This is a genomic window from Micromonospora sp. NPDC007208 (assembly GCF_042869175.1).
Lineage (GTDB): Bacteria > Actinomycetota > Actinomycetes > Mycobacteriales > Micromonosporaceae > Micromonospora > Micromonospora foliorum.
The window spans coordinates 224,233-549,641 of record NZ_JBIAFG010000003.1 but is presented as its reverse complement, the minus strand read 5'-3'; the positions used below and the strand labels follow the sequence as shown (position 1 = coordinate 549,641).

The following is a 325,409-nucleotide window of genomic DNA, read 5'->3' as shown; positions in this document are numbered from 1 at the left end:
GCTGGTCGTGCCCGTGCCCGCGCTGGTCGTGCCCGTGCCCGCGCTGGTCGTGCCCGTGCCCGCGCTGGTCGTGCCCGTGCCCGCGCTGGTCGTGCCCGTGCCCGCGCTGGTCGTGCCTGTGCCTGCGCTGCTCGACCCCGTGCCCGCGCTGGTCGTGCCTGTGCCCGCGCTGGTCGTGTCTGCGCCCGTCGGGGCGGTGACGGGGCTGGGAGCGCCCGTGTCCGTCGGAGGTGTGCTGGTCGCCTCCGTGTCGGTCACGGCCGCACTGGCCCGAGCCACGCTGCCGGTGGCCGGGATGGGCGTGTCCGCGCTGGTCGGCGCGCTGGGCGCGGCCGAGCTGGCCGTGCCTGCGCCAGGCGTACCCGTGCTGCTTGGGGCGGCGGCGGTGGCGGCGGCCTTGCGGGGCGTGCGCCCACCGGCCGGCCTGCCGCTGGTGCCCGTGGCCATGCTGCCGGTCGTGCCCGTGGCCATGCTGCCGGTCGTGCCCGTCGCCGTGCTGCCGGTCGGCTCGTCGACCGCTCGGCCACTCGCCGGGGTTGAGCCGTCGGTGCGTCCGGCCGTGGTGCTGGTCGCGGTGGTGTCGGTGACGTTGCTGACGTCGGTGCTGGTCGAGGGCTCGATCGTGGCCGGGCCGTCATCCCGACGTGCCGGGGGCGTCTGCCCTGCGGCGGTGAACTCACCGGTCGGCGCGGTCAGCCAGGCGTCGGACTGAGACGAAGCGGCGGGAGACGAAGCGGTGTGAGTCGGAGCGGCGGGAGACGGAGCGGCGGAAGACCGAGCGGCGGGAGTCGGACCGTGTTGGCCGCTCGCGGTGGTCTCCGGCCAGTCCCAGTGGGCCGGGACGGTGCGTACCCCATCGGGGTCGCCCTTTGCCCACGGACCCGCAACGACGCCGCCGGGCTGCGCGGTGGCCAGCTCGGCGTTTGTCGTCTCCGTGTCGGTGCGTTCGGCGGTGTCCCGGTCGTTCGACGCGCCGGGCAGCGCCGGGCCGGCGGGCAGTGGGCGCAGGATGGCGGTGGGCTCGATCGCCTCCGGATCGGCGGTACGGGTGCCCGTTGGCCAGCGCAGCAGCGCGGCGGCGGCCGCGCCGAGTGCTCCGGCGAGGATTGCGATCAACGAGCCGTAGTAGGGGCTTGCCTGGTAGCGGTCCACCGCGTCGCCGGGACCGGCGGTCAGGTAGGCGAACGCCACCAGCACCGGACCGGCCACTCCGGTGGCGCCGCTGACCAGCGGAGCCTGGCCCCGCCAGCGAGCCAGCCCGGCGGTCGCGGCGCCGGCCAGCAGCGCCACGGTGGGCAGCAGGAGCAGCGCCAGCCGCTGTGCGGCGGCGTCGTCGAGCCAGCTCGGCTCCAGTACGCCGAGCCGGACGGTCGGCAGTGGGCCGGTCGTGCCGAGCGACGGCAGGACGGAGATCAGCGCCAACAGCCAGACCACGCCGGCCACGGCCGCCATGTTCCAGCCCAGCTCGGGACGGAACAGGACGGCGATCGCCGCGCCCGCCCCGATCACCGCGCCGACCACGGCACAGATGCCCACCGCCCAGACCGGGTCGACGGAGATCAGCTCCGCGGCGCGAGCGGGCTGCATGCAGAGCGGGGCGATGACGGTGGCGCCGAGCGCTGCCGCGCCACCGACCGCCAACTGCCGGCCGGTGCTGGCCGCCGGGGCGTCGCGGCGGGCGAGGCGTCCGGTCAGGACGGCGCCGGCGACGGCGGCGTTCGCGGCGAACCAGCCCACCCAGACGAGCTGGGCCGGCCACTGGTTGACGGTCGTACCGGTGAAGGCGCCGGTCAGGCGGACGATGCCGAAACCGTACGCGACGCCGAGCTGGCCGGCTCCGGCCAGCACGCTCACCCCGAGCGCCGTGAGCAGCAATCTGCCCCAGGTCCGAAAGGCCATGTCCGGCACGTTACGCACCCGGTACACCCGATCGCCACCGGCGCGCCGCGCGGCACGCCGGTGGCCATCGGCGGGTCTACTTGAGTTCGACCAGCCGGGCCAGGTAAGTCGTATCCCCGACATTGGTCAGCATGTGCACCGCGCCCGGGTCCCGGTAGACCACTCCGCCGGTGGGCTCGTCGGCGTCGATCCGGGTGCCGTCGACGGTCTGTACGACGTTCTTGGCACCCTCGATCGCCACCACCAGATAGGGGTGGTCGTGCCGGTGCAGCGGTTGCCGCTCGCCCGGCTCGAGGCGGATGTGCCAGACCCGGACCCGGTCGTTCTCGTACACGATCTCCTGACCCACCGGTCCGAGTTCGGTTCCGTCGATCACGTCGGTCATCGTGCTCCGTCCAGTTGGGGCAGCACCTCGGCGGCGATCAGCTCGAGGTGGTCGAGATCATCGAAGTCGATCAGGCGTAGGTGGACCCGCGTGGTGCCGATCGCGGCGAACTCACCGATCCGCTGTGCGAGCTGCGCGGGGGAGCCGACCACCGGGTCCTCCGGTGGCAGCGCGCTCTTCTCGTGCAGGGGCGCGGCCCGACGCTGGGCCTCCGCGTCGGTGCGGCCGATGGCGACGACGATCCCGGCGGAGAGCACCAGCGGATCGCGCCCGGACTCCGTCCGTCCGGTGCGCTCACATGCCTCGCGCACCCGGTCGTACGCCTCGGCGGTGGCCGCCACGGATTTGAACGGCATGTTGAACTCGTCGGCGTACCGGGCGGCCAGTTCGGGTGTGCGCTTGGGGCCGCGCCCGCCCACGATGATCGGCGGGCCGGGCACCTGCACCGGCTTGGGCAGGGCGGGAGCGTCCAGCAGCCGGTAGTGGTCGCCGGTGAAGCTGTAGGTCTCGCCGAGCGGGGTTCCCCACAACCCGGTGATCACCTCAAGCTGCTCGGCCAGCCGGTCGAAGCGCTCGCCGACCGCCGGGAACGGGATGCCGTACGAGGTGTGCTCGCGCTCGTACCAGCCGGCGCCGATGCCCAGGTCGACCCGGCCGCCGCTCATCTGGTCGACCTGCGCGACCATCACCGCGAGGGGACCGGGCAGGCGGAACGTGGCCGACGTCACCAGGGTGCCGAGCCGGATCCGCTCGGTTTCCCGGGCCAGCGCGGCGAGGGTCAGCCAGGCGTCCGTCGGGCCGGGCAGGCCCGGGTCGGCGCCCATCGACTGGTAGTGGTCGGCGCGGAGGAAGCCCTCGTAGCCGCAGGCCTCGACCAGCCGGGCGAACCGGAGCTGGGTGTCGTAGCTGGCGCCACGGTTCGGCTCGGTGAAGACCGACACCCGCATGGTCAGTGTCCTTCCGCGCCGGCGGTGGCCGGCTGCTCGCGTTCCATCAACAGTTCGTGCAGGTCGGCACTGACCTGGGCGACGTCGGCGAGGTGGGCGTTGCGGCCCAGGGTGCGGGGCCGGGGGATGGTCACGTCGACGACCTTGCGGATCCGGCCGGGGCGGGGGCTCAGCACGACCACCCGGTCGGCGAGCAGCACCGCCTCGTCGATCGAGTGGGTGACGAAGACGATCGTCGGCTTGTTCTCCATGTGCACCCGCTGGAGTTCCCCGGAGAGTTCCTCGCGGGTGAGCGCGTCCAACGCGGAGAACGGCTCGTCCATCAGCATCACCCGGGGCTCACCGATCAACGACCGGCACAGGGACACCCGCTGCTGCATGCCGCCGGAGAGCTCGTGCGGCAGCCGCTTCTCGAAGCCGGCCAACCCGGCCACGTCGAGTAGTTGCCGGGCCCGCTCCCGGTGCTTGGCGCGGCTCCAGCCGAAGATCTCCACAGGCAGCAGGACGTTGTCCAGCACGGTGCGCCAGGGCAGCAGCGCCGGCTTCTGGAACAGCATGGCGATGTCCTGGCGGGGGCGGGTGATCGGCGTACCGGCGACGGTGATCTCACCGGCGCTCAGCGGGAGCAGCCCGGCGATCAGCCGCAGCAGCGTGGACTTGCCGCAGCCGGAGCGGCCGAGCACGGCCACGAACTCGCCCTCGGCGACGTCGAGGTCGATGCCGCGCAGCGCCTCCACCCGGCCGGATCGGCCCTCGAAGGTACGGGACACCCCGGACAGTCGGATCATCTCCGGCGTACCTCCGCTGAGTGGACGGTCAGGATGCGCCAAAGGCTAACCGCCCTGTCGAGGTATGACACCGGCTGGGGTGGTCGTCAGGTTGTATCCGTTCCGCAACCCGATACGCCTGGCGTCGCAACTGTGGGTTTCTCGTACGCTGTGCCCGCGAAGAGTCCCCTCACGACGGCGGCGCCCGGCTTCCACCCCTCCCGCCGGCCCGTCACGACAACCCCCTCCGGTGGCCTGCCGGCCCCGGTCGGAAAGGACATGGTGCACTGATGAGAAGGCTGACCCGTACGGTCGCTACGGCCGCGCTGGCCACCGCCCTCGCCCTTGTCTCCGCCTGCAGCAGCGGGTCGGATTCGGCCGACGATGCAAAGGGCGGCGACGGCAAGCTGGAGAAGGTGACCTACCTCACCTCGTTCGGTAACTTCGGCCGTGACTCCTACGCCTGGGTGGCGAAGGACAAGGGCTTCTTCAAGGAAGCCGGCTTCGACGTCGAGATCAAGGCCGGCCAGGGCACCGGTGGCGTGATCCAGACCGTCGTCGGCGGCCAGGCCGACTTCGGCCCGATCGACCTCACCGGCGGCCTGCTCCAGCTCGGCAACGGCCAGGCGAAGGACTTCACCGCGGTGGCCGCGATCCAGCAGCGCACCATGGCGGGCATCGCCACCGTCGAGGGCAAGAACATCAGCTCGCCGAAGGACCTGGAGGGCAAGAAGCTCGCCGACACCCCCGGGTCCGTGGTCCGCAACCTCTTCCCGACGTACGCCCGGCTCGCCGGCGTGGACGCGACCAAGGTGACCTGGGTCAACGGTGAGGCGCAGAACCTGATCGGCACGCTGGCCAACGGGTCGGTGGACGGCATCGGTCAGTTCGTCGTCGGTCAGCCGACGATCGAGGCGGTGGCCAAGAAGAAGGCCGTCATGCTGCCGTACAGCAACGTGATGCAGGACCTCTACGGCAACGTGCTGATCACCTCCTCGAAGATCGCCAAGGAGAAGCCCGAGATGGTGAAGCGGTTCACCGCGGCGCTGCTCAAGGGCCTGGAGTACAGCCTGGCGAACTCCAAGGAGGCCGCCGACATCCTGAAGAAGAACGTCGACGCCACCAACCCGGTCTCCGCCGCCGCCGAGCTGGAGCTGATGGCCGCGTACGTCCGTTCCGGCAACACCGGCACCGCGATCGGCACCCTGGACAGCGGTCGAGTCGCCAAGAGCATCGCCATCCTGCAGGGCGCCGGCGCGCTGAAGCAGAACATCACCCCCGAGCAGATCATCGACTTCAGCCTCGCGCCGAAGGCCTGATCGTCCGGTCGTCATCAGGGGGTACGTCCCGCCGATCCCGGTGGGGCGTACCCCCGTCGCTCGTCGGCCCCCGGCGGGCCGTGAGATTTCGAGGAGGACAGGAATGACCGACGTCCGGTCAGCGGACCCGGCGGTGACGGAACCCCCACCCCCGAGCGCCGGCCCCGAGGCGGGGCGCGCGGGTCGAGGTGCGGGTCTTCGGGCCGGGGCCGAGGTGGCGCTACCCGCGGTCGGCATCCTGATCGCGCTGGCGGCGTGGTGGCTGATCGCCCGACTGGAACTGGTCCACCCTGTCGCCCTGCCACCGCCCGGCGACGTGTTCAGCGCGTTCGTCGAGAAGCCCGCCCAGATGCTGGAGCACACCTGGGACACGACGCTGGAGATCCTGACCGGGTTCGCCCTCTCGGTGGCCGCCGGTGTGCTGCTCGGGCTCTCCCTGGCCAGCTCCCGCACGGTGGAGCGGATGTTCACGCCGCTGCTGGTCGCGGTGAACGCGGTGCCGAAGATCACGCTGGGCCCGCTGCTGGTGGTGGCGCTCGGCTGGGGTCAGAAGCCGATCCTGACCATGGTGTTCCTGCTCTGCTTCTTCCCGATCGTGCTCTCCACCGCGACCGGGCTGACCACCACGCCGGCCGACCTGGCCGAGTTGGTGCGATCCTGGAACGCCTCCCGCTGGCAGGCGTTCCGCAAGGTGCGCTTCCCGGCCGCGCTTCCGCAGATCTTCGTCGGGCTCAAGGTGGCCATGCCGCTGGCCGCGATCGGCGCGGTGATCGGTGAGTTCCAGGCCGGCGAGAGCGGCCTCGGCTACGTCATCACGCAGTACGCCGGCATCGGCGACGCCGCCACCGCCTGGGCGGCGATCATGCTGGTGGCGCTGGTGAGCATCCTGCTCTACTCGGCGCTCCTGCTGATCGAGCGGTTCGCCCTCCCCTGGGTACGAGAAACCACCAGCAGCCGCTGACCCAACAGAAGAATCAATCACAAGAAACGCGAAGGGCCGGCCCCCACATGGAGGCCGGCCCGTTCCGTCAAAGCCGCAGGTGAGAAGGGTGTGGCCGACCGCGCCCGGCGGAGGGATCAAGCCTGACCGCCCGGGGGCGGGGGGGGGGCCCCCCCCCCCCGGGCGCGGCCCCCCCCCCCCCCCCGCGCGGGCCCCGCCGCCCCCCCCCCCCCCCACCCCCCACCCGGCACACGACGAACCCCGGCGGACGAGACCACACGAGGCCCGAGCGTTACCCAGCCAACCGCCAGCGGCCGTTGCGGGCGACAAGCGTGGTGAGCGCCTGCGGCATCAGACCGCTGTGGTTGTCCGGCGTCATGCGGATCGGGCCGGACAGGCCGTCCATCTGGGACGTCTCCAGCACGTCCCGGATGCCGTTGCGGTCCACCTTGCCGATCTCACCACCGGCGCGCAGTTCGGCGTCGGCGATCAGCTGAACCGCGTCCGCGGCGAACGAGGAGGACCCGTTGTAGCCACCGAAGCGTGCCGTGTAGTCCTGGAACCACTGCCGCCGCGCCGCCTTGGCCGGCGTGGTCGCGATCACGTCGTCGATCACCATGGTCTGCGTGAAGATCAGCGTGGCCTTCTCGGTCGCCTTGGCCGCCGAGCCGAGGAAGAGGTCCCCAGCCGCACCCGCGTCGAAGTAGATCGACCCCCGGAAGGTGGTCTGCTGGGCGGTGGTGGCGGCCAGTGTCGCCTGCTCCGGCGGGGTCCAGAAGACCATCGCGTCGGGCTTGCCCGAGGCGAGCTGCTGGACCTGCTGGCTGACGTCCGTGTCGGTGGTCTTGATCCGCTGCTGGCGGAGCGAAATGTTGACCTTGTCCAGTTCGTTCTTGAGCGCGGTCGCGCCCTCCTGGCCGTAGTCGTCGTCGCTGACCAACATCCCCACCTTGCGGATGTTGTTGCGGCGTAGTTCGGTGGTCAGCGCGGCGGCGCTGTCCGGGGCGTTAGGGCCCAGCTTGAACACGTAGCGCCGTTCGGCGGCCGGCGCCGCGATCGCGCCGGAAGCGGCTAGCGCAATGGTGGGAATCCGCTTCTCGTTGATGGTCCCGACCGCACCGACCGCGCATTCGTTGCAGCCACCCATGATGATGGCGCTGACCCGAGAATCGCTGCTGAAGTCGACGATGTTGCGAAGTGACTCGGCCGAGTCGGAACGGTTGTCCTTCACCTTGAGATCGATCTTCCGGCCGTTCAACGCGCCGGAGGAGTTCAACTGCTCGACCTTGAGTTCGAGGGCGCGCTGGTATGTCCGGCCAACCGTGGCGGCGGCGCCGGAGAGTTCGAGGTCGGCAGCGATCACGATCGGACTCGTGTCCTGCTCCGCTCCGCCAAACTGGCAGCCGGTGAGCGTGGTGGCCACTACGGCCGATGCGAGCGCCGCGATGGTCGCGGAGCGGATGGGGCTCAACTCAGTCCTCCAGGTGCGGGCGCGGGCGCTGCCCGGTCACCGCCGCTAATCCGTCCTCAGTGGAGGACGGGATCTCCTCTGCCGTACGGTGTGCGCGAAGCCTGCAAAACCTTGCCAATGGCCGGCGCTGTGGTCAAGCGCGGACCCCGGCAGCATTTTCGGGACGGCCATCCCACATGCTGGGGTAACGCAATGTTTGCAAAAGCTCACTTTGCATACACGCGTGACCACTCTGGAGTTACATGCCCTGTTCAGGGGCTTGCGGAAATGAAGGTATCAGTTGCCCGGATCACGGGATGCGCTCCGTCCGACCGTTTCCTACCTCACTGCGGCTTCCCAAACAGGATCATCTCTGATGAAATCGCGGCCGTGCCGCGCGTGGTCCCCTCCGCTTACGGCATGGCTCGGCGGCTCAGGCGGGGAAGAAACGACGGAGGCGATGTCGTGAGCACCGGACCGACGACCCTGCCCGCGCTCGGCGACAGCGGTCGGCGTACGCGCCGACGGATGCCGAGACTGCGTGACGCCCGGATCCGGTCCAAGTTGGCACTGATTCTGGTCGTTCCGGTGGCAGCGGTGATCGCGCTGGCCACGGTCCGCCTGATCTCGGTCGGTGAGGGTGCCTTCGACGCCACCCAGGCCCGGTCACTGACGGCCCTCTCCGTCGACGTCAGCGCCCTCACCCAGGACCTCCAGGCCGAACGGATGGCCGCGGCCGCCTACCTGGCCAGCCCGCAGCAGCCGGCCGACGCGTACAACCTGCGGGTCCGCCAGACGCAGCAGCAGGTGGACGAGTACCGGGCCGAGCGGGGCCGGGTCGGCGAGGTGCCGGCCGCCCTGCGGGACCGCCTGACCGCCATCGACGACCACCTGGCCACCCTGGACGGTACCCGTCAGGAGGTGCTGGACCGCCGGCAGATGGCGGTCGCCGAGGCGGTGCTCCGCTACGGGGTCATCCTCACCGACCTGGTCTCGTACGGTGACGGCCTCGCCCAGTTGCCCGGCGACGAGAGCCTGGCGGACAGCCGCCGTGCGGTCTCCGCCTTCGCCCGCGCCAAGGCCTCCGTCGCCGAGGAAGAGGCCGTCGCCTTCACCGCGCTGACGGCCGGCCAGCTCGACTCGGAGCAGTTCTCCTCGTTCGTGGCAACGCTGACCAGTCAGCAGGAGGCGCTGGTCGCGTTCTCGCTGGCCGCCGACCCGGTGCAGCGCGCCCTGGTCGACAGCACCGTCTCCGGCGACGCGGTCGGCCTGGCCGACCGGGTGGCCACCGACATCACCCGCTCGGTCGGGCAGCGCCCGCTGGTCACCGCGCAGGACGCCACCGCGGCCATCGGCGCCGTCAACGACCTGATGCGCTGGGCCGAGATCCAACTGCAGGACCGACTGCTCCAGCAGGCCGACCAGGCGCGCTCGGACGTCATCCGGCAGGCCGTGGTCGAGTCGGTCCTGGTGCTGCTGACCCTGATCATCGCCGTGTCGCTGGCCGTGGTGCTGGCCCGATCGCTCAACCACTCGCTGCGCCGGCTGCGGGAGGGCGCCCTCTCGGTGGCCAACCACGACCTGCCCGACGCGGTGCAGCGGCTGCAGAACATGGGCAGCGTGGGTGACGGCGGGGTGGACGAGATCGTCCGACAGGTCCGGGACCCCATCCAGCTCAACACCCGCGACGAGGTCGGTCAGGTTGCACTGGCCTTCAACGTCGTACACCGGGAGGCGGTGCGGGTCGCCGCCGAGCAGGCGGCACTGCGTACCAGCGTCTCGGCGATGTTCCTCAACCTGGCCCGCCGCAGTCAGACCCTGGTCGACCGGATGATCGGCGAGCTGGACGCGATCGAGCGCGGCGAGGAGGACCCGAAGCGGCTCGCGCAGCTCTTCGAACTGGACCACCTGGCCACCCGGATGCGCCGCAACGACGAGAACCTGCTGGTCCTGGCCGGCGCCGACTCCGCCGTACCGCGTCGTGACGACGCGTTGGTGGTGGATGTCCTGCGTGCCGCCCAGTCCGAGGTGGAGCTGTACAACCGCATCGAGTTCGGGACGGTCGACACCGACATCTCGGTGGCCGCGCACGCGGTCAACGACGTGGTACGTCTCGTCGCCGAACTCCTCGACAACGCCACCCGGTTCTCGCCGCCGAACACCACGGTGGTCGCCGACGGTCGGCGGATCCGCGACTACGTCCTGATCCAGATCGAGGACCGTGGGCTCGGCCTCACCGACGAGCAGCTCGACTCGCTCAACCGGCGGTTGGCCGCCCCGCCGAGCGTCGACGTCGCCGCGTTCCGGCTGATGGGTCTGGCCGTGGTGAGTCGGCTCGCCTCCCGCTACGGCATCCGCGTGGAGCTGCGCCGCAACGTCGAGGGCGGCACCGTCGCCCAGGTGACGTTGCCCGCCGCCACGGTGGTGCTGCCCAGCAACCGGGGCCGCGAGCAGGTGCTCACCCGGCCGCGTCAGCCGATGGCCGTGGAGCAGACGCCGCTCACCCCGGTCGGTCACACCGAGCAGTTCGCCGGTGCCGCCACGACGGCGGCGACGCTGCCCGACCAGTGGCGGACCAGTACGCCGGCGCCCGCCCAGTGGCAGTCGCCGCTGGACTCGCGGGACACCACCCCGGCCGTGCAGGCGGGTGGCTACACCGGTCCGCGCTCGACCATGCCGCCGGCACCCGCCGCCCCCGCGCCGGCCGCTCCGGCACCCGCCGCCCCGCTTCCGCCGGCACGGCCGGCCTACAGCAGCGGTGCGGGCGCCTCGCTGGGCAGCCCGACCGTGGCCTACCCGACCGTCGACCCGCTGCCTCGGCGCGGTTCCACCGCGGATGCCGCCGACGGGCGCGGTGTTCAGGGCCTTCCGGTCGGGCCGGTCGCCGGGCCGGGCGCGGTGGCACCGCCGGCCCCGCCGTCGGTGCCGGCCGCACCGGTCAGCACCCGGCCCGACTTCCCCGCCGAGGCTCCGATCTTCCGGGAGATGGAGGCGGTCTGGTTCCGGTCGCACGGAGACGACGCCACCGCGATCTTCACCCGGCCCAACTTCGACGAGCCGCCCGCGCCCGCCACCAAGGCGGCCGACGCCGGTCTGCGTACCGGCAACGGGGGCCAGCCGAGCGCCGCGCCCGTGCCGGCCGCGCCGCCGGCCCGGCCGAAGCTGCCGACCCGTACCCCGGGTAACTCCGACGGCACGGCCACGCCGGGCGCCGCAGGTCTCGGGACCACCATGGACGGTTTCGGAGCACGGCCGTCGGCACCACCCTCGTACAACCCGCCCCCGGCCAGCCGGACGGCTCCGGCCGCCCCCGCCCCCGCCCCCGCGCCCGCCCCCGACCCGGAGGCCTGGCGTACGGCGGCGGACGAGGGTTGGTCCCGGGCCAGCCGGGCGGCCGAGCCGGCTCCCGCCGGAACCACCCGCTCCGGGTTGCCCAAGCGGGTGCCGCAGGCACAACTCGTGCCGGGTGGCATCGAACCGAAGAGCGGCCGGGACCGCAGCCGGCGGACCCCGGATGAAGTACGTGGTCTGCTGTCCGCCTACCACCGAGGTGTGCAGCGCGGTCGGACGGCCGGAACGGACCTGAACAGCACCTCGACCAAGGAGAGCCGATGAACAGGCCAGCTGCCATGCAGGACATGGGTTGGCTGCTCACCAACTTCGCCGACAGCGTGGCGGGCATCGCCCACGTGGTGGCGGTGTCCGCCGACGGGCTGCTGCTCGCGTCCTCCCGGGATCTGCCGGGGGACCGGGCGGACCAGCTCGCCGCGATCACCTCCGGGGTGGTGAGCCTGACCGAGGGCGCGGCCCGGATGTTCAGCGCGGGCGGGGTGTTGCAGACAGTCATTGAGATGGACAGCGGGTACCTCTTCCTGATGTCGATCAGCGACGGTTCTTCGATGGCCGTGCTGGCCGCGCGCAGCTGCGACGTGGGCCAGGTGGGCTACGAGATGGCGCTGCTGGTCGAGCGGGTTGGTGCCGCGCTGGTGCCGCTGCCGCGCGACGCGGTGCGTTCTTAGGACCGGAAGGCGGCGCCCGTTCCGGGCGCCGGACCAGGGACGAGAGGCGGCACAGTCCGGCTCCGCAGGGGACGAGGAGGTGATCGGGGATGGACCAACGACGCGTTGACCCGCGTGGCGCGCTGGTGCGTCCGTACGCGGTCACCCGTGGTCGTACCGAGCCCCGGCAGGACATCGCTCTTGAGGCCGTCCTCACCGCATCTCTCACCCAGGTCGCCGAGTCCCGCTTCGCCGGGCACGACAAACACCGCATCGCCACGGTCTGTGAGGGCCGAGCGCAATCGCTGGCGGAGATCGCCGCGTACACCCGGATGCCGCTGGGCGTCGCCCGGGTGTTGGTCGCCGACATGGTGGCCGAGAGCCTGCTGACGTTACACACTGCTGCTCCCGCCGAGGGGTTCGAGGAGCGGATGGAACTGCTTGGAAGGGTGCTAAGTGGACTTCGCAGGCTATGACCCCGCAGGGGGGCGGCCGGGCCGGGGAATCGTCTCCGCGAAGATCGTCGTCGCGGGCGGCTTCGGCGTCGGTAAGACGACACTGGTCGGGGCGATCTCCGAGATCACACCGCTGACCACCGAGGCGTTGATGACCGCGGCGGGTGTCGGCATCGACGATCCGTCCAAGGTGCCGGGCAAGGAGACCACCACGGTCGCCATGGACTTCGGCCGGATCACCATGGCCCAGGACCTGATCCTGTACCTCTTCGGTACACCGGGTCAGACCCGGTTCTGGTTCATGTGGGACGAGATCATCCGGGGGGCGGTGGGTGCCGCCGTGCTGGTGGACACCCGCCGGATCACCGACGCGTTCGCCCCGCTGGACTACTTCGAGAACCGCAACCTGCCGTACGTGGTGGCGCTGAACAAGTTCGACGGCGCACCGCAGTACGAGGCCGAGGAGGTCCGCGAGGCGCTGGCCATCTCGCCGCAGGTGCCGCTGGTGATGACCGACGCCCGGCAGCGGGACTCGGTCAAGCAGGTGCTGGTGACTGTGGTCGAGCACGCCATGCTCCGGCTCCAGTCCGAGCACGGGCGGGGCTTCCCGACGCCGGTCGGCTGAACCGTCGCGTCACGGCCGGCTCGCGACGGCCGGCCGTGACGCCTTCAGTCGACCCGGAGCCGGTAGCCGCGCTTCACCACGGTCTGGACCACGCGGGGCGCGCGCAAGCCGGCCCGTAGGCGGGCCACGGCCATCTCCACGGCGTGCTCGTCCGCGCCCCGGGGCAGTGTCCGCAGCAACGCCGTGCGGGACAGCACCCGGCCCGGGGACTGGGCAAGCGCCCGCAGCACCGCCATCGGCGCGGGCGCGAGTGGCCGCAGCTCGCCGTCGATCACCGCGGCGTGCCCGCGCAACGTGAGCAGGTGCCCGCCGGCCTTGAACGTCACCGTCCGGCGGGGCAACTCGTCGACGATCGTCCGCACCAGCGCGCCCAACCGGGCCCGGCCGGGCGCGCTCACCGGCACCCCGCGCCGCAGCAGCGGCTCGGCGGTCACCGCGCCGACGCAACTGGCCAACACGTCGCTGCGCAACGCGGACAGCACCGCGTCGGTGCGGTCACCGGCGGCCCGCAGCAACGCCTCGGCCGCCGGCGCCGAGGTGAACGTCACCGCGTCCACCAGCCGGCCGGCGATCAGGTCGATCAACCGGTGCAGCGGCGCCGGGTCGGTGGGCGGCGCCCAGCGGTAGACCGGCACCTCGATGACCGTGGCACCGGCCGCCTCCAGCGCGAGCGTGCACTCGGGCTGCCGCTCGCCGTGCAGCTGCATGGCGATCACCTGCCCGGCCACGCCCCGCCGGCGCAGGTGGTCGACCACCTCGTCGCAGCTCTCCGAGGCGGGCGACCACTGGTCGTGCAGCCCGGCCGCCCGGATCGCACCGCGTGCCTTCGGCCCGCGCGCCACCACGTACGAGCTGGCCAGCACGGAGCGCAGCGGCTCGGCCAGCCCCCAGCCCTCGGCCGCCTCCAGCCAACCGCGCATGCCGATTCCGGTGTTGGCCATCAGGATGTCCGGCGGCTGGTCGAGGCAGGCGCGGGTCGCCTCGCGCAGCTCGGTGTCGTCGGACAGCGGCACGATCCGCAACGCCGGGGCGAGCACCACCCGGGCACCCCGACGTTCGAGCAGCGCGGCCAACTCGTCGCGCCGCCGGTCGGCGGTCACCCCGATGGTGAAGCCCGCCAGTTCTTCCCGCATCAACCCTCCTGTCGCAGCCGCACCTCGACCAGCCCGTTGCGGCAACGCGCGTCGTGTCGGGCCACGGCCACCCCGGGCAGGTCGAGGCAGTGCCCGCTGCGCAGGTCGTACACCTGCTTGTGCAGCGGTGAGGCGACCGTCGGCACTCCGCCACGGCTGCCGACGATGCCCCGGGACAGCACGTACGCCCCGGAGACCGGATCGCGGTTGTCGATCGCGAACAGCCCGTCGGCGGTGCGGAAGAGGGCGATCTGCACCCCGTCGACCAGGGCGGCGACGCCCCGGTCCGGTTCCAACCGGTCGAGGAGGCAGACGGTGGTCCAGGTCAGGGTGAGGGTCTGGGTCATCGCCGTACCTCCGGTAGGCCGAGGGTGACCGGTTGCCGACGGTGACCGTTGGTCGGCTCGGATCCGGTCGGGGAATGGTCGCGTACGGGCACTGGCTGGCCGCGTTCCCGGGTGAAGGTGATCGACGGGTCGGGCACGTCGGGGGCGTTGACGAAGGAGGTGTAGCGGCGCAGCCGTTCCGGGTCGTCCAGGACGTCGCGCCACTCGTCGGAGTACGACGACACGTGCCGGGCCATCGCCGCGTCGAGGTCCGCGCAGAGCCCGAGCGAGTCGTCCACGATCACCGAGCGCAGGTGGTCCAGGCCGCCGTCCATGGCCTCGATCCAGCCGGCGGTGCGTTGCAGCCGGTCGGCGGTGCGAATGTAGTAGATCAGGAATCTGTCGATCAGCCTGATCAGCGTTTCTGTCGACAAATCAGTGGCGAACAGGTCGGCGTGCCGGGGCCGGAAACCGCCGTTGCCGCCGACGTAGAGGTTCCAGCCGGTCTCAGTGGCGATGATGCCGAAGTCCTTGCTGCGCGCCTCCGCGCACTCCCGGGCACAACCGGAGACCGCCGACTTCAGCTTGTGTGGCGCACGCAGCCCGCGATAGCGCAGCTCCAGGGCGACGGCCAGCCCCACCGAGTCCTGCACCCCGTACCGGCACCAGGTCTCGCCCACGCACGACTTCACGGTGCGCAGCGCCTTGCCGTACGCGTGCCCGGACTCGAAGCCGGCGTCCACCAGCCGCCGCCAGATCTGCGGTAGCTGCTCCACCCGCGCCCCGAACAGATCGATCCGCTGCCCACCGGTGATCTTCGTGTAGAGCTGGAAGTCCCGGGCGACCTCGCCGATCACGATCAGCTTCTCCGGGGTGATCTCGCCGCCCGGAATCCGGGGCACCACCGAGTAGCTGCCGTCGCGTTGCAGGTTGGCCAGGAAGTGGTCGTTGGTGTCCTGCAACGACGCCTGCTCGCCGTCGAGCACGTGCCCGCTGCCCAGCGAGGCGAGGATCGACGCCACCACCGGCTTGCAGATGTCGCAGCCGCGGCCCCGACCGTGCTCGGCGACCAGCCGGGAGAAGGTGCGGATGCCACGGACCCGGACGATCTCGAACAGCTCCCGCCGGCTGACGTCGAAGTGCTCGCAGAGCGCGCTGGACTGCGCCACCCCGGCCGCGTCCAGGAGCTGCTTGAGCATCGGCACGCAAGAACCACAGCTGGTGCCGGCCCGGGTGCACGCCTTCAGCGCCGGCACGTCCGCGCAACCGTCGGCGATGGCGGCGTCCACGTCACCCCGGGTCACCGCGTTGCAGGAGCAGACCTGCGCGGTGGCCGGCAGCGCCCCGGCGTCCGCGCCGCCGCCGTCGGGCGCGAGCAGCGCCAGCGGCGCGGCCGGCAGCGGGCCGCCCACACTGGCGCGCAGCGTCGGGTACGCGCTGGCGTCACCGACCAGCACCCCGCCGAGCAGGGTGTGCGCGTCGTCGGAGAGGACCAGCTTCGCGTAGACCCGGGTGGCCGGGTCGGTGAACGTGACGTCCAGGCAGCCCTCGGTCGCGCCGTGCGCGTCGCCGAACGAGGCCACGTCGACGCCGAGCAGCTTGAGTTTGGTGGCGGTGTCCGCGCCCGGGAAGGTCGCCGCGCCGCCGACCAGCCGGTCGGCCACCACCTCGGCCGTCGCGTACCCCGGCGCGACCAGACCGTGGCAGGTGCCGTCGACCGCCGCGCACTCCCCGACGGCCCAGATCCGCTCGTCGGCGGTACGACAGGTCGCGTCGACAAGCACCCCGCCGCGCGGGCCCAGCGGCAGGCCGGCGTCCCGGGCCAACTGGTCGCGGGGTCGGATGCCGGCGGCCACCACCACCAGGTCGGCGTCGAGGGCGGTGCCGTCGGAGAGTTCCAGGGCCGCGACACCGCCGTCCGGGCCTGGACGGATCGCGGTGGTCGCCACCCCGAGATGGGTCCGTACGCCCAAGTCGTCGACGTAGCGGCGGAGCATCGCGCCGCCGGCCTGGTCCACCTGCACCGGCATCAACCGGGGCGCGAACTCGACCACGTCGGTGCTCAGGCCGAGCAGCCGCAGGGCGTTCGCGGCCTCCAGGCCGAGCAGCCCACCACCGATCACCGCGCCGGCCCGCCGGCCCTGCGAGTACGCCCGGATCGCCGCCAGGTCGTCCAGGGTCCGGTAGACGAAGACCCCGGGCAGCTCCGTGCCGGCCACCGGCGGCACGAACGCGTACGACCCGGTGGCCAGCACCAACGCGTCGTAGCGGTACTCGCCGACGGCGGTGGTCACCACCTGCCGGGCCCGGTCGACGGCGGTGGCCGGTTCGCCGAGTCGCAACCGCACCCCCTCGTACGGGGTGTGCAGGTTGAGTTCGCTCTCACTCACCCCGTCGAAGTACGCCGAGAGCCGCACCCGGTCGTACGCCGGGCGCCCCTCCTCGGCCAGCACTGTCACCCGCCAGCGGCCCTCCGGGTCACGGGCACGCAGCGCGTCCACGAAACGCTGCCCGACCATGCCGTTGCCGATGACGATCAGATCGCCGCCGCTCATCGCGTCACCTCCACCGATTCCGCCTGGCTCAGCCAGTCGACGATGCCGCTTACCGCGTCCCGGCATCCGCCGCATCCGGTGCCGGCCCGGGTCGCGGCCACCACCGCATCGACCGTCCGGGCGCCGGAGCGCCAACTTCTGACGAGTGCGCCCTTGCTCACCGTGTTGCACTGGCAGACCGTGGCCGCGTCCGGCATCAGCGCCGGTGAGGCGGCCGGGGTCGCGTCGACCGCGCCGAGCGCCCGGCCGAGCAGCAGCGCCCGCCGGTCACTCGGCACCGGCTGACCACGGTCGAAGAGTTGGATCACCGTGCCGACCGCCGGGTTGTCGCCGAGCAGGATCGCGCCGATCAGCCGCTCGTCCCGGATCCGCAGCCGGGCGTACGTGCCCCGGGTCGGGTCGGCGAAGGTCAGCTCCTCGCCCGGCCCGCCACTGGCCGCGTCACCCATCGACGCGAGGTCGATCCCGGCGGCCTTCAGCCGGGTCACCGCCGGCCGGGGCCGGTACCGGGCCAGTGGGTCCGTGCCGGTCAGCACGTCCGCGAGCACCTGGGCCTGGGCCCAGGCGGGCGCGACCAGCCCGGTGAGCACGCCGTCGTGCTCGGCGCAGTCGCCGATCGCCGAGATGGACCGGTCGGTGGTGCGCAGCCGGTCGTCCACCACCACACCGCGCCGCACCGTCAGGCCGGCGGCCTGCGCGAGGGCGGTGTCCGGGCGTACACCGCAGGAGAGCACCAGCAGATCCGCGTGCAGCGATCGGCCGTCGGCCAGGTCGAGGCGGACACCGTTGGCGTCCGCGGCCACGCCGGTCGCCGACACCCCCAGTTGGACGGTGACGCCGAAGCCGGCGAGCGTGCCCGCGAGCACCGCGCCGGCCACCGGGTCCAGTTGCCGTTCCATCAGGTGCTCTCTCGGGTGCACCACGGTGGTGGCCAGCCCCCGGGTGGCCAGCCCTCGGGCGGCCTCCAGACCGAGCAACCCGCCGCCGAGCACCAGCGCGCTGCGGGCGCCGTCGGCGGCGGCGAGGATCCGCCGGCAGTCGTCCAGGGTCCGGAAGGGAACCACCCGCTCCGGCAGGTTCGCCGGGTCGAGGTCGGGCAGCGGCGGCACCACCGCCCGGGCGCCGGTGGCCAGCACCAAATGGTCGTATCCGATTCGTTCGCCGTCGTCGGTGCGGACCTCGCGGGCGGCCCGGTCGACGGCGGTCACCGGTACGCCGCTGCGCAGGTCGACGCCGTGCCCGGCGGCTTCGGTCAACTCCACGTCCGGCTCGTCGATCCGGCCGGCCAACAGGGTGGAGAGCAGGATCCGGTTGTACGCGCGGTGCGGCTCGGCCCCGAGCACGGTGACCTTCCGGTCTCCCGCCCGGGCGTGCAACTCACCGGCGAGGCGCGCGCCCGCCATCCCGTTGCCGACGATGACCACCCGGGCGGTCATGCCTTCTCCACCCGGACCGCGCAGATCTTGAACTCGGGCATCCCGGAGATCGGGTCCACCGCGTCGTTGGTCACCGAGTTGGCGCGTCCCGCCCCCGCGTAGTGGAACGGGGCGAACACGGTGTCCGGTCGGATCCCGGCGCTGAGCCGGGCCGGAGCACGGAACTCCCCTCGGCGGGAGGTGACCCGCACCGGGTCGCCGTCGTCGATGCCCAGCCGGGCGGCCAGGTCGGGGTGCAGCTCGACGAACGCCTCCGGGGCGGCACGCCGCAGCGCGGACACCCGTCGGGTCTGAGTGCCCGACTGGTACTGCGCCAGCACGCGGCCGGTGGTGAAGTGCAGCGGGTAGGTGGCGCAGACCTCCTCGGCGGCCGGCCGATGGTCGACGGCGTGGAAGCGGGCCCGGCCGTCCGGGGTGGCGAACCGGTCGGCGAAGAGTCGTGGCGTGTCCGGACCGTCCTCGGTCGGGCAGGGCCAGTACACCCCGTCGTCGGCGTCGATCCGGTCCCAGCTGATGCCGGCGTAGTCGGCGGCCCCACCGGCCGAGGCGCGGCGCAGCTCGGCGAAGACGGCAGCCGGGTCGGCCGGGAACCGGGCCGCCGCTCGCACTCTGGCCGGGTCGGCGTCGGTCGGGTCGACGGCCGCGGACTCGGTCTCGGTCTCGGTCTCGGCCAGCCGGGCCGCGAGCGCGGAGATGATGGCCAGGTCGGTCCGGACGCCCGGCGGGGGCGGGCGTAGCGCGCGCCGGCGCAGCACACGACCCTCCAGGTTGGTCATGGTTCCGTCCTCCTCGGCCCACTGGGCGGTGGGAAGCACCACGTCCGCCAGCGCGGCCGTCTCGGAGAGCAGCAGGTCGGCCACGACCAGCAGGTCGAGGTCGCGCAACCGGCCCTCGATCCGGGCCGCCCGGGGCGCGGAGACCACCGGGTTCGAGCCGAACACCAGCAACGCGCGCGGGCCACCCGGAGTGCCGAGCGAGTCGAGCAGTTGGTAGGCGGGCACTCCCGGACCGGGCAGCTCGTCGGCCGGCACGCCCCAGACCCCCGCGACGTGCTCGCGGGCCGCCGGGTCGTCGATCTTTCGGTAGCCGGGGAGCTGGTCGGCCTTCTGCCCGTGCTCCCGCCCGCCCTGGCCGTTGCCCTGGCCGGTGAGGCAGCCGTACCCCGAACCGTCGCGGCCGGGCAGACCGAGGGCGAGAGCGAGATTGACGTACGCGGTGACGGTGTCCACCCCCTTGGCGTGCTGCTCGGCACCGCGCGCGGTCAGGATGATCACCCGACCGCCGGTGCCCAGCGCACGGGCGGTCTCCTCCAGGTCGGCCACCGGCACACCGGAGAGCTGTTCCGCGCGGGCCGGCCACCAGGCGGCGACGCCGCGGCGGACCGCGTCGAATCCAGTGGTGCGGTCGGCCACGTAGGCCCGGTCGACCCACCCCTCGGTGAGGGCGATGTGCAGCAGCGCGTTGGCCACCGCGAGGTCGGTGCCGGGCAGCGGTTGCAGGTGCAGGTCGGCCTGGCGGGCGGTGGCGGTGACCCGGGGGTCGATGACGATCAGTTTTCCGCCGTTGCGGCGCTGCTCGGTGAGCCAGCGCACCAGCGGCGGCATGGTCTCCGCCGGGTTCGCCCCGACCAGCAGCAGGGTGTCGGCCCGGCCCAGGTCGGCGAGGGGGAACGGCAGCCCTCGGTCGATGCCGAAGGCGCGCATCCCGGCGGCCGCCGCCGAGGACATGCAGAACCGACCGTTGTAGTCGATGTGCCGGGTGCGCAGCCCGATCCGGGCGAACTTCCCCAACGCGTACGCCTTCTCGTTGGTCAGGCCACCACCACCGAAGACGGCGACCGCGTCCCGGCCGGCGTCGTGCTGGACCGCGCGGATGCCCGCGACCACCCGGTCGAGCGCGGTGTCCCAGCTCGCCGGCTGCAGTTCGCCGGTGGCCGGGTCGCGCACCAGCGGGGTGGTCAGCCGCTCCGGGTGGTCGAGGAGTTCGGCGGCGGTCCAACCCTTCTGGCAGAGCCCGCCCCGGTTGGTGGGGAACTGCCGCGGGTGGACCGTCACCCCGGCGTCGTCCGCGCGCAGCGTCATCCCGCACTGCAGGGCGCAGTACGGGCAGTGCGTCGCCACCTCCCGGGGCATCAGCCCCGGTGGAGTTGCCGACCGCGCACCGTCTGTCATGTCGGGAAAGCGTGCCGGCGGGCGGTTTCCGGTCCGGGTCCCTTCTGTTTCGGTCCTGTCAAGTGGGGCTCACACCGCACAGGGGCAGCGGGTGTGACGGGTGGGTGACGGCGGCCGCCTCGGACGGATGCTCGACCAGCTCGGCGGTAGCGGACCTCATCCCGTTGGGAGCGGTCAGCGCAAGTCGACGCGGCGCGGTCGGCGGCTCAGGGACAGCCAGCCCAGGAACCGGGCGTGAAGCGCTCGCGGGTCAGGACGAACGCCGAGGGAGTACAGGTCGTCGACCGCGTCTTGCATTTGCGCTGCCAGATAGAACGCCAGGGCGATCGAATGGCCGTAGAACTCGGTCGCGAGGTGAAGCTGAGCCGGCGCGCACGGCCAGGGAGCGGCGCAGTTACGGCAGAGCCACGCTGGACGCATCGGGTGGTGCGGACGAGGGCGGCGGGTCATCCGATCCTCACCCGACTGCGCATGACGGGCGCGCGGGTGGTTGGGCGACGGGCCGCCGGGGCGGGCGTTTCCAGCCAGATCAGGCCTGCGGGCATCACGAACAGGGACCGGCGCGCGACCGCATCACCATTAGCGGCCAGCTCGTAACCGTCGATCCACAGCCACCCGTCGTACGTCGGCCAGTCGAGAACGCGAATTACCCGAACGAAGATCGGGTGCAGGAACTGCACACTCGCGGCGTGGGTCAGGTGCAGGACGTCAGCCGTGTGCGGCTTCCGCGGTTCTGGCCTCGGCTTGGATTTCCGATCGGGCGGCTCATCCGGCACGGCGCTCTCCCCTCGTCGTCACTGTGGAAGGGGGCCGCCCCGTGCGTGCTCGCCCGCGGAGATCTTGGACAGTTTCCGTTACGCGAGAACGGAAACTGTCCAAGATCTCGGCAGGTCAGGGGCGGCCCCGATACGAACGCGTCCGCCGGGTTTCGTGATCCCTACCGGCCGCGCCGTCTGATCCCACCTTGCGGCCAGTGACGGGACAAGAACAGCCCGTAGCGATATGGTCGCGAGACATTCCGCGCATCCGATGGGGGGAAGTCGTGAACGATGCGTTACGCGCCGCGCTGGCCGAGACGGGGCACTCGATTGAGTCCCTGGCAGGGTTGGTCGGGGTCGATCGGAAGACGGTCGCGCGCTGGCTGAACCACGACCACATTCCCCACCCCCGGCACCGCGAGGCGGCGGCGAGTGCGCTCCGACGGCCCATAGGGGACATCTGGCCGGACACTTCAAGACGCCGCGAGCCAATTTGGTTCCGACCATGGCAAGAGATCGAGCGCGAGGCGATCTCGCTGCGGTCGTTTCAGTCGACAGTCCTCCCCGGCCTGCTCCAGACCGAGGCATACGCTCGCGCCGTGCTCGCCGGAGCCGACGTCATCGCCCGCAGTGACGTCGAGCGGCACCTAGCCTCACGACTCGCTCGGCAGAGCATCCTGACCCGTGAGGACCCGCCACACTTCACCGCCGTTGTTGACGAAGCCGTGCTGCGGCGGCCAGTCGGCGGACGAACCACCATGCGCGAGCAGGTGCAGGCCCTCATCACCGCGTGCGTGGCTCCGCACGTCCGCGTGCACATCGTCCCCTCGACCGTCGGTGCGTACGCTGGCCTGAACGGTCCCTTCGTGATCGCAGTGGGGCCCGAGCATCGGGTTGCCGGCTACCTCGACAATCAGCTTCAGGGACAAGTCGTTACCGGTGCCGAGGACATAGCGGCGATGCTGGCCGCGTGGGAGAACGTACGCGGCGAGGCGTTGTCCCACTGGCAATCCGTCGACCTACTCACGGAGATGGCGAAGACATGGAACTGACCGGCGCGCGGTGGCGTAAGAGCACCCGCAGCAGCGGCAACGGCGGCGACTGCGTCGAGGTTGCGGACAACCTGCCTGGCATCGTTGGTGTGCGGGACTCGAAGGACCCGGCAGGGCCGGCGTTGGTCTTCGGGCCCACGGCTTGGCGGGCGTTCGTCGGTATGGCGAAGGCACACGACCCGGCCTGACCAGCATTGATGCAAAGGCCCTCGGCTCCTAAGCCCTAGGAGAGCGCCGGGGCCTTTCGCGTGTCCGGGGTCAAGCACGCCGCCAGGCAGCGCAAGCGCGGCCAGATGGACCACGCCGACCGTTCTCGACGGTCCCCGGCTCCACCGCGGCGGAGCCGCGGTGACTTCGCTCGCGCTGAGAGGTGCGAGCCGGACGCTTTGGAGCTGATCGCTGACGACATCAGCGTCGGTCGCCGCTTATAATGTGGGAAAACTGTCTCAAAATATGGGAGACGACGATGAGCGTGACGGACGTGTTCGACGCGGTGGCCGGCACCTACGACGAGGCGCGCCGGCGACTGATTCCCTGCTTCGACGCCTTCTACGGCACCGCCGTCCAGGTGGCCGCGCCGCCGTTGCGCGCCGCGCTCGCCGCCGGGCGTACCCCGGAGGTGTTGGATCTGGGCGCGGGCACCGGCCTGCTCTCGCTGCTGCTCTCCGCCGCGGTGCCCGGAGTCCGGCTGACCCTGGTGGACGGAGCCCCGGCGATGCTCGCCCGCGCCACCGACCAGTTGGACGCGCGGTCCGTGCCACACCGCACGGTCCGGGCCGACCTGGCCGACGAGCTGCCGCCGGGCCGGTACGACGCGGTGGTCAGCGCCCTGGCGATCCACCACCTGGACGACGCCGGCAAGCGCGCGCTCTACCGGCGGGCCGCCGCCGCGCTGGCGCCGGGCGGGGTGTTCGTCAACGCCGAGCAGGTCGCCGGCCCGACCCCGGCCCTGGACCGGCGCTACGACGAGGTGTGGTTGGAGCGGATCACCGAGTTGGGCGCGTCCCCGGAGGAGATCGCGGCTTCCCGGGAACGGATGCGTCACGACCGGCCGGCGACTGTGGCCGACCAGTGCCGGTGGCTCGCCGAGGCGGGGCTGGTCGACGTCGACTGCTACTTCAAGGAGTGGCGCTTTGCGGTGTTCGGTGGTCGGGCCGGGTAAGCCCGGCGGAATGTGCGTTTCGCCGCCCGGGGGCGAGCCGATGAACGCGGGGATGACTGATGGTCACACCGGTGGGTAATCTGCTCGGCATGACTGCCAAGGTGACTCTCTCGTTCACGGACGAGACGATCGAGGAGGCGCGGCGGTTCGCCAAGCGTGAAGGCCTGTCGCTCTCCGCGTGGATGGACCAGGCCGCCCGGGAGAAGGCGCTGCGCGAGGTCTTCACCGCGCACGCCGCCGCCGTGGGCCGCGCCGGCCTTGACCTGGAGGCCGCCGCCCTCGCCGACGCCCGCGAGGTGGGCATGGTCAACGACCTGTTCTCCGGCGGACGGCCGCGTGCTGCGTAGGGGTGAGATCTGGCGCATCGAGGGCGCCCGGGAACGCCTCGGCCTCGTGATCAGCTCGGACGTCTACAACTCCACCGACGTGCCCATCGTGATCGTGGTCGAGGTGGTCGAGGAGTCACTCCTGCGGGACTCGCCGCTCGCCGTGTCGATGGGCCGGTACGTGGTGATGCCCGACCGGATCTCCTCGCCCATGAAGAAGTGGTTCACCGCGTGCGTGGACGTCGCCGACACCGACACCATGCTCCGGGTCGGCCGCGCGCTGCGCATCCTCCAGCAGGTCTGACCGCCCCCCGGGTGGCGTGCTCACCATCGCCGCCGGCCGGTGGTGCGATAGCCGTTTCCGGCCCGACCCGCGACGGGCACTGCCAGGTAACCGGACGTTCCTAGCGTTTCCCCTCGTCACATCGACGAGGAGGAGCCGCCGTGAGCACGCTCACCAGCACCGCAGTCACCGCCGAGCCGCCTGCCGTCACCGGTCGCCGGCAACCGCTGCACGACTGGCGCCCCGAGGACCCGGACTTCTGGCGAACCACCGGCGCGCCGATCGCCCGGCGCAACCTCTGGGTCTCGATCTTCGCGGAGCACGTCGGCTTCTCGGTGTGGAGTCTCTGGTCGGTCACCGTGCTCTTCCTCGGCCCCGCGTACGGCCTCGACCCGGCCGGGAAGTTCCTCCTCACCGCCGTGCCGGCCGCACTGGGCGCGGTGCTGCGGCTGCCGTACACGCTGGCGGTGGCCCGCTTCGGCGGACGACGCTGGACGATCATCAGCGCACTGCTGTTGCTGGTGCCCGCGGTGCCGATGACGGTGCTCCTGGAACCGGGGGTCTCCTACACCACCCTGATGGTGCTCGCCTGCCTCACCGGTGTCGGTGGCGGCAACTTCGCCTCCTCGATGGCGAACATCAACCTGTTCTACCCACAGCGGCTCAAGGGTCGGGCGCTCGGGCTCAACGCCGGCGGCGGCAACCTGGGCGTACCCGCCGTGCAGTTGGTCGGCCTGGCGGTCCTCGCCACCGCGGGTGCCGCGTACCCCCGGTTGGTGCCGGCGGTCTACCTGCCGCTGATCGTGCTGGCCGCGCTGGCGGCGGCCCGCTGGCTGGACACCGTGCCCGGGGCGCGCAACGAGCCGGGCGCGTTGCGCGAGGCGGCCCGCGACCCGCACACCTGGGTCATGTCGCTGCTGTACATCGGCACCTTCGGCTCGTTCATCGGCTTCGGTTTCGCCTTCGGTCAGGTGCTCCAGCTCCAGTTCGCCGAGCGGTTCCCCACCCCGGTCGACGCCGCCTGGCTGACCTTCCTGGGCCCGTTGGTCGGCTCGCTGATCCGGCCGCTGGGCGGGCACCTCGCCGACCGGTTGGGCGGCGCCCGGGTCACCTTCTGGAACTTCGTGGCGATGGCGGCCGGCGCGAGCACCGTGCTGTACGCGGCCCGGGAGCGATCGTTCGGGCTCTACCTGACCGGGTTCCTCGCCCTCTTCGTCTTCTCCGGCGTCGGCAACGGCTCCACGTACAAGATGATCCCGGCGATCTTCCGAGCCCGGGCGGCGGACGCGGTGGACGCGGGACGCCTCGACCCGGAGGCCGCCGCGCGGTGGGCCCGGCGGATGACCGGCGCGTTGATCGGCATCGCGGGCGCGATCGGCGCCTCCGGTGGGGTGCTGGTCAACATCGCGTTCCGCCAGTCGTTCCTCAGCTCGGGCAACGCCGACGCCGCCTACCTGGCCTTCATCGGCTGGTACGCGTTGTGTTTCGCGATCACCTGGGTGGTCTACCGTCGTCCGCGACCCGGTCGACTCGCCAACGTGTGAGCTGAGCCACCCTCGGCGCGTCGGCGCGCGGCACCGCACCCCCGTTTTGACCTGCGGACGGGGCGCCGGGTATCGTTGCCTGCTGTTGTACGACATCCAGAGGCGTGCCCTTTCAGGTACGCTTGGTCGTTCGTGCGCGCTGGTCCGGCCTGCTAGATCTGGTCACCTCGGCGCGCGACCCCAGACCGACGACGAGACAAGGTAGACCTGTGCGTACGTACAGCCCGAAGCCGGGTGAGATCGAGCGTCAGTGGCACGTCATCGACGCCTCTGATGTCGTGCTGGGCCGCCTGGCCACCCACGCCGCCACGTTGCTGCGTGGTAAGCACAAGCCGACTTTCGCGCCGCACGTCGACACGGGCGACTTTGTCGTCATCGTGAACGCGGGCAAGGTTGCGCTGACCGGCAACAAGCGCCAGACCAAGGTCGCTTACCGCCACTCCGGTTACCCGGGTGGTCTGAAGCAGATCGGCTACGACGAGCTGCTGACCAAGCGTCCCGAGCGAGCCATCGAGCTGGCTGTGAAGGGGATGCTCCCGCACAACAAGCTCGGCCGTCAGCTGATCAAGAAGCTGAAGGTCTACGCCGGTGCCGAGCACCCGCACCTCGCGCAGCAGCCGGTGCCGTTCGAGATCAAGCAGATCGCGCAGTGAGCGCGGGCGAAGGAAGCAGCATGACCGACATCATCGAGACCGAGGTCGCCCCGGAAGCCCCTGAGGCCACCGAGGCGCCGGCGCCCGTCGCCCGCGCGCCTCGTGGTGACCGGCCGATCCAGACCGTGGGCCGCCGCAAGGAGGCCATCGTCCGGGTCCGCATCGTCCCGGGCACCGGCAAGATCACCTGCAACGGCCAGGACCTCGAGGCGTACTTCCCGAGCAAGGTGCACCAGCAGCTCATCAAGGACCCGCTGGTCACCGCCGAGAAGCTCGAGCAGTTCGACGTGATCGCCAACCTGCGTGGCGGCGGCACCACCGGCCAGGCCGGTGCGCTCCGGCTGGGCATCGCCCGCGCGCTGATCATCAACGAGCCGGACGACCGCCCGGCCCTGAAGAAGGCCGGCTTCCTCACCCGTGACGCCCGGGTCAAGGAGAGCAAGAAGTACGGCCTCAAGAAGGCCCGTAAGGCTCCCCAGTACTCGAAGCGCTGATCTTTCCCAGCGCGTTGTACTTCTGACGGACGGCCGGTCCGCCTCCCCCCTCGTCGGGGGGAGGTGGGTCGGCCGTTCCGCTTTCTCCTCACAGGCAGTGCTCATTCGGAGGTTGGCGGGTATGGGTCGGTTGTTCGGCACGGACGGCGTACGCGGGCGGGCAAACGCGGATCTCACCCCGGAGTTGGCGCTGGCGCTCGCGGTGGCCGCGGCGCACACACTGGCTGAGACGGACCGCAGCCATCCGCCGCTCGCCGTCGTCGGCCGGGACACCCGCGCCAGCGGCGAGATGCTGGAGGCCGCCGTGGTCGCCGGGCTGACCAGCGCCGGCGCCAACGTGGTGCGGGTCGGTGTGCTGCCCACCCCCGCGGTGGCGTTCCTCACCGCCGAGGCCAAGGCCGACCTGGGTGTGATGCTCTCCGCGTCACACAACCCGATGCCGGACAACGGCATCAAGCTCTTCGCCGCCGGCGGGCACAAGCTGCCCGACGAGATCGAGATGCAGATCGAGGCGGCCGTCGAGACGAACGCCACCACCGCCTGGGACCGGCCGACCGGCGCCGGCGTCGGCCGGGTGCACGACCTGCTCGACGGTGCCGACCACTACGTCCAGCACCTGGTGGGCACCGTTCCGCACCGGCTCGACGGGATCAAGGTCGTGGTCGACTGCGCCAACGGCGCCGCCGCCGAGGTCGCCCCCGTCGCCTACCGGGAGGCCGGCGCGGAGGTCATCGCCATCCACGCCGAGCCCGACGGGCTGAACATCAACGACGACTGTGGCTCCAACCACATCGAGGCGCTGCGCGCCGCCGTGGTCGAGCACGGCGCCCACCTGGGCATCGCCCACGACGGCGACGCCGACCGCTGCCTGGCGGTCACCGCCGACGGCGACGAGGTGGACGGCGACCAGGTCATGGCGATCCTCGCGCTGGCCATGCGGGACGCCGGCACGCTCACCCAGGACACCCTGGTCGCCACCGTGATGAGCAACCTCGGGCTGCGGCTCGCGATGTCCGCACAGGGCATCCGCCTGATCGAGACCAAGGTCGGCGACCGGTACGTGCTGGAGGAGCTGCGCGCCTCCGGGCTGGCGCTCGGCGGGGAGCAGAGCGGCCACATCGTCATGCCCGCGCACGCCACCACCGGCGACGGGGTGCTCACCGGCCTGCACCTGATGGCTCGGATGGCGGCCAGCGGCCAGTCCCTCGCCGAGCTGGCCTCGGTGGTCACCAAGCTGCCCCAGGTGCTGATCAACGTGCCGGTCGGCGACCGGACCGTCGGCGCCGCCGCGCCCGCCGTACGCGCCGAGGTCGAGCGGGCCGAGGCGGAGCTGGGGGAGACCGGCCGGGTGCTGCTGCGCCCGTCGGGCACCGAGCCGCTGGTCCGGGTGATGGTCGAGGCGGCCACCGAGGCGACCGCCCGTGAGGTCGCCGAGCGGATCGCCGAGCTGGTACGCACCGCGAGCCCCGTCGGATAGGGCAGTTGGAGGCTGTGGAGCTGAACCGTTCACGGCATCAGCTCCACAGCGCGACGCCAGCCGCTCGGGCTCAGCGTCAGCGGCTGGGGCTCAGCGTCAGCGGCTGGGGCTCAGGCGTCAGCGGCTCGGGCTTAGCGCGCGTAGCCGGGTGACCGCCTCGGTCAGCACCTCGGGGCGCTTGCAGAAGGCGAACCGGACCAGCCGCCGGCCCGCGTCGATGTCGTCGTAGAAGACCTGGGTGGGCACCGCCACCACACCGCAGCGCTCCGGCAACGAGCGGCAGAACTCCACCCCGTCCCGGCCGCCGAGGGCGGTGATGTCGGCGGTGACGAAGTACGTCCCCTCCGAGTCGAGCACCTCGAACCCGGCGTCGGTGAGGCCACCGACGAGCTGGTCACGCCGCTGCTGGAGACTGTCCCGGAAGCCTGTGTAGTAGTCGTCCGGCAGGGCCAGCGCCACGGCCACCGCCGGTTGCAGCGGCGCGGCGTTGACGAAGGTGAGGAACTGCTTCACCCGGAGCACCGCCGAGACCAGGGCCGCCGGGCCGCTCGCCCAGCCGACCTTCCACCCCGTGCAGGAGAACGTCTTGCCGGCCGACGAGATGCGCAGCGTCCGCTCCAGCATCCCCGGCAGGGCAGCCAGCGGCACGTGCCGGCTCGCCGCGTCCGTGAAGACCAGGTGCTCGTACACCTCGTCGGTGACCGCGTACGCGCCGAACTCCTGGCACAACTCGGCGACCTGCGCCAACTCGGCCGGGGTGAAGACCTTCCCGGTCGGGTTGTGCGGTGAGTTCAGCAGCACCAGGCGGGTGCGCGGGCCGAACGCCGCGCGCAGCGCCGCAGGGTCGAAGGCGTACCGGCCGTCGGCCGTGGGACGCAACGTCACCGGCCGGCGGACCGCGCCGGCCAGCGCGATCGAGGCGGCGTACGAGTCGTAGTACGGCTCGAAGCAGACCACCTCGTCACCCGGTTCGCAGAGAGCGAGGATGCTCGCCGCGACCGCCTCGGTCGCGCCCGCCGTGATCACGATCTCGCCGTCCGGGTCGTACTCAAGGTCGTGGAACCGCCGCTGATGCGCCGCGACGGCCGCGCGCAGGGCGGGGATCCCCGGGCCGGGCGGGTACTGGTTCTGCCCGCCGCGCAGCGCCTCGGCGGCGGCGGCCAGCATTTCCGGCGGGCCGTCGGTGTCGGGGAAGCCCTGGCCGAGGTTGACCGCGCCGGTGCGTACGGCGAGGGCGGACATCTCGGCGAAGATCGTCGTGCCGAACGGCCGCATCCGGGCCACCAGCGGGTCGACATCGGTGCTCGTCGTCACCTGCGCCAGCCTACGGCCACCTGCCGCCAGAACCCCAGCCTCACTCACTCGGGCGCGCATGATCGACTCGACATCACTGAAGGGCGCGGTATCACCGGTGGCGGAATGGGGATGTCCCGGTTGCGGCCTCCCAGCCACCGATCGCTCAGATTCCGTGATTGATAACCCGACTTTCGAGCACCCATCATGAGTGAAACTGGGTTAGGCTGCGGGCCATGTGTGGAATCGTGGGATACGCGGGCGCGCGCCCCGCACTCGGCATCGTCCTCGACGGGCTGCGGCGGCTGGAATACCGCGGCTACGACTCGGCAGGCGTCGCGATCGTCTGCGACGACCAGCTGCTGACCGAGAAGAAGGCCGGCAAGCTGGCCAACCTGGAGAAGGTGCTGTCCGAGCGGGCCGCCGACGACCCGGCCTCCTGCGCGGCCAGCCCGATCGGCATCGGTGACGGCACCACAGGCATCGGGCACACCCGGTGGGCCACCCACGGCGGCCCCACCGACCGCAACGCCCACCCGCACGTCGCCCCCGACGGGCGGGTCGCGGTGATCCACAACGGCATCATCGAGAACTTCGCGAAGCTCCGCGCCGAGCTGGAGGCCGACGGCGTCCAGTTCACCAGCGACACCGACACCGAGTGCGCCGCGCACCTGCTCGCCGCCGCGCTGGCCGACCTGCGCGCCGCCGGCCAACCGGACAGCCCGCAGTTGCTCGCCGCCGGCATGCGCGTGGTCTGCCAGCGACTGGAGGGCGCGTTCACCCTGCTCGCGGTGGACGCCGCCGTGCCCGGTGCGGTCGTCGGCGCCCGGCGCAACTCGCCGCTGGTGGTCGGTCGCGGCGACGGGGAAAACTACCTGGCCAGCGACGTGGCCGCGTTCATCGAGCACACCCGGGAAGCGGTCGAGCTGGGCCAGGACCAGATCGTGCTGATCACCGGTGACAGCATCGAGATCACCGACTTCGACGGCCAGCCCGCCGCCGGCAAGGACTTCCACATCGACTGGGACTCCTCGGCCGCGGAGAAGGGCGGCTACGACTGGTTCATGCTCAAGGAGATCGAGGAGCAGCCGCAGGCCATCGCCGACACGCTGCTCGGCCGGCTCACCGAGAGCGGTGAGATCGCCCTCGACGAGGTCCGCCTCAGCGACCAGGATCTGCGCGACGTCGACAAGATCTTCATCGTCGCCTGCGGCACTGCGTACCACGCCGGCATGGTCGCCAAGTACGCCATCGAGCACTGGACCCGGATCCCGTGCGAGGTGGAGCTGGCCAGCGAGTTCCGCTACCGCGACCCGGTGCTCGACCGGTCCACGCTGATCGTGGTGATCTCGCAGTCCGGCGAGACGATGGACACCCTGATGGCGCTGCGCCACGCCAAGGAGCAGAAGGCCCGGGTGCTGGCGATCTGCAACACCAACGGCTCGACCATCCCCCGCGAGTCCGACGCCGTGCTCTACACCCACGGTGGGCCGGAGATCGCCGTCGCCTCCACCAAGGCGTTCCTCACCCAGGTCGTCGCCTGCTACCTGATCGGCCTGCACCTGGCCCAGGTACGCGGGATCAAGTTCGCCGACGAGGTGGGCGCGGTGGTCGCGCAGTTGCAGGAGATTCCGGGCAAGCTGCGTGAGCTGCTCGACCGGATCGAGCCCGTCCGCGAGCTGGCCCGGGAGCTGAAGTCCGAGCCGACGGTGCTGTTCATCGGTCGGCACGTCGGCTACCCGGTGGCCCTGGAGGGCGCGCTGAAGCTCAAGGAGCTGGCGTACATGCACGCCGAGGGCTTCGCCGCCGGTGAGCTGAAGCACGGCCCGATCGCCCTGATCGACAAGGGCACCCCGGTCATCTGCGTGGTGCCCTCTCCGGTGGGCCGGGGCATGCTGCACGACAAGGTCGTCTCCAACATCCAGGAGGTCCGGGCTCGTGGCGCGCGGACCATCGTCATCGCGGAGGAGGGTGACGAGGCAGTCGTCCGGTACGCCGACCACCTGATCTACGTGCCGCGTACGCCCACCCTGCTGGCCCCGCTCGTCACCACGGTGCCGTTGCAGGTGCTCGCCGCCGAGATCGCCGCCGCCCGGGGGCACGACGTGGACCAGCCCCGCAACCTGGCCAAGTCGGTCACCGTCGAGTAAGCCTCAGCGGCCCAGCACGACCCGGGCCATCCCGTCCAGCGCGGGATTGCCCGGGTCCCAGTAACCGGTGTGCCCGCCTCGCCCACTGCCGAAGACCCGACCGCCGAACCCGGGGTCCGACGGGTCGTGCCCGAACCACAGCTCGTGCCCGGTCTGGCCCGGCCAGCCCAGCACGGCGGCCAGCGGAGCCGTCCGCAGCAGGGCCCGTCGGCCCAGCTCGTCCGGTGGCTGGGCGGCCCGGATCACGTCGTCGGGGGCGCTGCTCGCCCAGACCTCCCCGGGCGGCACGCCCAGCTCGGCGGCGTGTGACGCGCCGACACCGGGGGAGCCGACGAAGACCAGCGCGTCGGCGGCCAGGCCGTGCTCCCGGGCGGCCACCCCCACCACCAGCGACCCGTAGCTGTGCCCGAGCACGGTCTGCCGCGCCGGTGGCCCCTCGTGGCTGGCGCGCAGCCCTTCCTGGAAGCGGTGCAACGCCGGGCCGGCGTCCCGGGCCTGGCCCGCCGAGGCGGCCTCGGTCAGGAGATCCGGCGCGTCGTAGTCCAACCAGAGCACCGCCGCGCTGCGCTCACCCGGGGCGAGCGCGGCGCATCGATCCAGCACCCGGGCCGCTCTGCCCAACTCGCCGGTGGCATCGTCCAGGCCGGCGGTCATCCCCGGCACGTAGGTCAGCACCCGGTCGGCGTGGTCCGGGTCGCCGAGCGCCACCACCGCCCGGCCCTCACCGGCCGGATCCAACCCGAGCAGGTACGCCCGGGGCGCCCCGCCGGTCGTCAGCCGCCCGACCAGTGCGTCCAGGCCGGCCAACCGTCCGGCCACCCCGCGCAACCGGAGCGACGCGAGTGGCCCCGGCGGCACCCGGGACAGCAGCCGTCGCCGCTCGGCCAGCAACTCCGCACGCCAGACGTCGAGCCGTAACCGGTTGGCCTGGTCGCGGGCGGCCACCGGCACCCCGTCCAACCGGCCGACCACTGCCGGCTCGCGCCCGATTAGCCACCGTCGCTGCGCCGGGGTCAACCCGGACCACCAGGCGCTGACCAGCGCGGGCGCGGCACCGGGGGCCGGTCGGCCCGGCGGGGGCGGGGACGCCCAGCCGGTGCCGGCGGCCCTCGCCAGGTCATCCAACCGGTCGGCGGCGACCCGGTCCGCCGCTGCTGCCCCGTCGAGCGCGGCCCGCAGGGCCGCGGCCACCCCAGCCGCGGCGACCCCTGCCGCTGAGACGCCGGCCCGGTCGGTGGGCCGAACCCGGGCGGGATCGACCCGCACCCCGCCCGAGCGGTCCACCAGCAGGCCGGCTGCATCGGCCTGGGCGACCGCCTCGGCGAGCCGTGCCTTCGCCACCGTCAGTCGGCCGGCCAACTCGGCCAGCACCTGGTCGACCTCGATCAGCGCGGGTGCGACCGAGGTCAGCTCGTCACGGAGACCGGCGAGTCGGGTGTCCGCCGCCGTGGCTGCCGCGCCCGACCAACCGCCCCGCAACCGCCCGCCGGCCGCGCGCAGCCCGCCGACCCGCCGGTCGAGTGGCCCGGTCAACCCCGCCCACGCCGCCCCGGCGGCCCGCCACCCGTCCGGATCGACAGCCCACAGCTGCCGGTAGCCGACGCTGCTCACCGGGGCAGGGCGGCGAACCGGTCGGCGGTCCGGTCGTCCACCGTCTCGTACGCCTCGGTCGCCGCCCGGACCCCGCCGGAGGTCGCCGCGACCCGGGCGCCCAGCCGGCAGAACCAGGCGTGCCCGGCCGCCTCCAACCCGGCCAGGGCCGCGCCCGCTCGCCACTCGGGCGCCGCCACCACCAGCCCGGGCGACCCCGCGAGGCCCAACGCCAACCGGCGCGCCTCGTCGTCGAGCAGGACGGCGACCGCCCGCAACTCCTCCGGTCGGACGGCGAACGGCTCGTCGGTCATGACCACACCCCCGTGGACGATCGGCATCGACGCGCTGACCCTAGGCGCGTACCGGAGGTGGCGCGGTGCCCTGTGGACAGCCGGCGTCGAGGCGTACCCCGGGGTGTCCACAGGCGTTGCCCAGCGCGAGCCCGACGGCTAATCTGCGGCCTCGACCGCCGGTAGGGTGGTGTGGTGATCGTCGCTGTCGGCATCGACGTCGTCCTGGTCGACCGGTTCGCCCGGGCCCTGGCACGGACGCCGCTGCTCGCCGACCGGCTCTTCACGGAGGCCGAGCGGCAGACCCGCTCCGGCAGCCCGCGCTCGCCCGAGTCGCTCGCCGCCCGGTTCGCCGCCAAGGAGGCGGTGGCCAAGACGCTCGGCGCTCCGGCCGGGCTCAACTGGCACGACTGCGAGATCGTGCCCGACCCGGACGGCCGCCCCTGGCTGGCCGTCTCCGGCACGGTCGCGGCGGTGGCCGACGCCCGTGGGGTCAACCACTGGCACCTCTCGTTGTCGCACGACGGCGGGATCGCGTCGGCGATGGTGGTCGCGGAACGATGACGTCGGCCGGGAGGGCCGATCAGGTCCGCCCGCGAACGGAATGGGACACGGTGGCATGAGAGCGGTGTGGCGGGTGGCCGACGTACGGGCGGCCGAGGCGGGGTTGATGGGCACGCTGCCGGACGGGACGCTGATGCAGCGGGCCGCAGCCGGCCTGGCCCGCCGCGCCGCGCTCCTGCTCGCCGAGCGGGGCGGCATCTACGGGGGCCGGGTGCTGCTGCTGGTCGGTTCCGGCGACAACGGCGGCGACGCGCTGTACGCAGGGGAGCGGCTGGCCCGCCGGGGCGTCCAGGTGTCCGCCCTGCTGCTCACCCCCGGGCGGGCGCACGCCGCCGGCCTGGCCGCGCTGCGAGCCGCTGGCGGCCGGCTGGTGCCCGGCCCGGCCGGCCCGGTCGACCTGGTCCTCGACGGCATCGTCGGCATCGGTGGCACCGGCGGGCTACGGGCGAACGCGGACGAGGTGGTCCAGCGCCTCGGCGGACTGCGCGGACGCGACGGGGCGCGGGCCACCGTGCTGGCGGTCGACGTGCCCAGCGGGGTCGCGGTCGACACCGGTAACGTGCCGCTGTCCGCGTCCGGTCGGCCCGTCGCGGTCCGCGCCGACGTGACGGTGGCCTTCGGCGCGCTGAAGCCCGCCCTGGTGGTCGGGCCGGCCGCCGCGCTGGCCGGGCACGTCGAGCTGGTCGACATCGGGCTGCGGCCGTGGCTGCGCGGCACCCCGGCGCTGCGGGTCACCGAGTGGTCCGACCTGGTCGACTGGTGGCCCCAGCTGGGCCCGGCGTCGGAGAAGTACACCCGGGGCGTGGTGGGGGTGGCGACCGGCTCGGCGACCTACCCCGGTGCGGCGGTGCTCTCCGTGGGCGGCGCCCTGGCCGGGCCGACCGGGCTGGTCCGCTACGCCGGCGGCGCCCGCGCCGAGGTGCTGCACCAGCACCCCTCGGTCATCGCCAGTGGGCGGGTCGCCGACGCGGGCCGGGTGCAGGCCTGGGTCTGCGGCTCCGGGCTGGGCACAGGCGCCGACGCGGCGGCCGAGCTGCGTGCCGTACTGGCCGCCCCGGTGCCTGTGGTCCTCGACGCCGACGCCCTGACCCTGCTGGTGGACGGCTCGCTCGCCGATCGACTGCGGGGTCGGGACGCGCCCATCGTGGTCACCCCGCACGATCGGGAGTTCACCCGTCTCTGCGGGGAGGAACCGGGCGCCGACCGGGTCGGCGCCGCGCTGCGGCTGGCCGCCTGGATGAACGCGGTGGTGCTGCTCAAGGGCGACCGCACGGTGATCGGCACGCCGGACGGTCGGGCGTACGTCAACCCGACCGGCACCCCGGCGCTGGCCACCGGCGGCACCGGCGACGTGTTGGCCGGGCTGCTCGGCTCGCTGCTGGCGGCTGGCGTACCCGCCGATCGGGCCGCCGCCTCCGCCGCGTACCTGCATGGGCTCGCCGGGCGGGAGGCGGCCCGGGGCGGGCCGGTGACCGCGCCCGACGTGGCGACCGCGTTGCGTCCGGTGCTGGCCCGGCTGGGCTGAACGGGTCGGTTCCGGGTGCGGTGGCCGGATCGCCGCGTCGGGACGTGCGTCGCCGCCCGCGGTGATCACGGCGGAAAGTAGGCTGGGCGCATGTGGCAGGCCGAGGTACGCGTCGATCTTGACGCCATCCGCGAGAACGTGAGCAGGCTCCGCTCCGGCACCACCGCCGAGCTGATGGCGGTGGTGAAGGCCGACGGGTACGGCCACGGCATGCTTCCGGCCGCCCGCGCGGCGCTCGACGCCGGCGCGGACTGGCTCGGCGTCTGCACCCTCGACGAGGCGCTCACCCTGCGCCGGGCCGGGGTGACCGTGCCGGTGTTGGCCTGGCTGCTCGCGCCCGGGTTGCCGCTGCACGAGGGGGTCAGCGCCGGGGTGGACCTGGGCGCGGCCAGCCTGGCGCAACTGGACGAGATGATCGAGGCGGGTCGGCTCGCCGGGCGCCCCGCCCGCCTGCATCTCAAGATCGATACGGGGTTGTCCCGGGGCGGTGCGACAGTCGCCGACTGGCCCGCGCTGCTGGACGCCGCCGCGAAGGCCCAGGCCGACGGCCTGGTCGAGGTGGTCGGCGTGTGGAGTCACTTCGTGTACGCGGACTCGCCCGGCCACCCCACCACCGACCGCCAACTGGCCGTCTTCCACGAGGGGCTGGCCATGGTCGAGCGGGCCGGGCTGCGACCGCGCTGGCGGCACCTCGCCAACTCGGCCGCCACCCTGACCCGCCCGGACACCCACTTCGACCTGGTCCGCCCCGGCCTGGCCATCTACGGGCTCTCCCCGGTGGCCGGCGAGACGTACGGGTTGCGGCCGGCGATGACCGCCCGCGCCCGGGTGATGCTCACCAAGCGGGTGCCCGCCGGCACCGGCATCTCCTACGGGCACGCCTACACGACGGAAGCCGACGCGAACCTGGCCGTGGTGCCGCTCGGCTACGCCGACGGGGTTCCCCGGCACGCGTCCAACACCGGGCCGGTGCAGCTCGGCGGCGTACGCCGGACGATCTCCGGGCGGGTCTGCATGGACCAGTTCGTGCTCGACTGCGGCGACGACCCGGTGGCCGACGGCGACGTGGCGACGCTGTTCGGCAGCGGCGCCGACGGTGAGCCGACCGCGGACGACTGGGCCGAGGCCGTCGGCACGATCAACTACGAGATCGTCACCCGGTTCGGCGGCACGCGGGTGCCCCGGGTCTACGACGGCGAGAAACCATGAGTTACCGCATTCCGCGTCCGCGGACGGCCGCGGGTCGCGTCGCGGGCATCGTCGGCGCGGCGGTCGGGGTGGCCGCGGCGGGGCTGGCGGCTGGCGTCGCGACCGAGCGGACCCTGGTCCGCCGGCTCAAGGCCGACCCGGCCGACCGCTACGCGCACGAGACGTTCGACCAGCAGCGGTACGACGAGGCGTTCCGCCTGGAGCTGCCGGACGGCACGGACATCCACGTCGAGGTGGTCGAGCCGACCCGACCGGTGCCGGGGCGCCCGACGGTGGTGCTGGTGCACGGCTTCTGCCTGGACATGGGGACGTTCCACTTCCAGCGCGAGATGCTCGCCGCCCGCGGCGACTACCGCATCGTGGCGTACGACCAGCCCGGTCACGGCCGGTCCGGCCGGCTGGAGACCGGGGAGTACGACCTCACGGTGCTCGGACGGACGCTGCGCGAGGTGATCGACCGCACCGCCCCGGACGGGCCGCTGGTGCTGGTCGGCCACTCGATGGGCGGCATGACCATCATGGCGTTCGCCGAGCTGTTCCCGGAGCTGTTCGGTGACCGGGTGGTGGGCACCGTCCTGATGGCCACGTCGGGCGGGCTCATCGCGGAGACCAAGCTGGTCGCGCCCGCGCTGCTCGGCCGGGTCGGTGGCCCGGTGCTCTACATGGTCAGCAACGCCACCCGGTACGGCGGGCCGGTGATCGACAAGGCCCGCAAGTCGACGTCGAACGTGGCCTGGCTGCTGACCCGCAAGTATGGCTTTGGCACCCGCAAGCCCAGCCCGTCGCTGGTGTCCTACGTGGAGACGATGAACTCCCGGACGTCGGCCGACACGGTGACCCGCTACCTGCGGACCCTGGCCACCCACTCGCGCTTTCCGGCGCTGGCGGCGCTGGCGGCGACTCCGGTGCTGGTGGTGGTCGGCGACAAGGACATGATCACTCCGGTGACCCACTCCGAGGAGATCGTCCGCCGGTTGCCGCACGCCGAGTTCGTGAAGATCAAGGACAGCGGCCACGTGGTCATGTTGGAGCACGCGGACGAGGTCAACGCCGCGCTGGCGCGGTTCCTGGAGTCATTGCAGAGCGTGGAGGATCGGTGAGTCACGTCGTCAAGCTGCCTACCGTCGAGGACACTCGGGACTTCGGCCGGCGGTTGGCCGGGCTGCTGCGCGCCGGCGACCTGGTGCTGTTGACCGGCCCGCTGGGCGCCGGCAAGACCGCGCTCACCCAGGGCATCGGCGCCGGGCTCGGTGTCCTCGGGGACATCACCTCGCCGACCTTCGTGATCGCCCGGGTGCACCGCCCCGACCCGGCCCGGGGCGGCCGCGTGGCACTGGTGCACGCCGACGCGTACCGGTTGGGTGACGCCACCGACCCGCGCGCCGAGATCGACGACCTGGACCTCGACGCGTCGGTGGACGACTCGGTGACCGTTGTCGAGTGGGGCGAGGGCCTGGTCGAGCAGTTGGTGGACGCGCACCTGCGGGTTCGCATCGACCGCCGCGACGACGACACCCGCATCGTCGAGCTGGACCCGATCGGCGGCGACTGGGCCCGGCGGCTCGCCGACCTGGGCTAGGTCGGCGGCTGTCGTACCCGATGCCTAGAGTGCGGGGGACCGACCCGCGCTGTGAGAGGTTTCCGATGCCCGACGACGCTCCCGCCCTGGATCTGCTGGCCCTCCTGCCGGAGCAGTGGCGTGCCGTGCTCACCCCGCACCTCGACCCGGCACGCACCGTCGCGCTGGGCGAGTTCGTCGCCCGGGAATACGCGACGCAGACCGTCTTCCCGCCTCTGGAGGACCTGTTCTCGGCATACCGGCTCTGCCCGCCGCAGGGCACCCGGGTGCTCATCCTCGGGCAGGATCCCTACCACCGGGCCGGGCAGGCACACGGGTTGAGCTTCAGCGTTCGTGACGGTGTGACGGTGCCGCCGTCGTTGCGCAACGTCTTCAAGGAGTTGGGCGAGGACGTGGGCGTCCCCAAGCCGCGCAGCGGCAATCTCGACGGGTGGGCCGCCCAGGGTGTGCTGCTGCTCAACGCGGTGCTGACCGTCCGTCAGGCCACCCCGGGCTCGCACGCCAACGCCGGCTGGGAAGAGTTCACCGACGCCACCATCCGCGCACTGGACGCGGCACCGGACCGGGTGGTCTTCCTGCTCTGGGGTGGCTACGCCCGTAAGAAGGCCGCGCTGGTCACCAATCCGCAGCATGTGGTGCTGGAGGCGGGTCACCCCAGCCCGATGAACCCGCGTGGCTTCCTCGGCAGTCGCCCGTTCAGCGCCGCCAACAAGGCACTGGCCGACGCCGGCCTGCCCACCATCGACTGGGAGCGCACCGCCGGCTGAGCCGCTCGTCGACGTCCTGCTGCTGGTTTGGACCGGCACTGGCTCAGCCGTCGCTGGCCAGCTGCCGGTCCCGGTAGCGGCGCAGCAACTCGGCGGCGCGTGGCTCGCTCAGTTCCAGCTCGACGAGTGGCACCACCTGGTAACTCCGCCCACCGTGGCGCACCTCGATCGTCTCGGGCAGCTCGTCGCACATGGTGGCCCTGATCTCGCCGTACCGGGTCGACCACAGGTGTTCGCCCGGCTCTTCGGGCTCCAACCACACCCCGCCGAACTCACCCCAGCGGGCGTTCCACCGCTGGCCGTAGTTCGTCTCCAGCCAGCGGGTGAACGCTTTGGAGTCCTGCCAGCGCAGGGCGATCTCCAGCGCGTCGACCGGCACCGGCGCGCCCTGTAGCAGCGCCGCGGCGCATCCGGTGATCACCTGCGGGAAGTCGGTGAGCCGATCCAGCAGCCGATCCAATGCCAGCCCGTCGATTCGCTCGGCGATCGGCCGGGCGGCCAAGCCGTCGATCCGGGCGTCGAGGTGCGCGTCCAACGGCTCAACCCCGATGATCAACTGCACATCCATAGCTGCAAGCAACCGCTCCAGCACGGCGATGGTCGGCGCTCGCTCACCGCGTTCGAACCGGGCCACCGCTGCCTGGTCGACCTCGGCCAGCGCGGCCAACTGACGCTGACTCAGGTCGCGCAGATGTCGTTGCTGCCGCACGGCAGCGCCGAGAAGGGTGACAAGGCGAGTGGATGACATCCCGGCACGGTGGGCCAAGGGCGAGACGTCCGCGATCCCGTTGCGGCAGATCGGCGGCTTGCCGTCGATCCGGCCCCGAGAATCGCCCGGTCCGTGATCTGGCGGCGGATGGTGGGCCGCCTTACTTCAATGAGCGTGATGTCTGTGAGTCATCACGATGACTCACAGACATCACGCTCATTCAGGGATGTGGCTCCACCGCTCGTTCGGGGCTGGACGGTTGGTCGGTGCTCGCCCTCGCCCTGCTGGTGGTGCTGTGGCTCCTGCTGTGGCGCTGCAAGGCCGCACGGAGGGGCTACGGCGACGGGGCAGCCCTGCGGCGGGGGGAGGGCCTTGGACGGTGGCGGGGCGGGGCGTGACTGAGGGCTGCGGCGGGGCGGCTAGGCTGGCTTACCGTGCTCGTACTCGTGGTGGACAGCTCGACCCCCGCGGTCACCGCGGCGCTGGTAGAGGTCTCGGCAGACGGCGTGGCGTCGCGGGCGCAGCGGTGCACGGTCGACGCCCGCGCGCACGGTGAGCTGCTCGCGCCCCAGGTGGATGCGGTCCTCGCCGACGCCGACGCGCGCCCGCGTGACCTGACCGCCATCGTCGCCGGGCTCGGCCCGGGGCCGTTCACCGGGCTGCGGGTCGGCCTGGTCACCGCCGCGACAATGGGTCAGGTGCTCGGCATCCCCACGTACGGCGTCTGTTCGCTGGACGCCATCGGCTACCCGGCGGCGTCCGGCGCGCCGGTCCTGGCCGCCAGCGATGCCCGACGCAAGGAGCTCTACTGGGCCGTCTACGACGGCGCCGGCCAGCGGATCGTCGGGCCCGAGGTGTCCGCGCCGGCGGTCGCCGCCGCGCGCGCCCGTGAACTGGGCGCGACGATCGCGGTCGGGGACGGGGCGCACCGGTACGCCGAGGTTCTGGACCTGCCCGTTCGGGTCGAACCGCGCTACCCGGACGCGACCGTGCTGGCGCTGCTCGCCGCCGAGCGGGTCCGGGCGGGCGCCCCCAGCGAAAGGCTCACCCCGCTCTACCTGCGCCGCCCCGACGCGGTGGCGGCGACCGGCCGCAAACCGGTCCTGCCATGACGGCGGTACGGCTCGAACCGTTCCGCTGGTGGCACATCGACGACGTGCTGCCGATCGAGGCGGACCTCTTCGGCGCCGAAAAGTGGTCGCCCGCCATGTTCTGGAGCGAGCTCGCCAACGGACACCACTACCGGGTCGCCGTCGACGCGGACGGCTCGCTGCTCGGCTACGCCGGGCTCGCCGGCGCTCCGCCGGACGAGGTGTGGGTACAGAACATCGCCGTCCGCCGGGACGCCCAGCGGCGCGGCGTGGGCCGCGCCCTGCTGGAGGAGTTGCTCGCCGAGGCGGTCCGGCGCGACGCCCGCAGCACCCTGCTGGAGGTCGCCGTGGACAACGCCGCGGCCCAGCGGCTCTACGCGACGTACGGGTTCGAGCCGATCGGGGTGCGGCGCGGCTACTACCAACCGAGCAACACCGACGCGCTGGTCATGCGGCGCGACGCCGAGCCGACCGGAGACGGACCACACGACCATGGCTGACGAACCACTGATCCTGGGAATCGAGACCTCCTGCGACGAGACCGGCGTCGGCATCGTGCGGGGGCACATCCTGCTTGCCGACGCGCTCGCCTCCAGCGTCGAGGAACACGCCCGGTTCGGGGGTGTGGTCCCGGAGGTGGCCAGCCGGGCACACCTGGAGGCCATCGTGCCGACCATGGACCGGGCACTGACCGAGGCAGGCGTCACGCTGGCCGACATCGACGCGATCGCGGTCACCTCCGGGCCCGGGCTGGCCGGCGCGCTCCTGGTCGGCGTCGCCGCCGCCAAGGGGTACGCGCTCGCCGCCGAGAAACCCGTCTACGGCGTCAACCACCTCGCCGCCCACGTCGCGGTGGACACCCTTGAGCACGGCCCACTGCCCGAACCCGCCATCGCGCTCCTGGTGTCCGGCGGCCACTCGTCCCTCCTGCTCGTCGACGACCTGGCCCGGGGTGTCACCCCGCTGGGCGCCACCATCGACGACGCGGCCGGGGAGGCGTTCGACAAGGTCGCCCGTCTGCTCGGACTGCCGTTCCCAGGCGGTCCGCCCATCGACCGGGAGGCTCGGGCCGGCGATGCCGCCTCGATCGCCTTCCCCCGCGGCCTGACCGCCGCGAAGGATCTCGCCGCCCACCGGTACGACTTCTCGTTCTCGGGCCTGAAGACGGCGGTGGCCCGGTGGGTCGAGGCCCGTCAGCGTGCCGGCGAGCCGGTGCCGGTGGCCGACGTGGCCGCGTCCTTCCAGGAGGCGGTCTGTGACGTACTGACCAGCAAGGCGCTCGCCGCGTGCCGGGCGCAGGGCATCGAGACCCTGGTCATCGGCGGGGGAGTGGCGGCGAACTCGCGGCTGCGGGCGATGGCCGAGCAGCGAGCCGAGAAGTACGGCATCCAGGTCCGGGTACCCCGGCCGAAGCTGTGCACCGACAACGGCGCGATGGTGGCCGCGCTCGGTTCGCACCTGGTCGCCGCCGGGGTCGCTCCGAGCCGACTGGACCTGCCAGCCGACTCGGCACTGCCGTTGACCACGGTCAGCGTGTGACGGGAGCGGCGGACATGATCGTGCGGATGTGGGAAGCGCGCGCCGAGGCGTACGGGGTCGCCGACCTGATCACCTGGGTGTGCGACACCGCCCTGCCCGAGTTGGAGCATGACCCGCTGCACGTTTCCAGCGAGGTCTTCTCCTCCACCGACCACCGCGTGGTGGTGATCTCCAAGTGGCGCAGCAGCCCGCGCCCGCTGCCGGACCCGCCCGCCCTGCTGGTGGCCCGCGCCCCGCACTCCTGGGATTTCACCCAGGTCGACCGCTGACGCGAGCCACCATCCAGGCCACCGCTGACTGGTCAGCTGCGGCGCAACATCCGGTAGGTGGCGATGCCGCCCGTGCCCAGCGCGGCGAGGAAGACCAGCCAGACGACTGTGCTGCTGACTCCGACCTGTGGGCCGGAGTTGGCGGAGGCGGCGGCCAGGAGCCCGTCCTGACCCGGGGCGGGCAGCGCGGCCGGCGGCAGCTCCGGCCAGCGGACCAGCCCGGTGCTCTCCAGCATCTGCATGTGGTGCTGGACGAACGCGTTGGCGTCCTCGCAGAGCTTGCGGACGGTGGCGTCCCGGGTGCTGGCCCGGACCGCGCCGATCACCGGGAAGATCTTGCCGTGGGCGACCCGGAGCCTGGTGACGAAGATCTGGTCGAACCGGGCGCCGGATGCCTTCTGCATCTCGGCCAGCCAGCCCTTCTGCTCGGCGGTCGGCTCGCTGGGGATCGTCGCGCCCAACTTGTTGGCCGCGTCGACCACGAGCTGGTCGAGCTTCTGGTGCTCGCCGGCGATGCCGGCGCCGATCTCCCGGACCTTCGCCGACTGTCCCTTCTCGGCGGCCATCTGGCCGGCTGGCATCTCCCACAGCCCGGCCAGCCGCACCCCGTTGAGCAGCGTCATGTCGGCGGCGTTGAGCTGCTGGCCACCGGCGGGCGCGGCGACGGCCACGCCGGGCAGCACACCGACCCCCGCGATGATCGCGATGAGCAACATTGCCGCTCGGTGGGTCCGGGTGCCCAGTCGGCGATGGGGGGATCTGAGCGGTGCCATGTCTGTGGTGCCTCCTCGGTCCGGACCGGAACGCGTCTGGACCGGGCAGCCGTACCCTGCCGGTTGCCCGTCCGCCCACTGGTACGGACTGATCGCGCGATCAGTTCATCGCGCAGCGACCCGGATCAGCGGGTGACGGCGAGCAGGCCGCCGAGCAGCAGCAGGGTGAGCGCCGCGGCGGCGAAGACCATCAGCAGCTCCTGACGCCCGCGCTCCACGCGGCCGACGCCGGCGGCCGGGTCGGGCAGGGCCGGCAGGTCACGGGTCAGCGCGGCCAGGTCACCGAGGGTGCGGGCCGTCCACACGGCACCGGCCCGGTCGGAGAACTCGTCGAGCGTCAGCCGGCCCGCCGCGGTGTGCTGGTGCAGCGCGGCGACCACCCGGTTGCGGTCGTCGTCGGAGGCGCGCAGCTCGACATCCACGCCGGACAGCGTACGCGGATCAGCCCACGTCGAGGGGGTCGGCGAGGAGCCGTTCGAAGGCCAACTCGGCGGCACCGATCAGGGGCGCGTCCGCACCCAGTTTCGGTGTGCGCAGCCGGACGTGCTCCAGGCAGGCGCCGAGCGCGTTGGAGTTGAGCCGGCTGCGGATCTGGGCCGCCGCCGCGAGGTAGAGGTCACGCATGGTGCCGCCGAAGATGACCATCTCGGGGTTGAAGATGTTCACCAGGTTGGCGACCCCGAAGCCGAGCCAGTCGCCGGCCTGGCGGACCGCCGTCTGGGCTCGGGCGTCGCCCCGGTCGGCGGCGTCGAAGACGGCCAGCAGCGCGTCGCGGCCACGGGCGTCGGAGCGTCCGGCAGCGCGCAGGAGACCGTGCTCGCCGATCTCGGTCTCCCAGCAACCTCGGGAGCCGCACTCACAGGGCCTGCCGTCGCGGACCACCTTCATGTGCCCGACCTCGCCGCCGTACCCGCCGTGCCCGGTCAGCCGGCGCCCACCGGCGATGATGCCGGCACCCACGCCGACGTCGCCGTACAGGTAGAGGACGTTGTCGCAACCCGCCGCCACACCCCGTGCGTGCTCGGCGAACGCGGCGACGTCGGCGACGTTGCCCACGGTGATCGGTACGTCGATGCCCAACTCGTCGGCGAGGGCGGCGCCGATCGGCTCGTCCACCCAACCGGTGGTGGGACCGAGTCGGACCAGGCCGTCGTCCCGGCGGACCATGCCGCAGACCGCGACGCCGGCACCGACGCAGATCGCGTCCGCCGGCACCAGCTGCTGCATCTCCTTGACCGCGCCGGCCAGCAGCGGCGCGGCCTCCGCGGCCAGCAGGCCGCGCGGCCGGTCCAGGTCCCGGCGGTCCAGGACCGCGCCGCCCAGCCCGATCCGGGCCGCGCGCAGTCGGTCCACCTCCACCGAGTACGCGTAGGCGTAGACCCGGGCCGACTCGGGCCGGACGACAAGTGACGGTCGTCCGGCCCGGCCGGTCTCCTTCGGTGCCCCTTCGCTGACCAGCCCCACTGCGGACAGGTCGGCGGTGAGCGCGCCGATGGTGCTGCGGTTGAGACCCAGCGTGGTGGTCAGTTCGGCACGCGTGGTCGCCCCGTGGACGTGCACGTGCCGCAGCAGGGCCCCGAGGTTCTGCCGTCGGACGTCATCCTGGCTTGGTCCTGGGCGCATGCTGGTGCTACCTCCCGCGCGGTCAGCGGGTGCCGGTGGCTGCCGCGCGGCGGCGGGAGAGCGCGTCGACGCTGGCGGCGAGCAGCAGCACGACGCCGGTGACCACGTATTTGACTCCCGCGGTGTACCCCATCAGGCCCATTCCGTTTTCGATGACCGCGACCACCGCGCCGCCGAGTACGGCGTCGAGGACGCGGCCCTTGCCACCGAAGAGGCTGGTGCCGCCGATCACCGCCGCGCCGACCGCGTAGAGCAGTACGTTACTGCCCCCGGTGTTCGGGTCGACCGAGTTGGCCCGGCTGGCCGCCACGATGCCACCGATGGCGGCCATGGACGAGCAGATCACGAAGACGGAGATCCGGATCCGGTCGACTCCGATGCCGGCCCGGCGGGCCGCTTCCCGGTTGCCGCCCACGGCGTAGATGTGCCGGCCGTAGCTGGTGCGTTGGAGCACGAAGGTCCAGATGATCAGCAGCACCGCGATGATCGGCACCACGATCGGCACACCCTTGAGCGAAACGATGAGGACGTTGCGGCTGCGCTCCAGGTTGAGCACGTACACAGCGACGCCGAGGATGACGGCGAGCCCGCCGATCCGCAGCGCCACCACCGCGATGGGGTCGGTGATCAGACCGCGGGCCGCCCGGGTGCGGTGGCGCAGCAGTTGCACCGCCGCGTAGCCGACGACCGCGAGGGCGGTCAGCGCCCAGCCCAACGTGGGGCCGAGGTTGCGGTTGGCGATGGCGACCAGCACGTCGTCGCGGACGGAGATGTTGGTGCCGTCCTTGACGAGCAGCAGCACGACGCCCTGGAAGGCGAGGAAGCCGGCGAGGGTGACCACGAAGGACGGAATGCCGATCTTCGCGACGAGCATGCCGAGCGTGGTGCCGATGACCACACCGGTGGCGACGGCGGCGAGCACGGCGACCCACCAGGGGTAGCCGAGCACGGTGACCACATTGGCCAGCACCGCCGCGCAGACGCCGCTGGCGAAGCCGGCGGAGAGGTCGATCTCGCCGAGCAGCAGCACGAAGACCAGGCCCATCGCGATCAGCGTGACCGCCGCGCCCTGGGTGAAGAGGTTGGCGAAGTTGCCGGCCGACAGGAACGACGACGGCCGCATGATCGCGAAGACGGTGCAGAGCACGATCAGGCCGAGTACGGCTGGCAGCGCGCCGACGTCGCCACCGCGTACCCGACTCAGGTAGTTGCGGAAGTGGCCTCCGACGGTCGGCGTCGGTGTGACGGCGGCGGGGCCGTCCTTCCGCACGGCGGTGGTGGTCATCGGACGCCTCCTGAGATCGAGTCGGCCGACTGCGGGCCGTCGCCGTTGCTGCCCGGGTCGGTGGCGAGGCCGAGCCCGCCCGAGCGCCCGGCGGTGATCAGCTCGACCACCTGGGCGTGGGTGATGTCGGTGGTCTTCACCTGGGCGACCATCTGGCCGAGGTACAGCGCGGCGATCCGGTCGGAGACGGCGAAGACGTCGTTCATGTTGTGCGAGATGAGCACCACGGCCAGGCCGTTGTCGGCGAGGCGGCGGACCAGTTCGAGCACCTGGGCGGTCTGTGCCACGCCGAGCGCCGCGGTCGGCTCGTCCAGGATGACGAGCTTGCTGTTCCACAGCACCGCCTTGGCGATGGCCACGGTCTGGCGTTGACCGCCGGAGAGGCTCGACACGTGCTGGCGGAGTGAGGTGACGGTGCGGATGGAGAGCCCCGCCAGGGTTTCGGCGGCGAGCTGTTCCATGGTCGGCTCGTCGAGGACGATGCCGCTGCGCTTCTCCCTGCCGAGGAACATGTTCTGCACGATGTCCAGGTTGTCGCAGAGCGCGAGGTCCTGGTAGACGACCTCGATGCCGAGCGTGGCGGCGTCGCGGGGGCTGCCGATGTGCACCGGTTCACCGTTGAACAGGAACTCTCCGGCGTCGGTGGGGTGGATGCCGCTGATGCACTTCACCAGGGTCGACTTGCCGGCGCCGTTGTCGCCGACCAGTGCGGTCACTTCGCCCGGGTGGACGGTCAGGGCGACGTCGCGGAGCACCTGGACGGGACCGAAGCTCTTGTCGATCCCGCGGAGTTCCAGCAGGGGGGTCGCGGACACGGGGGTCTCCTTCTTAAGGGAGGTTCGGGGCCCGTCCGGCGGGCGCCGCCCGGCACGGGAGGGGTCTCCCGTGCCGGGCGGCGATGGTCGTCCCGGCGGGTACTGCGGCGTCGGTCAGCTGATGCCGGCTTCGGTGCAGGCCTTGGCGTACGCCGCGGTGCAGACCTCTTCCTTGGTCACGTAGCCGTCGGCGATGACGTCCTTGACATTGTCCTTGTAGATGGCCTTCGGGGTGAGCAGCACCGAGGGGACGTCGCGGCCACCCTCCGGGTCCTTCACCGTCTGGCCGGTGTCCTTCTTCTCGCCCTTGGCGAGCGCGATGGCCAGGTCGGAGGCGGCCTTCGCCTCTTCCCGGACGGCCTTGTAGACGGTCATGCACTGGTCACCGGCGAGGATGTTCTGCAGGCCCTCCACGCTGGCGTCCTGGCCGGTCACCGGCACCTTGCCGTTGATCTTGTTCTTCTTGAGGATCGAGATGGCGGCGTTGCCGAGAGTGTCGTTAGCGGCCAGCACGCCGTCGATCTTGCCCTTGGTGGCGGTGAGCTGCTGCTCGAAGATGGTCGCGGCGGTGGGGCCGTCCCAGCCCGGCACGGCGTCGTCCGGGCCCTTGGTGTATTCCTTGGCGTCGAACTTCGGCTTGAGCACCGAGTCGTAGCCGGCCTTGAACAGGGTGGCGTTGTTGTCGGTGGGGGAGCCGTTCAGGTACGCCACGACGGGGTTCTTGGCGTTCTTCTCGGTCAGGCACTTCGCCAGACCCTCGCCCTGCAGCTTGCCGACGGTCTCGTTGTCGAAGCTGACGTAGTACTGGGCGGAGCCGCCGAGGGTGAGCCGGTCGTAGTCGATGGTGGCGACGCCCTGCGACTTGGCCTTGTCGAGGACGGCCTTACCGGTGCCGGAGTCCAGGTTGACGATCATCAGGGCGGTGACGCCGCTGGTGATCATCTGGTCGGCAATGGTCTGGAAGGCAGTCTTGTCGTTCTGGGCGTTCTGGATGTCGGCCTGGACGCCGGCGGCCTTGAACGCCTCCTCCAGGAACCGGCGGTCCGCCGTTTCCCAGCGGGCCGAGGACTTGCTGTCCGGGAGGATCACGCCGATCTTGGGGGTCTTTTCGGCGGCGGCCTTGTCGCCGGAGTCGTCGCTACAAGCGGTCAAGCCGCCGGTCGTGAGCAGGCCCACGGCGGCGATGGTGAGGATCCCCTTACGCATGTGCAGGGTCCTTTCGGAGGTGGGGGAGGTGTTGTTTTGTTGTGTCCGGCAACGTATTTCGCGTCACACCGGCTCCACAAGACCGCGCAGGTGCATAGTTTGTTGGGAGCGATAACAATTCAGCAACGCGACTGTTACTCCCCGGGTATCCCACGGGGGAGTCGACGTAACGACGGTCGTCAGTGGGTCTGCAACGGCGCGGTGCGGGCGTCGGTCAGCGCCACCAGATCCGCCGCTGCCAGTTCGAGTTGCAGACCGCGCCGACCAGCCGAGACATAGATCGTCGGGAGGTCCAGCGCGGATTCGTCCAACACGGTGGGCAACCGTCGGCGCTGCCCGAGCGGGCTGATCCCACCGCGTACGTAGCCGGTTGCCCGCTCGGCTACCGCCCGGTCGGCCAACGCCGCCCGCTTGCCGCCGACAGCCGCCGCGAGCGCCTTGAGATCCAGCTCGCCGGTGACCGGAACGACCGCCACGGTGAGCGCGCCGTCGACCTCGGTCACCAGCGACTTGAACACGCGCTCCGGTGCCACGCCGAGCGCCACCGCCACCAACGCGCCGTAGTTCGGGGCGTCCGGCGACACCCGGTACGGATGGGTGCGATGCGCGATGCCGCGCTTGACCAACAGTGCCGTTGCCGGCGTGCCCTGTCCCGCCACAGCGACGAGGCTAGTCCCTGTGTCAGGTCCTATTCGACCGGCCGGCCGATCAGCACCGTCGGTGCGCCGCCGACCCGGGTGAGCACCAGACTCGCCGACTCGTCCCCGGCCAGCCGTAGGTCCCGCCGGAGCTGCTCCGGGGTGAGCGCCGAACCCCGCTTGAGGATCTCCACGCGGCCCACCCGACGGTCGCGCAGCAGCGTCCGCAGGCGCTTGAGCGAGAACGGCAGCACGTCGGTGATCTCCAGGCAGCGCGCGTACGGGGTGCGGATCGGCTGGTCGGCGTAGAGGTAGGCGATGCTCGGATCGCCCAGGGTGGCGTCCAGGTCGGTGGCCAGTTCGGCGACGAGGTGCGCGCGCACCACCGCCGGGTCCGGGTCGTACAGGTAGCGGCGCGGCGGCCCGACCGGCGCCTCGGCGGCACCCGAGCCGGTGAGCTGGTGGCGGTGGGTCTCGGCGCCCCGCTGGCGGTAGAGGGTGGCGCGGCGGGGCACCTCCGCCAGCTCGCCGCACCAGAGCGCGGCCTCGACCAGATCGCCGTCCACGCCGACCCACTCGGCCTCGGCACCGGCCGGGATGAGCGCGTGGTCCAGGCCCGGCGCCACCTTCACCACGGTGCGCGGCACCCGCTCGGCCAGCCCGGTGACGAAGTCCCACGGTGGCGAGTAGGCGCGCGGGTCGAAGATCCGCCGCCCGGTGCCGGTCGTGCGGCGGGCCGGATCGCAGAAGACCCCGTCGACCCCTGACACGTCGAACCCGGTCGCGTCGCCGCACTCGACAGTGAACAACTCGGCCAGCCCGGCCGCCTCGGCGTTGGCTGCGGCCATCGCGGCGGTCACCGGGTCGGCCTCCACCCCGTACACCCGGATGCCGGCACGGGCGGCGGCCAGCGCGTCGGCACCGAGCCCGCACCCGAGGTCGGCCAGGGTGCGCACGCCGGCCGCGGACAACCGGGCGGCCCGATGGTCGGCGACCACCCGGCGGGTGGCCTGCTCCAGGCCGGGCCGGGTGAGGAACATCCCAGCGGCGGCCGCGCCGAACTTGGCTGTCGCCCGGTGGCGCAGCTCGGCCTGGGTGAGGGCCGCCGCGGCCAACGTCGGCGGCACCCCGGCCGAGCGCAGCGCCGACGCCGCGACCAGTGGATCACCGCCGGCCAGCCCGGCCGCCGCCGTGAGCGCGGCCGACCCCTCGGGGGTACGCAGCGCCGCCAGTTGATCGAGATCCACCCGGCTATTGTCCCGGCCACCCCGGAAATCCTGGCTGGCGGGGCGCGACGCGCTGGCACTCTCCTTGACGGAGTGCTAGCCACGGAATAACCTGCGATTAGCACTCTCACCCTGAGGGTGCCAGCTTCCGGGTCTCGCGACCCGGGTGCGCACGCCAGGCGGACCGGCACCCGCGACGACGGCACCGCCCGGTGGCATGAGGCAGATTGACGCTGGTCAGCCCCGCTGGCCAGCAACGAAACCAGTACCCCAGGAGGGTATGCCCGTGACTACCGCGACCAAGGTTGCGATCAAGCCGCTCGAGGACCGCATCGTGGTCCAGGCGAACGAGGCTGAGACCACCACGGCGTCGGGCATCGTGATCCCCGACACCGCCAAGGAGAAGCCGCAGGAGGGCACCGTCCTCGCTGTGGGCCCGGGGCGCGTCGACGACAACGGCAACCGGGTTCCGGTTGACGTGCAAATCGGCGACACCGTCCTCTACTCGAAGTACGGCGGCACCGAGGTCAAGTACGCCGGCGAGGAGTACCTGGTGCTCTCCGCCCGCGACGTCCTCGCGGTCATCGAGAAGTAAGCAACCGATCAGTGCCACTGCCCCGGTCCGGCTCGCCGGGCCGGGGCAATGGCGCTTCGAAGGGACATTTATGGCGAAGATCCTGAGCTTCTCGGACGACGCCCGACACCTGCTGGAGCACGGTGTCAACGCCCTCGCGGACGCGGTCAAGGTCACCCTCGGCCCGCGCGGGCGCAACGTCGTCCTGGACAAGAAATTCGGTGCGCCGACGATCACCAACGATGGTGTGACCATCGCCAAGGAGATCGAGCTCACCAACCCGTACGAGAACCTTGGCGCGCAGTTGGTCAAGGAGGTGGCGACCAAGACCAACGACGTCGCCGGCGACGGGACCACCACCGCGACCGTGCTGGCCCAGGCGATGGTTCGCGAGGGTCTGCGCAACGTGACCGCCGGGACCAACCCGGCCGGCCTCAAGCGGGGCATCGACGCGGCGGCCACCAAGGTCTCCGAGGCGCTGCTCGGCCGTGCCGCCGAGGTCACCAGCAAGGAGTCGATCGCGAACGTGGCGACGATCTCCGCGCAGGACTCCACGATCGGCGATCTGATCGCCGAGGCGATGGAGCGCGTCGGCCGCGACGGTGTCATCACCGTCGAGGAAGGTTCGATGCTCACCACCGAACTGGACGTGACCGAGGGTCTCCAGTTCGACAAGGGCTTCATCTCGCCGAACTTCGTCACCGACCTGGAGGGTCAGGAGTCCGTCCTTGAGGACGCGTACATCCTGGTCACCACCCAGAAGATCTCGGCGATCGAGGAGCTGCTGCCGCTGCTGGAGAAGGTCCTGCAGAACAGCAAGCCCCTGCTGATCATCGCCGAGGACGTGGACGGCCAGGCGCTCTCCACCCTGGTGGTCAACTCGCTGCGCAAGACCCTCAAGGTCTGCGCGGTCAAGGCCCCGGGCTTCGGTGACCGGCGCAAGGCGATGCTCCAGGACATCGCGATCTCCACGGGCGCCGAGCTGGTCGCCCCGGAGCTGGGCTACAAGATCGACCAGGTCGGCCTGGAGGTGCTCGGCACCGCCCGGCGCGTCGTGGTCGACAAGGAGAACACCACGATCGTCGACGGCGGCGGCCAGAAGGCCGACGTTGCCGACCGGGTCTCCCAGATCCGCAAGGAGATCGAGGCCTCCGACTCCGACTGGGACCGGGAGAAGCTGGCCGAGCGGCTGGCGAAGCTCTCCGGTGGCATCGCCGTCATCAAGGCTGGCGCGGCCACCGAGGTCGAGATGAAGGAGCGCAAGCACCGCATCGAGGACGCCATCGCGGCGACCAAGGCTGCGGTCGAGGAGGGCACCGTCCCCGGCGGCGGCGCCGCCCTGGTGCAGATCCGCTCGGTGCTCGACGACGACCTGGGCTTCACCGGTGACGAGAAGGTAGGCGTCTCGGTCGTGCGCAAGGCGCTCGTCGAGCCGCTGCGCTGGATCGCGCAGAACGCCGGTCACGACGGCTACGTCGTGACGCAGAAGGTCGCCGACCTCGACTGGGGCCACGGCCTCGACGCCGCCAAGGGCGAGTACGTCGACCTGGTCAAGGCCGGCATCATCGACCCGGTGAAGGTGACCCGCAACGCGGTCACCAACGCCGCCTCGATCGCCGGTCTGCTGCTCACCACGGAGAGCCTCGTGGTGGAGAAGCCGGAGCAGGCCGAGCCGGCCGCCGCCGGCGGGCACGGCCACGGTCACGGCCACCAGCACGGCCCGGGCTTCTGATCCGGTAGCGACACCGGGGCACACCGCCGTACGGCGGTGTGCCCCGCTTCGTTCGGTGGGCTGCCAGGTCATTACCGAACGCTGACGTTGTTGGCGACCGGGCGAGATGATCGCGCACACTGGGCCGATGAGCACCACGTCACGGCGGTACGCCGCGTTGGCCGGAATCACCGCCGCCGCCGTCGCGATCGGGATCGCCGAACCGGTCGCGGTGTTGACCGGCCCCCGGTCGGCGCCCCTGGTCGCGGTCGGCGGGGTCGTCGTCGACGCCGTCCCCGAGTCGCTGAAGCAACTCGCCATCGACCTCTTCGGCACCGCCGACAAGATCGCGCTGCTGGTCGGCACGGCCGCGTTGCTGGGCGCCTTCGCGGCGCTGTTCGGCGTCCTGGCGATCCGCCGGCTGGCACTCGGCCTGGCCGGCATCACCGCGTTCGGCGCCATCGGGGTGGCCGCCGCGCTGACCCGCTCCGGCGCGGACCTCGCCGACGCGCTGCCGTCCCTGGTCGGCGCCGGTCTCGGCGCCCTGGTGCTCTGGCTGTTCATCGCCGGACCGTTCGAGCTGAACCCCTGGCCCTGGTCACCACCCACGCCGACCGCTGGTCCTCTTCCGTCCTCTGGCCCGGTGTCGTCCGGCGGTTCGGTGTCGCCGGCTGGCCCTGTGTCGCCGGCTGGCCCTGTGTCGCCGGCTGGGCCGGTGTCGCCGGCTGGGCCGGTGCCGGTGACTCCCGCTGGGCCGACGTCGGCGGTCGGGCCCGCCGAAGTGGACCCGGAGTCGCGGCGGCGGTTCCTCACCGGGAGCGGGGTGCTGCTCGGCACGGCCGTGGTGGCCGGTCTCGGTGGGCGGTGGCTGGCGGGTCGGCGCGGCGTGTCCGCAGCCCGCGACGCGATCCGCCTGCCCGCGCCGGTCGCCCCCGCACCGGCCGTGCCGGCAGGCGCGGACCTCTCGCTGACCCAGCTCGCGCCGTACGTCACCCCGAACTTCGGGTTCTACCGGATCGACACCGCACTCGTGGTGCCCCAGGTCGACCCGGACACCTGGCGGTTGCGGATCCACGGGAGGGTCGGCAAGGAGCGCACCTACAGCTACGCGGATCTGCTGGCCCGACCGCTGGTCGAGCGGTACGTCACGCTGGCCTGCGTCTCCAACGAGGTGGGCGGGGACCTGATCGGCAATGCCCGCTGGCTCGGCGTACCCCTGCGGGAACTGCTGGACGAGGTCGAGCCCGACGACGACGCCGACCAGGTCGTTGGTCGGTCGGTCGACGGTTGGACCTGCGGTACCCCCACCGCCGCGCTGCGCGACGGGCGGGATGCGCTGCTGGCCGTCGGAATGAACGGTGAGCCGCTGCCGGTCGAGCACGGCTTCCCGGTCCGGGTGGTGGTGCCGGGCCTCTACGGCTACGTGTCGGCCTGCAAGTGGGTGACCGAACTGGAGCTGACCCGGTTCGCCGACTTCGACGCGTACTGGGTGCCGCGCGGCTGGTCCCCCCAGGGGCCGATCAAGACCCAGTCGCGGATCGACACGCCCCGGGGGCGCAACCGGCTGACCGCCGGACCGGTGACCGTCGCCGGGGTGGCCTGGGCGCAGCACCGGGGCATCAGCCGAGTCGAGGTACGCGTCGACGACGGCCAGTGGCAGGAAGCCGCGCTGGCCCCGACCGTGTCGGTGGACACCTGGGTGCAGTGGTCCTGGCGCTGGGACGCCACGCCGGGCGAACACCGGCTCCAGGTCCGGGCGACGGACGCGACAGGTGAAACCCAAACCGAGCGTACGCAGGACGTCGTCCCGGATGGCGCCACCGGCTGGCACACGGTCACCGTCACCGTCCGCTGACCCACGGCGTGGCGCCGGCCCCGGGCTGCGTCCGTGACCGGTTCCGCGGCGTCCACTGCCCTCCGGTGGGGCGGTGTGTGTGACCTGCTCTGTGGGTCGTTGGGCTGTGTCCGCGACCTGCTCTGTGGGTCGTTGGGCTGCGTCCGCGACCTGTTCTGTGGGTCGGTGGGCTGTGTCCGCGACCTGTTCTGTGGGTCGGCCGGTTGGTTCGCGACCTGCCTTGCGGGTTCCCGCGACTTTCCTCCGGGTCGGCCGGTTGGTTCGCGACCTGCCTTGCGGGTTCCCGCGACTTTCCTCCGGGTCGGTCGGGCCGGCTGGTTGACCGGTGATACCCCAGACCGTGCATGCAGATCTTGGACACTTTCCGTTCGCGCCGAACGGAAAGTGTCCAAGATCTGCGGGCGCCGAGCACCGAAATGCCGCTGGCCGGCACCCCGGGGTTGCGGGTGCCGGCCAGCGGTCGGTGTCGTGCTGTGGTCTTGCCGTGCGGTGGTGCCGGCGTGCGCGTTCTGCGGTGGTGCGGGGTCAGCTGTTCCAGTGCTGGGTGACGAGGTCGGTGGCCTGCTGCTCCCACTGGGCGTAGGCGTCCGGGTAGGCCGACACCTGCACGGTCTGCGCGGCGTCGGTCAGCGGCATGTCCTGCCACCCGTCGACCTGCTTCAGACCCTTGAGGAACGCGGTGGTCGAGTACTCGGGGTCGGTGATCTGCTCCGGCGTACCCCAACCCGAGCTCGGGCGCTGCTGGAACAGGCCCAGCGAGTCGTGGTCGTTCATGTCGCCGAGGTGGCCGAGGTTCTCCAGCTTCGACTCCTGCAGGCTCGTCGCGATCGAGATGACCGCGGCCCGCTCCGGGAGACCGGCCTTCTTCGTCGCGGCGATGATCGCCTTGACGTTAGCGGTCTGCTCGTCGTTCAGGGTGATGTGGGACTGGTCGCCCTGCGGCTTCGGCGCTGCCGACTGCACGGCCACGGCGGCGGGCTTGGCGTCCACGGCCGGGTTGGCGTGGGCGGCGATCGGACCGGCGAACACACCACCGGCGAACGCGAGACCAGCAACAGACAGCATGCTCTTACGGAAGATCGTGTTCATGGGGGTAGCTCCTTCGGGGGTAGAACACCCCAACCGCCAAAGGGGGAAGCGGCAGTGGGGTGTGAGCACCTCGTCCGGCGCTGCACGTACAAGAGGGAAAGTCTGGGGGGTTGGCGCCTCTCGGGCGTCGGGTCGGCGACCTGGCGAGCGGGGGCTCGTGGCGCCGGGTCCATGTGTAACGACCGGGGGCCGGGGGTCATTCCGGGGTTGGCCCGTCCGTCGGCACGCTCATCGTGGTGGTGCCTACGGTCGTTCGTGGGGACTGCAACGACCCGGGGGCCGGGGTCATTCCGGGTTTGGCCCACCTGACGGCACCCTCGTTGGGGCGGGGCCTGCGGTCGTTCGTGGGGACTGTAACGACCGGGCGGAGGCTGGCATTCCACCTGCGCGACCCGCCCAAGGACCGGGCGGCGGGTCGGTGGTACTGCGATCGTCAGAGTATGTAACGACCCCGGCCCGGCCATGATTCCGGCCCACCGGTGGGCCCGATCACCGGACAAAGCCCGCATACCTCACAGCAGCCTAAGCCCTGCACCCAGCCTGAATCCCTCAGACCGGACAAACCGCCCAGCGGCACCGTCTTTGCTTGCCCTCGCGACCGCACAACCGGCTTGATCCACTCGGGGTCATTGAAATCGGGGTGTCCGGGCGGGCGGGAAGCCCCGACATCAAGGAACCCGTGTGGATCATGGCCGTGTCGGCGACGGCGGGGCGCACGGAACCGCATGAACGGCACGAAACCGCGCCCCCGGGGCGGGGGCGCGGTTTCGCGGATGTTGGGATGCCTCGGGTCAGGCCACGTTGCGTTGGGCCGGGACGGTCGACTTGTGCGGGCGGCCCAGGCGGGCCTCCAGCCGTGCGACGTCGACCCGGGCGTGCCGGCGGTCCGCCAGGTCCTCCCAGCCGACGGCGAGCAGTCGCAGGCGCTCCGACTCGCTGAAGCCGCCCCAGACGCCGTAGGGCTCACGTACCGACAGCGCATGGGCGGCGCACTCGGCGCGGACCGGGCAGGCGCGGCAGACCGACTTGGCGGCGGACTCGCGGCGCAGCCGGGAAGAGCCACGCTCACCGTCGGGGTGGAAGAACTGGGCGCTGTCGCGCCCTCGGCAGGCACCGAGTCGCTGCCAGTCCCAGAGATCGACGATGGGTCCGGGCAGTCTACGTACGTTCGACATCAGCACCCCTCCTCCCGCGCGGCTCCGCGAGAATCCTTATGGCCGGCGTCCGGGCGGCGGGCCGCGCAGGCGCACCGTTCCCGGCCTGGATCTCCCGGTACCCGGGCTTTCGCCAACTCACACGTCTGTGATCGAAAACGTCCGGGAAATTGCGGCTTTTGCCCCATCTGTCGGAAAAGTTCGAAGGATTGCCGGGAACCCCCTCCCCAGCCGACCGCGTCATGGTCTGCTCGTTGGCGGAGAGGAGACCACAGTGCGTACCGTTCTTGTGTGCGTTCGGACACCACTCGCGGCCCAGCACCTTACTTCTGCTGCCGCGCGGCTGGGGTTGTCCGCGATCGTTCGTACCGCCGTCTCTGATCCCGAGGTGATGCTGCGGCTGGCCGAGCGACCGGCCGACGTGGTCCTGGCCGACACGGCCCTCACCCGCCCGGACAGCGCCGGCTTCGTCCGCCGGGTCCTGGCGCGTGCGCCGCAGGCGGCGGTGCTGCTGCTCGGCACCGAGGAGTCCGAGGCCGCGGCGGCCACCATCAGCGCCGGGGCCCGGGGGCTCATCCAGAATGTCGACCATGACCTGACCAGCGCGGTGGCGAAGGCGCTACTGCTGCTCACCGCGCCCGGCCGAGCCTCCCGGCAGCGGATCACCGATCCGGCCCGCGACGCTGCGGCGGTGGGTGGTTCCGGTCGCTCCGGGCCGCCGCCGCGTGCCTCGGGTGAGCCCGGCTGGGCGGCCACGGCCGCTGACGGGCCGGCCGGTTTGGCGTCGGTGCCGGTGCAGCGGGGCGACGACGAGGCGGAGGCGGGTGCCGGCGAGTCGGCGGCGCAGACCGACCCGGGCCGTCCCGCCCCGAACGCCCGGCCCAGTCGCGCGTCGATCGGCCTTACCGAGCGTGAGCTTCAGGTGCTGCTCGGCATGGCCGAGGGCAAGAGCAACGCGGAGATCGGCCGGGAGCTGTTCGTCTCCGAGGACACCGTCAAGACACACGCCCGCCGGTTGTTCCGCAAGCTTGGCGCCCGGGACCGGGCACACGCGGTCGCGGCGGGGTTCCGCGCCGGTCTGGTCGCCTGACGTAAGCGCCGCGCAGCCACAGGGCACCCCGCGCGACAGCAGGGCACCCTGGGGCACGCCGGGGTACGCCCGCAGGGCAACGCCGCGCTCCGCGACAGCGGGGTACGCAGCCCAGCAGCGGGTCACCCGCCGGCGTCACGTGGTGGCGGTCGGGGCGCCCGGCTCGTCCTCGGTGCCCTCGGACAGGGTGTCGTGTACCCCGTCCGCGTACCCCCGGGCGTAGTCCCAGGTCACGTAGTGGTCCGGGTCGGGGTCGTACGCGGGCTCGTGCACCCGGGGCCGACCGGAGTTGAGCAGGTGCCGCAGGTTGCCGCGGAGCAGGTCCCAGTCGAAGTAGTGCGGCTCGCGACAGTCCTCGCATTCGATCACCAGCCCGCGGACCCCGATGGGGGCCAGCAGAGCCTGGTAGATCTCCAGATCGGCGAGGTCTTCCAGCACATCCTGCCGCTCGACGTCGGTCAGCGGATCCGGCGTCGCGTCATCGCCCGGATCATCCAGACCCGCGGTCGGATCGGCCGGGTCGCCATTGAACGGGTCGATGGGCTCGTCGTGCACCCCCTCACCGTAGACCCAACCCGGCGCGAACGTCCGCCCCCCGGCCTCCGCGCCGGGCCGGCCTGCCACGGACGGGTCGCCCAGCTCACTGGGTACGATGAGGCGACGTGCCGGCATCGTGGCGCGCTCCGGTGCCCGCCCGCGCCACCTCGCTGAAGCCCATCCGAGCAGCTCAGGGGAGCAATCGTGGAAAATTCGCCCAGCACCGATCTTCCGGCCGGCGTCGAGCACGCCGACCTGGGCGGCCACCTGCCCGAGCTGCCGGCCGGCTCCGCCCGGGTGGTTCCGCTCGGCCTCACCTTCGACGACGTGCTGCTCCAGCCGGGCGAGTCGGACGTGGTGCCCAGCCGGGTCAACACCCGGACGAAGCTCACCCGCAACATCGAGTTGTCCATTCCGCTGCTGTCCAGCGCGATGGACACGGTGACCGAGGCCCGGATGGCGATCGCCATGGCCCGCCAGGGCGGCATCGGCGTGTTGCACCGCAACCTCTCGATGGAGGACCAGGCCCTTCAGGTCGACCTGGTCAAGCGCTCCGAGTCCGGCATGATCACCAACCCGGTGACCGCCAGCCCGGACGACACGCTGCGCGAGGTCGACGAGCTGTGCGGGCGTTACCGCATCTCGGGCGTTCCGGTGGTGGACGGCGACGGCCAGTTGGTCGGCATCGTCACCAACCGGGACATGCGGTTCGTCTCCGAGCCGAACACGCCGGTCCGCGAGATCATGACCCACACCCCGCTGGTCACCGCACGGGTCGGGGTGAGCAAGGACGACGCTCTGGCGCTGCTGCGTCAGCACAAGGTCGAGAAGCTGCCGATCGTCGACGACTCGGGTCGGCTGCGCGGCCTGATCACCGTGAAGGACTTCACCAAGAGCGAGCAGTACCCGGACGCCAGCAAGGACGACGCCGGCCGCCTGCGGGTCGCCGCCGCCATCGGTGTGGGCGAGGACGCCTACAAGCGGGCCCGTGCCCTGGTCGACGCGGGCGTCGACGTGCTGATCGTGGACACCGCGCACGGCCACCAGCGGGCCGTGCTGGACATGGTCCGCCGGCTCAAGGCCGACGTGACGGTCGACATCATGGGCGGCAACGTGGCCACGTATGCCGGCGCGAAGGCTCTTGTCGACGCCGGTGCCGACGGCGTCAAGGTGGGCGTGGGGCCGGGCGCGATCTGCACCACCCGGATCGTCGCCGGGGTCGGCGTGCCGCAGGTGACCGCGATCATGGAGGCGGCCCGGGCCGCCCGCCCGGCCGGCGTGCCGGTGATCGGCGACGGCGGCATCCAGTATTCCGGCGACATCGCCAAGGCCCTGGTGGCCGGCGCCGACACGGTGATGCTCGGCAGTCTGCTGGCGGGCTGCGAGGAGAGCCCCGGTGAGCTGATCTTCGTCAACGGCAAGCAGTTCAAGACGTACCGCGGGATGGGGTCGCTCGGCGCGATGCAGTCCCGGGGCCAGGCCAAGTCGTACAGCAAGGACCGCTACTTCCAGCAGGACGTGCTCAGCGACGACAAGCTGGTTCCCGAGGGCGTGGAGGGTCAGGTGCCCTACCGGGGGCCGCTCTCCCGGGTGGCCCACCAGTTGGTCGGCGGTCTGCGACTGGCCATGGGGTACGCCGGTGCGGAGAACATCCCCGATCTGCACCGCCGGGGCCAGCTCATCCGGATCACCGCGGCTGGCCTGAAGGAGAGCCACCCGCACGACATCCAGATGACCGTCGAGGCGCCCAACTACCACACCCGCTGACCCATCACCCCCAACCACCTGGAGTCCCCCATGCGTGACGTGGTCGAGATCGGGCTGGGCAAGACCGCGCAGCGCGGCTACCACCTGGACGACATCGCCATCGTGCCGAGCCGCCGTACCCGGGACGTCGACGACGTGTCGACGTCCTGGCAGCTCGACGCGTACCCGTTCGGCATTCCGTGCGTCGGGCACCCCTCCGACGCCACCATGAGCCCGTCCTCGGCGGTGCGCCTCGGTCAGCTCGGCGGCCTCGGCGTGCTCAACGTCGAAGGGCTGTGGACCCGGTACGAGAACCCGACGAAGGTGCTGGACGAGCTGGCCGGCCTGGACGAGGAGGCCCGCGCCACCAAGCGGCTCCAGGAGGTGTACGCCGAGCCGATCCGCCCGGACCTGATCGCCGAGCGGGTGCGTGAGCTGCGTGCCGGTGGCGGCACGGTGGCGGTGCGGGTCTCCCCGCAGCACACCCTCGCGTTGGCGCCGGTGATCCTGGACGCCGGGGTGGACATCCTGGTCATCCAGGGCACCATCGTCTCGGCCGAGCACGTGTCGACCACCGACGAGCCGCTGAACCTCAAGGAGTTCATCGCCGACCTCGACCTGCCGGTGATCGTCGGTGGCTGCACGGACTACAAGACGGCCCTGCACCTGATGCGTACCGGCGCGGCCGGCGTGATCGTGGGCATCGGTGGTGACGAGTGGTCGACCACCGAGTCGGTGCTGGGCATCCGGGTGCCGATGGCCACCGCGATCGCCGACGCCGCGGCGGCCCGCCGTGACTACCTGGACGAGACCGGCGGCCGGTACGTGCACCTGATCGCCGACGGTGACATCCAGACCTCGGGCGACATCGCCAAGGCGCTCGGCTGCGGCGCGGACGCGGTGATGCTCGGTGAGCCGCTGTCGCTGTGCGACGAGGCCCCCGCCGGTGGTGCCTGGTGGCACTCGGCGGCGAGCCACCCGTCGCTGCCCCGGGGTGCGTTCGAGGTCTCCGGTGAGCCGCTCGGGTCGATGGAGCAGCTGCTCTTCGGGCCGGCGGACGAGGCCGACGGTCAGCTCAACCTGTTCGGTGGGCTGCGTCGGGCGATGGCCAAATGCGGTTACCGCGACCTGAAGGAGTTCCAGAAGGTCGGTCTGGTCCTCGACCGCTGACCGATCCGTCAGACGCCGGAAGGCCGGCCCCGCGACACTGCGGGGCCGGCCTTCGTCGTACCGGGGGGTGTCAGCCCTCGGTGAACTCGACCCAGTTCAGGTTGGCGAGGCCGCTGGTCGGGCCGCCGGGTACGGCGGTGAAGACCAGGTAGAGCCGGTGCGCTCCGGCGGGCTGGTCCACCGGCACGGTGGTGCTGGTGAAGACGGAGTTGCCCGTGGTCGCGTTCAGCGCCGCCGTGGCGACGACCGGACCGGTCGGCGAGTCGAGTCGTAGCTCCACGCCGGCCCGGGGGGTGCCGGCGGTGGCCGCCGAGCCTCCCGAGTGCCGCAGCGTCACTGTGGACACCCCGCCCAGGTTGATCGGGTCGAAGGCGACGTGGTCGCCCGGGTCGATCCCGCTGACGTGCTGGCCGCCGCCGGTGTCGCCGGTGGTCGCCACCTCCACACCCTGCCTCACCTGGGCGTTCTCGGCCTGCTGGCGAGGGGTTTGGATGATCGCTTGGCCGACCGTGGTGAGTGCGGCCTGGCCGCCACCGCCGAGGTCGGTGTAGGAGGCGCTTATCCCGCCGTACAGGTAGCCACCGGCGTGGTCACCGCCGTCGGCGGGGGTGGCGAGGGTGCCGGTGCAGCCGGTCGTGGAGCTGTCCGGGTGGCCGTGGCTGTCGTGGCCGAGGACGAAGGTGACGGTCACCCGTGCGCAGTCCACCGGCCCGTCCTCGGGGTCGGTCACCGTGACGGTGAACGGCACGGTCTCGCCCCAGGTGAAGAAGCTGCCGGACACCGGGGAGGTGACGGTCACCGTGGGCGCGGTGTTGCCGACCACGATCTCCTTGGTGAGGACCGCCGTCTTACCGCTGGAGTCGGTCACCGTCAGCTTCGCGGTGTACGTCCCGTTGGCGGTGTAGGTGAACGACGGGTTGGGGTCGGCCGAGTCGACGGTGCCGTCGCTGGTGAAGTCCCAGGCGTACGAGATGGACTCGCCCGGGTCGGGGTCGTGGCTGCCGGCCGAGGAGAACCGCACGGTCAGTGGCGCGGTTCCCGACGTCGGGGTGGCGTCGAGTTTCGCCACCGGAGACCGCTTGCCCTTGACGTACCGGATCACGGACAGCTGTGCGTCCGGGTTGGCACGGAAGAAGCCGTCGCCGTACTCCAGCAGGTAGAGAGAGCCGTCGGGGCCGAACTCCATGTCCATCGGGTTGTCGAAGACGACGCCCGGCAGGAACTGCTCGACGCCGGTCAGGGTGCCCCGGCCGTCGGTGCGCATCATGAAGATCTTGTCTCGGGTGAACTCACCGAACACCACCGCGTTCTGGTAGTACTCGGGGAACTTCACCTCCGACGTCGACGCCGGGTCGTACGAGTAGATCGGACCGCCCATCGGGCCGACGCCACCGGTGCCGATCACCGGCCACTTGAAGTCGCAGCCGGCCGCCGGGGTCTCCAGGTACGACCCGGCACACGGGGTACGCGCGTCGAACGTGTACCAGAACTGCGGCTGCTCGACCTTCGGAAGCACACGCAGCCCGGTGTTACGCGGTGAGTCGTTGACCGGGGCGCCGCAGTTGAACGGGGCTCCCGAGGTGCGGGTCACGAAGTCGAAGTCGATGTACGGCAGGCTCGGTGAGTAGCAGTAGGGCCAGCCGTAGTTGCCGGCCTTGTTGGTGGCGAACCAACGGCCGGTGCCGTCGGGTCCCCGGGTGGCGTTGGGGACACGCGAGTCCGGCGAGTAGTCGCCGACGTAGACCATGCCCTTGGCGTCCACGTCGTACCGGAAGGGGTTGCGCAGCCCCATCAGGAAGATCTCTGGGCGGGTCTTCCCGGCGGTGTCGTTCTCCTCGGGGAAGAGGTTGCCGTTGGGGACGGTGTACGTGCCGTTGGCCCGTACCTTGATCCGCAGCAGCTTGCCGCGCAGGTCGTTCGTGTTGGCGGCGGAGCGCTGCGCGTCGTAGCCGGGGCCCTGGGTGGGTGACTCGTTGATCGGGGTGTACCCGTCGGAGCCACCGGCGTTGGTGTCGTCCCCGGTGATCAGGTAGAGCAGACCCTTGCCGTCGAACTTGATCTCGCCGGCCACGTGGCAGCAGATGCCGCGGTCCACGTCGACCCGGAGGATCTGCTGCTCGGTGCTCATGTCCAGGTGTGGGGTGGGGGAGTCCACCAACTTCACCCGGGAGAGCTGGTTGTAGCCCTTGAACTTGTTCCACACGGTCGGGTCGGTGGAGGTGGCCGGGGCGTCGCCCTCGTTGACTCCGGGGGTGGCCGGGTCGTCGACCGGGGTGTTCAGCTTCGGCGCGTAGTAGATGTAGACCCACTTGTTCGTCGCGAAGTCAGGGTCGATGGCCACCGACTGGAGGCCGTCCTCGTCGTGCTGGTACACGTCCACGGTGGTGATCACCGGGCTGGCGCCGGTGGCCGGGTCGTAGAGCCGCACCTCACCGCCCCGGGTGTTGTGCAGCACCCGGCCGTCGGGGAGCACGGCCAGCGACATGGGCTCGCCCGGGTCGTCGTTGAGGGTGACCTTCTCGTAGTTACCGAGCACCGTGGCGCCGCAGTCGCCCTCGACCACGCCGGCGGACCACTGGATGCCGCCGAGCAGGTGCTCGCGGAACCTCGCCGAGCGGTACGTCTCGATGCTGTGCCCGAGCCCGGTGTAGAAGGAGCGGCCACCCTGGTGGTCCTTGCACCAGGTGACCGGGTGGTCGTACCCCATCGCGCCACCGGCGTAGGTCTTCTCGTCGACCGTGGCCAGCACGTGCGCGGTGCCCCGGACGTTGCGGTTGAAGTTGTACCACTCCTCGGTGAGGGTGAGCGTGCGCGGCAACGTCTCGGTGGCCGGGTGGGCCCGGTCGGCCACGTCCACCACGCCACGGACGGCCGGTGAGGCGCCGGCAACCTTCGCGCCGACCAGGTCCTGGTAGAAGGCCCAGTCCGGCTCGGTCTCGGCCGCCGCGTGTACGCCCACGTAACCGCCGCCAGCCTTGACGTACGCCTCGAAGGCCGCTTCCTGGCTGGCGTTGAGCACGTCGCCGGTGGTGTTGAGGAAGACCACCGCACGGTACTTCGCCAGCTCGGCGGCGGTGAACACAGCGGAGTCGCGGCTCACCGTGACGGTGAAGTCGTTCGCCTGGGCCAGTTGCCGGATGGTCTCGACGCCGTCGGGAATGGACGCACGACGCTCACCGGCGGTCTTGGTGAAGACCAGCACCCGGTAGGTCTGCGGGGCACGTGCGGTCGAGCGCAGCGCGGCTGGTCCGTTCTCCGCCACGGCCGGCGTGGTCGGGGCCGCGTCGTCTGTCGGTGCGGCGGTCGCGGGGACGGCGGAGGTGAGGGGGATGGTGAGGAGCAGTCCAGCGGCGACGGCGAACCATCGTCGTCCGGTCGGTCGGGGCATCGGTTCCTCCGGTGGTCGGCAGACGCGCGGCATCCCCAGCCCGTGGAGGGCCGGCAGCACGTCTGCGTGGGGGATGGACCGGGCGCGTCCGTCGCCGAACGGGAGGCGCTGGGTGAGGGGGCCGGTGTCGACCGGGCCCGTCACCGAGAGCCGGCGCGGTGGCCGGCGGAGGGGGCGCGACCGGTGTCCGTCGGACACCGGTCGCGCCGGGGATCACTTGTCGACGTAGATGGTCAGGTCGGACATGTTGCGGTAGCTGGTCGCCGCGAAGTCCAGCGACTGGCCCTTGTTGTCCGTGCCGCCGGGGGCGGTGTCCATCTCCCAGTTGGCGTGGTGGAAGTTGCGCTCGCCGATGGTCTGGAAGAACTGCTGGAAGTTGAGGTCGCCGTCGCCCAGCGGGGTCATCTGGTAACCGTTGGGGACGCTGGTGTCCCGGTCGCCGTCCTTGGCGTGGAAGAGCGGGAACCGGGTGGTCCGGTCGGCCACGGTGAGGATCGGGTCGAACAGGTCGGTCACCTCCTGGCCGGCCGGGTTGACGTACTTCTGGTGCTTGTAGCGGGCCACGTAGGCCCAGTAGATGTCCAGCTCGAAGAAGACGTACCGCGGGTCGGTGATCTCGAAGAAGTACTCCAGCCGGCGGATGCCGGAGGACCGGGTCTGCCGGCCCTGGGCGTCGCGTGGGCCCCGGTCGATGAGGAAGCTGTACGCGGCGTCGTGGTTGTGCGTGTAGAGCCGCATGCCCCGGGCCCGGGCCTGCCGGCCCAGCTCGTTCCAGATGTCCGCGGCGGCGTCCCACTCGGCCTTGTACGCGCTGCTGGTCGGGTCGCTGCCGGTGCCGATGTTCTTCATGCCGAGTTCCTCGGCGATGTCCAGTTGTTGCTGGAAGGTGGCCGGCTGGATCGAGGCGTGGGTGCCGTTGGCCACCAGGCCGTTGTCGTCCAGGATCTTGCGGATCTCGGCGGGGGTGATCTGCCGACCGAGGATCTCGGTGCTCTGGGTGTAGCCGGCGAACTCGATCTCCTTGTAGCCGATCTCGGAGAGCCGAGCGAGGACGCGCTCGAAGCCGTACGGCACCCCGCTGTCGTCGGGCGCGGCGGTGATCCGGTCGCGGACGCTGTAGAGGATGATGCCGCGGTTCTTGGCCGGGATCAGCGGCTCGACCCGCAGCTTGCTCCCGGTGCCGGGGTTGGCGAGCGCCGGGGTGCCGGTGGCGAGGACGGGTAGGCCGGCCGCGCCGATGGCGGCGGCAGCCCCGGCGGAGGCGGCGAGCAGGGACCGGCGGCTGAGCCGGCCGGTGGGGGTGGCGTCGGGGGCGGTGTGGTCTGGCATGGTTCCACCTTTCGCGACGGCGGTTGCCGTCGATGACGATCAGCAGAGGGCGACGAGATCCGGTCGCGGGGCGCCGCCGAGCGCCCGTTGCGCGTGTTGGGCCAGGACGGAGGGGTCGTCCCGGCCGTGATCGGCTTGAATGTGCCGAGCACGTTACATCTTGGAGACAGACACTAACGTCGGTCTAAGTCGAAAGAAAGTGTCGATCGACGGTAACTTTTGCTTGATTCAACGAAAGTAACTGATGATCGTCGATACGGGCTGCCTGGCCGGTGGCGCTGACTACGCTCTTCCTGACCGGAGGTACCGCAGGGGGTGTGCATGGTCCGGACCGGACGGAGATCGGCCGGCAGTCGCTCGGCCGCCGTCGCCGCCGCTGCGCTGACCTGCGTGATCGCAATGGTGGCCACCGGATGTACGGGCGACGACCGCGACGGCTTCCGGCCCGGTGCGGCCGACGTCGGCGACCCGTACGTGGCGGGGCACGGCAACGGCGGCTACGACGTCGGGCACTACGACCTCGACGTCCGCTACGACCCGTCGACCGACCGGCTGACCGGTCGAGCCGTCATCACCGCCACCGCCACCCAGGACCTGTCCCGGTTCAACCTGGACCTGGTCGGCCTGGAGGTCCGGGCTGTCGACGTGGGTGACGCGGCGGCCGAGCACCGGCGCGGCGACGGCGAGTTGGTGGTGACGCCCCGCGACGGCCTGCCGCGCGGTCGGCAGTTCACTGTGACTGTCGAGTACGCGGGCGTCCCCACGGCCGTCGACGACGGGGCGCTGGGCAGCGGTGGTTTCCTGCACACCGCCGACGGCGCGGTGGCGCTCGGCCAACCCGACTCGGCCGCCACCTGGTTCCCGGTCAACGACCACCCGTCCGACAAGGCCACCTACGACCTGGCGGTGACCGTTCCGGACGGCCTGGCCGCGCTGAGCAACGGCGTACCCGGGCCGAAGAGCAGCGCCGACGGCTGGACCACCTGGCGCTGGTCGGAGCGCGCCCCGATGGCCAGCTACCTGAGCACGCTGGTGATCGGTGACTACCGGGTGGCGACCAGCACGCACGCCGGCCGTCCGATGGTCACGGCGGTGGCCGCAAGCCTGCCGGCGACCGGCGGCGCGGCCACCTCGCTGGCCCGCACCGGCGCGATCGTCGACTTCCTGGCCAGCCGCTTCGGCCCGTACCCGTTCGACTCGTACGGGGGGATCGTGATCGCCGACGACCGGATCGGGTACGCGCTGGAGACCCAGTCCCGGCCGGTCTACGGGCCGGCCTTCTTCTCCGACGACCAGCCGAACCCGAGCGTCGTCGCGCACGAGCTGGCGCACCAGTGGTTCGGCGACAGCGTGTCACTGACCAGGTGGGGCGACATCTGGCTCAACGAGGGCTTCGCCAGCTACGCCGAGTGGCTGTGGGAGGAGCACGACGGCGGCCGGACCGCCCAGCGCAACTTCGAGATCCAGTACGCGGTGACCGACTGGGCGCAGCCGTCGGTCGAGCCGGGCAGGGAGCAGATGTTCGGCACGGCCGTCTACAAGCGCGGGGCCCTCGCCGTGCACGCGTTGCGCCGGACCGTCGGTGACGACCTCTTCTTCCGCATCCTGCGCACCTGGACCAGCGAGCGGGCGGCCGGCAACGCGACCACCGCGGACCTCGTCGCGCTGGCCGAACGGGTCGCGCAGCGGCAACTGCGTCCGCTCTTCGACGCCTGGTTGGTGGGTGGGTCGGCCCCCACACTGCCGTGACCCGCCCCCGCTGCCCGGTCGATATGCTGCCGCCTGCGAACGGCGGGTAGGTGCCCGTTCGCGCGGAGCGGCGGAGGCCGTGACCGGCCACCGTGCGGAAAGGGTGTGGGATGCGGGGGACGCGGCACAGACTGCGAATGGGTGCCGGCCTGCTGGTGACCGGTGCGCTCGCACTGTCCGGATGCGACTCGACAGCCCCGGAGACGGCGCTACCACCGAGTGCGTCCCCCACGCCGTCGCGGACGTTCACCGCGGGCGCCGACGGGGTCGGCGACGCCTACTTCCCCACCTACGGCAACGGCGGCTACGACGTCGCGCGGTACACGGTGAAGGCGCGCTACGACCCGGCCAAGGACCAGTTGACGGGTACGACCACCGTGCGGGCCACCGCGACCGCCGACCTGTCGACGTTCAACCTCGACCTGGCCGGCCTGACCGTCAGCGCGGTCACCGTGGACGGCGCACCGGCGACCCACAGCCGCAAGCGGAACGAGCTGGTGATCAAGCCGGCTTCCGGCCTGATCAACGGCAACGGGTTCGTCGCCGAGATCACCTACGCCGGCAAGCCGAAGCCGCTGAAGAACGAGACGCTCGGTGACGGCGGCTTCCTGCACACCGCCGACGGTGCCATCGCGCTGGGCCAGCCCGAGTCGGCCAGCACCTGGTTCCCGGTCAACGACCACCCGTCGGACAAGGCGGCCTACGACTTCGAGGTCACCGTTCCGGACGGCCTGACCGCGATCAGCAACGGCGTTCCCGGCGGCAAGGCCAGCACGGGCGGTTGGACCACCTGGAAGTGGTCGGAGAAGTCGCCGATGGCCAGCTATCTGAGCACGCTGGTGATCGGCAAGTTCCGGATCACCACCGGCGAGCACAAGGGCCGCCCGGTCTACAACGCGGTCGCCACCACCGTGGCCAAGGGGAACGCGGACGCGTCCATCGCGCGGACCGTCGAGGTGGCCGACTACCTGGAGAGTGTGTTCGGGCCGTACCCGTTCGACGCGTACGGCGGGGTGGTGATCTCCGACAGCCGGATCTCCTACGCCCTGGAGACGCAGAGCCGACCGGTCTACGCGGCGAGCTTCTTCCGGCAGGGCGAGAACACCGAGGTCGTCGCCCACGAGTTGGCGCACCAGTGGTTCGGCGACAGCGTCGCGCTGGCCAAGTGGGAGGACATCTGGCTCAACGAGGGCTTCGCGACGTACGCGGAGTGGCTCTGGGCCGAGCACACCGAGGCGTACACCGCCAAGGAGGCGTTCGACAGCCGGTACGCCGAGATGTCCGCGCAGGTGTGGAGGACGCCGCCGGGCAAGCCGGGTGCGGAGAAGCTGTTCAGCGAGTCGGTCTACCAGCGCGGCGGGATGACCCTGCACGCCCTGCGGGTGGCCGTCGGCGACAAGGCGTTCTTCGAGATCGTCAAGACCTGGGCGGCGGAGAAGCGCGACGGCATCGCCACCACCGCGGAGTTCGTGGCCCTGGCCGAGCGGATCTCCGGCAAGCAGCTCGACGCGATCTTCGACGCCTGGCTCTACGGCACGGAGAAGCCCGACCTGCCCAAGCGGCTCTGAGCGGCGGTCAGTTCTTCACGACCAGTTTGGGGTGGGCGGCCAGGTACGCGTCGGCGCGGCCGGCGCGCAGTTCGGTGAGGAACGTGCGGCCCTCGGTGGTCAGCTGTTCGCCTCGGTAGGCGCTGCCCTTGCCGACACCGGAACCGGGCAGCCCGACCAGCGTGAAACGGTTCTCCGGCAGGCCGCTGAGGGCGTACGCGATGTCGACGATCCGGCGCCCGCCCACGTAGACCAGCGTGTCGCCCAGCGCGGAGACCACCTGGTCGACGCGTTCCGGTTGCCGGGCCAGGCCCTCGTCCAGGATCTTGCGGGTCATTGCCCGGATCAGCTGCTGCTGGTGACGCTGCCGCGCGTAGTCACCGCCGGTGATGTAGCGCTGCCGCGCGTAGTCCAGCGCCTGCCAGCCGTTGAGGTGCCGGTCGCCCTTCTCGTAGACCTGCTGCGGCCCCTTGTACCCGCCCGGCGCGCTCTCCCGGTACTTGCCGTCCGGTCGGCGGTGCAGCGACTCGACCCGCTGGTCGACGTAGATGTCCACCCCTCCCAGGGCGTTCACCAGCCGGTCGAACCCGTTGAAGGTGAGCACCGCGCCCGCGTCGATGCGTAGCCCGGTGTAACCGCTGACCGTGCTGCGCAGCAGCTCGTACCCCTGGGCCGTGCTGGGTTGTTTGGGTTTGCCCGGCACCCGGCTGCCGAAGCTCATGGCGTGCGTGAGCTTGGTCTTGCCGCCCTTGTAGCCGGCCTTCGGGAACGCCGGGATGTCCACCAGGAGGTCGCGGGGGAGCGAGAAGAGGTACGCCCGACCCAACCCCTTGGGTACGTGCAGCACCAGCACGGCGTCACCGTGCGGCTCCCAGCCGGGCACGCTGACCCGGGTGTCCACTCCGACCAGCAGCAGGTTGAGCGGGCCGGTGATGTCCGCGCCCGGCGGCGGACCGCTGGGGCTCGGGGTCGGCGTGGCGACCGGTGACGGGGTGGGTGACCCGGCCACCGGCGCGCCGCCCGGCTTGTTGTCGCCGGTCAGCCGGGTGATCACCACCGTGCCGGCCGCGACCAGCGCGACGACGGCGAGGGCCGCCAGCCCCAGCAGCAGCCACCGTCGGCGCGGCGCCATCGACCCGAGAACCATCTTGGATTCCTTCCACCCGTCTGGTGAACAACGCTCCGACGGGTGCTCCCGGTTGCGGCCGGGAGGCGCCGGGTCGGTCGGCCGGAGCATGATCGCGCGAAAAGTGCCGCTGGCGCGAGCGCTACTCGCGAGTAATGATGCGTTCATGCGGTACGACGTGGTCGTCATCGGGTCCGGCTTCGGTGGCAGCGTCACCGCGCTCCGACTGGCCGAGAAGGGTTACTCGGTCGCGGTGCTGGAGGCCGGCCGCCGCTTCGCCGACGACGAGTTCCCGCAGACGTCCTGGCGGGTCCGCCGGTTCCTCTGGGCACCGAAGCTGGGCTGCTACGGCATCCAACGACTCACCCTGCTCCGCCCGGCCGACCGACGGTCCGGCGGCGGGGTGCTGGTGCTCTCCGGCGCCGGGGTGGGCGGCGGTTCACTGGTGTACGCGAACACCCTCTACGAACCGCTGCCGGCCTTCTACGACGACCCACAGTGGCGGGACATCACCGACTGGCGCGACGAGTTGGCCCACCACTACGACCAGGCGAAACGGATGCTCGGCGTCACCACGTACCCCGTGCACACCGGCGCGGACCGGGCCATGCGCGCGGTGGCCGAGCGGATGGGGGTGGGGCACACCTTCCACGCCACGCCGGTGGGCGTGCACATCGGCCGGCCCGGCCAGCGGGTCGCCGACCCGTACTTCGGCGGCGCCGGCCCGGAACGCACCGGCTGCCTGCACTGCGGCTCGTGCATGACGGGCTGCCGACACGGGGCGAAGAACACGCTGGTCAAGAACTACCTCTGGCTCGCGGAACGGCTCGGGGTCACGGTCCGTCAGTTGACCACGGTGACCGCGGTCCGGCCCGCCGACGGCGGCGGGTACGAGGTGCACACCGAACGCACCGGCGCCTGGCTGCGCAAGTGCCGGCAGGTCATCCACGCCGACCAGGTGGTCTTCGCCGCCGGGGCGCTCGGCACCCAGCGGCTGCTGCACGCGATGCGGGCCGACGGGGCGCTACCCGGTCTCTCGCCCCGCCTCGGCGAGCTGACCCGGACCAACTCGGAGGCCATCCTCGGCGCCTCGGTGCCCCGCCAACGGGCCCGGTCCGAGCGGTTGGACTACACCGAGGGGGTGGCCATCACCAGTTCGTTCCACCCCGACCCGCAGACACACATCGAGCCGGTCCGCTACGGGCGGGGCTCCAACGCGATGGGGCTGCTCCAGTCGCTGCTTGTCGACGGCGGCCCGCACCGGGTACGCCGCTGGCTGGGCAGCATCGTGCGGCAGCCCCGGTTGGCCGCGCGGATGCTGTCGGTACGCGGCTGGTCGGAACGGACGGTGATCGCCCTGGTCATGCAGTCGGTGGACAACTCGCTGACCACCCGGTGGCGGCGTGGCCCGCTCGGCCGCAGGTTGGTCACCGGCCCGGGCCACGGCACGCCCAGCCCGACCTGGATCCCGGCCGGCAACACCGCGGCCCGGATGCTCGCCGACGAGATCGGTGGCACCCCCGGCGGGTCACTCACCGAACCCTTCGACATCCCGATGACCGCGCACATCCTCGGCGGGGCGGTCATCGGGGCCACCCCGGCCGACGGGGTGATCGACCCCTGGCACCGGGTGTACGGGCACGTCGGGCTGCACGTGGTCGACGGCGCCGCGGTCTCGGCCAACCTGGGCGTGAACCCCTCCCTGACGATCACCGCGCAGGCGGAACGGGCGATGTCCTACTGGCCCAACCGGGGCGAGCCGGACCCCCGCCCGGCGCTCGGCTCGCCGTACCGCCGCCTCGCACCCGTACCCCCGCGGGACCCGGCCGTCCCGGCGGACGCCCCGGGCGCGCTGCGTTCCTGAACGCCGCCGGCCTCCACGGCGAGCCGGTGCCGGGAGCGGCCGTGACTGTCGGTAGGCTTCGTGCACATGAGCCTGCCTCGCCCCGTCCTCGTGGTGGACTTCGGAGCCCAGTACGCCCAGCTCATCGCCCGCCGGGTCCGTGAGGCGAAGGTCTACTCCGAGATCGTGCCGCACTCGATGCCGATCGCCGAGATGCTGGCGAAGAACCCCGCCGCGATCATCCTCTCCGGTGGCCCGGCCAGCGTCTACGCCCCCGACGCGCCGCAGATCGACGCGGGCGTGTTCAACGCCGACGTGCCGGTCTTCGGCATCTGCTACGGCTTCCAGGCGATGGCCCAGGCGCTCGGCGGCACGGTCACCCGGACCGGCAACCGGGAGTACGGCGGCACCCCGCTGCGCCCCCGCCTCCTCGACCCCGGTGTGCTGCTGCGTGACCTGCCGGCGGACCTGCCGGTCTGGATGAGCCACGGCGACTGCGTCACCGAGGCGCCCGAGGGCTTCACGGTGACCGCCGAGTCGGCGGGCGCGCCGGTCGCCGCATTCGAGGACCTGGCCGGGCGTCGGGCCGGCGTGCAGTTCCACCCGGAGGTCGGGCACACCGCGCACGGTCAGGAGATGCTGACCCGCTTCCTCTACGACATCGCCGGCATCGAGCCGACCTGGACGCCCGAGAACATCATCGACGAGCAGGTTGCGCGGATCCGCGCCCAGGTCGGCGACAAGGAGGTCATCTGCGGCCTCTCCGGCGGGGTGGACTCCGCCGTCGCGGCGGCGCTGGTGCACAAGGCGGTCGGTGACCAGCTCACCTGCGTCTTCGTCGATCACGGTTTGCTGCGCGCCGGCGAGGCCGAGCAGGTGGAGAAGGACTACGTCGCCGCCACCGGCATCAAGCTGAAGGTGGTCGACGCCACCGACCGGTTCCTCGGCGCGCTCGCCGGGGTGATCGACCCGGAGCAGAAGCGCAAGATCATTGGTCGGGAGTTCATCCGGGTCTTCGAGGCGGCGGCCCGCGAGATCGCCGCCCACGGCGACGTCGAGTTCCTCGTCCAGGGCACCCTCTACCCCGACGTGGTGGAGTCCGGCGGCGGCACCGGCACCGCCAACATCAAGAGCCACCACAACGTCGGCGGTCTCCCGGAGGACCTGAAGTTCGCACTGGTCGAGCCGCTGCGCACCCTGTTCAAGGACGAGGTCCGGGCGCTCGGCCTCCAGCTGGGCCTGCCCGAGGCGATGGTCTGGCGGCACCCGTTCCCCGGCCCCGGCCTGGCCATCCGGATCATCGGCGCGGTCGACCAGGAGCGCCTCGACCTGCTCCGCCAGGCCGACCTGATCGCCCGCGAGGAGCTGACCGCCGCCGGCCTCGACCGGGGTGTCTGGCAGTTCCCGGTGGTGCTGCTCGCCGACGTGCGCAGCGTCGGAGTGCAGGGAGACGGGCGCAGCTACGGGCACCCCGTGGTGCTGCGCCCGGTCTCCAGCGAGGACGCGATGACCGCCGACTGGTCCCGGCTGCCCTACGAGTTGGTGGCCCGGATCTCCACCCGGATCACCAACGAGGTCGCCGAGGTCAACCGGGTGGTCCTGGACGTCACCAGCAAGCCGCCGGGCACCATCGAGTGGGAGTGAGCGCCGCTCAGGCGGCCGGCGGCGTGCTGGACGGGGTCGTCGGCGGGTAGGACGGCGTCGGGGCGTACCCCTGCGGTGGCCCGCCGGGCGCGGGCCCGGCGGTGGGCGGCGGGCCGTGCTGCGGCGCGACGCCCGCGGCGTGCGGCCAGACCGGCGCGCCGGTGGGCTCCTCCGGCATCAGGAACCACATGATCGGGTACGCGAACAACGCGAGCCCGCCGGTGAGCAGGCCGGTGACCGCGAAGATCACCCGGACCAGGGTGGGATCGACGGCGAAGTAGCGGCCGACGCCGCTGGCGACCCCCGCGACCATGCGGTCGGTGGTGGGTCGCCGAAGCTGCTTGTACGGGGCGCGGGGAGCGGTGGTCGATGTCATACCCCTACCGTCCGCGCTGGCGCCCGGCCCGCCCTCGGTGACCGCCCGGATCCTTACCCTGACCAATCCCTGATCGGGATCAGACAGTCAGGAATCCGACTCTTTTCCGTTCCGGTAACCCGGCCCGGGGAGAATTTGCTTCCGTGACCACCTTGCTCAAGCCGCTCCGCAGGATCGCGGCATACGCAGTTTGTGCTGATTCAAGCGGCCGAGTCTTGCTGGTCCGCGCATCGGAGCATTCCGGCACCCCCGGGGCGTGGTCGCTGCCCGGCGGGGCCGTCGACCACGGCGAGGACCCGAACCACACGGTCGTTCGCGAGACCGCAGCCGAAACCGGCCTCTCGGTCGCCGTCACCGGCCTGGCCGACGTGCTCGCCGACATGCGGGCACTCCCGGACCGGGGCATCACCATCCACACCGACCGGCTGATCTACCGGGTCGCCGTACGCGGCGGCACCCTCGCCGACCGGGTCGGCGAACGCCCCACCGACCTGGCCCGGTGGTACACCCTCGACGAGGCGCGCGAGCTGCCGCTGCGCTCGTTCACCGCACGCGCCCTCGGGCTGCCCGCTTCCTCGGCCGACGTGGTGCCCGACGAGGCACCCGAGTTCCCCTCCTTCTACGCCGTGCCCGGCCCCGACGGGCTGCACCGGGCCCAGCGCTTCGCCGCGTACGCGGTCTGCACCGACCCCGACGGCCGAGTGCTGCTCACCCGCATCTCCGACGGCTACCCCGGCGCCGGCTGCTGGCACCTTCCCGGGGGCGGCACCGACTACGGCGAGCAGCCCGGCGCGGCACTCATCCGAGAGCTGATCGAGGAGACCGGCCAGGCCGGCCGCCTCGTCGAACTACTCGGAGTCGCCAGCCACCGCGACGCCGCCTCGCTCGGCCCCGAGGGCTACCCGATCGACTGGCACGGCGTACGCGCCTTCTACCGGGTCGTCGTCGACCAGCCCAACCCGCTGACCGTGGCCGACGTGGGCGGCTCCACCTGCGAGGCCCGCTGGTTCGGCCGCGAGGAGTTGGGCGCCCTCCCCACCGACCGCCTCACCGAGGTGACCGCCGAAGCAGTCCAAGCGGCCCAACTCACCTGACCCCGCCCGGTCTCCGCGATGGGCCGCCGGCGGTACGCCGCGCCGCCGGCCGCGCCCACGTCCGGCATGACCTGTCAGCCGCCCTCGCGGCCTGCGGCTCGTGTCAAGATCGTGCTCGAACCATGATGTAGTGGCCTCACCGACGCGCCGATGCCACTACATCCCGGATGTTGCGCGATCTTGGGCTCGGGACGCCGCGCAGGCGCATTCGCACGGGCGTTACGGGCGGCCAATCGTTGGCCCCACCCTAGCCAGCCGGTGATCCACTCGGCTTCACGGAAGTCGCGCTTTCCACCTCGCTTGGACGCCGCGCCTTCCGTGAACCCGAGTCGATCACTGTGGGTACTCCCTGGGCCGCGAGCCGTGCTCGGCTCGCCAGCTCTACAAGTCTGTCCGCGCACCGCCTCGCGTTGATCATGAAGTTATTGTCAGGGGCGGGATGGATGGCGATAACTTCATGATCAACGGGTCTGGGGTGCGAAGCCGGGGGTGGCAGGGGTGCAATTGACGCGGCGGGTCGGGGCCTATGGGCTTGTCTGGGATGCGGGCCGGGTCCTGGTGGTTCGGGACGGGGTGGAGGGTGAGTTTCCCGAGCTCTGGAGGTTGCCGGGCGGTGCCGTTGGGCATGCTGAGGACCCGAAGCACGCCGTGGTCCGCGAGGTTGCCGACCAGGCCGGGCTGACGGTGACGGTGACCCGGCTACTCGCTGTGGTTGCCGATGTCGCCACCTTCCCGGAGGACAAGATCGCCCTGCACACCGACCGGCTGTTGTTCGAACTCGACCCGCCCCCCGGCGCACAGCCCGAGGGTGTGCCCCACGGAGCGCGGGCCGAGGGCATGCCCCGCGCCGCGCGGCCCGAGGGCGTGACCCACGCCGCGCGGGCCGAGGGCGGGTTGCGGGGCGTCGCGGCTGCTCTGGTTGATCAGGCTTGCTGGCTTCCGCTGGCGGAGGTGGCGCAGTTGCCGCTGACCCCGTTCACCGCCGAGGCGCTCGGCCTGCCGGTCACCCCACTGCCGCCCGGGGCGCGCCGGTCGCGGGACCCGTTCCCCCCGACGCATCCTGATCGTCGGCTGCGCTTCGGGGCGTACGGGCTGGTCACCGATCCCGCTGGGCGGATCCTGCTCACGCAGATCGCGGAGGGCTATCCGGGGGCCGGTCTGTGGCATCTGCCCGGTGGTGGCACCGATCACGGTGAGCAGCCGGCCACCGGGTTGCTGCGGGAGTTGGTCGAGGAGGGTGGGCAGGTGGGTCGGGTCGTGGAGCTTCTCGGGGTCAACAACCTGCACAATCCTGCCGCACTGGGCCCGGAGGGCCGGCCTCTGGACTGGCATGGCGTACGGGTGATCTATCGGGTGCTGGTGGACGTACCTACTGACGCGGTGGTCACCGAGTCCGCCGGCGGGTCGACGGCGCGGGCGGGTTGGTTCACCCGGGCCGAGGCGGCTGACCTGCCGTTGAGCGACATCGCTGCCGTGGCAATCGGACAGAGTGGCCGATAGCACGCCGCTCGGTGAGCCGAGATGGTGACCCTCCGGTACAGTCAAAGGCGGGAATGATGGAGGAAACGGGCGATGAAGCCCGGGATGGGAACAAGCGAGCGGTTCGAGCGGTTTAAGCCAGATACAAGTACCGCCGGCAGCTATCGCCAAGCCATGTTCCCCTATGCGATGGTGTACTCCGCAAAACGGCTGCCGGGCCATGCAAGGTCCGGCACGAGACAGCCGGACACCCGCCACTTGGCGGCCAGCAGATCCGGTGATGGAGGAAACGTGCCGAGAGCCCCATGGCGCCGGCGTCGTACTACTGACAGTCCGCGCCCCGCAGGGCGTCGCTGGGCGGGCCGGTTGCGCCGCAGCAGCACGTTCGCCCGCCAGGTGCTGTTGGTCCGGGTGGGTCGCCGCGACGGCGACCTGCATCCGGGTGACCTGGCCCCGACCGAGCACCGGTACGCCGACCGGCAGCGTCGTCGCTACGGCCTCGACCGGCTGAGCCGGCCGACACTGGGTGTGGACCCGACACTGGGCCTGGACCGGGCGGGCGTCGAAGCGGTCATGCCGGTCAGCCCGGCCATGCCGCCGATGATGCAGGCCGATGAGGTCGGGACGATCCCGCTGCTCCCCGGCGAGCGCACCATGGCGCGCCGGATGAAGTTCGGCCTGGTGAATGCCTGCACGCTGGCCAGCCTGATGCTCGGCATGCTGGCCATCTTCCTGGCCATGCAGGGCGAGGTGCGCATCGCGGCGCTCTGCCTGATCGCCTGCGTCGGCTTCGACGGTCTGGACGGCGCGCTGGCCCGGCGGCTCGGTGTGGCCAGCCCGTTCGGCGCACAGATGGACTCACTGGCCGACATGTGCTCGTTCGGCCTCGCCGCCCCGGTCGTGGTCTACGCCTCGCTCGCCGGCTCCGTCTCCACGGCCGCGGCGGCGGTGGCGTGCGCGCTGGTCGCGGCATGTGCCGCGATCCGGCTGGCCCGCTTCAACGTGTCGCCGAAGGACGGCCGGTTCTTCTGCGGCGTGCCCACCACCATGGCGGCCGCCGTGCTCGCCGTGACCGTGGCGATCGGCCTGCCGGTGCCCGGCGCCGTGCTGGTCGCCGGGGTGGCGTTGCTGGCCTTCGCGATGGTGTCGAGCTTCCCGTACGCCAAGCTCGCCCGTCTGGTGAAGCTGCCGCCGTGGCTCTGGTTGGCTCCGGTGATCGGCGCGCTCGTCGACATCCGGCTCACGTTCGCCCTGATCGTGGTGGGCTACCTGGTCAGCGGGCCGGTTCTCTGGCTGCGGCAGCGTCGTACCGCCTGATCTGAGCAATACGGAACGGGGCGCCGCGGACAGCGGCGCCCCGTTCTGCGTTCGCGGGTCAGCGCCAGCGGGCGATGACCGTGGACCCACCGACCACCTTGTCGCCCGGCCCGACCAGCGGGTCCGCGGCCTCGGCGGGCAGGTAGACGTCGGTCCGGGAGCCGAACCGGATCAGCCCGAAGCGCTCGCCCTTGGCCAGCAGCGCGCCGATCGGCGCGCGCTGCACGATCCGGCGGGCGATCAGCCCGGTCCGCTGCGCGACCACCACCGTGCCGCGAGCGGTGTCCAGCACGGTGTACGCGGCGACGTTGTGCTCGGCGTCCGGCTTCATCGCGTTGACGAAGCCGCCGTCGGCGACGAAGTAGTCCACCACCTTGCCGGCGACCGGGGCGCGGTTGACGTGTACGTCCAGCACCGACAGGAACACGGCGATCCGTAGCCACTCGCCGTCGCCGAAGCGCTCGTCGTGCAGCCGCTGCACCGACAGGACCTTGCCGTCCGCGCTGGCGACCACGGCGCTCGGGTCCTCCGGCACGTCCCGCTCGGGATCCCGGAAGAACGCGGCGACCGGCCCGGCGGCGAGGGCCGGCAGCAGCCATAGCTTGGACGACGGGCGCGCCACCCGGGTCAGCGCCGCGAGGCCCAGTGCGATGCCTGCCGCCGCCACGCCGTTGGAGTCGATGTGCATGCCCCGGGTCACCGGCACACTCGACGGCCGGTACGCGGGGGCCAGGCTGTCGGCCGTGGCCGGGCTGGCCGGAGTGAACCTCAGTCGGTAGACCCGCACCGGTGGGGAGTTGCGCAGCACCAGGTCGGCACCGACGCCGTAGAGGGCGTCCTGTCGGGCCAACTCGGCGGCGGCGCCCTCGGTCCGGCCGGGCGTGGCGACGGTCGCCGCGCTCAGCACCGCCCCGTCGGTCAGGTACTTGGCCAACCCCTCGATGCCGCTGCGGGTCTCCTCGGCGGTGCCGGTGAACACCTCGCCGGCGATGACGACCCCGGCGGCCTCGGCTTCGGCCAGCGTGTCGACGACGCTCACCCGGTCGGCGACCCAGCGGCCCTGGGCGGTGACGTGCTCGCGGAGCGCCGCGGCACCGAACGGCTCGGCCGGCACCACGGTGAGTCGGTCACCGGGGAGCAGCGCCTCGACCGCCGCGGCCAGCACCGCGGAGTCCGGGTTCACCCCGACCAGCAGGGCGGCCTTGGCGTCGTTGATCCGGGCCAGCTCGGCGACGAGGGTACGGGCGGCTCGCTCGCCGATGCGGACCGGACCGGACCGGCCGGTGGTACGCACGGCGGGGGACTGGGTCATGTCGGGCGGGCTCCTGACGGGGGTAGAGACGGGAATCGCGGCGGGACCGCCATGGGCGGGACGGGCCGGCCGGCGGAGGCGAGATCTCCACCGGCCAGCATATGCGTCCGTCCGCGCCGGCCGCACCGCCGTGGGGATGCGGTGGACCGACGCGGCCAGGTGCCCGAGGTCAGGCGTCCCTGCGCGGACCCTCCCGCTCGTCGCCCGGCTGGTCGCCGGTGGCCTCGACCGGTTGGTTGGACCGGGTCGGCTCGTCCTCCTCGAACGGCGTCGGGCGGGCGAGGGTCCCGATGGTGGGCTCCTCGTCTGCGTTGCCGGGTTGGCCGGGGACGGGCTCGGTCGGCGGCTCCGACGGCGGATGTGCCAGCCAGGCCGGGTGGATCACGTCGGTGGCCGGCGCATCCTCCCCCCGCACCTCGGTGGTCGGCGTCTGCAGCGTCGGGTCCGAGGAGAGCGTCCGGTCCGCGGTGAGCGTCGGGTCCGCGGCGGGAGCGTCCCAGGTGGACCGTTCGGCTTCCCAGACCGGCAGGGCCGCGCCGGAGGTCGACGTGGCGGCACCGGAGACCGGCACGGGCGTACCGGAGACGGGTGCGTCGGAGACGGACGTGCCGGAGACCGGCGCGACGGCCTCGGCGGCACCGGCGGTACCGGCCTCGACGGTCGGCTCCGGTTGGCTCGGCCGACTGGAGCGTAGTGCGCCGACCAGCCCGAAGACCCCGATCAGGATGAGTGCGCCGGCCAGGAACCAGCCGACCGGCGGCAGCGCGAGCCCGAGCAGTTGGGCGAGCAGCCACCAGGCGGACAGCGCCAGGAACACGAGCCCGAACGCGAACGACACCAGATCCGTGCGGTGAGCCTTCACCGGGTCACCTCCAGGTTGCCGGCATTGACGTGGATGTAGAGGCGCAGGGTCCCGCCGCCGGGCCCGTCCGCGCCGACGTCGGTGGATTCGCGCAGGCGACCGTCCAGCCCGCCGGAGCGGTTGCCGAAGATGGTGGCGTCACCGGCGTTGACGTCGGCCACGGTGGTGACGTCCACGTTCGGCGGCACGACAACTGTCGCCTGGCCGAAGTTGACGGCCACGGTCACCTGGCTGTCCCGTTTCGCGAAGTCGATCCCGCGCAGGTCGAGCACGGCGTCACCGAAGCTGTTCTCGTACCGGTCGGCCAGGTCGCGGTAGTCGGTGGGCGCCCAGGTCACCGCGCCGTCGACACCCCGAATCCGGTCGTAGGACTCGGCGACGGTCGCCGTGCCCAGCGCCGCCGCGGTCACCAGACCGAGCGCGATGAGCCAGCGGGCCCGCCCGAACCACGTGCCGACCAGCAGCCCCAGCGCGATCGTGGTCAGCGCGGCCGCGAAGTACGCCGAGGCGCTGATGGCGAAGACGTCCAGCAGGTCGAGCAGGGCGACCAGACCGAGCACCAGGAAGATCAGCGAGAAGGTCACCGCGCCGAGCGGCGACCGCTCCTTGGGGCGCTTCGGCGGCTTCGGTGGCTTGGGCGGGGCGGGCGCGGCCGGGGGTGGGGACGCGTACGGGCCGTGCGGCGCGAACGGGGCCCGGTAACCGGAGGGCGGCGGGGCGGTCGGATAGCCGGCCGGGGCAGCGGGCGTGCTGCTCACCGGTGCCGACGGCCAGCCGGCGCTCGGCATCGCGGCGCTCGGCCAGCCGGTTTGGGCGGCCGTCGTGCCGGCCGGGTGCCCGGACACCGGGCCCATCCCGGACACCGGCTGCGTCGAGCTGGTCGGCGACGCGTCGTACGCCGGGATGGTGACGGTGGACGCTGCCCCCGTCGTCGCGGTGGCGTACCCGGGATCGGTGCTGAACATCGGCGGAGTCACCGCCGGGCCGGTCGACGGCGCCGCGCCGTACGGCCAGGTCACCGGCGGCACGACCGGACCGGCCGGGTTGCCGGGCGGTGCGGCGGGCGGCGGACCGCCCGGGGTACCGGGACGTGGGTTGCGGCCGTCCCGGTTGAGCAGGAGCGCGCCGGCGACCAGGATGGCCGCGCCGAGCAGCACCGCGCGGAAGGCGTCGGTGACGATGTACGCGAAGCTGGCCGCGACCAGGATGCCCAGGACGATCACCGTCACCGGGGACATGCTGGAGCGACCGCGTCCGAGCATGGACTCGACCGGGGACGCGGTGTCGCCCTCGTTCGGGATGATCAGCCAGGCGGCGACGTACACCAGGATGCCGATGCCCCCGAAGAAGCCGAGCACCGCGAGCAGCACCCGCCAGAGCACCGGATCGGTGTTGGTGGCGCGTCCGATCGCCGCGCAGACGCCGGCCAGATACCGCCCCTCGCGTGGTCGGACCAGCCCGTACCGTGAGGTGAAGCCGGTGCCGCCCAGCGGCGGTGGCGGCGTGGACGGACCGGGACCACCCGGCCCGTAGCCGGTGCCCGCCGCGAACCCCGGGCCTGGGCCGTAGCCTGCCGTGGGCGGCGCGTAGGCGTCGGCCGGATCGCCGGGCGTGGTGTCGGCGGTCGCGTCGGTGCCAGCGTGCGGACCGAACGTGCTGGGCTCGGGCCGTTCGGTGGGCGTGGTGGCGGGCGGCGGCGGTGCTGAACCGCCCGACTGTGCCGACCCCGGTCGGGGCGGCGGGGCAGCTTCCTCGGTCATGCTTCGATCCTGCTGCCCGGTCCACCCGAACGACCTCAGGACCCGACCCTGACCCCACCCTGAGATCCGGCGGCCGGAATGTCGGGGGCGTCCCCGTGGTCGTGGACGCCGCAGCGTGTGACGATCGAGTCACCGACCTCGACCTGTCCGCCACCGTGACCAGGGAGCCCCCGATCAGCACCGTGACCTCGCCCCCGCGCCTCTACCGCGCCCCGGAGCACCGGATGGCCGCCGGCGTCGCCGCCGGTATCGCCGACCATCTCGGCATCTCGGTGCTGCGGGTGCGCGTCGCGTTCATGGTCCTGCTCGGGCTGAGCGGGCTCGGCCTGCTGCTCTACGCGGCCTTCTGGGCGGTGGTGCCGCTGCGCCCCGGTGACACCGCGGTGCCGCCCCGGCGGGATGTCGCCCAACTCCTGCCGTTCGTGGGGATCGGGCTCGGTGTCCTGTTGATCCAGGTGATGGTTTTCGACTCGGTCGGCGCGGCGGGCACCGCCGGTTGGCTGGTGGCCATCATCGCGGTCGGCGCCGGGGTGATCTGGCACCAGTCCGCGCCCGAGCGGCGGCGACAGTGGGGCGACGCGATGCCGGTGCCGTGGCTCGGCGCGGTCGTGGAGGAGAGCGACCGGCGGGCCTTCGTGCTCCGGTTCATCGGCGGGGGAGTGCTGGTCGCGGTCGGCATCATCGGCGTCGCGGCCGTCTACTCGCCCGCACAGAACTTCGACGCCGTGATCAATGGCGTGATCTTCGCGCTGGTGGGGCTGGCGGGCGTCGGCGTGGTCGCCGCGCCGGTGCTCTGGCGGACGTACAGCCAGCTCCGCTCGGAGCGCGAGGGGCGCATCCGCGAGCAGGAGCGGGCCGAGTTGGCCGCCATGGTGCACGACCAGGTGCTGCACACGTTGGCCCTGATCCAGCGCAACGCCAGTGACGTCAAGACGGTGCAGCGGCTGGCCCGAGGGCAGGAGCGTTCTTTGCGCAACTGGCTCTACAAGCCGACCGCGTCGCCGAGCGAGCGCTTCGCCGCCGCTCTGGAGCAGGCCGCGGCCGAGGTCGAGGACACCTTCGCGATCAGCGTGGAGACGGTGGTGGTGGGGGACCGGGAGACCGACGAGAAGGTCGGCGCGCTGGTCGCGGCGGCGCGGGAGGCGTTGGTGAACGCGGCCCGGCACGCCGGCGTGCAGACCGTGTCGCTCTACGCCGAGGTGGAGCCGGATCAGGTCAGTGTCTTCGTCCGGGACCGGGGGAAGGGCTTCGATCCGGATACCGTGGAGGACCACCGGCACGGCGTACGCGGCTCGATCATCGGGCGGATGAAGCGGCACGGCGGACGGGCCGAAATCCGGTCCGGCCCGGGGGAGGGGACCGAGGTCCGGTTGATCCTGCCGATCTCCCGGGACTCGTCCGCAGCGGAGAGGAACAGATGACCATGGCCGAGCAGTCGACCGAGCACCTCGACCCGGCGGAGGCCCGCCCCGAGCGGCTGCGGGTGTTCCTGGTGGACGACCACGCCATGTTCCGAGCCGGGGTGCGCGCGGAGTTGGGCGCCCACGTCGAGGTGGTGGGCGAGGCGAGCACGGTGGCCGAGGCGGTCACCCGGATCGCCGCCGTCGGCCCGGACGTGGTGCTGCTCGACGTGCACATGCCCGACGGCGGTGGTCGCGCGGTGCTGGAGGCGATGCGGCGTACGCACCCGCAGGTCAAGTTCCTCGCGTTGAGCGTCTCCGACGCGGCGGAGGACGTGATCGGGCTGATCCGTGCCGGCGCCCGCGGGTACGTCACCAAGACCATCTCCCCGGACGAGCTGGCTGCCGCGATCCGTCGCGTGGCCGACGGGGACGCGGTGTTCAGCCCACGGCTGGCCGGGTTCGTGCTGGACGCCTTCGCGGCCCGGCCGGACGCACCGGTGGCCGACCCGGAGCTGGACCAGCTCACCAACCGTGAGCGGGAGGTGCTGCGGCTGCTGGCCCGGGGGTACGCGTACAAGGAGATCGCCAAGGAGCTGTTCATCTCCATCAAGACGGTGGAGACGCACGTGTCGAACGTGCTGCGCAAGCTTCAGATGTCCAACCGCTACGAGCTCTCCCGCTGGGCGGCGGATCGCCGCCTTGTGTGACGGTGTGTCGCCAGCGGCGAGGATCAGAGAAACGTCCGGCGCACCCTCGTACACCTAGCCGGTGATCGTGTCCGGGTAGCCGTAGGGGCCCTCATCCGGACGGGTCGAAACATGAGTGGTGACGGACGTCCCACCGGGCCCGGCTGGACCCCGGGGCGTACGCACCGGCTGAGGCCCGTCGTTCGGGCGGCGCAACGTATTTCCTGGTCAGTGCCGCCCGCGTCGACCGTTTTATGATCATTTTTCAAGTATCGGCAACGTGGCGGGCAACTAACGGCTTGATAACGGCACCTTCACGGAAGAGGCCAGTGGGTGTCACAGTGGCAGCACCTCACCATCGGTGTGTGGCACTCCGTACGCCCCACGACCACGATTCTGCCAATCTCGGCGGCCCGTGGCTGTGTCGATTGCGTCGTGTCGCGCCTCGTTGGCGGGGGAGCCCGGCGGATCGGAACATCAGGGGTGTCCCCAACTTCCCTGTGGTCCCGGCGACCCCCGCCCCGGGGTGGTCGGGCGGTGTCACCCCCAAACGTGCGTGAAACCCACGACGGAACCTGGTTAGAAAGAGGAGGCCCCTCGGAATGAGAGTCTCGAAGCGGGCGACGAGCGCGATCGCGCTCAGCGCGGCTGCCGCGCTTGTCGCGAGCGGTTGCTCGAGCGGTGACGGTGACGGCGACGCCGCCGCCAGCAAGGACGGCTCGATCAGTGTCCACGGCGTCCAGCCGGAGAACCCGCTGGTCCCGTCGAACACCACGGAGACCGGCGGCGGCAAGGTGATCGACTGGCTGTTCACCGGCCTGGTCGAGTACCCGAACGACGGTGGGGCCCCGCGTAACGCGCTTGCGGAGTCGATCAACACCACGGACTCCAAGGTCTTCACGATCAAGATCAAGGCCGGCACCAAGTTCCACGACGGCACCGAGGTCAAGGCGAAGAACTTCGTCGACGCCTGGAACTGGGCTGCCTACTCGCCGAACGGCGCGCAGAACGGCAGCTTCTTCTCCGACATCGCGGGTTTCGACAAGACCTACACCACTGACCCGGATGGTGCGGACGGCCCGCAGAAGGCCCCCACCCCGTCGACGGACAAGCTGTCCGGCCTGAAGGTCATCGACGACCAGACCTTCGAGGTCACCCTGGCGGCGCCGACCGCGGTCTTCCCGACCAAGCTCGGCTACAGCGCCTTCATGCCGCTGCCGGACGCCTTCTTCACGCAGAAGCCCGAGGAGTTCGGCAAGAAGCCGATCGGCAACGGCCCGGTGAAGTTCGTGTCGTGGGAGGACAACGTCCTCATCAAGCTGACGCGCTTCGACGACTACAACCTTCGCGACAAGATGAAGGTCAAGGACGTCGACGTCAAGCTGTACCAGGACGAGACGGCCGCCTACGCCGACCTGCTGTCCAACAACCTCGACTTCATGGAGGTTGTCCCCACCTCGGCGCTCGCCGGCGACAAGTGGAAGACCGACCTCGGTGACCGGGGCCGCTCGACCGTCACGCCGTCGACCGCACTGATCGCGTTCCCGACCTACGACAAGCGCTTCCAGAACCCGAAGCTGCGTCGTGCCGTGTCGCTGTCGATCAACCGGCAGGAAATCTCGGACAAGATCTTCTTCGGCACCCGCAAGCCGGCCGACAGCTGGGCGAACCCGCTGACCCCGGGCGCCAAGCCGGGCAACTGCACCGCCTGCAAGTTCGACCCGACCACGGCCAAGCAGCTGCTGACCGAGGCCGGCGGCTTCACCGGTGAGATGGTCTTCTACTACAACTCCGACTCCAGCCACAAGGAGTGGATGGACGCCGTCGCGCAGCAGGTCAAGACCAACCTCGGCATCAACGCTCGGGCTGAGGGCGTGCCGACCTTCGCGGTCTTCCGTCAGGGCATCAACGCCCACCAGATGAAGGGCCCGTACCGGGCTGCCTGGCAGCAGGACTACCCGGACGTCGAGAACTGGGTCAACCCGCTGTACGTCACGGGTGGCTCCTCGAACGACGGCCTGTACAGCAACCCCGAGGTCGACGCCCTGGCCAAGCAGGCCAGCGGCGCGCCGAGCCTGGAGGCCTCGCACGAGGCGTTCTCCAAGGCCGTCGAGAAGGTCGACCAGGACGTCCCGAGCATCCCGATCTACTTCTACGGTCAGCAGTCCGGCCACTCGGAGAAGATCAAGAAGCTCGAGCTGAACAACGTCGGCGAACTCGACATCACCTCGGTCGAGCTCTGATCCGAACGGTCTGACCCCGGGTCGGGCTCGCCACATCCGGTGAGCCCGACCCGGGGCCGTTCCGCGATTGGGTGTTACAACACTCCACTCGCACGTTGTCACCACCGTGTCGGCCGTCCGACGCGCCCCCTGTCTGGAGGACCACCCCATGGGCCGTTATCTGTTGAGACGGCTGCTCCAACTCGTGCCCGTCTTCATCGGTACGACGTTCCTGATCTACTGGCTCGTCTGGGCCGTTCCGGGCGACCCGTTCGCCGGCAAGTGCGGCGAGCGTCGCTGCCCGGACCAGTACATCGCCTTCATGACCGAGAAGTACCACCTCGACCAGAACGTCTTCGTGCAGTACGGCAACTACATGAAGAACCTGCTCCAGGGTGACTTCGGTCAGACCTTCTCGCAACGCGATATCGGCGACATCATCGCCACGGCGTACCCGAACACGCTGAAGCTGGCCCTGGTGGCGCTCGCCATCGAGGCCGTGATCGGCCTGGGCGCCGGCGTGCTGACCGGTCTGCGCCGCAACGGCTTCCTGGACAACCTGGTCCTGGTCTCCACGCTCTTCCTGATCGCGCTGCCGGTCTTCGTCGTCGGCTTCGTGCTTCAGTGGCTGCTGGGCGTGCAGTGGGGGCTCGTCAAGCCGACCGTCTCCTCTGAGATGCGGTGGTCCGAGCTGATCGTGCCGGGCTTCGTGCTCGGCAGTGCGTCAGTGGCCTACATCGCCCGGGTGGCACGAACCAGCATCGCGGAGAACCGCCGCGCCGACTATGTGCGCACCGCGATCGCCAAGGGTCTGCCGATGCGCCGAGTGGTGGGCGTGCACCTGCTGCGCAACTCGCTCATCCCGGTGGTCACCCTGCTCGGCACCGACCTCGGTGCCCTGATGGGCGGCGCGATCGTCACCGAGGGGATCTTCGGCATCAACGGAATCGGCCGTGCGGTGTACCGCGCGATCGTGACCAAGGAAAGCGCCACCGTGGTGGGCATCGTGGTCGTCCTGGTGCTGGTCTATCTCGTGATGAACCTGCTGGTTGACCTGCTCTACGCCGCCCTGGACCCGAGGATCCGTTATGAGTGACCCAAGCACCGCATCGATCGTCAGTACCCCTGGCGCGCACCCCACCGACTCCGGCACCCCCGCCACCGCGGGCCAGCCGCAGAGCAACGAGAAGCCCCGTGGCCTGCTCGGTGACGCCTGGCGGGACCTCCGGCGCAAGCCGTTGTTCTGGATCGCGAGCACGCTGATCGTGATCTTCGTGTTGATGGCGCTCTTCCCGGCCCTGTTCGCCCCCGGCGACGCGGTCAACGGATCGTTGTCCCGCAGCCTGGGCAAGCCGTCCGGGGACGCCTGGTTCGGGTACGACCTGCAGGGCCGTGACGTCTACGCTCGCGTCATCTACGGCGCCAGCGCCTCCATCCAGGTCGCCGTGCTCGCCGTGCTCGGCACCCTGCTGGTGGGCGGGACCATGGGCATCATCGCCGGCTACCGCGGTGGCTGGGTGGACGGGCTGCTGAGCCGGATCGCCGACGTCTTCTTCGGTCTGCCGTTCGTGCTCGGTGCGATCGTCATCCTGACCACGTTCAACGGCTCGGGCTCGGGCAACAGCAAAGTCAAGATCATGAGCCTGGTGACCATCTCGCTGATCGTGCTGAGCTGGCCGGTCGTGATGCGACTCATGCGTTCCTCGGTGCTCGCCACCAAAGAGGCCGACTACATCGTCGCGGCCCGCGCGCTGGGCGCCGGCACCGGTCGGATCATCCTCAAGCACCTGCTGCCGAACTGCCTGGCCCCGCTGCTGGTCTACGGCACGATCATGGTCGGCTCGTTCATCGGCGCCGAGGCCACCCTGTCGTTCCTGGGCGTCGGCCTGAAGTCGCCGGTGGTCTCGTGGGGCATCATGATCAGCGACGGTAAGGACTTCCTCCGGGTCGCGCCGGGGCTGGTCTTCTTCCCCGCCGCGTTCCTCGTCACCGCAGTGCTGAGCTTCGTGATGCTCGGCGAGGCGGTCCGCGAGGCCCTCGATCCGAAACTCCGCTAGGGGATATCCAGTGTCCGACATTCTCGTGTCTGAGCAGTCCGCGCCGGGACCCGGCGGGTCCGGAGGTCCCTCCGGCCGGCTGCTCGAGGTCGACGACCTGCGGGTGGAGTTCCGCACCCGGGACGGCGTCGCAAAGGTCATCAACGGGGTCACGTACCACGTCGACGCGGGGGAGACCCTCGCCGTGCTCGGCGAGTCCGGCTCCGGTAAGAGCGTCACCGCGCAGACCATCATGGGCATCCTCGACACGCCGCCCGGCTTCGTCACCGGTGGGCAGGTCCGCTTCCACGGCAAGGACATGCTCCGCATGTCCGACGAGGAGCGCCGCCGCATCCGCGGCGAGGGCATCGCGATGATCTTCCAGGACGCGCTCTCCGCGCTGAACCCCGTCTTCACCGTCGGGTTCCAGATCGCCGAGCAGTTCCGAATCCGGCGGGGCATGGGTCGCGCGGAGGCCAAGAAGCGCGCGATCGACATGCTCGACCAGGTCAAGATCCCGAACGCCAAGGGTCGGTTCAACAACTACCCGCACCAGTTCTCCGGCGGTATGCGGCAGCGCGCGATGATCGCGATGTCGCTGGCGCTCGACCCGGAGGTGCTGATCGCGGACGAGCCGACCACCGCCCTCGACGTGACCGTGCAGGCCCAGATCATGGACCTGCTGGCCGAGCTTCAGCGTGAGCGGCAGATGGGCATGATCCTGATCACCCACGACCTCGGTGTGGTCGCCGACGTCGCGGACCGGATCGCGGTCATGTACGCGGGCCGGATCGTCGAGGAAGCGGACGTGTACGAGCTGTACGCCAAGCCGGCGCACCCGTACACCCTGGGTCTGATCGACTCGATCCCGCGCCTGGACGAGAAGGGGCAGCAGCTCCGGACGATCAAGGGCCTCCCGCCGAACCTGATGAACATCCCGCCGGGCTGCCCGTTCAACCCGCGGTGCCCGATGGCTCAGCCGGTGTGCCGGGAGAAGGTCCCGCCGCTGCTGCAGGTCGGCCCCGCCCGGGCCAGCGCCTGCCACTTCGCCGAGGAGCTGGTGAACCGTGTCTGAGAACATCCTCGAGGTCAAGGACCTGGTCAAGCACTACCCCGTCACCCAGGGTGTGGTGTTCAAGAAGACCGTCGGTCAGGTCAAGGCGGTCGACGGGGTCTCGTTCGGTCTGCGCGCCGGCGAGACGCTCGGTGTGGTCGGCGAGTCCGGCTGCGGCAAGTCGACGCTCGCCCGGGTGCTGATGAACCTGGAGAAGCCGACCGAAGGCAGCGTGCTCTACAAGGGCCAGGACATCTCCAAGCTGTCCGGTGGGGCGCTGCGACGCCTGCGCCGGCAGATCCAGCTGGTCATGCAGGACCCGTACACCTCGCTGAACCCGCGGATGACCGTCGGCGACCTGCTCGGTGAGCCGTTCGAGATCCACCCGGAGGTGGCGCCGAGGGGCAGCCGCCGGGCCAAGGTCAGGGAGCTGCTCGACCTGGTCGGGCTCAACCCGGAGCACATCAACCGGTACCCGCACCAGTTCTCCGGCGGTCAGCGTCAGCGCATCGGCATCGCCCGTGCGCTCGCGCTGCGGCCCGAGATCATCGTCTGCGACGAGCCGGTGTCGGCGCTGGATGTCTCCATCCAGGCCCAGGTCATGAACCTGCTGGAGCAGTTGCAGGGCGAGTTCGGCCTCTCGTACGTCTTCATTGCGCACGACCTGTCGGTGGTCCGCCACCTGTCGGACCGGGTCGCGGTGATGTACCTCGGGAAGATCGTCGAGATCGGCACCGAGGACGAGATCTACGAGCGACCGACCCACCCGTACACCCAGGCTCTGCTGTCCGCGGTGCCGGTGCCGGACCCGACCCAGCGGAACAACAAGACGATCATCCGGCTCACGGGTGACGTGCCGTCGCCGATCAGCCCGCCCTCGGGCTGCCGGTTCCGGACCCGCTGCTGGAAGGCACAGGACGTCTGCGCCGAGCAGGTCCCGCTGCTGGAGATCCGACGGGACTCGGACCACCCGAGCGCCTGCCACTTCGCGGAGAAGCGCGAGATCGTCGCCACCCACGAGGTGTGAGTCACCGAGGCCGCCTGCCGCCGTCACCACGACGACGGCAGGCGGTTTCGTCTGTCCGGGACCGCCTGTGCGCTGCGGATCGCCGACGACGACCTGGAGCGGCCCGCACAGCGGCGCACGCCGCGTCAGTGGGCCGGGTGACCCGCGCCGGTGCGGCTCACAGCGGGCCGCGGCCCGCGCGGAGCAGCAGCAGGGCCAACTGGGTGCCGTCGGCACCGAGCGCGACCCGGAACCGCTCCAGGATCTCCCGTTCCCGGGAGAGCACCAGGCGGGTCCCGCCGGACGCCATCCGGGTCACCCCGACCTCCTGGGACAACGCGGCCCGCTCCTGCCAGAGCGCGATCAACGCGTGGTCGATCTCGTCGATCCGTTCCCTGATCTGCACGATCCGCGCGGAGGCGGACGGCTCCTGGGTGCCGGTCTGCTGCTCGGCCGGCTCGGCGGCCCCACCCGTCGGCGGTGTGGCCACCGCCGGCTCCTGCGCCGCGGGCTGCCCCGGTCGGATCGGGCTGCCGCTCTGCTCCATCACGTCTGCCATCATCGGGTACCTCTCGCACTGTGGTGCCCGGTGCCCGGAACCTGGGACGGAAAAGCCCCGGACTCCAGGAGCCCGGGGCTTTAGCAGGTCTGAATCGATCAGGCGCGACCTACGGCAGCCGGACTCCCGGTGCCATAGTAAAAGTAGAAGCGCGCAGCGATCACGCGGTCGAGTATGCCCACGTCGTTGCCGGGTGCGCAAGCATTCCGCGTCGCGAAGGGCGCCTTTCGCACCGGTGGGCGTACCGGGTGGTGGGTGCGCGCCGTCGGGCACGAGCTGCTGAGCGCCAGAGGCGCAGTGTCCGGCCGGCGGCATAGACTTGTCGGGCGATGCATCCTCTCTTCGACATCCCCGCGTCCCCGCCTGCGCCGGAGTCCGCGCCGGCCCGCCCGCACCGACCCGGGGCGGCCGCCGCGCGCCTCGATCCGCAGCAGCTGCTCGCCGGGCTGAACGGGCCGCAGCGCGACGCCGTCAGCCACGCCGGCTCGCCGCTGCTGATCGTGGCCGGCGCCGGGTCCGGCAAGACCCGGGTGCTCACGCACCGGGTCGCCTACCTGCTCGCCGCCCGGGACGTGCACCCCGGTGAGATCATCGCGATCACCTTCACCAACAAGGCCGCCGGTGAGATGAAGGAGCGCGTCGCCGCGCTGGTGGGCCCCCGGGCCCGCCTGATGTGGGTGTCGACGTTCCACTCGGCCTGCGTGCGGATCCTGCGTGCCGAGCACGAGCACGCCGGCCTCAAGTCGACGTTCTCGATCTACGACGCGGACGACTCCCGCCGGCTGATGCAGTTGGTGACCCGCGAGCTGGATCTCGACCCGAAGCGCTACCCGGCGCGCGGGCTGGCGGCCCAGGTCTCCAACCTCAAGAACGAGCTGGTCGACCCGGAGCAGTTCGCGGCCCGGGCCACCGGGCCCAACGAGCGGGCGTTGGCCGAGGCGTACACGCTCTACCAGCGCCGGCTGCGTGAGGCGCACGCGCTGGACTTCGACGACCTGATCATGACCACGGTGCACCTGCTCCAGTCCCACCCACACGTCGCGGAGAGCTACCGCCGGCGGTTCCGGCACGTGTTGGTGGACGAGTACCAGGACACCAACCACGCCCAGTACGTCCTGATCAAGGAGCTGGTCTCCGGCACCGACGGGCTGGAGCCCGCCGAGCTGTGCGTCGTCGGCGACGCCGACCAGTCGATCTACGCGTTCCGGGGCGCGACGATCCGCAACATCCTGGAGTTCGAACGGGACTTCACCCACGCGCGGACGATCCTGCTGGAGCAGAACTACCGCTCCACCCAGACCATCCTCAACGCGGCCAACGCGGTGATCGACCGCAACACCTCCCGCAAGCCCAAGCGGCTGTGGAGCGAGGCCGGCGCCGGCGAGCAGATCGTCGGCTACGTGGCCGACACCGAGCACGCCGAGGCCGACTGGGTGGCCCGGGAGATCGACCGGCTGGTCGACGCCGACGAGACCCGCCCCGGCGACGTCGCGGTCTTCTACCGCACCAACGCCCAGTCCCGGGTCTTCGAGGAGGTGTTCATCCGCGTCGGCCTGCCCTACAAGGTGGTCGGCGGGGTGCGCTTCTACGAGCGCAAGGAGGTCCGCGACGCCCTGGCGTACCTGCGTTCGGTGGTCAACGACGACGACACGGTGAGCCTGCGGCGGGTGCTCAACACCCCGCGCCGGGGGATCGGCGACCGCGCCGAGGCGTGTGTCGAGGCGCTCTCCAGCCGCGACCGGATCTCCTTCGGCGCGGCGCTGCGCCGGGCCCGCGAGGCGCCGGGCATCTCCAGCCGGGCGGCCAACGGCATCGCCGACTTCGTGGCGTTGCTCGACGGTGCCCGCGAGCTGGCCGAGACCGGCACCCCGGAGGAGGTGTTGGAGGCGCTGCTGACCCGCTCCGGTTACCTCACCGAGCTGGAGGAGAGCCTCGACCCGCAGGACGCCGGCCGGGTGGACAACCTCCAGGAGTTGGTCAGCGTCGCCCGGGAGTACACCGAGCGGATCGAGGCGCTGGGCGAGGAGGGGGAGCGGGCCACCCTGGCCGGCTTCCTGGAGCAGGTGGCGCTGGTCGCCGACGCCGACCAGATCCCCTCCGACGACCCCGACCACCAGGGCGTGGTCACCCTGATGACCCTGCACACCGCCAAGGGGCTGGAATTCCCGGTGGTCTTCCTGACCGGGCTGGAGGACGGCGTCTTCCCGCACCTGCGCTCGCTCGGCGACACCCGCGAGTTGGAGGAGGAGCGCCGACTGGCGTACGTCGGCATCACCCGTGCCCGACAGCGGCTCTACCTCTCCCGGGCGGTCACCCGCTCCGCCTGGGGGCAGCCGTCCTACAACCCGCCGTCGCGCTTCCTGGAGGAGCTGCCGACCGAGTTGGTGCACTGGGAGCGCACCGAGGGGTCGTACACCTCGTGGGCTGGCGGGGGCGGCGGCGTCGGTGGCCGCGCGGACCGCGCGCCCGGCGTGCGTGGCAACTTCACCGGGGGTACGCCGAAGGCGGCGCAGCTGGCGCAGCGGCTCGGCGTGGACGCCAGCCGGCTGACCACGGCCAGTGAGCTGCCGCAGGGGCCGAAGGTGTCCGCGGGCGACCGGGTCAACCATCAGCGGTACGGGTTGGGGCGGGTGCTCGCCGTCGAGGGGCACGGCCCGGGTGCCCGCGCGCAGATCGACTTCGGCGACCAGACGATGTGGCTGGTGCTCCGGCACGCCCCGGTCGACAAACTCTGAACCAGATCGCGCTAGATCGCGGAAAGAGTGGCCTCGGGCACCGCTGAGGCCACTCTTTCCGTGATGGTGCCCGCCGACACCGCGCGGGGGTCGTGAATCAGCAGCCCAGGTCGACGCCGCGGGCCCGCATGAACGGGGCCGGGTCGATCTGGTTCCACATGCCCTGGTGCACCTCGAAGTGCAGGTGCGGGCCGGTGGCGTCGCCGGTGGCACCCTCGTAGCCGATGACCTGGCCGGCCTTGACCGCCTGGCCGACGGTGACCGCGATGCGGCTCTGGTGGGCGTAGTGGGTCAGGTACCCGTTGCCGTGGTCGATGAAGACGGAGTTGCCGTACCCGTCGGAGGCGTCGCCGGCCTGGGTGACGGTGCCGGCGGCCGCGGCGTGGATCGGCGTACCGGAGGGCAGCGCCAGGTCGATACCGGCGTGCAGGGTGCCCCAGCGCTGCCCGTAGCAGGACGTGACGGCTGCGCCGGGCATCGGGTCGACCCAGGCGGGCGTGGGCTTGGTGGTCTTCTTCGGCTTCGGTTTCGGCTTGGCCTTCGCGACGGCCGTCTTCGTGGGGCTGGCGCTGACCGCCGACGGGCTGGGGGTCGGGCTGAGCGAGGGGGTGACCGGTGCGCTCGACTCGCGGATCGAGCGGTCGGCCCGGCTCGCGGCCTCGGCCCGGGACTGGGCGTCGAGGGAGACGGCGGCGGGTGCCGGGTGGTCGGTGCCGCTGGTGGCGACGGCGACACCACCGAGGCCGAGGGCCACCAGGGCGGCGGCCCCGAGCACGATGAGGCGGTTCCGTCGGCCGGCGCGCTGCGGCTGCCCGGTTGAGCTGGTGTCGGGGGTGTTCTCGTTCTGCACGGGGCTGTCTTCCTGCACGGCGGACCTTCACAGTCGAGGGGCACTTGACCTCGAAATACTGGTGTCGGGCCGAGGTGAGGCGGGCGCGGGGACCGAACCCCCAGGCGGAGAGCCGACAGTCGGCTGCCCGGATATGACCCGTTGTGCGGCGCTACATCCGGAAAAGTGATCATGTAAGCGGGTGTCGTCCGTCACAGTCACGGCTGTGACCCGGGATACATCGGCCGCCACCGCCCCACGCAAAACCGCCCGGATCAACAGATCCGGGCGGTCAACGGTCGTTACGTACCGTCATGAGCCGGCTACCTCGCTGTAGATTGCCTCGACTTGCAGCTTGATGTCCACTCCGCGCTCCTGAAGGAACGGCACCGGGTCCTTCGGTTGCCCCTTGACATGGATCTCCAGGTGCAGGTGGGTGCCGTACGCGTGGCCGGTCTGACCCACGAGGCCGAGCTGGTCGCCCGCCTTGACCTGCTGGCCTTCCTTGACGCTCACCGCGGAGGAGTGGGCGTAGATGGCCTCGCTGCCGTCGGCGTGCTGGACGATCACCGCGTTGCCGTACCCGCCGAACCAACCGGCCTTGGTGACCAGCCCGTCGTGGATCGCCACGTAGGGCGTGCCCTCGCCGGCGACCAGGTCCACGCCGGTGTGCAGCTTGCCCCAGCGCATCCCGTACGGGGAGTTGAAGTCGTACCCCTGAAGCGGCAGCAGCCAGACCTCGGGCTCGGCGCTGTCCGTGCTGCGGCTGTCCCGGGAGGCGCGGTCGGCGTTGTCCGCACGGGCCGCGGCGTCCTGGCTGGTGACCGACGCCTGCTTGAGCTCGTCGAGGACCGTCGGGCTGACGTCCTTGGCGTCCGGTAGGGCGCTCGCGCCGAGGGCCACGATGCCGGCACCGACGAACGCGGTGGTGACGACAGCGGCGTAACGGCTGCGGGGTGGGGTGGGTACGCGGCGGCGACCGCGATATCGATCGGGCTCAGACGACAGGCGCTGGCGCACGCACACCCTCCGTTGTCGGGGTTCCGAAGCGGCCGGTGGGCGTCCCTGAAGCTCCAGTGAAGCGTCCGCTGACCGCGTCGTCACCCGTCCATGGACCTGATGACAACCGTGGACACGTTAGCCAACCGCCAGGCGAGTCACAAGCTAGACGGAAAAATTGGCGTGTCGATCTGTCCGTTTGCGTCCATGATTGTCACGCATCGCGACGCCGAACGGTGCCCCCGTCGCTGCCCGTTCGTCGCCGAGCGTGACCGTTCCGGCGGAGTCGTCCGGCTTGACTCCGAACGGCGCGGGGAGGGTGTCGCCGCCCCGGCCAGGAGTGGTCCGGGAACGGTGTGGGACCGACTCCTGCGGGTTGCCGGGTGGACGCGCCGGGTAACGGCCGGTGACAGAGCCCGGATTTCCCGGGCCGGGTCCGCCGGGTTACCGTTCGTTAAGGTGAAGGCGGTCAAGCCGGTGAAAGGTGTGCGCTGATGAGCTCTCGAATTCGGGTCGTCGTCGCGAAGCCTGGTCTGGACGGCCACGACCGGGGCGCGAAGGTCGTCGCGCGTGCCCTGCGGGACGCCGGGATGGAGGTCGTCTACACCGGCCTGCACCAGACCCCCGAGCAGATCGTGGAGACCGCCATCCAGGAGGACGCCGACGCGGTCGGCCTGTCCGTTCTCTCCGGCGCGCACATGACGCTCTTCCGGCGGGTGCTGGAACTGCTCGGTGAGCGGGACGCCCGCGACATCGTCGTGTTCGGCGGCGGCATCATTCCGAACGGCGACATTCCCGAGTTGGAGAAGCTGGGCGTCGCGAAGATCTTCACGCCGGGCGCCACCACCCAGGCGATTGTCGAGTGGGTCCGACAGAACGTGGCCCAGCCGGTTTCCTGAGCCGCGCCGATCTGCTGCGCGAACGGATTTGGGCACGGGGGAGGGGCCGGACGCACCCCTCACACGTCCGGCCCCTCTATGCACGATGCCCCGCCGCCACCCCTCGACCGACAGGGCATCGGCCGTATCCCGTCTTTGCGCTGTTCAGCGCTCCGACACCTGACTCAACGACGCCCCCACGGCGGGGTTACGCAAGCCGGACAACATCGCCCGGACGGTGGATGCAGCCCGGGTCATGGCCGGAAACCGGCCACACCTGATGTCCGGTTGTGCATTACCGCACACCGTGCACCCGCTCGGTTGCCGGTGGTGCCGACCTCGCTAGGCTGCGGCCAATGGCCTGTTTCAACTGATGACAGGCGTCAAACTGTTTTCTTGAACGCTGGTGGCGGCGCGACGGCGCGCCGCGGAGACGGGACGGGACGCGCAATCGTGGACCTGTACGAGTACCAGGGGCGGGACCTGTTCGAGCGGCACGGCTTGCCCGTGCTGGCCGGCGGCGTCGCCACTACCCCGGAAGAGGCCCGCGCGATCGCCGAACGCCTCGGCGGCCGTGTGGTCGTCAAGGCGCAGGTAAAGGTCGGCGGCCGAGGTAAGGCCGGCGGCGTCAAGCTGGCCGAGGGCCCGGATGAGGCGGTGGCCCGGGCCACCGACATCCTCGGCATGGACATCAAGGGTCACACCGTCCACAAGGTCATGATCACGGTGACCGCGGACGTGGCCGAGGAGTACTACTTCTCGTACCTGCTCGACCGGGCGAACCGCACCTTCCTCTGCATCGCCAGCGTCGCCGGCGGCATGGACATCGAGCAGGTCGCCGCCGACACCCCCGACAAGGTCGTGAAGGCCCCGATCGACGCCGTGAAGGGCGTGGACGAGGCCAAGGCCCGTGAGATCGTGACCGCCGCCGGCTTCCCGGCCGAGGTCGCCGACCAGGTGGTCGAGATCGCCGTGGGCCTGTGGCAGGCGTTCGTCGCCGAGGACGCCACCCTGGTCGAGGTCAACCCGCTCGCCAAGAACGGCGACGGGCGGATGCTGCTGCTCGACGCCAAGATCAGCCTGGACGAGAACGCCGCGTTCCGGCACCCGGACCACGAGGCACTTGTCGACCAGGCCGCGGTGGACCCGCTGGAGCAGGCCGCCAAGGCCAAGGACCTCAACTACGTCAAGCTCGACGGCGAGGTCGGCATCATCGGCAACGGCGCGGGTCTGGTCATGTCGACCCTCGACGTGGTCGCGTACGCCGGTGAGCGGCACGGCAACGTCAAGCCGGCGAACTTCCTCGACATCGGCGGCGGCGCGAGCGCCGCGGTGATGGCGAACGGGCTGGAGATCGTGCTCTCCGACCCGGCCGTGAAGAGCGTCTTCGTCAACGTCTTCGGCGGCATCACCGCCTGCGACGAGGTCGCCAACGGCATCATCAAGGCGCTGGCCCTGCTGGAGCAGCGCGGCGAGCAGGTCACCAAGCCGCTCGTCGTCCGTCTCGACGGCAACAACGCCGAGGCTGGCCGGGCGATCCTGGACAGCGCGAACAACCCGCTCGTGCAGCGGGTGGACACCATGGACGGTGCGGCCGAGCGGGCCGCCGAGCTGGCAGCTGCGGGGGTCTGATCATGGCTATCTGGCTGACCAAGGACTCGAAGGTCATCGTCCAGGGGATGACCGGTTCCGAGGGTTCCAAGCACACCCGGCGGATGCTGGCCGCCGGCACCAACGTGGTGGGCGGCGTCAACCCGCGCAAGGCGGGTCAGAAGGTCGACTTCGACGGCACCGAGCTGCCGGTCTTCGCGTCCGTCGCGGACGCGATGGCCGAGACCGGGGCCGACGTCACCGTCATCTTCGTGCCGCCGCAGTTCACCAAGGCCGCCGTGGTCGAGGCGATCGACGCCGCGATCCCGCTGGCCGTGGTGATCACCGAGGGCGTCCCGGTGCACGACACCGCGTCGTTCTGGGCGTACAACGTGGCGCAGGGCGAGCGGACCCGGATCATCGGGCCGAACTGCCCGGGCATCGCCTCGCCGGGCGCGTCCAACGCCGGCATCATCCCGGCCGACATCACCGGCTCCGGCCGGATCGGCCTGGTCAGCAAGAGCGGCACGCTGACCTACCAGATGATGTACGAGCTGCGCGACATCGGCTTTTCCACCTGCGTCGGCATCGGCGGTGACCCGATCATCGGGACCACCCACATCGATGCCCTCGCGGCGTTCGAGGCCGACCCGGAGACCGACGCCATCGTCATGATCGGTGAGATCGGTGGCGACGCCGAGGAGCGGGCCGCCGAGTTCATCAAGGCCAACGTCACCAAGCCGGTGGTCGGCTACATCGCCGGCTTCACCGCCCCTCCCGGCAAGACCATGGGCCACGCCGGGGCGATCATCTCCGGCTCGGCCGGCACCGCCGAGGCGAAGCAGGCGGCGCTGGAAGCCGTCGGCGTCAAGGTTGGCAAGACGCCGACCGAGACCGCGAAGCTGATGCGGGAGATCATGTCCGGCAGCTGAGCCGGTCAGGCAAGGCAACACGAAGGGGGTCGACCGGAACCGGTCGACCCCCTTCGGCGTACGCGTCAGTCGTTGTTCCAGAACGGGTAGTTGCCTGTCGCGCGCAGGATCGCCCCACCGATGATGTTGATCACGCCGAACGCGATGGCGAGGTAACCGAGCAGCGGCGACTGCCCGTACCGTCGGGCGTCGCGGATGGACAGGTAACCGAAGACGATGCCGAAGATGCCGCAGCAGATCAGCCCCAGCACGATGCCCAGCACACCCCAGAGGGTGGTTCGGTCGCGTCCCCGGGCCGGTGGTGGTGGGGGAGGCGGGTATGGCGTCGTCACGGCTTCCTCCGAGCGGTCATGGGCGGCGTGCCGGCCCGGACCGCGACCGGCGAGCCCGTCCCGGGTGGCGGCGACTCGCGCCCCCTCTGGGCCGAGGCTAGACCGGCCCGGGTGGGCAGGACGCCGGTTCGGTGAACTCGCCGTCCTTAGGAGGGGTTAACGGACTGCCACCGCCCGCGCGACGTGCCAGAGTAGAGCGGATGTCCCCCGTCACCCCTGACCGTCCCAGCCGTCCCGGCGGTGTGAGCGCCGACGACCGGCCGGTCGACCGTGCCGCACCGGCCCGGCGGGTGCCCGCGCCCCGCGCGGGCGGGTCGCCGCGCGGGCGTGCGCCGTTGCCCGTCGCCGCCGGGGTGGCCGCCTGCTGGGCCGCCCTCACCTCGTACCTGCCCGTCGCCATCGTGCTCGGCCTGGTGCAGCTCGGCGCCGACTCCACCACCCTGACCGGCACCCTGCGCACCGCGCTGGCCGGCTGGCTGCTCGGGCACGGCGTGCCACTGCACACCGAGTCCGGTCCGCTCGGGCTCGCCCCGCTCGCGCTGACCGTGCTCGCGCTCTGGCGGCTGACCCGCGCCGGCGTGCACGTCAGCCGTGCGATCGGCGCTCGCGACACCCGCTCGCCGCGCCGGGCACTGCTCGCCGCGAGTGCTGTCGGCATCGCGTACGCGCTGCTCGGCGCGCTCGCGGCGGTGCTGGTCGGCACCGGCGGGCCGGACGTGTCAGTGATCCGGGCGGGTGTCACGTTCGCGGTGGTCGGCACGCTCGCCGCGCTGGTCGGCGCGGTCCGGATCACCGCCGTGACCCGGCTGCTCGTCACCAGGCTGCCGAGCCCCGTGCGCGACGGCGTGCGCACCGGTCTGGTGGCCGCGCTGCTGCTGCTCGGCGCGGGCGCGGGCGCGGCCGGCCTGGCGGTGGCCACCGGCGGCGGCGACGCCGCCGACATGATCGGGGCGTACCGGACCGGGGTCGCCGGGCAGGCCGGCATCACCCTGGTCAGCGTCGCGTACGCGCCGAACGCGGCGGTCTGGTCCACCAGTTACCTGCTCGGGCCGGGCTTCGCGGTCGGGACTGACACCGCGGTCCGCACCAGCGAGGTGTCGGTCGGCGCGCTGCCGGCCGTGCCGCTGCTCGCTGGCCTGCCGCGCGGCCCGGTGGACGGCTTCGGCGCCCTGTTGCTCGCGGTGCCGGTGCTGGCCGGGATGGTGGCCGGCTGGCTGCTCGCCCGTCGGGTGGCTCGACTCGCCGGCCCGGAGCGGGCCACGCAGCGCTGGGCCGGGTTGCTGGCGCCGGCGGCGCTGGCCGGGCCGGTGGCCGGGGTGGTGCTCGGTGCGGCTGCCGCGGTCTCCGGCGGGCCGCTCGGCGCCGGTCGGCTGGCTCAGGTCGGGCCGGTGGGTTGGCAGGTCGGGGCGGTGGCGGCCGGTGTCATCGCGGTCGGCGCGCTCCTCGGCGCCGCCGCCACCCGGGCACTGGCCCGCGGGCCCGCGCAGTAGACGAGCGCGGGGCGCCCCGAGCGAACCCGGAGCGCCCCGTCGAATCCGAGCCCGTCAGGGCTGGGTGGGCAGGTTGACCTGCGCCACGACGCTCAGGATGAGCAGCAGGATGCCCAGCCCGACGCCGACCGCGCCGCAGATCAGACCGGCCTTGGCCTGGCCGGCGTTGTTGGCCTGGCCCTGGGCCACCTTCTGCTTGGCGAGATAACCGGTCACGATGCCCGCGATGCCGACCGGGATGCCCAGGTACAGGCAGCAGACCAGCGGGATCGACGCGATACCGAGGATCATCGACACCAGGCCGAGGGTGTTGTTCTGCCCCTGCGCCTGCGGGTACCCGGCGTTCGGGTACGTCGGGCCGGCGCCGTACGGCGGCTGCTGCTGCGCGTACGGGTCGTGCGGCTGCTGGCCGTACGGCTGCCCCGAGGTGGGCTGCTGACCGTACGGGGCCTGCGGCGCGGCGTACGGGTCCTGCGGCTGCTGGCCGTACGGCTGGCCGGAGGTGGGCTGCTGGCCGTACGGGGCGGCCGGCGGCTGGGGAGCGGTCGGGTCCTGGTTGGGCTGCTGGCCGTACGGGTCCTGACCGGGGTTACCGGGCTGCATTCGAGAAGCTCCTTGGACTTGTTCCGTCAGTTGGTGCTCTTTGTTTCCATCCATGATCGCGGTCAGTCTTCCCAAAGCCCAGTACAGCAACAGGACGACATGTCTCCCAAAGCAGGCAAACCTGCTCTTGTCGAGCGCTCAGCTGTCGGTCGGTGGTGCCTGGGCGGGTGCAGAGCAAAGGGCGTGTGCCGGATCAGGGGCGGTGTGTGGGCCGGCGCGTCGTTCGGCCCGAGCGAGCGGCAGCGTATCGGGTCGACGCACATCGGCACTGTCGAAGATCGGCGCGCGGCCCAGCCGAAGGGCGTCCCTGACCTGCCCGATAGGGTGGCCCGGTGACCGAGCCCGCGCCTGTCGCCCGCATCGTCGTCCTCATCTCCGGCTCCGGGAGCAACCTCCAGTCGCTGCTGGATGCCGCCGCCAACCCCGCGTACGGCGCACAGGTCGTCGCGGTCGGCGCGGACCGCGACGGCATCGCGGGCCTGGACCGGGCCGACGCGGCGGGGGTGCCGACCTTCGTCGAGCGGGTCCGCGACCACGACACCCGGGAGGACTGGGACCGCGCGCTCACCGCGCACGTCGCGAAGCACCAGCCCGACCTGGTCATCTCGGCCGGTTTCCTCAAGCTGGTCGGTCCGCACTTCCTCGCCGCCTTCGGCGACCGCTACCTGAACACGCACAACACGCTGCTGCCGGCGTTCCCCGGCATCCACGGCCCGCGTGACGCCCTCGCCTACGGCGTGAAGCTCACCGGGGCCACCCTCTTCTTCGTCGACGCCGGCATGGACACCGGGCCGATCGTCGCGCAGGTCGCGGTGCCGGTGCTGGACGACGACGACGTCGACACGCTCACCGAGCGCATCAAGGAAGCCGAGCGGCGCCAGCTCGTCGAGCAGGTCGGTCGGCTGGTCCGCGAAGGTTGGACCATCACCGGAAGGAAGGTCACGGTTCCGTGAGTCCCACTCAGGACGGGCGCCGCCCGATCAGGCGGGCGCTGGTCAGCGTCTACGACAAGACCGGGCTGGTCGAGCTGGCTCAGGCCCTGCACGCGGCCGGCGTGGAGATCGTGTCCACCGGCAGCACGGCGGGCACCATCGCCGCCGCCGGGGTGCCGGTGACGCCGGTGGAGACGGTGACCGGCTTCCCGGAGGTGCTCGACGGTCGGGTGAAGACCCTGCACCCGAAGGTGCACGCGGGTCTCCTCGCGGACCTGCGCAAGGACACGCACGTGGCACAGCTCGACGAGCTGGGCGTGGCGGCGTTCGACCTGCTGGTCTCCAACCTCTACCCCTTCCAGGCGACCGTCGCCTCCGGCGCCGACGTCGAGGAGTGCGTGGAGCAGATCGACATCGGTGGCCCGGCCATGGTGCGGGCCGCCGCCAAGAACCACGCCTCGGTCGCCGTGCTCACCGACCCGGCCGGCTACCCGGCGCTGATCGGCGCGCTCAACGAGGGTGGCTTCACCCTGGCCCAGCGCCGCGCGCTGGCCGCCCGGGCGTTCGCCGACATCGCCGAGTACGACGTCGCGGTGGCCCAGTGGTGCGCCCAGGAGCTGGCACCCGCCGACGACTGGTGGCCGCAGTTCGCGGGGCTGGCGCTGCGCAAGTCGACAGCGCTGCGCTACGGCGAGAACCCGCACCAGCCGGCCGCGCTCTACACCGACCCGGACGCCCCGGCGGGGCTGGCCCAAGCCGAGCAGCTGCACGGCAAGGAGATGTCGTACAACAACTACGTCGACGCGGACGCCGCCTGGCGGGCCGCGAACGACTTCGCCGACCAGCCGGCGGTGGCGATCATCAAGCACGCCAACCCGTGCGGCATCGCGGTCGGCGCGGACGTCGCCGAGGCGCACCGCTTGGCGCACGCCTGCGACCCGGTGTCGGCGTTCGGCGGCGTCATCGCGGTCAACCGGCCGGTCTCGGTCGAGCTGGCCCGGCAGGTCGCCGAGATCTTCACCGAGGTGGTGGTCGCGCCCGGCTTCGACGAGGGCGCGGTCGAGGTGTTGCAGGGCAAGAAGAACATCCGGCTGCTGCGGGCACCGGCCTGGAAGCCGGCGCTGGTGGAGCTGCGGCAGGTGACCGGTGGCGTGTTGGCCCAGGTCGCCGACCGGGTGAACGCCCCCGGCGACGACCCGGCCAATTGGCAGTTGGCGACCGGCGAGGCCGCCGACGAGGAGTTGCTGCGGGACCTGGCGTTCGCCTGGCGGGCGGTCCGCGCGGTGAAGAGCAACGCGATCCTGCTCGCCAAGGACGGCGCCACCGTCGGGGTCGGCATGGGCCAGGTCAACCGGGTCGACTCGGCCCAGCTCGCGGTCACCCGCGCCGGCGCCGACCGGGCCCGCGGCTCGGTCGCCGCCTCGGACGCGTTCTTCCCGTTCGCCGACGGTCCGCAGATCCTCATCGACGCCGGCGTCCGCGCCATCGTGCAGCCCGGCGGCTCCATCCGCGACGAAGAGGTCATCGAAGCGGCCAAGAAGGCCAACGTAACGATGTACCTAACGGGCACCCGCCACTTCTTCCACTAACCCCTACCCGGTCCCCGGGCTCGACCCCCGTCGATCATGAAGTTATTGCCCTGCACGTCGGCGTGTCAGGGCAATAACTTCATGATCAACGGCAGGGGTCGGGTGGGGTCAGGCCGGGAGGGTTGGGCGGAGTTCGGCGAAGTGGCAGGCGGACGGGTGGGGGTCCGCCGCTCTCGGGACCGTTGCCGGGTCTTCGAGGGCGCAGACGTCCTGGGCCTTCCAGCAGCGGGTCCGGAAGTGGCACCCGCTCGGCGGGTCGGCCGGGCTGGGCACGTCGCCGACGAGCCGGATCATGTTGCGCTGGTCGCGGGCCTCCGGGTCCGGCACCGGCACGGCCGAGAGCAGAGCCTGGGTGTACGGGTGGGTGGCCCGCTCGTAGATTTCGTCCTCGGTGCCGATCTCGACGATCCGGCCGAGGTACATCACCGCGACGCGGTCGGCGATGTGCCGCACCACGGACAGGTCGTGCGCGATGAAGATGTACGAGAGCCCCAGCTCGCCCTGGAGCTGCTTGAGCAGGTTGATCACCTGGGCCTGGATGGAGACGTCCAGCGCCGACACCGGCTCGTCGCAGACGATCACCTCGGGCTTCAGCGCGAGGGCGCGGGCGATGCCGATGCGCTGACGCTGACCGCCGGAGAACTGGTGCGGATACCTGTTGATGTGCTCGGGGTTGAGCCCGACCAGGTCCAACAGTTCCTGGACCCGCTTGGCCTTGCTGCCCTTCGGCGCGGCGTCCGGGTGGATCTCGAACGGCTCGCCGATGATGTCGCCGACGGTCATCCGCGGGTTCAGCGAGGTGTACGGGTCCTGCATCACCATCTGCATGTTGCGGCGCAGCCGGCGCAGCTCGCCCCCGGAAGCCTTGAACAGGTCCTTGCCCTCCAGGGTGGCGCCTCCGGAGGTGGGCGTCTCCAACCGCATCAGCAGCCGGGCGAGGGTGGACTTGCCGCAGCCGGACTCGCCGACCACGCCGAGCGTCTCGCCCCGACGCAGCTCGAAGCTCACTCCGTCGACGGCCTTCACCGCCCCGATCTGCCGCTGGAACAGCACGCCCTGAGTGATCGGGAAGTGCTTCACCAGATTGTCGACGGAGAGGATGGTCTCGCCGCGGACCTTGGTGGGGTTAGCGGGCGACGCTGTCATCACGGACCTCCTGGGCGAAGTGGCAAGCGCTGGTCCGGCCGTCGCCGAGGACCAGGTCGTGCGGCACCTCGTCCACGCAGACCTGCTGGACGTACGGGCACCGGGGGTGGAACGGGCAGCCGGACGGGATGCGCATCAGGTTCGGTGGCAACCCCTTGATCGTCGACAGCTCCTGGCCGCGGACGTCCAGGCGGGGGATCGACTCCAACAACCCCTTGGTGTACGGGTGGGCGGGCGCCTTGTAGAGCGAGCGGACGTCGGCGTGCTCGACGATCCGGCCGGCGTACATGACCGCGATCCGGTCCGCGACACCGGCGACCACGCCCAGGTCGTGGGTGATCAGGATCATCGCCATGTTGAGTTCCCGACGTAGGTCGGCCAACAGGTCCATGATCTGGGCCTGCACTGTCACGTCGAGTGCCGTGGTGGGCTCGTCGGCGATCAGCACCTTCGGGTCCAGCGCCAACGCCATGGCGATCATGACGCGCTGCCGCATACCGCCGGAGAACTGGTGCGGGTAGTCGCCGATCCGCTTCGCGGCACCCGGGATCTTGACCAGATCCATCAGCTCGACGGCGCGACGTCGAGCGTCGGCTCGGGACATGCCGGCGCGCTGGCGCAGCGTCTCGCCGATCTGCCAACCGACCGGGAAGACCGGGTTGAGGGCGGAGAGCGCGTCCTGGAAGATCATCGCGATCTCCTTGCCGCGTACCTGCCGGCGCTGCTCCTCGGACTGGGTGAGCAGGTCCTGACCCTGGTAGAGGATCTGGCCGGAGCGGACGAACGCGGGCGGGGTGTCCAGGATGCCCATGATCGCCTGGGCGGTGACCGACTTACCCGAGCCGGATTCGCCGAGCACGGCAAGCGTCTCGCCGGCGTCCAGGTGGTACGACACGCCGTTGATCACCCGGGCGACACCCTCGTTGGTGCGGAACTCGACGTGCAGGTCCCGCAACTCCAGCAGGTGGCCGCCCTCGGGTGTGGCGGAGGCGGGAGTGGGATTGAGGGTCATGATGTTCTCACCGCAGCTTCGGGTCGAAGGCGTCACGGATCGCGTCGCCGAGCATGATGAACGCCAGCACGGTCAGCGCCAGGAAGGCCGACGGGACGATCAACGGGGTGGCCGCCTCCCGCATGTGGATCCGGCCGGTGTCGATGTCCTGGCCCCACGAGATGGTGGGTGCCTTCAGGCCGATGCCCAGGAAGGAGAGCGTCGCCTCGGCCGCGATGAACGAGCCGAGCGCGATGGTCAGCACGACGATGGCCGGGGCCAGCGAGTTCGGCAGGATGTGTCGCCACATGATCCGGCTGTTGCCGGCGCCGAGCATCCGGGCCGCCGCGACGTAGTCCTGCTCCTTCGCGGTGATCACCGAGGACCGGACCACCCGGGCGGCGGTGGTCCAGCCGAGCAGGGCCAGCACGAAGACGACCGCGCCGATCCGAGCCCACTGGCTGTCACTGGACACCCGCTTGAGCAGCACGATCGCGGCCAGCAGCAGCGGGATGCCGAGCACCACGTCGATCACCCGGGAGAGCACCGCGTCGACCCAGCGGCCGAAGTAACCGGCCAGCATGCCGATCACCAGCGCGATGATCCCGGTGCCGAGCGCGGCGAGCGCGCCGACCAGCAGCGACGCGCGGGTGCCGTAGACCGCCCGGGAGAACGTGTCGCAGCCCTGGAAGTCGTACCCGAAGATGGCCCCGCCGGACGGCCCGGCGTGCTGCCGGGAGAGCAGGCAGTCGTTCGGGCTGTTGGCGGTGAACACCCCGGGGAGGAGCGCCATCAGGGTGAAGATGACGACCAGCGCCAGCGAGATCCAGAAGATCGGATTGCGGCGCAGGTCGCGCCAGGCGTCCCCGGCCAGGCTGCGAGGCTTCTGTGGGGCGCCGACCTGGTTGGGTGCGCCCGGCTCCCCCGAGGGGCCACGTCGCGCGGCCTGGTTCTCGGTGGCCGCCACAGTCTCAAAGTCACTCATGCCGCCACCTCGCTGCGCTTACTCATAGCGGATCCTCGGGTCGAGTACGGCGTACAGGACGTCCACCACCAGGTTCGAGACCAGGTAGACCACGACGAGCACGCTGACGATGCCCACCACCAGGGGGCCGTCCTCCGTGCGGATGCCGCGGAAGAGGTTGAAGCCCACGCCGGGGATGTTGAAGACGCCCTCGGTGATGATCGCGCCGCTCATCAGGTTGCCCAGCTCCACACCGAGGAAGGTGACCACCGGGATCAGCGAGTTGCGCAGCACGTGGACGATGACGATGCGCCGCTTGACCAGGCCCTTGGACCGGGCGGTCCGGACGTAGTCCGCGCGCAGGTTCTCCGCCACCGAGGCCCGGGTGAGTCGTAGGGCGGTGGCCAGCGACAGCGAGCCGAGCACGATGCCCGGCAGCAGGAGCGCGTAGAACGTCGGGTCGGAGCCGGCGGTGGGTGGGAAGAGCTTCCACTTGACGCCCAGGAAGTACTGCGCCAGCGGCGCCAGCACGATGGTCGGGATGCCCAGCACCAGCAGGGTCAGCACCAGCGTCGAGTTGTCGAAGATGCTGGCCCGACGGATGCCGGCGAGCACCCCGGCGGTGACGCCGAAGATGATCGCCACAGCGAGCGCGATGAGCGCGAGCCGCACGGTGACCGGCCAGGCCTGCTGGAGGATGTCACCGATGTTCCGACCGGTGAGCGACTCGCCCAGGTTGCCCTGGAGCAGGTTCTTCACGTAGTCGAAGTAGCGGTAGAAGAAGCCGCCGACGCCCGTGGCGTCCAGGTGGTACTTCTCGGTCAGGTAGGCCCGTTGCGCGGGCGTCACCGGCCGTTCGCCGGCGAGCGCCTGGATCGGGTCGCCCTGCCCGGCGAATGTCAGCGCGTAGACGATCAGGGTGGTCCCGAAGAACGCCAGGACCATCTGCAGTAGGCGCCGCAGGATGTAGCGGAACATGCTTAGCAGTCTCTCCGGAAATGTGCGAAAGGGTCGCAGGACGGCATCTCTGGTCGTACCCGAAATATCTGATACATGCCGTCCGGCCCGGGGGAGAGCCGGCACCACCGACGCCGGGTCCGCTGCTGCGGCCCGGCCCCGGTGGTGCGGTCCGGGCCACCCGGGCTTCGTCGCCCGGGTGGCCCGCACCGTGGTCAGCTCAGCTGGCTGCTTCGATCTTGACGAGGTTGACCCGCTGGAACAGGTCCATCTCCACGTTCTTGACCTTGGACGAGTGGCCGAACACGTTCTCGCCGAAGCGGAGCGGGATCACCGGCATGTCCTTGGCCAGGATGTCCTCCGCCTGCTGGTACTTGGCGATCGCCTCGTCCTGCGTCTTGGCGGCGGAACCCTCCTTGACCAGCTTGTCGAACTCCGGGTTGCTGTAGCCGTAGTAGTTCGACGAGCCGTTCGTGCTGTACAGCGGGCCGAGGTAGTCCTCCATGGTCGGGTAGTCCATGACCCAACCCATCCGGAACGCACCCACCGGCGTCTTCTTCTCGACCTTGGTCAGCAGGTCGGCGAACTTCGGCTCGGCCGAGCCGACCGCGTCCACGCCCAGGTTGGCCTTGAGCTGGTTGACGGTGGCGTCGACCCAGTCCTTGTGCCCGCCGTCGCCGTTGTACGAGATGACGATCTTCGACGGGCCGCCGGCGGCCTGGTAGAGCTTCTTGGCCTCGGTCGGGTTGAACTCGCCCCCCTTGCCAGCGGTGTTCTCCCGGTAGCCCGGCAGGACCGGCGAGACGAAGGAGCGTGCCGGCGTCTGCGAGCCCTTGAAGACCGACTTGGTGATCTCGTCACGGTCGATCGCCATCGAGATGGCCTTGCGCACGTCCGGGCTGCTGTAGTCCTTGTCGAACGTCGGGAACGCCAGGAACTGGAACGACGACATCGGGCTGGTCTTGTACCGGTCACCCAGGTCGGTCGGCGCGGTGCTCAGGCTCTCGGTAGGGATCGTGGGCAGCACGTCCAGGTTGTCCGCCAGGACGTCCGCGTAGGCCGCGGTGAGTTGCTGGTAGATCCGGAACTCGATGTTCTTGACCTTGGGCTTCTCGCCCGGGTACGCGTCGTAGCGCTCGACGTCGATCTTGCTGTCGTGCTGCCAGGCGCCCTTCATCTTGAAGGGGCCCTGCCCGATCGGCGCCTGCTCGTAGGAGTCCTTGAGCACGCCCGGAGCCGAGAACGCGGCGTCCGGCATCGGGTAGAACGCGTTGTAGCCCAGGGTCGTCTTGAAGTCGATGTACGGCTCGGAGAGCGTCGCGGTGAAGGTGAGGTCGTCGACCTTCTTCAGACCGGACATCTCCTTGGCCTTCGGCGCCTTGCCCTGCAGGTCGGCGTAACCAGCGATCTTCTCGAAGAAGAAGTTGCTGTCCTGGCCGTTCGGGGCGTACGCGCCGTAGTTCCACGCGTTGATGTAGTCCTCGGACGTGACCTTCTCACCGTTGTGGAAGGTGAAGCCGTCCTTGAGCTTGATCGTCCAGACCTTGTTGTCGGTCGAGGTGATCGACTGCGCGGCGACCTCGTACGGCTTGTTCTGGGCGTCGTAGTCGACGAGCGGGCTGAACAGGCCGGCGAGCACCTGCGACCCGGACGTCTCGGTGGTGTTGGTGGGAACCAGGTGCTTCGGCTCGGCGATCTGGATGCTGACCGCCGAACTGTCGCTGCCACCGGATCCACCGTCTCCGCCGCTGCCGCAGGCCGCGAGGCCCAGCGTCACCGCGAGCGGGAGGGCGGTCCAGGCGGCGAGTCTACGAACTCGCATTGAGCCTCCTCATCTCCTCACGCTGCGCAGTCAGGCCCGACGCTGGGTTACGCTGCGCAACAAGCGGTAACGGTAGGTCGGTGGCGGGCCTTCGACAACGACGCGGTTGCGGGTGGGTAACGGTCCGGGGTTGCCTCCCTTGTCGGCGGCGAGCGAGTCTGCTAGACGAAACCGCTTCTAGCGGCGACAACCTGCGGAAATCCGGAGGGTTGACGGGTTCGTTGGGCCTGCCTGGGTCGGGGCAACAGCTTCTGGGGTGAAGGTCAGGCCTTCGTCGGCGGACTGCCGACCTGTCTGGTTCGATCGTGATCGAATCCACAGATTGTGACCGCGAGTGACTAGGAACACGTCACACACGGTCATCTCGACGGGAGCCCGCCCAACCTGACCCGATCGCCGGCACCTCGCCGTGCGGTGGACGACCCGAGGCCGAGGTCGTCGGAACCGCGGGTGTCGGCCGTGAGACGATCTGGTCGTGACGGCGACGCTTCTGGACGGCAAGGCAACCGCAGCGGAGATCAAGGACGAGCTGCGCATACGGGTCAAGGCACTCGCGGAACGCGGCATCATCCCCGGGCTCGGCACGGTCCTGGTCGGTGCGGACCCGGGCAGCCAGGCGTACGTCAACGGAAAGCACCGCGACTGCGCCGAGGTGGGCATCGCCTCGATCCGTCGCGAACTGCCGGCCGACGCCACCCAGCAGCAGGTCGACGACGTGCTGGCCGAGCTGAACGCCGACCCGGCGTGCCACGGCTACATCGTCCAACTGCCGCTGCCGGCCCACCTCGACACCCAGCGGGTGCTCGAGTTGATCGACCCGGACAAGGACGCCGACGGCCTGCACCCGGTCAACCTGGGCCGCCTCGTGCTCGGCTACGACGGTCCGCTGCCGTGCACCCCGCGGGGCATCGTCGAGTTGCTCCGCCGGCACGACGTGGCGCTGCGCGGTGCCACCGTCGCGGTGGTCGGTCGCGGCAACACCGTGGGCCGACCGCTCGGCCTGCTGCTCACCAGACGCAGTGAGAACGCCACGGTCACCCTGTGCCACACCGGCACCCTGGACCTCGCCTCGCACACCCGCGCCGCCGACATCGTCATCGTCGCGGCCGGCGTACCGGGTCTGCTCACCGCCGACATGATCAACCCGGGCGCCGTGGTGGTGGACGTCGGCATCACGCGCGTGATCGGCGCGGACGGCAAGGGCCGCTACACCGGCGACGTGGCCCCGGAGGTCGCCGAGACGGCCGGCGCGCTGGTCCCCATGCCCGGCGGCGTGGGCCCGATGACCCGGGCCATGCTGCTCAGCAACGTCGTGGAGCGCGCCGAGCGCGGCTGACCCGCACGTCGGCAACGCCGAACCAGGACGGCGGTGACGTTCACCCCATCCCGGCGATGGCCGCCGCCCCTGGCCCGATCGGTGCCAGGATGACTGATACGGTCCGGAAAACCGACTGGTATCAGGGAGTGGGACGACCATGGGTAAGAAGGTCACTGTCGTCGGGGCTGGCTTCTACGGCTCCACCACCGCACAGCGCCTGGCCGAGTACGACGTCTTCGACACCGTAGTGATCACCGACATCGTGGAGGGCAAGCCCGCGGGCCTCGCGCTCGACCTCAACCAGTCCCGGGCCATCGAGGGCTTCGAGACCAAGGTCGTCGGCGTGACCACCGGCCCCAACGGTGAGGGCTACGAGAGCATCGAGGGCTCCGACGTCGTCGTGATCACCGCTGGTCTGCCGCGCAAGCCCGGCATGAGCCGGATGGACCTGCTGGAGACCAACGCCAAGATCGTCCGCCAGGTCGCCGAGAACGTCGCCAAGTACGCCCCAAACGCCGTCGTCATCGTGGTCTCCAACCCGCTGGACGAGATGACCGCGCTGGCCCAGCTCGCCACCCAGTTCCCGAAGAACCGGGTGCTCGGCCAGGCCGGCATGCTCGACACCGCCCGGTTCAGCAACTTCGTCGCCGAGGCGCTGAACGTGCCGGTGGCGTCGGTACGCACGCTGACCCTGGGCTCGCACGGCGACACCATGGTCCCGGTGCCGTCGAAGAGCACCGTCAACGGCAAGCCGCTGCGCGACGCGATGCCGGCCGAGCAGATCGAGGAACTGGTCGTCAAGACCCGCAACGGTGGCGCCGAGGTGGTCGCGCTGCTCAAGACCGGTTCGGCCTACTACGCCCCGTCCGCCGCCGCGGCCCGCATGGCGAAGGCCGTCGCGGAGGACTCCGGCGAGGTCATGCCGGTCTGCGCCTGGGTCGACGGCGAGTACGGCATCTCCGGTGTCTACCTGGGTGTCGAGGCCGAGATCGGCGCCGAGGGCGTCAAGCGGGTCGTCGAGACCGACCTGGACGCCGACGAGCGCGCCAGCCTCCTGGAGGCCGCCGAGGCCGTCCGCGCCAAGCAGGGCGACATCTCCAGCATGTAGTTCCCCCGAACCAAAGCACCACCGAGGGGCGCGCCGGCAAAGCCAGCGCGCCCCTCACTGCGCGCGCCCCCGGCCCCACCCGGCCTGGCCCGGTCCCGCCCGGCTCCGCCCCCGCCCGCCCCCGCCCGGCCCCGCCCGGCCCCGCCCGGTCCCCGCCCGGGCCCGCCCTGCCCCGCCCGGCCCGGTTGATCAAGAGGTTTGCGTCAGGAGTCGCTGCTGTGGTGACGCAAACCTTTTGATCAACCAGGAGGGGTGGGCGGCGGCGGGCGGGGCCGGGTGGGGGTGGGCAGCGTGGGACGGGGACGGGGTGGGGCCGGGCCGGGTGGGGCGGCGGTTGGGATGCGCGCAACTTCGGGGATGTTGCTGCCTCGGGGGCTTGGGAGGCAGCACTTTCGCTGATGTTGCGCGGATTTCTGGTCGAGATCGTGCTTGATCCTGGTTGTAGTGGTCTCCGGGGGGCTTGGGTTGCCCCTGTATCCGGGATCGAGGGGGATCTTGGTTGGCTCGGTGGGTGATCTACGGGGACGGGTGGGGGGTGAAGGGGGCGGACAGGTGGGGGGTGGCCAGGACAGTGGGGGAGTGGGTGTGGAGGGCGGCCAGCCGGGAGGTGCGGGCGAGTTCCGGGTCCTCCTCGTGGGCCTACGCCAGGTCGGGGTCGACGAGCTGCACCATGTGCACCAGCAGGTCGCCGGTGAGCAGCATCCGTTCGTCGGCCGAGGTCAGGAGCACCGACTGGTGACCGGGGGTGTGGCCGGGGGTGGGCAGCAGACGTACCGCCTGGGTGAGGGCGGTCTCGCCGTCGACCACCCGGAGCTGGCCGGCGGCGCGCAAGGGCGCGATCAGGCCGGCCGGCAGCCCGGGGTTGAGCGTCTCCGCCGCGTCGAGTTCGGCGCGTTGCAGGAGGTAGCTCGCGTTCGGGAAGTACGGCCGCCCCGGCGTGCCGGTGACAGCCCAGCCGATGTGGTCGCTGTGCAGGTGGGTCAGGACGACGGTGTCGACGTCGGCCGGGTCGATGCCCGCGGCGGCCAGCTCGGCGGGCATCCGGCCGGGCACGGGTGCCCAGCTCGCGGCGGGTGCGTCGGTCGGGCCGATGCCGGCGTCGACAAGGGTGACCGGCCCGTCGCCGGCGCGGATCGCGAAGCTGCGGAACGGCAGCCACCACTGCCCGTCGACGGTCACCGAGTCGGGGTCGCGCCGGTCGGCCTCCGCCCAGTGCGCTGCCGTGGCCTGCGGAAACGCCTCCGCGCGGGGCTGGAAGAAGGCACCCTCACCGTCGGTGAGTGCGGTGACCGTGATAGACCCGAGGGTGCGGTTCAGTGGCATCGGGCGATGATTCCAGGGCATTCCTGTTCCGCGCAGCCCGGTTCCGCCGGCCGGTCGAGGCCGGCTGGGGGCTGCCGGCCCAATTGCAGTACGCTCGTACTGCTTGAGCACGTGTCCCCCGAGAGGAGCGCCGGCCGATGGCGAAGATCAAGGTAAACAACCCGGTCGTAGAACTCGACGGCGACGAGATGACCCGGATCATCTGGAAGCAGATCCGGGAGCAGCTGATCCTGCCCTACCTCGACGTCGACCTGCACTACTACGACCTGTCGATCCAGCACCGCGACGAGACCGACGACCAGGTCACGATCGACGCCGCCAACGCCATCAAGGAGCACGGCGTCGGCGTCAAGTGCGCGACCATCACCCCGGACGAGGCCCGGGTCGAGGAGTTCGGCCTGAAGAAGATGTGGCGGTCGCCCAACGGCACCATCCGCAACATCCTCGGCGGCGTCGTCTTCCGTGAGCCGATCATCATGTCCAACGTGCCGCGGCTGGTCCCCGGCTGGACCAAGCCGATCATCATCGGCCGGCACGCCCACGGTGACCAGTACAAGGCCACCGACTTCGTCGTCCCCGGCCCGGGCACGGTGACCATCACCTACACCCCGGCCGACGGCGGCGCGCCGATGGAGATGGAGGTCGCCAACTTCCCCGGCGGCGGCATCGCCATGGGCATGTACAACTACGACGAGTCGATCCGGGACTTCGCCCGGGCGTCGTTCCGGTACGGGCTGGACCGCAACTACCCGGTCTACCTGTCCACCAAGAACACCATCCTCAAGGCCTACGACGGCCGGTTCAAGGACATCTTCGCCGAGGTGTTCGAGACCGAGTTCAAGGCCGAGTTCGACGCCGCCGGCATCACCTACGAGCACCGGCTCATCGACGACATGGTCGCCGCCGCGCTCAAGTGGGAGGGCGGCTACGTCTGGGCCTGCAAGAACTACGACGGTGACGTGCAGTCCGACACCGTCGCGCAGGGCTTCGGCTCGCTGGGCCTGATGACCTCCGTCCTGCTCTCCCCGGACGGCCGGACCGTCGAGGCCGAGGCCGCGCACGGCACGGTCACCCGGCACTACCGGCAGTACCAGAAGGGCGAGAAGACCTCGACCAACCCGATCGCGTCGATCTACGCCTGGACCCGGGGCCTGGCCCACCGGGGCAAGCTGGACGGCACCCCGGCGGTCACCGAGTTCGCCAACACCCTGGAGCAGGTCATCGTCGACACCGTCGAGGGTGGCCAGATGACCAAGGACCTCGCGCTGCTCATCTCGCGCGACGCCCCGTGGCTGACCACCGACGAGTTCATGAACGCGCTCGACGAGAACCTGGCCCGCAAGATCGCCGCCTGATCCAGGCGTACCGCGTCATCGGAGCCCGCCGGCACTCCTGCCGGCGGGCTTCGGCGTGTCCGGCGTCGCCGCGCCGGTCGGCGTCACTACGGCCGGCGCGCCTCGTTGACCAGGATGGACGAGATGCCAGTCGCGTCCAAGGAAGGTTGACCACGGTCGACCCGCGGCACCCGTGCGCCGATCAGCCAGCCTTCCCGGCTGTGCCGTGCACAGCCAGCCGTCCCTTCCCTGCGGGGGGCCCTGTCCCGGGCCCCCCGCGCCCTGTTTCCCGCCAAGCTCATGCCGCGCCGCGCTCAGGACCGGGCACAGAGCTGCGCCGAGCTCAGGCACCGCGCACAGCGGGGCCGCGCCAAGCTCAGGCACCGCGCGGCGGGACGCCGCGCTTAGGCGCCGCGCACAGCGGGGCCGCTCAGGCGGCGCGCAGCAGGTCGGCGGCGCGTTCCGGGGCGATGTCGTTGATGAAGACGCCCATCCCGGACTCGGAGCCCGCCAGGTACTTCAGCTTGTCCTTGGCCCGCCGGATGCTGAACAACTGGAGGTGCAGGTGGCCGAGCTCGCGGTCGACCCGCACGGGCGCCTGGTGCCAGGCCGAGATGTACGGCATCGGCATGTCGAACAGGCCGTCGAAGCGGCGCAGCAGATCCAGGTAGAGCGGCCCGAAGGCGTCCCGCTCGCTGTCGCTCAGCGCCGGGATGTCCGGCACCACGCGGTGCGGCGCGATGTGCACCTCGAACGGCCAGCGCGCGGCCGCCGGGACGAACGCCGTCCAGTGTTCGTTCTCGGTGACCACCCGGTCGCCGGTGGCGCGCTCGGCGGCCAGCACGTCCGCGTACAGGTTGCCCCCGCCGGTCCGCTCGGCGTGCCGGCGCGCCGCGGCCAGCAGCGCGCGGGTGCGCGGCGTCACGAAGGGGTACGCGTAGATCTGCCCGTGCGGGTGGTGCAGCGTGACACCGATCTCGACGCCCCGGTTCTCGAAACAGAAGACCTGTTCGACACCGGGTAGTTCGCCGAGTACCTGGGTGCGGTCGGCGAGCGCGTCCAGGACGGTGCGGACCCGGCGTGGAGGCAGGCTGGCGAAGGAGGCGTTGTGGTCGGACGTGAAGCAGACCACCTCGCACCTGCCGAGGCCCGGCCGGACCGGCGTGAACGGGGTGATCTCCCCGGGCTCCTCGGCGACCCGGCCGCTCAGCGACGGGAACCGGTTCTCGAAGACCACGACGTCGTAGTCGGGGGCGGGGATCTCGGTCAGCCGGTCGCCCGCCGACGGGTCGAGGGGGCACTCGTTCGCCGGTGGGAGGAAGGTGCGGGCTTGCCGGTGTACGGCGACCGCCACCCACTCGTCGGTCAACGGGTCGTACCGCAGCTGCGACGCGGGGGGAGGCGGGGGCAGGTCCCGGCGGTCCGGCTGGTCGCGGACCGCGTCGTCGCGCTCGTCGAAGTAGATCAGCTCCCGGCCGTCGGCCAGGTCGATCGCGGTGCGCTTCACGGCGCCGTCCCCTCAGTTGTCGGCGTGCGCGTCACGCGGCCCGCCCCTGTCGCCTTCACCATGATCAGTTCGCCCACCTGTTCGCCGAGTACCCGTCGCGCGGGTGGAGGCAACCGGTCGTCGCTGACCAGTACGTGGGCCGCCGCCAACTCGACGATCGAGGAGATGCCCACCGTGCCCCACTTGGTGTGGTCGGCGAGCACCACCAGCTGGTCGGCCGCGGCCACGAGCGCCCGGTCGGTCTCCGCCTCCATCAGGTTCGGAGTGGTGAAGCCGGCCCGCTCGGTGATGCCGTGGACGCCCAGGAAGAGCAGGTCCAGGTGCAGTGACCGGACGGCCCCGACCGCGAGTGGTCCGACCAGCGCGTCCGACGGTGTGCGTACGCCGCCGGTGAGCACCACCGTCTGGTCCGGGCGGCCGCCGGCGTGCATGATCTCGGCCACCGGCAGCGAGTTGGTCACGACGGTCAGCCCGGGCACGTCCACCAGCCGGCGGGCCAGCTCGGCCGTGGTGGTGCCGGCGGAGAGCGCGACCGCCGCTCCGGGCCGGACCAGTTGGGCCGCCCGGTCGGCGATGGCGGCCTTCTCCGGCAGTTGGCGGACCGACTTGGCGTGGAAGCCCGGCTCGTCGGTCGAGCTCGGCCCGGTGGTGGTGGCACCGCCGTGCACCTTGGCCAGCAGGCCGCGCTCGTGCAGCGCGTCCAGGTCACGCCGGATGGTCATGTCGGACACGCCGAACTCGGCTGCCAACTCGCTGACCCGGACGCCGCCGGTGGAGCGGACCCACTCCAGGATGGCCGCCTGCCGCTGCTGAGCGAGCATCAGCCGTGCCTCCCCGGACGTCCACGACCTCACGCGGTCAAACGTGTTCCAACAAAGATGAACACTAGCGCGTAGCGGTCAGCGGTGAAAGGAACGGGTACGGCGACGACTCAGGCGGTGGCGATCTTCAACTCCACCCAGCCGGTCTCGGTCAGGTGGTGCAGCACCGTCTGCACCGCGTCCGGCACGCTCAGGTCGGTGGTGTCGAGCACCAGATCGGCGTCGGTCGGCTCCTCGTACGGGTCGTCGATGCCGGTCATCCCGGTGAGCAGGCCGGCCCGCGCCCGCGCGTACAGGCCCTTGCGGTCCCGCCGCTCGCACACCTCCAGCGGGGTGGCCACGTGCACCAGCACGAAACCCGCCCCGGCGGCGAGGGCCATCTCCCGGGCGGTGGCGCGGGCCGCCGCGTACGGGGCGATCGGGCAGCAGATGCCCACCCCACGGTGCCGGGCGATCTCGGCGGCCACCCAGCCGATCCGCCGGACGTTGAGATCCCGGTCGGCCTTGCTGAAGCCCAGCCCGGCGGAGAGTTCCCGGCGCACCACGTCCCCGTCGAGCAGGGTCACCGTGCGATCGCCGTTCTCCCGCAATGCGTCCGCCAGCCCCCGGGCGATTGTCGACTTGCCGGAACCGGAGAGGCCGGTCAGGAAGACCACCAGCCCTCGTTGCCGACGCGGCGGCCGGGCCCGGGCCAACTCCCGCGCCACGGCGGGCGGGGTGTGCCACTCCGGTAGCGGGAAGCCCCGGTCGAGCAGGTCGTCGATCTCCGGCTGGGTCAGCGCGAGCCGGCGGTTGCGCGGTGGGATGTCCTCCCGCCAACGCCACTGCCCATCGCGGTTGTCGTAGGCGAGTTCGCGCGGCACCAGCACCCGTAGCCCGGCACCGGAGAGCATCTCCCCGGTGGAGAGCAGGTGGGTGACCCCGTACGCGGCGGAGACCCGGGCGCGCAGCAACGCGTCACTGATCTCCTCGCGTCGGTGCGACAGCGGCACCGCGACCAGGGTGGCGGGCGGCATCCGGTCCCGGGCGGCGAAGATCGCACGGACCAGCGCCTCCGGCGGAAGCCCGTCGGCGCCGCCCTCACCGACCGGGATCATCACGAGCAGATGAGCGGCCAGGGTGCGGGCGGCATGGGCGATCTGGGCGAGCTGCGGACGGTGCAACGGCCGATCGGCGATCACGCCGAGCACCCGGCCCGGTGGCAGCAGCGCGCGGACCTCCTCCGGGTTACGGCGCAGTCGCTGGAACGGACCGTGCCCACCGTCGCCCAGTCGCCGGACCTGACCGCCCACCCCCGCCACGCCGTCGCGCACCGGCCAGACGTCGGCCACGTCGAGGGCGGCCGCCGGGGCGCCCTCCCCGTCGGTCAACACGAGCGCCCGGCGGGCCGGGTCGCGCGGATCGAAGCTCTGCGCCAGCGCGGCCGGCACCTGGAGGACGACCGCGACCTGCCACGGTGTGCCGTCGGCCAGCCGGCCGCGTCGGCTGACCGAGACCAGGTCGGCGCGGGTCATGAAACCAGTCAGAGGGGCGTACGCGCCGGTCAGCAGCAGCTCCAGATCCGCGAGCTCACCGGGACGTGGCGTGTACGCCGGTGCGTCCCGTAGCACCTCGTCGGGCAGCACCCAGCCGTTGCTCATCCACACCCCCCACTCGCTGACCGGCACACAGTTTCGCAGCCGACCGCCGATCGGTCGAGGGCGCCACTCCACGACCCGCGCGGGCGGATCAGCGCTTGATCCGCCGGCCTACCGCCGACCGCACCCGGTTCCACACCTTCCGCTCGTCGCGGATCCGGGGTCGCGACCCGTCGGCCCGGCAGATGAACAGCAGCGGCAGTCGCGCGTCCTCGGTCCAGCCCACGTTGGTGATCCGGGCCTTGAGCATCCAGCTGCCCCGGGTCCGGCCTCCGTTGAGAGCACCGAAGTCGATCGTGGCGGTGCCTCGGTGCACCAGGTGGACGGTGTCCGCCGCCGTCGTACCGGTGATCCGCTCGGTCTCGAAGGTCGTCGGGATGAAGATCTCGTCGCCGGTCTCGCGGCGACGGGCGACCAGGTCCAGGCGGGCCTTGCGGACCTGCGCGGTGGAGTCGAGCACCTCGGGTGCGATCTCCTCCATCGGAAGGACCAGCACGTCGCGGCCGTCGTCGGAGCGGAAGCCGACCGGCTGGTTCGCGGAGCGCAGCTCGGCGGCGACGGTCACCGTGATGGCGTGGTCGACGTGCTGGAGTTCGTCGACCCTGCCGTGTGCCGCGATCCCCGCCTCCCAGCGGGCAAGGCGGCGCAGGTCGGCGAAACGACCGCGTTCCGTCAGGTACGCCACGGCCCGGAGCAGGGGCGGCAGCCCGCCGGCGACGCCCGGAGCGAACCGTTCCTGGATGATTCGCTGGCTCTCCAGCGCGACCTGCTCCGCCCAGTCCTCCGGGGCGTCCAGCAGCCGCTTACCGCGCAGTCGGCTGAGCATCTCGTTGCGCAGCCAGCGCCGGTGCAGTCGGTCGCGCAGCTGGCCCGGCTCGGTGTTGGCGTCGACGATGTCCAGCGCGTCGCGCACGGCCGCGTAGTAGCTCGACGGCTCCAGCAGGGCCGCGGTGACGTTGCGCGCGTCGCGGCGGAGGATGTGGTGGTAGCAGGTGTAGTCGGACAGCACCGAGGTGTGTCGGGACCGGAAGTAGGCCCGAACGACAAGCGAGTGGTCCTCCAGCCGACGCTTGCCGCCCTCCGGAAACCGCAGGTCGTGCTCGACGAGGAATGCGCGTCGGAACAGCTTGTGGCAGGTCAGGCTGTCGATCAGCGGCGAATTCGCCAGGGTGGCGTCTGGTCGGTTCTTCCGGAACAGCTCCCGGGGCACGAAGCGCCCGTACCCGGCCATCTTGCCGATCACGATGTCCGCGTCGTTCGCCTTCGCGTACGCGTAGAGCCGTTCGAGCGCCTCGTCGGCGAACCAGTCGTCGTCGTCGGCGAAGAAGACGTACTCGCCGCGGGCGTGGTCGACGCCGAGATTCCGCGGGCGCGACGGCCAGCCGGAGTTCTCGATGTGCAGCACCCTCATGTGGGCGTGCTGTTCGGCCAGCCGGTCCAGGCGCTCGGCGGTGTCGTCGGTCGAGCCGTCGTCGACGAAGATCGCTTCGAACTCGTCGGCGGGCAGTGACTGGCGCAGCAGTGAGGCGATGAGTTTTTCGATGTGCTGGCCGGAGTTGTACGCCGGCACCACGACGCTCACCTTGGGGACGCCCGCCTCGGCCATCAGGACCCCTTCCCGCGTCGGTCGATCACCAGGCGGGTCGATGCCTGGTGAACGGGAGGTGAATGGTGTCACCTTTGGTCTGTCTTTACCGAGGCGGGGTCGGGCCGAACGCGGGACCGGCGGAAACGTCGCCAGAGCCGCGCCGGGGACCTTAGGGGTCCGGCCGGGAAAGGATCAGGGGAGCGCCGGGGGCGTGCCGGTGTCCATGCTGGGCATCGACTCCCTACGCTGGGCGCGTGACACTGATCGCGACCCAGTCGCTCACCAAGACGTACGGAGGTCGGGTCACCGCGCTGGCCGACCTCACCGTCGCCGTCGAGCCCGGGATCATCGGCCTGGTGGGCGCGAACGGCGCCGGAAAATCCACGTTGATCAAGATTCTGCTCGGCCTGATCGCACCAACCAGTGGTCAGGTCTCGGTGCTCGGCATCGACCCGACCGCGGACCCGGCGGCCGTCCGTAACCGGGTCGGGTACATGCCGGAGCACGACTGCCTCCCACCGGACCTGTCCGCCGCCGAGCTGGTCACCCACCTCGGCCGGATGAGCGGCCTGCCCCGCACCGCGGCTCGTGAGCGGGCCTCGGAGGCGCTGCGGCACGTGGGGCTCTACGAGGAGCGCTACCGCCCGGTCGGTGGCTACTCGACCGGCATGAAGCAGCGCGTCAAGCTGGCCCAGGCGCTGGTGCACGACCCCGACCTGCTGCTGCTGGACGAGCCGACCAACGGCCTGGACCCGGCCGGTCGCGACGCCATGCTGGCCCTGGTACACCGGATCGGCACCGAGTTCGGCATCTCCGTGCTGGTCTGCTCGCACCTGCTCGGCGAGGTGGAGCGGATCTGCGACACGCTGATCGCCATCGACGGCGGCCGGTTGCTGCGCGCCGACAACATCTCCGCGATGACCTCGGCCACCGACGTGCTCGCCGTGGAGGTCAGCGAAGGCACCGAGGAGCTCGCCGCCCGACTCGCCGAGCTGAAGCTGCCGGTCGCCCGGGACGGGCGACTGCTGCTCGTGCCGCTGGCCGACGACGGCACCTACGACCTGATCCTCGGTGCGGTCGCCGAACTGGACCTGCCACTGCACCGACTGGACCAGCGCCGGCACCGGGTGGCCGAACTCTTCGCCACGAGGGAGCTCACTCATGCCTGAGTCGTCCACCACCGCCGTGCGCCCCACGCCGACAGGTGTCATCCACGACATCGGCTACCAGCGCTACCAGGGCCCACGGCTGGGCCGCCGCCAGGTCTTCGGCGCCCTCTACCTGCACGGTCTGCGCACCGCGTTCGGCTTCGGGCGCAGCGCCAAGGCCAAGATCTTCCCGTGGCTGGTGGTCGGCATCGTCTCCCTGGTCGCGGTGGCCCTGGCCGCGGTACGCAGCCAGATCGGCGAGCCGGTCGCCACGTACGCCCAGTTCGCCGACGCGATGAGCTGGCTTGTCATCTTCTTCGTCGCGGTCGTCGCACCGGAGCTGGTCTCCCGGGACCTGCGCAGCGGTGTGCTGCCGCTGTACTTCTCCCGGCCGCTGCCGCGCGCCGACTACGCGCTGGCCAAGCTGCTGGCGCTTGTCACCGCGCTCTGGCTGCTGCTCGGAGGCCCGCAGCTGTTGATGTTCCTGGGCGCCGCGTTCACCACCAAGCAGGGCATGCGCGGGGTGTGGAACGAGCTGCTCGACCTGCTGCCCGGGCTGCTCTACGCCGGGCTGTGGGCGGTGGTCTTCGCCTCGGTCGGCCTGCTGGTCGCGTCCCTGACCGGCAAGCGTGCCTTCGCCGCCGGTGGGGTGGTGGCGGTCTTCCTGATGACCACCCCGATCGTCGGGGTGCTGAGCATCCTGCCGTCGCGCGCCGCCAACGAGCTGGCCGGGCTCGCCTCGCCCTCCACGCTGGTGCAGGGGGTGGGCATCTGGTCGCTGGGTGACCTGCTGGTCGAGGGCGATCCGGGCGAGATGATGATCGGCGGGTTCGGCCCGGTCTACGCCCTGGCCGCGGTGCTGTTGGTCGCCGGCGCGACCGCCCTCCTGCTGGCCCGCTACCGGAAGGTCGCCTCCTGATGAGCACGCTGAGCCTGACCGGGGTGTCCCGGTGGTACGGCAACGTGGTCGCGGTCAACGACATCAGCATGGCCCTGGGGCCGGGCGTGACCGGGCTGCTCGGCCCGAACGGCGCCGGCAAGACCACGCTGCTGCACATGATGGCCGGGTTCCTCGCCCCGTCGCGCGGCACGGTCACCCTCGACGACGAGCCGACCTGGCGTAACCCCGACGTCTACCGGCGGCTGGGGCTGGTCAGTGAACGGGAGGCGGTGCAGGGTTTCCTCACCGCGTACGAGTTCGTGCTGGCCAGCGCGAAGCTGCACCGGCTGCCCGACCCGGCGGCGGCGGCCCGGCGGGCGATCGACCTGGTGGAGCTGGAGTCGGCGCAGGACCGCCGGATCGGCACGTACTCCAAGGGCATGCGTCAGCGGGCCCGGGTGGCCGCCGCGTTGGTGCACGACCCGCAGGTGCTGCTGCTCGACGAGCCGTTCAACGGCATGGACCCCCGCCAGCGGCTGCACATGATGCAGCTGCTGCACACCCTGGGTGACGCCGGTCGGACGATCCTGTTCAGCTCGCACATCCTGGAGGAGGTCGAGCAGGTCTCCGGGACGGTGCAGGTCATGGTGGCCGGCCGGTTGGCCGCCTCCGGCGACTTCCGGACCATTCGCCGGTTGATGACCAACCGCCCGCACGTCTTCGCGGTGCGCTCCACCGACGACCGGGCGTTGGCCGTCGCGCTGATCGCCGAGGCGTCGGTGAGTGGGGTCGAGTTGGACCCGACCGGCCTGACCGTGCGGGCCGGTGACTACGGCGCGTTCACCCGGGCGCTACCCCGGATCGCGCTGAACAAAGGCATCCGGGTGCGCCAGCTGGTGCCGTCCGACGAGTCCCTGGAGAGCGTCTTCTCCTACCTGGTGGAGGCCTGACATGTCGACAATCACCTGGATCACCGCACGCGGGCTGTTCGGCCGGCGTCGGTTCCTGCTGCTGCTTCCGCTGCCGTTGGTGCTGCTCGGGCTGGCCGTGCTCTGCCGGTCGCTGGGCGTGGACCCGGGCGAGTGGGGGCCGCCGGTGCTGGTCGGCCTCGGGCTGGCCGTGGTGCTGCCGGTGGTCGCGCTGATCGTCGGCACGGGCGTGTTGGGCGCCGAGATCGACGACGGCACTGTCGTGCACATCCTGACCAAGCCGCTGCCGCGCTGGCAGATCGTGCTGCCGAAGCTCGCGGTCGCCGCCGGGGTCAGCGCGGCCACCGTCGCGGTGCCGCTCTACGTCGCGGGCGTGCTCGCCGATTCGGTACGCCTCGGTCTGGCGCTCGCAGTCGCGGCGGCGCTCGGCGCGCTGGCGTACTCGGCGCTGTTCCTCGCGCTCAGCCTGGTCACCAGGCGGCCGGTGCTGCTCGGCCTGGTCTACGTGTTGATCTGGGAGGGGCTGCTGGGCAATTTCGTCAGCGGCACGAAGGTGCTCTCCATCCAGCAGTACGTGATCGCCCTCGCCGACCGGATCGCCCCCACCGGGCTGTTGGAGACGACCGTGTCGGTGCCGGTGGCGTCGGTGATGACCGCGCTGGTCAGTGTCGGCTTCACCGTGCTCGCCATCGACCGCCTGCGCTCGTTCAGCGTGGCTGGCGAGACGAGCTGACCGCGGTGCTAGGGCGTGTGTCAAAGCCCCTGGCCGGCCTGCGGCGGGCCCAGGCGACGACCGGCCGCGTTGGAGATCGGCCCGGATACCGGTGTTGTATCCGGGCCGATCTCCGCCTTGCCGGACCGCCGCCTGGACTCCGCCTCGGCTCGACCGAGGCTTTGACACACGCCCTGGGCGCTGTTCCGGCCAGCCCCCGCGCGGCGGTAGGGCTGGCCGGATGGACCGGTCGGGCCCCATCGGGCCAGGCTGAAGGGCGTGAGCGTCGAAGCGGAGCGGACGTCGTTGGCTGAGCCATACTCCCGGAGCAGCCGGCCGTGGCTGACCAGCCTGGCCGTCGCCGGGCTGGCCTGTGCCACGGTCGCCACGGCGGCCCAGGGCAGCGGCCAGTTCCACTGGTGGGCGGTGTTCATCCTGATCCCGGCCGCGTTGATCGCGGCCAGCGGAGGGCCGTTGCTGGCCCGCGGCGGTGGCCGGGCGTTCGCCGGGTACATGCTCGCCTGCGTCGGCACGATCGTCTTCGCGGTCGGCGCGCTACTGATGTTCGGTGTGATGGGGCGGGGCTGGCCGCTCCTGGTGGTGCTGCCCTGCCTGGCGGTCGCCGGCACCTACGGCTGGCGGGCGGCCCACCCGCTGGCCCGCGGCCTGCACCGGGCGGTGGCCCTGCTCGCGCTGACCGGGGCGCTGCTCGGCCTGACCCTGCAACTGATCCGGGTGGAGTTGATCCACCTGGAGACCGGTTGGTGGGGTGCGTTCCTGATGCTGGCCGGGGCCATCGTGCTGGGCAACGCGGGGGAGCTGACCCGGCACCGGATGCCGTACCGCCTCCAGGCGATCACCCTGCTGGTGGGGCCCGCCGTGGTCGCGTTCCTGCTCGGGCTGCGCTTCCTGCGCGGCTGGTGACCAGCCGGCCGCCGCCGCCCCGCTAGGGCGGCGGCGACCGGCGGTTCAGAAGGCGCAGGCGATGACCAACTCCGGGGTACGGTCCGGAAGCAGGTCGAGTTTGCCGATCCGACCCGCCGCCCGAAGGTCGTCGGCGACAAGCGTGAGCTGCTCCAGCAGCGCCGCCGGGCCGAGCGCCTCCGCCAACGGCACCTCCGCCTTCATCGACAGCTTCCGCTCCGACTTGGCCCGTCGCACCTGACTCAACGCGTCACCGGCGAGCCGCAGCAGCGCCGGCTCACCCGACCCCTCGATCGTCCGGGCCACCTCGTAGGTGGTCGGCCACGGCGCCCGGTGCACCGAGCCGTACCGCCACCACGACCAGACCTCCTCGGTCACGTACGGCAGCACCGGGGCGAACAACCGCAGCTGCACCGAGAGCGCCGAGGCGAGCGCCGCCCGTGCGGAGTCGGCCGCCGCGCCGGTGCCGTAGGCGCGCTCCTTGACCAGCTCGATGTAGTCGTCGCAGAACCGCCAGAAGAACGCCTCGGTCACCTGCAACGCAGCCGTGTGGTCGTACGAGTCGAAGGCGGTGCTCGCGGCGGTGACCACGGTGGCCAGTTCGGCGAGCATGGCCCGGTCCAGTGGGGTGGTGGCCGACGACTCCAGGTCGCGGCGTGGCGTCAGACGCGCCGAGCTGGAGTTGTCGTACGGGGCACGCAACGCGTCCGCCGCGCCCAGCCCGAGCGCGAACTTGGAGGCGTTGAGCAGTTTGGTGGCCAGCCGCCGGCCGACCTTGATCTGCGCCGGGTCGAAGGCCAGGTCCATGCCGGGTTTGCCGCTGGCCGCCCAGTAGCGCACCGCGTCCGAGCCGTGCTGCTCCAACAGGGCCAGCGGGGTGACCACGTTCCCCTTGGACTTGGCCATCTTCTTGTGGTCGGGGTCGAGGATCCAGCCGGAGAGCACGGTGTCCCGCCAGGGCAGCACCCCGTGCTCGAAGTGCGAGCGGACCACGGTGTCGAAGAGCCAGGTCCGGATGATCTCCTGCCCCTGCGGTCGGAGGTCCATCGGGAACACCCGGGCGAACAGGTCCGGGTCGGTCTCCCAGCCACCGACGATCTGCGGGGTCAGCGAGGACGTGGCCCAGGTGTCGAGCACGTCCGGGTCGCCGACGAAGCCGCCCGGCCGGCCGCGCTGCGACTCGTCGTAACCGGGTGCCGGATCGCTGGATGGATCGACCGGCAGCGCGGACTCGTCCGGCGTGAGAGGGTGGGACCAGTCCGGCTCGCCAGTGTCGTCGAGCCGGTACCACACCGGCACCGGCACCCCGAAGAAGCGTTGGCGGCTGACCAGCCAGTCCCCGTTCAGGCCGCCCACCCAGTTGTCGTAGCGGTGTTTCATGTGCGCCGGCACCCAGTGCAACTGCTCGCCCCGGGCCAGCAGCGTGGCGCGCAGCGCCTCGTCCCGGCCGCCGTTGCGCAGATACCACTGTCGAGTCGAGACGATCTCCAGTGGCCGGTCGCCGCGTTCGTAGAACTTCACCGGGTGGGTGATCGGGCGCGGCTCGCCGATCAGGTCACCGGCGTCGGCCAACATCCCGACGATCTCCCGGCGGGCGCCGTTGACGGTCTGCCCGGCCAGCGCCGCGTACGGCTGTGCCGGCACCCCGTGCGGCGGCTCGGGGAGCAGCCGGCCGTCCCGGCCGATCACCACCCGGGTGTCCAACCCCAGCTCACGCCACCAGGTCACGTCGGTCAGGTCACCGAACGTGCAGACCATCGCGACACCTGTGCCCTTGCCGGGCTCGGCGAGCGGATGGGCGTACACCGGCACCTCGACGTCGAACAGCGGGCTACGCACCGTGCCGCCCACCAGGTCGGCGTACCGCTCGTCGTCGGGGTGACAGACCAGCGCCACACAGGCCGGCAACAGCTCGGGCCGGGTGGTGTCGATGAGCACCTCCCGCCCGTCGGCCGCGGCGAACCGCAGCCGGTGGTAGGCACCGGGGCGCTCCCGGTCCTCCAACTCCGCCTGGGCGACCGCGGTGGCGAAGCCGACGTCCCAGAGCGTCGGCGCCTCCGACTGGTACGCCTCGCCGCGGCGAAGGTTGCGGACGAACGCCCGTTGGCTGGTGGTCCGGGCCATCCGGCCGATCGTCGTGTACGTCAGGGACCAGTCCACCGAGAGCCCGAGCCGCCGCCACAGCGCCTCGAAGGCCTGCTCGTCGGTGACCGTCAACCGTTCGCACAGCTCGATGAAGTTGCGTCGGGAGATCGGGGTGGGGTCGCGGCGGGCCGCGTCGTCGACCGGAGCCGCCGGTGGTCGCCACACCGGGTCGTACGGCAGCGACGGATCGCAGCGCACCCCGTACACGTTCTGCGCCCGACGTTCGGTGGGCAGGCCGTTGTCGTCCCAGCCCATTGGGTAGAAGACGGCCTTGCCGCGCATCCGCTGGTACCGCGCGACGGTGTCGGTGTGCGTGTACGAAAAGACGTGCCCCATGTGCAACTCGCCCGATACGGTCGGCGGCGGGGTGTCGATGGCGTACACGTCCTTGCGCTCCTTCGAGCGGTCGAACGCGTACGTGCCTTCCTCCTGCCAGCGGCGTGCCCAGCTCTCCTCGAGCCCGTCCAGGGTCGGACGCTCGGGAACGCCGGCGCGGGCCGTCCTCGCCGTATCGGTCATCCTGCGATCGTAGGCACCTGCCGGGTGCGGGGCGACGTAGTTGCGGCCGAACACACCGGCCGACGGGGAACGGCCACGACCGGGGCCACCCTGCTAGACCAGCGAGTCGCGCCACTGGCGGTGCAGGGCCGCGTACCGGCCGTCGGCCTCGGCCAGCACGGCGGGTGGGCCGTCCTCGATCACCTTTCCGCCGTCGAGGACGAGCACCCGGTCGGCGGTCTCCACGGTGGAGAGTCGATGGGCGATCACCAGTGCGGTGCGGTCGCGCAGGATGGTGCCGAGTGCCCGCTGCACGAGACGTTCCGTCGGCACGTCCAGCGACGACGTCGCCTCGTCCAGGATGAGCACGGTCGGGTCGGCCAGGAACGCGCGGGCGAACGCGACCAGCTGGCGTTGCCCGGCGGAGAGCCGGCCGCCGCGTCGGTGCACCTGAGTGGCGTACCCCTCGGGTAGTGCGGCGATGAAGTCGTGCGCGCCGATCGCCCGCGCGGCGGCCTGGACGGCGTCGTCGTCGGCCCCCGGGCAACCGAACCGGATGTTCTCCGCGACGGTCCCGCTGAACAGGTGGTTCTCCTGCGTCACCAGCACCACCGCGCGGCGCAGGTCGGCGTCGCGTACGTCGCGCAGGTCGATCCCGTCCAACCGGACCGTGCCGGCGTCGGGGTCGTGGAACCGGGCGACCAGCTTGGCGATCGTCGACTTGCCCGCCCCGGTGGGCCCGATCAGCGCCACGGTCTGCCCGGCCGGCACGGTCAGCTCCAGCCCGCAGAGGATCGGGGTGTCGGCCCGGTAGCCGAAGCTGACCGCCCGGAAGATCAGCTCACCACGGCCGGGCCCGGTGGGCAGCGGCGTGGGCCGGGCCGGTTCGGCGACGGCCGGTCGTTCGTCGAGCACCCCGGCCAGCTTCTCCAGTGCGGCGGTGGCCGACTGCAACGAGTTGTAGAACTGGCTCAGCTCCTGCATCGGCTCGAAGAAGCGGCGCAGGTAGAGCAGGAACGCGGCGAGTACGCCGATCTCGGTCTGCCCGCCGAGCACCCGCCAACCGCCGTAGCAGAGCACCACCGCCACGGTCACGTTGCCGATCAGCTTGATCGCGGGCGAGTACGTGGCGATCAGCCGGAACGCGTGCAGGCTGGTTCGTCGGTAGTCGTCGCCGAGCGCCACGAAGATCCGTTGGTTGCGGGGCTCCCGGCGGAACGCCTGCACCGCTCGGATGCCCCGCATCGACTCGACGAAGTGCACGATGACCAGCGCGACCGCGTCCCGGGTCCGTCGGTACGCGCTCGCCGACGACCGGGCGAACCAGCGGGACAGCCAGAACAGGAACGGGAAGGCGAACAGTGTCACTGCGGCCAGCGGCAGGTCCAGCCAGAGCAGGATGGCGGCCACCGACAGGATCGAGAGGCCGGCCAGCACCAGGCTGTCGATTCCACCGTCGACCAGTTCGGCGATCGAGTCCAGGTCGCTGGTGAGCCGGGAGACCATCCGGCCGGACGTGTACCGCTCGTGGAAGCCCACCGACAGCCGCAGGAAGTGCCCGAACACCCGCTGCCGCAGGTCGAGCAGGACGGACTGGCCGATCCGGGCGGAGAGGGTGAGGAAGCCGCGGCGGGCCGCGTACTCGGTCACCGAGGCCACCGCGAACGCCCCGGCGACGGTGATCAGCGGGCCGGGGTCGCCGGCGCGCAACGGCGGGATGGCCCGGTCGATGCCGATCATGACCAGGTACGGGCCGGCCATCGCGGCGGCGTTCTGGGCCAGCAGCAGGCCGACCGCCGTGACGAGTCGCCTCCGGTGTGGGCGGAGCAGGTCGCCCAGCAGGGTCCGACTGAGCCGGCGCAGCCGGGTCACCGCCTCGGGGCTGGTGTCCTCGGCTCGACTGCGGTCGGCCTCCGGGTCGGTGGCGGTGCCCCGCCAGCGGGTGAGCTCGGGCTCCTCCTCGGGAGCTGGGTCGGCCTGCTTCGGCACGCTCACGAGCGCACCAGCCCCCACCCGTCCGAAGGGGACGGGCTCGGCCCGCTGGCGCCGGCCGGCGGGGGATGCCCAGCGGGTGGCTCGGCGGCGAGCAGCGCCCGGTACGCCGGGACTGTGGCCAGCAGGTCGGAGTGCCGGCCGGTCGCCGTGATCCGCCCGTCCTCCAGCAGGGCGACCCGGTCGGCCAAGGCGATCGTCGACGGCCGGTGCACCACAAGCAGCGCGGTGCTGTCGCGCAGAACCCGCCGCAGCGCCGCTTCGACCAGGGCCTCGGTGTGCACGTCGAGAGCAGAGAGTGGGTCGTCCAGCACCAGCACCGCCGGTCGGCCGAGCACGGCCCGCGCCAACGCGAGCCGTTGCCGTTGCCCGCCGGAGAGCGACAACCCCTGCTCGCCCACCCGGGTGGCCAACCCCCAGGGCAGGTCGTACGCGAAGTCGGCCTGGGCCAGCGCGAGGGCCGCGCGGATCTCGTCGTCACCGGCGTCCGGGCGACCCAGGGTGAGGTTCTCCCGCACCGACATGGAAAAGAGTGTGGGCTCCTCGAACGCCACCCCGACCAGCCGCCGCAGCGAGGCCAGCCGCAGCTCGCGCAGGTCGTGCCCGTCCAGGGTGACCCGTCCGGTGGTCACCTCGTGCAGCCGGGGCACCAGGGAGAGCAGCGTGCTCTTGCCGGAGCCGGTGGCCCCGACCAGGGCCAGCGTCTCGCCCGGCTCGATGCTCAGGTCGATCTCACGCAGCACCGCCGTGGTGGCGCCCGGGTAGCTGAACCCGACCCGCTCGAAGCGCAGCCGACCGTGCACCGCGTCGCGGGGCAGCGCGACCGCGCCGGGGGAATCCACGATCTGGGGTGGAGTGTCCAGCACCTCCTGGATCCGGTCGGCCGCGGTGGCCGCCTCCTGACCGTTGGCGATGATCCAACCCAGCGACTGCACCGGCCAGATGAGCATCAGTTGGAGGCTGACGAACGCGACAAGTTCGCCGATGGTGAGCGTGCCCTGGGCGGCGGCGACCGCCCCCGCCGCCAGCACCACCCCCAGGGTCACGTTGGGCACCAGGTCGAGCAGCGCCGAGGTGTTGGCCAGCAGCCGCCCCTTGCCGACGCCGGTGTCGTGCAGCCGCCGGGCCGCACCGGCGAAGCGGGCGGCCAGCTCGGGCCCCCGCCCGTACGCCTTCATGGTGCGCAGGCCCTGCGCGGTCTCCTCGACCAGCGTCGCCACGTCGCCCTGCTGGTCCTGCATCCGGCGGGACGCGGCGTGGTAGTGCCGCCCGAACCGACGACTGATCAGCAGCAGCGGCACCGCGCTGGCCGCGACCAGCACCCCGAGCGCCGCGTGCAGGTTGATCAGCAGCACCACCACGACCACGTACGTGGTCAGGTTGAGCACCAGGAAGAACACGCCGAAGGAGAGGAACCGGCGGATCACCGACAGGTCGCTGGTGATCCGGGAGAGCAACTGGCCGGACTGCCAGCGGTCGTGGAAGCTCGTCGGCAGCCGTTGCAGGTGGGCGTAGACGTCGGCGCGCAGCGCCGCCTCCATGCCCACCGCCGAGGACGACTGCACCCAGCGGCGGATGAAGATGAGCACCGCCTCGACGACGCCGAGCAGCAGCGCCAGGCCGCCGAGCTGGAGCAACCCGGCCGGCTCGTGTCGGGCCACCGGCCCGTCCACGACCCGCTGCACCACCAGCGGTACGGCGATCCCGGCCGCGGTGCCGGCGAGCCCCGCGACCAGCAACCAGGCGAACTCGGCGGCGTACGGGCGCAGGTAGGGGCGAAGCCGCCAGAGGTTGTGCGCGGGGTGGGTGCCCGCGGCGGCCCGGGCGGCCGGGTCGCCGTCGCTCTCCACAGGCACTACCAGACGGTAGCGTCAATGAGTGTCGATGCTTCTGTCAGCTTGTTGTCAAGCGCCGCTCGTGACCGAGAAGCCACTTCTTCACGTCCAGCCCCCAGCGGTAGCCGCCGAGCGTGCCGTCGGTGCGGAGGACCCGGTGACAGGGCACGAACAGGGCTGCCGCGTTCCGGGCGCAGGCGGCCGCGGCGGCCCGCACCGCCGGTGGTCGACCGGCCAGTGCGGCGTACCCGGTGTAGGTGACCGGGGTGCCCGGCGGCACCTCGCGCAGCACCTGCCAGGCGTACGCCATGAACTCTCCACCGGTGCGTTGACGCACCGGCACCGTGTCGATGGCGGCGAGGTCACCGTCCAGGTAGGAGCGGACCGCCGCGCTGACCGGGCCGAGGTCGGCCCGCTCCCGTAGCGGTGCCCGCAGGGTCGGGTGGACCAGGGGCAGCAGCGCCGTCGGGTCCGGGGTGAAGCCGGCGGCCCGTACGTCACCGTCGGGGCCGGCGAGGATGCTCAGTGGGCCGGCCGGTGTGCTCAGTACGGTGCTGTCGATGTTCATGCCGCTCTCCAGAGTCTGATCGTGGCGTAGGACCGCCAGGGACGCCAACGTTCGGCGTACCGGTCGAGGGTTGTCGGGGTGTCGGGCAGGCCGAGCGCGGCGGCGCCGCGCCGGACCGCGAGGTCGGAGCTGAGCAGGACGTCCGGGTCGCCGAAGGCGCGCATGGCCAGGTAGTTGGCGGTCCACGGGCCGATGCCGGGCAGCGCGAGCAGCCGCCGAACGGCCTCCTCCCGATCCACCCCCGGGGCAAGGTCAACGGTTCCGTCCACGACGGCCCGAGCCAACCCCCGCAAGGCCTCCCGCCGCCCCCCAGGCATCCCGAACCCCGAGTCCGGCAGCGACAAAAGCTCCTCCGCGCTCAAAAACCCCCGCAGTCCCCCCGGCGCCCCACCCCCCGTCCCGCCCCGTTGATCATGAGGTTGGCCTGGGGTTCGATCTCCATCGGCCTCGTCAACCTCATGATCAACGCGAGCGTGGGCGGCCAGGAGGCGGGTGAGGGTTGTTCTTGCGGACGTCACCGAGACCTGTTGGCCGATGATGGCGCGGACGGCCTGCTCGAAGCCGTCGACGGCGCGGGGGACGCGGATGCCGGGTTCGGCGGTGATCGTCGGGGCCAGCGCCGGGTCGGCGGCCAGCGTCGCGTCGATGGCTGCCGGGTCCGCGTCCAGGTCGAGCAACCGGCGGCAGCGGGCCACCGCCGGCGCCAGGTCGCGCAGGTCGGCGAGGCGCAACGTCGCCGCCACGTGCCCGTCCGCCGGGGTCAGCGCCACCTGGCCGGTGCCGTGCGGCAACCGCAGACCCCGGTGGTACGTCCCGTCGCGGACCTCCTCCACACCGGGCAACGCCCGCACCGCGAGGAAGTCCAGCAGCGCCCGGGCGTGCAGCGGCGGGCGGTACGCCAGCCGGAGCGCGATGGTTCCCGCCCCGGCCGGCGCCTGCTGGCGGCCGCGGGCCGTGCGCAGGTCCGACGGGGCGCTCGCGTACACCTCGCGAAGCGTGTCGTTGAACTGCCGCACGCTGCCGAAGCCGGCGGCGAACGCGATCTCGGCCATCGCGAGGTCGGTCGTCTCGATCAGGATCCGGGCGGTCTGGGCGCGCTGGGCCCGGGCCAGCGCGAGCGGCCCGGCGCCCATCTCGGCGCTGAGCATCCGGTGCAGGTGCCGCTCGGTGTAGCCCAGCCGGGAGGCCAACCCCGGTACGCCGTCGCGGTCGACGACCCCGTCGGCGATCAGCCGCATCGCCCGACCGACCACGTCCGCGCGGACGTCCCAGAGCGGGGAGCCGGGCGCGGCGTCCGGCCGGCAGCGGCGGCAGGCGCGCAGCCCGGCGCCCTGCGCCGCGGCGGCGGACGGGAAGAACCGGACGTTCTGCCGCTTGGGCGTGATCGCCGGGCAGGACGGCCGGCAGTAGATGCCGGTGGACGTCACACCGGTGTAGAACCAGCCGTCGAACCGCTGGTCACGGCTGTCCACGGCCCGGTAACACCGCTCGAAGTCCATCTCCATGTCACCGATGATGCCCCGCTCGACGGGTCGTCGGCTGGCGGGAATCGGACCTGGGTGTGCGCGTCCGGCGCGGGACCCGTCCCGGCGTCAGCGGCGGCGTCGGTGCGGCTGACCGGACCGACCGGTCCGGGTCGCCTGCCCGGTCCGGCCGGCCTGGCCGGCACCGGCGCCCTGGCTGGACCGGCTGCCCTGGCTGGCACGGTTGGCCTGGCCGGTCAGCAGGGCCGATCGGAACACGCCGTCCGGGTCGTACCGCTTCCACAGCCGCCGGACCCGGGCCCCGGTCTCGCCCGGGTAGATCCGGGCGAACGCGGCCGGGTCAGGCCGGCTCTCGAAGTTGACGTACGCGCCGTCGGCGCGCGCCCCGGCGGCCCGCCAGGCGGCGTTCAACGCGGCGTCGGCCTGCGGCGGAAACACCGAGGCCACGATCAGCGTGTCCTGGTGACGATGCGGGTACGCGGTCGCGTCGGAAGCGACGTCGTTGACCGCCCCGCCCAACGAGCGGAGCTGGACCACCGCCCGCCCCGGCCCGGTCACCGCCCGCGTCACGGCCCGCGCCCCGGCGTCGTCCAGCGCGGTGAACAGACCGTTGGTGGTCGTGCCACGCTGCTGCCCGACGTTGGGGTTGAGGTGCGCGGTCGGCACCAGTGTCGGGTACGGCAGCAGGTCGGTCCGGTGTTCGAGCACCTTGCCGATGGCGAGCAGCGGTTCCACCGCCGGCCGGGCCCGACGCAGGCTCTCGGCTGCGACCACGGCGGTGATGGACATGAGGACCGATCGACCCTCCGCGAACACCACGGCGGCGGCGGACAACTCCCGTGGCGCCTGCGCGAGGTAGCTCGTCCACTCCCGGACGGTGCGACCGTCCGGATGCGCCTCGACGACCAGCTGCGCGACACCGACGTTGCGCTGCTCGACCGCCTCGATCTCGAAGGCCACCACGATGCCCGCGCCGGCACCGGCCCCGCGGACCAGCCAGAACAGCTCCGGCTCGTGCTCGGCGTCCGCGCGTGCCAGCGTCCCGTCCGCCAGCACCACCTCTACGGCGCGGACCCGGTCGATGGTGAGACCGTGGGCGCGGACCAGCCAGCCGACGCCACCGCCGGTGGCCAGCCCGCCGACGCCGACGCCGCCGTAGTCACCCGAGCTGATCACCAGGCCGTATGGGGCCAGCGCCTTCGCGACGTTCGCCCAGCGAGCACCGGCCTCGACCCGGACCAACCCGGCCCGCTCGTCGATCACCTGAACCCGGTTGAGCATGGAGAGGTCAATGACCACCCCACCGTTGTTGGACGAGGCTCCGGAGAGGCCGTGCCCACCGCTGCGGACCGCGATCGGCAGCCGCTGCTCCCGCGCGTAGCGGAGCGCGTCGACCACCTGCGCGGTGGTCTTCGGCAGCAGCACGGCGGCCGGCGACGCCGACCGGGTGTACGTCGAGCGCAGGTGCGCGTACCGGCGGTCGCCGGGTGTGACGATCTGCCCCCGCAGGGAGTCGGGCACCCGGGCCATGGCGGTGCTCATCGTTGCCCCCGCAGCTCGCACCTCGGGTGTCCGGGATCGGTCATGAGCCAAGGATGAGCGGGCACACCGGCCTCGACAAATTCGGTGGACCGACGCCCGCTGGTCGCCGCGGCGCGCGACGCTCGCCGGTACGGGGAGTGCCGCGCGGAGGTGACCGGGATCTCCGCCCGGGGAGCGGGTCGCCCATCGTTCCGGCACCACCAACGACGGGGTGATCGTGGGTTGGCCGGTCAGGCCGGCGCGGGACGACCGCCGGCCTGACCGGTCCTGCTCAACCCTTCGGCCGACCCGGCACGCCGGGCGGGCCCGACGGGCTCGGAACGCCACTGGGCGCACCGGGCGCACCGGGATCGCCGGGGTTACCGGGGTCACCCGGTGGGGTCGTCGGGCTCGGCTTGACCGTCGGCCGGCCCGGTACGCCGGGCGGGCCCGGTGTCGTCGACGGGTCCGCAGGCGCTCCCCCGGGGCTCGGCTCGACCGTCGGCACCGCGGTGGGCGGGGACGGGGTGGGTACGGGCGGGCTGGGCACGTCCGCCGGGCCGGCCGGGCTGGGCACGGCCGGGGGAGGCGCGTCCGAGCCGGTCGCGGCCAGGGCGAGCGGAGTGGCGATCAGGATCGCCGCCAGGGTGCTCACCGCCCCCACCGTCACCGTGGCGCGGCGTCGGTTGCGCACCCGCCGTTCCGCTCGGCTCAACTGGTCATGCACGATCGGTGCCTCCTCGGCCAGGTCGGTGAGGGTGGAGCGGATGAGGTGCTCGAAGGGTTCGGTCATCGCCGTACCTCCAGCCTGTCGACGTCCGGCAGCAGGTCGCGCAGTCGTTGCACCGCTCGGTGGGTACGGCTGCGTACGGTGCCCACCGAGCAGCCCAGCAACTCGGCCACCCGGGCTTCGGGCAGGTCCTCGTAGTAGCGCAGGACCACCACCGCCCGCTGTGTCGGGGGCAGGTGACGTAGCGCGGCACGCATCGCCAGCCGCACGTCGGAGCCATCGCTCGGGTCGCCGCCGACCGGTTCGTCCGCCGGGTTGAGCGGTGTCTCCCGCCACCGGCGCAGTCGCCGCCACCAGCTGATCTGCTCGCGGTACATCACCACCCGCAGGTAGCCCTCGGGATCGGCGTGCCGAATGGTTCCCCACTTCGGGATGGTCCGCGCCAACGCCGACTGGAACAGGTCCTCGGCGGCGTTACGGTCCCCGGTCAGCAGGTACGCGACCCGCATCAGCGCCGGAGTCCGGCTGCCGACGAATTCGGCCAGCCGCGCGCGTTCGTCCTCGTCCACCCGCCACCCCCGTTTCGTTGTCACAGATACAGACGCCGCAGGTCATCGTCGCTATCCACGATCGGTGGGGTTTTTCGGCCCGAAAGTGTCGGTCGTGCCGGGTAGCGTCCGGCCACCAACTGAAGAAGGGGTGCGGCGAATGACGAGCGTGGCGGGTTGGGCGGCGGCGTCGACACCGGGTGCGTTCCCGCCGTTACCCCGCGCGGTGGCGCAGTCCTTCTACCGCCGGATGCGGGCCGTCGCGCCGGCCGCCGTGGGCGCCATCGAACGCGACCGGGCGGGCGACCCCGAGCAGAGTTTCCCCGACACCGCCTGCGGCCGGTTGGCCGGCTCACTGGACGACGCGGGTCTGCGAGCGCTCGGGATGTGGACGCACCACTGGTGCATGCGCTTCTACGACGACGACACGAGGGTCGGCCGGCGGTTGATCCGTGAGATCGCCGCGCGGCCGGGGCTGGGCTGGACGGCCGACGAGGTGCGGTGGATGCTGCGCGAGTCGGTCTCGGCCGGGCCGGCCGCCGCCGACCGGTTCACCCTGCCCCGCGCCGCCGCCGCGCAACTGCCCCCGGCCGACCGTCGGGCCCTGGGTCATTGGCCCGAGGTCGAGGTGCCCCGCCAACGGCGGCCCGACCAGTCTTGTTGATCATCGGGTCGGCGGGGTGTTCGTCCTTCACCCGCGGGTGGAGGACGGGCCCCGCGCCGAGCGGGCGGGAGGCCGGCTGCGGCAGGATGGACGCCGCACCGCCGCCGACGGAAGGACGCTCCGATGCCCGCCAGCGACCCGACCATCATCGCCACCAGCATGGGCTTCTTCCGGGGCGACCGCGGGCCCTACGACCTGCGTCCCAGCCCGGTCTTCGAGCTGGCCGCCGAGCTGGCCGAGGCCGGCCCGCAGCCGCGGGTCTGCTACCTCGGGCAGGCCGTCGGCGACCAGCCCACCTCGCTGACCGCCGTCTACGGCGCGTTCGCCGACACCCGGTTCCGGCTGTCGCACCTCGCCCTGTTCCCGATGCCGAACGTCGAGGACGTCCGCGCCCACCTGCTCGCCCAGGACGTGATCTGGGTCGGCGGCGGCAGCGTGGCCAACCTGGTCGCCGTGTGGCGGGTGCACGGGCTCGACGAGATCCTGCACGAGTGCTGGCAGGCCGGCGTGGTGCTGGCCGGCGTCTCGGCCGGCTCGATCTGCTGGCATGTCGGCGGTGCCACCGACAGCTTCGGCCCCCGGCTGCGCGGCTTCACCGAGGGTCTGGCCTGGCTGCCGTACGGCAACGGGGTGCACTACGACAGCGAGGGCCAGCGCCGCCCGCTCATGCACGAGCTGGTCGGCGACGGCACGCTCCCCACCAGCCACTGCACGGATGACGGCGTCGGCCTGGTCTACCGGGGCACCCGGCTGGTCGAGGCAATCGCGGACCGCGAGGGCGTCTCGGCGTACGAGGTCAGCCGGGCCGCGGACGGCAGCGTCCGGGAGGCGGTCATCGCCCCCCGCCTGCTCGGCTGAGCGTCACGCCTCGTCGGCAGGTTTCCGGCGGCGGAGCACCGCGTCGAAGACCTGGGCCAGCTCGGCGGCGTCCTCCCCGGCGTGGTGTGTGTGCGGCATGTCGTGCAGGCCCAGCTCGTGCTTGATCGTGCCCTGGCGGGTCCGGGCCCACTCGCTGCCGGTCAACCCCATCCAGTAGCTGCGGAGATCGACGCCGGAGCCGGTCGCACCGAACGGGCTGTGCCCGACGAAGCGGACGAAGTACCAGTGCACGAACATGCCGTCCCAGACGGCCGGGGCGGCGAGGAAGACCGGACGGCCGACCCGGCGCAGCCCGTCGACCCAGGCCGCAGCGGAGGACATCGCCTCCTGCGCGGTGGGCGCCTCCCGCAGCAGCCGGTCGCGGTCCAGGCCGGAGACGGCGAGCGCCGCCGGGACGAACTCGTCGGAGATGGGACGCAGCTCGGTGTAGAAGGTCAAATCGGGGCGGCCGGCCACGGCCATGCCCAGCGAGATCATGCTGTACGGCCCGGGGATCGGCCCGTCCGCCTCCACGTCGACGGCGATGTACAGCTCAGGCAACGTCGAGGTCATCCCACCTCCAGCAGCGGAGCTTCGAACCGGGAGACTAGCAACGCCTGACGGGGTCCGGTGGGAGTGACGATCGACCACCGGCGCGGCGCCGAATCGGAGCCGCCTGGACCGGCCCGGCCGGGACCGGCGTAAGCTGGCCCGTCGTGAGTCTCACCATCGGCATCGTCGGCCTGCCCAACGTCGGCAAGAGCACGCTTTTCAACGCGTTGACCAAGAACGACGTGCTGGCGGCGAACTACCCGTTCGCCACCATCGAGCCCAACGTCGGCGTGGTCGGGCTGCCCGACGAGCGGCTGGGCAAGCTGGCCGAGATCTTCTCCTCGCAGAAGGTGCTGCCGGCGCCGGTGTCGTTCGTCGACATCGCCGGCCTGGTCCGCGGCGCGTCGAAGGGGCAGGGCCGGGGCAACGCCTTCCTGGCCAACATCCGGGACGCCTCGGCGATCTGCCAGGTCGTCCGGGCCTTCTCCGACCCGAACGTGGTGCACGTCGACGGCAAGATCTCCCCGGCCGACGACATCGAGACGATCAACACCGAGCTGATCCTCGCCGACCTGCAGACCCTGGACAAGGCGCTGCCCCGGTTGGAGAAGGAGGCCAAGCTCCGCAAGGACCGCTTGGCCGCGGTCGCCGCCGCGAAGGCCGCGATCGAGGTGCTCGACGGTGGCACCACCCTCTACTCCGGGGCCGCCGCCGCCAAGATCGAGCTGGAGCACCTGCGCGAGCTGCACCTGCTCACCACCAAGCCCTTCCTGTACGTCTTCAACGTCGACGAGGCCGAGCTGGCCAACGAGACGTTCCTCGACGAGCTGCGCGCCCTGGTCGCCCCCGCCGAGGCGATCTTCATGGACGCCAAGATCGAATCTGAGCTGGTGGACCTGCCCGAGGAGGAGGCCCGCGAGCTGCTGGAGTCGATCGGGCAGAACGAACCCGGCCTCAACCAGCTCGTCCGGGTCGGCTTCCGCACCCTCGGCCTCCAGACGTACCTCACGGCCGGTCCCAAGGAAGCGCGCGCCTGGACCGTCCCGGTCGGCGCCACCGCGCCGGAGGCCGCGGGTGTCATCCACAGCGACTTCCAGCGCGGCTTCATCAAGGCCGAGGTGGTCTCGTACCACGACCTGGTCGAGCACGGTTCGATGGCGGCGGCCAAGGCGGCCGGCAAGGTCCGCATCGAAGGCAAGGAGTACGTCATGCAGGACGGCGACGTGGTGGAGTTCCGCTTCAACGTCTGATCCAGGTCCGACGTCTGCCGCCCAGGTTGGCCAGATGGTGCAGGCACGGGTAGCCCGGTGAACGCCTCAGCCGACGGCGGCCGTGCCCGCTGCGGACATCCGTGACCGCCGCGGGTCTCGTCACCCGCAATTCGATGCGATCCATGGCCGCCACTTTTCCGGCCGACGACAAGGGGTCAGGGTGGCAAGGTTGGATGTCCGGTAGGACTTACACCTTGCCCCCTGACCGCTTCGCCTATCCGACGCACTATTCGCCATTATCGTGGATTCAGGTACGCCCAGTGCTGAACTGACTTTCCTCGTGGGAATGGTCAGTTGTAGTGGGCGAACTCCGTATAGTCGTTCCAGATCCAGCCCTTGACGCCAGTGCAGCAGTCCGAGTGCCACCACAGGTTTCCGGCATCGTTCACACAGCGCTTGTCGATACGGAATAGCGTCTTGGACTTCCAGTGGGCGATCACTGTGGACGACCCCGAATAGCTGGTGTGCACCGCAGCGCTGCCGACGATGACCCGCCTCATGTGCGGCGTCCAGTCCGAGCAGGAGGCCAACGTTCCGACCTCCGCCGGTACCTCGCCCATCTCGCTCACCGTCGCGCTCGGGCCGGGCTCGACCGCTGCTGCCGGTGCCGCGATCGGAAGAATGCCGGCAAACGCGAGCGTGAGTGCGCCACCCGCCGCTGCGAGTCTCCTCGACGTTGCTTTCCTCATAGAGTTCTCCATATCTGTAAGGGCTTCGAGTTGGACCGTATAGCTAACGCCACCTCTGCGAAGTCCGGCCTTGGTAACGGATAGATAAACGTGGCTTGATCAGGGGTTTGGTTGGTAGATTCAGGTAAATGGAAGCCAGTGAGTCTCGCTTTGTGCGGTGGCCCCAGGCTCTGCTCGCCTGCCACACCCGGGATCGCGGCCATCGTCGGTGCTGCTGGGGCTGGACCTAGTCCGAGGACTGTCGTCGGCGTTGGTCCCGCTGCTGCCGTTGCCAGGCCTGCCGCCGGCGGTCGCGTCGCCGCTGGTAGCTGCGGGCGATCACAGCGAGCGCCATCGACCCGGACAGAACCAGACCTGCCGCTCCGATCAACCCCTGCAGCCGGCGGTCACGGTCGCAGTCAGTGTCCACTAGCGGCGGTAGGTTGACCGCATGGCCGATCAGCCGCTCAGTTCGTCGTTCGGCGCGGCGGCGACCGCGTACGCCGAGCACCGCCCGGGCTACGCGCAGGCCGCGGTGCGGTGGGCGCTGGAGCCCGCGCCCGGCCTGCGCGTGCTCGACCTGGGCGCCGGCACCGGCAAGCTGTCCGCGGCGCTTGTCGCGGTGGGCGCGGACGTCGTGGCGGTCGAGCCCGACCCGGCGATGCGCGCCGAGCTACGCCGTACGCTGCCGGCCGTCCGTGCCCTGCCGGGTAGCGCGGAGGCGATCCCGTTGCCGGACGCCTCCGTCGACGCCGTGCTGGCCGGCAACGCCCTGCACTGGTTCGACATGGCCGTCGCCGGGGCGGAGATCGCCCGGGTCCTCGCCCCCGGCGGCATCCTGGCCGGTCTCTGGAACATCATGGACGACCGGATCGACTGGGTTGCCGGGCTCGAACGGGTCAGCGGGAGTGCGGCCATCGGCCCGCGCGACACGGTGAGCAGTTGGCGCGCGGCGACGGCGGACATGCTCGCTCCGAGCGCCGGTCGGGTCGTCCGGTTCGGGTCGCCGAAGCAGGCCGAGTTTCCGCACGGGCAGCGGCGTACCGCCGACTCGCTCGTCGCGACGCTCGCGACGCGGGCCGGGATGTTGGTCATGCCGGAAGAGGAACGAGAGGCCACGCTCGGCCGGATCCGCGCCTTCCTCGGGAGCCGATCCGAAACCGCGCACGGCGAGTTCACTCTGCCGATGCTGACCGGCGTGCTGCGCGCCCAGCGGCGGTAACGGTCGGGTCCAAGCCCTACTGCTCGGCCCAGGCGCCCAGCTCATTGCCGCTGGGGTCGGTGAAGTGGAACCGCCGGCCACCGGGAAACTCGTACGGCCCGTTCACCACCTGGCCGCCGGCCTCCTTCACGGCCTGCACGGACCGGTCCAGGTCGGCGGAGTAGAGCAGCACGAGCGGGCCGCCCGCCCGGACTTCGCTGTCCAGCCGGAGACCGCCGACCTCGGGTGCGTCGTCGCCGTGCGGGCTGCGGATGCCGGCGTACTCGGGCCCGTAGTCGTTGAACTGCCAATCGAACGCGTCGGCGTAGAAGCGCTTGGCCACGGCGAGGTCGGTCACCGTGAGCTCGACGTAGTCGATGGCGTGGTGGCGGTGCGGCGCTGGCTCAGACATGCGCCGATCGTGCACCCCGGGTACGACGGAATCGCGACATGCAACGAAAGGTTGCGCGAGCGGAGCGGGTTGTCGTAGGTTGAGTGCAACCAAAGGTTGCGAAAGGTTGTGGGCATGGAACAGGGAACGATCGAACGCGACATCCACGTCAACGCGTCCCCGGAGGTCGTCTTCGAGGTGGTCAGCCAGCCCGAGCACATGCGGGAGTGGTGGCCCGACGACGCGCGGTTCGAGTCGGTCGCCGGCGCGCCCGGCGAGCTGGTGTGGCGCGACTCCGACACCGGCGAGACGAAGACCGTCGCGCTCGCCGTCGTCGAGGTCGACCCGCCGAAGCGGTTCTCCTTCCGGTGGTGCTTCACCGAGCCGGACCGGAACGGGCAGTCGCTCTTCGTCACCTTCGACCTGGTGCCCAGCGGCGCGGGGACGCTGATTCGGATGACCGAGACCGGGTTCCGCGAGCTGGGTTGGGAGGTCGCCGTCCTGGAAGAGCAGTACCGCGACCACGAAAACGGTTGGGACCACTACATGCCCCGGCTGGGCGCGTACGTTGCGCGGCTGGTCGCGACCCCGTGAGCGCGGTGGTCGACGACGAGCTGTGGTCGGCGATCGGCGACCCCATTCGGCGTACGATGATCGACCTTCTTCTCTCTGACGGGCCGGGTACGGCCACCTCGTTGAGCAGGCGGCTACCCGTCACCCGTCAGGCCGTCTCGAAGCACCTGGCGGTCCTCGACCGGGTTGGGCTGATCCACGCTGAGCCGGCCGGTCGCGAGCGTCACTACCAGGTGGATGAGGCGCAACTCGCCCGCGCGGTCGCCCAGTTGTCGGCGGTCGGCTCCACCTGGGACGCCCGACTCCGCCGGATCAAGCGCATCGCCGAAACGATCGAACGCCACCGCACCAACAACCAGGGAGGCTGAAATGGTCGACATTCTGCACCAGGTCGGCGTCGTCGCTCCGCTCGCCGACGTCTACCGAGCGGTGGCAACCCCCGAGGGCGTCGCCGGCTGGTGGTCGGTCGACACGACCGGCAAGAGCGAGGTTGGCGGGCAGTTGGCCGTCCACTTCGGTAACGACGGTGGGTTCGACCTGGAGATTCTTGAGCTGGATCCGGCCGGCCCGGTGGGCTGGCGGGTCGTCGGTGGCCCGGAGGAGTGGATCGGCACCGAGATCAGTTGGCGGCTCGGCCAGCGAGGGCGGTACACCATCGTCGACTTCACGCACGCGGGTTGGCGCGAGCCGACCGAACTCATGCACGAGTGCAGCACCAAGTGGGCGATCTTCCTGATGAGCCTCAAGGAGCTGGTGGAGACGGGGAGCGGCCGGCCGGCGCCGAACGACGTCCAGATCGGCGACGGGCACTGACTCTTGGCATCCGCCGAGGGACGGAGATCGACTCGGGTTCCTTGAAATCGGGGGGTCAAGGGCATTCGGACACCCCCGGTTCAAGGAACCCGAGTCGACCAACCGCTGCTACTCCGCCCGGTAGACGGAGATGTGCGACGGGCTGTCGGCCTGGAACGGTCGTCGGTGCCAGTCGGCGTACCGCTCGGTGAGCCGGAGACCGGCCCGCTGCGCCATCTCGTCGATCTGGTGCGGCCAGGCGTACCGCATGGCGAACGGCTTCAGGTGCACACCGTCCCCGTCGAACGTGATGGTCTGCCGGATGAACCGTTGCGCCGGCCGGTCGTACCGGTGCAGGCGGATCGTCGCGGAGTCCTCGGTGACGTCACGCACCTGCACCTGCTCGTCCGAGTCGAAGCTGCGCGGGTCGGGCACGAACGTCTCGATGACGAACGCGCCGCCGGGCGACAGCACCCGGGCGACGTTGCGGAAACAGTCCGCCTGCCGCTCGGCGTCCACCAGGTTGAACAGGGTGTTGAAGACCAGGTACGCGAGCCGGAACTCACCCTGCACGGGTACGTCCGCCATGTCGGCGACGACCACCGGGATCCGTTCGCCGCCGGGTTTCGCCCGCAGTTGCGCGAGCATCTCCTCGGACGCCTCGACGCCATGTACGGCGAGGCCGCGCTCGGCCAGCGGAAGTGCGACCCGGCCGGTGCCGATCGCCAGTTCGAGAACCGGGCCGCCGTCGGCCAGGTCGGCCAGGAAGTCCACGGCGGGGGCCGGGTCGGGGTTGGTACCGCCGTCGTCGTATCCGGCGGCCCAGAGCCGGCCGAAGAGGCCGGGATCGTCGAAGACCGACATCAGCGGCCTCCGGGGTTGGGGTCAGTGACGTTCAGCGCCAGGGGAACATTCCTGCTCACGAAGTCTCGATTCCTCAGGTCGGATGACGGTGGGTTCGGGGGACCTCGTCGTGTTTGGCATGGTGGCTGCTCCCTTCGCGCGGCTGTCGACCGAGGACACCAGAGATGCCGCGGGCCCGGCAAGGCAATTACGCCAGCCGGGCCCACGACGGGACGTGCCGTCAGGAGATGTGGTGCAGGATCACGTTGTGCACGTGGTGGCTCTTCTGCGCGCCACGGAACTCCACCTCGTAGGTGTGCGTGCCGACGTGGATGGCGATGGCGCCGGTGGAGAAGAACGAACCCCCCCACGACTTGTTGCTGACCACGCTCACGCTCGTGATCTTCGAGTACGGGATGCTGGTGATCGCGAACCGCTTCCCGACGAAGGAGCGGTCCTGGATGATCACGCGGCGGTCGGTCAGCCCGATGAACCCGGTGCCGGTGCCGACGGCGTCGTAGACGGCGATGATCTGCTCGCCTTCGAGGAGGCCGCTCTCAATCTGCTGGACCTGCTCTTTGCGGTCGTACGCGATGTTCGCCATGTGCTCCAGGCTAGAAAACCGGTGCCAACGCGCCCACCCGGCGAGGACCACGGCGAAACTCGGCGTGTCTCATCGCGGGCTCGCGTCGGTCGCGGCGCGGACGAACTCGCGTAGCCGGGTGGTGGTGTTGCTGGGCAGCCAGACCGGCCCTCGTTCGATCGGTGGCGCGTCGTGGATGGGCACGTACGCCACGTCGGGGCGCGGGTAGTAGCGCCGCGTGTGCTCGCCCACCGGCAGGACACCCCGGCCCAGCGCGACCAGGGACAGCATCTCGGAGAAGGTGTTCCCGGCGGGGCCCTTCGGCACCAACCGGCCGGCCGGGGTGCGCTCCGGGGTGCGGTCCCGCTTGAACTCCACCGAGGTCACGGTCGGGTACTGCACCACCGGGTGGTCGGCGAGCACCTCCAACGACACCGACCGCTCCTGGGTGAGCGGGTGACCCGCCGCCACCGCCAGCACCCGACCCTCGGAGAGCAGTGCCGGGCCGGTGGCCATCCCGTCGAACGGGTACGAGGCGATCAACACGTCCGTCGAGCCGTCGAGCAGCCCGGATCGGGTGGTGGCCAACTGCGCCTCGTGCACCTCCACCCGGCAGTCGGGGTGCCGTTCAGCAAACAGGGCCACCGCCCGGAGCAGCACCGGCGCGGTCCACTCGCCGAGGAACGCCACCCGTAGCGTCCCGGTCACGCCGCGGGCGGCGTCGATCGCGCGGCGCACGGCCTCGTCCATCCCGGCCACCAGCGGGGCCAGCTCCTCGGCGAGCTGCCGGCCGATCGGAGTGAGCCGGACGACCCGACTGGTACGGGCGAACAGCGGTGCGCCGATCTGGCGCTCCAGCTTCTTCACGATGTGGCTGACCCGACCGGTGCTGACGGTCAACCGCTCGGCGGTCCGGCCGAAGTGCAGTTCCTCCGCGAGCGTCAGGAACGTCTCGACCTCGTACCGCTCCAGCACATCGTTCCCATCGTTGACCTGTGGGCAACGATCGTAGCGGTATCAGGTCTTGGTCGTCGTCCCTCGTCCGGGGATCGTGAACGGGGCAGGAAACACCGAGCGAAAGGCTTCGACGTGAGCGTTGACGACTACCTGGCCGGCCTGGCCAGCCCACTGCGCGAGATCGGCGAGAAGCTGACGCCGATCATCGCGGCAGCCCACCTGGAGGAGGCGTGAGTGCCGTGCGGGTAACCGGTTTCGACCACCTGGTGCTGACCGTCGCCGACGTGGAACGGTCCCTGGACTTCTACTGTGGCCGGCTCGGGCTGGCACCGGTACGGGTCGACGAGTGGCGTGCCGGTACCGTCCCGTTCCCGTCGGTGCGGATCAGCTCCGACAGCATCATCGACCTCGTCCGAGGTGAGCCGCAGGGCGCGAACGTGGACCACTTCTGCCTGGTGGTGGCACCGCTGGACTGGGCGGAGGTGATCGAATCGGGCGTCTTCACGGTGCTGACCGGCCCGGTCAGCCGGTTCGGCGCCCGCGGCTCGGCGACCTCGATCTACGTGCGGGACCCGGACGGCAACTCGGTGGAGCTGCGCTGGTACCCGCAGGACGCGTAGCCGACCGGTGAGCCTGAGTCGCCTGGCGACATGCGGAAGCCCCGCGTCTCCCCATTGACAGTGGGCGGGCGCGGGGCTCCGGTCGTACGTCAGTGGTCGCTGCGCGGGTCGTGGTCCGTGCTGCGGCTGCCGGCCTTGGCCAGACCCCGGCTCACCAGGTAGCCGACGGTGAGCAGGGTGATGAACCACCACGCCTTGTCGGCGGCGAAGTAGTCGCCGCCGTCGTTCGCGGCACCGTCGCCCACAGCGTTCGAGGCGATCAGCACACCGATGACGGCGAGCACGTAGATCGCCAGTTCGCTGGTCTTCCAGGACGGCTTCGTCTCGTCGCCGCGACGGTTGACGCGGCGGACGTCGTGCTGACCGCCGTGCTCGACGTGGTCGTTGGCGCGGTTCTGCGTGGGGGTGGTCATGTCAGCTCCTAAGGCACGGTTTGTGAGGTCCGATCGGTTCTGAGGGCTTTGTCAACCCTCGTGACGAACTGGTACCCGCGCGCCTTTCAGGAAAACCTCAGACTTCACCAGAATTGAACGAGCACTCAGGACTCGGTGACCGCCCGGTACGCGTCCTCGATGCGGGCGGCCAACAGCACCTCGCCCTCGGTCAGGGGCCCGCCGCTGCCGTGCCCGACCCGGATCTGGGTGCTGTCGGCCCGGCGGCTGATCTCGGGTCGCAGATGCAGCGCATCCGCGACGACCTTGACCCGTTCAGTTAGAGCGGCGTGTTGGGTATCGTCGATCACGAGCGTCCGTCGGATCTGCTCGCCCTCGCGTGTCCAACCAGATAGCAAGGTCAACGCGTCGGAAAGGTAGTCGTGCTTGGCCCTGCTGTTGAACAGCGCGCGCATCACCGCACCCCCCAAGCGCCGTTGCCGGCTTGTGGCCAAATCGTCGCCATCCCGTGTCTTGTCGGTGTCCCCTAGTCTCTCGCTGCCCGGAGGGGGTGTCCACGCCCACACTTCCGTGTTCTATTGGCCTAGCGGACGGCTACGGTACCCAAACCGCCGATTGATCTGGCACCCTGGACGCCCGTGCGGACCGAACGGGCGAATGGTGGCGGGCAGGCCGAACGACGGGACCTGAAGGTGATCGTCGGTGCGGCGATCATCCGGGATGGGCGGGTGCTCGCCTGTGCGCGTTCCGCCCCACCAGAGGTAGCGGGCATGTGGGAGTTTCCGGGCGGAAAGGTCGAGCCGGGGGAGGCCGAGACCGACGCGTTGATCCGGGAGTGCGCCGAGGAGTTGGCCGTACGCGTCGAGATCGGCGACCGGGTCGGCCGCAACGTGCGGATGGCGCACGGCCGCTCGGTGCTCAAGGTGTACGCGGCCCGGCTGCTCGGCGGTGACCAGCCACAGGCGCTGGAGCACGAGGCGCTCCGTTGGCTCGCCGCGGACGAGCTGGACTCGGTCACCTGGCTCCCCGCCGACGCCCCCATCGTGGCCGCCCTCCGCCCCCTCCTCCTCAGTCCCCGTTGATCATGAAGTTATTGCCATGACACGCCGCGAGCGGTGGCAATAACTTCATGATCACCGAGGGGAGTGGGGGCCGGGTGGGGGCGGGGGCAGGGGTGGAAGTGGGACGGGGGCCGTGGCTGTTAGCCACGGCCCCCGTTGTTGTTCGGGTGGTTAGTGCTTGTTGTCCTGCTCCGGGTGGGCGAAGTTGAGGTGCTCCGGAGGCAGCGGGAAGGTCACGTCGTCGCCGAACGGCGACGGCGCGGCGGCCCGGTCGAAGGTGAGCTCGGTCAGCGGCAGCTTGCCCCGGTCGTCGACCGCCGGAGCGGTCGGGTGGGGCACCTCCCGGTGCCAGTTGACGCCGCTCTGCGCCTGCGCCTCAGCCCGCGAATCGTGGGAGCCACCCGCGTGCGAGTGCACCCCACTCCGGGCGGAGCCCGGCGTCGCCGAGCCCTGACGGGCGGTGGTCACGCTGGTCTGGGGCGTCTCGCCCCGACGGAAGATCTTGCTACCAAGCCACACAAGGGGATCGTACCTGCGGTCGACGACCCGTTCCTTCATGGGGATGATCCCGTTGTCAGTGATCTTGATGTGCTCGGGGCAGACCTCGGTGCAGCACTTGGTGATGTTGCAGAAGCCGAGGCCCTGCTCGGCCTGCGCGTACTCCTTGCGGTCGGTCCGGGCGTCCAGCGGGTGCATGTCCAGCTCGGCCGCCCGGATGAAGTACCGCGGGCCGGAGAACGCCTGCTTGTTCTCCTCGTGATCGCGGATCACGTGGCAGACCGTCTGGCACAGGAAGCACTCGATGCACTTGCGGAACTCCTGCGAGCGCTCGACGTCGACCTGCTGCATCCGGTAGTCACCCGGGGCCACGTCCGCCGGTGGGGCGAACGCCGGGGTCTCCCGTGCCTTCTCGTAGTTGAACGAGACGTCGGTGACCAGGTCCCGGATGACCGGGAAGGTGCGCAGCGGGGTGACCGTGACGGTCTCGTCGTCGCCGAAGGTCGACATCCGCGTCATGCAACCCAGCCGCGGCTTGCCGTTGATCTCCATGGAGCAGGAGCCGCACTTGCCGGCCTTGCAGTTCCACCGGCAGGCCAGGTCGGGCGCGTCGGTGGCCTGCAGGCGGTGGATGACGTCGAGGACGACCTCGCCCTCGTTCACCTCCACCATGTAGTCCTGGAGGTCACCGCCGGTCTCGTCGCCCCGCCAGATCCGGAACTGACGCTTCGCGCTCATCGGTTGTCCGCCTCTCCAGCGTCGGCAACGAGGGCGTCGAAGTCGGCGATCTCCTCGTCGGTGAGGTACTTGGCCAGCTCGGCCCGGTCGAAGAGGCCGATCAGCTCCGGCCGCATCTTCGGCAGCGGCTTGCGGGTCAGCTGCACGGTGTCACCATCCAGCGCGCAGACCAGGTTGACCTGCCGCCACTTGGGCTCCATCGCCGGGTAGTCCTCCCGGGTGTGCCCGCCGCGCGACTCCTGCCGCTCCAGCGCCGCCTTCGCGGTGCACTCCGAGACCACGAGCATGTTGCGCAGGTCCAGGGCCAGGTGCCAGCCCGGGTTGTAGCGTCGGCCGCCGGCGGCGCTCACCTTGGCCACCCGCTCGCGCAGCTCGGCGAGCCGGACCAGCGCGTCGGCCAGCTCACCCTCCCTGCGGATGATGCCCACCAGGTCACCCATGACCGCCTGGAGGTCCTGCTGAAGGGTGTACGGGTTCTCGCCGGTGTCCCGTTGCAGCGGCGCGAGGGCGGTCTCCACGGCGGCCTCGACCTCGTGCACGGCCACCTTCGGCCGCGCGGTCAGCCCGTCGGCGTAGCTGGCGGCGTGCCCGCCCGCCCGCTTGCCGAAGACCAGCAGGTCGGACAGGGAGTTACCACCCAGTCGGTTGGAGCCGTGCATGCCGCCGGAGACCTCACCGGCGGCGAACAGCCCGCGTACGTGGCCGAAGGCGGCGCCCGAATCCGGGTCCACCTCGACGCCGCCCATCACGTAGTGGCAGGTCGGCCCGACCTCCATCGGCTCGGCCGTGATGTCGACGTCGGCCAGTTCCTTGAACTGGTGGTACATCGACGGCAGCCGCCGGCGGATCTCGTCAGCCGAACGCCGGCTCGCGATGTCCAGGAAGACCCCACCGGCGGGGGAGCCCCGGCCGGCCTTGACCTCGCTGTTGATGGCGCGGGCCACCTCGTCGCGGGGCAGCAGCTCCGGCGGACGCCGGTTGTTGTCCGGGTCGGTGTACCAGCGGTCCGCCTCCTCCTCGGTCTCCGCGTACTGCTTTCGGAAGACGTCGGGGACGTAGTCGAACATGAACCGCTTGCCCTCGGAGTTCTTCAGGACGCCGCCGTCACCACGCACCGACTCGGTGACCAGGATGCCCTTCACCGAGGGCGGCCAGACCATGCCGGTCGGGTGGAACTGGAGGAACTCCATGTTGATCAGCGTCGCCCCGGCGCGCAGCGCCAACGCGTGCCCGTCCCCGGTGTACTCCCAGGAGTTCGAGGTGACCTTGTAGGAGCGTCCGACACCACCGGTGGCCAGCACGACCGCCGGCGCCTCGAAGAGGATGAACTCGCCCGACTCCCGGTAGTAGCCGAACGCGCCGGCCACCCGGTCACCGTCGAGCAGCAGCTCGGTGATGGTCGTCTCGGAGAACACCCTGATCCGGGCGTCGTACGAGCCGAACTCCCGCTGGTCCTCCTGCTGGAGCGACACGATCTTCTGCTGGAGGGTGCGGATCAGCTCCAGGCCGGTCCGGTCGCCCACGTGCGCCAGGCGGGGGTACTCGTGGCCGCCGAAGTTGCGCTGCGAGATCTTGCCGTCCTTGGTGCGGTCGAAGAGCGCACCGTACGTCTCCAGCTCCCAGATCCGCTGCGGCGACTCCTTCGCGTGCAGCTCGGCCATCCGGAAGTTGTTGAGGAACTTCCCGCCGCGCATGGTGTCGCGGAAGTGCACCTGCCAGTTGTCCCGGCTGTTCACGTTGCCCATCGCGGCGGCCGCGCCGCCCTCGGCCATCACCGTGTGCGCCTTGCCGAACAGCGACTTGGAGATGATCGCGGTCTTCTTGCCGGCCAGCCGGGCCTCGATCGCCGCGCGCAGACCGGCGCCGCCGGCCCCGATGACGACGACGTCGTAGTGGTGTCGTTCGATGCGAGTGGTTGTGGTCATGTCAGGGGCCCTTTAGTTGATGAACCGCAGGTCGGAGAACCAGCCGGCCGCGAGCGCCATGATGTAGAAGTCGGCCAGCGCCAGGGTGCCGAGGGTGATCCAGGCGAGCTGCATGTGCCGGACGTTCAACGCCGAGACGAACGTCCAGGCCTTGTACCGCACCGGGTGCTTGGAGAAGTGCTTGAGCCGGCCGCCGATGATGTGCCGGCAGGAGTGGCAGGAGATCGTGTACGCCCACAGCATCACCACGTTGAGCAGCAGGATGATGTTGCCCAGCCCGAAGCCGAAGCCCTTCGGCGAGTGGAAGGCGAGGATCGCGTCCCAGGTGTTGATCAGCGAGATGATCGCGGCGGCGTAGAAGAAGTAGCGGTGCAGGTTCTGCCCGAGCAGCGGGAAACGGGTCTCACCGCCGTACTCCTTGTGCCCGTCCGGGACCGCGCAGGCCGGCGGCGACAGCCAGAACGACCGGTAGTACGCCTTGCGGTAGTAGTAGCAGGTGAGCCGGAACAGCAGCAGGAACGGCAGGGTCAGCGCGGCGTCCGGGATGATCCACCAGCCGGGCAGGAACCGGCCGAAGTGCGAGGCTTCCTCGACACACCTGTCGGTCACGCACGGGGAGTAGAACGGGGTCAGGTAGTGGAACTGGTCCACCCAGTACCACTTGTGCATGAAGACCCGGACCGTCGCGTACGCCACCCAGGCGCTGAGCCCGATCACGGTGATCAGCGGGGCGAACCACCATCGGTCGGTACGCAACGTCTTCGCCGCGATGGCGGCGCGCGCCCGCGCCCCCCTCGGCCTCGTTGCCGTTGAAGTCATTCGAGTCGTCTCCTCGACGGGCCCGTACGGGCGGGCTGGTCTCTCTCCGGTCGGCACGCGGACCGGCGAACCCGCACCCGCTGCCACGTCATGCGCACACCAACGACCACGCCGGATCGACCGACGCAGCTAAGTGACACACGTTACGCCGATCTCTGCGAGCCGTCCGCGCAAGGGAGTGTCCCGTGTGTCTGGCCTGCGGAAATGCCCTCGACGCGCCGGTTTGTCGCGCGTCGTCGAGAACGTCAGCCGGAGGCGCCTCCGGTGAAGTGCCAGGACGCCAGCCGCAGCGAGGGCGCCGCCCACCAGGCACCGTCCACCCGCTCCGGTTGGCGCACCGCCCGCGCACCCAGCCCGAGCACCGCCCCCGGCCCGAGCGCCCGCGGGTACGACTCGGTGAACCGCAGGTCACGGACCGCCCGGACGACCGTGCCGTCCTCGATCAGCCAGACGCCGTTGCGGGTCAACCCGGTGACGACGAGGCTCTTCGGGTCGAGCACCCGCGTGTACCAGAGGTCGGTGACCAGCAGCCCTCGGCGTACGCCGGCCACCAACGCGGCGGTGTCCGCGTCGACGACCGCTCCGGCCGCCGCGCCGGTCGTGCTCCGGCCCACCGGACTGGCCGGGCCCGCCGCCGCGCCGGTCAGCCGCAGGTTGCGGGGCATCGGGCCCCAGGTGGCACCGCCGGCCACCGCGTGCCCGGTGGACTCCGCGCCCGCCTCGGCAGCGGTCCGGCGGTCGTGCGCCACCGCCCGGGTGGTGCCCGCCTCGACAAGCGTCAACGCCCGCCGACCGGTGCCCTCCGCGTCGAACGGCAACCCGGACCCGCCCAGCGGGTCGTCCACCAGGGTCACCGCCCGGTCGAACTGGGCCGCGCCCGGATCGGCGAACGACTGCCGCTCGGCGTACCGCTTGCCGTTGAAGCCGTAGAAGGACAGGTTCTGCAGGAGGTCCGCCACCGCGGCCGGCTCGAAGACCACCTCGTAGTGCCCCGGCGGCAGCTCGACCGGGTCTGCCGCCGCCTGCGCCTTCGCCGCCGCCTGCGCGCCCAACTCGGCGCCGTCGAGGTCGGCCAGCCGGTCGGCGCTGCGCCGGGCCACCCCGTCCGCGCCGTCGCGGCGGGCGATGCCGTCCATCGCCGCCTCCACCGAGCGGCCGTACGCCGAGTGCCCGGCCGAGTTGGCGAACGCTGACGAACGGTGCGCGGTGCGGCAGTAACCGGCGGTGCTGAGCCCTCCGGCGGCGGCCACGAACGCCCCCACCCGGTCGGCCCGCTGATCCGGTTCGGCGTGCGCGGTGGCCTCGTCGACGGGCGGGGCGTCCGGCATGGGCATGGGTGGGGCCAGCCCCGGCCAGCCCGGGTCGGGCGGGCAGAGCCGCGCCGCGGTCAGGGTGCGCTCCACCAGGGCGGTCAAACCGTCGGCGGTGACCACGCTGCCGCCACCGGCGGCCGTCCGACCGTCCACGTGCACCCGCAGTCGGACCCCGACCGTCGACTCGGAGACGTTCTGATGGATGCCCGAGTTGGCGAACCGGGTCAGCGCCAGGTCCGCACGCGTCACCACGGCCTCGGCCTGCGCGGCCGGCCCGCCAAGACGCCGAACCAGCTCCACAACCTGCCCCGCCAGCTCCAGTTCCGTCATGCTGAGCCACCTTTCGTTCGCGACTGCGGGGCTCGCAAACCCGGCTCACTCCTCGCGCTCACGCTGAGCCGCCTTTCGTTCGCGACTGCGGGGCTCGCAAACCCGGCTCACTCCTCGCGCTCACGCTGACACTCCCACGCGGACGTTGCGGAACCGGGCCGGCGCGGCCGGATGGCCGGTGTGCCCGATCTGGCCGGGCTGGCCCTTGCCGCAGTTCGGCGTCCCCCAGGAGACCGTCTCGCCGGAGAGCATGTCCATCGAGCGCCAGAACAGGGGGCCGATCCCGGTGTACGTGGGATTGCGCAGCATCCGCCCCCGCCGCCCCTTCTTGATCTCCCAGCCGACCTCGCAGCCGAACTGGAAGTTGAGCCGCTTGTCGTCGATCGACCAGGACCGGTTGAGGTCCATCAGCACGCCGTCGTCGGTGGCCGCGATGATCTCCTCCAGGGTGTGCGGGCCGGGTTCCAGGCCGACATTGGTCATCCGCACCATCGGCAGCCGGGCCCACCCGTCGGCCCGTACGCTGCCGCCGTGGTCGAGGCTGGCCATCGCGGCGGAATCCCGGCCGGCGAGCACACCCACCCAGCGACCGTCCCGGACCGCGTCCCGCTTGACCGCCGGGGAACCCTCGTCGTCGAAGCCGAAGCTGCCGAGCGCACCCGGGATCGTCGGGTCGATGGTGATGTTCATCAGCTCCGAGCCGTAGCGCAGCGAGCCGAGCTGGGCCAGGTCCAGCCAGGACGTGCCGGCGAACGCCGCCTCCCAGCCGAGGATCCGGTCCAACTCGATGGCGTGCCCGACCGACTCGTGGATCTGCAGGGCCAACTGCTCGCCGCCGAGGATCAGGTCCGTCTCGCCGGCCGGGCAGGGCGGGGCGGTGAGTAGCGCCCTGGACTCCTCGGCGATCTGCGCGGCGTGCGCGGCCAGATCGAGCGACTCGACCAGCTCCCACCCGGTGGTGCCGTACTGCCCCCGGTAGCTCGGCCAGGACCGGCGCTGCGTCTCGCCGTCACCGATCGAGGTGGCCGAGATGCCGCCGCCGCACTCGCGGATCCGCTGGTCGATCCGGTGGCCCTCGCTGGAGACGAACCACTTCGCGGTGTCCCAGATCTGGTACAGGCCCTCGGCCAGGTCCGCGCCGTGCTCGGCCATCGTGCGGGTCGCGTCGACCAGCAGATCGCCCTTGGCCGACAGGGGCACCCCGAGCGGGTCGATCTGGCAGCCGGAGGCCCAGCTCGCGGTGACCGCCTCGACCGGCACCAGGTCGACCGGAGGGCCCGGCACCCGCGCGCTCGCCATGGCGGTCCGCGTCGCACGCCGGCCGGCGTCCCGGGCGGCGGCGTCAGACAGATCGGGTACGGCGTGGAAGCCCCAACTCGCCCCGACCAACGCTCGGACCCCGAGCCCGATGCTCTCGTCCTGGGTCAGCTCCTCCACGTCACCGTTGCGCGCGGTCATCGACTCGTAGCGGCGGTGCATCACCCGGGCGTCGGCGTACCGGGCGCCCGCGTCGAGGGCTGCCTGAACGGCGGCGGTGGCCGCGTCGAACTCGGTCATGGACCGACCCTAGGCCAGCCGACCGACACCCGTCAGGCCAGCAGATCCTCCGGCCGGATGGTGGCCCGCACCGGCTCCGCCAACTCCAACACCTCGCCGGCCTGGGTCGTCGACCGCTCTACGTAGTCAGCGCCCGCTAGCTGGTAGAGGTTCACGGTCAGGCTCTTCTGCTCGACGAGCAGATACCACCCGATCCGGCCGCGGCGTACAGGTGCGGCTTCAGCACCCGGTTGATGGTGGCGGTGTGTGGTGCGCTGACCTCACCGACCAGCAGGACCGCGTCCGCCGGCACGCAGTCGACCGTGAGATCCAGCTCCGCCGTCACCACCAGGTCGGGGTTGAGGATCCGCGTGCGGTTCAGGCGCAGGTTGATCACCGGGAGCAGGGTGCGGTCCGCTGCTGCGCAGCCGGGTTCCAACGCGGCCGCCAGGCCACCGACGATCGCCTGGTGCCGGACCGACGGCGGTGGTCCGATGAGCAGGCTGCCGTCGAGGAGTTCTATCCGCTGGGCGGTCTCACCGAGGGCGAGGTACTCCGATTCGGTCCATGGCAGCGCGCGGCCAAGAATGCCGACGGGAATCACTGGCCCAGTGCAGCTCATTCCGGATCGCCGAGGTCGCACCCGACGTGCGAGCACGAGATGAAATATCCGCTCAGATGGTTGATCGCCAAGGTTGAGCTAACAAGATCGCGCTCGATCGTAGATGTAGTGGTTCCCGGAGCTGCGTGGCCGCACATCCTGGTTCGACCACGACCTTGACGCCGCCGACGTCGCCCGCTCCGCCCAGCCGCGTCGCTCCGCGAGCCGCAAGATCGTGCAACATCCTGGTTGTAGTGGTATCGGCGCGTCGACGATGCCACTACATCCTGGTTCGAGCGTGACCTTGGCGGCGGTGGACGCACCGGACCCCGCTCCTGCTCTCGGGGGCGGTGTCTGTCATCAAGATCCGCGCAGTACCAGGGATGTTGCTGTCTCCGGTGCGTCGGAGGCCGCAACTTCGGGGAAGTTGCGGAGATCTTGGCGCGGGGGCGCGGGGCGCGGGATGAACGGGCGTGGATGGCGAGGTGACGGGGGTGCGGGGCCGATGCCGACTCGTTACGCTCGGGCCCGCTGACACGTGCCGACTTTGTAGCTTATTTTCACCCTCGGGACTTTCCTGTAAGTTCCCTTCGTCACTGAGGGAGGTGGCCGTGGACAGCTCGGAACCCTCGCCGTCCGGCGAGCCGGACGACCGCCCCGCCGTGCCGGCGCAGCGCTCCGACCAGGACGCCTACCTGCGGGTGGATGACCTTCGGGTTCGCTTCGACACCGAGGACGGCGTGGTGCGCGCGGTCGACGGGGTGTCGTTCGCCGTCGAGCGGGGCCGCACCCTCGGCATCGTCGGTGAGTCGGGCTCCGGCAAGAGTGTCACCTCGCTGGCCATCCTCGGCCTGCATGACCCGAAACGGACCACCATCACGGGGGAGATCTCCGTCGGCGGCCGGCAGGTGGTCGGCCTCGGCGACGAGGAGGTGCGCCGGCTGCGCGGCCGGGACATGGCGATGATCTTCCAGGATCCACTGTCGGCACTGCACCCGTACTACACGGTGGGCCGGCAGATCGCCGAGGCGTACCGGGTGCACCACCCGAAGGCCAACCGGCGGGAGGCCCGCCAGCGGGCGGTCGACATGTTGGACCGGGTCGGCATCCCGCAGCCGGCGCGCCGCTTCGACCAGTACCCGCACGAGTTCTCCGGCGGGATGCGTCAGCGGGCGATGATCGCGATGTCCCTGGTCAACGACCCGGCGCTGCTGATCGCCGACGAGCCGACCACCGCGCTGGACGTGACCGTGCAGGCGCAGATCCTGGACCTGCTCGCCGACCTCCAGGCCGAGTTCCACTCCGCGATCATCCTGATCACCCACGACCTCGGCGTGGTCGGCCAGGTCGCCGACGACGTGCTGGTCATGTACGGCGGGCGTGCCGTCGAGCGGGGCAGCGTCGAGCAGGTGCTCCGGGCGCCGCAGCATCCGTACACCTGGGGGTTGCTCTCCAGCGTGCCGTCGCTGCACGGCGACGCGGACGCGGACCTGGTGCCCATTCCCGGCAACCCGCCCAGCCTGATCAACCTTCCGTCGGGCTGCGCGTTCCACCCGCGCTGCCGGTACGCGGACCGCGCCGGCAGCCGGTCCCGCACTGAGGTGCCCGAACTGCGCCCAGCCGGCGGGACCGGCCCAGCCGACCCAGCCGGGGCCGACGGCCACCTGGTCGCCTGCCACCTCGGCGCCGAGGAGCGCGCCACGTTCTACGCCGAGGACATCGCATCCGTGGGGGTGGCCCGATGACCGACGAACCACTGCTGCGGGTACGCGGCCTGAGCAAGCACTTCCCGGTACGCCAGGGGCTGCGCGCCACCGGTCTGGTGCGGGCGGTGGACGGGCTCGACTTCGACGTGCGCCCGGGCGAGACGCTCGGCCTGGTGGGGGAGTCGGGCTGCGGCAAGACCACCACCGGCCGGATGCTGGTGCGGTTGCTGGAGCCGACGAGCGGCAGCATCGAGTTCGACGGGCGGGACATCACGCACGCCGGTCGCCGCGAGTTGCGCCCGCTGCGGCAGGAACTCCAGATCATCTTCCAGGACCCGTACGCCTCGCTGAACCCTCGGCACACCGTGGGCCGGATCGTGGCGATGCCCCTGCAGGTCAACGGCATCAAGCCGCCGGGCGGGATCAAGGCCCGGGTGCAGGAGTTGCTGGAGCTGGTCGGGCTGAACCCGGAGCACTACAACCGCTATCCGCACGAGTTCTCCGGCGGTCAACGCCAGCGCATCGGCATCGCCCGCGCGTTGGCCCTGCGGCCGAAGCTGATCGTCGCGGACGAGCCGGTGAGCGCGCTGGACGTCTCGATCCAGGCGCAGGTCGTCAACCTGCTGCGCGACCTGCAACGCGAGCTCGGCCTGGCCTTCGTGTTCATCGCGCACGACCTGGCCGTGGTCCGGCACTTCTGCCAGCGGGTCGCGGTGATGTACCTCGGTCGGATCGTGGAGATCGGCGACCGGGCGGACATCTACGAGCGCCCGCAGCACCCGTACACCCGGGCGTTGCTCTCGGCGATCCCGGACGTCACGCAGCTCGGCCCGGCGGGTCGGATCCGGCTGACCGGTGACGTGCCCACCCCGCTGGACCCGCCGTCGGGCTGCCGGTTCCGTACCCGGTGCTGGAAGGCGCAGGGCATCTGCGCCGCCGAGGAACCGGCGCTGGTCCCGCGCGACGGCGGCCGGCAGGCCACCGCGTGTCACTTCCCGGAAGGGGAAGCGGCCAGCACGAGCCCGGAAGGGGAAACGGCCAGCACGAGCCCCGCGGTGGTGGCCCCGATCATCGAGGAGGTGTCGTCGTGAGTCTCTCCCCGGTGGAGGGTGTGGCGCTGGCCGAGATCGAGTCCGGCACCGACCCGGGCGGGCCCGCCGTGAAGGGCGTCGTCGGACGTTCGCCCGGTCAGCTCGCCTGGCTGCGGCTGCGCCGTGACCGGACGGCGGTGGTCAGCGGCGTACTCCTGGTGTTCTTCCTGTTGTTGGGGTTGGCCGCCCCGCTGATCGAGATGGTCTACGGGATCGGCCCGCGGGAGCAGTTCCAGAACATGCTGGACGGCTTCGGCATGCCCCTGGGTTACGCCGGCGGTGTCAGCGGCGAGCACTGGTTCGGTCTGGAGCCGGGGTTGGGCCGGGACATCTTCATCCGGCTGATCTACGGGCTGCGGACCTCGCTGTTCATCGCGTTCGCGGCGGCCCTGATCACCGCGACGATCGGGATCGTGTTGGGCGCGCTCGCCGGCTACCTCGGCGGCTGGCTCGACGCGGTGATCAACTGGATCACCGACCTGACCCTGGCCATGCCCTTTTTGATCATCGCGCTGGCGCTCACGCCCACCATCACGCTGCGCTTCTACGGTGAGCGGGGGCAGGTGTCGTCCGCCTTCGGGGTGGGGGTGCTGATCGCCGTCTTCGCCATCTTCGGCTGGACCAGTACGGCCCGGCTGGTTCGCGGACAGGTCATCGCGTTGCGCGAGCGGGAGTTCGTGGAGGCGGCCCGGGCCAGCGGCGCCGGGCTGGGGCACATGCTCTTCCGGCAGTTGCTGCCGAACATCTGGGCGCCGATCCTGGTGTCGTTCTCCCTGGCGGTGCCGCAGTTCATCACCAGCGAGGCGGCGCTGTCGTTCATCGGCGTCGGCCTCAGCGACGAAACGCCCAGCTTCGGCCGAATGATCTACCGCAGTCTGGACTTCCTCCAGACCGACCCGGCGTACGTGTTCTTCCCGGGCATCATGATCTTCGCGCTGGTGTTCGCCTTCAACCTCTTCGGCGACGCGTTGCGGGACGCGCTCGACCCGAAGTCGTCCCGGTAGGGGTCAAAATCATGGCGCGATTTCTGCTCAAGCGACTCTTCTCCGCCACGCTGACCCTCTTCGCGGTGAGCGTGTTGACGTTCCTGATGTTCTTCGCACTGCCGCGTGACCCGGTCAGCAGCATCTGCTCGAAGAACTGCAACCCGGAACGGCTGGAGCGGGTCCGCGACGACCTGGGCCTCAACGACCCGCTGGTCAGCCAGTACGCCGGTTACATGAAGGGCATCGTGACCGGTCGGGACCTGGGCAGCGCCCAGGGTGGCCGGTGCGACGCGCCCTGCCTGGGCTGGTCGTACGTCACCAACGAGGCGGTCTCGGACACCATCGCCCGGGTGCTGCCGGTGACGCTGAGCATCGTGATCCCGGCGGCCATCCTCTGGTTGCTGCTCGGCGTCGGGCTCGGCATGGTGTCCGCCCTGCGTCGGGGCACCTGGCTGGACCGGCTGGCGATCGGCTTCTCGCTGACCGGCGCCTCGTTGCAGCTGTACTTCGTGGGTGCGGTGCTGCTGCTGGTGTTCGTCTACAACCTGCGGCTGCTGCCGGTGCCGAGCTACACCTCCCTCTTCGACAACCCGGCGAAGTGGGCCAGCGGGTTGGTGCTGGCCTGGGTGGCGCTGGCCTTCCTCTTCTCGGCCATCTACGCCCGGTTGTCGCGGGCGCAGATGTTGGAGACGCTGTCGGAGGACTTCGTCCGGACCGCGCGGGCCAAGGGCCTGGCCAAACCCAAGGTGTACGGGCGACACGCGCTGCGCGCGGCGATCACCCCGGTGGTGACGATCGCCGGGCTGGACGTGGGAGGTGCGCTGGGCGGGACGGTGATCACCGAGACGACGTTCGGCATCCAGGGGCTGGGGCGTACGGCGGTGGACGCGGTGCGCTCGGGTGATCTGCCCACCATCATGGCTACCGTGCTGATCGCCGCGGTCTTCGTGGTGCTGGCGAACGTGCTGGTGGACCTGCTCTACGCGGCCATCGACCCCCGGGTGCGGCTGCGCTGACCCGGTAGCTGACCAGCGGGTGACCGGGGCTGGGCTGGTGGCGAAAGTTATCGACAACTGTTACACAACTCGTAGGTTTTCTTCCTTACGATCCTCGGGACGTCGGCGGTTCTCGCCCCGACGAAACCGCACGGCACATGGGTGAAGGAGGTACTTCATGCGACCACGCGTGGCGGTTGCCGCAGGCGGCGCGATCGCTCTGGTTGTGGCATTGGGTGCGTGCTCGAAGAACACGGGCGAGGGCACCACGGTGGACACCGACCGGAAGCAGACCGGGGTCATCGCGACCGACCCCAAGGACTCGCAGGGGCCAGCGGCCGAGGTGAGCGGTGCTGCGAAGGGCGGCGTCTTCAGCGTCATCCGGGAGTCGCCGATCTCCCACCTGGACCCGCAGCGGACGTACTCGTTCGCCGGTCTGATGGCCAACCCCCTGTGGTCGCGCTACCTGACCACCTGGAAGGACGACGGCAAGGGCGGCCTGGTCCTGGTCGGCGACCTGGCCGAGACGCCGGGCAAGAACGTCAACAACGACTGCAAGGTCTGGGAATTCACGATCAAGGACGGGGTGAAGTTCGAGGACGGCCGGCCGATCACCTCCAAGGAGATCGCGTACGGCATCGCCCGGTCCTTCGACCCGGACCTGTCCGGCGGCCCGACCTACATCCAGGAGTGGCTGGCCGACACCGCGCAGTTCGACACCAAGTGGGACTTCAAGAAGAACAAGACGTCGCTGCCGCCGGGCCTCTCCACCCCGGACGCCAAGACGCTGCGCTTCGAGTTCGCCAAGCCGCGCTGTGACCTGCCGTTCGCGGTCTCACTGCCGACCACCGCGCCGCTGCCCGCCGACAAGGACACCGGCGTCGACCTGGACAAGCAGCCGTTCTCGTCCGGCCCGTACAAGGTCGCCAAGAACCAGGTCGGGGTGCAGCTCACCCTGGACCGAAACCCCAACTGGGACCCGAAGACCGACCCGGTCCGGCACCAGTACCCGGACCAGTTCGTCTGGAGCTTCGGCCCGACCGCGGACGCCGCCAACAACCGGGTGATCGCCGACAACGGCGCCGACCAGAGCGCGCTCGCCTTCAACACCGTGCCCGCGTCACTGGTCGCCAAGGTGGCCGGGGACGCCACGCTCAAGTCGCGCAGCATCCTCTCCCCGACCCCGAGCGCCAACCAGCTGGTCATCAACAACCAGCGGGTCACCGACCTGAAGGTCCGCCAGGCGTTGAACTACGCCATCGACCGCGAGGGTCTGATCAAGGCGATGGGCGGGCAGACCGTCGCCGCGCCGCTGACCACGCTGATGCCGTCGGCCACCATCGGCTACAAGGCGTACGACGCGTACCCGGCGGGTGCCAACGGCAACGTCGACAAGGCCAAGGAACTGCTCGGCGGGAAGACGCCGGAGCTGGTCCTCGGTGTCGCCGACAACTCCACCGAGCAGCAGCAGGGCGCCCAGCTCAAGGCCAACCTGGAACGGGCCGGCTTCAAGATCACGCTGCGGAACATCTCCGACGACGCGAAGCTCGACGAGATCAAGAAGAAGGACAACCCCTGGGACCTGTACATCGGTAACTGGGCGGCGGACTGGCCGAGCGGGGCCTCGATCCTGCCGGTGCTCTACGACGGCCGCTCGATCAAGGCCGAGGGCAACAGCAACCAGGCCTACTTCAACGACCCGGCGATCAACGCCGAGATGGACCGCATCCAGGCCATGCCCGCAGCCGACCAGGGCCCGGAGTGGGCCAAGCTCGACGAGCGGATCATGAAGGAGCACGCGCCGGTGGTGCCGCTCTTCGTCGACGTGGCCTACAACGTGCACGGGTCCAAGGCCGGCGGGATCTTCATCTCCAGCGTCTTCGGCTACCCGTCGTTCGTGAACGCGCACGTCAAGCCGTAAGTCACACCGCAGACCAGCAGGGTCCCCTTCCGACAGCGCCGTCGGGAGGGGACCCTGCTGTCATGGACTGGTATCCGCCCATCGAGCCGTACGACTCCGGGATGATCAGCGTCGGCCACGGTAATGAGCTCTACTGGGAACTGTGCGGAAATCCCGGCGGCAAACCCGCGGTGTTTCTGCACGGCGGCCCCGGCGGTGGCCTGCTCCCGGACAATCGGCGGTACTTCGACCCGTCCGGCTACCGGGTCGTGCTGTTCGACCAGCGAAACTGCGGTCGCAGCCGGCCCTTCGCGGGCGACCCGAAGACGTCACTGGAACACAACACCACCCCGAACCTGGTGGCGGACATCGAGCGGCTACGCGAGCACCTGGGGATCGAGCGCTGGCTCGTCTTCGGCGGCAGTTGGGGCAGCACCCTCGGCCTGGCCTACGCGCAGGCCCATCCCGAGCGGGTCACCGAACTCGTGCTCCGTGGCGTGTGGCTGGTTCGCAGGTCAGACGAGGCATGGGCGTTCACCCCGGCGGGCGCGGCGCATCTGTTTCCCGCCGAGTGGGAGGCGTTTCGTGCTGCGATCCCCGTGAAGGAGCAGGACGACCTTGTCGGGGCCTACGGCCGCCGCATTTCCGACCCCGACCCCGCGGTCCACGGCCCGGCGGCCCGCGCCTGGATGAGCTGGGAGCTCTCGGCCAACACCCTGCTGCCGATGACGCCGCCCGGCATCGACGACACCAGCCTGTTGGCGTTCGCCCGCATCACACACCACTACATCAGCAATGGCGGCTTCCTCCCGCCGGAAGGTCTCCTGGCGGGAGTCGACCGCGTTCGACACATCCCGACGGTCATCGTGAACGGCCGCTACGACATCAAGACGCCGCCGAACCAAGCCTGGGACCTGCATCGGGTCTGGCCTGAGGCGAAGTTCCACATCGTGGAGGGCGCGGGCCACAGCGGCTCCGAACCTGGCACCCGCAGCCTGCTCATCGAAGCCACCACCCAGTTCCTTTCGCCAGGATGATCTTGAGGCGGCGTAACAGCCTCTGAGGGCGAATCGGTCCTACGCCATCCGCGTGGCTGCGAATTGGTCGGCGAAGCGTGCTATTCGGGCGAGGTGTTGTACTGGTCGAGCGTCGCCTTGGACGTGGAAGCATCCCGAAAGGTCAGCTCCCACGGCCCGGTGTTGACGTCCATGTCCTTGCCGAACCCGACCCATTTCCCGGCCATCCGTCGGCCGGTCGGCTCCACCAGTAGCTGGATTGCGCCGTGGTACCGGGCACCTCGGTAGTAGCCGGCGGGGTCGGTCTGTTCCACCCAGGTGCCGGTGACCACGGCACCGTCGAGAGTGAGATCCATTGACAGCGACGACGCCGCCGAGCCGGGAAGGCTTCGCACGGTCAGTCGGTCCCCGTGCTGGAGTACGACGACGAAGTGCTGACCGGCGAATGAATTTCCCCGGCCACTGGAGTGGTACTGGTAGCGGCTGAGCCAGACGCCCTCGTACGACCCATGAACCGCGAGTGGCTTGGGCGTTGGTGTTGCCAGGCTGGACATGGGTGAGGCCAGGTCGTGCCCGCCGTGCTGGTCATCGGCGACCTGGCCATTGGGTATCGCGGCGAAGCCGAGCAGTGAGACCGGCAGGCCGGTGACGACCTCCAGGGCGCGGGCGTACACGGGCCGTGGTGCGGCGATCGCGCCGGACTCCCAGCGTTGGACGAGTCTCTTGTTGGCGTCGTTGGGCTCGCCGACGCGGCGGCCGGCGGCCTGAAGCGCGCGGGCGAAGTCATCCTGGCTCATGCGCATCCCGGTGCGTACCGCGCGCAGGGCGGTGTTCGGGGCATTCATGTTCGCCACAATAGCGGTGTGTCGCCCTAATGTCGTCCAGAGAGTGCCCGGGATGTCGCGCTCTGTGCCGTCGCGCCTAGCGACGGCTCGGCGTCATTGTGGATGGCACGCGACGGCTGAGCCTGCCGATGCGCCCAGCAGCGGAGGTGATGATGCCCAGTTCCGACGACGAGCCGGTCAGCACGGGTGAGCAGATCGACGCCGCGGAACGGGAAGAGGCCAAACGCCGTTTGCTCGCGCAGGCCGAGGCGGAGCGGATACCGGTTCAGGAGACGACTCGGGCGCTGCCGGATCGGCGGTGGCGTGGTGAGCGGTGATCCGCTGCCGATCGGTCGACGAGTCGCCTACCTGCGGGTGCGGCGGAGGTTGTCGCAGCAGTCGTTCGCGGATCGTTTGGGCAAGTCGAAGAGCTGGGTGGACAAGGTCGAGCGTGGGGTCCGTTCCTTGGAGCGGGTGTCGACCATCCGGGAGATCGCGGCGGTGCTGAGGGTCGATCCCGCAGTCCTGCTCGGTGGTGATGTCCAACCCGCCGGGTCGGCTGAGCGTCGCGAGGGCGTGGCGCGGATTCGGGCCGCGCTGTCGGCGTACCCAATGGCTTTTTGTCGCCCGACGGACCAGGAGGTGATGTCGCCCGATGGGTTGGTTCGCGAGGTGCGGCACGCGTGGATGACCTTCCAGCACGCCCGGTACCCGCGTCTGGTCGAGCTGTTGCCCGCGTTGGTGACCGAGGTCCACCGCGCCTACGCGCAGGATCCGGAGGCCGGGCGGGCGGCGGTGGTGGAGGGGTATCGGGTGACTGCGGCACTGCTGGTCAAGCTGGACGAGGGGATCCTCGCCTGGTTGGCCGCCGATCGGGCGATGTCGGCCGCCGCCGATGACCGGATGTTGCTGGCCTGCGCGGCGGTGCAGTTGGGTCAGGTACTGCGGGCATCGGCTCGGGCAGGGCCGGTGATGCTCGCCGCTGCTTCCCAAATCGCCGCTGGCACGCCGGAAGGGTTGTCGCTGCGTGGATCGCTGCTGGTGCAGGCCGCCCAGATCGCGGCCAGGGCGGGTGACGACCGGGTGGTCGGTGAGCTACTGGACGAGGCCGCCGGGCTGGCCGTCCAGGTGGGCGACGGCCACGACCATTACCGGACGGCGTTCGGGCCGACCGCCGTCGAGTTGGCACGGGTCGCCGCCGCCGTGGAGTTGGGCGACGGGCCACAGGCGGTCGCCCGGCACGAAAAGGCGATCGGGCGGGACGGGTGGCGGTGGCTGCCGGTCGAGCACCGCGCCGCGCACCTGATCGACGCGGCACGCGCCTATCTCCAGACGGACGACACCGCCAACGCGGCCCGGGTCCTGTTGCGGGCCGAACGCGTAGCACCCGCCGAGATCCGCTTCCGGCCGGCCGGCCGGGACGTGGTCGCCCAGGTCGCCCGCGACCCGGGCGCCCCACCGACGATCACCCAGCTCGCCATCGGCCTCGGGGTGCTGTGAGCATGGCGGTCCACCCCAGATGGCGCCCAAGGTCACGAGTTCCATGTACCGGTCGAACCGTCCGTCCGGCTCCGTGCGTTCCCACTGCGCGCCTTTCAGCATGTGGTCGGCCGTCTGGATCCGGAACTCGGGCGTGTCCGGATTGGAGAGGACTGCCGGACGACTCAACGACGAGTGCGGCCGGGCGGAGGCGTCAGGGGTACGCCAGGCGCATCTGTTCCTGCGCCTCGAAAAGCTCGTCGCCGTAGCGGGTGATCCATTCGGCGAGTGCCCGCATAGGGCCGTCGGCGAAGGTCCGACCGAGGGGTGTCAACGCGTAGTCGACTCTGGGAGGCGACTCGGCGTACGACCTCCGTTCGATCAGGCCGTTGGTGACGAGCCGGTGGAGTGCTTCGGTGAGAGCCTTGTCGCTGATGCCGCCGATCTTCGCCCGGAGAGCGCGGCGACGTTGCGGGCCGGCGGCGAGAGCGGCCAGGATCACCGGATCCCACACATGCGTGAACAGGTCAGTTCCCATTCGCAGCCGGCAGTCCGCCACGAAATCCACGCAGTCGCCGTCCGTGTGAGGAGACATGCGGTCATCGTGTCACGGCCGATACGCACCTGGTGGTGCGTAACGACCCGATCGGTTCGCATTGGATTTCCTAGAGTCTGACGTCATGCGTATCGGAATTCTCGGCACCGGAACCCTCGCCACGGCGCTGGCCACCGGCTGGACCCGGGCCGGACATCACATCAGCATCGGCGGCCGCTCGCCCGAGCGCGCGGAGATCGCGGCGAAGGCATCCGGAGGTCGTGCTCGACGGCTATCCGAAGTGGTCGCGGACGCCGACGCCGTCCTGCTCTCCGTGCACTGGGAGGGCATCGCCGACATCCTCCCGGCGGCCGGCGCACCCGCCGGGTCGCTCGCCGGTAAGCCGCTCATCGATCCGACGAACGCGGTCGAGCATGGCATCGGTGTGCTGCGGACGCGATCCGGACGCGCGATTGCGCAGCACGTCGCCGAACTCGCTCCCGGCGCTCACGTGGTTAAGGCGTTCCATCTGTTCCCATCGACGCGGTGGACGGCACCCGCGTCGACACCCGCAACGGTCGCGATGTGCGGGGACGACCCCGGAGCGCTGGAGATCGTCGGCTCGCTCGTACGCGACGTCGGAGGCATTCCTGCCGTACTTGGCGGGCTGGACCGGGCACGCCAACTGGAGGAGGTCGCCGGCTTCGTCATCGGGCTCGCGTTCGCCGGCGTCGACCCGCAGTCGGCGCTCCCGGCGGTTCCGTCATCGTGAGCAGACGAAACTTCGCAACAGCCCTGAGCGCCCGGCCACCGGCATGAACTGGGCGGCGGAGGTTCATCGTTCGGCGCACCTGATCGACGCGGCACGCGCCTATCTTCAGACGGACGACACCGCCTACGCGGCCCGGGTCCTGTTGCGGGCCGAGCGCATCGCACCCGCCGAGATCCGCTTCCGGCCGGCCGCCCGGGACGTGGTCGCCCAGGTCGCCCGCGACCCGCGCGCCCCACCGACGATCACCCAGCTCGCCATCGGCCTCGGGGTGCTGTGAGCATGGCGGTTCAGCCCAGATGGCGGCCAAGGTCATGCTCGATCCTGGATGGAGTGGCCATTTGGTGCCGGGATACCACTCGATCCTGGATCGAGTGCGATCATGAGAGCGCGCGTCGCGTGTCGCCGGTCAGGGAGTCGGTGCGGCGGACGCGCGCAGTGCGTCGGCCAGCCACTCGTACGGGAACCGTTCCGGCGGCGCGTTGTTGACTGTGGAGACGAGTTCCATGTACCGGTCGAACGGTCCTTCCGGCTCCGTGCGTTCCCACTCCGCGCCCTTCAGCATCTGGTCGGCCGTCTGGATCCGGAATTCGGGCGTGTCCGGGATCCCGGGGCTGTCCGGTGTCGCGAAGATGCCGGTCAGCCACCCGATCCACTGGTCGGCGATCTCCCGCCCCCTGGGCGAGTCCGGCGGCACCGCCTCGCGCGCCGCGTCCATCACCGGCTGGCCGATCGCCGCGCCCGCTTCCAGGGCGTCCAGCATCGGCGACGAGGTCATCAGCGGCCCGGCCCCGGTGGTGCACGCCTCGTGCAGCTCACGGCGTACGGCCTGCCGGACCTCGGTGTCCCGGACCAGCTCGGCCAGCTCGATCCACGCCTCCAGCTGGGCCGCGCTGGGATGGTCGGGCAGCTCCGGCCGGGCCGCCCGCCACCACTCGACCATCCGGTCCGGCGGCTCCCAGCCGGCGGAGACCTCGGTCCAGAACTCGTCGATCAGCCGGTCGCGTTCCTCGTCCGACAGGCCAACCAGCTTGTGCATCAGCGTGACCTGCTCGGCCGTGGAGTCTTGGCGCAGGATGGCCGACAGCACCGCGCGGCGGCTGCGTAGCCGTGCCTCCTGCCGTTCCAGCAGGGCCAGGTGGGTAGCGGCCAGCTCGCGCAGCGTCGCCTCGCCGGCCAGCACCCGCCGGATCTCGTCCAGGCCGGCGTCGAGTTCCCGTAGCGTCCGGACCAGTTCCAGTCGGGCGATGGCCGACACGTCGTACAGGCGGTGGCCGGCCGGGGTGCTGGCGGCCGGCGTGACGACACCGACGTCCGCGTAGTACCGGACGGCGCTGACGCTCAGGCCGGTCCGCCGGGCAACATCTCCGATGGCGTACAGCTCGTTTCTGTCCACGACGCCCACTATGCGATCTCAAGCGGCTTGAGATGCAAGCCCCTCGTCGAGCTTCCGCCGCGGATCAGGGGACGATCACCACACCGCCGCGGACGCCGCCCTGGGCCAGCCGCTCGTGGGCGGTCGCCGCGTCGGCGAAGGGGTACACGTCAGCGACCCGGAGCGGGATGTCGCCGCTGGTGACCAGCTTGACCAGTTCGCCCAGCCGCGTTCCGTCCGGTAGCACCTCCAGGGCGAGGGTCCGGATTCCCCGTACCGGCTCCGGGCGAAGCGGGGGTGACGCGGCCACGTAGCCGCCGCCGTCCCGGACGAGGTCCAGCAGCGAGGAGCCGATCACCGCCAGGTCGACGACCGCGTCGAACGTCCCCGTCGGATCGTCGGCGCGCGACAGGAACGCCGCGCCCAGCGACTCGACGAACTCGCGGTCGCCGGCCCCGGCGAGTCCCGTGGCGTGCAGACCGGTCGCCCGGGCCAGCGCCAGGACGAACCCACCGACCTGTCCGGCGGCGCCGGTGACCAGCACTGTCGAACCCGCCGGGAGCGCGAGCAGGTCGAGTGCCTGGGCGGCGGCGAGGCCATTGGTAGGCAGGGTCGCCGCCTCGGTGGCGGGGACGCCGGCCGGCGCGGAGGTCAGCCAGGCGGCGTCGAGGACCACGTACTCCGCGTGCGCGCCGACCGTGGTCTGTAGCCACGGCGAGAAGCCGATGACCTCGTCGCCGATCGTGAACTCGTCGACCGATGGGCCGACCGCGTCGACGCTGCCGGCAACGTCCCAGCCGGGCGTGTACGGCAGACCGGTCGGCAACGGGGCCGGGAACCGGCCGGAGCGGACCATCAGATCGACCGGATGGACAACTGAGGCCGCGACCCGCACCCGCACCTGCCCCGGCCCGGGCTCGGGCACCGGAACGTCGGCCACGTGCAGAACCTCCGGCCCTCCGAACTTGTCATAGCTGACTGCGCGCATCGTCGTCTCCTTCGTGGGATTTCGTGATCACCACGACGGTACGAATCATCGGCACTATGAGAAAGTAGGTACCGTAAAGTGCCTAGGGCACCAATGGAGGAAAGATGGCGACGTCGACCGCAGCGCAACGCCGCGAACAGGCCAAACGCGACTACGACGCATTCCTGGACCAGTGCCCGACCCGCGAGCTGCTGAGCAGGCTCACCGACAAGTGGGTCGCCCTGGTGATCCCAGCGCTCGTCGACGGCCCGCAGCGGCACGGCGAGCTCGCCCACCGCATCGCCGGCGTCAGCCAGAAGATGCTCACCCAGACCCTGCGGACACTGGAGCGCGACGGTCTGGTCACCCGCACGGTCACCGCCTCGGTCCCGGTCCGCGTCGACTACGAGCTCACCCCGCTCGGCCATGAACTGTTCCCGGTCATGATCGCGATCAAGGACTGGGCGGAGACGCACATGGACCGCGTCTTCGAAGCCCGGGTCCAGTACGACGAACGCCCCTGAGAACTTAGGAAGTCGCCTCGCCCGGTGTTGAGCCCGCCGCGGGCCCGCCATCTCTACCTGGCGCTTCCTCGGGCGCCTCGGAGCCGACAGAGTGCGACAGCACCAACGCTTGACCGGCGATGACGCGTTCGCCGTCGAAGGTCAGCGCCGGCGACCCGTGCAGCTGATAGCCCTGATCGAGAAGCGCGCTGACGCGGGCGCAGAATTCGGCATCATCGGGCCCGGTGATGAGGCGGTAGCCGAGCGGGTTCGTGGAATCCGACACACCTGCATTGTCCCTGCCGCCGGATTGTGTGGAGGAGGCCTTGGGCTTGCGATTCGAGCACCGTGACACCGAGACGGACGCGAGCGTCGTCGACCGCGTGTGGCGCACCTGTAGCGATGCCGAAGACACGATGACTTCCGCGGCGCGTACGTGCTGTCAACTGATACTCACGCGGATACAGGGGCAGCTACTCGCGAGCCTGCGCGGGCCGGAGACCAGGGCGACCACTGCGCCGGTCCCGCCGAACGCCGAGTTCCTCGGTATCCGGCTCGCGCTCGGCACCGTCCTTCGGCCGCATCCCGCGGCCTCAATCGTCGACGGGTACGTGCCCTTCCCGGTGACGGACTCAGGCCGGGTAGTCATCGGCGGCGCGGACTGGGAAGCGCCGACGTACGAGAACGTCGAGCAGTTCGTCCGGCGCCTGCGGGACGCCGGTCTGCTGGTGCGATCACGTCTGAAGGTTGAGGAGGACTTCACCGGGCACATCGAGGGCCATCCGTCCAAACGAACCCTTCAGCGGCGATACCGCGCGACTACTGGCCTCTCGCAAACCGCCGTGACGCAGATCGACCGCGTGAACGCCGCAGCCACGATGTTGCGCGATGGGCGCGACTGGCGCGCGGTCGTCGAGGCGCTGGGGTACTTCGACCAGGCTCACCTGGCACATGCGCTGCGGCGCTACGTCGGGCGCACCGCGCGGGGGCTGCAGGCGGGCGACGACGCGAGGATGTCGTTCTTGTACAAGATCGGCCCGTGGGCAGGCAGCTAACCTCCGATCGCAGGTCGCCCCGGCGGCTGTCCGCGATGCGTAATTCGGAGGAGAATCGTGCTGCTCAGCGTCAACGTCTTCGTTAGTCTCGACGGAGTCATGCAAGGGCCGGGAGCTCCCGACGAGGACCGCTCGGGCGGCTTCGACCGTGGCGGGTGGCTGGTCCCGTATGCATCTGCGCACACCAACGAGGTCGTCGAGGGCTGGTTCCGTGAGGCGGACGCGTTCCTCTTCGGCCGCACGAGCTACGGCCTGCTCGGTGGGTACTGGCCGAAGGTCACCGCACCTGGCGATCTGATCGCTACCAAGCTGAACGCACTGCCAAAGTATGTCGTCAGCGAGACGTTGACGGACAGGGAAGCCGACTGGAGCCCGACGACGGTCCTCCGCACTGGCGTCGTCGACGACGTGCGCCGGCTCAAGGAGCTTCCCGGCAAGGAGCTCCAGGTCCACGGCAGTTGGAAGCTCGTGCAGGCGCTGCACCAGGCCGGACTTGTCGACCTCTACCGGCTGCTCCAGTACCCGGTCGTCGTCGGAGCCGGAAAGCGCCTGTTCCCGGACGGAGCGACGCCCGCGACCTTCGCAACCCCCGAGGGGAGCGCGCGGATGTTGCCCGGCGGGGTCGTCTCGCTGACTCTGACCCCCACGACCCTCGGAGTGATTTCGGCGGGCGCGTACGCCGTAAAAGATGGGAGCTCGACGCCAGTCCTATCTCCGTAGCGGCAACGCGGTCGGTAGGGGACTTTTTCGTTTCTGCTGGACAGGTCACTGCCACACCTCGGGCCGTGACCGCACGCAGCAGGCTCAGCGACGGCACATCGGCGCCGAAGTCGTCGAGCGGGCACACTTGTGGGGTGCGAGGGCGTCAAGGGGCTTCGATGCGCTGTGACAGGTGGAACCGCGCCGTCCTGAGCACGGTGGCGGTCCTGGCCGCGATGCTGTTCACCGGCTGCGACCCCGGCGGCGGGCAGAGCGAGCCGCAGCGGATCGACGGGTCGATGAAAGAGGTGCTCAAGGAGTACCAGCCCCGCTTCGAGCAACGGCGCGCGGCGCTCGCCGCCGCGGTGGCGAAGGTGCCGGCGAAGGGCACCGGCAAGGCATCGTGTGCCCGAAGGCTGGACCCGCGACCGGAGTTCATCTGGTTCGACCCCACCAGCCGAGCCTCGGTCAGCTACAACAGCCCGGACAAGGGCGGAAACGTCGACATCGCGGCGACAACCGAGGCCGGAACGCCGGAGCGGATAGTGGACAACCCCGGGTCGACCCTCAGCAGGTTCGCCGTGCCGCCGGGCTGGCTCGTCCGCGGCCTGTGGATCACCGGCCCGCAGGGACCACTCGGCACCAACGAATTCACGGTGACCAGCCAGTACGGCGACGAGCCGTACCTCGGGGCCGAGAAGGACCCGGTTCAGAGGCTCCGGAAGATCCTCGACCTCGGGCTGCACAAGCGCTACATGCTGCTGTACCGCGTGACGACCTTCACCTTCCCCGACGCCGAGGGCCAGGACAATGTGCGGGCCGACGTGTTCCTCGCCGACCTGGAAAAGGGCGACCTGCCCTGCCAGTTGGTCGCGGACGGCCACAGCCACGACGTGAGGGGTGGACTGGTGGAATCTGTCTCACCCACGCCGTACGAAGACATGCAGACCACTTTCCAGATCGACATCAGTGACAAGCTGAGATCCCTGACCCGCCCTTGACTCCCGATCAGTCAGAAAGGCCCGCGACGGCAGTCACCGTAGGTGGGTGCGGAGGAAATCCAGTTCCAGGGGGAGCAGCCGCTCGGCGGTGCCGTTCGCGGCCAGGTGGGTGGCCCCGGTCAACGGCAGCACGGCGTGCGGCCGGCCGCTGCTCAGCAGGGCCGCGGAGAGCCGGAGCGTGTGCGCGGCCACCACGTTGTCGTCGGCCATCCCGTGCACCAGCAGCAACGGGCGGGCCTGGTCCGGCCCGGTGACCGGTTCGGCGGCCAACTCGACCAGCGAGTGGTGCGCGTAGATGTCCAGGCCGTCTTCCGGCAACCCCAGATAACGCTCGGTGTACGCGGTGTCGTACAGCGCCCAGTCGGTCACCGGGGCGCCCGCGATCCCGCACTTGAACAGCTCCGGGTGGCGCAGCACCGCCAACCCGGCCAGCCACCCGCCGAACGACCAACCGCGCACCCCCACCCGGCCCAGATCCAGGTCCGGGTGTTTACCGGCGAGCGCGGTCAGCGCGTCGATCTGGTCGGTCAGGATCACGTCGGCGACCCGCCGGTGGATCGCCTTCTCGAACGACGGCGCCACGCCCGGCGTACCCCGGTTGTCGATGGTGACCACCGCGAACCCGGCGTCGGCCCACCACTGCCGCTCCAACCACGCGGCCCGCGCCGCCACGACCTCCTGGTGCCCCGGGCCGCCGTAGATGTCCAGCAGCACCGGCAGCCGCCGGCCCGTCACGTGGTTGTCCGGGTAGAGCACCGCCGCCGGCAGCCGCCGATCGGTCACCCGTTCCAGCAGGGGCAGCGGAGAGTACGGCGGGGTGGCGGCGAACGAGCGCAGCTCGGCGATCTCCTGATCGCCGCGGCGCACCGTCCAGCGCACCCCCGCATGGTCCAGCGACGCGACGCCGACGGCCAGCACGTCCCCGCCCACCGCGGCGGTGTACCAACCGGAGTCGGTGGTGAGCCGACGCGCGTCCACCCCACCGCCGATGGTGGTGCGGACCCGGAACAGGTGCCGCTCGCTCGGCTCGCCGTCGCTCGCCTCCACCAGCAGGTCGGCCGGGCCGGCGGCGGCCGGCAGCCGGCCCACCACCCGCCGGACGTACAGCGACGGCGGGGTGAGCAGGGTGCCGTCCGCGAACAGGCACCGGGCGTCGTACCCGTCGTGGGCCAGCTCGCCACCGACCAGCACCCGGCCGTCCGGCAGGTGGGCCGGGGTGCCGGCGATCGGTTCGACCCAGCGCGGATCGGCCAGCTCGGCGTGCACCTGCGTCTCACCCGTCCGCGGGTCCACCGCCAGCACCAGCCCGTGCTGCTGCGATCGGCGCAGCACGGTGATCAACGGACTGCCCTCACCCCAGCTGACCCCGGTCAGGTACGGGTAGGTCTCCCGGTCCCAGTGCACGTCGACCCAGCCGTCGTCCAGGTCCAGCAGGTGCAGGCTGACCTCGGCGTTCGGCCCACCGGCCCGGGGGTACGCGACGGCGGTCGGCGCGCTCGCCGGCTCCGCCGGGTCGTGCAGGTGCCACCGCTCCAGCCGGGACTCGTCGACCCGGGCGGCGAGCACCGAGCGACCGTCCGGCGCCCACCAGTACCCCCGGAACCGGCCGAACTCCTCGGCCGCGATGTGCTCGGCCAACCCCCAGCTCACCCCGGCGTCCTCGCCGGCCAGCAGGGTGTCGGTGCCGTCCGGGTCGATCACCCGCAGCTCACCCCGGCGCACACCCTCGGCCGCGTCCGTCACGTACGCCAGGCACTGCCCGCTCGGGTCCGGACGAGGGTCGAGCACCGGGCCGACGGCCGCCACCTCCACCACGTCGCCGTGCACCAGATCGGCCCGGAACAACCGCCCGGCCAGCGCGAACACCGCAACCCGGCCGGCCGCGTCCAAGGCGTACGAGCCGATGCCGGCGGCGCTGAGCCGCAGCCGCTCGCGCAGCGCGCGTTCACCGGGGGAGAGGGACCGGACGTCCCCACCCTCGCCCAGCAGGGTCGCCGGATCGGCGACCAGCCGCTCCTCGCCGGTGGCCACGTCCAGCAGCCAGAGCGCGTCCGCCGGGTCCTCGGGGCCGGCGGAGCGCAGGAAGATCACCCGGGAGCCGTCCTCAGCCACCGAGACAGCGCGTGGCGCGCCGTGGCTGAACCGGCGGGTGCGGGCGGCCAGCTCCGGAAAGTCCACACGCCAAATCGTAGAGCCGGAGCGGAGGTGATGTGGCCGACCTGGGTGGACGCGTCGACGTTGGCCAGGCCGGACCGCCAGTTAGAGTGACCGTCGTGACGATGCTGCCCGACCGCCGCCTGCTGCTGGTCCACGCGCACCCCGACGACGAGTCGATCGGCACCGGCTCGACGATGGCCCACTACGCCGCCGAGGGCGCGCACGTCACGCTGGTGACCTGCACGCTCGGCGAGGAGGGCGAGATCCACGTGCCCGCGCTGGCGCAGCTCGCCGCCGCCGAGGCCGACCAGCTCGGTGGGTACCGCGTCGCCGAACTGGCCGCCGCGTGCGCCGCGCTCGGCGTCAGCGACCACCGCTTCCTCGGCGGTGCCGGCCGCTACCGCGACTCCGGGATGATGGGGCTGGCGACCAACGAGCACCCCCGCGCGTTCTGGCAGGCCGACCTCGACGAGGCCGCCGGGCATCTCGTGGAGATCATGCGAGAGGTACGCCCGCAGGTGCTGGTCACGTACGACCCGAACGGCTTCTACGGCCACCCCGACCACATCCAGGCGCACCGGGTGGCCATGCGCGCCGTCGAGCTGGCCGAGGCCGAGGGCTGCGCCCCGCTGAAGGTCTACTGGACGGCCATGCCGCTCAGCGTCCTGGAGGCTGGCATGACGCACTTCGCCGAGTCCTCCGACAACCCGTTCGGCGGCATCGAGGACATCGCCGACCTGCCCTTCGGCACCCCGGACGCGCAGATCGCCGCCCGGATCGACGGCACCGACCAGCACACGGCCAAGGAGGCCGCGATGCGGGCGCACGCCACCCAGATCCCGGCCAACTCCTGGCTCTACTCGATCGCCGGTAACTTCGGCGGCGAGTTCATGGGCGTGGAGTTCTTCACCCTCGCGGTCGGCGAGAAGGGCCCGGGCACCGGGCCGTACGGCTGGGAGAACGACCTCTTCGCCGGCCTACCCGCGGAGACCGCCCCGGACCGGTCCCCGGTCGCGGCGGCGGGTCTCCGGTGACGCTGCCGGCCGCACCGATGACGGTCGTGGACGACCAGGAAGCCCCGCCCCCGGCGGGGCCACCGCCGCGACTGCTGGACCTGGGCGTCCGGCTGGCCGGTGCGATCGTCGTGGTCCTCGCCGGAGTGCTGACCGGCGTGCTGGAGCTGCTGCTCGCCACGGTCCGCGTCGGCGGGCAACTGATCGGCGTGTCGGTACTCCTCGCCATCGGCGCCAACATCGTGCTGAGCTGGTTCGCGTACGAGGCGGTCGGCCGTCGCTGGGCGGTGGCGCTGCCGGCGGTGCCGTGGTTCGCGCTGATGGCGGTCGCCGCCATCCGGACCAACGAGGGCGACCTGCTCCTGGCCGGCGACAACTGGGTCGGGCTGGCCATGATCGTGGCCGGCGCGATGACCTTCGCGGTGATGGGCTTCCGGCAGATCCTCGCCCCGCAGCCGCCCACGCTCGGCGGCTGACGCCGGGTTGCTCCTGGGTTGCCGTCGGCTGCCTTTGGGTGATGACGTCTCCCAGGTAAGGGTGGTAGATATTCCTGCCAGGGATGCGAGCCCCGCGACGGGGCGTACGGCAGGAGGGTCCGGCGATGGACAAGCGGTGGCGTGACCTCGGGGTGCTGGTAGCAGCTCTGTTCGCGGTCAACGTGGTCGCCCGACTGATCACCCGGTTCGGCTTCGACGGTGACGACACCGCCGCCGACCGGGTGTCGCTGGCGATGTTCACGGTGATCGGGCTGATCCTCGCCGTGGTCGCCTTCCGTTGGGGGCGTCGCCGACCGCTGGCGGGCTGGGCCGCCGACATGGCCCTCGTGGTGCCGGTGGCGATGCTGCTGACCGTGCTGGTCGGGCCCCTGCTGGTCGGTCACAACCCGTTCACCGGCGGTGCGGCGACGTTCTTCGCCCAGATCTGGCTCTACCTGCTCGCCACCGGCGCCGGGTTGCTCATCGGCTATCTGGTGCTCACCGCGCTCGGCCGTGACTACCGCTCTCAGCAGCTCAAGCGGTACGCCGAGGTCAAGGCGGCCAAGCCCCGCCGAGTCGTCCGCCGCTGACCGCCCAGCCCGGGCCGCCTTGCCCGGCCGCACGCCGCACCGGGCCGCCCGACGACGGGCGGGGTCAGTCTGGGGCGACTCGGGTCAGGTAGGTGTGGTGGGTGACGAGGCCGAGCCGCTGGTAGAGCGCGACCGCCGCCGCGTTGCGCTGCTCGACCTGGAGGAACGCGTGCGTCGCGCCGGCGGACGCGCCCCAGCCGGCAAGTTCGTGGATCACGCGACGGGCCAACCCCTGTCGGCGGGCCGCCGGTAGGACCTCGATCAGGCTGAGGCCCAGCCAGCGCCCCTGGCCGGTCACCGTGCCCCGGCCGACTGCCACCAGGGCGTCGTCGGCGTACACGTGGGCGAAGCGGACCTGGTCCACGGCGGTGAGGATGTGCCGGGCGGAGTCCGGCAGGCCGCCCTTGCGGCCGGCGGCGACGGCCAGCCACTCGTCGCTGGGCGCGGTGGCCAGCTCGACGACCGCACTGCCCGACCCGTCGGCCTGGCCGTTGGCCGGCGTCGAGGCCAGCAGGGGGAGCGGCGCGGTCTGCACCAGCGTCGGCGGGCGGGCGGTCCAGCCGCGGGCGTCCAGTTCGGCGCCGACCGGTGCGGCGAGGGGCAGCGGCGTGTTGATCAAGGCGGGTTGGCCCAGCTCGGCGTACCAGCGTTCCACCGCGTCGACCGCTGCGGCCAGTGGCCGGTCCGGGTCGCCGATCGGCAGCGCGGAGTTGGCGCGACCGGTCCAGCCCTCGGCCGATCGGAGCAGCCAGTCACCGAGCCGGCCCCGGGTCGGTGCCGGCCAGGCCTCGTCGGCGGCCCGCTCCAGCGCCACGACCGCGGCGGCGGTCGGCCGACGGGTCGGCGGTACGCGCTTGGCGCGGTGGACCTGCGCCACCGGGACCCGTAGCGGCCCCTGCGCGGTGGCGAGCGTGAGATGAGTCTCGCTCAGCTCGACCAGCTCGCCGAGGGCATCGGAGAATTGCGGGCGGCCTTCGCGAATCCCCACAATCCGGCGGACCACGATTCGGTGTCCCACATCCTGCTGTCGGAGCACGATCGACCCCCTCCCCGGCGAGATACTAGGCTCTTACCGTCGCGGGAGATCGCGGCGAGTCTTGCGGAGGAGAAGACCGGTGACCTACATCATCGCCGAGCCGTGCGTAGATGTGCTCGACAAGGCATGCATCGAGGAGTGCCCGGTCGACTGCATTTACGAGGGCAATCGGATGCTCTACATCCACCCCGACGAGTGCGTCGACTGTGGTGCCTGTGAGCCCGTCTGCCCCGTGGAGGCGATCTTCTACGAGGACGACGTCCCGGAGCAGTGGAAGGACTACACCGGCGCGAACTACGAGTTCTTCGAGGACCTGGGCTCGCCCGGTGGCGCCTCGAAGGTCGGCAAGGTGGAGAAGGACGCCACCTTCGTCGCCGCGCAGCCGCCGCGCGGCGAGGGCCACTGAACCGGCCCGCGCCGGTCTCGTCGCGGCTGCCCGAGTTCACCTGGGACACCCTGGACGCCGCGGCCACGCTGGCCGCGGCGCATCCGGAGGGCCTGATCAACCTCTCCATGGGTACGCCTGTCGACCCGGTGCCCGAGGTGATCAGGCGGGCGTTGGCTGACGCGTCCGACGCTCCCGGTTACCCGCTGACCGCCGGCACGCCGGCGCTGCGGGCAGCGATCGCGGCGTGGGTGTCCCGAGCCTGTGGCGCCGGCGTCGACGGTCTCGGTGTGCTGCCGACCATCGGCTCGAAGGAGCTGGTGGCCTGGCTGCCCACCCTGCTCGGCATCGGCCCGGGTGACGTGGTGGTGGTGCCGTCGGTCGCGTACCCGACCTACGAGGACGGCGCCCGGCTGGCCGGCGCCACCGTCGTCCGTACCGACTCGCTCACGTCGGTCGGGCCGACCTCGCGGGTCCGGTTGGTCTGGGTCAACTCGCCCGGCAACCCGACCGGCCGGGTGCTGCCCGCGGCGCACCTGCGCAAGGTGGTCGACTGGGCCCGCGAACGTGGCGCGGTGGTCGCGAGTGACGAGTGCTACCTGCCACTGGGCTGGTCGGCCGAGCCGGTTTCGGTGCTGTCTCCGCAGGTCAGCGGGGGGAGCTATGCCGGGGTGCTCGCCGTGCACTCGCTCTCCAAGCGGTCCAACCTCGCCGGCTACCGGGCCGGCTTCGTCGCCGGCGACCCGGCGCTCGTCGCCGAGCTGCTCAAGGTCCGCAAGCACGCCGGCATGATCGTGCCCGCACCGGTGCAGGCGGCCATGGTGGCGGCGCTGGACGACGAGCGACACGCCGAGGAGCAGCGGGAGCGTTACCGCGCCCGGCGGGAGGTGCTCACCGCGGCGTTCACCGGTGCCGGGTTCACCGTCGAGCACTCCGAGGCGGGCCTGTACCTCTGGCTGACCAGGGGTGAGGACTGCTGGCAGACGGTCGACTGGCTGGCCCGTCGCGGCATCCTGGTCGCCGCCGGCGTCTTCTACGGCCCGACCGCCGGGCAGTACGTCCGGGTTGCGTTGACCGAGTCCGACGAGCACGTCGCGGCGGTCGCCGGCCGGCTCCGGGCCTGACCCCGGGCGGCCCGGCGATGACCGACGGCACGACCGGGCGGTACGCCAGGGTGCGCGCGGCCGTGATCGGCACCGGGCTGATCGGCGGCTCGCTGCTGCTGCGCCTGGCCGACGCCGGCCTGGACGTCGTCGGATGGGATCCGGACCCGGCCACCCGGGAGCGCGCCCAGCTCCGGGGTGTGGTCGCCCCGGCCACGATCGAGCAGGCCGTGGCCGACCGGAACGTGGTCTTCCTCTGCGGCCCGCTGCCCACCCTGCCGCACACGCTGGCCCGCGTCGCCGAGCTGACCGGGCCCGACTGCGTGCTCACCGATGTCGGCAGCACCAAGGTGGAGGTGACCGAGACGGCCGATCGGCTCGGGCTCACCCAACGGTTCGTCCCCGGGCATCCGATGGCCGGCGCGGAGTCCGCCGGTCTGACCGCCGCCTCGCCGACCCTGCTGGCCGGTGCGGCCTGGGTGCTCTGCCCGGCCCCCGGTGCCGCGATTGCCGCCTTCCGCTGGTTGACCGGGCTGCTGGTGGAGTTGTTCGGCGCCCGGGTCGTGCCGATGGCCGCGCCGGCACACGACTCGGTGGCCGCGCTCGCCTCGCACGTGCCGCACCTGCTGGCGGGTGCGCTGGCCGGGGCGACGCAGCGGGCGCCGCTGCGGGACGCGGTGCTGGCGCTGGCGGCGGGAAGCTTCTCCGACGGTACGCGGGTCGCCGGCACTCCGGCGGAACGGACCGCGAACATGCTGCTCGGCAACCGGGACCGGGTACTGCACGAGTTGGCCGAGGTCTCCGCGTTCCTGGACGGGCTGGCCGCCGCCCTGCGGGCCGACGACGCGCCGGCGCTCATCGCCCGCTACGCCGAGGCCAGGGCGGCCCGCTCGGCGCTGCTGGACCGGCGGTTCACCGGTCAGTCCCGGCGGTTCGCGGCCGACGGCGACCATGACGCCGAGGTGACCTGGCTGCGCGAGTTGGGCGGCGCCGGTGGGCACCTGACCGGGTGCCAGGTCGATCCGGACGAGGTTTCCTACGCCGCGTGGCTTCCCGTGGCTGACTAGGCTGAGGGACATGGCGGTGGATGGTCCGGTGGTGCAGGTGCGCGGCGAGGCGTACCGGGAGGTGCCGCCCGAGCTGGCCCGGTTCGCGGTCACCGCGACGGCCCGTGACCGGGACCGGGAGGCGACGCTGACCCGGTTGGCCGAGCGGGCCGCGGCGGTCCGGGTGCTGCTGGACGGCTCCGGGTCGGCGGTGGCGCGGCGGGAGACCGGCGACCTGCGGGTGCGGCCGGAGACCCGGCGTTCGGGTGAGCGGGTGGTCGCCTGGCACGGCAGTGTCACCACCACCGTCACCGTCACCGACTTCACCGCGCTGGGTGAGCTGATGCTCCGGCTCGCCGACCAGGACCAGGTCGAGGTGGCCGGCCCGTGGTGGGAGCTTCGTCCGGACAGCCCCGCCCACCGTGCGGCCCGGCACGCCGCGATCAGCGACGCGCTGCTGCGGGCCCGGGAGTACGCGGAGGCGCTGGGCGCCCGGGTCACCTCCTTGATCGAGCTGGCCGACGCGGGCCCCGCCGACCGGCCGATGTTCGCCCGTGCGGCCTTCGCCGGGGGCGCCGGCGCGGGTGGTGGCCCGCCGGAGCTCGAACTGGACCCGCAGCCGCAGACTGTGCAGGCGGCAGTGCAGGCGCGTTTCACCATCAGCGACCCGGTTCTGGGCTGATGCCGCCGGCCCGGGTGCTGTCCGCCGACGAGTTGGTGGCGCGGGCGTTGGTGCTTGCCGAGGCCGGTCCGCGACAACTGCTCGGCATCGCCGGTGCGCCGGGCGCCGGGAAGTCCACCCTGGCCGAGCGGATCGTCGCCGAGGTCGGGTCGGCCGCCTGCCTGGTGCCGATGGACGGCTTCCACCTGGCGCAGTCGCAGCTGGTCCGTCTGGGCCGCGCCGACCGTAAGGGCGCGGTGGACACCTTCGACGCCAACGGGTACGTCTCGCTGCTGCGCCGGCTGCACCGGTTGGAGCCGACGTCGGTCTACGCGCCGGAGTTCCGCCGGGAGCTGGAGGAGCCGGTGGCCGGAGCGATCGAGGTGCCACCGTCGGTCCGGCTGGTGGTGACCGAGGGCAACTACCTGCTGTTGCAGGATTTCCCCTGGCAGGAGATCCGCCCGTTGCTGCACGAGGCGTGGTTCCTCGACCTGGACGCCGAGGTGCGGCACCGCCGGCTGACCGCCCGGCACGAGGCGTTCGGTCGGTCTCCGGAGCAGGCGCGGGCATGGGCGCTGGGCAGCGACGAGTCGAACGCCGCCCTGATCACCCCCACCGCCGACCGGGCTGACCTGGTGGTCCGCCTGTCGGAGCCCCCGGCGGCCTGACCGCGGACCGCCGGGACGCTACTCCGCTACTCCGCGGTTCGGTCGGCTCATGTCGCCGGTGCCGGGCGTTCCGGCGGCGAGGCCGTACCGCAGGAGCACCGCGCCCGTGTCGGAGGTGGCGGGTGGTTCGAGGAGTGTCAGGTTGGCGGGCACCTCGCCTCCGTCGAACACCTTCTTGCCGACGCCCAGCACGATGGGGAAGATCCACAGGTTGAGCTGGTCGAAGAGGCGCTCGTGCAGGAGGGTCTGCACCAGGTTCAGGCTGCCGATCACGTGGACCTTCTCGTGCTTGTCCCGCACCGCGCGGACGGCGCTGGGCAGGTCGGGTCCGAGGTGTGTCGAGCCCGTCCAGTCCAGATCCGGGTTGCCGCGCGAGGCGACGTACTTCGGGATGCTGTTGAACAGGGTGGCTATCCCGCCGTCGACGCCGTCGGTCTGGTGCGGCCAGTACGCGGCGAAGATGTCGTAGGTCCGGCGGCCCAGAAGCAGCGCGTCCATGCCCCGCATGCCGTCCACGACCTGGCGGCCGCCCGTCTCGTCGAACAGGGGCGCCTGCCACCCTCCGTACGGGAAGCCTTCGGGGTCCTCCTCGGGGCCACCCGGCGCCTGGGCGACCAGGTCGAGTGTCGCGAAGAGGTCGATGTGGATGGTGCCCATGCTGTCCTCCGTGTTCCCGCTCGAACAAGGTCCTGATGGCGCACCCTAGTCGAGTTGACGGACCGGCCGGGCCGGGTTGCCGACCGCCACCACGTTGGCGGGCAGGTCCCGGGTGACCACCGCGCCCGCGCCGACGACGGTGTTCGCGCCGATCGTCACGCCGGCCAGCACGATCGCGCCACCGCCGAGCCACACGTTGTCCCCAATGGTGATCGGCTTGGCCGCCTCCCACTTGTCCCGTCGCGGGCCGGGCTCGACCGGGTGTGTCGGGGTGAGTAGCTGCACGTTCGGGCCGACCTGGACGTCCGCGCCGAGGGTGATCCGAGCGACGTCGAGGAAGACCGCGTTGTAGTTGACGAAGCTGCGCGGGCCGATCCGGATCTGCCAGCCGTAGTCGCAGTAGAACGGTGGGCGGATCCAGGTGTCCTCGCCCAGTTCGGCGAGGAGTTCCCGCAGTGTCGCGATTCGGGCCTGCGGATCGGCCGCGGGACTGGTGTTGAAGCGCTCCATCAGTCGGGCGGCCCGGTCGAGGTCGGCGATGATCTCGGGATCGTCGGCGATGTATGGCTCACCGGCGAGCATCTTGTCCTTCATGGAGGTCACCGCCCGATCATGCCGGCCCGGTTCGTCGGCTCGTGGCGGGTCCGTCATATTTCGGCCTTCATTTTACATACCGAGTATGCAATTCTGGGTTGTCAATGTGACTCCATCCATCAAGACGCTTGACGAGGAGGATCCGTTGCACCAGGGAAGAAGATTGGCCGCTCTCGGCCTCGTGTTCGCGCTGGCGCTCTCCGCGCCGGCTCCGGTCTCAGCCGCAACCGCCGCACCCGCCCCACCGGGCGGCACCGGTCCACAGTCCACTCCGGGTGGACCCGTCGCCAACCGTTCGACCACCGTCACGCTGATCACCGGTGACCGGGTCACCGTCACCGCCTCCGGCGCCTCGGTCCGGCCCGGCGCCGGCCGCGAGGACGTGCAGTTCCTGATCCAGCGCGAGCGCGGGCGCCTCTCCGTGACGCCGACGGACGCGGTGCCGTTGCTGCGCTCCGGCAAAGTGGACCGGCGACTCTTCGACATCACCGGGTTGGTCGAGGCGGGTTACGACGACGCCCACCGCAACACCCTGCCGCTGCTGGTGGCGTACGGCCCGACGGGTACCGCCCGGCGTGCCCAGGCCGCTCTGCCCGGCACGCAGCTGACCCGCGACCTGCCGGTGATTCGCGGTGCCGCCCTGAACAGCGACAAGTCTTCCCTCGGCGCGGTGTGGGCGAAGGTCACCACTGGTCCCGCTGGGGGGGCCCGGCTCGACGCGGCGGGGGGCGTCGAGCGGATCTGGCTGGACGGCTATCGACGGGTGACGCTGGACCACAGCGTGCCGCAGATCGGCGCGCCCGCGGCCTGGGCGGCCGGGTTCACCGGCGCGGGAGTTTCCGTCGCGGTGCTGGACACCGGCGTCGACGCGACCCACCCGGACCTGGCCGGCAAGGTGGCCGAGGCGCGCAACTTCACCGAGGTCGCCGACGCTCGGGACACGGTCGGCCACGGCACCCACGTGGCCTCGACCATCGCGGGCACCGGCGCGGCCTCCGGCGGCAAGTACCGGGGCGTGGCGCCGGACGCGACGCTGCTCGACGGCAAGGTCTGTGAGGACGTGGGCTGCACCGACTCGGCGATCCTCGCCGGCATGCAGTGGGCCGCGGTGGAGAAGAAGGCCGCCGTGGTCAACATGAGCCTCAGCGGCTGGGACACCCCGGAGGTCGACCCGATCGAGGAGGCCGTGCAGACCCTGACCGCCCAGACCGGCACGCTCTTCGTCCTCGCCGCCGGCAACGACGGCTCGGACGGCTCGGTCGGCTCCCCGGCCAGCGCCGACGCCGGGCTCGCCGTTGGTGCGGTGGACCGCGACGACGAGCTGGCCGACTTCTCCAGCCGGGGCCCGCGGGTCGGCGACGACGCGTTGAAGCCGGACATCACCGCGCCCGGTGTCGACATCGTCGCCGCGCGGTCCGCCAACGGCTTCATCGGCGATCCGGTGGGGGACCGCTACGTCACGCTCTCCGGCACCTCGATGGCCACCCCGCACGTGGCCGGGTCGGCCGCGCTGCTGGCCCAGCAGCACCCGGGATGGCGGGCCGACCGGCTCAAGGCCACCCTGATGGCCGCCGCCAAGCCGCACCCGGACCAGACCGCCTACCAACAGGGTGCCGGGCGGGTCGACGTCGCACACGCGATCACCCAGCAGATCACCACCGACCCGGTGAGCGTCTCGTTCGGGCGTACGCTCTGGCCGCACAATGACGACGCCCCGATCACCCGCACGGTGACCTGGCGCAACGACGGTCCGGCCCCGGTCACCGTGGACCTGAGCATCGAGGGCGCCGGCCCCGGCGGTCGGGCACTGCCGGCCGGCCTGTTCCAGCTGGGCGCCAACCAACTCACCGTGCCGGCGGGCGGTACGGCCGCCACGACCGTCACCACTGACACCCGACTCGGCGACGCCGACGGTTACTGGACCGGGCGGATCATGGCCCGGTCCGGGGCAGCGGTCGCGGTCACCCCGTTGGCCGTGAACCGGGAGGTGGAGAGCTACACGCTCACCGTGGAGCACCTGAACCGCGCCGGTGCGCGTACGGCGGACCACTGGACCCTCCTGGTCGGAATGGACACCTACGGCTCCTGGGACCTCGTCAGTTCCGACGGGGTGGCCACCGTGCGGGTGCCCAAGGGGCACTACGGCCTGAGTGGCCTCGTCTTCGAGCCCGGCCCGGAGGACGAGCCGCGCGACATGTCCCTGTTGATGCAGCCCGAAGTGACAATCGAGCGGGACACCCGGATCGTCGTGGACGCCCGCCGGGCCAAGCCGGTGCGGACTACCGTTCCGGACCGGACAGCGGTCCCGCAACTGATCGACCTCAGCGGCAACTTCACCGCCGACGACGGCAGTGGGTACGGCATCGGGCTCTGGGCGGACACCTTCACCGGTCTGACCAGCGGTCAGATCGGCAAGCCGGTCTCCGCCGACAAGTTCGTCGCCACCCTCACCAGCCAGTGGACCAAGCCGGAAACGGCCAACAGCCCGTACCTGTACGCGCTGGCCGAAGCGATCCCTGGCCGGATGCCCACCGGGTTCGTCCGCGACTACGCCCGGCGGGACCTGGCCACCGTCGTGCACCAGTTCCGCGGTGGCTACCCGGGCATGGAGGCCGAGCGGATCGTGTACCCCGAGCTGGAGTACAACGTCGGTGGCTCCGCCGTGGTCCTGCCCACCGTCGTGCCCGGCCAGCGGGTCGAGTACTACAACACCAAGGGCGTGAAGTGGGAATCCGAGGTCTACTTCGGAACGGTGGACGAGGATGGGTGGTTGAACCCGAAGGCAGTGCTCTTCTCCATCCCCACCGCGTACCGGGCCGGGCGGACGGTGCAGGAAATCTGGAACCAGGCGCCGTACGCACCGTCCTTCCCGAACCCGCGCTGGCCCGAGCAGAGCGTCACCCGGGTCGGCGACACCATCCTGGTCGACGTGCCGATCTTCAGCGACGCGGCCGGGCACCCGGGCGGCTCGCTGAGCGACAGTGAGCACACCGAGCTCTGGCGCGACGGCAAGCTGGTCGGCGAGAGCGAGTACGCCGGCTACGGACAGTTCACCGTGCCACCGGGTGCGGCGGACTACCGGCTCGTCACGTCGTCCAAGCGAAGCTTCACCGACCTGAGCACCGAGGTGGAGTCCAGCTGGACCTTCCGGTCGAGGCACGTCGCCGGTGAGACGCCGGCCCGACTGCCCCTGTCGGCGGTGCGCTTCGCGCCGCCGCTGCGGGTCGACAACAGCGCTCCGGCCGGTCAGGGCTTCATCGTCCCGGTGCGGGTGCAACGGCAGCCGGGCGCGCCGGCCACCCGGGTGGAGAAGCTCACCGTCGACGTCTCGTACGACGGTGGGAAGACCTGGAGCAAGGCGAAGCTGGTCCGCACCTCGGCCGACGGCTGGTCGGCCCTGTTGCGGCATCCGGCCGGCCCCGGCTACGCGTCGCTGCGGGCCACCGCCCGGGACACCGCCGGTAACACGGTGACCCAACGGATCATCCAGGCGTACCGGTTGCGCTGAGGCGTACCCCGTCCGGGTCCGCGGCCGAGTGCCGCGGACCCGGCGGGTCCGTCAGTCGTTGGCGTGCAGGGCGGCGTTCAGCTCGATGCCCCGGCCGGTGCGCGGCCGGGCCTCCAGCCCGCCGGTGACCGAGTTGCGCCAGAAGAGCAGGCCGTCGACGCCGGACAGCTCGCGGGCCTTGACCACCCGGCCGTCGGGAAGCGTGATCTTCGACGCGGCGGTGATGTAGCAGCCGGCCTCGACCACACAGTCGTCGCCGAGCGAGATGCCGACGCCGGCGTTCGCGCCGACCAGGCTCCGCTCACCGATGCTGATCTTGTCGGTGCCGCCGCCGGAGAGGGTGCCCATGATGGAGGCCCCGCCGCCGATGTCGGAACCGTCGCCGACCAGCACGCCCTGCACGATCCGCCCCTCGACCATCGAGGTGCCGACGGTGCCGGCGTTGAAGTTCACGAAGCCCTCGTGCATCACGGTGGTGCCGGCGGCCAGGTGGGCGCCGAGGCGGACCCGGTCGGCGTCGGCGATCCGCACCCCGGAGGGCACCACGTAGTCGGTCATCCGGGGGAACTTGTCGACCCCGTACACCGCCAGGTGCCGGCCGGCGGCCCGCTCGATCACCCGCAACTCGTCCACCCGCTCCGGGGGGCACGGCCCGGCGGACGTCCAGGCCACGTTCGCCAACTTGCCGAAGATGCCGTCCAGGTTGAGCTGGTTGGGTCGCACCAGGCGGTGCGAGAGCAGGTGCAGCCGGAGGTACGCGTCGGACGCGGCCTTGATCGGGTCGTCCAGCGAGCCGATCACGGTGACCACCTGCACGGTACGCAGACCGGGCAGGGGCCGGTAACCGAGCGCGGCCGGCGGCAGGTCGAGCACGTCCGCCTTGTCCTCGCCGGCGACCAGCGGCAGCTCGCCCAGGCCCAGCTTGCCGGTCGGGTACCAGGTATCGAGCACCTGCTCGTCGGCGGTGACCGTAGCCAGGCCGATGCCCCAGGCGGAATCTGCGGACGTCACTGTTACACCTCTCGGTCACGGCCGGGCTGACCTCGGCTCGCTCCTCGCGCTGACAGACCTGAAGGTACCGTGCGAACCATGGAGAACCCGCTTACCCCCGAGGTCCTCGCCGATCCGGTGCAGCTGACCCGCGCTCTGGTCGACATAGAGTCCGTGTCCCTCAACGAGAAGGCGATCGCCGACTGTGTCGAAGAGGTGCTGCGGGGCGTACCGCACCTGACCACCCACCGGCACGGCAACACGGTGATGGCCCGTACCGACCTCGGTCGGTCCCAACGTGTCGTGCTGGCCGGGCACCTCGACACGGTGCCGTTGAACAACAACTTCCCGTCGACCATGCGCGGCGACCTGATGTACGGCTGCGGCACCTCCGACATGAAGTCCGGCACCGCGTACGCGCTGCACCTGGCGGTGACCCTGCCCGATCCGCGCTACGACGTGACGTACTTCTTCTACGAGGCCGAGGAGATCGAGTCCCGGTACAACGGGCTCAACCTCGTCGCCCAGGCCTTCCCGGAGTGGCTGCAGGCTGACTTCGCGGTGCTGCTGGAGCCGACGTACGGCATCGTCGAGGCGGGCTGCCAGGGCACCATGCGCTCGGTGGTCACCACCACCGGCGTACGCGCCCACTCGGCGCGCTCCTGGCACGGGGTGAACGCCATCCACGCCGCCGGTGAGGTGCTGCGCCGCCTTCAGACGTACGAGGCGCGCCGGGTCACCATCGACGGCTGCGACTACCGCGAGGGCATGAACGCGGTGCGGATCAACGGTGGGGTGGCCGGCAACGTGGTCCCCGATCACTGTGAGGTCGAGGTCAACTACCGGTTCGCCCCGGATCGCACCCCGGCGGAGGCGGAGGCGCACCTGCGTGAGGTGTTCGCCGGCTTCGAGGTGACCGTCACCGACACGGCTGCCGGCGCCGCGCCCGGGCTGGAGGCGGCCCCGGCGAAGGAGTTCCTGGCGGCGGTCGGCGCCGCGCCGATCGGCAAGCTGGGCTGGACGGATGTGGCCCGGTTCGCGGCGATGGGCATCCCCGCGCTGAACTTCGGCCCGGGCGACCCGAACCTCGCCCACCACCCCGACGAGCACGTCGAGATCAGCAAGATCCGCGACGGCGCGGCAACCCTGCACCGCTGGCTAGCCCCGGCCTGACCCTGGTCGCCCCGGTCGCGTCCGGTCGCCCCGGTCGCGTCCGGTCGCCCCGTCGCGTCCGGTCGCCCCGGTGATCAAGAGGTTTGCGTCAGCCGGGCCCGTTGTCGGCGACGCAAACCTCTTGATCGGTTCCGGATGGGGTGGGGGAGGTGGGGGAGGTGGGGGTTGGGTCCTGCTGGCGGGTGCGGCGGCGCTCGGCCACCACGTCTTGGATCCGTCGCTGCATCTGGCGACGGATCCGGATCATCTCGCTGTTGCTGATCACGCTGTCTCCTCCCCCGAAGGCGCGCGCCGGGGCATACCCGGTATGTGAATAGTAAGACGTACGGGAGCGCCGAATAGTTGCCCATGATCCCGAACAATTTCTCGGCGTCCCCGCCCCGCGCACCCGGCCGGTGCTGCTCCACTACGGTTGCTCCATGAGCCAGAGCAACGGGCGGGAGGCCGGTCGCGGTCCAGGACAGGAGCGGCATCGCGGTGCGGTCACCCTGCGTAGAGGGGCGATCCCGAGCAGTACCGCCGACCAGCGGTTGCTGGATTCACGGGGGCGGGGCGACTGGAAGACCAAGGACGCCTGGCGCGCGCTGCGCATCCTCGCCGAGTTCGTCGAGGGTTTCGACACCCTCGCCGACGTGCCGTCGGCGGTCAGCGTCTTCGGCTCCGCGCGCAGCGCGCCGGACAGCGCCGAGTGCCAGTTGGCCGAGCGGTTGGGCGGCGCACTGGCCCGAGCCGGCTACGCGGTGATCACCGGAGGTGGGCCCGGAGTGATGGAGGCCGCCAACCGCGGCGCCAGCGAGGCCGGCGGTCTCTCCGTGGGGCTCGGCATCGAGCTTCCGTTCGAGCAGGGCATCAACGACTGGGTCGACCTGGCCATCGACTTCCGCTACTTCTTCGCCCGCAAGACGATGTTCGTCAAGTACGCCCAGGCGTTCGTCGTACTGCCCGGCGGGTTCGGCACCATGGACGAGTTGTTCGAGGCGCTCACCCTGGTGCAGACCGGCAAGGTCACCCGGTTCCCGGTGGTGCTCATGGGCGTCGCCTACTGGCAGGGTCTGCTCGACTGGCTGCGCGACACGATGGCCGCCACCGGCAAGATCGGGCCGGTCGACCTGGACCTGATCTGTCTCACCGACGACGTCAACGAGGCGGTCCGCTACATCGTCGCGTCGGAGGCCGCGCTCTCCGCCGAGCAGGAGGCGGTCCGCGAGGAGGCCGTCGCCCGCACCGGGGCAGACCAGCAGGCCGCAGCCGTTCAGGCTCGGGACCAGGACTGATGGCAGCGATCTGCGTCTTTTGCGCCTCCTCCCGTACCCTCGATCAGCGCTGGTTGGACCTGGCCGCCGAGACCGGCGCGGAGCTGGCCCGGCGCGGGCACACGCTGGTCAGCGGTGGTGGCTGCGTCGGCATGATGGGCGCGCTGGCGGACGGCGCCCGATCCGCCGGTGGACGCACCCTCGGCGTGATCCCACAGTCGCTTGTCGATCTGGAAGTCGCCGACCTGGCCTCGGACGAGCTGCTGGTGACCGACTCGATGGCCAGTCGCAAAACTTTGATGATCGACAAGTCGGACGCCTTCCTCACCCTGCCCGGCGGGCTGGGCACCCTGGACGAGTTGTTCGAGGTCTGGACCACCGCCACCCTCGCCCTGCACACCAAGCCGATGGTGTTGATCGACACCGACGGCTTCTACCGCCCCCTGCTGGACTGGCTGGACGGCTTGGCCGACCAGACCTTCCTCAAGCCCGCCGGCCGCGACCTCCTGACGGTCACCACCACAGTCACCGAGGCCCTGAACGTCCTGGAATCCCACCTAACCTGACCCGCCCCACCCACCCCCCACCCCCCGCCCGGCCTCCCCGCCCCGCCTCGTCCGCGTCGATCATGAAGTTAGCGACGTCGCTGTCGGCGTGTCGCGTCGCTAACTTCATGATCGACGGGGGTGGATGGGGTGCGGTGGGGGTGGGGTGGGGTGGGGTGGGGGGTGGGGTTTGGGTGGGTGGGTGTCGTATGGGTCTGATGGGATGAGCTGATGCAGGCGTACCGGTTGGTGCGGCGGCCCGGAGGGCCGGCGCGGGGGGACGGGACGACGCCTGACAGCGCCTCCGTGCCGGCCAGCGGCGGCACATCCGGGAGCGGTGTCGGCGCGCCGGGTGGGCCCGATGGCGTGGCCGGGCCTGGGCTGGCCGTCGGTGACGGTGGCTGGCGGGCCGATCCGGTGCAGGCCGAAGTGGTCGGGCACACCGACGGGCCGATGCTCGTCCTCGGTGGCCCGGGCACCGGCAAGACCAGCACCCTGGTCGAGGCGGTCGCCGCCCGGGTGGCCGAGGGGGTCGACCCCGAACGGATCCTCGTGCTGACCTTCGGCCGCCGAGGCGCCACCGCCCTGCGGCAGCGCATCGAGGCCCGGATCGCGCAGGACGGGCACCGGGTGCTGCGCGAGCCGCTGGTGCGCACCTTCCCGGCGTACGCCTTCGGGTTGCTCCGCCGCGCCGCCGCCGAGCGGGGCGAACCATCACCCCGGCTGCTCACCGGCCCCGAGCAGGATCTGATCATCCGTGAGCTGCTGGACGTGGTGGGCGAGGAGCCCGAGGACGACCCGGTCGGCTGGCCGACCGACCTGCGTCCCGCCCTGCGGACCCGAGCGTTCGCCGGCCAGCTGCGTGACCTGCTCATGCGCGCCGCCGAGCGCGGCGTGGGCCCGATCGACCTGGCCCGGCTGGGTGAGAAGCTCGGCCGCGCCGACTGGCCGGCCGCCGCCCGCTTCCTCCGGGAGTACGTCGCCGTGCTCGCCCTGCGCGACGTCAGCAACCGGGGCTCCATCGCGTACGACCCGGCGGAGCTGGTCCGGGCGGCCACCGGGCTGCTGCGCGACGACGAGGAGTTGCTGGCCGCCGAGCGCCGTCGGCTCGCCCACGTCTACCTCGACGAACTGGCCGACACCGACCCCGCCCAACAGGAGTTGCTCTCGGTCATCGCCGGCGGCGGCAAGTCGCTTGTCGCGTTCGCCGACCCCGACTCGTCCACGTACGCCTTCCGGGGCGCCGACCCGGCCGGAGTGGCGACGTTCCCGCACCGCTTCCGGACGGCTTCCGGCGCGCCGGCCGCACAGGTGCTGCTGACCACGTCGTACCGGGCCGGGCCGGGTCTGCTCGCGGCGATCGCCCGGCTGGGTCGCCGGCTGCGGGGTCCGGCCGCGCACCGTCGGCTGCACCCGCTTCCGGACGCGCCGCCCGGCGTGGTCGAGGTGCACACGTTCCGTTCGGCGACCAGCGAGGCCGCCTGGCTGGCCCACGCGCTGCGCTCGGCCCACCTGCTCGACGGTGTGCCCTGGTCACGGATGGCGGTGCTGGTGCGGTCGACCGCGTTGCAGCTGCCCACCCTGCGACGGGCGCTGCACGCTGCCGGCGTACCCACCGTGGTGCACGGCGAGGACCTTCCCCTGCACCTGCAACCGGCGGTCGCGCCGCTGCTGCTCCTGCTGCGCTGCGCGCTGGAGCCGGAACGACTCGACGAGGAGGCGGCCGTCGCGCTGCTGCACTCGCCGCTGGGTGGGGCCGACCCGCTGGCCGAGCGGCGGCTGCGGCAGGGCCTGCGTGCGCTCGCGTTGGCCGGCGGTGACCGACGCCCCTCCGGGGAGCTGATCGTCGAGGCGTTGCAGGACCCGGAGGAGTTGGCCGGCATCGAGCGGCGCTGGGCGGAGCCGGCACAGGCGGTGGCCGGGCTGCTGGCCATCGCACGCGAAGCCGCCGGTCGGCCGGGTGCGACGGCCGAGGACGTGCTCTGGGCCGTCTGGCACGCCAGTGGTCTCGCCGAGCGGTGGGCCGGCGCGATCAACCAGGGGCGTCCGGAGGCCGGCGAGGGCGACCTGGCCCGGCGCCGGCGGGCCGAGGCGGCCGACCGCGACCTGGACGCCGTGCTGGTCCTCTTCGACGCGGCGGCCCGGTTCACCGACCGGCTGCCCGGCGCGCGTACCGAGGTCTTCCTCGACCACGTGCTCGCCCAGGACCTGCCGGCCGACACCATCGCCCCGACCGCCGACCGGGGTGCGGCGGTACGCCTGCTCACCGCGCACGCCGCGAAGGGCCTGGAATGGGATCTGGTCGCGGTGGCCGGCGTGCAGGAGGGCATCTGGCCGGACCTGCGGCTGCGCGGCAGCCTGCTCGGCTCCGAGCGGCTGGTCGACGTCCTGGCCGGCCGGTCGGTCGACGGCGCGACCGCGGCGAACGTGGTGGGTCAGACCTCGGCGTTGCTGGACGAGGAGCGCCGGCTCTTCCACGTCGCCATCAGCCGGGCCCGGCACCGGCTGCTGGTCAGCGCCGTGGCGTCGGCCGCCGTCGGCGGTGACGATCACGAGGAGCAGCCCAGCCGGTTCCTGCACGAGCTGGGCCCGAGCACCCCGCCACCAACGCCGCCGGGCCCGCCGCCCACGCCGACCCCACCCACGCCGACCCCGCCAACGCCGACGCCGACCCCGCCGACGCCGACCCCGCCAACGGCGACCCCGCCGGGCTCGACGACCCCGCCGCCCGGTCCTCGCACCGAGCGGTCCCCGGGCGGCACCGGGGGTGGCGCCGCGGCAGGCGAGACCGACGAGGAGCCGGACCGCCCCGGGGCACTGCCGGTGACCCGTCCACCCCGGGCGCTCACCCTGCCGGCGTTGGTCGCGGAACTGCGTACCGCCATCACCGACCCGGCGGCCCCGGCGGCCCGGCGGCGCGGCGCGGCGGCCGAACTGGCCCGGCTCGCCGCCGCCGGCGTGCCCGGTGCGCACCCCGACGACTGGTGGGGGCTGCGGGTGCTCTCCGACGACCGGCCGCTCGTCGACGACGGCGACCCGGTGCGGGTCACCCCGTCGGCCATGGAGAGCGCGCTGCGGTGCAGCCTGCGGTGGCTGCTGGAACGGCACGGCGGTAGCGGCCCGACCAGCACCGCGCAGGGGGTGGGCAACCTGGTGCACGCCGCCGCGATGCTCGCCGAGGACGCCAGCGCGGACCGGGGCGCGCTGCTGGACTACGTGGCCGCCCGGTTCGACGCGATCGAGTTGGCGGCCCGGTGGATGGCCGGGCCGGAGCGGGAACGCGCCGAGGTGATGGTCGACAAGTTGCTCCGCTGGCTGGCCACCAACCCGCGTCGGTTGCTCGCCATCGAGCACGAGTTCGCCGTCCGCCTGGACGACCCGAACCGGCCCGTCGACCTGACCGGTCGGGTCGACCGGCTGGAGGTCGACGAGGCCGGGCGGCTCGTGGTGATCGACCTGAAGACCGGCAAGTCCACCGCTGTCACCGGCACCGACCTGGCGGAGCACCCGCAGCTCGGCGCGTACCAGGCGGCGGTGGAGGCGGGGGCGTTCGCCGAGTTCGGTGACGAGTCCGGGGGTGCCGCGCTGGTGCAGCTCGGGACCTCCGCCAAGGACGCCAGGGAGCAGAATCAGCCGGCGGCCAGCGAGGGGCCGGCGGCCGGTTGGGCGACCGCGCTGGTCCGGCGGACCGCCGATACGATGGCAGCCGCCACGTTCGCGGCGGTGGCCAACTCGAAGTGCCGGGTCTGCCCGGTGCGCACCAGCTGCCCGGTCTCCGGGCAGGGGCGTCAGGTCGTCGAGCCGCCCACCGTCCGGCGCACCCGTGAGGGTGAGGAGTGAGCGTGCGAGCCCAGTCGCGACCTGGGACGGCACCCGTGAGGGCGAGGAGTGCGCTGGTGTTGGGAACTGAGACGGCACGGTGAGTCAGCCCACCCTGTTCGGCGCGGGTCCCGCGCCGACGCCCCGGCTCGCGGACTCCGGCCCCCGGTACACCCCGGTGGAGCTGGCCAAGCTGCTGCGGTTGCCGGCGCCCACCCGGGAGCAGGCCGCGATCATCGCCGCTCCGGTGGAGCCGCTGCTGGTGGTCGCGGGCGCCGGGTCGGGCAAGACCGAGACGATGGCCGCGCGGGTGGTCTGGCTGGTGGCCAACTCGTACGTGCGCCCGGAGCAGATCCTCGGGCTGACCTTCACCCGCAAGGCGGCCGGCGAGCTGGCCCATCGGGTACGCACCCGGCTCGACCAGCTCATCCGCCGCCTCGGCCGGCAGGGACGGGACCCACTGGACGATCCGCTCGCGGGTGAGCCGACCGTCTCCACCTACCACTCGTACGCCGGGCGGATCGTCACCGAGCACGGGCTGCGGGCCGGCTACGAGCCGTCCACCCGGCTGCTCACCGAGGCGTCCCGCTGGCAGTTGGTCGACCTGCTGGTGCGCAACTACGACGGCGACATGTCCGAGGTGGACCGGATGCCGAGCACCATCACCGACGCGGTGCTGGCGCTCGCCGGGGAGCTGGACGAGCATCTGGTCGCGCCGGACGACCTGGCGGCCTGGACCGGTCGGTTCTTCGCCGAGGTGCAGTCCCGGCCGGGCCGGGTGTACGCCGACGTGCGCAAGGCGCTCACCCTCCAGCAGACCCGGTTGCGTCTGCTGCCGCTGGTGCGGGCGTACGCCAGGCGCAAGGAGGACTTCGAGGCGATGGACTTCGCCGACCAACTCGCCCGGGCGGCCCGGGTGGCCCGGGACCACCCGGGGGTCGGTGTGATCGAGCGGGACCGCTTCCGGGTGGTGCTGCTCGACGAGTACCAGGACACCAGCCACGCCCAGGTGGTGTTGCTCAACGCGCTGTTCGGTGGCGGGCACCCGGTGACCGCGGTGGGCGACCCGTGCCAGTCGATCTACGGCTGGCGGGGGGCCAGCGCGGGCACCCTGGACCGGTTCCCCACCGAGTTCGCCCGCGCCAACGGTGAGCCGGCCCCGGCGCTGGGGCTCACCACGAGTTGGCGCAACCGCCCGGAGATCCTCCGGGTGGCGAACGCGCTCTCCACCCCGCTGCGGGCTGCGGGTGCCCGGGTCCCGGAGCTGCGCTCCGCGCTGACCGTCCGGGACCCGATCCCGCACCGCAGCCCGGGCGGTGCGGCCGGCGGCACCGTGCACTGCGCGATGCTGCCCACGTACGCCGACGAGGCCGACTGGATCGCCGACAGCGTGCTCGCCGCCTGGCGCGGGGCGGCCGGGATGCCGGGCGCCGCACCGGAGCACATCCCGGTGGCGCGGCGCCCGACGACCGCCGTGCTGGTCCGGGTACGCAGCCAGATCCCGGCGATCGAGTCGGCGCTGCGTGAGCGGGGCCTTCCGGTCGAGGTGGTCGGGCTGGGTGGCCTGCTGGACACCCCCGAGGTACGCGACGTGGTCTGCACGCTGCGGGTACTGGCCGACCCGACCGACGGCGCCGCGCTGCTGCGGTTGCTCACCGGCGCCCGTTGGCGGATCGGGCCGCGTGATCTGGTGGCGTTGCACCGACGGGCTCGGGCCATCGCGAACGCCCGGCGACAGGTGGCCGCCGACGAGGCCTCGGAGATCAGCCCCGACTTGTTGGACGAGGCGACCCTGGTGGAGGCGTTGGCCGACCTGGGGCCGGCGCAGGCGTACTCGGCGGAGGGGTTCGCGCGGCTGCGCGCGTACGGCCGGGAGTTGGCGCTGCTGCGCTACCGACTGGACCAGGCGCTGCCGGACCTGATCGCGGACATCGAGCGGACCATCGGCCTGGACGTGGAGGTCGCGGTGCGGGCCGGCCGGGACGGCGCCGGCGACGCGGGTCTGGCCCGGGGGCACCTGGACGCGCTCGGCGACGTGGCGGCCCGGTTCAGCGGGGAGACGCCCGGCGCGACCCTGTCCGGCTTCCTGTCCTACCTGGCCGCCGCCGAGGACGAGGAGCGTGGTCTGGCGCCGGGCGAGGTCGAGGTGGTGGAGGGCGCGGTGCAGGTGGTCACCGCGCACGCGGCCAAGGGCCTGGAGTGGGACGTGGTGGCGGTGGCCGGGCTCAGTCGTGGGCTGTGGCCGGGGCCGGTCCGCAACTCCGACCACTGGCTGGGTGGGCTGGGCGTGCTGCCGTTCCCGCTGCGCGGCGACGCCGACGGGCTGCCCGAGTTGGCGCTCGACGAGGCGGGGGACCAGCGGGCCGTGGCGCGGGCGGTGACCGACTTCACCGACGCGTGGCGGGCCCACGACGAGCGGGAGGAACGCCGGCTGACGTACGTGGCGGTGACCCGGCCGCGCCGGCTGCTGCTCTGCTCCGGTTACTGGTGGGGGGAGGGCACGAAGCGACCGCGAGGTCCGTCGGTCTTCCTGCGTGAGGTGTACGACGCCTGCCTCGACGGCGGGCCGGGGCACCTGATCGACACGTGGGCGCCCGAGCCGACCCCCGACGCGACGAACCCCACGGCCGAGGTGGTGCTCCGCGCGGAGTGGCCTGCCGACCCGCTGGGCGGTCGCCGGCCGGCGTTGGCCGAGGCGGCCGGGCTCGTGCGTCGCCTGATGGCCGACGGTCCGGCGGCAGCGCTTCCCGGGCCGGTCGGGCCGGTGCTTCCCGGGTCGGTGGCGCCGGTCGGGTCGGCGCTCGCTGGACCGGCGGCTCCGGTCGGGTCGGTGCTTCCCGGGCCGGTGGCTCAGGTCGGGTCGGTGCTCGCTGGACCGGTGGCGCCGGTCGGGTCGGAGGCCGAGCCGGTCGAGCCGGAGGTGGACCCGGAGGTAGCGCGCTGGCAGCGTGAGGCGGACCTGCTGTTGGCGGAGCGCGCCGAGCTGACCCGGCTCTCCGGTGCGGTCGAGGTGGCGCTGCCCGGGGCGCTGAGCGTCACCCAACTGGTCGCGTTGCGGCGCGATCCGGCGGCGCTGGCCCGTACGCTGCGCCGCCCGGTGCCGGCCGAGCCCAACCCGTACGCCCGCCGAGGCACCGCCTTCCACGCCTGGTTGGAGCAGCGCTTCGGCGCCGACCGCCTGCTGGACCTGGACGAGCTGCCCGGCGCGGCCGACGCCGATGCCGCACCCGACGAGGCGCTGGTCGAGCTTCAGGAGCGGTTCCTGGCCAGCGAGTGGGCCGACCGGTCACCTGTGGAGGTGGAGGTGCCGTTCGCCACGGTGATCGCCGGAGTGGTGGTGCGGGGCCGGATGGACGCGGTCTTCGCCCGGCCGGGTGGTCGGTTCGACGTCGTCGACTGGAAGACCGGCGCGCAGCCCACCGGGCCGGCGGCCGACGTGGCCGCCGTACAGCTGGCCGTGTATCGGCTGGCCTGGGCGGAGCTGGCCGGCGTGCCGGTCGACCGGGTGGGCGCGGCGTTCCACTACGTCCGGCACGGTGTGACCGTCCGGCCCGCCGACCTGCTGGATGTGACGGGCCTCACCGCCATGATCGCCCAGTTGCCCGAGGATTCTGCCCAACATTGACCACTGCGGGGAAAACCGTGGTAGGTTGACCGGGTTGCAGTTTTGGTTACCAGAGACTCTGTGTGCGCCTGGCGGGATTGTGGCCCCAGGCGCTCTTTGTTGTGTCCGGAGTTCTCCGGGCGGGGCGACCAGAAGCGACAGGCGATTCGCGCATCCCCGCGCGGAGCGCTCCTCTTCGGGCACGCAACAAGTGCGTGTCCGACGTTCCGTCAAGGAGACGAAACACATGGCTATTGGCACCGTGAAGTGGTTCAACGCTGACAAGGGCTTCGGCTTCATCACCCCGGACGGCGGCGGCGCTGACGTCTTCGCCCACTTCTCGGCGATCCAGTCCTCCGGCTACCGGAGCCTGGACGAGAACCAGCGGGTCGAGTTCGAGGTGACCCAGGGCCAGAAGGGCCCGCAGGCGGAGAACATCCGCCCGCTCTGATCTTCGGATCGGTCAGCATTACCTGTCGCGCCCTCCGGGTGTGACGGTGACGGGACCGGCCCGCCCCGCTGCCGCCTGCGTACGCAGGCGGCAGCCCGGCGGCGGGCCGGCCTGTACTCCCTTTCGGTTCGTGCTTGTGAGTCCTGGCGGCCTTTTTCCGCCGGTGACAGCGCCGACTTCGGCGCCCTCCCTCGACACGTGCCGCGTCGAGGAAGGCTTCCGCATGACCACAGTTATTCCTTCTTTCGCTCATACCGGTCTGGCGCCGGCGCTGCTCACCGCGCTGACCGCGCAGGGCATCACCGAGCCGTTCCCGATCCAGTCGGCGACGCTGCCCGACTCGCTCGCCGGCCGGGACGTGCTGGGCCGGGGTCGTACCGGCTCCGGCAAGACCCTCGCCTTCGGGCTTCCGCTGCTGTCCCGCACCGCCGGCCGTAAGGCCCGGCCGGGTCGCCCGCTGGCCCTGGTGCTGGTGCCGACCCGCGAACTGGCTCAGCAGGTCACCACCGCCCTGGCCCCGTACGCCCGCGCCGTCGGGCTGCGCTGCGCCACCGTCGTCGGCGGGCTGTCGTTGCAGCGGCAGGCGGACGCCCTGCGCGCCGGCACCGAGGTTGTCGTCGCCACCCCCGGTCGGCTGCACGACCTGATCAACCGTGGCGACGCCCGGCTCGACCAGGTCGAGATCACCGTGCTCGACGAGGCCGACCAGATGGCCGACATGGGCTTCCTGCCGCAGGTCACCAAGCTGCTGGAGCAGGTCGCGCCGCAGGGGCAGCGGATGCTCTTCTCCGCGACCCTGGACGGCGGCGTGGACCGGCTGGTCCGTCGCTTCCTGAGCAACCCGGTCACCCACTCGGTGGACCCGGGCACCGCGACGGTCACCGCGATGACCCACCACGTGCTGCACGTCGACGCCGCGGACAAGCCCGACGCGCTGACCCGGATCGCCGCCCGTGAGGGCCGCACCATCCTGTTCATGGGCACCAAGCACCGCGCCGACCGGTTGGCCCGCCAACTGCTCTCCAAGGGCGTACGCGCGGCCGCGCTGCACGGCGGCAAGTCCCAGCCGCAGCGCACCCGGATCCTGGAGCAGTTCCGCAACGGCCAGGTGACCGCCCTGGTCGCCACCGACGTGGCGGCCCGTGGCATCCACGTGGACGGCCTGGACATGGTGGTCAACGTGGACCCGCCGACCGAGGCGAAGGACTACCTGCACCGGGGCGGCCGTACCGCCCGGGCCGGCGAGTCCGGTTCCGTGGTCACCCTGGTCCTGCCGGAGCAGCGTCGGGACGTGTCCCGACTGATGGCCACCGCCGGCATCCGGCCCGAGTCGGTCCAGGTGCGGCCGGGTGACGGCGCGCTGGCCCGGGTGACCGGTGCCCGCGAGCCGTCCGGCGTGCCGGTGACCATCGTCGCTCCGCCGGCGCCAGCCGCTCGGGTTCGCACCTCCGGCGGCGCGGCCACCGACGGTGGCGCCCGGCCGGCGCACCGCGCGTCGGGCCGGTCCCGTCGCCCGCGCCGCCCCCGCACCGTCTGATCTTCTGCGCGTCTACCGACCCGTTCCGCTTCGGCGGGGCGGGTCGGTTTTGTCTGCGCGGTGTTCCGGGCCGGTCAGCGGGCCGTGCCGCCGGGCCGGTCAGCGGGCCGTGCCGCCGGGCCGGTCAGCGGGCCGTGCCGCCCGATCGCTCAGCGGGCCGTGCCGCCGGCCGGTGAGCGGGCCGTGCCGCCCGATCGCTCAGCGGGCCGTGCCGCCGGGCGGTTAGTCGGCCGTGCCGCCGGACCGGTCGGCTATCCGTGCCGCCCGACCGGTCAGCCGGCGGCGCCGGGCGGCCCGCTCTGCTGAGTCGGTAATCAGCCTCCGCTGGGTCGGCTGGCCGACTGCGCCCCGGCCGGTCGTGGTCGAGGCTGACCGACGGGGGAAGTCGGGCGGGGGGCCCGGCGCGGGAGGGGTGACCATGGCGGGCGAAGCCGGCTCGGGAGCACTGCGCGAACTGATCCTGGTGGTCGCGGTCGCGCTCGCCGGGTTGTTGCTCGCCATGGTTGCGGCCTTCGCGCCCTGGCATGCCACCCCGGCGGGTAATGCTCCCGCCGGTCTGGTGGAGCTGCACAGTCCTGGCGACCCGGGCCTCGGCCCGGCGACCGCACACGTGGGCTGAGCGGCGACCGGCCTACCGGTGCCGGCGGAGGGGCAGGCCCGGTCAGGATCGGTACGAGATGTGGTCGGGTCGGCGGGGCACCGACCCGACCACATCACCAACACGTCCTCCTCGGTCGCGCCCGAGCGCGACGCCGCCGCCCGAGCGCGACGCCGCCGCCCGAGCGCGACGCCGCCGCCCGAGCGCGACGCCGCCGCCCGAGCGCGACGCCGCCGCCCGAGCGCGACGCCACCGCCCGAGCGCGACGCCGCCGCCCGAAGCGCGAACGCCGCAGCCCGAGCGTGGCGCCCCCGTTCACGATCGTGCTCGATCCAGGAAGTAGGCCCCTCGCCGCGCGGGCGAGGCCACTACATCAATGATCGAGCGCGATCATGAGAGCGGTGCGTCGGTGCTGACCGGACCCGGGGCTTGGGTGAGCAGGTCGGCCAGGGTGGTGCTGTCGACCACCGTGGCGATCGCCCCGTGCACCGCCAGCCAGACGTCGGTGAGCCCGGCGGCCACTCCGTGATAGCCGGCCCGCTCGGCCGGCAGGCCGCGCACCGTCGTGAGCGAGCCGCCGACGGCGCGCAGCACGTCGCCGACGGTGATCTCGTCGGCTGGGCGGGTCAGCGCGTACCCGCCGTCGGCACCGCGATGGCTGTGCAGCAGGCCGGCCCGGCGCAGGTCGAGCAGGATGCCCTGCAGGAAGCTGAGCGGGATGTCCTGTACCTCGGCCAGGCTGGCCGCCTTCACCAACTCGCCGACCCTGTCGCCGTCGCCGCCACCACCGGCGGCAGCGACGGCGAGCATCGCCCGGAGCGCGTAGTCGCTGCGCGCGGAGACGAACACGTCACTGACCAGCCTGGTCCAGTACGCCCCAGCGGCGCCGGATCGCCTTGTCCGCCGCGCCGAACGCGGCGTCCACAACCAGGCCGACGACCAGGATGACGATCATCGTGGAGAGCAGCCAGGGCGAGTCGGACAACTCGCGGGAGTAGGTGAGCTGAGCGCCGAGCGAGGTCTGCGAGATGCCGACCACGAGCAGCTCACCGGCCATCAGGCTGCGCCAGGAGAACGCCCAGCCCTGCTTGAGGCCGGCGACGATGGCTGGCAGGGCGGCCGGTGCGATGACGTACCGGTAGAGGTTGAGACCTCGGGCGCCCAGGTTGCGGCCGGCGCGCAGCAGCAGCGGCGGCACGTAGTCCACCCCGGAGATCACGCCGTTGGCGATGGACGGTGCCGCGCCGAGCACCACCACGAAGAAGATCGCCTTCTCGCTCAGCTCGAAGAGCAGAATGGCCAGCGGGAACCAGGCGATCGACGGCATGGTCTGCAACGCGGTGATCATCGAGCCGATGGCGGCACGCAGCACCGTGGACCGGGCCACCGCGAGGCCCAGCAGCAGGCCGACGGCGACCGAGAAGACGTACCCGACGGCGGCCCGACGCAACGTGGTGGCTATGCCTTCCCAGAGCTGCGGGCCCTGGGCCTGGGTCATCAGCTCGCGGCCGACCTCCAGCGGCCCCGGCAACGAGTACGGCGGCTTCCAACCCGTCCAGACCACGAACTGCCAGGCGGCGATGGTGATGGCCAGCGCGGCGAGCTTGGGCCAGGTGGCCGCCCAGATTCGGGCGCCCCGGGAGACCTCCTTGTCCCGGCCGGCGATCTCCAGCGCGTCGAGCCCGGAGATCTCCGCGTCGGTACGCGCCGAACTGGTGAGGGTGTCATTGGCCATGGCGGCCCACCTCCGTACGGAGCCGCTCGGTGACCTCGGCGGCTATGGCGGCGACCTCGGGGGAGTCGATCCGGCGGGGGCGCGGGATGTTCACCTCGGTGGAGTAGATGATCCGGCCGGGTCGGCTGGAGAGCAGGATGATCCGATCGGCCAGTCGGGCCGCCTCGCGGACGTTGTGCGTCACGAAGAGGACCGAGAGTTTGCGCTCGGACCAGATCCGCTCCAGCTCGTCGTGCAGGATGTCCCGGGTCATAGCGTCCAGCGCGCCGAACGGCTCGTCCATCAGCAGCACCGGAGTGTCCAGGGCCAGCGTGCGGGCCAGCGCGACACGCTGCCGCATTCCGCCGGAGAGCTCGTGCGGGCGCTTGCGGCCGAAGTCGGACAGGTGCACGGTCCGCAGCAGCTCGGCCACCCGCTCGCGGCGCTGCGCGCGGGGGAGCCGGCGCAGCTTGAGGGGCACCTCCACGTTGGCGTCGACGGTCAGCCACGGGAAGAGCGCCGGCTCCTGGAACATCAGGCCCGGGTTGGCGTCGCCGGCCAGGGTGATCTGCCCACCGCTGACCCGGTCCAGCCCGGCCACGAGGTTGAGCAGCGTGCTCTTGCCGCAGCCGGACGCGCCGACCAGACAGACGAACTCGCCGGGCGCGACGTCCAGCGACACACCGTCCAGGGCCAGGACGGCGTTCGCCCCGCGCCCGTACACCTTGGTCACGCCGGAGAGCGCGACCGCGGTGGTCGCGCTCTGCGGCGTCGTCGTGGTCGACGTCATGGTTGGACGACCTCGGGCTTGCCCTGCGCCTTCAGCGCGTTGTTGAGGTACTTCAGGTCGTACAGGCCCTTGAGGTCCACCGGCTCGGTCAGGTCCACGTCGACGGCATGGTCGAGCCCGGCTTTGAGCGAGGACGAGATCGGGTCGTTGGTGAACTCCAACGTCGGCCACGCCTGCTTGATCAGCTTCAGGTCCAGCGGCTTGCCGGTGATCTTGCCGATCGCGTCGGAGATGGCCTGCTGCGCCTCCTCCGGCTTGGTGTTGACGAACTCGTTGGCGGCCACCTGGCCGTCGACCAGCTTCTGAACCACGTCCGGGTGCGCCTTGAGGAACTTGGTGCTCACCAGCAGGTTGGTGATGACGAACTTCTTGTCCGGCCACAGGTCGCGCTCGTCGACCAGCACCTTGCCGCCGGCGTTGACCAGGCGGGAGACGAACGGCTCGGGCACCCAGGCGCCGTCGATTGCGCCGCTGTTGAACGTCTCGACGGTTTGGGCGTTCTCCTGAGGCACGATCTTGACGTCACCACCACCCTCCTTGGTGGTGGTGAGGCCCTGCTGCTTGAGCCAGTAACGGATCGCCACGTCCTGGGTGTTGCCCAGCTGCGGGGTGGCGATCTTCTTGCCCTTCAGGTCCTGCACACCGGTGATGGCGGGCTTGACCACCAGCGCCACGCCGCCGGAGGCCGCGCCGGAGATGACCCGGACGGCCTCGCCCTTGGACTTGGAGAAGGCGTTCACGGTCGGGTTCGGACCGATGTAGGTGGCGTCCAGCGCGCCGGAGAAGACCGCCTCGATGGCGGCCGGGCCGGCGTTGAAGGTCTTCGGGTCCAGCTTGACGTTGGTGCCGAGCTTTTCCGCGAAGATGCCCTTCTCCACGCCGACGACCGCCGGCGCGTGGGTGATGTTGGGGAAGTAGCCGAGGCGCAGCGTCACCGGGCCGGAGCTGCCGCCCGCGCCCTCGCTGTCGTCGCCGCACGCGGCGGTGCTGCCCAGGGTCGCCGCGCCGACCACGGCGAGGGTGGCCAGGGTGACCAACCGGCGCAGGGGGAGCCGTCTCATCGTCCATCCAATCCGCAGTATTCCTACTTAGTTGGTAGGAAGAGTGGGCCAGGCTGCGTTCAGCGTCAAGGCCCATCCACATGGCGGGATGGCGCGTCTCAGTTATGTCGGTATTTCCTACCAGCTTGCTAGGGTAATCGGCATTCGGTCACCGGCAGAGAGGCGACTTCGCGATGACCTTCCACTGGTTCCTGCCCACCTCCGGCGACGGCGACCAGGTCGGTGCCGCCACCGTCACCGCGGGGGCCGCGAGGCACGACCGGGCCGCGACGGTGGCCTACCTGGCCGAGGTTGGCCGGGCCGCCGAGGCGAACGGGTTCACCGCCGTTCTCACACCGGTGGGCGCTGGCTGCCCCGACCCGTGGATCGTCTGCGCGGCGGTCGCCCAGCACACCGAGCGGCTCGGCATGCTGGTCGCGGTCCGGGCCGGTTTCGCGCTGCCCACCCTGATCGCCCAGCAGGCCGAGGCGTTCCAGGCCATCTCGGGTGGCCGGCTGTCGCTCAACATCGTCACCGGGGGCGACCCCGCCGAGCAGCGGGCGTACGGCGACTTCCTCGGGCACGACGACCGCTACGCGCGCACCGGCGAGTTCGTCGAGGTGCTTCGCCGCGCCTGGGCCGGCGGGCCGTTCGACTACGCCGGAAAGCACTACCGGGTCGACGGCGGGGGCCTGGCCACCCCGCTCGCCGCGCCGCCGCCGGTCTACTTCGGCGGCGCGTCCCCGGCCGCCGAGACGGTGGCCGCCCGACAGGCCGACGTGTACCTGATGTGGGGTGAACCGCCGGCGTCGATCGCGGCCCGGGTCGCCCGGGTCCGGGCGCTCGCCGCCGAGCAGGGCCGCACCCTGCGCACGGGCCTCCGGCTGCACGTCATCGCCCGGTCGACAAGCGCCGAGGCGTGGGCGGAGGCCGACCGGCTGTTGGCCGGGATGAGCCCGGAGCGGATCGCCGCCGCCCAGGCCCGGTTCCGTCGGATGGACTCGGTGGGTCAGGCCCGGATGGCCGCGCTGAACGCCGGCCGCACCGACGGGCTCACCGTCGCACCGAACCTCTGGGCCGGCGTCGGCCTGGTCCGCGAGGGCGCCGGCACCGCGCTGGTCGGCAGCTACGCCGAGGTCGCGGCCCGGATCGACGAGTACGCCGCGCTCGGCGTCGACGAGTTCATCCTCTCCGGCTGGCCGCACCGCGAGGAGGCCGAGCGGGTCGGCGCCGAGGTGCTGCCCCTGGTGACCGCCCCGGTCGCGGCGGCTCCGGGAAGGTCGCGGGTGGCGGAGGTGTCGACGCGCTAGGGTCGACTCCGTGGCGGCGCGGAGATCCAGAATTCCAGCGACGAAGTATCCGGTCGAGCGGTTCACCCTCGACAACGGCCTGCGGGTGGTGCTCACCCCCGATCGCAGTGCCCCGGTGATCGGGGTGGCGGTGGTCTACGACGTCGGCATCCGCTCGGAGCCGGAGGGGCGGACCGGCTTCGCCCACCTCTTCGAGCACCTGATGTTCCAGGGCTCGGAGAACCTGGAGAAGCTGGCCCACTTCCGGCACGTGCAGGGCGCGGGTGGCACGTTCAACGGCTCCACCCACCTGGACTACACCGACTACTTCGAGACGCTGCCGAGCAACGCGCTGGAACGCGCGCTGTTCCTGGAGGCGGACCGGATGCGCGGCCCCCGGCTGACCGAGGAGAACCTGCGCAACCAGGTCGACGTGGTCAAGGAGGAGATCCGGGTCAACGTCCTCAACCGGCCGTACGGCGGCTTCCCCTGGTTGACCCTGCCACCGGTCATGTTCGACACCTTCCCGAACGCCCACGACGGCTACGGCTCCTTCGACGACCTGGAGTCGGCGACCGTCGCCGACGCCGCCGACTTCTTCCGCCGCTACTACGCCAGCGGCAACGCCGTGCTGGCCGTCAGCGGCGACATCGACGTGGCCGAGGCGACCGAGCTGGTCACCCGGCACTTCGGCGACGTGCCGGCCCGGCCGGCACCGAAACGACCCGACTTCACCGAGCCCGACCTGAGCGCCGAGCGGCGCACCTCGTACACCGATGCCCTGGCGCCGCTGCCGGCGGTGGCCGGCGCCTGGCGCGTGCCCGACCCCGTCACCGACTTCGCCGGCTACCTGCCGTACGTGGTGCTGGCCGAGGTGCTCACCGACGGCGACGCGTCGCGGCTGGTCGAGCGGCTCGTGCAGCGGGACCGCATGGTGACCACCCTCGGCGGATACCTCGGGTTCATGGGCGACCCGTTCGACGTCCGCGATCCCACCGCGCTGCTGTTGCAGGCGCACCTGCCGCCCGGCGGCGATGTGGACAAGGTGCTGCGCACCATCGACGAGGAGTTGGACCGGCTGTCCACCGACGGGCTGACCGACGGTGAGCTGGCCCGCACCCAGGCCCGGATGGCGACCCACCTGCTGCGGGACACTGACGCGGTGCTCGGTCGGGCGCTGCGGATGGCCGTGCTGGAGCAGCAACGCGGCGAACCGGGTCTGCTCAACGAGTTGCCCCGGCTGGTCGGCGAGGTTACCGAGGAGCAGGTCCGGGCTGCCGCGGCCACCCTGCGCCCGGAGCGTCGGGCCGCCATCGAGGTCATTGCCGGAGGTGTTCGGTGAGCGCGAGGAGTGAGCCGGTTTTGCGAGCCCCGCAGTCGCGAACGAAGGTGACACAGTGAGTATCGCTACTGCTCCGGTCGGGCCGCGTACGCTGCCGCCGCTCGGTCCGACCCGCAAGCTCAAGGTGCCCAAGCAGGCCGAGCGCACGCTGCGCAACGGTCTCACCGTGATCGCCGTACGCCGGCCCGCCGTACCCCTTGTCGAACTGCGGCTCTGGGTGCCGTTCGGCCGGGTCCACCTGGCCCGCGGCGCGATGCTCTCGCAGACCATGCTCTCCGGCACCGAGTCGATGACCAGCGTGCAGATCGCCGCCGAGTTGCAGAAGGTGGGCGGCGGGCTCTCCGCGGGCGTCGACCCGGACCGGCTGATGCTCTCCGGCGCCGGCCTGGTCACCGGTCTGGACCGGATGCTGGAGCTGCTGGCCGAGGTGCTGACCGGCGCCAGCTACCCCGGCGACGAGGTGGCCACCGAACGGGACCGGCTGGTCGACCGGATCCAGGTGGCGCAGAGCCAACCGTCGCACCTGGCCCGGGAGGCGCTGCTCAAGCGGATCTACGGCCGGCACCCGTACGCGACGCAGACGCCGGAGCCCGGCCAGATCCGCGCCGTCCGACCGGCGGCGCTGCGCACCCTGCACTCGGAGCGGGTCCATCCGACCGGCGCGCAGCTGGTGCTGGTCGGTGACGTCCAGCCGGAGAAGGCACTGGACGCGGCCGAGCGGGCGCTCGGCGGCTGGTCGGGTGCCGGGCGTACGGCCGAACTGCCGGCGACGCCGCCCCTGGAGCCGGGGCCACTGCTGCTGGTCGACCGGCCGGGCTCGGTGCAGTCCTCGCTGCGGATCGCGCTGCCGGCGGTGTCCCGCACCGACCCGGACCACGCCCCGCTGCAACTGGCCAACCTGATCTTCGGCGGCTACTTCTCGTCCCGGTGGGTGGAGAACATCCGCGAGGACAAGGGCTACACGTACGGCCCGCACTCGCTGATCGAGCACTCGGTCGCCGGGTCGGTGCTGGTGGCCGCCGCCGACGTGGCCACCGAGGTCACCGGTCCGGCGCTGCTGGAGACGACGTACGAGCTGGGTCGGTTGGCGTCGCTGCCGCCGAAGCCGGAGGAGTTGGAGCAGGCCCGGCAGTACGCCCTGGGCACCCTCCAGCTCGGCATGTCCACCCAGGCCGGGTTGGCGGCCCTGACCAGCGCGTACGCGGGCAACGGTCTGCGCCTGGACTTCCTCGCGGAGTACGCGGCGCGGTTGGCGAAGGCGAGCATCGACGACGTCGCGCAGGCGGCGGCCCGGTACCTGGCCCCGGCTCGGGCGGCGATCGTGGTGCTCGGCGACGCGGAGCGGATCACCCCGGGGCTGGCCGCGCTGACCACGGTTCACGCCGAGCCACGACCGTGAGTGGGGAGGCGGCGCCGCCGTTGGCGAGGTCCACGCTGGACCGGGCCGCGCACCGGCGGGGTGACTCGCAGTGGTTGACCGAGGCGTGGTTGCGCGCCCGGGTGCTGTTGCTCGACTCGACCGACGAGGGTCGGACGCTGGCCCGCACCGAGAAGTCGCCTCCGACGTTGGTGCTGTTCGGGGCGGGCGACGTGCCCGCCGGGTCCGAGTCGACGGCGATGTTCCTGGGTGTCGAGCCGGACGGGGTGCCGGTCTTCGCGGTCGACGCGCCGCTGCCGGCGATCCCGGGGACCAGGGCGGTCCACCTCCGGGAGGTGGGTCACCTGCTCGCCGACCGGGAGGCCGGCATCTTCACCACCGCGCTGGCGCTGGTCAACTGGCACACCCGACACGGTTACTCGGCGAGCACCGGCGCGCCGACCGCGATGGACGAGGCGGGTTGGTCCCGGGTGGACCGCAACGGTGGGCGGATCTGGCCGCGCACCGATCCGGCGATGATCGTGCTCGTCCACGATGGTGTGGACGGCCCGGACGGCCGCTGCCTGCTCGGCAACAACGTCAGCTGGCAGGGCACCCCGGGTGGTCGGCGCTACTCCTGCCTGGCCGGCTATGTGGAGCCGGGCGAGTCGGCGGAGGCGGCCGTGCTGCGCGAGGTCCGCGAGGAGGTGGGCATCGGGGTCGAGCGCATCGGGTACGTGGGCAGCCAGGCGTGGCCGTTCCCCGGCTCGCTGATGTTGGGCTTCCTGGCCACCGCGAACCCGGCCGAGCCGGTGCGGGTCGACCCGTCCGAGATCGCGTACGCCCGGTGGTTCTCCCGCCGGGAGATCGGTGCGGCGTTGGCCGGGCAGACGGTGGACGTGGGCGATGGGGCCCAACTGATCCTGCCGCCACCGTCGTCGATCGCGCTGTTCCTCATCCACCGCTGGCTGGACGGCTGGGTGGACGCCGACCGCTGAGCACGGTCCCGGCCCGTGGCCGCCGTTGCCGCGGCGGTCACGGGCCGGGAACACGGGCCGTCGTGGTCGGTGGGTGCGAGAAACGCGGCGGGGGAGCCGGTCCGACCACGACGGACGACCTGTGGATTCAGATGCCGGTGCGGCCCGGTCTGTGTCGGAAGGCGGGCCGCGGCTCGATCAGCGGCAGGACCTTGACCCGTTGCTTGCCGGCGCGGACCGCGCCGACGGTGGCCAGGGCGCGGGCCAGCAGCAGTGCGGCGTCCCGGTCCTCGGCGTGCACGATCTGCCGACGTGGCTCGGGCGTGGTCGTCTCGTCGCGAAGTCGGTGGCCGTCCGCCCAGGCGGCGGCGATGTCCCCGTCAGCGACGGCGCGGATGTCGGTGCGAACGATCAGGAACCGCATGAGGGTCTCCGGATGAACCGCGACGGATGAGCCAGTGTGGAAGTTCCACGTACTCGAGGGTCATGTTACGCCGCGTGTTCATCTCAGCAACTGAAACGCGCCTATCGGTTTCGAGCCTCGTCCGATCAGCGGATGGCTGCTCAGTGGGGTCGCCGGATCGTAGAGCGGCGGGTGCGACGCGACGGGGCCGCCGGCGGTGCGCCGACGGCCCCGTACCCGGTCACCGAATCAGTTCAGATCGAACTGGCCCTTCTTCGCTCCGGTGATGAAGCCGAGCCACCCCGCGCGGTTGAACAGCAGCACCGGGCCGCCCCGGTCCTTGCTGTCGCGTAGGGCGACGGCCGACGGGCCAGTGGCGAGCGGGGCGACCTCCACACAGTTGGAGGTCTGGCTGCGTGTGCTGGTACGCCACGGGGCGTCCGCCAACGAGTGGGCGGAGACGGACGGCGTGTTGCGGATGTCGTTCATGGTTCTGCTCCTGATGTGCAGCGATCCAATGGGACGAGTGGTGCCGCACGTCCCGACGGAGGGTCCCCCGTGGATCACCGGTCCGTCAGCCGCCCCGAGTCCCGGCGGCGTTGGGTCGGCGCCGTTGCCGGCCCGAACGCCACAGTGGATGGGGGCGTCGCCTCGGTCAGCCGTCCCGTCGCCTCGATCAGCCAGGAGAGGGTGTCCGAGGCGTCAAGTGCCGCCGTGCATAGCCACTCGAACACCACTTTATAGCGATTTAGCGTGATTGCCTCGGTCGACATGACGTCGGTGAAGCCACCTTCGATGGCCAATGTCTCCGGATCGAGGGGATCGGCGAACCGATAGACCGAGAAGGCGGTCGGCGGAAGGTACCAATTGCCGACCTGGGTGTCCCGGAGCAGCACGTGCAGGGTCACGTTGGGCAGCAGCGCCAGCTCGCAGAGTTGGAGCAGTTGCTCGTGCAGCACCTCCGGCGGCCCGGCCCGGCGGCCGAGAGCCGCCTCCTCCAGCACTGCCGTGTAGCGGGGAGCGTGCGGCTCCCGGGTCAACAGCGACTGGCGGGCCAGCCGCGCCTGCACCTCGGTCTCCGCCTCGTCGCCGGGCTCCGGCTCGCCCGCGCCCGCGCTCACCTGCCGGGCCGACACGATGCGGAGCTGGGCGTACCCGGGGGTCTGCAACAGGCCCGGCACCAGCACCGGGTTGTACTCGGAGATCTCCGCGCAACCCGCTTCCAACTCGGCCCAGCTGCGCTGTTGCTGCGTCATCACCGGAAAGTTCTTCAACCAGCCGCGCATGTCGCCGGCCTCGTTGGTGATGCCCAGTAGTTCGTCGTGCAGCGCCTGGTCGGCGCCGTAGAGGTCGAGCAGATCGGCGACGTCCTGCGGGTCCGGTCGGCTGCGGCCGTTCTCCAAGCGGGACAGTTTGGACGCCGAGGCCCAACCGATACGCTCGATGACCTGATCGCCGGTGAGGCCCGCGGCCTCACGCAGGCGGCGCAGCTCGATGCCCAACCGGCGACGACGCAGGATCGGGCTGGGTGCGGCAGGAGGCACAGTGTCCTCTTTCCCGTCGACCGCCGCAGACGCGACGGTAACTGTATGAAATTCGCCCCCCACGGTCAGTATGGACGGCGCGACCGGTGTCGGAGGTTCCGGCGAGGGCGTGTCTTGCGAAAATCGGACCACGGGAATGCCGGCTGACGACGGACCCGCGGTCGCGGCCCGTCGACCTCGCCCAGCTGGGCAGGCCATCCCGCCGGAGGGACCCCCATGCGCACGATCCTGCGCCGACCCGACTTCCGTCTGCTCTTCGGCGGCCTGCTGGCCAGCATGACGGCCGAGTCGATCCTGCTGCTCGCACTCGCCATCTGGGTCAAGGATCTGACTGGCTCGAACGGGTTGGCCGGTGCCACCATCTTCGCGGTCATCGCCCCGATGACGCTGGCACCGCTGGTCGGCTGGGTCGTCGACCGCTACCCGCGCCGGCCGTTCTTCCTGGGCGCGAACGTGCTGACCGCGGCCCTGCTCGCCCCGTTGTTCACCGTCCGCGACGCGGGCGACGTCTGGATCGTCTATCTGGTGGCCGCCCTGTACGGACTCTCGTCCATCACGCTCGGCGCGGCGCTCAGCGGGCTCATCCGCGAGATGGTGCCGGTCGAGCTGCTGGCCGAGGCGAACGGCGTGCTCCAGACCGTACGTCAGGGGATACGACTGGTCGGCCCGCTGGTGGGCGCGGCGCTCTACGCGGCGCTCGGCGGGTGGGTGCTTGCCGGAATCGGCATGGTCGGATTTCTGACCGCGGCGACGGTGGTGACAGCGCTACCCACCCCGCAACAGGTGCCGCCGGCCGTACGGCTGCGGTGGCCGGCGGAGCTGGGCGCCGGCCTACGGCACCTGGCCGGCGAGCCGGCCCTGCGGCGGGCCCTGCTCGGCTACGGGCTCGGGTCACTGGTGATGGGCTTCAGCGAGTCGCTCATCTTCGCGTACGTCGACCAGGGGCTGAACCGGGATGCCGCGTTCGTGGGCGTGCTGGTCACCGTGCAGGGCGTGGGCGGGTTGCTCGGTGGGCTCTGCTCACCGACGCTGGTCCGCCGGCTCGGGGAGGTCGGCACGCTGGCCGCCGGGGTCGCCTTCTTCTCGCCGGCCGCGCTCGCGCTCGCGTACCCCGATCTGCGGCTCGGGTTCGTGGCGGTGCTGCTGGCCGGGGTCTCGCTCCCGCTGACGATGGTCGGGTTGCACACGCTGATCCAGCGCCGCACCCCGCCTGCGCTTGTCGGCCGGGTCGCCGCCGCCACCCAGGCGGTGGTCAGCGGGCCGCAGGCGTTCTCCATCGGGGCGGGTGCCCTGCTGGTCGGGTTCCTGGACTACCGGCTGCTGTTCGCGCTGGTCGGGGTGGCCACCCTGGCCGCCGGCAGCTACCTGTGGCGGGGCCGGCACCTGAGCGCGCCGACTACCGGGGCCCGCCCGCCGACACCACCCACCCGCCCGACGCTCCCGGCGCCCCGCCGGCCGGCCGAGGACGCCGACCGACCCGGGCTCCCGGCATCCACCGACCGTCGCCACCGTGACCCGTTCCCGAACAAAGCGAGCGGCCGCCCCGGGTGGGGCGGCCGCTCGCCGAGAATGAACCGGCAGATCAGGCGTTGAGCGTCTCCAGGTGTTGCTTGACCTGGGTGATCGAGGGATTCGTCAGGGCACTGCCGTCGGCGAAGCGTAGCGTCGGCACCGTCTGGTTGCCGCCGTTGACGCTCATCACGAAATCCGCGGCCTTCGGGTCCTGCTCGATGTCGACCACCTCGTAACCGATGCCCTCCCGGTCGAGCTGCGACTTCAGCCGGTGGCAGTAGCCGCACCAGGGGGTGGAATACATCGTCAGCATGGTCGGATCCTCCAACTCCTCCGGCCGCGGCTTGCGGATCAAGCCGAGGCTGTTCGCTACAACGCTGGGACGAGCTGAGATGATTCCTGGTTGTGGTGGTTCACTCAGCGTCGGAACAGGTGCTCGCCGGGCTGGACCCGGAGCAACGCTCCGCCGTGACCGCACCTGCCGGCCCGGTCTGCATCCTGGCCGGCGCCGGCACCGGCAAGACCCGGGCGATCACGTCCCGGATCGCCCACCGGGCGCTCTCCGGCGAGATATCCCCCCGGCACGTGCTCGCGGTCACCTTCACCGCCCGCGCCGCCGCCGAGATGCGAAGCCGGCTCACCGTCCTCGGGGTGGGCGGCGTGCAGGCGCGGACATTTCACGCGGCCGCGCTGCGTCAGGTGCGGTACTTCGCGCCCCGGCTGCTGGCCGGCCGCGCCATGCCCGAACTGCTGGACAGCAAGGTGCGACTGGTCACCCTCGCCGCCGCCCGGGTCGGCCTGCGTACCGACCGGGCCGCCGCCCGCGACCTGGCCGGCGAGATCGAGTGGGCGAAGTCGTCACTTGTCGAGCCGACTGACTACGTGGTGGCCGCGGCCCGAGCGCTGCGCGACACACCGCACGAGCCGACCAAGGTGGCCGACGTGTTCACCGCGTACGAGCAGCTCAAGCGCTCGAACGGTGTAATCGACTTCGAGGACATGCTGCGGGCCGCGGTGTGGGGCATCGAGGAGCACCCGGACGTCGGCGAGCAGATCCGCACCCAGTACCGGCACTTCGTGGTCGACGAGTACCAGGACGTCAACCCGCTCCAGCAGCGGCTGCTGGAGGCCTGGTTGGCCGGCCGCGACGACCTGACCGTGGTCGGGGACGCCAGCCAGACGATCTACTCGTTCACCGGGGCGACCTCCGCGTACCTGGTCGACTTCCCCCGCCGACACCGCAACGCCACAGTGGTCCGGCTGGTCCGCGACTACCGCTCCACCCCGCAGGTGGTCGGGCTGGCCAACGCGGTGATCTCCCAGGCGCGGGGCACCGAGGCGCGCCTGCGGCTGGAGTTGAGCGGGCAGCGCCCGCCCGGCCCCGAGCCGGACCTACGGATCTTCACCGACGAGCCGGCCGAGGCGAACGGGGTGGCCGCGCGCTGCCGTTCGCTGATCGACGCGGGCACACCGGCGAAGGAGATCGCCGTGCTGTTCCGCGTCAACGCGCAGTCCGAGGCGTACGAGAAGGCGCTCACCGAGGCCGGTGTGCCGTACGTCGTGCAGGGCGCGGAGCGGTTCTTCGAACGGACCGAGGTGCGCCAGGCGATGGTCGCGCTGCGGGCCGCCACCCGCTCGATCCCGGGGGAGACACCGCTGCCGGCCGCCGTCGTCGAGGCGCTCACCGCCGTCGGCTGGGCCCCGGACGCGCCCCCGGCCGGTGGCGCCGCCCGCGAGCGGTGGGAGGCGCTGTCCGCGCTGGTCCAGCTCTCCGAGGAGTACGCGGCCACCCCCGAGGTCGTGCCGATCGGCGAGGCCGCCTCGGTGGAGCGCCCGGTCACCCTCACCGACTTCACCGAGGAGTTGGCGCGCCGGGCCGCCCAACAGCACGTGCCGACGGTGGACGGCGTGACGCTGGCGTCCCTGCACTCGGCCAAGGGGTTGGAGTGGGACGCGGTCTTCCTGGTCGGCCTCGCCGAGGGCACCCTGCCCACCACGTACGCCAAGACCGTCGAGCAGGTCGAGGAGGAGCGCCGGCTGCTCTACGTCGGGATCACCCGCGCCCGGGAGTGGCTCTGGCTGTCGTACGCCGCCGCGCGCTCGCCGGGCGGACGGGCCCGGCGGCCGTCGCGGTTCCTGCCCCAACTGGACCGCTCCGGCGGCACCGAACGGGCGACCGGCAGCGCCGGTCCGGCCCGGCGTCCCGAGCGGCGGCGAACCCAGATCGTGTCCTGCCGGATCTGCGGCGCCACCCTGCTCGCCGGCCCGGACCGCAAGCTCGGCCGCTGCCCCACCTGCCCGTCCGACATCGACGATGAGCTGCACGAACGGCTGCGTGAGTGGCGGCAGCGGGTGGCCGGTGCGCAGAAGGTCCCGGCGTACGTGGTCTTCACCGACGCGACGCTTGTCGCGTTGGCCGAGCGGCGGCCGGGCCGGTCGGAGGAGCTGATCGCCATCGCCGGTATCGGCCCTCGGAAGCTGGGCCTCTACGGGGAGTCGGTGCTGGCCCTCGTGGCGGGTGCCGGGGTGGACGATGTCTGCCCGGAGAAAACTTTCGAAATCTCGTCGTAAATTCGTTTGCCCTCGCCCCGGCGCGAGGAATAGCCTCAGGACACACCACGCGAGCGGCGCCATTCCGGCTGCTCACGGGGTCGGTCCAGTCGATTCGAGGAACGTGAGGGAGGTGGCACCCGTGAAGATCTTCACCTATGAGCGTCTGACGGCGATGCCGTCTGTCCACGCTCCGCTGTCGGCTGTCCGGGTGGCCCTCGCGGCTGCACGACCGTCGGTTCCACAGGTGCACCAGGTTCAGGCCGAGCTGATCCTGACCGTCGCGCCCGCTGGAGTCGAGGGGACCAGTGGCTTCACGGGCAATGGCATCCAGGTCGCCAAGAAGCGCATGGATGTCCGCGGCGTTCCACCTCGAGGTAAACCGGTCTGACCCTCAGACTCCGGCTCACCTCGAGGCCGCGGAACCCGCTTACCGGGATCCGCGGCCTCAGTTTTTTGCCCGCCGTAAGTACGTCGGAATGCGATCCACGAGATCGAAGTGAGAGAGAGGTGACCGGGAGATGAGTCTGGCGTTGGCCCCCCTCGACATGAGCGTCGAGATGGAGGCGAACCTGCCCTGCCGGAAGTTCGACCCCGACCTGTGGTTCTCCGACTCGCCCACCGAGCTCGAGCTGGCCAAGTCGCTCTGCGGGGACTGCCCGCTGCGCGTCGAGTGCCTGGCCGGAGCCGTTGAGCGAGCGGAGCCGTGGGGCGTCTGGGGCGGCGAGATCTTCGAGCGTGGCGCGGTTGTCCCGCGTAAGCGGCCCCGTGGCCGTCCGCGTAAGGAGGACGTCGCCCGTGACGCTGAGCTTCGGGTCGAGGCCGAGGCGCGCCTGGCAGCCAGTGGGCTGTCCGAGGTGCGCGGCGCGGTCCGGCTGGCAGCCTGACATGTTCCCGACCCGTACCAACTACGCCGGTGGCACACCGGCAGTGAGTGAGAAAACGATGTTGAACGTTCCGAGTGGAGCCTTCGAGATGCAACTACTCCACGAAGCGTTGACCCGGGCTCGAATGCGCCGGCCTCAGGCCGGTCGTACCACCACGAGCACTGAGGCAACCCGATCCGCCCGTACCGTCGCCATGACCGGCCGCAACCAGGCGGCCCGCGACCTGGGCGTTCTCTAGTACCACCCCACGCAGAAGGGCGGGTGCCGACCGGCACCCGCCCTTCCCCATGTGGTCAGGCACCCGGGCCTCGACGTCGTGCGGCGACCGCCTCGATGTCGTCAGGCGACCGGGGCGAAGCCGGGCAGCCAGCGCTCCAGGATGCTGCGGTAGGGAGCCTTCGCCTCCAACTGGCAGAGCACCCCGATCGACCCGAGCGTCACCCGGTGGATCAGCAGGTACGACGGCGGTAGGTTGAGCCGCTTGCTCAGCTGGTACGTGGGGGAGCGAGGGCTGGCCAGTCGACCCGCCTCGCCCCGTAGCCAGGCCCGGGTGAACCGGAAGCCGTCCGCCGCGATGGGCTCCAGCATGGGGCGGATGAAGTCGAGCACTCCCTCGGCGTCGATCTCCTCGGTCGAGCCGATGAACCCCTCCGACCGCAGCCCCGCCACGACCTCGTCGGCGTCGCCGCGCAGGGCCATCGCGGCGATACGGCCGATCGGCTCCGGGGTGCCCTCCGGCATCCGGGCCACCGCACCGAAGTCGATCACCCCGAGCCGGCCGTCGGGCAGCAGCCGGAAGTTTCCCGGGTGCGGGTCGGCGTGCAGCAGCCCGGCCCGCTGCGGCGCGGAGAGGTGCAGGGTGGCCATCAACCGGCCCGCCTCGTCCCGGTCCTCCTCGGTGCCCTCGCGGATGATGTCGGCCAGCGGGGTGCCCGTCACCCATTCGGTGACCAGCACCCGGGGCGAGGCGTTGACCACCTCCGGGATGTAGATCTCCGGGTCGTCGGCGTACGCGGCCGCGAAGGTGCGCTGCGACTCGGCCTCCAACTCGTAGTCCAACTCCTCGGTGATCCGTTCGCGCAGCTCGGCCAGGAGCGGCTTGACGTCCAGGCCGGGTTGGATGGCCCGGAACATTCCGCCCAGTCGGGAGAGCTGCTTGAGGTCGGCGAGCAGGGCGTCGCCGGCCCCCGGATACTGGATCTTGACCGCCACGTCGCGGCTGTGCGGAGCGCCCGACTCGTCGAAGCCTGGCTCGCGCCAGCGTGCCCGGTGCACCTGGCCGATGCTCGCGGCGGCGGCCGGGACGTCGTTGAACTCGACGAACAGGTCCCGCCAGTCGGGGCCGAGCTGCTCGGCCAGCACCTTGTGCACGCTGGCGACCGGCAGCGGTGGCGCCGCCTCCTGCAGCTTCGTCAGCGCCTGCCGGTAGGGCGCGGCGATCTCCTCCGGCAACGCCGCCTCGAAGACCGACAGCGCCTGGCCGAACTTCATCGCCCCGCCCTTGAGCTGGCCCAACACGCTGAACAGCTGCTCGGCGGTGCGCTGCTGAATCTCCGCGGAGATCACGTCGGAGGCCAGCCCGGTGACGCGCTTACCCATCCCGAGAACGGTCCGGCCGGCGAAGCCGAGCGGCAGGGCGGCGAGCTTGGCGGTGCGGGACACGGCGCGGCGCGGGATGTCGGTCACCCGGTCATTGTTACCGACCGGAGGGCCCCGCTGCTGCTCTGCGGCCGGGCTGGTGCGGACACTCGGCCTCGCGAGCACCCACACGCCGGGTGTGGCGGCCATCCCCGACGACGGAAACGGCCGGCACCGGTGATCTCCATGGCGCCGCCCAGCGTCTCCGGCTGACCGCCGTCCAGCTGCGTCAGGGCCTCGGCCAGCGCGTACCCGCAGGCGACGAGCAGCGTACCGGTCGTTCCGGCGGCCACCGGGTCGGCGGCGGCGAGCTGCGCGGCGAGCCGCGGCCAATCCGGGTCGCGGTCGGCCCGGTGCAGCTCGACGCAGTGCAGGCAGGGCCCGGCGGGTGGGCGGACCAACGGCCCGATCACCGGTACGCCCTCGCGGAGCGTGACCAGCAGGTGCGGCTGCCGACGCTGGGCGAGACCGGCGGCGAGCAGCGCGGGAGGCCGGTCCGTGCCGAGCTGGATCACCAGGTCGATCCGCCCGGCGCGGCTCGGGTGGGTGCCGGTGCCCGGTGCGACGCGGTCGACCGCAGCCCGCACCGCCGGTGCCAGCGGGCGACCCAGTTCGGTGGCGGGGATGCCCGTGCCGATCAGGTCGACGGGGCGTACCGGGCCGGTGAGCTGCGGAATCACCTGCCCCACGCCGGACTGGGCCAACGCCACCGTCAGCGGCCCGCCGAGCGCCCCGGCACCGGTGAGCAGGACTCGGGCCGCCCGTCGTCGACGCAGGACCTGCGCGGGCGTGCCGGGCAGTCGGGCGGCGGCCAGGGCCAGCGCGCCGGCCTCCGCCGCGAGCCGGGCACGGACCGGGCCGGTCAGGTCGCGGGGGAGCAGGCTGTGCGCGGGCACCAGCAGGCCGGCGGCCCGCAGGGTGTCGAGCAGGGTACGCGCGTCGTCGGCGCTGACCTGGGCGGTCGTCGCCTGGGCCAGCACGACGCGCTCGCTGCGGGTGCCGTCGAGCAGGTCGAGCAGGTGGGCGGCGCGCGGGTTGGCCAGCTCCAGCAGGACGGCCGGCCCGGGGCCGACGCCGAGTTGGAGGGTGTGCCGGTCCCGCCAGAGCCGGTTGAGGCCGGGCAGCAGGGTTGGGCGGGGCAGTACGGTGCGGCTCATGGTCACGAATTGTGACCGCGTCTTCGCGTTCGGTCGATCATTGTCCACAGGTGGCCAGGCCGCTGTTCAGCGCTATCCACAGGGTTTGACGGGTTTTCCACAGCCCGCCGTGCCTGTTGTCGGTCACCTGACAGGGCTACTGACGCCGGTGGCACCGAACTCCCGATCGGCAACGGGGGTGGGGTGGCCACCGGCCACCCCACCCCCGTTCACCCGTTCGGGTCAGACCTTGGCCTTGCCCAGGATGCGGTTCACTGTTGTTCCGCATACCGGGCACTTGCCCTTGGCCATGTTCATTCCGGTCTTCGAGACCTCGACGTGTCCCTCGAAGTCCCGCTTCTCCTTGCACTTCACGCAGTAACCGTTGTAGGTCGTCTGGGCCTGGTCGGCCACGGTGCCCTCCTCGTCTCGTCCGCCGGTCAATGCCGTTCCGGCGGGGTACCCGGCGGCGGGCCACACGGGGCGCCGGCGCTGGGTCTCACTCCGCGGCCACCTTCGTGACCGCTGGTCCGCGGACCCTACCCAGGTCTGGGCAGTTCCATGTCAGCTGTGCATCGACACTGTGAGCAAGTCGACGTCGAGAGTGTGCATGGCGAAATAGGTCGGATAAGTCAGTTTGGCGGGGACACGCCGACCAAACCCTGACAGCCACCCGTGCGAGTGCCCCCGCAGCGGCATCCGGAGCCGTGATCACCTACGGTGGGGGAGTGCCGCGTACCGGCGCCATCGGGGTTCACGAAGGGTGACGAGATGGCGCGATGGTGCTGCGTTCAAGAAATTTTCGGGACGCCTGGCGACCAATCACCATTTTCTGGGCGCGTGTCGTGCGGTTGACTCTTGCGGACCCCTGGTCAGTACGCATTAGCTTTCCTTCGTGACACGTAGTCGAGGCTGCGCGGGCCAGTGATGGCGGGGACGCGCAAGCCGGTCGTCGAGGTGCGGCGCAGCCAGCGTCGACGACGCACGGTGTCCGCGTACCGTGACGGTGAGCGAGTGGTCGTCCTCATCCCCGACCAGTTCTCCCGCGCCGAGGAGAGCGAGTGGGTCGACCGGATGCTCGCCCGGCTCGCCGCCCGGGAGGGGCGCCTCGCCCGCTCCGACGCCGAACTGCTTGCCCGCGCCAACCGGCTCATCGACCTCTACCTCGCCGGGTACGCCACGAAGGCGGTGCCGGCCAGCGTCCGATGGGTCACCAACCAGAACGGCCGGTGGGGCTCCTGCACGCCGGCGGACCGCAGCATCCGCATCTCGCACCGCGTCCAGGAGATGCCCGATTGGGTGATCGACTACGTGCTGCTCCACGAACTGGCGCACCTCATCGTGCCCAGCCACAACGCCCGGTTCTGGGCATTGGTCGGTCGCTACCCCAAGGCGGAGCGCGCCCGCGGCTACCTCGAAGGAGTAGCCGCCGCCTCCTGCGCGCCGAGCGCCGTCTGAGGCGCGAGCGGCCTAGATCCACTCGCGTTTCTGAATACCGCGCTGTCGAGGCCGCCGGAACACCGCGACTTCAATGAAACCGAGTCGATCATGCTGGCCAGCCCCGGCCAGCCCCGGCCAGGGCGTCCAGGGCGGGCCGAATGGGCCGGGTTGGATGGGCGGGTCGGATGGGCCCGGTGGGGTGGGGCGGCCGCGCTGGGGCGCTAGGGTCGGGGGATGGCGCGACGGGTGGTGGTGGCGATGCTCGGGCCGGTGCACTGGTCGCCGCCGGGCGTTGACCTGGCGGAGTGGCGAGCGGCCCTCGCGGAAGACGTCATCGACCTGCTCGCCACGCTCAACGAGGTGGAGGTCGCGGTCGCGGTGACCCCGGCCGACCGGGCGCTGGCCGATGCGCTGGTGTGGCCCGGCACGGCGGTGTACGAGGTGGCCGAGCCGACGCCGAACGCCGTGTTCGCCGCGTTGGAGGGGTACGACCAGGCGGCCGTGCTGGTCAGTGACGTGCCTGACCTGCCCGCACTGACCGTCGGCAAGCTGCTCCGCCCACTCACCAGCCGACCGGTCGCGGTGGCTCCGGTCGAGGGCGGCGGGCCGGGTCTGCTCGGGGTCGCGGTACGACTGCCCGCGCCGGGCTGGCTACCGACGCTGGAGCTGGACACGGCGACGCCGGCTGAGGCGCGCGCGAACGCCCCGCGACCGGGTGACGTGGCGGTCACCGCCGGCTGGCGACGACTGCGCGGCCCGGCTGACCTGGCCACGCTGGACCCAGCCTTCGAGGGTTGGGAAGCAACCCGCGCCCTGCTCTCCGGGTCGGGCCGACCCGCTTGAACCGTCAGCCTGCCTGCCGACGAGACCCGAGCCATTGCCCGCTGGCACGGCTGCCCCGCCGGCTTGGAACCTGGGCGACCAGCGGAGCTGCCGGCAGCCGGCCTCGCTGACCGGGGACCTGCGAACGCGCCCGGGTGCCCGCTGTCGATCAAGCGGGCACCCGGGCGCGGGCCGTCGTTAGGCGTCAGGACTTGGCGTCGCCCTCGCCGTCGGTCTCGTCGGACTGACCGGACTGGCCCGACTCGCCGGGCTGCCCGGGGGCCTTCTCCTCCACCCCGCCGGGGGCGGTGAAGTCGAAGCTGTCCAGCTCGCTGAGGTCCATGTCGTTCATGGCGAACGCGACCGGGTCGGCGAAGTCGTCGTCCGACGGGAGCAGGTCCGGGTGGCCCCAGACGGCGTCGCGGCCTTCGATGCCACGGTGCTGGGTGAGCGCGGCCCAGAGCGCCGCGGCCTCGCGCAGCCGACGGGGGCGCAGTTCCAGACCGACAAGCGCGGCGAAGGTCTGCTCGGCGGGACCGCCGGCGGCCCGGCGACGGCGGAACGCCTCACCCAACCGGACGACGTTGGGCAGCCGGTCGCTGGCGGCGCTGTCCACGACGTGGCACACCCAGCCCTCGACCAGGGCGAGTGCGGTCTCCAGGCGGGCCAGTGAGGCCTTCTGCGCCGGGGTGTCCTCCGGGGTGAAGATGCCCTCCAGGGCGATCGCCTGCATCGACTCGGGGTCGGTCGGGTCGACCCGGCCCATCGCCTCCTCGATCGCCTCCCGGTTGACCCGGATGCCCGAGGCGTACATCTCGACAGCGCTGAGCACATGCCCACGCAGCCACGGGACGTGCTGGAACAGCCGCTGGTGGGCGGCCTCGCGCAGCGCCACGTAGAGGCGGACCTCGTCCTCGGGCAGCTCCAGGCCCTCGCCGTACGCCCGGATGTTGGCCGGGATCAGCGCGGCCGTGCCGGCCGGGCCGAGCGGCAGCCCGATGTCGCCCGCGGAGAGCACCTCCGCGGCGAGCGAACCGAGGGCCTGGCCCAGTTGGCCGCCGAAGAGCGCGCCGCCGAGGGAGGCCACCATCGACTGCATCGGGCCGAGCTGGGCGCGAGCCTCCGGTGGCACCAGGTCGCCCATCGCGCCGACCATCCGGCTGGCGACGGGGTCGCACAGCTTGCGCCACACGTCCAGCGTCTTGAAGATCCACTCGTTGCGGTTCCACGCAACCGGGTTCTGGATGCCGGAGGGCCACGCCGAGGCGGGCTCCAACCACAGGTCGGCGAGGCGCAGCGCCTCCTCGACCGCGTTGCGTTCGTACATCGACACCGCCGGGTCACCGGCGGCCGAGAGCTGGCTGGCGGCTACCTGCCGGGCCAGGTCCCAGTTGACCGGCCCGCTGCCCGGCGCGGAGAGCAGGTGCTGCAACTGCGACATGAACTGCTGCATCTGCGCGGGATCGTTGGGGTCTGGTGGCTGCCCACCCGGGAGCGCGAAACCGAACGGAATATCAGGCACGACATCTACGGTACGCGGACCGCGCCCCAGGTCGCCGCCGCTGGCGTTGCGCTGAGGGCGAAGTCGCGCGGCGCATCCGACGGATGGGCCGCGACCGGTCGGTACGCTCTGCGGCATGAGACGTCGTGGCCTGACGGTCCTGCTCGGTGCCCTGTTCACCGCCCTGCTGAGCATCGGGGTGCTCCGGGTGCCGATTCCGTACGTGGTGCTGGGCCCGGGGCCGACGGTCAACACCCTCGGTACCACCGACGGTAAGGAGGTCATCCAGGTCTCCGGTCGGGAGACCTCGACCTCGGCCGGCCAGCTGCGGCTGACCACGGTGGGGGTGCAGCCCACGGTGCGGTTGCGGGGGGCGATCGCGGGCTGGTTCTCCGACGACGAGGCGGTGGTGCCGCGCGAGCTGGTCTACCCGCCGGGGGAGTCGACCGAGCAGGTCGAGCAGCGCAACGCGGAGGACTTCAAGGCGTCGCAGACCAGCGCGGAGACCGCCGCCCTGCGGGAGTTGGGCTTCCCGGTGCAGGTCGTGATCAAGACGGTGGCCGGGGACGGCCCGGCGGCCGGGGCGCTGAAGGCCGGCGATCTGATCACCTCGGTCGACGGTCAGCCGGTGCCGGTGGCCGCGAAGGTCACCGAGCTGGTCCGCGCCAAGCCGGCGGGCACGGCGCTGACCATCGGCTACACCCGGGACGGCGTGCCGGCCACCGCGACGGTGACCAGTCAGGAGCAGGACGGCCGACCGCGGATCGGCGTCGAGATCGATCAGCAGCAGCCGCACCCGTTCACGCTCGGCATTGACCTGGGGGACATCGGTGGGCCGAGCGCCGGCCTGATGTTCGCCCTGGGGATCGTGGACAAGCTGACCCCGGCCGACCTCACCGGCGGCCAGGTCATCGCCGGCACCGGGACCATCGACGACGAGGGCGCGGTCGGCCCGATCGGCGGGATCGCCCAGAAACTTGTCGGCGCCAAGCGCGCCGGGGCCAAGGTCTTCCTGGTGCCGGCGGACAACTGCGCGGAGGCGGTCCGCAACCCGCAGCCCGACCTGCCGCTGTTGCGGGTGGGCTCGTTGGACGAGGCGATGACCGCACTGGAGACGTTGCGCGCGGGCGGTCAGCCGACGCGTTGCTGACCGGTGTGACCGTGCCCCGACACGCTCAGGAACACCCCGTACTCTGGGTGCCTGGTCGGAGCCGATCATATCGAGCGTGCGGAGCCAACAGTGGTCATGCGTAGCAGCAGCCCCCTTCCGAGGATGAGCCGGCGCGGGCGCGTCACCATCGCTGTCCTGGTCGGGGTGTTCGTGCTCTTCACCCTGCTCGGCTGGGGTGTCCAGGCGTGGACCGACTGGCTCTGGTTCGACGAGGTCCGCTACACCGAGGTCTTCACCGGCGTCCTGCTCACCCGCCTGGTGCTCTTCCTCGCCATCGGCCTCGGCATGGCGGTGATCGTCGGCGGCAACCTGTGGCTGGCCTACCGGTTGCGCCCGCGACTGCGGCCGCACTCGGTGGAGCAGGCCACCCTGGAGCGCTACCGGATGGTGCTCAGCCCGCGTCTCGGCACCTGGATCTCGCTGACCGCCGCGGTGGTCGGGCTCTTCGCCGGTCTCTCCGCGCAGAACCGGTGGAACCAGTGGCTGCTCTTCCGCAACGGCGGTGACTTCGGCATCAAGGACCCGGAGTTCGGGGTCGACATCGGCTTCTACGTCTTCCAACTGCCGTTCTGGCGTTACCTGCTCGGGGTCGCCTTCACCGCGGTGGTGCTGGCCGTGGTCGGCGCTCTGGCGGTGCACTACCTCTTCGGCGGTGTCCGCCTGCAGGGCGTCGGTGACCGGATGAGCAACGCGGCCCGCGCGCACCTGAGCACCCTGGTCGCGGTCTTCGTGCTGTTGAAGGCGATCGCGTACGTGTTGGACCGGCGGGCCATGCTGCTGGAGTACAACGAGGGCGCCAAGTTGTACGGCGCCGGCTACGCCGACGTCAACGCGTTGCTGCCGGCGAAGGAGATCCTCGCCTACATCTCCATCGTGGTGGCGATCGCGATCCTCGTGTTCTCCAACGCCTGGATGCGGAACCTGGTCTGGCCGGGGATCTCGCTGGCGCTGCTCGGCGTGTCCGCGGTGGCCATCGGCGGCATCTACCCGTGGGCGGTGCAGACCTTCGAGGTCAAGCCGAGCGCCAAGGACAAGGAAGCGCCGTACATCCAGCGCAGCATCGACGCGACGCGGGCGGCGTTCGGGTTGGGGGCCACCGAGACGACCCCGTACGCGGCGAACAACCTCACGCCACCGGCGAACCTGGCCACCGACACCTCGGTGGTGTCCAACGTGCGGCTGCTCGACCCGCAACTGGTCAGCGAGACGTACACCCAGCTCCAGCAGGTGCGTGGCTTCTACGACTTCGGTCCGAAGCTGGACATCGACAGGTACGGGGTGAACGGCAAGGTCTCCGACTACGTCGTCGGTGTCCGGGAGATCAACTACGGCGAGCTGACCGACCAGCAGAACACCTGGATCAACCGGCACACCGTCTACACCCACGGGTACGGGCTGGTGGCCGCCCCGGCCAACCAGGTGGTCTGCGGCGGGCAGCCGTTCTTCGTCTCCGGCTTCCTGGGCGAGAAGACCCAGGAGGCGTGCTCCTCGCAGACCGAGCAGATCCCGGCCAAGCAGCCGCGCATCTACTACGGCGAGCGGATGGCCGCCGACGACTACGCCATCGTCGGGCAGTCCGACCCGAACAAGAAGGCCGAGTTCGACCGGCCGGTCGGTGAGGGTGGTGGCGAGTCCTACACCTACACCGGTGAGGGCGGCGTGGAGATCGGCTCCTTCACCCGGCGGCTGCTGTACGCCATCAAGGAGCAGGAGTCGAACTTCCTGCTCTCCGAGGCGGTCAACAAGGACTCCAAGCTGCTCTACGTGCGCAACCCGCGTGACCGGGTGGAGAAGGTCGCGCCGTTCCTCACCCTGGACGGCGACCCGTACCCGGCGGTGGTCGACGGTCGGGTGCAGTGGATCGTGGACGGCTACACCACGGCGGCCTCCTACCCGTACGCGGAGAAGGTCAACCTGCAGACCGAGACCACCGACGAGCTGACCAACCGGGGCACCTTCCAGCTGGCCCGGGAAGACGTCAACTACATGCGCAACTCGGTGAAGGCCACCGTCGACGCGTACGACGGCACGGTGAAGCTCTACGAGTACGACGACACCGACCCGGTGCTCAAGGCGTGGAACAAGGCGTTCGGCGGTGACCTGGTGCTGCCGAAGGCGGAGATCCCGGTCGAGCTGACCGAGCACCTGCGGTACCCGGCGGACATGTTCAAGGTGCAGCGCAACCTGCTCACCAAGTTCCACGTGACCAACCCGGGCGACTTCTACTCGGCACAGGACTTCTGGCAGGTGCCCAACGTGCCGGACGCGCCGGACAGCGGCCAGAAGCAGCCTCCGTACTACCTCTTCACCCAGTTCCCGGGGCAGGAGAGCCCACGGTTCCAGCTCACCTCGGCGGTCACCCCGAACGGCCGGCAGAACCTCGCCGCGCTGATCTCCGGGTCGTACGTCGAGGGGAAGCCCCGCCTGGAGGTGCTGGAGCTGCCGGACCAGACCCGGATCTCCGGCCCGGTGCAGGTGCACCAGCAGATGACCAACAACGCCAACATCCGCCAGCAGCTCAACCTGCTCTCCAGCAACCAGGCGCAGGTGCAGTACGGCAACCTGCTCTCGTTGCCCTTCGCCGACGGGATGCTCTACGTCGAGCCGGTCTACGTGAAGAGCAACCAGCAGGACGCGTACCCGCTGCTGCAGAAGGTGCTGCTCTCGTACGGTGACGGTGGCTCGTTCGTGGCGCTCGCCGACAACATCAACGACGGCATCAAGCAGTTGGTCGAGCAGGGTAAGAAGGCCGGGCAGGGCACGTCGCCGCCTCCGACGACCGGGGGCAACCCGACGACGCCGACGCCAACGCCGTCGGGGACGGCGACCCCGGCGCCGACGGTGACCCCGAGCCCCGGCACCCCACCGCCGACCGGTGACCTGGCTGCCGCCGCGGACCGGGTGCAGACCGCGATCACCGAGGTCCGGGCCGCGCAGACGTCCGGCGACTTCGAGCGGTACGGGCGCGCGCTGAAGGCCCTCGACGAGGCGCTCACCGCGTTCCAGCAGGCGCAACAGGCCGCCGGTACGCCGAGTGGCAGCCCGAGCGCCGGCGGCTGACCCGACACCGCAGGGAGTTCCTCGCCGAGCCCCCGTCGTCCGGACCACTCCAGGTCCGAACGGCGGGGGCTCCGCCGTTGTCCTGATCTGTGCGCGTCTGTCACGTCAGCGACAGCGGCGTCCAGCCCCGCAACCTGCGACGCCGGTCCGCCGTCCTCCTTGCGACGGGGTGGGAACGAGGGGGGTCAGCCGTGCGGGACGCGCAGAGCTTCGATGACTTCTACCGCAGCACCGCGCGGCGGATGGTGCGGTACGGCTATGCGGTCGCTGGCGACCACAGCGAGGCGCAGGATCTGGTGCAGGAGGCGTACACCCGGGCCTGGCGGCAGTGGGGGCGACTGTCGTCGCATCCCGCGCCGGAGGCGTGGCTGCGGCTCGTGGTGGCCCGGTTGGCCACCGACCGCTGGCGGCGTCTGCACCGTTGGCGGGTGGTGCTGAGCCGGAGCGGACCACCGGCGGTGGCGCCCCCGCCGAGCGAGGACGGGGTGCTCCTGGTCGGAGCGCTCCGGCAACTGCCCGCCACGCACCGACAGGCGCTGGCCCTGCACTACCTCTTCGACATGTCCGTCGAGGAGATCGCCCGGGAGACCGACGTCCCGGTCGGCACCGTGAAGTCCTGGCTGTCCCGAGGCCGGTCCCGGCTGGCCGCGCTGCTGCCCGACCTCAGCGCCGTGGAGTTGGAGGCGAACGATGTCAGTTGAACTCTCTGACCTGTACCGGTCGCTCAGCACCGTCGCGGACGGCCACGAGCTGACCCATCCCGAGTCGCTTCGGCGGTTCGCCGACCGGCGGGCCCGAGCCCGGATCGCCGGCTCGACGCTCGCGGTGGCGCTGCTCGTGGGCGGGGTAGCCGTCGGTGGCCGACTGGCGTACCCGGCGGACGGCTCCGCGCCGCTGCCACCACCCGCCGACACACCTGGCCCGGTGCCGACCGGGGCGACCGCGACCTCTCCGCCGTCACCTACGCCGCCCCCGGCGCCCTCGTCGTCGCCGTCGCGGACCACCCCGAGCGGTACGCCGTCGCAGCCGGCCACCGGCCCGGCGGCGCCCCGGCCGCCCACCTCGATCCCGGACCGCGCCTTCTTCGTGCTGGCGACCCCGAATCGGACCGGGTTGGAATCATCGGGGGAGGGCCCGGCACTGCCGACGCTGTGCGGAACGCGCCTGTCCAGCGACTCGGCCATGGTGCAGCGCCGCGGCCGGTACCTGGCGTACAAGTTGGCGGAGACGCCGGCGGGGCACGTGCCGGACGGCAGCTACCGGCACACCATCACCATCTACCGGGCGGGCCGCGCCGACGACGCCCTGCGCGAGCTGCGGCAGGCCGTGCGCGGCTGCCCCGACCAGAGGCTGCCCGACGACAGCAGGACGTGGCGACAGCGACTGCTGACCCCGGGGGCGTACGGGGACGAGTCGGTGCTGTTCGAGATGCGGGCCCCGATGCCGGACGGGATGGGCGAGCCGGGAACGGACGAGGTGCGGCTGGTGCGGGTGGTCCGGATCGGCGACGTGGTGACGGTGCTCTGGGAGCAGGGTTGGGAGCACACGGCGGCCGTCCGGTCCCAGGTCGACGCCGACAGTCGGCGGGCGGTCGCGGCGATCGAGAACTGGCTCGACTGACAACGGCCCAGGTCAGAGGGGTCCGTGTCGGCGGTATCGGAGTCGCTTTGCGGTGCCCCGGGTCGGTGCGCTACGGTTAGCGAACCGACGCGGGGTGGAGCAGCTCGGTAGCTCGCTGGGCTCATAACCCAGAGGTCGCAGGTTCAAATCCTGTCCCCGCTACGAGAGAAACACCAGTTGGAGGCCCGTCCCGGGAGCACCGGGGCGGGCCTTCGACATTTCCCCGCCGGCTCGACCACGCCGGCTGCGCCCGCCCGGGGCGGTGACGGCGACCCCGCTGATCATCGCTCGGAACGGGTGGGTTAGTCTTAACCAGTCGACGCGGGGTGGAGCAGCTCGGTAGCTCGCTGGGCTCATAACCCAGAGGTCGCAGGTTCAAATCCTGTCCCCGCTACAACAGAAACACCAGACCAAAAGCCCGTCCCCGATTTTCAGGGGGCGGGCTTTTGGTCTCTATTCCGGGCACAGTCCGGGCAGACGAAAGACCACCAGGCGACACGGGATAGCAGACTGTCGATCATCGCCGTGTCGGTCATCGGTTGGATGTCGAACCAGCCACCAGTCCAACTCGGCGGAGACGTATCCCTTGTCCGCCACGGTCAGCGGCACCTTGGTGGCCGGGTCCATCGACCCGAAAAGGGCGATCCGCGGCCATGACCCGGGCCCGTTGGTACGGTCGTTTTGACGACCAGACCGCGGAGGAGCGCCGGCGCGGCCAGCAGGGAGGAGCGACACGGTGACTCGCTCGGCCAGCCAGACCATCCGTACGCAGTTCCGGAACATTGACGGACTGAATATCCGTTTTGCCGAGAGTGAGGACCGAACCGAGCACGCGCTGCTGCTCAACCCGTGGCCGGAGAGCCTTTTCGCCTTCGAACCGATCTGGACCCGGCTCGCGGAACACGCGCACCTGGTGGCAATCGACCTGCCGGGGTTCGGCCATTCCGAGCGTCGCGACGAGCTGATGTCCCCTCGGACGATGGGCGAGTTCGTCATTCGCGCCGCCGACAGCTTCGGACTCGACAACCCCCACGTCGTCGGGCCTGACGTTGGCACCGGTGCCGCGCTGTTCGCCGCCGCCCAGCATCCGGGCAGGTTACGTAGCCTTGTCGTCGGAAGTGGGGGCGCGGCGGTCCCGATCCAGTTGGGCGGGGCGCTGAAGGACTGGGTCGAAGCCCCGGACCTCGACAGCTACCGCAGCCTGGACCCACGACAGATCGTGGCCAGCACGTTGGGCAGCATCGAGCGGTACGTTCTGCCTGACTCCGTCCGTGAGGACTACCTGTCAGCCTACGAGGGCGACCGTTTCGTCGAGTCGATGCGCTACGCCCGCGCCTACCCGACCGACCTGCCGATCCTCCGTGATCTCCTGCCGAAGGTGCAGACGCCGGTCCAGATCATCGCCGGCGAACACGATTCGGCCGTGCCACCGGTAAACGCCGAGTTTCTCCATCAGCGGCTGCCCAACAGCAAGCTCGACTACCTCGATGCGGGGCACTTCACCTGGGAGGACGACGCGGACCGGTTCGCGGCGCTCGTCACGAGCTGGTGGGACGGCGGATACGCGACGGTCGGGTCCGAGTCACCACGCTGACCCTTCACCGCTCGGAAAATCGGCCGCAGCTACGCGACCTGGGAGTCTCGCCGCTCGATCTGATCGGTGAGTTCCGCGGTTGCGCCGAAGAATCCGACGCGCACGTCCGCTAGACCGCCGGGTTCAGCCCGCCGTCGACGACCAGGTCCACCCCGGTGACGTACGCGGCTCGAGCGGAGACCAGAAACGCCACTGCCTCACCGATGTCGGCCGGCTGCCCGGCGCGTCCGAGCGGGATGCCTCTGATCATCATCGCGGGATCGAAACCGGCCGCCGCCGCAACCTTTTGCCGCAGCGGGTCAGATCCGGGCGACTCGACCAGACCCGGGGTCACCGTGTTGACCCTGGCCTGCGCGCCCGCCACCGAGGTGACGTCGCCGCCGACGAACTTCGCCCTCGCCGGAGCGGACGGGCTCTCCGAGCGGGCCGCGATGACGACGCTGGCGCCCCCGTCGATCAGGCGCTGGGCGATCCCCGCACCGATACCGTACGTACCTTCGGTGACCAGCGCCCGCTTGCCGGCGAGCTCGTTCATGATTCCGTGGCTTTCCATGTCGTCTTTCTGGATTCGGTGTCAGTAGTGCTTCGGAATGCCGAAGATGCGCTTCCTGTGCGATTCATACGTGCGCGGGCCGAGCGGGGGCGATCTTTCGGTCGGCGCCCGCCTCTCGCGGGCGCCGACCGACTACGGTTCTCCTACGTCGCCTCATTGCGACGGCGGGTGAACCGGGAAGTGGCTAAGCCCTGCCGCCGACACGGGGTGGCGTGGCGGTGCCGTGGACGCGCTCGGAGTAGGATGCGAACGCCTGCGCAGCCAACTCCTCGATAACCGGACGGACCTCCGGCGGCATGTGAGAGACAATTTCTTGAATGACCTCGGGATCTCCCTCGTAGGCCATCAAGCCAAACATCAGGGGAAGGCTCTCCGGGGGAGCGGCGCTCGCACCCTCGTTCACCATGCCGCCCCACTCCGCTGCGGTGACGTACTTCTCAACGAGCGGAAGCACCCGCTCCTCCTCGAGGTTCAGGTGCTCGACGAGAAGCGGAACCATTCGGTCGAGAGCGTTGGCCAGGACCTCCCCGGATTCGGGGGCGGCGCTGTCGCGCCAGGTTGGCAGCGTCGCTTTCACCTCGTCGATGAGGTCGGCGATGGCCTGGTGCTGATCCTCCATCACGTGGACGACCGGCGCGATCTCCGCGGAGCCGCGTTCGAGCAATCTCGGCCACAGGTGCTTGTCTTCGCTCGTGTGGTGGTGATGCAACGTGTTTTCCACGAGTTCGATGTGTTCGGCAATGATCTGTGACCGTGCGTTGTCGCCAGCTGCGACACCGCGGACCAGTCCCGGCAGCAGAGAGAACTCCCGTCGGAACATGGTGTGGGCCATCAACATATCGCGGGTATCCGCAAGCGGTTCGTCAACGGATGTCATCACATCTCCTGTAGAGTCGTCTGGGGTAATTGCTTTGCGTTCGGGCCAAGCGTCTGGCCGTCACATTCCACTTCGTCGCACGAAATTACTTCGCAGTCATGCCGCCATCGATGCTGAGTGCGGCTCCGGTGATGTACGTAGCCTCGTCACTGAGTAGGAAAGCAGTGAAGGCGGCGACATCCTCCTCCGTGCCGATCTGTCCACTCGGCTGCATGTCCAGGAAGTACTGCTGGAGCTCGGGATTGCTTGCGCCTTGGCGGAACAGCGAGGTGTCAACCAATCCGGTCACCAGGGCATTGACTCGCACGCCCTCGCGGGCCGCGTCCAGCGCCGCCGAGCGGGTGAGGCCGATGACACCGTGTTTGGCGGCGACATAGGCTGGGATGTGCGGGTCGGCGATCACTCCCATGGTGGAGGCGTTGTTGACGATACTGCCACCGCCCGACGCCACGATCGCCGGAATCTCGTGCTTCAAACTGAAGAAGACGCTCGTCAGGTTGCGGTCGATCGTGTCCCGCCAAAACGCTTCGTTCATTTCTCGAAGCCTCAAAGGGCTAGTGCCGCCTACGTTGTTGAACGCTCCGTCCAAGCGGCCGAACTGCGCCACTGCTTCGCCGACCAGTGCAGCGACCTGCTCCTCGATGGTGACATCCGTGGGCACGAACAGCGCTTCTCCACCGCTATTCCTGATCCCGGCGACGACCTCGTCGCCGCGAGTCTTGTCGCGGGCACCGATGACAACCTTCGCGCCCTCCGAGGCAGCTCGCTGGGCAAAAGCCTTACCCATTCCACTGCTGCCCCCCGTGACGACGATGGCTTTAGACCGCAGTCGAACAGACACTTCCAACACTCCTTGAGTTATCGACAACGGCCATGCGAAAATCGGGAGCCGGGGCCGAGGTCAGCGCAACTCCCGCCGGGGCATGACACGCATCGCGAGCATCGTCGATCTTGTTTCGAGAATTCGTGTCAGGAATCAGGGCCGCGCGAGGCCTGAGGAAAGCCTACTAGTGGGTGGCGTACGTCTGATTGACGTTTGAATTACGTCGCCCACGTGCGCTGACGCTCATCGGGTTCACATAGCCGAGCTGCACCGCCGATCACTTCAGGTGGTCGCCCGTGCCCCGGCTACTGAGTTACGACACATCTCTTGGCGCATGCCGGTTGGAAGAGGTGGGTACCCAGGTGGGGCCGGGTGGTGGGGTGCGGCTGCCTCGACCCTGGCGCGACCGTCGCGTAGGGCCCGCTTCGTCCCGGTGCGTCCCGCTCAAGGTGGGTCAAGAGCAACATTCGCGGGACTATCCTGGAGTGCTGTGGCCACGTCGCAGAGCATGATCTGGGTGCGCTCGATCGGCTGGGTGGCGTAGCACCGAGGGGGAGGTAGGTGGATTGAGCGGGTCGTTGAGCTTCGAGGTGCTCGGTCCGGTACGAGCATGGCGGGGCGGGCGGGAGTTGGAGCTCGGTACGCCCCAACAACGGGCAATCCTCGCGGCCCTGCTGCTGCACGAGGGGACGCACGTCTCGGCGCACGAACTCGTCGAGGTGGTCTGGGGGCGGGACGCGCCGACGACCGGCGTACGGATAGTGCGCACGTACGTTTCCCGGCTTCGCCGCGTCCTCGAATCTGATCCGGGACAACCACCCGTCATCGCGTCGGTAGCAGGCGGATACGTGTTACCGGTGACGGCGGAAACCCTTGATCTGGTTCGATTCCGCTGGCTGACCACACAGGCGGACCTGGCTCAGCAGGGTTCTGGCCCAGTTGGCGCAGTCGCCCTGCTGCGCGAGGCGGACGCGCTGTTCCGGGGAGGTCCGCTGGCCGGTGTGCCGGGCGGTTGGGCCGAGGCGCAGCGCGCCCGGTTGACCCAGGTCCGTTTGGCTGCGGTCGAACGGCGGCTCGCCCTCGACCTTGAGCTGGGCCGGCACGTCGAGGTTGCGGCCGAGGTCGGCCCTCTGGTTGCCGAGCATCCGCTCCGTGAGCGACTGCGCGTGCTGCAGATGCTCGCGCTCCACCAGGCAGGCATGCCGGCGGAGGCCTTTGCCGTGTTCCACGACGCCCGGCGGGCCCTCGCCGAGGAGTTGGGGGTGGAGCCCGGACCCGCGTTGCAGGAGATCCATCAACGCGTCCTCCGAGCGGACCCCATCCTCCGGTCCGATCCGGCCGTACTGATGCAGCCTGGGCCGCCGGCCGTCCCGGCGCTGCATCCGCCTGCCCCGCCAGAACCCCAGGCCGTCCAGAACCTGTCCGCCGTACCGGCGCAGCTTCCGCCGGATCTGGGCGACTTCACCGGCCGGGAGGAGACCGTACGGACGCTGAGTGCGCTGCTGACACGCACTGGCGAGGTACCCGTTGTGGGCATCGTCGGGCTTGGCGGCGTGGGCAAGAGTGCCCTGGCGATCCGGGTGGCCACGATGCTGCGGGAGCAGTTCCCGGACGGCCAGCTCTACGCTGACCTGGGCGGTATGGGTGAGCAGCCGGCGGATCCCAGCGACGTGCTTGCCCGTTTCCTGCGCGCGTTCGGCATTGGCAACGATGCCATGCCCGAAGCACTACCCGAACGTGCGGCGCTGTGGCGCACGATCATGGCCGGTCGGCGGGTTCTTGTCGTTCTCGACGACCCGTACGACAGCCGGCAGCTCCGCTATCTGTTGCCGGCCACGATCGGCAGCGCCGCCATCATCACCAGCTGGCGCCGATTGCTGGACCTCTCGGGGATATCGTGGACCACCCTCGGGGTGCTCCGGTCGGCCGAGTCGGTGACCCTGCTGGAGCGGATCGTCGGCGCGGAGCGGCTGCGCCGCGAGCCAGAGAACACCCAACGGTTGGTCGACCTCTGTTCCCACCATCCGGCAGCATTGCGGATCGCCGGTGCCAGGCTGGCCGCCCGACCGGATTGGAGCGTGGCGCTCGTCGAGCGACGGCTGCTTGGTGAGCTCGACGGGTTGGCCGAGCCGCACGAGGACTGCGCCGCGTTCTATACCTCGCTGATGCGGGTGTTACGGCGGTTGGACAGCTCTCACTCGTCCGCGTTCCGGTTGCTGGCCGCACCGGACCTGGCGGACATTTCACTCGCCGCTGCCGCGGTTATCCTGGACCGCCCGGTGTCCGAGACCGAGCGGATACTCGATTCGCTGACGGACGTACATCTATTGGAGCCTGACCTGTCCGGTAGATACCGGTATGTCGGTGTGGTGAAGGCCCTAGCCCGGGTTCAACTGCTCTTCGAGGGTGAGACCGCTTCCGGAAAGGCGGCGGTCGGGCGGTTGGCGCGGTTCTATCTCGCCAGCGCCCGCAACGCCATCCAGGCCGTCGACCTACCGCCCGAGCCGGCCACCGCGGCGCGGAGCACGGGGGTTGCTGTGGCTGATGGCCTGACCTTCGACGACGCCGAAACGGCCGATTCGTGGTTGCTGGTGGAGCGGGCGAACGTCCTCGGGGTTGCGGCCCAGGTCGCCGATGTCGCGGAATCGTCCGAGGACACCATGACCGGCTGGTGGTCGATCCAGCAGCGTCTCACTGGCCTTCTTCGCCAGTGGCCAAGGGGACGGCTGACCGGCCGGGCGGCGTAGCCGCCCTCAAGGTACATCCGGATCGCCTCCGGTCCATTCCTCGACGATTCGTCGGCCGTCTTCACCGGCGTTGCTTCATCAGGTGGCTGACCGGCCGGCGACGTTTGAGAATCATTTCGCTGATCAGCGTGATCAGTAGGACCAGGTTTGTCACGACCATGACGCCGAGTGGTGGCAGCAGCGGCATCGCGGGGGCGATCGCGGCCAGCACGAGTAAGGCGATGGATCGGGACCAGAGAATTCGGCTGGTCACCACGTAGTCGAACAGGCAGGTGCCGAGGAGGAAAAGCCCGGGGCCGCCGAGAAGAGTGAGGATCCAGGCCACCGACACCTCGCCGAGTGGACGGCTGAACGTGAGCGAGGTGCTGGTCGAGATGACCACGACGCCTGCCACCATCACCAGGTGGCTGTACGAGGTGGAGGTGGCAGGACGGACTCGCTCCAAGGAGGAGACCTCGCCAGGAGCCAGCAGTTGCTGGACCCGCTGGAAATACATCTGAAAGAGGAGCATCGCGTTGGCGAACGCCACTGCGGCAACGGCAATCCGGCCGCCATCAGGCTGGGAGAGGGCGAGCCCGGAACCAGCGGTGAGAATCAGCTCGCCGATTCCGATGATGAAGATCTGCCGGTGGCGTTCGGTCAGGTGGTTGCCGGTGAAGATCTGGCTGGCGAGTTCGGTGCGGCCGAGCCGCGGCGTCGGCCAGCCGATTCGAGCCGACCAAAGGTCCACCACTGCCGCGATTGCCCAGAGCGTCAGCCGGACATTCCCTCCCGTGAACGCCCCGGCGACCCACAGCGGGGCGGAGACGAGGAACCAGAAGAAGACCCGAATGCTTCGGGCCTGGATGTACGGGTTTACGCGGGTGCCGGGGATGAGGACCGCGTCGCGGGCGACATGGATGCCGAAGTATGCCGCGACGAAGATGAATCCATGCGCGCCAAAGGCTCTCGGCACAGCGACGGCCATCGCCAGGGTGCCGAACATGACCACAAGAACCAGGCCCTGGATCACCGGTAGCTGGGGGTTGAACAGGTCAGTCAGCCAGGCGGTCAACACCCAGACCCACCAGGCGGCGAGCAGCAGTACGGCGGTCTGAGCCGCGTTACGTAGGGTGAGGTCCTCGGCAAGGCCCTGCGACAGCCGGGAAAGCATGAAGATGTAGACCAGGTCGAAGAAGAGTTCCAGAAAGGTCGGCTGCTCGTGCGCGCCCTGCCGGCGAAGTATCCGGGGCTGATCGTCAGTGGGCACCGCTGCGACCTCCTATGGCACCTCCAACGCCGGGTTCTCTGGCTGGTGGGCCCCGGCTTCGGCCGCAGCGGAGTGCGGGACGCCAGGCGAGGAGACGCCATCCAGGTGGATTCGCCCCGTCAAAGCCTATAAAGCTCGTCGTGAGCGGGCAGCCAAACGGCCCGGCTTGTACGAGCCTGCTCGGCGGGAGGGCGCTGGCCGGATGCTCATCATTTCCATCGCCTCTGATGTGGAAGCCGTAGTGTGGTGGAGGCAACCACGGTGCGGCGGCAGACCAGGCTAGATGGGCTGATCGATGGCGATGCGCGGCGACGCTGGGGTGGCGGTCCCAGCCCAGCCTGATCCGGCCCGTCCCGCGACTCTCGAACTCTTCTTCGACCTGGCGTACGTCTTTGTGCTGCTCGCCCTCTCGGAAAAGTTGCTCAGTGAGTTGACCTGGGTGGGCGCGTGGCAGACCCTGATCCTGCTGTTGGCGTTCTCGTTGCTCTGGGCGCTGACCGCGTGGGCGGGTGACGCGGTGGATCTGAGCGAGCCGTTGATCGGGCCGCAGGTCGTCTTGGTCATGGCGGGCAGCCTGTTGTTGGCGAGTGTGGTGGCCGACGCGTACGGCAACAGTGGTCTGTTGTTCGCGATCGTCTATTTGACGACCAATCTCACCAAGGGCGCCTATTACCTGCTGATCGTCCCCAACCCCGCGTTGAAGCTCAGGGTTCGCCGGATCCTCTTCTGGCAGGCCGCGACCGCGGCACCGTGGATCTTGGGTGGGCTGGTGGCCGGGACGACCCGTGGCGTGCTCTGGGCGGTGGCGGTAGCGGTGGAATACGCCGGGGTCGCGCTCGGCTGGCCCACGCCGTGGTCGTGGTCCCGACTGCCTTCGGCGGCACGGGTGGTCGGTGAGCGGATTGCCGAGCGCTACCGGCAGTTCGTCATCGTCGCGCTCAGCGTGTCGGTCTTCTTGACCGGCAGGTCGTTCAGCCTGAGTGGATTCACGACTGGTCAGGCTGGGGCGCTCGTCGTGGTCTTCATCATCACGGTAATGATCTGGCGTATCTACATCTACCGCGCCGGAGATGAGCTGACCTCCACCATCGCCACGTCCGCCAATCCGGCCCGACTCAGAGAGGTCTTCGCGTTCGTTCACCTGATCATGGTGGCGGGCATCCTGTGCACGGCGGTGACCAGCCAACTCGTCATCACTCGGCCGTTCGGCGACACCCCGACGTCCTGGGCGGCGGTTATCCTCGGCGGCCCGGGCCTGTTCCTGATCGGCCGCGTCATGCTCGACTACACCCTGTTCGGGCGGGTCGACCCGGTCCGGCTGATCGGGCTGCTACTGCTGGCCGGTCTGGCACCGACCACGCCCCTGCTGCCACCGATAATGGCCGCGCTTGTCGTTATGGTCATCCTGATCGCTGTCGCGACAGCGAACCTGGTCGGGGATCGGATCCGTCCGCCGACGCCCGCACCGTAGCCGGGATGGTCAGCCGATCAGAAGACCGAGCCGGTGGGCCATCGCCGCGGCCTCGGTGCGTCCGGAGGCGCCGAGCTTGGCCAGGATGTTGGAAACGTGGGTGCTGGCGGTCTTCTGCGAGATGTAGAGCTCCTCGGCGATCCGCCGGTTGCTGTATCCGGTTGCCACCAGCCGTAGCACCTCTGACTCGCGCGGGGTGAGCCCGAGGGAGGTCGATTCGCCGGTGGGGGAGCCGGCGGGCGGGTTGTCGGTCAGCGTGAGGCCCGCTCGGTGCGCCAGCGCCTCGATATCGAGATTCAGCAGCCGCGCGCCGAGCCGACCGGCGATCCGGTGGGCCCGGGTGAGCTGGTCTGCCGCCTCGGTGCGGCGCTGCTGCACGCCGAGCAGAGCGCGCCCCTGGCCCAGGTGGGCGATTGCCAGCTCGTACGGTCGCTCCAGTGCCTCGAAGGCAGCGACCACCTCCGCCCACAGGGCGGGGTCGTCGGCGCCTTCCGCCCGGCGCAGTTCCGCCAGGACCATGCGGTCGAAGGCATGGTCGATGGGAAATACCACGCGAAGGCGAGCGACGGCCTCGTGGACAGCGGCAAGAACAGCCGCCGCCGCTTCGTCGGGTGCGGTCGTACCGCGAGCGTCCGCCTCGATCGCCGCGGCGGCCCAGAGCATCGGTAGGGCGTAACGCACCGGGCCGGCGGTGAGGCCCGCGGCGTGGGCCCGAAGAAACTCGGCCCGCGCGTCGGCGAGCCTGCCCTCCCGCGCGGCGATCTCCATCCCGTACTGGGTCAGGGAGACGACCAACTGCGGCTGGAGGTCTTCGGTGCCGAGCAACCGCCGGCTCAGGGCAAGGTGGGTCGCCGCCGCCTCGACATCGCCACGGACCAACAGGTTGTACGACTGGCGCATCGCGATGATGCCGCGAACCTTGTACGACTGCGCGACCGCGGCCGCCTCGTCGAGGGCGGCATCGGACTCCGGCCAGCGTCCCAGGGAGAAGAGCGAGAGCGAACGGTTGCTCTGCACCCACGCCTCGGTCTCGGCCAGGCCGAGCGAGCGGCACACCTCGACACCGTGCTCGGCGGCGGCCACCGCCTCACCCGAACGGCCCATCCCCTCCAAGGTCGACGGCAGGTTCTGGTTGGCGCGGCCGACAACGCTGACCGCGCCCAACTTCTCGGCGCGTCCGCGCACCTCGTACAACTCGGCGAGGCTTGTGCCGTCGACATCGGTCTCGGCCTTGAGCCAGCACCGGGTGATGCGGGCGTGCAGTTCGAGTTCTTCGGAGTCGACCCGGGTGGCGTAGTCCACGGCACGATCGGCGTCGAGCAGGCTCTCCGGTCCTGGTCGGTGTTTCGCGCCCCAGTTCGCGACGTGTACGAGGACATCGGCGTGCACCACGGACGCCGGGTGTCCGCCTACCAGGTCGCGAGCTCTCCGCAGTTCCTGCCATCCGTCCCCGCGATTCAGCTCCTGGACCAACAGCGAGCGCTGCGTCCAGAACCAGGCCGCAGGCAGCGGGTCGTGCTTCGGGGAGATCAGCTCAAGCGCGCTCCGGGCCAGGTTGAGCGCCCGGTCGTGGTCCCCGCTCTGCCGGGCGGCGACGGTCGCCGCCGCGAGCAGGTCGACGTAGCGCAGTCCGACACCGCCCGACGCGGAGACCCAGGTCGGGTACGTCTCCGGATGGCCCAACGGGCGCAGTTCACCGCGTACCTGATTCGATACCCGGTCCCACAGTTCCATCGCGCGTTCCAGCAACCGCAACTGCTCGGCGTACGCGTAGCGGTTCCTTGCCTCGACGGAGGCGGACACACTCATCTGTAGGGCTTTCACGTCGTCGTGCGCGTCGTACCAGTGCCGGGCGAGTCGAGTCATCAGCTCCTCGGCCCGGACAAGAGAGGTATCGCCCTCCAATGCCTCGGCGTACCGCCGATTGATCAGAGCGCGCTCGCCCGGCAGGAGACTGTCGCTCACCGCCTCGCGGACCAGTGCGTGCCGGAAGCCGTACCCGGACCCGTCCCGGGCGGGTACGAGGACCTGTGCCTGTACGGCAGTGCGCAGTGCTTCGATCAGCTCGTCCTCTGGTAAGCCCGTGACGGCCTTCAGCAGCGGGTAGCCGGCCGCGGTACCGCTCTCGGCCGCGATCCGGACGATTCGCTGGCTGCCTTCCGGCAGCGCCTCCAGCCGTACCAGCAGCAGGTCGCGAAGGTCGTCCAGGCCAACTCGCGCACGCTCGACGTACGAGCGGGCCAGTTCCTCGACGAAGAAGGCGTTGCCGTCGGACCGGTCGAAGATCTCGTTGAGCAGGGCCGGGTCGGGCGAGGCGCCGAGGATGCCGGTGAGCTGCTTCAGGACTTCGACCCGAGTGAACCGAGGTGTCTCGATCCGCTGCACCGTACGCAGCCGGTCCACCTCCGCGAGCAGCGGGCGCAGCGGGTGGCGACGGTGGATGTCGTCGGAACGGTAGGTCGCGACGATCAGAAGACGGCCCTGCCGTTTGGTACGCAACAGGTAGCCGAGCAGGTGACGGGTGGACGCGTCGGCCCAGTGCAGATCCTCGACGACGAGCACGACCAGGCGATTTGATGCGAGTCGCTCCAGGATCCGGGCGGTCAGCTCGAACAGGCGCACGTTGTCGCCGTCGCCCTGCCCGAAGGGCACCGAGGAGCCCAACTCCGGAAGGATCCGGGCGAGTAGTTCCTCCTGGCCGGCGCTTGCCGCGCGTACCTCGTCGGGCAACTGCTGCCACAGCGCCCGCAGGGCGGCGGAGAACGGCGCGAAGGGCAACCCGTCACCGCCGACCTCGACACAGCCGCCGATCGCCGTGACCGCCGTTCCGTCATCGAGGGTGCGGAGTAGTTCCTCGACCAGCCGGGTCTTGCCGACGCCCGCCTCGCCCCGGATGAGCAACGCCTGGGGCGTTCCGGCGTCGGCCGCCTGCACAGCGCGGACGAGTTCGGCCAGTTCGGGTCCCCGCCCCACGAAGGCGGGGCTTACCGCTGTGCTCTCCACCGGTCCAAGCATGGCACAGACAGCACACGATTTGGTCACTCTTGGTAGTCGTGCGGCAGCGCCGTGTTACCTGTGTGGTTCGTCTAGGGATTTGTTCCGAGGCGTCTCGGTCGACGGCGAATGATCCCCGGCGTTCACGGCGCGGAAATGCGGCAAATTCCCGATGTGGTGGCCCGAGCGTGCCGGTGAACCTGGAGACCGCATATCGCCCCCTCTAACGCAGACGAGGTTCGCCCGTGACTATCGCGGTACTCGAAACGATCAACTTCGGCCTGGAGTATCTGGTCGACGCCGCCCGTGAGCGTGGCCACGAAGTGATTCTGCTCACCGGCGACCGTTCCCGGTACACCCACGAACTGTCGAAGGGCCTGGCCGATTCGATCAGGGTCGTCGATGTCGACACCAGCTCGGTCGACGGAGTGGTCGATATCTTGAGCACGGTCCCCGACCTCGCTGGCCTGGTCCGGATGGCAGACCCATGGAGCCTGCAGGCACTCGCCGTCGCGCATCGACTGGGCCTGCCGCACGAGAGTGTCGAGGCGGTATCGCTGTTGCGGGACAAGGGGCGCCTGCGTCGACACCTCTACGACAATGGTTTCTCGCGCGCATCGAGCATTGTTTTCGACCCGCAGACCGCCAGCCTGCCGGAGTTGATCCGCCTGCTGCCGTTCCCGTGCATCGTCAAAGATGTCGCGGGCAACGCGAGCCAGAACGTCTGGCTGGTCCGCAAGCCGGAGGAGTTGTCGAGCGTCCTGGTCGCCGCCCGGGACGCGGAGGAGTTACGTGGCGGCGCCCTGACCGCCGAGCCCTACTTTCTCGGACCCATGTACAGCGCGGAGACGGTGAGCTGGGCCGGCGAGACGAAGATCATCGGCGTCTCCAGCCGCGCGCTGTCACCAGAGCCGCACTTCCGGGAGGAGATGGCCAGCTTCCCGGTGCACCTGTCGCGGAGGATGCGGGGCGAGTTGGCGGAATGGATCTCCGGGATCCTTTCCTCCGTCGGCTACCGCGAGGGTGTGACGCACACCGAGTTCATCATCACCGCCACCGGCTTCGAGATCGTGGAGATCAACACGAGAATGGGTGGCGTGCTTGTCGGTGAAGCGATCAATCGGTCGCTCGACATCAACTTCCACGGCACCTTCATCGACCTGGCCCTGGGCCGACGCCCGCTGGTGATGGACCTCGACCCCGAGATCCGGCAGGGCGCGACACAGATCGCCGTCTATGCACCCAGTGTCGGCGTCTTCGACGGGATCGGTGGGACCGAACAACTCCTCGACCACCCCGGTAAGCCGACGCTCTATCCCATCCGAAGCCCGGGTGACGCCATTCCCACCACTACCGACCAGCGTGGCGTGCTGGCCATGCTCCTTGCCGATGGCGAGACGGCTGAGCTGTCGCTGCACAACGCCCTGTCGGCGGTGGGGAAGCTCACCGTACGCATGCGCTGATGGTGGGACGTCAACCCGGATCAATGGAGGAGAGCGGCGGAAATGCACAAGTACACCGGTAGGCTCACCCGGAGCCTGGTCGGATTTCCCGAGGGCTTTTGGTGGCTGTGGACCAGCACGCTGGTGAACCGGCTCGGCACGTTCGTCTTTCCGTTCCTGGCCATCTACCTCACCTCCGTGCGCGGCTACTCGGCGGCCCACGCCGGCCTCGTACTGGCGATCTACGGGGTGGGAGCATCCATCGGTGCGCTGCTCGGCGGTGAGCTGAGTGATCGGGTCGGGCGCCGCGCGACGATGGCCGGCGCGCAGGTCGTCACCGCCGTCGCCACCGCGGCGATGGGGTTCGTCGCTGGGCCCGCGGCGATCGCCGTGCTGGCGTTCCTCGTGGGCGCGGCAGCCAACGCCTCACGCCCTGCGGTCTCGGCGATGATCCTGGATCTCGTGGCACCGGAGGATCGCGAGCGGGCGTTCGCCGTGAACTACTGGGCCATCAACATCGGCTTCGGTTTCTCCGCCGCCGTTGCCGGTTTCCTGGTGCACCAGGGGTACGTCTGGCTTTTCCTCGGCGATGCCGTCACAACGTTGCTCTGCGCGGTGGTGATGTGGCTGAAGCTGCCGGAGACCCGTCCGGAGAAGTCCGGGGAGTCGTCGTCGCCGGTCCCCGCGGCCAGGGTCGGACTCAGGAACATGCTCGGGGATTCGCGATTCCTGGTGCTCTGCCTGCTCGGATTCGCCATGTGGATGATGTTCTTCCAGGGAGCGAGCAGCCTTCCGGTGGCCATGGCCGAAGGCGGGATCGGCACCCAGGCGTACGGGCTGATCATCGCGCTGAACGGCATCCTGATCGTCGTGCTGCAGATTCCGGTCACCGCCATACTCAAGGAGGGCAACCGTGCAACGGTGCTCGCACTGAGCGCGGTGCTCACTGGTGCGGGGTTCGGGCTGAACGGCTTCGCGGGTACCTCGATATTCCTGTACTCGCTCTCGGTCGTGCTCTGGACGCTGGGGGAGATCGCGTACGCGCCGGCCTCGGCGGCTACGGTGGCCGACCTGTCCGACGAGCGGGCCCGTGGCCGCTATCAGGGTCTGTTTGCCTTCAGCATCTCGGTCGCGTCGGTCCTCGCTCCGCTTGCCGGTGGTCTCGCGCTGGACAATTGGGGAGGACCCGCACTGTGGCTCGTCTGCGCCGGGGTCGGCGCGGCCACAGCGGCCGGATTCTGGGCGCTGCTCACCGTCTCACGCCGAGCCTCAGGCCATGCCGATGTGGTCCTGGAGAGCGAGTCGCCTCTCCTCGCCAAGCGGCGGGAGACGGTGCCGGTCACTACCTCAGGTGCCGCAAGCTGAGCGGATCGACGCGGTGCTGGCCCGTCGGCCCGCCAACCGACCATGAGTTGGAAATATTCACTGGTCGAACAGCGCCGCGATGTCGCCCGTCAGCAGGTCGATGGAGCTGATCGCTCGATCGGTGACCCGCGCGCCGGCTCAGCACCTACCGGCCTACGGCCCGGCTCGGCGACGGCGCCAGGGCGTCTACCTCACCGGACGGGTGACCGCGGACCGGCCGGGTGGCACCGGTCTTCGACACCCGGTGAGGAGTAGCCGCGCCGCACGCGCCGTGGAGGGGCCGGTGCCCGGCAGGCACCGGCCTCTCCCGGTTTCACCGGAGCCCGAAGGCCCGGGTGACGGTCTGGGTGACGGCGCCACCGCTGCGCTGCTTGGCGGTGACCCGGATGGACACGAAGTCGGCCCGGTGCGGCGCGTTCAGCGACGCCTGCCAGGTGCCCTTCTTCTCCTTCAGGTCCTGCCGCTGCCAGGTCGCCCCGTCGTCGTAGGAGATCTCCAGCTGGAGCGACGACACGGCGTCCTGGGCGGCGGTGCTGCCCAGCACCACGGGCGTGATCGCGAAGTCGGTGCGGCGCTTCGTCCGACCCGCGAGGTCCACGTCCGTCCCGTAGTCCAGTTGGACCAGCGGGATGGCCTGCACCTCCGTGCTGCCGCCGGAGACGAAGCTCCACTCGGTGTGCGTGGCGGTCGAGTACGGGCTGAACTCGGGCTTGCCAGTGGTCTCGACGACCAGCCGGTACGGCAGTTTCTCCGGCGACAGGTCACCCGCGCCGACCTCCGGCCAGCCGTCGAACTGGGTCAGCTGCTTGTCGCCCTGATAGAACGTGACGATCTGCGACATGCTGGCCCCGCCGCTGTGGGCGGCGCCGGCGTCGCCGAAGCCCTGGATGTAGGCGCTCATGGCGGTCTCGCCACGGAACGGGATCTCGGTGCTGAGCAGCCGTGGCCGGGTGATGGGCCCGAACCAGCGGTCCTTCTGGACACTGCCCGGCCGGTAGGCGATGGCCTCCGTGTTGGACCGCGCCCAGTCGGCGACGTCGGCGTACTGCATCCACCTGATGCCGCCACCCGCGGAGACCCAGTCGGTACGCGGCCCCGGCGCGACCGGCTCGAACGGGAACCCGCGTGCCGCCGCGTACTCGTACGGCGGGAAGTCCATCCGCGTCTCGCTGGACTGCTTCCCCGGGGGCGGGGAGAAGATGAGATCGATCCGGGCGAGGTGGCGCGGGTCGGTCTTGGCGGACGGATCCTTCGGCACCCCGCCACGGTGGTAGTCGACGAGGTCGTACAGGTACTTCGCCCTGGGGTGGGCCACCACGACCAGTCGTACCCCGTTGCGGCCCGCACCGGTGATCTGCTGGATCAGCGCCTCGCCCTCGTCCAGGGTCACCGAGGCCACCGGAATCGGCCCGGTCGTCACGCCGTCGGGGTTGCCGTACCAGTCGCTCTTGCGGCCCGCGCGGTCGTTGACCACGACGAGCATCGCCGCGCCGGCGGTGTGCGCCGCCGCGGCCTGATCCGTGGGGGTCACCGAGTCGTCGCCGCGGACGACCACGGCCCTGCCCCGGGCGGAGAGGCCGGCGTAGTCGGCGGTGCCGCCGACGCCCGCGAAGACCGCGTCCAGACGCGAGGTGCCGTCGGGCAGCGGCGGGGAACCGGGCTGCACGAGCGGGTCGCTGAGGTGCCGGCGGTGGTAGCTGATCGCCAGCGGCGTCTGCTCGGCGCGGATCCGGGTGGTGAAGACGAAGCTGCCCTTCTTCACCTTGTCCCCGGTCGGCAGGGCCCACAGGCTGTCGTAGGCGGCGCCCGGCCAGAAGGTCTCGCGCAGGGCGCTCCAGTCGGTGGGCGTCGGCTCGCTGGAGGTGAAGGAGCGGTAGACGTCGATCCTGCTGTTGACGACGGCGGTCGGCTGGGGCGTCGCCACCTTCACCTGGCGGGCCCGTGCGGCGTCGAGTTCCACGACCCGGTTGGTCGTCAGGTCGACCTCGGGAGCGGTCAGCATCGCGAGGCCGAGGGAGCGGGGTCCGTGCAGACCCTCGACGTCCGCCGCGGCGACGACGGTGTAGGAGCCGGGGGCCAGGCGGGCGGTGAGCTTCCCGTCCGGCACCCACATGAAGGCGGAGCCGGTCTCGGCGTTGACGACCTCGACCTCGCCGCTCATGGGCCGGCCGGCGCGGTCCCTCAGGTTGATGGTGAGGTCGTACTTCTTGGACTCGACGGCGACCCCGACGGCGGTGTGCACCTCGCCGGCCGCGAAGCGGGCCGCGACCTGGGCGGAGTACCTGCCGGCGGGAAGGCCGGCCGGGGCCACCACGACCTCGGCCGTCGCGCTCGCCCGAGCGGGCACCGTGACGCGGTCGGCCGTCGTGGTGAACGTCTGCGCGGGGGAGGCGCCACGGTCGACGGACAGCTCCAACGTGATCGGGCTGTCCGTGGTGTTGGTGTAGGTGATCGTCCGCCTGGTCGGCTGTGGCGTGCTGCCCGGCGACCACCTGACGAGTCCGGCGTCCACCGACCCGGACGCGATGACCTGGTCCTGGTGGTAGGCGGCGGCGACGTTCAACCGACCGCTGCCGGCCTGGTAGGCGTTGTAGTCGGGCGTGCGGACGCTGGTGCTCATCAGCGCGTCCTTGATCTGGCGCGCACTCCAGGTCGGGTGCTTCTGCACCAGCAGGGCGGCCGCCCCGGCGACGTGGGGCGCTGCCATCGAGGTGCCACTGTCGACGCGGTAGTAGCCCTCACCCCAGGGGATGTGCTGCGAGCGCGCCGCCAGCACGTCCACCCCGGGAGCGGTCATGTCGGGCTTGAGGGCCTCGTCGTTCATCCGGGGCCCGACGCTGGAGAAGTCCGCCAGGTGGTCGGAGGTGTCCACCGCGCCGATGGTCAGCGCGGCGTCCGCGGTGCCCGGCGCACCGAGGGTGTACGGATCTGGTCCGCTGTTGCCGGCGGCGACGACGAAGAGCGCGCCCGTCTCGGCGGTCAGCTGGTTGACGGCCTGGCTCAGCGGGTCGTCCTGGGTGTGCCACGCGCTCACGCCCAGGCTCATGTTGATCACCTTGGCGTGCTCGGCCCGCGCGGCCCACTCCATGCCCGCGATGATCCCCGAGATCGACCCGCTGCCGAACTCGTCGAGAACCTTGCCGATCACCAGGTCGGCGTCGGGGGCCACGCCCCGTTCCTTTCCGCCGGAGGCGGCGCCCGTCCCGGCCACGGTGGAGGCGGTGTGGGTGCCGTGCCCGTTCCGGTCGATCACGTCCTGGCCGGGGATGAAGCTCTTGGAGGCCACCACCTGGTCGGCGAGATCCGGGTGGGTGGTGTCCACCCCGCTGTCCAGGACGGCGACCCGGACGCCGTTGCCGGTGCCACCCGCGGCCCACGCCGCGGGCGCGCCGATCTGGGCGGTGGTGTCGGCCAGGGTGGCCTTCGCCTTGCCGTCGAGCCACACCCTGTCGACGCCGGCCGTGAAGGAGGGCGCCGGGGTGGCAGCGCTGCGGCCGGTCGGCGACTGTGCACCGGTGAGGGCCGACCAGAAGTCCGCGGCCTGCGCTCGGCGGGTACGGATCGCCTCACCACGGACGGAGGGAAGCTCCAGCGTGGTCTGCGCGCCCGGCAGCGCGGTGCCGGTCCTGAGCTTCGCCGAACCCGTCGTGCGGGTGACTATCAGGGGGAGTTCGGCGGTTCGCGCGTCGTCGTAGCCCTGGGCGATGAGTTGGGTGACGTCGAACAGTTGCTTGTCGAGCCGGCCGGTGGCGAGGTACGGCACCGCCTCGTCCGGGTACACATAGGTGTCCCCGCCCTCGGTGGAGATGCGTACCGAGCCGGTGGCGCCCGGGGCGCGCTTGACGTCCACCGAGGGGGTCGCGGCGTGGACGCCCGGGGTCACCGTCACCCGGTCGCCGGTGATCAGCGTGACCGTGACGGGTGTGCGGTCCGCGTTGCCGCTCGCCGCGGGTCTCGTCGGCGGCGGTGTGGGCGGTGGGGCGCCGTGCGCCGCCGTGGGGGTGAGGAGTGCGGCGACGAGGGTGACGCCGACCGCTGCCGCCACGGATCTTCGGGTACGAGAGATCCGCGCACTGTCTACAGAGTTGACCATGTGGCGAATCCGATCACCTCGACAGATTCATGTAAAGATCATCATCTTTGCCGGGACGTTGCGAGCGCGTTGCGCGCCGACCGGAGAGCTTCTGGAGCATCCGGTCCCGTGATTCGGCGTGGACCGACGTGCCGAGGTTGCGCCCTTCGGCGAGGATGGGCACATGTCTTCATTCGGTAAGTGGTGGGGCCGCCTGAGCGCGGTCTTCGGTGCGGTCGTACTGGCGGTCTTCGTGCCCGTGGCGGCCTGGGCGTCCACGGGCACCGGCGAACTCGTGGTGGAGGCCGCGCGGCGGCGCAGCCGCGGCGGCTTCGGGATTCTCCCGCTGCTCTGCTGCCTGGTGGTGGTCGCGATCGTCGTGTTCCTGGTGCTTCGGCTGATGCGCAACCGCCGGGGTGGCCCGCCGCGCTGACCGGGCCGGAGACCCCGACTGGTCACCAGCGGCCGGCTCCGGGCCGGCCGCGGGTGCTCACACCGCCAGTGCCGCGATGGCCTGGGACAGGAAACGCGCGGTGGCCTCACGGGTGCCGTCGCGCTTGACGCGGATGCGCTCGGCGGCGGTGACCAGCAGGGTGCGTACCTTGGCGTGCCCTCTGGGCGGCGGCGCCGGCGCCGGCCCGAGCAGGTCGGCGATGCTGGTGCCGAACGCGGCGGCACGTCGCTGGGCCGAGTCGGTGATGCTGCCCTCGGCGTAGCGGCGGACCGCAGCGCTGGCGTTCAGCCCGCGCTCGTGGCCGAGGACGGTGCCGACCTCACCATTGGTGGTCAAAAAGTTGATCACGTCGGCGACCACGTCCGGGTGGCGGGTGCCCCTGAACGCCGCCCAGTACATCGACGCCCGCGCCCACTGGGCCCCCGGCGGGCCGGGAAAGCTGACGATGCCCAACTCGGACTCGGTGAGTCGTTGCAGCTCCGGTAGCTGGTGCGACCAGGCGAAAGACGCGGCGGTCACCCCGTTCACCACCAGTTGCCGGGCCGGCTCGCCGCTGTCGGCCTGCTCGACCAGCGCCGCGCTCGGCGTGGCTCGCCCCCGACGGGCCCGCTGCCACAGCTCGAACCACGCGATCAGCTCGTCCGCGCCGAAGCCGAGCTGGTTGCCCCGGTAGAACTCGCCACCCTGCGACCGCAGCCAGAGCCAGAGCGCCCGGTAGTCGCCCGACCCGTCCATCGTGCCGGCCACCCGGCCGTCGCTCGCCTCGGTGACCTGCGTGGCCCAGGAGATGTAGTCGGCCCAGGATATCCCGGTACGTGGCTCCGGCAACTGCAGCTCCCGCAGCAGGTCCCGGTTGAACACCACGACGGCGTGCGTCTGCCCGGCGGCCACCGCCATCGTCCGCCCCTCCACCGTGCCGTAGCGGATCAGACCCTCCGGCAGGCCCCGAAGATCCAGGTGGCGGTCGGTGAGGTCGAGGATGACCTGACGTTGGGTGTACTCGGTCAGCATGGCGTCGTCGATCTGGATCAGGTCCGGTACGTTCCCGCCGCTCGCCTGGGTGGCCAGCCGGTCGTAGTAGCCGTTGGCGCCCTGCCAGGTGACCCGGAAGGTGACCCGCGGGTTGCGATCCGAGTAGAGCCGCAGCGCCTTCTCGGTCAGCTCGGCCCGCTTGGTGCCACCCCACCAGAAGACCGACAGCTCCACGGGCCCGTCCTGGGTCGAGGTGGCGGCGCCGTCGCTGCATCCCGCCAGCCCACCGGACGCGAGCAGAGGTGCGCCGAGCAGCGCGCTGAGCAGTCGGCGCCGGCCCGGGTCGGCGCCGAGGCGGTCGAGCGGGGGGCGAACAACGGGCACGGGGCTCTCCTGGACCTACGGGGGTGGCGGTCGGACCATTCACGCAGGCAGCGCACGAAGGTGTCAACGTCCGTCCGGTCACCCTCGGCTGGGTGGTCGAATCAGGCCCAGCAATGTCGCGTGGTGTACTAGGGCGCGTGGAACTTCTGCACTCGGGCAAGGTTCGGGACATCTACGCCGACGGCGATGACCTGATCCTGGTCGCCTCGGACCGCATCTCGATCTACGACGTGGCGCTGCCGACGCCGATCCCGGACAAGGGTCGCCTGCTCACCGCGCTCTCGCTCTGGTGGTTCGAGCAGCTCGCCGACCTGGTGCCGAACCACGTCATCTCGGCCACCGACGTGCCCGCCGAGTTCGCCGGGCGGGCCATCCGCTGCCAGCGGCTGGACATGGTCCCGGTCGAGTGCGTCGCTCGCGGTTACCTGACCGGCGGCGGCCTGCGGGAGTACGAGCAGACCGGGACGGTCTCCGGCGTACCACTGCCGCGCGGGCTCGGCGAGGCGTCGATCCTGCCCGAGCCGATCTTCACCCCGTCGACCAAGGCGCCGATGGGCGAGCACGACGAGCCCATCACGTACGACGACGTGGTGGACAAGGTGGGTCAGGCCACCGCCGAGCGGCTACGACAGATCACCATCGACATCTACCGGCGCGGCGCCGAGTTGGCCGCCGACCGGGGCATCCTGGTCGCCGACACCAAGATCGAGCTGGGCTGGGCACCGGACGGCACCCTGGTCCTCGCCGACGAGTTGCTCACCTCCGACTCGTCGAGGTTCTGGCCGGCCGAGTCGTACCAGCCGGGCCGGGTGCAGTTCTCCTACGACAAGCAGTACGTGCGGGACTGGGCCACCGGCAGCGGCTGGAACAAGCAGGCCCCCGCCCCGGACATGCCGGCCGACGTGGTCGAGGCGACCCGGGCTCGCTACGTCGACGTCTACGAGAAGCTCACCGGTAACCGCTGGGAGTGACCGCCGGACCGGCGATCACTCCACCCAGTCGAGGGTGCGCTGCACGGCCTTGCGCCACTGGCGCAGCTCCCTATCCCGCAGGTCCGGGGCCATGGTCGGCTCCCACTGCGCGTCGGAGCGCCACTGTGCCCGCAGGGTGGCCAGGTCCGGCCAGAAGCCGACCGCCAGGCCGGCCGCGTACGCGGCACCCAGGCAGGTGGTCTCGGTGATCCGGGAACGGACCACCGGCACGTCGAGCACGTCGGCGAGGAACTGCATGAGCAGACCGTTGGCGGTCATCCCGCCGTCCACCCGCAGACGGCGCAGCGCCACATCGGAGTCGGCGTTCATCGCGTCGACCACCTCGCGGGTCTGCCACGCCGACGCCTCCAGCACCGCACGCGCCAGGTGCCCCTTGGTGATGTAGCCGGTCAGCCCGGCGATCACCCCACGCGCGTCGCTGCGCCAGTGCGGAGCGAACAGCCCGGAGAACGCCGGCACCACGTAGCAGCCGCCGTTGTCGTCCACGGTGCGGGCCAACTCCTCCACCTCGGCGGCCGTGGAGATCAGCCCGAGGTTGTCCCGCAGCCACTGCACCAGTGAGCCGGTGACCGCGATGGCGCCTTCGAGGGCGTACGCCGGTGCTTGGTCCTTGATCCGGTAGGCGACCGTGGTGAGCAGGCCGTGTGTCGACGGGACCGGGCTGGCGCCGGTGTTGAGCAGCAGGAAACTCCCGGTGCCGTAGGTGCACTTCGCCTCACCCGGCTGGAAGCAGGTCTGCCCGAACAGGGCGGCCTGCTGGTCGCCGAGCGCACTGGCCACCGGCACCCCGGCGAGCACCCCGCCGGCGGTGCCGTACACCTCGGCGGAGCAGCGGATCTCCGGCAGCATCGCCGCCGGCACGCCCATGGCGTCCAGCAGCTCCGGCGCCCAGTCCAGGGTCGTGAGGTCCATCAGCATGGTCCGGCTGGCGTTCGTCACGTCGGTGACGTGCTCGCCGGTCAGTTTCCAGATCAGCCAGCTGTCCATGGTGCCGAAGAGCACCTCGCCGCGCTCGGCGCGCTCGCGCAGGCCGTCGACCTCGTCGAGCAGCCAGCGCAGCTTCGGCCCGGCGAAGTAGGTGGCCAGCGGCAGGCCCGTGCGGGCCCGGAACCGCTCCTCGCCGTACGCCGAGGCAAGCTCGCGCAGCAGCGGCCCGGTCCGGGTGTCCTGCCAGACGATGGCGTTGGCCACCGGGCGGCCGGTGGCCCGGTCCCAGACGACTGTGGTCTCCCGCTGGTTGGTGATGCCGACGGCGGCCAACCCGGACGCGTCGGTGCCGGCGGCCCGCAACGCCTCGGCAACCACCTGCTGGACGTTGTCCCAGATCTCCTCGGCGTCGTGCTCCACCCACCCCGGCCGGGGGAAGATCTGCCGGTGCTCGCGCTGGGCCACGGCGACGATGTCCCCGGCCCGATCGAAGACGATGCACCGCGAGGATGTGGTGCCCTGGTCGATGGCGGCGACGTACTGGGGGGTCACCGCAGCACCGTACCCGGACGGCGGCGCGGCGCGACAGGCGTCACGGTGGGTGGGTTCCGGCCCGCCGCCGTTGGCGGCCCAGCCGCTTCGCCTACGATGTGCGAACGTGCGCGACATCGCAGTTTTCAGTGGAACCGCCCATCCCGACCTGGCTGCCGAGATCTGCGCCCACCTGGGGGTGCCGCTGCACCCGGTGCGGGTCTCCCGGTTCGCGAACGACTGTCTGGAAGTCCAGTTGCAGGCCAACTGCCGGGAGCGGGACGTCTTCCTGATCCAGCCGCTGGTGCCGCCGGTGCAGGAGCACCTGGTCGAGCTGCTGCTGATGATCGACGCCGCCCGGGGCGCCTCCGCCGGTCGGATCACTGTGGTGCTGCCGCACTACGCGTACGCCCGTTCCGACAAGAAGGACGCGCCGCGGATCTCGATCGGCGCCCGGCTCGTCGCCGACCTGCTCACCTCGGCCGGGGCGGACCGGGTGCTCGCGATGACCCTGCACTCGCCGCAGGTACACGGCTTCTTCAGCGTCCCGGTGGATCACCTGCACGCGCTGCGGGAGTTGGCCACCCACTTCCGGCGCTACGACCTCAGCAACGCCGTCGTGGTCTCACCCGACCTGGGCAACGCCAAGGAGGCGGCGGCCTTCGCCCGGCTGCTCGGCACGCCGGTCGCGGCCGGGGCGAAGCAGCGGTTCAGCGACGACCTTGTCAAGATCAGCGCGGTGATCGGCGACGTGGCCGACCGGGACGTCATCGTGTTGGACGACGAGATCGCCAAGGGCAGCACGGTGGTCGAGCTGATGGAGCATCTGCGGGGCCTGAAGGTCCGGTCGATCCGGCTCGCCTGCACGCACGGCCTCTTCTCCGGCGACGCGTTGCAGCGGCTCAGCGACCAGGACGGCGTCCTGGAGATCGTCTGCACCAACACGGTGCCCATCCCGGACGCCAAGCGAGTCCCCAAGTTGCAGGTCCTGTCGGTGGCCCCGGCCCTGGCGGAGGCGACCCGTCGAATCCACAACGGAGAATCCGTCTCCGCCCTCTTCGCCTAACCAGCCCCCGCCCCCGCCCTGTCCCTCGCCGCCCCGCGCCCGCGCGATCTTGCGGTTTCTGTCGCGACATAAGGCACATTCCACTCATCCTGACAACCGAAACTGCAAGATCGCCGGAACCTCTGGCCTGGCCTGCGTCGATCATGGAGTTGTGGTGCCTCGCATAAGGGACGCATGCGGAGCTGTCGCCCACCACGACTCCATGATCGGCCGGCGGGGTGGGGCGCGGGGCTCGGGGGCGCCGGGGCGCGGGGCTGGGGCGCGGTGGGGGGTGTGGTCAGCTCGGGGTGTGGTTGTGGTTGGTTAGGCCGGTGCTGATTCGGACGGTGGTGCCGGCGGTGCCGGTGACGACCTCCATCGCGTCGGTCAGCTCGCGGGCCAGCCAGAGGCCCCAGCCGCCGGCGGTGTCCGGGGCCGGTCGACTGCGGTCGCCCAGCCGCTGCGGGCTGATCCCGTGACCGTGGTCGGCGACCTCGCAGACCAGCACACCCGACTCGTGCCAGAGTCGCAACCAGCCGCGCCCGCCGCCGTGGCGCACCGCGTTGGTGATCAGTTCGTTGATCGCGAGCACGAAGTCGTCCAACCGTTGACCGCTGAGACCCGAGGCATGCGCGCAGGAGGTGACCGAGTGTCGAATCTCGGTCACCTGAGCCTGGTCGAAGGCTTCGGCGATCAGGAGGGCAGGTTCGATGGGCACAACCGTACGCGGTGCGTGCGGATCTGCGTTCGTCATGGGCCCGTCCCGGCGGCGCATCTCGGAGTATTTCGCGGCTTTTCCACCGTACGTCAGGGTTTCCCGAACCGCACTCGCTGCTCGCCGTGCGGCGTCCCGGTTGTGGCATCCTGACCGCCATGCCGTCGCCGCCGGGTGGGTTCGAGGTGCCGCTGTGGCGTGCGCTCACCGTGTTCAGGCTGGCCTCCCTGGCGTACGTCTGCGCGCTCGCGGTGCGCGACGCCGACCGGTACGCCCACCCGTACGCCGTCGGTGTCCTGATCCTGTTGATGATCGTCTGGACCGGGGCGACCGCGATCGGGTACGCCCGGCCGGCCTGGCGGCGTTGGCCGCTGCTGCTGGCCGACCTCGGGGTGGTGGTGGCCATCGTGCTGGCCACCCCGTGGGTGGTCGGACGGACGGCGCTCACCCACGGCGTACCCACCCTGGGGGTGGCCTGGATGGCCGGGCCGGTGCTGGCCTGGGCCGTCTCCGGCGGCCGGCGGCGGGGCACCGTCGCCGCGTTGCTGGTCGCCGGCGCGGACCTGGCCACCCGGGAGCGGATCGGCCAGTCCTCGTTCACCGGGGTGATCCTGATGCTGCTCGCCGGGGTGGTGGTCGGGCACGTGGCCCGGTTGGCGGCGAGCGCCGAGGAACGGTTGCAGCGCGCGGTGGAGTTGGAGGCCGCGACCCGGGAACGGGAGCGGCTGGCCCGGGGCATTCACGACTCGGTGCTCCAGGTGCTGGCGCTGGTGCAGCGGCGCGGCGCTGACCTGCCCGGGGAGGCCGGCGAGTTGGCCCGGCTGGCCGGCGAACAGGAGGCTGCGCTGCGGGCGCTGATCGCCGGTGCCGGCCCGGCGAGCCTCCCGGACGGCGGCGAGGCGGTGGACCTGCGGACCCTGCTCGGCCGGTACGCCTCGGCGGCGGTGGCGCTCTCCGCCCCGGCCACTCCGGTGCCGTTGCCCCGGCGGGTGGCCGGCGAGTTGGCCGCCGCGACCGGTGCGGCCCTGGACAACGTGGGGCGGCACGCCGGTGGGCGGGCCTGGGTGCTGATCGAGGACGAGGGGGCGACGGTGACGGTGTCGATCCGCGACGAGGGGCCGGGCATCCCGGACGGTCGGCTGGACGAGGCCGCCGCCCAGGGGCGGCTCGGCGTGACCCAGTCGATCCGCGGCCGGGTGGCCGACGTGGGCGGGACGGTCCGGATCGTGTCCGCCCCCGAGGCGGGCACCGAGATCGAGCTGAGCGTGCCGAGGTCACCGCGGTGAACCCGATCCGGGTGATGGTGGTGGACGACCATCCGATGTGGCGGGAGGGGGTGGCCCGCGACCTGACCGAGGCCGGTTTCCTGGTGGTGGCGACCAGCGGCGAGGGGCGACAGGCGGTTCGGGTGGCCGCTGCCGCCCGGCCCGACGTCGTCGTCCTCGACCTGCAACTACCGGACATCTCCGGCGTCGAGGTGATCCTGGGGCTGCGTGCGGCACTGCCCGCCGTGCGGGTGCTGATGCTCAGCGCCAGCGGCGAGCAGCAGAGCGTGCTGGACGCGGTAAAGGCGGGGGCCACCGGTTACCTGGTGAAGTCGACCGCGCCCGCCGAGTTCCTGGAGGCGGTCCACCGCACCGCGGCCGGCGACGCGGTCTTCACCCCCGGCCTGGCCGGGCTGGTGCTCGGCGAGTACCGCCGGCTGGCCGCCGGACCGGGGCGGGGGACCGGCCCGGCCGGCGCTGCCGAACCCGCGACGCCCCAGCTCACCGACCGGGAGACGGAGGTGCTGCGGCTGGTGGCGAAGGGGATGTCGTACAAGCAGATCGCCCAGCGGCTCGGCCTGTCGCACCGCACGGTGCAGAACCACGTGCAGAACACCCTGGGCAAGCTGCAACTGCACAACCGGGTCGAGCTGACCCGCTACGCCATCGAACGCGGCCTGGACGACTGAGCGACGTCAGACCGAGCGCGGCGGCTCCGTCTCGTGGATGGCCAACTCCTCGGCGGTCGCCCCGCCCCCGGCCGATCCGGCGTCGTACGCCACCGAGTCGGTCTCCTGGTCGGTGTGCGACCCCTCGTCCGGTTCCACCAGCCGGCCCACAGTGGCGTCGGCCACCGTGCCGAGCTGACCGTGGTCGTAGAGGGAGACCGGTGAGTTCGGGTCCGAGGTCGGCCCGGGATCCATCACGTCGGCGTCCAGTTGGGCCTCCGCCGCGGCTTCCAGGTTGTCCGCCTCGAAGGCGATCTTCGGGTCGATGGTGCCGGCCAGCGGGTCGTCGGCCGGGCGCTCGTAGACCTCGCGGTCGAGCTTGTAGTCCAAGGACTCACCGTCGAGCTGCTCCTCGGCTGTCGTTCCGAACCGGTCCACCGCCACCGGCGTCCGGTCGCCGGGCAGTTGGGCCGGGTCCGGGCCGTCCGCCTCGCGCCCGGTGAGGACGTCGTCGTTGGCGCTCGAGTCGTCATCGGCGGTGTCGGGCAGCCCTTGTGCCTCGGTGTCGGACACGGGGGTCGGGTACTCGTTGTCGCGCATGTCTGATCACTACCCGCTGCCCTGCCGCCATAACCGGACGACCTTCGGCGGTACGGCCCGGAACCGGGCGCCGACGCCGAAAGCCCCCGTCAGGCGGCCTCGTCGTCCGGGTGCAGCACACACCAGACGACCTTTCCGTCCGGTACGGCGCTGCTGCCCCAGCGACGGGTCACCGTGTCGATCAGCAGCAGACCCCGGCCACCGATCCGGTTCGGCGGGGAGATCCCGGCGAACGTCGGCCGGCGCGGGGAGTGGTCCCGAACCGCCAGGTGCAGGGTGCTCTCCTGGGGTGCCAGCCGAACCGTCATCGGAGTCTGGGCGTGCGCCACCACGTTGTTGACCATCTCGGTGATCGCGATGCACGCCGGGTCGGTGAGCGTCGGCATGCCCCAGCGCTCGCAACCGGCGGTGACCAGCTCGCGCGCCTGCCGGGCGGCCCCCACCGCCGGGGCCAGGTCGGCGGTGAGCACCGCCGCCAGCGGTGTCGCCGCGACCGCGGCCAGCGCGGCGTCGAGCGTCGGCCAGGCCGGCACACCGGCGAGCGCGGCGTCCGGGCGGGCGGGCCCGTCGACCGCCGGGTCACACAGCAGCAGGTCCGCTGCGGGCCAGTCGGCGACCTCCCGGCGAATGTCGGCGAAGACGCTCCGCCCGGCCGGGTCGACGACCCGCAGACCGGTCACGTCGGCCACCACCGGGCCGGGCCGGTCCACGAGACGGGCGAGCAGCGCGCCGCGTACCGCCTCGGCTCCGGCGGCGTCGAGCACACCGGTCAGCCGGACCACCGCTGACGACTCGTCGATTTCCACGAGACAGCTCGACATGATCGCCCCAGTGTGCGCGCCGGTGACGGTCAGCGCATTCGGGCGCTCGACATCCGCCATCAGCGGTCCGACCGGGAGCGGCGGTTGATGGCCGCCAGGGTGCCGACAGCGGTGCCGGCGGCGGCCAGACCGAACGCGGCGGTCATCCGCACCACCTGTCGCCGTCGACCGTTCCAGCCACCGTCCTGGCGCGCCTGGGAATCGGCGTGGAACACGTTGCCGCTGCTGTCCAGACGGGCGCCCGGCCCGAACTGGGTGCGGTGGGCGTACCAGCCGAGGGTGCGCTCCACCAGCGCGGGCGCCAGCCGCCACTGCAGGCCGATCAGCCGGGCCGCGCCACCGGCGTACGCCTCGCGGCGGGGCCGGCGCAGCAGCCGGACGATGGTCTCGGCGACCACCTCCGGCGGGTAGATCGGCGGAGGCGGCACCAGTTCGCGGCCGCTGTGGTTGCCCGTGTGCCGGAAGAACGGGGTGTCGATCGTGGCCGGCAGCACGGTGCAGACGGAGATGTGACCCCGACCGGTGACCCGCAGTTCCTGTCGGACGGTGTCGGCCAGCCCTCGGATGCCGTGCTTGGTGGCGTTGTACGCCGACTGGTACGGCATGGCCACCTCGGCCAGCACCGAGGCGTTGTTGACCAGCACCCCGCCACCGGCGGCGCCCAGGTAGGGCAGGGCCGCCTTGATGCCGTGCACCGCCCCGAGCAGGTTGACCTCCAGCACCCGGCGGAACTCGGCGACCGGGATCTCGTCGAACAGACCCACGGCGCTCACCGCGGCGTTGTTCACCCAGGCGTCGATCCGGCCGAACTCGGCCGCCGCCTGGTCGGCCAGCCGCCGTACCGACTCCAGGTCGGTCACGTCGGTCGGCACCACCAGCGCCCGACCGCCCAACTGCCGGCAGTGCTGCGCGACCTGTTGCAGGGCGGGCTCACTGCGAGCGGCCAGCACGACGGCGGCACCCCGGCGGGCCAGTGCGTACGCCGTCGCCGCGCCGATCCCGCTGGACGCGCCGGTGATCACCACGGTCGAATCGTCGAGACTGCGGGTCAGCGGCATTCCTGAGCGGTACCCCCGGCCGGGCCTGGTCACACCGACGACAGCTTGTCGATCATCGTCGAACCGTGCTGTCGCGTGCCGCGTGTGCTTGCCGTGGCGCAAGTGTCGGTGGCACTCGCGCTGACTCTTCCTGATCTGCCAGGTTTCGGCTCAGTGTCGCGGGGTTAATGGGACGCTCTGACCGGGAGGACCACCGCCGAGGAAAGATCGCAGGGAGGTGACCCATGCGCGTCGGCCTCGTCTGCGCGCACGCCAGTTCCTACCGCCACGCCGACGGCCCGCCGGTCGGCACCCGACAGCACATCGCGCGGGTCGCCACCGAACTGGCCGAGCGAGGCCATGACGTCCGGCTCTACGTCCGCCGGGACGACCCGGCGCTGCCGGCGACGATGACCGTCGACGGCTACCAGGTGCACCAGGTGCCCGCCGGTCCGCCCACCGCGCTACCCACCGCCGAGCTGATCCCGTACGTGACGGAGGTCGGCCGCTGGCTGGCCGACGAGTGGTCGGGTGCCTGGCGGCCCGAGGTGGTGCACGGGCACTACTGGGTCGGTGGCCTGGCCGCCGCACACGCCGTTCGGGAGACCGACATCCCGGTGGTGCAGACGTTCCACTCGCTCGGCATCGAGCAACTGCGGCACCTGGGCGGCAACTACGACGGGCCGGGGCAGCGGATCACGCTGGAGCGCGCGTTGACCCGGGCGGTCGACATCGCCGTGGCCCAGTCCAACGACGAGGTCGACGAGCTGACCCGGATGGGTCTGCAACGCAGCTCCGTCGCGTTGGTGCCGGCCGGCGTCGACATCGATCTGTTCCACCCCGACGGCGAGGCCGCACCGCGTGAACAGCGGCCCCGCATCCTCTCGGTGGGCTCGCTCGCCGCCGGGCACGGCCAGGAGGACCTGATCCGGGCGATGCGGCTGGTCGGAGACGCCGAGCTGGTGATCGCCGGTGGGCCACCGGCCGACCAGTTGGCCAACCACGCCGAGGCGCGACGGCTGCGTGAGCTGGCCGAACAGCTCGGCGTCGTCGACCAGGTACGGCTCGTCGGCGCGGTGCCGCACGACCAGATGGCCACCTGGTACCGGTCGGCGGACGTGGTCGCCTGCACACCGCACTACTCCTCGGCCGGGCGGGTCTCGCTGGAGGCGATGGCCTGCGGGGTGCCGGTGATCGGCTATGCGATGGGCGGCCTGGCGGACGCCGTCGTCGACGAGGTCACCGGCCGCCTGGTGCCCCCCGGTGACGTGCGGGCACTCGGAGTGTCGCTGCGCCGGCTGCTCAGCGACAACGCCGGGCGGTTCGCGTACGGGCACGCCGCGGTGGACCGGGTGCGCAGCAGCTACACCTGGGAGCGGACCGCCGGTGCGTTGGAGCGTCTCTACGAGCGGGTGGTGAGCCGGCGCAAGCCGGTCGAAGCCTGAGGTGGCGGTGCTGCGGCAGCTCAGCCGTGGTGCGGTGCCGGACGGTCAGCCCGGCCGGCCGGCACCAACCATGGCGGGGTTCCGACGGCGTGCCACCGAGCGGTGCTGCTGCGGTTCGGCGTACCGGGTCAGGCCGATCACCGCGGCCAGGGTGACCAGGAATCCGGCCGCGGCCAGCCACTCCCGCCCCGGCCAGATCTTGTCGTTGAGCAGCAGCAGGCCGACGATCGCGGCCGGCACCGCGCCGGCGGCGTCCATCGCGGCGACCGCGGCGGTCGTCGAGCCACGCTGCATGGCCAGACCGAGCAGCAGCTGACCGACGATCGAGTGGACGATCAGCAGATAGAAGAGCGGGTCGGCGAGGAACGCCTCGGCGGACGGCGCGGACGCCAGTGGCCGGGCGGCGACCGCGGCCGAGCTGAACGCCAGCCCGGCCAGTGACCCGAGGGCCACCGAACCCGGCGCCCCGTGCAGCCGGACGGCGAAGACACCGAGCACCGCGATCACGCCGAGCGCCACCAGCAGGGCGATCGAGCCGGCGGTGCCGAGCTGCTTCGACGGCGCCGGCCGGGCGGACAGCACCAACGCGGTGATCCCCACGAAGAGCAGCGCCAGCAGCACCACCTCCGCGGCGGGCAGCCGCCACTTCAGCACCAGCACCCCGAGGATGGCGGTCACCCCGAGCCCGGCGGCCACGCTGGCCTGCACGAGGAACAGCGGCAGGTCCCGTCGGGCCAGGAAGGCGAGCACGAAGCCGCCGATCTGGAAGCCGAGACCGACCAGGTACGTCCGATGCCCGGCGAGGCGCAGCAGCAGGCCCGGATCGAAGGTGTGGTGGACCGTGGTGCGGGCCGCCGCCACCGACTGGAGCAGGTTGGCGAAGCCGTACGCGACGATCATCGCCGCGAGAAAGCACCAACCGGAGGAGACCACCTGGCGAGGATAGAGGTTGCCGGGGGTCAGCGCTCGGCTGGTCGATTGAGGCGGGTGAGGATGTCGGCGTGCAGCACACCGTTGGTGGCCACGACGCTGCTGTCGGTGCCCGGGGTGCCGGCGGGCGCGGGTCGTCCGTGCAGATCCGTGACCGTGCCACCCGCCTCCGTGATGATCGGCACCAGCGCCGCCACGTCCCACAGGGACAACTCCGGCTCGGCCATCACGTCGAGTGTCCCCTCGGCCAACAGCATGTAGCCGTAGAAGTCGCCGTACGCCCGGTTGCGCCAGCTGTCCCGCATCAGGTCGAGCACCGCGTCGAGCCGCCCGGCGCTCTCCCACCCGTTCAGCGAGGAGTAGCAGAAGCTGGCGTCGGCGATCCCACGCACCGCGGACACGCCGATCCGTTCGCCCGCCTCGGGGCCCGGCCCGGCGTACGCGCCCGCGCCCGCGCTGGCCCACCAACGTCGTCCGAGCGCCGGTGCGGACACCACGCCGACCGCCGGCCGGTCACCGTCGTAGAGCGCGATCAGGGTCGCCCAGATCGGCACGCCACGGACGAAGTTCTTGGTGCCGTCGATCGGGTCGACGATCCACCGGCGGCCGTTCGGGTCGGTGGACGGCTGCGCCCCGTACTCCTCACCGAGCAGCCCGTCGGCCGGCCGGTGCTCGGCCAGCACGGCGCGGATCTCCCGCTCCACGGCGGTGTCCGCGTCGGAGACCGGCGTCAGGTCAGGCTTCGCCTCGACGCGCAGGTCGAGCGCGCGGAACCGGGCCGTGGCGATGGCGTCGGCCCGGTCGGCGAGCAGGTGGGCGAGGGCGAGGTCGTCGGCGTACCCGGTCATGCCGGCAACCTAGCCCACGCCCGTCGGGTCACTCGTCGGGCCCGCGCCGGTCACCCTCGCCGGGCCCACGCTGGTCGCTGTCGCCGCGCGAGTCACCCTCACCGGCGCGGGAGGCGAGCAGCCGACGGTACGAGGCCAGCCGGCGCGGGTCGGCCTTACCGGCGGCCACCCAGGCGTCCAGCCCGCAGTCGGCCTCGTCGGCCGTGTGGGGGCAGTTCGGTGGGCAGTCGACGGTGCCCTCGACCAGGTCCGGAAAGCCGTGCAGCAGGCTGTCGGCCGAGACGTGCGCCAACCCGAAGCTGCGGATGCCGGGAGTGTCGATGATCCAGCCCGGGTCGGTGTCGACCCCGGGCACCGGCGGCAGCCGCAACGCCACCGCGCTGGTCGAGGTGTGCCGGCCCCGGCCGATCGCGCTGACCACGCCGACCGCGCGCAGCGCGTCCGGAACGAGGCGGTTGACAAGCGTCGACTTGCCCACCCCGGAGTGCCCGACCAACACCGACACCTTGCCGCTCAGCAGCGTACGGAGCGCGTCGAGGTCCGAGTCGGGGCGGTTGAGCACGTACGGCAGCTCCAGCTCGGTGTAGTAGCCGAGCACCTCCTCCGGCCCGGCCAGGTCGGCCTTCGTGAGGCAGAGCAGCGGCTCGACGTCCGCGTCGTACGCCGCCACCAGGCAGCGGTCGATGAACCCGGTGCGCGGCGGTGGGTCGGCCAACGCGCTGACGATCACCAACTGGTCGGCGTTGGCCACCACCACCCGTTCCAGCCGACCCTCGGCGGTGGTCTCGTCGTCGTCGGCGGTGCGGCGCAGCACCGAGCGGCGCTCGGCGATCCGGACGATGCGGGCCAGCGCGCCCTCCGCGCCGGACGTGTCGCCGACCAGGCTGACCCGGTCACCGACCACCACCGACTTGCGGCCCAGCTCGCGGGCCCGCATGGCGGTGACCGTGGGCAACTCGGCGCCGACCACGCCGCGCTCCGCCCCGGAGAGCACGCAGGTGTAGCGCCCCCGGTCGACGGCGATGACGAACCCGTCGACCGCGTCGGCGTGCTGCGGGCGGGTGCGCGTACGCGGGCGCGACGACTTTCCGGGCCGGACCCGTACGTCGTCCTCGTCGTACTCCCGCCGTTTGGTCGCCAGGACCTTCCTCCGTCGCGTCAGCTCTTGCCGGTCACCATCGCTGACCATAGTGCCGGGAACTCGGGCATGGTCTTGGAGGTACACCCCACGTCGTCCACCTCGATGCCCGGAACGGCGAGCCCGGCCACCGCGGCGGCGTGCGCCATCCGGTGGTCGTGGTACGTGCGAAAGACCCCACCGCGCAGCGGGCGGGGCCGGATCTCCAGCCCGTCCGGCGTCTCGGTGATGTCCGCCCCGAGCCCGCCGAACTCCCGCGCGAGCGCGGCGAGCCGGTCGGTCTCGTGGCCACGGATGTGCCCGACGCCGGTGAAGACCGACGGCGAGTCGGCAAGCATGGCCAGCGCGGTCAGCACGAGGGTCAGCTCGCCGACGTCGGACAGGTCGGCGGTCAGGCCGTGCACCACGCCGGTGCCGCGGACGGTCAGCCCGTTGGTGGAGAGGCTGACCTCGCCGCCCATCCGCTGGAGCAGCGAGCGGAGTTGCTCGACCGGCTGCGCGCTGCTGTGCGGCCAACCCTGCAAGGTCACCTCGCCGCCGGTGACCAGGGCGGCGGCGAAGAACGGCACGGCGCCGGAGAGGTCTGGCTCGATGTCCCAGCCGCGCCCGGTGAGCGGGCCGGGCTCGACGGCCCAGACGTCGGCTGTGCTGTCGTCGACCGCCGCGCCGGCGGCCCGCAGCATCCGCACCGTCATTCGAAGGTGCGGCGCGGAGGGCACCGGCGGGCCGACGTGGCGTACCACGACACCCCGGTCGAAGCGCGGGGCGGCCAGCAGCAGCCCGGAGACGAGCTGGCTGGAGGCGGACGCGTCGATCACCACCTCGCCCCCGGTGACCCGGCCGGTGCCGAGCACGGTCAGCGGGAGGCTGCCGGAGCCGGTGACGTCGATCCGGACGCCCAGCGAACGCAGCGCGCCGACCAGTGGGCCGAGCGGGCGGGTGCGGACGTACGGGTCGCCGTCGAAGGTGACCTGCCCGTCGGCCAGGCCGGCCACCGGTGGCACGAACCGCATCACGGTGCCGGCCAGCCCGACGTCGACGTGCGCGGGACCGGCCAGCGGGTGCGGCCGGACCAGCCAGCGCTCGTCGTCGCTGATCGACACGTGCGCGCCCATCGCCCGCAGACCGGCGGCCATCAGCTCGGTGTCACGGGCGCGCAGCGGCCGGGCCAGCGTCGACGGGCCGGCGGCCAGCGCGCTGAGCACCAGGGCGCGGGCGGTCATCGATTTGGAACCGGGCAGGCGCAGCGTCGCCGCCACCGGGTCGGATGCGGTCGGTGCGGTCCACGGCTGCGGCGGCCGGGTCGCGGTCAGGTTCCCCACGGTTACATTCTGCCGTGTCGGCGGGTGGGCGGCGGCGCCCGGCGTTCGTACTCCCGGTTGGCGGGACAGCCGACGGGGCCTCCGACGCGTTAGCGTGTGCCCATGTGCGGCAGGTACGCGACGACCCGGAGCTCCGGCGAGCTGAGCGCGCTCTTCGAGTCGTCCGACGACACCGACGGCCTGGTCCGAGCCGATCACAACGTCGCGCCTACCGACCCGGTTCCGCTGGTCCGGGTCAGCCCCGAGGGGCACCGCAGTCTCTGTGTCGGTCGCTGGGGGCTGCTGCCGCACTGGTCCCGGTCCGCCGCGGGGGCCGCCCGCATGATCAACGCGCGGGCGGAGACGGTGGCCACCAGCCGGGCGTACGCCGGCTCCTTCTCCCGTCGCCGCTGCCTGGTCCCGGCCGACGGCTGGTACGAGTGGGTGCGGCTGCCCGACGGCGGACGACAGGCGTACTTCATGACGCCTCGGGACGGCTCGGTGCTTGCGCTTGCGGGCATCTGGTCGGTCTGGGAGTCCGACGCCGAGACCCGGCTCACCTTCAGCGTGCTGACCACCGCGGCGCTCGGCGACCTGACCGAGGTGCACGACCGGATGCCGGTGCTGCTGCCACCCGAGCGGTGGTCGTCGTGGCTCGCGCCGACCGACGAGCCGGGGCGGCTGCTCACCGCGGCGTCGGCGGAGCAGTTGGCGGGGTTGGAGATCCGCCCGGTGGGTGCGGCGGTCGGAAACGTTCGCAACGACGGGCCGCAGTTGACCGCCCGGGTGGCGGTGGCGCCGACTGTGACACCGCAGGAGTTGCCCCTGTTCTGACACCGGCGCGCATCGTCGGCCGCCGATTTGCCAGGGTTCCGCGCGATTCGTCTCCTGACTGTTCGGTCATGTTCCCGGCAGACCCTTGTCCCGGTGTTGTGAAGTGCGATAGAACACAGCGCCGGTAGTGGCTGTCGATCCGCACGGGGCGGACGACGTCCACAGATCTTGCCGGTCCCACGGGGGAGGTGGGTGGATGACACGGGCACGTATGCCGCGCCCGCACGAGGTGGCGGCGGCGCGGCGAGATCCGCGACTGCTGCGGGCCGTGCGGGAACGGCGACAGGACGACGCGTGGCGCACCAGAGGAACCTGCCAGAGCGTCGATCCGGAGACATTCTTTCCGGCACCGAACGAGCCGGCGGACGCCGCCGTCGCGCTGTGCCGCAGTTGTGACGTACAGGGGTCCTGCCTGGCCTGGGCCCTCGACGTCGGTGACTGCCACGGCGTGTGGGGCGGCACCACGCCGCGGGAACGGCGGGCGATGCTTGTCGCCTGGCGGGGGGAGGTCGACCCCGACCCGGACGCCATCGACGACGCCGGCCCGCCGGTGCGCGATCGCCTGCTCGCCCTGGTCCCGCTGAGCTGATCGGCGGCCCGGTTCGCACCCGTCGCCCGTCCGGCGGCGCAGAATAGGCCGGTGCCACCCAGCAACGAGATCGACACCCCGCGCGGTCCGGCGCGGATCGACACCGACCTGCCGGTCCGCCCGGCCACCGCCCTGCTCGTCCTCGGGCACGGCGCGGGCGGCAGCGTCGACGCGCCCGACCTGCTCGCGGTTCGGGACGCGTCGGTCGCGGCCGGCCTGGCGGTGGTCCGGGTGACCCAGCCCTACCGGGTCGCCGGTCGACGTGCGCCGGCACCGGCTGGTCACCTCGACGAGGCCTGGGCAGCGGTGCTCGCCGTGCTACGTGACCGGCACGCCGACGTGCCGACGCTGGTGGTCGGTGGGCGTTCCAGTGGCGCACGGGTGGCCTGCCGGACGGCGCGTGCGGTGGGCGCGGTGGGTGTGGTCGCGTTGGCCTTCCCGCTGCACCCGCCCGGCCGACCGGAACGTTCGCGGGCCGCCGAACTGGGCACCGGCCTGCCGACGTTGGTCGTCAACGGTGACCGGGACCCGTTCGGGACGCCGGAGCCGGGGCCGGCCGTGCAGGTGGTGAGCCGTCCCGGTGAGACGCACGATCTGCGCCGGGATCCGGCCGGCACCGCCGCCGCCGTGCGCGACTGGCTGTACGCCCAGGGCTGGGCGGCCGGCTGACCCGTCGCGGCCGGCTCGCCGGGGCGACCGTGTCCGGCGCCGGGCACGGGTCGTTGCATCCGATGGTGCCGCCGGCCCGATCGGGGCCGGTGACACCAGTCCTCCCAGGCCCTTCCTGGTCCCAGCGCCGGCCGCCGTCGGGGCCGGGACCAGGAACGGGAGGGCCGGCCGGAATGCCCCAGTGGTCATCAGGCGTTACTACCCCCGGACGACTTTTCTGCGAGGGGGGTGACCGGTGCCAACCGAGACACGAAGCCTGGAACGGGACGAGCGGGACGCCCGGCAGCTGAAGCGGCTGCTGGATGGCCCGGAGTGGCCGGCGACGGCGGGACCGGGCGGGGCGGGTGCGGTGAGCACGGGCACACCAGCCGGAAGTGAATCTGCGGGCAGGTCCGTGCGCGTATCCTCGGCGGGAAAGCATCCGACGCGAGGGGATGTGCGGTTGACCACCGAGAAGACGGACGAGCGCAGGGCCCGATTCGAGCGGGACGCGATGCCATTCGTCGATCAGCTCTACGCTGCTGGGCTGCGGATGACACGCAACCCGGCGGATGCCGAGGACCTGGTCCAGGAGACGTACCTGAAGGCGTACGCGGCCTTCCACCAGTTTGAGCAGGGCACGAACCTCAAGGCCTGGCTCTACCGGATCCTGACCAACACCTACATCAACTCCTACCGCAAGCGGCAGCGCCAGCCGATCCAGGCGCCCACCGAGGAGATCACCGACTGGCAGCTCGCCGAGGCCGAGTCACACACCTCCAGCGGGTTGCGCTCCGCCGAGACGGAGGCACTGGACCGGCTGCCGGACAGTGACGTCAAGGAGGCACTCCAGCAGTTGCCGGAGGAGTTCCGCCTGGCCGTCTACCTCACCGATGTCGAGGGCTTCTCCTACAAGGAGGTCGCGGACATCATGGGCACGCCGATCGGCACCGTGATGTCGCGTCTGCACCGGGGCCGTCGTAATCTGCGCAAGCTGCTCGAGCGCTACGCGGGGGAGCGGGGCTTCAGCGCTGCCCGCTCGGCGAAGGGCTCGACCGCCGCCGCTGCCGGCCGGGAGGTGTGACGTGAGCTGTGGGGAGCCGCACGAGACGGACTGCCGCGAAGTGCTCGCGGAGGTGTACCTCTACCTGGATCTGGAGTGCGCCGACGAGCGCCGCTCGCTGATCCGGCACCACCTGGACGAGTGCGGGCCCTGCCTGCGCGAGTACGGGCTGGAGCAGGAGGTGCGGGCGTTGGTGGCGCGTTGCTGTGGCAACGAGACCGCGCCGGACCAGCTGCGCGAGCGGCTGCGGGTCAAGCTCACCGAGCTGGTGGTCTTCGAGACCAGCGACTCCCGTGAGCTGGCCGACTGAGCGTCTGAGCTGGCACCAGCTGGCAAGACCGGTGGCCCGGGTCGATGTCGACCCGGGCCACCGGTGTACCCGGCCTCGGCCGGACTGAGCGGCGACGGGCAACCGGCCCGTCGACCCGTTCAGGAGTTGGGACGCTTGCCGTGGTTCGCGGCGTTCTTCTTACGAGCCTTCTTCTTCCGGGACTTCTTCGCCATGCTGACCTCCTCGTGATGGGTCGGATTCGTCCTGCGCACGACCTCGGCGCGGATGCGGCCACCGGCGGTCCGGCGTCGGGTCCGACCCGCTGATGGTAGTGCGGTCGGCAGCCGCCGCCTTCCCCAGGGCGGGCCTGCCATCCCGGCTGTGCCGCTGCGGGCCCACCGTCGGTCGACACATGATTGGATACACCGGCAGGCACGTCGCGAAGAGGGAGGGCCTGGACATGGCCGAGGAGATCCGCGCCGAGATGGTGGCCAACGTCTGGAAGGTCGTCGCCACGGCGGGTGACACGGTGGCCGAGGGTGACACCCTGGTGATCCTCGAGTCGATGAAGATGGAGATCCCGGTTGTCGCCGAGTCCGATGGTGTGCTCCAGCAGCTCGCCGTGAACGAGGGCGACGTCGTGCAGGACGGTGACCTGATCGCGGTGATCGCTTGACCGGGTTGCGGGTCCGTTCGGCCGAGCCGGCCGACTTCCCGGCGGTGGCCCGTCTGACCGTGGCCGCGTACGAGGCGGACGGCCAGCTCAAGGGCGAGCACGGGTACGGCGAGGTGTTGGCCGACGTGTCGACCCGGGCCACCAGCGGCGAGGTGCTGGTCGCGGTCGACGAGGTGACCGGGGCGGTCCTCGGCTCGGTCACGTTCGTCCTGCCGGGCACCCCGTTCGCCGAGCTGTCCGGGCCGGGCGAGGCGGAGTTCCGGATGCTCGCGGTCGACCCGGGCGCGCAGGGGCGGGGTGTCGGTGCCGCGTTGGTCGAGGCGTGCGTCGACCGGGCGACCGAGTTGGGTTGCACGGCGGTGGTGATCTGCGTCCGGGCCGGGATGGCGGATCCGGCGCACCGGCTCTACTCGCGGCGCGGGTTCGTCCGTTCTCCGGAGAAGGACTGGTCACCGGCGCCGGGCGTGGACCTGCTCGGCCTGCGGCTGGAGCTGACCCGCGGCTGAGCCGCCGACCGACGAGCCCGGGCCGGAACGAGCACGCCCGGGTCAGGCGTCGGGCTGCGTGCCGATGGCGGCCAGCAGCTCGTCGGCCACCTCCAGGGCGAGCTTGCGGCGTTCGTCGTCGCTGATGTGCGGTGCGCGTACCGCGAACCAACTGGTGTGCACCGCGAACAGGGACAGCGCGGCGCGCAGTTGGGCGGCGGGGGAATCGTCGCCCCGACAGAGCGCCTCGGCCAGCTCCAACATCCGACCACGCATCTTCTGCCCGGAGGAGAGGCTCTTGAGCGCGGTCTGGTTCTGCTCGAAGAAGCGCATCACCGACGGCTGAGCGCCGTCGAACATCGTGTCGGCGTACCGGGAGATCAGCTCGCGCCGGGTGGCCAGGGTGGCGGGCTGGGTGGCGGCCCAGGCGGTCAGCGCGTCCATCCGCTCCAGCCGGTCCTCGACGAAGCTGGCGACGATGTCGTCCTTGCTCTTGAAGTGGTAGTAGAGGGCGGCCTTGGTCACATTGAGGCGCTCGGCGATCTCCCGGAGCGAGGTCTTCTCGTACCCCTGCTCGGTGAAGAGCTCAAGCGCGACGGCCTTGATCCGTTCCCGCGTTCCGCCGCCTGTGCTCTCGCTCACCCACACCCTCCAAATGGCTTGACCGTTGCTTGTACCCAACTTACCGTGCGGCTAGTAAGGTGACTAGCCGGGCGGCAAGTAAGTACGGCAATCCTCGGGGGGAGCTTACCCATGACTCAGGCAACGCAGGCCGGCACGCGACCCAACAACATACGGGTGGTGCTGTTCGGTCTGATGATCGCGATGATGCTCGCGATGCTCGACAACATGATCGTCAGCACCGCTCTACCGCGGATCGTCGGCGAGTTCGGCGGGCTCAACCACTTCACCTGGGTGGTCACCGCGTACGTCCTGGGCACCACCGTCTCTACCCCGATCTGGGGCAAGCTCGGTGACCTCTACGGCCGCAAGTCGGTCTTCCTGACCTCGGTTGTCGTCTTCCTGGTCGGCTCCGCCCTCTGCGGCATGGCCGGCTCCGGGATGTTCGGTGGCCCGGAGGACGGCATGGTCCAGCTCATCGCCTTCCGGGCCGTGCAGGGCCTCGGCGCCGGCGGCCTCATGGTCGGCGTGATGGCGATCATCGGTGACCTGGTGCCGCCCCGCGAGCGCGGGCGCTACCAGGGCATGATCGCCGGCATCATGGCCATCGCCATGGTCGCCGGCCCGCTGGCCGGCGGCTTCATCACCGACCACCTCTCCTGGCGCTGGGCGTTCTACGTGAACCTGCCGCTGGGTGGCGTCGCGCTGCTCGTGCTGATCACCACCATGCACCTGCCGAAGTACCGCACCGAGCACCGGATCGACTGGCTCGGCGCCGGGCTGCTCTCGGTGGGCATCACCGCGATCGTGCTCATCACCACCTGGGGTGGCAACGAGTACGACTGGACGTCGCCGCAAATCCTCGGCCTGGCCGTGCTCGCCGTGCTCGCGTTGGTCGTCTTCGGCCTGGTGGAACGCCGGGTCCAGGAACCGATCCTGCCGCTGGCGCTGTTCGCCAACCGCAACTTCGCGCTGATCTCGGTGATCGGCTTCCTGCTCGGCTTCGCGATGTTCGGCGCGATGAACTTCCTGCCGCTCTACCAGCAGACCGTGCAGGGTGCGTCGGCCACCAACAGCGGTCTGCTGCTGCTGCCGCTGATGTTCGGCATGCTTGTCGTCTCGCTGGTCATCGGCCGGGCGATCACCCGCAACGGCAAGTACCGGGCGTACCCGATCATCGGTGGCGTGGTGATGACCGCGGGCATGGCGCTGCTGTCCATGCTCGACACCGACACCAGCAAGTTGATGTCCTCGCTGTACATGGTCGTGCTCGGCGTCGGCATGGGCTTCCTCATGCAGACCTCGATGCTGATCGCGCAGAACAGCGTGGAGCAGAAGGACCTTGGCGCGGCCAGTGGCGCGGCCACCTTCTTCCGGTCGATCGGTGGCTCGTTCGGCATCTCGCTGTTCGGCGCGATCTTCGCCAACCGGCTGGCCAGCTCCGAGGGCGGTCGGGCCTTCGGCGGCGGCGAGGCCGGCGCCGGGATGGACCTGGAGAAGCTCAAGGACCTGCCCGCCCAGGCGCGCGAGGCGGTGCTCGGTGGTCTCTCCGACGCCATCTCGCACGTCTTCCTCTGGGCGGTGCTGTTCACCATCGTGATCCCGGTGCTCGCCTGGTTCATCAAGGAGATCCCGCTGCGCACCGCGAACGAGGCGCCGCCGCAGGCCACCCCGGAGGAGGAGGCCGAGGTCGCCCTCGGCAAGGCCGCCCCGGTCGCCTGACCCAACCGCGACAACGCGCCGCGTCGACCGTCACGGTCGGCGCGGCGCGCCCTTGCTCAGACGTTGCCAGAGGCGGCGCAGGGGGTTGCGGGGGCGGGGAAGTCGGGGGGAGTGGGCGCCGAGCAGCTCGGTGGCCAGTGCCGCGGTCGCCGGGTCCAACTGTGGGGCGGCGAGTGCCACGTGAGCCAGCGACGCGGCGATCGGGACCGGTCGGCTCCGTGCCACGGCAGCCGCGTCGGCCAGCCGCTCCGCCACCACCCGGGCCACGTCCGACCGCACCGATGGGTCCACCCAGGCTGCGGTGACCAGAGCGAACAGCGCCGCCTCGGTGACCCAGTCCTCGACGCCCCAGATCAGGTCGAGCAGCACCCGGCGCCGGGTCGAGCCCTCCCACGGCTCGTCGGTGCGGTGGTGCAGCAGCCCCAGGCAGGCCCACACCTGCACGCCACGGACCCAGACCGACGGATCGTGGGCGGCCAGCAGTCGGCCCACCGCGTTGGCCGGCGCCGCCGGCGGGTGCACCAACAGGCCGAGCAGGTCGGCCAGGTCGAGGCCGGCCAGGCCCACCGCCGCGTCGTACGCCGCCGGTGGGTGCGCCCACGCCGGGTGGGCGATCTGCCCGATCCGTTCGACAGCTGTCGCCGACGGCGCCGCCAGCGCGGGCTTGGGGACGGCGTCCGCGTAGTGCCACAACCGCTGAGCGGTCGCCCGTCGGGGCTCACGCGGGTCGGGCTCCAACGCGCCGACGACCTCGATCCGCAGCCCGGGGGCGGTGGAGATCGCCGTACCGACCGCGCTCGGCGGAGCGGCGGCGGGTAGGCGTACGGCACCGCCGAGACCGTTGTCGTCATCGGCCACCGCCTGGCGCATCGCGTCGACCAGGGGCCCGCCGGCCGGGGTGAGTTGGCCGAGCCAGGGCCGGCCTCGGCAGCACTGGGCCAGGTCGCCGTGCTCGTGGCTGTCGTCCGGGTGGTCCCGCACGAAGTCGGCCAGCGCGACCAGGTGGGCGAGGTCACCGTCGCGCAGGTGCCGCAGGCGGTGGGCGGTGTGCACCGCGCAGTCGAACGACGGATCGCGCGCCAGCGCCCGCTCGGTCCACTCCAACGCCTCGTCCAGCCGGCCGATCTCGGCCAGGGTGCCGGCGATGTCCGCGTAGATCGCCAGGTCGTCGGGGTCCAGCTCGACGGCCCGACCGAGGGCCGCGAGGCCGTCGCGGGTGCGGCCGGAGCTGCGGTACGCGTACCCGAGCCACACCTCGCCCATCTTCGAGGGCTGTGCGCGTACCCCTCGGGTAGCCCAGCGGACCGCCAGCTCGACCTCGCCGAGGCGCCGGGCCAGCGCGGACGCCGCGCCCAGCAGCAGGCCGTGTTCGGGATGCACGGTGGCCGCGTTGCGGGCGAGCGTGAGGTACGGGGTCAGCGGGGGCCGGGCGATCCGCGGCACCGGGTCGGGCAGCACGGCGCAGACCTGCATGAGGACGCGGGCGATGTGCTCCGGGTCCAGCCGTTCGGCCAGCTCGGGCGCGGTGACCCAGGGCACGCCGGCCCACTCGGTGCCGGGCGCGTGCGCCGTCGCCGCGGCCAGCAGCTCCAGCCCTTCGGCGGGACGGCCGGCGGTGGCGAGAAGGTGGGCGCGGGCGACCACCGCACCCACGAAGGTGTGGTGGTTGATCGGGAAGAGGTCGAGACCACCACCGCTCGTCGCGGCGAGTCGGGCCAGCGTCTCGTGCACCTCCGGGAGGGTGGGGGCCCGTGCCAACGCGCCGGCGAGGTGGCCGGCGGCGTGGTGCAGGTCGCCCTCGTCGAGTGCCAGCCGGGCGAGCGCCAGCTCCTCCGTCGCGGAGAGCGCGGGATCGTCCGTTCCCTCGGGCACGTCGTCCTCTCGTGGCAGTTGGACCGGGTGCAGCGGGTAAAGCTTAGTTGATGTTGAGATCAACTGGTGATCACCTGCGCAGTCCTGCTCGTTCGATTGCTGAGATACGCTTAAAAGTGCAAGACTGAGCAAGAATCGCGCGGCAATCGCGCAGGGGGAGGGGTTTCCGTGACACGTGCAGGGGCTGGCATGGCCGCCGACATCGAGGAGCAGCCGGCTGGCTACGCGCGCCTGCTCTCCGCTGCCAACGCCGCCGAGATCGCCCGGGTGGCGGCGGTCATCGCCGAACGCCGGCCACGGCACGTGGTCTTCACCGCGCGGGGCACCTCCGATCACGCGGCCCTCTACGGGGCCTACCTGACCGAGATCCGGCTCGGCCTGCCCGCCGGGCTCGCCTCGCCCAGCGTCGTCACCCTGTTCGGGGCCCGCCCCGACCTGTCCGACGCACTGGTCGTCGGTGTCAGCCAGAGCGGCGGCTCGCCCGACCTGGCCGAGGTGCTGCGCGCCGCCCGAGCCTCCGGGGCGCTGACCCTCGCGGTGACCAACGCCCCCGACTCGCCGCTTGTCGACGTGGCCGAGCTGAGCGTCGACATCGCCGCCGGGCACGAGCGGGCGGTGGCCGCCACCAAGACGTACACCGCCGAGCTGCTCGCCCTGCTGATGCTGGTGGAGGGAATCCGGGCCGGCGACGGCGTGCTCCCGAAGACCGAACGGGAGGCGCTCGACGCGCTGCCCGAGCTGGCCACCCGCACCCTGGCCGACGGCACCCCGGCCCAGCTAGCCCCGCGCTACCGGTTCGCCCGTCAGCTGGTCACCACCGGCCGGGGGTACGCCTACCCGACCGCCCGGGAGGCCGCGCTGAAGCTGATGGAGACCTCGTACCTGCCGGCGCTCGCCTTCTCCGGTGCCGACCTGCTGCACGGCCCGCTCGCGATGACCGACCCGGAGGTCCCGGTGCTCGCCGTGGTCGGCTCCGGCCCCGGTGGCCGTTCGATGGGTGAGGTGCTGCCCCGCCTCGGCGAACGCCGCGCCGACGTCGTGGTGGTCGGCTCCGCCGACGTACCGGGCGCCACCCGGCTGGCCGTTCCCGAGGTCGACGAGCGGTACGCCCCGCTGCTGGACATCCTGCCGATGCAGCGGTTGGCGCTGGCCCTGGCGCTCACCCGGGGCGAGGACCCGGACGCGCCGCGCGGGTTGAAGAAGGTCACCGCGACGATGTGAGGCGCGGCGTGGCACCCTGGTCACCGTGTCCACGCTGCGCGACCTCGCCGAGGAGCACACCCATCTCCGTCCGGCCGACATCGACCACCTGCACCGGATCGCCGGCGACTGGCAACTGCTCTCCGATCTGTCCTTCGCCGACCTGCTGCTCTGGGTGCCGGTCGACGCCGACGGCACGTTCCTCTGCGTCGCCCAGGTCCGCCCGACCACCGCACCGACCGCGTACCAGGACGACCAGGTGGGTCGGATCGTCGGCGGGCCGGAGGTGGCGCACCTGGGCGTGGCGTACTCCCAGGCCCGGATCTGGCGCGAGGGCGACCCGGTCTGGTACGGCGACGTGCCGGCCCGGCACGAGGCGATCCCGGTGCGGTTGCGGACCGCCGAGGGGGAGGCCGGCGAGGTGATCGCCGTGGTGGGGCGGGACACCAACCTCTCCACCGCGCGTACGCCCAGTCAGCTGGAACTCAACTACCTGACCACTGCCGACGACCTGGCGCAGATGATCGCGGACGGCACCTTCCCGCCGCCGCGGCATCCGGGTGAGACCACCTCGGCGCCCCGGGTCGGCGACGGCCTGGTCCGGCTCGACGCCGGCGGGAAGGTCACCTACGCCAGCCCGAACGCGCAGTCCGCGTACCGCCGACTGGGCTACGCCTCCCACCTGGTGGGGGAGGACCTGGCCGCGCTGCACCGCCGGTTGGCCGGTGACCCGTTGGACGGCACCGAGGCCTCGAACGGGATCCTGGCCGCGCTGCGCGGTGAGGCGCCGCCCCGCCGGGAGATCGACGCGCGAGGTGCCACGATGCTCACCCGGGCGCTGCCGCTGATGCCGGCCGGGGTGCCGATCGGCGCGCTGGTGCTGGTCCGGGACATCACCGAGGTCCGCCGCCGGGACCGGGCACTGATCACCAAGGACGCCACCATCCGGGAGATCCACCACCGGGTGAAGAACAACCTCCAGACGGTGGCCGCGCTGCTGCGGTTGCAGGCCCGCCGGGTGTCCATGCCGGAGGCCCGGGTCGCGTTGGAGGAGTCGGTCCGTCGGGTCGCCTCGATCGCCCTGGTGCACGAGACGCTCTCCATGTCCAGCGACGAGGCGGTGGAGTTCGACGGCATCGTCGACCGGGTGGCCAGCGCGGCCACCGAGGTCGCGGCGACCGAGGTGAGCGTCGGCATGCGGCGGCGGGGCAGCTTCGGCGTACTGCCGGCGGAGATCGCCACCTCGCTGGTGATGGTCCTCAACGAGTTGCTGCTCAACGCCGTCGAGCACGGCTTCCCGCCAGCCGACGAGGCGGAGGAGGCCCCCGTACCCGCCGCCTCCGGAATGGTGCCGGTCGCCGCTGCCGACGTCGACCCGTCGATGCGACCCGAGGTGGTGGTCTCCGCGCACCGGTTCCGCAAGATGCTGCACGTCTCGGTGACCGACAACGGGCGCGGGCTACCCCCGGACTTCGACGCCGAACGCGGCAGCCGGCTCGGCCTCCAGATCGTCCGAGCCCTGATCACCGGGGAGCTGCGCGGCACCATCGAACTGCGCGCCGGCGCCAACGGTGGCACCGAGGCCGTGCTTGTCGTCCCGCTGGCCCGCAGCGCCCACGACGGCCGCTCGCAGGCCTGACCGCCGCCCGCCGCCCGGCTTCCGCCTCCCGCTCGGCCGGGTCCGCGTCGGGGAGCGGATGTCTGGATGAGCGTGATGCCGGTGAGTCATCTTGATGATTCACCGGCATCAGACTCAACGAGGTGCGCGGACCGCCGGCCTGCCCACGGACGGACCGGTCAGCGGGCGGGGCGGCTGGTCAGCAGGGCGACGGTGAGGCCGGGGCGCTGCCAGGCTTGGGTGACTGTGAAGTCCGTCCGTAGCGCGTCGCCCTTGGCGCCGGGCACGGCGGCCAGCGGCTCGGCGTGCCGGCCAGAGACAACGAGCCACACCCGTGGCGTACCGGCCAGGCACTGGGCTGGCTGGGGGCACTCCGCGGCCCACAGATCGCCGCGGCGCACCTCGTCCTCGGTGACCAGCACGTCGCGTGGTGGGTCGCCGAGGTGGTACTCGATGCCGAGGTCGAGGAAGAGCCAACTGTGCCGGGGCGAGTAGACGACCGCGTCCCCCGGCCGTTGACCGTCGGCGATCACCCGTGCCGCCCCGGCGTAGTCCACCGGCGCGCTGCGCGGCCACTCGTGGGTCCGTCGCAGCGCGGCCTGGTCGGGTAGACCGAGCAGCCCGGCCAGCACCACCACGACGAGCGCGGCCGGTGCGGCCACGGCGGCCAGCGCCGCGCCCGCCAGCAGACACGCGAAGGGCGCCACGAAGACCAGGTACCGGGGCACCCACAGTGGTACGACAGTGCCGGCGGCGAAGAGCAGCAGTACGGGCAGCAGCACCGCGCTGACCGGCAGCAGGGCGCGTCGCCCGAGCCGGGCCGCGCCCAGCGCGGCGACCCCGACCAGCAGGCCACCGACCACACTGCTCTGGGCCACGCCGCCGGGCAGCGCGGTCAGGTCGTCCAGCCGGGCCAGGTGGACCCAGTTCAACTGCCGGGACTGCTGGGTCCGGGCCTTGACCAGCAGCGGGCCGGCCAGCAGCGCGACCGGCACCACGGCGACCAGCCACCGCCACACCCGGCGGTCCCGCTCGGCGTCGGGCTCGGCCGGGGTGACGATGCCGGCCGGGGTCGGGCCGCGCCACCAGGCGATGAGGACGACCAGCGCGTGGGCGGCGAGCACTGTGAGCGCGATCAGGTGGATGAGCCCGAGAGCGGCGACGGCGGCGGCGTAACCGGCCCAACGGGCCCAACTCGGTCGACGCAGCGCGGTCACCAGCAGCACTGTGGCGAGCACGGCGAGCATGGTGGCCAGCGCGTACGGGCGAGCCTCCTGCCCGTAGCGGGAGGTGCCGGGGAGCACCGCGAACAGCAGCCCGGCGAAGAGGCCGCCGCGCCTGTCGACGAGCCGCGCGCCGAGCACGGCGAGCAGCCCGGCGGCCACGGTCATCGCCAGCACGGCCGGTACGCGCAGGGCGATCGTGGAGTCACCGAAGACGCTGGTCCAGACGTGCATCAGCAGGTAGTACGGCCCGGTGGCGGCGTCGATGGTGCCGGCCAGCCGGGCCAGGTCGCCGGGTGACCGGGTGGCCGCGCTCCACGTCGCGAGTTCGTCACGCCAGAGCTGGGCGGAGCCGAGCCCGGTCACTGTCACCGCCAGGGTCACCAGCGCCGGGGGGAGCCAGACCGGCAGGCGGCGCAGGTGCTCCCACGCCGCCCCGGCCGACCTCTCGGACATTTGCCCCACGGTCCGAGCCTGCCACGGCTACCCCCTCCGTGGGCGTCAGCCGGCGGCAGGCGGTGGGCGCCAGGCGGGCATCACGTCGTTCGGTCGGGCGGTCTTCGCCGGATCACGCTCCACGAGCTCGTCGAGAACGGCGTCGATCCGGGCCAGCAGCTCGTCGTCGAGCCGTACCGTGGCGGCCTTGGCCGTCTCGGCGAGCTGCTCGGACCGGGACGCGCCGACGATCGCGGCCGCCACGGTCGGCCGACGCAGCACCCACGCCACCGCCAACTGGGCCATCGTGCAGCCGGCGGCCTCGGCGATCGGCCGGAGCTGGCCTACCCGGGAGAGCAGCAGCTCCGAGGAGTAGCGGGCGATGAACGAGCCACCGAAGCCGTCGGTGGCCCGGGAGCCCGCGGGCGGACGTCCGCCAGGTTCGTACCGACCGGTCAGCACACCCATCGCGAGGGGCGCCCAGGCGAGCTGGCCCAGGCCGAGGTCAGCGCAGGCGGGCGACACCTCGGCCTCCACCACCCGCCACAGCATCGAGTACTGCGGCTGGTTGGCGATGAACGGGATGTGCAGCTCGGCGGCGAGCCGCAGGCCCGCGCGCAACTGCGGGGCGGTCCACTCGGAGGCGCCGACGTAGAGCACCTTGCCCTGGCGGACCAGGTCGGCGAAGGCGAGCATCGTCTCCTCCAGCGGCACGCTGTCGTCGTACCGGTGCGCCTGATATAGGTCGACGTAGTCGGTGCCCAACCGGCTCAGCGAGGCGTGGCAGCCCTCGATGATGTGCTTGCGGGACAGCCCGGCGTCGTTGGCCCCCGGCCCGACCGGCAGGCACACCTTCGTGCACAGCTCGATCGAGCTGCGGCGGACGCCGCTCAGCGCCTTGCCCAACGCCTCCTCGGCCCGCCCCTGGGCGTATCGGTCGGCGGTGTCGAACGTGGTGATGCCCGCGTCCAGGGCGGCGGCCACGCAGGCGGCCGCCGCGTCGTCGTCGAGCTGGTTGCCGTGGGTGACCCAGTTGCCGTACGCGACCGCGCTGACGCGCAGGCCCGACCGGCCCAGTTGCCTGTACTCCATATGAGGATCGTCGGGCCGCTCCGCGCTGTCGCCGAACCGTTCGAACGTGGTCGAATCCGTGGGTGATCGAGGTTCGGTTCTCGCCCGACGACCTGAGCCGGGTCCGGTTCGTGCACTCGCCCCTGGCCGAGCTGGTGGCCAGTTCCTGGGCGTTACGCAAGCCGGCGAAGTACTGGATGCACCGTCCGTGGCGGGAGCGCGCGGAGCGGTTGCTGCCGGGTGCCGGCCTGGAACCGCTACTGGCGGTACTCGGGTCGTCCAACGGCTACGTGCCGGATTTCCTCACCCCGATCGGGGTGGCGCCGAACCTGGCCGCCGAGTTGCGGGCGGTCGCCGGCACCGACCCGTCCCGGGTGCGGCGGCAACTGGAGCGGGCCGGCGCACCCCGGCTGACCCCGGACGAGCTGGTCGTGCAGCTGCACCGGTACTTCACCCTGCTGATCGCACCGGACTGGCCCCGGCTGCGGGCGCTCGCGCTGGCCGACATCCGGCGGCGGACGCTGCTCGCCGCCGAGCAGGGCGGGCGCACCCTGCTCCGCGACGTGCACCCGTTGATCCGGTGGGACGGCGCGGCGCTGCGGGTCGCCGTCGGCACGACCCGGCCGGCCGCCCTGGACGGACGCCCGTGGACGCTGCTGCCCACCTCGTTCTCCGGCCCGACGGTGCACGCGATCATGGAGGGCGACGCCGGGCCCGCCCTCTGCTATCCGCCCACCGGGCTGGGCGGGCTGTGGGACTCGCCGCCGCCCAGCCCGGCATTGGGCGCCCTGCTCGGCGGTACCCGGGCGGCGGCGCTCAGCCTGCTCGACTCGCCGCTGAGCACCGGCGAGTTGGCCGCGATGCTGGGTCTCGCGCCGGCGACCGCGTCGCACCACCTCACCACGCTGCGGGACAACGGCCTGATTGCCGGCGTACGACAGGGGCGGGTGGTGCGTTATGCCCGGACTGTCCTTGGTGACCAGCTGGTCGGCTGACCCCAGGCCCGTGATGTGGGATCCAGCACGTGGACATTGGCCGGCCCCCATGAGGTGTGGCAGCATGGGCCCATGACCGCCGCAGTCGTCCGCCGCTTCGTGGCACGTCGCCACGTCGATTACGGCCGCGTGCGCAGCGCGATCTGTCCGGCTTACTGACGACGCCCGACCATTCTGTCTCGGGCGCGCTCCGCGCCGGCTGTCTCAGACACCGTTGTCCCGCCCGCTTCGCCGGGCCGGCCGCCGCGCCCCGCGTACCCCGAGGCACAGCAGACAACGGAGGACGCCGCGATGGCGGTCAGCAGCATCCCGGCCCGTTCCGAGGACCCGACGGCTCGCCCGACCCGAGCGCCGCGCCGGCCACGGGGTGAGGGTCAGTGGGCGCTCGGCCACCGCGAGCCGCTCAACCCCAACGAGCGGATCAAGAAGGACGACGACCCGCTCAACGTCCGGGCCCGCATCGAGAACATCTACGCGCACCGTGGCTTCGCCTCCATCGACCCACAGGACCTGCGGGGCCGGTTCCGCTGGTGGGGCCTCTACACCCAGCGCAAGGCGGGCATCGACGGCGGGCGCACCGCCGTGCTGGAGCCGCACGAGCTGGAGGACGAGTTCTTCATGCTCCGGGTCCGCATCGACGGCGGCCAACTCAGCCTGGCCCAGCTGCGGGTGATCGCGGACATCTCCCGGGAGTTCGCGCGGGACACCGCCGACATCACCGACCGGCAGAACATCCAGTACCACTGGATCCGGGTCGAGGACATGCCGGAGATCTGGCGTCGGCTGGAGTCGGTCGGCCTGCAGACCACCGAGGCGTGCGGCGACTGCCCCCGGATCGTGCTGGGCAGCCCGGTCGCCGGGGTGGCCCGCGAGGAGCTGCTCGACCCGACCCCGGCGATCGACGAGATCGTCTCCCGGTACGTCGGCGACAAGCAGTTCTCCAACCTGCCCCGCAAGTTCAAGACGTCGATCTCCTGGCTGGTGGACACCCCGTACGAGTCGAACGACATCGCCTTCCTCGGTGTCGACCACCCCGAGCACGGGCCCGGTTTCGACGTCTGGGTCGGCGGGGGCCTCTCCACCAACCCGATGCTCGCCAAGCGGCTCGGCGTCTGGGTGCCGCTGACCGAGGTGCCGGACGTGTGGGCCGGGGTGGTCGGGATCTTCCGCGACTACGGCTACCGTCGACTGCGCAACCGGGCCCGGTTGAAGTTCCTGGTGGCCGACTGGGGCGTGGAGCGCTTCCGTGAGGTCCTGGAGAAGGACTACCTCGGCCGTACGCTGCTCGACGGCCCGGCGCCGGTCCTGCCGTCGAAGCCGGTCGACCACGTGGGCGTGCACGAGCAGGCCGACGGGCGGCACTACGTGGGCGCCGCCCCGGTGGTCGGGCGGGTCTCCGGCGCACAGCTCAGCCAGCTGGCCGACGTGGTCGAGGCGCACGGCAGCGACCGGGTGCGGCTCACCCCGTACCAGAAGCTGCTGGTGCTCGACGTGCCGTCGGAGCGGACGGAGTCGCTTGTCGACGCGCTGCGCGGGATCGGTCTGGAGGCCCGGCCGTCGGCCTGGCGGCGCGGCACGATGGCCTGCACCGGCATCGAGTACTGCAAGCTCGCCATCGTCGAGACGAAGGCCCGCGGCGAGGAGTTGGTGGCCCGGCTGGAGCAGCGGCTGCGCGACTTCGACGCGGACATCTCGATCCACATCAACGGCTGCCCGAACGCGTGCGCGCGCACCCAGGTGGCCGACATCGGGCTCAAGGGTCAACTGGTGGTCGGCCCGGACGGCCGGCAGGTCGAGGGTTTCCAGGTGCACCTGGGCGGCGGGCTGGGCATGGCCCAGGGGCAGACCGCCGGTTTCGGCCGCAAGCTGCGCGGCCTGAAGACCACCGCCGAGGAGCTTCCGGAGTACGTGGAACGGCTGGCCCGTCGCTACCTGGCCGGTCGGAGCGAGGGCGAGACGTTCGCCAACTGGGTGATCAGAGTCGACGAGGAGGAACTGCGATGAGCAGCGAGAACCGAGCGGCACCTCTGTACTGCCCGTACTGCGGCGAGGAGGACCTGCGGCCGCACGAGGCGGGGCACGGCGCCTGGGAGTGCCACGCCTGCACCCGGGTCTTCTCGGTGAAGTTCACCGGGCTGCTCAGCCGGACGGTGACGTCATGAGTCTCGTCTCGGCCGCGAGCCTGCGTCTGGTGGGCCCGGGCGGCTCGACGCCGGCCGACCCGGCCCGGCGCGACCCGGACGAGCTGCGGGCCCTGGCCGAGCAGGCCGCTCGGGACCTGGAGGGCGCCCCGGCACTGGAGATCGCCCGCTGGGCGGCGCAGACCTTCGGTGAGCGGTTCTGCGTCACCAGTTCGATGGCCGACGCCGTGCTGGCGCACCTGGTGTCCCGGGTGGCACCCGGGGTGGACGTGGTCTTCCTCGACACCGGCCTGCACTTCCCCGAGACGCTGCGGGTACGCGACGAGGTCGCCCGGACGCTGCCGGTGAACGTCCGGTCGATCCGCCCCCGGCTCACCGTCGGCCAGCAGGACGGCCAGTACGGTCCCCGGCTGTTCAACAAGTCGCCGGACGACTGCTGCCAGCTGCGCAAGGTGGAGCCGCTGGAGCGGGCGCTGACCGGGTACGACGCCTGGGCCGCCGGTCTGCGGCGGGACGAGTCGCCGAGCCGGGCCAACACGCCGGTGGTGACCTTCGACGCGCGTCGCGGCAAGGTCAAGGTCAACCCGATCGCGGCCTGGTCGCAGAAGGATGTGGACTCCTACATCGCCCGCTTCAACGTGCCGGTGAACGAGCTGTTCAAGCAGGGTTACGGGTCGATCGGCTGCTGGCCGTGCACCCGCCGGACGAAGGCCGGCGAGGACGCGCGGGCCGGCCGGTGGGCCATGTTCGAGAAGACCGAGTGCGGGCTGCACGTCTGACCTCGCCGGCGACGACCCGGACCGGTCCCGGTGCGGCCGGCGGGGCGGACCCGGTGGTGCTGGTCGCGCACGGCAGCCGTGATCCACGGGCGGCCGATGCCACCCGGGCGCTGGCTCGGGCGGTGTCGGCGGCCCGGCCGGGCACACCGGTGTGGGCGAGCTGGCTGGACCACACCGAGCCGGGGCCGACCGAGGTGCTGCGTGACCTGGCCGTGGCCGGTCACCGCCGGGCGGTGCTGGTGCCGCTGCTGCTGACCGCCGCGTACCACCATCGGGTGGACATCCCGGCGGCGGTGGCCGCGGCTACGGGGTCCGGACCACCGCTGGCGGTACGGGTGACCGATGTGCTCGGCCCGGCGGACGACACGCCCGATCCCGGGCTGCTGGCCGGGTTGTGCCGGCGGCTCAGTGAGACGCGTCCGGGCCGCTTCGACGCGTTGGTGCTGGCCGCGGCGGGCACCCGGGACGCCCGGGCGCGCCGCTCGGTGGGCCGGGTAGCCGACGCGCTCGGCGTGGAGTTCGGGGTGCCCTGCCGGGTGGCGTACGCCTCGGCGGCCCCACCGGCGGCCGGCGTGGCGGTGTCCCGGCTACGGGCGTCCGGCGCGCGCCGGATCGCGGTGTCCGCGTACTTCCTGGCACCGGGGTTGTTCCACGACGCGGTGACCGAGGCGGCGCGGGCGGCGGGCGCGGTGGCGGTCGCCGCGCCGTTGACCGACGCACCGGAGCTGGTCGAGTTGGTGCTGAGTCGGGTCGACGACCGGCCGGTGCTGGCGTCGACGGGCTGACCCGTGCCGGCACGGTGACCCGGCACCGGACAGCGGAACGCCCCGGCGGGCGAACCCACCGGGGCGTACAGCTGTGTCGTTGGGGATCAGGCGGAGTGAGCGCGCAGCACCCGGAGACCGCCGCGCCGCTTGACAGCGCGCCGCTCCTCCTCGCTCATTCCGCCCCAGACGCCGGCGTCCTGACCAGACTCGAGTGCCCACTGAAGGCACTGGTCGGTCACGGAGCAGCGCCTGCAGACGGCCTTGGCCTGCTCGACCTGCAGCAGAGCCGGTCCAGACGTCCCGATCGGGAAGAACAGCTCTGGGTCCTCGTCGCGGCAGACACTATGGTGACGCCAGTCCATGGCGGCAACACTCCTCATTCTGGATGGGTGGCGAACAATTGCTTGTCGTGCTTTTCCTATATGCATCCGCAGTGCCGATGGTGACAGTTAGCGTCCGTCCATTCGGCAGTGCGTGAGCAGGCGTTCAGCGCCGGGGACCTGCTGGAACAGCTCAACCTGACGAGCATATCCAGGCAATGTCCCGGTAACTCAAGTCCGCTTGTGAATACTTTCACGAACAGTCGCGATGTCAAGGGTGACGCTCGGAAAAACTCCGGGCGGTGAGCAAGCCCACAACCCATTTGTCCGGGTTCCAGTGCTTTCCTGGTTACCCGCCGTGCCACAGTCGAGGATCAATATAGTACAGTCCGCGTGACATTGCTGACATTTCCGGCACCTGCCCCTCGGTGTGGCGGCGACCATGTCGATCGGTTGTGGCCACCGTGTCGACCAAGGGCAGTACCCGAGACCTAGCAGATTACTCTCAGTGCGGCGGGAACGGAGGTGAATCTGACTTTCTCCCGCTCGCCGAGATAGTCCCCGTCCAGCTGGAACGCCTGCGGGCGGCTGGAGACCAGCGTGAACTCCGCCGTGTCATGGAGTCGTAACACCTGCCGGCCGCGAGGATTCGGTTGCCGGGACAGGAACTGCGTCACTGTCCGTGTTGTGCTAGCCACCCGGAGCTGACGTAGGGCCAGCACATCCAGCCCGAGATCGAACGACGCCGCCGGGTTCGGGTTGACCTCCCGGTCGCCGAGGTACGTCCAGGGCGCCGTGTTCTGGATGATGACGGTGGCCAGCTCGGCCTCCGCCGCCTCACCCGGACGCTCCAGGACAATCGCCGGGTGCCGCCGGTCCGAGGCGAGGAAGTACTGGTTCATGATCGAACGGAGATAGAGCGACGGCGTGGACACCCGCCCCTTCCGCCGGGCCTGCTCCACCCGGTGGATCACCGCGGCGTCGAGGCCGAACCCGGCGCAGAAGGTGAAGTAGCGGTCGTCGGCGAGGCCCAGCCCCACCGTCCGGCTTCGGCCCAGCCGCAGCCCTTCCAGGATCATGCTGGTGGCCTCCGGCCACTCCCGGGGCAGACCCACCGCGCGGGCGAAGACGTTTGTCGAGCCACCGGGGACGGTCGCCAGGGCGGGCAGCCGCTCGGCCATCGGGGCATCGCCGGTGCGACTCGGCGGTTCGGCCGTCATCAGGCCGTTCACCACCTCGTTCACCGTGCCATCGCCACCCAGGGTGACGACCAGGTCGACCCCCTCCGCGGCTGCCTCCCGGGCCAACGCCACGGCGTGCCCGCGCCGCCGGGTGTAGCGCACGCTGAGATCGACTTCGCTGCGCAGCGCCCGGACGAGCACGTCCCGGCTGCGTTCGCTGGTGGTGGTGGCCTTCGGATTGACCACCAGGACGGCCCGCATGGGCGGCACTGTACCTCTCGGCAGCCCGGGTATCGTGGCGCGCGTGACCATCGACTCGGACCCGATCCCCGTCACGCTCCGCTGGGCGGTCCGGCTGCTGTGGGCGGAGGCGGCCGTCGTCGGGCTGATCGCGGTCTGGCTGGTCTGGGCCGATCTCACGGCCACCCGCACCGACCTGCTGGCGGCGCTGCTGGTGACCGTGTTCGCCATCGGGGCGGCCGTGGTGCTCTGGGCGCTGGGCCGGGCGCTGCTGCGCCGTCAGGCGGGCGCACGGGCCCCGGCGATCGTGCTTCAGCTGATGCTGCTGCCGATCGGGTGGTTCATGATCCAGGCGGGGCTGGGCTGGCTGGGCGTGCCACTGATGGCGCTCGGCCTGGGCGTGGCCTGGCTGCTGATCTGCCCTCCGACGACCCGCGCCCTCGGCTTCGAGTGACCGCGCCGGCCCGTCGGGGTCGGTCAGTAACCGCCGGAGCGGCGGGTGAGCAGCGCGATCGTGGCCCGACCGTCGGCGGACGTGGCGGACGCCGACGTGGTCAGCGCGGTGAGCACCTTCCAGGCGAAGGACGACTCGGCGGGCAGGGTGGCACCACGCACGGTCGGCACGGTCACCTCGACGGTCAGCGCGTCCTCGGTGACCGCGAAGCGGCACTCCAACTCGGCGTCACGGGTGGCGATGGCGAGCAGCATGGCGCACGCCTCGTCGACCGCGATCCGCAGATCCTCGATCTCGTCGAGCGCGAACTGCAACCGGGCCGCGAGACCGGCGGTGGCGGTACGAAGCACGCCGAGGTAACCGCCGTCGGCAGGCACCGTGAGGTGCACCACGTCGTCGTCGGTCGCTGGCTGGCCAGTCAGTTGAGTCACGCCTCATCCCCCCGGTCGGGGACTCTACCCGGTCAGCCGCCCGTACGCGTGCCGGCGGTGGTGGCCTGGCCGGCCAGCTCGCGGAGCGCGTCGCCACTGAGCCGGTAGGGAACCCACTCGCTCATCTGCTCGGCGCCGATCGAGGCGTAGAAGCCGGCGGCCGGATTCCAGTCGAGCATCCACCAGTCCAGCCGCCGGTAGCCGCGTCGTACGCAGATGTCGGCCAACGTCGCGAGCAGCAGTCGGCCGGCGCCGGTGCCCCGGGCGGCCGGCCGGACGTAGAGGTCCTCCAGGTAGATGCCGTGCACGCCGGCCCAGGTGGAGAAGTTGAGGAACCACAGCGCGAAACCGACCGGCTCGTCGTGCCCGTCCACCGCGACGTGACCGAAGAGCGCCGGAGCAGTCGTACGACCGCTCCAGCTCGGCGCGTCTGACGCCACGCCGCGACCTGGAGCGGTCGAGAACAGGGCCGCGGTCAGTTGCTCGGTGGTGAGGTGGCACTGCTCCGGGGCGCGTTCGTACTCGGCCAGCTCGTGCACCATGGCGACGACGGCCGGCACGTCCTCGGGACGTGCCGGCCGGATCGTCGGGATGACCGGTGAGGTCACGCCTTCTTGGTCTCCCAGAAGATCTTCGAGATCTCGTCGATCTTCCCGAGCAGCTTGTCGGCGGTGGCCGGGTCGAGGCTGCCCTTGACGCCACCGGCGCCGGCGAGCTTGGTGGCCTCGTTGAACAGGCTGTGCAGGTTCGGGTACTTCTCGAAGTGCGCCGGCTTGAAGTAGTCGGTCCAGAGCACCCAGAGGTGGTGCTTGACCAGCTCGGCGCGCTGCTCCTTGATGATGATGGCGCGGGTGCGGAACTCCGGGTCGGTGTTCGCCTGGTACTTCTCGCAGATCATTTTGACCGATTCGGCCTCGATCCGGGCCTGAGCCGGGTCGTAGACACCGCACGGCAGGTCGCAGTGAGCGCTCGCGGTGACGCGGGGCGCAAGGATGCGCGGAAGTCGCATCGGGATCCTCCATGGGAAGTTTGCGATGATCAAAGGCGACATTACTCCTGGGAATGCTCCCCGAACCGGGTGGAGGTGAAACCAGTGGCCGCCGATCACCCGGCTGAGGTGCCCCGGTTGCGCAGGCCGCTGACCGCCGTTCTGGTGACCGGCCCGTCCATGGCCCCGACCCTGCGGCACGGTGACGCGGTACTGGTTCGTCCCGGTGGCCGCCCGATCCGCGTCGGCGACGTGGTGGTCGCGGTCTTCCGAACCCGGCCCGATCTGCTGGTGGTGAAGCGTGCGGTCCGGCCGCAGGACGGCGGCTGGTGGCTGCGTGGCGACAACGACCTGATCACCGACGACTCCCGGGCGTACGGGGTGGCCGACGTGCGCGGACGGGTGGTGGCCCGCTACTGGCCGCGTCCCGGACGGGTACCTCGCCGTCAGTTATGACCCTGCTCACATCCGAGGGGTGGTGTCGACACTATGCTCGGAAAGTGCCCGGGTGACCCCCCGCACCGCGTGCCACCGCTCGCCGCCCACCTCGCGGCGGGGCCGGCCGCCTCACATCTGCTCGACAGATCCTGGAGTCACCACCATGTCTTCGTCCACCGTGGACCCCGCTGATCCCGTCTTCCTGCTGCACCGGGGCGGCAAGATGGCCGTTACCTCGACCGTGCCGCTCACCAGCCGGGAGGACCTCTCCCTGGCGTACACCCCGGGGGTGGCCCGGGTGTGTGAGGCGATCGCCGCCGACCCCGCCCTGGTGGACGACTACACCTGGGTGTCGCACACGGTCGCGGTGGTCACCGACGGCTCGGCGGTGCTCGGGCTGGGCAACATCGGCCCCCGGGCCGCGCTGCCGGTGATGGAGGGCAAGGCGGTGCTGTTCAAGCAGTTCGCCGGGGTGGACGCGGTGCCGGTGTGCCTGGACACCCAGGACGTGGACGAGATCGTCGCGGTGGTGCGGGCGCTCGCGCCGTCGTTCGGTGGGATCAACCTGGAGGACATCAGCGCCCCGCGCTGCTTCGAGATCGAACGTCGGCTCGACGAGGCGCTGGACATCCCGGTCTTCCACGACGACCAGCACGGCACCGCGATCGTGGTGCTCGCCGCGCTGCGCAACGCCGCGACGCTGCTCGACCGCAAGCTTGGTGACCTGCGGGTGGCGGTGAGCGGCGCGGGCGCGGCCGGCGTGGCCGTGACGAAGATGCTGATCGCCGGGGGCGTCAACCCCGACCAGGTGGTGGTCTGTGACTCCAAGGGGATCATCGGCCGGCACCGCACCGAACTGACCGGCACGAAGGCCGAGCTGGCGGCGAGCACCAACGCCGAGGGCCGCCACGGCGACATCACCGAGGCGCTGCGCGACGCGGACGTGCTGATCGGGGTCTCCGGTGGGCAGATTCCCGAGGCCGCGGTGGCCGGAATGGCGCCCGGCGGGATCGTGTTCGCGCTGGCGAACCCGACCCCCGAGGTGCACCCCGAGGTGGCTGCCCGGCACGTCGCGGTGGTGGCCACCGGGCGCAGCGACTACCCCAACCAGATCAACAACGTGCTTGCCTTCCCCGGGGTGTTCCGCGGCGCGCTGGACGCCGGTGCCACCCGGATCACCGAGGGAATGAAGGTCGCCGCCGCAGACGCCATCGCCGGTGTGGTGGCGGAGTCCCTGACCGCCGACGCGATCGTCCCGTCCCCGCTCGACCCGCGCGTCGCGCCGGCCGTGGCCGAGGCGGTCGCCGAAGCCGCCCGCCGCGACGGCGTCGCCCGCCGCTAGGACGCATCGGCCGGGGGCGCTCCGGCGCAGCATGCGCCGCCGGCCTGTGCGCCAGCCACCTTCTTAACGAGCGCTCAGCTTGTTACCGTGCCGATCATGCGTGCTGCCTTTGCCTCCCGTTTCGACGACGCCGATCCGCTCGCCGCGCTCACCGTCGGCGAGCGGCCCGAGCCGACCCCTCCGGCCGACGACTGGGTGACCGTGCAGTTGCGGGCCACCTCGCTCAACCACCACGACATCTGGTCGCTGCGTGGGGTGGGTCTCACCGAGGCCCAGCTGCCGATGATCCTCGGCTGCGACGCGGTCGGCCTGGACCCGGAGGGGCGCCTGGTGGTCGTCTACCCGGTGGTCGTCACTCCGGGTGACCCGCGCGGGGTCTCCATCCTCTCCGAGCACTTTGCCGGGACGCTCGCCGAGCGGGTGGCCGTGCCACGATCGAACCTGATCCCGCTGCCCGACGGCATGGCGGCGACCGACGCGGCGTGCCTGCCCACGGCCTGGTTGACCGCGTGGCGGATGCTGACCACCAAGGGCCGCGTCGCGGACGCCGACAGCGTGCTGGTCCAGGGCGCGGGCGGTGGCGTGGCCACCGCGGCCGTCGCGCTCGCCGTCGCGATGGGCAAGCGGGTGTACGCGACCAGCCGCGACGCCGTCAAGCGGGACCGGATCTCCGCCCTCGGCGCCATCGCCGTGGAGCCCGGTGCCCGGCTGCCGGAACGGGTCGACGTGGTGATCGAGACGGTCGGCGCGGCCACCTTCGACCACTCGCTGAAGTCGGCCGCGCCGATGGCCCGGATCGTGGTCTCCGGCGCGACCGCCGGGCACGAGCCGTCGGTCAACCTGCGCCGGGTCTTCGCGATGCAGCTGGAGATCCTGGGTACCTCGATGGGCACGCCCGGCGAGCTGTACGAGCTGCTGGCGTTCTGCTCTGACAACGAGGTGCGCCCGGTGGTGGACAGCGTCATCCCGTTCAGCCGGGTCGAGGACGCCTTCGCCCGACTGCACTCCGGCGACGCCTTCGGCAAGGTCGTCATCGACCACACCGCCTGACGGGCCTCGCACGCCGCCCCGCCCTGCGTCGGGCCCGCCCTGCGTCGGGCCCGCCCTGCGTCGCGCCCCGCCGCAAGATCGCACAACATCATGGAAATAGTGGCCTCCGCGTCGCGGGAGGCCACTATTTCCTGGTTACTGCGCGATCTTGCGGGCCTGCTGGTCTGCCGGCGGGCGGTCCTGCGGGGCGGGCGCGGTCGGCCAGGTCGGCGTGGGCGGGCCTCAGAGGTGGTCGTCGAAGGTGGCGATGTCGCCGCGCGTCGCGTCGGTGGAGATGCGCTTCTTGGCGTCCGGGTCGCCGTAGAGCGACCAGCGTAGGAACTCGACAGACGTGTCCGAGACGACCCGCAGCGTCGCGCCGTCGCCGAGCAGCGCCCGCCCGTGGTCGCCCTTGGGCAGGCTCAGCATCGCCTTGGGCCAGGGCACCTTGTCGTACGCGGCCTTGCCCGCCGCGTACTCGACCACCTCGTCCAACTCACCGTGCACGAACAACTGCGGGGCGGCCGCACCGGCGAACGCGGTACCCACGCCGAGCGCCGTGCCCGCGAACACCACACCCGCGTCCAGCCGCTCGTCCCGGCTCGCGGTGAACAGGCCGATGGTGGTCACCCCGCCCGCCGAGTGCCCGGCCGCCGCCACCCGCTCGCCGTCCAACCGGCCGCGCAACGCGTCGCCGGCCTTGCCGTCCAACGCCAACACCTGATCCAACGCGTACGACACGTCGGCCGGCTGGTTGAGCACGTCGAGCACGTTGTTGTCGGCGCCTCGGGAGGTGTGCGGGAACGTCGGTGCGGCCACCACGAAACCCGCCGCCGCCCAGCGGGTCAGCAGCGTGGCGTAGTCGTCCGGCCGCCCACCCAGGCCGTGACTGAACATCACCACCGGGAACCGGCCCGCCGCCGCCGTCGCCGACCGCTTGGCCGCGCCGCCGGACTGCCCGGCCGCCGGGTACCAGAGCGTCGTCGGCAGCGCGCGGCCGTCCCGGTTCAGCTTCAGTTGGCGTACGCCGACCGCGAAGGCACGCTGCGGTGCCTTTCCGGCCGGAACCTGCGGTGTTGGCGTGGCGGCGGCCGGTGGTTCGACGGGCGCCTGCTGGCCCTCGGTCTTCCTGGCGTCCGCCGAGCAGCCGACCAGACCGGCCATGAGCACGGCGCTGGCCAGCAGGGCGGGGGTGACGCGACGTGGCATGACTCCGATTGTGCCTTGCCCCGCTGACGTGCCCGGCGGACTTCGACGCGGTGTGCCCGTCGACTCACCCAGCGCTGCGCGGTGGCGCGACCGCCAGCGCCGCCGCCGGGCGGGGCGTCCAGCAGCCGGCGGGCAGCGGGTGCGTCGGCCGGGTCAGTGGGCCGGGCGGGACTCGTAACGGGTCAGGGTGGGGGAGCGGGCGTCGGCGGGGAGGCGGTCGCCGGCGGCCCGGTCGCCGTAGAGGGTCCAGCGCAGGAAGTCGGTGGTGGTGGCGAGGACCGGGGCGAAGCCCGCGTGGCCCGGCGTGAGGTACGCGCCGTGGTCCTGGCCGAGCAGGCTGAGGAACGCGGCCGGCCCGGGGGTACGCGCGTACGCGGCCCGTCCGACCGTCACCGGCACCACCGGGTCGGCCGTGCCGTGCACGAAGAGCACCGGCGCGGCCGGCCCGGCGAAGCTGCCCGGCAACCCGCCGCCGGCGATCACGATCCCGGCGCGCAGCCGGGCCGGGTGGCCCTCGCTGAACATGCCGGTGGTGGTGAAGCCGCCCGCCGAGTGCCCGGCGGCGGCGACCGAGGTCAGGTCGAGGTGCCCGGCGAGGGGATCGGCGCGGTTCCGGTCGAGGCCGCCCAGGTAGCGGATCAGTCGCCAGGCGTCGGCCGGCTGGTGGCGTACGTCGGCCCGGGTGAAGTGCGCGGCACCCTGCCGGGTGTGCGGGTACGCGGGTGCGGCCACCACGAAACCGGCCGCCGCCCAGCGGGTGGTCAGGGCGGCGTGCAGCTCGGGCAGGCTGCCCAGCCCGTGGCTGTAGACCACCACCGGGAACCGCCCGGCCGCCACCTGACCGGTCGACGCCGGATACCAGATCGTCACCGGCAGGGGGCGCGCCGAGCGCGAATCGAGGGTGAGCGTACGCACGCCGACGGCGTACGACCCCTCGGGCGCCCGGCGCGCCGACACCGGCCCGGTGGCCCCGCCGGCCACGGCCGTGGCCGGCGCACAACCGGCCAGCAGCGCTGTCACCAGTACGGCCATCAGCCGGCCCGCCCCCATCGTTCCACGGTAGGTGCCCGGGCGGGCGTAGCGGCCCCGCCGTCCGGCTCGGGTGCTCCCGCCACCCGGTCGGGGCACCTCGGCCGGCCGGGTCCACCCCTGGGATGCCGTGGGCCGGGGACGGTGCCGCGTGACCAGCTTCGCTAGGGTCACCGACATGCCTGAGAACTACACGGACCCCAGCGGCAACACCGAGGCGTTCCGCGCCTTCAACCAGACGACGGAGGCCGCGGCGCCGACGGAGGCCCCGTCCCGCCTGCCGCTCATCATCGGTGCGGCAGTGGTCGTCGTGGTGCTGGTGGCACTCGTCGCCTGGTTGGCGACCGGCTGATCGAGTCGCCTGGCTGGCGGTTGGCTGAACGGATCTAGCGATTCGCGCGCACCCTCGGGCCTCCCGGGGGTGCGCGCGCCGCAGTGGCGTCAGGTCGCCCCGACCACGTCCCGGGTCTGCCGGGCGATCTCCCGCTCCTCGTCGGTGCGGATGACGCAGACGCTCACCTCGGCACCATCTGGCGAGATCAACCGGTCGCCCTCGCCGTCGTTGCGGGCGTCGTCCACGGTGATGCCGAGCCGGCCGAGGCCGGCCAGCACGGCAGTCCGCACCGGCGCGGCGTGCTCGCCGACCCCGGCGGTGAAGGTGATCGCGTCGACCCGGCCGAGCAGCGCGTAGTACGCCCCGACGTACTCGGTGATGCGCCGGCAGTACACGTCGAAGGCCAGCGCCGCCGCCCGGTCACCTGCCGCTCGGCGTTCGAGCACCTCGCGCATGTCGTTGACGCCGGTCAGCCCGAGCAGGCCACTGCGGTGGTTGAGCAGGTCGTCGATGTCGTCCACCGACAGCCCGCCCTCCCGGCGCAGGTGGAAGATGACTGTCGGGTCCACGTCGCCGCTGCGGGTGCCCATCACCAGCCCCTGCAACGGGGACATGCCCATCGAGGTGGCGACGCTGCGACCGTTCTCCACCGCACAGGCGCTGGCCCCGTTGCCCAGGTGCAGGGTGATCGTGTTGACCTGCTCGTAGGGGCGGCCCAGCAACTCGGCGGTGCGCCGGGACACGTACGCGTGCGAGGTGCCGTGGAAGCCGTACCGGCGGATGTCGTACCGCTCGGCGGTTTCCCGGTCGATCGCGTACGTCGCGGCGGCCTCCGGCAGGGTGTGGTGGAACGCGGTGTCGAAGACGGCGACCTGCGGGACGTCCGGCAGCGCCGCGCGGGCCACCTCGATGCCGGCCAGGTTGGCCGGGTTGTGCAGCGGGGCGAGCGGCACCAGGTCCTTGATCGCGGCCAGTACCGCGTCGTCGACCAGCACCGGCGCGCTGAACGTCCGGCCACCGTGCACCACCCGGTGCCCGACCGCCGCCAGCCCGGTCAGGTCCAGCCCGTCCAGGATCTGCCGGACCGCGTCGGCGTGGTCCGCCGGGCCGCCACCGGGCTCACCGATCCGCTCGACGGTGCCGTGGTCGAGCGCCCGGTCACCGTCGTAGCGCCGCCACTTCACCGATGACGACCCGCAGTTGAGCACCAGCACCCGACTCACGACGCCTCCTCGGTGGCCGCCTGGATGGCGGTGATCGCCACCGTGTTGACGATGTCCGGCACTCCGGCGCCCCGGGACAGGTCGTTCACCGGTCGGCGCAGGCCCTGCATGACCGGGCCGACTGCGACCGCCCCGGCGGAACGCTGCACCGCCTTGTACGTGTTGTTGCCGGTGTTCAGGTCCGGGAAGATGAAGACCGTGGCGTGGCCGGCGACCGGGCTGCCCGGCAGCTTCGTCGCCGCCACCGCCGGGTCGATCGCCGCGTCGTACTGGATGGGCCCCTCGACCAGCAGGTCGGGCCGGCGCTCCCGGACCAGCGCGGTGGCCGCGGCGACCTTCTCCACGTCCGCGCCGGCCCCCGAGCTGCCGGTGGAGTACGACAGCATGGCCACCCGGGGTTCGATGCCGAACCGGGCGGCGGTGTCGGCCGACGAGATCGCGATGTCGGCGAGCTGGGCCGCGTCCGGGTCGCGGTTGACCGCGCAGTCGCCGTAGACCAGCACCCGGTCGGCGAGCAGCATGAAGAAGACGCTGGAGGCCACCGAGACGTCCGGCAGCGTACGGATGATCTCGAACGCCGGTCGGATGGTCGCGGCGGTGGTGTGCGTCGCGCCGGAGACCATGCCGTCGGCGCGGCCGGTGGCCACCATCAGGGTGCCGAAGTAGTTCGGCTGCGTCACGATGTCGTGCGCCAACTCGGCGGTGACGCCACGGTGGGCGCGCAGCCGGGCGTACTCGGCGGCGAAGTCGTCGCGCCACCCGCTGGTGACCGGGTCGACCACGTGCGCGTCGCCGAGGTCGATGCCCAGTTCGCGGGTGCGCCGGGCGATGTCGTCCGGCCGGCCGAGCACCGTCAGCTCGGCCACCCCGCGGCGCAGCAGGATCTCCGCCGCGCGCAGGATCCGCTCGTCGGTGCCCTCCGGCAGCACGAGGTGCCGGGGCTTCGAGCGGGCCCGGTCGATCAGCTCGTTCTCGAACATCAGTGGGGTGACCCGCGCCGACCGGCTGACCCGCAGCCGACGAGCCAGGTCGTCGGTGTCCACACAGCGTTCGAACGCGCCGAGCGCGGCCTCCACCTTGCGGGGATTGGCCACGCTGGGCCGACCCTCGATGCGACTGGACGCGGCCACCGTGTCGTAGCTGTCGCTGCCTACGGAGAGCACCGCCAGCCCGGTGTTGAGCCCGTCCACCAGCCGCATGACCCTGGGGTCGGGCTGCTCGCCGAGGGTGAGCACCAGCCCGGCCACCGACACCTGCCCGGCCACGTGCGCGGCGCTCGCGGCGACGAGCAGGTCGGCCCGGTCCCCAGGTGTGATCACCAGGGCGCCCTCGGTCAGGTGACCCAGCAGGGTCGGCACGTGCGCCGCGCCGACCACGAAGTCCAGCACGTCGCGACCGAGCGCGGCGTCGTCCCCGGCAAGCAGGGTGGCGCCGAGCGCCGCCGCCACCTCGGCCACCGTCGGCGCCGACACGCTCGGCACCTCCGGGATGGCGTACGCGGGCACCGGCAGGTCGGGCAGCGTCATCGGCTCGGTCACCCGGTTGGCGATCACCGCGAGCACTGTCGCGCCCAGGTCGGCCAGATCGTGGTACGCCCCCCGCACGGCCGACGCGACCGCCGCGGGCTCCTGCCCGAAGCCGTCCACCACCGGCACCACCACGCTGCCGAACTCGGTGGCCAGCCGGGCGTTGAAGGCCAGCTCCCGGGGGCGGGCCGGATCGCCCGGGTCGTCGAAGTCGCTGCCCACCACGACCACCGCCGGGCACTGCCGCTCCACCGCCCGGTAGCGCTCGACGATGGCGGAGATCAGCTGCTCCCGTCGGCCGTCGGCGACAAGCGCCGCGGCCACGGCGTAGCTCGCCCCAGCCAACTCGGACAGCGGCACCTCGACCCGGTACCGCTCGCTGAGCAGGGCGAGGATCGGGTCCTGGCCGCTGTCGGCCACCAGCGGCCGGAACACGCCGATCCGTCCGACCTGGCGGGACAGCAACTCCGCCAGCCCGAGGGCAATCGTCGACTTGCCCCCACCGGACCCCACGCTGGTGAGGTAAACACTCCGAGCCACGTTCCCACCCCCTGCCCGTTGATCAAGAAGTTTGCGTCAGCTCCGGTCCCCATCGTGACCGAAACTTCTTGATCACCGGGTACGGAACGGGGTTAGGCGTCTTCGTCGTCGGGGTCGTCCAGGCGGGCCAGGTAGGTTGCCAGGCGTTCGATGGGGGTTTCGAAGTCGGGGTTGAGGTCCACGAAGTCGCGTAGGCGCTCGCCCAGCCACTCGAGCGTGACCTGCTCTTCGCCCCGGCGCTCGACCAGCTCTTCGATGCCGCGGTCGGTGAAGTACATGGGTACGTCCTTGTGCTCGGCCCGGCTCGGGCCGGGCGGGTGGGTGGGTGGACCGGCGGGACCTACGAGAGCCGGGGCAGGACCGTGGTGAAACGGTTCTGCCCCGGCTCCGTGCTCAGGTCAGGTCACGGGCGGGGGAGAGCCGCCTCGATCAGCGCGTTCTGCTCGACCTCGTGGGTCTTGGCCGAGCCGACCGCCGGGGCGGCCGCCGCCGGGCGGGAGATCCGCCGCAGCCGCACGTCCGTGAGGTGCTCCAGCAGGTTGAGCGCGACGAACGACCAGCCACCCTGGTTGGCCGGCTCCTCCTGCACCCAGGCGAAGTCCTCCGCGTTCGGGAACTGCGCGAGCGCAGCCCGGATCTCCTCCACCGGCAGCGGGTACAGCTGCTCGAGCCGGAGGATCGCGGTGTCGGTGACGCCGCGCTCCTGCCGGGCCTGGAACAGGTCGTAGTAGACCTTGCCGGAGCAGAGCAGCACCCGCTTCACCGCCTCCGGTGCCGGGGCGGCCGTGTCGCGCAGCACCGGCTGGAAGGTGCCGGTGGTGAAGTCCTCCACCGACGAGACGCAGAGCTTGTGCCGCAGCAGCGACTTCGGCGTGAACACCACAAGCGGCTTGCGCTTGGGCGACAGGGCCTGGCGGCGCAGCAGGTGGAAGTAGTTCGCCGGGGTGGTCGGGATGGACACCCGCATGTTGTCCTCGGCGCACATCTGCAGGAACCGCTCCGGCCGGCCGGAGGTGTGGTCCGGGCCCTGACCCTCGTGGCCGTGCGGCAGCAGCAGGGTGATGGCGGAGCGCTGGCCCCACTTCACCTCACCGGACGAGATGAACTCGTCGATCACCGACTGGGCGCCGTTGACGAAGTCGCCGAACTGGGCCTCCCAGGCGACGAGGGCGTTGATGTTCTCCACCGAGTAGCCGTACTCGAAGCCCATCGCCGCGTACTCGCTGAGCAGCGAGTCGTGCACGAAGAACCGGGAGCGCTCGCCGTCACTGGTGAGCGACTTCAGCGGCAGGTAGTCGTCGCCGGTGCGGGAGTCGACCACCGAGGCGTGCCGCTGCACGAACGTGCCGCGACGCGAGTCCTGGCCGGCGAGCCGGACGGTGACCCCGTCGTGCAGCAGCGCCCCGAGCGCGATGATCTCGCCGAAGCCCCAGTCGATGTTGCCCTCGACGGACATCTTGGCCCGCCGGTCCAGCAGTTGCTGGATCCGCTTGTGTGGGGTGAAGCCCTCCGGCAGGTTGATGTGCGCCTCGCCGATGGCCTTGACCACGGACGCGTCGGTGGCGGTGTCGACCTGCGGCTCCGGCTCCTCCTCGCGGCGCGGCCGGTTGAGCTGGCGCGGTGCCGAGGCGGCGTCCCGGGTGGCCTTGAAGACCTTCTCCAACTGCGCCTGGTAGTCGCGCAGCAGCTCCTCCGCGTCCTCCACGGTGATGTCACCGCGACCGATCAGCTCCTCGGTGTAGAGCTTGCGGACCGAGCGCTTCGAGTCAATGATCTTGTACATCTGGGGGTTGGACATCGACGGGTCGTCGCCCTCGTTGTGCCCGCGCCGGCGGTAGCAGACCATGTCGATCACGACGTCCTTGTTGAACGTCTGCCGGTACTCGAACGCCAGCCGGGCCACCCGGACCACGGCCTCCGGGTCATCGCCGTTCACGTGGAAGATCGGCGCCTGGATCATCCGGGCCACATCGGTGCTGTAGAGGCTGGACCGGCTGTACTCCGGGGCGGTGGTGAAACCGACCTGGTTGTTGACCACCACGTGCACGGTGCCGCCGGTGCGGTAGCCGCGCAGCTGCGACAGGTTGAGCGTCTCGGCCACCACGCCCTGCCCGGCGAAGGCGGCGTCACCGTGCACCGCCAGCGGCAGCACGGTGTAGCCCTCCAGCTTGAGGTCGATCCGGTCCTGCTTGGCCCGGACGATGCCCTCCAGCACCGGGTCGACGGCCTCCAGGTGCGACGGGTTGGCCACCACCGACACCTTGACCGCGTGCTCGCCGTCCGGAGTGGTGAACTTGCCGTTCTGACCCAGGTGGTACTTCACGTCGCCGGAACCCTGCGTCGAGCGCGGGTCCAGGTGACCCTCGAACTCCGAGAAGATCTTCTCGTACGGCTTGCCGACGATGTTGGCCAGCACGTTGAGCCGGCCCCGGTGGGCCATGCCGATGACGACCTCGTCCAGCCCGTTCTCGGCGGAGGACTCCAGCACCTCACCGAGCAGCGGGATCAGCGACTCGCCGCCCTCCAGCGAGAAGCGCTTCTGGCCGACGTACTTCGTCTGGAGGAAGGTCTCGAACGCCTCTGCCGCGTTGAGCCGGTTGAGCACGTGCTTCTGCTCGTCGGCGGACGGCTTCTCGTACTTGCGCTCGATCCGTTCCTGGACCCAGCGCCGCTCCTCCGGGTCCTGGATGTGCATGTACTCGATGCCGACCCGGCGGCAGTACGAGTCGCGCAGCACGCCGAGGATCTCGCGCAGCTTCATCCGCTGCCGGCCGGCGAAGCCGTTGACCGGGAACTCGCGGTCCAGGTCCCACAGGGTGAGCCCGTGCTGGAGGACGTCCAGGTCGGGGTGCTTGCGGATCTTGAATTCCAGCGGGTCGGTGTCGGCCATCAGGTGACCGCGCACCCGGTACGCGTGGATCAGCTCGTGCACCCGGGCGGTCTTGTTGATCTGACCCTCGGAGTTGACCGCGACGTCGCGCATCCAGCGCACCGGCTCGTACGGGATGCGCAGCGCGGTGAAGATCTGGTCGTAGAAGCCGTGCTCGCCCAGGATCAGCTCGTGCATCACCTTGAGGAACTCGCCGGACTGCGCGCCCTGGATGATCCGGTGGTCGTACGTGCTGGTCAGCGTGATGATCTTGCTGACCGCCAGCTCGGCCAGGGTGGCCTCGGACATCCCCTGGTAGGGGGCCGGGTACTCCATCGCGCCGACGCCGATGATCGCGCTCTGCCCCTGCATGAGCCGCGGCATCGAGTGCACGGTGCCGATGCCGCCCGGGTTGGTCAGCGAGATCGTGGTGCCGGAGTAGTCCTCCATGGTCAGCTCGTTGCGCCGCGCCCGTCGGACCACGTCCTCGTACGCCTGCCAGAACTGCCGGAAGTCCATCTGCTCGCAGCCCTTGATGGAGGGGACCACCAGGTTGCGGGTGCCGTCCGGCTTGGCCAGGTCGATCGCGATGCCGAGGTTGACGTGTGCCGGGCGGACCACCGCCGGCTTGCCGTTGGCCTCGGTGAACGAGTTGTTCATCTCGGGGTGCTGGACCAGCGCGCGCACCATCGCGTAGCCGACCAGGTGGGTGAAGCTGACCTTGCCGCCCCGCCCGCGGGCGAGGTGGTTGTTGATCACGATGCGGTTGTCCACAAGCAGCTTGGCCGGGACCGCGCGCACGCTTGTCGCGGTGGGCACGCTCAGCGAGGCGTCCATGTTCTGGACGATCTTCGCGGCGACGCCCCGCAACGGCGTGGTCTGCGCGCCGTCGGCGCTCGGCGCGGCGGCCTTGGCGGCCGGCTTGGCCGGGGCGGCCTTCTCCGGTGTGGCCTTGGGCGCGGCCGGAGGGGCGGGCTTGGCCGGCGCGGGCTGGGCGGCAGCGGGCTTGCTCGCGGTCGCCGGCTTGGCCGGGGCGCTCGGCTGGGCGACCGTGGCGGCTGCCTCCGGCTGGCCGTCCGGCTCGGGAGCGGCGGCCGGCTTGCCCGACGATTCGGCACCGCGCGGGGTGCCCGCGCCCGGTGCCGGACGGTAGTCGGCGAAGAAGTCGTGCCAGGCCGAATCGACGCTCGATGGGTCGGCGAGGTAGCGCTGGTACATCTCCTCGACGATCCACTCATTCGGGCCGAAACCCGCCAGTGGGTTCTCCTGCGAAGTCTGCTGGGTCGACACGGCCGGTAATCGCCTCTTTCACGCGGGTTTGTGTGGCACGCGGTGTGTCCGTCGCGCCCGATTAGGAGCACGGACTGGACGGCTCCCAGGCTACGCCGTACGGATCCCGCAGGCATTTCCGCCTCGGTCCCGTGGCCGGTTTCACAGAAGATGCCAGAAGTTCAGCAACGCCTGCGCGCCCTGTCGACGACTGCTACGGCAGACAACTGCTAGGGGAGGGGACTGCTACGGGATCCGGGGTGGCGGCCGTGCCGCCGCCACCCCGGGACCGTCAGGAGATGTCGCGTCGACGCATCAGCAGGGTGCCGATCACGCCGGTCACCACCGCGTACCCGATGAGCACGGCGGCGCCGGCCCAGCGAGGCGGGTTGCCGGGGATGACCGCCCCGGTGACCATCAGCGACGAGGCCAGCGACGGCACCAGCAGTTGCAGGTTGTTGATCCAGTCACCCCAGCGCTCGGCCAGGATGCTGATCACCACGATGGCGCCGATCGAGCCGCCCAGGTAGAGCAGGATGCCGGTCACGGTGGCGCCGATCTGGCTGCGGATCAGCACGCCGATGCCGACGCCGAACACCGCCCAGAGCAGGTACGCGAGCAGGTTCAACCCGATGGCCCGCCAGGCCGCGTCGTTGCCCAGTTGCGAGTCCATCCCGATCGCGCTCAGCACCGCCGAACCGGCGACCAGGTTGAACGCGGTGGTCACCAGCCAGAACAGCAGTGCCAGCACGCCGGCCGCGACCAGCTTGGCGCTCATCACGGCGGTGCGGTGCGGGTTGGTGAGGAACGTGGTGGTCACCGTCTGGTGGAAGAACTCGCTGGTCACCACGATGATGCCGAGCAGCATCACGATCAGCAGACCGAAGAACTGCCCGGTGGTGAACAGGTTCGCCGACAGGGCGTCCGGGTGGGCCGCTGCCGCAAAGGTGTCGGCCTGGTCGGGCGGCACGTCGCCGAGGTTGCCGCTGGTCAGGGTGTCGGCCTGCAACCAGTTGATGAGCAGGGTGAGCGCCCAGAGCGGCAGGCTGATCAGCGCGAAGATCCACCAGGTGTTCGTGGTACGGATCTTGAGTAGCTCGGATCGGACCAGGTTCATCGGATGCCCGCCTTTCCGGCCGTCAGCTCCAGGAAGACCCGTTCCAGATCGGGCCGTTCGGTGGTCAGTTCGTGCAGCTCCACCCCGGCCGCGAGGGCGGACCGGCCGATCGTCGGGGCGTCCACCCCGCCGACCAGCAGCACGCCGTGCTCGTCGGTCTCGATCGTCGCCGACTGCGCCTTCAGGGCGGCGGTCAGCGCCTCGGCCTGCGGGGTGCGGACCCGGACCCGGGCGCCCTGCGCCATCGACCCGAGCACCTGCTCGACCGGACCCTGCCGGACCAGCTGCCCGGCCGCGATGATCACCACGTCGTCGGCGAGCAGCTGCATCTCCGACAGCAGGTGGCTGGAGACCAGCACCGTACGGCCCTCGTGGGCGAGGTTCTTGAGGAACCCACGCATCCACCGGATGCCCTCCGGGTCCAGCCCGTTGGCCGGCTCGTCGAGGATCAGCACCCGGGGGTCACCGAGCATCGCGGCGGCGATGCCGAGCCGCTGCTTCATGCCCAGCGAGTAACCCTTGAACTTGCGCTTCGCCGCCGGGCTCAGCCCGACCAGGGCCAGCGCCTCGTCGGCCCGCTGCTTGGGCAGCCCAGCCGCCGCGCAGATCACCCGGAGGTGGTTGATGCCGGTGCGGCCCTTGTGCGCGCTGGACGCCTCCAGCACCGCGCCGACCTGCCGCAGCGGGTCGGCGAGGTCGGCGTACCGCTGACCGCTGATGGTGGCCGTGCCGGCGGTCGGCGTGACCAGGTTCAGCAGCATGCGCAGCGTGGTGGTCTTGCCGGCGCCGTTCGGGCCGAGGAAGCCGGTCACCCGTCCCGGCGCCACGGTGAAGGACAGGTTGTTCACCGCCCGGACGCTCTTGTACTGCTTCGTCAGACCGGACACCACGATCTGACCGTCGCTGGTGGGGCTTCGCTGCCCGTCAGTCATCGTTCTCCTCCCGTGTGTGGCGTCGAGGTACGCCGTGGCACAGCGTGACGGCCCGTGGCAACAAGGTCAATCAGGCGCGATCGGTACGTTCGCCTCCGTCGCGGGGTGGAGGCGTGTCATCCCTGCGGACGACGGCCGTGCTCAGCGGGCGATCCAGGTTGCCCGGGCCGCACCGAGCAACGCGCCGTCCGGGCCGTACAGGCTGGTGTGCACGAGCGCCTTGCGCCCATCGACGCGCAGCAACGCCCCGGTCACCACGCACTCGTCGCCCGGCTCGGGCAGCGCCGCGACCACTGCGGCGATGCGGCCCAGCAGGTACGGGCGGCCCGGCGCGAGCACCGCCCAACCGCCGGGGCAGTCCAGCGCCGCCCAGACCGTGGCCCCGCTGACCCGCTCGGGTGCGTGGAACGGCGCGGCGGTCCGGCCATCCGGCAGCCGGCCGGGGAAGATCCGCAGCCCGTCGGCCCGCTGCGGCCCGCAGACGTAACAACTGGGGAACGGATGCTCGACCAGGCCGGGGTAGCGGGCCGCGGCGGCCACCGCCGTCTCCAGGTCCACCGGGGGTACGACGGCCTCGACCACGCCGGCCGGGCGCACCTCGGCCACCAGCTCGCCGGTCGGGTCCCGGACCTCGCCGTCGACCACTGTCAGCTCGGTCTCCAGCGGTGGCGGCCGGCGCAGCGTCACCTCGACCGGCCCACCGCCGCCTGCCCCGGCCGCGAAGATCCCCGCGCTCCAGCCGCCGTTGCCCGAGCCGGCGGGCCCGTTGTAGCGGGACTCGATGCGCATCGTCGACCTCCGATGGTGCGTGTCGGCGCCTTCGCCGGCCTGCCCAGGCAGCCTCGCACGGTCTGCACCGGGCGTCGCTAGCGGTCTCGCCTGCCGGCGTTCATCCGATCGACACCGGTGGTCCCCGTGAATGGCAACCCGGGCACCTACACAGATCCCATGGCCGTTCTGCATGCCGCTGGCACACCCCTGAAGACCAGCGGATACACCCTGCTGATCGCCGACGACCCCACCCAGGTCGCGGCCGCGCAACGCCTGCGCCACGAGGTGTTCGCCACCGAACTCGGCGCCACCCTCCTACCCGGCGCGGCCGGGTTGGACGTGGACCCCTTCGACGCGTACTGCGACCACCTGATCGTCCGCGAGGACAGCACCGGCGAGGTGGTCGGCACGTACCGGCTGCTGCCGCCGGGGCGTACCACTCGGCGCTACGCCGAGGACGAGTTCGACCTGAGCCCGCTCGACCCCCTCCGGGGCGACCTGGTCGAGGCGGGTCGGTCCTGCGTGCACCCGGACCACCGCACCGGCGCGGTGATCAACCTGATGTGGGCGGGCATCATCCGGTACCTGCACCTGCGCGGCTCCCGCTGGCTCGGCGGCTGCGCGTCGGTGCCGGTGGCCGACGCCGGGCGGACGGTCGCCGAGGTGTGGACCCAGGCCCAGGCCCGGCACCTGTCGCCGCCGCCGCTGCGGGTCAGCCCGTTGCGGCCCTGGTTCGCCGAGGCTGCCGCCGCCGGCCCGGTCGCCGCTGCCCCGGCCGGGCGGGTCGCGGTGCCGCCGCTGCTGCGGGGCTACCTCCGGCTCGGCGCGTGGATCTGCGGCGAGCCGTCGTACGACAGCGACTTCGGGTGCGCGGACTTCTACGTCCTCTTCTCGCTGGACCGGATGAACCCGCGCTACCTGCGGCACTTCCTGGGCGGAGAGCAGCGGTGACCGCCGTGCCGCGCGACCTGTGGCGGCCCTCCTCGGGCTGCGACGACGACTGCCTGCCGGCGGCCGGCGAGGTGCCGACGGTGCCGGTGGCCCGCCGGGTGCTCCGGTTGGTCGCCGCGCTCGGCATGCTGCTGACCGGGATCGCCGTGGTGCTGCTGCTGCCCGTGCTCCCCACCCGGGAACGGCAGGCGCTTGTCGGCGGCTGGGCACGGGGCACCGCCCGCGCCTTCGGCGTCCGCCTCGTGGTCAAGGGTCGGCTGCCCCGGCGGCGCGCGCTGCTGGTCGCCAACCACGTCTCCTGGCTGGACATCCTCGCGGTGCTGGCGGTCGCGCCCACCCGGATGGTGGCCAAGCGGGAGATCCGCTCCTGGCCGGTGGTCGGTCTGCTGGCCGCGGTGGCGGGCACGGTCTTCGTGGACCGTTCCCGGCCGCTGGAGCTGCCGAGGACCGTCGGGCGGGTCGCCGACGCGCTGCGCGCCGGGCGGTCGGTAGCGGTCTTTCCGGAGGGTACGACGTGGTGCGCCGGGAACGGCGCCACCGACTGCCGCCCCGGCGGTGGTTTCCGGCCCGCGACGTTCCAGGCGGCCATCGACACGGGCAGCCCGGTGGTGCCGCTGCGACTCACCTATCGCTGCGAGGCCACCGGGTCGACCACCACGGCAGCCGCCTTCCTCGGCGCGGACACCCTGCTGCGCTCGGTGGCACGGGTGGTCACGGCACGGGAGTTGGTGGTCTCGGTGACGATCGCCGGCGCGCTGCACCCGGCCCGTGACGCCGATCGGCGGTTGCTGGCCCGGGCCGCCGAGTCGGCCGTACACCTGTTGCCGACGGCGAGCGCCGTGGCGCGGACCCGGCTGCGGCCGGTGCCGACGGTGACCCCAGCCGTTCCCCTGCGGACGCCGGTTGCCGATCGGGGGCTGGACCTGGCGGCCTGAGGGGAGCGACGCCGACCGCCGAGCCGGCGACCAACTCGCGACCTGTCTTGTGGTGTCGCGATGTATCGCGTTACATTCTCCTCCTGATCGGCGTGCCTCCCGCGCGTCGTCGAGAGGGGGACGCCATGGCCGGATGGACGGTCGAGAGCCCGCAGCGGCTCACCCTGGACGATCCGGTCATCCGGCTGGACGTTCGACTGATCAGTGGACGGCTCAACGTGGTCGCCACCGACGGGCCGACCCGGATCGACGTGACCCAGGTCGGCCGTCGGCCGGTCCTCATCGACCACACCGACGGCCGGCTCAGCATCCGGCAGGAGCGCGGTCGGGGCTGGTCGGACGTCCTGCGGTGGTTCCGGATGATCCACCGCTACCCACGGGTGGACGTCTCCGTCGCCGTGCCCGCCGACGTCCTCGCCGATCTGGGCCTGGTCGCGGGCTCGCTTGTCGCCTCCGGCCTGCGCCGGCAGACCACGGTCCACGTCGTCGCCGGTCAGATCACCCTGATGGGGTTGCGCGGCACCACCTCCGCGAAGATCACCTCCGGGCCGGTGGAGGCGCTCGGCGTCCGCGGCGACCTCACCCTGGAGACGGTCTCCGGAGAGGTCATCCTCGCCGACAGCGCCGTCGACCGGGTGCGGGCCCAGACCGTCTCCGGCGCCATCACCTGCGACCTGGACAACCCCCGGCGCAGCGAGATCCGGTTGACCACCATCTCGGGCAGCATCACCGTCCGGGTCCGCGCGGACAGCGACCTCGCCGTCCAACTGAACACCGCCTCCGGCCGGATCACCAGCGGCTTTCCGCAGGTACGCACGTCGACGTTCCCACTGCCCAGCAGCGAGGGGGTCCTCGGCGCCGGCGAAGGTAAGCTCTGGGCTTCCGCGACCTCGGGGAGCATCGCCCTGCTCGCCCGAGCCGTCGACGACGATGGGGAGGAGCTGCCGTGACCGCCGTGTTCAGCCACGGGCGGCTCCGGCTCTACCTGCTCAAGCTCCTCGACGACGGCCCGAAGCACGGGTACGAGCTGATCCGCCTGCTGGAGGACCGCTTCCTCGGGCTGTACGCGCCCAGCGCCGGCACCATCTACCCCCGCCTGCAAAGGCTGGAGGTCGAGGGTCTGGTCAGCCACACCGCGGCCGGTGGCCGCAAGACGTACGACATCACCGACGCCGGCCGGGCGGAGCTGCGCCAACGCGCCGGCGAGTTGACTGCGCTGGAAACGGACATCGCGGCCTCCGTGGCGGACCTCTCCAGCCTGGCCGGCGAGATCCGCAGCGAGGTCCGCGGATCGGTCCGCGACCTCAAGCGGGAGCTGAGCGAGGCCACCCGGCAGACCCGGCGGGCCCGGTGGGAGGCGCCCACACCGCCGCCCCGGCCGGCGTCGACAGCCGGGCCGCAGGCCGAGCTGCTCGACGAACTCGACAAGCGGCTGGCCGCGTTCACCGCCGAGGTCGGCCGGCTGATGCGTGCCCGACAGTTCAGCGACACCCAGCTGCGCACCGCGATCCGACTGCTCGACGGCGCCCTCGACGGGCTGCGTCGCCTGCTGCGCTGAGCGAGGCCGCCGAGCGGCCGGCGACTCACAGCCTTTTTGCAGGAAGCGTCCAGCGCTGGCGCAGTGATGTCACCGATGATGGGCGCATGCCCGCTACCCAGACCGAGGCGCGACTGCTTGTCGTCGAGGACGACCCCAACATCCTCGAACTGCTCTCCGCGAGCCTGCGGTTCGCGGGCTTCGACGTGGCCACCGCGACAAGTGGGAGCGCGGCGCTGCATGCCGCCAAGGACCACCGGCCCGACCTGGTGGTGCTCGACGTGATGCTCCCCGACCTGGACGGCTTCGAGGTCATCCGGATGCTCCGCGAGGGCGGCACGCGTACCCCGGTGGTGTTCCTGACCGCCCGGGACGCCACCGACGACAAGATCCGTGGGCTGACCCTGGGCGGCGACGACTACGTCACCAAGCCGTTCAGCCTGGAGGAGCTGACCGCCCGGATCCGCGCCGTGCTGCGCCGCACCACCACCGGCGAGCAGGCCCCGTCCCGGCTCACCTTCGCCGACCTGGAGTTGGACGAGGAGACCCACGAGGTGCACCGGGCCGGCCAGCGGGTGCAGCTCTCGCCGACCGAGTTCAAGCTGCTGCGGTACCTGATGCTCAACGCCAACCGGGTGCTGTCCAAGGCGCAGATCCTCGACCACGTCTGGAACTACGACTTCCGGGGCGACGACAACATCGTCGAGTCCTACATCTCGTACCTGCGCCGCAAGGTCGACACCACCCAACCCCGGCTGATCCACACCCTCCGCGGCGTCGGGTACGTGCTGCGCAAGCCGGCGGCGTGAACGCGGTCCAGCAGGCAAAGGGACGGGTGCGCAGCGTTCCGCTGCGGATCAAGCTGGTCGCCTCGGTGCTCGCGCTGGTCTCTGGCGCCCTGGTGGTGATCAGCGTTTCGACCGCGTACTTCCTGCACAACTACCTGGTCGACCAGATCGACCTTGAGTTGCGCGACTCGGCGGGCCGGATCCAGTCCATGATGCCTTCGTCGAACGTCGTCTCGCTGCCCAGCGACTACGTGGTCGTGCTGACCAGCACGACCACCGGCCAGGTGAAGGACGTCGCGTACGACAGGTCCCGCTTCACGACGGCGGATCTGCCGCCGTGGCCGAACGACGCGGCCGGTTTCGAGGCGCAGGAGAAGACCCAGGATGACAAGCCACGCACCGTCCGCGCGCGGGACAGCTCGCTGCGCTGGCGAGTCCTCTACACCGAGCTGCCGACCGGCCAGAGGGCGGTGATCGGCGAGCACCTGACCGATGTCGACCTCGCCGTGAAACGGTTGGCCTGGATCGACCTGTTGGTCGGGGGGTCGGTGCTGATCATGCTGGCCTCGGTGGGCGCGGCGATCGTCCGAACCAGCCTCAAGCCCCTCGTCGAGATCGAACAGACCGCTGCCGCGATTGCCGGTGGTGACCTGACCCGCCGGGTGCCCGACCCGGAGGAGGGGCAGGAGTATCCGACTTCTGAACTGGGCCGACTCTCGCGGGCGTTGAACGCGATGCTCACCCAGATCGAGGCGGCGTTCACCGCCCGAGCCGCCTCGGAGACCTCGGCGCGCTGGGCGGAGAGTGCCGCCCGGGACGCCGCCGCCGCCGCTCAGGCGTCCGAGGCGCGGGCCATCCGCTCCGAGGAGCGGATGCGGCAGTTCGTCGCCGACGCCTCCCACGAGCTGCGGACTCCGCTCACCACCATTCGCGGCTTCGCCGAGCTGTACCGGCAGGGTGCGGCCCGTGCGCCGGAGCAGACCGCCGGCCTGCTGCGCCGGATCGAGGACGAGGCGGCCCGGATGGGGCTGCTGGTGGAGGACCTGCTGCTGCTCGCCCGGTTGGACATGGAACGGCCGCTCTCGCTGACCCCGGTGGAGCTGCCGGTGCTCGCCTCCGACGCGGTGCAGGCCGCGCGGGCGATGGCACCGGAACGGCAGATCGAGCTGGACATCGAGCCCAAGTCGGGGCCGCTCGTCGTCTCCGCCGACGACGCGCGGCTGCGGCAGGTGATCGGCAACCTGGTCACCAACGCGCTCACCCACACCCCGCCGGAGGCCGAGATCCGGGTACGGCTGCGCGCCGAACCGGGTGGCTTCGCCGTCGTGGAGGTGGCCGACACCGGCCCCGGCCTCTCCGCGGAGCAGTCGGAACGGGTCTTCGAACGGTTCTACCGGGCCGACGCGGCCCGTACCCGACGGGCCGACGGCAATACCGGCACCGGCCTCGGCCTGGCCATCGTGGCGGCGCTGGTCGCCGCCCACCACGGCTCGGTCGAGGTGGCCGAGACACCCGGCGGGGGAGCCACCTTCCGGGTTCGGCTGCCGCTGCTGCCGCAGGTCGACGGAGCGGGCGAGTGACTTTCAGCCAACTTCCAGGACGGTTCCAGGTTGGTTGCAGTGCTGAGGGAGAAGGTAGTGCCATGACCGAGTTCGAGTCCGACCCGCAGCGCCGGCCGGCCCCCACCGACGCCGAGCCGTCGCACCCCACCGCCGAGCTGCCGCGCGACGAGCGCGTGCAGTCCGACTCCCCGACCACTCCCGTACCGGTCCAGTCGACCGCCGGTGACCCGACGGCCGCCTCGACCGCCGGTGACCCGGAGACCACCGCCGTCACCCCCGCCGGGTACGCCGGCTCCTCCGCGCCCGCCGGCCCGCCGGCCACCGCCCAGCCGACCGGGTACGAGCCGCCGACCGGCTACGAGCCCCCGGCCGCCACTCCGTCCGCTCCGCCGTACCCGGTCTCCGGTCACCCGGCGCCCGGCCAGCCCGGCTACCCACAGCCGGCCGCCGGCCACTACCCCGGTGCCCCCTGGTACGCGGGGCAGCAGTCCGGCTGGGCCGGCGGGGGCCAGCCGGGCATGGCGTACGCCCAGCACCAGCAGCACCCCGGTCAGCACCCCCAGCACCCCGGGCAGCACCTCGGACAGCACCCCCAGCACCCGGGCCAGCCGGTCCCGCCGTGGGGCCCGCAGGTCGCGCCGCCCGGCAGCGGCCCCCGACCGGGCCGGATCGCCAAGTTCGCCGGTGCCGGCGTCGCGGTGTTCGCCCTGATGCTCGGTTCCGGTGTTGCCGGTGGGGCGCTCGCGCTCGCCCTCGACGGCGACAGCGGCGGTATCACCCGCACCTACTCCGCGGCTCCCGTGATCAATGGCGCCGACCTGCCGAAGATCGCCGCGGCGGTGCAGGACAGCGTCGTCTCGATCACCACCGACAGCGGTGAGGGCTCCGGGGTGGTGCTCAGCGCCGACGGGTACGTGCTGACCAACAACCACGTGGTCGCGTCCGCCGCGGGCGACGCCGTGCGGGTGGTCTTCGCCGACGGCAAGACCGCCGACGCGAAGATCATCGGGACCGACCCGAAGACCGACCTGGCTGTGGTGAAGGCCAACGGGGTGAGCGACCTCAAGCCGGCCAAGTTCGGCGACAGCGACGCCATGCAGGTCGGCGACCAGGTGCTCGCCCTGGGCAGCCCGCTCGGCCTGCAGGGTTCGGTGACCTCGGGCATCCTCAGCGCCCGGGACCGCACCATCCGGGCCGGTGAGGGTCAGCAGCAGGACCCGACCCAGCAGAGCGCGCCGGTCAGCTCGATCTCCGGCCTGCTCCAGACGGACGCGCCTATCAACCCCGGCAACTCCGGTGGCGCGCTGGTCAACACCCGGGGCGAGGTGATCGGCGTCAACACCGCCATCGCGACCTCCGGGCAGAGCACCGGCAACATCGGTGTCGGGTTCGCCATCCCCAGCAACAAGGCCAAGGACGTCGCGGGCAAGCTCCAGCGCGGCGAGAAGGTCAGCCACCCGTCGCTCGGGGTCGGCGTCAACCAGGCCGAGGGCGGGGGCGCGCTCGTCGCGTCGGTCACCCCGGGCAGCCCGGCCGAGAAGGCCGGCCTCCAGCGTGGCGACGTCGTCACCCGGTTCGGCGACAAGGCGGTCAACGACTCGGACGACCTGGTCGGCGCGGTGCAGGCCGGCAAGGTCGGCGACCGGGTCGAGGTGCAGTTCAAGCGCAACGGTGTCGAGAAGTCGGCAACCGTGACGCTCGCCGAAACGTCCTGACCAGCTATCTGAACCTGCTTCCTCCCTCCGGCGGCGGGTGGCGGGGCCGAGGGGGTCGGCTCCGTCACCCGCCGCTTTTTTCCGCCCGGACGGCGGTTCACCCGGATCGGGTGAACCGCCGTCACCCGTCTGCGCGGCAGGTTCGGAGGGCGAGTCTCGGCGACCGGAACCGGGGGTGGGGTGCCATGACCGAGGTGGTGGGTGTCCGCGACGACCAGCGGATCCAACGCGACGTCCTGGCCGAGCTGGCCTGGGACGCCCGGCTGCAACCGAACGAGATCGGCGTGACCGTCGACCAGGGTGTGGTCACCCTGACCGGATTCGTGGACGGTGCCGCTCGCGGTTGGGCCGCGACACGATGCGCACAGCGGGTTCGCGGCGTACGGGCGGTGGCCGACGAGATGGAGGTGCGGCTGCCCGGCACTCCGGGGCGTACCGACGCCGAGGTGGCCATCGCCGCCACGCGCGCGTTGGAGTGGGACAGCTTCGTGCCCGCCGAACGGCTGGACGTGACCGTCGCCAACGGTTGGCTGATGCTGCGCGGTGAGGTCGAGTTCGGGTGGCAGCGGCGGGCCGCCGAGGGCGAGGTGCGTCGACTCGACGGCGTACGGGGGATCACCAACCTGATCGAGGTACGACCTGCGGCGCCACCTGCCGAACGGCTGCGGCGGGACGTCCAGCGCGCGCTGCTGCGCACGCTCGGCGGCGAGCGGGTGACCGTCGAGGTTGATGGCGACACGCTGGTCCTCGCCGGGGTGGTCCGTTCCTGGTGGGAACGCGACCAGGTCGAGCGGGTGGCGTGGTCCGCGCCCGGGGTGCGGGCGGTTCACGACCAACTCCTGGTCGGCGGGTGAACGTCCGCCATGTCCGGTTTACCCGGGACGTCACCGGGAAACCGCCGCCGACCGGCGGTGCCGCCGCACCGGGGACCAGCCGTACCGGGGAGCAACGGGGAGGACTCGTGGCCGTGAACCACCCGCCTGCGGGCCGCCCCGAGGAGCGGTCGCTGCGCATCGCGATGGTGGTTCCGCCCTGGTTGTCCGTACCGCCGCCCGGCTACGGCGGCCTTGAGCAGGTGGTCGCCGCTCTGGTGGACGCGCTCAGCGCGCAGGGGCACGCGGTGACCCTGTTCGGTGCCGGTGGTGACCACGGCACGGCGGCCGACGGCTTCGTCTCCACCGTCGCCGAGGTCCAGTACGAGCGGCTCGGCGAGTCACTGCCCGAGCTGGCACACCTGGCCCGGGTGAATCGGCTGATCACCGCGGCCGACTTCGACGTGATCCACGACCACACCACCATCGGTCCGCTGGTCGCCGGCCGCCGGGCCGTGCCGACGGTCGCGACGGTGCACGGGAACCCCGTGGGGGAGTACGGCGACGTGTTGAGCGACATCGACTCGGGCGTCGCCCTGGCGGCGATCTCCCACGCCCAGCGTCGGCTGAACCCGAACCTGCCCTGGGCCGGCACGGTGCAGAACGCGCTGGACATCCGGGGCTTCCCGCGCAAGCACACGCCGGGCACGGGGCCGGTGCTGTGGCTGGCCCGGTTCAGCCCGGACAAGGGCCCGGACACCGCCATCCGGGCGTGCCGGGCGGCCGGGTTGCCCCTGCTGCTGGCCGGCAAGTGCAACGAGCCGGCCGAGCGCCGCTACTACGAGCAGGTCGTCGCGCCGATGGTCGACGAGGATGTGACAGTCGTGCTCAACGCGGACCGCGCGACGACGCTGCGGATGCTTGTCGACGCCCGCTGCCTGATCATGCCGATCCAGTGGGACGAGCCGTTCGGCATGGTGATGCTGGAGGCGATGGCGACCGGCACACCGGTGGTCGCGCTCAACCGGGGGGCGGTACCGGAGCTGGTTCGGCCGGGGCTGACCGGGCTCGTCGTCGAGCAGTCGGAGGAGCTACCCGCGGCGTTGCTCGCGGCGGAGCGACTCGACCCGGAGGACTGCGTGGCGCACGTCGCGCAGAACTTCTCGGTCGAGCGGATGGCGAGCGGCTACGCGGAGATCTATCGGCGCTTCGCCCTCGGCCGGCACGGCGTCCGTGAACCGGCCCGGGTGCCGGTGCGCTGACCCACCCGTGTCGCCGGGTCAGGCCCCGGTCGCGCCCAACTCGGCGATGGCGGCGTCCAGCCGAGAGGCGTACGCCGGACTGATGCCGCCCTCACCGAGGCGGACGGTGACCTTCGCGCGCAGCCGGGCCACCGGCGGCGCCAGCTCTTCGCGGCCGGAGCTGACCGCCACGGTCAGGTTGCGCAGCTCGTTGCGCAGGTCGAGGGCCACGTCGTCGCGGATCTCCCCGGCGCTCAGCCCGGCGCCGATCAGCCCGTCGACCCGGTTCGCCACCTCGCTCAGGGTGCCCGGGTTCGAGGTGGGCGCGCCGGTCGTCGGCTTCCTCGACGGGGACCCGGTCGGCGGGGTCGGCGTGACCGGCGCGGACGACTCGGGGGCCGGCGGGTCGGTCGACGGGGTCGTCACCGGACCAGCGGAGGGTTGGGCCCGGCGGGCCGGCTGCTGTTCGGGCAGCAGGGCCACCCCGGCCAGCGTCACCCCGACGGCCAGCACCAGCAGCAACACCAACCGCCGCCGGGACCAACCCGACGCGGTCGCCGGCCCGCCGGCGTCGGAGGCGTCGTCCGCTCTCCGTGCGTCAGCCGTCGCTGGGGCGGGCGCCGCGACGCTGGCCGTCGCGACGGCTGGCGACTGCGGTGGCAGGGGCTGGGTGGGCACCCGGATGGTCGCGGTCGGGGGCTCGGCGGGCAGCGAGTGGTCACGGAGGGCGGTGGCGACCTGCCGGGCGGTCGGCCGGTCGGCCGGGTTCCGGGCGAGGCTGCGCAGGCAGATCTGGGCCACCGGCGGGGGCAGGTCCGGTAGGTCGGCCAGCGTCGGCGGCGGACCACTGGCCAGCGCGGCGCTGAGCTGCTCCCAGGTGTCCGCCGGGTACGGAACCCGGCCGGTGAGCGCCTCGTGCAACAGCACGCCGAGCGAGTAGACGTCGGTGGACGGCTGGGCCGGCGCGCCGTCGAGGCGTTCCGGGGCGACGTACGCCGGGGTGCCGAAGGTTTCGCCGTCCTCGTCCTCGTCGGGCGCGCCGATCCGGGTGGCGATGCCGAAGTCGAGCACCTTGACGCCCGTCCCGGTCATCATCACGTTGGCCGGGGTGATGTCCCGGTGCACGATGCCGAGCCGGTGCGCGGCGGCCAGCGCGTCCGCGACCTGCGCGCCCACCTGGACCGCCTCGGTCCACGGCAACGGCCCCTCGGTGAGCCGTAGCTTCAACTCCTCCCCGCTGAGCAACTCCATCACCACGAACGAGGTGATCGAGCCGTCCGGGTCGACCGTCTCGCCGTAGTCGTGCACGGAGGTCAGGTGCGGGTGTACCAGCTGGGCGGCGGCGCGTGCCTCCTCGCGCACCATGCCCCGGAACCGCGCGTCGGCGGCGAGTGACGGGGCAAGCACCTTCAGGGCGACCACCCGGTCCAGTACCTCGTCCCGGGCACGCCAGATGACCGACATGCCACCGGCGCCGATCTGGTCCAGAAGTCGGTATCTGCGAGCCAGCAATCGGCCCGGATGCAGTGCTGCCTTCACGGATCGCACCTGCCTCAGGGGTGGGAGCCGTATCAGGTTGCGCGAATGTGTCCTGCCTGTCAACGCCGTCGCCACCCGCCGTCGACGGGCGGCGCCTGCCGTGCGCTGACCGTCGGTTGACGGCGGCCCACCGGTCGGCGGCGGGCCCGTGCCAGGATGACAGGCATGGCGGGGGGACCGGTGGCGTTCGTGCTCGGCGGCGGGGGAGTGCTCGGCGCGGTCGAGGTCGGCATGTTGCGCGCGCTGTTCCGCGCCGGCATCCAACCCGACATGGTGCTCGGCACCTCGATCGGCGCGGTGAACGGCGCGCTGGTCGCCGCCGACCCGTCCGAGGCGGTGACCGACCGGCTGGTCCGGCTCTGGGCCTCACCGGAGGCGAGCGAGGTGTACGGCGACTCGGTCGCCCGGCAGTTGCGCCGTTTCGCCGCCCGCACCCACCTGCACTCGCCCCGACCGCTGCGCCGCCTGCTCGAGACCGAGCTGGGGGTGGACACCACCTTCGCCGACCTGCGGGTGCCGTTCCGCTGTTGCGCCGCCCACATCGAGCGGGCCGCCGAGCACTGGTTCGACAGCGGTCCGGTGGTGCCGGCGGTGATGGCGTCGGCCTCGGTGCCGGGCCTGCTGCCGCCGATGCAGATCGACGGTGCGCACTACGTGGACGGTGGGATCGTCAACTCCATCCCGATCGGCGAGGCGGTGGCCGTCGGCGCCCGCCGGATCTACGTCCTCCAGGTGGGTCGGATCGAACGGGAGCTGACCCCGCCCCGCCGGCCGTGGGAGATCGCGCAGGTCGCGTTCGAGATCTCCCGCCGGCACCGCTTCTTCCGGGAGATGGCTGCGCTGCCCGAGGGGGTGGAGGTGCACGTCCTGCCGACCGGCGGGCTCAACCCACGCGACGACACGCCGTGGGCGTACCGGGACATGGCGGCGGTGGGACGGCGGATCAGCCGCGCGTACATCGCCTCCCGGCGCTATCTCGCCACCCACCTGGAGCGGTGATGCCGCTGCCTCCCCGGTGGCTGCGTCGGCTGCTGCTCGCCCCCGCCGTCGTGCTGCTCGCCTTCCTGGTGGTCACCACGTTGCCGATCTGGGCGCTGCTAGCCGCGGCCGCGTCCCCGCTGGTCCCGGGCCGGTTGCGCCCGCTGCGACTGCTCTGGATCGGCTGCTTCTACCTGGTCTGGGACGCTGCCGCGCTGCTCGCGCTCTTCGTGCTCTGGGTCGTCTCCGGGTTCGGCTGGCGGACCCGGTCGCCGGCCTTCCAACGCGCGCACTACGTGCTGGCCGGCTGGTTCCTGCGGGTGCTGTTCTGGCAGGCACGTTGGACACTGCGGTTGCGCATCGACGTGGTGGGCACCGACCCGGACACCGCGCTGCCCGGCCGGCCCGAGCTGGTGCTCTGTCGGCACGCCGGGCCGGGCGACTCGTTCATCCTGATCCACGGGCTCGTCAACTGGTTCCACCGGGAGCCGCGGATCGTCCTGAAGGACAGCCTCCAGTGGGATCCGGCGATCGACGTACTGCTCAACCGGCTGCCCAACCGGTTCATCGCGCCGACCCCGGAGCGCGGCGAGGAGACGGTACGCCAGGTCGGGCACCTGGCCACCGGCCTGGACGACAACGACGCGTTCGTGATCTTCCCCGAGGGCGGCAACTTCACCCCCAAACGACGGCTGCGCGCCATCGCCCGGCTGCGCTCCCTCGGCCTGGAACGGATGGCCCTGCGCGCCGAGCGGATGCGCCACGTGCTCGCCCCGCAGCCAGGTGGGATGCTCGCCGCGCTGGACGCCGCACCGGACGCCGGGGTCATCTTCGTCGCCCACACCGGGCTGGACCGGATGCTCACCGTCGCCGACGCGTGGCGGGAGCTGCCGATGGACAAGCGGATCGTGATGCGGTTCTGGTCCGTGCCACCGGAGGACGTACCGACCGGACGACAGCAACGCATCGACTGGCTCTTCGATTGGTGGGCGCAGATTGATGCCTGGATCGCCGCTAACCGGTGAGCGCGAGGAGTGCAGCGAAGCGGAGCCCCGCAGTCGCGAACGAAAGGCGGGCTCCGCGGCGTTTGGCCGCGTAGGGTGCGGGCGTGGACGAGATCTGCGTGGTGACAACGGTGGTGGATGCACGGTCGGTCGCCGACGTGTTGGCGGCTGCGGCCGTCGCCGGCAGGCTCGCCGCCTGCGCCCAGGTGGGTGGTCAGGTGGACAGCACCTACTGGTGGCGGTCCGGGATGGAGACGAGCACCGAGTGGTCGGTGCAGTTCAAGACCGCACCGGATCGGCTCACCGCGCTGCTGGACCAGATCCGGGTCAGCCACCCGTACGAGGTGCCGGAGATTCTGGTGTCCAGGGTGGAGAGCGGTAACCCCGACTACGCCACCTGGGTGTACGAGCACACGCGATCCTGAGTACGCGCACTCTGGGTCGTACCCCGGTCGGCTGTCGATGATGACCGGGTGGACGACACCCGTTACCCCTGCCCCGCCTGCGGTGCGCCGGCCGATCTGAGTGCCGGTTGCTCCGGTTGCCGGCGCGCGCCCGACCCGATCGCCGCGGAGGTGGTTCGGCTCAGCCGGGAGGCCGCCGAGCTTGAGCCGCAGGTGGAGCGGGCCCGCCGCGCGTACACCGAGTTGGCCGGACGTCTGTCGGCCGTGTCGCGACGGCGGGCCGAACTGGCGGCGGTCGTCCGTGCCGGGTTGGTTGCCCCGGTCGTGGCGCGCCCGGCGTCTCTGGTCGGGCCGGCGCCGTCCATCGGCCCGGGTCCCGGGGTCGCGGCGGATCCGCGGCCGGGTGCGGCGGAGACCTCGACCCGGACCGTCCAGGGTCTGCTCTTCGTCCTCGGTGGACTCCTGCTGGGCACCGCTGCGGTGGTGTTCACCGCGGTCGCCTGGGCGGCGGTGGGGGTCGGCGGTCGGGCGTTGATCCTGGCGGCGTTCACCGCGCTCGCGCTGGGCGTACCGCTGTTGGCGGTCCGCCGAGGGCTGCGCGGTACGGCGGAGACGTTCGCCGCGGTGGGGTTGCTGCTGGTGGTGCTTGACGGTTATGCGGCCTGGTCGGTGGACCTGGCCGGCGTGGCCGACTGGCCGGGCAGCCGGTACGCCGCGCTGGTCGGGGGGGCCAGCGCGGCGGTCGCCGTGGCGTACGCCCGGTGGAGCGGGTTGACCGGGCCCTGGTTCGCCGCCCTGGTGGCCGTTCAGCCGGCGTTGCCGCTGCTCGCCGCCGAGGCCGGGCTGGGTGCGGCGGGGTGGGCGTTGGTCCTGCTCGGGGTGGCGTTGCTGAACCTGGCCGTGCTGACCGCGCTGCGTGGCCGGGGAGGGGCGGCGCAGCTCGTCGGCCGGGTGCTGGCCGGCGCGGGTCACGTCGCCGCGCTGGTTGGCGCCTCGGCGTGCGCGGTGGTGCCGCTGGTCGGTGGGCGGGCGGGGGGCTCGCCACTGCTGGCCGGGGTGCCGCTGGTGCTGGTCGCACTGACCGGGCTCGGTGCGGCCTGGCTCATCGGGGGGCGGGCGCTGCGGGCGGTGGCGGCCGGGCTGCTGGTGCCGGTGCTCGCCGCCGCGCTGCTGCGTCCGGTGGCGGAGCTGCGGCCGTCCCTGCTGCTGCTCGCGGCGGCGACGGTGGCGCTCGGGCTGGCTCTTGCCGTGCGGCAACTGCCTGCGGCTGTGGAGGGTCGCGGGGGTTGGCGGACCGGGCCGGGTGCCGGTGCGCTGTTCGTCGCCGCGGGGACGGCGCAGGTCACCGTGCTGATCACCATCGGGCTGGCGGTCGCGGCTGTCGGCCGGTCGCTGCCGCCCTGGGGCGGGGCCGGGACGGGGCCGGAGCTGCGCTGGGGCTGGCAGCTGGCACCCGCCGTGGCGCTGACGATCGGCGCGACGGTGCTCCTGCTGCCCCGGAACGCGCGGGCGGTGCTCGCCATGGCCGGTGCGGTGGCGGTGCTGTTCGCCGTGCCCGCCGGCTGGGCGGTCTCCTGGCCTCAGGTGGTGGCCATCGATCTGGTTGGCGGGGTCGCGCTGCTGCTCGCCGTACTGGCCCGCCCGACCACCGCAACGGTCGCCCTGCGCACCCGTGCGCTCGGCGGTGCCGTCCTGCTCGGGCACGGGCTGCTTGTCGCCCTGGCCGCCCCGACCGGTGCCCTGGTGGCGCTCGGCGTGCTCGCCGTGGTCGGGCTGGCACTGGCCGTCCGACGAGGGGCCGGGGCGTACCGGGAGGTGGCCGGCACGGGTCTGCTGGTCGGGCAGCTCGCGCTGCCCGGGATCGCGGCGGTGGCGCTGTTCGCGGCGGGCGCGCCACCGTGGTGGCAGGCCCGGCTCGCGCTGGCCGCCGCCGGGCTGTCGCTGGTCGCGGCACCCGCGGCGCGTCGCCACCGGGTGGAACTGCTCGGGTACGCGGTGACCGGCGCCGTCGTCGCGGTGACCGTGCCCGGGCTCGCGCCGCTGGTCGGAGCGGGTGCCGAGCCGCTCGCGCTGTACGCCGCGCTGGCCGCGCTGGGCGTCACGTTCGTTGTCTGCTTGCTGCCGTCGGCCAGCGCCTCCGGTCCGGCGACCCTCGGGGACCGGCCGACGGCCGAAGGGGGCGAGCCGGCCCGGTCGGCGCTGCCGCTGGCGGCCGGCGGAACGCTGGCGGTGGTCGCCGTCCTGGCGGCCCTGCCGACGGTGCTGACCGCACTCTCGTCGCCCTACGGCGGCCGGGACCGGGTGTGGTCGGGGGTGCCCACGGTCGTCGCCGACCCGACGGTGCTCCCGGTCGGGCTCGCGCTGGTCGTGCTGGCGGTGGCCGGCGTGCTGGCCGGTCGGCGGGTCGGCCTGCCGGTGGCGCCCGCGCTGCCGTTCGTCGCGGCGGCGCTGCCGGTGCTGCTCATCGCGATCGGCGCGCCGTGGCCGGTGCTGCCGGCCGCCGTCCTGCTCGCCGGCCTGGCCGCGCTGCTGTTCACCGCGCTGGCCGGGGCCCGCCCGGCGCTCGCACCGGTCGCCGTACCGGTGGGCGTGGTGCTGGTGGCCTCCGGTGTGCTCGGTCTGCTGGCCACCCGGGCCGGGACGCTCGCGGCCGAGGGGGCGCTGCTCGTGGCGGCGGTCGCGGTCGCCGTCGGGGCGCGCCGGTTCGCGGTACGGGTCGCCGGTTGTCTCGCCGCCGTGGGCGCGGCGTCCGCGTTGGCGGTGACCGCCCCGCTCGCCGGCGGGCTGCCGGTGCGGGCTGCCGCGTACCCACTGCTGGCGGTGGCCGCGTTCGTGCTGGCCGCCGCGGCGGTGACCCCGGCGCGGGCCCGGCTGGGACGGGTGCTGGACGCTGCCGCGCAGGCCGTCGCGCTGGTGGCGGCGGTTCTCGCCGTCGAGGTGGCGCGGCACCTCGCCACCGTGTGCGTGCTCTGGGGTGTCGCCGTCGCGCTGCGACTGCTGCGCCGGGCTGAACCGGCCGGTCGGCGGTGGGCGTTCGCCGGGATCGCCGCCGGCAGCGAGTTGCTCGGGGCCTGGGTGCTGCTCGCCGCCGGTGGGGTCACCGTGCTGGAGGCGTACACCCTGCCGGCCGCGGCGCTCGCCGTCGGCGCGGGTCTGCTGGCGCTGCGCACCCGGCCGGGGCTGACCAGTTGGCCGGCCCTCGGCCCGGGGCTGGTCGCGGCGTTGCTGCCCAGCCTCGTGTCGGTGCTGGCCGGGGCGGACCCGCAGCCGTGGCGGCGACTGCTCCTCGGCGCGGCGGCGACCGGCGCGGTGCTGGCCGGCGCGACCCGCCGATGGCAGGCGCCGGTGCTGCTCGGCGGCGGGGTGCTGACGCTGTTGGCGCTACACGAACTGGCCCGGGGGTGGGATCTGCTGCCCCGGTGGATCTATCTGGGAGTCGGCGGGCTGGCGCTGGTCGGGCTCGCCGCCACCTACGAGCGGCGGCGGCGTGACCTGGCACGACTGCGCGCCGCGGTGGGCCGACTGGGCTGAGTCGAACCAGTAGGGGTAGGGCCTGCCCTACCCCCCATTCGGGGGTTGTCGGGGTTACTCAGCGCTACCGCGATCGGGACACTTGACAATAAGCCCGAACCACCCCGGTACGGGCGCAAGCGGAACGGGAGCAGCGATGGCGCTCGGAGCGGTGGCGGAACCGCCGGTACGACGGCGAGGCAGTGACTACGCACAGTTGTCCCGACGGATCAGCCAGGCGGGCCTGCTGGAGCGGCGTCCCGGCTGGTATGTCACCCGCATCGTGTTCACCCTCGGTGCCTTCCTGGCCGGCTGGGTGGCCGTGTTCCTGCTCGGCGACTCCTGGTGGCAGCTTCCGCTCGCGGCCCTGATGGCGGTGGCCACCACCCAGGTCGCGTTCCTCGGTCACGACGCCGGGCACCGCCAGATGTTCCGTCGGCGTGGGCCCAGCGAGTTGGTGGGGCTGCTTGCCGGCAACGTGGCGGTGGGGATCAGCTACGGCTGGTGGGTCGACAAGCACAACCGGCACCACGCCAACCCGAACCACGAGGACGAGGACCCGGACGTCGGCGCGGGGGCCCTGGTGTGGACGCCCGAGCAGGCGTTGGAGACCCGTGGGATCGGTCGCTGGATGGCCAAGCGGCAGGCGTACCTCTTCTTCCCGATGCTCCTGCTGGAGGGCATGAACCTGCACGTGGCGAGCATCCGGGCGATCGTCGGCCGGGAGGACGGCAAGTACACCGTCCCGATGCGGCGCCGGGCGGTCGAGGCGGCGTTGCTCGTCGCGCACACCGCCGCATACGTGGCACTGCTGTTGGCGGTCATGTCCCCGGTCAAGGCGCTGCTCTTCGCCGTCGTGCACCAGGCGCTGTGGGGTCTCTACATGGGCTGCGCGTTCGCGCCCAACCACAAGGGGATGCCGATGCCGACCGCCGAGGACGAGCTGGACTTCCTGCGTAAGCAGGTGCTGACCTCCCGCAACGTGCGGGGCAGCCGACTGGTGGACACCACGCTCGGCGGTCTCAACTACCAGATCGAGCACCACCTCTTCCCGAACATGCCCCGCGCCAACCTGCGCCGGGCCCAGCCGATCGTCCGCGCCTACTGCGTCGAGCAGGGCATCCCGTACGCCGAGACCGGGCTGGTCGAGTCGTACCGGCAGGCACTCGGTCACCTGCACGAGGTGGGGCGGCCGCTGCGCGGCTGAACACACCAGGGGGAGGGCGGGGGCGGTGCCAAACGGCACCGCCCCCGCCTGCGCGTATCGGGCCGATCGACACCCCGCTACCGCTGGTCGATGCCGGCCGTCGTCCCCGGTAGGGTCGGCGCATGGCAGACCTGCTCACCGCGGACGCGGTGCGAGAAGAGCTGAGCCGGTTGCCCGACTGGTCGGGTGACCCGACCGGCATTGGTCGTACCGTCCAGCTCGGCAGTTTCCCGGCGGCCATCGCGGTGGTGGACCGGGTGGCGGCGGTGGCCGAGGAGCTCGACCACCATCCCGACATCGACATCCGATGGCGGACCCTGACCTTCCGCTGTGTCACGCACTCGGCCGGTGGTGTCACCCACCGGGACGTCGAGCTGGCCCGGCGGATCGACGACATCGTCCGGAGTGCGGCATGAGATTCGAGATCAGCAAGGTTCTGGATGCCATCGAGGGTCGGGTCTGCACGGACCCGTCGCTGGCCCGAGCCGTGATCGACCTGGCCGAGGTGATCCGCTACCAGGACATCGACGGTGGTCGGCCGGCCAGCCTGCTCCGCCTCGGCATGGTCATCGACGCGCTCTCCCGCGAGCTGGAGGAGGACAGCGTCCAGGTCTACGCGGTGGTGCACCGGGCGTTGCTCTCCGACGCCGACCTGACGTCAAACGAGCGGATGGTCGTCCGCCGCTGGGCCGACGACGGGCTCGTCGAGGTGCTCGACAACCCGGGTGACCGGATGTTGGAGGTCGCCGACCTGCTCGGTCTGCCGGTGCTCAGCCGGGTCCGCTTCGACGGGTTGCGCGGTCGGTTCCCGTGGCTGGTCGAGCAGCCCGGCCGGGTGGTCGCCCCGGTGCCGGGCGCCGGTGGGCCGGTGTTCATCGCACACGTCGGTGGTGGCCACTCGCCGGTGGCCGGCAAGCGGTCGCCGACAGGCGCCAAGCTGCTGGCCCGCCAGTGGCGCTGCCCGGAGTCGGGCTGCGCGCTGTTCGGCGGCGGTGGTGGGGGTGGCGCGTTCGCCGACCTGGCCGGGGGTGCCGACCGCAGCCCCGCCGCGCAGCCGCCGCCCGCACTGCGCAACGGCGTGCCGACCTGCCCCCGACACGGCGCACGCCTCGGTGACACCGGCCCGCGTCCGCGTACCGAAGTTCTCGCGGTGCGCGTCGGCGGCCTGGTCCGGCGGCGGTTCGTGCTCAGCGAGGAGCAGCCGATCGTGGCCGGTCGGGCGCCCGAGCAGGACGGCGGGATCATGCTCGGGCAGTGGCTCAACGATGAGGCCCGACGCTGGATCAGCCGTGGTCACGTCCGCTTCGAGCTGCGGGTCGGCGAGGTCATCGTCACCGACGTCAGCACCAACGGCTCCGGCATCCGCCCGGCCGGCTCGATGACCGAGTCGGACCGGATCCCGCTGGCCCCGCAGCAGTCCCGGGTCCTGGGTGAGAACGACATGGTGGAGCTGTACCCCGGGGTGCAGATCGGTCGGGCCGAGGAGCTGCCCACCGGTGCGCCGTTCACCCCCACCTCGGTGATGGCCGAGGCCCCGACGATGGCCATGCGCCTACCCCGCCCCTGACAGGCCCGCGCGCTCGGCCGGGGCCGGTCAAGATCCGCACAAGAACAGGGAAAGTGCTGCCTCAGACGTCGTCGAGGCAGCACTTTCCCTGTAGTTGCGCCGATCTTGGCCGGCTCCGGCTCCGGCTCCGGCGCCGACCCGCCGGCGCCAGCGCGGGTCAGGCGGCCAGCACCTCGGCCAGCTGGGCCACCGCCAGGTCGATCTCCTCCTCGGTGATCACCAGCGGCGGGGCGAGCCGGATCGTGGAGCCGTGGGTGTCCTTGGCGAGCACCCCGCGCTCGGCCAGCCGCTCACACGCCTCCCGGCCGCTCATCAGCGCCGGGTCGATGTCCAGGCCGGCCCACAGGCCACGGACGCGTACCCCGACGAGACCCTTGCCGACCAGCCCTTCCAGGCCGGCCCGCAACCGCTCACCCAGCTCGGCCGAGCGGCGCTGGAACTCGCCGGTGGCCAGCAGCCGGACCACCTCGATCGCCACCGCGCAGGCGAGCGGGTTGCCGCCGAAGGTGGAGCCGTGCTGGCCGGGCTTGAGCACCCCAAGCACGTCGGCGTTCGCGGCCACCGCGGAGACCGGCACGATGCCGCCGCCGAGCGCCTTGCCGAGCAGGTACATGTCGGGCACGACGCCCTCGTGGTCACAGGCGAAGGTCGCGCCGGTACGCCCCAGACCCGACTGGATCTCGTCGGCGATGAACAGCACGTTGCGCTCGGTGCAGACCTGGCGTACGCCCGGCAGGTAGCCCTCCAGCGGCACCACCACGCCCTGCTCACCCTGGATCGGCTCCAGCAGCACGGCCACGGTGTTCTCGTCGATCGCGGCGGTCAGCGCCTCCAGGTCGCCGTACGGAACGACAGTGAACCCCGGGGTGTACGGCCCGAAGTCCGCGCGGGCGTCCTCGTCGGTGGAGAAGCTCACGATGGTGGTGGTCCGCCCGTGGAAGTTGCCCTCGGCGACCACGATGTTGGCCTGCCCGGCGGCCACGCCCTTGACCTGGTAGCCCCACTTGCGGGCCACCTTGATCCCGGTCTCCACCGCCTCGGCGCCGGTGTTCATCGGCAACACGAGGTCCTTGCCGCACAGCTCGGCCAGCTCCCGGCAGAAGTCGGCGAACTGGTCGTGAATGAACGCCCGGCTGGTCAGCGTGAGCCGGTCCAGTTGGGCGTGCGCGGCGGCGATCAACTGCGGATGCCGGTGACCGAAGTTCAGCGCGGAGTAGCCGGCCAGGCAGTCCAGGTAGCGGCGGCCGTCCACATCGGTGAGCCAGGCTCCCTCGGCGGACGAGATCACCACCGGCAGCGGGTGGTAGTTGTGCGCAGTCCAGCGCTCGGCGTCCCGGACCGCTCCCGGCGTACGCAGCTTGTCATCCACGATCACTTGCTTGCCTTTCCCTGACGGAGTCGCAGCGTGCAGCACTTCGGTCCGCCGCCGGCCTTACGGAGCTCGGACAGGTCGACCCCGATGGTTTCGTAGCCCCGGTCGCGCAGCTTGGCGGCCAGGTCGGTGGCCTGCGCGGGCAGCACGACGTGCCGCCCGTCGCTGACCGCGTTCAACCCCAACACCTCGGCGTCAGCCATCGTGGCGTGTACCGCGTCGGGAAAGAGCCGGCGCAGCACGGCCTGGCTGCCCCGGGAGAACGCCTCGGGCAGGTACGCCACGGTCCGCTCGTCGAGCACGGTCAACGCGGTGTCCAGGTGGTAGAAGCGCGGGTCGACAAGTTGCATGGTGATCACCGGGTAGCCGAAGACCTCCTGCAACTGGGCGTGTGCGGCGTGCGCGGTACGGAAGCCGGTGCCGGCCAGCAGATGGTCGCCGGCGAGCAGGACGTCGCCCTCACCCTCGTTGACGTGCTTCGGGTCGTACATCTCGAAGCCGGCGGCCTCGAACCAGGCCCGGTACGCCGGGGCCTCGTCGGCGCGCTGCGGGTCACGGAACTGCACGGCCATCGCCTTGCCGTCGATCACCGTGCCGCCGTTGGCGGCGAAGACCATGTCGGGCAGGCCGGGCACCGGAGTGATCTCCTCGACGGTGTGGCCCAGGTCAAGGTACGTCTGGCGCAGCTGCTCCCACTGCCGAACGGCCAGCGCGGTGTCGACCGGCGCGCTCGGGTCCATCCAGGGGTTGATGGCGTAGTCGACGGCGAAGTACGTCGGCCGGCACATCAACAGGCGCTGGCTGGTGGCGTCCATCGTCATTGTCCTGCTCCCAGGGGTCGGGCGCGCCCGGCCACCGTGGCCCACGGGCTGGCGCCGTTGCTCAACGTTATGCGGCGTCAGCGGCAGGATCCACCACCGAGAGTTGCGCAGAGCGAACATTCGTTGCGTCTGGACGGTCTACGGCTGCGAATCGTTGCGTGACGGGTCGTCTGGGCCGCGTTTGGTGTTTCCGGCCACCTGCCGCGGGGCCTTGGCGGGGCCTTCGCCGGGCCTTCGCGGGGGCTCCGCGGGGGCTCCGCGGGGGCTCCGCCGGGCCTTCGCGGGGGCTCCGCGGGGGGGGGGGGGCTAGCCGGGGCCTTTGCTCTGCTGCCTTAGGCGCACCACCCGCACGCCCGGCATTCGCACATGCGGGTTTTGCTTGGGGCGCAGCAGAGAGGTGGCGGGCAAGGACGGCCGGGCCGGGGTGTGCGGGGGGTTCCGGTCGGGCCGGCGGGCCCTTCCAAGAAACCGCCAGAACCCGGAAACACTTCAGGGGCGGCGAACCGCCGCCCCTGAAAGGGTGTCGCCCGGCCGGTGAACCACCGGACTGATCGGGCTGCCGGCGAACCGCCGGCTGTTCCGCCGGTGCATCACCGGCGAGCGGAACAGTGCCCGCTAGAAACGATCGACAAACTGTGAGTCAAGCCACTCTCGGAAGCGCTGCACCCAGTCGCCGTCGGTGGTCGGCCAGTCGAACTGACCGGTCATCGCGAGCACCCCGATCACGACGGCGGCCAGCCCGATCAACACGCCGAAGAGCGCGTCGGTCTTGCCGGCGACGTGCCGGCGGCGGGTGGCCATCAGGCCGAGCACCGCGAGCACCGCACCGAACGCGCCGAGCCCGATGCCGTACCCGGCAAGGGTCCCCGTCAGCACGAACATCGCACCGGCGACCGAGACGATCAGGCCGAGAGTGGCGAGCAGACTGGCCCGCGGCTTCGGGCCACGCGTCACCGGCGGCTCCGGCGTGGTCACGCCCGGGGTCGGGTCGACCGGGCGATCCGTGGTGGCCCGGTCGGTGGTGACGCGGTCGGTGGTGTCGGGCCGCCGGGTGGTGCCGTCGAGGTCGGTGTCCCGCTCGGCGGTGCGCGCCGTGGTCGGGGCGACGGTGGGCCGGGACTCGGTCTCCACCTTGTCTGTGGTGCCGGTGCCGGTGCCGGTGCGGGGCTCGGGTGCGACCGGGCGGGTCGTGCCCTTCACGGGCTCCGGTGCGACGGGGCGGGTCGTGCCGTTCAGGGGCTCGGGTGCGACCGGGCGGGCGGTGCCGGGCCGGGGATCGGCCTCCACCGGTCGCGCGGTGGCGGCTCGGGCGACCGCCGCCCGCTCGTTGGCGCGCCGCTCGGCCTCGCTGGTCTGGCCACCGGTCGCGCCGGCACTGCGGTACGTCGTCTGGTCGGCGTCCCGGTCGGTGACCACCGGGCGGCCGACGCTGTCGTCGGACTGGGCCGTCTCGGTGACCGGGTTGTCGCGGCCGTCCACGCGGCCGTCGAGGTTCTCGTCCCGCGGTGCCGGCTCGGACCGGCGGGACAGCGAAGGAATCCTGACCACTACACACCTCCTGATGAATGCGTGGTGGCCGACGGAAAGGGTGGCACCCACGCGGTGTCGCCCCTCGAATACCCACCTGGGCGTTTCCTGACACCAATCCTGGGTACGGCCACCGAGACGGGCCTTGACCGGCCTTGACCGGCCTTGGTCCCGGCTCGACCGGCCTTGGTTCCCGGCTCGACCGGCCTTGGTCCCGGCTCGGCCCGTCTCGGTCCCGGCTCGGCCCGTCTCGGTCCCGGCTCGGCCCGTCTCGGTCCCGGCTCGGCCCGTCTCGGTCCCGGCTCGGCCCGTCTCGGTCCCGGCTCG

At 71.5% G+C, this 325,409-nt stretch carries 296 protein-coding genes, 2 tRNA genes and 3 pseudogenes; 167 read left to right on the top strand and 134 right to left on the bottom strand.

Going from position 1 to position 325,409, the window contains the following annotated elements; translation table 11 throughout:
• The 4 genes from ACFYL6_RS08915 to ACFYL6_RS08900 all read right to left on the bottom strand — a co-directional run.
• Positions 1 to 1,899 (bottom strand): hypothetical protein (locus ACFYL6_RS08915; protein ID WP_387169436.1); only part of this gene is annotated, 1,899 nt, incomplete at its 3' end.
• 76 nt (positions 1,900 to 1,975) lie between these two features.
• The gene (locus ACFYL6_RS08910; RefSeq protein ID WP_030329959.1) at positions 1,976 to 2,284 is read right to left on the bottom strand and encodes a cupin; all 309 of its coding nucleotides are present in this window, start codon (positions 2,282 to 2,284) and stop codon (positions 1,976 to 1,978) included.
• Entirely contained in the window at positions 2,281 to 3,231 is a 951-nt protein-coding gene (locus ACFYL6_RS08905; protein WP_387169433.1) for an LLM class F420-dependent oxidoreductase, read from the bottom strand. The genes ACFYL6_RS08910 and ACFYL6_RS08905 overlap by 4 nt, the downstream gene beginning before the upstream one ends.
• A gap of 2 nt (positions 3,232 to 3,233) precedes the next feature.
• On the bottom strand, positions 3,234 to 4,019 hold the full coding sequence (locus ACFYL6_RS08900; RefSeq protein ID WP_112601251.1) for an ABC transporter ATP-binding protein: 786 nt from the start codon (positions 4,017 to 4,019) through the stop codon (positions 3,234 to 3,236).
• Between the two features lie 269 nt (positions 4,020 to 4,288).
• Here ACFYL6_RS08900 and ACFYL6_RS08895 point away from each other — a divergent pair, with 269 nt between their 5' ends.
• Both ACFYL6_RS08895 and ACFYL6_RS08890 read left to right on the top strand, forming a co-directional pair.
• Complete coding sequence (locus ACFYL6_RS08895) at positions 4,289 to 5,317, top strand: ABC transporter substrate-binding protein (RefSeq protein WP_387169430.1); 1,029 nt, start codon at positions 4,289 to 4,291, stop codon at positions 5,315 to 5,317.
• A 103-nt stretch (positions 5,318 to 5,420) separates the two neighbouring features.
• On the top strand, positions 5,421 to 6,278 hold the full coding sequence (locus ACFYL6_RS08890; RefSeq protein ID WP_387169427.1) for an ABC transporter permease: 858 nt from the start codon (positions 5,421 to 5,423) through the stop codon (positions 6,276 to 6,278).
• A 271-nt stretch (positions 6,279 to 6,549) separates the two neighbouring features.
• Here the strand turns inward: ACFYL6_RS08890 and ACFYL6_RS08885 are convergent, their stop codons facing one another.
• Positions 6,550 to 7,680 (bottom strand): ABC transporter substrate-binding protein, encoded by a 1,131-nt coding sequence (locus ACFYL6_RS08885; RefSeq protein WP_387169530.1) that lies wholly within the window; start codon positions 7,678 to 7,680, stop codon positions 6,550 to 6,552.
• Between ACFYL6_RS08885 and ACFYL6_RS08880 the strand changes: the two genes are divergently transcribed.
• From ACFYL6_RS08880 to ACFYL6_RS08860, 5 genes are all read left to right on the top strand, one after another.
• On the top strand, positions 7,631 to 7,777 hold the full coding sequence (locus ACFYL6_RS08880; RefSeq protein WP_357253710.1) for a hypothetical protein: 147 nt from the start codon (positions 7,631 to 7,633) through the stop codon (positions 7,775 to 7,777). The two genes, ACFYL6_RS08885 and ACFYL6_RS08880, sit on opposite strands and share 50 nt — an antisense overlap.
• 395 nt (positions 7,778 to 8,172) lie before the next feature.
• On the top strand, positions 8,173 to 11,322 hold the full coding sequence (locus tag ACFYL6_RS08875; RefSeq protein WP_387169424.1) for a nitrate- and nitrite sensing domain-containing protein: 3,150 nt from the start codon (positions 8,173 to 8,175) through the stop codon (positions 11,320 to 11,322).
• Positions 11,319 to 11,726, top strand: coding sequence for a roadblock/LC7 domain-containing protein (locus tag ACFYL6_RS08870; RefSeq protein WP_007465177.1), 408 nt, complete (start codon positions 11,319 to 11,321; stop codon positions 11,724 to 11,726). The genes ACFYL6_RS08875 and ACFYL6_RS08870 overlap by 4 nt, the downstream gene beginning before the upstream one ends.
• An 89-nt stretch (positions 11,727 to 11,815) precedes the next feature.
• The gene (locus ACFYL6_RS08865) at positions 11,816 to 12,181 is read left to right on the top strand and encodes a DUF742 domain-containing protein (RefSeq protein WP_088950207.1); all 366 of its coding nucleotides are present in this window, start codon (positions 11,816 to 11,818) and stop codon (positions 12,179 to 12,181) included.
• Entirely contained in the window at positions 12,162 to 12,785 is a 624-nt protein-coding gene (locus ACFYL6_RS08860; RefSeq protein WP_030329978.1) for an ATP/GTP-binding protein, read from the top strand. The genes ACFYL6_RS08865 and ACFYL6_RS08860 overlap by 20 nt, the downstream gene beginning before the upstream one ends.
• Before the next feature lie 44 nt (positions 12,786 to 12,829).
• On the opposite strand, the gene ACFYL6_RS08855 is transcribed toward ACFYL6_RS08860, so the two are convergent.
• From ACFYL6_RS08855 to ACFYL6_RS08830, 6 genes are all read right to left on the bottom strand, one after another.
• Positions 12,830 to 13,918, bottom strand: coding sequence for a uroporphyrinogen-III synthase (locus tag ACFYL6_RS08855; protein ID WP_091402337.1), 1,089 nt, complete (start codon positions 13,916 to 13,918; stop codon positions 12,830 to 12,832).
• Complete coding sequence (gene nirD / locus ACFYL6_RS08850; protein ID WP_387169419.1) at positions 13,918 to 14,265, bottom strand: nitrite reductase small subunit NirD; 348 nt, start codon at positions 14,263 to 14,265, stop codon at positions 13,918 to 13,920. Before nirD ends, ACFYL6_RS08855 begins: the two co-directional genes overlap by 1 nt.
• Positions 14,262 to 16,799, bottom strand: coding sequence for a nitrite reductase large subunit NirB (gene nirB, locus ACFYL6_RS08845; protein ID WP_387169416.1), 2,538 nt, complete (start codon positions 16,797 to 16,799; stop codon positions 14,262 to 14,264). Before nirB ends, nirD begins: the two co-directional genes overlap by 4 nt.
• Positions 16,796 to 18,235: an FAD-dependent oxidoreductase gene (locus tag ACFYL6_RS08840; RefSeq protein WP_387169413.1), complete on the bottom strand. Its 1,440-nt coding sequence runs from the start codon at positions 18,233 to 18,235 to the stop codon at positions 16,796 to 16,798. The genes nirB and ACFYL6_RS08840 overlap by 4 nt, the downstream gene beginning before the upstream one ends.
• Complete coding sequence (locus ACFYL6_RS08835; RefSeq protein ID WP_387169410.1) at positions 18,232 to 20,406, bottom strand: molybdopterin oxidoreductase family protein; 2,175 nt, start codon at positions 20,404 to 20,406, stop codon at positions 18,232 to 18,234. Before ACFYL6_RS08835 ends, ACFYL6_RS08840 begins: the two co-directional genes overlap by 4 nt.
• Before the next feature lie 446 nt (positions 20,407 to 20,852).
• Positions 20,853 to 21,086, bottom strand: a complete 234-nt coding sequence (locus tag ACFYL6_RS08830) for a hypothetical protein (protein WP_387169408.1) — start codon at positions 21,084 to 21,086, stop codon at positions 20,853 to 20,855.
• Positions 21,087 to 21,448: 362 nt separating this feature from the next.
• On the opposite strand from ACFYL6_RS08830, the gene ACFYL6_RS08825 reads away from it, so the two are divergent.
• The 9 genes from ACFYL6_RS08825 (at position 21,449) to glmM (ending at position 28,155) form a co-directional block, all read left to right on the top strand.
• The gene (locus ACFYL6_RS08825) at positions 21,449 to 22,216 is read left to right on the top strand and encodes a helix-turn-helix domain-containing protein (protein WP_387169405.1); all 768 of its coding nucleotides are present in this window, start codon (positions 21,449 to 21,451) and stop codon (positions 22,214 to 22,216) included.
• Positions 22,207 to 22,404 carry a DUF397 domain-containing protein gene (locus ACFYL6_RS08820; RefSeq protein ID WP_196929499.1) on the top strand — a complete coding sequence of 66 codons (198 nt, stop codon included), beginning with the start codon at positions 22,207 to 22,209 and terminating at the stop codon, positions 22,402 to 22,404. Before ACFYL6_RS08825 ends, ACFYL6_RS08820 begins: the two co-directional genes overlap by 10 nt.
• 278 nt (positions 22,405 to 22,682) lie before the next feature.
• Complete coding sequence (locus ACFYL6_RS08815) at positions 22,683 to 23,378, top strand: class I SAM-dependent methyltransferase (protein WP_387169402.1); 696 nt, start codon at positions 22,683 to 22,685, stop codon at positions 23,376 to 23,378.
• A gap of 59 nt (positions 23,379 to 23,437) precedes the next feature.
• Positions 23,438 to 23,725: a DUF6364 family protein gene (locus ACFYL6_RS08810; RefSeq protein WP_387169399.1), complete on the top strand. Its 288-nt coding sequence runs from the start codon at positions 23,438 to 23,440 to the stop codon at positions 23,723 to 23,725.
• Positions 23,715 to 24,008, top strand: a complete 294-nt coding sequence (locus ACFYL6_RS08805; protein ID WP_387169396.1) for a hypothetical protein — start codon at positions 23,715 to 23,717, stop codon at positions 24,006 to 24,008. The genes ACFYL6_RS08810 and ACFYL6_RS08805 overlap by 11 nt, the downstream gene beginning before the upstream one ends.
• 140 nt (positions 24,009 to 24,148) lie before the next feature.
• A complete protein-coding gene (locus ACFYL6_RS08800; protein ID WP_387169393.1) occupies positions 24,149 to 25,531 on the top strand; it encodes a nitrate/nitrite transporter in 1,383 nt (460 codons plus the stop codon).
• Between the two features lie 209 nt (positions 25,532 to 25,740).
• Positions 25,741 to 26,184: a 50S ribosomal protein L13 gene (gene rplM, locus ACFYL6_RS08795; protein WP_053653864.1), complete on the top strand. Its 444-nt coding sequence runs from the start codon at positions 25,741 to 25,743 to the stop codon at positions 26,182 to 26,184.
• A 20-nt stretch (positions 26,185 to 26,204) separates the two neighbouring features.
• On the top strand, positions 26,205 to 26,678 hold the full coding sequence (gene rpsI / locus ACFYL6_RS08790) for a 30S ribosomal protein S9 (protein ID WP_112626216.1): 474 nt from the start codon (positions 26,205 to 26,207) through the stop codon (positions 26,676 to 26,678).
• A gap of 121 nt (positions 26,679 to 26,799) precedes the next feature.
• Positions 26,800 to 28,155: a phosphoglucosamine mutase gene (glmM, locus tag ACFYL6_RS08785; RefSeq protein ID WP_387169390.1), complete on the top strand. Its 1,356-nt coding sequence runs from the start codon at positions 26,800 to 26,802 to the stop codon at positions 28,153 to 28,155.
• A 117-nt stretch (positions 28,156 to 28,272) separates the two neighbouring features.
• On the opposite strand, the gene ACFYL6_RS08780 is transcribed toward glmM, so the two are convergent.
• On the bottom strand, positions 28,273 to 29,469 hold the full coding sequence (locus ACFYL6_RS08780; protein WP_387169387.1) for a pyridoxal phosphate-dependent aminotransferase: 1,197 nt from the start codon (positions 29,467 to 29,469) through the stop codon (positions 28,273 to 28,275).
• Between the two features lie 215 nt (positions 29,470 to 29,684).
• Here ACFYL6_RS08780 and glmS point away from each other — a divergent pair, with 215 nt between their 5' ends.
• A complete protein-coding gene (gene glmS / locus ACFYL6_RS08775; protein WP_387169384.1) occupies positions 29,685 to 31,598 on the top strand; it encodes a glutamine--fructose-6-phosphate transaminase (isomerizing) in 1,914 nt (637 codons plus the stop codon).
• 3 nt (positions 31,599 to 31,601) lie between these two features.
• On the opposite strand, the gene ACFYL6_RS08770 is transcribed toward glmS, so the two are convergent.
• Together ACFYL6_RS08770 and ACFYL6_RS08765 are read right to left on the bottom strand one after the other, a co-directional pair.
• Positions 31,602 to 33,209 carry an alpha/beta hydrolase gene (locus tag ACFYL6_RS08770; RefSeq protein WP_387169381.1) on the bottom strand — a complete coding sequence of 536 codons (1,608 nt, stop codon included), beginning with the start codon at positions 33,207 to 33,209 and terminating at the stop codon, positions 31,602 to 31,604.
• On the bottom strand, positions 33,206 to 33,502 hold the full coding sequence (locus ACFYL6_RS08765) for a hypothetical protein (RefSeq protein WP_387169377.1): 297 nt from the start codon (positions 33,500 to 33,502) through the stop codon (positions 33,206 to 33,208). Before ACFYL6_RS08765 ends, ACFYL6_RS08770 begins: the two co-directional genes overlap by 4 nt.
• Here ACFYL6_RS08765 and ACFYL6_RS08760 point away from each other — a divergent pair.
• The 7 genes from ACFYL6_RS08760 (at position 33,501) to ung (ending at position 39,125) form a co-directional block, all read left to right on the top strand.
• On the top strand, positions 33,501 to 33,644 hold the full coding sequence (locus ACFYL6_RS08760; RefSeq protein WP_387169374.1) for a hypothetical protein: 144 nt from the start codon (positions 33,501 to 33,503) through the stop codon (positions 33,642 to 33,644). The genes ACFYL6_RS08765 and ACFYL6_RS08760 overlap by 2 nt on opposite strands.
• Positions 33,645 to 33,676: 32 nt before the next feature.
• On the top strand, positions 33,677 to 34,045 hold the full coding sequence (locus ACFYL6_RS08755) for a holo-ACP synthase (RefSeq protein ID WP_387169371.1): 369 nt from the start codon (positions 33,677 to 33,679) through the stop codon (positions 34,043 to 34,045).
• A 55-nt stretch (positions 34,046 to 34,100) separates the two neighbouring features.
• A complete protein-coding gene (locus tag ACFYL6_RS08750) occupies positions 34,101 to 35,570 on the top strand; it encodes an NAD(P)H-hydrate dehydratase (protein ID WP_387169368.1) in 1,470 nt (489 codons plus the stop codon).
• 90 nt (positions 35,571 to 35,660) lie between these two features.
• Positions 35,661 to 36,779, top strand: coding sequence for an alanine racemase (gene alr / locus ACFYL6_RS08745; protein ID WP_238659241.1), 1,119 nt, complete (start codon positions 35,661 to 35,663; stop codon positions 36,777 to 36,779).
• Complete coding sequence (locus ACFYL6_RS08740) at positions 36,776 to 37,879, top strand: alpha/beta fold hydrolase (protein ID WP_387169364.1); 1,104 nt, start codon at positions 36,776 to 36,778, stop codon at positions 37,877 to 37,879. The genes alr and ACFYL6_RS08740 overlap by 4 nt, the downstream gene beginning before the upstream one ends.
• Positions 37,876 to 38,358: a tRNA (adenosine(37)-N6)-threonylcarbamoyltransferase complex ATPase subunit type 1 TsaE gene (gene tsaE / locus ACFYL6_RS08735; RefSeq protein WP_112584898.1), complete on the top strand. Its 483-nt coding sequence runs from the start codon at positions 37,876 to 37,878 to the stop codon at positions 38,356 to 38,358. Before ACFYL6_RS08740 ends, tsaE begins: the two co-directional genes overlap by 4 nt.
• 65 nt (positions 38,359 to 38,423) lie before the next feature.
• Positions 38,424 to 39,125: a uracil-DNA glycosylase gene (gene ung / locus ACFYL6_RS08730; protein ID WP_387169361.1), complete on the top strand. Its 702-nt coding sequence runs from the start codon at positions 38,424 to 38,426 to the stop codon at positions 39,123 to 39,125.
• Positions 39,126 to 39,168: 43 nt separating this feature from the next.
• Here ung and ACFYL6_RS08725 read toward each other — a convergent pair whose 3' ends face one another.
• Complete coding sequence (locus ACFYL6_RS08725) at positions 39,169 to 39,873, bottom strand: helix-turn-helix domain-containing protein (protein WP_387169358.1); 705 nt, start codon at positions 39,871 to 39,873, stop codon at positions 39,169 to 39,171.
• A gap of 227 nt (positions 39,874 to 40,100) precedes the next feature.
• Between ACFYL6_RS08725 and ACFYL6_RS08720 the strand changes: the two genes are divergently transcribed.
• The 5 genes from ACFYL6_RS08720 to ACFYL6_RS08700 are packed head-to-tail and all read left to right on the top strand — an operon-like array spanning position 40,101 to position 42,733.
• A complete protein-coding gene (locus tag ACFYL6_RS08720) occupies positions 40,101 to 40,232 on the top strand; it encodes a hypothetical protein (RefSeq protein ID WP_387169355.1) in 132 nt (43 codons plus the stop codon).
• Positions 40,233 to 40,268: 36 nt separating this feature from the next.
• Positions 40,269 to 40,946, top strand: coding sequence for a tRNA (adenosine(37)-N6)-threonylcarbamoyltransferase complex dimerization subunit type 1 TsaB (gene tsaB / locus ACFYL6_RS08715; protein ID WP_387169352.1), 678 nt, complete (start codon positions 40,269 to 40,271; stop codon positions 40,944 to 40,946).
• Positions 40,943 to 41,425 carry a ribosomal protein S18-alanine N-acetyltransferase gene (gene rimI, locus ACFYL6_RS08710; protein ID WP_387169349.1) on the top strand — a complete coding sequence of 161 codons (483 nt, stop codon included), beginning with the start codon at positions 40,943 to 40,945 and terminating at the stop codon, positions 41,423 to 41,425. The genes tsaB and rimI overlap by 4 nt, the downstream gene beginning before the upstream one ends.
• Complete coding sequence (tsaD, locus tag ACFYL6_RS08705) at positions 41,418 to 42,464, top strand: tRNA (adenosine(37)-N6)-threonylcarbamoyltransferase complex transferase subunit TsaD (RefSeq protein ID WP_387169346.1); 1,047 nt, start codon at positions 41,418 to 41,420, stop codon at positions 42,462 to 42,464. The genes rimI and tsaD overlap by 8 nt, the downstream gene beginning before the upstream one ends.
• Before the next feature lie 14 nt (positions 42,465 to 42,478).
• A complete protein-coding gene (locus ACFYL6_RS08700) occupies positions 42,479 to 42,733 on the top strand; it encodes a hypothetical protein (protein ID WP_039906914.1) in 255 nt (84 codons plus the stop codon).
• A 32-nt stretch (positions 42,734 to 42,765) separates the two neighbouring features.
• On the opposite strand, the gene ACFYL6_RS08695 is transcribed toward ACFYL6_RS08700, so the two are convergent.
• The 8 genes from ACFYL6_RS08695 to ACFYL6_RS08660 all read right to left on the bottom strand — a co-directional run bounded on the left by ACFYL6_RS08695 (position 42,766) and on the right by ACFYL6_RS08660 (position 50,320).
• A complete protein-coding gene (locus ACFYL6_RS08695; protein ID WP_387169343.1) occupies positions 42,766 to 43,506 on the bottom strand; it encodes a DUF4142 domain-containing protein in 741 nt (246 codons plus the stop codon).
• 125 nt (positions 43,507 to 43,631) lie between these two features.
• Positions 43,632 to 43,928, bottom strand: coding sequence for a DUF1707 domain-containing protein (locus ACFYL6_RS08690; protein WP_387169340.1), 297 nt, complete (start codon positions 43,926 to 43,928; stop codon positions 43,632 to 43,634).
• 19 nt (positions 43,929 to 43,947) lie between these two features.
• A complete protein-coding gene (locus tag ACFYL6_RS08685; protein WP_387169338.1) occupies positions 43,948 to 45,129 on the bottom strand; it encodes an ROK family protein in 1,182 nt (393 codons plus the stop codon).
• A 22-nt stretch (positions 45,130 to 45,151) separates the two neighbouring features.
• A complete protein-coding gene (locus tag ACFYL6_RS08680; protein WP_387169335.1) occupies positions 45,152 to 46,414 on the bottom strand; it encodes a sugar ABC transporter permease in 1,263 nt (420 codons plus the stop codon).
• Positions 46,411 to 47,229 carry an ATP-binding cassette domain-containing protein gene (locus ACFYL6_RS08675; RefSeq protein WP_387169332.1) on the bottom strand — a complete coding sequence of 273 codons (819 nt, stop codon included), beginning with the start codon at positions 47,227 to 47,229 and terminating at the stop codon, positions 46,411 to 46,413. Before ACFYL6_RS08675 ends, ACFYL6_RS08680 begins: the two co-directional genes overlap by 4 nt.
• Before the next feature lie 114 nt (positions 47,230 to 47,343).
• A complete protein-coding gene (locus ACFYL6_RS08670) occupies positions 47,344 to 48,435 on the bottom strand; it encodes a sugar ABC transporter substrate-binding protein (protein ID WP_387169329.1) in 1,092 nt (363 codons plus the stop codon).
• 179 nt (positions 48,436 to 48,614) lie between these two features.
• Complete coding sequence (gene ybaK / locus ACFYL6_RS08665) at positions 48,615 to 49,094, bottom strand: Cys-tRNA(Pro) deacylase (RefSeq protein ID WP_387169326.1); 480 nt, start codon at positions 49,092 to 49,094, stop codon at positions 48,615 to 48,617.
• Positions 49,095 to 49,123: 29 nt separating this feature from the next.
• On the bottom strand, positions 49,124 to 50,320 hold the full coding sequence (locus ACFYL6_RS08660; protein ID WP_387169323.1) for a methyltransferase domain-containing protein: 1,197 nt from the start codon (positions 50,318 to 50,320) through the stop codon (positions 49,124 to 49,126).
• 259 nt (positions 50,321 to 50,579) lie between these two features.
• On the opposite strand from ACFYL6_RS08660, the gene groES reads away from it, so the two are divergent.
• From groES to ACFYL6_RS08645, 3 genes are all read left to right on the top strand, one after another.
• A complete protein-coding gene (gene groES, locus ACFYL6_RS08655; protein ID WP_387169320.1) occupies positions 50,580 to 50,894 on the top strand; it encodes a co-chaperone GroES in 315 nt (104 codons plus the stop codon).
• 70 nt (positions 50,895 to 50,964) lie between these two features.
• Positions 50,965 to 52,605 (top strand): chaperonin GroEL, encoded by a 1,641-nt coding sequence (gene groL, locus ACFYL6_RS08650; protein ID WP_387169317.1) that lies wholly within the window; start codon positions 50,965 to 50,967, stop codon positions 52,603 to 52,605.
• Between the two features lie 127 nt (positions 52,606 to 52,732).
• Complete coding sequence (locus tag ACFYL6_RS08645) at positions 52,733 to 54,439, top strand: molybdopterin-dependent oxidoreductase (RefSeq protein ID WP_387169314.1); 1,707 nt, start codon at positions 52,733 to 52,735, stop codon at positions 54,437 to 54,439.
• Between the two features lie 525 nt (positions 54,440 to 54,964).
• On the opposite strand, the gene ACFYL6_RS08640 is transcribed toward ACFYL6_RS08645, so the two are convergent.
• Positions 54,965 to 55,528: a hypothetical protein gene (locus ACFYL6_RS08640; protein ID WP_387169311.1), complete on the bottom strand. Its 564-nt coding sequence runs from the start codon at positions 55,526 to 55,528 to the stop codon at positions 54,965 to 54,967.
• A gap of 791 nt (positions 55,529 to 56,319) precedes the next feature.
• A complete protein-coding gene (locus tag ACFYL6_RS08635) occupies positions 56,320 to 56,703 on the bottom strand; it encodes a WhiB family transcriptional regulator (RefSeq protein ID WP_091406539.1) in 384 nt (127 codons plus the stop codon).
• Between the two features lie 253 nt (positions 56,704 to 56,956).
• Between ACFYL6_RS08635 and ACFYL6_RS08630 the strand changes: the two genes are divergently transcribed.
• On the top strand, positions 56,957 to 57,772 hold the full coding sequence (locus tag ACFYL6_RS08630) for a response regulator transcription factor (RefSeq protein WP_387169307.1): 816 nt from the start codon (positions 56,957 to 56,959) through the stop codon (positions 57,770 to 57,772).
• A 135-nt stretch (positions 57,773 to 57,907) separates the two neighbouring features.
• Here ACFYL6_RS08630 and ACFYL6_RS08625 read toward each other — a convergent pair whose 3' ends face one another.
• Entirely contained in the window at positions 57,908 to 58,327 is a 420-nt protein-coding gene (locus ACFYL6_RS08625) for a DUF5319 domain-containing protein (protein WP_328652156.1), read from the bottom strand.
• 186 nt (positions 58,328 to 58,513) lie between these two features.
• Here ACFYL6_RS08625 and guaB point away from each other — a divergent pair, with 186 nt between their 5' ends.
• Positions 58,514 to 60,076, top strand: a complete 1,563-nt coding sequence (gene guaB, locus ACFYL6_RS08620; protein WP_387169304.1) for an IMP dehydrogenase — start codon at positions 58,514 to 58,516, stop codon at positions 60,074 to 60,076.
• A gap of 30 nt (positions 60,077 to 60,106) precedes the next feature.
• Positions 60,107 to 61,225 (top strand): GuaB3 family IMP dehydrogenase-related protein, encoded by a 1,119-nt coding sequence (locus ACFYL6_RS08615; RefSeq protein WP_124778268.1) that lies wholly within the window; start codon positions 60,107 to 60,109, stop codon positions 61,223 to 61,225.
• A 70-nt stretch (positions 61,226 to 61,295) separates the two neighbouring features.
• On the opposite strand, the gene ACFYL6_RS08610 is transcribed toward ACFYL6_RS08615, so the two are convergent.
• Together ACFYL6_RS08610 and ACFYL6_RS08605 are read right to left on the bottom strand one after the other, a co-directional pair.
• A complete protein-coding gene (locus tag ACFYL6_RS08610) occupies positions 61,296 to 64,613 on the bottom strand; it encodes a ThuA domain-containing protein (RefSeq protein WP_387169300.1) in 3,318 nt (1,105 codons plus the stop codon).
• Positions 64,614 to 64,826: 213 nt separating this feature from the next.
• Entirely contained in the window at positions 64,827 to 65,942 is a 1,116-nt protein-coding gene (locus ACFYL6_RS08605; RefSeq protein WP_387169296.1) for a sugar phosphate isomerase/epimerase family protein, read from the bottom strand.
• Positions 65,943 to 66,263: 321 nt separating this feature from the next.
• On the opposite strand from ACFYL6_RS08605, the gene ACFYL6_RS08600 reads away from it, so the two are divergent.
• Entirely contained in the window at positions 66,264 to 67,691 is a 1,428-nt protein-coding gene (locus tag ACFYL6_RS08600) for a M1 family metallopeptidase (RefSeq protein WP_387169293.1), read from the top strand.
• A 110-nt stretch (positions 67,692 to 67,801) separates the two neighbouring features.
• On the top strand, positions 67,802 to 69,259 hold the full coding sequence (locus ACFYL6_RS08595; RefSeq protein WP_387169290.1) for a M1 family metallopeptidase: 1,458 nt from the start codon (positions 67,802 to 67,804) through the stop codon (positions 69,257 to 69,259).
• A 7-nt stretch (positions 69,260 to 69,266) separates the two neighbouring features.
• Here the strand turns inward: ACFYL6_RS08595 and ACFYL6_RS08590 are convergent, their stop codons facing one another.
• On the bottom strand, positions 69,267 to 70,385 hold the full coding sequence (locus ACFYL6_RS08590; RefSeq protein WP_387169287.1) for an LCP family protein: 1,119 nt from the start codon (positions 70,383 to 70,385) through the stop codon (positions 69,267 to 69,269).
• Between the two features lie 145 nt (positions 70,386 to 70,530).
• Between ACFYL6_RS08590 and ACFYL6_RS08585 the strand changes: the two genes are divergently transcribed.
• Together ACFYL6_RS08585 and guaA are read left to right on the top strand one after the other, a co-directional pair.
• Positions 70,531 to 72,228, top strand: a complete 1,698-nt coding sequence (locus ACFYL6_RS08585; RefSeq protein ID WP_387169284.1) for an FAD-dependent oxidoreductase — start codon at positions 70,531 to 70,533, stop codon at positions 72,226 to 72,228.
• A gap of 66 nt (positions 72,229 to 72,294) precedes the next feature.
• A complete protein-coding gene (guaA, locus tag ACFYL6_RS08580; protein WP_387169282.1) occupies positions 72,295 to 73,851 on the top strand; it encodes a glutamine-hydrolyzing GMP synthase in 1,557 nt (518 codons plus the stop codon).
• A gap of 7 nt (positions 73,852 to 73,858) precedes the next feature.
• On the opposite strand, the gene ACFYL6_RS08575 is transcribed toward guaA, so the two are convergent.
• Positions 73,859 to 74,227 carry a PspC domain-containing protein gene (locus ACFYL6_RS08575; protein WP_387169278.1) on the bottom strand — a complete coding sequence of 123 codons (369 nt, stop codon included), beginning with the start codon at positions 74,225 to 74,227 and terminating at the stop codon, positions 73,859 to 73,861.
• Between the two features lie 143 nt (positions 74,228 to 74,370).
• Between ACFYL6_RS08575 and ACFYL6_RS08570 the strand changes: the two genes are divergently transcribed.
• The 3 genes from ACFYL6_RS08570 (at position 74,371) to ACFYL6_RS08560 (ending at position 78,117) form a co-directional block, all read left to right on the top strand.
• Entirely contained in the window at positions 74,371 to 75,321 is a 951-nt protein-coding gene (locus tag ACFYL6_RS08570; protein WP_387169275.1) for an NUDIX domain-containing protein, read from the top strand.
• A gap of 498 nt (positions 75,322 to 75,819) precedes the next feature.
• Positions 75,820 to 76,821, top strand: coding sequence for an NUDIX domain-containing protein (locus ACFYL6_RS08565; protein WP_387169272.1), 1,002 nt, complete (start codon positions 75,820 to 75,822; stop codon positions 76,819 to 76,821).
• A gap of 345 nt (positions 76,822 to 77,166) precedes the next feature.
• Entirely contained in the window at positions 77,167 to 78,117 is a 951-nt protein-coding gene (locus ACFYL6_RS08560) for a CDP-alcohol phosphatidyltransferase family protein (protein ID WP_387169269.1), read from the top strand.
• A gap of 58 nt (positions 78,118 to 78,175) precedes the next feature.
• Here the strand turns inward: ACFYL6_RS08560 and ACFYL6_RS08555 are convergent, their stop codons facing one another.
• The 3 genes and pseudogenes from ACFYL6_RS08555 to ACFYL6_RS08545 all read right to left on the bottom strand — a co-directional run bounded on the left by ACFYL6_RS08555 (position 78,176) and on the right by ACFYL6_RS08545 (position 82,051).
• Positions 78,176 to 79,429: a phosphatidylserine decarboxylase gene (locus ACFYL6_RS08555; protein ID WP_387169266.1), complete on the bottom strand. Its 1,254-nt coding sequence runs from the start codon at positions 79,427 to 79,429 to the stop codon at positions 78,176 to 78,178.
• Between the two features lie 604 nt (positions 79,430 to 80,033).
• A pseudogene (locus ACFYL6_RS08550) lies at positions 80,034 to 80,291 on the bottom strand (hypothetical protein); the annotation flags it as partial.
• On the bottom strand, positions 80,288 to 82,051 hold the full coding sequence (locus ACFYL6_RS08545) for a PspC domain-containing protein (RefSeq protein ID WP_387169263.1): 1,764 nt from the start codon (positions 82,049 to 82,051) through the stop codon (positions 80,288 to 80,290). The pseudogene ACFYL6_RS08550 and the gene ACFYL6_RS08545, both read right to left, overlap by 4 nt.
• A 155-nt stretch (positions 82,052 to 82,206) precedes the next feature.
• Between ACFYL6_RS08545 and ACFYL6_RS08540 the strand changes: the two genes are divergently transcribed.
• From ACFYL6_RS08540 to ACFYL6_RS08510, 7 genes are all read left to right on the top strand, one after another.
• Positions 82,207 to 83,472: a PspC domain-containing protein gene (locus ACFYL6_RS08540; RefSeq protein WP_366631783.1), complete on the top strand. Its 1,266-nt coding sequence runs from the start codon at positions 82,207 to 82,209 to the stop codon at positions 83,470 to 83,472.
• A 2-nt stretch (positions 83,473 to 83,474) separates the two neighbouring features.
• Positions 83,475 to 84,161, top strand: coding sequence for a response regulator transcription factor (locus ACFYL6_RS08535; RefSeq protein ID WP_088950154.1), 687 nt, complete (start codon positions 83,475 to 83,477; stop codon positions 84,159 to 84,161).
• 581 nt (positions 84,162 to 84,742) lie between these two features.
• On the top strand, positions 84,743 to 86,383 hold the full coding sequence (locus ACFYL6_RS08530; RefSeq protein WP_387169260.1) for an ABC transporter substrate-binding protein: 1,641 nt from the start codon (positions 84,743 to 84,745) through the stop codon (positions 86,381 to 86,383).
• A 148-nt stretch (positions 86,384 to 86,531) separates the two neighbouring features.
• Positions 86,532 to 87,458, top strand: coding sequence for an ABC transporter permease (locus ACFYL6_RS08525; protein WP_238657510.1), 927 nt, complete (start codon positions 86,532 to 86,534; stop codon positions 87,456 to 87,458).
• Positions 87,451 to 88,419, top strand: a complete 969-nt coding sequence (locus ACFYL6_RS08520; protein WP_355428259.1) for an ABC transporter permease — start codon at positions 87,451 to 87,453, stop codon at positions 88,417 to 88,419. Before ACFYL6_RS08525 ends, ACFYL6_RS08520 begins: the two co-directional genes overlap by 8 nt.
• A 10-nt stretch (positions 88,420 to 88,429) precedes the next feature.
• A complete protein-coding gene (locus tag ACFYL6_RS08515; RefSeq protein WP_387169256.1) occupies positions 88,430 to 89,473 on the top strand; it encodes an ABC transporter ATP-binding protein in 1,044 nt (347 codons plus the stop codon).
• Complete coding sequence (locus ACFYL6_RS08510; RefSeq protein ID WP_355428256.1) at positions 89,466 to 90,479, top strand: dipeptide ABC transporter ATP-binding protein; 1,014 nt, start codon at positions 89,466 to 89,468, stop codon at positions 90,477 to 90,479. The genes ACFYL6_RS08515 and ACFYL6_RS08510 overlap by 8 nt, the downstream gene beginning before the upstream one ends.
• A gap of 157 nt (positions 90,480 to 90,636) precedes the next feature.
• Here the strand turns inward: ACFYL6_RS08510 and ACFYL6_RS08505 are convergent, their stop codons facing one another.
• Positions 90,637 to 91,020 carry a chorismate mutase gene (locus tag ACFYL6_RS08505; protein WP_387169253.1) on the bottom strand — a complete coding sequence of 128 codons (384 nt, stop codon included), beginning with the start codon at positions 91,018 to 91,020 and terminating at the stop codon, positions 90,637 to 90,639.
• A 326-nt stretch (positions 91,021 to 91,346) separates the two neighbouring features.
• Between ACFYL6_RS08505 and pcrA the strand changes: the two genes are divergently transcribed.
• Positions 91,347 to 93,752 carry a DNA helicase PcrA gene (pcrA, locus tag ACFYL6_RS08500; RefSeq protein WP_387169250.1) on the top strand — a complete coding sequence of 802 codons (2,406 nt, stop codon included), beginning with the start codon at positions 91,347 to 91,349 and terminating at the stop codon, positions 93,750 to 93,752.
• Positions 93,753 to 93,849: 97 nt separating this feature from the next.
• Here pcrA and ACFYL6_RS08495 read toward each other — a convergent pair whose 3' ends face one another.
• Positions 93,850 to 94,620 carry a M23 family metallopeptidase gene (locus tag ACFYL6_RS08495; RefSeq protein ID WP_387169247.1) on the bottom strand — a complete coding sequence of 257 codons (771 nt, stop codon included), beginning with the start codon at positions 94,618 to 94,620 and terminating at the stop codon, positions 93,850 to 93,852.
• Between the two features lie 273 nt (positions 94,621 to 94,893).
• On the bottom strand, positions 94,894 to 95,601 hold the full coding sequence (locus ACFYL6_RS08490) for a M23 family metallopeptidase (RefSeq protein WP_387169244.1): 708 nt from the start codon (positions 95,599 to 95,601) through the stop codon (positions 94,894 to 94,896).
• A gap of 473 nt (positions 95,602 to 96,074) precedes the next feature.
• Between ACFYL6_RS08490 and ACFYL6_RS08485 the strand changes: the two genes are divergently transcribed.
• From ACFYL6_RS08485 to sucD, 3 genes are all read left to right on the top strand, one after another.
• Entirely contained in the window at positions 96,075 to 96,479 is a 405-nt protein-coding gene (locus ACFYL6_RS08485) for a cobalamin B12-binding domain-containing protein (RefSeq protein ID WP_030491849.1), read from the top strand.
• Positions 96,480 to 96,911: 432 nt separating this feature from the next.
• Complete coding sequence (gene sucC, locus ACFYL6_RS08480; protein WP_387169241.1) at positions 96,912 to 98,090, top strand: ADP-forming succinate--CoA ligase subunit beta; 1,179 nt, start codon at positions 96,912 to 96,914, stop codon at positions 98,088 to 98,090.
• A 2-nt stretch (positions 98,091 to 98,092) separates the two neighbouring features.
• Positions 98,093 to 98,980: a succinate--CoA ligase subunit alpha gene (sucD, locus tag ACFYL6_RS08475; protein ID WP_238657516.1), complete on the top strand. Its 888-nt coding sequence runs from the start codon at positions 98,093 to 98,095 to the stop codon at positions 98,978 to 98,980.
• Between the two features lie 65 nt (positions 98,981 to 99,045).
• On the opposite strand, the gene ACFYL6_RS08470 is transcribed toward sucD, so the two are convergent.
• Positions 99,046 to 99,312 carry a DUF4190 domain-containing protein gene (locus ACFYL6_RS08470; RefSeq protein WP_357764197.1) on the bottom strand — a complete coding sequence of 89 codons (267 nt, stop codon included), beginning with the start codon at positions 99,310 to 99,312 and terminating at the stop codon, positions 99,046 to 99,048.
• 200 nt (positions 99,313 to 99,512) lie between these two features.
• Between ACFYL6_RS08470 and ACFYL6_RS08465 the strand changes: the two genes are divergently transcribed.
• Positions 99,513 to 100,802 carry a DUF6350 family protein gene (locus ACFYL6_RS08465; RefSeq protein ID WP_387169237.1) on the top strand — a complete coding sequence of 430 codons (1,290 nt, stop codon included), beginning with the start codon at positions 99,513 to 99,515 and terminating at the stop codon, positions 100,800 to 100,802.
• A 54-nt stretch (positions 100,803 to 100,856) separates the two neighbouring features.
• Here the strand turns inward: ACFYL6_RS08465 and ACFYL6_RS08460 are convergent, their stop codons facing one another.
• A complete protein-coding gene (locus ACFYL6_RS08460) occupies positions 100,857 to 101,405 on the bottom strand; it encodes a DUF4190 domain-containing protein (RefSeq protein ID WP_387169233.1) in 549 nt (182 codons plus the stop codon).
• Positions 101,406 to 101,737: 332 nt separating this feature from the next.
• On the opposite strand from ACFYL6_RS08460, the gene purN reads away from it, so the two are divergent.
• Both purN and purH read left to right on the top strand, forming a co-directional pair.
• Positions 101,738 to 102,358: a phosphoribosylglycinamide formyltransferase gene (gene purN, locus ACFYL6_RS08455; RefSeq protein WP_387169230.1), complete on the top strand. Its 621-nt coding sequence runs from the start codon at positions 101,738 to 101,740 to the stop codon at positions 102,356 to 102,358.
• A complete protein-coding gene (purH, locus tag ACFYL6_RS08450; RefSeq protein ID WP_387169227.1) occupies positions 102,355 to 103,926 on the top strand; it encodes a bifunctional phosphoribosylaminoimidazolecarboxamide formyltransferase/IMP cyclohydrolase in 1,572 nt (523 codons plus the stop codon). The genes purN and purH overlap by 4 nt, the downstream gene beginning before the upstream one ends.
• 108 nt (positions 103,927 to 104,034) lie before the next feature.
• Here purH and ACFYL6_RS08445 read toward each other — a convergent pair whose 3' ends face one another.
• The 5 genes from ACFYL6_RS08445 to ACFYL6_RS08425 all read right to left on the bottom strand — a co-directional run bounded on the left by ACFYL6_RS08445 (position 104,035) and on the right by ACFYL6_RS08425 (position 109,806).
• Positions 104,035 to 105,072, bottom strand: a complete 1,038-nt coding sequence (locus ACFYL6_RS08445) for an ABC transporter ATP-binding protein (protein WP_387169224.1) — start codon at positions 105,070 to 105,072, stop codon at positions 104,035 to 104,037.
• A complete protein-coding gene (locus tag ACFYL6_RS08440) occupies positions 105,053 to 106,084 on the bottom strand; it encodes an ABC transporter ATP-binding protein (RefSeq protein ID WP_387169221.1) in 1,032 nt (343 codons plus the stop codon). Before ACFYL6_RS08440 ends, ACFYL6_RS08445 begins: the two co-directional genes overlap by 20 nt.
• A gap of 7 nt (positions 106,085 to 106,091) precedes the next feature.
• Positions 106,092 to 107,048 (bottom strand): ABC transporter permease, encoded by a 957-nt coding sequence (locus ACFYL6_RS08435; protein WP_387169218.1) that lies wholly within the window; start codon positions 107,046 to 107,048, stop codon positions 106,092 to 106,094.
• Between the two features lie 18 nt (positions 107,049 to 107,066).
• Complete coding sequence (locus ACFYL6_RS08430) at positions 107,067 to 108,005, bottom strand: ABC transporter permease (RefSeq protein WP_387169215.1); 939 nt, start codon at positions 108,003 to 108,005, stop codon at positions 107,067 to 107,069.
• A 199-nt stretch (positions 108,006 to 108,204) separates the two neighbouring features.
• Positions 108,205 to 109,806, bottom strand: a complete 1,602-nt coding sequence (locus ACFYL6_RS08425) for an ABC transporter substrate-binding protein (protein WP_387169212.1) — start codon at positions 109,804 to 109,806, stop codon at positions 108,205 to 108,207.
• Between the two features lie 475 nt (positions 109,807 to 110,281).
• On the opposite strand from ACFYL6_RS08425, the gene ACFYL6_RS08420 reads away from it, so the two are divergent.
• Together ACFYL6_RS08420 and ACFYL6_RS08415 are read left to right on the top strand one after the other, a co-directional pair.
• A complete protein-coding gene (locus ACFYL6_RS08420) occupies positions 110,282 to 111,142 on the top strand; it encodes a bifunctional methylenetetrahydrofolate dehydrogenase/methenyltetrahydrofolate cyclohydrolase (protein ID WP_238658633.1) in 861 nt (286 codons plus the stop codon).
• Positions 111,143 to 111,281: 139 nt separating this feature from the next.
• Positions 111,282 to 112,232, top strand: coding sequence for a malate dehydrogenase (locus tag ACFYL6_RS08415; protein ID WP_112583765.1), 951 nt, complete (start codon positions 111,282 to 111,284; stop codon positions 112,230 to 112,232).
• Positions 112,233 to 112,871: 639 nt separating this feature from the next.
• Here the strand turns inward: ACFYL6_RS08415 and ACFYL6_RS08410 are convergent.
• Positions 112,872 to 113,555 carry an MBL fold metallo-hydrolase gene (locus tag ACFYL6_RS08410; RefSeq protein WP_387169209.1) on the bottom strand — a complete coding sequence of 228 codons (684 nt, stop codon included), beginning with the start codon at positions 113,553 to 113,555 and terminating at the stop codon, positions 112,872 to 112,874.
• Between the two features lie 137 nt (positions 113,556 to 113,692).
• On the opposite strand from ACFYL6_RS08410, the gene ACFYL6_RS08405 reads away from it, so the two are divergent.
• Positions 113,693 to 114,910 (top strand): NADP-dependent isocitrate dehydrogenase, encoded by a 1,218-nt coding sequence (locus ACFYL6_RS08405; RefSeq protein WP_355428202.1) that lies wholly within the window; start codon positions 113,693 to 113,695, stop codon positions 114,908 to 114,910.
• 409 nt (positions 114,911 to 115,319) lie between these two features.
• Here ACFYL6_RS08405 and galT read toward each other — a convergent pair whose 3' ends face one another.
• The 4 genes from galT to ACFYL6_RS08385 form a co-directional block, all read right to left on the bottom strand.
• The gene (gene galT, locus ACFYL6_RS08400; RefSeq protein WP_387169206.1) at positions 115,320 to 116,396 is read right to left on the bottom strand and encodes a galactose-1-phosphate uridylyltransferase; all 1,077 of its coding nucleotides are present in this window, start codon (positions 116,394 to 116,396) and stop codon (positions 115,320 to 115,322) included.
• Positions 116,393 to 117,217 carry a DeoR/GlpR family DNA-binding transcription regulator gene (locus tag ACFYL6_RS08395; RefSeq protein WP_387169203.1) on the bottom strand — a complete coding sequence of 275 codons (825 nt, stop codon included), beginning with the start codon at positions 117,215 to 117,217 and terminating at the stop codon, positions 116,393 to 116,395. The genes galT and ACFYL6_RS08395 overlap by 4 nt, the downstream gene beginning before the upstream one ends.
• 110 nt (positions 117,218 to 117,327) lie before the next feature.
• Positions 117,328 to 118,857, bottom strand: a complete 1,530-nt coding sequence (cysC, locus tag ACFYL6_RS08390) for an adenylyl-sulfate kinase (RefSeq protein ID WP_387169200.1) — start codon at positions 118,855 to 118,857, stop codon at positions 117,328 to 117,330.
• A gap of 88 nt (positions 118,858 to 118,945) precedes the next feature.
• Positions 118,946 to 120,460 (bottom strand): glycosyltransferase family 2 protein, encoded by a 1,515-nt coding sequence (locus tag ACFYL6_RS08385; protein ID WP_387169197.1) that lies wholly within the window; start codon positions 120,458 to 120,460, stop codon positions 118,946 to 118,948.
• A gap of 236 nt (positions 120,461 to 120,696) precedes the next feature.
• On the opposite strand from ACFYL6_RS08385, the gene ACFYL6_RS08380 reads away from it, so the two are divergent.
• From ACFYL6_RS08380 to ACFYL6_RS08360, 5 genes are all read left to right on the top strand, one after another.
• Positions 120,697 to 121,611 (top strand): ABC transporter ATP-binding protein, encoded by a 915-nt coding sequence (locus ACFYL6_RS08380; protein WP_091406315.1) that lies wholly within the window; start codon positions 120,697 to 120,699, stop codon positions 121,609 to 121,611.
• A complete protein-coding gene (locus ACFYL6_RS08375; protein WP_238662751.1) occupies positions 121,604 to 122,509 on the top strand; it encodes an ABC transporter permease in 906 nt (301 codons plus the stop codon). The genes ACFYL6_RS08380 and ACFYL6_RS08375 overlap by 8 nt, the downstream gene beginning before the upstream one ends.
• Positions 122,509 to 123,420, top strand: coding sequence for an ABC transporter ATP-binding protein (locus ACFYL6_RS08370; RefSeq protein WP_091406310.1), 912 nt, complete (start codon positions 122,509 to 122,511; stop codon positions 123,418 to 123,420). The genes ACFYL6_RS08375 and ACFYL6_RS08370 overlap by 1 nt, the downstream gene beginning before the upstream one ends.
• Position 123,421: 1 nt before the next feature.
• On the top strand, positions 123,422 to 124,132 hold the full coding sequence (locus ACFYL6_RS08365) for an ABC transporter permease (RefSeq protein ID WP_387169193.1): 711 nt from the start codon (positions 123,422 to 123,424) through the stop codon (positions 124,130 to 124,132).
• Positions 124,133 to 124,390: 258 nt separating this feature from the next.
• Entirely contained in the window at positions 124,391 to 125,035 is a 645-nt protein-coding gene (locus tag ACFYL6_RS08360; protein WP_238662754.1) for a hypothetical protein, read from the top strand.
• Between the two features lie 45 nt (positions 125,036 to 125,080).
• Here ACFYL6_RS08360 and valS read toward each other — a convergent pair whose 3' ends face one another.
• From valS to ACFYL6_RS08320, 8 genes are all read right to left on the bottom strand, one after another.
• Complete coding sequence (gene valS / locus ACFYL6_RS08355; RefSeq protein ID WP_387169189.1) at positions 125,081 to 127,699, bottom strand: valine--tRNA ligase; 2,619 nt, start codon at positions 127,697 to 127,699, stop codon at positions 125,081 to 125,083.
• Between the two features lie 93 nt (positions 127,700 to 127,792).
• Positions 127,793 to 129,673 (bottom strand): ABC transporter ATP-binding protein, encoded by a 1,881-nt coding sequence (locus ACFYL6_RS08350; protein ID WP_387169186.1) that lies wholly within the window; start codon positions 129,671 to 129,673, stop codon positions 127,793 to 127,795.
• Positions 129,670 to 131,526: an ABC transporter ATP-binding protein gene (locus tag ACFYL6_RS08345; protein WP_387169183.1), complete on the bottom strand. Its 1,857-nt coding sequence runs from the start codon at positions 131,524 to 131,526 to the stop codon at positions 129,670 to 129,672. The genes ACFYL6_RS08350 and ACFYL6_RS08345 overlap by 4 nt, the downstream gene beginning before the upstream one ends.
• Positions 131,527 to 131,563: 37 nt before the next feature.
• Positions 131,564 to 132,073: a methylated-DNA--[protein]-cysteine S-methyltransferase gene (locus tag ACFYL6_RS08340; protein ID WP_387169180.1), complete on the bottom strand. Its 510-nt coding sequence runs from the start codon at positions 132,071 to 132,073 to the stop codon at positions 131,564 to 131,566.
• A complete protein-coding gene (locus ACFYL6_RS08335; protein WP_387169178.1) occupies positions 132,070 to 133,578 on the bottom strand; it encodes a DNA-3-methyladenine glycosylase 2 family protein in 1,509 nt (502 codons plus the stop codon). Before ACFYL6_RS08335 ends, ACFYL6_RS08340 begins: the two co-directional genes overlap by 4 nt.
• Before the next feature lie 87 nt (positions 133,579 to 133,665).
• A complete protein-coding gene (locus tag ACFYL6_RS08330; RefSeq protein ID WP_387169175.1) occupies positions 133,666 to 135,099 on the bottom strand; it encodes an FAD-binding oxidoreductase in 1,434 nt (477 codons plus the stop codon).
• Between the two features lie 271 nt (positions 135,100 to 135,370).
• Positions 135,371 to 135,871, bottom strand: a complete 501-nt coding sequence (locus ACFYL6_RS08325) for a hypothetical protein (RefSeq protein WP_387169172.1) — start codon at positions 135,869 to 135,871, stop codon at positions 135,371 to 135,373.
• A complete protein-coding gene (locus ACFYL6_RS08320; RefSeq protein WP_387169169.1) occupies positions 135,868 to 136,377 on the bottom strand; it encodes a SigE family RNA polymerase sigma factor in 510 nt (169 codons plus the stop codon). Before ACFYL6_RS08320 ends, ACFYL6_RS08325 begins: the two co-directional genes overlap by 4 nt.
• Before the next feature lie 139 nt (positions 136,378 to 136,516).
• On the opposite strand from ACFYL6_RS08320, the gene ACFYL6_RS08315 reads away from it, so the two are divergent.
• Positions 136,517 to 137,020 carry a hypothetical protein gene (locus ACFYL6_RS08315; RefSeq protein ID WP_387169167.1) on the top strand — a complete coding sequence of 168 codons (504 nt, stop codon included), beginning with the start codon at positions 136,517 to 136,519 and terminating at the stop codon, positions 137,018 to 137,020.
• Positions 137,021 to 137,143: 123 nt separating this feature from the next.
• The gene (locus ACFYL6_RS08310) at positions 137,144 to 137,878 is read left to right on the top strand and encodes a Type 1 glutamine amidotransferase-like domain-containing protein (RefSeq protein ID WP_387169164.1); all 735 of its coding nucleotides are present in this window, start codon (positions 137,144 to 137,146) and stop codon (positions 137,876 to 137,878) included.
• A gap of 3 nt (positions 137,879 to 137,881) precedes the next feature.
• Here ACFYL6_RS08310 and ACFYL6_RS08305 read toward each other — a convergent pair whose 3' ends face one another.
• Positions 137,882 to 138,451, bottom strand: a complete 570-nt coding sequence (locus ACFYL6_RS08305; protein WP_387169162.1) for an exonuclease — start codon at positions 138,449 to 138,451, stop codon at positions 137,882 to 137,884.
• Between the two features lie 143 nt (positions 138,452 to 138,594).
• Here ACFYL6_RS08305 and ychF point away from each other — a divergent pair, with 143 nt between their 5' ends.
• Positions 138,595 to 139,680: a redox-regulated ATPase YchF gene (gene ychF, locus ACFYL6_RS08300; RefSeq protein ID WP_238657491.1), complete on the top strand. Its 1,086-nt coding sequence runs from the start codon at positions 138,595 to 138,597 to the stop codon at positions 139,678 to 139,680.
• A 311-nt stretch (positions 139,681 to 139,991) separates the two neighbouring features.
• Here ychF and ACFYL6_RS08295 read toward each other — a convergent pair whose 3' ends face one another.
• Positions 139,992 to 140,390, bottom strand: coding sequence for a hypothetical protein (locus tag ACFYL6_RS08295; protein WP_387169158.1), 399 nt, complete (start codon positions 140,388 to 140,390; stop codon positions 139,992 to 139,994).
• Between the two features lie 430 nt (positions 140,391 to 140,820).
• Between ACFYL6_RS08295 and ACFYL6_RS08290 the strand changes: the two genes are divergently transcribed.
• A complete protein-coding gene (locus tag ACFYL6_RS08290; protein ID WP_387169155.1) occupies positions 140,821 to 141,591 on the top strand; it encodes a class I SAM-dependent methyltransferase in 771 nt (256 codons plus the stop codon).
• A gap of 16 nt (positions 141,592 to 141,607) precedes the next feature.
• On the opposite strand, the gene ACFYL6_RS08285 is transcribed toward ACFYL6_RS08290, so the two are convergent.
• The gene (locus ACFYL6_RS08285; protein ID WP_387169153.1) at positions 141,608 to 141,982 is read right to left on the bottom strand and encodes a VOC family protein; all 375 of its coding nucleotides are present in this window, start codon (positions 141,980 to 141,982) and stop codon (positions 141,608 to 141,610) included.
• Positions 141,983 to 142,096: 114 nt separating this feature from the next.
• Here ACFYL6_RS08285 and ACFYL6_RS08280 point away from each other — a divergent pair, with 114 nt between their 5' ends.
• The 3 genes from ACFYL6_RS08280 to ACFYL6_RS08270 are packed head-to-tail and all read left to right on the top strand — an operon-like array spanning position 142,097 to position 143,347.
• Positions 142,097 to 142,555, top strand: coding sequence for an SRPBCC domain-containing protein (locus ACFYL6_RS08280; protein WP_387169150.1), 459 nt, complete (start codon positions 142,097 to 142,099; stop codon positions 142,553 to 142,555).
• Entirely contained in the window at positions 142,552 to 142,902 is a 351-nt protein-coding gene (locus tag ACFYL6_RS08275) for an ArsR/SmtB family transcription factor (protein WP_387169147.1), read from the top strand. Before ACFYL6_RS08280 ends, ACFYL6_RS08275 begins: the two co-directional genes overlap by 4 nt.
• A 1-nt stretch (position 142,903) precedes the next feature.
• Positions 142,904 to 143,347, top strand: a complete 444-nt coding sequence (locus tag ACFYL6_RS08270; protein ID WP_387169144.1) for an SRPBCC domain-containing protein — start codon at positions 142,904 to 142,906, stop codon at positions 143,345 to 143,347.
• A gap of 108 nt (positions 143,348 to 143,455) precedes the next feature.
• On the opposite strand, the gene ACFYL6_RS08265 is transcribed toward ACFYL6_RS08270, so the two are convergent.
• From ACFYL6_RS08265 to ACFYL6_RS08255, 3 genes are all read right to left on the bottom strand, one after another.
• Positions 143,456 to 144,190: a class I SAM-dependent methyltransferase gene (locus ACFYL6_RS08265; protein ID WP_238657475.1), complete on the bottom strand. Its 735-nt coding sequence runs from the start codon at positions 144,188 to 144,190 to the stop codon at positions 143,456 to 143,458.
• Positions 144,191 to 144,410: 220 nt separating this feature from the next.
• Positions 144,411 to 144,773, bottom strand: coding sequence for a PH domain-containing protein (locus tag ACFYL6_RS08260; RefSeq protein WP_030337500.1), 363 nt, complete (start codon positions 144,771 to 144,773; stop codon positions 144,411 to 144,413).
• Between the two features lie 69 nt (positions 144,774 to 144,842).
• Positions 144,843 to 145,727 (bottom strand): LysR family transcriptional regulator, encoded by an 885-nt coding sequence (locus tag ACFYL6_RS08255; RefSeq protein ID WP_387169140.1) that lies wholly within the window; start codon positions 145,725 to 145,727, stop codon positions 144,843 to 144,845.
• Between the two features lie 221 nt (positions 145,728 to 145,948).
• Here ACFYL6_RS08255 and ACFYL6_RS08250 point away from each other — a divergent pair, with 221 nt between their 5' ends.
• Entirely contained in the window at positions 145,949 to 146,329 is a 381-nt protein-coding gene (locus tag ACFYL6_RS08250) for a VOC family protein (protein WP_387169137.1), read from the top strand.
• Positions 146,330 to 146,418: 89 nt separating this feature from the next.
• On the opposite strand, the gene ACFYL6_RS08245 is transcribed toward ACFYL6_RS08250, so the two are convergent.
• Complete coding sequence (locus ACFYL6_RS08245; protein WP_112583735.1) at positions 146,419 to 146,742, bottom strand: hypothetical protein; 324 nt, start codon at positions 146,740 to 146,742, stop codon at positions 146,419 to 146,421.
• 125 nt (positions 146,743 to 146,867) lie between these two features.
• Positions 146,868 to 147,176 (bottom strand): 4a-hydroxytetrahydrobiopterin dehydratase, encoded by a 309-nt coding sequence (locus ACFYL6_RS08240; RefSeq protein WP_387169134.1) that lies wholly within the window; start codon positions 147,174 to 147,176, stop codon positions 146,868 to 146,870.
• A gap of 183 nt (positions 147,177 to 147,359) precedes the next feature.
• On the opposite strand from ACFYL6_RS08240, the gene ACFYL6_RS08235 reads away from it, so the two are divergent.
• Complete coding sequence (locus ACFYL6_RS08235; RefSeq protein ID WP_387169131.1) at positions 147,360 to 147,803, top strand: (deoxy)nucleoside triphosphate pyrophosphohydrolase; 444 nt, start codon at positions 147,360 to 147,362, stop codon at positions 147,801 to 147,803.
• 150 nt (positions 147,804 to 147,953) lie between these two features.
• On the opposite strand, the gene ACFYL6_RS08230 is transcribed toward ACFYL6_RS08235, so the two are convergent.
• From ACFYL6_RS08230 to ACFYL6_RS08200, 7 genes are all read right to left on the bottom strand, one after another.
• Positions 147,954 to 149,018 carry a succinate dehydrogenase/fumarate reductase iron-sulfur subunit gene (locus tag ACFYL6_RS08230; RefSeq protein ID WP_387169129.1) on the bottom strand — a complete coding sequence of 355 codons (1,065 nt, stop codon included), beginning with the start codon at positions 149,016 to 149,018 and terminating at the stop codon, positions 147,954 to 147,956.
• Positions 149,015 to 150,943 (bottom strand): fumarate reductase/succinate dehydrogenase flavoprotein subunit, encoded by a 1,929-nt coding sequence (locus ACFYL6_RS08225; RefSeq protein ID WP_387169126.1) that lies wholly within the window; start codon positions 150,941 to 150,943, stop codon positions 149,015 to 149,017. Before ACFYL6_RS08225 ends, ACFYL6_RS08230 begins: the two co-directional genes overlap by 4 nt.
• A gap of 12 nt (positions 150,944 to 150,955) precedes the next feature.
• A complete protein-coding gene (locus tag ACFYL6_RS08220) occupies positions 150,956 to 151,762 on the bottom strand; it encodes a hypothetical protein (protein ID WP_112583731.1) in 807 nt (268 codons plus the stop codon).
• A 245-nt stretch (positions 151,763 to 152,007) separates the two neighbouring features.
• Entirely contained in the window at positions 152,008 to 153,405 is a 1,398-nt protein-coding gene (locus tag ACFYL6_RS08215) for a TldD/PmbA family protein (RefSeq protein ID WP_387169121.1), read from the bottom strand.
• A gap of 120 nt (positions 153,406 to 153,525) precedes the next feature.
• Positions 153,526 to 154,962 (bottom strand): TldD/PmbA family protein, encoded by a 1,437-nt coding sequence (locus ACFYL6_RS08210; RefSeq protein ID WP_387169118.1) that lies wholly within the window; start codon positions 154,960 to 154,962, stop codon positions 153,526 to 153,528.
• Between the two features lie 32 nt (positions 154,963 to 154,994).
• On the bottom strand, positions 154,995 to 155,117 hold the full coding sequence (locus ACFYL6_RS08205; protein ID WP_387169115.1) for a hypothetical protein: 123 nt from the start codon (positions 155,115 to 155,117) through the stop codon (positions 154,995 to 154,997).
• A 2-nt stretch (positions 155,118 to 155,119) separates the two neighbouring features.
• Entirely contained in the window at positions 155,120 to 155,545 is a 426-nt protein-coding gene (locus tag ACFYL6_RS08200; protein ID WP_387169112.1) for a Uma2 family endonuclease, read from the bottom strand.
• A 659-nt stretch (positions 155,546 to 156,204) separates the two neighbouring features.
• Here ACFYL6_RS08200 and ACFYL6_RS08195 point away from each other — a divergent pair.
• The 6 genes from ACFYL6_RS08195 to pip all read left to right on the top strand — a co-directional run bounded on the left by ACFYL6_RS08195 (position 156,205) and on the right by pip (position 163,257).
• The gene (locus tag ACFYL6_RS08195) at positions 156,205 to 157,287 is read left to right on the top strand and encodes an ABC transporter ATP-binding protein (RefSeq protein WP_387169528.1); all 1,083 of its coding nucleotides are present in this window, start codon (positions 156,205 to 156,207) and stop codon (positions 157,285 to 157,287) included.
• A complete protein-coding gene (locus tag ACFYL6_RS08190; RefSeq protein ID WP_387169110.1) occupies positions 157,284 to 158,339 on the top strand; it encodes an ABC transporter ATP-binding protein in 1,056 nt (351 codons plus the stop codon). Before ACFYL6_RS08195 ends, ACFYL6_RS08190 begins: the two co-directional genes overlap by 4 nt.
• Complete coding sequence (locus ACFYL6_RS08185; protein ID WP_387169107.1) at positions 158,336 to 159,343, top strand: ABC transporter permease; 1,008 nt, start codon at positions 158,336 to 158,338, stop codon at positions 159,341 to 159,343. Before ACFYL6_RS08190 ends, ACFYL6_RS08185 begins: the two co-directional genes overlap by 4 nt.
• Before the next feature lie 11 nt (positions 159,344 to 159,354).
• On the top strand, positions 159,355 to 160,341 hold the full coding sequence (locus ACFYL6_RS08180; protein ID WP_088950090.1) for an ABC transporter permease: 987 nt from the start codon (positions 159,355 to 159,357) through the stop codon (positions 160,339 to 160,341).
• A gap of 157 nt (positions 160,342 to 160,498) precedes the next feature.
• On the top strand, positions 160,499 to 162,241 hold the full coding sequence (locus tag ACFYL6_RS08175) for an ABC transporter substrate-binding protein (protein ID WP_387169104.1): 1,743 nt from the start codon (positions 160,499 to 160,501) through the stop codon (positions 162,239 to 162,241).
• A 62-nt stretch (positions 162,242 to 162,303) separates the two neighbouring features.
• A complete protein-coding gene (gene pip / locus ACFYL6_RS08170; RefSeq protein ID WP_387169101.1) occupies positions 162,304 to 163,257 on the top strand; it encodes a prolyl aminopeptidase in 954 nt (317 codons plus the stop codon).
• 80 nt (positions 163,258 to 163,337) lie between these two features.
• Here pip and ACFYL6_RS08165 read toward each other — a convergent pair whose 3' ends face one another.
• Positions 163,338 to 164,081: a helix-turn-helix domain-containing protein gene (locus ACFYL6_RS08165; protein ID WP_387169097.1), complete on the bottom strand. Its 744-nt coding sequence runs from the start codon at positions 164,079 to 164,081 to the stop codon at positions 163,338 to 163,340.
• Between the two features lie 152 nt (positions 164,082 to 164,233).
• Here ACFYL6_RS08165 and ACFYL6_RS08160 point away from each other — a divergent pair, with 152 nt between their 5' ends.
• Together ACFYL6_RS08160 and ACFYL6_RS08155 are read left to right on the top strand one after the other, a co-directional pair.
• Positions 164,234 to 164,398 carry a hypothetical protein gene (locus ACFYL6_RS08160; protein WP_387169094.1) on the top strand — a complete coding sequence of 55 codons (165 nt, stop codon included), beginning with the start codon at positions 164,234 to 164,236 and terminating at the stop codon, positions 164,396 to 164,398.
• Positions 164,388 to 165,560 carry a helix-turn-helix domain-containing protein gene (locus ACFYL6_RS08155; protein ID WP_387169091.1) on the top strand — a complete coding sequence of 391 codons (1,173 nt, stop codon included), beginning with the start codon at positions 164,388 to 164,390 and terminating at the stop codon, positions 165,558 to 165,560. Before ACFYL6_RS08160 ends, ACFYL6_RS08155 begins: the two co-directional genes overlap by 11 nt.
• A 30-nt stretch (positions 165,561 to 165,590) precedes the next feature.
• Here the strand turns inward: ACFYL6_RS08155 and ACFYL6_RS08150 are convergent.
• A pseudogene (locus ACFYL6_RS08150) lies at positions 165,591 to 165,701 on the bottom strand (MerR family transcriptional regulator); the annotation flags it as partial.
• A 52-nt stretch (positions 165,702 to 165,753) separates the two neighbouring features.
• Positions 165,754 to 166,134, bottom strand: a complete 381-nt coding sequence (locus ACFYL6_RS08145; protein WP_387169088.1) for a winged helix-turn-helix transcriptional regulator — start codon at positions 166,132 to 166,134, stop codon at positions 165,754 to 165,756.
• An 85-nt stretch (positions 166,135 to 166,219) separates the two neighbouring features.
• Here ACFYL6_RS08145 and ACFYL6_RS08140 point away from each other — a divergent pair, with 85 nt between their 5' ends.
• Together ACFYL6_RS08140 and ACFYL6_RS08135 are read left to right on the top strand one after the other, a co-directional pair.
• Positions 166,220 to 166,846, top strand: a complete 627-nt coding sequence (locus tag ACFYL6_RS08140) for an NADPH-dependent F420 reductase (RefSeq protein ID WP_387169085.1) — start codon at positions 166,220 to 166,222, stop codon at positions 166,844 to 166,846.
• 43 nt (positions 166,847 to 166,889) lie between these two features.
• Positions 166,890 to 167,123, top strand: coding sequence for a hypothetical protein (locus tag ACFYL6_RS08135; RefSeq protein ID WP_387169082.1), 234 nt, complete (start codon positions 166,890 to 166,892; stop codon positions 167,121 to 167,123).
• Positions 167,124 to 167,252: 129 nt separating this feature from the next.
• On the opposite strand, the gene ACFYL6_RS08130 is transcribed toward ACFYL6_RS08135, so the two are convergent.
• Entirely contained in the window at positions 167,253 to 168,239 is a 987-nt protein-coding gene (locus ACFYL6_RS08130; protein WP_387169079.1) for a MerR family transcriptional regulator, read from the bottom strand.
• A gap of 64 nt (positions 168,240 to 168,303) precedes the next feature.
• Positions 168,304 to 169,206: an NADP-dependent oxidoreductase gene (locus tag ACFYL6_RS08125; RefSeq protein WP_387169076.1), complete on the bottom strand. Its 903-nt coding sequence runs from the start codon at positions 169,204 to 169,206 to the stop codon at positions 168,304 to 168,306.
• Between the two features lie 104 nt (positions 169,207 to 169,310).
• Between ACFYL6_RS08125 and ACFYL6_RS08120 the strand changes: the two genes are divergently transcribed.
• Positions 169,311 to 169,709 (top strand): winged helix-turn-helix transcriptional regulator, encoded by a 399-nt coding sequence (locus ACFYL6_RS08120; protein WP_387169072.1) that lies wholly within the window; start codon positions 169,311 to 169,313, stop codon positions 169,707 to 169,709.
• Between the two features lie 4 nt (positions 169,710 to 169,713).
• Here the strand turns inward: ACFYL6_RS08120 and ACFYL6_RS08115 are convergent, their stop codons facing one another.
• Positions 169,714 to 169,974 (bottom strand): DUF1737 domain-containing protein, encoded by a 261-nt coding sequence (locus tag ACFYL6_RS08115; protein ID WP_387169069.1) that lies wholly within the window; start codon positions 169,972 to 169,974, stop codon positions 169,714 to 169,716.
• A 46-nt stretch (positions 169,975 to 170,020) separates the two neighbouring features.
• Here ACFYL6_RS08115 and ACFYL6_RS08110 point away from each other — a divergent pair, with 46 nt between their 5' ends.
• From ACFYL6_RS08110 to ACFYL6_RS08100, 3 genes are all read left to right on the top strand, one after another.
• Complete coding sequence (locus ACFYL6_RS08110) at positions 170,021 to 170,743, top strand: helix-turn-helix domain-containing protein (RefSeq protein ID WP_387169066.1); 723 nt, start codon at positions 170,021 to 170,023, stop codon at positions 170,741 to 170,743.
• A 57-nt stretch (positions 170,744 to 170,800) separates the two neighbouring features.
• On the top strand, positions 170,801 to 171,463 hold the full coding sequence (locus tag ACFYL6_RS08105; RefSeq protein ID WP_387169063.1) for a dihydrofolate reductase family protein: 663 nt from the start codon (positions 170,801 to 170,803) through the stop codon (positions 171,461 to 171,463).
• Positions 171,464 to 171,621: 158 nt separating this feature from the next.
• Positions 171,622 to 172,443, top strand: coding sequence for a hypothetical protein (locus ACFYL6_RS08100; protein WP_387169059.1), 822 nt, complete (start codon positions 171,622 to 171,624; stop codon positions 172,441 to 172,443).
• A 33-nt stretch (positions 172,444 to 172,476) separates the two neighbouring features.
• Here the strand turns inward: ACFYL6_RS08100 and ACFYL6_RS08095 are convergent, their stop codons facing one another.
• The gene (locus ACFYL6_RS08095) at positions 172,477 to 174,621 is read right to left on the bottom strand and encodes a prolyl oligopeptidase family serine peptidase (RefSeq protein ID WP_387169056.1); all 2,145 of its coding nucleotides are present in this window, start codon (positions 174,619 to 174,621) and stop codon (positions 172,477 to 172,479) included.
• An 86-nt stretch (positions 174,622 to 174,707) separates the two neighbouring features.
• Here ACFYL6_RS08095 and mshB point away from each other — a divergent pair, with 86 nt between their 5' ends.
• The 3 genes from mshB (at position 174,708) to ACFYL6_RS08080 (ending at position 176,679) form a co-directional block, all read left to right on the top strand.
• Complete coding sequence (mshB, locus tag ACFYL6_RS08090; RefSeq protein ID WP_387169053.1) at positions 174,708 to 175,634, top strand: N-acetyl-1-D-myo-inositol-2-amino-2-deoxy-alpha-D-glucopyranoside deacetylase; 927 nt, start codon at positions 174,708 to 174,710, stop codon at positions 175,632 to 175,634.
• Positions 175,635 to 175,651: 17 nt separating this feature from the next.
• Positions 175,652 to 176,089 (top strand): hypothetical protein, encoded by a 438-nt coding sequence (locus ACFYL6_RS08085; protein WP_387169050.1) that lies wholly within the window; start codon positions 175,652 to 175,654, stop codon positions 176,087 to 176,089.
• Positions 176,090 to 176,214: 125 nt separating this feature from the next.
• The gene (locus ACFYL6_RS08080; protein WP_387169048.1) at positions 176,215 to 176,679 is read left to right on the top strand and encodes a hypothetical protein; all 465 of its coding nucleotides are present in this window, start codon (positions 176,215 to 176,217) and stop codon (positions 176,677 to 176,679) included.
• Between the two features lie 64 nt (positions 176,680 to 176,743).
• Here the strand turns inward: ACFYL6_RS08080 and ACFYL6_RS08075 are convergent, their stop codons facing one another.
• Complete coding sequence (locus ACFYL6_RS08075) at positions 176,744 to 177,715, bottom strand: GNAT family N-acetyltransferase (protein ID WP_387169045.1); 972 nt, start codon at positions 177,713 to 177,715, stop codon at positions 176,744 to 176,746.
• 79 nt (positions 177,716 to 177,794) lie between these two features.
• Here ACFYL6_RS08075 and fdxA point away from each other — a divergent pair, with 79 nt between their 5' ends.
• From fdxA to ACFYL6_RS08050, 5 genes are read left to right on the top strand one after another with little or no spacing between them, the layout of a single operon-like run.
• Complete coding sequence (gene fdxA, locus ACFYL6_RS08070; RefSeq protein WP_030490464.1) at positions 177,795 to 178,121, top strand: ferredoxin; 327 nt, start codon at positions 177,795 to 177,797, stop codon at positions 178,119 to 178,121.
• Entirely contained in the window at positions 178,118 to 179,224 is a 1,107-nt protein-coding gene (dapC, locus tag ACFYL6_RS08065) for a succinyldiaminopimelate transaminase (RefSeq protein ID WP_387169526.1), read from the top strand. The genes fdxA and dapC overlap by 4 nt, the downstream gene beginning before the upstream one ends.
• Before the next feature lie 17 nt (positions 179,225 to 179,241).
• A complete protein-coding gene (locus ACFYL6_RS08060; RefSeq protein ID WP_387169042.1) occupies positions 179,242 to 180,270 on the top strand; it encodes a prephenate dehydrogenase in 1,029 nt (342 codons plus the stop codon).
• Between the two features lie 10 nt (positions 180,271 to 180,280).
• Complete coding sequence (locus ACFYL6_RS08055) at positions 180,281 to 180,931, top strand: SIMPL domain-containing protein (RefSeq protein ID WP_387169039.1); 651 nt, start codon at positions 180,281 to 180,283, stop codon at positions 180,929 to 180,931.
• Positions 180,931 to 181,578: a nucleoside/nucleotide kinase family protein gene (locus tag ACFYL6_RS08050; protein ID WP_387169036.1), complete on the top strand. Its 648-nt coding sequence runs from the start codon at positions 180,931 to 180,933 to the stop codon at positions 181,576 to 181,578. The genes ACFYL6_RS08055 and ACFYL6_RS08050 overlap by 1 nt, the downstream gene beginning before the upstream one ends.
• 18 nt (positions 181,579 to 181,596) lie before the next feature.
• Here ACFYL6_RS08050 and ACFYL6_RS08045 read toward each other — a convergent pair whose 3' ends face one another.
• Together ACFYL6_RS08045 and ACFYL6_RS08040 are read right to left on the bottom strand one after the other, a co-directional pair.
• Positions 181,597 to 182,235 (bottom strand): dihydrofolate reductase family protein, encoded by a 639-nt coding sequence (locus ACFYL6_RS08045; RefSeq protein WP_387169033.1) that lies wholly within the window; start codon positions 182,233 to 182,235, stop codon positions 181,597 to 181,599.
• Between the two features lie 45 nt (positions 182,236 to 182,280).
• Positions 182,281 to 182,838, bottom strand: a complete 558-nt coding sequence (locus ACFYL6_RS08040) for a sugar O-acetyltransferase (RefSeq protein WP_387169030.1) — start codon at positions 182,836 to 182,838, stop codon at positions 182,281 to 182,283.
• 76 nt (positions 182,839 to 182,914) lie between these two features.
• Here ACFYL6_RS08040 and ACFYL6_RS08035 point away from each other — a divergent pair, with 76 nt between their 5' ends.
• Positions 182,915 to 186,337, top strand: coding sequence for a S8 family serine peptidase (locus ACFYL6_RS08035; protein ID WP_387169027.1), 3,423 nt, complete (start codon positions 182,915 to 182,917; stop codon positions 186,335 to 186,337).
• A 51-nt stretch (positions 186,338 to 186,388) separates the two neighbouring features.
• On the opposite strand, the gene dapD is transcribed toward ACFYL6_RS08035, so the two are convergent.
• On the bottom strand, positions 186,389 to 187,348 hold the full coding sequence (dapD, locus tag ACFYL6_RS08030) for a 2,3,4,5-tetrahydropyridine-2,6-dicarboxylate N-succinyltransferase (RefSeq protein ID WP_387169024.1): 960 nt from the start codon (positions 187,346 to 187,348) through the stop codon (positions 186,389 to 186,391).
• Positions 187,349 to 187,426: 78 nt separating this feature from the next.
• Between dapD and dapE the strand changes: the two genes are divergently transcribed.
• Entirely contained in the window at positions 187,427 to 188,500 is a 1,074-nt protein-coding gene (dapE, locus tag ACFYL6_RS08025; protein ID WP_387169021.1) for a succinyl-diaminopimelate desuccinylase, read from the top strand.
• Between the two features lie 88 nt (positions 188,501 to 188,588).
• On the opposite strand, the gene ACFYL6_RS08020 is transcribed toward dapE, so the two are convergent.
• Positions 188,589 to 188,765 carry a hypothetical protein gene (locus ACFYL6_RS08020; protein ID WP_387169018.1) on the bottom strand — a complete coding sequence of 59 codons (177 nt, stop codon included), beginning with the start codon at positions 188,763 to 188,765 and terminating at the stop codon, positions 188,589 to 188,591.
• Between the two features lie 154 nt (positions 188,766 to 188,919).
• Between ACFYL6_RS08020 and ACFYL6_RS08015 the strand changes: the two genes are divergently transcribed.
• The 7 genes from ACFYL6_RS08015 to ACFYL6_RS07985 all read left to right on the top strand — a co-directional run bounded on the left by ACFYL6_RS08015 (position 188,920) and on the right by ACFYL6_RS07985 (position 200,328).
• Complete coding sequence (locus tag ACFYL6_RS08015; protein WP_387169015.1) at positions 188,920 to 189,774, top strand: TIGR00730 family Rossman fold protein; 855 nt, start codon at positions 188,920 to 188,922, stop codon at positions 189,772 to 189,774.
• Complete coding sequence (locus tag ACFYL6_RS08010) at positions 189,774 to 190,319, top strand: TIGR00730 family Rossman fold protein (protein ID WP_387169012.1); 546 nt, start codon at positions 189,774 to 189,776, stop codon at positions 190,317 to 190,319. Before ACFYL6_RS08015 ends, ACFYL6_RS08010 begins: the two co-directional genes overlap by 1 nt.
• Positions 190,320 to 190,529: 210 nt before the next feature.
• Positions 190,530 to 194,138, top strand: a complete 3,609-nt coding sequence (locus ACFYL6_RS08005; protein ID WP_387169009.1) for an ATP-dependent helicase — start codon at positions 190,530 to 190,532, stop codon at positions 194,136 to 194,138.
• A gap of 79 nt (positions 194,139 to 194,217) precedes the next feature.
• Positions 194,218 to 197,742, top strand: coding sequence for an ATP-dependent helicase (locus tag ACFYL6_RS08000; RefSeq protein ID WP_387169006.1), 3,525 nt, complete (start codon positions 194,218 to 194,220; stop codon positions 197,740 to 197,742).
• Positions 197,743 to 197,968: 226 nt separating this feature from the next.
• Complete coding sequence (locus ACFYL6_RS07995) at positions 197,969 to 198,172, top strand: cold-shock protein (protein ID WP_007464836.1); 204 nt, start codon at positions 197,969 to 197,971, stop codon at positions 198,170 to 198,172.
• A gap of 223 nt (positions 198,173 to 198,395) precedes the next feature.
• The gene (locus ACFYL6_RS07990; RefSeq protein ID WP_387169003.1) at positions 198,396 to 199,709 is read left to right on the top strand and encodes a DEAD/DEAH box helicase; all 1,314 of its coding nucleotides are present in this window, start codon (positions 198,396 to 198,398) and stop codon (positions 199,707 to 199,709) included.
• Positions 199,710 to 200,127: 418 nt separating this feature from the next.
• Positions 200,128 to 200,328: a hypothetical protein gene (locus ACFYL6_RS07985; RefSeq protein WP_091406170.1), complete on the top strand. Its 201-nt coding sequence runs from the start codon at positions 200,128 to 200,130 to the stop codon at positions 200,326 to 200,328.
• Positions 200,329 to 200,697: 369 nt separating this feature from the next.
• On the opposite strand, the gene ACFYL6_RS07980 is transcribed toward ACFYL6_RS07985, so the two are convergent.
• The 4 genes from ACFYL6_RS07980 to ACFYL6_RS07965 are packed head-to-tail and all read right to left on the bottom strand — an operon-like array spanning position 200,698 to position 203,872.
• The gene (locus ACFYL6_RS07980; RefSeq protein WP_387169000.1) at positions 200,698 to 201,156 is read right to left on the bottom strand and encodes an RrF2 family transcriptional regulator; all 459 of its coding nucleotides are present in this window, start codon (positions 201,154 to 201,156) and stop codon (positions 200,698 to 200,700) included.
• A gap of 1 nt (position 201,157) precedes the next feature.
• Positions 201,158 to 202,042 (bottom strand): ABC transporter permease, encoded by an 885-nt coding sequence (locus ACFYL6_RS07975; protein WP_387168996.1) that lies wholly within the window; start codon positions 202,040 to 202,042, stop codon positions 201,158 to 201,160.
• Complete coding sequence (locus ACFYL6_RS07970; protein WP_387168993.1) at positions 202,032 to 202,811, bottom strand: ABC transporter ATP-binding protein; 780 nt, start codon at positions 202,809 to 202,811, stop codon at positions 202,032 to 202,034. Before ACFYL6_RS07970 ends, ACFYL6_RS07975 begins: the two co-directional genes overlap by 11 nt.
• Positions 202,808 to 203,872: an ABC transporter substrate-binding protein gene (locus ACFYL6_RS07965; protein ID WP_387168990.1), complete on the bottom strand. Its 1,065-nt coding sequence runs from the start codon at positions 203,870 to 203,872 to the stop codon at positions 202,808 to 202,810. The genes ACFYL6_RS07970 and ACFYL6_RS07965 overlap by 4 nt, the downstream gene beginning before the upstream one ends.
• 173 nt (positions 203,873 to 204,045) lie before the next feature.
• On the opposite strand from ACFYL6_RS07965, the gene ACFYL6_RS07960 reads away from it, so the two are divergent.
• The 4 genes from ACFYL6_RS07960 (at position 204,046) to nudC (ending at position 208,837) form a co-directional block, all read left to right on the top strand.
• Positions 204,046 to 205,161 carry an LLM class flavin-dependent oxidoreductase gene (locus ACFYL6_RS07960; RefSeq protein ID WP_387168987.1) on the top strand — a complete coding sequence of 372 codons (1,116 nt, stop codon included), beginning with the start codon at positions 204,046 to 204,048 and terminating at the stop codon, positions 205,159 to 205,161.
• 10 nt (positions 205,162 to 205,171) lie between these two features.
• The gene (locus tag ACFYL6_RS07955; RefSeq protein ID WP_387168984.1) at positions 205,172 to 206,482 is read left to right on the top strand and encodes a M16 family metallopeptidase; all 1,311 of its coding nucleotides are present in this window, start codon (positions 205,172 to 205,174) and stop codon (positions 206,480 to 206,482) included.
• A gap of 61 nt (positions 206,483 to 206,543) precedes the next feature.
• Positions 206,544 to 207,881 (top strand): M16 family metallopeptidase, encoded by a 1,338-nt coding sequence (locus ACFYL6_RS07950; protein WP_387169524.1) that lies wholly within the window; start codon positions 206,544 to 206,546, stop codon positions 207,879 to 207,881.
• Positions 207,878 to 208,837, top strand: coding sequence for an NAD(+) diphosphatase (gene nudC / locus ACFYL6_RS07945; protein ID WP_387168981.1), 960 nt, complete (start codon positions 207,878 to 207,880; stop codon positions 208,835 to 208,837). Before ACFYL6_RS07950 ends, nudC begins: the two co-directional genes overlap by 4 nt.
• 127 nt (positions 208,838 to 208,964) lie before the next feature.
• Here nudC and ACFYL6_RS07940 read toward each other — a convergent pair whose 3' ends face one another.
• From ACFYL6_RS07940 to ACFYL6_RS07930, 3 genes are all read right to left on the bottom strand, one after another.
• On the bottom strand, positions 208,965 to 209,240 hold the full coding sequence (locus ACFYL6_RS07940; RefSeq protein ID WP_387168978.1) for a hypothetical protein: 276 nt from the start codon (positions 209,238 to 209,240) through the stop codon (positions 208,965 to 208,967).
• 228 nt (positions 209,241 to 209,468) lie between these two features.
• Entirely contained in the window at positions 209,469 to 209,708 is a 240-nt protein-coding gene (locus ACFYL6_RS07935) for a DUF397 domain-containing protein (protein ID WP_030337575.1), read from the bottom strand.
• 74 nt (positions 209,709 to 209,782) lie between these two features.
• Positions 209,783 to 210,763: a helix-turn-helix domain-containing protein gene (locus ACFYL6_RS07930; RefSeq protein ID WP_387168975.1), complete on the bottom strand. Its 981-nt coding sequence runs from the start codon at positions 210,761 to 210,763 to the stop codon at positions 209,783 to 209,785.
• A 216-nt stretch (positions 210,764 to 210,979) separates the two neighbouring features.
• On the opposite strand from ACFYL6_RS07930, the gene ACFYL6_RS07925 reads away from it, so the two are divergent.
• A complete protein-coding gene (locus ACFYL6_RS07925) occupies positions 210,980 to 212,356 on the top strand; it encodes an MFS transporter (RefSeq protein ID WP_387168972.1) in 1,377 nt (458 codons plus the stop codon).
• Here ACFYL6_RS07925 and ACFYL6_RS07920 read toward each other — a convergent pair.
• On the bottom strand, positions 212,346 to 212,588 hold the full coding sequence (locus ACFYL6_RS07920) for a mycoredoxin (RefSeq protein WP_112681335.1): 243 nt from the start codon (positions 212,586 to 212,588) through the stop codon (positions 212,346 to 212,348). The two genes, ACFYL6_RS07925 and ACFYL6_RS07920, sit on opposite strands and share 11 nt — an antisense overlap.
• Positions 212,589 to 212,680: 92 nt before the next feature.
• Between ACFYL6_RS07920 and ACFYL6_RS07915 the strand changes: the two genes are divergently transcribed.
• The 3 genes from ACFYL6_RS07915 (at position 212,681) to ACFYL6_RS07905 (ending at position 215,712) form a co-directional block, all read left to right on the top strand.
• Positions 212,681 to 214,846, top strand: a complete 2,166-nt coding sequence (locus tag ACFYL6_RS07915) for an ATP-dependent DNA helicase UvrD2 (protein WP_387168968.1) — start codon at positions 212,681 to 212,683, stop codon at positions 214,844 to 214,846.
• 154 nt (positions 214,847 to 215,000) lie between these two features.
• Complete coding sequence (locus tag ACFYL6_RS07910; RefSeq protein ID WP_387169522.1) at positions 215,001 to 215,216, top strand: hypothetical protein; 216 nt, start codon at positions 215,001 to 215,003, stop codon at positions 215,214 to 215,216.
• A gap of 130 nt (positions 215,217 to 215,346) precedes the next feature.
• Positions 215,347 to 215,712, top strand: coding sequence for a WhiB family transcriptional regulator (locus ACFYL6_RS07905; RefSeq protein WP_030490434.1), 366 nt, complete (start codon positions 215,347 to 215,349; stop codon positions 215,710 to 215,712).
• Positions 215,713 to 216,051: 339 nt separating this feature from the next.
• On the opposite strand, the gene ACFYL6_RS07900 is transcribed toward ACFYL6_RS07905, so the two are convergent.
• The 3 genes from ACFYL6_RS07900 to ACFYL6_RS07890 form a co-directional block, all read right to left on the bottom strand.
• Complete coding sequence (locus ACFYL6_RS07900) at positions 216,052 to 217,398, bottom strand: ABC1 kinase family protein (protein WP_387168965.1); 1,347 nt, start codon at positions 217,396 to 217,398, stop codon at positions 216,052 to 216,054.
• Positions 217,395 to 218,507, bottom strand: a complete 1,113-nt coding sequence (locus ACFYL6_RS07895) for a TOMM precursor leader peptide-binding protein (protein WP_387168962.1) — start codon at positions 218,505 to 218,507, stop codon at positions 217,395 to 217,397. Before ACFYL6_RS07895 ends, ACFYL6_RS07900 begins: the two co-directional genes overlap by 4 nt.
• Before the next feature lie 222 nt (positions 218,508 to 218,729).
• Entirely contained in the window at positions 218,730 to 218,900 is a 171-nt protein-coding gene (locus ACFYL6_RS07890; protein ID WP_167457767.1) for a DUF5679 domain-containing protein, read from the bottom strand.
• A 513-nt stretch (positions 218,901 to 219,413) separates the two neighbouring features.
• Here ACFYL6_RS07890 and ACFYL6_RS07885 point away from each other — a divergent pair.
• Complete coding sequence (locus ACFYL6_RS07885; protein ID WP_387168959.1) at positions 219,414 to 219,944, top strand: M48 family metallopeptidase; 531 nt, start codon at positions 219,414 to 219,416, stop codon at positions 219,942 to 219,944.
• A gap of 216 nt (positions 219,945 to 220,160) precedes the next feature.
• Positions 220,161 to 220,769 carry a hypothetical protein gene (locus ACFYL6_RS07880; RefSeq protein ID WP_387168956.1) on the top strand — a complete coding sequence of 203 codons (609 nt, stop codon included), beginning with the start codon at positions 220,161 to 220,163 and terminating at the stop codon, positions 220,767 to 220,769.
• Between the two features lie 184 nt (positions 220,770 to 220,953).
• Here ACFYL6_RS07880 and ACFYL6_RS07875 read toward each other — a convergent pair whose 3' ends face one another.
• On the bottom strand, positions 220,954 to 222,201 hold the full coding sequence (locus tag ACFYL6_RS07875; RefSeq protein ID WP_387169520.1) for a zinc-dependent metalloprotease: 1,248 nt from the start codon (positions 222,199 to 222,201) through the stop codon (positions 220,954 to 220,956).
• Between the two features lie 184 nt (positions 222,202 to 222,385).
• Here ACFYL6_RS07875 and ACFYL6_RS07870 point away from each other — a divergent pair, with 184 nt between their 5' ends.
• From ACFYL6_RS07870 to ACFYL6_RS07840, 7 genes are all read left to right on the top strand, one after another.
• Positions 222,386 to 223,399 (top strand): PDZ domain-containing protein, encoded by a 1,014-nt coding sequence (locus tag ACFYL6_RS07870; protein WP_387168954.1) that lies wholly within the window; start codon positions 222,386 to 222,388, stop codon positions 223,397 to 223,399.
• Between the two features lie 96 nt (positions 223,400 to 223,495).
• Entirely contained in the window at positions 223,496 to 226,480 is a 2,985-nt protein-coding gene (locus ACFYL6_RS07865) for a UPF0182 family protein (protein ID WP_387168952.1), read from the top strand.
• A 191-nt stretch (positions 226,481 to 226,671) separates the two neighbouring features.
• Positions 226,672 to 227,181 (top strand): SigE family RNA polymerase sigma factor, encoded by a 510-nt coding sequence (locus ACFYL6_RS07860; RefSeq protein ID WP_387168949.1) that lies wholly within the window; start codon positions 226,672 to 226,674, stop codon positions 227,179 to 227,181.
• Positions 227,171 to 228,100 carry a hypothetical protein gene (locus ACFYL6_RS07855; protein ID WP_387168946.1) on the top strand — a complete coding sequence of 310 codons (930 nt, stop codon included), beginning with the start codon at positions 227,171 to 227,173 and terminating at the stop codon, positions 228,098 to 228,100. Before ACFYL6_RS07860 ends, ACFYL6_RS07855 begins: the two co-directional genes overlap by 11 nt.
• 88 nt (positions 228,101 to 228,188) lie before the next feature.
• Positions 228,189 to 228,262, top strand: a tRNA-Met gene (locus ACFYL6_RS07850).
• A gap of 158 nt (positions 228,263 to 228,420) precedes the next feature.
• Positions 228,421 to 228,494, top strand: a tRNA-Met gene (locus ACFYL6_RS07845).
• A gap of 342 nt (positions 228,495 to 228,836) precedes the next feature.
• Positions 228,837 to 229,694: an alpha/beta fold hydrolase gene (locus ACFYL6_RS07840; protein WP_387168943.1), complete on the top strand. Its 858-nt coding sequence runs from the start codon at positions 228,837 to 228,839 to the stop codon at positions 229,692 to 229,694.
• 109 nt (positions 229,695 to 229,803) lie between these two features.
• On the opposite strand, the gene ACFYL6_RS07835 is transcribed toward ACFYL6_RS07840, so the two are convergent.
• From ACFYL6_RS07835 to ACFYL6_RS07825, 3 genes are all read right to left on the bottom strand, one after another.
• Complete coding sequence (locus tag ACFYL6_RS07835; protein WP_387168940.1) at positions 229,804 to 230,247, bottom strand: SDR family oxidoreductase; 444 nt, start codon at positions 230,245 to 230,247, stop codon at positions 229,804 to 229,806.
• Positions 230,248 to 230,431: 184 nt separating this feature from the next.
• Entirely contained in the window at positions 230,432 to 231,124 is a 693-nt protein-coding gene (locus tag ACFYL6_RS07830) for a hemerythrin domain-containing protein (protein ID WP_387168937.1), read from the bottom strand.
• A gap of 85 nt (positions 231,125 to 231,209) precedes the next feature.
• Positions 231,210 to 231,965: an SDR family NAD(P)-dependent oxidoreductase gene (locus ACFYL6_RS07825; protein ID WP_387168935.1), complete on the bottom strand. Its 756-nt coding sequence runs from the start codon at positions 231,963 to 231,965 to the stop codon at positions 231,210 to 231,212.
• Positions 231,966 to 232,576: 611 nt separating this feature from the next.
• Between ACFYL6_RS07825 and ACFYL6_RS07820 the strand changes: the two genes are divergently transcribed.
• The gene (locus ACFYL6_RS07820) at positions 232,577 to 234,694 is read left to right on the top strand and encodes a BTAD domain-containing putative transcriptional regulator (protein WP_387168933.1); all 2,118 of its coding nucleotides are present in this window, start codon (positions 232,577 to 232,579) and stop codon (positions 234,692 to 234,694) included.
• A gap of 61 nt (positions 234,695 to 234,755) precedes the next feature.
• On the opposite strand, the gene ACFYL6_RS07815 is transcribed toward ACFYL6_RS07820, so the two are convergent.
• On the bottom strand, positions 234,756 to 235,943 hold the full coding sequence (locus ACFYL6_RS07815) for a low temperature requirement protein A (RefSeq protein ID WP_387168930.1): 1,188 nt from the start codon (positions 235,941 to 235,943) through the stop codon (positions 234,756 to 234,758).
• A 301-nt stretch (positions 235,944 to 236,244) separates the two neighbouring features.
• On the opposite strand from ACFYL6_RS07815, the gene ACFYL6_RS07810 reads away from it, so the two are divergent.
• A complete protein-coding gene (locus tag ACFYL6_RS07810) occupies positions 236,245 to 237,414 on the top strand; it encodes a low temperature requirement protein A (protein WP_387168927.1) in 1,170 nt (389 codons plus the stop codon).
• A 9-nt stretch (positions 237,415 to 237,423) separates the two neighbouring features.
• On the opposite strand, the gene ACFYL6_RS07805 is transcribed toward ACFYL6_RS07810, so the two are convergent.
• Positions 237,424 to 240,417: an AAA family ATPase gene (locus tag ACFYL6_RS07805; protein ID WP_387168924.1), complete on the bottom strand. Its 2,994-nt coding sequence runs from the start codon at positions 240,415 to 240,417 to the stop codon at positions 237,424 to 237,426.
• A 314-nt stretch (positions 240,418 to 240,731) separates the two neighbouring features.
• Between ACFYL6_RS07805 and ACFYL6_RS07800 the strand changes: the two genes are divergently transcribed.
• Together ACFYL6_RS07800 and ACFYL6_RS07795 are read left to right on the top strand one after the other, a co-directional pair.
• Entirely contained in the window at positions 240,732 to 241,871 is a 1,140-nt protein-coding gene (locus ACFYL6_RS07800; RefSeq protein WP_387168921.1) for an ATP-grasp domain-containing protein, read from the top strand.
• A 42-nt stretch (positions 241,872 to 241,913) separates the two neighbouring features.
• Complete coding sequence (locus ACFYL6_RS07795; protein WP_387168918.1) at positions 241,914 to 243,215, top strand: MDR family MFS transporter; 1,302 nt, start codon at positions 241,914 to 241,916, stop codon at positions 243,213 to 243,215.
• Positions 243,216 to 243,528: 313 nt separating this feature from the next.
• On the opposite strand, the gene ACFYL6_RS07790 is transcribed toward ACFYL6_RS07795, so the two are convergent.
• Positions 243,529 to 247,260 (bottom strand): S8 family serine peptidase, encoded by a 3,732-nt coding sequence (locus ACFYL6_RS07790; RefSeq protein ID WP_387168916.1) that lies wholly within the window; start codon positions 247,258 to 247,260, stop codon positions 243,529 to 243,531.
• A gap of 211 nt (positions 247,261 to 247,471) precedes the next feature.
• Between ACFYL6_RS07790 and ACFYL6_RS07785 the strand changes: the two genes are divergently transcribed.
• Positions 247,472 to 247,720, top strand: a complete 249-nt coding sequence (locus ACFYL6_RS07785) for a hypothetical protein (RefSeq protein WP_196919617.1) — start codon at positions 247,472 to 247,474, stop codon at positions 247,718 to 247,720.
• Between the two features lie 57 nt (positions 247,721 to 247,777).
• On the opposite strand, the gene ACFYL6_RS07780 is transcribed toward ACFYL6_RS07785, so the two are convergent.
• Positions 247,778 to 249,097, bottom strand: a complete 1,320-nt coding sequence (locus tag ACFYL6_RS07780) for an ABC transporter substrate-binding protein (RefSeq protein WP_387168913.1) — start codon at positions 249,095 to 249,097, stop codon at positions 247,778 to 247,780.
• 137 nt (positions 249,098 to 249,234) lie between these two features.
• Here ACFYL6_RS07780 and ACFYL6_RS07775 point away from each other — a divergent pair, with 137 nt between their 5' ends.
• A complete protein-coding gene (locus ACFYL6_RS07775; RefSeq protein WP_387168910.1) occupies positions 249,235 to 250,068 on the top strand; it encodes a phosphoribosylaminoimidazolesuccinocarboxamide synthase in 834 nt (277 codons plus the stop codon).
• Positions 250,069 to 250,083: 15 nt separating this feature from the next.
• Here the strand turns inward: ACFYL6_RS07775 and glpK are convergent, their stop codons facing one another.
• Positions 250,084 to 251,568, bottom strand: a complete 1,485-nt coding sequence (gene glpK / locus ACFYL6_RS07770) for a glycerol kinase GlpK (protein ID WP_387168907.1) — start codon at positions 251,566 to 251,568, stop codon at positions 250,084 to 250,086.
• 106 nt (positions 251,569 to 251,674) lie between these two features.
• On the opposite strand from glpK, the gene ACFYL6_RS07765 reads away from it, so the two are divergent.
• The gene (locus tag ACFYL6_RS07765; RefSeq protein WP_387168904.1) at positions 251,675 to 252,613 is read left to right on the top strand and encodes a ribose-phosphate diphosphokinase; all 939 of its coding nucleotides are present in this window, start codon (positions 251,675 to 251,677) and stop codon (positions 252,611 to 252,613) included.
• Between the two features lie 277 nt (positions 252,614 to 252,890).
• On the opposite strand, the gene ACFYL6_RS07760 is transcribed toward ACFYL6_RS07765, so the two are convergent.
• On the bottom strand, positions 252,891 to 253,346 hold the full coding sequence (locus ACFYL6_RS07760) for an ATP-binding protein (RefSeq protein ID WP_387168901.1): 456 nt from the start codon (positions 253,344 to 253,346) through the stop codon (positions 252,891 to 252,893).
• A 119-nt stretch (positions 253,347 to 253,465) separates the two neighbouring features.
• Here ACFYL6_RS07760 and macS point away from each other — a divergent pair, with 119 nt between their 5' ends.
• Positions 253,466 to 254,593, top strand: a complete 1,128-nt coding sequence (gene macS / locus ACFYL6_RS07755) for a MacS family sensor histidine kinase (protein ID WP_387168898.1) — start codon at positions 253,466 to 253,468, stop codon at positions 254,591 to 254,593.
• 14 nt (positions 254,594 to 254,607) lie between these two features.
• Positions 254,608 to 255,261 (top strand): response regulator, encoded by a 654-nt coding sequence (locus tag ACFYL6_RS07750; protein WP_387169518.1) that lies wholly within the window; start codon positions 254,608 to 254,610, stop codon positions 255,259 to 255,261.
• Between the two features lie 6 nt (positions 255,262 to 255,267).
• On the opposite strand, the gene ACFYL6_RS07745 is transcribed toward ACFYL6_RS07750, so the two are convergent.
• The 3 genes from ACFYL6_RS07745 to ACFYL6_RS07735 form a co-directional block, all read right to left on the bottom strand.
• Complete coding sequence (locus ACFYL6_RS07745) at positions 255,268 to 255,840, bottom strand: DUF5709 domain-containing protein (protein WP_363614986.1); 573 nt, start codon at positions 255,838 to 255,840, stop codon at positions 255,268 to 255,270.
• Between the two features lie 89 nt (positions 255,841 to 255,929).
• Positions 255,930 to 256,721: an ATP-binding protein gene (locus tag ACFYL6_RS07740; RefSeq protein WP_387168894.1), complete on the bottom strand. Its 792-nt coding sequence runs from the start codon at positions 256,719 to 256,721 to the stop codon at positions 255,930 to 255,932.
• Positions 256,721 to 257,719 (bottom strand): SDR family oxidoreductase, encoded by a 999-nt coding sequence (locus ACFYL6_RS07735; RefSeq protein WP_387168891.1) that lies wholly within the window; start codon positions 257,717 to 257,719, stop codon positions 256,721 to 256,723. Before ACFYL6_RS07735 ends, ACFYL6_RS07740 begins: the two co-directional genes overlap by 1 nt.
• Positions 257,720 to 257,943: 224 nt before the next feature.
• Between ACFYL6_RS07735 and ACFYL6_RS07730 the strand changes: the two genes are divergently transcribed.
• Positions 257,944 to 259,143 (top strand): glycosyltransferase, encoded by a 1,200-nt coding sequence (locus ACFYL6_RS07730; RefSeq protein ID WP_387168889.1) that lies wholly within the window; start codon positions 257,944 to 257,946, stop codon positions 259,141 to 259,143.
• A 45-nt stretch (positions 259,144 to 259,188) separates the two neighbouring features.
• Here the strand turns inward: ACFYL6_RS07730 and ACFYL6_RS07725 are convergent, their stop codons facing one another.
• The 4 genes from ACFYL6_RS07725 to aroA are packed head-to-tail and all read right to left on the bottom strand — an operon-like array spanning position 259,189 to position 263,381.
• Positions 259,189 to 260,043, bottom strand: a complete 855-nt coding sequence (locus ACFYL6_RS07725; protein WP_387169516.1) for a hypothetical protein — start codon at positions 260,041 to 260,043, stop codon at positions 259,189 to 259,191.
• Between the two features lie 59 nt (positions 260,044 to 260,102).
• A complete protein-coding gene (gene hisN, locus ACFYL6_RS07720; RefSeq protein WP_387168886.1) occupies positions 260,103 to 260,921 on the bottom strand; it encodes a histidinol-phosphatase in 819 nt (272 codons plus the stop codon).
• Between the two features lie 28 nt (positions 260,922 to 260,949).
• The gene (gene rsgA / locus ACFYL6_RS07715) at positions 260,950 to 262,110 is read right to left on the bottom strand and encodes a ribosome small subunit-dependent GTPase A (RefSeq protein ID WP_387168883.1); all 1,161 of its coding nucleotides are present in this window, start codon (positions 262,108 to 262,110) and stop codon (positions 260,950 to 260,952) included.
• On the bottom strand, positions 262,080 to 263,381 hold the full coding sequence (aroA, locus tag ACFYL6_RS07710) for a 3-phosphoshikimate 1-carboxyvinyltransferase (RefSeq protein WP_387168879.1): 1,302 nt from the start codon (positions 263,379 to 263,381) through the stop codon (positions 262,080 to 262,082). Before aroA ends, rsgA begins: the two co-directional genes overlap by 31 nt.
• Positions 263,382 to 263,483: 102 nt before the next feature.
• Between aroA and ACFYL6_RS07705 the strand changes: the two genes are divergently transcribed.
• The 5 genes from ACFYL6_RS07705 to rsrA all read left to right on the top strand — a co-directional run bounded on the left by ACFYL6_RS07705 (position 263,484) and on the right by rsrA (position 266,804).
• Entirely contained in the window at positions 263,484 to 264,194 is a 711-nt protein-coding gene (locus tag ACFYL6_RS07705) for an SOS response-associated peptidase (protein WP_387168876.1), read from the top strand.
• A 196-nt stretch (positions 264,195 to 264,390) separates the two neighbouring features.
• Entirely contained in the window at positions 264,391 to 264,783 is a 393-nt protein-coding gene (locus ACFYL6_RS07700) for a WhiB family transcriptional regulator (RefSeq protein WP_030336652.1), read from the top strand.
• A 51-nt stretch (positions 264,784 to 264,834) separates the two neighbouring features.
• A complete protein-coding gene (locus ACFYL6_RS07695; RefSeq protein WP_387168873.1) occupies positions 264,835 to 265,452 on the top strand; it encodes an alpha/beta family hydrolase in 618 nt (205 codons plus the stop codon).
• A 235-nt stretch (positions 265,453 to 265,687) separates the two neighbouring features.
• The gene (locus tag ACFYL6_RS07690) at positions 265,688 to 266,515 is read left to right on the top strand and encodes a sigma-70 family RNA polymerase sigma factor (RefSeq protein WP_387168871.1); all 828 of its coding nucleotides are present in this window, start codon (positions 265,688 to 265,690) and stop codon (positions 266,513 to 266,515) included.
• A gap of 1 nt (position 266,516) precedes the next feature.
• Positions 266,517 to 266,804 carry a mycothiol system anti-sigma-R factor gene (gene rsrA / locus ACFYL6_RS07685; protein WP_030490399.1) on the top strand — a complete coding sequence of 96 codons (288 nt, stop codon included), beginning with the start codon at positions 266,517 to 266,519 and terminating at the stop codon, positions 266,802 to 266,804.
• 119 nt (positions 266,805 to 266,923) lie between these two features.
• Here the strand turns inward: rsrA and ACFYL6_RS07680 are convergent, their stop codons facing one another.
• Positions 266,924 to 267,037: a 50S ribosomal protein bL37 gene (locus ACFYL6_RS07680; protein WP_387168868.1), complete on the bottom strand. Its 114-nt coding sequence runs from the start codon at positions 267,035 to 267,037 to the stop codon at positions 266,924 to 266,926.
• Positions 267,038 to 267,219: 182 nt separating this feature from the next.
• Between ACFYL6_RS07680 and ACFYL6_RS07675 the strand changes: the two genes are divergently transcribed.
• Both ACFYL6_RS07675 and ACFYL6_RS07670 read left to right on the top strand, forming a co-directional pair.
• Positions 267,220 to 267,441, top strand: a complete 222-nt coding sequence (locus ACFYL6_RS07675) for a biotin/lipoyl-binding carrier protein (RefSeq protein ID WP_387169514.1) — start codon at positions 267,220 to 267,222, stop codon at positions 267,439 to 267,441.
• Positions 267,438 to 267,947 (top strand): GNAT family N-acetyltransferase, encoded by a 510-nt coding sequence (locus ACFYL6_RS07670; RefSeq protein ID WP_387168865.1) that lies wholly within the window; start codon positions 267,438 to 267,440, stop codon positions 267,945 to 267,947. Before ACFYL6_RS07675 ends, ACFYL6_RS07670 begins: the two co-directional genes overlap by 4 nt.
• Here ACFYL6_RS07670 and ACFYL6_RS07665 read toward each other — a convergent pair.
• Positions 267,848 to 268,574, bottom strand: a pseudogene (locus ACFYL6_RS07665) (TetR/AcrR family transcriptional regulator). The gene ACFYL6_RS07670 and the pseudogene ACFYL6_RS07665 sit on opposite strands and share 100 nt — an antisense overlap.
• A gap of 105 nt (positions 268,575 to 268,679) precedes the next feature.
• Between ACFYL6_RS07665 and ACFYL6_RS07660 the strand changes: the two are divergent.
• The gene (locus ACFYL6_RS07660; protein WP_387168862.1) at positions 268,680 to 270,269 is read left to right on the top strand and encodes an MDR family MFS transporter; all 1,590 of its coding nucleotides are present in this window, start codon (positions 268,680 to 268,682) and stop codon (positions 270,267 to 270,269) included.
• Between the two features lie 30 nt (positions 270,270 to 270,299).
• Here the strand turns inward: ACFYL6_RS07660 and ACFYL6_RS07655 are convergent, their stop codons facing one another.
• Entirely contained in the window at positions 270,300 to 272,141 is a 1,842-nt protein-coding gene (locus ACFYL6_RS07655; RefSeq protein WP_387168859.1) for a tetratricopeptide repeat protein, read from the bottom strand.
• Positions 272,142 to 272,330: 189 nt separating this feature from the next.
• Here ACFYL6_RS07655 and ACFYL6_RS07650 point away from each other — a divergent pair, with 189 nt between their 5' ends.
• Together ACFYL6_RS07650 and ACFYL6_RS07645 are read left to right on the top strand one after the other, a co-directional pair.
• On the top strand, positions 272,331 to 273,362 hold the full coding sequence (locus tag ACFYL6_RS07650; RefSeq protein WP_387168856.1) for an SIS domain-containing protein: 1,032 nt from the start codon (positions 272,331 to 272,333) through the stop codon (positions 273,360 to 273,362).
• A gap of 25 nt (positions 273,363 to 273,387) precedes the next feature.
• Positions 273,388 to 274,980, top strand: a complete 1,593-nt coding sequence (locus tag ACFYL6_RS07645; RefSeq protein WP_387168854.1) for a histidine kinase N-terminal domain-containing protein — start codon at positions 273,388 to 273,390, stop codon at positions 274,978 to 274,980.
• A 158-nt stretch (positions 274,981 to 275,138) separates the two neighbouring features.
• On the opposite strand, the gene ACFYL6_RS07640 is transcribed toward ACFYL6_RS07645, so the two are convergent.
• Together ACFYL6_RS07640 and ACFYL6_RS07635 are read right to left on the bottom strand one after the other, a co-directional pair.
• A complete protein-coding gene (locus ACFYL6_RS07640) occupies positions 275,139 to 276,638 on the bottom strand; it encodes a glycosyltransferase family 39 protein (protein WP_387168851.1) in 1,500 nt (499 codons plus the stop codon).
• A 45-nt stretch (positions 276,639 to 276,683) separates the two neighbouring features.
• On the bottom strand, positions 276,684 to 277,709 hold the full coding sequence (locus ACFYL6_RS07635; RefSeq protein WP_387168848.1) for an aldo/keto reductase family protein: 1,026 nt from the start codon (positions 277,707 to 277,709) through the stop codon (positions 276,684 to 276,686).
• A 62-nt stretch (positions 277,710 to 277,771) separates the two neighbouring features.
• On the opposite strand from ACFYL6_RS07635, the gene ACFYL6_RS07630 reads away from it, so the two are divergent.
• The 5 genes from ACFYL6_RS07630 to ACFYL6_RS07610 all read left to right on the top strand — a co-directional run bounded on the left by ACFYL6_RS07630 (position 277,772) and on the right by ACFYL6_RS07610 (position 282,388).
• Complete coding sequence (locus ACFYL6_RS07630; protein ID WP_387168845.1) at positions 277,772 to 278,683, top strand: ArsR family transcriptional regulator; 912 nt, start codon at positions 277,772 to 277,774, stop codon at positions 278,681 to 278,683.
• 291 nt (positions 278,684 to 278,974) lie between these two features.
• The gene (locus tag ACFYL6_RS07625; RefSeq protein WP_387168842.1) at positions 278,975 to 280,687 is read left to right on the top strand and encodes a nitrite/sulfite reductase; all 1,713 of its coding nucleotides are present in this window, start codon (positions 278,975 to 278,977) and stop codon (positions 280,685 to 280,687) included.
• Complete coding sequence (locus tag ACFYL6_RS07620) at positions 280,684 to 280,845, top strand: IS1 family transposase (protein ID WP_124776219.1); 162 nt, start codon at positions 280,684 to 280,686, stop codon at positions 280,843 to 280,845. Before ACFYL6_RS07625 ends, ACFYL6_RS07620 begins: the two co-directional genes overlap by 4 nt.
• Positions 280,842 to 281,603: a phosphoadenylyl-sulfate reductase gene (locus ACFYL6_RS07615; RefSeq protein WP_091406068.1), complete on the top strand. Its 762-nt coding sequence runs from the start codon at positions 280,842 to 280,844 to the stop codon at positions 281,601 to 281,603. The genes ACFYL6_RS07620 and ACFYL6_RS07615 overlap by 4 nt, the downstream gene beginning before the upstream one ends.
• Positions 281,585 to 282,388 carry a sirohydrochlorin chelatase gene (locus tag ACFYL6_RS07610; protein ID WP_387168838.1) on the top strand — a complete coding sequence of 268 codons (804 nt, stop codon included), beginning with the start codon at positions 281,585 to 281,587 and terminating at the stop codon, positions 282,386 to 282,388. The genes ACFYL6_RS07615 and ACFYL6_RS07610 overlap by 19 nt, the downstream gene beginning before the upstream one ends.
• A gap of 86 nt (positions 282,389 to 282,474) precedes the next feature.
• Here ACFYL6_RS07610 and ACFYL6_RS07605 read toward each other — a convergent pair whose 3' ends face one another.
• Positions 282,475 to 282,732 carry a WhiB family transcriptional regulator gene (locus ACFYL6_RS07605; RefSeq protein ID WP_088950012.1) on the bottom strand — a complete coding sequence of 86 codons (258 nt, stop codon included), beginning with the start codon at positions 282,730 to 282,732 and terminating at the stop codon, positions 282,475 to 282,477.
• Between the two features lie 449 nt (positions 282,733 to 283,181).
• A complete protein-coding gene (locus ACFYL6_RS07600; RefSeq protein ID WP_387168835.1) occupies positions 283,182 to 284,132 on the bottom strand; it encodes a diacylglycerol/lipid kinase family protein in 951 nt (316 codons plus the stop codon).
• A 43-nt stretch (positions 284,133 to 284,175) separates the two neighbouring features.
• Between ACFYL6_RS07600 and ACFYL6_RS07595 the strand changes: the two genes are divergently transcribed.
• Positions 284,176 to 284,565, top strand: a complete 390-nt coding sequence (locus ACFYL6_RS07595; protein WP_238659528.1) for a hypothetical protein — start codon at positions 284,176 to 284,178, stop codon at positions 284,563 to 284,565.
• 23 nt (positions 284,566 to 284,588) lie between these two features.
• Here the strand turns inward: ACFYL6_RS07595 and ACFYL6_RS07590 are convergent, their stop codons facing one another.
• From ACFYL6_RS07590 to sodN, 3 genes are read right to left on the bottom strand one after another with little or no spacing between them, the layout of a single operon-like run.
• Positions 284,589 to 284,996, bottom strand: coding sequence for an ATP-binding protein (locus ACFYL6_RS07590; protein WP_030336681.1), 408 nt, complete (start codon positions 284,994 to 284,996; stop codon positions 284,589 to 284,591).
• A gap of 32 nt (positions 284,997 to 285,028) precedes the next feature.
• The gene (locus ACFYL6_RS07585) at positions 285,029 to 285,604 is read right to left on the bottom strand and encodes a GNAT family N-acetyltransferase (RefSeq protein WP_387168831.1); all 576 of its coding nucleotides are present in this window, start codon (positions 285,602 to 285,604) and stop codon (positions 285,029 to 285,031) included.
• The gene (sodN, locus tag ACFYL6_RS07580) at positions 285,601 to 286,005 is read right to left on the bottom strand and encodes a superoxide dismutase, Ni (protein ID WP_387168829.1); all 405 of its coding nucleotides are present in this window, start codon (positions 286,003 to 286,005) and stop codon (positions 285,601 to 285,603) included. The genes ACFYL6_RS07585 and sodN overlap by 4 nt, the downstream gene beginning before the upstream one ends.
• An 84-nt stretch (positions 286,006 to 286,089) precedes the next feature.
• On the opposite strand from sodN, the gene ACFYL6_RS07575 reads away from it, so the two are divergent.
• The 3 genes from ACFYL6_RS07575 to ACFYL6_RS07565 all read left to right on the top strand — a co-directional run bounded on the left by ACFYL6_RS07575 (position 286,090) and on the right by ACFYL6_RS07565 (position 288,814).
• On the top strand, positions 286,090 to 286,440 hold the full coding sequence (locus ACFYL6_RS07575; protein WP_387168826.1) for a S24/S26 family peptidase: 351 nt from the start codon (positions 286,090 to 286,092) through the stop codon (positions 286,438 to 286,440).
• A gap of 145 nt (positions 286,441 to 286,585) precedes the next feature.
• The gene (locus ACFYL6_RS07570; protein WP_387168823.1) at positions 286,586 to 287,764 is read left to right on the top strand and encodes an NADP-dependent malic enzyme; all 1,179 of its coding nucleotides are present in this window, start codon (positions 286,586 to 286,588) and stop codon (positions 287,762 to 287,764) included.
• Between the two features lie 87 nt (positions 287,765 to 287,851).
• Positions 287,852 to 288,814 carry a zinc-binding dehydrogenase gene (locus ACFYL6_RS07565; RefSeq protein ID WP_387168820.1) on the top strand — a complete coding sequence of 321 codons (963 nt, stop codon included), beginning with the start codon at positions 287,852 to 287,854 and terminating at the stop codon, positions 288,812 to 288,814.
• A 222-nt stretch (positions 288,815 to 289,036) separates the two neighbouring features.
• Here the strand turns inward: ACFYL6_RS07565 and ACFYL6_RS07560 are convergent, their stop codons facing one another.
• The gene (locus ACFYL6_RS07560) at positions 289,037 to 290,002 is read right to left on the bottom strand and encodes an alpha/beta hydrolase family protein (protein WP_387168817.1); all 966 of its coding nucleotides are present in this window, start codon (positions 290,000 to 290,002) and stop codon (positions 289,037 to 289,039) included.
• Between the two features lie 153 nt (positions 290,003 to 290,155).
• Positions 290,156 to 291,052, bottom strand: coding sequence for an alpha/beta hydrolase family protein (locus ACFYL6_RS07555; protein WP_387168814.1), 897 nt, complete (start codon positions 291,050 to 291,052; stop codon positions 290,156 to 290,158).
• A gap of 157 nt (positions 291,053 to 291,209) precedes the next feature.
• Here ACFYL6_RS07555 and ACFYL6_RS07550 point away from each other — a divergent pair, with 157 nt between their 5' ends.
• Positions 291,210 to 291,383: a hypothetical protein gene (locus ACFYL6_RS07550; RefSeq protein WP_387168811.1), complete on the top strand. Its 174-nt coding sequence runs from the start codon at positions 291,210 to 291,212 to the stop codon at positions 291,381 to 291,383.
• Positions 291,384 to 291,472: 89 nt separating this feature from the next.
• Here the strand turns inward: ACFYL6_RS07550 and ACFYL6_RS07545 are convergent, their stop codons facing one another.
• The 7 genes from ACFYL6_RS07545 to ACFYL6_RS07515 form a co-directional block, all read right to left on the bottom strand.
• Positions 291,473 to 292,588 carry an acetate/propionate family kinase gene (locus ACFYL6_RS07545; RefSeq protein WP_387168809.1) on the bottom strand — a complete coding sequence of 372 codons (1,116 nt, stop codon included), beginning with the start codon at positions 292,586 to 292,588 and terminating at the stop codon, positions 291,473 to 291,475.
• Positions 292,585 to 294,654: a phosphate acetyltransferase gene (gene pta / locus ACFYL6_RS07540; RefSeq protein ID WP_387168806.1), complete on the bottom strand. Its 2,070-nt coding sequence runs from the start codon at positions 294,652 to 294,654 to the stop codon at positions 292,585 to 292,587. The genes ACFYL6_RS07545 and pta overlap by 4 nt, the downstream gene beginning before the upstream one ends.
• A gap of 92 nt (positions 294,655 to 294,746) precedes the next feature.
• Positions 294,747 to 294,932, bottom strand: coding sequence for a DUF6104 family protein (locus tag ACFYL6_RS07535; RefSeq protein WP_030490374.1), 186 nt, complete (start codon positions 294,930 to 294,932; stop codon positions 294,747 to 294,749).
• 125 nt (positions 294,933 to 295,057) lie between these two features.
• The gene (locus ACFYL6_RS07530; protein WP_387168803.1) at positions 295,058 to 298,813 is read right to left on the bottom strand and encodes a multifunctional oxoglutarate decarboxylase/oxoglutarate dehydrogenase thiamine pyrophosphate-binding subunit/dihydrolipoyllysine-residue succinyltransferase subunit; all 3,756 of its coding nucleotides are present in this window, start codon (positions 298,811 to 298,813) and stop codon (positions 295,058 to 295,060) included.
• 271 nt (positions 298,814 to 299,084) lie between these two features.
• Positions 299,085 to 299,909 (bottom strand): ABC transporter permease, encoded by an 825-nt coding sequence (locus ACFYL6_RS07525; protein WP_387168800.1) that lies wholly within the window; start codon positions 299,907 to 299,909, stop codon positions 299,085 to 299,087.
• Entirely contained in the window at positions 299,906 to 300,841 is a 936-nt protein-coding gene (locus ACFYL6_RS07520) for an ATP-binding cassette domain-containing protein (protein ID WP_387168797.1), read from the bottom strand. Before ACFYL6_RS07520 ends, ACFYL6_RS07525 begins: the two co-directional genes overlap by 4 nt.
• Positions 300,842 to 300,982: 141 nt before the next feature.
• Positions 300,983 to 301,630 (bottom strand): hypothetical protein, encoded by a 648-nt coding sequence (locus ACFYL6_RS07515; RefSeq protein WP_387168794.1) that lies wholly within the window; start codon positions 301,628 to 301,630, stop codon positions 300,983 to 300,985.
• 159 nt (positions 301,631 to 301,789) lie between these two features.
• Between ACFYL6_RS07515 and ACFYL6_RS07510 the strand changes: the two genes are divergently transcribed.
• The 9 genes from ACFYL6_RS07510 to ACFYL6_RS07470 all read left to right on the top strand — a co-directional run bounded on the left by ACFYL6_RS07510 (position 301,790) and on the right by ACFYL6_RS07470 (position 311,174).
• The gene (locus ACFYL6_RS07510; RefSeq protein WP_387168791.1) at positions 301,790 to 302,563 is read left to right on the top strand and encodes a GNAT family N-acetyltransferase; all 774 of its coding nucleotides are present in this window, start codon (positions 301,790 to 301,792) and stop codon (positions 302,561 to 302,563) included.
• Positions 302,560 to 303,498 (top strand): lysophospholipid acyltransferase family protein, encoded by a 939-nt coding sequence (locus ACFYL6_RS07505; RefSeq protein ID WP_387168788.1) that lies wholly within the window; start codon positions 302,560 to 302,562, stop codon positions 303,496 to 303,498. The genes ACFYL6_RS07510 and ACFYL6_RS07505 overlap by 4 nt, the downstream gene beginning before the upstream one ends.
• A gap of 125 nt (positions 303,499 to 303,623) precedes the next feature.
• Positions 303,624 to 304,448: a DUF4097 domain-containing protein gene (locus tag ACFYL6_RS07500; RefSeq protein ID WP_387168785.1), complete on the top strand. Its 825-nt coding sequence runs from the start codon at positions 303,624 to 303,626 to the stop codon at positions 304,446 to 304,448.
• Complete coding sequence (locus ACFYL6_RS07495) at positions 304,445 to 305,056, top strand: PadR family transcriptional regulator (RefSeq protein WP_387168783.1); 612 nt, start codon at positions 304,445 to 304,447, stop codon at positions 305,054 to 305,056. Before ACFYL6_RS07500 ends, ACFYL6_RS07495 begins: the two co-directional genes overlap by 4 nt.
• An 86-nt stretch (positions 305,057 to 305,142) precedes the next feature.
• Positions 305,143 to 305,844, top strand: coding sequence for a response regulator transcription factor (locus tag ACFYL6_RS07490; protein WP_110561683.1), 702 nt, complete (start codon positions 305,143 to 305,145; stop codon positions 305,842 to 305,844).
• On the top strand, positions 305,841 to 307,403 hold the full coding sequence (locus tag ACFYL6_RS07485) for an ATP-binding protein (RefSeq protein WP_387168779.1): 1,563 nt from the start codon (positions 305,841 to 305,843) through the stop codon (positions 307,401 to 307,403). The genes ACFYL6_RS07490 and ACFYL6_RS07485 overlap by 4 nt, the downstream gene beginning before the upstream one ends.
• Before the next feature lie 62 nt (positions 307,404 to 307,465).
• Entirely contained in the window at positions 307,466 to 309,100 is a 1,635-nt protein-coding gene (locus tag ACFYL6_RS07480) for a trypsin-like peptidase domain-containing protein (protein WP_387168776.1), read from the top strand.
• Positions 309,101 to 309,285: 185 nt separating this feature from the next.
• A complete protein-coding gene (locus tag ACFYL6_RS07475; protein ID WP_387168773.1) occupies positions 309,286 to 309,954 on the top strand; it encodes a BON domain-containing protein in 669 nt (222 codons plus the stop codon).
• A 164-nt stretch (positions 309,955 to 310,118) separates the two neighbouring features.
• Entirely contained in the window at positions 310,119 to 311,174 is a 1,056-nt protein-coding gene (locus ACFYL6_RS07470) for a glycosyltransferase family 4 protein (RefSeq protein WP_387169512.1), read from the top strand.
• Positions 311,175 to 311,192: 18 nt separating this feature from the next.
• Here ACFYL6_RS07470 and ACFYL6_RS07465 read toward each other — a convergent pair whose 3' ends face one another.
• Positions 311,193 to 312,692 (bottom strand): protein kinase, encoded by a 1,500-nt coding sequence (locus ACFYL6_RS07465; RefSeq protein WP_387168770.1) that lies wholly within the window; start codon positions 312,690 to 312,692, stop codon positions 311,193 to 311,195.
• 165 nt (positions 312,693 to 312,857) lie between these two features.
• Here ACFYL6_RS07465 and ACFYL6_RS07460 point away from each other — a divergent pair, with 165 nt between their 5' ends.
• The 7 genes from ACFYL6_RS07460 to ACFYL6_RS07430 all read left to right on the top strand — a co-directional run bounded on the left by ACFYL6_RS07460 (position 312,858) and on the right by ACFYL6_RS07430 (position 321,362).
• Entirely contained in the window at positions 312,858 to 313,691 is an 834-nt protein-coding gene (locus ACFYL6_RS07460; RefSeq protein WP_387168767.1) for a patatin-like phospholipase family protein, read from the top strand.
• On the top strand, positions 313,691 to 314,695 hold the full coding sequence (locus ACFYL6_RS07455; protein WP_387168764.1) for a 1-acyl-sn-glycerol-3-phosphate acyltransferase: 1,005 nt from the start codon (positions 313,691 to 313,693) through the stop codon (positions 314,693 to 314,695). Before ACFYL6_RS07460 ends, ACFYL6_RS07455 begins: the two co-directional genes overlap by 1 nt.
• A gap of 83 nt (positions 314,696 to 314,778) precedes the next feature.
• A complete protein-coding gene (cutA, locus tag ACFYL6_RS07450) occupies positions 314,779 to 315,099 on the top strand; it encodes a divalent-cation tolerance protein CutA (protein WP_091406014.1) in 321 nt (106 codons plus the stop codon).
• 48 nt (positions 315,100 to 315,147) lie between these two features.
• Positions 315,148 to 318,609, top strand: a complete 3,462-nt coding sequence (locus ACFYL6_RS07445; protein ID WP_387168761.1) for an SCO7613 C-terminal domain-containing membrane protein — start codon at positions 315,148 to 315,150, stop codon at positions 318,607 to 318,609.
• A gap of 136 nt (positions 318,610 to 318,745) precedes the next feature.
• A complete protein-coding gene (locus tag ACFYL6_RS07440) occupies positions 318,746 to 319,795 on the top strand; it encodes a fatty acid desaturase family protein (protein WP_387168758.1) in 1,050 nt (349 codons plus the stop codon).
• 122 nt (positions 319,796 to 319,917) lie between these two features.
• Positions 319,918 to 320,211, top strand: a complete 294-nt coding sequence (locus ACFYL6_RS07435) for a 4a-hydroxytetrahydrobiopterin dehydratase (RefSeq protein ID WP_387168756.1) — start codon at positions 319,918 to 319,920, stop codon at positions 320,209 to 320,211.
• A complete protein-coding gene (locus tag ACFYL6_RS07430) occupies positions 320,208 to 321,362 on the top strand; it encodes an FHA domain-containing protein (protein WP_387168754.1) in 1,155 nt (384 codons plus the stop codon). The genes ACFYL6_RS07435 and ACFYL6_RS07430 overlap by 4 nt, the downstream gene beginning before the upstream one ends.
• Positions 321,363 to 321,519: 157 nt before the next feature.
• Here ACFYL6_RS07430 and rocD read toward each other — a convergent pair whose 3' ends face one another.
• From rocD to ACFYL6_RS07415, 3 genes are all read right to left on the bottom strand, one after another.
• Positions 321,520 to 322,734 carry an ornithine--oxo-acid transaminase gene (rocD, locus tag ACFYL6_RS07425; protein WP_387169511.1) on the bottom strand — a complete coding sequence of 405 codons (1,215 nt, stop codon included), beginning with the start codon at positions 322,732 to 322,734 and terminating at the stop codon, positions 321,520 to 321,522.
• Positions 322,734 to 323,549 carry a dimethylargininase gene (ddaH, locus tag ACFYL6_RS07420; protein ID WP_387169510.1) on the bottom strand — a complete coding sequence of 272 codons (816 nt, stop codon included), beginning with the start codon at positions 323,547 to 323,549 and terminating at the stop codon, positions 322,734 to 322,736. Before ddaH ends, rocD begins: the two co-directional genes overlap by 1 nt.
• 621 nt (positions 323,550 to 324,170) lie before the next feature.
• Positions 324,171 to 325,103, bottom strand: coding sequence for a thrombospondin (locus ACFYL6_RS07415; RefSeq protein ID WP_387168751.1), 933 nt, complete (start codon positions 325,101 to 325,103; stop codon positions 324,171 to 324,173).
• Between the last annotated feature and the right edge of the window lie 306 nt (positions 325,104 to 325,409).

What these genes read in the sequence shown, in the direction of transcription:
- ACFYL6_RS08910 (WP_030329959.1), bottom strand. Translation starts at nt 2,284, where the DNA reads ATGACCGACGTGATCGACGGAACCGAACTCGGACCGGTGGGTCAGGAG.
- ACFYL6_RS08905 (WP_387169433.1), bottom strand. Translation starts at nt 3,231, where the DNA reads ATGCGGGTGTCGGTCTTCACCGAGCCGAACCGTGGCGCCAGCTACGAC.
- ACFYL6_RS08900 (WP_112601251.1), bottom strand. Translation starts at nt 4,019, where the DNA reads ATGATCCGACTGTCCGGGGTGTCCCGTACCTTCGAGGGCCGATCCGGC.
- ACFYL6_RS08895 (WP_387169430.1), top strand. Translation starts at nt 4,289, where the DNA reads ATGAGAAGGCTGACCCGTACGGTCGCTACGGCCGCGCTGGCCACCGCC.
- ACFYL6_RS08890 (WP_387169427.1), top strand. Translation starts at nt 5,421, where the DNA reads ATGACCGACGTCCGGTCAGCGGACCCGGCGGTGACGGAACCCCCACCC.
- ACFYL6_RS08870 (WP_007465177.1), top strand. Translation starts at nt 11,319, where the DNA reads ATGAACAGGCCAGCTGCCATGCAGGACATGGGTTGGCTGCTCACCAAC.
- ACFYL6_RS08865 (WP_088950207.1), top strand. Translation starts at nt 11,816, where the DNA reads ATGGACCAACGACGCGTTGACCCGCGTGGCGCGCTGGTGCGTCCGTAC.
- ACFYL6_RS08855 (WP_091402337.1), bottom strand. Translation starts at nt 13,918, where the DNA reads ATGCGGGAAGAACTGGCGGGCTTCACCATCGGGGTGACCGCCGACCGG.
- nirD (WP_387169419.1), bottom strand. Translation starts at nt 14,265, where the DNA reads ATGACCCAGACCCTCACCCTGACCTGGACCACCGTCTGCCTCCTCGAC.
- nirB (WP_387169416.1), bottom strand. Translation starts at nt 16,799, where the DNA reads ATGAGCGGCGGCGATCTGATCGTCATCGGCAACGGCATGGTCGGGCAG.
- ACFYL6_RS08840 (WP_387169413.1), bottom strand. Translation starts at nt 18,235, where the DNA reads ATGACCGCCCGGGTGGTCATCGTCGGCAACGGGATGGCGGGCGCGCGC.
- ACFYL6_RS08835 (WP_387169410.1), bottom strand. Translation starts at nt 20,406, where the DNA reads ATGACAGACGGTGCGCGGTCGGCAACTCCACCGGGGCTGATGCCCCGG.
- ACFYL6_RS08820 (WP_196929499.1), top strand. Translation starts at nt 22,207, where the DNA reads ATGGAACTGACCGGCGCGCGGTGGCGTAAGAGCACCCGCAGCAGCGGC.
- ACFYL6_RS08815 (WP_387169402.1), top strand. Translation starts at nt 22,683, where the DNA reads ATGAGCGTGACGGACGTGTTCGACGCGGTGGCCGGCACCTACGACGAG.
- ACFYL6_RS08810 (WP_387169399.1), top strand. Translation starts at nt 23,438, where the DNA reads ATGGTCACACCGGTGGGTAATCTGCTCGGCATGACTGCCAAGGTGACT.
- rpsI (WP_112626216.1), top strand. Translation starts at nt 26,205, where the DNA reads ATGACCGACATCATCGAGACCGAGGTCGCCCCGGAAGCCCCTGAGGCC.
- glmM (WP_387169390.1), top strand. Translation starts at nt 26,800, where the DNA reads ATGGGTCGGTTGTTCGGCACGGACGGCGTACGCGGGCGGGCAAACGCG.
- glmS (WP_387169384.1), top strand. Translation starts at nt 29,685, where the DNA reads ATGTGTGGAATCGTGGGATACGCGGGCGCGCGCCCCGCACTCGGCATC.
- ACFYL6_RS08760 (WP_387169374.1), top strand. Translation starts at nt 33,501, where the DNA reads ATGACCACACCCCCGTGGACGATCGGCATCGACGCGCTGACCCTAGGC.
- ACFYL6_RS08765 (WP_387169377.1), bottom strand. Translation starts at nt 33,502, where the DNA reads ATGACCGACGAGCCGTTCGCCGTCCGACCGGAGGAGTTGCGGGCGGTC.
- ACFYL6_RS08750 (WP_387169368.1), top strand. Translation starts at nt 34,101, where the DNA reads ATGAGAGCGGTGTGGCGGGTGGCCGACGTACGGGCGGCCGAGGCGGGG.
- alr (WP_238659241.1), top strand. Translation starts at nt 35,661, where the DNA reads ATGTGGCAGGCCGAGGTACGCGTCGATCTTGACGCCATCCGCGAGAAC.
- ACFYL6_RS08740 (WP_387169364.1), top strand. Translation starts at nt 36,776, where the DNA reads ATGAGTTACCGCATTCCGCGTCCGCGGACGGCCGCGGGTCGCGTCGCG.
- ung (WP_387169361.1), top strand. Translation starts at nt 38,424, where the DNA reads ATGCCCGACGACGCTCCCGCCCTGGATCTGCTGGCCCTCCTGCCGGAG.
- ACFYL6_RS08725 (WP_387169358.1), bottom strand. Translation starts at nt 39,873, where the DNA reads ATGTCATCCACTCGCCTTGTCACCCTTCTCGGCGCTGCCGTGCGGCAG.
- rimI (WP_387169349.1), top strand. Translation starts at nt 40,943, where the DNA reads ATGACGGCGGTACGGCTCGAACCGTTCCGCTGGTGGCACATCGACGAC.
- tsaD (WP_387169346.1), top strand. Translation starts at nt 41,418, where the DNA reads ATGGCTGACGAACCACTGATCCTGGGAATCGAGACCTCCTGCGACGAG.
- ACFYL6_RS08700 (WP_039906914.1), top strand. Translation starts at nt 42,479, where the DNA reads ATGATCGTGCGGATGTGGGAAGCGCGCGCCGAGGCGTACGGGGTCGCC.
- ACFYL6_RS08695 (WP_387169343.1), bottom strand. Translation starts at nt 43,506, where the DNA reads ATGGCACCGCTCAGATCCCCCCATCGCCGACTGGGCACCCGGACCCAC.
- ACFYL6_RS08685 (WP_387169338.1), bottom strand. Translation starts at nt 45,129, where the DNA reads ATGCGCCCAGGACCAAGCCAGGATGACGTCCGACGGCAGAACCTCGGG.
- ACFYL6_RS08680 (WP_387169335.1), bottom strand. Translation starts at nt 46,414, where the DNA reads ATGACCACCACCGCCGTGCGGAAGGACGGCCCCGCCGCCGTCACACCG.
- ACFYL6_RS08670 (WP_387169329.1), bottom strand. Translation starts at nt 48,435, where the DNA reads ATGCGTAAGGGGATCCTCACCATCGCCGCCGTGGGCCTGCTCACGACC.
- groES (WP_387169320.1), top strand. Translation starts at nt 50,580, where the DNA reads ATGCCCGTGACTACCGCGACCAAGGTTGCGATCAAGCCGCTCGAGGAC.
- groL (WP_387169317.1), top strand. Translation starts at nt 50,965, where the DNA reads ATGGCGAAGATCCTGAGCTTCTCGGACGACGCCCGACACCTGCTGGAG.
- ACFYL6_RS08645 (WP_387169314.1), top strand. Translation starts at nt 52,733, where the DNA reads ATGAGCACCACGTCACGGCGGTACGCCGCGTTGGCCGGAATCACCGCC.
- ACFYL6_RS08640 (WP_387169311.1), bottom strand. Translation starts at nt 55,528, where the DNA reads ATGAACACGATCTTCCGTAAGAGCATGCTGTCTGTTGCTGGTCTCGCG.
- ACFYL6_RS08635 (WP_091406539.1), bottom strand. Translation starts at nt 56,703, where the DNA reads ATGTCGAACGTACGTAGACTGCCCGGACCCATCGTCGATCTCTGGGAC.
- ACFYL6_RS08615 (WP_124778268.1), top strand. Translation starts at nt 60,107, where the DNA reads ATGCGTGACGTGGTCGAGATCGGGCTGGGCAAGACCGCGCAGCGCGGC.
- ACFYL6_RS08610 (WP_387169300.1), bottom strand. Translation starts at nt 64,613, where the DNA reads ATGCCCCGACCGACCGGACGACGATGGTTCGCCGTCGCCGCTGGACTG.
- ACFYL6_RS08605 (WP_387169296.1), bottom strand. Translation starts at nt 65,942, where the DNA reads ATGCCAGACCACACCGCCCCCGACGCCACCCCCACCGGCCGGCTCAGC.
- ACFYL6_RS08600 (WP_387169293.1), top strand. Translation starts at nt 66,264, where the DNA reads ATGGTCCGGACCGGACGGAGATCGGCCGGCAGTCGCTCGGCCGCCGTC.
- ACFYL6_RS08595 (WP_387169290.1), top strand. Translation starts at nt 67,802, where the DNA reads ATGCGGGGGACGCGGCACAGACTGCGAATGGGTGCCGGCCTGCTGGTG.
- ACFYL6_RS08590 (WP_387169287.1), bottom strand. Translation starts at nt 70,385, where the DNA reads ATGGTTCTCGGGTCGATGGCGCCGCGCCGACGGTGGCTGCTGCTGGGG.
- ACFYL6_RS08585 (WP_387169284.1), top strand. Translation starts at nt 70,531, where the DNA reads ATGCGGTACGACGTGGTCGTCATCGGGTCCGGCTTCGGTGGCAGCGTC.
- guaA (WP_387169282.1), top strand. Translation starts at nt 72,295, where the DNA reads ATGAGCCTGCCTCGCCCCGTCCTCGTGGTGGACTTCGGAGCCCAGTAC.
- ACFYL6_RS08575 (WP_387169278.1), bottom strand. Translation starts at nt 74,227, where the DNA reads ATGACATCGACCACCGCTCCCCGCGCCCCGTACAAGCAGCTTCGGCGA.
- ACFYL6_RS08555 (WP_387169266.1), bottom strand. Translation starts at nt 79,429, where the DNA reads ATGACCCAGTCCCCCGCCGTGCGTACCACCGGCCGGTCCGGTCCGGTC.
- ACFYL6_RS08545 (WP_387169263.1), bottom strand. Translation starts at nt 82,051, where the DNA reads ATGACCGAGGAAGCTGCCCCGCCGCCCCGACCGGGGTCGGCACAGTCG.
- ACFYL6_RS08535 (WP_088950154.1), top strand. Translation starts at nt 83,475, where the DNA reads ATGGCCGAGCAGTCGACCGAGCACCTCGACCCGGCGGAGGCCCGCCCC.
- ACFYL6_RS08530 (WP_387169260.1), top strand. Translation starts at nt 84,743, where the DNA reads ATGAGAGTCTCGAAGCGGGCGACGAGCGCGATCGCGCTCAGCGCGGCT.
- ACFYL6_RS08525 (WP_238657510.1), top strand. Translation starts at nt 86,532, where the DNA reads ATGGGCCGTTATCTGTTGAGACGGCTGCTCCAACTCGTGCCCGTCTTC.
- ACFYL6_RS08520 (WP_355428259.1), top strand. Translation starts at nt 87,451, where the DNA reads ATGAGTGACCCAAGCACCGCATCGATCGTCAGTACCCCTGGCGCGCAC.
- ACFYL6_RS08505 (WP_387169253.1), bottom strand. Translation starts at nt 91,020, where the DNA reads ATGATGGCAGACGTGATGGAGCAGAGCGGCAGCCCGATCCGACCGGGG.
- pcrA (WP_387169250.1), top strand. Translation starts at nt 91,347, where the DNA reads ATGCATCCTCTCTTCGACATCCCCGCGTCCCCGCCTGCGCCGGAGTCC.
- ACFYL6_RS08485 (WP_030491849.1), top strand. Translation starts at nt 96,075, where the DNA reads ATGAGCTCTCGAATTCGGGTCGTCGTCGCGAAGCCTGGTCTGGACGGC.
- sucD (WP_238657516.1), top strand. Translation starts at nt 98,093, where the DNA reads ATGGCTATCTGGCTGACCAAGGACTCGAAGGTCATCGTCCAGGGGATG.
- ACFYL6_RS08465 (WP_387169237.1), top strand. Translation starts at nt 99,513, where the DNA reads ATGTCCCCCGTCACCCCTGACCGTCCCAGCCGTCCCGGCGGTGTGAGC.
- ACFYL6_RS08460 (WP_387169233.1), bottom strand. Translation starts at nt 101,405, where the DNA reads ATGCAGCCCGGTAACCCCGGTCAGGACCCGTACGGCCAGCAGCCCAAC.
- ACFYL6_RS08445 (WP_387169224.1), bottom strand. Translation starts at nt 105,072, where the DNA reads ATGACAGCGTCGCCCGCTAACCCCACCAAGGTCCGCGGCGAGACCATC.
- ACFYL6_RS08440 (WP_387169221.1), bottom strand. Translation starts at nt 106,084, where the DNA reads ATGACCCTCAATCCCACTCCCGCCTCCGCCACACCCGAGGGCGGCCAC.
- ACFYL6_RS08435 (WP_387169218.1), bottom strand. Translation starts at nt 107,048, where the DNA reads ATGAGTGACTTTGAGACTGTGGCGGCCACCGAGAACCAGGCCGCGCGA.
- ACFYL6_RS08430 (WP_387169215.1), bottom strand. Translation starts at nt 108,005, where the DNA reads ATGTTCCGCTACATCCTGCGGCGCCTACTGCAGATGGTCCTGGCGTTC.
- ACFYL6_RS08425 (WP_387169212.1), bottom strand. Translation starts at nt 109,806, where the DNA reads ATGCGAGTTCGTAGACTCGCCGCCTGGACCGCCCTCCCGCTCGCGGTG.
- ACFYL6_RS08415 (WP_112583765.1), top strand. Translation starts at nt 111,282, where the DNA reads ATGGGTAAGAAGGTCACTGTCGTCGGGGCTGGCTTCTACGGCTCCACC.
- ACFYL6_RS08410 (WP_387169209.1), bottom strand. Translation starts at nt 113,555, where the DNA reads ATGCCACTGAACCGCACCCTCGGGTCTATCACGGTCACCGCACTCACC.
- ACFYL6_RS08405 (WP_355428202.1), top strand. Translation starts at nt 113,693, where the DNA reads ATGGCGAAGATCAAGGTAAACAACCCGGTCGTAGAACTCGACGGCGAC.
- ACFYL6_RS08395 (WP_387169203.1), bottom strand. Translation starts at nt 117,217, where the DNA reads ATGCTCGCTCAGCAGCGGCAGGCGGCCATCCTGGAGTGGGTCCGCTCC.
- cysC (WP_387169200.1), bottom strand. Translation starts at nt 118,857, where the DNA reads ATGAGCAACGGCTGGGTGCTGCCCGACGAGGTGCTACGGGACGCACCG.
- ACFYL6_RS08385 (WP_387169197.1), bottom strand. Translation starts at nt 120,460, where the DNA reads ATGGCCGAGGCGGGCGTCCCCAAGGTGAGCGTCGTGGTGCCGGCGTAC.
- ACFYL6_RS08375 (WP_238662751.1), top strand. Translation starts at nt 121,604, where the DNA reads ATGCCTGAGTCGTCCACCACCGCCGTGCGCCCCACGCCGACAGGTGTC.
- ACFYL6_RS08370 (WP_091406310.1), top strand. Translation starts at nt 122,509, where the DNA reads ATGAGCACGCTGAGCCTGACCGGGGTGTCCCGGTGGTACGGCAACGTG.
- ACFYL6_RS08365 (WP_387169193.1), top strand. Translation starts at nt 123,422, where the DNA reads ATGTCGACAATCACCTGGATCACCGCACGCGGGCTGTTCGGCCGGCGT.
- valS (WP_387169189.1), bottom strand. Translation starts at nt 127,699, where the DNA reads ATGACCGATACGGCGAGGACGGCCCGCGCCGGCGTTCCCGAGCGTCCG.
- ACFYL6_RS08340 (WP_387169180.1), bottom strand. Translation starts at nt 132,073, where the DNA reads ATGAACATCGACAGCACCGTACTGAGCACACCGGCCGGCCCACTGAGC.
- ACFYL6_RS08335 (WP_387169178.1), bottom strand. Translation starts at nt 133,578, where the DNA reads ATGGAGATGGACTTCGAGCGGTGTTACCGGGCCGTGGACAGCCGTGAC.
- ACFYL6_RS08330 (WP_387169175.1), bottom strand. Translation starts at nt 135,099, where the DNA reads ATGAGCACCGCCATGGCCCGGGTGCCCGACTCCCTGCGGGGGCAGATC.
- ACFYL6_RS08325 (WP_387169172.1), bottom strand. Translation starts at nt 135,871, where the DNA reads ATGACCGAACCCTTCGAGCACCTCATCCGCTCCACCCTCACCGACCTG.
- ACFYL6_RS08315 (WP_387169167.1), top strand. Translation starts at nt 136,517, where the DNA reads ATGACGAGCGTGGCGGGTTGGGCGGCGGCGTCGACACCGGGTGCGTTC.
- ACFYL6_RS08310 (WP_387169164.1), top strand. Translation starts at nt 137,144, where the DNA reads ATGCCCGCCAGCGACCCGACCATCATCGCCACCAGCATGGGCTTCTTC.
- ACFYL6_RS08305 (WP_387169162.1), bottom strand. Translation starts at nt 138,451, where the DNA reads ATGACCTCGACGTTGCCTGAGCTGTACATCGCCGTCGACGTGGAGGCG.
- ACFYL6_RS08295 (WP_387169158.1), bottom strand. Translation starts at nt 140,390, where the DNA reads ATGAGGAAAGCAACGTCGAGGAGACTCGCAGCGGCGGGTGGCGCACTC.
- ACFYL6_RS08290 (WP_387169155.1), top strand. Translation starts at nt 140,821, where the DNA reads ATGGCCGATCAGCCGCTCAGTTCGTCGTTCGGCGCGGCGGCGACCGCG.
- ACFYL6_RS08285 (WP_387169153.1), bottom strand. Translation starts at nt 141,982, where the DNA reads ATGTCTGAGCCAGCGCCGCACCGCCACCACGCCATCGACTACGTCGAG.
- ACFYL6_RS08280 (WP_387169150.1), top strand. Translation starts at nt 142,097, where the DNA reads ATGGAACAGGGAACGATCGAACGCGACATCCACGTCAACGCGTCCCCG.
- ACFYL6_RS08270 (WP_387169144.1), top strand. Translation starts at nt 142,904, where the DNA reads ATGGTCGACATTCTGCACCAGGTCGGCGTCGTCGCTCCGCTCGCCGAC.
- ACFYL6_RS08265 (WP_238657475.1), bottom strand. Translation starts at nt 144,190, where the DNA reads ATGTCGGTCTTCGACGATCCCGGCCTCTTCGGCCGGCTCTGGGCCGCC.
- ACFYL6_RS08260 (WP_030337500.1), bottom strand. Translation starts at nt 144,773, where the DNA reads ATGGCGAACATCGCGTACGACCGCAAAGAGCAGGTCCAGCAGATTGAG.
- ACFYL6_RS08245 (WP_112583735.1), bottom strand. Translation starts at nt 146,742, where the DNA reads ATGACCACCCCCACGCAGAACCGCGCCAACGACCACGTCGAGCACGGC.
- ACFYL6_RS08240 (WP_387169134.1), bottom strand. Translation starts at nt 147,176, where the DNA reads ATGCGCGCGCTGTTCAACAGCAGGGCCAAGCACGACTACCTTTCCGAC.
- ACFYL6_RS08230 (WP_387169129.1), bottom strand. Translation starts at nt 149,018, where the DNA reads ATGAGCGCGAAGCGTCAGTTCCGGATCTGGCGGGGCGACGAGACCGGC.
- ACFYL6_RS08225 (WP_387169126.1), bottom strand. Translation starts at nt 150,943, where the DNA reads ATGACCACAACCACTCGCATCGAACGACACCACTACGACGTCGTCGTC.
- ACFYL6_RS08220 (WP_112583731.1), bottom strand. Translation starts at nt 151,762, where the DNA reads ATGACTTCAACGGCAACGAGGCCGAGGGGGGCGCGGGCGCGCGCCGCC.
- ACFYL6_RS08215 (WP_387169121.1), bottom strand. Translation starts at nt 153,405, where the DNA reads ATGACGGAACTGGAGCTGGCGGGGCAGGTTGTGGAGCTGGTTCGGCGT.
- ACFYL6_RS08210 (WP_387169118.1), bottom strand. Translation starts at nt 154,962, where the DNA reads ATGACCGAGTTCGACGCGGCCACCGCCGCCGTTCAGGCAGCCCTCGAC.
- ACFYL6_RS08190 (WP_387169110.1), top strand. Translation starts at nt 157,284, where the DNA reads ATGACCGACGAACCACTGCTGCGGGTACGCGGCCTGAGCAAGCACTTC.
- ACFYL6_RS08180 (WP_088950090.1), top strand. Translation starts at nt 159,355, where the DNA reads ATGGCGCGATTTCTGCTCAAGCGACTCTTCTCCGCCACGCTGACCCTC.
- ACFYL6_RS08175 (WP_387169104.1), top strand. Translation starts at nt 160,499, where the DNA reads ATGCGACCACGCGTGGCGGTTGCCGCAGGCGGCGCGATCGCTCTGGTT.
- pip (WP_387169101.1), top strand. Translation starts at nt 162,304, where the DNA reads ATGGACTGGTATCCGCCCATCGAGCCGTACGACTCCGGGATGATCAGC.
- ACFYL6_RS08165 (WP_387169097.1), bottom strand. Translation starts at nt 164,081, where the DNA reads ATGAATGCCCCGAACACCGCCCTGCGCGCGGTACGCACCGGGATGCGC.
- ACFYL6_RS08160 (WP_387169094.1), top strand. Translation starts at nt 164,234, where the DNA reads ATGCCCAGTTCCGACGACGAGCCGGTCAGCACGGGTGAGCAGATCGAC.
- ACFYL6_RS08145 (WP_387169088.1), bottom strand. Translation starts at nt 166,134, where the DNA reads ATGTCTCCTCACACGGACGGCGACTGCGTGGATTTCGTGGCGGACTGC.
- ACFYL6_RS08140 (WP_387169085.1), top strand. Translation starts at nt 166,220, where the DNA reads ATGCGTATCGGAATTCTCGGCACCGGAACCCTCGCCACGGCGCTGGCC.
- ACFYL6_RS08135 (WP_387169082.1), top strand. Translation starts at nt 166,890, where the DNA reads ATGAACTGGGCGGCGGAGGTTCATCGTTCGGCGCACCTGATCGACGCG.
- ACFYL6_RS08125 (WP_387169076.1), bottom strand. Translation starts at nt 169,206, where the DNA reads ATGCGCGCAGTCAGCTATGACAAGTTCGGAGGGCCGGAGGTTCTGCAC.
- ACFYL6_RS08120 (WP_387169072.1), top strand. Translation starts at nt 169,311, where the DNA reads ATGGCGACGTCGACCGCAGCGCAACGCCGCGAACAGGCCAAACGCGAC.
- ACFYL6_RS08100 (WP_387169059.1), top strand. Translation starts at nt 171,622, where the DNA reads ATGCGCTGTGACAGGTGGAACCGCGCCGTCCTGAGCACGGTGGCGGTC.
- ACFYL6_RS08085 (WP_387169050.1), top strand. Translation starts at nt 175,652, where the DNA reads ATGACGGTCGTGGACGACCAGGAAGCCCCGCCCCCGGCGGGGCCACCG.
- ACFYL6_RS08080 (WP_387169048.1), top strand. Translation starts at nt 176,215, where the DNA reads ATGGACAAGCGGTGGCGTGACCTCGGGGTGCTGGTAGCAGCTCTGTTC.
- ACFYL6_RS08060 (WP_387169042.1), top strand. Translation starts at nt 179,242, where the DNA reads ATGACCGACGGCACGACCGGGCGGTACGCCAGGGTGCGCGCGGCCGTG.
- ACFYL6_RS08055 (WP_387169039.1), top strand. Translation starts at nt 180,281, where the DNA reads ATGGCGGTGGATGGTCCGGTGGTGCAGGTGCGCGGCGAGGCGTACCGG.
- ACFYL6_RS08050 (WP_387169036.1), top strand. Translation starts at nt 180,931, where the DNA reads ATGCCGCCGGCCCGGGTGCTGTCCGCCGACGAGTTGGTGGCGCGGGCG.
- ACFYL6_RS08045 (WP_387169033.1), bottom strand. Translation starts at nt 182,235, where the DNA reads ATGGGCACCATCCACATCGACCTCTTCGCGACACTCGACCTGGTCGCC.
- ACFYL6_RS08035 (WP_387169027.1), top strand. Translation starts at nt 182,915, where the DNA reads ATGCAATTCTGGGTTGTCAATGTGACTCCATCCATCAAGACGCTTGAC.
- dapE (WP_387169021.1), top strand. Translation starts at nt 187,427, where the DNA reads ATGGAGAACCCGCTTACCCCCGAGGTCCTCGCCGATCCGGTGCAGCTG.
- ACFYL6_RS08015 (WP_387169015.1), top strand. Translation starts at nt 188,920, where the DNA reads ATGAGCCAGAGCAACGGGCGGGAGGCCGGTCGCGGTCCAGGACAGGAG.
- ACFYL6_RS08010 (WP_387169012.1), top strand. Translation starts at nt 189,774, where the DNA reads ATGGCAGCGATCTGCGTCTTTTGCGCCTCCTCCCGTACCCTCGATCAG.
- ACFYL6_RS08005 (WP_387169009.1), top strand. Translation starts at nt 190,530, where the DNA reads ATGCAGGCGTACCGGTTGGTGCGGCGGCCCGGAGGGCCGGCGCGGGGG.
- ACFYL6_RS07995 (WP_007464836.1), top strand. Translation starts at nt 197,969, where the DNA reads ATGGCTATTGGCACCGTGAAGTGGTTCAACGCTGACAAGGGCTTCGGC.
- ACFYL6_RS07990 (WP_387169003.1), top strand. Translation starts at nt 198,396, where the DNA reads ATGACCACAGTTATTCCTTCTTTCGCTCATACCGGTCTGGCGCCGGCG.
- ACFYL6_RS07985 (WP_091406170.1), top strand. Translation starts at nt 200,128, where the DNA reads ATGGCGGGCGAAGCCGGCTCGGGAGCACTGCGCGAACTGATCCTGGTG.
- ACFYL6_RS07975 (WP_387168996.1), bottom strand. Translation starts at nt 202,042, where the DNA reads ATGGCCAATGACACCCTCACCAGTTCGGCGCGTACCGACGCGGAGATC.
- ACFYL6_RS07970 (WP_387168993.1), bottom strand. Translation starts at nt 202,811, where the DNA reads ATGACGTCGACCACGACGACGCCGCAGAGCGCGACCACCGCGGTCGCG.
- ACFYL6_RS07965 (WP_387168990.1), bottom strand. Translation starts at nt 203,872, where the DNA reads ATGAGACGGCTCCCCCTGCGCCGGTTGGTCACCCTGGCCACCCTCGCC.
- ACFYL6_RS07960 (WP_387168987.1), top strand. Translation starts at nt 204,046, where the DNA reads ATGACCTTCCACTGGTTCCTGCCCACCTCCGGCGACGGCGACCAGGTC.
- ACFYL6_RS07940 (WP_387168978.1), bottom strand. Translation starts at nt 209,240, where the DNA reads ATGCGGTTCCTGATCGTTCGCACCGACATCCGCGCCGTCGCTGACGGG.
- ACFYL6_RS07935 (WP_030337575.1), bottom strand. Translation starts at nt 209,708, where the DNA reads ATGAACGACATCCGCAACACGCCGTCCGTCTCCGCCCACTCGTTGGCG.
- ACFYL6_RS07925 (WP_387168972.1), top strand. Translation starts at nt 210,980, where the DNA reads ATGCGCACGATCCTGCGCCGACCCGACTTCCGTCTGCTCTTCGGCGGC.
- ACFYL6_RS07920 (WP_112681335.1), bottom strand. Translation starts at nt 212,588, where the DNA reads ATGCTGACGATGTATTCCACCCCCTGGTGCGGCTACTGCCACCGGCTG.
- ACFYL6_RS07910 (WP_387169522.1), top strand. Translation starts at nt 215,001, where the DNA reads ATGCCGTCTGTCCACGCTCCGCTGTCGGCTGTCCGGGTGGCCCTCGCG.
- ACFYL6_RS07905 (WP_030490434.1), top strand. Translation starts at nt 215,347, where the DNA reads ATGAGTCTGGCGTTGGCCCCCCTCGACATGAGCGTCGAGATGGAGGCG.
- ACFYL6_RS07895 (WP_387168962.1), bottom strand. Translation starts at nt 218,507, where the DNA reads ATGAGCCGCACCGTACTGCCCCGCCCAACCCTGCTGCCCGGCCTCAAC.
- ACFYL6_RS07885 (WP_387168959.1), top strand. Translation starts at nt 219,414, where the DNA reads ATGGCGGGGACGCGCAAGCCGGTCGTCGAGGTGCGGCGCAGCCAGCGT.
- ACFYL6_RS07880 (WP_387168956.1), top strand. Translation starts at nt 220,161, where the DNA reads ATGGCGCGACGGGTGGTGGTGGCGATGCTCGGGCCGGTGCACTGGTCG.
- ACFYL6_RS07875 (WP_387169520.1), bottom strand. Translation starts at nt 222,201, where the DNA reads ATGCAGCAGTTCATGTCGCAGTTGCAGCACCTGCTCTCCGCGCCGGGC.
- ACFYL6_RS07870 (WP_387168954.1), top strand. Translation starts at nt 222,386, where the DNA reads ATGAGACGTCGTGGCCTGACGGTCCTGCTCGGTGCCCTGTTCACCGCC.
- ACFYL6_RS07865 (WP_387168952.1), top strand. Translation starts at nt 223,496, where the DNA reads ATGCGTAGCAGCAGCCCCCTTCCGAGGATGAGCCGGCGCGGGCGCGTC.
- ACFYL6_RS07855 (WP_387168946.1), top strand. Translation starts at nt 227,171, where the DNA reads ATGTCAGTTGAACTCTCTGACCTGTACCGGTCGCTCAGCACCGTCGCG.
- ACFYL6_RS07835 (WP_387168940.1), bottom strand. Translation starts at nt 230,247, where the DNA reads ATGGAAAGCCACGGAATCATGAACGAGCTCGCCGGCAAGCGGGCGCTG.
- ACFYL6_RS07830 (WP_387168937.1), bottom strand. Translation starts at nt 231,124, where the DNA reads ATGACATCCGTTGACGAACCGCTTGCGGATACCCGCGATATGTTGATG.
- ACFYL6_RS07810 (WP_387168927.1), top strand. Translation starts at nt 236,245, where the DNA reads ATGCGCGGCGACGCTGGGGTGGCGGTCCCAGCCCAGCCTGATCCGGCC.
- ACFYL6_RS07795 (WP_387168918.1), top strand. Translation starts at nt 241,914, where the DNA reads ATGCACAAGTACACCGGTAGGCTCACCCGGAGCCTGGTCGGATTTCCC.
- ACFYL6_RS07785 (WP_196919617.1), top strand. Translation starts at nt 247,472, where the DNA reads ATGTCTTCATTCGGTAAGTGGTGGGGCCGCCTGAGCGCGGTCTTCGGT.
- ACFYL6_RS07760 (WP_387168901.1), bottom strand. Translation starts at nt 253,346, where the DNA reads ATGACGAACGCAGATCCGCACGCACCGCGTACGGTTGTGCCCATCGAA.
- macS (WP_387168898.1), top strand. Translation starts at nt 253,466, where the DNA reads ATGCCGTCGCCGCCGGGTGGGTTCGAGGTGCCGCTGTGGCGTGCGCTC.
- ACFYL6_RS07750 (WP_387169518.1), top strand. Translation starts at nt 254,608, where the DNA reads ATGGTGGTGGACGACCATCCGATGTGGCGGGAGGGGGTGGCCCGCGAC.
- ACFYL6_RS07745 (WP_363614986.1), bottom strand. Translation starts at nt 255,840, where the DNA reads ATGCGCGACAACGAGTACCCGACCCCCGTGTCCGACACCGAGGCACAA.
- ACFYL6_RS07740 (WP_387168894.1), bottom strand. Translation starts at nt 256,721, where the DNA reads ATGGCGGATGTCGAGCGCCCGAATGCGCTGACCGTCACCGGCGCGCAC.
- ACFYL6_RS07735 (WP_387168891.1), bottom strand. Translation starts at nt 257,719, where the DNA reads ATGCCGCTGACCCGCAGTCTCGACGATTCGACCGTGGTGATCACCGGC.
- ACFYL6_RS07730 (WP_387168889.1), top strand. Translation starts at nt 257,944, where the DNA reads ATGCGCGTCGGCCTCGTCTGCGCGCACGCCAGTTCCTACCGCCACGCC.
- ACFYL6_RS07725 (WP_387169516.1), bottom strand. Translation starts at nt 260,043, where the DNA reads ATGATCGTCGCGTACGGCTTCGCCAACCTGCTCCAGTCGGTGGCGGCG.
- hisN (WP_387168886.1), bottom strand. Translation starts at nt 260,921, where the DNA reads ATGACCGGGTACGCCGACGACCTCGCCCTCGCCCACCTGCTCGCCGAC.
- rsgA (WP_387168883.1), bottom strand. Translation starts at nt 262,110, where the DNA reads ATGGTCAGCGATGGTGACCGGCAAGAGCTGACGCGACGGAGGAAGGTC.
- ACFYL6_RS07705 (WP_387168876.1), top strand. Translation starts at nt 263,484, where the DNA reads ATGTGCGGCAGGTACGCGACGACCCGGAGCTCCGGCGAGCTGAGCGCG.
- ACFYL6_RS07700 (WP_030336652.1), top strand. Translation starts at nt 264,391, where the DNA reads ATGACACGGGCACGTATGCCGCGCCCGCACGAGGTGGCGGCGGCGCGG.
- ACFYL6_RS07660 (WP_387168862.1), top strand. Translation starts at nt 268,680, where the DNA reads ATGACTCAGGCAACGCAGGCCGGCACGCGACCCAACAACATACGGGTG.
- ACFYL6_RS07650 (WP_387168856.1), top strand. Translation starts at nt 272,331, where the DNA reads ATGGCCGCCGACATCGAGGAGCAGCCGGCTGGCTACGCGCGCCTGCTC.
- ACFYL6_RS07640 (WP_387168851.1), bottom strand. Translation starts at nt 276,638, where the DNA reads ATGTCCGAGAGGTCGGCCGGGGCGGCGTGGGAGCACCTGCGCCGCCTG.
- ACFYL6_RS07635 (WP_387168848.1), bottom strand. Translation starts at nt 277,709, where the DNA reads ATGGAGTACAGGCAACTGGGCCGGTCGGGCCTGCGCGTCAGCGCGGTC.
- ACFYL6_RS07625 (WP_387168842.1), top strand. Translation starts at nt 278,975, where the DNA reads ATGGCGGTCAGCAGCATCCCGGCCCGTTCCGAGGACCCGACGGCTCGC.
- ACFYL6_RS07620 (WP_124776219.1), top strand. Translation starts at nt 280,684, where the DNA reads ATGAGCAGCGAGAACCGAGCGGCACCTCTGTACTGCCCGTACTGCGGC.
- ACFYL6_RS07615 (WP_091406068.1), top strand. Translation starts at nt 280,842, where the DNA reads ATGAGTCTCGTCTCGGCCGCGAGCCTGCGTCTGGTGGGCCCGGGCGGC.
- ACFYL6_RS07605 (WP_088950012.1), bottom strand. Translation starts at nt 282,732, where the DNA reads ATGGACTGGCGTCACCATAGTGTCTGCCGCGACGAGGACCCAGAGCTG.
- ACFYL6_RS07600 (WP_387168835.1), bottom strand. Translation starts at nt 284,132, where the DNA reads ATGCGGGCCGTCCTGGTGGTCAATCCGAAGGCCACCACCACCAGCGAA.
- sodN (WP_387168829.1), bottom strand. Translation starts at nt 286,005, where the DNA reads ATGCGACTTCCGCGCATCCTTGCGCCCCGCGTCACCGCGAGCGCTCAC.
- ACFYL6_RS07570 (WP_387168823.1), top strand. Translation starts at nt 286,586, where the DNA reads ATGTCTTCGTCCACCGTGGACCCCGCTGATCCCGTCTTCCTGCTGCAC.
- ACFYL6_RS07560 (WP_387168817.1), bottom strand. Translation starts at nt 290,002, where the DNA reads ATGCCACGTCGCGTCACCCCCGCCCTGCTGGCCAGCGCCGTGCTCATG.
- ACFYL6_RS07555 (WP_387168814.1), bottom strand. Translation starts at nt 291,052, where the DNA reads ATGGGGGCGGGCCGGCTGATGGCCGTACTGGTGACAGCGCTGCTGGCC.
- ACFYL6_RS07550 (WP_387168811.1), top strand. Translation starts at nt 291,210, where the DNA reads ATGCCTGAGAACTACACGGACCCCAGCGGCAACACCGAGGCGTTCCGC.
- ACFYL6_RS07535 (WP_030490374.1), bottom strand. Translation starts at nt 294,932, where the DNA reads ATGTACTTCACCGACCGCGGCATCGAAGAGCTGGTCGAGCGCCGGGGC.
- ACFYL6_RS07525 (WP_387168800.1), bottom strand. Translation starts at nt 299,909, where the DNA reads ATGAACCTGGTCCGATCCGAGCTACTCAAGATCCGTACCACGAACACC.
- ACFYL6_RS07520 (WP_387168797.1), bottom strand. Translation starts at nt 300,841, where the DNA reads ATGACTGACGGGCAGCGAAGCCCCACCAGCGACGGTCAGATCGTGGTG.
- ACFYL6_RS07515 (WP_387168794.1), bottom strand. Translation starts at nt 301,630, where the DNA reads ATGCGCATCGAGTCCCGCTACAACGGGCCCGCCGGCTCGGGCAACGGC.
- ACFYL6_RS07510 (WP_387168791.1), top strand. Translation starts at nt 301,790, where the DNA reads ATGGCCGTTCTGCATGCCGCTGGCACACCCCTGAAGACCAGCGGATAC.
- ACFYL6_RS07500 (WP_387168785.1), top strand. Translation starts at nt 303,624, where the DNA reads ATGGCCGGATGGACGGTCGAGAGCCCGCAGCGGCTCACCCTGGACGAT.
- ACFYL6_RS07490 (WP_110561683.1), top strand. Translation starts at nt 305,143, where the DNA reads ATGCCCGCTACCCAGACCGAGGCGCGACTGCTTGTCGTCGAGGACGAC.
- ACFYL6_RS07480 (WP_387168776.1), top strand. Translation starts at nt 307,466, where the DNA reads ATGACCGAGTTCGAGTCCGACCCGCAGCGCCGGCCGGCCCCCACCGAC.
- ACFYL6_RS07475 (WP_387168773.1), top strand. Translation starts at nt 309,286, where the DNA reads ATGACCGAGGTGGTGGGTGTCCGCGACGACCAGCGGATCCAACGCGAC.
- ACFYL6_RS07470 (WP_387169512.1), top strand. Translation starts at nt 310,119, where the DNA reads ATGGTGGTTCCGCCCTGGTTGTCCGTACCGCCGCCCGGCTACGGCGGC.
- ACFYL6_RS07460 (WP_387168767.1), top strand. Translation starts at nt 312,858, where the DNA reads ATGGCGGGGGGACCGGTGGCGTTCGTGCTCGGCGGCGGGGGAGTGCTC.
- ACFYL6_RS07455 (WP_387168764.1), top strand. Translation starts at nt 313,691, where the DNA reads ATGCCGCTGCCTCCCCGGTGGCTGCGTCGGCTGCTGCTCGCCCCCGCC.
- ACFYL6_RS07440 (WP_387168758.1), top strand. Translation starts at nt 318,746, where the DNA reads ATGGCGCTCGGAGCGGTGGCGGAACCGCCGGTACGACGGCGAGGCAGT.
- ACFYL6_RS07435 (WP_387168756.1), top strand. Translation starts at nt 319,918, where the DNA reads ATGGCAGACCTGCTCACCGCGGACGCGGTGCGAGAAGAGCTGAGCCGG.
- ACFYL6_RS07430 (WP_387168754.1), top strand. Translation starts at nt 320,208, where the DNA reads ATGAGATTCGAGATCAGCAAGGTTCTGGATGCCATCGAGGGTCGGGTC.
- ddaH (WP_387169510.1), bottom strand. Translation starts at nt 323,549, where the DNA reads ATGGACGCCACCAGCCAGCGCCTGTTGATGTGCCGGCCGACGTACTTC.